Origin of the sequence: Acetobacter zythi, from assembly GCF_963921165.1 — a bacterium.
Taxonomy (GTDB): Bacteria; Pseudomonadota; Alphaproteobacteria; order Acetobacterales; family Acetobacteraceae; genus Acetobacter.
In genome coordinates this window covers 57,187-518,559 of the sequence record NZ_CAWUEO010000012.1, presented here as the reverse complement: position 1 = coordinate 518,559, position 461,373 = coordinate 57,187, and the positions used below count along the sequence as shown (strand labels likewise).

The window sequence follows — 461,373 nt, the reverse complement described above, 5'->3', positions numbered from 1 at the left end:
CAAAGTAGAAAATGTGCCCGACTTCCACCCCGCGGCCTTCGCGCTTCTGCTCGTCCGGCACGGCGTCCCATGCAACGGTATCGTGCATTTCATCCGTTGCGGCATAGGGCGTGGTTACGCGGGTAAAGAAGGCCTCCAGCGCATCGGGGTTGTTGGTATCAACCGGTTCGTCCAGCCAGTCCTGATCTTCCAATGCGGCATCATAGAACACGCCGCTCTCACCCGTGGGAGCCAGAATAAGGAACTCGTGGCTCAACTCTCCCCCGATCGGTCCTGTATCCGCCCGCATGGGCACTGCACGCACACCCAGACGCTGGAAGGTACGCAGGTAAGCCAGCATCATACGGCGATAGGTCGCCACGGCTGATGCGTAGTCCACATCAAAGCTGTAAGCGTCCTTCATCAGGAATTCACGGCCACGCATGACGCCAAAACGGGGGCGCATCTCGTCGCGGAACTTCCACTGAATATGGTACAGAACCTGCGGCAGATCCTTGTAAGATTTGACCGTCTGACCAAACAGATCGGTCACCATTTCCTCATTGGTTGGCCCGTAGAGCAGTTCGCGCTTGTGGCGGTCCTGAATGCGCAGCATTTCGGGGCCGTAGGCATCGTAACGGCCAGAACGGCGCCACAGGTCGGCGGACTGCAAGGTGGGCATAAGCACTTCCTGCGCATCCACCCGGTCCTGCTCTTCACGCACGATCTGGCTGATATTGCGCAGCACTTTAAGCCCGGCTGGCAGCCATGCATAAATGCCCGAAGCCGTCTGGCGGATCAGCCCCGCGCGGAGCATGAGCCTGTGAGAGACGATCTGCGCCTCTGCCGGATTTTCCTTGAGAGTGGGAAGAAAGCTGCGCGAAAGACGCATGTACATTCAGCCTTGTATGGGGCAGACCTCCGGCAAAAAAGAGGTAGCCTGTGTTGTCTGTGATTCAGATGTAAAACAGCCCTGAACAAAAGAAAACCCGGCAGAACCGGGCTCTCTTACTTCGTCTCTACGTTCCTGTGGCTTACACGCGCAGCACGTGCACATCCACCAGCGGACGCTTTTGCAGCTTGCGGCCCAGAGCGCGACGCAGCGCTGTTTTGGCAGCCTCGCGGAAGGCGCCATCTTCATTACGCAATTCGTCGGGAATAACGTCCAGCGCGTTGGCGAATTCCTCACGCACACGCACACTTTCCAGATCATCCGGGTCCAGCAGGCCGGGTGCGCTGACCTTGGGATCACCAATAACAAAGCCTTCGTCATCCACGGCAAAGCTGCCAATAACAATGCCGTTGAACAGCATCTTGCGCCGAGCAGCCAGCACGCCACCATTCATGGGCAGCAGGCGGTTACCATCGAGCGCCAGACGGCCCGTGGGGGCTGTGTCCACCACTTCCAGCTTGCCGGGGGCAAGGCGCAGAATATCGCCGTCCTCCATCAGAACCGGGGTTATGCCCATTTCCTGCGCCAGAGCGGCCTGCGCGGTCAGGTGGCGCCATTCGCCATGCACCGGCACAACATGCTGGGGCTTGAGCAGTTCGTACATTTTTTGCACATCACCACCCGTGGCGTGGCCGGATACATGCACAAAATGTTCGCGGTCGGTAATAACCTTAACGCCACGTTTGGCCAGATTATCCTGCACAGCCATGATCGCCCGTTCGTTGCCCGGAATCATGCGGCTGGAATAAATGACTGTATCCCCTTCCCCGAGGGAAATATTGGGATGCACATCCATGGAAATGCGTGACAGGGCCGAACGCGGCTCGCCCTGACTGCCAGTGATGATCATAAGCAGCTGGTCATCAGGCACGTCATTCACGTCCTGCTCGCTCAGGAACGGCAGCACACCGGACAGGTAACCGCATTCACGCGCAGCCGTGTCCAGATTCCGCAGCGAACGCCCGACCAGCACTACGGTGCGGCCTGCCGCCTGCGCGGCCATGGCAATGGTTTCCACCCGCGCCACGTTGGACGCAAAGCAGGTGACCGCAATACGCCCCTTAAGGCTTGCCACCAGTTCGGTCATGCTCACGCGCACTTCGGACTCGGAGCGCGAAGGGCCGGGCTTCATCACGTTCGTGCTGTCGCATACCAGCGCCAGAACGCCTTCCTTACCAATTTCGGCAAGGCGGTTCAGGTCTGTTGCCGGGCCAACCAGCGGTTCGGGATCGAACTTCCAGTCCCCGGTGTGGACAACAATGCCCGATGGCGTCCGCAGCACCATGGACTGGGCTTCGGGCACCGAATGCGTAACAGGCACGAATTCAATATCGAACGGCCCAACATCAAAGCGCGCACCGGGCATGACAACACGGATCGGCACATCCATCAGGCGGGCTTCGGCCAGCTTGCGGCGCAGCACGGCACTTGCAAATGGGGTGACATAAATAGGGCATTGAAGCATGGGCCAGACATGGGCCACGGCACCAATATGGTCCTCGTGCGCATGAGTAATGACCAGCCCGGCCAGTTTGTTCCTGCGTTCGACAATAAAGGCCGGGTCTGGCACCAGAATTTCCGCCTCTGGCGTATCATTCCCGCTAAAACCAATACCGCAATCAATAGCCAGCCATGTATCGCCCTGACGATACAGGTTGAGGTTCATGCCGATCTCACCCGTTCCGCCCAAGGGCAGAAAGGCCAGATCGCCGTTCTGTTCAGTCATAGTATTCAATTATCCTTCAGCCAAAAAATCTCGTTCTACTGTCAGTTTCGGCAGGGGGTTCCTCCCCGCCAGCAAGCGCAACCCATTGAGGGTCAGCATTGAATCCACATGGTCAAAGACCGTCGTCCCTTCCGAGAAGAGCGGAGCCAGACCGCCTGTTGCGAGCACCTTCATGGAAGGCCCCACTTCACGACGGATCCTCTCGACAATCCCCTCGATCAAACCGACATACCCCCAGAACACCCCTGAGCGCATGGCTGCAACCGTATTCCGCCCGATAGCGGAGTCCCCTACAGGGCGACCAATACCAATACGCGGAAGCCGTGCTGCGGCCTGATGCAGTGCCTCGACCGACAGATTAATGCCGGGCGCAATAACACCGCCACAATAGCTTCCTTCCTGATCCACCACATCAAACGTGGTGGCTGTTCCAAAATCAATCACCGTTAACGGGCCGCCATAGGTATAATGCGCGGCAAGTCCGTTAAGCAGACGGTCCACCCCGACCTCGTCCGGGTTATCCATCTTTATGGCAAACCCCCAGTCCAGACGGGCGGAGGCCAGCAGTGGCTCTACAGCAAACCACTGGCGGCATAAAGTGCGCAAATGGTAGAGTGCGGCTGGCACCACCGTGCCAATAACAGCCCCCTCAATATCATCGGGGGTCAGACCCTGCGTTTTGAGCAATGCCTGCAACCACACCCCATATTCGTCCGAAGTCCGCTGGGGCTGCATGGTAATACGCCAGACACCACGCCACTTCTCGCCGTCATGCACTGCAAACACAACATTGGTATTCCCTGCGTCAATGACAAGTAGCACCCCTACGCGCCCTTTTCCATAAGCAGAATATCCCCTGTTGCGATTGTCTTCATGCCACCTTCCGTGTCCAGCAGCAGGCGACCGTCTTCCGCCAAGCCTGCAAAGAACCCTCTCTCATAAGTAGTCCCGCCCCGAACGACAAGGGGGGAGCCTACAGGGTGCGCCCTTTCCAGCCAGGCGGCGCGAATGGCCGCAAAGCCTTTTTGTCGCCATTGCGCCTGCCAGAATGCCAGCCCGTCCAGCACAGAGCGGGCCACACGCTCCACATCCGGCACCGGGCCACATTGCGCCAGATGGGCCACCTGCCGCTCAAGCACACTCGGATCGGGGGCGGACACAAGGTTTGCCCCCATACCAATAAGAACGTAGGGGCCTTCCCGCTCGATCAGGATGCCTCCCATTTTCTGCCCATCAAGCAGAATATCATTTGGCCATTTGATCATCAGGTGGGGCTGGGCTGCGGGGAGTGCCCGGATCAACCCGTCATAAAACCCGAGCGAGGCAACAAAAGGCCAGCCGCCCAGTGCATCCGGCCCGGCCTGCGCCGCATCCAGCACAACGCTGAGCGCCAGCCCCTGCCCTCCGTCCAGCCATGTGCGGCCACGGCTACCGCGACCTTTGGTCTGGCGGCGGGCCAGAACCGCCATGCCGGTTACATCTGCACCCGAGCGGCAGGCATTCAGGCAGTAATCGGAAGTCGATGGCAGCTCATCAAAACAGGTCAGCTGCCAATAATCACTCTGCCCGTTCATCCAGCCAGAGCAAGTGCGGCCTGATGCGCCACAGACATGATTGGCCCAAGCACAATGGCAAAAACCACTGTTGCAACACCCATCCCGCCTGAAACAAACAGAAGGCTGGGAGCAGGACGATCCAACGCATCGGCTGGCGCATCAAAATACATAATTTTTACAACCCGCAGATAATAATAAGCACCCACTACACTGGACAATGCGCCAATGCAGACCAGCGCGTAAAGGCCAGATTGCCATGCGGCTGCAAAAACCATGAACTTGCCAAAAAAACCGGCCAGCGGAGGAGCGCCCACCATGCTGAACATAAAAATGGCAAGCGCAAGCGCCATACCCGGGTCCGAGCGCCCAAGCCCTGCCAGATCGGTAATGGCATTCACCTCACGCCCGTTCCGGCGCATGGCGGTAATGCCCGCAAAAACGCCTGCGTTCATAACAAAATAGGCGGCAAGGTAAATAAGTGTTGCCTGCGTACCAACGGTGGAGGCCGCCGCAAGCCCCATCATGGCGTACCCCATGTGGCCAATAGAGGAGTAGGCCATAAGCCGCTTAATGTTGGTCTGGGGAATGGCCGCAAACGCCCCATAAACCATGGACAGGACGGACACGGTCTCAACCAGTATCTGCCAGCGGGGGGCAATGGAGCCAAAAGGCCCGGCCATAACACGCAGGAACAGCGCAAACGCTGCAAACTTTGGCGCTCCGGCCATGTAAGCCGTAACCGGTGTGGGCGCACCTTGGTATACGTCTGGTGTCCACATATGGAACGGCACAGCGGACAGCTTGAAGCACAGCCCCACCACAACAAACACAATACCCACGACCAGCCCCATGGGCGGCATGGCCGAAGCCCGGACCGCATCCACCAGCCCTGTATATTCCATGGTGCCTGCATAACCATAAACGAGCGAAATGCCGTAAAGCAGCAGGCCAGACGCCAGTGAGCCGAGGATAAAATACTTCATCCCCGCCTCGGACGAGAGAACATTATCCCGCTCCACAGCGCACAGAATGTAAATGGAGAGAGACGACAGTTCCAGCCCGACAAACAACGTCATCAGGTTAGCCGAGGACGCCATGAGCATAGCCCCCAGCGTGGAAAACAGCATGAGCACCGGCGTTTCAAACGGCAAGGTCTGCCGTTCGGATGTGCGGTAACTCACACTCAGCGCCACGGCCACAAAGCCACCCGACAGAATAAGTATCTTCATGAACCGGGCAAAACCGTCATTCACAAATGTTCCGGCATACCCCGCCCCCGAAGGCGAAAGCACGACCAGAAAGCCACAAAGCAGAAACGCAACAAGACTGAGTATGGCAGCAGGAAAGAACCCCTCCCCTTTCCGCTGGAGCACACCGGCCACCAGAATGAGAATACCCGATAAAGCCAGAACAATTTCAGGCAGGGCTACAGTCCAGTTGAACACTGTCATACTCATCGCTGCGCACTCCGCAGAGGATAGGAAGAGAACAAGGTCGGAATGGCGTTGGTCATGCTAAATCACCCGCACAGCGCAACTGTCAGCAGCACCACAAGCCCTGCCAGCATGGTAAAGGCGTAAATGGCAATGGAGCCGGTCTGGAGGCGGATCGCCTGCAACGCGCCATCATGCGTGGCGCGCACAACATCTAGCGGCAGACCTTCCACCACGCCTTCGTCCCCACCTTTCCACAACACGCGGGCAAGAACTGCATAAGGGCGCACGAAAATCCGGTCATACAGTTCGTCAAAGTACCATTTGTTGAGCAAGAACCGATAGATCGGCCCAAAGCTACGGGCCAGAGCCGCCGGTATTTGCGGAGCACTCACATACAGAACAAAAGCCAGCGCAATGCCCGCAAGACCCGCAATACTGGGAAGCAGGGCAATTAGCGATGGCACATGCTCGAACGCCTCCATAATATGGTTGGTGGGCGCGTTAACAATGGCCCCGTTCCAGAACGCATTGTGGTGCGTGCCAATGTAGAACGGTGCAAGAGCAACACCGGCCACAACAGCCCCTACGGACAGGACCAGCAGCGGTATGGTCATAATTGCCGGACTTTCATGCGCGGCACCATGGGCATGCTCATCATGCGGTTTGCCATGAAAGACCAGGAACAGGAGCCGCCAGCTATAAAACGCCGTCAGGAAGGCCGTAATGCTCCCCATAGCCCAGGCGTAATGGCTGTAGGATGCATCGGATGCCCAGAGTGCGTTCAGAATGGCATCCTTGGACCAGTACCCCGCAAAGGGATAAACCCCCGCCAGCGCCAGACTCCCCAGCCACATGACCACATAGGTAATGGGCAGTTTTTTCCACAGCCCGCCCATGCGGAACATATTCTGCTCGTCATGCATGGCATGAATGACCGAGCCTGCGGCAAGGAACAAAAGCGCCTTGAAAAAAGCATGTGTGGTCAGGTGGAACACAGCGGCCTGATACGCCCCCACCCCAACAGCTGCAAACATATAGCCAAGCTGCGAGCAGGTGGAATAGGCGATCGTGCGTTTAATATCGGGCTGCACCATGCCAACGGTTGCGGCAAAAAAGCAGGTTGTCGCACCGATCAGAATAACAAAGGTACGCGTACCCGGCGCAAACTCCAGCAAGGGCGACATACGCGCCATAAGGAACACACCGGCCGTAACCATGGTTGCCGCGTGAATAAGGGCGGATACGGGGGTCGGGCCTTCCATGGCGTCAGGCAGCCATGTGTGCAGGAACAACTGGGCCGATTTGCCCATGGCCCCCACAAACAGCAAAAAGCAGATAACCTCCAGCATACGGAAGGAAACACCGCACACCTTGTATGGTGCGGAAAGCACATCGGGCACTGCGGCAAAAATGGCATCGTACTGCACGGAATGGAACAGAACGTAGATCAGCCCTATGCCAACAATAAAGAACAGATCCGCCACACGGTTAACCACAAAGGCCTTTATGGCCGCAGCCGTAGCTGCCGGGCGGTCATACCAGTAACCAATGAGCAGGTAACTGGCCAACCCCACCCCTTCCCAACCAAAAAACAACTGGATCAGGTCGTTGGAAGAGACCAGCATGAGCATGGCAAAGGTAAAAAGAGACAGGTAGGAGAAAAACCGATAGGTCGGCATGCTCTCATGGCTCATGTAGCCAATACTGTAGCAATGCACGAGCAACGACACCACAAGCACCATGCTCACCATAGTGACGGAGAGCGTGTCAAACCGCAGGGTCCATGTTGCGTCAAAACCCCCGGCATGCACCCACTGCGCCAACGGCACAGCCGCATGCGGAAAGCCCCCGGCCCACGCACCACACAGCGCTCCAACGCTACAAAGAGCGGCAACCCCCATACAGGCAATAGCCACAACCTTGGCCAGCGTATCGCCCATAAACCGGCCACCAAGGCCCGCTACAACTGCCCCCGCCAAAGGGGTAAGCACGGCAACGGAAAACAGGTTGAGTTCTGTTTGCATAACGCTGCTCATCCCTTCATCATCGTCACGTCTTCGACCTGAATGGAGCCGCGATTACGGAAGTAGACCGTAACAATAGCCAGACCAATGGCCGCTTCGGCTGCGGCAATGGTCAGCACGAACAGCACCATGACCTGCCCCGACAGGTCCCCATGAGCCGCGGAAAACGCCACCAGATTAAGGTTGGCCGAGAGCAGGATCAGCTCCATGGACATGAGCAGAACAATAATGTTCTTGCGGTTCAGAAAAATACCAAACACCCCCAGAACCAGAAGTGCGGCGCTGACAAACAGGTAAGGTCCAAGCCCTACAGACGCGATTGCCGTGTTCATGCGCCTTTCTCCTCCGTTTCCGTCTTTTCCGGCTCGCCCGCACCGTAGGAACCGGGAACCGCAATTTCGTAATAGGAGCCTTTGGGCCGCAGGAAACCACCCTGCTCAAACACGTTTTCGCCAAGTGGCAGATTAACAAGCTCCAGCGTTTCTTCACGTGTGCGTGCATGCTGGCGCCCAATGTTCTGGCGGCGGCCTGTTGCCGTGTCGCGCAGGGTCAGCACGATCGCGCCGATCATGGCAACCAGCAGAACAAGCCCACATGCCTGAAACAGCAGCACATAATGTGTGTAAATAACCGTGCCCAATGCTGCCGTGTTGGTCAGACCCGGCGCCACTGCCAATGGTGTGGTTACACCCGTAGGGGCCATGCGCCAGTTACTAAACGCCATGACCAGCTCGCCCAGCAACACGCCACCAATACACAGGCCAAGGGGGGCATAACGCTGGAAGCCTTCGCGCATGCGGCTGAAATCTATATCCAGCATCATCACCACAAACAGGAAGAGAACCGCCACCGCACCCACGTAAACAATGACCAGCAGCATGGCCAGGAACTCGGCTCCCGCGACAAGGAACAACCCTGCTGCGTTAAAAAAGCCCAGAATCAGGAACAAAACCGCATGAACCGGGTTGCGTGCGCTAATGACCATGCAGGCCGAAAGCAGCAATACCGCCGCAAAAACGTAAAAAACGAGCTGTGCCATCATTGGCCAACCTCCTGCCCTAGCGTGGTCTGCATCTGCTCAGCGATACGGCGCATCAAGTTCCAGCCTCCGTGCGAGCAGGGATTCCCAACGGTCTCCATTCGCCAGCAGCTTGTTCTTGTCGTACATGAGCTCTTCACGGGTTTCCGTGGCAAATTCGTAGTTTGGACCTTCAACAATTGCATCCACAGGGCAGGCTTCCTCGCACAGGCCGCAATAGATGCATTTTGTCATGTCAATGTCGTAGCGCGTGGTACGGCGCGAGCCGTCATCGCGCTGTTCGGCCTCAATGGTAATGGCCTCTGCCGGGCATGTGGCCTCGCACAGTTTGCAGGCAATGCAGCGCTCCTCCCCGTTGGAATAGCGCCGCAAAGCGTGTTCCCCCCGAAAACGGTGGGACAGCGGCCCTTTTTCGTACGGGTAGTTCAGCGTAACCTTGGGCTGGAACATCATACGGAACGTGGAGACCATGCCCGCAGCCAGTTCCTTGAGCATGAAGGCCCGTAATGTGGTGCCAAGAGTGCTCATGAATTCACCCCTCCCATATGCGGCAGCAGACCTGTTGCCATAAGAAAACCTGCCGTACCAATCATCCACAAGAGCGAGAAAGGCAGGAACACCTTCCATCCCAACCGCATCAGCTGGTCGTAGCGGAAGCGTGGGAACGTGGCGCGCACCCAGATAAAAACAAACAGACAGAACAGGATCTTAAAAATCAGCCAGAGCGGGCCGGGTATCCATGTCAGTGGCGCAATTCCAAGGGGGGGGAGCCACCCGCCAAGGAACAGAATGCTGACCATGGAGGACATGAGGATCATGTTCGCGTATTCGCCCAAAAAGAACAGGCCGAAAGCGAGCGATGAATATTCCACAAAAAAGCCAGCAACCAGCTCACTCTCCCCTTCGGGCAAGTCAAACGGCGCGCGGTTTGTTTCCGCCAATGCAGAAATAAAGAACACAATGAACATGGGGAACATGGGCACACAGAACCACACATGCCGTTGCGCCAGCACAATATCGTTCAGGTTCAGGCTCCCCACGGCCAGCAGAACGGACACAATCACAAGCCCGATCGACACTTCGTAAGAGACCATCTGCGCTGCGGAGCGTAACCCGCCCAAAAACGCATAACGCGAATTGGACGCCCACCCTGCAATCAGCATGCCGTAGACCCCAAGGGAAGAAATAGCGAGCAGATACAAAATGCCGACATTAATATTGGCAACCGCAAGCCCATTCCCTGTCGGGATCACCGCCCATGCCGCCATGGCGAGAGAGAAGGTCAGGAACGGTGCAAACAGGAACAGCGCCCTGTTAGCCCCCGCGGGGATAACCGTTTCCTTTACAATCATCTTGATCGCATCGGCAAAGGCCTGCAACAGACCGAACAGACCGTTCACATTTGGCCCCCGGCGGCGCTGCATGGCGGCCATAACCTTGCGCTCCATGAGCGTAAGGTAGGCAACACCAATCAGCAACGGCACCAGAACCGCCAGTGTTTCCAGCAGCATAAGCAGGATCTGGCCCACAAGGGTTTGGTAGAAAAAATGTGCCATTGCCTTACTCCGCTGCAACCGCAGGTACCGTGCCATAAACCCGAGAACACTCGGCCATGGTCTGGCTGGCGCGGCTTATGACATTGGTCTGGTAATAATCCTGAATAACCGGGCGCAATGGCGCTGGCATAAGCTCGCCCTCCTGCTTGGCGGGCAACACAGGCTGCTCCCCACCCTGACCGGCCAGACGCTGCGTGTTTTTGCCACCAAGGGCAAAAACCGGATTAACCTGCGCCATATGCGCACGCAGTTGTTCAAGTGTGTCATATGGCAATGTGTGGCCGACAACCTCGGAAAAAGCCCGGATAATTCGCCAGTCTTCCCGTGCCTCGCCCGGTGCGAACACAGCACGGAAGGCACGTTGCACCCGCCCGGCGGTGTTCACATACGTGCCCGGCTTTTCGGTATAGGCCGCACCGGGGAGTATAATATCCGCCCGCTTTGCTGCGGCATCCCCATGGTGGCCCAGATACACAACAAAGGTTTCTGGCGGAATGCGATCGATTTGTACGTCATCCGCACCCAGCAACCACAGGATTTCCACCCCGCCACGGAGCATACTCGCGGCATCGCACCCATGTGGGCCGGGCAGGAAGCCAAGGTCGAGCGCACCAACGCGTGATGCGGCCGTGTGCAGAATGTTCAGACCATGCCACTCGGGGGTTATGGCGCCGCAGGTCTGAGCCAGTTCGCGGCAGGCTGCGTAAATTGCAGGAGCATCGCGCCGGGTCAGAGCGGAATGCCCCACAATGATCATGGGATTTTTGGCATTTTTCAGCACTTCGGCAAACGCGTTCCGCCCGCTCAGAAGATCGGCCAGCACGTCCGGCCCATTACCAAGCACGTTTACGTCGTACGTCATGTCCGCCGTGGGCGCACCGATCATGCCAATGGGAAAACCACCCCGCCCGGCATCAACAAACCGTTTGCGAATACGGGCATTGAGCACGGGTGCTTCGTGCCGGGGCATGGTACCAACCAGCAACAGCGCATCCGCCTGATCTATTCCGCCAATATCGCTGTTAAACAGGTAGCCCGAACGCGCGCTTGTATCGTACCACGCACCATCCTGCCTGCAATCCAGATTGCCAGACCCAATACTTTGCAAAAGATCTTTTATTGCGCAAAGGCTTTCCGCATCACACAGATCACCTGCAATAGCCCCGATTTTGTCCCCCGGAACACCATCAAACCGCCGGGCCAGAGCGATCAACGCATCTTTCCATGAAACCGAAGAAATTTTGCCATGGACCCGCACCCACGGCCTATCCAGCCGTTTACGTTTAAGGCCATCAATGGAAAAACGGCCTTTATCAGACAGCCATTCTTCATTCACATCGTCATTCACACGGGGGACAATCCGCATAACCTCCCCACCGCGCGCCTGAACCTGAATGTTGGTGCCCAGAGCATCCATGACATCAATACTATCGGTCTTTTTGTATTCCCATGACCGGGCATGAAACGCCGATGGTTTGGCCGTTAACGCGCCAACCGGGCAAACATCAATCAGATTGCCCGAAAGTTCGGATGTCAGAGCTTTTTCCACATATGTGGTAATCTCGGCATTTTCCCCGCGAGAGACCAGACCAAGCTCGGGGGTGCCTGCCACTTCCGTGCTAAAGCGGACGCAACGTGTGCACTGGATGCAACGCGTCATAACCGTTTTGACCAACGGCCCCAGATCCTTGTCCGTTACCGCGCGCTTGTCTTCCTTATAGCGCGAAATACCGGCCCCATACCCATAAGCCTGATCCTGTAGGTCACACTCCCCACCCTGATCACAGATTGGGCAATCCAACGGGTGGTTGATGAGCAAAAACTCCATAACCGCACGGCGGGCACGGCGAACAACCTCGGTATCCGTAAAAATCTGCATACCGTCGGAAACAGGGAACCCGCAGGAAGCAACCGGCTTGGGCGCACGCGCCACTTCCACCAGACACATACGGCAGTTACCCGCAACAGACAGGCGCTCATGGTAACAAAAGCGCGGAATTTCCTTGCCTGCGGCCTCGCACGCCTGCAAGGCGCTGGAACCGGGCGCAACGTCTACCGGCGTGCCATCAACTATTACCCTGACCATTGCCGTTACTCCACTGCTGCCGGAACGCCACCGGCGGGAACCTGCACCAGCCCGGTGCTGCCATAAGCTGCTTTATACTGGCGGATACGCTCTTCCATTTCCGGCCGAAAATGCCTGATCAGCCCCTGTATGGGCCATGCGGCGGCATCACCCAGCGCACAGATCGTATGCCCTTCCACCTGCCGGGTGACCTGCTCAAGCAGATCAATTTCCTCAATATCGGCACGGCCCTGCACCATCCGATCCATCATGCGCATCATCCACCCCGTACCTTCACGGCATGGCGTGCACTGACCACAGCTTTCATGCTTGAAAAATTTGGAGAACCTTGCAATGGCTTTTATAATATCTGTCGATCTGTCCATCACAATCATGCACGCAGTGCCAAGACCAGAGCGTTCGGCACGCAGGCTGTCGTAATCCATCAAAACAGTTTCGCATACCGATTTGGGCAAAAGCGGCACGGAGCAGCCTCCGGGAATAACCGCCAGCAGGTTGTCCCAACCGCCACGTACACCACCGCCGTGTTTTTCTATGATTTCCTTCAGCGGCACACCGAGTTCTTCTTCAAAAACACAGGGCGTGTTGACGTGGCCAGAAATAGCCATGAGCTTGGAACCCGCATTGTTCGGCCGCCCCAACCCTGCAAACCATGATGCCCCACGCCGCATAATGGTCGATGTAACCGCAATACTTTCCACATTATTGACTGTGGTGGGGCAACCATAAAGCCCGACCCCTGCGGGGAATGGCGGCTTCATTCGGGGTTGGCCCTTTTTGCCTTCCAGACTTTCCAGCAAAGCGGTTTCTTCACCACAGATATAAGCGCCAGCACCACGATGAATCCGAAAATCAAAATCCCATCCGCTGCCTGCTGCGTTTTTTCCAAGCAGACCGGCGGCATAAGCCTCATCAATCGCGGCCTGCAAGCGTTCAGCCTCGCGGCAGAATTCCCCACGGATGTAAATGTAGGAGGCATGCGCACCCATCGCAAAAGATGCGATCATCGCACTTTCTATCAGCTTGTGCGGTTCGTGGCGCATAACCTCCCGGTCCTTGCAGGTACCGGGTTCGGATTCATCTCCATTAATCACCAGATAATGCGGTCGTCCATCGGACTGCTTAGGCATGAAAGACCATTTCAAACCCGTGGGAAAGCCCGCCCCACCGCGCCCACGCAGGCCAGATGCCTTCATTTCCGCAATAATGGCATCCCGACCTTTGGCAATAATGTCCGCCGTATTGGTCCAGTCACCCCGCTTACGGGCTGCCTCCAGCCGCCAGTCATTCTGCCCATAAAGATTGGTGAAGATCCGGTCCTTGTCAGCCAGCATGGCCGTCTCTCCTATTCCTGATCCGCCGTGGAAGGTGATAGCAGCGTTTTGCGCCCACCCTCGGGGGCCGAAACACTGCGGTTGATCATGGGGCCGGGTGTGGGCCTACGCCCTGCCCGCAACTCCGCTATAACCAGTTCCGTGCGTTCGGCATTCATATCTTCGTAGAAATCATCATCAACTTGCAGAATTGGCGCATTGGAGCACGCCCCAAGGCACTCGACCTCGCTCATGGTGAACAAACCATCTGCGCTGGTTTCGCCAAAATGCTGGATACCCGTTGCTTTCTGGCAGGCTTCGACCACATCGTCAGAGCCACGGAGCCAACATGGGGTCGTGGTGCAAACCTGCAAATGATAGCGCCCGATAGGCTGGGTGTTGAACATGGTGTAAAAAGACGCCACTTCGTAAACCCGTATGGCCGCCATGCCCAGACGCTGGGCAATAACATCCATGGCAGCAACAGGCACCCATGCACTCCCGGTTACGCGCCCCATCTGCCGTTGTGCAATATACAACAAGGGCATAACAGCACTTGCCTTACGTTCCTCCGGATATTTGGTGAGAACGCCTGCAATTTCTTCTTCCGATGCAGCGTCGAATACAAAGCTGTCCGGCTGCTCTGCCGGGGTCCAGACTGTGCTCATCGATCGACTTCCCCAAACACAAGATCAAGCGACCCGATAATAGCCACCATGTCGGCCAGCATACCGCGCCGTGAAAGCTCATCTATGGCCTGTAGATGGGCAAAACCGGTTGGCCGAATTTTGCACCGATATGGCCTGTTGCTACCATCGGCCACCAGATAGACACCAAATTCACCCTTGGGGCTTTCGACCGCCGTATAGGTGGAACCCGCAGGCACATGATACCCTTCGCTAAACAGCTTGAAGTGATGGATCAGCGCTTCCATCGACCGCTTCATGTCCGCTCTGGGCGGCGGGCTGAACTTGGGGTCCTGTACCTTAACGTCCCCGGCCTGCATCTGGCTTAGGCATTGCTCAATGATCTTGACGCTTTCACGCATTTCCGCAACGCGCACCAGATAGCGATCATAGGAATCACCCTGCCGGGTGACAGGCACATGAAAGTCCACCTTATGGTAATTATCATAAGGCTGATTACGCCGAAGGTCCCACGGCACGCCTGATGCACGCAGGCATGGGCCACTAAAGCCCCATGCCAGAGCCTGCTCGGTTGTAAAAACACCAATACCAACCGTGCGTTGTTTCCATATTCTATTTTCGGTCAGCAGACCTTCCAGCTCATCAATCCATGCTGGAAACTCCTTGGCCCATACGCCAATCCGGTCTTCCAGACTTGCTGGAATATCCCGCGCAACACCACCGGGGCGGAAATAATTGGCATGGAAGCGCGCACCCGATGCGGCCTCATAAAACTCCAGAAGTTTTTCGCGCTCTTCATACCCCCAAAGGGCGGGCGTTACCGCGCCGCAATCCAAGCCCATAGCTGTCAGATTGAGAATATGGTTTAGAATACGGGTAATTTCCGCAAACATCACGCGCAGCCACTTGGCCCGTTCAGGAATGTCGATCCCCAGAAGTTTTTCTGTGGCCAGAGCAAAAGCCTGCTCCTCACACATGGGGGAGACGTAATCCAGACGGTCAAAATATGGCAGCGCCTTCTGATACGTCTTGTATTCAATCAGCTTTTCCGTACCCCGGTGCAAAAGCCCAATATGCGGCACCGCGCGCGCTACAAGCTCCCCCTCCATTTCCAGCACCAGACGCAGCACACCATGAGCAGAGGGGTGCTGGGGGCCAAAATTGAGCGCGTGGGAGTCGATTTCGACAATTTTGTTTTCATTTTCCAGAGCTTTCTGTTCTGGCAACAGGCTCTGGGGAATGTCTTCTCGCAGGACGGTCTGTGCAAAAGCGAGAGATTCCGTATTTTTCTGCTCAGTCATCAACCGGACCTCTTCATGCCCTGCCGGACCTCGTGTGCTTTTTCGTCCCCCGGCAAGGTCAGCATACCTTCCCATGGAGAAACAAAATCGAAATCACGGAAATCCTGCGTTAATGAAACAGGTTCTTTAACAACCTGCCTGCGCTCCGCATCATAGCGGACTTCCTCATACCCAGTCAGCGGGAAGTCTTTACGGAGCGGATGCCCTTCAAACCCGTTATCTGTCAGAATCCGGCGCAAATCCGGCTGGCCAGAGAACAGCACGCCAAACAGGTCGTAGCATTCCCGCTCCCACCATGTTGCGCATGGCCACAGGTGATGCACAGAAGGCACCGCCCCATACTCATCCGTGCTAACCACTATTCTGATACGCCGGTTATAGGTCACGGATAACAGGTTATAGACCACCTCAAACCGTTGTGCGCGGGCTGGAAAATCCACCCCGCAAAGGTCCATCAGTTGTTCAAACCGGTAACGCGGGTCGTCACGCAAAAGGGTGAGGAACGGCACAAGGTGCTCACGCGTTGTGCGCACGACCAGTTCGCCCTTTTCCACCGCCGCATAAAAAACATGAGGCTGGGAGGCAAGGAACGTAAACGCCAGCGAACACAGTTGCCCTTCCAGGCGGGCCTGCCTTGGATTTATAGAAATATCAGCCACGGAGAATGGTCCCTGTCCGACGAATTTTTTTCTGGAGCAGCATAATCCCGTAGATCAGCGCTTCAGCCGTGGGGGGGCAGCCCGGCACATACACGTCCACAGGCACAATGCGGTCACACCCGCGCACAACGGAGTAGGAGTAATGGTAATACCCCCCGCCATTAGCGCATGACCCCATGGAAATAACCCAGCGCGGCTCGGCCATCTGCTCATACAAGCGGCGCAGAACCGGGGCCATTTTATTGGTCAGTGTGCCCGCCACAATCATCACATCAGACTGCCGTGGCGACCCGCGGGGAATAATGCCCATACGGTCCAGATCATACCGTGGCATATACGCGTGGATCATTTCCACCGCGCAGCACGCCAGCCCGAAAGACATAGGCCACAGGCTGCCAGTGCGCCCCCAGTTAACCAGCTTGTCCAGGCTTGCAACCACAAACCCTTTCTCAGCCAGCACACCGGTAATGCCGCGCACCACCGCATCCTGCTCCGGGCCGGGAGGCAGAGCCTCCCGGTTCCACATAATGGCGTTTTCGTTGTGATCTGTGGTCATGCTGGCGTCCCCTCAATCCCAGTCCAGCGCGCCTTTGCGCCATTCATACAAAAAGCCGATCCCCAGCACGGCCAAAAAACCAAGCATGGACAAAAAGCCAAACAGCCCAATCCGCCCAAGGCTTATGGCCCATGGGAACAGAAAGGCGACTTCCAGATCGAAAATAATGAAAAGAATGGCCACCAGATAAAAGCGCACATCAAAGCGGCGCCTGGCATCATCAAATGGGCCAAACCCGCACTCATACGCTGTGAGTTTTTCGGGGTACGGTTTTTGGTGCCCGCTTAACAGAGCCATACCGAGCATTGCGGCCGCAATAACAACCGACACGCAACCAAAAATCAGAACTGGGGCATAATCGCCTAGGACAGACTGCATGGAAAATTCCTGCACGCATGAAAAGCTTGCAATAAGCTGTTTGATGCAGTCACCCTAGACCCGCAACATGCAGACGACCATGCACGAACGCGTATGGTTGCGGCCACTTTGTTGTGAGGAAATACTTTTTGGCAGAAAAAAATAGGCTCCCTGCCCGGAGGAGGAAGCCATAATGCAGAATTGTAAATTCTGCCCCACAACACAAACTGTTGGGAATGGTGGGCGATGACGGGATCGAACCGCCGACCCTCTCGGTGTAAACGAGATGCTCTACCGCTAAGCTAATCGCCCGCGCCCTATGTGTCACAAAACAAAACGGCCGGCAACCTCTTTTTTCAAGAAATTGCCGGCCGGTCTGAAATTAAATCCGAAGGAGGATTATTTGCTAACAGCGTCCTTCAGTGCCTTGCCCGGCTTGAAGCGGACAGAGGTGGAAGCCGGAATATCAATTTCCTCGCCGGTACGGGGGTTACGGCCTTTGGCGGCCTTGCGGGTTGCGGTCACAAACGTGCCAAAGCCCACCAGACGCACTTCCTGCTTTGTGGACAGAGCTTTTTCAATCGCACCGAATACGGCGTCGACCACTTCTCCGGCCTTAGCCTTCGGCAGGTCAACGGCCTCTGCTACTGCTGAGACGAGCTCCTGCTTGTTAAGCGGCTTCTCCATCTTACGCCTTTCACTTTCTTTCAATTCATAGGGGCGGCGGGCGGGTTTCGTCCGCCTCTCCGCTGCCTGAACGCACTATGAAGCCGTTTTTTCCTACGTCAACCAAGCAAACGCAAACTTCGGACTTCTGGTGCATTTTGGTTAATGCGGCAGCACCGGAACAACTGTCTGCGCACCGTTTGCAGGCACTGGTTCAGGCACGTCCTCCCAATGAATGGGCGTGGGCTGGCTGACCAGAGCACGGGCCAAAACTTCGTCCACATGCGAAACGGGTACAATTTCCAGATTCTTCTTCACGCTGTCAGGAATTTCCGCCAGATCTTTCTCGTTTTCCTGCGGAATAAACACCGTGCGGATGCCCGAACGTACAGCAGCCAGAAGCTTTTCCTTCAGCCCGCCAATAGCCAGAACACGCCCCCTGAGCGTGATTTCACCGGTCATGGCAACGTCCCGACGGACGGGAATACCGGTCAGAACACTAACCAGAGATGTCACCATAGCCACACCGGCCGAAGGACCGTCTTTAGGAGTCGCGCCTTCAGGGACATGCACATGAAAACTGCGTTTGTCGAAGATGGTTGGCACGATTCCAAAACTGGCCGCCCGACTCCGCACAAACGAGAACGCCGCAGAGATGCTCTCCTTCATCACATCGCCCAGCTTGCCGGTTTCCACTATGCCACCCTTACCGGGCACCATCACGCTCTCAATGGTCAGGATTTCCCCGCCCACTTCGGTCCAGGCAAGACCGGTCACAACGCCCACCATGTCTTCCGCCTCAGTCTCACCGTAGCGGAAACGCTGAACGCCTGCGTATTTTTCCAAATTACGCGCCGTTACCGAGACCTTTTTGGCCTTGCCGGTCACAATTTCCTTAACCGCCTTACGGGCAAGCTTGGCCAGTTCGCGCTCAAGGTTACGCACACCGGCCTCACGCGTGTAGTAACGGATCACGTCACGCAGGGCTTCTTCGTTGATCGACCATTCACCCGGCTTGAGGTTATGGGCCTCGATCTGCTTGTTGATCAGGTGGCGTTTGGCGATCTCGACCTTTTCGTCCTCTGTGTAACCGGAGAGGCGAATCACCTCCATACGGTCCAGCAGCGGCTGGGGCATATCCAGACTATTGGCCGTGGTCACGAACATAACATCCGACAGGTCGTAATCGACCTCCAGATAATGGTCGGCAAACGTGCCATTCTGTTCCGGGTCCAACACTTCCAGCAAAGCGGAAGACGGATCACCGCGCCAGTCGGACCCCAGCTTGTCAATTTCATCGAGCAGGAAAAGCGGGTTGGACACCTTCGCCTTTTTCATTCCCTGAATGATCTTGCCCGGCATGGAGCCAATATACGTGCGCCGATGCCCCCGGATTTCAGCCTCGTCACGCACACCACCAAGGGACATGCGCACATAATGCCGCCCCGTTGCCTTGGCGATCGAACGCGCAAGGGATGTCTTACCCACACCCGGCGGCCCAACGAGGCACAGAATCGGTCCTTTGAGTTTTTGTGAACGGCTCTGGACTGCCAAATACTCCAGAATGCGCTCCTTGACCTTTTCCAGACCGTAGTGATCGGCGTCCAGAACCTCTTCCGCCTCAACCAGATCGTGGCGCACCTTGGTCCGCTTTTTCCACGGAATGCTCAAAATCCAGTCAAGATAGTTCCGCACAACACCGGACTCGGCGGACATCATGCTCATGCCACGCAGCTTTTTCAGCTCGCTCAGAGCTTTTTCGCGCGCTTCCTTGGAGAGCTTGGTTTTGACGATCCGCTCTTCAATTTCGGCCGTTTCGTCCTTGCCGTCTTCACCTTCGCCCAGTTCTTTCTGAATAGCCTTGAGCTGCTCGTTCAGATAGTACTCGCGCTGTGTCTTCTCCATCTGGCGTTTGACACGGTTGCGGATCTTCTTTTCCACCTGAAGCACGTCAATTTCTGCTTCAATATGGCCAAAGACCTTCTCCAACTGCCCCTGCACGGTGGGGGCTTCCAAAATTTCCTGCTTTTCGGAAATTTTGAGGGAAAGATGGCTGGTCACCGTATCTGCCAGCTTGGACAGATCGTTAATCTGGTTGAGCGAGACCAGAACCTCGGACGCAATTTTTTTGTTGAGCTTCATATATTGCTCAAACTGCGACACGATCGAACGGCCAAGTGCTTCCGCCTCTGGCCCAATGGCGGCCTCGGCGGGCATTTCCTCAATATCAGCCTCAAAGTGGCCGTTTACCTCATGCAGCGCCTTAACGCGCACACGGCGCACACCTTCGACCAGCACCTTGACCGTGCCATCGGGCAGCTTGAGTAGCTGCAGAATGGTGGAGAGCGTTCCAACCCGATAAATATCATCAGGCGTGGGGTCGTCCTGTGCCGCATCTTTCTGGGCGACCAGCAAAATGTGCCGGTCGTCTTTTGTGACCGAGTCCAGTGCGCGCACGGACTTTTCCCGCCCGACAAACAGCGGCACAATCATGTGGGGGAACACCACAATATCGCGCAGCGGCAGAACAGCCACATGCGCGCTTTTGGTCGCGGCTTCCACTGCCGTTGCGTCAACCGCAGGAACAGACTGTTCGGGCACGGCCGAAGCAACCTGATCGCTTTTGCGCCTACGCCGTGGTGCCGGTTTTTCGTTATCAGCCATCGTCATGACCTCCCGATAAGGACGATCGGTGCCGGGCACCCGCCAAGCGGCATACCCCTGCACTGAAGAAGATACCCCCTAAGGGAGATACCCCTGTGTTTCTCTTATGTTGTTATGCCCACAGCCCGGAACAATAGGGCAGAGGCAAGAACAGCACGAACAGGTGACCCGCTCGTGCTGCTTACGCTAAAACTCTAACCTGCCTCAGGCAGATTGCTCTGCTGGCACGTCTTTTTTCTTGCCATACACATAGACCGGACTGGCTTTTCCATCCGCCACCTCGCGGTTGACCACAACCTCCTCGACCGTATCGAGTCCGGGTAGGTCAAACATGGTGGACATGAGGATGCTCTCCAGAATGGAACGCAACCCACGAGCCCCCGTCTTGCGAACAATGGCCCGGTCCGCAATGGCCTTGAGCGCATCATCCGTAAAGGACAGTTGGACATCCTCCATCTGGAAGAGGCGCTGGTACTGCTTGACCAGAGCATTTTTTGGCTCGGTCAAAATCTTGATCAGTGCGGCTTCGTCCAGATCACCCAGCGTTGCCAGCACTGGCAGACGCCCGATAAATTCAGGAATAAGGCCAAACTTCATCAGATCTTCAGGCTCAACGTCGTGCAGGATTTCTCCCATCCGGCGGTCATCAAGCGAGCGCACATCGGCCCCAAAGCCAATACCCGTACCCTTGCCGCGCGCAGAGATAATTTTATCCAGCCCGGCAAAAGCCCCACCGCAGATAAAGAGCATGTTGGTCGTATCCACCTGCAGGAACTCCTGCTGCGGATGTTTGCGACCACCCTGCGGAGGAACGGAGGCAACCGTGCCTTCCATAAGCTTGAGCAGAGCCTGCTGAACGCCCTCACCACTCACATCGCGCGTGATGGAGGGGTTGTCCGATTTTTTGGAAATCTTGTCGATTTCGTCAATATAGACAATCCCGCGCTGCGCGCGCTCCACGTTATAATCAGACGCCTGCAACAGCTTGAGAATGATGTTTTCAACATCTTCCCCCACATACCCCGCTTCTGTCAGAGTTGTGGCGTCCGCCATTGTAAAGGGCACATCCAGAATGCGCGCCAGCGTCTGGGCCAGCAGGGTTTTACCCGAACCCGTAGGACCGATAAGCAGGATGTTGGACTTGGCAATTTCAACTTCGCCAGCCTTGGTCACCTGCGACAGGCGCTTGTAGTGGTTATGCACCGCTACGGAGAGCACCTTTTTAGCCTGCATCTGACCAATAACGTAGTCATCCAGAACCTTGCAGATTTCCTTGGGAGTAGGAACACCCTCGCGCGACTTGACCTGCATGGTCTTGTTCTCTTCACGGATAATATCCATGCAGAGTTCAACGCATTCATCGCAGATAAATACGGTGGGACCAGCAATAAGCTTGCGCACTTCATGCTGTGACTTGCCGCAGAACGAGCAGTACAGCGTGTTCTTGGAATCTCCGGACTTTGTACTCATCAGCCCACTCCCCCGATCACCCCGGACTCCGCAGAACCAAGGGCCAAACCCCGAACCTTTCCTGCATGCCCGGGGACAGACAGCCTCCTTACTGTAACAGGAGGCTTAAAGTATGCCAGATTAAGGATGGCTTTTATCCTTTTTACCTGCTTCTGCCGCTTTGTGGTGGCTGATCACTTCATCCACAATACCAAAAGACTGGGCTTCGCCTGCGGACATATAGCTGTCTCGCTCAAGCTTTTGCTCAATTTCTTCCAGCGTACGGCCAGTATGTTCACGGTAGATTTCGTTCAGACGCTGCCGGATAATCAGAATTTCCTTGGCCTGAATCTCAATGTCGCTTGCCTGCCCCTGTGCACCACCAGAAGGCTGGTGCACCATAACACGCGCGTTGGGCAGCGCGAACCTGCGCCCTTTCTCGCCACCGGCAAGGAGCAGAGACCCCATGGATGCCGCCTGACCGATGCACACTGTGCTCACCGGGCTGCGGATGTATTGCATGGTATCGTAAATAGCCAGACCGGCCGACACAACGCCACCGGGGCTGTTGATGTAGAAGGAAATTTCCTTGGTCGGGTTCACACTTTCCAGATACAGAAGCTGCGCAGAAATAAGCGAAGCCACCTGATCATAGACAGGCCCGGTCAGGAAGATGATCCGTTCCTGCAACAGGCGGGAATAGATATCAAAAGCCCGTTCACCGCGAGAGGTCTGTTCGACCACCATCGGCACCAGTGCATTGCTGAAAATCTCAACGGGATCACGATCCCTCATACCACTCATTCCCGTACAAAAAACTTAAACGCCCCTCCCTGCCTTCTGCCATGGACAGAACCAGGGTCAGGCACACCGATTCAAGATAGAGATAAAGTGGCAATATGCCACCCCAGAAACGAAAAACAGCCCCAAAAAGAATGTCCCGCCAGTTCACACTGGCGGGACAGAGCCGTTTTATCAGATATTAGCTGGGGGAATATCTGATAGCTCCTCCAGACTCACGTCCTTGTCCGTGACTTTGGCAAGCTCAATCAGGTAATCGACAACCTTGTTTTCAAAAATCGGCCCGCGCAGGGATTCTGCGGCCTGCGGATTCTTCTGGAAGAATTCGAAGACCTCTTTTTCCTGACCGGAATACCGCATGGCTTCGGCCCGTACCGCACGACCCAGTTCTTCAGGGCTTACGGAAATGCCATTCTTGCGGCCGATTTCGGCCAGCAGCAGACCAAGCCTTACGCGACGTTCCGCAATTTTGCGGTAGTCGGCACGCAGGGTGTCTTCGTCCTTGTCCTTGTCTTCGTCATCAAGCTGACCAGCCTTACGGTCTGCTTCCACACGATTCCAGATCTGCTGGAACTCGGCTTCCACCATCCCTTCTGGGGCGGGGAAGTCAGCCTTGCCGGAAAGAATGTCCAGCAGGTCGCGCTTGATGCGCAGGCGGGACATCTGGTCGTATTCGCCTTCGATCTGCTTGCGCACCAGATCCTTAAGCTGCTCAAGGCTTTCAAAGCCCATGTTCTTGGCCAGATCTTCGTCCACCGGAGCATCAACAGCCTTTTTAAGCTGCTTTACCTTGATGTCGAAGGTTGCTTCCTTACCTGCCAGTTCTTCCGCGCCGTAGTCTGCGGGGAACGTCACGGTAATGACTTTTTCTTCACCCGGCTGCATGCCTTCGATCTGCTCGGCAAAGCCCGGAATAAAGCCTTCGCCACCGATCTCGACATTGACGTCTTCAGCCGTGCCGCCATCAAAAGCAACGCCGTCCTGCTTGCCAACAAAGTCAATGGCAACAACGTCGCCCTTGGCTGCGGGGCGGACTTCCTCGATCACTTCAAACGTGCGACCGCGCTTGGCAATATCTTCCAGCACCTTGTTGATGGCTTCGTCAGCAACAGGGGTTTTCAGGCGGGTCAGGGCGAGATCGGAAAGGTCCGGCACGGTGATTTCGGGCAGGATTTCGCTTTCCACCTTGAATTCCAGATCCGCACCCTTGTCTTCCTGACCGGAAACCAGATCAACCTTGGGCTGACCGGCGGGGCGCAGACCGCGTTCTTCAAACACGGTGCGAATGGCGTCAGAGACAGCCTGCTCAAGCACTTCGCCCCAGATGGCATCGCCATAACGCTGGCGCGCCAGAGAGACAGGCACCTTGCCCGGACGGAAGCCCGGCAGGTTCAGATTGCCAGCAACTTCCTTAAGGCGCGCATCACGCTTAGCCTCAAGTTCCGCGGCCGGAACTGTAACTGTGAAACCACGCTTCAGCCCTTCAGAAAGGGTCTCGGTAACCTGCATCGGCCAGGCCTTCCTCTCGGTACAAAAAATCAGTCACCCGCTGCAATAACGCCAAAAGGCGGCGGCGGACTGCGGACGGGAGCATGAAAATTTATTGGTACGGGCGGAGGGACTTGAACCCCCACAACTTGCGTCACCAGAACCTAAATCTGGCGTGTCTACCAATTCCACCACGCCCGCGCACACTCAATAACTCGCCGTCGGCAAGATGCGTGGACTTAGCTCAAAGTTCGAGGCTCGGCAAGACACCGAAACGGATTTTGCGCAACGCTTCGGCACCCTGCGCCTGCTCGGCCTTCTGCCGGGCCAGCCCCAGATACCGATCCAGATCCTCCGCCACGGGCCACGGACCGGCCTGCAACCCTGCCTCCCCATGCAGCCAGACACCCGCACAGGCTGCCTGCCATGCGGGCATACCCGCCGCCAGCAGGGCCGCAATCACGCCCGAAAGTGTATCCCCCGACCCGGCCGTACCCAGTGCTGCCGTGGCATGTGTATTAACAGCCAACCGCCCATCTGGCGCTGCAATCAGGGTGGAGGCGCCCTTGAGCACAACCACGGCATTTATTTGCCGCGCAGCCTGACGCACCTGTTCTGGCGGGTTGGCGCCCACAGGCCCGAACACACGCGCAAACTCGCCCGTATGGGGGGTAATGACCGAAACTCCGCGCAATTTGTCCGGCTGTCCGGTGCAGGCGGTCAAGGCTCCGGCATCAGCCAGCACGGTCCGCCCCGAATCCAACAACTTTGGCAGAGCATCCCCCACCTCCGCCTCGCTCAGCCCCGGCCCACAGACCCATACATGCCTGCGCTGGTCCTCCAGCAGTTTTGCCAGCGGGGCATCATCCACAATAAGGCCCGGCTGACCCAGCCTGTATGCGGGTGCTGCCTCTCCGGCCGCCACACGCACAAGCCCTGCCCCCACAGCACGCGCCCCAGACGCGCACAGCCGGGTTGCGCCGGGCATGGACTGCCCCGCACAAATACTGACCACACCACGCGTATATTTGTTGCTCTGGTTACCCAGAACGGGCAGCGCCCATAACCCCGGCGCATTCTGCCATGTGGTAGCGGGCACAGCAGCCAGCATAGAGTCGGGCACGCCAATATCCGCCAGCACCAGACGCCCCAGCAGACCAAGGGCCGGGTACAGAAGGTGACCGGGTTTGAACCGGCAGAACGTTACGGTCATGGCCGCCTGCGGCGCGTAACCACGCACCTGCCCGGTTGCGCCATCCAGCCCCGATGGCATGTCCACCGCCACAATCCGGCGGGCGGCACTGAGTGTTTGCGCGACCAGACCGCCCACATCACGGCTAAGTCCCGCGCCAAATACGGCATCCACCACCAGATCGGCCCGTGCCGCCTCGACCGGCGCAAACGGAACACGCGGCCCCGTATAGGCGGCACTGGCGCGCCCGGCATCTGTATCCGCCTTGGGGGGCACCAGTTCCGCCACGGCAACCGGCCACCCCATAGCCACCAGATGCCGGGCTGTTACGTACCCATCCCCCCCATTATTCCCCGGCCCACACAGCACCAGCACCCGTGCGGGCCGCTCATGGCGGCGGATCGCGCGCGCCACGGCCCGACCAGCATTTTCCATAAGAGTAGCAACAGGCACATGGGCCGCACTCAGCCTGTCCACCTCACCCATTTGCGTGGGTGTATACAGGCTGAGGAATGAGGGATGACCGGGTTGCATGCAAGGCTCCGCGCTAAGAGTGTGAATGACATCAGGCACAATAGCCCCTTGCACCTGCCCCGTCCCCTTGGCAATCAGGCTGGCAGATACGCACCGGGCATGACACTTTGGCCACTACAAGACCTAAGTCAGTGCCCACCCTGCCCCCAACCGTGCCACGCGGAGACACCATGCCACATTCCATTCTCTGGAGCCTCGTTCTTGCCCTCCATCTCATCAGCATCATCATGTGGATCGGTGGTGGCGCGTATGCGGCCGTTGTGCTGCGCCCAAGCCTGAACCTTCTGGACCAGACACAGCGCAACTCCGTTCACCTGCAAACCATGGCCCGTTTTTTCAAAGGGCTGACCCACGCCATCCCCACAGCACTGATTACCGGCTGGCTGCTGGTTCTGCATGAGGGCGGGTTTGCCAACGCTCCCTGGACAACCAACGCCATGCAACTGCTTGGCCTGATCATGGCCGTGCTGTTTGTGCGGATGTACATGGGCACCTACCAGAAGCTCCGCCGCGCCATCCGGCCACAGGCAGCAGGCTTCGACTCGGTGCGCAAACAGGTGCTGGTTATTGTCGCACTGGGAATCCTCGCCGTGCTCTCGGCCTGCCTTGGCCATCCTTTTGTGTGAAGAAAGTAAGTATTCCTGCCAAAAACTTGATTTTAAGCAGAAAGACCTTTATCGGGACTAGCGCCTGAGTGGCTTTGAAATTCCATGGAACATCTGGCAAACGGTCTTTGCCGAACATGAACAAAGCCACCAGTAAGCTGAGCAACGACAGACCTAGTTCCGAGAGCATATTGACAGCCAAAACAACCGCCCGCCCCCGCAAGACGACAACTCGCAGCCGGAAAAAGGCGGCGGTTTCCGCCAGTTCAACCGCATTGGATGCGCAGGACGCCGAGGTGGAAAATACCGCACCCGCAGCCAGTGCCGATGCTCCCGCCGAGGACACCCCGGCCCCAAAAAAGCGTGCGCCCCGCCGCCGCAGCCCCCCCAAAGCCGAATCGGCTGCCGAGCCTGTGGCGGACACAACAACGGACAACACCGTAGCTGAAGAAGACGCCCCCAAGGCCGCGCCCAAAAAGGCACGCACACCAGCCAGACGGCGCACAAAAGCAGCCACGGCGGCCAAAGCTACCCCGGTAACGCAGGCGGAAACCCCGGTTGCCGTGGAACTGGACATTACAGCTCCCCCAGCCCCAGAACCTGCTGCTGCGGCTGAACCTGCCATCCCTCCCGTAGCGGATAGTGTAGAAGAAGAGCCTCAAATCACCTTTGCGGACCTTGAACTCTCCAAACCCATTCTGCAGGCCATTGAGGAAATGGGGTACAAGCACCCCACCCCCATTCAGGCACAGGCTATTCCTGCCGTGCTCATGGCGCGCGATGTGCTGGGTGTTGCCCAGACGGGTACAGGCAAAACCGCATCCTTTACCCTGCCCATGCTCGAAATTCTAAGCGATTCCCGCGCTCGGGCGCGTATGCCACGCTCGCTTATTCTGGAACCCACGCGTGAACTGGCGCTACAGGTCGCAGAAAACTTTGTGCAGTATGGCAAGCACCTCAAGCTCAACCACGCTCTGCTGATTGGTGGGGAGAGCATGGCCGACCAGAAGGAAGTGCTGAACCGCGGCGTGGATGTGCTGATTGCAACACCCGGCCGGTTGCTCGACCTGTTTGAACGTGGCGGCCTGCTGCTGAACCACACCAAAATTCTGGTCATTGATGAAGCAGACCGGATGCTGGATATGGGCTTCATTCCTGACATTGAAAAAATTGTCAGCCTGCTCCCTCCCACGCGGCAGACCCTGTTCTTCTCGGCCACCATGGCCCCGCCCATTCGCAAACTGGCCGATGCATTCCTGCATTCCCCCAAGGAAATTACGGTTACGCGTCAGTCCTCTGTCGCGTCGACCATTACAACCGGGCTGGTTATTGTGGATGAGTTCAGCAAGCGCGAAACACTGCGCCTGCTGCTTAAAGATCCCAAACTCCAGAATGCCATTGTCTTTTGCAACCGCAAGCGCGACGTGGATGTTCTGAACAAGTCCCTGACCAAGCATGGTTTTTCCGTTGGCGCACTGCACGGAGACCTGCCGCAGTCCGTTCGTTTTTCCACGCTGGAAAAATTCAAGAATGGCGAACTCAAGGTGCTGGTCTGCTCGGACGTGGCAGCCCGCGGTATTGATATTGGCGGCCTGTCGCATGTGTTCAACTTTGACCTGCCATTCCATGCGGAGGACTACGTCCACCGTATTGGCCGTACGGGCCGCGCCGGGCGCGAAGGCCATGCCTTCAGCATCGCCACCCCGTATGACAAAACACTGGCCGAAGCGATTGAGCAACTGACTGGCAAACCCATTCCGCGCCTGTCCATTGATGGTGTGCAGCAACTGGAATGGTCGGAAGAAAAACGCCCACGTGGGGGCAGTCAGGCCCGTGGCGGACAAAACCGCAAGGACAAGCCCGCCCCGCAGCGCGAACGTGAGCCCGCCCGCACCCGCGAACCCGCCCGTGAACGCGAAGCCACCCGTGAGCGTGAACCGGCCCGCGAGCGCGAGCAGCAGCGTCCTGTTGCCGCTGCCCAGCCTGTGCCCAAGGCCATGCCCCATAAAGGTGGGCGCAACCAGCGTGATGAAATTCCGCCCGCACCCGCTGGCGAATTTGCAGGCTTTGGCGATCAGACACCCGCCTTCATGCTTCTGCCACGCCGCAACTCTTCACGCCCGGCCACACCGGGAACGCTTGAAAATACAGAAACAGCGCAGGACGCAGCCCACATCTCCGATGTGGCATCCTAACCTAAGGAAAATTTGTGTCTGACATACAGGAAGTCACCATCTCCCATCTTGCAACTCAGGGAGATGGTGCGGCGCGCCTGCCTGACGGGCGCACCGTGTTTGTTGCAGACACACTCCCCGGTGAGCAGGTTAACATCCGCCTGCAACCCAATGGGCGTGGCCAGCTTGTTGATATTCTGGCCCCCTCTCCCCACAGAACACCCCCGCCATGCCCGTTATTTGACCGCTGTGGCGGCTGCACTTTGCAGTATATGGACCTGCCCGCCCTGCTGGCATGGAAAACAGGTCTGGTAAGCCACGCGCTGGAAAAAGCCGGGTTTGACGTACCAGCCGATGTCACCAGTTTTCAGGTGCCCCCAAACAGCCGCCGCCGGGCCGATCTGGCTGTACGCCGGACAGAGCAGGGCATCATTATTGGCCTGCACGCCAAGGGCAGCCATGACGTAACAGACATGACCAGTTGCGCGGTGCTGCACCCGACAATTGTAGCCAGCCTGCCTGCATTGCGGGCTACATTGCGCAGCCTGAATGCCGTGCACAAGGCCGCTGATCTGCACATGAACCTTTTGGATTCGGGGCTGGATATTCTGCTCAGCACCGATTCCCCCCTCATTGCCACAGACCGGCAACGCCTGACTGCTTTGGCAGAAGAGCTGGATATTCCGCGCATAAGCTGGCAGCGCCTAAAAACGACCGGGCCGTCCGAAACAGCCGTGCAGCGTGCCCCTGTTTATCAGACCATTGCGGGGCACCAGCTTACTCCCCCACCCGGCGCATTTTTGCAGGCAACGGCCCAGAGCGAATCCGCAATTCAACAGGCTGTGCTGGACGCCCTTCCCCCACGCCTTGGCAAACGGGCCAGCCTGATTGAATTGTACGCAGGGTGTGGCACGCTCAGCCTGCCATTGGGCGAACGCTGCCAGGTGCAGGCTTATGAAGGGTATGAACCCGCTCTGGCCGCCCTTAAAAGTGTTGGCAAACCCCGCATTACCCCCATCTGCCGCGACCTGAACCGCCAGCCCGTTATGGGCAAGGACCTTGGCAAAGCGGATGCGGTTGTGCTGGACCCACCCCATGCGGGGGCAAAGCTGCAAATGCGCCAGATTGCGCTGGGCAAACCGGATTATGTTATTTACGTCAGTTGTAACCCGGCGGCCCTGAGTAACGATACCAGCCTGCTGGCAGCGGCGGGTTACAAGCTGGAGACGGTCTCGGTCATTGACCAGTTTTTGTGGTCACCTGAAACCGAGGCCGTATGCCGCTTCAAACGTGAAAGCTCTCGCCGCAGCCGCAACGCCCTTTCTCATTGGGGTTGATGAACACAAACCCCTCTTCCAGATCGGTTTCCCGGTAATCCATTTCCGTGCCGATCAGGAAGAGCGTGGCCTTGCGGTCCACCAGCAGGGTCAGGTCATGGTCTTTCACAACCTCGTCCCCCTCCCCACTCTGCGCCACAAATTCCATATCATAGGCTTTGCCTGAGCAGCCTTTGGTAGAAACGGAAATACGCAGCAGTTCACCCGCATGCGCCGTAGCGTACAGGTGCCGCAGGCGGTTTGCCGCAGCATCCGTCAGCCGCATAAGAGGGGGCAATTCCCTTTTGGTCGATGAAATGGTCGCAGTTTGTGACATATCACTCCATCCTTTCCGTCAGAACATATTCAGGGCAAGCCGGGCCTCGTCGCTCATGCGCGACATATCCCATGGTGGATCCCACACAACGTCCACTTCGGCTGATTGCACACCGGGAACTTTTTCTACCGCGTCCTTGACCTGAATAGGCAGTTCCTGCGCACTGGGGCAGTTAGGGGCGGTCAGGGTCATTTCAATCCGCACGCGCCCGTCATCATACAGGTCAATGGCGTAAATCAGCCCCAGTTCGTAAATATTGACCGGGATTTCCGGGTCATGCACGGTTGCTATGGCCTCTATGACCGCATCCTCAGATGCGGGACCTGCAACCTTGCCCGCCACTTCTGGCGTGGCGTTCTGGACGGTATCATCACCATCGGGGGTCCAGCCTTCCACCTTGGCGGTAGCACTTTCGTCCTGAGTGTGCTCCGCGTGCAGAACGGCCTCAACCGGCGTATCACCCCGCGGCGGAGTGACTGCGTGTGTTTGCGCCTGAACGCCTTCTTCAACCATCGACATGAGAAAAAGCCTCCTTCAGCGCAATCCAAGGCAGTTCTGCGCAGCGTATTCGTGCTTTATGGGACCGTAACGGAGCAAAAACCTCCAGCGTGCCCAACGGGGCAGACTGGTCGTCCGCCGCCACGGGCGGGGAGGATTCTACCAGCATTGCCCTGAACCGATCGGAAAGTTCCAGCGCCTGTGCAACGCTCCCACCCCGTATATGTTCAGCCATAAGGTCCGCAGCAGCGGCACATATGGCGCACCCACGGGTCTGGTGCTTTATATCTTGGATATGGTGCCCGTTCAGCACAATATCCAGATGTGTTTTGTCCCCACACAGTGGGTTGCGGCCATCGCCGCGCGCATCTGCTTCCACCAATCGACCGGCGTAAAGTGGCGTACGGGCACGCTCCACAATCAGCCTGTCATACAAGGCGTCACGCTCTGCGGTGGCGGTGCTCACACAAAAAAGTCCCGTATCCGCACCAGCGTATCGGCCAGCACGTCAATTTCTTCCTTCTGGGTGTAAATACCAAAACTGGCGCGGGCAGTTGCACTCAGGCCAAGGCGGCGCATAAGCGGTTCGGCACAATGGTGCCCCGCACGTATGGCAATGCCGTTGCGGTCAAGCAGTGTTGCAATATCATGCGGGTGCACATCAGCCATGGTAAAGGACACCACGCCGCCACGCACACGCGGACGCCCAACAATGCTCAGGCCGGGCACCGTGGCAAGGCGTTGCAACGCATGGGCGGTCAGATCCGCCTCGTGCGCTGCTATGGCGTCAAACCCGATCTTGCTCACCCACTCAATGGCGGCACCCAGACCAATGGTTTCCACAATAGCAGGTGTTCCTGCCTCAAACTTGTGGGGAATGTTGGCCCATGTGGAGTGTTCAAACGTTACGGTGGAGATCATATCCCCCCCACCAAGGAAGGGAGGCATCTGCTCCAGCAGGTCCCGGCGGCCCCACAGCACACCAATGCCCGTTGGGCCGTACAGTTTGTGGCCGGTAAAGGTGTAAAAATCCGCCCCCAGCGCCTGCACGTCCGTTTTGTGGTGCACAACGGACTGGCTGCCATCAAACAGCACCAGCGCCCCGGCGGCATGCGCCATTTCCGCAATCTGTTGTGCCGGAGTGATGGTGCCCAGCACGTTGGACATATGCGTGATGGCCACAAGAGCAACCTTGCCGTCGGCCAGCAGGGCCTTGTAGGCATCCATGTCCAGATCACCGTCATCGGTAATGGGCGCCACGCGCAGGTCAATGCCTGCCCGGTCGCGGAGCATCTGCCACGGCACAAGGTTGGCATGATGTTCCATTTGCGAGATCAGGACCGCCTGACCGGGTTTAAGCAACGCGCCAAAGGAATGGGCCACCAGATTGATGGCCTCCGTGCTGTTGCGGGTGAACACGATTTCCTCGCGCGCGGGCGCGTTAAGGAAATCGGCCACCAGATCACGCACAGCCTCATATGCTTCGGTTGTGCGCTCGCTCATCCAGTGCAGGCCACGGTGAATATTGGCGTACTGGTGCCGCATGGTGTTGGCCATGCTATCGATCACGGCATTGGGCTTCTGGGCCGAAGCCGCACTATCCAGAAAAACCAGCGGGCGGTCATGCACCTTTTCCCCCAGAATAGGGAACTGCTGGCGAATGGCCTGTATATCCAGTTGAGGTCCTGCGTGGGTTGTTGGAGTGTGCGTGTTCATGACGGCTCTCCCCGCCCTGCAAACCGGGCTGCCAGAACAGAACGGCAGAGGGTCTGGGCCGTTGCGTCCACCACAAGGGCCACGGCTTCGTCCAAAAAGGCGTCGATCAGAATCTGGCGGGCCTCGTGCTCGGGTATGCCACGGCTCCGCAGATAAAAAAGCTGATCGTCATCCAGTGCGCCAACGGTTGCGCCGTGGCTGCACCGGACATCATCGGCATAAATTTCAAGCTCCGGCTTGGCGTCTATCTCCGCATCGGGGGAGAGCAGCAGGGCCTGATTCATCTGGTAGCCGTCTGTTTTCTGGGCAATCCGCTCGACCAGCACCTTCCCTTGGAAAACACCCCGCGCATGACCGTCCAGCACATTACGCACCGTCTGGCGCGATGTGCAGTCCGATGCGGCATGGGTGATGACGCTGGTAATATCCCCCACCTGCTGCCCGGCCAGACGCTGCGCGCCATTCACATGGACAACGCCACGGGGGGCCGCCAGATGGGCATGCACCTCGTGCCGGACAAGCTGACCGCCAAGCCCGAGCACAAAGCTGTCATAGACGCTCTGGTGGCCAACATGGGCATACAGGGTGCCAAGGCTGATGGCCTGATCCCCCTCCGTCTGCAACGTGACATGCTCAAGCGTTGCACCGTCTTCCACCCGAATATCCGTGACCGGGTTATGGAAATACACCCCCTGCCCGGCCTGCACGCAGATCAACCGCAGATGGGCGTCTTTTTCCACAACAACCGTATGCCTTGGATGGAAGGAAAGTGGTTCCGCCCCCCCAACCCCAAGGGAAATGAGCATAACATGCCCCGCATCCGCCCCCGCAGGCACACGCAGGACCAGACCATCCTCCGCCAGTGCGGTGTTCAGGGCTACAAGCGGGTCCCGGTCGGGGGCTGCCTGCAAACCAAACGCGGGATCCTGCGCAAAAAAGGACAGGTCCACATCATCAGGCAAAGCACTGAAAGCCGGTGCGTGGCGACCATTAACAAATACCACGCGCGGCAGGGCCGCCATGGCTGGGTGGGCCTGCAAAACGCCATCGAGCAATGCACGGACCGTGCTGGCATCCACCTGTTCGGGCGGGGCCGCATAATCCTGCTTGCCCAAAGCGCGCAGGGCTGTGTACCGCCATGCTTCCACCTTGCGGTCTGGCAGGCCAGTTCTGGCCAGAGCCCCGGCAGCAGACTGCCGCTCGGCCCCGGTAAGGGTGTTCAGCCTGTTTGCAAACAGCGCTAACGGGCCGGACATATCTTTGCTGAGTGCGTTCACGCCACCTCCGCCAGAAACTTGGTGTAGCCTTCCTGATCAATCTGGCGTGCAAGCTCTGGCCCGCCAGACAGAATGATCCGCCCCCGCGCCATAACGTGAATACGGTCTGGCACCAGATAATCCAGCAGCTTTTGGTGGTGCGTGATCACCAGAGCCGAGAATGTGGGGGCACGCAGGCGGTTAACACCTTCGGCCACAATGCGCAGGGCATCCACATCCAGCCCGCTATCTGTTTCGTCCAGAATGGCAAAGGTCGGCTGGAGCAGGGTCATCTGCAACACTTCGTTGCGTTTTTTCTCCCCACCCGAAAAGCCCACATTCACATTCCGCTTGAGCATATCCGGCGCCATGGAAAGGGCTTTAGCGGCCTCACGCGCCATTTTAAGGAAGGCAACAGCGTCCAGTTCCTCCAGCCCGCGCGCACGCCGTACGGCGTTAACGGCCGTCCGCAAGAAGTTGGCGTTGTTCACGCCCGGCAGTTCGATAGGGGACTGAAAAGCCAGAAACAGCCCAGCGGCTGCCCGCTCCTCCGGCTCCATGGCCAGCAGGTCCTGCCCGTGGAAGGTGGCCGTGCCTGCTGTGACCTCGTAATCCTCCCGTCCGGCCAGAACGTAGGAGAGCGTTGATTTACCGGAGCCGTTAGGCCCCATGATCACATGCACCTCACCCGGCGGAATGCTCAGGTCCACACCACGCAGAATCTGCTTTTCCTGTCCGTCGGCGTCAATTTGCGCGCACAGGCCGGAAATTTCCAAAAACTGGCTCATACTCTGCTCTCCTTTAACCCACGCTGCCTTCAAGGCTGATCTGCAACAGTTTTTGCGCTTCCACAGCAAACTCCATGGGGAGTTCCTTCAGAACATCGCGGCAAAACCCGTTTACGATCAGGCCGACGGCGTCTTCCTCGGACAGGCCACGCTGGCGGCAGTAAAACAGTTGGTCTTCTGAAATTTTGGATGTTGTTGCTTCGTGCTCAATGCGCGCATTCATGTTGCGGCTCTCAATATAAGGCACGGTGTGCGCCCCGCACTGGTCGCCAATCAGCAGGCTGTCGCACTGGGTAAAGTTGCGTGCGCCAGACGCCTTTGGCTGCACCCGCACCAGACCACGATAGGTGCTGTCCGAGCGACCCGCACTAATGGTTTTGGCAATAATGGTGGAGCGCGTGTTGCGGCCAAGATGGATCATTTTGGTGCCGGTATCGGCCTGCTGGCGGTTGTTGGTAACGGCTACGGAATAGAACTCGCCCACCGAGCCTTCGCCTTGCAAGATGCAGGACGGGTACTTCCACGTAATGGCGGACCCCGTTTCCACCTGCGTCCACGATATTTTGGAGCGCGCACCACGGCATGCGCCACGCTTGGTCACAAAGTTGTAAATACCGCCACGCCCGTTCTCATCCCCCGGATACCAGTTCTGCACCGTGGAGTATTTGATGGAGGCATCGTCCATGGCCACAAGTTCGACCACGGCGGCGTGGAGCTGGTTCTCATCCCGCATGGGGGCCGTGCAGCCCTCAAGGTAGGAAACGGACGCGCCTTCTTCCACCACAATCAGGGTACGCTCGAACTGCCCGGTGTTTTTGGCATTGATCCGGAAGTAGGTGGACAGCTCCATGGGGCACCGCACCCCCTTGGGCACGTACACAAACGAACCATCCGTAAACACGGCGGAATTCAGAGCGGAAAAAAAGTTGTCCCCCGCAGGCACAACCGTGCCCAGATACTTGCGCACCAGATCGGGGTGTTCCTTCACCGCCTCGGAAATCGGGCAGAAAATAACCCCGGCTTCCTCCAGCGTCTTGCGGAAGGTGGTGGCAACGGACACGCTGTCAAACACCGCGTCCACGGCCACAGGCATGCGCTCGCCTTCTGGCGCTTCCACCCCGGCCAGCATGGCCTGTTCATGCAGGGGAATGCCCAGTTTTTCGTACGTGCGCAGCAGTTCGGGGTCCACCTCATCCAAGGATTTGGGGCCGGGCTTTTTGCGTGGCGCTGCGTAGTAATGCGCGTCCTGATAATCGATGGGAGGATAACCGACCTTGGCCCATTTGGGCTCCGTCATGGCCAGCCATGTTTTATAGGCGGCCAGACGCCATTCCAGCATCCATTCAGGCTCTTCCTTACGGCTGGAAATCAGACGGATAATGTCTTCATTCAGCCCCTTGGGGGCCATATCCATCTCAATATCGGTCTCAAAGCCCCATTTGTACGTGGACTGACCCAGCTTTTCGACGGCTTCGCGCGTTTGTGTGACTGCTGGCATTGTTCAGGCCCCTTCCCGTACTGTGTGGGTCGCGTTGAGCTTGTTGATCTGGGAGAGAACCGTGGAACATGCCTCCTTAGGGCGCATGCTCTCCAGCGAAATTCCCTCAAGTGTTGAGCGTATTGCCGTATTGATAACGTCCCAGCTACCGCACAGACCGCAGGACAGCCCGGTATCACACTCACGTCCGCCCACGCAGGCGGTCAGGGCGATCTGACCATCAACTGCGGCAATAACGCTGGCAACAGACATATCCGCCAAGGACCGGGCCAGACGATAACCACCCTTTGCGCCACGCTGGGACAACACAAAACCATGCGAGGATAAAACCTTGAGCACCTTGGCAACCGTTGGTTCGGGCACACCGGTAACGGCGGCAAGGGCTGGGGATGTTACCACGCCGTCCTGTTCTCCCAGTTTAACAAGTATGACGATCGCATAGTCCGCCAGACGGGAAAGTTTCAGCATAATCCGGCTTTCACCTAATTAAAGACCTGAATGGTCCTGTTTCGGATACATGGCGACTAGCGTTGCCAACGTCAACCCAAAACCTCCTGTTACAGGCAGCCTCCTCCGGCCTTTCCACGCATATGTGATCTGCGGTGCCCAGCAAGGCTGCCTTTAAGCCAAGCTTACGCCCATCCCTGCGGCACAAGCCTTTCCATATCCGCTCAAGTGCCATGCGACCAACTTTTGCCTCCCCCGAAGGCAGTTGGCACAAAAAAGAAAATTTACTGGGCGTTAATCCCAAACGTCAGCCTGAGCGCCGCAAACAGCAAAGCCCCCACGGCAAACCCGACCAATGTGCCATTAAACCGAATGAACTGCAGGTCCTTGCCCACACGCAGTTCCAGTTTTTCCGCAATTTCCACCGCGTTCCAGCCAGACACCACGCGGGCAATAAATTCGGCCATCTGGTCACGCACAAACGGCAGAGCTTTGCCAATTGTACCGTCCACTCGCTCTACTATACGCTGGCGCAACACATCATCGTTGCGCAACTGCCCCGCCATTCGGCCCAATGCATCGCGCAGCAGGCAGGCCGTGCGGCCCTGCGGGTCTTCCACATCGGTTTCCACCATACGCCGAAAACGCAGCCAGATATCGCCCCACCACCCCACAACACTTTCGTGCGAGAGCACGGACGTGACCGCCTGCGTAAACTCCCGCCCGCGTTCGGGGTCGGTTTCTATCCGGTCAATCTGGAGTCTGACCCAGCTTGTAAAGCCCTCACGCAGGCTGGAATTTTCCGGGTCGATTCGGTCCAGTTCCTGCGCTGCGGCTGTCAGCACCTTGGTGGCAATGGAACCGCCAATGGCCCAACCCAGAATACGCCCCCCCTGCTCCCGCACGCGCTCCTCAATCATGTCGCGCAGGGCACTTTCCTTGGCCTTCAGCCCGTCCTTGAGCTGGCTCAGAAAGTAGGACAGCACCTCCTGATGCCGATCATCATCGACCAGACTACGCAACGCCTTGGCAATAACGGGAGAAAGATCGCTCCCCCCCAGCAGGCCGGGCATAATCCGGCCTATGGCGTTGCTGGCCCTGCCATCCTCCAGCCGGTCCAGCAGTTGCGGCATGGACCGGGCCATGGCCCCCACTGCCGCATCCTGCGTTGCGGGGTCTTCCAGCAGATTGGCAATAAAACCGGGCACATCCACCTTGGCCAGAACGCGCTCCACCTCCTTGGCCGTAAACACCTGACTGGCCACAAACCGGCCAAGGGCGCGGGCAAGCCGGTCCTTTTGCGCAGGCAGAATAGCGGTGTGCGGAATGGGCAACCCCAACGGGTGGCGGAACAGGGCCACAACCGCAAACCAGTCAGCCACCCCGCCCACAACGCCAGCCCGCGCGCCCGCGCGGAACATTTCCAGAAAAAATCCATCCTCAACCCAGCCCGCAGCAGGGGCGGCGTAACCCACAACGGTCAGCCCCCCCATCAGCACCAGTAGCCCGGTGGCTGCATTCTGGTATCGCCGGAGTGTCTGCCGGGCGGCAATGTCCGCTTCCGTGTCGGTATGCGCTGTCATGCAATCATGAATAGCACTCCACCCCCGCCACCCCAAGTGTGCGTGAGGCGGTTGCGCACATAAAGCAGACATGGAAAGCTGACGAATAAATTGTTGCCCGACCGTTTTGTTTCTTTTCCGATTCAATCCGCAAGGATATAGAGCGCGCCATGAACACGGACTTTTCTTCCCTTCCCCCTCGCATCGGGAGCGTGCTCGCCTCCATTGCCAACACGTCCTCCACCGGCACTCCGGCGGAAGGCACCAACCCCGTTATGGGCACGGCCCTGCGCCTGAGTGATGCGCTGGAAAGCGGAACCATCACGTTTGAGGATGTGACCCAACTGGTACGCACCCTGCGTGATCAGGCTTTTTTAAGCCGCTCGCGCCGCCTGCACCGCTACGTGGGCGGCGCAGCGCAGGACACAGCGCAGGACAAACTGCGCCATGTTGCCGAGCAGCTGAGCACAACCCTGCCGTCTCCTACATTTGCGGCCTATAGCCAGCTTGTTTCCTCCATTCGTTTTGCCGCCGTGTTTACGGCCCACCCGACCTTTGCCCTGAGCAACCCGGTGTACGAAGCACTGGCCCACAGCGCCTCGCTCGATATTCCGCCTGAGACAGCACCCTATTTTGCCTCGCACCGCCGCAGTGTTCACCCAACGCTGGAAGAAGAGTTCACACTGGCAGCGCAGGCCATTGCCCGCGCGCGCGACGCCATAGACCAGTTGAACGGGGCCCTGCTTGCCACCGCAAAAAACACGTGGCCCGATGAGTGGAACACGCTCTCCCCCCGCTCCGTTATTGCAACAAGCTGGGTCGGTTACGATACGGACGGCCGGACCGACATTGGCTGGTGGGACACGCTGCGCCTGCGCCTGCGCATGAAGCTGTTCCAGCTCATGCGGCTGGAATGCCAGATTGCCCATGAGGGCGTTCTGGCCCCCGAGCTAAGCGAAAAACTGCAAAACGCCATAGACTGCGTTAAAGCCCAGATTACCGCCGTACCTCATGGAGCCACGGACGGGCAGGCCGTAGCCCGCTTTGCCGAACTGCTGGTTAATGGCCGCACCACAGCGCTCACAGCCGCCTCCGACCTGAACGCCCTGTTACAGGCCGCCATAGAGGCCGCCCCGCCATCCGCCCAACTGCCACTTGCTGTGGCGCGGGCGGGGTTTATGGCCCACGGCCTTGGGCTGGCTCATACGCATGTGCGGCTTAACGCCAGCCAGATTCACAACTTTGTACGCCAGAAGCTGAACCTGCTGGACGACCCGACCAACCCAGCCCAGCGCCGCGCCCTGCTCAACCGCGTAAACGACGCGCTGGAGAGCGTAACCCCCGTGCCAGTGGACTTTGGCGCACTGCTCAGCGACCCCTCATCCGCCGGACGGCTGATGATGACAATTGCCCAGATTGTCAAATACGTGGATTCCGACACCCCCGTCCGCTTCCTGATTGCAGAGACCGAAACAGGGTACACCCTGCTGACAGCACTGTGGATTGCGACCTATTTTGGCGTTGCCGACCGCATTGAAATTTCGCCACTGTTTGAAACAGAAGATGCGCTGGTCAACGGTGAACATATTGTGGAGGAAGCACTCCGCTCCCCCACATGGCGCGCTTACGTGCGGCGTATCGGGCGGATATGCTTCCAGTTCGGGTATTCGGACTCGGGGCGTTATATTGGCCAGCTTGCGGCCTCCTACCAGATCGAACGCCTGCGCCTGCATATTCATGACCTGCTGGTACGCTGGGACCTGAGCGATGTTGAAGTCGTGTTCTTTGATACACACGGCGAGAGCATAGGCCGTGGGGCGCATCCGTTCCGCATGGCGGACCGGCTGGACTACCTCTCCCCCGCCCATGTACGGAAGCGGTTTGAAAACTCCAACATCCATTGCCGTGAGGAAACCGCTTTTCAGGGGGGAGATGGCTACCTGCTCTTTGGCAGCCCAGAACTGGCCACCGCCACCATGGCCACCATTGCGGAAAACCTGTTCCTGAGCGACCAGCAGAAAAGCGACCCGATTTACGACCACCCGGATTTTTCAGCCGACTTTTTCTCCAGCGTGATCGACAACATGAAAGGGCTTGTAGCCGACCCCGGTTACGCAGCCCTGCTTGGGGCTTTTGGCCCATCGCTGATTGACCGCACAGGCTCCCGCCCACCTGCGCGCCAGAGTGCGGAGGCCGCAACGCGGAGCCGGATCACGCATCCCAGCCAGTTGCGGGCCATACCCAACAACGCCATTCTCCAGCAGCTTGGCTGGTGCGCCAACACCCTGCAAGGTCTGGGGGCCGCCGCCCAGCGCCACCCGGAAACGTTTGAAACACTCAACACTTCCAGCCCACGCTTCCACCGTGCGCTCGACTTTGCGCGCCATGCCCTTGCCTGTTCGGACGACAAAGTTCTCAAAAGTGTTGTGTGTATGCTGGACCCCGGCTTTTGGCTGGACCGGGCAACGGAGGAAACTTCCCCCCAGCGGCAAAAGGCGTTTTTGGCCCTTATGAGCGGGCTGGAAGGGCTTAACCTGTCAGCGGAACTGCATACCATGTTCCGCCGCATTCAGGCCGACCACCTTGCCCTGCGCGAAGCATGGCAGCATGCCCCCCGCACAGAGCCGCGCATTCGCCTGCTGCATGCCATACGGATCATGCTGATCGAACGCATTTGGCTGCTGGCATGCCGTATTCCGTTCTTCATGCCCCGTGGTGGCTTCAACCACGAGATGATGATGCAGCATATTCTGTGTCTGGATATTCCCACCGTTCTGAAGGAGATGAAGTTCATCTTCCCCACAGGTACGGGGCCATCCGATCTGGATTTCCACGAACCCCGTGGCCCGCGTGAAGAAGGGATTTATGTGCGCGAACACCGCGACATCTTTGCCCCCATGGGCCAGATGTTCGAACTCCTGCGCGAAATCAGCGTGGCACTGATGCACGATATTGGTGAGTTCGGTTAACACCCCAACCAAAGGCGGCAAACACCTCCCTGTTTGCCGCCAGACCTGACGCAAACCAAGGCTTCGCCCCCCGCCATCGTCTACTTGGGCGGGTCTATCAGTCAGAGCATACTGTCAAAAAGGGGCGCGGGGACTGACGCTGCCCCTTCCCTTTCACCAGCCTGACCGCACATCCCTCTTAAAATCCAATGTGCCATGCCAGCCTCATCTGGCTCTGGCTCTGGCTCTGGCTCTGGCTCTGGCTCTGGCTCTGGCTCTGGCTCTGGCTCTGGCTCTGGCTCTGCACACCCCAATCCAGTGCATTCCACAACAAAAAAGCCGCCTCCCCGAAAGGAAGCGGCCTTGATGTGTTTTTCAACCCGAAGGATGAAGAACTTAGCGGGACTGCGCCATGATTTCGTCTGCCACGTTACGCGGCACCGGATCATAGTGATGGAACTGCATGGTAAAGGACGCACGGCCCTTGGTCATGGAGCGCAGGTGGGAAATGTAACCAAACATTTCCTTCAGCGGCACATGAGCACGCACCATAACCGTGGAACCCGAGGTTTCCTGGCTCTGGATCATACCACGGCGGCGGTTAAGATCGCCCACAACGTCACCAACGTGATCGTTCGGGGTGGTCACTTCCACGTCCATGATCGGTTCCAGAATAACCGGACCAGCGTTCTTCATACCGTCACGAAAGCAGGCCTTTGCCGCGATTTCGAACGCCAGAGCGGACGAGTCAACGTCATGGTACTTACCGTCGAGCAGGGTGAACTTGAAGTCAACCGTGGGGAAGCCAGCCAGCACGCCCGTGGAGGACTGCATGCGGATCCCTTTTTCAACCGCAGGAATGTATTCCTTCGGCACGGTGCCACCAACAACCTTGTTCTCGAACGAAATACCTTCGTTCCGTTCAACCGGCTCGAAGGAGATCTTCACTTCTGCGAACTGACCCGAACCACCAGACTGCTTCTTGTGGGTATAGGTTTCCGTGTGCGGCTTGGAGATGGTTTCACGGTAGGCCACCTGCGGCGCACCCACGTTTGCATCCACACCATATTCACGACGCAGACGGTCGATAATGATGTCCAGATGCAACTCGCCCATGCCGGACAGAATGGTCTGACCCGTTTCCTGATCCGTCTTCAGCTGCAGGGAGGGATCTTCACCAGCCAGCTTCTGCAGGGCCAGTGTCATCTTTTCCACAGCATCCTTGGTTTTCGGTTCGACGGAAATGTCGATAACCGGAACCGGGAAGGACATACGTTCCAGAACAACCGGATCGGAGGCATCGGCCAGCGTGTCACCCGTCTGGGAGTCTTTCAGACCCACGAACGCGGCAATATCACCAGCATGCACTTCGCTCAGTTCCACGCGCTTGTCAGCGTGCATCTGATAGATACGGCCAATACGTTCCTTATGGCCCTTGGTGGTGTTCAGAACGGTATCACCGGTCTTGAGAACGCCACGATAGACGCGCACGAAGGTCAGCGTGCCGTACTTGTCGTTGATGATCTTGAACGCAAGGCCAGCAAACTTGCCGTTGGGGTCAACCGGCAGGATGGGCTGGGATGCTTCGTCTTCGTCCTCACCTTCGGGGGGGGCGCAACGAATGCCTTCAACGTCGTTAGGAGCGGGCAGGTAGTCAATGATCCCGTCGAGCAGGGGCTGCACGCCCTTGTTCTTGAACGCCGTGCCGCACAGAACCGGACGGAATTCGCCAGAGATCGCACCTTTTTTGATGCAGCGCTTCAGAGTTTCAACGGAAACGTCGCCGTTTTCGAAGTACTCTTCCATGGCTTTTTCATCAACAGCCAGAGCGGTGTCCAGCAGTTCCTGACGCGCTTCCGCAGCTTTTTCCTTCAGGTCAGCCGGGATTTCTTCATCATGGAACTTCGCGCCCAGTTCACCGCCTTCCCAGACGATGGCCTTCATTTCAACCAGATCGACAACGCCGAGGAACTGGTCTTCCGCACCGATGGGCAGCTGAAGGGGAATAGCAACGATGTCCAGCTTTTCCTTCAGCGTGTCGAATGCACGGTAGAAGTCAGCGCCGGTACGGTCGAGCTTGTTGATGAAGATGATACGCGGAACGTTGTAGCGGTCAGCCAGACGCCAGTTGGTTTCGGACTGCGGCTGAACACCGGCAACACCTTCGATGATGAACACAGCACCATCGAGCACGCGCAGCGAACGGTTCACTTCAATGTTGAAGTCAATGTGTCCGGGGGTGTCAATGATGTTGATCCGGTGATCTTTCCAGTCACAGGTCACGGCGGCGGAGGTGATGGTAATACCACGCTCACGTTCTTGCGCCATGTAGTCCGTGGTGGTGTTGCCTTCGTGCACTTCACCAATCTTATGGGACACGCCGGTGTAGTACAGAATACGTTCGGTCGTGGTTGTCTTACCAGCGTCAATATGCGCGGTGATACCGATATTGCGGATCTTGGACAGATCAGTTGTGGCGGACACGAAAACCTCCAGAAAACAGGTAAGGCGCGACAGGAGAACCCTCGCGCCTGTGGCCGCCGAACGCCGTATGGTGCCACCTGAAAATATTTTTTTCAGGAAGCCGGCTGCCGGACACCGGCCGATAGACAAAAGCGCCTGACAAGAAGTGGCAGACGCCTGAACCGCAGAAACCGGGTTCTGTCACCCAATGTGGCAGACCCCGGTTCCCACGGATAGACAAAAAGCCCTGAATCAGGCGCCTGTGGCGGCCTGCTTCTTGGCCTGCACACGCAGAACGCGGCGCTTGATAACCTGTGCTTCCGTGGGGAGCTTGCGGTTAGGCGTGCTCAGCAGGAAGGAATCCAGGCCACCATTGTGCTCAATGGTGCGCAGGCCGCGCGTGCTAACACGCATACGGACGGCAGAACCGAGGATTTCAGACGTCAGGGATGCTTCCTGCAGGTTGGGCAGAAAGCGACGACGGGACTTGTTGTTGGCATGACTGACGTTATTTCCGGTCAGCACGCCTTTGCCGGTGATCTGGCAACGACGGGACATTGTCTCATCCTTGTCTTAAACAAAAAAGGAACTAGAGGGCCGAGACAAATGCCCGGCGACCACATTCAGGATTGGCGCGGCTTATGACTGAGCCATCGCCTCCAGTCAAGGGTTGAAGCTCAGGCTTTGTCGCTTTCGCTGCCACCATCGGCCATGACGGAGGCATGAACATCGCCCAAACGCACGCTTTGCGCGGCGGAGTCAAGGATGCGCAGAATGGTCTCCTTGTCCATGCTGCGGGCCATCACACCCAGCGATCCGCCCAGCAATGCCGAGGCCACAGCCAGTGGCGGGAACTTTTCGTTCCGCAAATGGTCAATGGCGTGTTCAATCACCATTGCGCAGCGGGCAAGGTCTTCGGGCACATCCATGCGCTGTTCGGCGCTGGCTGCATTTTCTGGCTCCGTTGTGGCGTGTGCGTGGGTATCCGCCATGTTTTTACTCCTTACGTTTTTTGCAGCATCCGCCGGATTCGGCGCGATGGCAACGACCTGTTGGGTCAGCCCTCCCCCGTGGCCTGTGCAGCCCACATGGCCGCGTAATGGCCCTGTGCCGCCAGCAGTTGCGCATGTGTGCCACGCTCCACAACCAGCCCGTGCCCCATAACCAGAATTTCGTCCGCGTCCACAATAGTGGAAAGCCGGTGCGCGATCACAAGGGTGGTCCGGTTGGCCGAGACAGTTTTAAGGGCTGCCTGAATTTCTTTTTCCGTATGTGTGTCCAACGCGCTCGTGGCCTCGTCAAGCACAAGAACGCGTGGGTCTTTCAAAATCGTGCGGGCTATGGCCACACGCTGCTTTTCCCCACCGGAGAGCTTTAACCCCCGCTCTCCCACCTGTGTTTCGTACCCCTCGGGCAAAGTCATGATAAAATCATGGATCTGGGCCAGACGGGCCGCCTCCTCCACCTGCGCAGGTGTTGCCCCCAGCCGCCCGTAGGCGATGTTGTAGCCTATGCTGTCGTTGAACAGCACGGTATCTTGCGGAACAACGCCTATGGCCGCCCTCAGGTCTGCCTGACGGTAATGCCGCACATCGTGACCATCCACCACAACGGCCCCCGACCACGTATCGTAAAAACGGAACAGCAGGCGGCTTATGGTGGATTTGCCCGCCCCCGTGCTGCCCACAATGGCAACCTTGTGGCCGGGCTGCACAGCAAAGCTGATCCCATGCAGGATTTCGCGCTCGGGCCGATACCCAAAATGCACGTCCTCAAAAGCGACCCGCGCGGGGGCTGAATCCGTCAGGCGCGTAGCAATGGGGAGCGGGCTTGCGGGATCGGCCACCTCCACATCCTCCTCCGTCAGGCTGAGCATGTGTTCAAGATCAACCAGTGCGGTGCGAATGCCCGAATACACGGAACCCAGAAAGTTCAGCGGGCCATAAAGCTGGAGCAGGTAGGTGTTGACCATAACAAAGTCCCCCACCGTAATATGCCCTGCCTCCACATCATGCCCGCCAAGCAGCATGATGGCGGCAAGCGAGATGGCAATAATGGCCGCCTGACCAAAGTTCAGCAGCCCCAGCGAGTACTGGGTTTTCATGGCGGCTTTTTCGTAACGGGCCTGTGCGTTGTCGTAGCGGCTGGCTTCGTGTTCCTCGTTGCCAAAATATTTCACGGTTTCGTAATTAAGCAGGCTGTCCAGCGCCCGGCCCGATGCCTCGCTATTGGTATCGTTCATGCGGCGGCGAATACCCAGCCGCCATGACGTAAACCGGACCGTGAACACAATGTAGGTCATGATCATCAGCGCGATCATGGCAACATAGGTCCAGTTGAACAGCCGCCAGATAACCCCCATGACCAGCAACGCCTGCAAAATGGTGGGGGAGAGGGACATCAGCATCCGCAGCAGGGTCTCCACGGCCTCGGTGCCCCGCTCTATGGCCCGTGTAACCCCGCCTGTGCGCCTGTCCAGATGGAAGCGTAGAGACAGCCTGTGCATATGCGCAAAGCTGCGATACGCCGCCTGCCGCGCAACACGGAAGCGTACGGGAGCAAACAGGGAATCCCGCAGGTTGGTCAGCGCCCCAGAGACAAGGCGCACCAGCCCGTAACTGACAATCAGCAATGCAGGGGCCATGGCCATGCTGTTGGGGTGCACAAACCTGTCGACCACCTTGCTATACATAATGGGCACAGCCAGCGTGGCCAGCTCTCCGGCCACAAGGACCACCAGCACCAACAGAACGCGCCAGCGCAACGCTTTGTTTTCCTGCGGCCAAAGGTAAGGCAACAAACGGGTAAAAGTATAGGAAACCGGCCTATTGAGTGGGCCAGACACTGCTCTACGGGGGGACATGCCCCCGGATGTGGCACGTCAGGCAGTTTTTGCAACCCCCCGCCACCTTGCCATGCCCGTTTTATGCCCCGATAACAGCGTTCGTGTTTTGGCACAGCAAGAACAGGACCTTTGCCCTTATGCCTTCCAATGCAAGCCCGTTCCTCCGGCACCTGACAGAGTGCAACACGGCCATTCTTCCGGGAGAGCGCGCCCCCCTTGCCCTTGGCGGCACCCCTGCGGGCTGGCTGGCCCCCGCATTGTTCACCCGCATGGAAAAAGCCGGATTTGGTACGCCAGACAAAGGTTTTAACATCCCCCACCCCGCAGAGCTTGAAGCCTTGGGCGAAGATCTGGCGCGGGAAGGATTTTACAAATCCCACCATGAACTGTTCGATGTTTACCCGGATATGGACCAGCCTGTTGTGGGCCGCATAGACCGTGGCGCCCTGCCCCTGTTCGGCTTTGTGGCAACGGGTGTGCACATGAACGGACTGGTGCGCAAGGCGGACGGGCTGCACCTGTGGACCGGGCGGCGGGCAGCCAACAAAAGGCTGGACCCCTCCAAACTGGACCATCTGGTGGCAGGCGGCATGCCCGCAGGCCACACCCCGCGTGAAGCACTGGTGAAGGAAGCGGCTGAAGAGGCCAGCATACCCGCGGCTTTGGCGGAACAGGCCGTGCAGTCCGGCAGGCTGGTCTATGCCCTTGACCGGGCAGAAGGTCTGCGGCGCGATATTTTATACTGCTACGACCTGTACCTGCCCGAAAGCTTTGAACCCAGCGCTGCCGATGGCGAGGTTGAAAGCTTTACCCTGCTCCCATTAACCGAAGCCTACCGCATTGTGCGCGATACGGACGCATTCAAGTTCAACGTCAATCTGGTGCTGATCGACCTGTTTCTGCGCACCGGGCTGATTGACCCCAACAGTGCAGAGGGCCACGCCCTGCGCACCGGGCTGGACCGGGGGCTTTCCCCCGCCAGCCCGGGACGGAGCGTAGTTTTAAGCTGAATAGCGGGCGTTGGCGCAGGCGGAGGCTTCGGCTTCCGCCTCCTTCAGCCCGGCCAGCAGACGTTCACGGATTTCCTCCAGCCGCTTCTTGTCCGTAATTTTGAGGCCGAACAGGTCCTTAACGTAGAACACGTCCACCGCCCGCACGCCGTATGTGGTAATATGGGCGGAGGCGATCTGAAGGTTCTCGCGGCTCATGGCGGCCGTTACGTCATGCAGCAGACCGGGGCGGTCGCGACCGTTAATTTCGATCACCGTATAGGTGTTGGACACGCCATTATCTACCACCACACGCGGGGGAACATGAATGGCGCGCATGCGTAGCGGCATGTGGCCAAAGCCCGCACGGGCAATTTCCGCCCCAATATCAAGCTGTCCGCTCAACCCCTGCTCAATCAGGGATGTCAGGCGGGCCAGACGGTGTGTTTCCTCATACGCCTGACCTGATGTGTCCTGAATCCAGAAGGTATCAAGCGCCATGCCGTGGGTCATGGTATGGATGCGCGCATCCACAATGGATGCCCCGGCCAGCGCCAGAGCGCCCGCGATCTTGGAAAACAGGCCCGGCACGTCCACCGTATAAACAGTTACTTCGGTCACACCCCGCGCAGGCAGGGGCAGAACCTCCACCGTAAGGGGTGCGCCGCGCGCATCGGCATCACGGATCAGGCGGGCATGGCGGCTGTGTGTTTCGTAATCGAACGACAGCCAGTACCCTGCGTAACCCAAGCCCAGAAAGTGCTCGATATCGCGCTGGGGCACACCCTCCTCGCCCAGAATTTCGGCTGTTACGTCCTTGGCGTGGCGCACGCGCACGTCGCGCTCCGTGGTGGACAGGCCACCGGCCAGCACCTCCGCCACGCGCAGATACAGCTCGCGCAGCAATGTGGCCTTCCATGCGTTCCACACGCGTGAACTTACCGCGCGCATATCCACAATGGTCAGCAGCAGCAGCAGGCGTAGCCGCTCGGGCGACTGCACAATATCGGCCACGTCCAGAATGGTCTTGGGGTCGTCAATATCACGCTGGAAAGCGGTATGGCTGAGCAGGAGGTGGTGGAGCACCAGCCACGAAACCGTTTCTGTCTCCTCCCCCGACATGCCAAGGCGGGGGCAGAGTTCGGCGGCAATTTCGGCCCCGATTTCCGAATGGTCGCCACCACGGCCTTTGGCCACATCATGCAGCAGCACGGCCATATACAGGGCGCGGCGCGAATGCAGGCCTTTGATCAGCTCATATGCAATGGGAATTTCGTCCGCCATGCGCCCGGTGGCCACTTCGTCCAGAATGCGAATGGCTTCCACCGTGTGCTCATCCACTGTGAACACATGGTAGGTATCAAACTGCATCTGCCCGACAATACGCGCCCAATCGGGAATAAGACGGCCAAAAATGCCGGTCTCGTTCAGAATATGCAGCCAGTAGGAATGGCCCGATGGCGGGTGGCTGCCATAAGCTGCGGAATAGACGGGCGTATTTTCCTCCGCTGGTGGTGGCGCCACAACGGCTGCCCCCCGCCTGCGCGGGCGCTGCTCGTCCTCGGAGGTATCGCCACACAGCAGGTCGAGAAAAATACGCGCAGCCTCTGGGTCATCACGCAGGGTAATGGCGCGGCGCTCCCAGCGAATAAGTTGGTGGCGGGCCAGCGGATGCAGCGGACGGCGGCGCAGACGCGCCCAGTCCAGAATCTGCATCATTTTAATGGGGTCCTGATCAAAGGACACACCCCGGTCTGGCAATATCTGCCCGTCCAGCAGGGTAAAGCCTGCCTCACGCATGGCCTCGTCCGGCTTGGCCGCATTGGCCACCGGCCCCTGTGCCTGCCGCAGCACGGCGGGTTCGAGCACATGGGTCAGACGCATGACTTCCCGCGCGGTCAGGAAGTAGTGGCGCATGAACCGCTCCACCCCATTCTGGCGGCCGTGGCGGGTGTAGCCCATGCGCGCGCCAATAACGGGCTGCATGTCAAACGTCAGGCGTTCTTCCGCCCGCCCGGCCACGTAATGCAGGTGCAGGCGCACGGTCCACAAAAAGTCCCATGACCGGCGCGCACGCGCGGCTTCCTGCTCCGTGAGCAGGCCCATCCATATAAATTCGGGGGCCAGCAGGTCGCGCACATGGCGGGTGCCAAAGGTGTTGCGGCACATCCAGTACAGGGTTTGCAGGTCCCGCAGGCCACCGCGCCCTTCCTTTATGTTGGGTTCGACCAGATAGGGACTATCCCCAAACTTGCGGTGCCGCTCCAGCCGCTCGCGCCGTTTGTCATGAATAAAGCCCGCAGCGCCCGCCTCCACGCAGGAGAGGATGTAGCGGGCCTCAAACATGGCAAAGAGGGCTGTATCCCCCTCCAGCAAGCGCGCATCCAGCAGGGCGGTGCGGACTGTTGTGTCCTTGGAGGCCTCGGCAATACATTCATCAATCGTGCGCGTGGCGTGGCCGACCTTGACCCCCAGATCCCACAGAAAATACAGCACGTATTCCACAACCGGGTGCGCGCGCTCCCCCGCCCCCTGCGCGATCAGGAACAGCAGATCAATATCGCTGAACGGGGCCAGAAGCCCGCGCCCGTACCCCCCCGTTGCGGCAACAGCAAAGCCTGAGCGCCCACCCATGGCCGGTGGTTCGTCCTGTGTTGTGGCCCGCACGGCCAGATCAACAATGGCGCGCAGCATGACATCGGCAAAGGTAGCAAGGGTTTTGGCCGCTGCGGCCCCCTTGAGTTCGTACCGCTCAAAGCGTTTGCGAACATCCGCCTGATACCGCCCCAGATGCCGCCGGAAAATGGCCACGGCCTCATCCCGCGGGGGGATGGCCGCATCATCTGGTGTGGCATCCCTCAACTCCCGCGTCAGGCACGCGGCAAGGGCTTCTGGCGTCAGGGTCGCCAGAACGGACATGTCGGTCTGCTGCCCGGCGGCAGCCTGTGCGGAAGAGGTGGGCATAGGGTTACGGGTTTAGCTCCTGAGGTCGATCGGGGGTTGGGGTGGATCAGCCGGGGGTGGGCAGGTCTGTCTCCTGCCCGGCCTGCCTGCGCAGATCGTACAGAATATCCAGCGCAGCCCTTGGGGTCAGACTATCCGGGTCAATCTCCATCAATCGTTTCTTTAACGTATTTTCGCATGGTGGGGGTAATGTCTTCTGTGTGTCAAAAAGCGGTAACGGTTCGGGTATGGTATTTTCAGCACGTTCAAGCTCACGCAGCAGCCGCCCGGCCCGCTCCACCACGCCAACAGGCACGCCAGCCAGCCGCGCCACATGCACACCCCAGCTTTTTTTTGCTGATCCTGCAAGCACTTCGTGCAAAAAAACGATCTGTCCGCGCCACTCCCGCACCGCCATTGTATGCAGGCACAAACGGGGCAATGTATCGACCAGACGGGACAGTTCGTGGAAGTGGGTTGCAAAAATTGCACGACAGCGCACCGTTGAATGCAGAGCCTCCAGCACCGACCATGCAATGGCCAGCCCGTCCAGCGTTGCCGTGCCCCGCCCGATTTCGTCCACCACAACCAGCGAGCGTGGCCCGGCCTGATTGAGGATAGCCGCCGTTTCGGTCATTTCCACCATAAAGGTGGAACGCCCACGGGCCAGATCGTCCGATGCGCCAACGCGGGAGAACAACTGGTCCACAATGCCAATACGCGCGCAATCCGCAGCAACAGGAAAGCCCCCCTGAGCCAGAATAACCGCCAGCGCCGTCTGCCGCAAAAAAGTGGATTTACCGGCCATGTTTGGCCCGGTCAGCAGCATAACCCGCCGCTGGGGCGCCAGCACGCAGCCATTGGGCGTAAAGCGCGCACCCGGTGGCAGGGCGGCCTCCACCACAGGGTGGCGGCAGCCCTGCAGATCAAACGCGGTATCCTCACTGACCTCGGGCCTGCACCACGTGCCCCCTGTGGCCAGCGATGCGCAGGACTGCAACACGTCCAGCACCGCCAGCGCCTGCGCCAGTTCGGGCAGTTCGCGCTCGGCCAGCACTTTGGCGGTCAGTTCCACAAAAACCAGTTTTTCGCGCTGGGCGGCTTTTTCCGCGGCCTCGGTAATGCGCACGTTCAGGCTGGCCAGTTCCTCTGTGGCAAACCGTGCGGTGCTGGCCGTGCCCTGGCGCAGAATAAGGTCCGGGTTGTCCTTGAGCCGCGCACTGGCCCCCACGGGCACTTCCATAACGTAACCAAGCTGCGCGTGATGACGAATTTTGAGATTGGACACCCCAAAGCGGGTTGCGTAATCGGCCTGCAAAGCGGCTATCAGGCGGCGTGAGTTATCACGCAAGGCACGGTGCTCATCCAGCTCCGCATCATAGCCTGCGGCAATCACGCCGCCATCATCCAGCCGGGCGGGAAGTTCCTCCGCCAGTGCTGTGTGCAACTCCGCCTCCAGCGCGCGGGCGGCCCCAAGCCAGCCTGTGGCATGGGCCAGAACCGTGGGAAGCTGTGCGGCCTGTGCGCCCTCCTGCCCCGCCAGAATACGCGCGGCCTCCCGCGCGGCCGCCAGCCCATCCCGAATACCGGCCATATCACGCGGCAACCCCCGCCCGAGCGAGAGGCGGCCCAGTGCGCGGGCAATATCGGGCGCTTTTTTCAGCGCATCACGCAGCGCCGCACACCGGGCGGTGTGGTCCTTGAGCCACCACCACCCCGCCTGCCGGGCGGCAATGGCATCCACCTGCGTAAGGGGGGACGCCAGCCACTCCGCCAGCATGCGCGCACCCGCAGCACTGACCGTGCGATTGATGGCGGTAAACAGGGTGTGTTCCACCCCACCATCCCGCGCACGCAAAATATCCAGACTGGCGCGGGTGGCCGGGTCTATCCCCAGCACGCCGCTCTGGCTTTGCGGAATGGGGTGGGCCAGCCGGGGGAGCCTGCCAGCCTGCGAGCGGCGCACGTAATCCACCGCCATGGCTGCGGCTATGCTCTCCTCGTCCGAGAACGTGCCAAAGGCTTCAATGCTCGCCACGTCAAACGCTGCGGCCAAACGCTGCTTTGCACTGCCCGGTGCGGGCAATGTGGCCTCTGGCGCGCGCCGGGCCTCGTAATCCCCCAGTTCCACGCCAGCAGTCGCCAGAATTTCCGCCGGGTCCAGCCTGCCCAGCAGAGCGGGCAGGCCGCTGGTGGGCAGGCTGGCGGTCTCGAACAAACCAGTGGAGACATCAATCCACGCAGCCCCAAGCTGCTCCGCCCCCTCAGGTGGCGCATCCTTGCGGCGCTTACCCCGCCCTCCCTCCGGCTGGCAGACCAGCGCAAGCAGCAGGTTGGAACGCCCCGGTTCCAGCAGTTCATCCTCGGTCAGGGTGCCGGGGGTCACCACACGCACAACCGCGCGGGCGAGTGGCCCTTTGCTGGCAGGCCGCCCCTTGCGTGGCACCTCGGTCTGCTCCGCCACCGCAACCCGGAACCCCCTGCGGATCAGGCGTTGCAAATAAGCCGGGGCGGCCGCAACTGGCACACCACACATGGCAATGGGTTCGCCCCCATGGTTGCCACGGGCGGTCAGGGCAATATCCAGTGCGGCGGCGGCGGCCGTGGCGTCATCAAAGAACAGTTCGTAAAAATCCCCCATCCTGAAGAACAGAAGGGCCTCGGGATTTTCCGCCTTGAGGGTAAACCATTGCGCCATGGCGGGTGTTGCGCCATCGGGAGAGATACGTGTCATGCCTGCATCATAAAGCTACATTGCGTGGGAGCAACCACCCGGCCCCACCGCCCGCGCCGCCACGTGCTCCAGCCAGAGCGTTGCGGTGGCAAGCGGGATGCGCCAACTGGTCCTGTCGTCCTGTGGGGCTGGCTGGCGGGTAATCTGCACCGAGGGGTACCACAAACTGCGCTCCAGCACACCGGGGCTTACGCCTGTATCTGGCAAAAGCGTGGTGTCCGGGGCAACGGAGCCGCCCGCCCAGCGCCAGTCCCCTCCATACCGGTCAAGCAGCAGGGTTGGTTTGCCCAGCAGCCCCGCCAGATGGACAATCATGGTGTCCACACTCACCACCGCATCCAGCCCGGCTATGACCTGCGCCGTGACCAACAGGTCTCCCTTTGGCAAAGGCGTGAGCGGCACGGGACTGCCCGCAGGGGTCACGCACGGTTGCAAGGCCTGAAAGGCAAGCCCTTCAACCGCTGCCAGCCCGCCCAGCAACGCCGGGTCCAGCGAGCGCCGCCGGTCAAACTGGTAACGCGGGTTACCCGACCAGCATAGACCAACCCGCAATCCGCCTTGCCTGCAAGGGGCTTGTGGGGCCGCAAAGCACGCCGTATCGGGTTGCCATGCAAAAGGGGCTGCCACTCCAAGCCTGTGGGGCAGGCTGAGCAGGCTACAGCATGCCTGTGCCCGACCTGCCTGCTCTGGCGCCACCAGTTCCACACGCCCTCCCCATTGGGGCAGCAAAGCCTGCACAAAGGAGCGCATAGTCTGTGGCACCAGCAGGCAGACCCGCACCTTTTGGGCTGCCAGCCCCACGTAACGCAGGAACTGCAAGGCATCACCCAACCCCTGCTCGGCATAGAGCAGCACGGTCTGGGCTGCTGCCGTTCCATCCCATTCGGGCATAGCGGCAACGCAGGAGGGAGGGGCCAGCAGGCCGGTGCGGGCCTCAAACAGGTTCCAACCCCTGGCAAACTGGCCAGTGGATAGGCACAGGCTCCCAAGGTCCAGTGCTGCACGGGCATGGTCCTGCGGCGTGGTGGCCTGCTGCATGGCCTGCTTAAACATCTCCTCTGCGGCCTGTGTGCGCCCGAGGTCCATCAACACCGTGCCGTAGTTCAGCGCCAGACGGGCATCCCCCGTGCGTAGCCTGTAGGCCGCGCCCAGTTCGTGCTCGGCTCCGTGCAGTCTGCCTTGCGCCATAAGCACCAACCCAAGGTTGGTTCGCGTTTCCGCCACATCGGGCGCCAGTGTTGCAGACAGGCGCAAGGCTTGTTCAGCCGCCTCATACCGGTGTTGGGCAAACAGGGCGGCACCGTGGTTTGCCAGTACCTGCGGATTGTTGGGCATGGCCTGCGCCACACGCCTGAAGTGTGGTTCCGCCTCCGCCATACGCCCGGCCTGTTCAAGCACCATGGCGTGTAGGTTCTGTGCGGCAATATCCTCCTCCTCCAGCGCCAGAGCACGCGCGGACAGGGTTGTTGCTTCCGCCGCCCGGCCACACCGGGCCACAAAAGCCGCAAGCGCCATATGCCGCCCCTGCTCCAGCGGACGCAGGGCCAGTGCTTTTTTGAACGCCCGCTCGGCATCGGGCAGACGGCCCGCTTTCTCCAGTATCTGGCCCATGGCGTCATGCGCGCGGGGGTCATTGGGGGTGGCAAGTATGGCCACGTTGGCAGCAGCCCGCGCTGGCTCCACGTGCCCCAGTTCCAGCAGGGCCAGCCCCAGTGTGATATGGAAAAAAGGTTCAGGCGCCAGCCGCACGGCTCTGTCCGCCAGAGCTACGGCGGCTCCCGCATTCCCCCCCGCACGTGCAACGCAGGCCATGGCGTGCCAGCTGTACGCATCCGTGGGGTTGAGGTGCAAATGCGTGCGCAAAAGGGATTCGGCCTGCACCGCATCCCCCTGCGCCAGACAGGCCAGCGCCACATCGGCCAACGGCGGCGTACCCTGCGTGTCTGCTTTTTTCTTATCCATGCTGGCAGGCACCCATGTTTTACGACCAAAGCAGGTTGGAAAGGCGGGTCTGCGCGATCAGACACGTTTCGTTTGCGTGCGTGATGCTGTACCATCCCATGCATGAATAAAGCCTATCTTTCCCTCGAACGCCACTTTGCGCGCCTTTCCTCTCTCAATGATGCTCTTGGCATTCTGGGCTGGGACAAAGAGGTTATCATGCCATCGGGTGCGGCCGAGCGCCGGGCGGAAAATCTGGCCATGCTTGAAGGGCTGCGGCACGAAATTCTGACAGCCCCCGTTATGGCCGACCTGCTGGCCGAGGCCGATGCAGGGGATGACGTGTGGCGCACCGCCAATCTGGCGCAGATGCGCAGGCAGCATACACAGGCCACCGCCCTGCCGGGGGACCTGGTGGAAGCCAGCGCGCAGGCCACCGCCCGGTGCGAAATGGCATGGCGCACCGCGCGCGAGAACAGTGATTTCAAAAGCCTTGAACCGCATCTGGCCGAAGTGCTGCGCCTGACAAGGGAAACCGCCATAGCCACGGGCGAGGCCATGGGCCTGACCACGTACGATGCCCTGCTGGACAGTTTTGACCCCGGCACACGGCAGGCCGATATTGACCCCATTTTTACCTCTCTGGCCGCGGACCTGCCCGAACTGATTGGCGCCGTGCTGGAAAAGCAGGCCAGCCTGCCTGCGATAACCGCTCCCGCAGGCCCCTTCCCCATTGCCGAGCAGGAAGCCCTTGGCCGCCGCCTGATGCAACGGATGGGTTTTGATGCAACACGCGGCAGGCTGGACGTGAGCGCGCACCCATTCTGCGGCGGGGCCACGCATGATGTGCGCCTGACCACGCGGTACGTGGAAGCCGACTTTATTCCCGCCATGATGGGGGTCCTGCACGAAACCGGGCACGCTCTATACGAAATGGGACTCCCTGCCGAATGGGCCAGCCAGCCCGTTGGCCAGTCTGGCGGCATGACCCTGCATGAAAGCCAGTCCCTTCTGATGGAAATGCAGTTCTGCCGCTCTCTTACTTTTGCAAACTGGCTGGCTCCACAGGTCCGCAGCAGTTTTGGCGTAGCAGACAACGCCACAGGGTGGGATGGCTCCAGCTTGCACCGCCACCTGACGCATGCTGAACCCGGCTTTATTCGTGTTGATGCGGACGAGGTGACATACCCCGCCCATATTCTTGTGCGCTATGAGCTGGAAAAAGCCCTGATCTCGGGCGATCTGGCGCTGGCCGACCTGCCTGCCGCCTTTAACGACCGCCTGCACGCCCTGCTGGGGCTGCACGTGCCAGACGACCGGCGTGGCTGCTTGCAGGATATTCACTGGCCCGCAGGGCTGTTCGGCTACTTCCCCTGCTACGCGCTGGGCGCCATGACGGCTGCTCAACTGCGCACCGCAGCCTGCACGGCCAACCCGGCCATTCTGCCCGCTATTGGTCAGGGCGACTTTGCTCCCCTGCTGGCATGGCTGCGCCAGAACGTGCATGGCCGCGCCCGTAGCACCACCATGTCCCAGATCGTGCAGGATGCGACCGGCAAACCACTGGACGCCACGGCCTACCTGACCCACATCCGCCGCCGCTACCTTGAGCGCGCACCGGATGCATAAGCCCGGCCATGCCTGCATTGTTGGCATAAGGGCACCGGCCTACTCCCTGCGCCACGGCACACCGGCCCTGCACACAAGGCGTTTGCAAGGCCGGGCCATGGGGCGGAAAATCCCGTTTACGTTTTTATGCCACAAAGCCCCACCAACCGGATGCCCGCGCGCATGACAGCTCCTTTTTTCCGCCTTTCCTCCCCATCCCGTCGCGCGGCTTTTGGTCTGCTCGCCGCCATGCTGGCCCTGCCAGTTGCCAGCCCCCCTTCATGGGCGCTGCATATGCCCAAAGTGGCGGAACTGCCTGCCAGCGCGCTCCAGCCCTTCATGCAGTCCAACAGCCAGATATGGGACGCCATTGTCCCCCTGCCAGACGGGCGCATGCTGCTGGAGGCCCCGGCATGGGTGGGCAATACCGGTCCCCAGCTTTTTGTGCGCACCACGGACGGGCAACTGGCACCATGGCCCAATGCCGCGTGGAATAGCCCCGAGGGCGATGCCTCCAGCCGGTTTGTAGCCCTTGGCGGGCTGACCAGAACAGCGGATGGCCACATATGGGTGCTCGACAGCGGCGTAACCAACCGCAGGAACCCACCTGTAGCCCCCCCCAAACTGGTGGAAATTGACCCCGCCACCAACGCGGTGCTCCGCACGGTGCCCGTACAGGCCAGCGCCCTGCGGCCGGGGAGCATTCTCTCCGGCATTGCGGTGCATGGCACAACCGCCTATGTGCCGGATTCCGGCGTGGCTGGCCTGCTGGTGATCGACACGGCCTCCGCCACGGCCAAACGCTTTCTGGACCACCACCCGGACCTGATCGCCAGCCGCCCGATTGTAACGCCCAACGGCCCTGTGCGCGACAGTTCGGGCCATTACGCAGCGGTGGACGCCAGCATGGTTGCTGTCAGCCCCGATGGGTCGTGGATTGTGCTGCAAGCCCCCGGGCAATACCTCTCCCGCGTGTCCACCTCCATTTTCAATGACCCGGACATAACCCCCGCAGCGTTTGAGGAAAGCGTGACCCAGTGGTTCAAAACCCCATCGCTGGGCGGCATGACCATTGATAACGACGGCACCCTGTACTGGGCCGACATTACAACAGCGAGCATTCTCAGCTACACTACGGGGCGTGTGCCACGCAGGCTGATTACCGACCCACGCCTGCAATGGCCCACCACACCGGGGCTGGATGGGCACGGGCACCTATATGTTTCGGCCAGCCAGATTGACCACAGCACGGCCTTTGGCGCACCCGCGGCCACCCTTACATGGCCGATCACCATTTATGAGCTGACCCTGCCCACAACACCTCCGCCGGGCTAGTGTCTGGCCGAATTTATCTTACAAGCCACTTCGCGGCATCCGTCATTCAGGATATAAACGCCCTCATGCGCTACATTTCCACACGCGGGAATGCTCCCGTTCTTTCTTTTTCCGATGTCCTGCTGAGTGGCCTTGCCGAAGATGGCGGGCTGTACCTGCCGCAGACATGGCCCGAATTTTCGCTGGCCGACTGGCAGGCCATGCGTGTCCTGCCCTACCCGGAGCTGGCCGCACGGATTCTGGCCCGCTTTACCGGCTCCGATATTGATGAGGACACGCTCAAAACCCTATGCGCCAAAGCCTATGCAGGTTTTGACCACCCCGCCATTGTGCCGCTGACACAGGTGGAAGACGGGCTGTTTGTGCAAGAGCTGTTCCACGGCCCAACCCTTGCCTTCAAGGACATGGCCATGCAGGTGCTTGGCCAGCTGTTTGAACACGTGCTGACCCAGCGCGACGAGCATGTCACCATTGTTGGCGCAACATCGGGCGATACAGGCTCCGCCGCCATTGAGGCCTGCCGTGGCCGCAAGCGCCTGTCCGTCATTATTCTGCACCCCAAAGGCCGCACGTCCGAAGTGCAGCGCAGGCAGATGACCACGGTGCGCGAACCCAACGTGACCAACCTTGCGGTGGAAGGCACGTTTGATGACTGTCAGGATCTGGTCAAAAGCCTGTTTGCGGATATTCCTTTCCGCCGGGAAATGCACCTGTCCGCCGTCAACTCCATCAACTGGGCCAGAATTGCCGCGCAAATTCCGTATTATGTGCATGCAGCCCTTGCGCTGGGCGCGCCTGAGCGTGAAGTCTCCTTTGCCGTGCCTACGGGCAACTTTGGCAACATTCTGGCCGCATGGGCCGCGCGCAAGATGGGCCTGCCCATCCGCCAGCTTTGTGTCGGGTCCAACCGGAATGATATTCTGACCCGCTTCCTCAACGCCAATGACATGACCATCAAAGGGGTGGTGCCCAGCCTCTCCCCCTCCATGGACATTCAAGTCTCCTCCAACTTTGAACGCCTGCTGTTTGAACTGCTCGGGCGCGACGCCACGGCCTGCGCGCGCATTATGACCGGATTCCGCAGCACGGGGCATATGGATGTGCCTGCGGAAGTCTGGGAGAACGCCCGCACCCTGTTCTGCGGTCTGGCACTGGACGACGCCCAGACCGAGGCCGAGATCCGCACCCTGCACCAGCGTTCCAACTATATGGCCGACCCGCACTCCGCCATTGGCATTGCCGCAGGCCGCCGCTTCCGCCAGCCGGGCATTCCCATGGTGGCCGAAGCCACGGCCCACCCGGCCAAGTTCCCCGATGCCATGGTGGCCGCTACGGGTATTCACCCCGCACTGCCCGTGCATCTGGCCGACCTGTTTGAGCGTGAAGAGCGTTACCGCACGGTCCCCGCAACCGAGGGCGCCATAAAGGACGCGGTGCGTGCCGCAGTCCTTTCCAACGCTGGCTGAATAAAACACCCTCCCCCATTGCAGGGCTGCCCACGCGGCGGCCCTGCTGTTTTTCAGGACGAGAATGACAGACCCCATCCAGCTAACCCGCCTGCCCTCCGGCCTGACCGTTGTGACCGAACGCATGGACCGTGTGGAAACCGTTTCCTTCGGAGCCTATATTTCCGCTGGCACCCGGAATGAAACCGCGGCGGAAAATGGCGTATCCCATTTTCTGGAACACATGGCCTTCAAAGGCACCACAAGCCGCTCCGCCCTGCGTATTGCCGAAGAGATTGAAAACGTGGGCGGGCACATTAACGCCTATACCGCGCGCGAACAGACGGTGTTCTACGTCAAGCTCCTCAAGGAAAACCTTGGGCTGGGGATCGACATTATTGGCGATATTCTGACCCACTCCACGTTTGACGCAGCCGAGCTTGAGCGCGAACGCGGCGTAATCTTGCAAGAAATCGGTCAGGCGAACGACACACCAGATGACGTGGTGTTTGACCATTTTCAGGAAACCGCCTTCCCCAACCAGCCCATGGGTCGCCCTATTCTGGGCACGGAAGAGCTGATCAAGGGTATGCAGCGTGACACGCTGACCTCCTACATGAGCACGCATTACAACCCGTCCAACATGATTGTGGCGGCTGCGGGCAATCTGGAGCATGCATCGGTCGTGGCACAGGTGGAGCAGCATTTTGCTCACCTGCCCACAACCAAGGCCCCAGCCATGGAACCCGCCCTTTACGCTGGTGGCGAGTTCCGGCAAGTCAAGGAACTGGATCAGGCGCATATTGTGCTTGGCTTCCCCTCCACCGGCTACCATGACCCCGATTATTACGCGGCCCTGCTCCTTTCCACCCTGCTGGGCGGTGGCATGTCCTCCCGCCTGTTTCAGGAAATCCGGGAAAAACGCGGACTGGTCTATTCGGTCTATTCCTTCAATGCACCGTTTGAAGGCGGTGGCGTGTTCGGCGTCTATGCCGGCACGGGGGAAAAGGAATGTGCCGAGCTTATTCCCGTTACACTTGAGGAACTCCGCAAGGTGCAGCTTGGCGTGAGCATGGACGAACTGGTGCGGGCGCGGGCGCAGCTTAAATCCTCGTTGCTCATGTCGCTCGAAAGCACGGGCAGCCGGTGCGAGCAGATTGCCCGCCAGCTCCAGATTTTTGGCCGCGTTATTCCCACGCAGGAAACGGTCAACAAGATCGAAGCCGTGACACAGGAAGACATCTGCCGTGCGGCTGCGCGTATTTTTGCAGGCACGCCCACACTTGCAGCCCTTGGTCCCATCGGCCACATTCCTTCCCTGCAAAGCATCAAGGAGACACTGGCAGCATGACGCAACAGCCCCTCGACCTTATTGCCGATCTGGTTAAGCTCGCCCGCGCCAGCGGGGCCGATGCAGCAGACGCCGTTTTTGTCAGCAGCACGGCCGTAGGCGCTGGCGTGCGCAACGGCGTGACGGAAGAACTGGAACGCTCGGAAACAACCGATCTGGGGTTGAGGGTTTTTGTGGGCCGCAAAAACGCCATTGTCTCCACCACAACCCCTGACCGGGCTAAATTTGGCGCTCTGGTGGACCAGGCGCTGGCCATGGCCCGCGTGCTGCCAGACGACCAGTATGCCGGTCTGGCGCCCGGCGCCATGCAGGGTATCTTCCAGACCAACGCGCTGGAACTGGCCGACCCGGCCGAGCCGGACACCGCCGCCCTGCTGGAACGCGCCAAGGCGGGGGAGGAAGCAGCCCTTGCCATAAAAGGCGTGACCAACAGTGCGGGGAGCAGTGCCTCGTGCGGGCGGACGGATATTACTCTGGCCACCTCTGCGGGGTTTGCTGGCACGTATAGCCGCACCAGCCACTCCAACTCGGTCTGTGTTCTGGCAGGTGCTGGCGATGGTATGCAGCGTGATTATGACTACCACGGTACAGTCTGGCTCCATGACCTGAAGGACGCGGCAGAGCTGGGCCGCAATGCAGGGCAGAAAGCCGTAGCACGCCTGAACCCCAGCCGCCCCAAAACAGGCCGCTACCCCGTTGTGTTTGACCCACGGGTTGCGGGCAGTTTTCTGGGCCATTTTGTCGGTGCCATTACGGGCACAGCCATTGCCCGTGGCACGTCCTTCCTTAAAGACAAAATGGGGCAGGCCATTTTTGCCAGCACTGTTGGCATTACCGATGACCCAACCCGCGTAAAGGGCCTGCGCTCCCGCCCGTTTGATGGCGAAGGCATGGCGGTTACCCCGCTCTCGCTCGTGCAGGATGGTGTTTTGCAGACATGGGTGCTGGACAGCCGCAGCGCCCGCCAGCTTGGCCTGCAAAGCAACGCCCGCGCGGCCCGTGGCACGGCAAGCCCGCCCGGCCCCTCCGCCAGCAACCTGTTCTTTGAACCCGGCGCCCGCTCCCCCACGGAATTGATGGCCGATATTAAGGAAGGACTCTACATTACAGAAATGATGGGTTCCTCCATTAACGGCCTGACGGGCGATTACAGCCGTGGAGCCTCGGGCTTCATGATCCGTAATGGCCAGATTGCCGAACCGGTGGCGGGCTTTACCCTTGCCGGCAACCTGCTGGAAATTTTTGCTTCCATCACATTAGCCAACGATCTGGTATTCCGTTTTGGCACCGACGCCCCCACATTACGGACAGATGCCCTGAATACCGCAGGGGCCTAACTGTTAGCCGGAGACCAAAAACCAGTGAAATCACGTCTGCTACGATCAACCCTTCATGCGTTGCTGGCCGCCAGCCTGCTGGCCGGGCCATTAACCATACAGGCCGATGCCCGGCCCGGTCAGGGCGGGTCCATGGGCAGCCGTGGCAGTCGCACATGGAGCGCGCCACCTGTTACGCGCACAACGCCGTACAGCACCGCCCCCATGGACCGCTCCATAGCCCCCCGCACATCCCCCACTCCGGGGTATGGCGCGCCCCAGATGGGTGCCCCCTTTGGCCGCCCCATGGGCTACGCCAACCGCCACCCGTTCCTGACCGGGTTGGCCGGAGGCTTTTTGGGAGCCGGACTCTTTGGCATGCTGAGCGGCCATGGCTTTATGGGCGGTATGCACGGCTTCTTTAGTCTGCTTGGGCTTATGGTCCAGATCGGGCTTGTGGTCATGTTTGTTATGTGGCTGATCCGCCGCTTTGGCCGTGGCAACGCGGGTAGCAATGGATTTGGCATGGGCGCTGCCCCACGTGGCATGCCGTCCGGCGCGGCTCCGGCCTCCCCCACACCGTCCAGTGGGGGTGCGCCTGTGCAGATCACCACAGCGGATTACCAGTCCTTCCAGCAAACGCTTATGGATATCCAGAGCGCATGGAACCAGCAGAACATTCCGGCCCTGCAGCAGATGGCCACGCCGGAAATGGTCTCCTACTTCAACGAGCAGCTTGCCACGCTGGCCAGTCAGGGCGCGCGCAATGTTGTCTCGGACGTGCGTTTCCTTCAGGGCGATCTGGCCGAAGCATGGCGTGAAAGCGGCATGGATTATGCAAGCGTTGCCATGCGTTACAGTCTGATCGACCTGACAACCAACGCCACCGGGCAAGTGGTGGATGGTAGCTCCACCACCCCCGTGACCATTACCGAGGTCTGGACATTTGTCCGTCCCTCACGCGGGGGGCGCTGGCTGCTCTCGGCCATTCAGCAGGCTCGCTGAACACCAGCAGCACCTTCTGGCTCAGCACAACAGAAAACCCCGTCTTCCTTATTGGAAGACGGGGTTTTCTTTGTACGTGTCAACTTTGGTAATCGGAATGCATTCCGTCAGGCCGTATGGGCCTTTACCGGCCGCCTGCCGGTGCGTAACGCCGCATTACGGGTGGAGCAGCGTTAACCCGAACATAATCCCGGCCAGCACAAGCATGAACACAACCATGCTCCGCACACGCTGGCTCTGGCGCTTTTGGCGTTCAAGCTGCTCTGGTGTCTGGGTTATGGGAAGAGTGGTCATGCTCAGTGCATCCATATCTGAAAGAAGTGGTCGCCCAGAAGACCACAGAACAGGAAGAAGAGATAAGCCAGCGAGAACCGGAACGAGATCCGGGCGGCTTTATCTCCCTTCTGGCTGACACCATTTTCATCCTGCGGCTCCAGCAGTACACGCACAGCGCACGCAACAAAGCCAAGCCCAAGCACTACCGCCGTTACCGTGTAGATCCACCCACTTGCCCCGACAAAAGACGGAATAAGAGAGACGGCCAGCAATACCAACGTGTAGAAAAATATCTGCCAACGCGTATGCCGCACACCGCGCACAACCGGCAGCATGGGAATACCCGCGCGCCCGTAATCCTTGCAGGCATAAAGCGCCAAAGACCAGAAATGTGGCGGCGTCCAGAAGAACACAATACCAAACATAACAACGGGCATGACCGCCATATGACCCGTGGCGGCTGCCCAGCCGATCATGGGGGGGAAAGCTCCCGCAGCGCCACCGATGACAATGTTCTGCGGCGTGGAGCGCTTGAGCCACATGGTATAGATAACGGAATAGAAGAAAATGGAAAACGCCAGAATAGCGGCAGCCAACGTGTTTGTGGCAATCCACATCAGGCAGACGGACAGGCAGGAAAGCCCGACCCCGTAAGCCAGCGCCTCGTTCTGGGGGATGCGCCCTGCAGGAACAGGCCGTGTAATGGTCCGCTGCATGACCGCATCAATATCACGGTCGTACCACATATTAATGGCCCCGGCAGCGCCCGAGGCCAAACAGATACAGAATATGGTGACCAACCCCACAAAGGGGTTCAGATGCCCCGGCGCCATAAACATGCCCGCCGCCCCCGTAAACACGACCAGCGAAATCACCCGGGGTTTCAGCAAGGCCAGCCAGTCACGCGCCTGCGTGCCAACCTGTTCTGTTTTGAAACGTAGCCGTCTGGCTTTGGGGTCGGAAAGGCTTGCCTCGCTCATGCGGCGGCTCCCCCGGCAGCACCAGCCTGTGTTCCCGCAATATGGCCTGCAGGCACCGGAATGTCGCGCTGGAAGCTGATCAATGCTGCCAGCACAAACACCAGAGCCGCCATGCCAAACAGCGCGCAACCCAGCACCTGCATGCCAGAAACAAACAGGCAGAGCGTTGCCGCCGCAGTCAACACAAAATGAAGGCGCGCCAGCTTTTGGGGGTACCAGAAGCCACAGGCCTCACCCCGCCACAAATAGAACCCACCACACACGGCATAAAGGGCGCCAAGCTGCAAGGCCGGATGCAAACCCGTACCCTGTACAAGCTGAACAACCCAGCCACCGGCCACAACAGCCAGAAACCCCATGCCCCACAGCAAAGGCGTACGCAAAGAAACCCGCGCCTTCCACGTACTGGCAAGCCAAAGACCGGCAAGGCACACGGCGGAAAGGGAGCACAGTGCCAGCAGAACATTGCCAACCATTTGCGCGGTCAGGCTATCGGCCCCATGGGCCAGACTGCTCTTGGCCCATGCCACCACGCCAGATGCAGCGGTAGCGGCCATAATATAGGCAACAGGCCGCGTCTGGACCTGCCCGATGCGGGCAGCCATTTCAAACACAATGCCAAACCCGGCCAGCAGCACAATCAGCCCGACGGGGGCTGCAAAATATTCGGCGCCAACCATGGCGTTCGCCGCAGGCCACAGCCATGCGCGCAATGTTGCCGCGGCAAAAACAGGGGCGCACAGCAGCAAAACTGTAGCAGACAGCATTTCCCCCCACACAAAAGGAGAAAAAGAGGTCTGCTCCAGACTATCCGCACAACTGTCAAAAATGGTGCTCAGCAGCACAAGGGCGGACAGGAGCGCACCCAATGACCACAGAATATGGGCCAGCCCGGCATCGGCCAGTGTGCAGGTCAGCACGGCAGCCACAGCAAACACACCGACTGCCAGCAGATTAAGCCGCCCGAGCAGCATGCTCTCACGCCCCAGAGCGCGCGGCAGCCACAGCGTGCCAAAACCACTGACAAGTGCGGGCACCACAACATACAGCAACATCAGAGCCGGGTGCGCCTGCACAAGCCTGCCCCACAGCCCTGTTGCGGGCAGCATGCCCATGCCAGCCAGAACAGAAACACCGCCCCCCACAAGGGCTGCAACGGCGGCAAGGAGCAGATAGGCTGTTCCGGCTGTAGCATCCTGCCTCTGGCTGGCGGTTTTATCCGCCGGGGCGTGGCGCTGGTTAGACTGGCTGTGAGCGGAGATCATGCTCCATGTTCCATATTCTGTGCAGGTCCATAACGGAGGAGTTGGAACCCGCTAGACAAAAAACGACCATATTCTAGTGTTTTATTGCACAAAAGCGCCCGGCCAAGCCACGCATGTCTAGCGCCCCTGCCAAAACAGGAGCGCAATGTTTATTATTCTGGCAGATTTTCCAGCGTAACCAGTGTGAAAAGGCCAAACGGCCGCACAGGCTGAATGGTGGCCCGGGCAATATCTTCCTGCGGGAGCAGCGATTCCATAGCAAAATCCGGGTGCCAGCCGAGCGAGTGAGAGGCACGCGCCATGGCATGTTCCACTGCACCACGCAGGCCACCGGGGGCCAGAAAGTGGTTTACGAACAGAATATGCCCACCCGGCCGCACAACACGTTTAAGCTCACGCAGCAGCTTGCGCGGATGCGGCACGACAGACGCCACGAACATGGCCACCGCAATATCAAAGGAATTATCCTCGAACGTGGTGTCCTCGGCGTCCATTTCCAGCAGGGCGTTCACATTTGCCAGACTATCACGCCTGGCGCGTTCACGGGCCTTGGCCAGCATGTCGGTCGAGAGGTCAATGCCTGTAATGGCCTTGGCTTTGGTGTAATGGGGCAACGCCAGACCGGTGCCCACCCCGACTTCCAGCACATCCGTGCCGGGCAGGTTGTTGACCGCGTCCACCGCCCGCAGGCGACCAAAACGGGAAATGCCGCCAAACGCCACGTCATAAACATTGGCCCAACGACGATAGGCCAGTTTGACGGCCTCCGCATCAAGCGCAGAACGCGAGGGAGGAGGTACGGGGCTTTCCCCTCCGCCGGAGGGGTATTCTTGGAGAACGTCACTCATGTTCTCTCTCTGCCCGCTGACGGACATTTCTTCAAGAGCCACTATACTCTCTTCCTTCCTGCTTGGCGCACACACCACAAAAGCGCCCATGTGTGGCAGCATAGTTTTTCCGGCATGGCACTGCCCACCACGGCCTGAAAAGGCTCTTATTGGACAGACAGCTTACGTTCAATACAATCCCATATGCTGGCGGCGCCATTAATGCCATCAAACCGTTCCAGCTCCTGCAAACCGGTGGGCGATGTCACGTTGATTTCCGTCAGATACTGCCCAATAACATCAATACCGACAAAAATCAGGCCATGTTCTTTAAGAAACGGCCCAATCGCCTCACAAATCTCACGATCACGCGCGGTGAGTTCCACTTTGCGCGCAACGCCACCCACATGCATGTTGGACCGGTGGTCATCCCCCGATGGCACGCGGTTGATCGCACCGATCGGCTTGCCGTCCACCAGAATAACCCGCTTGTCCCCTGCGGTTACAGCGGGTTCGTAGCGTTGGATCATAAGGGGTTCGCGCGAGCGGGCAAAGTGCATTTCCAGCAGGGCATTCAAGTTCTGGTCATCCGCTTTGATCCGAAAGACGCCGCTACCGCCATTACCGAATAACGGTTTGACAATAATGTCCTTCCATTTGGCACGGAATGCCCGAATCTGCTCAATATCCCACGTTACAAGTGTTGGCGGCATAAGCTGCGGAAAATGCGTGACCAGAAGTTTTTCCGGGCTGTCCCGCACCCAGCGTGGGTCATTGACCACCAGAGCCTGATCGGGGCCGGTACCATGAATATGGTCGAGCATATGCGTGGCGGTAATATAAGCCATGTCAAATGGTGGGTCCTGGCGCATAAGCACCACATCCATTGTTCGCAAGGACCTGCGTGTGGCATCACCAAACGTGACATGCCGCCCTTTTTCGCGCTGCACGATTACCGGGCGCATCAGTGCGGTCACATCGGTGCGGGTCGCACCACCTGCTTGAACGGTCCCTTCCTCAAGGGCCAAGGACCCCACTTCGTACACAAACAGGCTGTGCCCGCGCGCCTGTGCTTCAAGCATCAGGGCGAAGGTTGAATCCCCATCAATATTAACATGCTCAAGCGGGTCCATCTGGACCGCCACTAGCCGTGGAGAAGCCATAAACTCGGGTTCCTGTTCCTGCTGGCAAAGCGATTACGGGCCATCCTGCCTTGTTTCAGATCAACACGCAAACACCGTGGCCTAGTGCGCGGGACCGGGGAGCAGGGCTGCATCGTGCATCTGCCCCGGAACTGGGCAACGCAGGCGGACATGGAAGAGGGAATACGTGTCCGCCACAATTCCCCGGCGCGCGCGCACCTGATCTGGCAATGCGTCCAGTACCTCAAAAAACCGGGCATCCGGCCCCCCTGCCCTACGGTGGCTGAGCACAAGATAAGCCTGCGCGCCACAGGCAGGCCGGGGGAGCGCAAACAACGCCCAACGCGGCTCAACCCCCAATACCGTGCGGCCGGACGCATAAAACGCCAGTTCGGACGCCAGACCATATTCATCCGCAACAAGGGGAAATTCCTTGGGCACAGAAGCCGCCACGGAGCGGGCAAAAGCGGGCCAGCCCCCCATTTGCCGCAAGGTCACATCCAAATGGGGAGAAAGGCGTAACGGCATAAATGCCGCCTGCACGCACACCACCCCGGCAAGCCCGAATCCCATAAAAGCAGCGGCTTTCCACCATGGCCAGACCACCCGCGCCGCGGCCAGAGCCAAAGCGGGATACAGCACCACAGGCCAGTTTGCCTGCACCCGCGCACCCAGAGCATGCTGCACAAATACCATCAGGGGCAGCACGATCATGCACAGCAGCAGCAGGGCAAAACTGTTGCGCCGCGTCCATAACAGCCCCACCCCGGCGGCAAAAAACACAAAAATGAGCGGAGTTGCCAGCCCAACCTGCCCCCCCAGCAACTCACCCATAAAGTTCAGAGCGCGCGCGGGGTTCCAGTCCCCTACCCGCCCGCCCTGTTTGAGAAAGCTGGCCCAGCCGTGCCGCGCGTTCCACCAGATCACCGGGGTTGTGCATGCCACCGCCACAAGTGCGGCCATATATGGCCACGGTGTACGCAGCCACACGCGCCCCTGCCTTGTGGCAAACAGCCACACAACCAGCCCGGCCAAAGGCAGAAGCATGGTGTATTTACTGTCAAACCCCAGCCCTGCGGCCAGCCCTACAACCAGCCACATCCGCCGCTGCTGCCCCACGCAGGCATGGACCAGCCCCCATAGCAGCAGTGCGACAAACAGAAGCACAGGGGTGTCCGGGGTCATGACCAGAGTGCCCAGCCCCACGCCCAACGTAGCATTCAGCAGAACACCGGCGCGCACGGCCCCAGCACGCGCCTGTTCCGGCGTGCCTTGCGTGCGCAGCCAGCAAGAAGCCGCCTGAACAATCAGGACCGTACCAAGGCAGGCGGAGAGCGGCCCCATAAACCGCACACCCAGAGCGGTATCCCCCACAAGGAGCATGCCCACCCTTGCCCACAGCGCCACCATAAAGGGATGGTCCAAATACCCCCCCGCAGGAGCTAGCGCCCATATGCGGTAATAGGCTTCATCCGGGGAGAGTGGCATCCATGCCGCCAGCACAAGGCGCACGAGTGTGACAAGCCCAAGCCCCACCGCCCAATACGCGTACCGTGCCGGGCCACCACGCAAGACTACCGGGTTCTCCAGATAATTGTGGAAGACATAGCGTAATTCCAGACCACAGCCAGCACAGCCCCGGCCAGACTGGCCTCATTTACCCGGTAGCTTTGTGCGTACATCAGGTGTGCCACGCCCACATCGGCCAGAGCGCCAACCGAGCAGACCAGCATAAACAACAGCAGCCCCCACACGCAGCGCTGGCCATGCAGCCGCCGGTCCCGGTACGTAAAATTATTGTCGAGAGAAAAATTAACAACCATGGCGGCAACCGTGCCTATGGCCTGCGCCGTGGAAAAATGCACCCCGAACAGCCGGACCAGATGCATAACCCCCAGATTGGCCCCAACTCCGGCCAGCCCAACGATGCAGAACGCCACAAACCGCAAAGGCACCAGACCACGGGACGTTTTTTCCAAAAGAAGGGCGGCAAACTGAAGCATGACCAATGCATCCAGCTTGCTCTCCCCTGCCACACGAGGTTTGAATCCGCAGTCAATTTCGCGCACATTGAGTGGCTTTTCCGCTGAAAGCAGCAGATCGAGAAGAATTTTGAACCCCGTTCCCGACAGGCGCGGCGCAATAGCGACGAATGTTTCCCGCCGCAATGCAAAAAAGCCGCTCATGGGGTCTGTCAGCCTGACCGGCAAAAACCGCTGCGCCAGCCATATGCCACTATTCGAAAGCGCATGCCGCCATGCGTTGGCAAGCCCTGCGTTACTGCCGCCTTCAACGTGGCGGCTACCCACGGCAACATCACAATGACCACTGGCCACGGCGTCAATCAGCGCAATCAGGCGGCTCTCATCGTGCTGGAGGTCTCCATCCATAACCGCCACAATCTGCGCGGAGGAGGACAGCACCCCTTCAATGACCGCAGTAGACAGCCCCCTGCGCCCAATGCGGCAGATGCCGCGCACATACGCCTTGCGGGCGGCCTGCGCGCAAACTACCGCCGTTGTTCCATCTGGCGAATTGTCATCAACAAAAATAACTTCCCAACGGCGACCGGCCATGACGGCTTCAAGCATGGCAACAAGCGGCGCTACATTGGCGACTTCATTATAACACGGTACAATAATACTGATTTCAGGCCCACCTACAGCACTGCCCTCAGCCATATTCTGGCCGGGCATTACTGCGGCGTTCCTTCCTTAATGCCCGGCAGGGGCACACCCTTGCGCTCCAGGCTGGTTCGGATGGTCTGCAATGTCTGCACACGAATAACATGCGCGGCTTCGGTCAACTGCCGTGTCAGCAGGTTTTCATGGGCTGCGTCACGCGCAATCAGGCGGACGAGGAAATCCCCCCCACCCCGAATCATGTGGCATTCACGCACTTCAGGCCATTCGGCAAGCTGGCGTTCAAAGGCGGAAAGTACCGTTTCCTTCTGACTGTCCAGCCCGATCAGCGCAAAAAAGATAATCGGCCAGCCAAGGGCGGTTGCATCGGGCTGGGCGTGATAGCCACGAATAACGCCCTCCTCCTCCAGCCTGCGCACACGCCGCAGGCAGGGGGGAGCGGAAATACCAACACGCCGGGCCAGTTCGACATTGGTCATGCGACCGTCATCCTGCAACTCGGCTACGATACGAAGATCAACAGCGTCCAGATCCGTCACCTTATCCGACCTATCCTGTGCAAGATGCAACTCCCAGAAAGAGTGGGGAGTATATGCCACGCTCCCCGCCATGCCGCAAACTCAACTCTCAACACTTGCTCAACGCCAAGTCAGCCGTCATATCCTTTTATCCAACACATTCTGGACCATGCTTGCGCGGCATAACTGCACCCGCACTTCTTGCTTTGGGGAACTCTTCTGGCATGACTGAAACCATCACGACCGATCTGCTTGTTATTGGCGCAGGCCCTGCTGGCTATACTGCGGCCATTTACGCCGCACGCGCCAACCTGTCCCCTGTTCTGGTGGCGGGGCTGCAACCGGGCGGACAGCTCACCATTACAACAGACGTGGAAAACTACCCCGGCTTTGCCAAAGCTGTGCAGGGGCCGTGGCTGATGGAACAGATGGCCGAACAGGCCAAAAACGTTGGCACACGCATTGAATACGACATTATTACCGAAGTGGACTTCAAGTCCGGCCCCCCCTTCCGCCTTGTTGGGGATTCCGGCACCATATATAATGCAAAAGCCGTTATTGTTGCGACGGGCGCACAGGCGCGCTGGCTTGGCCTCCCCAGCGAAAAACGTTTGCAAGGCGGCGGTGTATCCGCCTGCGCCACATGCGATGGCTTTTTCTATCGCGGCAAAAAGGTTGCCGTGGTCGGTGGAGGCAACACCGCCGTGGAAGAAGCGCTGTACCTGACCCACCATGCCTCCCACGTAACCCTGATCCACCGCCGCGACTCCCTGCGCGCTGAAAAAATTTTACAGGACCGGCTGTTCAGTCACCCAAAAGTTTCGGTCACCTGGAACAGCGAAGTGGAAGATATTCTGGCCACCGGCACGCCAGAGGTCGTTTGCGGCGTGCGCCTGCGCAACCTTAAGAACCTGAGCGAAACCACGCTCGAAACCGATGGTCTGTTCATTGCCATCGGGCATACCCCCACGACCGGAATATTTAAAGGTCAACTGACACTGGATGCCGAAGGGTATATTAAAACCAAACTCGGAACGACCCGCACATCTGTACGCGGTGTGTTTGCCGCGGGGGATGTACAGGACAAAATATACCGCCAAGCCGTAACGGCCGCAGGCACCGGATGCATGGCAGCACTGGATGCGGAGCGGTATCTGGCAGAAGTGCCCAAAACGTAAAGCTGCCCATACCTTGACCACGTGCAGTAATTACTGCACGTAGTAGCTTCGAAAGCATGGTATTGTGCTTTTGTAATTTCAGTCAATTTAGCAGGAGGCGTGCGTGGACTGGGACAAACTCCGGGTTTTCCATGCCGTAGCGGAAGCCGGTTCCTTTACCCACGCGGGGGATGTGCTTAACCTAAGCCAGTCTGCCGTATCCAGACAGATTTCTGCGCTGGAAGATGTTCTTCAGGTACCCCTATTCCACCGCCATGCGCGTGGATTGATCCTGACGGAGCAAGGGGAAACCTTGCACAAAACAGTGCGGGAAGTGTTCTCCAAACTGGAGATGACACAGACCTTGCTGACGGAAAGCAAGGAAAAAGCCGCAGGCCGCCTACGGGTTACAACCACTACAGGATTTGGTAACTGCTGGCTTATGCCACGACTCCATAAGTTTATGGAAGCCAACCCCGAAATCGATATCTGCCTGATTTTGGAAGATAATGATCTGGATCTGGGAATGCGGGAAGCAGACGTGGCCGTGCGCATGCATGCACCACGCCAGCCGGACCTGATCCAGCGGCATCTGGCGGACTTCAATCTGCCTATTTTTGCCGCACCGCAGTATATTGAACGCCACGGCATGCCTTCCAGTCTGGAAGACATTAAAAATCACCAGCTTGTCATGTTTGGTGAACACCACCCCCCAGTTGCCCACATCAACTGGTTGGCTGATGCAGGGCAGGTCAGCAGCCATGCACGCCCCGCCCGTCTGGAAGTTAACAGCATGGCCGCCATGGCGTCCGCCATTGCTGCGGGCTTGGGCATTGGCTCCATTCCTTCTTATGCCGCAAGCAAATTTCCGGACCTGATCCAAATTCTGCCGGAAATTACAACCCCAACGGTAGATGCCTATTTTGTCTACCCCGAGGAACTGCGCAGTTCCAAACGTGTTGCCGTTTTCCGCGATTTTCTGATGAGCGAACTCGGGATCCGTTAAGCCTGCCGGAACAATATTTCAAAATCCCGGTTTTTTCGTTTCCTGAAAAAACCGGGGTTACGTTTATTTCAAAATATCATTACCCAAAAGCACTACAGATATTCCCAAAACACAATACTTACTGAAGAACAGAAAAATCTGAAAAAGCAGAATGTCTTTTTCGTTATTTTCATGTGGTCAGATCAATGTCGTTTTCAAAACACCACACTATAATCAATCAAGATTCATAAACCGCAAGACAATCATCAACATATCAGCGCTCTCCACGGAGAGGTAGAACATATGTATAATGATCCATTATTATTAAACAAAATATTACGAATAATTTATGCGAATTCCTCTAAATACTGAAAAAAACTCAACTGACTTTTCCAACATTTTATACCTGCGGGATCTTATTTTTGTTTTTTTGTATATTGGTAGTTCACAAAGATTAAATAATTGAGTATGGTTCTCATTATTCACACTGAATTTTTAATTAGGCCTGTCATGAGTGAGATCCAGAACTATTCGCCTCTCCTAGATCTTGTATCCGAGATCGTGTCTGCGCACGTCTCCAACAACCAGACGGACCCTGCTGCCATTCCGGTTCTGATCAAGGAAGTTTTTCAGGCTCTCAAAACGGCTGACCAGCCGCAGAGCGAACCAGAAAAGCTGCAGCCAGCTGTTCCAGTCAAACGTTCGGTATTCCCGGACTATATCGTCTGCCTTGAAGACGGTAAAAAACTGAAGATGCTCAAGCGTCATCTTCAGAGCGCCTATGGCATGTCCCCCGAGCAGTACCGCGAACGCTGGAACCTGCCTGCGGACTACCCCATGGTTGCCCCCAACTATGCGGAACGTCGCTCCACTCTGGCGCGTGAAATCGGTCTGGGCCGTAAGATCCACGCTGCTGGCGATGAAGACGAAACGTCGGGCCGTGCAAAGCGCGGCAAAAAGGCAACGACTGCCTGAGATAGCAACAAGTGCTCTGGCGGTCTGGCGTTACAGTCCGACCGTCACGCATTTTTTATCTTGACGCTCAGCCATAGAGAACGGAATGCTTGCATCTGTCTGGCACAGATTCAGTCAGACCTCATTCTCTCCCCTATTCGGTAGAGGTCTCTATGACGCGGTCTGAACTTATTGCCATTCTAATAGAGAAAAACCCACACCTGCAGCTTAGAGAGGCTACGCTGCTGGTGAATACGGTTTTTGGTGGCATAACAAGCAGCCTGGCAGCAGGTAACCGCGTTGAGCTGCGCGGGTTTGGCGCTTTTTCCGTCAAGGAAAGAGAGCCACGCCTGGGCCGCAACCCCAAAACCGGGGAACAGGTCAAGGTCAGCAAAAAGCTGGTGCCTTTTTTCAAAACAGGTAAAGAGCTGCATCAACGGCTCAACAAAGAGGGCGTGGGTTAACCCGTCTCTTTAATTCTGCTTTGCAGCGTCGAACTGGGCCACGTATTGGGCTGCCAGCCGTAAATCTTCCACAAATCGTGCATACTCCCGCTGCTTGCTGTCTTCGTCAGGCAATCGTAGCAGATAGGAGGGATGAACCGTCACCAAGCCCTGTGTCTGCCCTTCCAGAGGCAACAGGCGTGAGCGGCTGCGCGCAATGGTCACTGGTTTTTGCAAAACACTCTGCGCTGCGGTAACACCAAGCATGACCAGCAATTTTGGCTGGACAAGGCGGCGCTCCGCCTCCAGCCATACTCGGCAGGCGTCTATATGCCCCGCCTCCGGCTTCTGGTGCAGGCGACGAGTACCGTTCCATGTAAAATGAAAATGTTTGACCGCATTGGTCACATAAAGCTGGTCCCGGTTTAGCCCGGCATCGCGCAGGGCATTATCCAGCACCTGCCCTGCAGGCCCGACAAATGGCCGCCCCTGTTGGTCTTCCTGATCTCCGGGCTGTTCACCAACCAGCATAATGGTGGCATGCTCCGCCCCTTCACCAAACACCGTGCGGGATGCAGGCTGCCACAAAGCGCAGGCCCGACAGTCCATCGCCCGGGCGGCAAGCATGCTCACTGTTGCTGCACTCTCCACATCCTTACGGTTCGGGGGCAATAGGCTCAGGCTGTAGCCACGCCATATGCCGGTACCATCCGCCTGCCATTGCAGATCGTCTTCCTTGCGCACCACATCGGTTCCAGCGGCAAAGCGTAGGCCGCCAGCCCATTCCATCCGTCGGTAAGGGGCCTCAACCCGCCATGACCGCGCATTGCGCTCCATGCAGTAGCGCGCATTGGCCTCCAGAATATAATGTGCTGGCGCGGAGTGCAGGACGTTATGCATCCTTTGCGCACTAAAGGCGGAAAAAGCTTCCCTGAAGCGCAACGTCTCCGCCCTAACGGCCAATACATACTGCCTGAGTTGTTGCAGGTCTGGGTCAGACCGACTGGTTAACTCCAGTTCTCCATGCGTCAGGCGGTACATAATGCGGTAAAGCACATCAAACCGCTCAGGGTCATGCGCCTGCAACGCCTCCCCCAGCACGCCCACAAAACGACGGGACAGCGTGAGCGCCTGCGATGGTTGTGCGGGAGAATGATCCATGGAGGGCGCAGACCACACTATATCCTGCGGTGTTACTGCAACCCGCCAGCGTAAAGACTGCGGCAGAACCCCCGCGAGCACATAATGCCTGCTGGCAGCCCGCCACGTTGCAAAGTCAACCTGATGCGCAAGAACAACCTCAAGCATGCACGCGCTCCCTACCCTGCTTTACGCCGCAACCGCCCCTGAATACGCGCCCCCAAAGCAAACAGGCTGACCACGCCCAGAACGTGCAGGAGTGCGGCATACAACACAGCCCCCCCTACGACCATGCCACCCAGCCAGAGCGCGCGGACCACAAACACACCCGGAAGGTGCAGCATGCCCTCCAATCCCCAAAGCCCCAGCCCCATTAAAGCGGCGGCAATGCACACGCGCCCCATATGGGAGAGAGTCGCGCCATAAAGGCGCAAAGCCTGTTTACGGCGCAACAGAACCACCAGAAAAGCCACGTTCACGCATGCAGTCACACTGCTGGCCAGCGGCGGCCCCACATGCGCCAGAGGCTTCATAAACAGCAGGTTCAGAATAAAATTAAGCACCAGCACGCCAATACCAACATAGACGGGGGTGCGCGTATCCCCCCGCGCAAAAAAGGCGGGAGACAGCACCTTGACCAAAATGAAGGCAGGCAACCCCACGGCATAAGCCCGTAAGGACTGGGCGGATAACAATGCGTCATGCTCGGTAAAAGAACCATGCCCGAACAGAACAATCATGATCGGGCCTGCCAAAACCAGCAACCCGGCAACGGCTGGGAGGGTCAGCAACACAACATATTCCATAGAGCGGTTTTGGGCCGTATGCGCGCCTTCTATATCTCCCGCACTCAAATGCCGTGTTAGCACGGGTAAAAGGGTTGTCCCCGCCGCAGCACCGAGCACCCCCAGAGGTAACTGGTTGATCCGGTCCGCAAAATACATGAGCGACACACTCCCCGCAGGCAGCAGGGTGCCGATAATGGTATCCACCGTCAGGTTGATCTGGCCAACGCCGCTACCAATCAGCCCCGGTACCATGCGGCGCAACAAAAGGCGGATACGCGGCGTTAACTTTGGCCATAGGGGCATAAGGCCGAACTGCGCCTTCTCACACGCCCAGGCCAGCAGCCCCAGTTGCACAACGCCAGAGGCCGTAACCCCCCATGCAGCAGCAAAAGCAACACTGGGAAAAAAGGGCGATGCCCCAACAATGGCAATAATGCCCACCACGTTGAACGCCAGATAGGCGGCGGAAGCCACACCAAAGCGGTGCAGACCATTAAGCACCCCGGCCAGCAGGGCTGCCGCACAGATCATAACCAGATAGGGAAAGGTAATGCGGCTCAGGCTGACCGCCAGAATGTAGCGGTCTCCGCTTTGCAAAAAACCCGGCGCTATAACCCTTAACACCTGCGGCATAAACACTTCGCCCAGCACACATAAAAACACCAGCCATGCAAGCATGACCCCCAGTGCACGGCGGGCAAACAGCCGGGCCTCATCCCGTCCATCCTGCACCATAACGGTGGAGAACATGGGCACAAAAGCCGCGTTAAACGCGCCCTCGCCAAACAGGCGGCGGAACATATTGGGCAGGCGAAAAGCAACCTGATACGCATCCTGCAATGGACCTGCGCCCATAAACGCTGCCAGAAGCTGGTCACGTATCAGTCCAAGAACGCGGCTGAGCATGGTCCAGCCACCAACTGTCAGAAAATTTCTGAGCATGGGATATCCGCTTCAATGTGCAGGCAAGCAGCGGAACACTAGAGATAAATTCAGAAAAAGATACTGGCAATCCATGCCCGGCGGAACTGCGCCAGACCGCATACCACGGCATATGCTATATTATTCACCCACAACACAGTATGCTGCGTGCAAGACCTAAAGAGCGCTCTTTACAAAACCATTGGAAAGACACATCGCGCATGCCTAATACGCCTCCATCTTCGTTAGTGCCCGCCCACCAGCGTTGCGGCCTTATCAAGGCCAGCCAGCGCTCAAAGCGGGGACAGGAAATGGCGCGCAGTCTTCTTGCGCTCTTTATTGTGGCAGTTGCACTTTACACCGTGCAGGGCTTTCTGCCCGCTCTGGCATGGGGCGGAGTTTTTGCCATTGCCACATGGCCGCTCTACAGCCGGGCATGCCGTACGTGGCCAAATGCCGCACGCGGCACACTGCTCCCCCTGCTGTTTACAGCGGTCATGGCGCTGCTTTTTGTTATTCCCCTAACCCTTTTAACGCTCGAAGCCATTGGGGAGGCCCAGAGCGCGCTGGAATGGCTGGACCATGCCCGCAAATTTGGCCTGCCCGTGCCTGATGTTATCCAGCACTTGCCAATAGGCGCCACAAGTATTGCGCATTTATGGGAGACACACCTGTCCAACCCGCGCGATGTCTCGGGCCTGCTGGGGGCGTTGGATAGCAAGGGCGTTATGGTCACACGGGCGCTGGGTAGCCAGATCGCGCACCGGGGTACACTCTTCTGCTTTTCCATTCTCACACTGTTTTTTCTGTATAAAGACGGTGTTTCCGTTATTCGCCAATGCCGCGTTGCCTCCTGCCGCGCTTTTGGCCGCAGAGGCGAAAGTATTGCCCGCCAGATTGTGGCCTCCATTCACGGTTCCGTGCAGGGGCTTGTTCTGGTGGGGATTGGTGAGGGCGTCTTAATGGGCATTGTCTATCTTTTTGCCCATGCACCACACCCAGCCCTGTTTGGCGTTATTACGGCTGTGGCCGCCATGATCCCTTTTTGCGCCATGATCGCGATTGGTCTGGTTTCGCTTCTGATCCTGATCTCGGGCGCGTCTGTGGCCGCCATTGTCACATTCTGCATTGGGGCAACGGTTATTTTTGTAGCAGACCACTTTGTGCGGCCCACCCTGATAGGCGGCACAACAAAACTGCCGTTCCTGTGGGTGCTGCTTGGCATTTTAGGTGGTGCGGAAATGTGGGGACTCATTGGCCTGTTTATTGGCCCGGCCGCAATGGCTGCACTCAACCTGATTTGGCGGCGCTGGGCATACGGCAATAATGCAGAAGTCTGAAAAGACTTTTGCATTTCCCCCCGAGGGTGGGGTTATTTAGCATTTTCATTTTGGAAAAAATATCGGGCAGGCGGGATTCGAACCCACGACCCCCAGTCCCCCAGACTGATGCGCTACCAGACTGCGCTACTGCCCGTTAAGTGTGGGTGCTGTTTAGCAATACCCCATGAAGAGCACAACCCACTCCACCCATTTTTTTTAACTTTTTTATCAATCAGGCCAAAATCTTGCGACGAATAGCCTCAAGCTCCACCAACACATCGGCCAGATCGGAACGCAGGCGCACATTCTGCCCCATAACCTGCACCAACGCCTGTTCCAAACCGGCTTCAACCGCTGCTGGCAACTGAGCCGCCACGGCTTCCACCTGCTGGTAGTCCGCCAGAACCGGCACCTCATCGCTCTCAGCCACAACAGCCGGTTCGTCGGTCACACTCTTTTCTTCAGGAGCCGCATGAGCCTCAGGCTGGAGGGGAGACTCCTGCTCCGCCTGCCCTTCCTGCAACAGGCGCTGTACACCTTTTACGGTATAACCCTGAGTATATAGCAGGTCCGCAATCCGGCTGAGCAGCACAAGATCGTCCGGCCGGTAGTACCGCCGACCACCCCCTCGTTTTAAGGGGCGGACCTGATGGAACTGTGTTTCCCACAAACGCAGGGTATGCTGGGGTACATGCAGTTCGTCCGCGACTTCGCTAATGGTCCGGAATGCATGGGGGCCTTTTTCAATCCCACCCCACTCCATAACATCCGCCCCTGTGTCCAGCGTATCGTGCGTGAACTCATTGGGGGGGAATGTGCCATCAATCGTCATACTCGACTCCCGGCTCTGTCTCCTCATGGTTGACTTCGGCCCTCAGCAACTGGCTGGAACGAAACACCAGAACGGAGCGGGGAAGAATAGGCACTTCTTCCCCTGTTTTGGGGTTGCGCCCGCAGCGCTGCCCCTTTTTACGGACAGAGAACGTGCCAAAACCGCTGATTTTGACACTTTCGCCCCGTTCAAGCGCCTGCATGACCGTCTCCAGAACATCTTCTAGGAGCACAGACGACTCTTTACGAGACAACCCTACCTGCTGATAGATCTGCTCTATCAAAGATGCACGTGTGACAGTTTCCATGTGCAGAAAGGTAACACGCCTGTGCGGCGCGTCAATTCATTCACAATGATGTCACTTGTCTGTTATCGCCTGATTACAGGCGAACCAGCACCGAACCCCATGTCAGACCGCCACCCAGTGCTTCCATCAGCACGAGTTCGCCTTTCTGAATCCGCCCGTCCCGCACGGCTTCATCCAGTGCAAGCGGAATGGAGGCTGCGGACGTATTGGCATGGCGGTCAACCGTCACAACCACACGTTCGGCTGGAAGCGCCAGCTTTTTAGCGACACCTTCAATAATCCGGATATTGGCCTGATGCGGCACAAGCCAGTCCACATCCGCGTAGCTCAGGCCCTCGGCATTCAAAGCTTCATCAACGGAGGAGGAAAGCTTGGCAACCGCGTGGCGGAACACATCGCGCCCGCTCATTTTCAGGTGACCACTTTTATCTGGCTGGCCAACTGCGCCATCCACGTACAACAGATCCCCCGTTGTGCCATCGGAATGCAGATGGGTGGACAAAATACCGCGCTTGTCGGATTCGTCCTGCGTTGCGCTAAGCACAACAGCACCGGCGCCATCACCAAACAAAACGCATGTGCCCCGGTCTTCCCAGTCCACAATGCGGGAATACACTTCGCTCCCTATAACCAGAGCGTTGCGCACCTGCCCGGACCGAATAAAGGAATCCGCGGTAGCCAGAGCAAAAATAAAGCCAGAACAGGCCGCTGCAATATCAAACCCAAAACCGTGGGTCATACCCAATGCGGCCTGAATCCGAACTGCGGTTGCGGGAAAGGCCTGATCGGGGGTGGATGTTGCAACCAGAACAACATCAATATCGCTCGCACTCAGGCCTGCATAATCCAGTGCTCTGCGGGCGGCCTGCGCCCCCATACTGGTTGCGCTGTCTTCCGGGCCAGCAATGTGGCGGCGGGTAATGCCTGTGCGGGTTCTAATCCAGTCATCCGATGTTGCAAGCCGGGTCGCCAGCTCTTCGTTCGTGACAACTCTTTCTGGCAGAAATCCGCCAAAACCCACCAGTAGCGAACGTTTCGCCATGACCGTTCTTTCATTATCCGCCAGCGCAGGCCGCACAGGAGCTTGCGCACGCAATACATTCGCCCCCGTATTATTCAGGACACCGGGAGGGCTGGTTCACATTCCTCATCCACCTGCGGGCGCATTAACAACGCCCCCATATGAGAAAGGCGCTCACGAATGCTTTCGTTAAAACCATGCGTGACCATGTCCATGGCCACATCGACTGCGGCGGCAAACCCCTCGGCGTCCGTGCCGCCATGGGATTTGACCACCACACCGTTCAGGCCCACAAAAACAGCGCCATTGTAACGGCGGGGGTCCAGCCATTCCTTCATCCGCTCCAGTCCGGGACGGACAAGCAGATAACCAAGGCGGGAGATAATCCCACGCTGGAAAACCTGACGCAAAAGGGTTGTGGCCATTTTGAGCACACCCTCGCCGGTTTTAAGAGCGACATTTCCGGTAAACCCGTCAGTTACAACCACGTCTGTGGTGCCTGCGGTAATATCATGCCCTTCCACAAAACCATGGAACTGGGCCGCAAGAGGACTTTCGCGCAGGGTTTCAGCCGCCACGCGCAGTTTTTCGTCCCCTTTGAGTTCTTCCGCGCCAATGTTGAGCAGTCCGATAGTTGGAGCAGGCAGCCCCAGAACGGACTTGGCAAAGGCTTCGCCCATAACGGCGAATTCGACCAGATTGCGCCAGTCGCACGCAACATTGGCACCCAGGTCGAGCATAACCACATCGCCCTTGATCGTAGGGCTAATGGCCGCCATGGCCGGGCGGGAAATACCCGGCAATGTTTTGACCACAATTTTGGCCAGCGCCAGCATGGCGCCACTGTTACCGGCAGACACAACCCCTTGGGCGCGTCCACTGGCTACGGCGTCCATGGCAAGTCGCATGGAGGACTGACGCATCCGCAGAGCGGATGTTGGCTTCATGTCCATCGAGACAGACACATCCGTATGCCACACCGTGCATATGGACGCAGCCTTGGGATACTTCGCCAGCAAAGGCAGCAGGCGCGCTTCATCCCCGATCAGAAGCACCTTGATATTGCGGTGCCGTTCGGCGGCAACGGCAAGCCCGGCAACAACCACTTCTGGAGCCCCATCGCCCCCCATTCCGTCCACGGCGAGATTGAACACCTCGTTAGGGTCGGAAGGAAAACTTTCTGGAATCTCAGTCTTGCTCATGCCTGCTTCTCTGCCATGCCGCAGATGCCTTACCCCCATTACCCCGCGCACTACGGATGCAGCACGCGTTCTCGCACCTGAAAAATCAGGCGCGGACGGCGACCTTGAGTGCCTTGCCTGCGGCAATCACTTCACGACCATCGTAATGACCGCAATGACTGCAGACATTGTGAGGACGCTTCAGTTCGCCACAGTTGGAGCATTCAGCATGAGCTTCTGCACGCAGAGCTTCATGGCTGCGACGCATGCCACGACGTGAAGGCGAGGTTTTCTTTTTGGGTACAGCCATAAGCCCAGCCCCTTCTCATAAAAATGGTTTGAACAACACGCCCGGTCACGCGTTAACGCAGCCAGACGACATAACAGGTTTAACACCAGCACTGAGCCGCGGCCTCTAGCAGACAGCAAGCGTTTTCGCAAGCAATCCTAAAAGAAAACCCCACACCCACACTTGGGCAATTACGCGTTTCCACCCCGCCAGCGGGCCAGACCAGCAAACGGACTGGCCTTTTTCTCTGGCTCTTCCTCAAGACCGCGCTGTTCCACCTCATCCTCATCCATGATCAGACCGGGAGGGAGAGCAACATCAGGCGCATGCGGATAAGGCTCCAGATCCAGTGCAAACTGTTCAACCACAGCCTCGCCCAGATCAACGTCCTGACCCTCATACGGAATTTCATCAATCGCGTCCATATCGGGCGCGTCGGCTTCCACAAACTGGCTGGCAGGAACAAAGCGGACAACAAACGATCCCGCCATCATATCCTCAAACGCCTCCATGCTCACAACACAGGTCTGCGTAAAGCGGACAGCCATAGCGCCTTCGGCCGTAACAACACCGCGTCCATCGTCCTTGAGCCGGTAGCGGCAGCGCAGCATGGCCACATCTTGCAGGCCCAGCCGTCTGGCCACTTTTTTACATTCGTCCGGCGTGGCTTCCACAGTCATATCCGTTCCCAGTATTCCGATTCGGCGCACGGCCAGAGGGCGAAAAAATTCTGGCTTTTCGGTCATGGAAGTCTCCTGAAGTAACGCTGAAACAAGCAGGCGGGACACGCTCGGGACAAAGCTTTTGGTCACCGCATGAACAATCTACCACACAAGCTGAACTTTATGGAGTAATGACAATGCAGGAAGCGCACAAAGCGTGCTCTTTTTGCCATTCAGCAATTGACGCCCCGCGAGTGTTGGGGCATCGGACAGAAATGGCCGTTGCCAGTTGGATGACGATCATGGATCACAATCTTACGTTTGGGACACCCTGACCAGATGACGCCGCCACGCAAGACCAAGACATCGCGCCTTAAAAGTGCCTGCGGGGCACTCGCCACGGTTCTTGTATTGTCTGGCTGTCAGGTTTTTGGCCCTACCCCCATGCCCAGAGGCTCCATTCTTGAGCCGGAAGAATACAGCCAGCTCGAACCGGGCTCCAGCACCCGTGCGGATGCCATTGACCTTATGGGGTCCCCCACCACCAAGGGCGCGTTTGACGATAACGTCTGGATTTATATTTCCATGACCACCCATCTGGTGCCCATGGATTTTCCCGGCGTGATCAAGCAGGACCTTGTTGTGCTCAAGTTCAACAGTGCTGGCACGCTGGAAAGCATGCGTACGCTCAACATCAAGGATGCCAAGCACGTTGCCATGATCAACGAGATCACGCCAACGCCAGGCACCAAGATCAATGCGTTGCAGCAGATTCTGGGGAATGTGGGCCGCTACAACCCCATGCAGAACATGATGGGTTCCGGGGCTGCTGGTGGGCAGGGCGGGATGTTCAACAACAGCTCCGGCCCCGGTCACTTCGGGTCGGGTAACTCCCTGTAAAACAGCGTAGCCGGGTACGCTGGCAGCCCTAGTTGGGCAGATACAGCCTGACCCGCAACCCGCCTTCAGGCGCATTTTCCAACGCCATTTCGCCCCCATGTGCGCGAATAATGTCGCGCGCAATGGTCAGCCCCAGCCCCGTACCGCCGCCCTGCCCGCTTTCAAACGCACGCAGAACATGCGCCCGGCGGTCTGGCGGAATGCCCGGTCCATCATCATCCACCAAAATGCTCACCCCCCCGGCAACGCGGCGCGCACTGAGCACAACGCTTGCGCCATGCCTGCGGGCATTATCGAACAGATTACCCAATGTGCGGCGCATGGCATCTGGCCGCATATGCGCCTGTAGTTCTGGCTCCACCACCAGTGCGCGAACATGCACACCGGCACGCCGCGCCGCAGCCACCACATCTTCCAGAAAGGGCAGCATTTCCACCTGCTGCACACTCTCCGACCCTTCCCCCCGCGCAAACGAGAGGTAGCTGTCGATCATGTGTTCCATCTCGGCAATATCACCGACCATCTCGTCCAGATCTTCGGTCATGCTTTTGGCGCATATAACCCCTTCACGCGGCATCATGGCCAAGGAAAGGCGCAGGCGGGTCAGCGGCGTACGCAGATCATGCGAAACACCGGCCAGAACGCCCGTACGTTGCGCCACAAAGCGGGTTATCCGGTCCTGCATGCGGTTGAAGGCCACGGCCGCCTTACGCACTTCCTGCGCGCCTGCGGGGCGTATGGGGCCAATATCGCGCCCCATGCCAAACTGCTCCGCCGCCTGAGCCAACTGGCGGATAGCCCGCACCTGATTGCGCATGAACAACCCTGCGATAATGAACAAAAGCAGGGTGCTCCCCACGGTCCATGCAACAAACAGCCAGATCTGCCCCATATCCAGCCGTTTTCTGGGCGCATCAATTTCCAGCACGCCATCGGGGAGTTGGATGTAAATGCGCACTGTGTGATGAAAGTGCCGCCATTTGACAAAAAACGGGTAATCAATAGCCTCGCGCAGCGCATGCACAAGGTCATCATCCATAGGCCCCAGAACATGGGTGGAGCCAACGCGGGCGAGTTTTTCCCCCGGTCGCCAGATTTCTATAAGCTGAAGCTGCTCACGCGCCTGTGCAATAAACCACTCCTTGTCCGCCGGGTTTTTCAGCCGTTCCAGCGCATTAAGGGACAGAACAATTTCCGCCGTAACAGACCCTGTAAGCCGCCGGGACACCACTTTGAGGAAATTGCCGTAATACAGTTCAAGCGCGATTCCCTGCGTAATCAGCAGTGGAAAGAGCACAATCAGCAAGGACCGTCCCAGCAGGGAGCGGGGCAGCACACGCCTGACCGATTTTTCCATCTTGAGTGAGGTCCACCCCCCACGCGGAAAAAGACGGAACCCCTTACGCCCGGCCATACGCCTTACAGACCCGGCTTGAGCACGTACCCTCGGCCCCGCACCGTATGCAAAAAGCGCGGCTCACGCGGGTCTGGCTCTATGCAGCGGCGCAGGCGCGTGACCTGCACATCCACCGCACGCTCGCCAATTTCGGTCATGTCCATAGCCTTGGCAATATCTTCGCGCGTGAATGTCTCGTTGGGTCTGCGGGCCAGAACGCACAGGAGGGCAGCCTCCCCCCCGGTCAGGTGGATGTTGCCGTCCGGTCCACTCAGCAGCAGCCTGACCGGATCGAACTCCTTATCCCCCAGCCTGACAATCCGCAGGTTATCTGTTGGCGGCGGGGGCTGGTGCCGCCTGAGATGCGCCTTAAGCCGCAACAACAGTTCTCGCGGTTCAAACGGTTTGCCCAGATAATCGTCCGCCCCTGCTTCCAGCCCGGTAATACGGTCTTCAGGCTCGCCGCGCGCGGTCAGGAGCAGAATGGGCAGGTCCTGCCCTGCATCACGCAGGGCGCGGGTCAGTTCCAGCCCGTTCTCACCGGGCATGGTCACATCCAGCACCAGGGCGTCAGGCTGAATCCCTTCAAGCGTATGCCGTGCCTCGGCCGCATTGGCCGCAACGCTTACGCGGAACCCGTGCTCAAACAGGTAACGTTGCAACAGGCGGCGCAGGCGTGGGTCGTCATCCACCACCATAACATGGGACGCCACATCCCCTTCGGTGGTTGTTATCTGCTCTGCCATGTTAACGCCCTTCCCTGCGGCCTGCGCTCTCTTCTGTGAGCAAGGCGCGACTATGCTCGGACAGCATACCACTTATAACACGCCGGAAACCTTCCACAGCCGCCCCCCCGGCCTCCCGGTAGGCAGCAACCAGCCTTTGGCGGATAACCGCAAAAAGCCGGGCCTCCGCCGCTTTGCCCGTTGGGCTTAAAAACAGCAGCTTCTGCCGTCTGTCCTGCCGTCCGGTCCGGCTTTCCAGATAGGCCCGGCTGTCCAGTTCGTGCAATGTGCGGCCCAGACTCTGCTTGGTCACACCCAGAATGTCCTGCAACCGGCTGACAGGAATACCGGGGCTAAAGGCCAGAACCTGCAACACACGGTAATGCGCACGGCCCAGACCATCTTCCTCCAGCACGGGGGCTACGGCCTCGGCCATATCCCGCGCGGCTAAAAACATGAGTGTTTGCGCCAGCCGCAGACTTTCCTCGCGCAAAAACAGCAGATCGGAGCCTGCGCGCTCATGGGGCGGAGGCATGGCCATCCGCGCGCCTATCCTTCAGCGGGGGCAGATGTGGCAACGGATGCGCCAAAACGGGCCTTAAGGCGGCCTATGCGCAGCACATCGGCCAGCCGCCGGTCAACAAATGCCTCCAATCCGGCCTGATCTCCCCCCCGACTGAGCCAATACAGAAAGACCGAAGCATACACCGCCCCCAGACTCAGCCTTTTGCTGACATAGGTCAGACCCGTCGCATCATCCTGCGCGGCCTGCCATATGGCGTTGACCGTACGCACCCAAGCGCGCCTGAACGCTTTTTGCCCCTTGCAGGACAAAAAAACTTTCATGCTCCGCAAGGCGGCGGCTCGCCTTGGTTCATCAACTGGCAAGCGAAGCAGAATAGCCTGCCGCACCCGCTGGCTCAGCCTTGGTTCGAGCGTGTCCCGCATGGCGTCCACCATGGTGCGGTCACACAGGTCGGACCATGCTTCCACCAGTTCCACCACCCCTGCGGGAAAAAGGAGGTCCGCATTCGGCCCCGCCACGGATCTGAGTGTTGCCATGCTCCACCCACACTCCCCCGCAACGGCGGCCAGCTTGCGCAGGGCATCATCCCGGTCCGTATCGCGCTCCATGGGGGCGGGCATAACACCTGCTGCCAGCGTTGCCACAGCCAGAGAGAGGGCCTGTTCCATTTTACCCGGCAGCATGCTCATGCTTTTACCCCATACCGTGTTATTTCCGCCTCAAAACCAAAGCGGGCCATATCCGTCATACGCATGGGATAGAGGATTCCGTCCAGATGATCCATTTCATGCTGCATAACATTGGCGCAAAACCCCGAGGCCACGCCTTCCACCCGCGCGCCGTGCTCATTCCATCCACTATAGCGCACGCGGCGATAACGCGGCACCTCCCCCCGAAAACCGGGAATGGACAGGCAGCCTTCCAGACGTTGCATCATATCCGGGCCATCTGGCTCTAATATGGGGTTAATCAGGGCCTGCACGGGGCGGGGCGGATCATCCTCGCCCTCGCTGCGTGTTGGCGGCACCGAGTAGAGAAACAGCCTGAGAGGCACATGCACCTGCGGCGCCGCCAGACCCACGCCGCCACTCTGGGTCAGGGTTTCTCGCATGTTCTGCAACAGATCCCTGATCTGGGGCGCGTTTACATCCTCCACCTCAACCGCACGTTGCAGCAGAACCGGGTGGCCCATACGGGCAATGGCTAGAACCGACATGCTTTTGTTGTCCTGTTTTTTGCACATCCACAATAAAACACTCGGAAGTGCGGGTCTGATACGCAAGAACGAATTGTATCTTGTCTTAAGGCCGTGTTATAGAGACCGCCAACAGTGGAATCGGCAGCCCGGAAGGGTAACGCGGATCTCCTTCCTTAATGGCTTCCCAAAAACCGGTTTACCGGATTTTTCTGAACAGGGGTTAGTGACCAAGTGCACGTTCTAGTCCGTGACAACAATGTCGATCAGGCTCTTAAAGCGCTCAAGAAAAAAATGCAGCGCGAAGGCATCTTCCGTGAAATGAAACTGCGTCGGCACTTTGAAAAGCCGTCCGAACGCAAAGCGCGTGAAGCGGCAGAAGCCGTACGTCGCGCACGCAAAATGGAACGGAAGCGTCTGGAACGCGAAGGCTTCTAAGCCAGCCTCCTCCTGTTTTGCAGGCATAAAAGGTCGGTTGCCTTTGGGTACCGGCCTTTTTGTTTGTCTTGATAACCCGGTGCGAAAGCCCCCCGTTTCCACCGGATTATCAGGCACAAAAAAAGCCGCCTCACATTTACGTGGGCGGCTTTTTTGTTGTGTCTGTGCAGGCTTTAGCTGTTCTGGAGCTTGTCCAGTTCGCGCACAATGGCCTCGCCCATAACAGACGTACCAACGCGGGCCATGCCTTCGGCCATAATGTCTGCCGTGCGCAGGCCACTGGCCAACACGTTGGAGACGGCCTGTTCGATCATATCCGCTTCCGCCTGCAGGTTCAGCGAATAACGCAGCAGCATGGCAAAGGAGAGGATCTGGGCGATCGGGTTGGCAATGCCCTGCCCGGCAATGTCTGGCGCGCTGCCATGAATAGGCTCGTACAGTGCAGGACGGCGGCCATCGGCCTGTTCCGCACCCAGCGTGGCAGAGGGGAGCATGCCAAGGCTGCCCGTCAGCATGGAAGCAAGGTCGGACAGAATATCGCCAAACAGGTTGCCTGTTACCAGCACGTCAAACTGGCGCGGGTTCCGCACCAACTGCATGGCGCAGTTATCGGCCAGCATGTGGGACAGTTCGACATCGGGGAACTCGCGGGCGTGCACATCGGTCACGACCTCTTTCCACAGCAACCCGCTTTCCATCACGTTGCATTTTTCCACCGAACACACGCGGTTATCGCGCTTGCGGGCCAGATCGAACGCAACGCGGGCTACGCGCTGGATTTCCGATGTGGTGTACACTTCGGTGTTAATGCCGCGCTTGGAGCCATCGGGCAGGGTTTCAATCCCGCGCGGGTCGCCAAAGTAAATGCCGCCCACCGTCTCACGCACGATCATGATATCCAGACCACGCACAACATCAGGCTTGAGGGTGCTGCTATCCACCAGTGCGTCAAACACCTTGGCGGGGCGCAGGTTGGCGAACAGCCCCAGTTCCTGACGCAGCTTGAGAATGGCAACCTCGGGGCGCTTGTCAAAGCTGACATGGCCCCATTTGGGGTCCCCCACAGAACCAAACAGAACGGCATCGGCCGCCCATGCTTTCTCAATCACCTCATCCCGGATCGGCACGCCATATTCCGCCAAGGATGCGCCACCCACCAGATCTTCGGTCAGTTCAAATGTCAGGCCGCGCTTTTTTTCCAGCCATGCAATAATACGGCCGACTTCACGCACAACTTCCGGGCCAATGCCATCTCCGGGCAGGACAAGGAGTTTAACGGGCTGCTTGGGGTCTGTCATGGCGGTGCTCCGTATGGGTCTGTTCAATCAAAATGAATGGTGGGCAGCCAGGATTTGGCCTGATCCTGCCGTTTTTCATACGTTGTAATCGTGGCTTCGTGCTGAAGGGTCTGGCCGATATCATCCAGCCCTTCGAGCAGCAGATGCTTGCGGAACGCATCAATCTCGAACGGCACTTCCTCCCCATTGGGGCGCACAACAACCTGACGCGGCAGGTCCACCGTCAGGCGGGCATTGCTCCCCATCTGGGCGTCACCCATCAGTTCATCACAGATCTCACGCGGGAGGCGGATAGGCAGGATGCCGTTCTTGAAGCAGTTGTTAAAGAAAATATCGGCGAAAGACGGCGCAATCACGCAGCGGATACCAAAATCCAGCAAGGCCCAGGGCGCATGCTCGCGCGAGGAGCCACACCCCAGATTGTCGTACGTGACCAGAATTTCAGCTTTGCGCCAAGGCTGCCGGTTCAGCACAAAATCCGGGTTTTCCGTACCATCTGGCAGGTAACGCATGGCATCAAACGCATGCTTGCCAAGACCTGTGCGCTGCGTGGTTTTCAAAAACCGTGCCGGAATGATCTTGTCCGTATCAATATTGGCCTCTGGCAGGGCCGCAGCAATAGCGGATAGCGTGACGAACTTTTCCATTATGCCAGTTCCCTCACATCGGTCAGGCACCCCGTAACGGCCGCTGCGGCCGCCATGGCGGGGGAGAGCAGATGCGTGCGCCCACCCGGCCCCTGCCGCCCTTCAAAATTACGGTTGGAGGTGGATGCGCAGCGCTGGCCGGGGGTCAGCCGGTCGGGGTTCATGCCCAGACACATGGAGCACCCGGCTTCGCGCCATTCAAACCCTGCATCCAGAAAAATACGGTCCAGCCCTTCTTCCTCCGCCTGACGTTTGACGTTGCCTGAGCCGGGCACAATCATGGCGCGCACGCCGGGAGCCACCTTGCGGCCTGCAGCAATCTGGGCCGCCATACGCAGGTCTTCAATCCGGCTGTTGGTGCACGAACCAATGAACACCACATCCACGGGTGTTCCGGCAATTTTCTGCCCGGCTGTAAGCCCCATGTAATCCAGCATACGCTGCATCTGGACCTTTACGGCCTCGTCCGTCTGCTGTGCGGGGTCTGGCACGGTATCGGTAATGGCCAGAACTGTTTCAGGGCTGGTGCCCCATGTTAGCGTTGGGCCAATATCTTCAGCACGCAGCGTAACTTCGCGGTCAAAATGCGCGCCTTCGTCTGTGGCAAGGCTTTTCCAGTATGCCACGGCCTGATCAAACCCCTCGCCCTTGGGGGCAAACGGGCGATTGCGGACATACTCGAACGTGGTTTCATCCGGGGCGACCAGCCCCGCACGGGCACCGGCCTCGATCGCCATGTTGCAGATGGTCATACGGCCAGCCATGTCCAACCCACGAATGGCCGAACCGGCAAACTCGATCACATGGCCTGTGCCACCGGCAGTGCCAATATGGCCGATAATGGCAAGCATGATATCCTTGGCGGAAACACCAGCACCGGGCGTTCCTTCCACGTTCACACGCATGTTTTTGGCAGGGCGTTGCAGAATGGTCTGCGTGGCCATGACATGCTCGACCTCGGACGTGCCAATACCAAACGCCAACGACCCCAGCGCGCCATGCGTGGAGGTATGCGAGTCACCACACACAATGGTCATACCCGGCAGGGAAATGCCCTGTTCCGGCCCAACCACATGCACAATACCCTGATTGGCCGACAGCAGCGGAAAATAGGGAACGCCAAATTCCTTGACGTTGCGTTCCAGCGTTTCGATCTGGTTGCGGCTATCCGCTTCCTCAATCGGCAGGCTCCGGTCGGATGTGGGCACGTTATGGTCCACAACGGCCACGGTCCTGTCCGGGTGGCGCAGTTTGCGCCCGGCCAGACGCAGGCCTTCAAACGCCTGCGGACTGGTCACCTCGTGTACGAGGTGGCGGTCGATATAAAGAATGGAGGTGCCGTCCGGAAGGGTTTCCACGACATGATCGTCCCAGATCTTGTCGAACAACGTACGCGCAGCCATGCGCATCCTCCTTAAACTTTATATCCGTGCGAACAGCATTGAGTCCCCGCTGCCCACACCCTGTTTTATCACAAAGACCCGACTGGCCGGGGGCCAGTCGGGTTCACACAAGCCATGCCTGGCGTCGTGCCCAAAAGCCCTGTGGCTTTTAGCCTGCTGCTGCCGGAGCAGCAACTTCACGCGGGCGTTCTGCAATACGTGCAGACTTACCGCTACGACCACGCAGGTAGTACAGCTTTGCGCGACGCACTTTACCACGACGCACGACCTTGATTTCGGCCACGGTCGGAGCATACAGCGGGAACACACGTTCCACGCCTTCACCGTTGGAGATTTTACGCACGGTAAAGTTGCTGTTCAGGCCCTTGTTGGAGCGGGCGATCACAACGCCTTCAAATGCCTGAAGACGAACGCGTTCGCCTTCCTTGACCTGCACGGAAACACGCACGGTGTCACCGGCATCAAATACGGGCACTGCGCGTGCGGCTGTCAGACGTTCAATTTCTGCAGCTTCGTACTGCTGGATAATGTTCATGTCGGTATCCTTCTCAAACCCCTAGGTCTGCCTGTGCGGCCCCGCCCACAGCTGCAGTCCTGTTTCCATTTTTGCGAGCCAGCCAGGCAGACCACAGATCCGGCCTTCTTTCCCGCGTTGTCTCTTCAGCCTTTGCCTGCCGCCATTGTGCTATGGCGGCATGGTTACCCGAAAGCAGAACTTCGGGCACCTCATGCCCCTCCCACACAGCCGGACGGGTATAATGCGGATATTCAAGCAGCCCATCGGAAAAACTTTCCTCCACGCCGCTCAATTCACTCCCCATGACACCGGGGAGCAGACGAACACACGCATCCAGCAGAACCAGAGCCGCAGTCTCTCCACCTGAAAGGACATAATCCCCAATGGAAACCTGCTCGACACCCCGCGCCTGCAAAAAGCGTTCGTCCACCCCTTCAAACCGGCCACATAGCAGCATAACACCCGGCCCTGCGGCGTAACGCCGCACATCAGCCTGTGTAAGCGGACGCCCCCGTGGTGTAAGGTACACACACGGTATGTTGGCCTCCGCGGCTGTTGCGGCAAGGGCCGCATCTGCCACGTCCGGGCGGATAACCATGCCAGCGCCCCCGCCAAACGGCGTATCATCAACAGCCCGATGGCGGCCCAGACCGTGCTCCCGCAGGTCTTCGGCACGGCATTCCCACACTCCGTTCTCCAGCGCACGCCCTGCAAGGGACTGCCCCAAAGGCCCGGGAAACATTTCCGGGAAGAGTGTGACAACGGTGGCTTTCCAGCTCATGCTGGCCCCCCCGTCTGCCGCTTACCAACGCCACGCCCTTCTTCCCCCGAGACTTCCTCGGGGCGAACAACGGTTATGGTCCGCTCGTCCAGCTTTACTTCCGGCACGCAGGCCTTTGTAAAGGGAACCAGTGAGCCATCGCCCAGTTCAAGGCTGGCGCCAGCACCGTAATCGTGCACCATGATGACACGCCCCAGAGAAAGACCTTTTTCGAACGCTTCCATACCGATCAGATCGGCATGGTAGAATTCTTCTTCCTCTGGCTCCGGCAGGCTGGAGCGCGGCACATACAGGCGGGTGTTCACCAACGCCTGTGCCGCAGTCCGGTCCGCCAGAGGCTTGCCATTTGCGTCTTTAATCTCGGCAACGCCATCCGCACCGCACCAACGCAGGGACCATTGACGCCCCTGCGCGTCCTGCAGAACCGCGTAATCCTCCAGCGTTGCGGCATCCGCCGCATAGGAATGCACGCGCACAAGGCCGCGCACTCCATGCGGTTTACCCACAACACCAATCAGGATCAGGTCAGGCTGCATGGCTGGCTCGGCTTAACTCAGGCTGCGGCTTCTGCTGCTTTAGCGGCAGCGGCTGCACGTTCCTGCGCCTTCTTCTTCGGAGCAGACTGCTTGGGCTGCTCGTTAAAGCTCGGCTTGGCGATCAGACCGGCGTTGCCAAGGAAGCGGGCAACACGATCGGTCGGCTGCGCACCCTGAGAAAGCCAGTGCGTGATCCGTTCGCTGACCAGACGCACGCGTTCAGCGTGATCGGACGGCAGCATGGGGTTATAGGCCCCCACTTTTTCAATAAAACGGCCATCGCGCGGGCTGCGGCTGTCTGCCACAACAATGTGGTAGTAAGGACGCTTCTTGGCACCAGCGCGGGCAAGACGAATTTTAACACTCATTCGGAATACTCCAGACCGAAAAACAAAACCCGGAAAACTTAGGCAGAAACAGGCCGCATTAGCGGAAGGGAGAACCACCGGGGCCACCCGGCGGACCTCCACCCATTCCCTTAGGCATGAGCGCAGACATTCCCTGGCGCATGAGACCTTTCACGCCCAGTTTGTTAAAACGCTTCATCATGGTGGACATCATGTCGAACTGCTTGAGCAGTTTGTTGATGTCCTGAACTGTTGTTCCCGACCCTGCGGCAATACGTTTTTTGCGCGAGGCCTTGATAATCCCCGGCGCACGGCGTTCGCCACGGGTCATGGAACCGATAATGGCCAGATGCTTCTTGAGGACGGACGTATCAAGGTCCTTGTCCCCCAGTGCTTCCTTGACCTTACCCATACCCGGCAACATTCCCAGAATACCGGAAATGGAACCAAGCTTGTTGATCTGGCGGATCTGGGATGCGTAGTCATCCAGATCGAACTTGCCAGCCATCATGCGTTGGGCCAGACGCTCGCCTTCCTCGTGGTCAAGCGTATCGGCTGCTTTTTCCACAAGGCCTGCAATATCGCCCAGACCCAGAATACGGCCCGCCACACGCTCGGGATGGAACTCATCCAGCGCGTCCAGCTTTTCGCCCGAGCCGGTCAGCTTGATGGGCGCGCCGGTAATGGCCTTCATGGACAGGGCCGCACCACCGCGCGCATCACCATCCATACGGGTCATGACAACACCGGTCACACCCACGGCCTCGTTAAACGCCTTGGCGGTGTTGACCGCGTCCTGCCCGGTCATGGCATCCACAACCAGCAGCGTTTCCGCCGGGTGTGTAGCATCCCTGATCTGGCGGACTTCCTCCATCAGCGCTTCGTCAATGGAGAGACGACCCGCTGTATCGAGGATGACGACGTCATACCCTTCCTTGCGACCAACATCGAGCGCACGGTGGGCAATTTCCACCGGCGTCTGCCCTGCAATAATGGGCAGGGAGGTCACACCCGCCTGCACGGCCAACTGGGCCAACTGCAACTGGGCCGCAGGGCGCTGCGTATCGAGGGAGGCCAGCAGCACCTTTTTACGCTCACGCGTTGCAAGGCGCAGGGCCAGCTTGCCCGATGTGGTGGTTTTACCAGACCCCTGAAGCCCGACCATAAGCACGGGTACAGGGGGAGCCGCGTTCAGGTTAAGGGGGGCAACGCCTGCGCCGCCGAGTGCATCGATCAGCGCATCGTTAACAATTTTCGCGACCGCCTGACCGGGAGAGATGCTTTCCAGCACCTCCTGACCAACCGCGCGTTCCTTAACCTTGTTAACAAAGTCCTTAACAACGGGCAGTGCGACGTCCGCATCCAGCATGGCCAGACGGACTTCGCGCATGGCCTCCATCACATCGGCTTCAGACAGCGCGCCACGTTTGGCGAGACCATCAAAAACCCCGGAAAGCTTGCCTGAAAGAGCTTCGAACAAGTGCAACACACCCCATAACGAGACGCGCCACTGCGCGAACACTCGCGGAGTGGCGGTCCTGATTTGTAGCAGGGCTTACGGTACGACCGGGCCCTGAGTCAAGGAACTTCTGGTTTTTACTTCTTCTGGCTGTCCGAGGACACCTGCTGGGCGGGATGCTGCAACGCGCTCAGCTCGTTCAGCAGTTCATGAATGCGCTTCTGCCGCTGCCGCATCTGGGCAAGCTGGTCGGTGGTCAGCACGTCATGAATGCGGCTGGCGGTCTGGAGGTGCCTTGCCTCACGCTCCGCGCGCAATGTGGCCATTTTCTGCTGCACCTGCGCAATCTGGTCCTGATCAAGCGGACCCGGAGCACTCAGCAGGTCTTCGATCTGGGCATGGAGGTTTTCAAATTCCTCCTGCGTGTCCTGCGCCTGGTCCTGATCATGCGCTTCCTTGAGGATAGTGGCAATCTGGTTGCGCTGCTTGCGGGTCAGGTCCAGCCCGTCCAGCGCATTACCTGCCGGACCACCAAAAGTGGAGCCAGCCCCCATGCCGCCACCCCAGCCACCGGGGCCACCCGGCCCCGCCGCCTGAGCGGACAGACCAGAGAGAGAAAGTCCCGCGACCACTGCCGCAGCCAATATGCCATTGCTGATCTTCATGACCTGATTACTCTCCTGCAAAAAACGATACCGCTGTTTGATGTGACCAGAAAAACAACAAAACTCCAAGTGCGCAAACACCCCCACCACCCCTGCACGCAGGGCATTGGCTGGGCGGACACTCAGGTTTGATGCATTAACGCTTCAAACCGGGCGGCTGTTTCCAGCTCCATCTGCATCCGCGCAATGCGGTCCGTGACCTCGGTATCCTGCCCCCAGACCGCCATCTGCTCGCGCTCGTCCACTGTGGCGCAGGCAACCAGTTCCTCCACCGCAGCACCACCAAGCAGCGCCAGACCCAGCACCAGACTCCCCAGTGCAGGCACCGCAACCCCCAGCACGGCCAGTTGGGCGTTGGTCATGCCCTCCATAACGCTTTGCAGGGCAGACAGGTCCTGAGCGGACTGGCAGATGGGCATAACCCCAAGCGTGGTCCGGAAGCGCACCCCGTAGGTTGTGCCAAGCCATGCCAGCCACGGGTCCCACAAGGTCGCCTGCTGGCGCGCCAGCCTGCCTCCCGCGCCATCGCGGTAGCAGACCAGATCGCTGTTGGCGTAGGCTAACAGGCTTGCCACCACACCATCCCGCGCTTGCGGAATACGCTCAAGCATGGACCCGGCAATACCGGTCAGGGGCAGGTCGTCGGGGGCAAAGTACCCATCCGCAGTCTGCCCCGCGGCCTGCCATTCCGCCACCAGCGCTTCAGCCAACGCGCGGGATGGCACGCACAGGGCGGTCTTGCCCGGCAGGCGCACGCTGCGCCCATCCAGTTGCACGGCAAACCCACCTTCATGCGCGACAAGTTCAACCTGCTTCCAAAAACGCTTGCGCCCCGGCGGAGTGCGCTGGGGCACGCCTGTTCCATTTTCGCTCACCGGAACAACCCCAGACCGTGCAGCATGTTCATAATTTTTTGCTCCTTGCTGGCTTTTTTGGTCACTGTGGTCGGGCTTGGGCCATCGGCTCCCTCACGCGCAGTGGCAAGAAGTGCCGCACAGGACGACCCTTCGTCCCCTCCGCCGCCAATGGTAATGCCAACGCGCCCGTCATCCGCGGCCGCCATACCCACCTGCGGGCTGTTCCACGGACCCGTCACACGCAGGGAGGACGAGGCAGAAGCCCCACCCAGCAGCACTTGCGGCGCAAGCTGCATGTTCAGCTCATGCGTGGCCAGCGTGACCGTTCCCTGCCCGCGCAGATGCAAAAAGTCGCTCTCCAGCCCTACCTGATCAATATGGGCCACACCATCGGCAAACTGTGTGTGTATCCCAAAGCAGCGGATGGGCATTTGCCCCTTAACCGGCACCTGCGGCCCCAGCAGACGGCGAATGAGAGACCCTCCCACGCTGCCATCCACAACAGACGCACCAAGGTGCCCGGCCAAGGATGCACTGCGCGCCTGTGCGCTATCGCCCTGTGTGGAGAGTGCCCCCACAAGCTGGACCGTACCCTGCATATCCGGTGCTACGTGCATCCATGCCTGCACCACCGCCAAGGGCAGGAACACGGAGCGGGCCGAGGCTTCGACCTGTGGCTGCGCGCCGGACAGGTCATACACAAACCGCGCCGCCTGCTGCTGGCCATTCCCCACGGCATGGATGGGGTCCAACGCCAGACGGGCATTGGCAAGAGCAACGTGGGTCTGCACCTGCGACCAGGCCACACCCTGCCAGCTTATGGCCTGCACCTGCACGTCCGCCGCAAGGGTCAGGCCATGCAGCACATCGGCCACGGTATGGTTTTTGTACAGAAGCTGCGTTTTATCGCTCTCAACATGGCCTGCAACCGTAAGCCCGGTCGCATCTGGCCATTGTGCGCCAAAGCTCAGATGATCCAGCTTGCCCTGCACATCCAGCGCGGAATGGGCCGCACTGAGTGCCCCCTTAACCTGCACGGACGAATTGCCCTGCGTAACAGCAAGGTCAACCGGGGCTTCGGTCTGTTCCTGCATAAGCGCAAGCTGGCCCAAGGTGGCAGCCGAGCCGTTCATGCTGACGGGCTGGTCCCCCATCTGCCCATCCACATGCAGGCTCAGCGGGTCTGCTGGTGTGGGGGCGTCCACCACAACGCGGGTCAGGGCGGCCTGCGGCAGCCAGCGGGCCAGATCCACACGGCCCGTACGCACATGCAGGCTTTGCACCTGCGGAGCATCCCCACTCCCCCCCACGCTCAGATCGACCGAGAGATTCTGCCCATCGGGCAGGTCGGCATGGGGGAAAAAGACGTTCAGGTCCTGCAACTGCCCGACCGAACCACCCAGATGCAGGTCATACTGCCGTTCGGCCTGTGGCGCGTTGATCACGCCATCCACATGGGCAAGACCTATGGAATGTCCGCCATTATTCAGGCTCAGCCGCAACTGCAGGGGCAGTTGCGCGCCAAGGGGCCAGAACGGACCTGTCTGCCCGGTCAGGCTGAAGCTGGCCGGGCCTTTCTGGCCCTGTATGTCCAGATTGGGGGCGGTGCCGTCCAGCCCGTGGACTGCCGCCTTGGCCAGAGCAAATGTGCCGGAGTAATGGGTTAGCGCATCATCCCACACCACGTTGGCCTGTAGGACCGTCAGGTCCGACACGCCCACATTCCAGTGCATGCGTGCGGCGGCGGGCGCATTGGCCTCCGCTGCCGGGGTGGGTGGGGTCAGCAGCCAGTCGGCCCGGCCATCGCTCAGGCGGCGCAGGGTTATCTGGGGGGCAATCACGCTCACATCACGAAAAGCAATGCGGTGGGAGAACAGCGGCATAATGGAAAGGCGCGCGCGCACCTGCCTGACCGCCAGCGCGTCCGGCCCACCATCTTCCACACCAGAGAGGCGCACATCCTGCGCCTCCACCCATGGGAAGGGCAGCACCCACACATGCAGCGTGCCAATGCTCAGGCGCCGCCCCGTGCTTTGTTCCACAGCATCACTCAGCCGGGTTTTCAGCCACGTTGCGTCCTGCGTTGCGGAAAAAATTGTCCCGCCACCCGCGACCACAGCCACAACACCCGCAAGCAGGCCAATTTTCCACTTCAACTGCATCTTCACGTTCTCTCCCGCGCGAGGTCCGTTACCGCTCAGCCGCCCTTGCGCGCAGGGGGAGGCGTTGTTCCGGGTGTAAAGCCCAGAGCGCGAAAGGTCTCACGCATATGGGGGGGCAGTTCCGCGCTTACAACCAGTCGGCCCCCTGCGGGGTGTGGCATGTCCAACTCCCGCGCATGCAGGTGCAACTGGTCTGTAAAGCCCGAGGGATGTGCTGTGGCCCCACCATATTTGGGATCGCCCAGAATGGGGGTGCCAAGGGATTCGCAATGCACGCGCAACTGGTGTGTGCGCCCCGTCAGTGGGGAAAGCCCAAGCCATGAGAACTTGCGGGCCGCCGAATCCAGCACTTCGTACACTGTGCGGGCGGACTGGGCGTCCTGATCCTTACGATCAGCCGCAACCGTAATGGCGCCGGGGCCAACCCCAAGGCGGGCGAGCGGCTGGTCAATCTCGCCCGAGAGCGGGTCTGGCCTGCCGACAACAACGGCCCAGTATGTTTTTTTAACGTCCCGCCCACGAAAATAGGCCGCCAGCTTGGCGGCAACACCGGGGGTTCTGGCCAGCAGCAGCAGGCCCGACGTGTCGCGGTCGATCCGGTGGACCAACCTTGGGCGCGGGTCCTCTGGGTTTTCACGCAGGCCATCGAGCATCATGTCCACATGGCGGGTAATGCCCGGACCACCCTGCACGGCAAGGCCGGAGGGTTTGTTAAGCACGATCAGATGTTTGTCCTGATAGATGACCATACGCTGGATTTCGCGCACCAGCTTGTCGTCCAGCGGGCGCGGCACATCGCGCGCGGGCTTGGCGGCCATGGGAATGGGCGGCACGCGCACACTCTGCCCCGGCTCCAGCCGGGTGGAAGCCTCCACCCGTTTGCCCTCAACGCGAATCTGGCCTGTGCGGCACAGTTTTTGCAGCGCGCCCTGGGTCAGGTGCGGGTAATGGCGGCGGAAATAACGGTCGAGGCGGATGCCGGCCTCGTCCTCGCTCACGGTAAGATTGACAACACTCATGCGCTGATATTCACGACTGGCGCCGTTCCCGCAAGCGGGACCATGTTTCCAGCCTGTGTTTGACCTCCCGTTCGTAGCCTCTGGCCGTTGGATTATAAAAGGTCTGGCGGCGCATACCATCGGGGAAATAATTCTGCCCCGAGAAGCCTTCCTCCGCGTCGTGGTCGTATTCGTACCCCTTGCCGTAGCCAATATCCTGCATCAGCCGCGTGGGCGCGTTCAGAATATGGGCGGGGGGAATAAGGCTGCCCGTGGCCTTGGCCGCGCGGCGGGCCGCGCCATAGGCCTTGTAGGCCGCGTTGGACTTGGGGGCTGTGGCAAGGTGCACCACAAGCTGGGCCAGAGCCAGCTCCCCTTCTGGCGAGCCAAGACGTTCGTATGTCTCCCACGCGGCTATGGCCAGCGGCAGCGCGTTGGGGTCGGCCATGCCCACATCCTCGGTGGCAAAGCGGGTCAGGCGGCGGGCCAGATAACGCGGGTCCTCGCCCCCTTCCAGCATCCGTGCGAACCAGTACAGCGCTGCATCGGGGTCCGAGCCACGGAGCGATTTGTGGAGGGCGGAAATAAGGTTGTAGTGCTCCTCGCGGTCCCGGTCGTACAGAATGGCCCTTTTGGCCAGCAGCCGGGCCAGAGCCTGCGCATCCAGCGGTCTGGTGTTTTTCAGGCTGAGCACCTGCTCCACCATGTTCAGCAGGTAGCGCCCATCTCCATCCGCCATGGCGCGCAGGGTGGCGCGCCCGTCCTCCGTTAGGGGGAGGGGGTGGCCTGTTTCCTCCTCCGCACGGGCCAGCAGGGCCTCAAGGGCCGGGTCGTCCAGCCGGTTGAGCACCATGACCTGACAACGTGAGAGCAAGGCCGAGTTCAGGGCAAAAGAGGGGTTCTCGGTTGTGGCGCCCACCAGCACAACGGTGCCATCCTCCACCACGGGCAAAAAACCATCCTGCTGCGCGCGGTTGAACCTGTGAATTTCATCCACGAACAACAGAGTGCCCACGCCGCCAGCAGCCAGCTTACGTGCGGCGTCAAACGCTTTTTTAAGGTCCGCCACACCGGAGAACACGGCCGAAATCTGCATGAACCGCAAACCCGCAGCCTGTGCAAGCAGGCGGGCAATGGTGGTTTTGCCCACACCAGGACCACCCCACAAAATCAGGCTGGGCAGGGTGCCGCGTTCCAGCATAAGGGTGAGTGTGCCCTCCGGCCCCAGCAAATGCCCCTGCCCCACCACATCGGCCAGACAGGCCGGGCGCAGGCGGTCCGCCAATGGCTGGGTTGGGGCAGCCCTGCCCCCCGTGCGCGCAGCACTGCCCTCCCCCCCGGCGGCGGATGGTGGGGCGGCTCCAAACAGGTCATCCCCGGTCATGGCGCTGCGTGCCGTATGGTCATGGCGTTCATACCCTTGGTCTTAAACATTCGGTCCTGTCTGGCTTTAATATCGCCATGCGTTACGTGGTTTTCCAGTAGGTTCCAAACGGCGGTGCTAGTCTTCGGGCTGGGCGGGCAGGTCGAACATGCTGGGGGCAATATCCGCCCCCGGATGCACATCAAACAGGGTGACCCGTGTCTCCCGCCCCTGAGCGTCCAGCACACTCCATGACCGCAGAGCCAATGGGGTTTCGTAAAAAACCAGTGTCAGGCTGCCATCTGCGGGAGATGCATTACGGACCAGCCGCACCGCGACCAGACCAGCCTCGTGGCGGAATGCAGTCACCGTTACCCCATCGGACAGGCTGATATGCGGCGCCAGCAAAAGCCCAAGTGGCGTGCGGTCCATGGGAATAACCGTGGTCTGGTCCAACTGGCTGTCGCGGAACACCACCTTGCCCTGATTGGCCACCAGCAACAGAGGGGATGGCGGGTCATAGGCCAGCCGCATCTGACCGGGGCGCTTCATCCACACTTTGCCAGTTGTGCGCTTGCCCTCTGCATCTATCTGCTGGATGCGGGCTTCAAACGTGAGCGATCGGTTGAGGGCCTGCTCTATTTTGCCCACCCATGCCTGATCCGCCGCACTCAGGCGGGCGGGCACAACGGTGGAGGACGCAACGGCCTCACCGGCAACATCCTGCGCGTGTGCGGCCCCCGCAAGCAGGAGCAGACCGGCACATACTGGCGCAACAGCGCGTAAAACTCTTTTCATGAACGGGGCATCTCACTTTGACCGCCAGCCAGAACCGCCAGCAAAAAACATCATACTCTCAAACCGCCAGCAGCCCGAGCGCCAGAGCCAGCGCAATGGTCAGCCCGATCTCGCGGTTGGCGCGGAACTGTGCAAGGCACAAAGCAGGCCGGGCCGGATCAACCGCCACAGCCTGCCGCCAGAACAGCACACCGGGCAACAGCAGCGCGGGCCAGAACAGCACACCAGCACCCGCCAGCATGCCAGCACCCGCCAGCAGCACAACCGTAAGGGCGTAACACACGCCAATAAAGGCACGCGCACGCCCTGCCATAAGGCGGGAGGTGGATTTAACGCCTATGCGGGCATCATCCTCCATGTCCTGAAAGCCATAAATCGTATCAAACCCAAGCTGCCAGACAATCGTGGCGGCATAAAGGACGGCCTGCGCCCATGTCAGTTGCCCAGCCGCCGCCGCATACCCCATGGGAGCACCAAACCCGAACGTAAACCCCATGACAAGCTGCGGCCACCACGTAAACCGCTTGGCCAGCGGGTAAAGGCCCACCAGCACCAAAGAGGACACCCCCAGCACCCACGAAAGCCCATTAAGCTGCACCAGCACACCAAGCCCCATGGCCAGCAACAGGGCCAGAAAGCCCGCGGCCTGCCGCATGCTCAACGCACCACTGGCCAGTGGCCGCCCCGCCGTGCGCGCGACCTGGCGGTCAATATCGCGGTCCCACATATCGTTTACAACGCACCCCGCCGCCCGCATGACCAGACTGCCAATGCCAAACAGAACAATCAGCCTGACCCGCTCCAACGGGGCCACGCCCTGTGGCAGCAAAATACCCCACACACCGGGCAGCCACAAAAGCCACGTGCCCACGGGCCGGTCCAGCCGGGCCAGCAATGCATAAGCCTGCAAGGAGGGAGGGAGGCGGGCAATCCATCCCGTAACCCGGATGTCGGTATGGCTGATGGGGGGAGCAGACACGATTCTGATATGGCCTTTTGTCAAAAATAACGGGCGTTCTTTGCGCCCCTTCCTATGCCACAAACTGCGGCGGACCATAACCACCCGCCCGCCCCTGCTTTGCAAAACAGGGTGTTTCGTGCGTAAACCGGGCCTGTTCTTCCGTTACTTGAGCAGACGCACGAAAAATGACCGGCATGCATGCCCTCTTCCGCCTCCCCCGCCTGTATGCAGACCCCACCCTGCTGCCCGATGCGCGCGCAGGCGCCTCCTGCCCGCTCCCCCCCGAGCAGGCCCGCTACCTTGGCACCGTCCTGCGCAAAAAAGCGGGGGATCAGGTGCGTATATTCCACGCTGGCATAGGGGAGTGGCTGGCCAGTATTACGGATCTGCGCAAAGACCGGGGGACGCTGGCACTTGAACACCAGACCCGCCCCCCACAGACCTGCCCTCCACTCCGGCTGGCTTTTGCCCTGCTCAAGCGCGATGCCACCGATCTGGTCCTGCGTATGGGCACGGAACTGGGGGTAACCGAATTTTTGCCACTCACAACCGAGCGCACCAACACGCACCGCACCAACCCCGAGCGCCTGCATGCCATAGCCGTGGAAGCCGCCGAACAGTGCGAGCGGCTGGACATTCCCACCATAGCTCCCGCGCAGACCCTGCCCGCGTTACTGGGGGGCTGGCCACAGCACACAACCCTGTTTGCCGCAATCGAACGGCTGGACGTGCGTGATGGCGCAGCCTCCCCCGCACCACCACACGTGCGTAAGGGGGACGGACTCCTGATCGGGCCAGAAGGCGGGTTGAGTGATGGCGAATGCCAAACCCTGCTCCACCGCCCCTTTGTTGCCCCAATTTCCCTTGGTTCACTGGTGTTGCGGGCCGACACGGCCGTGGTGGCGGGGCTTGCCCTGCTGGGCAATGGCTTGCGCTCTGCCCCGGTTTCATCACAATAAGGCAATTGCTCCTGTCTTGCCCCACAACTGCAAGGCTGTTTTTGGGATACAGAAAACCTCATGTCCAACCCCGGTGCCTCAGACACAACGCCCGTCCATTCCATTTCGCAGCTTGCCGAACTGCTTGCGCAGGGCTGCAAACCGCGTGATGCGTGGCGCATAGGCACCGAGCACGAAAAATTCGGTTTCATGCGGCCCGAGGCCGTGGTGGGCGACGCCGCCCCGCAGGCGGGTGGCACGGCATACGCAACCCCACCCTACGCCCCCAACGGCATAGAAACCCTGCTGCGCAACCTCCACAAATCCGAACCGGATGACTGGACCTCCGTGCTCGATGATGGCCGCATTATCGGGCTTAAAGGTCAGGGGGAGGCCGCAGGTGCGGCCATATCGCTCGAACCTGCCGGGCAGTTCGAACTCTCGGGCGCTCCCCTGCGCACCCTGCATGACACGGCAGAGGAACTCAGCAACCATCTGGATGCCGTGCGCCCGCTGGCGCGCAAGCTGGGGCTGGGCTTTGCGCCTTTGGGCTTCCACCCTACCGCCACCCGCGCCGAGCAGCCATGGATGCCCAAAACACGCTATGGCATCATGCGCGATTACATGCCCAAGGTCGGCACCATGGGGCTGGATATGATGCAGCGCACCTGCACCGTGCAGGTCAATCTGGACTTTGGTTCCGAGCAGGACATGGTGCGCAAGATGCAGGTTTCCATGGCGCTGCAACCCGTGGCCACCGCATTGTTCGCCAACTCTCCTTTTGTGGAGGGCAAGCCCAACAACTTCCTTTCCAACCGCGCACGGGTCTGGACCGATACGGACAATGCCCGCTCGGGCATGCCAGCCTGCGTGTTTGAAAAAGACTTTGGCTTTGAACGCTACGTGGAGTGGGCGCTGGACGTGCCCATGTACTTCATCATGCGTGAAGGCAGGATGCGCAACGTGGCTGGCCGCTCCTTCCGTGCATGGATGAAGGGGGAACGCCAGGACGGGCTGGAGGACGTAACGCCCACCATGGGCGATTTTGAGGACCACCTGACAACCGCCTTCCCCGATGTGCGACTCAAACAGTTCCTTGAAATGCGCGGAGCCGATGCCGGATCGCCTGAAATGATGATGGCCCTGCCCGCCCTGTGGACCGGCCTGCTGTATGATGACGCAGCCCTGGAAGCCGCATGGGAACTGGTGCGTGCGCGCCCGTGGGAAGACTACATCAAGCTGCGCGAACTGGTGCCCATGATGGGGCTGGACACACCATGGGGCGAAGGCACGGTGCGTGACCTTGCGGCCCACATGCTCTCCATCTCCATGGATGGTCTGCAAAACCGCGATATGGTGGATGAGCAGAGCCAGACGAGCGAATGGGTCTATCTGGCCCCACTCACAGCCCTTGCCGCAGGTGCGCCCACACAGGCCGAACATTGGCTGGAACGCTATTATGGCCCGTGGATGGGCGATGCCTCGCGTATTTTTCTTGAAAGCGAAATCTGATTACAGCACAGACAAAAGGCGCTGCTCCAGTCTGGCGGACTGGACCTGCGCCCTAAGCTGCTCACGCGCCACCGCGCGGGCCGCCTGCCCCATGCCTGCCCGCACACCCGGCTGCAGAACATGGGCAAGGGCCTGAGCCAGCGCCTGCGCATCTGCCGCAGGCACAACCATCCCCCCCCCACCCAGCATGGCCGCGTCCAGCCCGGCCTCGCTCGAAGCCACAACTGGCACGCCGCACATCATGGCTTCGGCCGCTACACTGGGCAGGCCCTCCCGGTCTCCGTCCGTGGCACGTACACTGGGCACAACCAGTGCCACTGCATGTTCCAGTTGCTGGCGTAACTGCCCTGCACTCAGCCAGCCAGCAAAACAGACATGGTCCAGCCCTTGCGCCTGCTGCTCCATGGCGCTGCGCAGCGGTCCATCGCCCGCCAGCACAACCGGGGGTGTTATTCCCCACCCGGCCAGAATGCGCAGGGCATCCAGCAGCACGGGCAGGCCTTTTTTTTCCACAAACCGTCCGGCAAAGACCAGACGGTCAAATGGCCCACGGGCGGGAGGGACATCCTCCGTGCCAATGTTGAGCACTTCCAGTTTATGGGCTGGCGCCCCGCGCTCTAACAGCTTGTCGCGCACGCCATCGGACACACACACAAACAAGGCGCTGTAGTCCAGCAATGCCTGCCACCGGCGCTGAAAAACAGGCGCGGGAAAACGCTTTTGGTAATGCCGGTCCTTGAACGCATCCCCCCCATGGAAGGTCACAACCAGCGGCAAACCCAATTGTCGGGCAATGGGCAGCGCCAACGCGCCGCCCCGACCAAACTGTGCATGCACCACAACAGGAGCCAGATCGGCCACCGCATGGCCTGCCCTCCACCCCATCTGTTTGAACGCCAACCGCTGCAATGGCCCCAGCATGGAGCCTTCGCCAATAATGCGTAAGGTGGTGGCCATGTCCGCAGGAGGGTTATCGCGGTGGCAACCAACCCAGTAGGGTCTTAGCTGGCTGAAAGCCATGTACTGCCTGCGCATGAAGGCCTGTTCGGATGCGGGCAAAAGCCGGTCACGGTAAACAAGGCATGTCTTCATTTTACGCTCCCCTGCCCGTGCCACCGCCGTGGCGCATTATGCAGACCGCCCAACCAACAGACGGCTTGCACTCAGCAATGCGGCAAACAGGGCCACGCACCCCGCGACCAACAGGCATTCCCGGTTGGCGGCATCGGCCCAGAGGGTAAAAAAGGCGGCAACGCCCATAGCCCCCACAGTCTGCCCGGCCTGACGGGCCACCTGCACCATGCCGCTGGCTCCACCAGCCCTGTGCAGCGGGGCTGCAACCATCATCGCTCTGTTGTTGGGAGGCTGAAAACACCCAAACCCCCACCCGGCCAGCGCCGTGCGCCATGCAATATCCCACAATGCCGGGTGCGCAGGCAGTTGCCAGAGCAGAAAAAAGCCAGACGCCGTAAGCCCCAACCCGATGGAGGACAGCACCCCAGCGGAAATACGGTCCGCCACCCGGCGGATAACCGGGGCCGAGAGAATAATGCCAATAGGCCACGGCGTAATAAGCAACCCCGTCTGGGCCGAACTCAGGCCCAGCGCATCATGCAAGGTAAAGGGCATGGAAACGATGTAAAAATTGGAGGCAATAAAGCCGCAAAACCCGGTTGTGAACGCCACAGCAAAGTCTGGCCGACGCAACAGGTCAACCGGCAGAATGGGCTGGGGAATATGGGCTTCGCGCCGCACCAGCCATGTGCCCGCCATAAGCCCGCAGGCCAGCAGAGCCAAAGACGCCGCCCAGTTCTGGGCATGGGCCAGCCCATCGCCCCCCATAATGCAGGCTCCAAAGGCCACAACACACAGCAGGCTGCCGGTTACATCGGGCATATGGGGTGCGCGCGGGGTGTTGGGCAGGGCATAAAACGCCATGCCAAGGGCTGCGGCCCCCAAAGGCAGGTTGATCCAGAACAGCCATGGCCATGAGGCAAAGGTGAGAATACCCGCAGCAGCCGTTGGCCCCAGAGCCACGCCAAGTGCGACAACCAGCCCGTTGAGCGCCATGCCACGCCCGATTTCCGCCGAGGGGTAAATAAAGCGCACCAGAGCGATGTTCACGCTCATGATGCAGGCCCCCCCTATGCCCTGCAACACCCGGGCACCTGCAAGCACGGGCAGGCTGGTTGCCATGGCGCACAGGAGCGAAGCCACCATAAACAGCAGAATGCCCGCCCGGCACAGCCGCGCAAACCCGACACGGCTACCAAGGGCCGCCAATGGCAGCAAAGAGACCAGACTGGCCATCTGATACGCATTAACGATCCAGATGGAGGAGGAGGAGGAAGCCCGTAGGTCGCGCGCTATGTCCGGCAGGGCCACATTGGCAATGGCGTAATCCAGCAATGCCAGAAAAACGGACAGGGAGACCGCCAGCATGGCCCAGTTTCTGGCCGAGCCATGCAGACCATCGGAGGGGGCTGGCTGGCGGGGCGTGGTCTGCTGGGGGGGCGTCATGCTGGGTTCTGGCTCCTTGTTGGGGGGCCATGCTGCCTGTGGCAGAGCTGGCAGCCCATGACAAAGCCGCAGCAGACACCCCTTTGCGTCAGTCCTGACCTGTTAGGGTCAGGGATTATGCGCATATGGGTTTTTGGTGCCGCGCATCTGTAGCCGAATGGGCACACCCGGCAGGTCAAATGCCTCACGCAGGCCATTGACCAGATACCGCTTGTAGTCATCGGGCATCTGCTCGGCTCTGGTGCCAAAAACAACAAAGGTTGGCGGGCGGGACTTAACCTGCGTCATGTAACGCAGCTTCAGCCGCCTGCCATCCACCAATGGCGGCTGGTGGCGTTCTAGCATTTCCTCAAACCAGCGGTTGAGGGCACCTGTGGGTACGCGGGCGTTCCACACAGTCCATGCCTCACGCACGGCAGGCAGCAGCTTTTGCACGGCCGAGCCTGTCAGGGCGGAAAAGGTCACGACCGGCACGCCGCGCATCTGGGCAAGGGAGATGCTCAACCGGTCCATAATGGCCTTGCGCGTGCCCGTGCGGTCTTCCACCGCATCCCACTTGTTCAGGGCCAGCACACAGGCACGCCCTTCACGCTCGATCAGACGGGCGATCTGAAGGTCCTGCTCATGCACACCCAGTGTTGCATCCAGCACCAGCACCGCCACTTCCGCCATTTTCAGGGCTTCAATGGAAGCGGAGACGGACATCTTCTCCAACGCCTCATCAATACGGGCTTTTTTGCGCAGACCTGCCGTATCGACAATTTCGAACGTATCGTCCCCGTCATGCAGGGTTACGGCAATGGAATCGCGCGTAAGCCCCGGCTCCGGGCCGGTAATCATGCGTTCTTCACCCAACAGGGTGTTCAGCAAGGTGGACTTGCCCGCGTTAGGCCGACCGACAATGGCAATCTTGAGCGGACCTTTGGGGCGGGTATCTTCCTCTTCCGAGAGTTCGGGTTCGGGGGCCCATTCGTCCTCTTCATCCCCCACCTTATCGGCGGGCAGGCGTTCGGCAATTTCCCACATCAGGTCCGTCACGCCCTCGCCGTGTTCGGCGGACAGGCCGAGCGGGTCACCCAGACCCAGCCTGTAGGCTTCCAGCGCTGCCGCCGTACCCTGCCGCCCTTCCGCCTTGTTGGCGATCAGCAGCACAGGCCGGTTCTGGCGGCGTATCCATTGGGCAAAATGCTCATCCGCAGGGGTAATGCCCGCGCGCGCATCTATGCAGAACAGAATAAGGTCCGCGTCCTGCACGGCACTTTCGGACGAGGCACGCATGCGACCAAACAGTGTGTCTGGTGCGGCCTCTTCCAGCCCCGCCGTATCAATCAGGCGGATGTGGCGGCCACGTACAAGGGCCACACCTTCCTTGCGGTCACGGGTCACGCCGGGCGTGTCCGCCACGAGTGCCTGCCTGCGCCCGACCAGACGGTTGAACAGGGTGGATTTGCCCACATTGGGGCGACCGGCAATAACAACAACCGGAAGGTCCCCCGTCGGTATCGGCGGGAGGGGGCGCATGGACTTGCGACGTTCAACCATAGGAGATCAGGTTTCCGTCATTTGTTACGATAAGCATTTGGTTGTCCACAACAATGGGAGGCACGAAGGACGTGGTCTCCATTGCATCAATAGAGATAATTGCGCCAGTCAGCGGGTTAATACGGATCATGCCGTTTTCTGGCAGGGTGCTCAGGCACACAAGCTGGCCACCCGCCATAATGGGGCCAAACCATGTGACAATATCCTTGCTTTCCTTGATCTTACGGAAGCGGCGGAGCTGGGTAATCCAGCGCACATGGCCAGAAAGCCGGTCGATACAGGCGATCTGCTGGTCAAGGGAGACAATGAACAACCAGTCCCCCACGCACAGAATGCTGTTCTGACTGGCAACGGAGCGTTCCCACACACGGCGGCCCGTGCGGATATCCACCGCGGCAAGCACCTGCGCCATGCTGACTGCATAGACAACGCTGCCCACAATAACCGGCAGGCCGCGCACACAGTTAAGGTTGAGCGTGCTGGCCTGTGAGCCAACATTGCCGAGCATTTCGCTCCACACAACCTCACCACTTTCCGCACGGAAGGCGACCAGATCCCCCCCGCCAAAGCCTGCCACCACAACGCCATTGGCGTAGGCGGGGGCCGCCTGACCAAACACCGTGGTCTCGGCAGCCGTTGCGGCGTACGTCCATATCTGGTGGCCAGTTGCCGCATCCAGTGCGAAAAACCGCTCATCAATGGTGCCAAAATAGACACGCCCTTCCGCAACAGTCGGGGCGGAGCGGCCGGGGGTTCCAACATCGGTCCGCCACTTGACCTTGCCTGTGGCGGCATAAACGGCAACAGCCTGCGAAATGCCGTCCACAATATACAGCACGTCCCCATCAACCCCGATCCCGCCGCCGGTGTTGCTGGAGCGGGACTGCTTGGGCCGTGGGTTAAAAGTCCACACATGCCGCATGGCAGGCCATGTAAAGGCACGGATAACGCCCTGCGCATCCATAACAAACAGCCGCCCGTTATGAACAACCGGCACGCAGGCCAGCATGCCGCGCCCGAGCGAGCCAAGGGCCGCCCATGCCATAAAGTCCGGCTGGGAAATGCCAGCCCCGATACTGTGCTTCCAGCGGCGGTGTAGCCCACCCCACGCATAGTTGCTGCCCGTATGCGCGGGCACACGGCCACTGATCGGCCATTCAGAAACCGAGATCGGAGCAGGCAGTGCAATGGCGGTGTGGTCTTCCTTATCCACCATCAGCCCCGCGCCAGAAGACAGCACATCCGTGCGGTGCCCGGCCAGAAGGGGTTTTTTATCGTCGTCGTCATCACCACAAGCGGCCAGTGTGGGGGCCAGTGCCGCACCTGCCAGCAGGCTCCTGCGGGTCAGGCCGGACCGGGCGGCGGCGCCAATATATGTCTTGCTGCTCATGGTTTTATCCTGCTGACGGATCAAGGGCCTGCATCATATCCTGCGCCCGGTTGCGTACACCTGCGGGTGTTTCGGCCGAGTCTACAAGGGCCGACAGTTTTTTGCGGGCATCGTCCTTATGCCCCTCACGCACATCCAGAACAGCCAGTGCCTCCACGGCAAGGCCGTTCCATGCCTTGCCCTGCCCGCTCAGCAGCGACAGGCGGGAGCGCAGGGTAGGAATATCCCCCGTATCAAGCTGGTGCTGGCACCACAGCAGGGTTGCAATGCTACGCAGGGCGGGGTCCGCATCGGGGTTGTCCTGCACGGCACCCCATGCGGCCAGTGCGGCGGCGGCATCGCCCCGGGCGGCCTGCACTGCGGCGACCTGCATCCGGGCCAACGCGGCCACACCCTGATCGCCTGATGTCGCCAGCTTTTGCAACGCCTCCAGACCAGTCTGCGCCTTGCCTGCAAGGGCTACGGGGCTGCTGCCCACCTGATCGGGCAGATGATCGGTCTGGCGCAAGGCAGCCAGATACGCGCCTGTTGCCGCCTGATCCAGAGCCTTGTGCCGCGCAAGCTGCCATGACCACAGGCCAGCCCCCGCAACAACGGCCACAACGGCAGCGACCGCCACGCCAGCATAACGCCGGGCGAGCACACGCATGCGTTCAGCCTTAAGCTCTTCGTCAACTTCCCGGTAAATATCCTCTGCCACGATCCGGCCCGTTCCTGTTCCTGCCAATGCATGCCTGTCCGTATTATGGCATATCTGCCCCAGCCGGACGCATGACACAAGGCGCAGAGTGTCTGTTGTGCGCCTGTTATACCGTGTTATGGGCCAACAGGCGCACCTCAATTATGCAAAAATGCCTTAATGGGCAGCTTTTTGCAGCTTGGTGCCACCGGCCTTGAGTGCGGTTGTCAGTTGGGTAAAGTTCGCACCTATGCGCTGCTGCACGGCGGTGCTGCCGTTGTGAATATAGGCAATTTTGTCCCGCGCATCGTTGCTGATCGCGGTTTCTTCCTTCACTGCCGTTTTGGAAACACAGGCATTGTAGGTGCGGGCGGCTTTTTCGTAAGCGCTCACCTTATCCACGCTGGCATTGTATTTTTCCACGCTGGACACATCAACCACAGGCGCATCCGGTTCCACACCACAGGTGGATGGCACCCAGACCCGCTCCGCCGCATGGGCGGGAGCACACGCAACCATAGCCACCAGCCCCCCAATGGACGCCAGCAAAAAACCTTTCTGCAACATTGCCAAAATACCCTTATTGTCCAGACAGCGGACCATAGCTGGCTGGCCTGCTCCACCCGAGCAGACCCCATTGCACAGCAACGGCCCATCTTCTGGCATACGCGGTGCAAATGTCCATATCCGCTCAACTTGGAAAAGACACAAAGAGACAGTATAGCCTGATCATATGCGCATTCTTTTTATTACGGCCACCCGCCTTGGGGATGCGGTAATTTCCACCGGCATTCTCAACACGCTTATCCGCCAATGGCCCAATGCGCGCATAACAGTAGCCTGCGGGCCTGTAGCCGCCGGACTGTTCAGCCACATGCCCGGACTCGAACGGGTTCTGGTCATGCGCAAACGCCCCTATGACCTGCACTGGCTGGACCTGTGGAAAACCTGCGCCCCCACAAAGTGGGACATGACCGTGGACCTGCGCGGTTCGGTCATAAGTTTTGCCCTGCGTTCGGGGCGGCGGCTGGTCATGCGTGGTGGGCGCAGGCCCGGCAGGCGGGTTGGTCATCTGGGCGCTTTGCTTGGCCTGACCCCGCCCCCACACCCTACGGTCTGGCTGAACGAGGCGGACCGGCAGACTGCGGCAAAGAGTATTCCCCCCTCATCCCCCACCGCACCGGTTATTGCCCTTGGTCCTACGGCCAACTGGGTGGGCAAAATCTGGCCCACAGCCAACTACCTGCCTTTGTGGCAGCAGCTTGCCGCCACCTACCCCCATGCCCGACCCGCCATTTTTTACGGCCCCGGCGCGCAGGAGGCCGAACTGGCCCACCCGGTATTGCGCGCCCTCCCCAACGCCATAGACGCAGGCGGGCGCTTTGCCCTGACTGAAACCGCCGCCATGCTGGCCCGTTGTGCCCTTTATATCGGCAACGATTCCGGCCTCATGCATCTGGCGGCAGCGGCGGGCACCCCTACGCTGGGGCTGTTTGGTCCCTCGCGCGCATCCGAATACGCACCAACGGGTGCTGTCACACAATGGGTGGAAGCTCCGGGGCCGGAGGGGCACGCCCCCATTGCCGGGTTAAGTGTTGAGCGCGTGGCCAGCGCCGCTCTGGCGCTCCTGCACCAGACCCAGACGTGAACATGCCCTCTGGCACCAGAGCATATCCGGGACTAGGGTTAGACGACAGGCCTGTCCTTGCAGTAGGGAAGAACATACCATGCCATTGCCAGCCCCATCCCATATGACCCGGCTTGAGGGCCGCTGCGTTATCAAACTCTCCGGTGCGGACCGTGTGCGGTTTTTGCAAGGGCTGGTCACAGCGGATATTGCGGCCCTGCAACCTGCGCAGGCGGCATGGGCTGCGTGCCTGACCCCACAAGGCCGCTGGCAGGCTGATTTTTTTGCCATACCCGACCCGGACGACACCTGCCTGCTGCTGGACTGCGCCAGCGAACAGGCCGAGGCCCTGCGCACACAGCTTATGCGCTTCCGCCTCCGTTCGGATGTGCAGATGGAGCTAACAGCGCTCCCCGTTTATGCCGCATGGGGTAACCGGCCCGACGCCGCCCTGCTGGAAAACGCAATCAGTGTAGCAGACCCCAGACTCCCCAATGCGGGCTGGCGGCTGATAGACCCGCCCGCCCATACCGAGCAGACCGCCACACAACTGGACTACGACCTGCACCGTCTGGCCCTTGGCCTGCCCGATGGCGTACAGGACTGCGAACCCGGCCGCACACTGGCGGCAGAAGCCAACATGGATCTGCTGGGCGGCATTGCATGGAAAAAAGGATGCTACATGGGGCAGGAAATAACGGCCCGCATGCACTACCGCACCCTGCTCAAACGCCGCCTTGTCCCCATTGCCGCCACAGCGCCCCTGCCCGCACCGGGCACGCCAATCCTGCATAAGGGGCAGGAGGTGGGCACCCTGCGCTCCTCGCGCGATCATATCGGGCTAGCGCTGCTCAAGGTGGACATGGCCGACAAACCCCTGACCTGCCTTGACCATAACGTGGTTGCCCGCCCCCCCGCGTGGCTGCTACCAGCCCTTGGCACACCACCAGACCCCTCCGCCACCACACCGGACACACCATGACCTACACCGCCCCCGACGCCACAGTGCTTGATGCCATGTTGAGCACGGTCAAATACGATGCATCCGGCCTGATTGCCGCCATTGCCCAGCAGCATGACACAGGCGAAGTGCTGATGATTGCATGGATGACCGCCGAAGCCCTGCGGGAAACACTGCTTACCGGGCGGGTCTGTTACTACTCCCGCAGCCGCAAAAAGCTGTGGCGTAAGGGGGAAACCTCCGGTCAGGTCCAGCACCTGCACGAAGCACGGCTGGACTGTGATGCAGACGCCGTTCTGCTGCTGGTCAACCAGATTGGCGTTGCCTGCCACACGGGCCGCAGAAGCTGCTTTTACCGCGCCTTCACCCCCACCGGGCTGGTGGAACTGACCAAGCCCGAAATTGACCCTGCCGAGCTTTACCACACGCCCGGCCACACCCACGCCTGAGGGGCAGGCTTACACCCGCCCCTTTGCTGCCAGCAGGTCCAGCACGGCAGATGCCGCCGCATCTGCTGGCAAAACACCCCCCGGCCCTTCCAGCCCGTGCAGAACTGCGGCAAAGGCGGCCTTCTGGGCCTGCGCGGCCGCCGGGTCTTCAAACAGTTTGCGCACTGCACGCGCCAGCACGTCTGGGGCGCAGTTTTCCTGTAGCAGTTCTGGCACAACCTCCCGCCCGGCTAACAGATTGACCATGGCCACATGGGGAACGCGGATCAGCCTGCGCGCCATAAAGGCGGTCAGGGGGTTAACCCGGTAGGTCACAGCCATGGGCACACCCGCAAGAGCCAGCTCCAGGGTGGATGTCCCAGATTTGGTCAATGCAGCCCCGGCTGCGGCAAAGGCATCGTGCTTGTCGTGCACATCTGTCACCACAATCGGGCGGATCGGCCAGTTCCCAACCGCCTGCTCCACCGTGGCCGCCACTATGGGAGAGACAGGCACAACCGGCACCACATCGGGCATGCGGGTACGGAGCAGGGCCAGCATCTGCCCAAAAACCGGCAGCAGGCGTGGCACCTCCGAGCGGCGGCTACCGGGCATAAGCACAAGCACCCGCGCGTTCTCCGCCAGCCCGTGCTGTGCTCTAAATCGCGCGGCGTTCCCATCCTGCGCGCCGGATTGCAGGACCGGGTGGCCCACAAAACGGGTTTTTAATCCATGCCTGCCAAAAAACTCTTCCTCAAACGGTAGCAGGCACAGCAGCTCGTCCCATAAGCCGGGGAATTTGCGCACCCTTTTCTGCCGCCATGCCCATACTTGCGGGGCCACATAATGCATGCGCAAAATGCCCAGCCCCGCAATCCGCCGCAGCAGGCGCAGGGCAAAGCCGGGGCTGTCTATGGTAATGACCAGATCGGGTTTTTGGGCGCTAATATCCTCCACCGCCTGATTAAGCCTGCGCGAAAGCTGGCGCACACGCGGCAGAATTTCCACCAGCCCCATGACCGCCAGATCCCGCATGGGAAAAAGGCTGACAAACCCCTCCGCCGCCATGCGCGCGCCCCCCACTCCGGCAAAGCGCATATGGGGGTTGCGCGCACGCAAGGCGTGTATCAACCGCGCGCCCAGCACATCTCCGCTCGCTTCTCCGGCCAGTATCCATACAAGGGGCGTGGAAGAGGAAAGACCGACCATATTCATGCACCTAGAACGCAACCTGAGCCTGCTACCATTCCGGCCAGACAGGAGATGCGCAAGCCGTGAGCGGAAAGAAAAACCTTTCCGCCCATAAAAAGTCCGGTTTATGCCTGTTGGCACCGAACGACCAACCCCTAGCATACAGGATATTTTCTGCCTCGTGAGTGTTCAGCAGTATATGCGTGAATGGACGGAACAACCCGTCCGTAACGTTCTGGCCGGTATGGTCGGCACCTTTGCCCTTATTCCCGAAGTTATCGCGTTTTCGTACGTGGCGGGGGTTGCGCCGGAGGTGGGGCTTTTTGCCTCGTTTGTTATCAGCATTGCCATTGCCATAACGGGGGGCAGACCGGGCATGATCTCGGGTGCTGCGGGGTCTGTTGCATTGGTTGCGGCGGATCTGGTGCATGGGCATGGGCTGCAATACCTGCTGCTGGCCACCCTGCTGGCGGGGGCTTTTCAGGTCCTGTTCGGGCTGCTGCGGCTGCAAAGCATGATGCGCTTTGTCTCGCGCGAGGTGGCGACGGGCTTTGTTAATGCATTGGCTATTCTTATCTTTTCCGCCCAGATCCCGCAGATGTTGCATGTAACGTGGCACACCTACGCCCTGATCGCCCTTGGGCTGGCCATTGTGTACCTGCTGCCACGGCTGAGCACGGCCGTGCCCTCCCCCCTTATCTGCATTCTGGTGCTGACCGGGGTCAGCCTTGCTGTGCCCATGCCCATTCATGTTGTGGCCGACCTTGGGGCACTCCCCACCGGCCTCCCCCACCTGACCGTGCCGCATGTTCCCTTTACGTGGGCGACATGCCAGATCGTGCTCCCCTATGCCTTTGCCATGGCCATGGTTGGCCTGCTGGAATCGCTCATGACCGCAACGGTGGTGGATGAACTGACCGACACCCATTCCAGCAAACGTATGGAATGTACGGGGCTTGGCATTTCCAACATTTTTGTCGGTCTGTTCGGGGGCATGGCCGGGTGCGGGATGATCGGCCAGACCGTGGGCAACCTGCGCTATGGTGGGCGGGGCCGCCTGTCCACCTTTACGGCGGGGGCTTTTCTGCTGCTGCTTCTGGTGGCCATGCACAGATTTGTTGCACAGGTGCCCGTGGCGGCACTGGTGGCAATTATGATCATGGTGTCCATCAGCACGTTTTCGTGGTCATCCCTGCGCGAACTGGTGGCCCACCCCAAGCTGTCCTCCACGGTCATGCTGGCGACCGTTGTGGTGGTTGTGTTCACGCACGATCTGGCAGCCGGTGTTGCCTGCGGTGTGCTGCTGAACGGACTATTCTTCTCGTTTCAGGTCATGAAGCTGGTGCAGGTGAGCATACAGGACAGCCCCGATGGCAAAACCCGCACCTACGGCGTGCATGGCCAGCTCTTTTTTGCCTCAACCAGTGTGCTGACCGATGCAGTGGATTTTCAAGGCACAGCCACACACGTGGTAATCGATCTGGCCGACGCCCATCTATGGGACATAAGTGCGGCCGACACGCTGGAAAAAACCGCAACACGGCTGGAAGGACGGGGCAAAACCGTAACCATTATCCATGCCGATGCACGTGCGGCCAAATTACTGGCAACACTGGGGCACCCCAACCTGCTGGCCTGAACGCAGCACCCGGGCCTACGCCTTGTAACCAGCAAACCTGCCGCCCCCACCCTAGCCCGGTGTCGGGCGGTTTTTTTGTGTTTTGGGCACAAGGCGCGTAGCCAGCACCGCCGCCGCTATGGCCGCGTAAATAAATGGCTCAACATGCCAGACCTTAAAGGCAAGACTGTAGTGCACGCAGGCCAGCACCATGGCCACGTAAACCGTTTTGTGCAGCGGCGCCCACCGCTTGCCCAACCGCATAATGGACTTGCGTGTGGACGTAGCAGCCAGAACACACAGAATAACAAAAGCCAGCAGACCAAAAATCAGGAATGGCCGGGTAGAGAAATCCCCCCATATGCGGGCCAGATCCAACTCGCGCGCCCATGTCAGATACAGGGTGATATGCAGGGCCGCGTAGGTAAAAGCCAGCAGCCCCAGAGGACGGCGGTAGAGAATAAGGTTAACCCCCGCAAACCGTCGCAATGGCGTGACCATAAGCGAGACCAGCAAAAACCGGAACGCATAGCGCCCAAAATCATGCAGGCATTCGCGGTAGGGTTTTGGCCCCAGCCAGCCCATCCACCCTTCCACCAGATCAAACACGGCAGGCAGCAGGAACACCGCGTAAAGGAGAACCTGCCGCGCCAGTGGCGACAGATTTTTGCGCCGTGCGCGACCGGCAACTGGTGGAGCCATGCTCTGCCCTTTTCCTGACGAATGCCCAACCTTGCCATGCAGCGTGGCCATACCACGCGCCTTAACCTTGGAAGGACTTTGTGCGTTATGTCCATAATACGCGAAAACAGGCAGGAGTCTCTGATATCATGAGCACAGCAAAGACAATCGGTTTTATCGGGTTTGGCGCCATGGCCAGCCGCATGGCCATCAACCTGAAAAAAGCAGGGTTTGCCGCCGTGGCCTACACGCCCTCGGGCAAGGGAGGGGATGAGAACACCGCCTTCCTGCCCTCCCCTTCAGACGTAGCCAAAACAGCCGATATTGTGCTCGTATGCGTACCGGATGATGAAGCCCTTGCCGCCAGCATGTATGGCCCACAGGGCGCACTTGCAGGCATGCCAGAAGGCGGGCTGCTGCTGAACACAAGCTCCATCTCCCCCGAAGCCGCACAGGAACTGCTGGATGCGGGGCAGAAACTCAAGGTCAGCGTTGTGGACTGCCCGGTCTCTGGCAGCACGCCAGAAGCCGACAGCGCCAGTCTGGTCGTGCTGGCCGGTGGGAGTGATGAGGAACTGGCCCGTGCCAAACCGGTGTTTGACGCCATTGGCCGCCTGACCATCCATGCCGGTCCTGCGGGCAGTGGTGCGCGGCTTAAACTGGTTATCAACGGCATTATGGGGGCCGGGCTGGCCGCTGTGGCCGAGGGCATTGCCTATGGTCTGGCCGCGGGGCTTGACCGCTCCATGCTGTTTGATGCGCTGGATAACATGGCCGTGATTTCCCCCCACCACAAACGCAAGATCAAAATGGCCAAGGAAGGGGATTTTTCACCCCAGTTCCCCACCCGGCTGATGCAAAAGGACATGCGTCTGCTGCTGGATGCCTGCGCCCGTCTGGCCGTGCCCGTGCCCACCATGGCGGCTGTCACGCAGGAACTCTCCCTCACCCGCCGCGCGGCGGCAGATGCGGACTACTCGGCCCTGATCGGGGTTTTGGAAAACATTGTTGCCAACGACCCGTAAGCCTACCCCCGCTCAAACCCACGCAGGGCCTTAACGCCCTGCCACATCAGGGCCAGCCTGTCCCCCAGCCCACGGGGGCGCGCGGCCTGTGCGGTGCTGCGCGCAAGGTCCCGCCGGGCCAGCACCGCAGGCAGGGCGGCAAGGTGGGCGGGTCTGGGCAGTTTGGGCCAGTCCAGCATGTCCAGCCATGCCTGCCCCTGTAACCTGAGGGCATCCGTGCCCAAGGGGCAAACAAACCGCCCCGACTGCTGGAGCGCGGGCCAGTGCCGCAGCATGGCCCCGGCCCCATAGGCCATGCCACAGGCCTCCAGCCGTAGCAAAAGCCCTTCATCCTCCAACCCAAGCAGTTCGCCCACCGCGCGTTGCAGCGCACCGGGTCCATCTCGCATCATCCCCTCCCACACCGGCATCTCATGCGGGGCGTTCAGTTCCATCTCGCAAGAGTGAACAAGGCGGAGCAGCGTGGCCTGCCGGACCTGCTGGCGCTCCACCAGACCCAGCACAAAGGGGGCAATGCTGTGTTCGGGCGGGCGGGTTTTTTCCAGCACCTCGCGCCACCATTGCAGGCGGATCAGCCCGGCCATTGGCCCCGCAACAGCCGCAGAGCGGGCCGGGGCCAGCGCGCGAATCAGCTCGTTATGGAACGCCAGCAGCACCAGCCCCCCCGGCTGTACGGACATGGGCAAAAAACGCGTACACAGCAGCCTGTCCGCATCCCCTGCCGCAAGCCCTGTTAAGGCCTGCATATCGCTGTGTTCTGGAGGGGTGTTCATGGCTGTATCCTGCTTCTCAAGTCCGGAGGCATGTTGCACATTCGTGCTGTTTCATGCGTAATGCACATATAGCTTTCCTTACGGACTGCCGCGCCACCCCACCCCCACCAGCAGGGCAAGTTTCCGTGAGCAAGGGAAAAGAGACAGCGGCCCCACCTGCTGGCTCTGTGCCATATGGCACGCCCATAGCTCTGGACAGGCGCGTTTTTGACACGCCCTGCTATTATATGACGGAGTTATGTCATGGCTTTTGAACTGCCAACCCTCCCCTACGCCCCCAACGCCCTTGCCGCCCGTGGCATGTGCCAGGAAACGCTTGAGTTCCACCACGGCAAGCACCATCAGGCCTACGTCAACACCCTGAACACGCTACTTGAAGGCAAGCCCGACCTTGCTGGCAAGTCTTTGGAAGAGATCATTCTTGCAGCCCACGGCAAGGCAGATCTGACCGGCCTGTTCAACAATGCTGGCCAGCATTGGAACCACTCCTTTTTCTGGAACAGCCTGTCCACCTCCGGTGGGGCCATGCCCGAAAAGCTGGGGGCCAAAATTGCCGCTGACTTTGGCAGCGTCGACACCTTCAAGGACGAATTCCGCAAAGCCGCCATCTCCCAGTTCGGGTCTGGCTGGGCATGGCTGGTGCTGGGCAAGGATGGCAAGCTGGCCATTACCAAAACCCCCAACGGCACCAACCCGCTGGCCGAAGGTCAGGGCACGGCCCTGCTGACGGCGGACGTTTGGGAACACTCCTACTATCTGGACTTCCGCAACCGCCGCCCCGATTACATCACCAACTTCCTGGACAAGCTGGCAAACTACGAATTTGCCGAAGCCCAGCTGAACGCGGCCTGAGTGTAAGCCCCAGCCCCTTATCCGGTCTGGTGCAAAAAAGGCGGGGTCCCTTTGGGGCTTCGCCTTTTTTCATATCGGCCATTCCATGCAGTGTGCGGCTTATGCACACAGCCCCCTTGATTGTCCTGTGCGCGCTTCCAATCTTAGAACTGTCAACACGGCAGACCATGCCCTTTGTTGCCGCAAAGCGGGACCGGGCAAGGCCTTCAGTCGCCTAAGATTAAAGGGACAAGAGGGATATTATGGATATTGCAAAATTTACCGAACGCTCGCGCGGTTTTCTGCAGGCAGCACAAACCATTGCACTGCGTGACTTTAACCAGCAGCTTACGCCCGAACACCTGCTTAAAGCCATGCTGGACGATGAGGAAGGCGCTGCATCGGCCCTGATCCGCGCCGCTGGTGGCAGCCCTGAAGGGGCGCGGGCCGCCAACGAACAGGCTCTGGCCAAACTGCCCAAAGTACAGGGCGGTGGCGCAGGCCAACCCGCAGCCACCCCCGATCTGGTGCGCGCACTGGATTCCGCCGAACAGATTGCCCAAAAAGCAGGCGATAGCTTTGTGGCGCAGGACCGCCTGCTGGTGGCCCTTGCCGCAACAGACAGCCCGGCCGGGCAGGCGCTCAAAAACAACGGCGCGACCCCCGATGCGCTGGAAAAAGCCATAGCCACCATCCGCAAGGGACGCACCGTGACCAGCGAAAACGCTGAAGCCAATTTTGACGCGCTCAAAAAATATTCGCGCGACGTGACCGAAGTTGCCCAGCAGGGCAAGCTGGACCCGGTTATTGGCCGGGATGAGGAAATCCGCCGCGCCATTCAGGTTCTGGCCCGCCGCAGCAAAAACAACCCGGTGCTGATTGGCGAACCCGGCGTGGGCAAGACCGCTATTGTGGAAGGTCTGGCCCAACGCATTGTTAACGGCGATGTGCCTGAGGCGCTGAAGAACAAAAAACTCCTCTCGCTCGACATGGGCGCACTGGTTGCGGGTGCCAAATACCGTGGTGAGTTTGAAGAACGCCTGAAAGCCGTGCTCAAGGAAATTGAGTCCGCCGAAGGGCAGGTCATCCTGTTTATTGATGAAATGCACACTCTGGTTGGCGCAGGCCGGACCGATGGCGCCATGGATGCCTCCAACCTGATCAAGCCCGAACTGGCCCGTGGCACGCTGCACTGCATTGGTGCAACCACGCTGGACGAGTACCGCAAGTATATTGAAAAAGACGCAGCCCTCGCCCGCCGCTTCCAGCCCGTTTACGTGGGCGAACCTTCGGTGCCCGATACCATTTCCATCCTGCGTGGGATCAAGGAAAAATACGAACTCCACCACGGCGTGCGTATTACCGACAACGCATTGGTGGCAGCGGCCACCCTGTCCAACCGTTACATCACGGACCGCTTCCTGCCCGACAAGGCAATCGATCTGATAGACGAGGCCGCAAGCCGCCTGCGTATGCAGATTGACAGCAAACCCGAAGAACTGGACGAACTGGACCGCCGGATTATCCAGCTCAAGATCGAGCGGGAAGCCCTGCGTAAGGAAGACGACACGGCCAGCAAGGACCGGCTGGAATCGGTTGAGGTCGAACTGGCTGATCTGGAGGAAAAATCCAACACACTCAGCGCCACATGGCACGCGGAAAAAGACCGTGTGAACGCGGTGCAGAAGTTGCAGGAACAGCTTGATCAGGCCCGTTCCGATGTGGAAGTGGCCCAGCGCAAGGGCGACCTGCAACGTGCATCCGAGCTGATGTATGGTGTTATTCCCAACCTGCAAAGCCAGATTGCCAGCGCACAGCAGACGGAAGAGGAAGAAGCCAAAAGCGCCAACCTTGTTTCCGAAGCCGTAACCGATCAGGGCATTGCCTCGGTCGTGTCCCGCTGGACGGGTGTGCCTGTGGACCGGATGCTGGAGGGCGAACGCGCCAAACTCCTGCGTATGGAAGATGAACTGCGCAAATCCGTTGTGGGGCAGGAACCCGCGTTGCGTGCCGTGGCCAACGCCGTGCGCCGTGCCCGTGCAGGCCTGCAGGACCCCAACCGCCCAATTGGCTCGTTCCTGTTCCTCGGCCCGACGGGGGTTGGCAAAACGGAACTGACCAAAGCGCTGGCCCGCTTTTTGTTTGATGATGACAAGGCCCTGCTCCGCATTGACATGAGCGAGTTCATGGAAAAGCACGCAGTTGCCCGTCTGATAGGCGCGCCTCCGGGTTACGTAGGGTATGAGGAAGGGGGTGTGCTGACCGAAGCCGTACGCCGCCGCCCCTATCAGGTCATTCTGTTTGACGAGGTGGAAAAGGCGCATGAGGATGTGTTCAACATCCTGTTGCAGGTGCTTGATGATGGTCGCCTGACCGATGGTCAGGGCCGCACGGTGGACTTCCGCAATACGCTTATCATCCTGACCAGCAACCTTGGTTCGGAATATCTGGCTAACCAGCCCGATGGCGATACACCCGCCATGGTGCAGGCACAGGTCATGAAGGTGGTACGTGAACACTTCCGCCCCGAGTTCCTGAACAGGCTGGATGAAGTTATCCTTTTCTCGCGCCTGCAGCGGGTGGATATGACTAAGATTGTGGATATCCAGATCAGCCGCCTGCAACGGCTGCTTGAGGACCGCAAGATCACCCTGCACCTTGATACTCTGGCCGAAACATGGCTGGCGAATGAAGGATACGACCCGGTCTACGGCGCACGCCCGCTTAAACGGGTTATCCAGCGCAGCCTGCAAAACCCGCTGGCAGGGCAGTTGCTGGAAGGGGCAATCCATGATGGCGAGACCGTTAACATCTCCGCCAATGGTGATGGTCTGCTGATCAATGGCACGGCCGCCGCAGAGCCTGAACCCGCTTACTAAACCGGGCCGCCCGGCCCGTAATGGCACACGAAAAAAACGGGAGGGCACGTGCCTTCCCGTTTTTTATTTTTATGAGGAACACAACCATGTCCGAGCCACAATGGCTTATCTGGGCCAGAGAGGTTCAGGCCATTGCCCAAACCGGGCTGACCTTTGCCAAAGACCCGTTTGACCGCGAACGCTACGAAATGCTGCGCACTCTGGCTGCCAGAGCCATGGCCCATGGCAGTGGTGCCCCCATACAGCAGATTGAAAACCTGTTTGCCCAGCAGGCAGGCTACGCCACCCCCAAGCTGGAAGTCCGCACAGGGGTGTTTGACGCACACAACCGCCTGCTGATGGTGCGCGAATTACTGGACCAGAACCGCTGGACCGTGCCCGGCGGCTGGGCGGATGTAAACCTGACCGCCTCCGAATCTGCGGCCAAGGAAGTGCGGGAAGAAACCGGCTACACGGTACGGATTTCCCGCCTGGCCATGGTGCTGGACCGTGCAAGGCAGGGGCATGAACCACCCGAAGCGTTTTCCATTACCAAGCTGTTTTTTCTGGGGGAACTGACCGGGGGCGCACCGGCGACCAGTCTTGAAACCAGCGAGATCCGCTTTTTTGCCCGTAATGAGATCCCGCATGACCTCTCGACCGGGCGCATCTCACGCCATCAGATCGACCGGCTCTTTGCCCACCATGCCGATCTGGGTCTGATGACGGAATTTGACTGAGCAAAAGCATCACGCCGCAGCGGGCCGCCGGATCACCCGGCCCTGCCCGCCGCGTGAGCAGCCTGCCAGACGACTACACGCCTACTGTTTGGAACGAACCGCCCACCCCAGTCAGGTTTAGGCCATCTGGGGAGTAATGTGTTTGAACTGCCGCTCAAAACGTGCGCGGTCCTCGGCCAGCAGGCGTACGGTTATGTCCGCCTCCTCCTCCCGGTCATGGCGGTCAATCACCTCGCCGTGCTGGTACAACCATGCCAGCGCTGCACCATCGGCCAGTGGCATGGCGTAACGCACCATTTCCATGCCCGATGTAATGCGCTGGTCAATACGGGCCAAAAGCCGGTCCAGCCCATCCCCCGTAATGGCGGAAATGGCGACGTTTTCATCCCCCTGCAAGGCTGCCGCCTGCTCGCCCAGCAGGTCCACTTTGTTCAGCACCTCGATCACGCGGGAAGGCCAGTCCTGCTCCAGCATGTTATCCTTGGCCATGCTTTGCAGCACACCCAGCACGTCCTTTTTCTGGGTTGCGCTGTCGGGGTGGGCAATATCGCGCACATGCAGAATAATATCGGCCTCGGCCACTTCTTCCAATGTTGCCCGGAAGGCTGCGATCAGTTCGGTTGGCAGGTCGGAGATAAAACCCACCGTGTCGGACAGAATGACCTGCCGCCCCGATGGCAGTTCAATGGCGCGCATGGTTGGGTCCAGCGTTGCAAACAACTGGTCCTGCGCATACACGGTAGCCCCCGTCAGGGCATTGAACAGGGTGGATTTGCCCGCGTTGGTGTAGCCAACAAGAGCCACAACGGGGAATGGCACACGTTTGCGCGCCTGCCTGTGCAGCCCGCGTGTGCGGCGCACCTGCTCCAGATCCTTTTTGAGCCTGACAATCCGCTCGCCAATCATGCGGCGGTCGGCTTCGATCTGGGTTTCACCCGGTCCACCCAAAAAGCCAAAACCACCACGCTGGCGCTCCAGATGGGTCCAGAGCCGGACAAGGCGGGAACGCTGGTATTCCAGATGGGCCAGTTCGACCTGCAATGACCCTTCCCGCGTGGCGGCACGGGCGCCAAAAATATCCAGAATAAGCCCGGTACGGTCAATAACCTTGCAGCCGAACTCGGTTTCCAGATTACGCTGCTGGGCGGGGGTTAGTTTGGTGTCCACCACCAGCACGTCAATATTGTCGGCCTTGATGGCAATACGGAGGGAATCGATCTGCCCTTTGCCCAGCAATGTGGCCGAGCGGCGCATACGCAGCAGAAGAACAGCTTTACGAACAATAACCAGACCAATGGAGGCGGTCAGGCCAACGGCTTCTTCCAGTCGGGCCTCCGCGGCCCTTACGTCCTGCCCGTGGGCTGAGCGCTCCCACGGCAGAATAACGGCAGCACGCGTTGCAACCGTTTGTTTTTTCTCAGTAAAACTCGTCGCCAAGAGATGGTTCCTTGTCCGCCTTTGCGCCCGCTCCGGTGGAGTCTGCAATATCTACGGGAATACTGGGCATAACAGTGCTGATGGCATGTTTGTAAATAAGCTGGGTCTGCTCATCACGCCGCAGAAGCACGACCTGATCATCAAACCACGTAATAAAGCCCTGAAGTTTGACACCATTGACCAAAAATACGGTCACGGCCGCCCGGGAACGGCGAATCTGGCCTAAAAATGCGTCCTGCACATTATGTGCACTCTCTTTTTCCACTGTGTGAGACCCTATTCCATTTTCTTTTTTTCTTGGGAGCCAGACCCAACGCTTGCCCTGACTCGCTACAACTCACTGATCAGCCAGTGTTCCGTTCGTCCGATGTTACACCAAGCTGCTTGAGTTTGCGATGCAAAGCGCTGCGCTCCATGCCCACAAACAACGCTGTGCGGCTTATGTTCCCTCCAAATCGTAATAATTGTGCCTGAAGGTACTGGGTCTCGAACAGATCGCGCGCCTCGCGCAGGGGCAGGCTCATAACATCGGTCGAGGCATCGAACTTTAACAGCCCCGGTGCGTTCTCGCCTATGGTGGAGGGCAGCATATCCGCGCGGATCAGGTCCTGGCTGCTGCCCGGCTGCATAATCAGCACCCGTTCCATCAGGTTGCGCAGTTCGCGCACATTGCCCGGCCAGTCATAGGCCTGCAGAACAGCCACGGCATCGGGCGAAAGATCGCGCGAGGGCAGGCCAGCCATTTCCGCCGCGCGATGCAAAAAGAGCGTTGCCAGCCCCGGAATATCGTCCCGCCGCTCCTTAAGGGCGGGCATACGCAACGGCACAACCGCCAGACGGTAATACAGGTCCTCGCGGAAGCGCCCGCCCACAATTTCGGCCTGAAGGTCCCGGTTGGTGGTGGCCAGCACACGCACATCCACCTTAACGCGGGAGCCACCGCCAAGCCGCTCGAACGTCTGGTCCTGTAAGGCGCGTACGATCTTGCCCTGTGTTTCCAGCGGCATGTCCGCCACTTCGTCCAGCAGCAGGGTGCCTCCGTGGGCGCGTTCGAGCACACCGGTGCGGCGGCCTACACCATCCATCCCACCTTCCAGCCCGAACAGTTCCTCCTCAAAGCGACCGGGGGCGAGTGTGGCGCAGTTAAGGGCCACAAATGGTCCATCCGTCCGGCGGGAGCGGGCATGGATCATACGGGCGGCCACCTCCTTACCCGAACCCGGCCCACCACTAATGAGCACGCGCGAGCCGGTAGGAGCCACTTTTTCAATCTGGTTGCGAATGGCCACAATCTGCGCGCTGTTGCCATACAGCTCCGCATCCTGCCCGGCCCGCAGGCGCAGTTCCTCATTTTCACGCGCAAGGCGGGATGCCTCCAGCGCGCGCCGGACAATGACCAGTAGGCGGTCTGCCTGAAACGGTTTTTCTATAAAGTCGTAGGCGCCATGCTGGAGAGCGGCCACTGCGGTTTCGATCGTACCGTGGCCGGAAATCATGACCACGGGCACGGAGGCTTCCTCCGCCTTCATGGTTTGCAGGATTTCCAGCCCGTCCATATCCGAACCTTGCAGCCATACGTCCAAAATGACCAATGACGGCCTGCGGACCCGGAAGGCCGCCAAAGCGGCCTCGGAACTGGAGGCCACGCGGGCCTCATACCCCTCATCACACAGAATGCCTTCTATCAGCATCCGAATGTCGGGTTCGTCATCAACGATCAGGATTTCATGCGCCATGGTCGTCTTTCACCGGCAAAACCAGAGTAGCCACAGTTCCCCTCTCTCCTGCTCTGTCTTCCAGACGGACCGTGCCACCATGATCTTCCATGATTTTTTTCACAATAGCCAATCCCAGCCCCGTTCCTTTGGCTTTGTGCGTGACGTAAGGTTCGGTCAGGCGGTTTCTGTCATCCTTGGGAAGACCCACCCCATTATCGGCCACGACAATAGCAATGTTTTCCCCCTCCTGCGCAATACGCACCCATACTTCTCCTTTAGGCTGGGCCTCCTGTTCGGGGGCGTCTGCCTGTCTGGGAGCCATGGCAATGGCGTCCGCCGCGTTTTGCAGCAGATTGATCAAGGCCTGACTGATAAGCCGCCGGTCACACCTGCCCCGCGGCCCATGATCTGGCAGATCAAGGTGGTACAAAATCTCATGATGCGCGTTACGTTGCAGGATGAGCACCTCCTGCGCAATACGGGAAAGGTTCTCATCCTTCATAATTGGCTGCGGCATACGCGCAAAAGCCGAAAATTCGTCCACCATGCGCCCGATATCGCCAACCTGACGGACAATTGTATCCGCGCACTGGGCAAATGTATCCGGGTCGGAGGTGATCTCCTTCAGAAAACGGCGTTTGAGCCGCTCTGCCGCAAGCTGGATGGGGGTGAGCGGATTCTTGATCTCGTGCGCAATGCGCCGGGCCACATCCGCCCATGCCGCCTTGCGCTGGGCCTGCTGCAGGGCGGTAATGTCATCAAACGTCATGACGTACCCTTCGGTCACGGTGCCGCGCAGTTCCGCCCCCACACGCACCAGCAGGGTGCGCTGGCTGGTGGCAAGGCCGATCTGGATTTCCCGCGTGAACACGGTTTCGGGCGAGCGGGTAATTTCCTCCAGCAGTCCGGCAAATTCGGGTACGCGGGTAGCCAGTGACTCGCCTATGGCATCGGCCAGATTAGTCTGGAGCAGCACACTGGCCGCACGGTTTGGCAGTTCAATCCGCTGCTCCACATCCAGCCCGATCACCCCGGCGGACACGCCAGACAGAACGGCCTCGGTAAAGCGCCTGCGTTCATTGATCTGCCCGTAGGCCACCATCAGTTCCGAACGCTGGCTGTCCAGTTCCTCCGTCATGCGGTTAAAGGCGCGGGACAGGCTGGCGACCTCGTCATCCCGATCGGTTTCGGGCACATGCACGCGCAGATCACCCTCACTCACCCTGCGTGCGGCCATGCTCAGCAGGCCAAGGGGGCGGGCAATCTGGTTGGCCAGCGCAAAGCCGATCAGGGCGGCCACGGCCAGCACCAGCAGGGCCACCAGCACAAAGATCATAACAAAGGTAAGCTGGATTTTGGCCTTGTTGCTATTGAGGTGTTTGTAATCGGCCACCACGTTTTCCGTCCTGTGCATGTGCTCCAGAATGGACGGGTCAACCAGACGGGTAATCACCAGCATGAGCGTGGGCGTTTGCGACAGTTCCACAACCGCGCGCACCGTACGCTCATCGGGGGAATCCAGAATAGCCACATCGTTCGAGCGCGCCATGAGCGTTGCCGCAGGCGGGGGCAAGTCCTGCAAGTAGCCTGTGCGGCTCATCAGCCCACCCGCCGCCACAACGCGGTTGGTAATGGGGTCGTACACAAGGGCTTCGGTCAGCCCACGCATGGTGGCCTGACTATCCAGCATCTGGGACAGGGCGTCATGGTCCTGCAGCAGTTCCATGCCGCTGGCGGCCAGTTCGTTCTGTGCGCTCATGATATAATTGGACATGGAGAACGCATCGGTGCGGATATTGGCGTTATGTTCCTGCAAATACCCGCGCGAGGCCTGCAAGGCCTCGTTCAGTGCGGTGTTCACCCTATCCGAGAACCAGATCTGAATCCCGTAATGGAAAAACAGGGTGGCAAACACGCCCACCACCACCGTAGGGGCCACCGCAACAATACCAAACAGCGTAACAAGGCGCACATGCAGCCGCGTGCCCGCCAGCCCCTTGCGGTATTCCACTAAAATGGGCCAGCCACGCACCCCCATGGCCAGCAGCAGAAGCAGCAGCACCAGACCGTTTACAAACAGTACCAGCGGTTCGACCACCGCGTAATGCCCAAAGGACATACCGCCCGAAAGCACGACAAATGTTGCAAACACAAGGCACAACGCCAGGGCCACAAGCGTTACGGCAACGCTCCTGCGCTCCAGCGCGCGCAACAGCCATTGCAGGCGCGAACGCGAAAACAGGTGCAAAAAGGAGGCCCGAGGTGCTTTTGTCATGCCCGTGGTTAGACTACGCCACGCACGACGGGAATCTCAAGGTCGCGTATTTTTTTACGTAAGGTATTTCTGTTCAGCCCCAACATGGCGGCGGCCTTGATCTGGTTGCCCCGTGTTTCCGTTAACGTCATCTGGATAAGCGGACGTTCCACTTCAGCAATAATGCGGGCGTGCAGATCGTGCAACGGCATACCTTCGCGCCCGGCCTCCAGATACCGCGCAATATGGCGCGAGACTGAATCGACCAGTGGTTCGGCCACCTGCTGCCTGTCCGGTGCAAAGTCGCTGGCCAGAGGGTCCGCCAGTTCCGCATCCACCAGTTCCGCCGTAATGGTCTCCTGCGAGTACAGGGCCACAATCCGGCGGATCAGGTTTTCGAGTTCGCGCACATTCCCCGGCCAGCGCCATGCCTGCAGGCGGGTCATTGCCTCCTCGTCCAGCATACGGTAGCCGCCGCCTGCCTCGCGGCACTGTGCCAGAAAATGGCGGGCCAGAAGGGGAATATCCTCGCGCCGCTCCCGTAGGGGAGGCAGGCGCAGGGGCACTACGTTCAGGCGGTAGTAAAGGTCCTCGCGGAATGTGCCTGCCTGAATGGCCTGCCGCAGGTCCCGGTGGGTGGCCGCTACAATCCGCACATCGGCATGCAGGGGGGTGGAGCCACCAACCGTTGTAAACTCCCCTTCCTGCAACACGCGCAAAAGACGGGTCTGGGCCTCTTGCGGCATATCCCCAATCTCGTCCAGAAAAAGCGTGCCGCCAGATGCCTGCTCAAACCGTCCGGGCATCCGGCCCAGATTACCGCCACGTTCATAACCGAACAGTTCGCTCTCGATCTGCTCACGCGGGATGGCGGCCATGTTGACGGCAATAAACGGTCCGCTACGGCGGCGGCCATATTCATGCAGGGCACGGGCTACCAGTTCCTTGCCGGTGCCACTCTCCCCCGTGATCATAACGGTCAGATCCGAGGTCGTCAGCCGCGCAATGCTGCGGTAAATCCCCTGCATGACCATGGACTGCCCGATAAGCGGCAGACGCTCCTCCGGCGTGGGGGCTGGGGCGGGTTTTTCCGCTTCCTGCACCGGGGTTGTTAGCGCGCGCGCCACAACCGCAAGCAGTTCCTTAAGGTCAAACGGCTTGGCCAGATATTCAAACGCCCCACGCTGCGTGGCCTTTACAGCCGTTGTGAGCGTGGACTGCGCACTCATGACAATAACGCGCAGGTCGGGCCTGATCTGGCGGATGCGGGTAACAAGCTCCAGCCCGTTACCATCAGGCATGGCCACATCGGTAATAACCAGATCGCCCTCCCCTTCCTGCACCCACTGCCACAAAGTGGCGGCATAAGGCGTGACCTGAACCTGATACCCCGCGCGGCCAAGTGCCTGCCCCAGCACAGTGCGAATGGACCGGTCATCATCAGCAACAAGAATGGTGGGCAGTGGTGTCATGCGTTTAAAACCAGAGGAAAAGCAACAGGGAAAGGCTTATCAGGCGCAGGGGAGCCTCAGGTCAAGGGAGGCCAGCCCTTTCTTCCGCAAGTGGAAGGAAAAGGCTGATTTCCGTCCGGCCGGGGCGGCTTTCCACTTCCATAACCCCGCCGTGGTCATCCATCACCTTCCCCACCAGCGCCAGCCCCAGCCCGCTGCCATTGACCTTGGTGGAAACAAACGGTTCAAACAGATGCGGGCGAACTGTTTCCGATATACCCGGCCCCGTGTCCCTTATGGTCACCACCAAGGGCAGATGCCGCCACTGGGTGGTGCCCGGAGCGGTTATGCGAATACCCGGCCGGTAGCTGGTGATGAGGGTAATATCCCCCTCCCGCCCTGCCTCACGCAGGGCTTCAGCCGCGTTTTTGACCAGATTGAGCAAGACCTGAACCAGCCGGTCCTTATCTCCCCACACATGGGGTAAGGAGGGGTCATACTGCTCTATAATCCGCAGGCCCCTGGCAAAGCCGTTACTTGCCAAAAGCTTTACGTGTTCCAGCAGGCGGTGGATGTTCAGGGCGCGGTAATCCATCTGCGCTTCACCAAACATGCCCATCCGCTCGACCAGCGCATCTATGCGGTCCACCTCATCACAGATCAGGGTCGCAAGGTCGCGGTCCGCATCGCCCACGGCCTGTTCGAGCAACTGGGCCGCGCCCTTTATGCCAGAGAGCGGGTTACGCACCTCATGCGCCAGCATGGCCGCCATGCCAGACACACTCCGCGCCGCCGAACGGTAAACCTGCTGCTGGTCCAGCACACGGGCCGTAGAAGGCAGATGGAATGTGAGCAGCAGATGCCCCGGATGGTCCAGCACTTCCGCCCCCTGCACACTCACCCCCTCATGGTGGAAGCGGGGGGAACTGAAGAGCAGGTCATGCTCGGTCACACTTCCGCCGCGCTGGCGCAAATGGGCGAGCAGGAGGTAAATCGGGTGGTCTGGCGGAGCAATTTCGGCCATGCCGCCAGCCTTGATCTGGTGGCGGGACATGCCAAAAAACTCTTCCGCTGCCATATTGAGCGCAAGAACGGCGTCCCCCGCCCCGACTTCGAGCACCGGAACGGGCAGGCTGTCCAGCAGAAGCGCCACGTCAGGCTCTACCCTGTCTGGCGCTTGTGTGCTCACGCCGCGTGGGCCTGTTCGTGCTGGCGGGCCGTTTCCTGCCGGGAGGCACGGGGTTCGCGCTGCGCACCGGCGGCAATCTGCTGGTCATAAAATTCTGCAATCTGAGCCACGGCCTCTTCGGGTGTTTCCACCTTGTTGAACGTCGCACGGAACGCAGCCGAGGCAGGTAGCCCGGCGGAATACCAGGACACATGCTTGCGGGCCAGCCGCAGGCCGGGCCGGGGGCCAAAATGTTCCAGCATCATGTTGTAATGTTCAAGCACAATGGCTTTTTCCTGCGCCAAGGCGGGGTCGGGCATATCCTCCCCCGTGCGCAGGGCATGGGCAACCTGTGCCAAAAACCACGGCCGCCCGTAGCAGCCACGCCCGATCATAACCCCATCCGCACCGGACTGAGCCAGCGCGTTGCGCGCATCGGTTGTGGTCAGAATATCTCCGTTCACAATAACGGGCAGGTCCACCGCATTTTTTACGTTGCGTACAAACGCCCAGTCCGCCGTGCCGTTATAGAACTGCTGGCGGGTACGCCCATGCACCGTAATCATGCGAATGCCCGCATCCTGTGCAATACGGGCCAGCACGGGCGCATTCAGGTGTTCGTGGTCCCAGCCCATACGCATTTTGAGCGTAACCGGCACGGGCACGGCCTTGACCACCGTTTGCAGCATACGCTGTGCAGCGGCCTCGTCCCGCATCAGGGCGGAACCGGCCATCTGCCCTACGGCTACTTTTTTAACCGGGCAGCCAAAGTTGATGTCAATCAGGTCTGCCCCACGGTCCACGGCAATGCGGGCGGCCTCGGCCATGGCCTGCGGGTCGCACCCGGCCAACTGCACGGCATTGGGGCCTCCGGCATCGGCCACTTCGGCCATGCGCAGGGTTGTGTCGTTCTCACGCACCATTGCCCATGAGGCAATCATTTCGGAAACAACAAGACCGGCCCCAAGCTTGCGCACCAACCGCCGGAACGGCAGGTCGGTCACGCCAGACATGGGGGCCAGAATTACTGGCGTATCCAGAACAACACCGCCCAGATCAATCGGACGCAGCAGAGGTTGCGTTTGCACAGTCATTTCCATTTGCCTACGAATTAGGCAGAAATACCGACCCACGCGCCCCTGTGCAATGTTTTTCGTCGGTGTTGGCCCGCAAATCCTTACGGAACCAGCACGCTTACCGTAGCGGCACAGGCAATCCCTTCTTCCCGCCCGGTAAAGCCCAGACGTTCGGACGTTGTGGCCTTGACCGAAATCCGCTCCACATCCACTTCCAGCAGGGCTGCCAGACGCTCGCGCATGGCCTGCGCATGGGGGCCAATTTTGGGGCGTTCGCAGATCAGGGTCAGGTCCGCATTGACCAGCATGCCACCGCGTTCACGAATACGCTGACCCGCATGGATGAGGAAGCGCGCACTGTCCGCATCCTTCCATTCGTTCTGGCTGGGGGGGAAGTGCCTGCCAATATCGCCTTCGGCCAGAGCGCCATAAATGGCGTCGCACAGGGCATGAATACCCACATCCGCATCGGAATGTCCGGCAAGACCGTGCGTGTGGGGAATGGTAATCCCGCACATGATCAGCGGACGCCCTTCCTCAAACGCATGCACATCGTACCCAAGGCCCACACGCGGCAGCAATGTGGGGCCAATCAGCCTTTCAAGACGCACCAGATCAGCCTCATATGTCAGTTTGATATTATCTTCATCGCCGGGCACCAGAGCCACGCTCAACCCGGCATCTTCAAGCAATCTGGCGTCATCGGTGGCATTAAGCGAAGCCGCGGCGCGGTGCAGGTCCAGGAACAGGCCAAAGCGGAAGCCCTGCGGCGTTTGCGCGCGGAACAGATGGTCACGCGGGACGGTACCATCAATCACGCCATCTTTTTCACGCTTGAGCGTATCGGCCACCGGCACGGCGGGAATAGCACCGGGGTGTTCGGCCAGAGCGGCCACAACATTGGCCACAAGCTGCCCGGTTACGTAGGGCCGCGCCCCATCATGCACCAGCACCAGATCGGGTTTTTGCTCCGGCGGCAGGGCGTCCAGCGCCTCCAGCCCGGCGCGCACGCTGGCCTGCCGGGTTTGCCCACCCTGCACAGGTGGCAGCACGGCCAGACCGTCCAGCGCTTCGGCCAGAGAGGGCGGGTCGCCTACAGGCTGAATGGTGGTGACATGCGGCAGCAGAGCCTGCGCGGCATGACGGATAACGGGCTGGCCAGCAAGCAGCACGTACTGCTTGGGCGTGGCGCACCCCGTGGTGGCGGCATAGCGGCTGCCTGTACCGGCAGCCAGTAGAATGGCAGCTACTCGCATGCCCGAAGCAATGGAGCCACACCCCTGCCCCGTCAAGCCTGAAAATGGGAAAGCGAGACATCCCGCCAAATGTGCGCCCACCACGGGGCAGGCAGCACTCCGCCTGCCGGGCAGGGTGCGCCAGCATGGCTGTCTTCATCACACCTTTACGGTGGTTTTGCCCCATATGGGGGGCATGACCAGCAGTGTGTCAGGGCAAGCTTTCGGGCCTGAGGGTTAGCGCAACCCCGCCCCTGCCACAGACTGGCATATTGCGGTGTTTTAGAGAGCGGCGTCCCCTGTCTCCCGCGTGCGGATACGGATGACACGAGCGAGGTCACTGACAAAAATTTTGCCATCCCCGATCTTGCCCGTATGGGCCGCATCCAGAATCGCTTCCAGAACCTGATCAAGCAGGGCATCGCTTACAGCGACTTCCACCTTGATCTTGGGCAAAAAGCTGATCCGGTATTCAGCTCCACGGTAAATTTCCGTCTGCCCTTTCTGGCGACCAAACCCCTTAACTTCGGAGACAGTAATCCCCTGAACACCCAGCGGCGCAAGCGCTTCGCGGACATCATCGAGTTTAAAGGGCTTTATAATGGCGGTAATCAGCTTCATACTGCCTGCAACTCCCTGCTGCAAAACATTTCCATGACGTTACGATGTTGGCACAGTTAAACACCAATTGCCAAGAGCTTTGATGCACCTCAAGGCACGATGGCTGGTTTTGTCGCACAGGAGGGCGCATAGAGGGGCATGATCTGCAACAGCCTGCACGGGCTTTTTGGGTTTGCCGCCTGCCAGATGTGTGAATTTTAAGGAAAAAACCGCATGAGCCCAATCTCACCCGACGCCAAGGCAGACCACGCCAGCACCACACACCCGCATGTGGCGGATGTGGATGTGTGCATTATCGGCGCAGGACCTGTTGGCGCGGCTCTGGCGTGCCGTCTGGCTCGTGGTGGCATGCGGGTCGCCGTGGTGGACAAGGCGGCCCTGCCCCCCATGGAACACCCCGATCTGGATGGGCGGGCATACGCCATTGCCGCAGGCCCCAAGGAGTTTCTCGAAAGTGCCGGGGTCTGGGACCTGCTCCCCGCCGCATCCTGCCCGATTGAGGAAATTCTGGTCACGGATGGTCGTCCGGGCGAACCGGCGTCTTCCCTTTTCCTTGAATTCACGCGTGAGGATGCCACCCAGCCATTTGGCTGGATGGTGGAGGCCCGCGCACTGCGTGTGGCACTCAACAAATGCCTGACCACCACGCCGGGCGTGACCGTTCTGGCTCCAGCGGAAGCAAAAATTACCCGCACGGACCAGAACGCGCATGTGCAACTCCTTGATGGCCGCAGTTTTAACGCCCGCCTGATTGTGGCCGCCGATGGCCGCAGGAGCCGCCTGCGCTCCGAAGCAGGCATTCCCCTGACCCGCCTGCCTTATGGCCAGACAGCCATTGTGTGCGCCATTGCGCACGAATTCCCGCACGATAACAGTGCTCTGGAGCACTTCCTGCCCGCTGGCCCATTTGCCCAGCTCCCCATGACCGGCACGGACGAACACCCCTATATGTCCGCCATTGTGTGGAGCGACAAAGACGGTGTTGCCGAACGCTTTGCCGCTCTGCCGGACGACGCCTTTGCCCGGCAAGTCGAACGCCGCATGGGCAATACCCGCCTTGGCCGCGTAACTCCCGTGGGGCGGCGCTGGACTTACCCGCTCTCCGCCCAGTACGCCGCACGGTACACAGATACACGGCTGATTCTGGTGGGGGATGCCGCACACGGCATTCACCCCATTGCGGGTCAGGGCCTCAACCTTGGTTACCGGGATGTTATCCACCTGAGTCCGCTGCTGCTGGACATTCACGCACAGGGCAAGGACCCCGGCGCGCCTGCGGTTGTTGCGCGTTATCAGGCCTTGTGTCGTCCGGCCAATATGCTCATGCTGGCGGCTACAGATGCGCTGGACAGGCTGTTCAGTAATGACAACCCCATTCTTCGTCTGGCGCGTGATCTGGGTATTGCAGGCGTGCACCGCTTTCCCGCCCTACGGAAAGCCTTTGTAAAGCACGCCATGGGTTTGTAATTGCGGAGTAGCCGGGATGCAGGACGGTCTTGTTGCCTCAGTCAGTTCCAGCCATTTTGGAGAGAGCAGCATGATGTGCGCGCCACAGCTCACTGTGCTGTGGCAGAAAATGACGCAGGAAGCATGCAGTTGCCATGACCCGCTGGTCCGTGGGCTACTGGCAACTGGTGTGCGCAGCCATTCCAGCTTTGCCTCCGCCCTTGCGGCCCTGATCGGCCGCAAACTGGGTGACCGCTCCGTGGCCGCAGACGCGCTTTCCGAACTGGTCAAGGAAAGCTTTGACGCGGAGCCTGATATTGTCTGCGCGGCAGCGGCCGACCTGCTGGCCATACGGGAGCGAGACCCGGCCTGCCCGGATTTTGTAACCCCGTTCCTGTTCTTCAAGGGGTACCATGCCGTGCAGACCTACCGGGTGGCGCGCTGGCTCTGGCTGTCCGAGCGGCGGCATCTGGCCCTGCACATGCAAAGCCGGGCATCGGAACTGTTTGGGGTGGATATTCACCCCGCCGCCCGCCTTGGCCGCCGCATTCTGTTTGACCACGGCACCGGCATTGTGGTGGGCGAAACATCCATTATTGAAGACGATGTTTCCATTTTGCAAAATGTCACTCTGGGTGGCACCGGCAAGCATTGCGGCGACCGCCACCCCAAGGTACGCCGAGGTGTGCTCATTGGCGCCGGAGCCAAAGTTCTGGGGAATATTGAAATTGGCGAAGGGGCCAAAATTGGCGCAGGCTCCATTGTGCTTGAACCCGTCCCCCCCTTTACCACCGTGGTTGGCAACCCTGCCCGCAAGGTTGGTGTGCGCCACAAAGGGATGCCTGCCCTGAACATGGACCAGACACTCCCACCCATTGATTACATTATCTGACACACAACACGTATGGGGCCACACCACAGCCCCATACGTGCCTCCCAAGCACACGGGGTTTGATGGCCCTACAATCTGCGGGTTTGCAGATAGCCCACCCCAGAAAAACATTTTGACCTGAACGCAAAAAGGGGCGCCACGTTTTCTGGCCGCAAAGCCACGCAAAAAAGGGCGGAGCATAACCCCACCCTGACAATAACAGACAGATTTGATGAAATGCTGGCGCGCCCTATTGGATTCGAACCAATGACCCACAGCTTAGAAGGCTGTTGCTCTATCCAACTGAGCTAAGGGCGCGAAATAGCCCCTTCCGCATAGAGGGAAAGAGGCTAAAAATCAATGCGTCCAGTTCTGGAGCCGTTTATAGCCAAAATTATCGGCATAAACCTTGGGACGACGATGCCGCTGAATGGGCTGCTCCACTTCGTAAGCAATTTGCTCACGTTGTGCATAAGCCTCGGCCGCTTCGCATGTGTCGAACAGAAGGCGGAGCTGGGACTGGGTATCCGCACTGCCAGTCCACCCCATAAGAGCATCCTGCCTGCGTGGGGCACTCTGCCCGTACTCGAACACCCATTTGCGGGTGCCGACCAGACCGGACTGACCGGCTGGCTTGGATTGCTGATAAATACGCGCTGGCATGGTGTGCCTCCCGCTTTATTTATGGTCGGGGCGCCCGGACTCGAACCGGGGGCCTCGTGTACCCAAAACACGCGCGCTACCAGGCTGCGCCACGCCCCGAACAAGCGGGAAACTAGGCGTCTAATTATAAACTGGCAACCCTACCGCGCTAAAAAAATTACTCCGCACACTCTTTTTTGTTGCTGACCAGTGGCGGAACGAACAGCGGAGCCGTATCCCACGGAAAAAGAACCCACGTATCCTGCGGGACTTCCGTAATAAACAGGTCCGTCAAGGCCTTACCGGCGGGCTTGGCATACAGGCAGGCAAAATAGGCTTTGGGCAGACATTCGCGCACAAAACGCGCGGTAACGCCAGAATCGACCAGATCATCAATGATCAGGAACCCTTCCCCATCACCTGCTGCTTCGGGAGCTTTGATAATCTGGGGCTGCCCCATTTCCTCTTCATCGTAGGTTACGACGGAAATGGTTTCGATCAACCGACAGCCCAACTCCCTTGCCGCAATAGCTGCGGGGATCAGCCCGCCACGAGTAACAGCGACAATACCCTTAAAAGGCATTTTGGGCACAAGGGCCGCCGCCAGCGCCCGGGCATCCCGATGCAGTTGCTCCCATGTCACCGTGGCATAATGCACAGCCATAAACACCATCCTTTATCATCAAGCAGCAGGCCGGGCCTTACCCCTTGCCTTTATGCGCCCTCTTTAGCAGGAAGATGCGCCAGTTCCTACAGAGTGTTGCGCTCGCGCAATCACCCCTTTGTCACAGGGGATGGTTTACCAGCATGCAGGTAACGGGCATGGGCGGTTTATAGGGGGTTAGTCCTCATGATCTCCACCGGGGGTCTCACCGATCCGTTCCAGATATTCCGGCTCACCATAATCGCCGATGTCTTCATCCACTTGCATGCGCACAACAACGGCACCGGCAACATGCAGGATACCAGCACGAATTTTGTCTACCCGCCTGCGCGCATCCTCCACACTAGGGCACACAATAGGCGTGCCAGCCCGTAGCGCGCCCCCCTGCTGCACAAATGGCTGAAACACGATCCGCTCCGCTACCGCCATAACACGCCTCACACATGCAATATGTTCTTCTTATGTTCTAACATATCCACCGGACGGGACAAAGGCAATATTGCGCCTGCGTACGCCACAAGCCCCTTTACCTTTGCACGCTAACACCCGCCGCCATGTGGGGGAGCGGCATGCCATACTGCTCCCCGTAGCGTGTAGCGAACACATCGCGCTCCAGCCGCTCGCAATAGTCCAGATACCGAATGAGCGCTTTTTCCGCCCGCACGGTTGGGCCATAACTCCGTTTGTAATGCCGCCAGAGCATGAGCACATTCACCGACCATGCATCATAACTATGCTGGCTTACGCGCTGCCTTATGCTGGGGGGCAGAGCATCAAACGCCTGCCAGTCATTCCCGTCATACCTCCGCCAGACTTCATGGCGGAGTGTGCGCTCGTTGGTACGGACCTGCCCCCCGGTCATTGCGCCACCGGCTCCATCTGCCATGTGGGGAATGGGTCTGGCAGGTTGGCAAACTCACTTGCATCAAAAAGGGTTTTCTTTGTATCGGGCACAAGGCATGCGTTCAGGGCTGCGCGAATGGCCGCCTCGTCCATATCCCCCGTGCCAATGAACACCATTTCCTGCCTACGGTCACCGTAAACACGGTCCCATCTGGAGACCAGCGTATCCTGCCATTGCGTATCTTCTGGCCAATGTTCTGGAGGAATGGCAACCCACCAGTGCCCAGCGGCCTCTGTTTTTACCAGAGCGCCTGCCTGCCCAAGCTCCCCCACCCACATGGGCCGGGTCGCCAGCCAGAAATACCCTTTGCTTCGCACTACACCGGGCCATGCATGGTCTATAAAAGCCTTGAATTTTTCAGGAACAAAAGGCCGCCGCGCCCGAAAAACAAAACTACGGATACCATATTCCTCCGTTTCGGGAACATGGTCTGCAAAACCATAAAGCTCTTTGTACCATAAGGGGTTTTTATGTGATTTTTCATAATCAAAGCGGTGCGTGTTCAACACCTTGCCTAAAGGCACCACGGCGTTGTCTGTTTCCACAATATCCGCATCGGGGTTCAGGCTCATAATAATCTGGCGGGCAGATGTGCGCTGCTCCGCCGTAGCGCTGGAAACCTTGTTCAGCACCACAACATCTGCAAATTCAATCTGCTCCACCAGTAAGGAGACCAGTGCGCGGTCATCCTCATCCCCCGCGCTTTCCCCCCGGTCCTTGAGAAAATCAGTTGAGCTGTAATCGTGGAGCAGATTGACCGCGTCCACCACGGTAACCATGGTATCCAGCCGGGCTATGTCCGCAAGGCTGGCACCGTCTTCATCCCTGAATTCAAAAGTTGCCGCAATAGGGAGTGGTTCTGCAATACCTGTGGATTCTACAAGCAGGTAATCAAACCGCCCGGTCTGGGCCAGCCTGCGCACCTCCTGCAACAGGTCATCACGCAGGGTGCAGCAGATGCAGCCATTGCTCATTTCCACCAGTTTTTCGTCCGTGCGGGACAGGTCACTCCCATCGCGCACAAGATCGGCGTCTATATTCACATCGCTCATGTCGTTCACAATGACCGCCACCTTACGGCCTGTGCGATTATTGAGAATATGGTTGAGTAGCGTTGTTTTTCCGGCGCCAAGAAAACCGGACAGAACGGTAACGGGCAATCTGCTGGGCATGGAAGGACCTTATTGTTGCGACAACACTCCTCCCGCTATATACGTTATGGTATAACATAACAATTATTGCTTAAAACTAAAGCGCCAAAACCCCGTTCTGGACGACAGTCCATTGCAAAAAGGGGGGAGCATGCCCCCCTCCAATACCGCCCGATTATGGCGCGTTCAGATGTGTGTAAAGAATGGAGCAGCCAATGCCGATGAGCGCCACACCGCCCAGAATTTCGGCATAACGGCCAATCCACACACTGGCATGTCGCCCAACAATCACTCCCAACGTGGCCACAACGGTGGTGATGCCACCAATAATCAGGCAGGCGGCCAGAATGTTCACACGCATAACGCCAAGGCTAACCCCGACAGCCGTTGCATCTATGCTGGTGGCCAGTGCCGTTGTGACCAGTCCAAGCACACCTCGGCCCTGACGGGGTTCCACCGCTGCTTGTTCGGGGGGTGTCTGGTCCTCGTTTTTCAGGGCAAGGCGGATCATGTTGCCGCCAATGACCAGCAGCAGACCAAAGGCAATCCAGTGGTCAACCGCTGCAATCCATGTGCTGAGCGCCAACCCCAGCACCCAGCCGATAACAGGGGTTATGGCTTCAAAAAAACCAAACACAGCGCCAATGCGCACGGCATCATTCAGACGGGCATGTTGCTCGGTCGCACCTTTACCAACAGCCGCGGCAAACGCGTCTACTGACAGGCTGAGACCTAGAACACCCAGCGTGAAAAAACCGGTCATGAGAATTCCAAGGGCCGCAAGAAACACAAACAGCAGATGGAAGTCCCCCGGCCGCATCTGGGGTATCCACTGCCGTTGGTCTTGCCTGGCGTTTTTTATGCAAAAACGCTGCCTTCACCATGGCCAAAAGGCCAAGTATGTTGATGAAGGCCCCTCAAAACTGAGGGTAACTACTCCCCAAGGACGGAGCGATGCCTACCAAGCACGGAACAAGATTGCAACCCTTTGTTTATCCGCTTTTCATCCACAGGCTTACCCACGCAAGCATCCTCAGAATCTGTGGATAACACGGCTCCCCTCCGCGTTCTGGGGGCTTTGGCAGCCACCCAGAACAGGCCAGAGTTCAGCGCGCCATACCTGATGAGATAACGCCACTGACCACACCAGCAATAATACCGCTGGTAATACTGGTCAGCAGGAACTGGTTGCCATACTGCATCCAGCGGTAACCCTGCGGGGGAGCATACAGCCCACGGTGGCTGCGCCAGTCATCCACATACCAGCGGCTGTTTGCGGGGCCGTCATATCGTTCGCCACGCTGCCAATGGCGGTTCATGTCATAATGGTCGGAATCAAAGCCCGGCCTGCCGGGGCCATTGCGACCACCATTGCGGCCCGGCCCACCCTGCGCAGGTGGAGGCGCTTTGTGCATGCCCCCACTACCGCGCGGCCCCTGCCCGCCTTGCCCACCACCGGGACCGCCGCCGGGGCCACCCGGCCCCATGCCCTGCGCATGAGCCGCAGACCCCACCAGCAAAAAACCATTCATCATCACGGCAAGAAGGAGCTTTGTGTTCACCTGAATGTCTTCCTTTTGGGCCAGAACCGCGTGCAGCGTTAACGCCTGAAGTTTGCTGACCTTTGCAGCACCATTATGGCGCCTGAGTATGGCATTAAACTCCACCATGCCGGTAGGGTTCCACCCATACCCCGCCGTTATGCCCGCGCCATTTGATCACAAAAAAACCACCAGAAAACTGGTGGTTTTTTTCAATGCCCAGAGCATCCGCCCGGATTTTACCAGGAATAACCTATGCTGGCCTGCGCGTTGCGCCGCTCGCCATACCAGCACCATTCATCATAAGGGGCATAACCGTAGCAGCTTGCCACATAGCGTTTATTAAAGAGGTTGCGCACACTGGCCTGTAGCTTCCAGCCCTTAAAGGACGAACCCAGATTGGCCATATCGTAACTGATCGACCCGTCAAACAAAGTGTAGGCTGGAACCGTAACCGCACCATAAGACGCCGTGCCACCATAGGAGGAGGCAACATGGCGCACCCCGCCGCCAAACCCGAAGCCTTTCATCCGACCGGACTGCATAGTGTAAAACGCAAACAACGATGCGTTCCCTTTGTTCGCGCCAATCAGCGGCTGGCCTGTTGAATCGTCCTTAACGCGCTGGGTGCTCACAGCCGCGGTCACATCCAGCCCTTTATACGCCTCTACATGCGCTTCAAATTCAAAGCCATCGGAGTGGACCTTGCCACTCTGCGTGGAGTAATTGGCGTTAGGTACCGAAACCAGAACACCCGTCTGTTCAATATGGAACCCGGCGGCAGAGAGCAAAACTGGCAAACCGGGAACCTGATACTTAAACCCGCCTTCAAGCTGTTTGCCCATGCTTGGGTCAGCCTGATGCGTGTGCACCCCGCCATCGTTCGATACAACCCCGGCCTGTGGCTCAAAAGAGGTTGCATACGAAATATAGGGAGAAAGCCCGAAGTCAAAATGATACAGGCCAGATGCGCGGAACGTAATCTGTTCGGGGTCTTCCTTACTATGCGTTTTCTGAATGTAGTCGTTCTGTTCGCTACGGTACCAGTCATTGCGCAGGCTACCGGTCAGATACAGATTTTGAATTCTGATCTGATCCTGCGCGTATAAGCCAACCTGATGCTGGTTGGTCACATAATTATTGCTCGCAGTCGGAACAGTATAGGACTGCCCATAAACCGGGTGCAGCACATTGATGTTGGGAACCCCTGCCCCCCAGCCGTAGAGTTCGGTGGCATGGCTTTGCTGGTAATCAAACCCCACCATAAGCTGGTGATGCAGAATGGAGGTGTTAAACCGCCCCTTGACCTGACTATCGAAGGCAAGGTTCTGCATGCGCTCGTTTGCAAAATTGATCCCGCGTGAAAAATTACCGAGCTGTTCCTGCTCCATATGGCGGACATAATTGCTGTCCAGAAAAACGCCATCGCTATAAATACTTTTGTATTTTGTACGAATGTCGTCATACCGCCCGCGGGATGCAACGCTCCAGTCCTTGTTGAACTCGTGGTTGAAAATGTAGGTTATGGCTCCGTGGTTACGGTTGAACTCCTCATAAGAGTGTTCGCCATCATAAAAATTCTGCGGCACGTAACCAAAAGCTGCTTTTTTGAGCGATCCCTGAAGAGGAACCGAACCATAGGCCCCACTTTTGGGGTCATACTGATAATTGCCCAGCAGCGTAAAGGTGGTAGGGCCGTCCCCCCCAAATGTTATGGCGGGGCTAATGCTGTAGCGCCGATTAACGGTCTGGCTTAGCTGGCTGTGCGAGCCGTTGACCGTGCCATACAGGCGGTAGCGCACAAAGCCATCCTTGGTGGCAAAGCCGCCAACATCCCCATCCACACGGTACAGGTCAAAACTGCCACCTGTTGCATTCAGGCCGCCATAAAACTTGTCCGCCGTGGGCAGTTTGCTCGACAGGGCCACAAGCCCACCGGGGCTGGACTGCCCGTACAACGCCGAAGATGGCCCTTTGAGCACCTCTATACGGTCAAGGCGGGACGTATCGGTCTGGGCGTTTGCATAACCCGTGGGGCTGCTCTGCTCCTTAAGACCATCCAGAAAAGTGGGAACCGTAAAGCCACGCAGGGTAAACTGGTCGTACCGTGTGGCCGTTGCGCCGCGTTGGTCGGGCAGCACACCGGCAATATAGCGAATGGCCTGATTAAGGCTTAACACACCACGGTTATCCATTTCGTGTCGGCTGATCACGGTTATGGACTGCGCCGTGTTCACCAGCGGCGTATTTGTTTTGGTGCCAGAGGACGCCATGGTAATGGCTGTGCGCGCACGGCCGACCACATCCACCTTTTCGTTCTCGGCCTTAACGGCAGCCCCGGCACTGTCCTGCACAAGGGCTACGGATGTTGCAGCCGTGCTTTTGAAGCTCAACCCCGTACCAACCAGCATTCTGCCCAACGCGTCATGCGCACTCAACGTGCCTGACACACCGGGGGAGACCAGATTACGCGCAAGGGATGTGGGAACGGAAACCTGCACCCCCGACTGGCGCGAAAACTGGCGCAAAGCCGCAGCCAAAGGCTGAGATTCAATATGGAATGTATGCACCCCCACTCCGGACAGGGGCGCTGTTTGCGCGACTGCGGGCAGACTTGCCGTTGAACAGCACAAAAGCCCCCCCAGAGCGTACCAGCCAGCGGACAGGTTTTTCAAACGGCGACCAAACAAAATGTGATGCATCTTTACACCTGATAAACAACCATCGGGCTATGGCAGGAATAGCCAGAACCGACAGTGAGATGCATTCGCAACTCCCTGCATACAGACTTAAGACTCACCGCACCGTCTTTTACCCACCCCCCACGCACAAAAAAAAATCAGGGAACGCCGGATGTTATGACCAGACCATTGCCCGGCAGGTGGGTCAGCTTTAAGCCGCGTCCATTGATAAGGGATAAAATTGCATCATCCGGGTGGTCGCTCCGCAGCACGGCATCCACCCTGTCCATGCCGGTCGTATTGGCCCAGACCCATGTTGGCCCGTGGCGATAACGCGCAACAAGCCGTATGGCCTCGGCCACGGTCTGGTTGCGAATAACAAGTTCGCCATACCGCCAGGCGGCCACGTCCTCCGGGTCTACGGATGGGTCACGCACAACCTGCCCGCCGTACATATAATGGGCTGCCTGCCCCACTTGCAGGTCTGTCTGCCCCGCACTGTTCAACTTGCGAACAAACGCATGGCCTTGCGTGACCGCAATATCCACCCGGTTTCTGTCCTGCCCAACAAAAAAGGCGGTTCCCACGTCCTGCGTTACGCCATCCGCCGCCATAACGCGGAATGGCCTTGCATCCCCATGGTGTACTTCCACCCAGAGCCGCCCCGCCAGCAGGTCCACCCTGCGTTCGTTTTTGGTAAAATGCAGGGCAACGGCGGACTGTGCATCCAGCGCCAGAGTGGAACCATCGGGTAGGGTATAGGTCGCAACCTCCCCCGCATGGGTCAGGTAGTCCGCTCGCAAATGCAGGAGAATATCGGGCAGAAAAAACAATACCGCCCCCACAACCGCCATAACAGGCAGCATGGCCGCCCAGCATTTTTTCTGTTTCCATACCTGCCGCGGTCTGGCGGGCCTGTGTTGCGGCTGTGCGTGTGCCAGAACCTTTTCAAACATCTGCAGGTCCCGCCAGAGCAGACGCTCGGCCTCAAACGCCTGCCTGTGTTCCTCCGCCTCCGCCAGCCATGCTTTTGCAGCGGCAATGCTTTGTGGTGTGGCATGGCCAGACGCCAGCACAATAACCCATTCACGGGCTTTGAGTCGTGCTGGAGACTGAGAACTTAAAGCGGACACGCAAAAGACCTATTCTTAATATAAATATGCACACTTACAGCATACTTCTGTAAAAAACTGCTTTATCCTGATTTTTATGCTCAGGAAGGGCCTGCGTCCCGGTTCATGGCGATAATATCCAGAGCACGGCGCATATGCCGTTCCACCGATGTTGTGGAAATACCCAGCTCCACGGCAATACGCTGCTGGGGTACACCCTGAATGCGGTTCAAATAAAGAATATACCGTGTGCGTTCAGGCAATGAACTGATCACATGATCCATATGCTGAATATGTTCGCGTCCTATTGAGACCCGCTCGGGAGAAAAACTCTCCATGCCACCATGCAGCAGGTCCTGTGCGTCCTGCTTGGCCTGATCATGCCGTTTTGCGCGCATTCTGTGGGTTTTGGCCGAATTGAGTGCTAAGCGGACAAGATAGGGCTGTGGGTTTTCTATGGAGCGGTCGTCTTCCACCCCCTGGAGTTTGATCCATAACCCCTGCACCACATCCTCCGCCTCGGGGCGGCTTCCCACGATCTGCTTGACCATACGGACAAACACCGAGCGTTGGGAAATCAGAAGTTGAGACAGGGTAAGTGCGTTGGACCGCATAAGCCTAGGAACTCTGGGAGACTGAGGATGCCGCCCAATACCGCATATGCGACTCAATATCAATTACATCTCATTCATCCCACGCGCCTGTGGCTTTGCCACCCCCGCTCCCAGCGCGCGCATCTATACGCATATGATTTATCTGTTCTTTAATAACTACTTAAATCATACCGTCTATTCACATGACATTCCTGCAAATTTGCCAAAACGGAATTGAAAAGCCAAAATATATTCTGTATTTTATGCAAAATTTTAGAATTAAAAGAGATTCTTTTGCTTCACTCCCTTACGTCCCGGATCGTCTTTGTTGGCTCCATTGTCAGCGTTAATCTGGTCTGCCTTTCTGGGCTGCTGCTCTCGGCCTCCAACAGCATGATCGCCAGCTTTGAATGGAATACCCACAGGCAGAAAATAACCGAAGTTGTTTCCGAAACCCTGTCCGACCTGCGCGAAGCACAGGCGGAGGAACGCGGCTTCCTCCTGACCACGGACGCCTCCTTCGCCAAGGATTTTGACGACCGTGTTGCCTCGGCCTTAGCCAAGGTCAACATGCTGGAACAACTGGTTCAGGATAACCCCATACAGCACGAGCGGGCACAAAGCCTGCAAATTGCCACCAACGAACGCATAGACACCCTGACCAAACAGATTGCCCTCGCCCGTCAGGGCCGGTTTGATGAGGCCCGGTCCAGAGTTGTTATTGGTCAAGGCCGTGTGGACATGGCCATTATTGCCCAAAAAGCGGACGAGATCCGGCAGACAGAGCAGGAACTGCTGATCGCGCGTGAAGCCACGGCCAAGGCGCATGTCAGCTGGAACAGAAAACTGGTTATTGGTGGCTGCCTGATTATTGTTCTGCTGGTGAACGGTCTGCTGTATATTGTGCTCAACGGCATGCGCCGCTCAGTCAGCCAGATCGTGCGGGCCATGTCCGATTTTGGGAATGGCAACCGCACCGTGCGCGTTGATGACAAAATGGGCTGCACGGAATTTGATATGCTGGCCCAAGGTTACAACACCATGGCCGAACGGCTGGACGCCGCCATGCAGGCGCAGGAAGCAAGCGACCACAAACTGCTCAAGGCCAATACAGAACTCAAACGCAACAACGAAGCCATGGAACTGCTGGGCGAAATGGCCCACCGGCTACAGGCCGCCCGCACCAGTGATGAACTTTCGGCCATTATCTGCGCTTTTGTGCCGCGCGTGCTGCCCGGCATACCCGGCGCGTTATACACCCACAACCACACCACCAACCAGCTTGAGCGCATAGCGCAGTGGGGTGCGGCATCTGTTGGCTGTGATGGTCTGCACCCCTCATCGTGCTGGGCGCTGCGGCTGGGGCAGAGCCACTCCGTCTCCTCCCCCGGAGGGGATGTGGTGTGCCAGCATGTGGACAGCGATGTCAGCATTTACCATTGCGAACCCCTGTTTGCGAGTGGCGAGGTCGTGGGGCTTTTGTACCTGCAAAGCCATGTGGAGGAAGAAAACCGCTTCCGCCTTGTGGCGCTGGTGGAAAACATAGCCTCTGCTCTGGTCAACCAGAACCTGCAAAAAGACCTGCTGGAACAGACAGTCCATGACCCGCTGACGGGCCTGTACAACCGCCGCTACATGGAAGAAACACTCAATGCCGAAATTGCCACGGCCAGCCGGAACAACACCGAACTGGGCCTGATCATGGCCGATATCGACCACTTCAAACACATTAACGATGAATTCGGGCATGATGCGGGGGATATGGTCCTGCGCACCATTGCCAACGAGATTCAGAATTCCTTCAGGAGTAATGACATTGTCTGCCGCTTTGGGGGCGAGGAATTCCTGATTATTACCAAATCCCACCCACTGCACACACTCATCCAGCGGGTGGAGGACCTGCGGAGCAGCCTGTCCCGGCTGGAGTTGCACTATAACGGGCGCGCACTTGGCAAAACGACCATGTCCTTTGGGGTCGCCATGTGGGACAAATCCCTGAGCACAGAAACATCGGCCATTATCCGCAAGGCCGATACGGCCCTGTATCAGGCCAAAAAAAATGGGCGGGACCGGATTGTGGTCGGCTAAAACCCGCCACCTGCCGTGCAGCCCCTGAGCGGGCTGCACCACTCGGCCAGCCCCTTCCCTCTTGATCTCCCATCCTATCCGACCCACTCTAGGCGGAAGCAACAGACCGTCTGGCGCATTCAAAGCCCTACGCCGCGCAACACCATTGCCGCGCGCAGGGGCTTGCGCAAGGACAACACCGGGCAACGTAGGACAGCACCATGGACCTTCTGCACACTCTCACGCACCGCCATACAACCAAGGCATACGACAGGGAGCGCAAGATACCCGCACCCGTTGTGGCGCAACTGCTCGAAGCCCTGCGTTACAGCCCTTCCTCGGTCAACTCCCAGCCATGGCACTTTTTTGTTGCTGATAATGATGCAGGCAAAGCCCGGATTGCCAAAGCCACCAGTGGTCCTTTTGCCTTTAATGCGCCTCGGGTCATGGATGCATCACACGTTATTGTTCTGTGCGCGCGCAACACGCTCCCACCCGAATACCTGCAAACTCTTGCTGATCAGGAACAGGCCGACGGGCGCTACGCCAATGCGGATGCCCGCACACAGGCGCACAAAGGGCGCGCAGGCTTTGTCGGGCTGCATGAACAGGCAGGCGACGTACCCACATGGACACAAAAACAGACCTATATTGCACAGGGTTTTCTGCTTTTGTCCGCAGCCCTCCTTGGCGTGGACGCCACCCCGATGGAAGGCTTTGACGCAGCTATTTTGAGCAAGGAACTGGAACTGGCGGACAAAGACCTGTCACCCGCTGTTCTTGTCGCTCTTGGCTACCACTCGGATGCCGACTTTAATGCCCGGCTCCCCAAATCCCGCCTGCCCGAACACGCCACTTTCTCGCATATCTGACCCACCCTTTCCCTCCTTGGGGCAAAAAGGAGGGAAAGCCCCCACGGGGCATGTACGGGGTGTGCCTGTGTTTTGAACAGAACATGCCCCACAGACCCCCAACACAATCGGCGGCAGAGAATACGCAGTCTGCCGGGTTACGACCCACCATTGGTGTTGATCGGGTCATCATTGATTTTCATTTTTTTAACAATCTGGGCCAGTTCACGCGCATAGGCGGTTTTAACATTGGTCACAGCCTTACCCACCCGCTCCTTGGGGTGTTTTTGGCATTCGTCCCGTATGGCTTTGGACAGACCCTTTGTCACTTCGTCCGGCGGGCGGGACTCTATCATTTTGTCCCCCGAATACTCCTCATGCTCGGAATTGAGGTAGTCTATGCATATCCCGTTCGCGTTGTTTGTTGTCTTCTGCATCAGCGCTTTATAGTCCCCGTCCTCCTCATTATCCTGCGCCAGCACGGGGGCCGCACACACCGCAAGCACGCTGCCCAGAACAAGACCTATAAGCTGTTTACGCATGGCTCACGCCCCCTCAATTTCCTGCCCATTGTGGCAGATCATACCCTATTCGGCACTCCCGGACCTCACTGGTCGGCCTTGGCAGAGCAGCACCGGGTCTGCCCCTTGCCAGCACAGGCCTGCGGTAACAGATACCACAGGTTCAGAGCACTGACGTGGGCAGGAGTGTTCCCGTTTGCGGTAACGCATCAAACATGCGCGAGAGAACTGCCATGGCGGGCATAAGCGCCCCCGTATCGGGGCGCGTACACAGGCATAATGTTTCCCTCAACCTCAGATTATCAAGGGCATGGAAAGATAAATTCCCTCCGGAGAGGTCATGAACAACATCCAGCCATGTCAAAAAACCCATGCATTCACCACGCTTTATGTAATCCCGTATAAGTTTGACTGAATTCGTGTCCATTATAACCCGAGGTTGCACGCGCATGCGCGTAAACTCCCCTTCCAGCCTTGGCCAAAGGGACAGGGAACTATCTGGCAGGCACAAAGGCAGATCCGCACCGGCAGACAGCAAAGCAGACCCATTTGGCCCAGATGGGGCAAACTCAGCCGAGGTGATTAAACCAATGTCATAATCACGCTTTTTGCGAATAAGAATATCCTGCTCGTCCATAACATTAAAGGCAATAACCACATCCAGCTCCCCCATACGGAGTTGATGGATAAGACTGCTGGTATCGGACACAATAACTTTAAGGGCCGTTGTGTGCGTTTGTAATTCCGGTTGCGCCATAACAAACGGTAAAAGACATTCCATAATACCCAAGCGCAGGCGCGTTGTATTGGGCTGCGAGATAATGGCCCGCAACTGCCGTTCCGCATCAATCCACTGCGTGGCCTGTTCCAGTAATTTTTTACCGGCTTCGGTCAGGCTACTACCTTGGGGGGTACGGGTCATTAACGGCGCCCCAAAGGCGCGTTCGAGCATTTGCATCTGTCGGATCAGGGCGGATGGCGCAACATTCAGCACCTCGGCTGCGCGCCGGACCGAGTTATGGCGGCTGATTTCCACAAAAGAAAGGAGTTCGCGCGAAAAGGCCGACATTCTTCAAAATCTCCCGCGTGTATAAAAAATCAGAACACCGTTGACAATTCATTGCGCTATAAGAACAAGAACGCAATCCTTAATATCCAGAGCTTCCTTGCCGCGTATTTTTTATGGGAGCACGAGCGTGTCCACAGATCTCCTACTGTCCCCCACCCTTACGGCGACCGACCGGGAGTTACTGGAAAGAACGATCCAGATTTCCGAAGACAGCAAAAAAAACGGCAATCACCCGTTTGGCGCCCTGCTGGCATCGGCTGATGGAAAAATCCTTCTGGAATCCGGCAATACCGCTGCTACGGACCGTGGTACGGGCCATGCCGAACTCAACGTGGCACGCAAGGCGTCTGCCATGTTTACGGCTGAGTTTTTATCAACCTGCACACTGGTCACCTCCGTGGAGCCATGCTGCATGTGTGCGGGCAGCCTCTACTGGGCAGGCATTGGTCGCCTTGTTTACGGCATGACCGAAAAACGCCTTGCAACCCTGACCGGCGATAACCCGGAAAATCTGACTATGAACATGCCCTGCACTCAGGTTTTTGATGCAGGGCAGCGCAAGGTTATTGTTGTTGGCCCCGTGCCGGACATGGAAGCCCAGATCGCCCATGTGCATGAAGGGTTCTGGTAAGAGCATGATGCGCGCCCCAACGCCACAACTTTGCAAAACATCTGACCCGCACGGGGTCGATGCGGTTCTGCCCATAACACGCATGCTGCCTCTGGCGGTGCAGCACGTTATGGTCATGTATATGGGCGCCATTACTGTTCCGCTCGTTATCGGGCGTGTGCTTGCGTTACCTGCGGCACAGACGGCCACCCTTATTCAGGCGGACCTGCTTACAAGTGGCATGGCAACATTGCTGCAAACAGTTGGCACACGCTGGCTGGGTGCGCGCCTGCCGCTTATGCAGGGGGTTTCGTTTGCAACGGTATCGTGTGTGATTGGCATTGCCTCCTCCCCCACCTTCGCCCAAAGCCAGCAGAACGAAGGGCTACGCACGGTCTATGGTGCGGTTATTGTTGCGGGGCTTGCCGCAATACTGGCAGCCCCTCTGGGCCGATATGTCATGAAACTTTTTCCACCCATTGTGGTTGGCACATCGCTCGCCATTATGGGCCTCAGCCTTTTGCCTGTTGCGGTTAATGAAATAGCCGTGGGCACAGGAATACAGGCGGGCACAAACATGCTTGTCGCCATGAGCGTATTTGCCTGCGCCATTGCTTTATCCATTGCAGGGCGCGGTGTTTTCAAAAACCTTGCAGTTATTATTGGCGTGGCTCTGGGTCTGGTTGTGGCCTTTTTTGCAGGTCAGGTATCGCCCCACCTCAGGGGTATGCCGCCGTTGCTCGCACCCGTTGCGCCGTTCCCTCTGGGGTGGCCGATCTTCCACCTTATGCCATCACTGAGCATGATCGTAATTGTTGCCATTACATGGGTTGAATCCGTGGGCGATGCAGTTGTTGTAGGGGAAATGACCAACCGCCCCGCCACACCAGAACGGGTGAGCAAACTTTTGCGCGCGGATGGTGTGGCCACACTGCTGGGCGGCATTATGGGGTCCTTCCCCTATACTGCTTTTTCCGAAAACGTGGCTCTATTAAGCATTACGGGCGTGCGCAGCCGGTGGATTGTGGCCCTTGCTGGCGGCATATTGTGCGTTCTGGGCTTTTCCCCCTTTCTGGCCGCAGCGGTTGCAGCGCTGCCACCCGCTGTTGCAGGAGGAGCTGGGCTGATGATTTTTGGTACCCTGATGATGGTCGGCATACAAATGCTGGCATCCCTTGGGCTGGAACCGGGGAACAGGCCGTTTATTGTGGCTTCGGTCAGTATTGTTCTGGCTATGGCCATTGTACTAAAACCCGATTTTTTCTGCTTTATGCCACAATGGACGCAATCCGTGCTGCAATCCCCCGTGGTTACGGGCTGCCTGAGCGCTATAGCGCTCAACATCATTCTGTCCTTCAGCGCAAAAAACAGATAATACCGGAGGTGCAAAACCCTGCCATATCTGCCTGCACAATTAACTTTTTAATAATCCCTTCACGCCATCCTGCACCTATATTTTTGTAGTGCAGGACCACCCGATGACAACGATCAACACCACCCAGCCAGCAAGTCTGTCGCGCGATCCATCGGACCTATCCCTCACTACGGCACAGACCCAGCCCACCACCAGCACGGACCTGTCGGGCGCGACCTCCCCCGTGCAGATCACGCTCTCTCAGGCGGGGCTTGATTTTCTTGCCAACACATCCTCTGCGGCCAGTGCATATCTGGCCTCCGCGCAGGAGGCGCTGGCCCGGCTGGATCAGCTTGCAAAATCAAACCATACAACCGCCAAAGAACAAGCGGCAGAACGGGTGAACATTCTTAAAGCCCAGATGCGCCAGTTGATGCAGCTAAAAGCCTTGATGTCCCCCAAGGCGCTGGCTCAGGAACTGGCTCAACTTGCCCGCCAACTTGCCGCCGCCGTGGCGCAATATACGCAAAGCGGTGGGAGCGACGCCGCCGTAGGCAATGCGGTGCTGGCAGCGCCACAAACTGCCACACAATCCTCCCCCGAACCCCAGACCGCCACCCAGACACAAGCAGCGCCCCTAGCACAACAAAGCGATATGGACGATGCAGGCAATAACACCCCATCGGGTAGCGGACAAAGCACTACGCCCACAGCCCTATCCAACACGCAGGACAAGAATAATCAGGAGTTTGCCCAAGCGGTGCAGGAGTTATCCAGCCAGATGAAAGCCCTACTGGAAGACAGCAAACACCGGTTGAAACAACAGGGAGCCACGCCTGATACCGATATTCAGGCGGCCCAGAACGCACTTGAGAACGTGGACCAGTTAGCAACAAAAATATAAAGCAATTTTAGTATACAGGCTGATCCATACTCAGGACTTACCGCAACAACCGTCCATTCCCCCACATGCAAAACGTGGCCCACAGGCGTCTATAGTGTTCTCAACACCACGCCTTTTAGAACGCATGGATGGCTGACCATCCTGCCTGCACAATAGAGGGAAAAGCTCATTTTTGGGAGAACAGACAAAGCCGATAGAACCAGAAAACGCCATCTCTGGACTTACCCCACCAAAAGCAGTTATGGGACATTCCATGAGATGGTTTGCAACAAGTATGATCTGCCGCCTGCTCGGACATAAATGGGGAGCATGGCAGCGCCAGCAGTCTTGGGACGGCAGCGGAGAATTCCAGCACCGCAAATGCATGCGGCGTGGATGTCTGGCCACGGAGCAGCGGCGGACTGGGTAACCGGTCCACCCAATGCGGTTGGTCTACCCTCAGACCTCAGAACACGTGCCGGACTTATCCTGAATGTCCTGAAAAAACGTTCTGAACGGGCCAGACAAAGCCTTCTGTCGTGATGGGTGGAGAAAGAAATAATCATCCCACGGGCTATTTTTTATGTCATTCGACATAACGACCTGACCATCCTTCAGGCGGAACATCCTGTAACCAAGCGAGAGAAGATAATCTCTTACATTTTCAGCAGTTGTTTCAAATGCTGTTTTCAATGAAACCGGGTGAATTTCTATAAGGATATTGGGAAGGCTTTTTTCTATTATGGCTTTCCCGCCTTTTAGAACCTTTTCTTCCGCGCCTTCCACATCACACCGAATAAAATCGATCGACGCAATTCCGTGTTCTGCACAAAAGTTATCAATAGTGTTGGCCTGCGTGACCTGTTCATTAACATCAATAAACTTTACGTCTTCGCGTGTATACTGCCCATGATTATTTGAGATACATGCAAAGGAGCGACCAACGCGTTTATTCATTTTTATGGGTGTCAAAAGCTTCAAAAGCTCTTTCTGGTCAGACAAAGCCATATTATAGGCTTTTACATTTTTCATCCCATGTAAAAAAATCATGTTCTTAAGAAGGTAAAAAGTTCCCAGTGACGGTTCAAAGGCATAAATAGCTCCCTGAGACGCCAAGCGGGACATAATAAGCGTATGCCTGCCATCGCTCGCGCCAATATGGAAACAAACGTCTTTTTTACCGATAATGTATTTAAGAAATGCAACTTCAGGCTCAAAGTTTACGCCTCTTACATTAAGAAGATAAACCTTGATGGATTTATGTATAACATCCAGATTAAGTCTGTTTTTTACACTGTTAAACACCTGAAGCATCTTTCCTCGTTGCTCAAATCCAGCTTTACAAGCTCAGATAATTAAGTGAAACATGGCGTAAACCATGCTTCATCGTTGGTTTTTGAGCACCGAAACGCAGGCCGTATTGAGACGTTACCACCCACGGGGCTTTTGGAACCGTTCTTCATATTTTATATGAAATGGGAACCCAACATAAGGTCTCTGATTAAAATATTTTTAGAGTTCCCATCTCCCCCAAGCACGGGACAACAAGCGGTAAACGGCGTGCATGGCAAACCCTGCCGGCTTCAAAATCGGGTATTGTACAGCCCCACTCGCTCACGTATCGCAGCAAACACCATTCAGCAGCACATTCAGCGCTGCGCTGACAGGCTCCTTCCCAACTTTTTCTTCAAGAAGCTGCCCACCAATCACCAGCATAGCCAGACCATGCACCTGCGCCCAACAGGCCGCCGCCTGACCACTGATGGGAATGGGTCGAAAACTGCCATCGCGCTGGCCTTCTTCCAGAAGCTGCAAAAGAATATGGAATGTCCGCATGGCTGCATCATGCAAAGGCTGGTCGACTGTTTTGTCTGCATCAGCACTAAACATCAAGCGGTAAAGGCCGGGGTTGCACAAAGCAAAATCGATACAGGCCTGAGCACCAGCCATAAATTTTTCCCGCACGGACAATCCATCTGAAAACATGGCGCGGGTCATGGTTTCCGCCAACCGCTCAAAACCAATCCGGGCGAGTTCGCGGAGTAGTTCTTCCCTATCACGAAAATGCTTATACGGCGCTGCATGGCTTACACCTGTGCGCCGGGCTACCTCCCTGAGTGTAAAGGTCCAGTTCTGGTCCGTGGCCAGCATATCGAGAGCCGTATCAATCAGCGCACGCCGCAAGTCGCCATGATGGTAGGAGCGGTCTTTTGTTTCACTCATTCGCAAGACCTATGTTTACACAAGAAACTTTAGTTGACACCAGAGCGGCATTCTTCATACCCTGCCTTCATAAGTTTCTCCTGTAAACATGGAGGCCGCAATGTCCAACACAGTTTCACCGAACAATACCCCCAATGATCTGCGCCATATGCTTGAGCGCCAGCGCGCCGCGTTTGTGCATGCTGGTCCAGCGGATGCCACGCAGCGCCGGGCCGACCTGCGCCGACTGAAAGCAGAAATCCTGAGAAGGCGGAGTGACATTGTCCGTGCCCTACGGACCGACTTTGGCCAGCGCTCGGAGCGTGAAAGCGCGATTGTGGAACTGATCCCGCTAGTGCGGGCGATCAATTACATGATCGCGCATGTGGGGCGCTGGATAAAGCCCGAACGGCGCCATGTTTCGGCTTATTTTCAATTTGGTCGCGCATGGGTGGTCCGTCAGCCTGTGGGAGTCGTGGGCATTATCGCGCCGTGGAATTACCCGCTCTCTCTAGCCCTTGTGCCACTGGCCACAGCTATTGCTGCGGGCAACCGCGCCATGATCAAACCATCGGAACTCACCCCCGCTACATCGGCAGTCATCAACCAGATTGTGCAAACCACCTTCCTGCCAGAGCAGGCCTGCGTTGTTATGGGGGATGCCTCGGTCGGGGCAGCGTTCTCGGCCCTGCCGTTTGACCATATCCTGTTCACGGGCAGCACGGCGGTCGGGAAAAAAGTAGCAGAGGCTGCGGCCCGTAACCTAACCCCCGTCACGCTTGAATTGGGGGGCAAGTCCCCCGTGGTGGTTGAGTCGGGTTTTTCGCTCAAACGAGTGGCGGAGCATGTGGCTTTTGGCAAACTGACCAATGCTGGACAAACCTGCATTGCCCCGGACTATATGCTGCTCCACGAAAGCGAACAGCAGGCTTTTGCCACGGCCTATCAGGAAGCTGTCCAAAAAATGCATCCAGAAGGTTATGTCGGATCTCCCGATTATACGGCCATCCTCAACCAGCACCACTATGAACGATTGAATGGGTTGGTGCGTGATGCAGAAGAACAGGGCGCACGTGTTATGCGTATGGGCCAGGATTCCGCCGCAAACCATGTGCTTGCGCCAGTTCTTGTTATGGATGCCACACCAGAGATGGCCATTATGCAGGAAGAAATTTTTGGCCCTGTCCTGCCTGTGCTGACCTACAAAAATCTTGATGAGGCCATTGCCTTTATCAACGCGCGCCCGCGACCTTTGGCGCTGTATTATTTTGGAAAAAATAGTGCTGAACGCAACAGGGTTCTGAACCACACAGTGTCAGGCAACGTCACAATCAATGGCACCTTGCTGCATGTAGCACAGGATGACCTGCCGTTTGGTGGTGTTGGAGAGAGTGGGATCGGGGCTTACCATGGAAAAGAAGGGTTTATCAGGCTCACTCATGCCCGTGGTGTGTACCAACAGGGCCGCTTCAACATGGTGAAAATACTACACCCACCATTTGGAAAAATAACTGATATAATAACTAATTTTATAATTAGGCTATAATGCGGTTATGGGCAGGTGAGGGGCAACCCTGCCCACTTTATAAAAACCCGGATATTTTACCATCGGATGTGTAGCGCACGCACCAGAAGTTTGGCAGCAGCACTTTTTTTCCGCTATAGGCAGGGATCAAACGAGACTGGAAGCTCCGGCATGGCAAGCTTACGTCTTTGTTTGAAACATTCTAAGCCATAGAGTGCTTTATTCGAAAGCGGATGTCATGCACTTGATGTTGCGTGGAAAAATGTTCAAAATTTACATACACCACAGTCAATGCATGCAACTCGTTGTCAGTCTGCCGAGTAAAAACTGTTCCAAGGATCAAACAACCCCATGAGTCTGATGCAGGATATTTCTGTCGTCATCGCTGTTTCTGCGTTCTGGTTAATCGCGATGATTGTACCTGGACTGGACTTCCTTCTTGTGACGCGTCTTGCTGTTCTGCGGGGGCGATCGGCAGCATGGCAAGCGACGCTGGGAATCGCAACAGGCGTTGCGATTTGGGGAATATGCGGGTTTTTCGGGATCCGCACGCTATTTTATGCCGCTCCATGGCTTTATCTTTTACTTAAAGTTGGGGGTGGACTCTATCTGTTCATCGTTGGTTGCAAACTGTTTATTGGAAGTTGGCAGTCCAGCGCGAAGGATGCCACAACCGCGCCAACTGATCCTACTTCTGGCGGCTTTCGTACAGGACTTCTGACCAATCTCGCCAACCCAAAGACACCGGTCTTTGTCTCAAGCCTTTTCGCCGCGTCCATGCCGCAGCACGCCCCGGTTCAACTGGGACTTGCCTGCGTATGCGCCATGTTCGCTGTTGCTGTGGGGTGGTTCGCTCTGGTTGCTATGGTGCTGAGCCATGCGCGGGTTTCAGCCGCGTTTTTGAAATGCCGACGTTGGATCGATCGCTGCGCGGGGCTTGCCTTCATGGCGCTTGGCATTCGTTTTATAACGGAGCGCGCGCCCAGTTAAAATTGGCCCTCACGAAACGCAGAGACCAAAATTCCGAAAAGGCACACAGCAGGCATAACCCACTGAAAAGAAAGATATTTTCAAGAAATGGCGGAAGGGGTGGGATTCGAACCCACGGTACGCTCTCACGCACGCCGGTTTTCAAGACCGGTGCCTTAAACCGCTCGGCCACCCTTCCTTACCTAGCTTTAGGTGTCCGCCTTATAAACAGGATGCAACGGTTCTGTCTAGCGGTGCAAAGCAGGAGAGTTCACCCCGCAACGCTTGCCCTTCCCGCCATGGAACTGTACAAGCCCCAGACAGAATAGCCATTCCTCTCAGGAACCAAGTATGAAACAGCAGGCAAACCTGATCCGTGCCGGTCAGGTCATTGAGCATGACGGCCGTCGCTGGACGGTATTGAAACAGCAGATCATCACCCCCGGTAAAGGTGGTGCGTTCATTCAGGTTGAAATGCGCGACCTCAAGACCGGCAACAAAACCAACGAACGCTGGCGCACGGCCGATACGGTCGAACGTCTGATGACCGAAGACCGCGAATATCTGTTTTCCTATGCAGATGGCGAACTGCTGGTTCTGATGGACCCCGAAACATTTGAACAGCTTTCCGTCCCGACCGATCTGCTGGGCGATCAGGCTCCCTTCATTCAGGACAACATGACCATCAACCTGCATCTGGTTGAAGGCGACCCGGTTGGCATTGACCTGCCCCCGCATGTAACACTGGAAGTGGTAGAGGCTGATCCGGTTGTAAAAGGCCAGACCGCCAGCTCCTCCTACAAGCCCGCCATGCTGTCCAATGGTGTCAAAACCATGGTGCCACCGTTTATCGAAGCCGGTGAACGCATTGTGGTCCGCACGGAAGACGGGTCTTACGTCGAACGCGCCAAGGACTGATTTTTTTCAGTTTTTTTCTCTCCAGAGCAGGACTTAATTACAGTGGCCATGCGTCTCTCCCCCGTCATGATGGTGATGCAAACCGCAGCCCAGAAGGCGGCCAAGCGTCTCCTGCGCGATTTTAACGAAGTCGAGCAGCTTCAGGTCAGCATCAAGGGACCGGGTGACTTTGTTTCCCAGGCGGACCTGCGTGCGGAACAGACCCTGCGCGAAGAACTGGAACGGGCCCGTCCGGGTTACGCCTTCCTTATGGAAGAATCCGGGGAATCGGGTAGCGACAACTGGACATGGCGCTGGATTGTTGACCCGCTGGATGGCACATCCAACTTCCTGCACGGCATTCCGCACTGGGCCATTTCCATTGGCCTTCAGCGCCGCCTGCCCGATGGCAAGGTGGAACTGGCCGCAGCCCTGATCTACAACCCCGCAGCGGGTGAGATGTTCTGGGCCGAAAAGGGGAATGGCGCTTACCTGAACGAACGGCGCATTCGTGTTTCCGCCCGCCGGGACATGCACGAATCCCTGTTTGCCACGGGTATTCCCTTTGCCAAGGTGCCTGCCCGCCAGCGCCTGCCTTTTGCGCGCGTTCTGGGTAGCCTTATGCCGCGCGTGGCGGGGGTTCGTCGCTTTGGTGCGGCGGCTCTCGATCTGGCATGGGTTGCCGCTGGGCGTTACGAAGGCTACTGGGAGTTCGGCATAAAGCCGTGGGACTGTGCTGCGGGTATTCTGATCGTGCGCGAAGCCGGTGGGCAGGTCACAGACCCCGATGGTGGTGAACTGGACGCTCTGCCGGATGATGTCATGATTGTTGCAGGCAACGGCCACATGCACGGCAAACTGCTGGAAATTGTTGCCGACAGCCTGAAAAATCCGGAATAACGCCACCATACCACGGAACTCTGGGGCAAACATTGCTGGGGAGCGACACTGCATGTCCGTAGGTTTGCCCCCACAGACCCCAACAGAATGCCCTGTGTGCCATGCTCACAGGGCTTCTTTTGCTTTTAGCAAACAGAGCTACGACCTGTTCCGGTGCCCGGACTGTGGCTTTCTGTTTGTTCATCCCTACCCCGACGCCGCCACGATTACTGCGTTTTACGAAACGGCGTATCGCGGCGCTTCGGCCGATTTTTACCCCAAATCCTCCAGCCGCCGCAGGCGTACAGTGTGGAAGAGCCTCAGATTCCTCCGCTATGTCCGCCATAAGGACGTGCTGGACCTTGGCTGCGGCGGCGGCTTTATGGTCGAAGCCTTTAACCGTCTGGGCGCCCGCGCATCAGGCATAGACATCAGCCAGAACAGCATTGCCTATGCAAGGCAGCATGTCCCCCGGAGCACTTTTTACTGCGAAGACCTGACCACCTTCCGCAAACGCAATCTGACATTTGATTTTGTCTTCAGTTCCGAAGTTCTGGAGCATGTTCCCGGCCCGGATGAATTCATGGCAACGCTGGCTGCAATCACCCGTCCTAATGGCTATGTTTACATCTCCGCGCCAGATGTGGGGCACCACCGGGTGCCAAAGGACCTTCCATCATGGGCGGATATCTGCCCACCCGAGCATTTGCAGTTTTTCAACCACCACAATCTCTGCCTGATTTTTGAACGCTATGGTTTTGTCATGCACAAAAACATGAAAAACCGCACACCGGCCCATTCGGTCCTTTTTCGGCGCAAGAGCAACTAACCCACTGCGTTACAGCTTTGCGCTCTGGCATTCAGTGCAAGAATCGCCCATGTAAAGGAGGCCATGCAGCCATCCTTTCCCTCCGCCCACGAAGCCCCAGCCCTTGTGCCCTATCAGGGGCGGTTTTCGCTCCTGACGGAAGATGGAGAACTACTCAGCCTGAGTGCGGGCGAGGTCCGCGAGCGGCTGCATGCCATGCCATGCCCGCTGGTTGTGCATGCCCCTGCTCTGGCGCGCAAACTGGACCTGCCCCCTACGGGCCAGCCCTCCCCGTGGCTGGACCTGCTGGAACTCTTTGCGTTTGTGTACCCCGCCCGCACCGTAGCCCCAACCGCACGCGGGCTGGCACTGGCCCTTGGGCTGGACGAACAGGGTCTTGACCGTGCGGAGGCAGACTTACTGCCCAGCCTCCTGTCCATTCTGCTGGGGGAACTGGCGCGGCAGGCCAAGGAAGGGCAGATTGAGCAACTGGCGGCCTTTACCGTCCGGTTGGGGCAGGCTGGCTGGATATGGACCGGCACAGTGGCCGAAACCATAGACCTGCGCGCCAGACTGACCAACAACGGCCGACTGGCGGAGGAGGCCACACAACCCGCCGATGCCCTGCGCGTATGGCGGCACCTGCCCAAATGGGAGGAAACCGCCCAGCGCCCTCCCCCGGCCTCCCACCCCATCAGCCCGGCGGAAGCACGGGAGCGACTGGGCAGCATTCTGGGCGACAATGCAGAAATCCGGTCTGGGCAGGCGGATTTTGCCAGTGTCTCGACCGAGGCGTTCGCACCGCGCGCCACACGGGGTGATCCCGCCATTGTGCTGGCCGAAGCCGGAACCGGAACCGGCAAAACGCTCGGCTATATTGCGCCAGCCAGCCTGTGGGCCGAGCGGAACGATGGGGCCGTGTGGGTCAGCACCTACACCCGCCACCTGCAACGCCAGATAGAGCAGGAAACAAAGCGCCTCTACCCCGACCCCGCAACACATCGGCAACACGTGGTTCTGCGCAAGGGACGCGAGAATTATCTGTGCCTGCTGAACATGGAAGAAGCCGTCAATACCGCGGCCTCCCGCCCCGCGGGCATTACCATTGCCCTGTGCATGCTCGCGCGCTGGGCCATAGCCACGGCAGATGGAGACCTGTTTGGCGGCGATCTACCCGGCTGGTTTGGAGACCTGTTCGGCCACGGCAACCTTGCCGGTGTGGCGGACCGCAGGGGGGAATGCATCCACGGGGCCTGCGCACATTATCAACGCTGCTTTGTGGAACACTCCATCCGCCGTGCGCACAACGCCGCACTGGTTATTGCCAACCACGCACTGGTCATGACGCAGGCCGCCTACGCACAGGCGGGCATGAGCGATGATGACGAGGCAGGCGCCCAAAGCAACATTCCCTCACGCTATGTGTTTGATGAAGGCCACCATCTGGCCGATGCGGCGGATAGCGCCTTTTCCGCCGAGCTTTCGGGGCTGGAAACAGCAGAACTGCGCCGCTGGCTTTTGGGGGCGGAAGGCCGGCGCTCCCGCGCGCGTGGACTCAAGCGCAGGCTGGACGATCTGGTGGTTGGCCACCCAAAGCTGGAAAGCCCGCTGGATGCCGCCCTGCTGGCAGCCACAGCCCTGCCCGCGCCGGGCTGGTCCACCCGCCTGGCGCCCGAGGCGGCAAACGAACCACCTCCGCCAGAACCCATGGACCTGAGCACCCTGTTCCCGCCCGAGCCTCCGGCGGACCAGCCGCTTATGGAAAATCCGACCGAGGCATTTTTGCGCCTGCTCCGCCAGCAGGCCATGGCGCGCTCAGCCGAGGGAGGCAAGCAGGTCATCCATGCCGCCATGGAATGCGACCTGCACCCGCTGGTGCCGGACATGGCCGAGGCAGGCCAGCAACTGGCGCGCGCGCTCAGCCGTATTGTGGAACCCCTACGCACCCTGACCGAGCGCCTGCAGGCCCGGCTGGAAGACGATGCGGACACGCTGGACACCACCACCCGTGGCCGCATAGAGGCCATGACCCGCGCCCTGCGCCGCCGCGCCATATCGCGCCTGGATGCATGGATTGCCATGCTGGCCGCACTGGACCAGCCACCAGAACCGGGCACCACACCAGCCCATGTACACTTCATCCGTCTTGAACGGCGCGAAAAACAACGCGTCAACGAGCAGGATGTGGGGCTGTACCGCCACTGGCTGGACCCGACCATTCCGTTTGCGGGCATTATGGCCGTGCCTGCGCAAGGCATGCTCATGACCTCCGCCACACTCCGCGACCAACAGGGCGGCACACAGGAAAGCGACGAGGCAGAAACCGCATGGGAGGCGGCGGAGGCCCGCACGGGGGCCAACCATTTTCCCTCCCCCGCGCTACGCGCCAGTCTGGCCAGCCCGTTTGATTACGCCAAGCAGACCCGCGCCTTTATTGTTACGGATGTGGACAACAGCTCCATTGTGGACCTGTCGGCGGCCTTTCGCACGTTGTTCCAGTCTTCGGGCGGGGGGGGGCTTGGCCTGTTTACCGCCATATCCCGCCTACGTGGGGTATATGACCGCATAGCCCCTACCTTGGAGGGCGAGGGCCTACCCATTTACGCCCAGCATGTGGATGCAATGGACAACAACACGCTGGTCGATATTTTTCGGACCGAGGAACATGCCTGCCTGCTGGGCACCGATGCCATGCGTGATGGGGTGGATGTGCCGGGCAATGCCCTGCGTCTGGTTGTGTTTGAGCGCGTACCGTGGCCCCGGCCAGATATTCTGCACCGTGAGCGGCGGATTCATCTGTCAGGTGGAGACCCTAAAGGGTTTGATGACCGCATAGCCCGACTCAGGCTGCGGCAGGCCTTTGGGCGGTTAATCCGCCGTCAGTCAGACCGTGGGGTGTTTGTTCTGCTGGACCGGCGCACACCCACAAGGCTTTTAAGCGCCTTCCCCAATGGGGTGGCCGTCGAGCGGTGTGGGCTTGCGCAGACCGCTCGCCAAATCACCGCTTTTCTGGCGGAGCAGGCCGGACAAGACTGACCGGCCCGACCCCAGACCGCTGTGTTAGAGCGGTTTAAGGTTGGTGGCTGCCTGCTTGCCGCGTTCTTCCACCATGTCGTAGGACAGTTTCTGTCCATCATTCAACGCGCGCAGACCGGCTGCCTGTACAGCGGTAATATGCACAAACACGTCTTTCCCTCCATCATCGGGGGCAATAAAACCAAACCCTTTGGTGGCGTTGAACCATTTAACGGTACCTGTCGACATGAGCGAAGTCATCCTTATTTCGGCCAGTTACTCCTCCAGCACACGACGCACCACGAGGAGAAAGGGCATTCTCCCCCATGACCGGGGGCGCTTGTCAATCACAATTCAGTCCGCCCCCCCATTTCCTGCTCTTTACGGACCTTACGGATTGAGGGTGCTTTTAAGGAAAGCAAGGCTGCGTTCCTGCGCCTGCAAAAAGGCCTGCGCGTTGTAAGATGCGCGTTCCTCACAGCCAAAACCGTGTTCCGCGTCATCATAAACATACAGTTCAAGGTCAGGCTGGGCCGCACGAATGGCGGCTATGTCGGTATGGGGAATGCTGGTGTCGCGCTCACCAAAATGTAATTGCACGGGGCAGTGTGGAGTCTCATCCCTGTGGGCGGCAATGCCTCCGCCGTACCAACTTACGGCTGCGGCAAAGTCCTCTGTTTGTGTGGCGGCCTCCCATGCCAAGGTGCCACCCCAGCAATACCCGATCACCCCGACCTTGCGCGCACCCAGCGCCCGGGCTGCGGCCTGCACGTCCAGCAGGGTCTGGGCCAAGGGTATCTGCGCACGCAGGGCAAGGCCCTTTTGCACACCATCGGTTGTGTAATCCAGCTCCACGCCACGTTGGGCGCGGTCAAACAAGGCAGGAGCAATAACGTGAAAACCCGCCTGCGCAAACCGCTCACACACTGTGCGGATATGGTGGTTCACGCCAAAAATTTCCTGCAACACCACCAAGGAATACGGGTGTGCGCCACGCTCGGTTTCCCACGCGCTCAACTGGTGGCCATCGGCGGCTTCTAATGTGCGTATCTGTCCCATGTTCAATCTCCTTGTCTGGGATGAAGTTAAATCAAAAAGAAACTTTCCCCCATTCCTTGACTCACCCCCTGGGCGAACCTACCTTTTGCTCTGGCACTCCCAAGGGTGGAGTGCTAACGCGACGCGGCGTTATGTTACGCGCGGTTCAAACGGGTGGCGCTGCTTTCTGACAAAGGGCGCCATCACAGCAAATGAATGTGGAGTGATCCATAATGACGAAGTTTCGTCCCTTACACGACCGGGTAGTTGTACGTCGCCTTGAAGGCGAACAGAAGACCGCCGGTGGCATCATCATCCCCGATACGGCCAAAGAAAAGCCAATGGAAGGCGAAGTGGTCGCTGTTGGTGCGGGTGCCCGCAATGAACAGGGTCAGGTTGTGGCGCTTGATGTCAAGGCCGGTGACCGCGTTCTGTTTGGCAAATGGTCCGGCACGGAAGTGAAGATCGACGGCGAAGAGCTGCTGATCATGAAGGAAAGCGACATTCTGGGCATTGTTGCAGCCTGATCCGCTCTGATCCGACCGTTTACTTACCAAAGATCTTCACAGGAGAAATTCAATGGCTGCCAAAGACGTAAAGTTTGGTGCAGACGCACGCCAGCGTATGCTGCGCGGTGTGGACATTCTGGCTGATGCCGTAAAGGTAACGCTCGGCCCCAAAGGCCGTAACGTTGTTCTGGACAAGAGCTTCGGCGCGCCCCGCATCACCAAGGACGGCGTTTCCGTCGCCAAGGAAATCGAACTGGCTGACAAGTTCGAAAACATGGGCGCACAGATGCTGCGCGAAGTGGCGTCCAAGACCAATGACGTAGCCGGTGACGGCACCACCACCGCAACCGTTCTGGCTCAGGCCATTGTGCGCGAAGGCCTGAAAGCCGTTGCCGCTGGCATGAACCCGATGGACCTCAAGCGCGGCGTGGACAAAGCTGTTGCCGTGGTTGTTGAGGAACTGAAAAAGAACGCCAAAAAGGTCACCACCCCCGCAGAAACCGCGCAGGTTGGCACCATCTCCGCCAACGGCGAAGTTGAAATCGGCAAGATGATCTCCGAAGCCATGCAGAAAGTTGGCTCCGAAGGCGTGATTACCGTTGAAGAAGCCAAGCACTTCCAGACCGAACTGGACGTGGTTGAAGGCATGCAGTTCGACCGTGGCTACATCTCTCCGTACTTCGTGACGAACCCGGAAAAGATGACGGCCGATCTGGAAAACCCCTACATCCTGATCCATGAAAAGAAGCTGTCTTCTCTTCAGCCGATCCTGCCGCTGCTTGAATCCGTTGTTCAGTCCGGCCGTCCGCTGCTGATCATTGCGGAAGATGTTGATGGCGAAGCGCTGGCGACCCTGGTGGTCAACAAGCTGCGCGGTGGCCTCAAGATTGCTGCTGTCAAGGCTCCGGGCTTCGGTGACCGCCGTAAGGCCATGCTGGAAGACATTGCTATCCTGACCGGTGGTCAGGTCATTAGCGAAGACCTCGGCATCAAGCTGGAAACGGTTACGCTGACCATGCTTGGCACCGCCAAGAAGGTTCACATCGACAAAGAAAACACGACCATTGTTGACGGTGCTGGCAACGGCGACGACATCAAAGGCCGCGTCAAGCAGATCCGTGCGCAGATCGAGGAAACCTCATCCGACTACGACCGTGAAAAGCTGCAGGAACGTCTGGCCAAACTGGCTGGCGGCGTTGCCGTGATCCGCGTTGGTGGGTCCACGGAAATTGAAGTGAAAGAACGCAAGGACCGCGTGGACGACGCCCTGCACGCAACCCGCGCAGCAGTTGAAGAAGGCATTGTTCCCGGTGGTGGCACGGCTCTGGCCCGCGCAACCAAGGCTCTGGCCCACCTGCACTACCACAATGACGACCAGCGCGTTGGTGGCAACATCATCCTCAGCGCCCTGCAGGCTCCCCTGCGCCAGATCGCCCTGAACGCGGGTGAAGACGGTGCTGTGGTCGCCAACAAGGTGCTCGAAAACGAAGACTACAACTTCGGCTTCGATGCACAGGCTGGCGAATACAAGAACCTGGTTGAAGCCGGTATTATTGACCCGGCCAAGGTTGTCCGTACCGCTCTGCAGGATGCAGCCTCCGTTGCTGGCCTGCTGATCACCACGGAAGCCATGGTTGCAGAACGCCCTGAAAAGAAGGCAGCCCCTGCGGGTGGTCCTGACATGGGCGGCATGGGCGGCATGGACTTCTAAGTCACCCAGACCCGTTTTTGAGGGTTTTGGCGGGGCGGGTCTGACCAGCCCCCCAATTCCCCCAAAACAGGCAAAAGGGCGTGCAGACCTTCGGGTGTGCGCGCCCTTTTTGCTATGGGGCCCGGAGCAGCTTGTTTTTTGTGGCTTTTTTGGACCACGCGTCAGATTGTCAAATAATTCGCCATCAAACCGGATTGCCTCCCGAGTCATTTCGGAATAGATACAATAAGATTAGGCCCATAGCTCCTTACTCGAATCTGGCGAGCATCAATGGCTGCGTATTTTAAGGAGAACGCATCATCATGTCAGCGCGACCCTTCCTAGCTGTCAATCCGGCGAGAGGTCCAGTTATTCGCAAGACCACGGCTGTTCTGTCGGCCTGTCTTGTTGCAGCCCTTGGCTGCTCCCAGGCGTATGCCGCAGATGCCCCCCCACCCATTGATACGGGTGATACGGCATGGATGCTTACCAGCACCGCACTGGTGCTGATGATGACCATTCCCGGCCTTGCCCTGTTCTATGCCGGTATGGTGCGTAAGAAAAACGTGCTGGCAACACTCATGCAGTCCTTTGCACTGTGTTGCATCATGTCCATTGTGTGGATGGTTGCCGGGTACTCCCTCGCCTTTACAACCGGGTCTCCGTGGATTGGTGGTTTCTCCCGCGTGCTGCTCAACGGGATTGGCGCGCATATCCATAACGGGTCGGATATCGGGTTTACGCTGGGTGCGGATAGCCCCAACGCAACAACCATGACCATTCCTGAGAGCATCTTCATGATGTTCCAGATGACCTTTGCCATTATCACCCCCGCACTGATCTCTGGTGCTTATGCCGAGCGTATGAAGTTCAGCGCTATGTGCATTTTCTCCATTGTCTGGTCTTTGGTGGTGTATGCCCCCATTGCGCACTGGGTCTGGAGCCCGATCGGCTGGCTGGCAGGGCTTGGTACGGCTGACTTTGCAGGTGGTACGGTTGTGCACATCAACGCCGGTGTGGCCGGTCTGGTCTGTGCTCTCGTGCTTGGTCGGCGCAAGGGCTACGGGCAGGACGACCTCTCGCCCTTCAACCTGACCTATGCCGTTATTGGCGCGGCCCTGCTGTGGGTTGGCTGGTTCGGCTTTAACGCAGGCTCCGCTGTTGGCGCCAATGGCCGTGCGGGCATGGCCATGGCCGCAACCCAGATTGCCGCTGCCGGTGCTGGCGTTTCCTGGATGCTGGCGGAATGGCTGCGTTCGGGCAAACCGACTGTTCTGGGCGTGATCTCGGGCGCTATTGGCGGGCTGGTTGCCATTACCCCCGCAGCAGGCTTTGTGCTGCCGGGCAGTGCGCTGGTTATTGGTCTTGTAACCGGTGTTGTCTGCTACTGGGGTGCAACCTCCCTCAAGCACATGATGGGCTATGACGACAGCCTGGACGCCTTTGGCGTACACGGTGTTGGCGGCATTGTTGGCGCCCTGCTGACAGGTCTGCTGGCCTATGGCCCGCTTTCCGCAACGGATGCCAACCCCTCTGGTGTTGTTGGCTCCCTGCACCAGCTGGTTGTTCAGGCCGAAGCGGTGCTGGTGACCATTGTGTGGTGTGCCTTTGCCTCCTTTATCATCCTCAAGGTGATTGATCTGGTGATCGGGCTGCGCGTTACCGCTGATCAGGAACTGGAAGGGCTGGATATGTCCCTGCATGGTGAACGGATTAACAACTGATCCGTTAATCCCTCCTCCTTTTTCGGCAAAAAGCCTCCGTGTCATCAACACGGAGGCTTTTTTTATGGGCAATAGCCACGCGCTGGCGCGCAAACCATGCTATGCCCCGGCCATGGCCATTCCGATCCTTCCTGCGCTATCCCTGCCTGAATCCGAGCTGGAGGTCAGTTATATTCTGGCATCTGGCCCCGGCGGGCAGAATGTGAACAAGGTCGCAACGGCTGCGCAATTACGCTTTGATGCCGCACACTCGCCCTCCCTACCTGAGCGTATTCGTACACGTCTGCTGGAACTGGCAGGCACCAGAGCCACGCGCGATGGCGTTATTGTTATAACAGCCCGGCGCTTTCGCACACAGATCCGCAACCGTGAGGATGCCATTGAGCGGCTGGTCGCCTTAATCCGCGAGGCCGCCCACCGTCCGGCTTTTCGGGTTGCTACACGCCCGGGCCGGGCGGCACGCCAGCGCAGGCTGGACGGCAAGGCCCACCGCGCCAACATCAAACGCGGACGCTCCACCCGGTTTGAGGACTGAGGCTACACGCAGGCATGCCCATAACCGGGGAACCAGTTGCGGCCGATTCTGATATTAATTTTTGGCTGTCTGCAAAAAGCCCTCAGGCTTTCATTCCTCACGCATGAGTATTCATGATACGCTAGAAGGCAGGCAGCATGGGCTGCCGCTCAACCGCCCTCCTTGCATGAGGTATATTCATGACTGTTGTTGCCCGCACCGGACTGGCCGCTTTGCTGCTTGGCTGTGCCACAGCCCTTTCCCTCCCCAGCGCCCACGCCATGACGGTGAAGGAGTGCCACGAAAAGTTCAAGGAAGCCAAAACCGCCAATACGCTCAAGGGCCAGTCCTTTAAGGAATTCAAGGCAAGCGCGTGCGATGTGCAGGCCACACCGGCTGCAACCACCCCCACAACGCCCACGCCCGCTGCCCCGACAAGTGCTGAAACCACCAAACCCGCCAAAGCAGCCCCAGCCGCCACGCAGGCAGAGGACACCAACGCAACCCTGCCTTCCGCCGTAGCGCCGCAATACGCCAAGCTCAGCGCTGGCAAGGCCCGCATGCACACCTGCCTTGACCAGTACAACGCCAACAAGGCCAATAACGCCAATGGCGGGCTGAAGTGGATTCAAAAAGGTGGTGGCTACTACAGCGTGTGCAACAAGCGCCTCAAAGGCGAGTAACACCTCACACTCCATAGGCTTTGGGGCAATCCCCCAAAGCTTACGGTGTGGTTAGCGGGTACGCCCCGTTGCGGGCATGACGTAGAGCATATGCGTGCGATACGAAATCCATACCCTATGCGCGGCAAACCAGTCTGCCCCCAGCAGCATATCCACCGTATCCTGCACTGGGGCAACTGTGAGCACGGGTGATTTTTCCTGCTCCTGCCCGATCTGCATCATACCAAACTTATGCCAATGGTAGGTCTGCTCGTGGCCATCCACCCCTGTTGTCAGCCCGCCCGGATCAGTCGCCAGCATGTGCTGGGTTAACCCCATGCGCTCCGCCGCACGGGTGGAAACAATGCATGAACGCGCACCACTATCCACCAAAGCCTGAAGGGCGTGGCCGTCCAAGTCTACGCGGGCAATCACCCGCTCCCCTGCGTTCTGCAACGGAACCGCGCGGTAAATGTAGCGCCACTCCTGCGGCCCAGAACATTCAGCCGTGCCAGCAGACCAGAAGGAGAGCGTGCCTTGGGCTACGTCAAACTCCACATCATAGCGCGAGAGCAGGTCCCCCCCTACCAGCCCTTCCACCGCAGGCTCGGTCCGGGGGAGTGCTGGCAAGGCATCCACGGGAATGGAGACCGGACCAAACTCCAGCCCACCCATTTTGAACGAACGCACGACCGCATTGGGCACAATGCGCCCAACACCGCCCGTACCATGCACCATGGTGTGCATGGTGCGGTCGAGTTGCGTATCAAACAACGCTGCGGCCTCGGGCGAGAGCAGGCTCCCCTCCGAGCCTGTATCCACAATCATGCGCGCCACATGGCCGTTCAGGCTGACCGGGATGTTCAAAAACCCCAGATCATTCCGCAAGGCCACCCGCGCCATAAGCTTATGGCAGGACTGGGCACTGGCCACGCATGGGGTAACACCCATGGCCGCCACAACGGCCACACCGTATAGCCAGCCCTTTTTGCCCTGTTGCCAAACCCGAGCAGACGTCATGCCAGCTCCCGTGCAAAACGATCGGTAGCGTTCAGCAGGGCGGTCAGGATGCCCGGTTCAAACAGGGCATGGCCTGCGGCATCTATGAGTTGCAACTCGGCCTCGGGCCACGCACGGTGCAGGTCCCATGCTGTGCGGACGGGGGTTGCCATATCGTAACGCCCCTGCACGATCACGGTTGGAATATGGCGGATACGCTCCACATTGGCGATGAGCTGCCCCTCTTCCAACCAGCCACCATGTACAAAATAATGGTTTTCAATACGGGAAAACGCCAAAGCGTAATCGGCCTCGTCATGCTGGTGTTCCATTTCCGGGCAGGGCAGCAGGGTGAGGGTACGCCCTTCCCACAGGCTCCAGGCCCGCGCTGCCTCCAGCCGTTCCGCCCTGTTGTCCGAGATCAGGCGTTTGCGGTAGGCCCCCATCATATCCCCTCGCTCGGCGGCGGGAATGGGGGCTACAAAATCCTCCCATTTATCGGGGAACAGCCATGATGCACCGTCCTGATAGTACCAGAGCAGTTCGGCCTTACGCAGGGTAAAAATACCCCGCAGCATGAGCGCGCTTACACGGTCGGGGTGGGTCTGGGCGTAGGCCAGTGCAAGTGTGGACCCCCACGACCCGCCAAATACGGCCCATTTTTCCACCCCGCACACAATGCGCAGGCGTTCGATATCGGCCACCAGATGCCACGTTGTATTGGCCTCAAGAGAGGCATGGGGGCGCGAACGCCCACACCCGCGCTGGTCAAACAGCACAATGCGGTAGCGCGCGGGGTCAAACAACTGGCGTTGCGCCGCCGAACACCCACCACCCGGCCCACCGTGCAGGAAGACCACCGGAATACCCTGCGGATTGCCGCACTGCTCCCAGTAAACCTGATGCCCCTCCCCCGTATCCAGATAACCGTGGGCGTAGGGTTCTATTTCTGGCCACGGGGAGCGGTGTGCGGTGGTGATCATGACCCTCAACCTTCTTTTTTATGGGTGTTACCCGCCATTTGCGCACGCGGATGCGCACGCGTCCAGACATCCAGCAGGCGGGCCTCGTCCGCTAATGTGTAACGTTGTGTTGTGGACAGGCTGGCATGGCCCAGCAACTCCTGAATAACCCGCAAATCCGCCCCACCTTCCATAAGGTGCGTGGCAAAGGAGTGGCGCAGTGCGTGGGGCGTTACGTGTTCGGGCAGGCCATTGCCAACCCGCCACTCCCGCATGGCCTTCTGGGCGATTGCGGGTTGCAGCCGCCCCCCCCGAACGCCCACAAACAGCGGGCTATCCGGTGCGGGGGCGGGGTGGCGTTTGCACCATGCCTCCAGCGCCTTGCCCACAGCAGGCAGCACAGGCACCAGCCGCTCCTTGCCCCCTTTGCCATAAATACGCAGCACACCTGTCCCGCGCAGGGTTTGCAGGTCGGCAATATTCAGGTTCAATGCCTCGGAAATACGCAGCCCACAGCCATAAAGCAGCAAAAACAGCGTGGCGTTGCGCTGCTCCTCCATGGGGGTGTGGGCCATGCTGGCAATATCTTCCGGAGCTGCCAGTGCATCCTCCCGCGCGAGGGGGCGGGGGAGTGTTTTTTTGGTGCGCGGCAGACGCAAAAGCGAGACAGCCGGATTCTCCACCCCTTCCCTGCGCGCCAGATATTTGAAAAACGATCGCAAGGCGGACACACGGCGCGCACGGGTGCGCGCCGCCTGATCTGGCGTGCTCTTGCGTGCAAGCGGGCGGTTGGCCTGTTTTTGTGCCTGCACAACCTCATGCGCAAGCCATGCCCTGAGGTCACGCAGGGTTATGCTGCCAAGTCCTGCCATATCGGGCGGGCCACCCAGATGCGTGGTCATGAACGCCACAAAACGGGCCAGATCCCCCCGGTAGGCCTCTATGGTCAAAAGGGAGGCCCGCTTTTCCACCGCCATCCATGCCAAAAATTTTTGTATCGCGTCTTCGGCTGTCATGCCCCTGCTCCCCCGGCCCTGCGCCCCCATTCTCTTACGTTCAGGCAAAAAGCCCGGCAAGCAACCCCTGTTCTTTGTGCACCTGCGCGCTTAAACAGAAAACCATGGCAGTGGCTCCTCCTCCCCCTCCGGCTCATGGGTCGGGCACAAACCAGCCCGCAGCACAGATGCAGCGCTTGCCCGTGCTGCTGCCCATGCCGTTTGCAGGTCCATTTGACTACAAAGCCCCCGCTGACATGGCGCTCAGAGCGGGCGATATTGTTAGCGTGCCTTTGGGGAACCGCCGCCAGACCGGCGTGGTGTGGGACACACACAGCACCCTGCCGCCAGACCTTGCCCACCCTGCACCAAACAAAACCGTGGCGGATAACCGCCTGCGCGCCGTGGCGGAGCGGCTGGAACTCCCCCCGCTCAATGCTGAACTCCGCCGGTTTGTGGACTGGGTGGCCGCCTACACGCTCTCCCCCCCCGGTATGGTGCTGGCCATGACCTTGCGCCTGCACATGAAAGGCACAGCCCCCACCCCCGCCACAGGCTGGGTCGCCCACAACGCGCCCCCCACCGACCTGCGCGTAACCCCCGCGCGCCAGAAGGTGCTTGCCCTTATGGCGGACGGAACACCGCGCACCACAACCGATATTGCCAGTGCGGCAGGGGTAAGTGCTGGCGTGGTCAAGGGGCTGGCCGATGCGGGCGCGCTCCGTGGAGTTCTGCTTGAACCCACCCGCCCCTTTGCCCAACCCAACCCCCTGCACCACCCGCCCGTGCTGGAAGGGGCGCAAAAGGATGCCGCCGCCGCCCTGCGCCAGACTGTGCAGGCCAAAAAGTTCTCCGTCACCCTGCTTGAAGGGGTTACAGGGTCGGGCAAAACCGAAATCTACCTCGAAGCCATTGCCGCCTGTCTGGAGCAGGGGCAACAGGCCCTTGTGCTGCTGCCCGAAATTGCGCTGTCCGCCCAATGGATGGACCGCTTTACACGCCGCTTTGGTGTACGCCCCGCCGTATGGCACTCCGAAATAGGGCAAAAAGCCCGCCGCCTGACGTGGCTTGGCGCGGCAGATGGGTCTGCAACAGTGGTGGTGGGGGCGCGCTCCGCCCTGTTCCTGCCGTTTTGCAACCCCGGCCTGATTATTGTGGATGAGGAACACGAATCCCTGTTCAAACAGGAAGAAGGGGTCATCTACAACGCGCGGGACATGGCGGTGGTGCGTGGCAGGCTGGCGGGTTTTCCCGTTGTTGTGGTCTCCGCCACTCCTAGCCTGGAAACACTGGCCAACGCACAGGCCGGGCGGTACCAGCGCCTTGTGCTGCCCACCCGCCACGGTGGGGCATCCTTGCCACAAACCCACCTGCTGGACATGCGCGAAGCCCCACCGGAGCGGGGGATGTTCCTTTCCCCCAGACTGGTGGCGGACATTGCCGCCACATTGGCGCGGGAGGAACAGGCCATGCTGTTCCTTAACCGCCGGGGGTATGCGCCACTTACGCTCTGCCGCACATGCGGGCACCGTATGGAATGCCCACACTGCACCGCATGGCTGGTGGAACACCGCAACCGGCAGGTCCTAAGCTGCCATTACTGCGACCATACGGAACCCATGCCCCCCGTATGCCCAAGCTGCAAAAGCGAACACAGCCTGACCGCCATTGGACCGGGAATAGAGCGCATAACGGAGGAGGCGCGCCAGCTCTTCCCCGATGTGCGTATTCTTGTAATGTCGAGCGACACGCTGGGCGGGCCAGCCGCAACGGCAGAAGCCGTGGCCAAAATTGCCCGCCGCGAGGTGGACCTGATTATTGGCACACAGATTGTGGCCAAGGGCTGGCACTTCCCGCACCTGACACTGGTTGGCATTGTAGATGCCGATCTGGGGCTTGGGGGGGCGGACCTGCGGGCGGGGGAACGCACAATCCAGCTTTTGCATCAGGTTGCCGGGCGCGCGGGGCGGGCCAGTGCTCCGGGGCGGGTTGTGCTGCAAAGCTACACGCCCGAGCACCCGGTTATGCAAGCCCTGCTTTCGGGCGATTTTGACCAGTTTATGGAGCAGGAAGCCGAACAGCGGCGGCCCGGATTCTGGCCTCCATACGGGCGGTTGGCAGCCCTTATTGTGAGCGCCGACACACCACAGGCAGCCGATGAGGCCGCAGCCCGCTTTGGCCGCACGGCCCCTTATGGGGAGGGTATTCAGGTGCTAGGGCCTGCCCCTGCTCCACTCGCCCTGCTACGCGGGCGGCACCGCCGCCGCCTGCTGCTGCGTACATGGCGCAGTGTTGCGGTGCAGCCTATTCTGCACCGCTGGCTGGGTCTGGTTCCGCTGGACAGGCATGTACGGGTCGAGGTGGATATAGACCCCGTCTCATTCCTGTAGCGTCTGTTAGCAGCCCCTGCGGCCCGCTCAGTCGTTGGCGGGTTTGGCTGTGCTGGTCAGCACGGTGGAAATGGTTTCACGCAGCACCATAACGCGCACGTTGGGGGCAATTTCCACTTCAACTTCGCTCGAATCTTCCTTGGTGCGCTGTACAACGCCAACAACACCACCTGCGGTTACAATCCGGTCGCCACGGCGCAGGGATTTAAGCTCGGATTTGAGCTGCTTCTGGCGCTGCTGCTGGGGGCGGATGAGCAGAAAATACATAATGGCAAAAACAGCCACAAACGGCAAAAAGGACATAAGCCCCGATGCACCGCCAGAGCCTCCGGCTGTCTGGGCGTAAGCAGCGGGGATAAGAAAATTGGACATAAGGGTACAGACCTTCAACAATGGCTGGTTGCGAAAACAGAAGAAGTGACCATAATTTTCAATCCTCCCGCGTCAAGCTCCCATGCTGACGAAAGGGCGCCAGAAAGACCTTTAATAAGGAATAAAAGCTGATGGACCAGACCCTGCTGCCAACATTGGACCGTATTGCCGCGGCTCTGGAGCGTCTTTCTCCTCCCCCCGCAACGCTGGATGGCGTGGATGGGGCGGATGCTTTTGTCTGGCTGCCTGAGCGCGGGCGGCTGCTGCCCATACCCCATGTGGCCCATGTGCGCGTTGACCTGTTGCAGGGCATAGACCTGCAACGCCGCATTCTTGTGGAGAACACACGCCACTTTGCCCACCACCTACCCGCCAATAACGCCATGTTGTGGGGGGCGCGCGGTATGGGCAAGTCCTCCCTTGTCAAAGGCGCGCACGCACTGGTTAATCAGGTGGACGGCAAACCCTGCGCACCGGGGACGGGCCGCGTGGTGCTGATAGAAATCCAGCGCGAGGACCTGACCACCCTGCCGCTACTGCTCAGCCTGCTGCGCGAAAACCACCGCCGCTTTATTCTGTTCTGCGATGACCTGTCGTTTGAAAAAGAAGACCGGGACTACAAAGCCCTCAAATCCGTGCTTGATGGCGGCATTGCCGGACGACCGGAGAATGTTCTGTTCTACGCCACATCCAACCGCCGCCACCTAATGCCACGCGACATGATTGAAAACGAGCGCGCAACCGCCATTAACCCCTCCGAAGCCACGGAAGAAAAAGTCTCCCTTTCCGACAGGTTCGGCCTGTGGCTTGGCTTCCATGCCTGCGAGCAGGATACCTATACCGACATGGTCAAAACCTATGCCCATGCGCGCAACCTGCCTATTGCAACGGATGCGCTGCTTGCCCGCGCCAACGAATGGGCCATAACCCGTGGCAGCCGCTCTGGCCGTGTGGCATACCAGTTTGTGGAAGCCCTGACCGCCGAGCTGGCCGCGCATTAATTTGCCCGGCCCGCCGCTATGGTCTTGCATCCCACATGGGTATGAGTTGAGATAGCGTTCGCAAATAGCGGCATCGGCCCGATGCTGCGGGGTCTCCCCTGATTCGAGGCGACATGAACCAGACAGTACCGCCCACTTCTGACGATACGTCCTTTGATACCGAGACACGCTCGAACACAACGGACATACGCAGGGTACGCTCCAACCCGGACTACTGGTACCCGGTTGCATGGTCGCGCGAGCTTAAACCCGGCAAGACCATAGGCACCCGTTACGCAGGCATGCCCATTGCTCTGGTCCGCCCGGTGGACGGCCCCGTTTTTGCGCTGGAAGACCGCTGCGCCCACAGGCAGGTGCCCCTGAGCAAGGGCGTTGTCTCGGGGAGTTCGGTCAAATGCTGCTACCATGGCTGGGCCTATGGCCGCTCTGGGCGGTGTATTGATGTGCCCTATCTGGGCAAGGGCAAACTGCCCAACGGGGTGCGCACCTTCCCCTGCCGTGAACAGAACGGCATGATCTTTGTCTTCCCCGGCGACCCGGAAAAAGCAGACAGCGTGCCGCTGGCCCCACATCTGGCCAAGGCAGACAACCCCGCTTACAAAACCCGCTATTTTGGCCGCACGGTTGGCTGCCACTACAGTTTTATGCATGAAAACCTGATGGATATGAACCACCAGTTCATGCACTCCAAACAGATGGGGCAGATGAAACCCCGCTTTTTAGGCCAAAAGCGCGAACCCGGTCTGGTGGAGGCCCGCTACAGCTTTGCCCGCACCAGCGGCAAGCAGCCTTTTGGCGAGGCCCTGATTTTTGGCGAACGGCGGGACGCATCGGAAAAATTCCAGCACCGCGATGTTATGACCATCCGCACGGAATACCCCTACCAGACCCTGCGCATCCAAACCGGGGATGAAGACCCGGTTATGGACCTGTGGATTGTGTACACCCCCCAGAGTGCGGATGAACTGACCAACCGGACCTTTGGCCTGCTCTCGGTCAAACGCCCCAAAATCCCCGGTATTCTGGACATGGCATGGCCCCTGCTTGTGGCCTTTACCGAACGGATTTTTGCCGAGGACCGCGAAATTGTAGAACTGGAACAACAGGCATGGCGCGACTTGGGCGGAGACCATAATGTGGAGGTCTTCCCTGTGATCAACGCGCTCAGAGCCTTGCTGGTTGAGTGCGGCATCTCCCCTGCCAGCGAGTCTCATGCCTGATACCGGACCTTTGTTACTGGATGCGGGTCCATGCCGTTTGCGCCCGCTCCGCCCTGATGACGCAACAACCCTGCACCACCTGGTCAATGACTGGGAGGTGGTGCGTATGCTCAGCCGCCTGCCCTTCCCCTACCCACGGGATCTGGCGGATAGCTGGATTGCCTCCACCTGCCAGATGCAGGCCGATGGAGAGGGCTATCATTTTGCCATAACCGCGCCCGATGGGGCTTTTCTGGGCTGTATCGGGGTGCGGATTCACACCCTGCCGCAGGTGGGGCGTGTGGGCATGCTGGGCTACTGGGTTGGCCGCCCTTACTGGGGGCAGGGCATTGCCACCCACGCCGCCACCCGCATGACGCGCTGGGCGCTTGCCCATCTGGACATTACCGCCCTGCGCGCAACAGCCGCACAGGACAACCCGGCCTCCATCCGTGTTCTGGAGCGCGCGGGCTTCCGCCATTGCGGCACCGACCGGCAGATGTTTACCGCACGCGGAACAGAACTGCCCGTAGCCATGATGGAGGCCAACCGGAGTGATCTGGACATGAGTATCACCCCCACTCCCCCGCACACACAGCGCAAACTGGTGCTGGTATCCGCCGCCGCCCTCATAGACGCACGCGGCCATATTCTGCTCGCACGCAGGCCAGAGGGCAAAAGCATGGCCGGACTTTGGGAGTTCCCCGGCGGCAAAGTGGAAGCGGGCGAAACACCAGAAGCAGCCCTTGTGCGCGAACTGCACGAGGAACTGGGGCTGGATATGTCACGCGCATGCCTTGCCCCCTTTACGTTTGCCTCGCACGCTTATGCGGGGTTTGACCTGCTGATGCCCCTGTACATCTGCCGCCGCTGGCAGGGCGCCCCCACCGCGCGTGAAGGGCAGAAACTGGCATGGGTTGCACCAGCAGACCTGCGCAACTACGCCATGCCAGAGGCCGACCTGCCGTTTATTCCCCTGCTGCAAGCTTTGTTATAGGCAAAAACCACAGACCAGATTTGTGGAATACGCCCGTTCCGCGCTAAAATACATTCTTGACGAATAATAAGGAACGGGATTAACCAGAAGGCAGAATGTTTCCACCCGGAGACCTTCCCTCGTGATTTGTTAGGCCGGCTTGCGGCGAGGTAAAAAAAACGCGCTAAAGAGGCTTTGACGGCGCATATAACCCGACGTCATGGTTTCCACGGTCAATTTGAGAGATGAAACCCTGCGGATAGACGCAAGTCCTGCGCCTGCCCCCATGGTTTGGGTCAGACACGAAAGAACCGGATACGAATCTCATGAGTGATAACCAGACATCCAATTCCAAGACGTGGCGCCCCGCCACGCGCCAGCTCCATGCCGGTCTGGAGCGCACCGAATATGGTGAAACCAGCGAAGCCCTCTTCCTGACCTCCGGTTTTGTGTACGACAATGCCGAACAGGCCGCCAAAACCTTTACGGGCGAAGTAACGCATTACCAGTACAGCCGCTTTGGCAACCCCACCACCGCAGCCCTTGAGCGCCGTCTGGCTGATCTGGAAGGGGCAGAGGCCTGCGTAACAACCGCAACAGGCATGGGGGCGGTCTCCTCCGCCCTGCTCTCCCACGTCACGGCTGGTGGGCGTGTTGTGGCCTCGCGCGCGCTGTTTGGCTCGTGCCACTGGATTGTAAACCACCTGCTCCCCCGCTACGGCGTGGAAACCGTGTTTGTGGATGGCGAAAATCTGGCCGAGTGGGAAGAAGCGCTGTCTGTTCCCACCGATGCGGTCCTGCTGGAAAGCCCGTCCAACCCCATGCTGGACATTCTCGACATTGCCGCCATTTCCGAACGTGCCCACAAAGCGGGTGCGATTGTGATTGTGGACAACGTGTTTGCCTCCCCCATTTACCAAAAACCATTAGAACTTGGGGCCGATGTGGTGGTGTATTCGTGTACCAAACACATTGATGGTCAGGGCCGTGTGCTGGGTGGCGCAGTGCTGGGCCGCAAAGACTGGATAACCGAGACCCTCCAGCCCTTTACCCGCAACACCGGCAACGCCCTTTCGCCCTTTAACGCATGGGTGATGCTCAAAGGGCTGGAAACGCTCTCCCTGCGTGTGGAGGCCATGGCCCGCAACGCAGCGGCTGTGGCGGATTATCTGGCCTCGGCTCCGGGGATCAAACTGGTGCGCTACCCCGGCCGCAAGGACCACCCACAATACGAACTGGCCCAGCGCCAGATGAGCGGCCACGGCACCCTTGTGGCCTTTGCGGTTGAAGGGGGGCAAAAGGAAGCCTTCGCCTTTATGAACGCCCTCCAACTGATCGCCATTTCCAATAATCTGGGCGACTCCCGCTCGCTGGTGACCCACCCGGCCACCACCACCCACTCCAAGATCAGCCCGGAGGAACGGGCAGCTCTTGGCATTACGGATGGCGCAATCCGCTTTTCCGTCGGGCTGGAAGACAGCGCGGACCTGATTGACGATCTGGCGCGCGGCGTGGCCGCACTCAAGGCGCTGTAAAAAAACAGTCCTCCCTGCGCCGGTAGCGGTCTGATGCCTTGGGTAATACCGGGCCTGGGCCGCTACCAAGGTGCGCGCCTCCCCCCGGCGCGGGTGATGCCGCTTTGCACAACCCACACGTTCATGATACTGCCACGCTCTTCGCAGCAGATGCGGACCTAGCGCACGGAACGGCTGGTCAAAGCCGAACCTTTTTCCATTTTGCAGGAGCTGGAGACCCATGGCCGACTGGGCCGTTGCCCCCCTTCCACAATCCCCGGAAGATGCTCTGAACGAACTGTTTTCGCCTCTCCCCGTGTACGAAGCCGTGACCGAGGGTATTCGCGTGCTTGTGCAGGTCTTCTGGCTGCCCGACCAGTCCGAACCGGATGAGCACAGCTACTGCTGGGTCTACCGCATCCGCATTGGCAACGACAGCAACAGGCCGGTGCAACTACTTGAGCGCACATGGCATATTACCGACACAACCGGCCGCACCGAACACGTGCATGGCGAAGGTGTTGTGGGCGAACAGCCCATTATCCAGCCCGGTACTCTTTATGAATATACGTCAGGCGCGTCCCTTTCCACGCCCGGTGGGTTCATGCGCGGGTCCTACCTGCTGCAGACCACCACGGACCGGACCCGTTTTGACGTTGCCATTCCCGCCTTCAGTCTGGACAGCCCTTTCCAGAACCACCAGCTCCAATAACTCAAGCAGGAGACCGGCATGAGCGTGCCTGAGCACCACACCGACCGCCCCACCCAAAAAGAGGCCGAACAGGCTGTGCGCACCCTGCTGCGCTGGGCGGGGGATGACCCAACGCGTGAAGGCCTGCTGGACACACCCGCCCGTGTTGCCCGCGCCTATACCGACTTTTTTTCGGGTTACGAGATTGACCCCGCCAACCTGCTCCGCCGGACCTTTTCCGAAGTGGATGGGTATGACGAGATTGTTTTGCTGCGGGACATCCGCTTTGAAAGCCACTGCGAGCACCATCTGGCCCCCATTATTGGCCGCGCCCATGTGGCCTACCTGCCGCGCCAGCGGGTTGTGGGCATTTCCAAACTGGCCCGTGTTGTGGACGCCTACGCCCGCCGCCTCCAGATTCAGGAACGCATGACGGCCCAGATCGCCAACACCATCAATGATGAGCTGGAACCCCACGGTGTGGCCGTTATTATTGAATCCGCGCACGAATGCATGACCACGCGCGGTGTGCACAAACCCGGCGTGTCCATGGTCACCAGCACCATGCTGGGCGTGTTCCGCGATAATTCCGATACACGGCGTGAGCTTATGGCCATGCTCAACCGCCCTGCCGTAAGCGATTACTAAGCAGGCGGCACACCCGGCGCATACCCTGCGCCGGGCATTCCCTCCACGCGCCCCTGCCTGCATGGGGTGCACGGAGGAAGCACTTAAATGCTGACGTTAGCGCCAAGCACCTTCAAAAACTGGGCAAGCCATGCCGGGTGGGCAGGCCATGCCGGGGCGCTCACCAGTTCACCATCCGTTACGGCATCCGTGACAGCTATATCGGCATAAATGCCGCCCGCCAGTTCCACTTCCGGCCTGCAGGCCGGATAGGCCGATACCGTACGCCCCTTGATAACCCCTGCCGCCGCCAGCAGTTGCGCGCCGTGGCAGATGGCCGCCAGAGGCCGGTCCGCAAAGGCGCGCACAATTTCGAGCACCCGCGCGTTCAGCCGCAAATATTCAGGAGCGCGGCCACCGGGCACAATCAGGCCCAGATAGTCATCTGTATCAATCGCCTCAAAATCCGCGGTCAGGGTAAAGGCATGGCCGGGTTTTTCGCTGTAGGTCTGGGCACCTTCAAAGTCATGGATGGCGGTCAGAACCTTATCCCCCGCCTTTTTGTCGGGGCAGACCACGTCCACTTTGTAGCCCAGCATGGTAAGTGCCTGATAGGGGACCATAATCTCGTAGTCTTCCACGTAGTCACCTGCCAGCATCAGCAGCTTTACGTCATCAGTCATGGTGCGAGTTCTCCTTCAGCCCTTCGCGCAGGCGGGGCATCAGTTCTACAAAGTTACAGGGGCGGTGGCGGCTATCGAGCTGAAACACCAGAATATCGTCCCATCCATCCTTGACCGCGCCCGTAGAACCGGGGAGCGCGAACAGGTAAGTTCCCCCCGCAACACCGGCCACAGCGCGGGACTGAATGGTGGATGTGCCAATTTTCTGGTAGGACAGCATACGAAAAAGCTCGCCAAACCCTTCGATCCGCTTTTCCATAACGCGCTCGAACGCTTCTGGTGTTACGTCCCGTCCGGTTACTCCGGTGCCGCCGTTGGTAATGACCACATCCACCAGCGGGTCCGCAATCCATGCGCTCAACTGCGCTGCGATCAGGTCCGTATCATCCGAAACAATGGTGCGCGCGGCAAGGGTGTGCCCTGCGGCCTCAATCCGGGCCACAAGGGCTGCACCGGAGGTATCCGTCTCCAGCGTGCGCGAATCCGAAACAGTCATAACAGCAATACGCACAGGCAAAAACGGTCGGTTCGTATCTATCTTGGACATGGCTGACTGTTATATCTCCGCAAGTATGATGCAAAAACGCATCAGAGAAATGAATAATAGCCGTCTGAAGCAGAAAATAACCGCATAAGGGCAATCTTTTGCCTGCATCGGCCCTAAAAAACATTTAGGGATTGGGGTTGTTACACCCCGATAAACCATGATTGATCTTATTGCTCACACAAAAGACCAATCCAAAGACAACAAAATTGGGATCATGACCAAACGTATTTTTTTTCCTTTTCGCACGTTCTGGCTTTTTGCCTTCCTTCTCCCCCTTATGGCCGCGGCCCTTCCCGCACGGGCGCAGCTTCTGACTGGTGGCAACAGTTCTATTGGTCTTTTACCCAGTCTGGAAGTTGATAACGAGGCCAATCTGGTGGAAGACCCCGGCCCCCTGTTTTCCGCCCCCTATGGCAAGGACCATTTTTTTGGCAACTGGGGTGGCGCGCAGCCATGGCTGATCGACCACGGCATTCATATTCTGGCCGATGTGCATGAGGAACTGGCAGGCAACTTCCGTGGGGGCCGCAAACAGGGCGTGACCAATGCGGGTCAGGTTGGTGTTGAACTGGATGTAGACTGGGGCAAACTGACCAAGACCGACCTGTTCAAGAACTTCTGGACCCATATGATGGTCGTGAACGGCCACGGGCGGAACCTGAGCACGGAGTATATTGGGGATTCCATCGGCGGTGTGCAGCAGATTTATGGCGGCCGAGGCAATGTGGTGGCCCACCTTGTTTACCTGTATGCCGAGCGCTCGTTTTTGCATAACCACCTGGACATCAGCGCGGGCTGGATCCCACCGGGCAGCTTTTTTGCGGCCTCCCCGCTGTTTTGTATGTACATGAACGTGGCCATGTGCGGTAACCCCGCCCCCACCAAATACACCGAAGGCGCGCGTGACTGGCCTTCGGGCAACCTTGGGTTTGTCGTCCGCGTCATGCCTACAAGCGAGACCTATATTATGGGCGCGCTGTTTGCGGTGTCTCCCCACGCCTTTAACGGCGGCATTTCCGGCTGGGCATGGGCGCAGGATGGGTTGGGCAAGTTCTCCTCCCCCGTGGAAGTGGGCTGGCTGCCAAAATTTGGCAAAGACCACCTGAACGGCCACTACAAAGCCGGTTTTGGCTACGATAATTCCAGCTACCCCGACCTTTTGGAAGACATACACGGCAATCCATGGATTGAAACCGGCAGACCCGCCCGCTACCGCGCTGGCCGGGCCAGTGCATGGGTCATGGCCGACCAGATGCTGGTCCGTAATGGAGATGGCCCAACCAACGGCCTGATCGCCCTTGCAGGCTGGATGTGGGCAGATGGGCACACAACGGCCATGTCTCACCACATATGGGCCGGTATGGTGGAAACCGGAGCCAAATGGGGCCGCCCGATGGATAGCGTAGGGGCGATGTACCAGTGGGAACTCATGAGCCGTGCATCCACCTTGCAGCAGGAAGCCGCGGTCAATGCCGGTGTGGCGTTCCCCTCCAACCAGTGGGGGCCTGTCTGGGGCGTTCAGTCGCATGAGAACATTTACGAAGTGTTCTACAACGCCCACGTAGCGCCCGGCATTTCCTTGCAGCCGGACTTCCAGTACATCAACCGCCCCGGTGGCAGCACCGTCTTCCACGATGCGGCGGTGATGGGGCTTCAGTTCAACGCGGTTCTGTAATTAACGCGGGGCTTCAAACCGCTCCATCGGGCGCAGGCTCAGCATATTCCCCCGCAAGGGGGTAAACTGCTCTGCGTGGCAGGTCAGCAGTATGATCTGCAACCGTGTTGCGGCATCGGACAGCACATCAAACAGGGTCTCCAGCCGCTGGGAGTCCGAAAAACTCAGCGCGTCATCCAGCACCAGAATGGCTGGCGCCCCCCGTTTGTGCAGCAGTTCGGCAAATCCCAGCCGCACCAGAACGGCAATCTGCTCGCGTGTTCCATCGGACAGGTCCTTAATGTCCTCCGCGCGCTGGCGGGTCAGGCCGGTCAGGGCAAACTGTGTATCCACCTCCAGTGTCACGCCCCGGAACAGGGCCGAAAACGCAGGCTGCATGGCCTGCACCAGCGGGGCCAGATAGCGTTCGGTCTGTGTGGTTTCCGCTTTGAGCAGCGTGCTCTCCAGCAAAGCAAGGGCTGCGCGCTCGCGCTCCCATGCGGCCAGTTCCCCCTGTAGCTGCCCGGCATGGCGTTCGGCACTGGCGAGCTGTTCATCCAACCCGTCCCCTTCGGCCTGACGAATGCGTGTTTCACGCTCCATCTTGTCCATGGACAGGCGTTTAACCTGCGCATGCACATGCTCCATATCCTGCTCGCGGCGGGTAATGCCCTGTTCCACTACGGCCAGAGGTTCCTCCTGCTGGCGAATATGGGCAATACGGGCCAGTTCAACCTGTGCGTGCTGCCGGTCCTGCTCGCTCTGGCTGGTGCGGGCCAGCAGGGCTGCGTCGGGGTCGCGCTCCACCCACACACTCAGTTCGCGCTGGTCGCGTTGCAGGGTCTGCTGCTGCTGCTCGGTCTGGGCGCGTATCTGCTCCAGCCGGGCATGGGCTGCGCGGTGCTGACTGAGGACCTCCTGCTCCTGCTGGCGGGCGACTTCCACCGCCGTCAGCGCGTCCTGCTCCTGCCTGCGGGCCTGTTCCACATCCAGTGGCTGGGCGTCCTCTTCGGGCGCATTTGCCTGCGCGGCCTGCGCCTTGGCAAAATGGGCTTCCCGCTCGCGCAGCTTCTGGCGCTGCTGGTCCAGAGCGCCGCCAATAAGGCTGGCCTGCGCCACGCCCAGAAGCGCCATACACTCCGCACTGGCCTGCTCTACCGCGCGCTCTGCCTGCCTGTGGGCCTCGTGCTGGCTTTCAGCCTGATCGGCACTGTGGCACCCGACCTCACGCAGCAGATCGTCCAAGGCTGTCTGGGCGGTTGCAAGGGCGGTATGGAGGGCCTCGCTCTGCTGGGTGGGTGGGGTTATGGTAAAGCGCCCCACGCCATCCACCACCAGTTCGCTCACGTCTGTCAGGGACTGGGGGCCTAATGGGCAGGGTTGGCCGTTCAGCCATACGGTGCCTGCGGCATCGGGCTGCAAGGTGGCCACAAACCGTGTGGCCTGGGCCTGCATACGGGCCTGGGCCTGATGCACACCCTGCACCGCTTTGGCCAACCGCCGCATAAACGCTGCATCCACGGGCAGAACACGCAGGGCCGCCTGTGCTTTTTCCAGCCTTGCACAGGCGGCATTGGCACGCTCGAAAGCGGCACGTTCCTGCGCAAGCGCCTGCTGGGTCTGCGCCTGCTCGGCCTTTTGCATTACGCGGGACAAAGTGGTCCGGGCCTGCTGGTGCCGGGTTGAGGCAGCCCCCAACCCGGCCTGCGCCTGAACCAGCTTTTGGTCCACATCCTGCGCCAGACGTTCCAGCTCACTCTGCCCGACCCGGGCTTCGGCCAATGCCTGCTCAAGCCGGGCAATGTCGGCCCGGCGTGTTTGGCGGCGTTCCTGCTCGGCCTGAAAATACTGCAAGTTCTGCTCGGTTGCGTTCAACTGCGCCTGTGCGGCCTGCTCCTGTGTAGCCAGCCCAAGCAACAGGTCGCGTTTTTGGCGCAGAGCAATAAGCTTTTCCTCCGCCTGCCTGCGCTGTTCGGGATTTTCGCTCTCGGCCAGCATGCGGCGGGTCTGTTCCAGCCCGTTTATATCCTCATGCAGGGCTTCGCGGCGGGCAACGAGTGTGGCGACCAGCGCATGGGCCTGCTCGCTTGCCTCCTGCACCTGCCGCATGCGCTGGCTGACCTTGCCCGTTGCGGTCTGGTACTGGGCGAGCCGCTTGTTCACCAATGCCAGCATGGCGCTGGCTTCGGCCGTGCCGGTTACGCCCTGTATGCTCTGTTGCAGGCAGGCCTGAAGGCTTGCGCGCCCCGCCCCTTGCAGGGGAGGTTGAGCAAAACTTTCGCCCTGTTCCACCAGCAGGGCGTTCCATAGCCCTGCGGCTTCGTATTTGTTGATTTTTTCCAGCTCGAACAGGTCTTGCAGCCGTTCCTCCGCCGCATCCCCATCAAACCGTTCAGCCCCCAGATCCAGCCGGGCCAGACTACCGCTGCCAAACTTTTTTTCCAGCCAGCAGGGCTGACCGCGCCATGTAAAGCCCACTCCAACATGGGGGGAGCCACCCCCATAGGGCAGCAGATCCTGAAATGGCTTGGCCTTGGAGCCGTGCCTAAGGGTTAGGGCTGCCCGCAACGCCTTGAGCACTGTGGATTTTCCCGCCTCATTCGGGGCGGCCAGAACATTCAGCCCCGCCCCCAGCCCTTCGACCCGAATGGGGGAGGCAAAGCGGCGCACGGCTTCGATCTGGAGGTCGGTCAGGATCATTGTGCGCCCCTCTTTACTTCATCCCAGAGCAGAAAGAGCCTTTGCAGCGCCTCCTGCGCCACGGCGGCCTCGGCCCCTCCGGCCTTAGCCTGCTCCAGCAGGGCGGCTGCACTTGCGCGCACGGGGCCGGACGCCCCAAGCCTATCCAGATCATCTTCCCCCGCAGCCAGCCCCGGAGCACCTGTAAGGCGCAAACAGGTAAGTGCGCTGCGCAGGCGCCGCTCGATCAGGGATTCATACAATGCCAGATCATCCACCCCGAGCATGCCGCTGACCTCCAGCCATGCCAGAATGGTATGGGGCTGTTCGGGGGCTATGGCGCGCACCCGGTTTTCCAGCGCCTCTATGTCAGCACGGCCAGTCAGCACCACGTTCTCCAACTTGCGCCAGTTAAAACGCCCGGTTCTGTGCGTACTCAGCCGTGGCGGGGCTGTGGGGCCTGCAAATTCCGCCACCACGCAATCACCACCACCAGCGCCCCCTGTGCCAAAGCGGTCGACTTCTGGCGTACCCGAATACACCGTGCGCTCGTTGATCTGGCGATAACCGTGCCAGTCCCCCAGCGCCAGATAGGCAAGCCCGGCCCGCGCCGCGCGGTCTATGGCTATGGGGTTATTCTGGGCCTCGTCCTCATTCCCGAACCCCACGACCGAGCCGTGGGCAACCCCGATGCGCAAGGCTCCTTCTGGCGTTGGGGCGTCATCCATATAAGCCGTAAGGTCGGACAGGGTATGCCGCCGCTGCAAAACGGCGGGCAACAGCCACGCATTATGCGCGGCATCAAGCTCCACCGGTGCTGGCTCAAGGTGGAGTTTTACGTTGCCCGGTGCGGCATTGTCGCGCAGCAGGCGGGTCCACACCCCTTGGGGAATGTGGGCATCGTGGTTACCGGGAATAAGGTGCCAGCTTAGGTCCGCAAACTGGCGCATGCGCTCCATGGGCTGGCGCAATGTATGTTCGGAGGGGGTTTCGTGTTCATACACATCGCCTGCGACCAGCACATGCGCCGCCCCTTCGGCCCGGGCCAACTGGCCTATGCGTTCGATCACATTCAGCCGCTCCGCCTGAAGCGCGCCCAATGCATCATCATCCACAAAGCTGAAGGTCCGGCCGATCTGCCAGTCGGAGGTATGAACAATTTTCATACACACTGTTGTGCCCGCACCACCGATGGCCCGACAAGACAGAATATGGCATGACGGCAGGCACACCCCTGCCGCCAATAACAGCCATGCATGCGCCAGACCCTAAGTTGATTAGCCCCATTATAGTTTGCAGGCTTATGCTTCAGGTCTGCTGCGCGTTTAACGCAATGCCAGACTATGGGCAGAACTTCTCTCAAACATTATATTTTATTTTAATATACGCTTGTCTATTCGGATTCGGGGGCAATCCCTCCTCAGTGGCCACAGCAAAAGCAGACCAGAATGACCGCTGAGAAAACAGCTTTTATGCACAGACCGGGGTGGCGGGGCTGGTTCCTCCAACTCCCGCCCTCCGTGTTTTCTCCCGGGTGGTTCCTGTTCTGCCTGCGCACATGGCTGTCCGCCGTGCTGGCCCTGAGCACGGCGTTCTGGCTCCAGCTTTCCTCCCCCGGCACTGCGGCTGTTACGGTTATGATTCTGGCCCAGCCGCTCCGTGGGCAAGTGCTCTCCAAAGCGCTGTACCGGCTGGCGGGCACCATTATTGGCGCGTTTGTGGCACTTTTTCTGACCGCCTGCTTCAATCAGGAACGCGGGGTTTTTCTGGGCGGGGTGGCGCTCTGGCTCACCCTATGCACCATTGTTGGCACGCTAGAGCGCGACTTTCGGGCCTACGCGGCCATGCTCTCGGGCTATACGGTCGCTATTGTGGGCATCAGCTGTATTGATAACCCTGCGGGCATTTTTGATGTTACGGTCAACCGCGTGTCCTGCATTGTTGTGGGCATTGCCTCCACCGCAGCCATTAACGATATTTTTGGCTCCCCCACCGCGTTTGAAAAACTGACCGCCAACCTGCGCCGTACGTCAGACATGGTGCGCCGCATTGCCAAGGACGCGCTTGCTGGCCACAGCATTCCCGACAGCATGGCCTGCGCGGGCCTTGCGGGGGAAATTATTGCCCTGACCTCGCAAATCTCCTTCGCCAAGACCGAACTGCCCGATGCCCGCCTGCGGCTTGCGGGCGCGCACTCGGCCATGGTGGCGCTGCTGGAAATGCTCTCGTGTAGTCAGGCCATTGCCCTTGTGCTGCGCAAGGGCGAGGTCTCGGCCACGGTGCTCAAACACATCCGCGATTCTTTTGGCGATGGCACCCCGGTCGATTCCCCGGCACAGGCGGTGCATGATCTGGAAGACCTGGCGCGTGAGGCGCATGAAAACGAACTCTGCCTTGGCCCAACGCTGGATGAGGCATGGCTGATCGAACGCTCCATGGCCCTGCTGTCCGATGCACGCTGGGCGGTGGATGGCATAGATGCGTTTGAACACGGCCAGCGCGCACGCACACAGGCCCCCGAGCTGAAAATTGAACAGCATGATGATGTGATTGCAGCCCTGCTCAATGGGTTGCGCACGCTCATCGGCTTTTCCGTAGCGGCGGGGTTGTGCATTATTTCCGATATCCCGGCCACGTATTCCGCGCTTTCTCAGGTTGCCATCATCCTCACCCTTGCCGCCACAACCTACAATGTGCGTGGCTTTGGCATGGGGGCACTGTTGGGCACACCGCTGGCCATTTTTGTGGCGGCTGTGCTCAACTTTGGCATTCTCCCCCACGGGGCGGACATGCCTTTTCTGGCACTGGTTATTATTCCCGTTATTTTTGGCGGATGCCTGCTGCTCATGCACCCCAAAACAGCCACAATCGGGTTTAATGCTGGGGTGTTCTTTTTTGTTATTCTGGGTGTGGCCGACCAGCAGAATTACGAGCCATCGGCCTTTATTGACCGCAATGTGCTGTACCTGTTCGCCGCGATCATGATCTTTATTTCGCTGGTGCTCCTGCTGCCCCCTTCCGCGTCACGCAGGCGCTTCAGGGTTGGCATTACCATCGGGCATGATCTGCTGCTCCAGTTTGAAGGACATGGCGAGCAGGCAGGCTCCGCCCTGATCAGCCGCCATTACGACCGGCTATGCCGTATTCTGGAATGGAACCGCTACCTACCGGCCAACAAAGCGCGGCAACGTGTTTTTGCCCGCCTTGCCAGCCTGGATACACTCAATCTGGAACTGGCCCGTGCGCGCCGCCATCTGCAACGTGCGGCCACCATTCCCGCTATCCGGCTGGATGCGGAATCCGCCTACCGCGCCACCATTATTTACAACGTGGACGCAGCCCTTGTGCGTATGAAGCACAAGGCCCGCATTCTGCTCGACCACGCCATTGGGCTGCCACATGGGCAAATGGCCACAGCCCTTGCCGCCGTATCCGCCATGGTGGGGGCCATTCGGCTGCTCGAACACAACCGTTCCGCCCTGCACCTGTATGACCTGCTGCCCGTACCCGACCAGCAATGGAAGGCCCGCTAGAATGATGCAACTCCAGCCTGTTCTGGATATTGGCGGCCTGCTGGTTTCCTCCTTTGTGGTGCATGCGGGGCTGGCCATTGCCACCTTGCTTGCCCTTAACCCGCTTTTGGCCAAGGTGCGCGCACGCCGCGTGGTGTGGAACCTGCCTTTGGCCGAATTTGGCATCCTTATCGGGCTTATCGGCCTGTATACCATCCTGCTGTGAAAGGGCTTTTCCGCCGTGTTTGAACGTGCGCGCCGCCTTCTGCAATTTGTTACGACCGGCATTATTCTGGCCATTGCGGCCGTGGTCTGCTTTGTGCTGTGGGACTATTACACCGCCGCCCCATGGACCCGTAACGGGCAGGTACGCGTACAGGTGGCCGATATTGCACCGCGTGTTTCGGGCCAGATTATCGACATCAAGGTGCGCGACAACCAGTTTGTCCACACGGGTGATGTTCTGTACGACATTGATCCGTTTGATTTTAAGGTCGACGTGGCCTCCGCCACAGCACTGGTTAACGAACGTCAGGCAGACATGGTGCTCAAGGCATCACAGGAATACCGCCGCAACAACCTGACAGACGCCGCGGCCTCCCGCGAGGAAAAGCAGGTGTTCCAGGCCACGGCAGAGGTGGCCAAGGCACAGTATGCCTCGGCCATGGCCGCACTCTCTCAGGCCAATATCAACCTTGACCGAACCCATGTGCGCAGCACCGTAACCGGCTACGTGAACAACCTGATCATGCGGGTGGGGGATTACGCCACCGCCGCCAAGGCCAATATTCAGGTCATTGATGCTTCCTCCTACTGGGTGGATGGGTATTTTGAGGAAACCAAAATCCGCTCCATCCATATTGGTGACCGCGCAAGGCTGGACCTTATGGGCTACCGCCAGCCCATGTGGGGGCATGTCACCAGTATTACGCGCGGGATTGCCACACCCAATGCAACGCCTTCCACCCAAGGTCTGCCATCGGTGGACCCGGTCTATACATGGGTGCGGCTGGCGCAGCGTATTCCCGTGCGTGTGCAGATCGACAGCATCCCCCCCGGCACCCAGCTTGCCGCGGGCATGACCACCACGGTCACCATTGTGGGCAGCAAGGGCAAACGCGCGCATGACTCCCTGACCGAAGCACTGGACAGGCTGCATGATGCCCTTATGGGCGGCACGGGCGGGAACGGCGCGCGGCATTAGGGATAGAGTATGGACGCCCGCCCCCCATGCTGGCACAAACACAGCTATGCGCCATTCCTCTGCCCTGCCCCGCTTGACTGTTGTGCTCTGCACACTTGGTCTGTGCCTGCCCCCCGCCGCCCATGCGCGCAACATACCGGGCCATCGGGTGCAGGTGAGCGCGCCATGCCTGAACAGCCTGCATGTTGTGACCGACAACGCCTTGTCCGGCGGGGTGGATGTTGGGGGGAACTGGCCCACGGGCCTGCAGAGCACCACGGCAGAGGACGGCACCATAACCCTGACGCAGACAGGCTGCCCGGTTGGGCAGAATCTGGAACTGCACACGCCCTCGGCCATGCCGCTGGCCATAGACAGCCCGCAGGCCACACGCATTGTTATTGACGACCGGAGTGGCCCCATGTCCATCCAGTCCGGCTCGGGCGCGATCGACCTTGGCAAAACCGGCCCTGTTGATCTGGCATCGGACTCCACCGGCCCCATCAGCATTGGCGCACTGGCCGGATCGGCCCGCCTGCGGTCCACCGTATCGGCCCCTATTACCATCCATCAGGCCAATGCTCCGGCACTGGCCGTCTACCTTGCTGGCACGGCAAGCCTTGTGGCCCCCTCGGGCACGCTCAAGGCGCTGGACATTAACAATACAGGCAAGGGCCATGCCAGCTTTGGCGGCACCACAGGCGTTGCGGCCCTGCATGTGCAGGGCGAAGGGGGCATTAGCGTGCACAAGGCAACCGGCACCATAGCAACCGAGCGCGATGGCAAAGGGCGGATAGACGTTAATCTGCCCCCCGCGCAGCAGAACTAGCAAGCACACAACACTATACCCAACAAAGCCAGAGGAGCCTTGCCGGTGTCTTTCAGTCGGCTGTTCATTATGCGCCCCGTTGGCACAACCCTTATGGCGGTTGCGTTTATGGTGGCGGGGCTTTTTGCCTACCGCGCCATGCCGGTGGCGGACCTGCCCAATATTTCTGTCCCGGTTATTTACGTTATTGCCTCCCAGCCCGGTAGTTCCCCCCAGCAGTTGGCCAGTGCGGTTACCACCCCGCTGGAGCGCAGGCTGGGCCAGATTGCGGGCGTCAGCAGCATGCGCTCGGACACAACGGATTCCAGCGCATTCATTCTGCTGTTTTTTGATAATAACCGGGACATCAATGGTGCCGCGCGGGATGTGGAGGCCGCCCTGCGCGCAGCAAGGGCGGACATGCCCCACACACTTTTGGACCAGCCCCAGTATTACAAGGCCAACCCATCGGACAGCCCGATCATGGTTGCGGCCCTGACCTCCGCCACCCGCAGCGTAACCGCCCTGCGTGATCTGGGGGAAACACACCTTAAACCCATGCTGGCCGGGGTTAAGGGCGTTGGCTGGGTGGATGTTGTTGGCTCGGACAAGCCCGCCATCCGTGTGGAGGTCAACCCCCAGTTGCTCTACCAGTATGGCATCGGGTTTGAGGATGTGCGCTCCGCCCTTGCCTCGGCCAATGCCAACACCCCCAAAGGCTTTATAGAAACCGGGGGCCAGCGGCTTACGCTGGAAACCAACGATCAGGCCCACAGCCCCGAACAGTACCGCGATCTGGTTATTGGCTACCGCAACAACCGGCCCGTGCGGCTGAGCAGTGTGGCCACCGTGCGCTCCGGCCCGCAGAATGAGCGCACAGCCGGGTGGTACAACAAACAGCCCGCCGTGCTGGCCATTATTCGCGCACAGCCGGGCACCAATGTGATCGAGGTTACGGACGCCATTCGCGCGCGCGCGGCCATTCTGCGCAACGCCCTGCCCGCGGATGTGGCGTTTACGCTGGTCTCGGACCGCTCGGTGTCCATCCGTGGCGCGCTGGAGGATACGCAGGAAACCCTGCTTGGCTCCGTGCTGCTGGTGGTGCTGGTGGTGCTGGCGTTTTTGCGAAGCTGGCGTTCCACTTTTATTCCCGCAATTACGGTGCCGGTCTCACTCGCCGGGTCTTTGGCCTTCATGCACCTGCTGGGTTTTTCGTTGGACACACTCTCGCTCATGGCGCTGACCATTGCCACCGGCTTTGTGGTGGATGACGCCATTGTGGTGGTGGAAAACATTGCCCGCCACATGGAGGAGGGCATGGACCGCATGCAGGCCACCTTGCAGGGCGCGCAGGAAATTGGCTTTACCATTCTGTCCATCACCATTTCCCTGATTGCGGTGTTTTTGCCTTTGCTGCTCATGGGGGGCATTGCGGGCAAAATCTTTTTTGAATTCGCCATGACACTGACCATTGCCGTGTCGGTCTCGTTTTTTCTGGCCGTATCACTCACCCCCATGATGTGCGCCCGTTTTTTGGAAGTGCATCCCCCAGCGCAGGCGCCACTCCCCAAATCGGCCAATCCGTTTGTCCGTGCGGCCCACCTGCTGGCCGATGCCACGGACCATGCGCTGGCATGGATGATGCGTGTTTACCGCCGCTCGCTTGATGTGGCTTTGCGCCACCCGTGGTGGACGCTGCTTTCGCTCCCGCTCAGTTTTGTGGCTACCATCGGGCTGATCATCATTATCCCCAAAACTGTTCTACCGGCGGAGGACATTGCCCTTTTGCAAGGCTACCTGAGCGTGGACCAGACATCCTCCTTTTCCGCCATGTCCACCAAGGCGCGCACGGTGCTGGACGCCATGCAGGCGGCACCGGGGGTGGAGGGCGTGATCGGTTTTACCGGGGAGGATGCCGCGAACGAGGCAGAGGTCTATGCCCAGCTCAAACCCAAAGGCCAGCGCACACAAACGCCAGAAGCCATTGCCGCCTATATTCAGCAGGCCGTGCGCACCATACCGGGGCTTACGGCCAGCATTTCCAACGCGGGAGACATTAACGGTGGTGGCCAGCGTGTGCATGAAGGGGCCTACAGCTTTGTTTTTCGCAGCGAAAACGAAGCCGATATTGACCTATGGGTGCCCCGCGTAACCGAAGCCCTGCGCAAAAGCACCATTCTGAGCGGGGTGAACAGCCACACGACCGGGCACGGCATGGCGCTGCATGTGCTGATCAACCGGGACAACGCAGCCCGCTACCAGATAACCCCGCAGCTTATTGGCAATGCTCTGTATGATGCGTACGGCCAGCGCACGGCATCCAGCATTTCCACCCCGCTCACCACCTATTATGTGATTATGGAGGTGCAAAAGCAGTTCCGCGATAACCCGGAAATGCTCAAAACCCTCTGGGTGTCCACCGCTGGTGGCACGGCATCGGGGGCGGTGGCCTCCAACACCATACGGGTGCGCAAACCAGCAGATGCCTTGGACACACGGAGCGACAGCCTGTCCGAACAATCCTTCCGCAACGCCATTGCCAACCGGTTGGCCGGGGGGGGAGCCGGGGCTTCCAATGGGTCCGCCGTTTCTGCCTCGTCCGAAACCATGGTGCCCCTGCCCACGGTTGCCCGCATTGCCAGCGCCCCCACCCCGTTACAGGTCAGCCACGAGAACGGGTTTGTCTCCGGCGCACTCTCCTTCGATCTGGCCGCCGGTCGTTCACTCAGCGATGCGGAGGCCGAAATCCGGCGGACCATGCGTGACCTGCACGCGCCAGAAAGCCTGAAAGGCGATTTTTCGGGCGAGGCAGGCGACCTGCACAAGGATCTGGTGAACGAAGTCCTGGTATTTGTGGCCGCCATTGCCACCATGTACATCACACTGGGCATTCTGTACGAAAGCTACATTCAGCCACTGACCATCCTGTCCACCCTGCCCTCGGCGGCTTTTGGCGCGGTGCTCACGCTCTGGCTGTTTGGGCAGCCTTTCTCGCTGATCAGTATGATTGCGGTCATCATGCTCATTGGGATTGTGAAAAAAAACGCCATCCTGATGATCGACTTTGCCCTGCATGCCGAGCGCACACAGGGCCTGCCCCCGCATGAAGCCATAAAAACGGCATGCCTGACCCGCTTCCGCCCCATTCTCATGACCACCATGGCCGCAGCCTTTGCCGCCATTCCCATGATTGTGGGGCGCGGTTATGGCGCGGAGCTGCGCCTGCCACTTGGCGTTGCCATTCTGGGCGGTCTGGCGACCAGCCAGTTGCTAACCCTGTATTCCACCCCTGTTGTTTACCTGCTCATGCACAGGCTGGCAGGCTTTGCCCACAACAGCGCGGCATGGCTGGGGCGCAGGCTGGCGCGTGGCGGCACCACCCGGCCCAACACTGCGCCATAACACGGTTGGCATTGCATGGCCTTTCTGTTCAAAAGCTTTTAGAACACCGTTCGAACACTCATTTTACCAAGGAAGTTTCCACTATGTCCGATGCAATGCCCGACCGTCTTTCCGTCGACCCCAACAGCGAGTTCTATAACGCAGCCCTGCTTGAACGCGGTGTTGGCGTGCGGTTCAAAGGCGTGGAAAAAACCAATATTGAGGAATACTGTGTTAGCGAAGGCTGGGTCCGTGTGGCTGTTGGCAAGACGGTTGACCGCCGCGGCAACCCCCTGACCATGAAACTGACCGGCCCGGTTGAAGTCTGGCTTAAGGACTGACCTTCCGCCAGAACATGGCGCGCTGACAATTAAATACTTTATTTAATTGTCAGTGTTTGGAATAGTGTCACGCATAATTCAAGGTCGACCAGAAGGGAAACCACTCCATGACCCAAACAGCACCCAGCACGGAAGCCGACATCAGGCACACCATTGTTATTGTTGGCGGCGGGTCCGCTGGCATTGCCGTTGCAGCCCGCCTGCTGCGCGAACGCCCCACACTGGATATTGCCATTATAGACCCCGCCACCACCCACGCTTACCAGCCGGGCTGGACGCTGGTTGGCGCAGGGGTAATGAAGCTGCGTGACACACTGGAACAAGAAGGCGGGCTTATTCCCAAAGGCTGCACATGGCTGCGTGCGGCAGTCAGCACCTTTGCGCCAGAAAGCAATACCCTCACACTTGAGGACGGGCGCACCGTGGCCTATGGCCGCCTGATCGTCTGCCCCGGCCTACAGCTTGACTGGGACAAGATTGAAGGCCTGAGCGAAACACTGGGCCGCAATGGCGTGTGCTCCAACTATTCCAAGGATACGGTGGAATACACATGGACCTGCATCCAGTCCCTTGCGGGTGGCACGGCCCTGTTCACCCAGCCTCCCATGCCGATCAAATGCGCGGGCGCTCCGCAAAAAATTGCCTACCTTGCCGCTGACCACTGGCGCAAACAGGGCACGCTCAACCGCACCAATGTGGACTTCTGCCTTGCGGGTGATGCGCTGTTTGGTGTGGCCTACTTCCGCCCTGCCCTACAGCAGGCGGTGGATTACTACGGCATTAATCTGCAATACAAACATAACCTGATTGCCGTAAACGGCCCCGAGCGTAAGGCGACCTTTGCGGTAACCGGCCCCGATGGCAAAGTTACCAAGGTGGTGCGCGAGTTTGACATGCTCCATGTGACCCCGCCCCAGAGTGCCCCTGACTTTGTAAAAAAGAGTCCTCTGGCCGATGCCGCCGGGTGGTTGGATGTGAACGCCACAACACTCCAGCATGCCAAATACCCCACCGTTTTTGGGATTGGGGACGTTATGAACACCTCCAACGCCAAAACCATGGCGGCCGCCCGCGCACAAACCCCCATAGTTGCGCGCAACGTTCTGGCATCACTCGATGGTCGCCCCCTGAGCGGGCAGTATGACGGATACGGCGCATGCCCGCTGACCGTGGCCTATGGCAAAATTGTGCTGGCCGAGTTCCTGTACGGCGGCAAGCCCGCCCCCAGCTTCCCCTACGACCAACGTAAACCCAGCCGGTTTGCATGGTTCCTCAAGACCACCGTGTTCCCCCATGTTTACTGGGACATGATGCTCAAGGGCCGCGATATTGAAATACCGCACCACCCTGACTGGTCCAAGACCTAACCCATAGTCTCCCCCCCCCCTGCCGCATCAGCGGCAGGGTTAGCGCGTAAGCCATAAAAAAACCTCCCCGAATTGCGGGGAGGTTTTTTATGTGCAGAACCGGGCGAACTCCTGCCCGGTGCTACTTTGGTTCAAGCATCGTCAATCGGTCTTTTGGGCAGCAGAGCGGGCACAAACACCAGCGTACCCAACAAGGTGCAGGCCAGCGAGAGCAGGAGCAAACGCCCCATGCTGGCCGTACCGGGATGGTGAGACAGGGCGAGCGAGCCAAAAGCCGTACCCGTTGTCAGGGCCGAAAACAGCACGGCCCGCGCCGTGGGGGACGCCAGGGGGAACTGAACCCCATCGCGCCAGTTCATGACAAAATAGATGTTGAAGGAAACACCAACCCCAAGCAGCAGGGGCAGCGCAATAATATTGGCGAAGTTCAGCGTTTCGGGCAGCAGCACAACCAGAATAACCGTCATCAGCGCGGAAAGCAGCAACGGAGCCAACACAAGCGCCATATCCTTAACCCTACGCAGCGCGATCATAAGGATAATGGCGATCATGACCACAGCAGCCCCTGCCGCCTGCTCAAACGCACGCACAATGGAGCGCGCACTTTCCACAATATCCACGGCCGTTCCGGCCATGTCGGGTTCGATCTTCTGCAAGGACCCGACAAATTTGCGCAATGCGCCAGAGCTGCTCATCACACCTTTGGGGTGAACTTCCACAAGAGCGCGGCCATCGGGCAGCAGATAGTCGTTTGCAATGCTTGGCGGCACATCATGAATGTTCACAGGCCCGGCCTGCAACATGGTCCGCAACTGCGCCAGCTCTGGCGGCAAAAAGCGAACCAGCGCGGTATTGGCGGCCTCAACCGTAGCATCCGGCGCTGTGGCCAAACGGGTCAATGCCGCGGCAATCCTCCGCAGTGGGTCGTTGGCTGGCAGCTTATCCTGCACCTCGGCCAGAGCCTTGGCTGTACTGGCGGCTGCGGCACGCAGGTCTGCGGCCGTTGGTGCGGGTTTGGGGTTGGGCACAATCAGGGTGGGCAGCAGCATGGAGGCCGCATCCTGAATAAGGGCGAGCTTTTCCGGCTGGTGGTTTGGCACGTACGAACCAAGCCACATCACGTCATGCACATCGGGCAGTTCGTCCAGACGGTCGGCTTCTTTCTCGGCATCTGCCAAAGACTTGACCAGAAGCTCCGCGCTGTAAGGAGATGTCTGGGGGTTGCCAATGAGCAGGCTGAGCGCACGCATACCCTCGGAATTGGGGTTTTTGGTGTGCAGCGGGTCTCCATCAAACTGCAGGGCAGGCACCAGCACCAACCCGACAACAGCAACCACGCCAAAAAAGGCCAGCAGCCATTTGCGATGATGCCGGATTTTAACATCCACAGGCTTCATCCACGCATACCCCATGCTGGGGCAGTTAAGCGGCGGGTGGCAGATGCACAGCAGCGCAGGCAGCAGGGTGGTTGTGCACACAAAGGCTACCAGCATGCCAATACCCGCGATCAGCCCCAGCTGGGCCACACCCAGAAAAGCTGTGGGGGTAAACGCCAGAAAACCGGCGGACGTAGCAAGGGAGGCCACCAGAATCTGATGCCCCGTTTCCTCCCCCGTCATGCGTAGGGCTTCATACATGCCATCCTTGCCCGTGGCAGTCGGGGTTTGTGCCCTGAAACGTACGGAAAACTGGATGGCAAAATCGACCGCAATCCCCACAAACAAAATGGCGAACGCGACCGAAATCAGGTTGAGCGTGCCCACGGCCACCGCAGCAAAGCCGGTTGTCAGCAACAGCCCGACAACAAGTGTGACCACAATAGGCAGTACCACGCGCCATGACCGCACAGCCAGCGCAAGCCACAGCGTAACCAGCAGCAAGGACCCGACAAGCCCTGCCACCATGCCTTCGGCCACGGTTGCAAACTCTTCATCATCAAGCTGCACCTGCCCGGTCAGGTGGACCTTGGCGTGGCCGCTGCGCACGAATTCAAGATCCTTGATCACGTCGCGCATGGCGTCCGTGGCCTCTCCTCCGGGCTGGAAGGAGCCATAATCCAGAATGGGCTGGGTCATAACAAACTGGTAGCGCCCGGCAAGGTCGGACAACTGCCCACCCAGCAACCGCTGCCAGGACAGGGGAGCCGCCTGACCATCTGCTGCTTTTTCCAGCGTGTTGGCAAAGCCGGTCAGGGGGGCTTGAAAACCGGCCAGATTGGCCTGCCCGGTCTTGACCCCTTCGGCAATCAGGGAAAGTGCGCCAAAAAGCCCGCGCGCGGATGGGTCCTGCGCCAGAGCGGACAAAAAGGGCTGGGCGGCAATTGTGTCGTTCAGAATCCCTGCCAGAGGTTTGGGGTCCAAAAACATAAGCCCGTTGCGCTCAAGGTAGGGGTTGGCGTCCGGCCGGTTGGCAAAGGCAAAGTGTTTGTGGTCCGCCGCCAGCTTTGTGGCCAGTTGGCGGGCTGTTTCCTGCCCTTCCTCTGGCAGATCGGCTTCCACCACCGCAACCAGCAGGTTCTCCTTTTGCGGGAACAGGCGGGCCATCTCATCGGAGCGCTGTTTCCACTGGAGGCGGGGGGAGAGCATTTTGCTCGTATCCGTGGTCACGCCAAGCTGTGTCATGCCCGCATAAACGCCAGCACCGGACAGTACGCAAAAAAGTGCCACGACCAGCCACGCATGGCGCGCACAGAGGGTGATAAAACGACCTATGGGTGCAAAGAGCATGATAAACGACAAGATCCTAGAAAAGTCATGGCGTCAGGCACAAAACCGCCTTGGTTTGCCTAACAGCTTCGCACGATGCAAGTGACGATCTACACAGACCACTCTTCTTTTACCGTCCAGAATGGGGAAAATGGGATTTTTCCGCGCTTTTCGCATGGTCGGACCATGTGTGTTCCAACCACTGCCATAACACCAGCGCAGGCAGGCCCCACGCAATTTCGCGCAGGCGTTTGATCAGCGACAGCGCAATGGCAACAGGTGGGGCAATGCCAAACAGACCGCCCACAACCATATACCCCCCTTCCGACACACCCAGCGCCCCCGGCACGGCAAAGCCTGCGGACTTGGCGGCCTCGCCCACACCTTCGATGACAAAGCCGGTCGCCAGCGAACAGTCATGCCCCATAAAATGCAGGATCAGGCAGACTTCCACCGCCCCCAGCGCCCATGCCGCAAACTGGATGACCAGACAGGCCACCGCGTTGCGCCGGGTTTTGTAAAGCCCCAGCACTTCCTGATGAATACCGCGAATACCCTCGACCCCGCCCCAGCCCAGATGGGCGGCAATCCGCTCCAGCAGTTTTTCCACCACGGCCACGGCCCCAAGCCACTGGCTGGCAAACACCGCAATACCAATAACAGCAAGGACCAATGCACTTTCCAGCAGCCTGTCGGTCACGGCAGAACGCTGGACCAGAGCAAGCAGCAGCAGCAGGCCCGCCACGGTAAACAGCACCTGACTGAGCAGTTCGATCGTAAGGTCGCAAATGGTGGCGGCGGCCGCCCGGCGCAAACCCAGACCCCGGCGGGCCAGCAGGCGGCTGGAGACAACCTCCCCCCCCACCTGTGCTACGGGCAGCAGGTTGTTCACCCCCTCGCGCACACAGCGGAGCATAAAGAAGTCGCGCAACGGTAAATGGGGAGGCAGGTCACGCCGTGCCATAATGCGCCATGCCTGCGCGGAAAGGGAAACCTGAACACCATGAAAAATAATGGCGGCAAGGATTCCCCAGCCGCCAGTCATGACAAGCGCAAAAATGGCCTGCGCGCCAAAGCGCGAGAGCATCCATACCGTCAGGCCCAGCCCCAGAACACCGGCCACAAGAGTGATGCGCTTCATGCCCTCTCCTCATCCCATGCCTCAGGCGGTGCTGACCCCGGCATGCGGTTCCTTTTCAGCCCTCCCTGATCTGGCGCAGGAGAGCAAGAGATTCCACACAGGCCGCAGCGGCTTCACGCCCTTTATTATGCACATCATCCGAAGAACGCACAGTAGCCTGTTCTTCCGTATAGGTTGTAAGAATACCAAACGCGACCGGCACTTCCGTTGCAAGGCTTGCCTGCATAATGCCAATGGTTGCCCCAAGGCTGATAAATTCAAAATGCGCGGTATCACCCTTGACCACGCAACCAAGGCAGATCACCCCTTCATACCGCCCGCTTTTGGCCAATGCCTGCGCCAGCAAAGGCATTTCAAACGCACCGGGGGCTGCAAACACATCGCCTTCGGCTACGGCAATATTGTGCTCGCCCAGCCATGCAATGGCGCCATCACGCAGGCCACCTGTTACCGTCTCGTTAAACCGGCTGACAACCAGCGCCAGACGGGGAGCGGGGGAAAGTGCCTTAAGGTCAGGCAGAGTAACGGGGGAACGTGTGCCCATGGGTCGTGTTATCCTTACTAATCGCTAGGTCGTAATCGTATCTGGCTCAGGCGGGAACTGTGTGCAGTGCCGGGGTTGGGGCATCGCAGCTCAGGTGGTGGCCCATGCGCTGACGTTTGGCGTGCAGGTAGGCCCGGTTGAACGTGTTGGCCGGAATTTCCAGCCCCAGTCTTTTGCGCACCACAAAGCCGCGGCTTTCCAGCGCGCGCACCTTGTCCGGGTTGTTGGTCAGCAGGTCAAGCTGGCCCACACCAAGGCTGCGCAGAATACCAGCCGCCGCCCGCCAGTCGCGCGCATCGGTCGCAAAGCCAAGCCTGTGGTTGGCCTCCACCGTATCCAGCCCCGCATCTTGCAGTTCATAGGCACGGATTTTGTTCACAAGGCCAATACCGCGCCCTTCATGCCCACGCACATAGACCAGCACACCGCATTCCGCCTGCCCTATGGCCTGCAAGGCGGCCTGAAGCTGGGACCCGCAATCGCACCGCAAGGAGCCGAGCGCATCCCCCGTGACACATTCGGAATGCAGGCGCACCAGCGGCACCGGGCCAGTGGGGCGCACATCGCCTTTGACCAGAGCCACATGCTCCACGCCGTTTTCGTCCTTAAAGGCGTGGATTATCAGATCATTGCCGCCATAAACGCTGGGCAGGGCGGCCTTGGCCAGATCGGGCACGGTATCTTCCGCCGCCACAGGGGCCGGAGCGGATTGCGGGGCAACAGGCGCCAGACCGTTAGCCCCGATCCATGCCACCAGTTCGGCAATGGAGATAATGGGCAGGTCGTGCTGGCGGGCAAACACGTCCAGTTGAGGGCGGCGGGCCATTGTGCCGTCCTCGTTCAGAATTTCGCAAATAACTGCCGCGGGTTTAAGCCCTGCAAGGCGCAGCAGGTCAATGGAGCCTTCCGTGTGGCCAATGCGCGCCAGCACCCCACCGGGTTCGGCCCGCAGGGGGAAGATATGCCCCGGTGATGCAATATCCGCAGGTCCGGCCCCCTCCGCCGTGGCGACCAGCACCGTTTGCGCGCGGTCGGCGGCGGAAATGCCCGTGCTCACACCCTCCCGCGCCTCGATCGACACGGTGAACGCGGTGCCATACTGGGCGGTATTGTCGCTCTGGCGGACCATCATGGGCAGTTCAAGCTGCGCGACCCGCTCGGCGGTCAGGGGCAGGCAGACCAGCCCACGGGCATGGGTGATCATGAAGTTCATGGCCTGCGGGGTCATGAACTCGGCCGCCATAACAAGGTCTCCCTCGTTCTCGCGGTCCTCATCATCCACCATAACAACCATGCGGCCCGCGCGCACGGCGTCCAACGCGCGCAGCAAACGCCCAGAAGGCTGGAGCGGTGCGGTCTGCCCCTGTGTCATTTTGCCTGACATTGTGCCTCCACATATTTTGCAATGATATCCACTTCCACATTCACGGCATCCCCCACGCTGAGCGTGCCCAGCGTGGTGTGGTCCCATGTGTGCGGAATGATCATGAGGGCAATACGGAACATACCATCCTGCACAGCCCCCACCTCGTTCAGGGTCAGGCTGATTCCATCCAGTGCGACGGAGCCTTTTTCCACCATGTAGCGGCGCAGGTCTGCTGGAATATCAAACTCCACACGCCGGGCATCCCCCACAGAGGTTGCCCCTACAAACCGGCCAAGCCCGTCCACATGCCCCTGCACAATATGGCCCGAAAGGCGGGTGGAGGGAGTTACCGCGCGTTCCAGATTAACCCGTGATCCTGCGGTGAGCGTGCCCAGCATGGTGCGGTCCAGTGTTTCGCTACTCACAAAAAAACGAACGGGCATATTCTGTGCCGGAGCAACCGCCGTAAGGCAGACACCATTAACGGCAATGCTCTCGCCTTCGGCCACATCGGCAAGCCCTGTCTGCACTTCCAGCATAAGGGAGCGCGCACCCTGCTCCACCTTAAGGACCTGACCGAGGGATTCTATAATACCGGAAAACATGCCTGCTCCTGCGTGCATTCTGCCCATTGAGGGAAAAGGGAAAGGGGGGAAATATCGTGTCGGGTGGCAACAGAAAAATGGTCACACCCCTGCGCGTCCTGCCCAATATGCAGCCAGTCATCCCACAAACCCTGCGCACTTATGGCGCGCAGCAGGGTAGGACCAGCCTCCACCATAACCCACAGGGCTGGTGTGCTGGCCAGCAAGGCAGGCAGGTCGGCGCAATTGGGGCAGAACAGCACATCAAAACGCTGTTCGGCCTGCGCCAGCCAGTGGGGCGGCACATTGCGTTGCCCCCCGCACACAACCAGCACACGCCGACGGCTGGCATGGTCTGGCACGTGCCGCACGGTAAAAGCGGGCTGGTCTGCCTGTATTGTACCCGTGCCCGTAACAATGCCGTCCGTCACGCGCCGCAGGGCATGCGCAAACTGGAGCGATTGCGCGGTTGTAAAGGTTTTGCTGCCTGCGGGGGGCACCATGCCGCCTTGGGCATTCACAGCCTGTTTGACCGTAATCCACGGCCGCCCATGCACCATACGCCATGCAAAAGGGGCAAGCAGCGCACGGCAGCGCGCCATGCAGGCCGCACCATTGGGAGCATGGGCCAGCCAGCGCACATCCAGCCCCTGGGCCTGCAAATATGCGGCCCCTGCGCCGGGCACATGGGGGTTGGGGTCCGCACACCCGATCCAGACCGTTTGCACGGGGGTGGAAAGCAGGGCCTGCGTGCAGGGGGGGGTGCGCCCGGTATGGTTACAGGGTTCAAGCGTGACAACGGCGGTGTGAATCCGCTCCACCACACCAAGGGCGCGCGCCTGCTCCACAGCCAGACGTTCGGCATGCAGTTCGCCCGCCTTGTGGTGGGCGGCAATGACCAGCACGGCTCCGTGGGCATCCAGCAACACGCACCCCACGGCGGGGTTTGGTGCTGTCTGCCCGGCAAAGCGCCACGCCTCGGACACGGCCAGATCAAAGGCTGCGCCAACACGCTCTGGCATTGCGTGGGAGAAGGATTGTGAAATGCTGTTCACCCTGTTCTCTTCAGTCCATACCTGCACGTTACAGACGGACTCAGGGCGTCAAAAAAGGTCACCCGCTCCCTGTACGCAAACCGGACTCCGGCATGGCGGACAAAAAACGAGTCTCTCTTTTCCGTTCTCTCTCATCCGGACTATGACCGTCGGCTCCGGAATTACACCGGATCTGCTGACCCTGCCGAAGCAGGCGCTCGCGGGCTTGGGGTAGCGCACCACCCCTTTACCGCCGGTAGGGAATTACACCCTGCCCTGAGAACGTCGCACCCACACAGCGGGTGCTCTGCCTGTATGATGGCCCCAAGCCCCACGGGTTGCAAGGACAAAACACTTCACATCTGCTTAATGGCCTCTCCGCGCAGCCCCTTCAGGCACCGCGCCATTGCCTTTGACAGCCCCGGGCAAAGCCAGCCCCCCCTTGCCTAACATTCCGACACTGTTATGAAAGGCAACACGCAGCCCCGGTCCTGCCATGGACCAAGCGGGCGGCCCTTTTGCAACCATGAGTTCAGGCAGGTTTTTCCTTGCGTACCCTGTGTTCCTTCCCTCCGGTTGCATTCACGTTGTATGTTGGTGCTCCCTCAACCCCCATGGACCAGCCATGACCAAGCCAGACCCGGCCCCCCAAACCACCTCATCCCCCGTGGCCATGACCGGCCTTGCCGGGTGGGTGGAGGCACGCCTGCCTGTTATTTCCGCCTTCCGGGCTGAATATATTGATTTCCGCCTCCCCCGTAACCTGAACGGGCTGTGGAACTTTGGCGCTATTCTTACCGTTGTTCTGCTGCTTATGCTGGCTACCGGCATTTTTCTGGCCATGAACTACACGCCCACCAATGCGGGGGCTTTTCTGTCGGTCGAGGCCATAGATCGCCAGCTTGCTGGCGGGTGGCTGCTGCGGGCCATGCATATGACCGGGGCCAACCTGTTTTTGGCCGCGCTCTACATTCATCTGTTCCGTGGCCTGTATTACGGCTCCTACAAAGCCCCGCGTGAGTTGCTGTGGCTGAGTGGCCTGCTCCTGCTGGTGCTGGTCATGGCGACCGCCTTTGCCGGTTACATGCTGCCATGGGGGCAGATGTCCTACTGGGGAGCGGATGTGATTACCAAGGCCGTAGGGGCCATACCCGGTATTGGCCCGGAACTTGAGCACATTATGGCGGGCGGGGACCATCTGGGTGATGTGTTTTTGCACCACTTTTTTGTCCTGCACTTCCTGCTGGCATTTGTGGTCGTTGGGGTTGTGGCGCTGCATGTGACCATTGTGCATGTCAATGGCTCCAACAACCCGCTGGGGGTGGAGCCGCGCACTCCAAAGGACACCGTGCCCTTCTACCCCTATTACATCAGCAAGGATCTGGTCGGGCTGATCGTGTTCGCCATGGTGTTTGCAGCCCTTATGTTCTTCTGGCCCAATGTGCTGATCGAGGCGGATAATTACACCCCGGCCGACCCCATGCACACACCGGCCGATATTGAGCCGGAATGGTACTTCCTGCCTTTTTATGGCCTGCTCCAGTCCGTTCCTTCCAAATTTGGCGGACTGGTGGCTTCTGCCGCATCCCTGCTTATCCTGTTTGCTCTGCCATGGCTGGACCGCTCCCCCGTGCGTTCCATGCGCTTTCGCCCGCTCTGCCGGATTGGCCTGTTCGGGCTTGTTGCGGCTTTTATTCTGCTGGCCGCAGCAGGCAAGCACCATGCCCAAGGCGGCTGGCTGATTGTGGCGCGGCTGGCCGGGCTTTATTACTTCAGCTACTTTGTGGTGCTGCTCCCCCTTGCCTCAAGCCGGGAAAAAACGCGCCCCCTCCCCGCCTCCATTGCCGCCGCGGAAGGAGATCACTAATGCGGAGTTCTTTTGCCCGCCCCGCTCTGGGTCTGCTGGTCGCACTGGGCCTGTCCGGCACCGCGCTGGCCAATGAGCCAGACAAAACACCCCCGCATCAGGCATGGAGTTTTGATGGCCCCTTGGGTCAGTATGACAAAGGTAGCCTGCAACGCGGCTTTTTGGTGTTCCAGCGCGTTTGCTCCACCTGCCACGGCATGCGCAACCTGACCTATAACGATCTGGCAGGCATTGGCCTGACCCAGCAGCAGATTGCCGAAACCGCAAAAGCCAAACCGCAACCCGGCGCACCGGACGCCATGGGCCAGCCCACCACGCGCCCCGGATTGCCCGACGACCACCTGAACTCCCCCTTCCCCAGCGATGCCGCAGCAGCAGCCATGATGGGGGGCGTAGCCCCGCCCGATCAGTCCCGCCTTGCCATGACCCACCCCGGCGGGCCGGACTGGCTCTATGCTTTTTTGACCGGCTACCGCATGCCCCCACCAGCCGATGCCCCCATGGTGCCGGGCAAGTTTTATAACGACTGGGCCACAGGCCACATGATTGGCATGCCCCCACCCCTGATGAACGGCATGATCCAGTACCCCGATGGCACACCCGCCACGGTGGAACAGCAGGCGCGCGACATAACCACTTTTCTGGTCTGGGCGTCCGATCCGCACCGCAATGAACGCCACAATATTGGCAAGGCCGTTATGGCCTATCTGGCCGTGCTTCTGGCGCTGGCCATTGCATGGAAACGCAAAATCTGGAAACGCCTGAAAACGCAGTGAAGAACGGAAAGCACGCACAACCATGACACGCGAGACTGACACCACCCCAGCTCCCGAACAGGCCCCCGGCCGCCGTGACTTTCTGGGCATGGTCACCACGGCTGGCACGGTCACAGGCATTGCGGCCTGCGCCATTCCGTTTGTGGAAAGCCTGCAACCCCAGGACAGTGCAGCAGCCCACCTGCCGGTTGATGTGGATACGACACGCCTTGCACCCGGCCAGCAGATGGTGGCCGTATGGCAGGGCAAACCGGTCTTTATTATCCGCCGCACGCCAGAAGAACTGGCAAGCCTGCAAAATGCGGATCTGAGCGCGCAGCTCAAAGACCCCACATCGACCGCCAACCAGCAGCCCGGCTACGCCCGCAACTGGCACCGCTCCATTGCGCCCGAATACGGGGTTTATGTTGGCATCTGCACGCATCTGGGCTGTGTGCCAGCCTACACCCCCCCTCAGGGGAGCGGACCGGAGGCATCGGGCGGGTATGGCTGCCCGTGCCATGGCTCCAGGTTTGATCTGGCAGGCCGGGTGCAAAAAGGCGCTCCAGCGCCTTACAACCTGCCAGTGCCCCCTTACACCATGGCGTCCGCTACTGTGATCCGGCTGGGCGAAAACCCCAAGGGGGAAACCTTCGACTTTTCGACCATAGAACAGATCTGACTTTCACCCCGCCAGCGCCATGTCTGGCGGGGGTTTTCCGCTTTATTCCCCCACTTCAGCCCACACAAAGCTCACACCTGTGGTGTGAAATGCTTTTGCCCAAAAGCCGCTTATCAGCCATGGCGGACTACGCCATGCTTGTGCAATCAGGGCAGGTCCTCTGCGGTCCGGCCTTAAAATACACATGGAGCTGCTGATATGTCCGGGATTGTTGTTGTTTATCACTCCGGTTATGGCCACACCCGCAAAGTGGCAGAATACCTCGCCCAAGGTGCTAAGGCCGAACTGATCGCCATTGATGATCATGGTGAACTGCCCGACAGTGCATGGGACAAGCTGGCCGAAGCCAAAACCATTGTGTTTGGCGCACCGACCTATATGGGCAATGCAAGCTGGCAGTTCAAAAAATTCGCGGATGCTTCATCCAAAATCTGGTTCATGCGCGGCTGGCAGAACAAGCTGTTCGCAGGCTTTACCAACAGCGCCAGCCCTGTAGGCGACAAAGGCGTAACACTAGCATGGCTGCAAACCCTTGCAGCCCAGCATGGTGGCCTATGGATCAGCCTTGGCATGCTGCCTTCCAACACCAAAGCTGCCAAAAATACGGACCTGAACGCCCTTGGCGGCTCCACCGGCCTGCTGGTACAAAGCCCCTCTGACGCCAGCGTGGACGAAATTCCACAAGGCGGGCTGGATACGGCCACCGCTTTTGGTGTGCGTATTGCCGAAATCACAGAACGATTTGCATGAAATCCGTATTGATACGGCATGAAATTGCGTGGCAGTGGTCTATTCTTCAAAAAGATAAATAAAACTGCGCCATAGTCAGCGGGTATCACGCAACTGTGATACCCGTTTGTCATTTTTTCTATTTCATTCTGATATCGGAATGTTACCAATCGGGCTAGTCAATCACCTTAGCGGCACATATAAATACAATAAAAGTGCGGGAATCTGAGTAATGAATCTGTTCAGCAAAAAATCAGGTTTTGCCATTGCCCTCAGCGTTACTTCCATTCTGGCGGTCGCACCTTTTGAGTCGGCAAAAGCACAGGTTCACCCTTTTTCAGCTTTTTCCAGCGGGGGGTCCGACCTGTCGCACTGGCTGTCCGATGTTACCCTGATCGGCCAGATTGAAGGCGGCATTATGGCCAATCCGGCCCGCCCCAACCCCGGCTACAACTTTGGTGACTTTCTGGCCGACCATGCCAATCAGGTCCAGTTGAACCAGGCGGAATTCACGCTCTCCAAAGCCATTGATTCGAGCAAGAACACCTATCAGATCGGCTTTACGCTCGAAGGTCTTTATGGTTCGGATGCACGCTACTACCATCTGGTTGGCGTGTCCGATCAGGAGTGGAAGGCCCGCTACCAGCTTATTCCCGCACAGGCCCATGTTGACGTACACCTGCCATGGCTCACCTCCGGCGGGCTGGACATGCAGGCCGGTATTCTACAGGCCCCTATGGGTGTGGAAGGACTGGACCCCTCCTCCCGCGCTTTCTACACGCTGGCATATACGTCTGAATACTCCGTGCCCTTCCAGCATGTGGGCGCGATGTTCAACTGGCATGTTACCCCCATTCTGGACGTTACATTCGGGATTGATACGGGCAACCAGACAACCTTTGGCTCGTCAGACAACAACGACAGGCCTGCGGGTTATTTTGGCTTTAACCTGAACAATCTGCTTGGCGGCAAGCTGCGTATTGTCGAACTCAGCCGTGTGGGGCCAGAAGATGTGTGGCGTGGCTCCTCCACCATCTCACGTTACGAAGCCAACCATGCCCAGCGCTTCTGGAACGATATTAACGCAACCTATCAGGTGAACGACAAGCTGAGCCTGACAGCCGAGTTCAACTACCTGCATGACGAGGGCATACGCGGCCTTGGCGCACGTGGCCAGTTTGCAGGCACGGATGCCGAAAGCTTTGTTTCGTTCCTGAGCTACAAGATCAACAAGGACTTTACGTTCAACTACCGTGGCGAAATCTACCGCGACAACACCAACTCGCTGGTGGCCTCCTTCCGTGGCAACAACTCTTACATGAATGCCATTGCTGGCCGCCCGGCGGACCTTGTGCCCGGCGCAAGTGGCCACGGCACCACCTATGGCGACCTCTCGCTTAACGTCGCCTACCGCCCCGATCTGGGCCACCATGTGCGCGTCTTCCAGCTTCGTCCGGAAATCCGGTTTGACCGCGCCCTTAACAGCACCACCCCTTTTAATGGTGGTCGCAACAACGGCATGTTCACCTTTGGTGGGGATGCGGTCATCGGCTTCTAAAAAGCGCGCGCCGCACCACCGCAGACCTGAACACAAACCACACAGGCACGCCCGCCTACGCAATGGAGGTGAGCGTGCCAATCGTATTATCCCACTTTATACCTGCCATGCGTGTGCAACTTACGGGCTATGCACAAAGGGGTGCCGTGCTGCTGCCTCCCGCCCCCAACACGGTGTGCCAGCAGACACATATGCAACCAGCATGCTGGCGCACGCACCCGTACATTCCACAGCTTTTTGGCCACTCCCGCGCGTTTTTTGGGGCATGAATACGGGACAGTCCCGCTCGAGTGCCCTCTCCAACGACCACAAACCCAACGGGGCATGCGCGATATGCTGCGGAGCGCACCGTTTGCGATAAAGAGTTACATCCTGCCTTAATTAGTTGTAAGGGCATGCTGTCTTTACATTGTCGGGTTTTGGGGCATGCCGCAGAAGAAAAACAGAACAGATGCCGTTCTTTCGGCCCTGCTCCCCGACTGCCGCGTGCCAACTGGGTACACAGTTCTCAAATACACGCTACTGCTGGCCGTTTTTATTTATATCCTAAGCTACCTGCTCATCCCTTTTGCCAATGAAGACCCCGCTTACTACACAGTTTTGGGGCGCGGCATGCTCCGCTACCATCTACTCCCTTATGCCTATGCTTTTGACCACAAGCCATTGGGCGTGGACCTGTTTTATGGCCTATGGGACCAGATAACGCCATTTTATAGAGGCAAATTTACGCTTCTCGCATTTGTTTTAAGTGGTGTTATTGTGTGTGTCTGTCGGGCATTTGGCGCTTTTTCCAGATGGACAGCTTTTATACTGCTCATTGTTGGCGGGGCTATTTTTGATATTCTTTCAGGCAACTCAGAACTTGTTCTGCTAACGGGGGAAGCACTCTGCCTGACCCTTATGCTCAAAGGTCTGGAAAAAAATCAGAACAGCCTGTTTTTTCTTGCAGGCTGCGTGGCGGCCTTTGTTGTTAATGTAAACTATCTTGCAGCACTCTGCCTGCTGGCTCCTGCTTCCGTGCTGCTGTTTTCCCCCGGCTGGTTCCGCCTCTCCCGCTGCGGCCTGACCTTGCTAGGCGGGATAACGGGATTGGTGGTCCTGTTCTCGCCTTACGTTATGGCGGGGCATGGTGCGTTGCAGTCGTATTTTTCCATGCAACAGAACTTCCTGCATCATTATAGCGGGTCATGGCACGAGCGGTTGCGTTGCCTGTTCTGGAACACGGTGGATGCTGTGCTGCTCAGCCCCATACTGCTTGCATGGTGCAGGCGTTTTTCGCCAATGGACTGGACTATAGAAAACCGTAAAAATCTGCTTCTGCCACTTTGGTTTTTATCGTCCCTGCCCGCAACCATTCTATCAGGCCATCCCTTTGACCATTACTTCCTGCTCTGCTTTGTTCCTGCCGCCATTATGTGGGCTATTCTGCTGCGCCAGAACGTAACATTGACTGGGTATACGCTTATACCTTTCTTTGTATTCGTCGCTTTTTTTATGGTGCAGAATACTCACAAGAACATCAACACCCTACGCTTTAGCAACCGGGTGAACTATGCTGCACTCCACAAAGAAATCGGACTGAAAAAGGTTCTGAATATTCGGACCCATGAATCCGTATTTTATATGTCCGACCTCAATCCGTTTGATCCGTACCTGTTCTATACTCATATAGACATCATGTATGGCCAACAGGCATGGCAACATTACCTACAGGACCTTGAGCAGAACGCACCCTATGTGGTCATGCCTTATGATGCCTGCACGCGGCATCAGGTTGAAGCCCCGGTATGCCAGTGGATACAGGCCCATTATCAATTAATTTATGCGGTCAATGTACGGCCATCCCGGCCCAACAAGTTTTCACTCTCCATTTACAAACTGATACAGCCTGCCCAAGGTCAGACACGTTCAGATATGCAGACACACTAATGTTTTGTGCGCCGTAGCACCAAACACGCAAGAGTTACATCCAACGGAATAAAGTTTATACACAAACTCTATTTCATGCTTTTTGCACGAACCCTGCCGGAATATAGGCGTTTTTTTGTTCAATACCCGGTTCAATTATATAATACGACCTGTTTACAGGCCGCGCATGAGTAACCTGACAAAAAAACAGTCTCTATGCGCACAGCGATGAATGTTAAAGAATTAAAAAATATACCCGTAACCCTGGACAGAAACCTTTAGTGTGTTTTGACAGAAAACCCTTAACCCTTCATTTTTCCACCATTCTACTGTTCAAAATCAGGCATTATGCCGACCAGCGCTGAACTGGCATAAAGCATGATCAAGGAAGACAAGGCTGAGAAGGTATGGTACACGAAACACACAATTGCTGGCAGCATCACCATGGCCTGCCGCATGTAAGTCGGATCGGGAATTGTTGAGATAGGCAATTGTTTTGTTTGAAAAAAACAAGAAAACAGGTCAGCAGGTTGCCGTTGTAAGCGGTGCTTCTGGCGGCATAGGGCGCGCTTTGTGTGATCAGTTGCGCCAACGTGGGTATTGGGTCATTGGTTTGTCACGTCAGGTCAACCCAGCGGCGGACACAGCATATGTCGATTGCATGCTGACATGCGACCTAACGGATTCAAAAACTATTCAAGAAGCAGCCCGGACTATCGGGAATACCTGTGCCAGCATCAATCTTTTCGTATTTTGCGCGGGCGTTATTTCACCCCAACCTGTCGCCACCCTTGATCACGGCCTTGTCGCGGAGCAGGTCCAGATCAATCTGGTTGGCGTTATGCTGCTGACCAATGCCATTTTGCCGATGATGGCAAAAGGTTCTCATCTTATCTACACCAATTCCATGGCGGGCATTTTTCCGCTGGCGGGAAGCAGCGTGTATTCCGCATCCAAATTCGGCTTGCGCGGGTTTGCTCTGGCATTGGAGCAGGAACTCAAGCCCCGGCATATTCATGTGTCTTCCATCTTCCCCGGCAGCGTGAATACATCCATGCTCGCTACGGAAATGGCGCATGGCGGTTCCGTTCTGAACTTCATGTCTGCGCCACAAGAACCAGAAGCAATTGCCAATTGGATTCTTTCAAACGGTGTTGGCAAACACGTAGAAAACTTTCCATCCAGCTTTGACAGGCTGTTTTGCAGCCTTTTCCTGTGGTCCCCCCGGTTCTTACGTTTGTGCCTGCCATTCATGACAGCATGGGCCAAAGCAAGCCGCACACGATACAGAAAAAACCTGTTGAAAAACCGCACAGACCAGCCCGACTAGGCTCAGGGTTTGTGCTTTAAGGCCGAATGATGAAGCTTGCCACGATGTGAAGTACGAGTACCGTCATCACACGCCGCCAGCAGCACATCAGCCTCTCTGAAGTCACTTACCCGCCCCAAGACAGGTCACGACACAACCCTGCAACGACAGAGTTGTGTAAGTGTTTGTTTTTATAGGGAAAACAGCAGGTTGGCGGAGAGATAGGGATTCGAACCCTAGGTACGATTGCTCGCACAACGGTTTTCGAGACCGCCCCATTCGACCGCTCTGGCACCTCTCCGTGGGGATGTCTTATAGGTGCGCTGAAACAAATACGCAAGCGCTGATCCGCAAAAGCATGATGGGGCACCAGACGCCCAGCAGGTCATGGCAAAACCTCCCTTGAACACCGCAGCATGCTGCTTGCTCAAGAGCCGGTCATGCGGCTACGAGCCAGACTGACGGGGTGGTCAAGATATGTGTCAAACATCCATATTAAGTGAGGGTTTGTGTGCTTGTTCAGACCCTTACAAGAGGTGTTTGCGTCTTGACGGTGTGCATTATCTGGTGCAAGTCAGCGGGCAATATTGATGTCTTTGCAAAACGCTGAATAGAATGAGGTGCGTACCTGGCAACAAGATTGTGGTGCCCGCCTCCTCAGAGGAAAGAGCCGTAGCTTGACCTATGTGCCTGTGCAGCCATTTTTTTTTGATATGACAGATCGTCAGGAACATCTTCCAAGCTTAGGGAGTGGCCTTAAGGACGTGTCAGTAAAACCGACACCGCCCCAAAGCGCTCTTAAAACGCTTAAAGTGGTTTTCCTCCTGATCGCACAGCCGCACCAGACGCTCCACTCCCTCCCGATCGCTTTTGAAATGGCGGCACGCCACCCCAATGTGGAAGTGCATGTTGCCTGCCCAACCCAGAGCCATCTGGACTATGCCCGCTCCCTTGGCCGGGTCTACCCAGCAGCAAAAGTCATCTACGATCTGCTCCCCATTCCCGCATGGCTCGGCAGGTTAATCGAACGCAACGGCCCCGGTCCGATTGAAAGATTGGCCTCCCTGTTCTTCAGCCGCAGCTATTTCAAGCAGTTTCGGGCTGTTGTTGTGCCGGAGCGGACCTCGCTCTACCTCAAGCGCATGGGGGTCACAGATCCACTGTATATCTGGACCCGGCATGGCGCGGGGGACCGGGCTATCGGGTTTGCGGATGATATTAAGCAGTTTGACTTTGTGCTGCTCTCCGGCAAAAAAGTGGAGCAGAGGCTGCTTGAACGTGGCCTGATCACCCCCGGCGACTACTACATGGGGACCTATGCCAAGTTTGACATTGTAGAGCGCCTGCACAAGCAGCAGGCCCGTCTGTTTGATAACGACAAGCCCATTGTCCTGTACAACCCGCATTTTTCACGCGGTCTGACATCGTGGCACCAGTTTGGTGAAGCGATCCTGAACTATTTTGCCAATCAGGACCATTACAACCTGATCTGCGCCCCACACTACCGCCTGTTCAACGGCCACAAAAAGCAGGCCGAAGCACTGGTCAAACGCTTTGCCAAGTATTCGAACATTCTGATCGATACAGGCAGCACCAGCAGCATAGACATGACCTACACCATGGCGGCGGACCTTTATCTGGGGGATGTCAGCAGTCAGGTTGCGGAATTTCTTATCCGCCCCCGGCCATGCATTTTCCTCAATGCCCACCATGCGCACTGGCAGAACAACAAGGACTACCGGTTCTGGACTCTGGGGCAGGTCATTGACAGCCCCAGCGAGCTGGACAAAGCCCTTTCCGCCGCCTTTGCCCGTCAGGATGAGTTTGCGGACAAGCAGCGCGCCTATGTTGCAGAAACCTTCGAACATCAGGACAAAGGGCCAACATCCCCCGGAGCTGCGGATGCCATTGTCCGTTTTTTGCAAAAAAGGACCTAAGCCCTTCCCGCCAAGTCTGCTTCTCCCTCGTCTATTGGTCTAATCCGTGCAAAACTCGCGCCGATGAAAATCGCATATATTATAAACTCCGTGGAAAGCGGTGGTGCGGCGCTGCCCGTTCCGGCAATTACAAAAGTCATGCGGGACGCCGGACACCATGTTGAGGTTTTTGCCCTCACACGGCGCAACGGTCTGGCCATTGAACCTTTGCAGGATGCGGGGCTGACGCTGCATATCCGCCCCGGCACACGCAAGGACCACCTTGCGGCCCTGCGCTGGCTGCACCGGCAGATGCGATCCTACAAACCCGATGTGTTGTGGACATCCCTCAGCCGCGCCACACTTCTGGGCCAGATGGTTGGCAAATGGCAGCATATTCCCGTTGTAAGCTGGCAGCATTCCGCACGGCTTAAGCCTTTTAACGCAGCCCTGCTCCGGCACTTCAAAAACCGGAGCGCCCTGTGGGTGGCAGATTCCTCCTGCGTGGCGGAACAGACACGCCTTACCCTTGGCGTAACCCCCGACCACCTTGTGGAATGGCCCATTTTTCGGGCAGACCCGCACGAACCCACAGCCACACCATGGCAACCCGGCACACCTGTGCGCATTGGCACACTGGGGCGGCTACACCCGGTCAAGGGGTACGATACGCTGTGCGCGGCCATTGCCATGCTCCAGACCCGCCCCGGCCTCCCCCCCTTTGAGGTGCTGATCGGTGGTGAGGGAGAAGAACGCCCCCACCTTGAAGAACTGATTGCGCGGGACAGGCTGCCCATACAAATCCTTGGGCACATCAAAGATCCTTCGACTTTTCTGACCCGCCTGCATCTCTACACCCAGCCATCCCTGTGGGAAGGCTTCTGCCTGGCCGCACATGAGGCCATGTTGGCCGCTCTGCCCGTTATTGCCTCGGATGCGGGGGAAATCCCATCTTCCATTACCCCCCAGACCGGCCGCATTGTGCCCCCACAAAATGTGACGGCACTGGCCGATGCGCTGGAGGACCTGCTCAAGCAGCCAGAACATCTGGCCGCCATGGGCCAGCTTGCACGCACCGCCGTGCTGGCCCGCTTTAGCGCCCAACAGTTTGACCAGATTGGTCGGAGCATTCTGGCCCGCGTTGAGCGGATCGTAGAGACATGCCGCTAAAACAAAACCCTACGCCCCTAAAAAGAATGTCTCTGATGACATAATCTCCTGATTTTATTAGAAACCAGAATTATAACAGACCATAGGCTAAGCCAGAAAGAATAGTCGTGAAAATTGCATTTATATATATTGCAGAACCATACCAGTGTTACCATGCAGCAACCGTGGCAAGTGCTCTGTTTTCTGTACCCGGCAATCAGGTTGTTGAATATTACAGCTTTCCCGAAACGCCATTACACCTCAAGCGGATCAGGCGTTGCCTGAATGCACCAGACATCCCCCTGAAAGCCTTCCCCAAATCATGGAAAGTGCGTGCCCTTAAGCATACCAGACGCCTTGATCAGGAAAGAGCTTTGGTTCTGAAGGAAAACATTGAGGAACTGAACAAGTACGATGCGGTTGTCGCAACAGAATACTCTGCCGGTATTTTGAAAAAAATGGGGCTGACCAAGCCAAAGCTCGTTCTGCTCATGCATGGCGCTGCGGGGCGCTATGTAAAAGACCAGCATCTTGTTCGTGAATTTGATCTGGTGTTGCTCTCCGGCGCCAAAGACGAAGCCTTTTTTGAAAGCCGCGGATTATTACAGAACAATAGTGGAAGAATTATCGGTTATCCAAAATTCGATGTTTTTGCCGCCATGCGGCATGACAACACCATTCATTTTGAGAATGGCCACCCCTTTGCGCTCTACAACCCCCATTGCCAGCGTTCCGTTACCTCCGCTTCAAAATGGATGATGCCGCTTATTCAGGGCTTTAGAGCGCAGATAAACAAGCCCGATGGGTATAATCTGGTCGTGGCACCCCATATTAAAATGTTTCACAAGAGTTTTGGCATTCGGGAGCGCGTACTCAAACGCCAGCAGGGGCCGGGCATTCTGGTGGATACCGGGTCGCCCGCCATGCTGGACATGACATACACCTCCCAAGCCGCACTCTATATTGGGGATGTCAGCAGCCAGATTTACGAGTTCCTCGCCATTCCCCGCCCGTGTGTATTTTTGAATCCCCGCAAAATTCCGTGGAAGAATGACCCGCATTTTATTTACTGGACTTTGGGGGATGTTGTTGAAAACATTCAAGACCTTATGCCCACCATAGCCAATGCGGCAAAGCGCCACGCTTTATACCGCCCGGCACAGGAAAAGTTTTTTCAGGAGGCCTTTGGCACCACACTGCTTGGCGCATCACAACGCGGGGCAGACGCCATTATGCAATATCTGACATCGTTTTGAACACGCGCAACGCCGCCATGCCAAGCGGTGCGCGGTCGCCACTTTACGCCCTGCGTTCATTAAGGCCTTCAACGCACCCACCCAACATCAGAGGTTCTGTCATGGACAAATTCTTAGGTTTGTGGTCGACACCCTGATGGCCAGCGACAAATCAATCTTTAGCAGCATATTCCGAAATGTCGGCTTTTTAACCGCAGGGCGCATTGGCAATGCGTTATGCAGTTTCATATATATTTCGCTTGCCGTGCGAACGCTGGGGCTGGCGGACTTTGGCCTCCTTATCCTTATTCATTCGCTTGCCTCCACATCATCCATGCTGTCGCGCATGCAGTCGTGGCAGACGCTAATCCACTTTGGAAGCGAGGCCTTTGCCAGCAAGGATATGCCCCTGCTGCGGAAGATTATTGGTTTTTCAATCCGGCTGGATACGCTATCCGCAGCCATTGCCCTGACCTTGGCTCTGGCGTTGGCTCTGATCTACGGTACAATCGCGGGCTGGTCACAGCATATTATAATACTGGCCCTGCTCTATGCTTTTTGCAGCCCATTTATGTACACTGGGTGGTCAAATGGCATATTGCGTTTGTCTGGCAAATTCCATGCGGCCCCTATTATAGATTTTCTTGCCTCGGCATTTCAAACATCCGCAACCGTTATTGGCTACGAACTCCACTATACTTTAGGGTATTTTCTGCTGATCTGGGGACTGGCGCGTGTGATCGACTACACGGCCTCGGTCTGCTTTGCCCTGTCCTCCATTAAAATCAACATTGTCAAAATCTATGTTCACGCCTTCCAGACCCGTAAGTGGCAATTACCGGGCATGTGGGCTTTTACCCGCAATGTCACCTTGAACCAGACGCTGGGTTCTGTCTCCGGGCAGGTTGCAACCCTGATTATTGGTGGGCATCTGGGACCGGCGGATGCTGCTATTTTCAGGGTTTCGCGGCAGATTGCAGATGGTATGGCAACACCTGCGCAACTTCTGTCCCCGGTTCTTTACCCCGAACTTATTAAAATGCGGGATCAGAACAACTGGCTTGGGTTGAAAAAACTAACATTCATCATGTTTTCCGTGCTTCTGCTGCTGTCTTCACTCCTTATTATTCTCTCCTTTTTTTCAGGAGGGGAAATATTTTCCTTTATGTTCCATGAGACCGTCTCTGATTCATCCCTGTATATTTCCATGATGCTGGTTGCCACAGCCTGCAGCCTGCTTCTGGTGCCGCTGGACCCGTTGTTGACGGTAATGGACCGTGTGCGTTTTTTAACCATCAACAGAACCATTATTACCCTGCTGTATTTTCCACTTCTGTATATTTTTACCAACAAAATGGGGCTTTACGGGGCCTGTCTGGCCACCGTTCTGTCCAGCGCTGCTGTTCTGCTCTCCCGGTTTGTGGGGATCTGGCTGTTCAAGTCTGATTTCAAAACCCGATAAGCAAAAGCAGGCATAACGGCTTTCCCCCTCTCCACCAGATCAGGGACATCGACCATGGGACTGCGCAAAGACATCTGGCGTGTAGGCATTGTAAGCAGCCCGCTCCAGCATATTCTGGCACAAGGCACGCTTGAAGGACTGCCAGTTGTGTGGACCCCACCCATGCGCCGCTTCTGCTTTAGGGCGGACCCGTTTGGCCTGTGGCGGGACGGCAAGCTCCATGTTTTTGTAGAGGATTACGACTACCGCGTGCGCGTAGGCTCCATAGATGTTTTTATCTATGACGAGGCTCTAGCCCTGCTGGAACAGCGCAAGGTGCTCCAAACACCGTGGCACCTCTCCTACCCATATGTTTTTGAGGCCGAAGGCCAGACATGGATGCTGCCGGAGGCGTTTCGCTCTGGCAGGCTCACACTCTACCGCTGCAAACACTTTCCCGACCAGTGGGAGGAAGCAGGCGTGATTGATCTGGGTGATGACATAGCCATAGACGCCACTCCCTTTTTCCATAACGGGTTGTGGTGGCTGTTCTACGTGCCAGCCAGATGCCGCACCGCCGCCGTAGGAGAGTTGCATCTGGCCTATGCGCCCAGCCTGTCTGGCCCATGGCGGCGCCACCCTGCCAACCCCGTCCGGCGGGACAGCGCCAGCACCCGCCCCGGCGGCACACCCTGTGTGCTTGACGGCAAGGTCGTGCTGCCAGTGCAGGACTGCACACAGACATATGGCGGAGCCATCCGCCCCCTGACCTTTGACACACTCACCCCAGACAGGGTTGTTACCCACGCAGGGCCTCCCATCGGCAGGCCCGCCAGCTATGCCCCCTATACAGAAGGGATGCATACACTCGCAGGCGTTGGCCCCGTAACGCTGATTGATGCCAAATATACGGACCTCTCGGCCTATGGGGTTGGGCTACAGGCATGGCGGGAAGTCAGGCGGCTTTGCGCCGGGGGTTTTTTCCAAAACAGGCGGAAATAGGCGCATGGCACCCGCCGCTAACGGGCCAATACCGCCAAAATAATGCCAACGCGCAAGTTCTTTGTTGACGCGGCTGCGAGTCTGCCAGTAAAAGCCCCGCTGATCCACGCAGATGGAAGCATGCCGTGCAAAGTTGCGGCCAAAGAACAAAAAGCGAGCTGATCTTTCGCCTGTGCCCAAGGTGCCGCGAGGGTCAAGAGATCGGAAAGAGAGACAGTTTATGTTCGCAGTTATCCGCACTGGCGGCAAACAGTACCGGGTTGAGCCCAACATGGTGCTGAAGGTTGAAAAGCTGGAAGTTGAAGCCGGCTCCACCATCACCTTTGATGACGTTCTGGCCGTTGGTGGCGAGAGCGGCACAACCATTGGTGCTCCCACAGTTGCTGGCGCAAAGGTAACGGCCACCGTTATCGCTCAGGACCGCCTCAAGAAGGTCATTATCTTCAAGAAGCGCCGTCGGCAGAACAGCCGCCGCAAAAACGGCCACCGTCAGCCAGTTACCGTTCTGCGCATTCAGGAAATTAACGCCGCCTGATTTTCCCCCAAGGGGAATAACAGGTTGGTCAGACCACGGAGGACTTAGGTCATGGCACAAAAAAAAGCTGGCGGTTCATCCCGTAACGGGCGCGATAGCGCCGGACGCCGCCTTGGTGTAAAAAAGTTTGGTGGCGAGCAGGTTCTTGCTGGCAACATCATCATTCGTCAGCGTGGCACAAAGGTAAAAGCTGGCGTTGGCGTTGGCGTTGGCCGCGACCACACGCTGTTTGCCCTGATCCCGGGCAATGTGCGTTTTGAACGCCGCGCAGAAGGCCGCGTCCACGTTTCTGTTGACGCGCTGCCCCTCGCAGCCGAATAAGCAGGCTGGTTTTTTCCAGTCTACGTTTTAGCGTAGCTGGAACGCAAAACAGGGCCGGGCCGGAAGGTTCGGCCCTTTTTCGTGTTCCGGGGCGGAAGGTATGTCATGAAGTTTCTAGATCAGGCTAAAATCTACGTTCGCTCAGGCGACGGTGGAGATGGTGTGACAGCCTTCCGTCGGGAAAAATACATCGAATTTGGCGGACCCGATGGCGGCAATGGCGGCCGTGGGGGCGACATTATTTTCGAGGCGGTTCCCAACCTGAACACGCTGATCGATTTTCGCTACACCCAGCATTTCCGCGCCCGCAAGGGTGGCAATGGCGCAGGCTCCGACCGTACAGGTGCGGCCTCCCCTGCTGTTGTCATCAAGGTGCCCATTGGCACCCAGATCATGGACGATGACCGCGAGACCCTGCTGGCCGATCTGGACGAGGCAGGCAAACGCGTAACCCTGTGCCGTGGGGGGGATGGCGGCTACGGCAACGCCAATTACAAAAGCAGCACCAACCGCGCCCCCCGCCGCTCGGACAAGGGCTGGCCGGGCGAGGAACGCTGGGTCTGGCTACGCCTGAAACTTATTGCGGATGTGGGGCTTGTGGGCCTGCCCAATGCTGGCAAATCCACCTTTTTGTCCGTTGTTTCTGCCGCACGCCCCAAAATTGCCGACTATCCCTTTACCACCCTGCACCCCCAACTGGGTGTTGTGCGCCTGTCCATGACCGAAGAGTTTGTGGTGGCGGACATTCCGGGGCTGATTGAAGGCGCGCATGAGGGCACAGGGCTGGGCGACCGCTTTTTGGGCCATGTGGAACGCTGCGCCGTGCTGCTCCACCTGATTGATGGCGCTGCGGGCAGCGTGGTGGATGCATGGCGCACCATCCGCCACGAACTGGCAGCCTATGGTGGCGGTCTGGCCGAAAAGCCCGAAATTATTGCCCTGAACAAAACCGATGCCATGACCCCGCGTGAGGCATCCGCCCGCCGCGCGGCCTTGCAGAAAGCCAGCGGCGCCCCCGTGCTCCTGATCTCGGCCGCATCAAGACAGGGCGTGCCAGAACTGCTACGCCTTTTGCAGGACACAGTTACCGCCGCCCGCAAGGATGCACAGGCCAACTCCTGATCCATCATTGCGCAATGCCATAGCTGGAGGGGGGAGCCTCCCCCCAACGGATAAGCCCATGACCACAGACAGCCCCCGCCCCTCTCTCCTGCACGCAAAAAGGCTGGTTATCAAAATCGGCAGTGCTTTGGTTGTGGACCCGCAAAAAGCCGCCCCACGGCAGGAGTGGCTGGCAAGTGTTGCTGCGGATATTGCCGTTTTGCGCAAACAGGGTGTGGCGGTCAGCGTTGTCTCCTCCGGGGCTATTGCCCTTGCGCGGCACACGCTGGGCCTGACCGCTGGCCCCTTACGGCTGGCGGAAAAACAGGCCGCAGCGGCCGTGGGCCAGATCAGCCTTGCACAGGCATGGAGCCACGCCCTCTCCGCCCACGGGCTGACAGCCGCCCAACTGCTGCTCACCCCCGAGGACACAGAAGACCGCAAGCGTTACCTGAACGCCCGCGCCACCCTGAACACCCTGCTGGAACTGGGATGTGTGCCGGTCATTAACGAAAACGACACCATTGCCACAGCCGAGATCCGCTTTGGCGATAACGACCGCCTTGCCGCCCGCGTTGCGCAGATGACCGATGCGGACCAGCTTGTTCTCCTTTCCGATATTGACGGGTTATACACCGCCGACCCACGCACCAACCCCAACGCACAACACCTGCCGATTATTGAAAGCCTGACACCCGAGATCGAGGCTATGGGGGGGGAACCTCCACCGGGGTATTCCTCGGGCGGCATGCGCACCAAACTGCTGGCCGCCAACATTGCCACGCGCTCGGGCTGCGCTATGGCCATTGCCATTGGCAAAACCATGCACCCGCTACAGGCCCTTATGGATGGGGCGCGCTGCTCGTGGTTTCTGCCCCAGAGCAATGGGCATACGGGCCGCAAGCAATGGATTGCTGGCAGCCTGAACCCCACGGGCGAAATCAAGGTGGATGCCGGTGCGGCAGACGCTCTGCGCAGGGGCGGCTCCTTGCTGCCCGCAGGCGTTCTGCATGTGCAGGGGAACTTTACACAGGGTGATCTGGTGGAGATTGTGGATGCCAACGGGCGCATTCTCGCCCACGGCCTTGCCGCCTATGATGCGGATGACGCCCGCCGCATAGCCGGACACCATTCCCGCGAGACAGCCAGCATTCTGGGCTGGCAGGGCCGTGACGAGATTATCCACCGTGATGATCTTGTGATGCTCTGAGCCAGCAGGCTCAGGCACCCCCTACCAAATACGCCCGCAACACCCGGTTTTATGGTTTGTTGCGGGAGGGAAAGTGCAGCACAGGCTCCGAACGGCCTGTATGATCATCATACCGCGTATCGGATACGGGGGTGCGGCGCTGCCCGCTTTCCTCGCGTGAAAAATCGGGCCTGTAGGCTTCCTGATTAGCGTCTGGCGCTTTTTGGCGGCGCAGAATTTCAGCACCACTCACAGGCTGTTCGTCCTCCTCCTCATGCCACGGCATGCGTCTGGCCGGAGGGGGGGTATAGGTGTCGGCATCCATATGTGGCGCGGGCGGGGCTTCCTGCCTTGGCTCGTACGCATCCGACACCCTTGGGGCGCGCAGTTCCGCAAAAACGGGCATACTCCGTGGGGTGGAAGGTTTTTCCACCACGGGGGGGCGTACCTCCTCCACCACGGGTCTGTCCTCGCGCGCTGCACGGCGGGTAAAGGGAAGCGGAGATTCCGCTGCACTGTGCGCATACCCGGCGGGGGCTGCACTGCCCTGCATGGCGCGCGCGCGCAGTTCCGCCTGAAGTTCCTCCAGTTGGAGGGAGAGTTCAGCCAGCCTGCTTTTGACGCCAAAAACAGCAAAAGGCATCATCATAAACGCAAGCCCGAACACAATGCCAACCGCCAGAACCAGCAACTGGCCCCATAGCGGCACCCATTCGGGAAAAGACAATGTCATCATCAAAAGCCGTCCCGACCTTGTGTTGCGCCTGCGCGGATGATCTTACATGCCCAAAGCACGGCGGTAGATGTCCAGCAGGGTTTCCTGCTCTTCCACTTCCGATGGCTCCTGTTTGCGCAGGCGAATAATCTGGCGAATGACCTTAACATCAAACCCGGCTGATTTGGCCTCGGTAAAAATGTCCTTAATGTCGCCTGCCAGCGCCTTGCGCTCTTCTTCGAGCCGTTCAACCCGCTCGATAATGCTTCTCAGACGGTCTGCGGCAATGCCGCCTACTGCTGCGTCTTCTTGTTCGCCATCCATGTTCGGCTCCCTTTAGTTGCGCATCGTATCTCAGGCTCATGAATCCGGGCGAACAAAAACCCGTATCCTGCCGCTTGCCAAAGGCGCGGGCTTATCGTGCCGCGTGCACGGGGTCAATGATCACACACCATTCTAACCCTTGCAAACACGTCCTGAGCCTTCCATAAGCTGAACAGCCTTTGCGCGTTATGGCGTGCCTGCGCCTGCAAACGCCTTTATTGACGGCGGCCCTGCCAACCACCCCTGCGGGAATGTTTTTTCCATGGCTCTTGTCAATCACACGGGACCTTTTGATTTTGTTATTTTTGGCGCAACGGGCGACCTGTCCCGCCGCAAGCTGCTCCCTGCTTTTTTACGCCGCTTCCATGCGCAGGAATTCAGCGATGACGCCCAGATTATCTGCGTTGCCCGTACGGAGCTGAATACGGAGCAGTTCCGTGAACAGATCGAGGCCGCCCTGCGTGAATTCGCGCCCGAAACCGCGCAGGACGAACAGACCCTGCACCATTTTCTGGGCCTGCTGACCTATATCACGCTTGATGCGCTCAAACCCGGCGGAGACTGGCAGACCCTGCGCACCCTGCTGGCCGCCAACGACCGCCCCCGTGTGTTTTACCTTGCCACGGCTCCCGCACTGTACTCCCCCCTGTGCGAGGCGCTGGCCCACCACGACCTGATCAACCAGCACTCCCGCGTGGTGCTGGAAAAACCCATTGGCATCAATCTGGAAACCGCACGCACCATCAACCACGGCGTGGGGCAGTTTTTTCCCGAAGAGTCCATCTACCGGATCGACCATTATCTGGGAAAAGAAGGGGTGCAGAACATTCTGGCCCTGCGCTTTGCCAACCCGGCACTGGAAAAACTGTGGTCGTCCGAGGCCATAGCCCATGTGCAGATCACCGCGGCCGAGACCGTGGGCGTTGGCGGCCGTGGGTCTTATTACGATGAGTCGGGCGCTCTGCGCGACATGGTGCAGAACCACCTGTTGCAGGTCCTGTGCATGGTGGCCATGGATGCCCCGGCCTCCCTCGGCTCCGATGACCTGCGTAATGAAAAGCTGAAAGTGCTGAACGCCCTGCGCCCCATGACGCCAGACATGGTCCGCCGCAATGTTATTCGCGGGCAGTACGTGGCAGGCGAGATCAAACGCAAGGACGTGCCCGGCTATAACGAGGACCTGGGCACAGGCCGGGCCAGCAACACGGAAACCTTTGTTGCCATCCGCACCAAAATCCGCACCGCGCGCTGGGGGCATACGCCGTTCTACCTGCGCACCGGCAAGCGACTGGCCACCAAAACCACCGAAATTGTTATTCAGTTCCGCCCGCAGGTCTGGCCGATCTTTACCAACATGCCCTCTCCGGGGCGGCTGGTTATCCGGATTGCCCCACATGAGGAACTCTCGTTTGTCATGGCGGTGCGTGATCCGGGGGCTGGCGGTTTTCGCGTGCGCAATGCAACCCTTGGCATGTCGTACGAAAACGCGTTTTCGGTCACGTATCAGGACTCCTACGAACGGCTTCTGCTGGACGCGGTGCGCGGAGACCCCGCCCTGTTCATCCGCCGCGACGAGGTTGAAGCCTCGTGGCAGTGGATTGAACCCATCCTCAACTCATGGCGGCATGCCATGACCCCGCTTGAACCCTACCCCGCCGGAAGCTGGGGTCCTGCCTCCACCCGGTCCCTGCTGGCCCGTGACGGCGCCCTGTGGCACGAAGATATGCTGACATGACAGACACCAACAAAACCCCTGCCCCCAAGCCTTCCGCCACGGGGCCAAAGCGCGGCCCGTTTGCCCAGCGGACCCTGCGCCAGCATGTGCTGCGCAGGCTGGCCATGGTGCTGCCACTCACGCTGCTTATGATCGTGCTGGCAAAAAGCGGCATACTGGAGCGTATGGTGGACCGGTACACGTTTTCGGCCCAGAGTTGGTACGAGGATACGGCCCTGATCCAGCACCTTCGCCTGAAGGTGACACAGAACGGCATGACCCATGACAGGCCCGACTGCCTGCTGTTTGTGGTGAATGGCAACGACCAGCCCACCGCATCACGCATTGAGGTCATGGAAAAAAGCACAGGCACCTGCCCCGCACCCAAGGGGGAACTGAACAAGCTGTTCACCCTCAAAGTGGACCGGATGAACCGGATTATCCTCTCCGATCAGGGTTCGCCCGGCCTGTTCCACCCCATTCCCTAACCACCCCGCGCCACCTGCTGTGCAGTCTGTGCTAGGTGCGGGTGGCAAAAGCCCTGCGCAGGGCGCGCCCACCAAGGCGCAATGCCGCCTTGCCGTGGGGCATAAGTGCATAAAAATTGAGGAACGCATGCAAGGTGCCGGAGTAGCAGCGGTACAGGACCGGCACCGCGGCGGCTTTAAGGGCTGATGCATAGGCCTGCCCTTCGTCCCGCATGGGGTCACATTCAGCCGTTACAATAACCGCTGGAGCCAAACCACCCAGATCGGCCGTGTGACCGGGCACAAAGCAGGGATGTGTCCAGTCTTCCTCACGCTGGATATACTGGGCGGCGTACCACTCCATGGACCTGCGGGAGAGAAAATACCCCTCCTCGTACGTGGTCTGCGATGGCAGGTTATTCCGGCCATAAAGCGATGGATAGTACAGCACTTGCAGCGCCGGATTGGGGCAGCGACCTGCCCGCCCCTCCTGCGCCAGCACAGCGGCCAGATTACCCCCCGCACTATCCCCCGCAACCGCCACCTGCCCGCCCCAGTAACGGGCGGAAGCGCCAGCCAGCCAGCCCAATACCGCGCGGGAGTCCTCCACTGCGGCGGGAAAAGGGTTTTCGGGCGCCAAAGCGTAATCGGGTAATAACACCGCCGCCCCGGCCGCCCGCGCAAGGCGGCAACAAATGCCGTGGTGGGAGTTCAGGCCGCAATGCACAAAACCACCCCCATGCAGGTACAGCACCGCCCCCCGCACGCGCCCATGCGGAATGTACAGCCGCGCAGCCAATGGCCCCGTAGCCCCCGGCACCTCCAGAGTGATGACCTTACGCAACGGCAGGGCAGAAAGCCGCTGCGGAAAGGAAGGGGTGTCCATGCCCTTGCGCAGCGCGCGCAAAAAATGCTGCTGCGGGGCAGGCTGCGCCGCCAGATGGGGGGCGGCCTGCCCTACGAGGCGGGTATTGGCCCCCGTGTGCTCATGCGTGTTGGCCGCATTATGGCTGGCGTTGCGCTTTTTGCGCTGCTCCTGCCAGCGAATACCCCTGAGCAGCAACCGCGATGGCAGATTAGGCCGAAGTGGGGTGGAAACGGAGGTAGGAACCAAAAAATCTGACATACGCACATGATGTGCATTCTTACCTGCTCCTGCCAAGAGCGCTTTTCCAACACAAAGCCCTTGACCTGTGCCTGCCGCCAACGCAGGGTGCGCGGGCCAGACGGTCGGACGGTCGCTGTTATGCGCTTTTGTGCATGATGGAGGAAAGTCCGGGCTCCACGGGAAGAACGGTGCCGGTTAACGACCGGCGAGGGTGACCTCAGGGAAAGTGCCACAGAAAACAGACCGCCTTCCGGGTTCCATGCCATGGGAAACCATGGGACGGGCTGAAGGTAAGGGTGAAACGGTGCGGTAAGAGCGCACCGCTCCGCTGGTAACAGGGGAGGCACGGCAAACCCCACCGGGAGCAAGACCGAATAGGAACGGCAGAAACCTTCGGGTTTCGGGGGTTCTCCCGCCCCGTCGTTCGGGTTGGTCGCGTGAGGCATGTTGCAAGACATGCCCCAGAGGAATGATCGTCCAGGCCCTTTTGGGCTAGACAGAACCCGGCTTACAGACCGTCTGGCATTTTCTCCCCCATTCTCCCTTCATATCCATGCTGTGTGGGGGCTGTTGCATGCCCTTTTTACTGCAAAAGAACATAACAGGAACGAATAATGTCTTTCCCTTGTTCGATTCCGCTTGATCAATACATAGCCGCGACTCTCACGCTAAGTATGAATACTTTATAAACGGCGGTTTTCTGCTGTTTTTTCTTCGCTTTTAATTTGCGTCCCATGCGGTCCCATGCTATCCCACGGCAGACCATAAAAATGGTTGCGGTCCCATGTTCCCCGCCCCCTCAAGGAACAGAAACCATTGGCTCAAAAGGACTTCTGAACTTCGTGAGTGTGTTCCTCGGCACGCATGAAAATCGATTCGACGCAAAAGGACGCGTCTCGATTCCTGCTGGGTTCCGCTCCGTTCTTAAGTCACAGCAAAAGGAAGGCGACGCGCTGGTGATTCTCCGCCCCTCCCATACGCTGCCCTGCATTGAGGCATGGCCAGCTGTGGCCTTTGCCCGCCTGACCGAGCCATTGGACCGTCTGGATATGTTCTCCGATGAACATGACGACCTTGCCGCCGCCATTTACGCCGATGCCTACCCCATGGACCCCGACCGCGAAGGCCGACTGATGCTGCCTGACTTCCTGCGTGAGCATGCAGGACTACAGGATGGCGCAACGGCTGCCTTTATGGGTGTGGGGCGCATTTTTCAGATCTGGGAGCCGGAGGCTGCGCGCCTGCGCCGGGCCGAAGCCCGCCAGAAGTCCCGCCGTGTCACCATTCCCGCGGCCCCGCAGACCAGCCAGAGGGAAGACTAGGCCATGAACGCGCTCCCCCTTCCCTCCGCCCTAACGCCCCCCACCAGCGGGCATGTGCCCGTTATGCTGGCCGAGGTGCTGCATTATCTGGCCCCGGCCAGTGGCGAGGCCATTCTGGACTGCACCTTTGGCGGGGGCAGCTATAGCTGCGCAATCCTGAACGCCGCACCGTGCAACGTGTGGGCCATAGACCGCGACCCCGACGCCATTGCCCGTGGGCAGGTCCTGTGCGCGGAACAGGAAAAAACGGAAGGCCAGTCGCGCCTGCACATGCTGGCGGGCAGCTTTGGCCACATGGCCGAACTGGCTGCACAGGCCAACGCACCCCGTTTTGACGGTATTGTCATGGACCTTGGCGTATCCTCCTTCCAGATTGATGAAGCCGAACGCGGCTTCTCCTTCCGTTTTGACGGACCGCTGGACATGCGCATGGCGCGGCAGGGCCGGAGTGCGGCGGATATCATCAACACCGCACCCGAGGCGGAGCTGGCCGATATTTTCCATTTTTATGGCGAGGAACGGCATGCCCGCCGTCTGGCCCGCACCCTTGTTGCCGCACGGGCGGAAACCCCGTTCCACACAACACTGCAACTGGCCGAGACCATTCGTGCCGTGGTGCCGCAGGACCGTTCGGGCATTGACTCCGCCACCCGCAGTTTTCAGGGCCTGCGCATTGCCGTGAATGATGAACTGGGCGAGATAGAACGCGGGCTGGAACAGGCCGTAACCCTGCTCAACGATGGGGGGCGGCTTGTTGTTGTGTCCTTCCACTCGCTGGAGGACCGGCTGGTCAAACGCGCCATGCAGCATGCTTTGGGTAAGGATGTCAGCTTTTCCCGCCATGACCCGCGCGCCTCACTTGCGCCAGCCGCACCGGCTGCTTTTGTGGGCCTGACCAGCAAGGCCATCCGCCCGACCGATACCGAATGCCGCGCCAACCCACGCGCGCGCAGTGCCCGCCTGCGCGCCATGATGAAACGCCCTTCTCCGTCCGCTTCCTTGACTAAAGGATTGAGTGCATGATCCCCCGCCCATTCACATGCTGCTGCGCTGTTCTGGCGATTGCATCGGGGTTCTTCCTTTACACAAAGAAGCACCAGACAACCCTGCTGGACCAGCAGATTTCCGCCATTGTGACCGAAACCGAGCACGTGCGTGGCCAGACCGCCATGCTGCGCACGGAATGGGCGCTGGAAAACCAGCCCGAGCGGCTGGCGGCCCTTGTTGTCAAACACGCGGCTTACCTTCAGTCCATGGACCCGTCACAGTTTGTGCGCATGGCCGATCTGGTGCAGCACCTGCCAGATGTGGTGAGGGAACCTGTGCCCGTGGCCCAGTCCAGCGCACCGGCACAGGTGGCGCAGGTGGCCAAAACCCAGCCTGCCCCACAGCCCCCCGTGGCGGTTGCCGCCAATACCGTGCAGCACCTGCCGCCCCCGCAGCCTGAACGTGAGCGCCCTGCTGCTCTGGCGGACGCCACACCTGCGGTGGCCCGCCCGCTGCCCGTACGGGCCGTGCGCCCCCACCCCACGGTTGTGGCGATGGAAAGCCCCGCGCCAGCAGCGCATGTTCTGGTTGCACCTACGCCCCTGCCTCCCCCGGTTGCCGTGCGTGATGCCGCCGTTACGCGCACAAATGTTGCCGCCCGCCGCCAGCCCGTGCAGGTGGCCGATGCCCCCCGCCCCGCTGTGCGCCAGAGCCTTGCCACAGCCAGCACGGATGATGCGGACACCCCCACCACCCGGCACGCAACCCTTGCCGCCGCCAGCCGGGCAGAGGCCATGGCCCCCCGCCGTCTGGCCCAGAACAGTGATGACATAACCCCTGTGCGCCACCCCCTGCCGGTGGCCGCAGCAAGCTGGCACCCCGTTCGCCAGCACAGAACCCCCATGACCGAGGGTTATATGGAAGCCCGCGCGACTTCCGGTTATACGAACGGGTCCCTGCTGAGTCGCGGCAGCGATGCCCTACCCGCGCCCGTTCCTGTAACCAACTGATCGTTTTGGCTGAAAGTCCTCCTGATACGATATGGTCGTCCCGCCACGCCATGATTCCGAAACAACACGCACAATCGGTGTAACGGGGGACGACCTGCGCGCCCGTGCGCACAGGGAACAGATGCATGTGCGGCTTTTGTGGGTATCGGCCGGGTTTTGCGCGCTCTTTGCCTGTGTTGCCATCAAACTGACCATTGCCACGGTCCTGCGCCCCATGGTGCCCGAGCAGCGCCAGATTGCGCCGCAGGTGCCCAAAATTCCCAAAATCGACCCCAAAGGCAGTCTGGCGGGGGATTACGCCCTGCCGCAGGTCCACCGCGCCTCTATTGTAGACCGCAACGGGCAGACACTCGCGCTCTCGCTCCCTGTGGCGCAGGTTTACGCCAACCCGCAGGAACTGATCGACCCGGCGGATGTTGCGCATAAACTCAAATCCGTTCTGCATGACCTGAACGAGCCGGAAACCGCCGAGCGACTGGCCCGCCACAAGCAGTTTGTGTACATCGCACGCAACATTAGCCCCCAGCAGGAACTGGCCATTAACAACCTTGGCATTCCCGGTATTTATTTTGAACCGGGCGAGCAGCGCCACTACCCGCTTGGCCGCATGGCCGCCCAGATTATGGGTGCGGTGGATATTGATGATAACGGCATTGCCGGTGTGGAACGGTTTTTTAACAAACGCCTGCTGGTGGACCGTAAGCCCCTGCGCCTTTCGCTCGACATTAGGGTACAGTCCGCCGTGCGAGACGAACTGGCCGCCGCCAAGGACACATTTCAGGCCATTGGGGCCTGCGGCATTGTTATGGATGTGCGCACGGGCGAAATTATCGCCATGGTCAGCCTGCCAGACTTTGACGCAAACGAGTTCTCCCACGCAACAAACGACGAACGGTTCAACCGCTCGGTCACGGGGCTGTACGAGCCGGGTTCAACCTTCAAGCTGCAAACCACCGCCATGGGGCTGGAGACGGGGACCATCCACATCTGGGACAGTTTTTCCTCTGTTCCGCTCAAAATCGGCCGCTTTACCATACGGGACATGAAGAACGACCACTTTGCACCGTGGCTGTCCCTGCCCGAGGTCATGGCGTACTCCTCCAACCCCGCGGCGGCCCATATTGCACTTGATGTGGGGGGCAAACGGCAGGCCGACTGGCTGCGCAGCATGGGCTTTTTTGCCCCCGTACCCGTAGAACTGCCCGAGGCCGCCCGCCCACTTGTTCCCCGCCAGTGGGGCCTTGCCACAACCATGACGGTTGGGTTCGGGCATGGCGTTGCCGAGCCGCCACTTGCCATTGTGCGCGGCACGGCGGCTACGGTTAACGGCGGTATTCTGGTGACTCCAACCCTGCTGGATCAGGAAGACCCGGACCCACCAGAGCCAGATGCCTCCCCTGCGGAGCAGTTCCAGCAAGGGGTGCAGAATGCCGCCCTGAACCAGACGCTCCCGCCTGCGCCAGCAGGCATGGGAACGGGTGCCCCCATGCCCGAAGCCCCGATTATTCCCCAAGGTGTGCGTGTTCTTTCCGAAAGCAATTCGGCCCTGCTGCGCAGGCTGCTCCGGCTGGACGTTACACAGGGCACGGGACGCACGGCGGAATCGGCTGGGTATTTTGTGGGGGGTAAAACCGGCACGGCGGAAAAAATCGGCCCGCATGGCGGCTACCTCAAACACGTCAATATTTCCGCCTTTACCAGCATTTTCCCCATGAACGCACCGCGCTACGCCGTGTACATCATGCTCGACAGCCCCCAGCCCACACCCCAGACCCATGGCTGGACCACAGCAGGATGGAACGCAGCGCCCACGGTCTCCCGCGTGATCTCGCGCATTGGTCCCATGTTGCAGGTCTTCCCTGATGTGGAACATGCCGCCCAGATTGATGCGCAACTGGCTATTCCCATGCATCCGGCCGTGCCGCGTGGGGTCCGGCCATTGGGGCCGGGCAACGACCCCGGAGACCCCCGCAAGCTGGAGGCCGAACACCGCGCCACCAAGCTGGCGGCAAAGCAGGCCTTGGGGTCGGGCGCGCATACACTGGCCATTCGCAAAAAAACAGCAGGGGAGAATATGGACGAATGAGCACCCTCCTTTCCACCTTGCTGCACGCCCTTAATCTTACCGCCCATAATACCGGCACCGACCCGCATGTGAGCGCCATTACAGCCGATAGCAGGCAGGTGGGGCCGGGCGTTGTGTTTGCAGCACTCCCCGGAACCCGTGTGGATGGCCGGGCCTATATAAGTGCTGCCGTACAACAGGGGGCTGCGGCCATTCTGGCCCCCAACGGCACCGCATGGCCGCAGGGCGTGCCCGAGCGCCCCTTGGTAACATGCCCCGACCCACGCCACGTGCTGGCCCTTTGGGCCGCCCTGCTGGCAGGCCCACAACCGGCCCATCTGGTGGCGGTTACCGGCACGAACGGCAAAACCAGCACAACCGATTTTATGCGCCAGATATGGGCCTTGCAGGGCCACAGGGCCGCAGGCATTGGCACGCTGGGGCTGACCGGAGCCGAAGGAACAGGGGTAACCTTCCCCCCCCTGACAACACCAGACCCGGTCGCACTGGCCAATGGTCTGGCAGCCCTTGAGCGCGCAGGTGTGCATTACGCAGCACTGGAGGCTTCCTCCCACGGGCTGGAGCAGGGGCGGCTGGATGGGCTGCACCTTCAGGGCGCAGGGTTTACCAACCTCACGCGGGACCATCTGGACTACCACGGCACCATGGAGGCCTACCGCACGGCCAAGCTGCGGCTGTTTGATACACTTTTGCCAGAAGGGGCCATTGCCGCCGCCAATGCGGACATGGACGCAACAACCCTGAACGCCCTGCACGCCATTGCCCGCACCCGTAACCTGCGCCTGCGGCTGACAGGCGCCAACGGCACCACATTGCACCTGCTGGCCTGCCGCGCCCTACCTGCGGGGCAGGAACTCAGCCTAAGCTGCAACGGGCAGACCAGAACCGTCATGCTCCCCCTACCCGGTCGCTTTCAGGTCGATAACGCGTTGCTGGCTCTGGCTCTGGCCGTGCAGGATGAAGCCGCATTACCAGCAGCGCTGGACCTGCTCCCCGCCCTGACCGGCGTGCGCGGGCGCATGGAACGGGCCGTGGTCCTGCCCAATGGCGCCAGCGCGTATGTAGATTACGCCCATACGCCAGATGCGCTGGCCCGCCTGCTCTCCTCCTTGCGCCCCCATGCAAGCGGGCGGCTGGTGGTTGTTTTTGGTGCGGGTGGCGACCGGGATAAAGGCAAACGCCCGTTAATGGCGCAAGCTGCTGCCAGCGGCGCTGATATTGCCATAATCACGGATGATAACCCCCGCTCGGAAGACCCCGCGCAAATCCGTGCGGAGGTCCGCGCTGGCGCACCGGACGCGCTGGAAATTGGGGACCGTAGGCAGGCCATAACCGAGGCCCTGTCCATGCTTGGAGCAAAGGATGTGCTGGTGGTGGCAGGTAAAGGCCATGAACAGGGGCAGATTATAGGCACAACCGTGCTGCCGTTTGATGATGCAGCGGTTATTCGCGCCGTGGCAGGTCAGGCATGAGCACCTTATGGACCCGCACGGAGCTGGCGGAGGCAACATCTGGCCACTTCCTGTCCGGCGCAGAGCAGACGGCACCCCCCAGCCCAGCCCCCATAACTCCGGGCACGGCAGCGCTTGATCACTGCGCGCCACAAAGTGCTGCCCCCCCTGCCGGGGTCAATGGCATTTCCATAGACACGCGCACACTCCAACCCGGTGACCTGTTTATTGCCCTCAGGGGTGATACGAGCGATGGCCACACCCATGTTCAGGCAGCACTGGACAAAGGCGCTGCCTGCGCCATGGTCCATACGGCTGACGGGCTATCGGACCCGCGCGTTCTGGTGGTGGCGGACACAATGGTGGGTCTGCAACAGCTTGCACGGGCCGCACGGGCAAGGTTTACCGGCAAGGTTGTGGCCGTAACCGGCAGCGTTGGCAAAACCACCACCAAGGAAATGCTCCGCCTGTGCCTTGGGGCCAATGGAGCCACCCATGCGGCCGAGGCCTCCTACAACAACCATTGGGGGGTGCCCCTTACCCTTGCCCGCCTGCCCCGCAATGCCGCCTTCTGCATTAGCGAAATTGGCATGAACCACCCCGGCGAGATCCTGCCCCTTGCGCGCATGGTCCGCCCCGATGTGGCGGTTATTACCACCATAGGCTCGGCCCATCTGGGCCATATGGGAAGTCTGGACGCGATTGCGGCGGAAAAAGCCTCCCTTATTACCACCCTGCCAGCCCATGGCGTGGCCGTGGTCCCTGATGACGCCCATGGCGCGGCTTTTTTTGCCCTTGCCGCACAACAGGCCCACGTCACCTTGTGGACGACCGGCGCAAACCCGGCCAGCACCGTGCATATGACCACCATGCACAGTGGGGCTGATGGCACGCATTTTACGGCCCATATTGGTGGGGTTACACTTCGCGTCCATGTGCCTGCCCCGGGTGTGCATCTGGCGCGCAATGCGCTGGCAGCCCTTGGAGCCTGCGCAGCCCTTGGAGCCGACCTGCCCAAAGCCGCCGCAGCACTGGAAGACTTTGCCCCCGGCAAGGGGCGTGGCGCGCTCAGCCATATTGCGGGCGGGACCATAACCTTGCTGGACGAAAGTTATAATGCGTCCTCCGCCTCCATCCGTGCGGCACTGGACGTTCTGCACCACCTGCCCGCCACCCGGCGCATTGCCATTCTGGGCGATATGCGGGAACTGGGGGAGTTCTCCACGGTTGAACATGCGGCCCTTGCCCAACCGGCAGCCGCCTCGGCCGACCTTGTTTTTTGCTGCGGACCTTACATGAAAACCCTTTTTGACGCCCTGCCCCCCGCCAGACAGGGCGCATGGGCGGATAATGCCGCCTCCCTTGCCCCCGTGGCCTGCGCGGCCCTGCGCGGGGGAGATGCCGTGCTGGTCAAAGGCAGTCTGGGCAGCCGCATGCGTGATGTGATGACAGTCCTACAAACCCTTAATGCCGTGGAGCCTTCCTGAATGTGGTATCTGCTGGTCTCCCACGCGGTGCATGACGGGCACATTACCCTGCTCAACCTGCTGCGTTATATTTCCTTCCGGGCGGGGTGTGCGTGCATGACCGCACTGGGCATAAGCCTGCTGCTGGGCAGGCCGCTCATTACCATGCTGCGCCGCATCCAGCGCTACGGCCAGCCCATTCGCGCAGTTGGGCCGGAACGACATCTTGTGGAAAAAGCAGGAACTCCCACAATGGGGGGCATGCTGATCCTGATTTCGCTCACGGTTGCAACGCTGCTGTGGGGGAATCTGGAAAACGGGTTTGTGTGGGCGGTCCTGCTGACCACGCTGGGCTTTGGCGTTATTGGCTTTGCGGATGACTACCGCAAGCTCGCACGGCGCAACACGGACGGGCTTTCCAAACGTGCGCGGCTGGGTTCGGAATTTGCCATATCGCTCATATGCGGGGGGTGGTTGCAGTATTTGATGCCGCCTGAACTGGCCAACCATCTTGCCTTCCCTTTTGCCAAGGAACTGCTGCTCCCCCTTGGCCTGCTGTACCCCGTGTTCGCCATGATCGTCATTACGGGCTTTGGCAATGCGGTCAACTTTACGGACGGGCTGGACGGGCTGGCCATTGGCCCGGTGGTGGTGGCAGCCCTTGTGTTTGCCATTCTGTCCTACGTGGTGGGCAACCATGTTTTTGCCGATTACCTGCAAGTGCATGCCGTACCCGGCACGGGGGAACTGGCGGTGTTCTGCGCAGCCCTTGTGGGGGCGGGGCTTGGCTTTTTGTGGTTTAACGCCCCTCCGGCCGCCGTGTTCATGGGGGATACGGGTTCGCTCTCCCTTGGTGGGGCACTTGGCTCGCTTGCTGTTGCCATCAAGCACGAACTGGTCCTGTGCATTGTGGGCGGGCTGTTTGTGGTGGAAACGCTCTCGGTCATTATTCAGGTATTCTGGTACAAGCGTACAGGCCGACGTGTGTTCCTGATGGCCCCCATTCACCACCACTTTGAAAAAAAGGGCTGGGCCGAGCCAAAAATTGTTATCCGGTTCTGGATTGTCTCCATCGTGCTGGGCATGTGTGGTCTGGCCACGCTCAAACTCCGATGAGCACATTCCCCCCCACCCTGTTTACCGTGAAACGTTTTGCCGTTCTGGGCTTGGGCCGCAACGGTCTGCCTGCCGTGCAGGCTCTGGCCGCCTGTGGCGCGCATGTTCAGGCATGGGATGATGGGGAAGCCGGTCGCCTTGGCCTGACCGAAGCCCTGCGCCACATGCCCCCCGAGCAGGCCGCCCGCGTAACCTGCGCCCCGCTGGACACTCTGGCGGGGTTTGACGCACTTGTGCTTTCCCCCGGCATTCCGCACCATCTGCCCCGTGTGCATCCGGTGGCCGCGCTGGCCATTGCCGCGGGTGTGCCCATTCTGTCGGATGCGGAACTGCTGTATTGTGCGGTCCGGGCGGCGGGCAGCAAGGCGCGCTTTGCGGGCATTACCGGCACCAACGGCAAATCCACCACCACCACCTTGCTGGCCCATATTCTGGAGCAGGCAGGTCTGCCGGTAGCCGCGGGCGGCAACCTTGGCCCCGCAGCCCTTGCCCTCCCCCTGCTGCCCGATAACGGCGTGTATGTGCTGGAAATGTCCTCTTACATGCTGGAGCGGCTGGACACCTTGCACTTTGATGCTGCCTGCCTGCTCAACCTGACCCCTGACCATCTGGACCGCCACGCGGGCATGGCGGGGTATGCGCAGGCCAAACAGCGTGTTTTTGTGGGCCAGAACGCCCAGGACGTGGCCGTAATTGGCATTGATGATACCGACTGCGCCACCATTGCCGCGCAACTGGCCAAAACCGCCACGCCCTGCATGACCGTCTCGGGCGCCAACCCTGCTGCGTACTATTACGGCAAGGATGGCGCGATCTGGCACAACAACGCCTTACTGGCCACACTGGGGCCAGCCCTGCCCGGCGCGCACAATGCCCAGAACGCGGCTGCCGCACTGGCCATGGCCCGCCACTTTGGCGTGGCGGACACTGTGGCGGCACAGGCCATAGCCTCCTTTACCGGCCTGCCACACCGGCAAAAACTGGTGGCAACCTGCAACGGCATTGCCTTTGTGGATGATAGCAAAGCCACCAATGCCGATGCCACATCCCGCGCACTGGGCTGCTACGACCGGCTAGTGTGGATTGCAGGCGGCATGGCCAAGGAAGGCGGGATAGAAAGCCTTGCCCCGTATTTTGGCCGCATTGACCATGCCTTTTTAATCGGGCGGGATGCAGCGGAACTGGCGGCAACCCTTGCGCGCCATAATGTGCCCCATACCGTGGTGGACACACTGGAAAAAGCGGTCCCCCAAGCCTACAGTCTTGCGCAACAGACCCATACACCCGTTATTCTGCTCTCACCCGCCTGTGCGAGTTTTGACCAATATGCCGGGTTTGAGGCACGCGGGCAGCATTTTCAGGCATTGGCCCACGCGGTGCGTGCGCAACAGATGAGCACAACGGGGCAGTAGGACACGCATGGCCGGTTATTCCCGCACTGATGATTCGCCGTTTGGCCGCTGGTGGCGGAACGTGGACCGGACAACACTGGTCTGCACCTTTATCCTGATCGGCTTTGGCTATATTCTCATGCTCGCGGCCAGCCCCGCGGTTGCCGTGCGTATTGGCGCATCGCGCAATATGTTCATTTTCAAGCAGGTTCTGTTCCTCAGCGTTGCTGGGGTTATTGTAACCGGGGTTTCCATGCTTTCGCGCCGTACGGTGCTCCGGCTCTCCCTTGTTGGTGGAGCACTCATGCTGGGGGCCACCATGCTTACGCTGGTGCACGGGATTGAGATCAAGGGGGCGCGGCGCTGGATTGCGCTACCGCTCATGTCCCTCCAGCCATCGGAGTTCCTTAAACCCTGCTTTGCCGTGGTTACGGGGTGGCTGCTGACCGAGCGCCGGATTTCACGCTATTTTCCGGGTATGCTCATAGCCTTCGGGCTGTATGGGCTGATTCTGCTGCTGCTCAAATCCCAGCCCGATATTGGCATGCTAACGGTTATTACCGCCGTTTTTCTGGTCCAGTTGTTTGTAGACGGGCTGAACCTGATCTTTGTCGGTTTTGGTTTTGCCTGCATGGTGGCCGCAGGCATTGCCGCGTTCTTTATTTTTCCGCATGTGCGCTCGCGCGTGGAGCGGTTCATGCACCCCAATGTGGGGGACCATTACCAGATTGATACGGCCCTGCGCGCCTTTGGCAATGGCGGGCTGATGGGCCGTGGCCCCGGCGAGGGCCGGGTAAAGGACCTTCTGCCCGATGCCCATGCGGACTTTGTGTTTGCCGTGGCGGGGGAGGAATACGGGCTGGTCATCTGCCTGCTGATTATTTGCGTCTTTGCCGCCATTGTGGTGCGGACCCTGCTGCGCCTGATCCGCGAGGATGATCCGTTTGTGGTTATTGCCACCACCGGCCTGCTTACGGGTTTTGGGCTACAGGCGTTTGTTAACATGGCTTCGACCTTGCATCTTATCCCCACCAAGGGCATGACGCTGCCATTCATTTCCTACGGGGGGTCTTCGGCCATGTCTGTTGCTCTGGCTATTGGCATGGTGCTGGCCCTGACACGGCAGCAACCGGGGGGCCTGCGCCCCGGCAAAGGCTTTATCACCACTCTCAGACAATGGCGGTCAGCATGAAGTCCCGTACTATTGTAATCGCGGCCGGGGGCACAGGCGGTCATTTTTTTCCCGCCGAGGCTCTGGCAGATGCACTGGTCGCACGTGGCCACCAGATTGTGCTGATGACCGATGCCCGCGCAGGCAGGCGTTCGAGTGGTGTGTTCGCCAATGCGCCGCAGTTTGTGCTGCGTGGCGCGGGTGTGGCCGGGCGTGGCCCCATACGCGCCCTGCGCGCGGGCGCCACTCTGCTGGCCAGCGCATGGAAGGCGCGGGGCATCCTGCATACGCTCCAACCCGATGCGGTCATTGGCTTTGGGGGCTACCCGTCCATTCCTCCCCTGCTGGGCGCGCGCCTGCTTGGGCGCAAACACCCCGCCCTGATCATCCACGAGGGTAACGCCGTGCTGGGCAAGGCCAATGCCGTGCTCTCCCGCTTTGCCGATGTGATTGCAACCTCCTTCCCCACCGTTGCCAAACTCCCCATGGGGGCCAGAACCGTGCTGACCGGCATGCCCGTGCGCCCCGCCATTGCCGCACTGGCGGGGGAGCCGTGGCCCGCTCCGCAGGAGCACATTAACCTGCTAGTCTGGGGTGGGTCGCTGGGGGCGCGTATTTTTTCGCAGGTTGTGCCCGCAGCCATTGCCCGCCTGCCAGCAGAACTGCGCACACGCATGGTCATAACCCAGCAAGCCCGCGCGGATGATGTGCAGACCGTGCGCCAAGCCTATGCCAACATCGGGGTCAAAGCCCGTGTGGAACCTTTTCTGAACGATGTGCCCGACCTGTTGCGCGCGGCCCATCTGGTTATTGGCCGTGCGGGAGGCTCCTCTGTTGCGGAAATTACCACCGCAGGTCGCCCCTGTGTGCTGGTGCCCCTGCCCATTGCCGCCTCCGATGAACAGACCGAAAACGCCCGCGCCATAACCGACGTGGGGGCAGGCTGGATGATCCGCCAGCCCGACTTTACCGCCCAAACACTTGCAGCCCGCCTGCAAGACCTTTTCACCGCCCCGGACGACCTGGCCCGCGCAGCATCTGCCGCCGCCACGTTGGCCCGCCCGGACGCCGCCCTCCGCCTGGCTGATATAGTAGAAGAATGCCTCCAACTTTCTCCTTCACCCGCCCATCCGCCCTCACACGAGACGGAGACACGCACATGAGAGCCCTGCCCCTTTCCATCGGAACCATCCATTTTGTCGGTATTGGCGGCATTGGCATGTCCGGCATTGCGGAGGTTCTGTGCCTGCTGGGCTATTCCGTGCAAGGGTCGGACATAGCAGAAAACGCCAATGTCAAACGCCTGCGCGCTGCGGGCATTCCGGTCACAATCGGCCATGATGCCGCCAATCTGGGCAATGCGCAGGTTGTGGTTATTTCCACCGCCGTCAAACGGGACAACCCCGAGGTTGTCGCCGCACGCGCCAAGCTGATTCCCGTTGTGCGCCGGGCGGAAATGCTGGCCGAACTCATGCGCCTGCGCTGGTCGGTCGCCATTGGCGGCACGCATGGCAAAACCACCACCACAAGCCTTGTGGCCGCCGTGCTGGAAGCGGCCAAGCTGGACCCCACCGTTATTAACGGCGGAATTATCGAGGCCTACGGCACCAACACCCGCATGGGTAAGGGCGACTGGATGGTGGTGGAAGCGGATGAGAGCGATGGTTCGTTCCTGCGTCTGCCCTCCGTTATTTCGGTCGTGACCAATATGGACCCCGAACATCTGGACCACTGGGGTTCGGCCGAGGCCATGGAGGCGGCTTATGACCAGTTTGTCTCCAACGTGCCGTTCTATGGCTTTGCGGTGCTGTGCATAGACCACCCCGCCGTGCAGCAGATGATCCCGCGCCTGTCCGACCACCGGATTGTCACCTATGGTTTCTCGCCGCAGGCCGATGTCCGGGCTGAAAAGGTGATAACCGACAAGCTGGGCGCAACGTTTGAGGTTACGCTGACGGACCGCGTAAGCCGCCGCACCCGCAAGGCAGGGCCGTTCCGCCTGCCCATGCTGGGCGCGCACAATGTGCAGAACTCCCTTGCCGCCATTGCCGTCGCAACCGAGATGGACATTAGTGACGATGTGATCCGCTCCGGCCTAGCCAGCTTCCGTGGGGTCAAGCGCCGCTTTACCCGCACGGGGGAAGCGGGCGGCATTACCGTTATTGATGATTACGGCCACCACCCGGTGGAAATTGCCGCCGTGCTCAAAGCCGCAAGGCAGGCCGGGGCCAGCCGGGTTATTGCGGTCATGCAGCCGCACCGTTACTCGCGCCTGAGAACCCTGTTTGCCGATTTTTGCACCTGCATGAACGATGCGGACACCGTGATTGTCTCCGACGTGTATGCCGCAGGCGAAGACCCCCTGCCCGATGCCAGCCGGGACAAACTGATTGAGGGCCTGCGCGAGCGCGGGCACCGCTCGGTAGTGCCCCTATCCAGCCCCGACCATCTGGCGGAAATGATCAACGCCATTGCCAGACCGGGCGACTATGTTGTGTGTCTGGGCGCTGGCACCATTACCAACTGGGCACAGGCCCTACCCGCCCAGCTTGCCGCCCTGCAAGCCGAACACAAAGGTGGAAGTGCTGCATGACCCCCACCCCCGCAACCACGCTGGATGATATGGTGCGCCACGCCTTTGCGGGCACGCGTGGGCGTGTGACTGCAAAAGCCCCGTTGGGCGCGCGCACATGGTTCCGCGTGGGTGGCCCGGCGGAATGGCTGTTCCAGCCCAAAGATGCGGAAGATCTGGCGGGCATGCTGGCCCAACTCTCGCCCGAACTCCCGGTTATTGCGCTGGGGGCATGCTCCAACGTGATCATTCGGGATGGCGGGCTGGACGGCATTGTGGTGCGCATGGCCCGTGGCTTTGCCGATATTGCAGTCGAGGCCGATGGCGTGGTTGTTGGTAGCGCCTGCCTGGACGCAACCGTGGCCGAACACGCGGCACAGGCGGGGCTTGCCGGGCTGGAGTTTCTGGCGGGTATTCCCGGCTCCATTGGGGGGGCTGTGCGCATGAACGCGGGCGCTTATGGGGCCGACATTGCCAGCGTGCTGGACTGGGCGGAAATTGTAACGCGTGATGGCAACATGCTGCGCCTTGGCAACGCCGCCCTGCGCTTTGGCTACCGCCGCTCCGGCCTGCCCGAAGGGGCCATGGTGGTGCGCGCGCGCCTGCGGGCCACCCCGGCCAGACCTGCGGACATTGCCGCACGCATTGCCAACATCCGCACAGCCCGCGAGCAGTCCCAGCCTGTGCGCGCACGCACGGGTGGCTCCACCTTTCGCAACCCCGAGCCAGAAGTTTCCGCCCGCAAGGCGTGGGAGCTGATCGATCAGGCGGGCTGCCGTGGCCTGCGCCGGGGCGATGCGCAGGTTAGCGAAAAACACTGCAATTTTCTGATCAACCTCGGCCACGCCACCGCCCATGATCTGGAAGCATTGGGAGACGACGTACGCTACCGCGTTGCCCAGCATTCCGGTGTGCACCTGCACTGGGAGATCAAACGTCTGGGCCGCACACAAGGAACCCCCGCATGAGCACTCCCAAACGGATAACCGTGCTTATGGGTGGCATGTCCTCCGAACGGACGGTCAGCCTGTCCTCCGGGCAGGGGGTGGCGGAGGCCCTGCGTAGCCTTGGCCATACGGTCAGCATGCTGGATGCCGGGGCGGACCTTGGCGCGCTGGTGGCCGAACTGGGGGTGCAAAAGCCCGATGTGGTGTTTAACGCACTCCATGGCCGCTTTGGCGAGGATGGCTGTATTCAGGGCATTCTGGACTGGATGGGCCTTGCCTACACTCATTCGGGCGTGCGGGCTTCCGCCACCGCCATGAACAAGGCCGCCGCCCGCGCGGCTTTTATATCCGCCGGTCTGCCCGTGGCCGAAGGCCGGGTGATTGATATTGCCGAGCTTGAAGCAGGGGACCCCCTGCCCACCCCCTATGTGGTCAAACCCGTAAGCGAGGGGTCATCGGTCGGGGTGTCCATTGTGCGGCCGGGCACCAATGTGCGCACGCGCATTGTGCGCGAATGGACCTTTGGCCCACAGGCACTGGTGGAGGAGTTTATTCCCGGCCGCGAAATTACCGTTGGCGTCATGGGGGAGCGCGCCCTGACGGTTACGGACATTACCCCAACCGGCAATACCCACGATTTTTACGACTACGACGCCAAATACAACGCCGGTGGCTCCCGCCACGAACTGCCCGCCCGCATTGCCCCCGATGTGGCGCAACAGGCACTGGATGTGGCCGTAGCCGCCCACAGCGCCCTTGGGTGTTCGGGGGCGTCGCGCTCGGATTTCCGGTTGGATGATACAGACCCCGCAGCCCCACGCCTGATCTTGCTGGAGGTCAACACCCAGCCGGGCATGACCGCCACATCGCTCCTGCCTGAACAGGCTGCCTATTGCGGCATAAGCTACCCCGAACTGTGCCACTGGCTGGTTGAGCAGGCCACCTGCCGCCAATGAAGCGCCCCGCCAGCCGCCCCTCCCGCACGGGATTATTCCTCAAGCGCCAGAAGCGCCTGCTGCGGCCCGCCATCGGGCTTGTGCTGCTGGCGGGTTCGGGGGTTGCGGTTTATCTGGCGGTGCCACTACCTGCCCTGCAAAAGCAGATCGCCCCTTTGCGGGACAAAATATTGGGCACATCCGCCCTGCGCGTGACCAATATCCGGATTGAAGGCGCCAACCTGACCAGCGAGGACGCCATTCGCGCGGCCCTGAACATTGCCGTGGGCGACCCGGTCCTGAACTTCAACGTCTCCCGCGCGCGGGAGAACCTGACAGCCCTGCCGTTCATTGACCATGTCAGCGTTGAACGCCACCTGTCGGGCGAAATTGACGTCCACATTACCGAACGCCCCCCTTATGCTGTGTGGCAGCATCAGGGCCATTTTATTCTGATCGACCGGCAGGGGCAAAAAGTGCCTGATCAGGGAGCGAACGACAAGGACGCCACGGCGTTTGCCAAGCTACCCCTTGTTGTGGGCGAAGGCGCGAACGAAAACGCCGCAACCCTGATTGATGTGCTGGCGCAGGAACCGGACGTAAAATCCCACGTTACCGCTGCCGTGCGTGTGAGCGACCGCCGCTGGAACCTGAGCCTGAAGGACGGCGCCACCGTGCTCCTGCCTGAAGGGGAGGAGGCCCCGGCCATTCACCGTCTGGCCCGGATCAATGCTGCAACACAGCTCCTTGAACGCCCGGTGGTGCTGATTGACATGCGCCTGCCAGACCGGCTGACCATACGCGAACGCCCCCCCGAGCCTGCCCCCGCACCGGAGCAGAAACAACCCCAGCCCCCCACCGGAGGAAAGCCGAGATGAATGACACCGCGCACTCCCCAGCTTCCCCCGAACTTAGTCTGGCGGACCGTCTGCACAAAAAACGGACCAACACCCCGGCCAGTTCCACATTGCGCATGAGCGGGGGGGACGGATCACTCCCCCTCCCGCCCAGTGAGCGCAACAAGCGCCCACATACATGGCGCAACGGCTACAGCGCTGTGCTTGATATTGGCTCGACCAAAATTACCTGCCTGATTGGCAAGGGCGAACCCAACGGCATGCTGCGCGTGGCTGGCTATGGCTGGCGGCGCTCGGCTGGCGTGCGCAATGGCGCCATTACCGAGCTGCACGAGGCCGAGGCCGCCATACGGGCCACCGTAGCACAGGCCGAAAACATGGCCGAACGCACCATAGACAAGGTGGTTGTCAACCTGTCCTGCGGGCATCCGGCCAGCCGCCTGTTCAATGTGCGCTGGCCCATTGGCGGGCGCGTGGTAACCGAGGCGGATATCCGCCGCGTGGTAACAGAAGGCCGCGTGCAGGCTACCGTGCAGGGCCGAGAGGTCATTCACACCCTGCCCATAGACTTTACTGTGGATGATACCGAAGGCGTGTCCGACCCAAGGGGGCATCTGTGCGAAACACTCAAGGCCCGCCTGCACATTATTGATGCCGCCACCACCGCCCTGCTGAACCTGGAGACCGTGCTCAGCCGTGCGGAACTGCGCATGGAGGCCCTTGTTTCCTCCCCTCTGGCCTCCGGCCTGTCCGTGCTGGACAGGGATGAGCGCGACCTTGGCACAACAGTGGTGGACATGGGCGGGGGCACCACATCGCTCGCAGTGTTTGGTGAAGGGCAGATCCTGCACACCGCCCAGATTGGCGTGGGGGGCTTGCACGTTACGCGCGACATTGCCCGTGGGCTTGGCACATCACTCGACAACGCAGAACGGCTGAAAACGGTGTATGGCAGCGCCGATCTGGCTTCCGACGTGGAAGACGAAATCCTGACCGTGGAACTGCTGGGCAATGATGTGCCCCATTTTGAGCAGATATCCCGCGCCCAGCTTGGCCGCATCATCCGCCCCCGTATGGAGGAAACGCTGGAACTGGTGCGCGAAAAACTGGATGGCGCGGGCCTTGGCATGGCCGCCAGTGGCCGCATTGTGCTGACGGGTGGCGGCTCCCTGCTGGATGGAATCCGCCCGCTGGCCGAACGTATTCTGGGAGTGCCGGTCAGTGTTGGCCGCCATTCCGGCCCCGGTTTTACCCGCTCGGTCCGGCTTGGCCGCCCCAAGAATATTGCAGGTCTGCCAGAGGATACAGCCGCCGCAGCAGGCTTTGCCACGGCGGCTGGGCTGCTGTTCTGGGCGGCCAGTGCTGAGCGTCCATTCAGCGATGTTGAATTCCGCGAAGCAGCGCCAAGTGGTTTTTTACAAAAACTGGTTGCTTTTATTCGTGAGAGGGTTTGATTTGCCCAGCAAAAGGTTGGTAAACTATTCGCAATCTTATCCACCCCGCCACCGTTAACCCGCCGCAGTCCGGGAGAGACACATGACACTCAACCTAACCGTTCCACCCCAGACTCATGCTGATTTTTCGCCCAAGATCACCGTTATAGGCGTTGGCGGCGGGGGGACGAACGCGGTTGACAACATGATTGCCTCCAACCTTGAAGGCGTGGAGTTTGTTGTTGCCAACACCGATGCGCAAAGTCTGGCCAAAAGTCTGGCCGACAGCCGCATCCAGCTTGGCCCGCACCTGACCCACGGCCTTGGCGCTGGCGCCAAACCCGAGGTCGGCCGCGCCGCAGCGGAAGAAGCCGCGGACGAAATTGCCCGGTATCTGGACGGCGCGCACATGGTTTTCATCACCACCGGCATGGGTGGCGGCACGGGCACGGGGGCGGCACCTGTTATTGCCCGCATGGCGCGCGAGCGGAACATTCTGACCATTGGCGTAGTCAGCAAACCTTTTGCTTATGAAGGCAAGCGCCGGGCGCGCGTGGCGGATGAAGGGATTCAGGAACTTCAGCAGTATGTTGATACGCTGATCGTGATTCCCAACCAGAATCTTTTCCGCATTGCCAACGAACGCACCACCCTGCGTGAAGCCTACAAGCTGGCTGACGAAGTTTTGAACATGGGTGTGCGCGGCGTAACCGACCTGATGATGGAACGCGGCTACGTCAACCTCGACTTTGCCGACATCCGCAGCGTTATGGCCGAAATGGGCAAAGCAATGATGGGCACGGGCGAGGCCGAGGGCGACAACCGCGCGGTTGAGGCAGCGGAAGCCGCCATTTCCAACCCGCTGCTCGAAGATACCTGCATGGCCACGGCCAAGGGCCTGCTGGTCAACGTCACCGGCGGCGAGGACATGACCTTCTTCGAAGCGGAAGAAGCGTTCAACCGCATTTGCCGCGAAGTGCCCGAAGACGCAAACATGATCTTTGGCACGGTCATTGAAGAAAAAATGAGCGGGCGTGTGCGTGTGTCCGTTGTAGCCACCGGCATTGACGTTCCATCCGGCGGAGCAGAACGCCCCCATCTGGCCGCGGTGGAAACCGAGGCACAGCCGGAGCAGCCTTACGCAGCCCCCAGCGCGCAGCCCACGGCAGCACCAGCGGCACAGCACGTGCAGCAGCCCCCCGTGGCGCAACAGCCCGCAGCCGCACCGCAGCCACAGGCTTATGCGCCCGCACCCGGCCATGCCGCACCACCTGCACACACCGTGCCCGGTCAGGTTGCAGCCGCTACGGCACAGCCACGCCAGCCAGCACCGGCTCCGGCTCCGGCACCGGCGGCCTCCAAACATGCCAACCTGTTCAGCGAGCCGCCGCGTCCTTCGGCCTACCCTGCGCAGGACCCTAATGCCCGCAGCCTGTTTGGCCGCGTAACCGGCGCATTCCGCCGCGCCGCAGCACCCGAAACACGGCAGGAGCCTGTTGCGCAGTCTCACCCCACCATCAGTCAGGCCGAACAGGGCAGCACGCGCCACGGCGAAGGGGATAACGGGTTGGAAATTCCAACCTTTTTGCGCCGTTAACCCTGAATACGGCACCCCCCACCCTAGGGCGGCCAGCCACAGGGTGGGGGATGAAACAGACGGCAATAATCATTGACTCGCATCTGCTCCAAACAGGCCCTAGCGTTAGTGTGACGTAATTTTCCACACGAACATGGGGCGGTCGGGATCATGGATAATCTGTCTGGGGAGTTGACCCCATGTTCCAAATCTGTGGAGACCCTCCCGATCACCATGCGACAGATACGCCCTAAAGCCGCACCGGCCCAACATACGCTGCACCATGCCATTTCTGCGGTGGGCATTGGCCTGCATACGGGGCGTTCCATTAACATGACCATTGCCCCCGCACCCGCAGGGCATGGCATTGTTTTCCAGCGCACGGACCTGCCCAATGCCGCCCCCCTGCCCGCCCGGTATGACTATGTGGTGGAAACGCACCTGAGCACCGTGCTGGGCGAAAAAACACGGCCTGAAAACCGTGTGGCCACGGTTGAGCACCTCATGGCCGCTTTTTGCGGCTGCGCCATTGATAACGCGCTTGTTCTGGTCGATGGGCCAGAAACACCAGTGTTTGACGGTTCGGCCACGGATTTTGTTTTTCTGCTCGATTGCGCCGGGCGCAAAGCGCAGGACCTGCCCCGCCGCGTGGTGCAGGTGGTGGAACCTGTTCGGGTTGAACACCAGAATGCCTGGGTGGAACTGCTCCCCCACACCAGCCCAAACCTGCACCTGTCCATGAGTATCGACTTTTCCGCCCGCGCTATTGGCATGCAGAGCTATGCTCTGGACCTGACGCCAACATCCTTCCGTAACGAGCTTGCGCGCAACCGCACCTTTGCCATGCGGCAGGAAATTGAAGCCCTGCATCAGGCCGGGCTGGCCCTTGGTGGGTCGTTGGACAACGCCATTGTTGTGGATAATGACGTGGTCCTTAACCCCGCAGGCCTGCGCTGCCCGGACGAGTTCATCCGCCACAAGATTATGGACGCCGTGGGGGACCTATATCTGGCAGGTTGTGTGCTGAATGCCCGCTTTAGGGGCCATCGCTCTGGCCATACATTGAACAACATGGCGCTCAATGCCCTGTTTGCCCAAAGCACGGCATGGCAGGATATGACAAACCTGCAATCCACATCCGCTGCGGCCTGACCAGCTTTTTGCACTGAGCCTTCAATAATCAGCGTTTCTGTGCTTTTCTTGACCCGCTGACATGCTATAAGATTTTGTCTCGATCTGAAGAGCCGGTATGTTTGATATTTCTATAAAAACACAGTCAGTCCGTCGTCGTCTGCCGTTCGTGCTCTCAGCTCTTGTGCTGACCGGGCTGACGGGATGCAGCCTGTTGACTGGTAGCAAAAAAGCTCCGCTGGCTCCCAAAATCGCGCCCCCGGAAACGCTCTATAACAACGGTATTGATGCCCTGCGCACCCGCCGTTACGAACTGGCTGCCGCCGAGTTTGAAACACTCCAGCAGAATTACCCGTATTCGGGCTACATTCCCAATGCGCAGTTGATGGAAGGGTATTCCTACTACCTTAAAGGGAAATACCCCGAAGCCGTGCAGCAGTTGAACCGCTTTATCAGCCTGCACCCCACCAGCACCGATTCCGCCTATGCCTATTACCTGCGTTCGCTCTGCTTTTATGAGCAGATTGCGGATGTGCAGCGTGACCAGCAGGGCACGGCGGAAGCCATGGACGCGCTGGAAGAAGTGGTGACCCGCTTCCCCCAGAGCAAATATGCCCGCGATGCCCAGCTTAAAATCGACCTGTGCCGCGACCATCTGGCCGGCAAGGAAATGCTGGTCGGCCGCTATTACCAGCGCGAACGTAATTATGAAGGTGCAATCAACCGCTACCAGCGCGTTGTGCAGGACTTCCAGACCACCAACCATGTGCCAGAAGCACTCGAACGCATGGTGGAAGTCTACCTTGATCTGGGACTGACCGATCAGGCCCGCAAATCCGCTATTGTTCTGGGTTACAACTACCCCAGCAGCCAGTGGTACCACTACGCATACAACAAGCTGAAAAGCTACAAACTGCTGGATAACAAGCTTCCTCTGCCCGGCACGGCTGTTACCACGCCCGCCAAGCAGGACGTTGTTAAATCTCAGGCATCCGATACGCGGGACGAGCGTATGGCGGCACCTGCGGCCATGCAGCCCGCTGCCACAGCACCACAGCCACCCCCAGCGCCAAGTGTGCCTGCAACTCCCGCTGCCACAGCACCACAGCCACCCCCAGCGCCAAGTGTGCCTGCAACTCCTGCTGCCCCTGCTGCGCCAGCCACCAAAAAGTAATACAGCTTTCTCACTTTCCCTCTTGAATTAAGAACACAACAGGAACATACAGAACAGGCCTTTCCCGCCCATAGTCAGGGTGTGCCTGTTCAGGCTCAGGCGGGAACAGGCACAACTGTTTGGTCTGTTCCGCAGACTCCAGTCATTTAAGGTGTGAACCTAAAAGCCGGATGTCGCCATGCTGACACATCTTTCCATCAGAGACGTTGTGCTGATCGAAGCACTTGACCTTGCCCTCCACCCCGGCTTTACCGCCTTAACGGGGGAAACGGGGGCTGGTAAATCCATTCTGCTGGACAGTCTGGGTCTGGCCATGGGTGAACGCGCCAATGCGGGTCTGGTCCGCTCTGGCGCGGAGGAAGCCCGCGTAACCGCGTGCTTTGAAACACCGCCAAGCCACACGGTTTACACACAGCTTGAAGAACAGGGCATTCCCGCCGACAAGGGCGAGCCACTGGTCCTGCGCCGCGTTATCTCGCGCGAGGGACGTTCACGCGCATGGATTAACGATCAACCTGTGGGGCTGACCCTCCTGCGCAGGATTGCTTCATCCCTGATCGAAATTCAGGGCCAGCATGAGCAAATGGGGCTGGCGGATGCCTCCACCCATCGTGGCCTGCTTGATGCCTACGGAATCAAACCGAGCCTTCTCAAAAAAGTGGCACAGGCTTTTACCCATTGGCAGGAACTCCGCCAGAGCCTTGCCGCCGCCCAACACGCCCTAGAAGAGGCCGCGCGCGAGGAAGAATGGCTGCGCCATACAGTGGACGAACTCTCCACACTGGCCCCTCAACCGGGGGAGGAAAGCCAACTGGCACAGCAACGCCACGCGCTCCAGCAGGCCGAACGCCGGGGCGAGGCCGTTGCAGCCGCCCTGTCCGAACTAACCCCGCGCGACCGCCGCTCCACCGGGCCAGCAGCGGCCCTGCGTGCCGCCAGCCGTGCGCTTTTACGTCTGGTTCCGTCCTCCGCCTCGGACAAGGCAATTCCCGAGACCGATGCCCTGACCAACCGCACAACCCAAGCCCTGAGTGCGCTGGAAAATGCGGAAAACGCACTCGCCGAGGCCGAAAGCCTGCTCTCCCGCCTTATGGCGGATACGGAAGCCAACCCGCGCGAACTGGAGGAAACCGAGGAACGGCTGTTTGCACTGCGCACCGTAGCCCGCAAACACAATGTGTTGGTGGATGAGCTGGCCGCCCTGCTCGCCCAACTCACAGCCCGCCTGCATGCGCTGGATAATGGCGCAACTGAACTGGAAAGTCTGCGGCAGGCAGCAGAAGAAGCCCGCCTGACCTACATGACCGCAGCACAGGAACTGACCCATGCCCGCACTGTTGCCGCCAAAAAAATGGAACAGGCCGTAACCGCCGAGCTAAAACCGATCAAACTGGAAAAAGCCCGTTTTCTGGCCGAATTGCAAACCCTGCCCCCAGAGCAGTGGAGCCGCCACGGCATGGAGCAGGTCACATTCCTGATTGCAGCCAACCCGGGCCAGCCGCCCGGCCCCATTGCCAAAGTGGCCTCTGGTGGGGAACTGTCACGCCTGATGCTGGCCCTCAAGCTGGTATTGGCCGGACAATCGGGCATTGGCACGCTTATTTTTGATGAAATTGATGCAGGTGTGGGTGGGGCAACAGCCGCCGCCATTGGCGAGCGCCTGCACCGTCTGGCCATGACCGTGCAGGTGCTGGCTGTGACCCACAGCCCACAAGTTGCCGCCAGTGCGGATGCGCACCTGCGTATTGGCAAACAGACCCGCAACGGGCAAACAGCAACCCACGCCATAGCACTGGCCGAAACAGAACGCAGGGAAGAAATCGCACGTATGCTGGCAGGAGACACAATTACTGATGCGGCCCGCGCCGCCGCCGCCAGCCTGCTGGACCCCCGAAAATGACAACCAAGCCCATCACCCCGCTCGTGCAGATGAACATCCAGCAGGCCCGCGCGGAACTGGCGGAACTGGCCAACCAGATTGCCTACCACAACACCGCCTACCATGGGCATGACGCCCCAGAAATAAGCGATGCGGACTACGATAGCCTGCGCAAGCGCTACAACGAACTTGTTGCGCACTACCCCGATGCGGAACCCGAGAACAGTGCCGCCAACACGGTAGGAGCCACCCCCGACAGCGCTTTTGGCAAGCACATTCACCTTGTTCCCATGCTCTCGCTCGACAATGTGTTCGACCGCGAGGAGTTTGAAAACTTCATAACCCGCGCATCCCGCTTTTTAGGGCTGGAGCAGACCGAAGCCTCCACCCTGCGCCTGACTGGCGAACCCAAGATTGATGGTCTTTCCATCAGCCTGACCTACGAACACGGCGTGTTCACACGCGGGACCACCCGTGGCGATGGCGCCGAGGGCGAGGACGTAACCGCCAACCTGCGCACCCTGCGCGGCCTGCCCATGGCGCTGCCAGCCCCCTACCCGGACCTGATCGAAATCCGGGGCGAGGTGTTCCTCTCCAAAGCGGATTTTATCGCACTCAATGCCGCACAGGAGAACGCAGGCAAACGCCTGTTTGCCAACCCACGCAACGCTGCGGCTGGCTCCTTGCGGCAGTTGGACCCGAGCATTACCGCCCAGCGCCCGCTCTCGCTTTTTGCCTATGCGCAGGGGTACTGCTCGGACAAGGCAACCCGTAGCCACTGGGCTTATCTGGAGCAGCTCAGGGCATGGGGGTTTGTGGTCAACCCGCTCTCGCGCCAGATTGAAGGCGCGGCTCAGGCCGAAGCCTTTTTTGAGGAAATCAGCCGCGCACGCGCAGGGCTTGCTTATGATATTGATGGTGTTGTCTACAAAATAGACGACCTGAGTTTGCAAGAACGCCTGGGCTTTGCTGGCCGCGCCCCGCGCTGGGCCACAGCGTGGAAGTTCCCCGCCGAGCAGGCCATAACGCGCCTGAACGGTATTGAAATTCAGGTCGGCCGCACAGGCGCGCTTACCCCGGTTGCCCATCTGGAACCCGTTAATGTTGGCGGCGTGCTTGTAACCCGCGCCACCTTGCATAATGAGGACGAGATCAACCGCAAGGATGTACGCGAGGGGGATCTGGTGTTCGTCCAGCGTGCGGGGGATGTTATTCCGCAGGTTCTTGGGGTTGCGCCATCGGCGGCGGGGGCTGAGCGCAAGGCGGCGTTCCACTTCCCCGATCATTGTCCGGTCTGTGGGGCGCTGGCTGTCCGCCCCGAAGGCGAGGTCGTGCGCCGTTGCACCGGCGGGCTGACCTGCCCCGCCCAAGCCGTGGAACGGCTGATCCACTTTGTCTCCCGCCTTGCATTTGACATTGAGGGACTTGGGGACCGCAGTATCCGCGAGTTTTATGACGCCGGGCTGATCCGCACCCCAACCGATATTTTTCGGCTTAAAACCCATGCCCCAGCACTGGAACAGCGCGATGGCTGGGGCGAGCAGTCCGTGCGCAATCTGCTTCAGGCCATAGAGGAACGGCGCACAATCTCGCTCTCGCGCTTTATCTACGCGCTGGGTATCCGCCGGATTGGGGAGAGCAACGCCCGCCTGCTGGCCCGCCACTATGGCACCTACACCAACTGGCTACGCCAGATGGAGGCCGCCACCCTTATTGGCTCCGATGCCCGGCTGGAGCTTGGCTCCATTACCGGCATAGGCAACGCCATTGCAACCGATGTGGTGGCCTTTGTGGCCGAACCCCACAACCAGAGCACACTGGCCGAACTCAGCGCCGAGTTGCACATTACGGAAGAGGCCGCCCCCAGTGGTGGCCTGCTTGCGGGCAAGACCATTGTCTTTACCGGCACATTGCTGACCATGACCCGGCCAGAGGCCAAGGCCACGGCCGAACGCATGGGGGGCAAGGTATCCGACTCCGTGTCCAAAAAGACTGATCTGGTAGTGCTGGGGGAAAAAGCCGGGTCCAAGGCCAAAAAAGCAGCCGAACTGAACATCCAGACCATGGATGAAGCAGAATGGAACGCCTTTTGCGCAACAAACGGATAGAAGCACCACACCCGCAGTTTTTTACCATTGACCTGTAAAAGAGAGATTGCCCAGCGGCCAAATCTGCGCCATGCTGCCGGGCAACGAAGGGGTGGAGTTCGTCGTCCAAACCAAAAATAAAAATTCCGTGCCCAGTCCGGCTGCTGTTCCGGTATCCCCTGTTCCCATCCCCTCGGTCGGAACTTCAGCTCATCTGGCACAAAAGAATGAAGTGAACGGCAAAATGACCAAGTGGATCTACAGTTTCGGCGCAGGCCAAAGCGAAGGCAACGCCGGAATGCGCAATCTCCTCGGCGGCAAGGGCGCCAATCTGGCGGAAATGGCCAATATTGGCCTGCCCGTGCCCCCCGGATTTACCATTACCACTGAAGTCTGCACCGCCTTTTACGATAACGGACGGAAGTACCCGGCTGAACTGGAAGCCCAGCTTGAAGCCGCAATGGGTCTGGTGGAAAAGGCCATGGGCCTGCGCTTTGGCGACGCCGAAAACCCGCTTCTGGTCTCTGTCCGCTCTGGTGCGCGCGTTTCCATGCCCGGCATGATGGACACAGTGCTCAACCTCGGTCTGAACGACACGACAGTTGAAGGCCTTGTCCGCTCCTCGGGCGATGCCCGCTTTGCATGGGACAGCTACCGCCGCTTCATTCAGATGTACGGCTCCGTTGTGCTTGGCGTGCCGCACCACGAATTTGAAGACCTGCTTGAACAGGCCAAACGTGCCGCCAGCAAGCTGGATGACACCGCCCTGACCGCCGAAGAATGGCAGGAGGTTGTTAAAAGCTACAAGCAGATCGTGCTGTCCGAAACGGGAACCCCCTTCCCCGAAAATCCCAAGGACCAGCTCTGGGGCGCCATCGGGGCTGTTTTTGGCTCATGGATGAACCCGCGCGCCAACACCTACCGCAAGCTGCATGACATTCCCGCAAGCTGGGGCACGGCTGTAAACGTGCAGTCCATGGTGTTCGGCAACATGGGCGATGACTGTGCAACCGGCGTGTGCTTTACGCGCGACCCGTCCACGGGCGAGAACATTTTTTACGGCGAATACCTGATTAACGCGCAGGGCGAGGACGTTGTTGCGGGTATCCGCACCCCGCAGCCCATGGCGGAAAGCCGCTCGGTCGAGGGTCAGACCTCGATGGAAAAAGCGCTGCCCAACGCCTATGGCGAGTTGCTCAAGGTCCGTGATCTGCTTGAACGCCACTACCGCGATATGCAGGATATCGAATTTACGGTTCAGGCCAACAAGCTCTACCTGCTCCAGACCCGCTCGGGCAAACGCACAGCAGCCGCTGCCCTGCGCGTAGCCATTGATATGGCCAAGGAAGGTCTGATCACACAGGAAGAAGCGGTCACCCGCGTTCCTCCCGCATCCCTTGACCAGTTGCTCCACCCGGTGCTGGACCCCAAAGCCGAACGCCAGTTGCTGACCCGTGGCCTGCCCGCATCCCCCGGTGCCGCAACCGGTATTATCGCCTTCTCCGCCGAGGATGTGGAAGACCGCGCCGCCAAGGGTGAGGATGTTATTCTGGTGCGTATTGAAACCTCGCCCGAAGATGTGCACGGCATGCATGCGGCCCGTGGCGTCCTGACCACACGCGGCGGCATGACCTCCCACGCAGCCGTTGTGGCCCGTGGCATGGGCCGTGTTTGCGTGGCCGGTGCAGGCAGCATTGCGGTGGACTACAAAGCCCAGACCATGACCGTGGACGGCCATACGCTCAAAGCGGGTGACTGGATCACGCTCGATGGCGGCACGGGGGCTGTTTACAAAGGCCGCGTTCCCACCATTCCGCCCACCCTTTCGGGCGATTTTGCAACCCTTATGGGCTGGGCAGACGGTGTGCGCCGCCTTGGTGTGCGCGCCAACGCCGAAACCCCCGAGGATGCGGAAACCGCACGCCGCTTTGGTGCGGAAGGTATTGGTCTGTGCCGGACCGAACATATGTTCTTCGGCCCCGACCGCATTGGCCACGTACGCCAGATGATTATGGCCGATGATGCGGCAACACGCGCCCGCGCCATTGAAGCCCTGCTGCCATTCCAGCGGAGCGACTTTACGGAACTGTTCCGCATTATGGCGGGCCTGCCGGTGACCATCCGTCTGCTCGACCCGCCGCTGCATGAGTTCCTGCCGCATGGTGAGGCTGAACTGGCCGATGTTGCCAAAGCACTGGGTAAGGATGTGGAAAGCCTGCGCGCACGCCGCTCGGCCCTTTCCGAATCCAACCCCATGCTGGGCCACCGTGGCTGCCGCCTTGGCATTACCTACCCCGAAATCTACGCCATGCAGGTGCGCGCCATTGCTGAGGCCGCACTGGACATTGCAAAGGAAACCGGTAAGGCCGTGGACCCGGAAATTATGATCCCGCTGATTGGCACCAAAGCCGAGCTGGATCTGGTCCGTAAGTCCTGCGAAGGCGTGATTGCCAATGTGCTGAGCGAACGTGGGGCGCAGTTGTCCTACAAAATTGGCACCATGATCGAACTGCCCCGTGCAGCCCTGACTGCTGACCAGATCGCCCAGAGTGCTGACTTCTTCTCCTTCGGCACCAACGATCTGACCCAGACAGCTCTTGGCCTGTCGCGTGATGATGCTGGCTCGTTCCTGCCTGAATATGTGGAAAAAGGCCTGCTGCCGCAGGACCCCTTTGTCTCCATCGACCGCGAAGGCGTGGGCGCGCTGGTGCGCATGGGCGTGGAAAAAGGCCGGGCCTCCAAGCCTGACCTCAAGCTTGGCATTTGCGGCGAACACGGCGGCGACCCGCTCTCCATCGCGTTCTTTGAGGAAGTCGGGCTGGATTACGTCTCCTGCTCTCCCTTCCGTGTGCCCGTGGCCCGACTGGCCGCAGCACAGGCAGCCCTTGCCACACGCAATAACAAGGCTGTTAAAGCCTAAGGAAAGAATGGCCGCCCCAACCGGGCGGCCATTTTTCAATCTGATATCATGCAAAAAATTCTTACTCTCCACCTCGTATCCGAGGCGACGGGACAGACGCTCGATTCCGTGGCGCGGGCCTGCATCGCGCAGTTCCCTAATACGGAAGTCCGGCTACGGCACTGGAACCTGATCCGTACCCAAATCCAGCTCCGGCGGGTTTTGCGGCATATTGCCAACAACCGTGGCCCGGTCATGTCCACCCTGACGGACCCGATCCTTCAGGCCGATATGGAAGCAGGCTGTGCAAGCCTTCAGATCAGACTGCTGGACGTGCTGGACAACGCCCTGCACTTTCTGGCCGAGGAAACGGGGGAAGAAGCGACCCGCCACCCCGGCGGCCAGTACATTATGGACGAAAACTACTACCAGCGGATTGAGGCCATGCATTACGTGCTGGCCCATGATGATGGGCAGGAAACGCGCGGCCTGAACAAAGCGGATGTTATTCTGGTTGGTGTGTCCCGCGTGTCCAAAACACCGACCTGCTTCTATCTGGCCAACAGGGGCATAAAGGCTGCCAACGTGCCGCTGGTTATGGGCATAGAACCACCCGAGGCCCTGTTTACCACCACCAAGCCGGTTATTGGCCTGACCATAGACCCCGAACGCCTGATTGAAATCCGCCGCAACCGCCTGAACCAGATGATACCGGGCAAGTCACGCCCGGAAGCCATAACGGATTACGCCTATATTGATCTGGAAAAAGTGCAGGAAGAACTGCACTGGGCAAGGCGCTTATGCCGCCGCCATAACTGGCCGGTCATTGATGTAACACGCCGCTCCATCGAGGAATCATCAGCCTCCATACTGGAACTGATTGCCACAACCGCCTGAGTGCCTTGGCCCCTCCAAGAACATAGGGGAGATGCCAAAACCCCCTTAGGCCCCGGCCTTCTGGCTCTGGCTTTAACAAACCAGAGCCATGTTTTTTCAAAGTGTGTCCGCGTCTGGCCTAGTCGGCCATTTCCTGCGCTGTCAGCCTTTGCACCCTGATGGCCTGCCCCTGTGCGTTATAATAAATCACGCTGCTGCCACGGCGTTGGGCGTATCCATCTGGTTGGCCATCCTTGGTCCAGAACAGCAGACGGTTTGTATCCGGCTGCTCCACTATTCTGTCCCCCGGTGGGGTAAAGTGGTATTTGCTGAAGTCCTTGCGTGCACGCGGCAAAGGCAGCTTACCCGCCAGATTATGCATGCTGGACGCACGGTGGGCGTCCGAATCATCATCATCCCCACCATTCAGCGGGTCGCCATCGGCATATGCAGGAACACCGGCCACCAGGGGCAGTGCAACCGCACACAGACCGAACATGACTTTCCATTTTTTACGGAAGACCGGCATCATGTCGGTGCTCCTCCTCTATCCAGACCTCTGATGGCAAGGCTTGCCAGTTATGGGCTACCGTATCACAGGTTAACACCTGTTACCGCGTTACTCCTGTTACAAAAAACTGTCAGCCCCCAGTTTTGGCATGGGCTATCCGCCACAAAACCAACCCCCGCACCCTGACTTGCCCGAACCCGCGCGGAAGGGATAAGAATACCGCATGACACAAACGCTGGTCGGTCCTTTTTTGCTGGAACGGGATATTAAAAAAAGCCGCTTCCTTGCGCGCGCCACTCCCATTGCCAGCATTGCCGAAGCCGATGCCTTTATTGCCAGCATTGCCGCAGCCGAGCCTGATGCCACCCACCATTGCTGGGCGTGGCAATTTGGCCCCCATTGCCGCTGCCATGATGCGGGGGAACCCTCCGGCACGGCAGGTCGCCCCATTTTGCAGGTGGTTGTGGCCCTAAAGCTGGACCGGGTGGCCATTGTGGTGTCACGCTGGTTTGGAGGGATCAAGCTTGGAGCGGGCGGTCTGGTCCGCGCTTATGCGGGAACCGCTGCCGAATGCCTGCGTGAAGCTCCAAAGGAAGAGCTGATCGAGCGGGTCAGGCTTGGATTCCACTGCCCATTTTCATTACTCGGGATTATTCAGGCCCGCCTGCCTGAATGGGGCGTTGAGGCCGAACCACCCGTTTTTGATCAAAACGGTGCGTGGTTCCAGCTTTTGCTCCCCGTAGCCCTGCAACACGACGTGTGCGCAAAGCTGACCGACCTGACCAGCGGTCAGGCCGATATCCGCCTTATAGAGGACGAACCAGCAGCTTAGCGGGGGGTAACCCACCCGTTGCCTGTGGAATCCCCCACCTGCCCGGAACCGAACGGACCAGAACTCTGGTAAGCCGAACCATAGCGCGACAGGTCAGAACCCGTAACCGAATCCCTGTGTACCTTGGCCAAATGGTCCGGGTCATCCCCATGCTGGAACTCCATGGAGGGAGCATCCTGATAACCGGGGGGCAGGCTACGGTGCCCATGCACGGTTTTTGATTCGGTCGATTTGGCCGCACCAGCCCCCGTATCTATGTTGCCGCTCCCTTCGGAGAAGGAAACATCGCCATCGGGGGTCATCAGGGGGTCCGCGTGGGCAACACTTACCGCCCCCACAAGGCTTGCACCCATGAGAAGGCCGGACATTACGTTTACAAACGGTCTACGCAGCTGCGCCATTGCGCGTTACCCCGCAAGAAAAAAGAAAAAACACCCCACCCGGGCCACAAACCCATGGCCGCGCGGGTTCCGTACTGGCAACCCTTATCACACCAAAAGTGCAAAAAACCAAATTCTCTGGCCAAGAGTGAAGCAGATGCCACACCATTGGCCAGAACATGGCTTGGGCCAGCAAACGCTATTTGCGTAATCCGTGTATATTGGACATAAAGGCACCCGCCTTTGGCAAATTCATGCCCAAGAGAGATTGTTTTTACCATACTGCTTACCATCTGTGTGTAATCAGCCCAACCGAACAGGAACGCGTTATGAGTGCCACGCTCACCCAGCCCAACCCGACGTCTGAGACCTGGATGCCGGATAGCTGGCGTTCGTTTCCTGCCAAGCAGATTCCCACCTACCCGGACGCCACCGCACTGAAAACCGTAGAAGACCGGCTGAGCGCCTATCCGCCGCTGGTTTTTGCGGGCGAAGTGCGCCGCCTGCGCAACCATCTGGCGCAGGCCGCACAGGGCAAAGCCTTTGTGCTGCAAGGTGGCCCGTGTGCGGAAAGCTTTGGCGAGTTCAAGGCAGACATCGTGCGCGATACGTTCCGCGTGCTGCTGCAAATGGCGGTTGTGCTGACCTTTGGCGCCAAGGTGCCGGTTATCAAGCTTGGCCGCATGGCCGGGCAGTTTGCCAAACCCCGCTCCTCCGACACGGAAACTGTGGATGGCGTAAGCCTGCCCTCCTACCGCGGCGATATTATCAACGGGCCGGAATTCACGCCTGATGCGCGTATTCCCGACCCCGCGCGGATGGAAACGGGCTACTTCCAGTCCACCGGAATCCAGAACCTGCTGCGCGCCTTCTCCCGCGGGGGGTATGCCAACCTGCATGAAGTTCACCGCTGGAACCTTGGGTTTGTTGAGCGCTCCCCACTGGCCAACCGCTACCGCACCATGGCCGAACGCATTGGCGAGACCCTCGCCTTCATGCAGGCTTGCGGGATTGATGCCGCTTCCTCCGCACAGGTGGATGAAACCGAATTCTATACCTCGCACGAGGCGCTGCTGCTGCCCTACGAACAGGCTCTGACCCGCGTCGATTCCACATCGGGCGAATGGTATGACTGCTCGGCGCATTTTGTCTGGATCGGGGACCGCACCCGCCAGCCCGATGGCGCGCATGTGGAGTTCCTGCGTGGGGTGCGTAACCCCATTGGCATCAAGGTTGGCCCCACCACCAGCGTGGAAGATATTAAAAGCCTGACCGCCATCCTCAACCCACGCAACGAGGCCGGGCGCATTACCCTGATCTCACGCATGGGTGCGGAAAAGATCGAGCAGTTCCTGCCCCCGCTCATGCGTGCGGTCAAGGAAACGGGGCAGCCGGTCACATGGATCAGTGACCCCATGCACGGCAACACCATTTCCACCGGCAGCAAGGTCAAAACCCGCTCGTTCGATGCGGTGATGAAGGAAGTGAAGGGCTTTTTTGCCGTATGCGCGGCAGAAGGCGTACCCGCTGGTGGTGTTCACCTGGAAATGACCGGCCAGAACGTGACCGAATGCGTGGGCGGCGCCCAGCGCCTGACCGAAGCCGACCTTGGCGCACGGTACGAAACTTTCTGCGATCCGCGCCTGAATGCCGAACAGTCGCTTGAACTTGCATTCCTGATCGCGGAGGAGCTGACCGGCCGCAACTAAGGCAGCACCTCTCTTTGCCTGATCACAGAAGCGGGGGGTGGCCTTTACGCCGCCCTCCATCACACCCATCATCTGTGCAGTGTATTTGGCAGAAAAGAGCATTTCAGCAATGACGCAATCCCCTACTGGTGTCGTAGCCCCCGGCGTTTCCTCCGCACAGGCGGCTACCGCCCTGACGGATGCCGAAATCCGTGCTCGCACGGACTCCTACTTCAACCGGACCCGCCAGATAGTAGGCCACTTTGGGGATTGCGAGGTCACTTACGCCTTTTTCCTGCGCTGCCCTGTTATTTCCGCCCCCGGCATTATGTTGGAATGGCTGAAAAACGTTATGGCCGAGCGCAATAGTGATTACTCGGTCGACCTGCTCCACCCAGAAGGCGAATGGGTGGGGGCGGGCGAGCCACTGGTGTATATTACCGGCTCGTTCCTGCATCTGGCTGATCTGGAAACACTTCTGCTCCAGAAGCTGGGCAGTTCCTGCGTTGCGGCCCTGCGTGCCTACCAGATGGCGCTCTCCCTGCCGCAGGCCCGCTTTCTGGCCATGGATGCCCGGCATTGCGCGGGGTACGAAATGCAGGAACTCATGGCCTATGCCGCCTCCATTGGTGGACGGGCCGCCCAAAAAGACGGGGCTGTGGGCTTTGTTGGCACCGCCAATGATGCCGTATCCGCCTTTTTTGGCACAACGCACGGGGCAGGCACCATGCCCCACGCCCTTATCGGCTACGCGGGGTCCACCGTGCGGGCTGCGGAAATGTTCCACGAAACATTCCCCAATTCCGACCTTGTGGTGCTGGTGGACTATTTTGGGCAGGAAATAACGGACGCGCTGGCCGTGTGCCAACGTTTTGAGGACCTCGCCAAGGCTGGCCGCATTGCCGTCAGGCTGGACACACATGGTGGGCGGTTTATGGAAGGGCTGAACCCGCAGGAATCCTATACCGTGGTCAACCGCCACGCCCCCGAAGCCCTGCGCCGCTACCGCTCGGACCGGGAACTGCGCTACCTGATCGGCACCGGTGTGTCCGCCGCCTCGATCTGGAAAATGCGTGAGGCACTGGACGAGGCGGGGTTTGAACAGGTGCGCATTATTGCCTCCTCCGGGTTTGGGGTTACCAAATGCGCCTGCATGGCCGACGCCCACGCCCCCATAGATGTTGTTGGCACAGGCTCGTTCATTCCCGAAATATGGAACGAAACCTACGCAACAGCGGATATTATTTCGTACAACGGTGTTGAGCGGGTTAAAATAGGGCGCGAATTTCTGTTCGCTTCCGCCCGCAACAAAAAAGACAGCTAAGGAAAATCCATGAACGAAACAGCCCCCCCGCAGGAGCAAGGCTGGAAAGTCCGTATTCTGGACCTGTCCGGCGGTGCCGAAGACAATATTGTGGAAGATGTTGGCGTTTTTCATGATCTGGCCCACGCCAACGCCTTTGCCCGCGCCTATGTGCGCGACAGTGTGGAACGCTGCCGCATGCCCGGCGCCTCCGCCAAGGATGTGCTGGACACATGGACCAGCTTTGGTGAAGACGCAGTGGTGGTCGATGCTGAGGAAGATGGCTGGCGCTCGGCCAACGAGCTGGATGATTTTACCGCCACCCCCGCCACCCCCATGGAGCGCGACTGGCGCATGCTGGACCCCCGCCGACTGGTGGATGGGGAAGAGATTATTCTTGAAGACGATGATGCTGAAACGGAAGAGGACGACACAGAACCGTTCGACCCCGGTCTGCACAACCTGCACTAAGCTCCACCCGCAGGCCGGGGCGCCAACCACCGCGTACGGTCCGGGCGGCCTTGTCCTGTTTTTTCTGTTTCCTTCGTGCTGGTCTTTCCAGCCCATTCACGGCATAAGCCTCTGTTATGAAACTCCGCTTTGCGCCCAGCCCGACCGGCCTCCTCCATGTGGGCAATGCCCGCCTGGCCCTTGCCAACGCCCTGTTTGCCCGCCGCAACAAGGGCAGGTTCCAACTGCGTATTGACGATACCGATACCGCCCGCTCGCGCGAGGAACTGGTAGGCGCCATCCAGCAGGATCTGGAATGGATGGGCATTGCGTGGGACGAGACCTTCCGCCAGACCGAACGGCTGGACCGCTACGCCGCCGCCATTGAAAAACTCAAGGCCTCCGGCCACCTGTACCCCTGCTTTGAAAGCGAGCAGGAACTGGCTGCCAAGCGCGAAACCCAGATCCGCCAGCGCCGCGCCCCGGTGTACGACCGCGCCATGCTGCGCATGACCGAGCAGCAGCGCGCGCAGGCCGAAGCCAATGGCAAGGTGCCTTACTGGCGCTTCAAGCTCTCGGGCCGCATTGTGCGCTGGCGCGACCTTGTTATGGGGGAGTGCCACGTCAAACTGCCTTCCGTTTCCGACCCGGTGCTGGTCCGCACCGATGGCACGGTGCTGTACACGCTAGCCTCGGTTGTGGATGATCTGGAAACAGGGATCAGCCACATTATCCGTGGGGAAGACCACGTTACCAACACCGGTGTGCAGATTGACATTGCCGAGGCACTGGGCGCACGCCCGGACCACTTCCGCTTTGCCCACCTGCCCCTGCTGCTGGACGAAAACGGGGGCAAGCTCTCCAAACGCTTTGATGCGTGTTCCCTGCGTACCCTGCGCCAGGATGGCGTGGAGGGGGAAGCCCTGATCTCCTACCTTGCGCGCCTTGGCAGTTCGGACGACCCGGCCTTGCTGCCGTTTGACGCACTCGCCCAGAGCTACGACCTCTCCCATATTTCGCGCTCGGCGGCACGGTTTGACACACGCCAGCTTCTGGCCATGAACCACCGCTACCTTGCCCAACTCCCCTTTGCCGCCGTTGCGGAAAAATTGCCCAAAGGTGCGACCGAAGCCTTCTGGCTGGCTATTCGCAGCAATATCGACCTGCTGTCCGAGGCCAAACTGTGGCTGAGCGTGGTGGAGGGGGATATTATCCCCCCCGTGCAGGAGGAGGACGAAGCGTTCCTTAAAGACGCCGCAGCCCTGCTCCCGGCTGAACCGTGGGATGAAGGAACATGGAAAGCATGGACCGCCGCCATTAAGGACAAAACCGGCCGGAGTGGCAAAGCCCTGTTCCACCCGCTGCGTGTTGCGCTAACGGGGGAAGAGCACGGGCCAGAACTGCGTGACCTGCTCCCCCTTATTGGCCGCAAACGCGCACTGGCCCGCTTGCAGCCTTCCCACATCTGACCCGCATGCGCCCCTTGGTCCCGTTGCTACAGCCGGGGCCAAGGGGCATCCCTTGTGGCGGGTTTGTGAAACACCTTTTGCCAGTTGTGCGCATAACATGACTTGACCGTGCGTGTTCTCGCCTTTCAATAGGGTTAACACTGCATTTTTTGTCAGTCTGGATTTTGTATGCGCCCTGTTCTGCACCGCCGTACATTTGGTTTGGGTCTGACCGCACTTTTAGCCACTCCCGCAATCGGGCGTGCGACCAGCCTGCCTGACCTGATGGACCGCCCCCCTCCTGAACTGGAGGAACTGAAGTGGTACCCTCCGCTGCGCGAGGCCATTCAGGCGCTCATCAATACGCATGGCCATTATTCCGACACCTATAATGGCAACGCCCCCCCCTATGTGGTTATGGACTGGAACAACACGGCCATTGTGGGCGATGTGCAGCAAACGCTGTTTGTGTTCATGCTGGAACACTTCTGCTTTCTTATGTCTGCGCAAAAGTTCCGTAAGCTGATCCATGTGCACGCGTCCAGCCACCCGCTGCCTGCACCTTTTACAAACATGGCTGGCCAGCCGGTTACTTTTCCCGATCTGGTGACCGATATTGTAGAGGATTACAGCGCCCTGGCGGCCCGCTACGGGCATATGCCCCACCCCATTGCGCGGGAGGAATTACAGGACAACCCCGCCATGCTGGCGTTCAGGGCGCGTATGGCATTCTGCCATCAGGCGGTAGCCGCCCTGCATGGCCCTGATGCCGCACAGCAATGGATGATCCGGCTGGTCGCGGGGCAGACCCAGACCGATGTGATCGCCCTAAGCCGTGCCGCTAACGAATGGTGCCTTGGGGCTGCCATTAGCAATCAAAAATGGGTCTGCCCCTCATCCCGCCCCGGGCTGGCGGGGCCGGTGCAGGCGGATATGACCCAAATGCTGCGGCTTACGCCCGAAATGGGCAACCTGCTCCAGATTTTGCAAGAACATGGCATAGACCCCATTATTTGCTCCTCAGCACTGGAGGATCTGGTGGCCCTGTTCGCCACCTCGGCCGAGTATGGCTACAATCTGCGGCACGAACACGTGTTTGGCGCACGGCTGGTGGAACATAAAGGCGTCATGGAACCAACCGAGGCCCCGCACTACCCGTTCCCCGCCGGTGCTGGAAAAACCGAGTTGATCCGCCTCCATTTTGAACAAAAGCGCAAACAGCCCCCGCTCATGATTTTTGCGGGGGAAAGCAGTTCTGCTGACCTGCTCAAATCCTTCCCCGATACGGCTCTGTGCTGCCTGATCAACCGCAAACAGTCCGCCGATATGGAAACCTTCCTGCGCGAAGCCGCAAAGCCTGCCGCACCCAACACCCCCCGCAGGCTTTACCTGCAAGGGCGTGACGAAAACACGGGCGAGTGGCGGCCCCATGCCACCAGCCTGCTGCTGGGCAGCACCACACCCACCCTGCCCACGTAAACCGCGCACCTGCCGCGCCCAAAGCCGTTGGCGGCAACGGCGGAGGCCAGCAGTACCCGGGGTTACACGGACCAGCGCCTACGCGCCTTCCAGCGGTTAAGCAGCAGGGAGTTGCTAACAACACTGACCGAACTCATCGCCATGGCAGCCCCGGCCAACACCGGGTCCAGCAGACCAAAAGCCGCCAGCGGCAGGCCCAATATGTTGTAAATGAAAGCAAAAAACAGGTTCTGCCGGATTTTGGCAACCGTTGCGCGGGAGAGCGAGACCGCATCGACCAGTGCAGTTAACTGGCTGCGCACAAGCACAACATCTGCTGTTTCGAGCGCAATATCCGCCCCTGCCCCAATGGCAAAGCTGACATCGGCCAGAGCCAGAGCCGGAGCATCGTTTATGCCGTCCCCCACCATGCCCACGCAGTGCTGCCCGCCTGCACGGAGCCGGGCGATCTGGGTGGCTTTGCCATCTGGCAGCACGCCGGCCACAACTTCGTCTATTCCCACCTGCCGGGCCACGGCCTGAGCGGCGCGTTCGTTATCCCCACTCAGCATGACCACGCGCAATCCCTCGCTCCGCAGCGCGGCTATGGCCAACTGGGCCTCCGGGCGCACCTGATCGGCCAGCCCAAAATAGGCCACCACGGCACCCGCACGGGCCAGCGCCACAATGCTTTGCCCCTGCGCCTGCCAGCCATCGGTCAATGCCGTATCAACCGCATAACCAAGCTGGAGCATGTAGGACAGAGAGCCAAGATGCACGTCCTCCGCACTCAGGCGCGCCTGCACCCCCTGCCCCGGTATGGCCTTGAAGTCGGTTATGGCCGCAGGCTCCGCCCCACGGGCCGTGGCATAGGCCACAATGGCGCGGGCCAGTGGGTGTTCGGAGCTTTGTTCCAGTGCGCAGGCCAGCCCCAGCATTGTCTGCTCATCCACGTCCGGTGCGCGCTGCACCTGCACAACACCGGGCCTGCCCATGGTGAGTGTGCCGGTTTTGTCCGTGACCAGAATATCCATTTTACGCGCCTGCTCCAGCGCATCCGCATTGCGGAACAGAATGCCCGCCTGCGCGCCAAGGCCCGTGCCAACCATAATGGCCGTAGGCGTTGCCAGCCCCAGCGAACAGGGGCAGGCAATAACCAGAACGGACACGGCATTGACCAGACTTGCCCCAAAATCCCCCGTAATGGCCCAGCCCAGCGCCAGAGCCAGCACCGCCAGCCCCAACACCGCAGGCACAAATACGGCTGCCACACGGTCTGCCAGACGTTGCACACTGGCCTTGCTGCCCTGTGCCTGCTCCACCATGCGCACAATGCCCGAAAGCACCGTTTGCGCGCCAACCCTGCTGGCCTGCACACGCAGCGCACCGGTCTGGTTGAGCGTGCCTGCAAACACACGATCACCTTTGGTTTTGGCAACGGGGGCACTTTCCCCCGTTAACATGGCCTCGTCCAGATCGGACTGACCGTCCAGCACCTGCCCGTCCACGGCAACACTTTCGCCCGGACGGACCATAAACACATCGCCGGGTATCAGTTGCTCAACCGGTTGCTCCACCCACTGGCCATTGCGTTCCACATGGGCGGTGCGGGGTTGCAGGTGCAACAGGCTCTGCATGCCCGCACTGGCACGGGCTTTGGCGCGGGACTCCAGCAACCGCCCAAGCAGAACAAGGGTTACCACCAGTGCGCTGGTCTCAAAATACACAGGCTGGTCCAGCCCAAAAGCCATAACAGCCGTGCTGAACACAAAGGCTATGCCAGTCCCCATAACCACCAGCACATCCATATTGGCAGCCCCACTGCGCAGGGCATGCACGGCGCCGCCATACATGGCCCGGCCACACCAGACCTGCACAACACCCGCCAGCACAAACTGCCCCCACAACGGCAGCATGGCGGCATGAGCACCTGCAAGCATACCCAGCATCTGGCCCAAAAAAGGCAGGCTCAGCACGGCGGCAAGCACAAAATTACGCCACTCCCGCTGCCATTCGGCCCTGTGCTGGCTATTTTGTTCATCCGGGTTCTGCTGGCTGTACAGGGTTGCGCCGTAACCTGCTTTTTCCACCTGGGCGATCAGGGCGGGCACATCCACAACACCGGGTATAAAAAGCACATGCGCGCGCTCGGTCGCCAGATTGACCGAAGCCTGAACAGACGGCAGGGCGTTGAGCACTTTTTCCACCCGGTTCACGCAGGAGGCGCATGTCAGCCCGCTCAGGGCCAGATCCACACTGCTGGTTTCGGGCACAAACCCCGCACCTTGCACAGCAGCAAGCACCAAAGGGAGCTGGGTCGTTGGGTCATCCAGCGTAACCTGTGCGCGTGCCGTGGCAAAATTGACCGCAGCCTGAATACCCTGCTGGCGGTTGAGCACTTTTTCCAGCCGGGTGGCGCAACTGGCGCAACTCATGCCCCCAACGGGAAAACTGACAATCTGGCTCATACTCTTGTTGCTCCATGCCCATGGTCGCACAGACCGGGCCAAACATATTGACGCACAGGAGGGGGTACGGGCGGGGTCTGGCCGCACCCATTGTTCTTGCCATATATGCCCCCTAGGGGTATATACAAAATGATGTTGTGCCTGTTTTCCCTTCGCCAGATGGTTCTGGGTTGCCTGCTTGTGCTGGCCGCCACCACTGGTCTGTTGGCACTCCATACCCCGGCACAGGCAGCCCGGACGGGCATGGTCCACGCTGGTATGCATGATGGCATGGCACAGAATACCGCCATGGCTAACGCGGCCCCTATGCACCACCACAGCCCAACGGCCATTGGCTGCCCCTCCACCACAGCAGCCACGCACCACCTTATGCACCACCACGCCGCGTGCTGCATGACGGGTAACGCCCTGTCTGCTGTGGATGCATCTGCGGGCATACTGCCTATTGGGGCTTTGTGGCACACCCGCACGCGCCCGGTTTTTGCCCCCGTAACAGCCCTGCCCGACCACAGCGCAGCCCCCTTGCTGCGCCCCCCCAGACTGCACACGGCCTGACAAACCCGCCGGAGCCACGCCTCCGCCTGATCAGCCATACGCTCTGCGCCCATGCGGAGCGTGCAGTATGGACCCATACGCCATGCCCATGTTCTCCCCCCTTAGTGGAAGGAGCCTTGCGCGCCGCCAGTTCATAACTGGCGCCAGCGCACTTGCCGCCATGACCGGCCTGCCTGCCGCCCGCCGCGCACAGGCAGACACCCCCTTTGCCACCACCATACCCGCCGACCCACAATCGGTTTACGACCTGAACATAAGCCCGATGCCCTGCACCATAGCGGGCAAAACCCAGACCATACCCGCCATGAACGGCAGCATGCCCGGCCCCACCCTGCGCTGGCGCGAGGGGGACACCGTAACCCTGAACGTCCATAACCATCTGGCCGAGGACACATCCATTCACTGGCACGGCATACGCTGCCCGGCCAACATGGATGGCGTGCCCGGCCTGAGCTTTGGCGGCATTGCACCGGGGGAGAGCTTTGCCTACCACTTTCCCGTCCGGCAAAGCGGGACTTACTGGTACCACAGCCACTCCAACATGCAGGAAGCACGCGGGCTGTATGGCGCCATTATTATTGACCCACGCACACCACAGGCCAAAACATGGGAGCGGGATTACGTTATTCTCCTCTCCGACTGGTCGGACGTGGCCCCGCACGACATTATCAATAACCTGAAGTTCCAGGACGATTACTACAATTTCCGCCAGCGTACGGCGGTCTCCCTTGTGCGGGACGCCAAACGCGATGGCCTTGGCCCCGCCATAAAAAACCGCCTGCAATGGGCGGGAATGAATATGTCCGCCACCGATATTTCGGACGTGACAGGCATTATTTACACTTACCTGATGAACGGCTGCACGCCCGACACCAACTGGACCGGGCTGTTCCGCCCCAACGAACGGGTACGGCTGCGCTTTATTAACGCATCGTCCATGACCTTTTACGACATTCGCATTCCCGGCCTGCAAATGGATGTTGTACAGGCCGATGGTAACGATGTGGAACCCGTGCGGGTGGATGAGTTCCGCATTGGTGTGGCCGAAACCTATGACTGCATTGTCCACCCCAAGGACAACAAAGCCTACACCATTTTTGCCCAGACAGAGGACCGCACCGGCTTTGCGCGCGGTACACTGGCGCCACAAAGGGGCATGCAGGCGGCCATTCCCCCCATGGACCCGCGCCCCGTACGTACCATGCTGGACATGGGCATGCCGGACATGAAGGGCATGGACATGAAAGGCATGACAATGCCCAGCCATACCCCCCCCCTGAATGTGGAAAACCAGAACATAGCCCGCATGCCCACAAACCGGCTGGCTGACCCGGGTGATGGGCTGCGGAACAACGGCCGCCGGGTGCTCAGCTATGCCGACCTGCGCGCCACACGCCCCGCGGAAGATACCCGCCCCCCCTCGCGTGAGATTACACTCCACCTGACCGGCAACATGGAACGCTACATATGGGGCTTTGACGGCAAAAAGTTTTCCGAAGCCGAACCCATTCCCCTACGGCTGGGCGAGCGGGTGCGCTTTACCCTGATCAATGACACCATGATGGAACACCCCATCCACCTGCACGGACTATGGAGTGAGCTGGAAAATGGGCAGGGTGCCTACAACCCGGTCAAGCACACCATTATTGTGCAGCCGGGGGGCAGGCTCAGCTACCTTGTCTCGGCCGACACACCGGGATTATGGGCCTATCACTGTCACCTGCTTTACCACATGGACCTTGGCATGTTCCGCACCGTGGTGGTGTCATGAGTCCATACCTGCGCACAGCCTACAGGGCTTTCCTGCTCGCCGTGGCGGTTCTGCCCTCCACCCTGCTGGCCACTCAGGTTATGGCCAGCCCACACACCATGCCCGACATGGATACAATGGGTGACATGCCCGGCATGGACATGGGCCATGACATGGAGATGCAAGCCCCCCCGGCAACCCCAAAGCCTGCACCAAGCAGGCACGGCCCCACCACCCCAAGCGGCGGCATGGGGCCACATGGCAGAACACACCACCCCGCCCCCCCCACTGGCACTGGCACTGGCACTGGCACTGGCACTGGCAGGCATACACCCACCACATTGCACGTAAACCTGCCCGCGCTGGCCCCCAGCAGCCAGTGGCCCGCAAGCCCGCCCCCTACGCCAGTGGTGCATTACGTGCACAACATGCCCCCCGTTATGGACCACAACACGTATTTTCATGTTCTGATGGAACAGTTTGAAGGGCGCTACACAGCGGGAGACAGCCTGCTGCGCTATTCCGGCCAAAGCTGGTTTGGCACTGACCACGACAAGCTTTGGATCAAGTCCGAAGGCACGGTGGACGGGCACCGCCACATGACCGATGGAGACCACGAATTTTTATATGACCATGCCATTTCCACGTATTTTGATGTGCAGGCCGGGGTACGTCTGGATCTGGATAGTGGCCCCACCCGCGCATGGGGGGCTGTTGGGGTGCAGGGGCTGGCTCTGTATTTTTTCGATGTTTCGGCCACGGCTTACTTCAACGCCCAAGGCGTGGCAGGCAAGCTGGAAGGGTCCTACGACCTGCTGATTACAAACCGCCTGATCCTGCAACCTCAGGCGGAGTTTAACTTTTACTCCCACACCGACCCACAGCGCGACGTAAGCCGGGGTTTTTCCGACATTGATGCCGGATTACGCCTGCGTTACGAATTCAAACGCAAGATAGCCCCCTATATTGCCGTGACCTACGCAGGCCATTACGGCAATACGGCAAGCCCCAAAGCCAACTGGCGGGGCCAGCCCGATAACGGACCGGAGGATATCCGCTTTACCTTTGGTGTGCGCACGTGGTTTTAACCTCCACACGGGCCTAAAAACCCGTGTGCCCCTTTTGCCTCCAGCGCGCAGGCATTCTACACAGGCACAAGTTCCCTATTCCGCAACCAAGACAACCAGTAGAATGCCCCATGTCCACAAATCAAACCGGTTGCCATGCCTGCACGCCCCCCGCCCCCACCAACGCGGAGCGGCATGTGACCCAACCCGACAAAACAGCCCTGATCAACCGTCTTAAACGGATTGAAGGGCAGATCGGGGGTATTCTCAACATGGTGCACGAAGACCGCTACTGCGTAGATATTCTAACCCAGCTTTCCGCGGTCAAATCCGCATTGGATGGCGTGGGGGTGCAAATCCTGACCTCCCACGCCAAAGGCTGTGTGCGCACCGCCATAGCCGAAAATGGGGGAGATGAAGCCCTTGAAGAACTGATGGGTGTGATCCGCAAAATGGTAAAATAGGCCCAAAACGCTGTTTTGGAACCTGCTTGACGGATGCCATGGTACGCTTCCCCGCCAACACGTCCGCAACGCTGCTGGCTTCGCATATGAATCGGGTTGTGGTTATTCGGGACAGTGGCCAATCATCCTCGTAACCGGCCCTGTATTATTTTCGTGTTAAAGATGTGTTCAAACACACAGCCACAGGCACTCCAGCCAACCGTGGCCGCGTTCCGTCATATTGACGCAGTCGGGCATCCTCCGTAAAAGGCCTGAGTTTTCATCCCGCGATGCCCCATCAGGCGCAGCCTTACTGAGCGCCGGAGGCGCCGCTTTCCCATGTCCATGACTTTTGCCGACCTCTCCCTTGCGGAGCCAGTGCTCCTTGCTCTGGCCGAGGCCGGGTACGTAAACCCTACCCCCATTCAGGCCCAGTCAATCCCTTTGCTGCTCGAAGGGCGCGACCTGCTGGGCATGGCCCAGACTGGCACAGGCAAAACGGCCTCGTTTGCACTGCCATTGCTGCACCGCCTTGCCGCCAATCCCCGCCCGGCCCCCAAAGGGGGTGCCCGTGTGCTGGTTCTGGCCCCCACGCGTGAACTGGTTTCCCAGATTGCGGAGGGGTTTGAAAGCTTTGGCCGTCACCTGCCGTTCAGCGTGACCACCATTTTTGGCGGCGTCAGCCAGATGCATCAGGTCAACGCGCTCAAAAATGGCGTGGATATTCTTGTGGCCGCTCCGGGGCGTTTGCTGGACCTGATCGAACAGGGGCTTTGCGACCTGTCCCAGCTTGAAGCACTGGTGCTTGATGAAGCCGACCAGATGCTGGATATGGGTTTTGCCAAACCGATTGAGCGGATTGTCGCCACACTGCCGCAGGACCGGCATACGGTGCTTTTTTCCGCAACCATGCCAAAATCCATTGCCGCACTGGTCGAAAACCTTCTGCGTGATCCTGCAAAAGTTGAAATTGCGCCCCCCTCCACCACAGTCGACCGGATTGAACAGCTGGTCATGTTCGTGAATGCCGCCGACAAAAAAACCGCACTCCTTGCGCAGTTAAAAGCTGCGGATATGGGGCAGGCCGTGGTGTTTACCCTGCAAAAAAATATTGCCAACGAGGTCTGCACCTTTTTGACCGAAGCCGGGATTACGGCAGAAGCCCTGCATGGCAACCGCTCACAGGGCCAGCGCGAACGGGCGTTGAATGCATTCCGCGATGGTAGCGTGCAGGTGCTGGTTGCAACCGATATTGCAGCCCGCGGAATTGATGTTGATACCGTCACGCATGTTTTTAACCACGACCTGCCCAGCCTGCCAGAAAGCTATGTCCACCGCATTGGCCGCACCGGTCGCGCGGGGCGCAGCGGCACCGCCATTACCCTGTGCGATGCCGAGCAGCGCGCATGGTTGCATGATGTGGAACGCGAGATCGGGCGGAGCTTGACCGTCCATGCCGAGCATGAATGGCACTCGGAAGAAGCACGCAACTCCACCATGCGTGCCCCTGTACTGGGTGGCGGGCCGGTCAAGCAGGTCAAGCCGCAGGTCAAACGCGAACGCAGAGTCTGGACCGAAGAAGAAAAACAGGCCGCAAGAGCCGCAGCCCAGAAGTAAAGCCTGACCAACCGCAATCTGCCAGGACACGCCCCCTTCTGGCGGGCCTGCCCCGGCAATGGCAGGCCATGCGGAGCGTTAGCCCCGCGCTGCCGCCACACCCTTACGCACACGCTGGCCAATGGCTGCGTCAATTTTGGTCCAGTATTCAAACACGCGTGACAGAACAGGGTCTTCAACACCCTGAAGAACATGGCCGACAATATTGCTCACCAGCCGCTCACGCGCAGCATCGTCCATAACCTGGTTGATCAGCACATTTGCCTGCGTAAAGTCATCATCATCGGGGCGCAGGGTGTAGGCCGCGCGCACGAACTCGCCATCCGCCGCCCAGACCGCGTTTTCAGGAAAGCGCTGTGCATCCGCAACCGGGCCACCTTTGGAGTTTGGCACATAGGCCGGGTCGTGCGCCTCGTGCATGCGCATGACACCCCCTTTGGTGTAGCCATGAACCGGGCATTTGGGCGCATTAACCGGGATCTGCTTGTAGTTTACGCCAAGGCGCGCCCTGTGGGCATCGGCGTAGGCAAATGAGCGGCCAAGCAGCATTTTATCCGGCGAAAGGCCGGTTCCGGGCACAAAATTGTTGGGTTCGAACGCAAGTTGTTCGATCTGGGAATGAAAATCCGTTGGGTTGCGGTCAAGCGTCAGTTTGCCCACATCAATCAGCGGATAATCACCATGTGGCCATACCTTGGTCAGATCAAACGGGTTGATGTGGTAGGTTTTGGCATTCTCATACGGCATGATCTGCATCTTAAGCGTCCAGCTTGGATGCTCCCCGCGTTTGATGGCCGCGTGCAGGTCCCGGCGGTGGTAGTCCGCATCCTGCCCGGCAATTTTACCGGCCTGCTCCTGCGTCAGACATTGAATGCCCTGATCGGTTTTGAAATGGTATTTAACCCAGAACCGCTCACCTTTTGCATTGACCCATAAGTAGGTGTGGCTGGAAAAACCATCCATATGCCGCCACGAGGCCGGAATACCCCGATCCCCCATCAGCCATGTAACCTGATGCGCGGTCTCGGGGCTGAGGGTCCAAAAATCCCACTGCATGTCGTTATCGCGCAGGCCGTTATCCACCCGGCGTTTCTGGGAATGAATGAAATGCTGGAATTTGAGCGGATCACGCACAAAAAAGACCGGCGTATTATTGCCGACCATGTCAAAATTGCCTTGGTCGGTATAAAATTTCAGGGCAAAACCGCGTGGGTCCCGCCATGTATCCGGGCTACCTGCCTCCCCCGCCACGGTCGAAAAGCGGGCCACGACCTCGGTTTTGGCTCCCGGCTGCAAAAATGTTGCGCAGGTGTACTGGCTCACATCATGCGTGACTTCAAATGTGCCAAACGCGCCGCTCCCCTTGGCATGCGGCTGGCGGTCGGGGATCATCTCACGGTTGAACGCGGCCATCTGCTCGATCAGATAGTGGTCATGCAGCAGAATTGGCCCATCCGCACCTACAGTGAGCGAATGCTCATCACTCGAAACCGGAATACCAGATTCGGTTGTATGTATTTTTGCGGTTGTATCGTTTGTCACCATGGTTTCCTTTACGCGTTCGCCATAGACCCACTCAACGCACGTAGCGTGCCTGATGTTCACTCACCTCGCATCACTTTTTCCAATACGCGCAATCAGGGCGACACAGCCCTCCCCTAATGGCACCAGAGTGCACACCGGGTAGCGCCGCGCGAGCACCAGACAAATATCTGTCTGCTTTGCAATTATTCTGGCCCCAATAACCACTGTCGCCCCGACCTGTTGGAGGCCGGGAGGCTACAGTGCCACGCGCTACAGCAGGCGGCGCAGGGCACTCACCACATCGTGGCGGAAGCGCTCGGCAAGGGCGGATGGCAGCATGTCAAAACCATGCACGGCACTGGCGTAAACAACCAGTTCGGTGGGCACCCCCGCATGCCAGAGGCGATGTGCAAACGTCACGTCTTCATCCCGGAACAGGTCGAGCGCGCCGGTCACAATAAATGTTGCGGGTAAGCCCGACAGATCCCGCATGAAGGCGGGAGACAGATAGCCAAACATCGGGTCGTTCTCGGCCAGTTTTCCCCTTACGGCGGACCACGCATGCTGGTTTTGTGCGCGGGTCCACACAAACTCCCCTGTTGTCGGGTCATCCGCTGGAGCATTGGCGCCACCAGTCCGCAAGTCCAGCATTGGATAAATCAAGACCTGAGAACGCAGTTTTACCTCTCCACGATCGCGCGCAACAAGGGCTGTGGCAGCGGCAAGGCACCCTCCCCCGCTATCGCCCATGACCGTTATGCGCTTTGGGTCAACGCCCAGTTCCGCTGCGTGGCTGTGCAGCCAGAGTAGTGCTGCGTACACATCTTCCAACCCACCGGGAAAAGGCGTTTCGGGCGCAAGCCGATAATCAACCGAGACAACCAGAGCACCCGTATCCGACGCCAAACGCGCCAGCACACCGGCCTGCATGTCGGGGGTGCCCGCAATCATTCCCCCACCATGAATATAGAGGATGGCAGGCGTTGTGCCCGCAGGCTTTGCAGGGTGGAACAGCAGCACGCGCACATCAGGCGCGCCAGTTGGGCCACCAATCAACCGTTCCTCAAACCCCACTGATCCCGAGTTCAGAAGAGCGGTTGTGCCATCCACCAAAACACGGCGGAATGCCGTCAGATCGTCCTGCTTTGGGTCGAAGGATGGGAACGAAGCCACCATGCCGCGCTGCTGGGCATCGACCAGACCGAGGGTCGTCATCGTATGAACTCTCCATTTTCTCGTAAGGATCAGGCCCGAGCATAAAGAGCGCGCCCCCACGATAACAATGACCCCTACGACAATTTGAATTGTTCCGCTGTTTACCCCGCCACCGGGCGGAGCACGCGTAATGGCCCGGTTTCAGCCCGTGCGCGCGCACCCCGCTCACTGCCGACACGCACAAAAAAGGCTCCCCCACATATGTGGAGGAGCCTTTTTCAACACTCAAAACCTGGAAGGGTCGCAGTCTTAGTTCTTGGTTTTGTCAACCAGACGGGACTTGGCGATCCAGGGCATCATGCCACGCAGTTTTTCGCCAACGGCTTCAATCTGGTGGGCATCGTTACGCGCACGGGTTGCTTTGAAGAACACGTTGCCGGACTTGTTTTCCAGCACGAAGTTACGCACGAAGGTGCCGTTCTGGATGTCCGTCAGGATGTCCTTCATGGCCTTCTTGCTTTCCGCCGTGATCACGCGCGGGCCGGACACATACTCACCATACTCCGCAGTGTTGGAGATGGAGTAGTTCATGTTGGCAATGCCGCCTTCGTAGATCAGGTCCACGATCAGCTTCATTTCGTGCAGGCATTCAAAGTAGGCCATTTCCGGGGCGTAACCGCCTTCGACCAGCGTTTCAAAGCCAGCGCGGATCAGTTCGACCAGACCACCGCACAGCACGGCCTGCTCACCAAACAGATCGGTTTCCACTTCTTCCTTGAAGGACGTTTCGATCGTACCTGCACGGCCACCACCAATGGCGGATGCGTAGGACAGGGCAATGTCCAGAGCCTTGCCGGACTTGTCCTGTGCAATGGCCACCAGACAGGGCACGCCGCCGCCACGCTGGTATTCGGAGCGCACGGTGTGGCCGGGGCCTTTGGGTGCGATCAGGAACACGTCCAGATCAGGGCGGGCTTCGATCAGACGGAAGTGGATGGACAGACCATGCGCAAAAGCGAGTGCCGCACCCTGCTTGAGGTTCTTTTCCAGAGATTCGGTGTACAGCGCGCCCTGACCTTCGTCGGGGGTCAGCACCATCACAACATCTGCCCATGCGGCGGCCTTGTCGGGCGTCATAACCGTAAAGCCAGCATTGCGGGCTTTTTCAGCCGCCGTGGAGCCTTCACGCAGGCCGATCACAACGTCGGAAACACCGCTGTCCTTCAGGTTGTTGGCATGGGCATGGCCCTGGCTGCCGTAACCGATAACGGCCACCTTTTTGGACTTGATCAGGTTAACATCGGCGTCACGGTCATAATACACGCGCATAGCCATTATTCTTTTCTCCCAGTTGCCGGGGGTCAGTCCCCGGCGTTGCAGCCTGTCTATACTTCAGAAGTTCTGAATTGTCTGCGGCCCACGGCAAATGGAGGCAACCCCGGTGCGGGAGACCTCAACCAGCCCGAGTGGACGCATCAGCTCAATAAAACTGTCCAGCTTGTCTGTGGAGCCGGTCAGTTCAAACACAAAGGAACTGGCGGTTGTATCGACCGCCCGCGCCCGAAAAGCCTGTGCAATACGCAGGGCCTCGGTCCGTGGTTCGCCAGAAGACACCACTTTGACCAGAGCCATTTCCCGCGCAACATAAGGCCCTTCCGCCGTCAGGTTGACCACGCGCGAGACGGGCACAAGCCGCTCAAGCTGCGTTTTGACCTGCCAGATGGAAGACTGCGTACCCGTGGTTACAATGTTCACGCGCGATGTGTTGCCGTGTTCATCCACCGGAGCCACGGTCAGGCTCTGGATGTTGTAACCACGGCCGGAGAACAGCTCCACAATACGGGCAAGTGCCCCGCTTTCGTTATCCACCAGAAGGGAAATAACAGCGGAACCGGAAACTTCGACCTGCATACTCATGTTTCTCGCAATCAAGTCAGAAGGAACAAAACAGAACCCGGACAAAAGGACGGGTCAGACCAGCATCTGCCCTTCCTTGCTGATCGTGGCACTGCTGGCTTCCTGCTCCGGGCCAAGGATCATCTGGTTATGGGCAGCACCAGAGGGAATCATGGGGAAGCAGTTTTCCCCCTCCGCCACGCAGATGTCCACCACAACCGGGCCGTTGTGTTCGAGCGCCTGACGGATGGTGGCATCCAGCTGGTCCAGACGGGTCACGCGCAGGCCGGTAGCATGGAAGCTTTCCGCCAGTTTGACAAAATCCGGCAGGGCATCGGAATAGCTTTCCGAATAGCGCGAACCATGCAGCAGTTCCTGCCACTGGCGGACCATGCCCATGTAGTGGTTGTTGATGATAAAAATCTTAACCGGCAGGCGGTACTGCGCAATGGTCCCCAGTTCCTGAATGTTCATCAGGGTTGAGGCCTCGCCCGCCACATCCATAACCAGTGCATCGGGGTGGGCGATCTGCGCGCCAACGGCGGCTGGCAGGCCATACCCCATGGTGCCAAGCCCACCCGATGTGAGCCAGCGATTAGGCTCATCAAAACGGAAAAACTGCGCGGCCCACATCTGGTGCTGCCCCACCTCGGTGGACACGTAGGTGTCCCGCCCGGTCTGGCGCGCCAGTTCGTAAATACGCTGGATGGCCTGCTGCGGCTTGATCACGGCGTCAGGGGCCTGATCCTGCCCAAAACGCAGGCAGTCCAGCGCCCGCCAGCCCTCAATCTGCGCCCACCAAGCATCCAGATCGGCCTTGTGTTCGTAGGCGGGCTGTTTTTCCCATTCCTCAATCATCAGGTCGATAATCTGGCCCACATCGCCCACAATGCCCTCATTCACATGCACGATCTTATTGATCTGGGAGGGATCAATATCGACATGGATTTTGAAGGAACCGGGGGAAAACTTATCCAGCCGTCCGGTCACGCGGTCATCAAACCGGCTGCCAAGGGCGATCAGCACATCGCAGTCATGGGTTGCCAGATTGGCCTCATACGTCCCGTGCATGCCCAGCATGCCAAGGAAGCGCCGGTCTGTTCCGGGGAACGCGCCAAGACCCATGAGCGTGGAAGTTACGGGAAAGCCGGTCAGCGCCACCAGCTTGCGTAGGGCCTGACTGGCCTGCGGGCCGGAATTGATAACCCCGCCACCCGTGTAAAACAGCGGGCGTTTACCGGCCTTCATGGCTGCTACGGCGCGTGCAATGGCCGCACGATCTGGCTCGGATGCCATGCGGGTGGTGCGCGGGGTTACGGATTTTGCATCCACATAAGGTGCATCCCCCACCGTAATGTTCTTGGGCAGGTCGATCAGCACCGGGCCGGGGCGGCCGGAGCGGGCAATGGCAAAAGCCTCGTGCACCGCAGGAGCCAGATCCTCGGGCTTGCGCACCAGATAGTTATATTTGGTTACCGGGCGGGTAATGCCCGTTGTATCCGCTTCCTGAAAAGCATCGTTGCCGATCAGGGGCGTTGGCACCTGCCCGGACAGGCAGACCAGCGGGATGGAATCCATCATGGCGTCCAGCAGGCCGGTTACGGCGTTGGTCGCACCCGGACCACTGGTGACCAGCACCACGCCCACCTTGCCTGTGGAGCGGGCATAGGCTTCGGCCGCATGCACGGCGGCCTGTTCGTGCCGCACCAGCACATGGCGGATGTGGTTCTGCTTGAACAGGGCATCGTAAATAGGAAGAACGGCGCCACCGGGGTAGCCAAAAATAACCTCCACACCCTGCTCGACCAATGCGCGCAGAAGAACCTCCGCACCCGGCAGGGTGGTGGTGGTCTGAGCGGTCAATGTGGTCGAACCCGTTGTGCGTGTCATAGCGTCCTCTCTTCCCGGAATTGGGAGCAGGTCGTCTGTTTAGGACCCGATATCTGGTGCGTCAATCCCCTTTAGAATAAAAGAAACAATTTCATCATACTTTCTTTCCGAAAATTGCTCAGAATTGGCAAAACAGGCATTAACCATGCAGGTCCGCCCCTCTGGCGTAAGCGGATGGTGCGCAAACCACGTGGCCTGCCGCTTGGTGTAACGCCCCGTGGCGGCAATGGCGCGGCTTGCGGCTTCGGCCTGCGTGATCTCGCCACGCAGCATGGCGGCCAGTTCGGGCACACCATGGGCGCGCATGACGGGCAGGTCCGGGTCCAGATTTTGTTGTAACAGATCACGCACTTCCTCCACGCCCCCCTGCTCCAGCATGGCGGCAAACCGGACCTGAATGCGCGCGCGCAGTTCTGGCCGGGGGGGGTACAGGCGCACGGCCACAAAATGGGCCGGAGCCGGCGGCAGGCCGGGTTGGGCCTGCCACCAGTCCAGCCCGTGCCCGGTCGCCTGCCAGACCTCCCACGCCCGCGCCACGCGCTGCGAATCCACAGGCTTGAGCCGCATGGCCGTTTGCGGGTCCACGGCCATAAGGCGCGCATGCACGGCGGGAGCACCTTCCTCCGCCACAAGGGCGCGGGCCGCCTGCTGAACGGCTGGCGCACTTTGCGGTATAAGGGCGAGTCCATCGGTCAGGGCGCGTATGTACAGCCCCGTGCCACCACACAGGATCGGTAGCTGCCCTGCCGCCCACGCCTGCTGCATGGCAGCCAGAGCCTGCTCGCGCCACCATGCAACACTCCCTTTGTGGGCCGCGGGCAACACACCATACAGTCTGTGCGGCACAAGCTGCTCTTCCAGAACGCTGGGGCGGGCCGTTAGCACACGCAGGTCCTTGTAGACCTGCATGGAATCCGCGTTGATCACCACCCCCCCCAGCTGCCGCGCCAGCTTGAGGGCAAGGGCGGATTTGCCCGAGCAGGTTGGTCCGGCCAGAATAAGGGCGGGAGGCTGCCTTTCCGTCTGGCGGGTTGCAGGGGCGGGGCATGGGTGTTCTGCTTGCTTCATGCCCGTATTCCTGCCACACACCCAAGTGCCATGACGAGCCTTGTTCTGACCCTTGTTGCCCCCCGCGCGGCAACAACACTCGATACCGCCACAATCTCCCTCGCGCGTGACATTGTCCGTGCCAATGGTGAGACCACAATCCTCTCCCCCGAGGAGGCGGTGGATATTCCATGCCCAGCCAGCGCGCGCGACGTGCTGCCCCAGTTGCATACGCAGCTTGGTGGCAAGGTGGATGCCGTGCTGACCCAAACCCATGACCGCCGCAAAAAGCTGCTGGTCTCGGATATGGACAGCACCATTGTTGCGAACGAAACACTGGATGATCTGGCAACTCTTGCCGGAATTGGGGATAAGGTTGCGGCCATTACGGCCCGCTCCATGAATGGCGAGCTGGACTTTGCCACCTCCCTGCGTGAACGCGTGGCCCTGCTTAAAGGCCTGCCCCTGAGCCTGCTGGAAAAAGCATGGCAGGATGTGCGCCTGAACCCCGGCGCTGTGGAACTGGTGCGCACCATGCGCGCGCATGGGGCCTATACGGCGCTGGTCTCGGGCGGGTTTACCTTTTTTACCTCGCGCGTGGCGGCTCTGTGCGGATTTGAGGAAAACCACGCCAACACCCTGCTGGCCGACGCCACCGACCACTTAACAGGTGCTCCCGGCCTGCCCATTCTGGGTGCGCAGACCAAGCTGGAACTGCTGGAAAAACTGACCACCCGGCACACACTGACCCAGAACCAGACCCTTGCCATTGGTGATGGCGCAAATGACCTGCCCATGCTGCGCAGCGCAGGGCTTGGCATTGCCTTTTTTGCCAAGCCGGTTGTGCGGCAGGCCATAACGGCCCAGATCAACCATACCTCGCTGCGCACGGCCCTGTTCATGCAGGGGTATCCCGCGTCTGCTTTTGTCAGCGCGTAACCCTTAACACCAGATGCCGAACGCACATTAAGGATAAAGGCAGCACCATGCAGTTCGACCCAAGGGATATTTCAACCTACCCCATTGCCCGTGTCATCTGCATTGTGCTGGGTGCCGGGCTGGTTCTGTACTGCTTCAATTTTTACCTGACCCTGCCGCAGGACACGCCAGAGCACGTTATGCGGCATGTGGCGGCCCTTATTGTGGGCACTCTTCTACTACTCGGCAGTATCTGGATCTAGGCCAGCCTTCTGGTCCGTGCCGGTTTTGTGCGTTGCCACCCCCTCCCCCCCAGGGTAGGGAGCATGGTATGACCCATGCAACACACCCCCATATCCGGCGGCAACTGCAACAGGCCCACGGGCACCTTGCCAAAGTTATTGCCATGCTGGACGCAGGGCGGAGCTGCCCCGATCTGGCGCAGCAGCTTGAGGCTGTGGAAAGCACAATCCGCAAGTCCAAGCGCATGCTGGTGCAGGACCACCTTGAGCACTGCATTATAGACGCCATTGCCGCAGGTGAAATGAGCCGCGAGGACGCGTTGCAGGCTTTTGCCTCCCTCACCAAATACCTCTAGGGGCAAAGCCACCCATGCTGCATGTTCTGCGCCACCGCACATACCGGCACCTGTTTGGCGCACAAATTGTTGCCCTGACCGGCACCGGCCTTGCCACCGTGGCCCTTGGGCTACTGGCCTTCCATGTGGCGGGAGCACATGCCGGGGCTGTGCTGGGCACGGCTCTGGCCATAAAAATGCTGGCCTATGTGGGGGTTGCCCCTTTTGCCGCGGCTTTTGCCAACCATTTGCCCCGCCGCACCACGCTGGTGCTGCTGGACCTTACTCGCTGCCTTGTGGCGGCCTGCCTGCCCTTTGTTTCCGCCGTCTGGCAGATTTACGTTCTGATTTTTGTCCTGCAATCAGCCTCTGCCGCGTTCACCCCTACTTTTCAGGCGACCATTCCCGATATTCTGCCCGATGAGGATGATTACACAGATGCCCTCTCCCTCTCCCGCATTGCGTATGACATGGAGAGTGTGATCAGCCCCCTGCTGGCAGCGGCCCTGTTGAGCGTTGTGTCTTTTCATGCCCTGTTCGCAGGAACCGCCGTGGGTTTTTTGTGTTCGGCAGCCCTTGTTCTGTCTGTTCGCCTGCCCTGCCCCAAGGCGGCTCCGCAGCGCAGCGTATATGAGCGCACAACCCGTGGCATCCGCCTCTACCTTGCAACGCCCCGCCTGCGCGGCCTGCTTTGCATTGATCTGGCTGTCGCGGCGGCTGCATCCATTGTGCTGGTCAATACGGTTGTTTATGTGCAGGCCCGCTTTGGACTGGACCAGAGCGCCACCGCCCTTGCTCTGGCCTGCTTTGGTGGTGGGTCCATGCTTGCGGCACTGGGCCTGCCGCGCGTGCTGGCCCGTAGGGCTGACCGGACCGTTATGCTCGGTGGGGCCGGGCTGTTGTGCGTTGGGGCCTGCCTCGCCATTGGTGTGCCCAGCTATGGCTGGCTGCTCCCCTTATGGGTAGTGCTGGGGGTTGGCTACGCCGTGGCGCAAACGCCATCGGGTCGCCTGCTCCGCCGCTCCGGCACGCCAGAAGACCGACCAGCCCTGTTTGCCGCCCAGTTTTCGCTCTCTCACCTCTGCTGGTTGCTGGCTTACCCTTTTGCCGGGTATCTGGGTGCAGGTTTTGGGTTGGGCTGGGCTGCAACCGGCCTGTGTGGGCTGGCGGTACTGGCAACGCTACTGGCATGGCGTGTTTGGCCCGCGCATGAAGCGCAAAGCGCACCCCCAGCCCCATAGGCTTAACACAGCTATAAGCAAAGCCGCGGGGGCCGCCCATAGCCCCGCGCCACCTGCTACAAATGGCTTAAAAACCAAGCCTGTTGTGCATTTCTTCCACCAGATCGGGCGTGTCATCCAGCGGGGTCACATACCATGGTGTGGGCAGGCGGATCGCACTCTCGCCCAACACGCGCACACGCCCGGCCAGTTCCAGCTCTTCCACAAATTCATTGATACGGCGTGACTTGCCGGGAAGCGGAAAAACCGTGACCGGCGCACGCCCCGCCACGGATTCGGACATCATGGACACGCTATCTATGGTCACCAGCAGATTATCCGCGCAGGCGATCAGCCCGATATAGGGGTTATCCCCCTCCCCATCCCAGACAAAGCCGCCTGCGGGTTCTATAATTTCCTTCAGTGCGGCAAGCGCCTTTGGGTCTGTACGGCGGGAGGCGGTCACAATCAGGCTGCCCCCTTCATCCTGCCGGGTCTGCACCAGCACGTGGGCAAGCCTGCGGGCCTCGGCCTCGCCTAACTGAAAGCGCCCATTGGACCCGCCAACAAGTGCCGCCACCAGCGGGCGGGGCAGATGGGCCAGCCGTGGCTCCCATTCCTGCTTGGCGTGTTCGAGTTCCTCTGGCGTTAACCCATGCAGGGCAGTACGGCCGAGCAGAACATTGGGGCCGGAAATATCATCATGGCGGCAGGCGAGAATCAGATCAAAGCGGGCAAGGGACTGGCGGGGATTCTGGATCTGCACCACCGGGCGATGGTGCGAGCGCAGGGCCGCGCCAATAGCCCCCCCTTTGCCACCAATGCTGATCACCACATCCGAACGCAGCAGATCGGTGTGGGACTCCAGCGTTTGCCCGCTGCTGCCACGCAGGCAGGAACGGCCAAGCCAGCGCGGGCCAGCCAGCGCCACACGCGCCACACGGCTGGGGCATACGGGCTGGAACGTGCCATCCCACCCCGCGCGGTGGGCAAGCCCCAATGCCTGCGAACGCATGCCGGCAAAATCCTCCCCCACCACAAAAGCGTGGGGGGCCGCATGGTCCAGAACCTCTGCCGGGTCAGAACCAGTTTGCGCACCTGCATACATTGCGCTCGCCATAACGCGCATTCCTCCGCTACACATCGGCCTTTGCAACCACGCGCCCTGCATGGTCCGCTTTGTCCTTGCAACCGGATTGCCTGTAAAAGCAAGGCTCCTTGTACGCATTCCAGACCACGAGAAAGGCAACAGTATGTCCGCTAGCTTTAAGGAGACGGGTCTGTCCCCAGCCCTTTGCGCCCACGCACAACAGGCAGGCATGGCACATCCGACCCCCATCCAGCTGGCCGCCATTCCCGCGGCACTGCAAGGGCGGGACATTCTGGCCACAGCCCCGACCGGCACGGGCAAAACAGCGGCTTACGCGCTTCCCATGCTGCACAGGCTGCTTAAGGCGCGCAAACCCCGCACGTTGCTGGTAATGGTGCCCACGCGTGAACTGGTGCTGCAAACCGCCAAGGTTTTTCGCACCTGCCTGGGCGAAAGCGGCAAGAAAACCGCAGGCAGCAAACCCCAGAACCCACCCATTATCTGCCTGTTTGGCGGCGCGGACCGGGACGAACAGGGGGCCGAACTTATCCAGACCAGTGGTTTTACGCGCATTCTCATAGCCACACCTGGCCGCCTGCTGGACTTTATTGGCACAGGCACGTGTGACCTGTCGGACTGCTACCAACTGGTTATGGATGAATGCGACCGCCTGTTCACCCACGAGTTTGAGGAGGAAACCCGGACCATCCTCAACTACCTGCCCACACCGCGCCAGACTCTGGCTTTTTCCGCCACCATGCCTGCGGCGTGTAAAACAATGCTGGCCAGTATTGTGTACAAACCGGTTGAACTGAGCGTTGAAAAACCGCCCGAGGAACGCCCCGCCATCCGTCAGGGTGTGCTGTTTTTGGAAGACGAGCAGAAAGCCGCATTCCTCAAAACCTTTTTTGGGCGCAGCCCCAAAACACGCAGCATTGTGTTTGTACGCACCAAAGCCGAGGCGGACGTGCTGGCGGCAACGCTAAAAAAAGCACGGCTGGCCGTAGCCCCCCTGCATGGAGACCTGACGCAGGACAAACGCACCAGCACGGTGGCCAGCTTTGGCTCTGGCCGCCTGTTTATTCTGGTCGCAACCGATGTGGCCGCCCGTGGGCTGGATATTGCCTCGGTCACGCAGGTCATCAACTACGATGTGCCCGAACAGCCCGAAACCTACCTGCACCGCATTGGCCGCACAGGCCGCGCGGGGCAGAAAGGTTCCGCACTCACCCTCTGTTCGGGAGCCGAGCGCAAAAACCTGCGGCAGGTGGAAGTGGGCGCGCATGTCAAACTGCGTGTGCTCAGTACCGAACAGGCTTTGCCGCCAGTAACGCCCCCCCGCGCAGGCAAGCCACGCCCCAAAACCACCAGCGCATAAGCCACCCGCCCACCACAGGGCCAAGGACCAAAACCCAAGCCCCTCCAAACACCAGCAGGGAGGGGATTGCAGCCACGCCAAACCCGAACCATACTCGGGACCATGTGGTGCAGTTTTTTCCTCCCTCACCCATTGTGCCGGATTTTTTGGGCAACACTCCGTTGCAACGCGCCGGGGCACCCATGAGCTGTGCCTCCAAACGCAGGCGGGGTGGCAAAAGCTCTTACCGCTTCCGCACTCTGTCCGAAGTTCTTCCCCCGCCGCCTCCTCCGCTCCCACACGCACCACCGCAAGACCCACCACCAGACCTAACACCGTGGGCACAGGGCAACTGCGGCATACAGGGCGTGCATCATTTTGAAAGCCACAGGCCCGGCCCCCACGTTGCCATAACCGCTCTGATGCACGGGAACGAATATGCCGGAGCACAGGCTCTGGCCCATCTGCTGGCGGCATCCCCCAGCCCTGCACAAGGGCGTTTGAGCCTGATTTTTCTCAATCTGGAAGCCTATGCGGCGTTTGACCCGCGCCGCCCCTCCCAGTTCCGCTATATTGAGGAGGACATGAACAGGCTGTGGATGCCCGAACTCATTCGCTCGGGGCATACATCGCTGGAAATGCGGCGGGTGCGCGCGCTTTTACCCGTGATCGACACGGTGGATGTGTTGCTCGACCTGCACTCCATGACGTGGCCATCCGCCACCCTGCTGCTGACCAGCATGGCGGAGCGGAACCTGCATCTGGCCAACGCGCTGGCCTGCGCGCAGGCAGCTCCCCCGCAGGTTGTGCTGGACCACGGCCACCCCACCGGGCCACGGCTGATTGATTACGAGCGATTCTCCACCCCCACAGGCACAGCGCGCGCCTGCCTGCTGGAAGCCGGGCAGCACTGGACCCGGAATGCCGCCCGCCATAGCCTGAACGTGGCCAGCATTTTTCTGGCCCAGCACGGTATGGCGCCACATGGCATGGACCTACCCACACCTGCAGCCCCCCACCACCCCGGCGTAAGGGCTGTGGTAACCGACTGTGTGGAAGCCCAGACTGCGGGTTTTGCCTTCCTCCGCCCTTATGTGGGGGGAGATATTATTGAACACGCAGGCACCCCGATTGCCGTTGATGGCATGGACGAAATCCGCACCCCCTACAACAACTGCATGCTGGTCATACCCAACCTGCGCCCGCGCCGTGGACACACGGCGGTCCGGCTGGCGCGCGTTCTGTAAACACCACACGCCAGAGCATGCCTGCTGCAGCGCAACCCGGTGTTTATCCCTAAGCTTTAAGCCACTGGGGGCAAAGGAGGCGTAGCCTGCCCATCGGGCATACGGCGGGGGGGAGGCAGGGCAAGATAGGCCAGACGTTTGGTTTCCCGCCGTCCCAGCGCAACACTATCCAGAATAAGGCCGCAGCCCATGGAAAACACAGCCAGTATGACCATACCCATGGCCAGAACGGCCGTGGGCAGGCGCTGCACCAACCCCGTGCGGAAAAAGTCCAGCACAACCGGCAGGCCAAGGCCAATACCGCAAAGCAGCATAATCAGGCCAATGATGTTGAAGAACATCAAAGGCCGTTCCTGCTTAACCAGATTGATGATCATGCCCAGAATACGGAAACCATCGCTATAGGTCTTGAGCTTGGAGGCAGAACCGGGGGGCCGCTCCACATAGCGGGTTGGCCGCTCGCCAATGGGCATGGCAAGTTCGAGCGCATGCACCGTAAATTCGGTTTCCGTCTCAAACCCCGAAGACAGGGCGGGAAAGGACTTTACAAACCTGCGGGAAAAAACCCGGTAGCCCGAGAGCATGTCCGATAGTCTGCGCCCGAATACACTTGTCACAAGCCCGGTTAAAACCTTGTTCCCCAGCACATGCCCACGGCGGTATGCATCCACCCGGTCTGTTATGCGGGCACCATTGACCATATCCAGCCCGTTGGCATAGGCCATGGTGAGCATATCCGGCGCGGCGGCGGCCTCGTAGGTCGCATCTCCATCCACCAGAATATAAAAATCGGCATCAATATCGGAAAACATACGCCGGATAACATAGCCTTTGCCCTGAAGAGATTCAGAGCGAACAATAGCGCCTGCTTCCCGCGCTATTTTGACCGTCTGGTCCGTGGAGTTATTATCGTAAACATAAATTGGCGCATTGGGCAGTACAGCACGAAAACCATGAACAACCGAGGCGATAGTGACCTCTTCATTATAGCATGGAACCAGAACCACTACTTTAATGTCGGCTGAAAATGACTTAGAAACATCCATAAAATGACTTACACTCTATTCTGATACTGGTTGAAAATACTACTCTGGACACCCGACCGGCCCTGTTGGCCAAGACCTTTTGGATCGTATTTATTGCATTTTTTTTCTGTTGTATATGCTGCCCCGTCAATTTCATATTTCAAAATACCCATTGGATTATCCACATAAAATGCAAAAAAACCGCAGCTAAAAAAATAGAAGCCCAAAAATAATTCATAAAAAAACGCGGAAGAAATCTCCCGCGTTTTTTTAACATACTCAAATGTAAGCGTGACTTAACGCGTGTAAATGGGGAAACGCGCACAAAGAGCCTTGACGCGCTCATGCACTGCATTTTCCACTACGGCATCACCTTCCCCACCGGAGGCGGCAAGGGCTGTCAGCACTTCGTCAATCATTTCACCAACCTGACGGAACTCTTCCTCACGGAAGCCGCGCGCGGTTGCCGCCGGGCTGCCCAGACGCACACCAGAGGTAATGGCGGGCTTTTCCGGGTCAAACGGAATGGCGTTTTTGTTGGCTGTAATGCCTGCACGTTCCAAAGCCTGCTCGGCGGCCTTGCCGGTCACTTTTTTGGGCCGCAGGTCAACCAGCAGGAGGTGGGAATCCGTTCCCCCCGTCACAATATCAAACCCACGTTCGACCAGCACTTCGGCCAGAACGGCGGCGTTTTTCTGCACCGCTTTCTGGTATTCCTTGAACTCGGGGCGCAGCGCTTCACCAAACGCCACGGCCTTACCCGCGATCACATGCATAAGCGGGCCGCCCTGCAGGCCGGGGAACACGGCGGAATTAATCTTTTTGGCCAGAACTTCGCTGTTGGTCAGGATCAGGCCGCCACGCGGGCCACGCAGGGTTTTGTGCGTGGTGGAGGTCACAATATCCGCATATTCAAGCGGGTTGGGGTACAGGCCAGCGGCAACCAGACCGGCAAAATGGGCCATATCCACCATCAGCAACGCGCCCACTTCGTCCGCAATGCGGCGGAAACGGGCAAAGTCGATAATGCGGGGGTAAGCGGAACCACCCGCCACAATAATGGAAGGCTTGTGTTCGCGCGCAAGGCTTTCCATCTGTTCGTAGTCCAGAACACCGTCCTGCTGGCGTACGCCATACTGCACGGCATTGAACCATTTGCCCGAATAGTTGGGGGCGGCACCATGCGTCAGATGCCCACCCGCGGCAAGGCTCATGCCCAGAACCGTATCACCCGGCTTGCCCATGGCCATGAACGCCGCCTGATTGGCGTTAGCGCCAGAATGGGGCTGCACATTGGCAAAACCCGCACCAAACAGCGTTTTGGCACGTTCAATGGCCAGAGTTTCCACCTTGTCCACTTCCACGCAACCGCCGTAGTAGCGGCGGCCGGGGTAGCCTTCGGCATATTTGTTGGTCAGCACACTGCCCTGTGCCTGCAAAACGGCCTCGGAGGCCATGTTTTCGCTGGCGATCAGTTCAATGCCATCCTGCTGGCGGGTCAGCTCTGCGGCAATGGCGGACGCAACGTCCGGATCCGTCTGGGTCAGCGGCGCATGAAAAAAACGGTCCAGATCCGTGTGGCTCATTCGGGTGTTCCCTCAAAATCAAACTGTCGTTTGGCAACATGCCTGCCGGACGGCAGATGGCGGTCAATCACTACGCTTTTAACATACCCTTCTGTGGGTATGCCCGGGGCCTGTTCCATAACAGACAAAAGCACTGGATGCTCTCTTACCCCGTTCCGCGCGCCCCTGACAGGAGAAAAAATGCAAAAAAAGCAGAACCTGCCCCCGCCTGTGCAGGCACGACCGGGATTTGAATAAAGCGCACACCTAACGGTATTGAACCACCACAGTTGCACCCACGCCCAGATCGGGGCTGATCCCTGCCAGGCCGGGGTTGCATAACAGGAACAGGAGCGCATACTCCCCCCGTTTTGTTCACCCCTGTTTGCTACCATAGGCAACCGGGCCACCCGCCCGCACCTGGCAGACACCGCGCAAGGAGATCCCGCCCATGATGGCTGGTCGTTTCCCTTTGACCCGCCCGCGCCGCAACCGGTTTGACGATGCGACACGCCGCCTGGTTGCCGAAAACTCACTGGGCATCAGCAACCTGATCTGGCCGATTTTTTTCATGGAAGGTACGGGTGTTACAACCGAGGTATCCTCCATGCCCGGCGCACACCGCGTAACGCTTGACCGGCTTGCAAAGCATGTGGAACCCGCAGCAAAACTGGGCATTCCAGCCCTTGCCCTGTTCCCCATCACCCCAACCGATGCGCGCGACGAAGTCGGGACCGAAGCACTCAACCCCGACAACCTGATGTGCCGTGCGGCCCGACTGCTGAAAAAAGAATTCCCCGACATGGCCCTGATCGGGGACGTGGCACTCGACCCCTACACCAGCCACGGCCATGACGGCGTGATCAAGGATGGTTACGTTGTTAACGAAGCCTCGGTCCAGATTTTGTCCGAGCAGGCCGTCAATCAGGCCCGGGCGGGTGTGGATATTATTGCCCCGTCGGACATGATGGACGGCCGCATTAGCACCATCCGGCAGGACCTTGATGCGAACGACCTGATCAACACCCGCATCATGTCTTACGCAGCCAAATATGCCTCCGCTTTTTACGGCCCGTTCCGTGATGCGCTGGGTTCTGGCGGCCTGCTCAAGGGGGACAAAAAAACCTACCAGATGGACCCCGCCAACAGCGACGAAGCCCTGCGCGAAGTGGAAATGGATATTGCCGAAGGCGCGGACATGGTCATGGTCAAGCCCGGCATGCCTTATCTGGATATTATCCGCCGCGTAAAAGATACCTTCAGCGTGCCGACTTTTGCGTATCAGGTCTCTGGAGAATATGCGATGCTCATGGCAGCCATTAACAATGGCTGGCTCGACCGCGACCGCGCCATCATGGAAAGCCTGATGGCCTTCCGCCGCGCGGGTGCCAATGGCGTACTCACGTATTTTGCCATTGAAGCCGCACAGCATATTCGGGAAAGATCGGGCCTGTAACCACCAAGCCTGGCCCATGCCGGGCATAAGCGGGCCAGTTTTTGCTGGCCCGCCATGCATCCGGGATTGCCGACCATGACACCACCACTGCGCAACCCGCAGTTTTTTTATACCACCACCGCCCAGCCATGCCCGTATCTGCCCGCGCGCATGGAACGCAAGATTCTGGCTGATCTGGCCGTCCCCAATGCAGACACCCTGCACAGCCGCCTGTCCGCCACAGGCTTTCGCCGCAGCCACACACTGGCTTACGCACCGCTCTGCGAAGGGTGCTCGGCCTGCATTCCCATCCGCCTGCCCGTTGCGGACTTTACTCCCAACCGCACACAAAAACGGGCATGGAACCGCAACACAGACCTGAGTGCGACCCTACTGCCCCCAACCGCCACGGGTGAGCAGTACGACCTGTTCCGCCAGTACCTGAATACCCGCCACGCAGGCGGTGACATGGCAAATATGGGGCCGCGCGACTACCGGATTATGGTGGAAGAAACCACGGTTGATACACAGATCATAGAGTTCCGCACACCGGACCAGAAGCTGGTCGCCGTCAGCCTGACCGATACGCTTAATGATGGGCTTTCAGCCGTGTACAGCTTTTACGACCCACAACAGACCACCCGCTCTCTGGGCGTGTATGCTGTGCTTTTTCTCATCCACCAGACATTTCTGCTCGGTCGGCCTTACCTTTATCTGGGCTACTGGATTCCGGGCAGCCCCAAAATGGCCTATAAAAGCCGCTTCCGGCCTGCCGAAATCCTGCGCCATGATGCATGGCGCCCGCTCGACCCGGAACAGCCAGTCGATACAAAGCGGCACGGGCTTTTCCCCGATGCCCCGTTATTCTGACCGCTCCCCATAAAGAACTGGCGCCTCTTCCACACAGGTGCAAAGCAGAGCAGAAGGTCTCACCTGCCCCGGCTTAATACTGGGGGGCTGGCGCCTACGGTGCCCATGCGGCGGCCCGTCTCATGCGCCCCCAATGCCTGAGTGGTGGCCCACTCAGGCTTTTTTGTTCGCCCATGTGGGAGCAAGCTTGCCAACACCTGCGCGTTTGCCCAGCCAGTCCTGCAAATCCGCCATGGCGCGGCACCGCACCGCACCGGGCCAGACCAGCCCTTCGGAGGCGGTAAACACCATGGCCTGCCGCAGCTTTCCGCCATCGGCATATTTTTGCAACGCAACCCCAAGGCCACGCCCCATAACGGGCAACTGGTCGAGCGGGAAGATCAGAAACCGGCGGTTATCACCCAGCACGGCCACATGGTCCCCCTGTGCGGGAATACACAGTTGGGCAGAGTCATCGCCTTTAAGGTTGAGCACCTGCCGCCCCGACCGCTTTTCGGACACAAGGGCATCGTCCTCCACCACCATGCCGCGACCAGCGCTGGAAACAACAAGGCGCTTACCACCCTCCTCCAGCACAAAAACCGCAAGCAGTTCCTCATCATTCGACAGATCAACCAGCAGGCGCACAGGCTGACCATCCCCCCGCCCACGCGGCAGGTCGGCACCCTTGACCGTAAAGGCGCGCCCATCGGTCGCAAAAAAGCACAGCCGATCCGTACTCTGGCAGGGAAGCGCCAGTTTGAGGGCATCGCCTTCCTTGAACTTCTGGGTCTCCAGATCAACATTGTGGCCCTTAATGGCCCGCACCCACCCTTTTTGGGAGAGGATCATGGTCAGCGGTTCACGCTCCACTGTTTCCACGACCGAAATATCGACCGGCTTGGGAGCGGACAAAATGGTGCTGCGCCGTGAGCCAACCCGGCCCTTGCCAAACACCTTGACCATTTTGTCCAGTTCCTGCCCGATCTGCTTCCAGCGCTGTTTTTCATCCCCCAGCAAGGCAAGCAGTTCGGCTTTTTCGGCCGAAAGAGCATCATGCTCCTTGCGGATTTCCATTTCCTCCAGGCGGCGCAGGCTACGCAGGCGCATGTTCAGCACAGACTCGGCCTGCATATCGGTCAGGCTGAACGTGGCCATAAGGCTGGCCTTGGCGTCGTCCTCCTCGCGGATAATGCGAATGACCTCGTCCAGATTGAGGTAAACGATCAAAAAGCCTGCCAGAATTTCCAGCCGCCGTTCTACGGCTGCAAGACGGTAGCGGCTGCGGCGCTCCAGCACCTCGTGCCGGTGGTCCAGCCATGCCTGCAACACCTGCTTAAGCCCCAGCACACCGGGCGAGCGATCCGCCCCCAGCACGTTCATGTTCAGGGGGAACCGGCTTTCCAGCGGGGTTGCGCGGAACAGTGTTTCCATCAGCACTTCGGGTTCGATCCCGCGTGTTTTTGGCTCAAGGATCAGGCGAATTTCGTCCGTGCTTTCATCGCGGATATCGCCTAGCAGCGGGAGCTTTTTCTGCTCCAAAAGGTCTGCCACCAGTTCGATCAGGCGGGATTTTTGCACCTGATACGGAATTTCCGACACCACAATATGCCATGTGCCAAAGCGCCCCTGCTCCACAGCCCAGCGCGCGCGCATACGAAAACCGCCACGCCCGGTCTCATACGCCTGCAAAATGGCGGAGGCGTCCTCCACAATCAGCCCGCCAGTAGGAAAATCCGGTCCCGGCATAAGCGCCAGCAGGTCCTGCGTTGTGGCGGCGGGGCTGCGGGCCAGCAGGGCCGCGGCAGCACACACTTCTGCCGCGTTATGCGGCGGAATACTGGTGGCCATGCCCACGGCAATACCCGCGGCACCATTGGCCAACAGGTTGGGGAAGGCTGCTGGCAGCACAATGGGTTCCTGCTCCTCACCATCATAGGTGGGGCGAAAATCCACAGCGTCGCTCTCAATCCCGTCCAGCAGGGCCACGGCCACTTCGGTCAGGCGGGCTTCGGTGTACCGCATGGCGGCGGCGTTATCGCCATCAATCGAGCCAAAATTCCCCTGCCCTTCCACCAGCGGGTAGCGGGCGGCAAAATCCTGCGCCAGACGCACCAGCGCTTCATAAACAGAGGCATCGCCATGGGGGTGGAACTTACCAATAACGTCACCCACAACACGCGCGCATTTTTTGAACCCCGAGGCAGGGTCCAGCTTGAGCTGGTGCATGGCGTAGACCAGCCGCCTGTGCACGGGTTTAAGCCCATCGCGCACATCTGGCAGGGAGCGCGACATGATGGTGGACAAAGCATAGGCCAGATAACGCTCGCTTAGCGCATCCGCCAGTTTTGTCTCCTCAATATGGCCTTCAAATGTCTCGTTCATGCTCTGCCCCAGAAAAAACGGTGCGATGTGTTCCGGCCCAGACATACCGCCACAGGCCAAGTTGTGCCAGCCTTGGTGCGTAGTTCAGGGTGCGTTCTGGCCCGTTACCAGCTTTTCCACGCGGGTGACCAGTCTTTGCCGGGCGGCAGGGAGTGGCAGATGCCGCTGACCAAATGCATCACGCGCCAGAAAATGCCCACTCAGGCGCAGGCCATCCAGCCAGTCCGACCAGTTGCCAGCCTGTGTGGGGTCCTGCAAAAAAGCGGGCAACGGCAGGAGCCGATCCTTCCACGCCCCGGCCCCTTCCACGCTAACCGCGCGCCCGGTGCGGGGGGAGACATAGGCAAGGTCATGCGTTTGTCCGGTTGCGGCACAATGGCTCAGGTCCAGCCCAAAGCCCAGCACGTCCAGCAAGGCCAGTTCCCACTCAATATAATTGGGCAGGCCCGTCTGCTCCGCAATATCGGGGCTGTAACCAATAAAGGACAGGAGCTTGAGGGTCGCGCCAAAAAATGCCGGGCATGGCTCACCCTCGGGCAAGGTGGCATCGGCCAGAACGCAGGCCGACTGCATCATGGCCAGTGCGAGCGGCATGCTCAGAATACGCGCGGCACACCCGTACAGCAGTTCGCCTGATACACGTGTGGGCGCACCCTCCCCCCGCTGCATCAACCGGGCCTTGACCACATTGCCCGGCTGCCACAAAGCGCGGCCAGCACGGCTGGCACCCCCGTAGGCCAGTGCGCGCACCAGCCCGTCCTGCTCGGTCAACATATGGACCCGCGCACTACTCTCGCCTTGCGGGGCCACAAAAACAACAAGGGCGGGAGCCTCCCTTTCCAGAGAAGTCCCGCCCTTGTTCAACATGCAAAAGACCCGGTCTTAGACGCCGGAGACCTTGGCCACTTCCGCAGCAAAGTCATCAACGGCCTTTTCAATGCCTTCACCCAGGTGGAAGCGGTCAAAGCCAGCCAGCTTAACGCCTGCCTTCTTAACAACATCCTTCACGCGGGTTTCGCCATCGTGCACCCAGACCTGTTCCAGAAGAACGACTTCTTCGTAGAACTTGCGGATACGGCCTTCGACCATTTTTTCAATAATGGCTTCAGGCTTGCCCGATGCGCGGGACTGTTCGATCAGAACAGCGCGTTCACGCTCGACTTCTTCCTGGTTCAGGCTGCTTACATCCAGCGCGGACGGGCGGGTAGCAGCAACATGCATACCAACCTGACGGCCAAGCTGTTCAATGGCTTCATCAGCCGTCGGGGCTTCAATAGCCGCCAGAACGCCAATCTTGCCCAGACCGGGGCGCAGCGCGCCATGCACGTAGGTGGCCACAACACCGGAAGGCACGGTGAACACGCGTGCGCGGCGCAGGGTCATGTTTTCGCCAATGGTGGCGATCAGGTGGGTCAGTTCGTCTGCCACGGTGCGACCCGTGTCCAGCGTGGCTGCCTTGATGGCTTCCAGATCATCACCAACCTTGAGTGCAACCTGAGCAACGGATTCCACAAAGTTCTGGAACGCTTCGTTACGGGCAACAAAGTCGGTTTCAGCATTGACTTCCACCATGGCGGCGGTCTTGTCGCCAGAGGCAACGGCGACCAGACCTTCTGCTGCCACGCGGCCAGATTTTTTGGCGGCGGCGGCAAGGCCCTTGGTGCGCAGCCAGTCAATGGCGGCTTCAATATCACCCTGCGCTTCGTTCAGCGCTTTTTTGCAATCCATCATGCCTGCGCCGGTTTTTTCGCGCAGTTCCTTGACCAATGCTGCGGTAATTTCCGCCATATTCCTACTCCTTAGAAAACCGCAACGCGCCCTTGACAGGGCGCGCGGCAGAACATTCCGTTGCCTGCGAAAAACACAGGCATCTCATGCAAAAAAACAGCCCGGTCGAAACCGGGCTGTTTTTTATAGGCTTCAGCCTGCTGCCGGAGCTTCTTCAGCCACCGGAGCTGCTTCAAGAGCAGGCTCAACCGGCAGTTCTTCAGCCGCACCCACGTCATGGCCCGCAGCACCCAGCTCGGCGGAAATGCCGTCGAGCACGGAAGCGGAGACGAGGTCGCAATACAGACCAATGGCGCGAATGGCGTCATCGTTACCGGGGACCGGATAGGTCACGCCGCGCGGGTCGGAGTTGCTGTCCAGAATAGCCACAACCGGAATACCCAGCTTGTTGGCTTCTTCAATCGCCAGCTTTTCCTTGTTCGTGTCGATCACGAACAGCACGTCGGGCAGGCCACCCATTTCCTTGATACCACCAAGAGAGCGTTCCAGCTTGTCGCGCTGGCGGGTCAGTTCCAGCACTTCCTTCTTGGTCAGACCGGAAGTCGCGCCTTCGAGCGTTTCTTCAATCTGGCGCAGGCGCTTGATGGAGCCCTGAATGGTCTTCCAGTTGGTGAGCATACCGCCCAGCCAGCGATGGTTGACGTAGTACTGACCGCAACGGCGGGCTGCTTCTGCAATCGGGTCCTGTGCCGCACGCTTGGTGCCAACGAACAGAACGCGGCCACCACCGGCTACAACATCACGAATCGCCTTAAGGGCGCGGTCGAGCAGGCCAACGGTCTGCTGCAGGTCGATGATGTGAACCTGATTGCGCACACCAAACAGGAACGGCGCCATGCGCGGGTTCCAGCGGCGTGTGTGGTGACCAAAGTGAACACCAGCTTCAAGCAGCTGGCGCAGTGTGAAATCGGGCATCGCCATGGGGCGTATTCCTACCTAACTGGTTAAACCTCCGCAGGGCACCACCCAGCCTTTTGGCTGGGCACCAGAGGTGTAGGCCCCACGTGTGTTATGCCCCGGCGTGGGCCGGGGCGGCTCTATATGGCGTTTTTTGGCCAAGCGGGCAAGGCCAAAAAGCGTACTCAACCCTGCTTGAGCGGTTTGGCGTAGCGGTTGGGCACGCCACTGCGGGCCAGCAGCTCGCGCAGGCTTTTGACCACAGGGAACACCTCTATGTTATGGTCCCCGCCCAGTTCGCGCCATGCGTTCTGTTCCATTTCCACAATTTCGCGGTCTTCTTCAAAGATGCGATGTGTGAACAGACCCAGCACCGGCCATGCGATATCGAGCAAAAACGTCCATTTGGGCTTTTTAACCGACAGCAGACCAAACGCCTGAGTAACCTGCTGGGTTTCCCCCAGCGGCAGGTAGCACGCCCACAGGTCCATGATCAGGTCTCCATCCTTATCGTGGATCTGGAGTGTCTGATACGGGTATGTGGTGCGGATGGACACGACCTCTTCCACCGGCTGTTCGCGGCCATCATCATGGTGTTTGCCAAAAATCAGGGCTTCGGCCAGCGGCTGGTTGCCGCCCTTGCGGGCAAAGCTGTAGCGCGCCTCCATAAAGTTATCGCCCTTGTCCTGCCCCAAAAAGCGGGCCGTAATGGACCCCATCTGGCGGCGGTGCAGGAACTGATGGTTCATGTCCATCAGGTTTTCATGCATGAACGTGTAATGGCACTTCAGGCGTGGGCTGAACTGGCGGGTTTTGTATTCGGGGTTCCCCACCTGCGCAATATCGGGCACGGGCACCTTGTCGGCCAGATCGGGGTCACCGGGGAAAATAAAGATCAGCCCGCTTTTTTCGCGGCAGGGATACGCCTTGACCGGGCGGCCCACACCTTCCTTGTTCAGGTAAGGCACGGTCACGCATTTGCCCTGCTGGTCAAACGCCCAGCCGTGGTAGCAGCATTTTACGCAGCCCTTATCATCCACAACACCTTTGCTCAGGGGGACCTGACGATGGGCGCAGCGGTCTTCCAACGCATAGACCGGGCCGTATTCGGGGCGGATCAGCGCAATGGGGTGGCCTGCAAAGCGCGCGGCAAAGGCCTTGCCCTTCCGCACCTTGGCCGACCATGCCACAGGGTACCAGAAATTGGGATCAACATCGATCTGCCGTAGATCATAGCGGGGGGCATTCCCCTGCTCCGCCGGTTGCTCCGTGGCTGTTGTTGCCTGTTGCATGGTGTCACCTCATCAGAATACCACAGGCCGGCTGTTCCGATGCTTATCATTCCGGCCTGTAAAGGACGGGCGAACGATTGAGCATTCCGCCGGGTCTGCACAAGCCCTTATCGTCGCATGTCTGCCCTCCAGACGAAAAGGACATAAATCAAACCCGGCTTATACATTCTAGCGCAGGCAGTGCTCCAGTTGCGCGCTCAGCGCGGCATCCACCCGCAGGTCCTGCCCGTCCAGCATGCGCACGACCCGGAGCGAGAGGGAATTGACCAGCCACACCCCCCCCGCACACCGCAAATCTGCCGGACTGAGCGTGCCCTCGCGCACCAGTTTTTGGTCCAGCAAAATCTGGCGGGCAATTCCCGCCAGCGCACCCTCGGCCACATACGGCGTGACCAGCCCCGCAGACGTTGCCACAAGCAGGTTGCTGATTGTGCTTTCCGCCACCCTTCCGTGCGTGTTGAGCAAAAGCGCATCCTGCGCGCCCAGCCGCGCGGCCTCCTGCCGGGCCAGAATGCCGGGCAGGTAGTTCAAGCTTTTAATATAAGACAGAGGTGATGCCTCATCCCGCCGGATCAGGCGGCTGGTCACGGCCTGTATGGACGAGACGGAAAACACACCCCCCACCGCCGTAAGCAGCACGGTCGGGTGGGCATGTTCGGGGGGGAGCAGCCCCCTCGGCCCCTCCCCGCGCGCCACACTCAGCCGCAGCACGGCGTTTTCCAGCCCGTTGGCGCTGAGCACCATTTTGGCCGCCGCCTGCACCTCCTGCGCGGCAGGCACGGCCATGCCCAGCACATCCCCTCCCGCCGCCAGCCGCGCCATATGCATGGGCAGGTGCAAAACCCGCCCACCAACTGCCCGCATGGTCTCAAACACACCATCGCCCAGCGTAAACCCCCTGTCTGCGGGGCTTATGCGGGCTTGCGCCAGTGTGCACAGGGCGCCATTGAGCCAGACAAACATCACGCCCCCTCCGTAAAGGCGGCAAAGGGTGCCAGTTTAAGCCGCATTTCCTCATATTCCTTTTGCGGGTTGGACAGGGTGGTAATACCGCCCCCCGTACCCATGCGCAGTTGCCCCGCATGGGCCACAAAGCTGCGGATAATGACCGAACTGTCCATCCGCCCGTCCACACCAATACAAAAGAGCGTGCCACAATAGGCCCCCCGGGAGGTGGCTTCGAGTTCGTCAATAATTTCCATGGCCCTGTGTTTGGGCGCACCTGTTACGGAACCGGGCGGCAGGGTGGCCGCCAGCAGGTCAAACACATCATGCTCCTGCCGCAAATACCCCTGCACTTCCGAAACAAGGTGATGCACATGCGCAAACCGCTCCACCGCCCATAATTCGGGCACACTCACACTGCCAATACGGGCCACGCGCCCGATATCGTTGCGCATAAGGTCCACAATCATCAGATTTTCGGCCCGTTCCTTGTCGTCCCGCGCAAGGTTATGGGCCAGACGCTGGTCCTCGGCCTCCGTTTGCCCACGCGGGGCCGTGCCTTTTATGGGGCGGGTGGCAATATGCCCATTGCGACCAACCTGCAAAAAACGCTCAGGCGAGCACGAAAGAATGGAAAAACCCTCTCCACAGGACAGATAAGCCCCAAAGGGGGCCGGAGCAGCCTGCCGTAACCTGCGATACAGTTCATGCGCGCCAACATCCGCAGGCAGGTCGGCCACATGCTGGCAGGTTATGTTGACCTGAAAAATATCCCCCTGCGCTATGTAGTTTTGCGCAGCACTGACAGCTCGGCAGTAAGTGGCCTGCGTTTGGCTGGCCCGTAGGGGCAAGCACCGGGTGGGCGGGAGCGGCACGCCCTGTTCGGGCAAGGCGCGCCACCGGGCCTCGGCCTTGCCGCAGGTTTGCGGGGCCAGTCCACCACGCTCCAGACCTGTGAGGACCACATTCTGGTTTTTTCGGTCCCATACATAGGCATGGTCGTAAAAAGCGGCGGCAAACAGGGGTTCGTCCGGGCCTGTCTGGCGGGTGGGAACGCCCTGCAACGCCATGCCAAACGTATAGCTGGCAAACCCGACCCAGCCACCACAAAACGGCAGTTCATCGTCCGGCGCATCGCCTTGGTACTTCTTCTGGATTTTACGCAGACAATTCAATATCTGTTCAGGCGTACCCACAGCTTGCGGCACGCCATCCAGTTCAACCCTGTTTGCAAAAACCAGAAGGGTATGGCGTGGATTTTGGCAAAATATCTGCCAACGGTTGCGCCCATCGAGCGCACCACCGCTATCGAGCAGAACGCACCACGGAGCGCCCCCCCACAGAGCCAGAACCGTATCAGGCTCCCGCCAGGGCAGTGCGCGCACCCATGCCACGGGTCAGACCTGCTCCACGCGGGAAATCCCTGCCAGTGTGCGCAGCCTCTGCCCCAGAAGCGGGGTAACCTTGTACCCCCCGCGCAGCCGAATTTCCACATCGCAGCTTTCGGCCACGCCGGGCAGCAGAACAATACGGCCCGCCCCCCCTTTTTGTTCGCTCAACACGGTTTGCAGGGCTGGCAGGGCGTCTTCCTTTTCCAGCCATATCCGCATTTCGCTCTGGCCCTGTGCGGCGGCCTGTTCCAGCTCCACAATGTCGGACGCGGTAATGCGCATGGCCTCGCCCTCCAGCTTGAGTTCGGCTGTTACCAGCACGGCGCGCCCGGCTACCAGACTTTCACGCACACGGGTCAGCACTTCGGAAAACACGGTCACCTCGCACCCACCTGTGGCATCGGACAGGCGCACCCATGCCATTTTGTTGCCTGTGCGGGTCGGGCGTTCCTTACGGTCCACAACGCACCCTGCAATTTTAACACGGCCTACCCCAGCCTCTGCCGCCGCCAGCAGTTGGGAGGACTTGATAACCCCCAACCTGCGCAGCACGGAGCCGTAGGAGTCCAGCGGGTGCGCGGTCATATGGAAGCCAATAGCTTCTGCCTCCATCGCCAGTTTTTCAAACTCCGGCCAGTCCGGACCATCGGCCAGACGCAAGGGTTCCTTCTCCCCCCCACCACCAAACAGACCAATCTGCCCGGACGCGGCCTCCTGCGCCTGACTATGGGCGCGGCGCAACAAGGCATCGGCAGAATGGAAAACACGCGCACGGTTTTTGTCCAGACATTCAAAGGCTCCGGCCTTGGCCAGATTTTCCATCTGCATGCGGTTAATGTGCTTGGGGTCTATACGCGTTGCAAAATCGGCCAGATCGGCAAAGGGTTTATCCCCCCTTGTTGCGACCAGAACTTCCATGGCCCCAAAACCAACTTTTTTAACTGCGGCCAGTGCGTAGCGAATGGCGTATTCCCCATTCGGCAGAACCTCCACGGCAAAATCGGCCTCCGAGCGGTTAATGTCGGGCGGCAGCACGCTAATGCCCATACGCTCGGCTTCCTGCCGCAGGGCTGCCAGTTTTTCCGTCCGCTCACGCGCAAGAGACATACAGGCCGCAAGGAACGCCACAGGGTGGTTCGCCTTCATCCACGCTGTCTGGTAGGAGACCAAGGCGTAAGCTGCGGCGTGCGATTTGTTAAACCCGTAATCCGCAAACTTGGCCATGAGGTCGAACACCTCCACCGCCTTGTCGTGGTCTATGCCGCGCCCGGTAGCGCCTTTGGTAAAAATCTCGCGCTGGTGGTCCATTTCCGAGCGGATTTTCTTACCCATGGCGCGGCGGAGCAGATCGGCCCCACCAAGGCTGTAGCCTGCCATTTTCTGGGCAATCTGCATGACCTGTTCCTGATAGACCATAATGCCGTAGGTCTCTTCAAGAATATCACGGATTTCCTCGTGCGGGGGTTCCCATGCTTCCCCGTGTTTCCGGCGGCAGTAATCGGGAATATTGGCCATGGGGCCGGGGCGGTACAGGGCCACGGCGGCAATCAGGTCTTCCAGCCGGGTGGGGCGCATCTGTTTGAGCACGTCACGCATGCCCGCGCCTTCAAACTGGAAGACGCCTGCCGTATCCCCCCGGCTGAGCATATCGTATGTTCGCACATCATTCAGGGGAATGGCCGCCAGATCCACCTCCTTGCCCATACGGTGGATAAAATCCACACCGCGTTTGAGAATGGTGAGCGTGGTCAGCCCCAGAAAGTCGAACTTGACCAGACCGGCCTGCTCAACAAACTTCATGTTATACTGGGTGACCAGTGTGTCGCTCTTGGGGTCTCGGTACAGCGGCACCAGTTCCACCAGCGGGCGGTCCCCGATCACAACACCTGCGGCATGGGTGCTGGCGTGGCGGAACAGGCCCTCCAACTGCTGGGCAATTTCGAGCAGTCTGCGCAAAGCCTCGTCGTTATCGCGCATGTCCTGCAATTTTGGCTCGCCCGCTATGGCCTCCTTGAGTGTAACGGGTTTTGCCGGGTTGTTGGGAATAAGTTCGGCCACGCGGTTGACCATGCCGTAAGGCAGGCCCAGCACACGCCCCACGTCCCGCACAGCCGCGCGGGCCTGCAACTTACCAAAGGTAATGATCTGGGCTACGCGGTCGGCCCCGTATTCGCGCCGCACATAGGCGATCACCTCATCGCGTCGGTCCTGACAAAAGTCGATATCAAAGTCAGGCATGGACACACGTTCGGGGTTCAAAAACCGTTCGAACAGCAGGTTGAAGGGAATGGGGTCAATATCCGTAATGGTGAGCGCCCATGCCGCCAGCGAACCAGCGCCCGACCCACGCCCCGGCCCCACGGGAATGCCATGCGCCTTGGCCCACTGAATAAAGTCCGCCACGATCATAAAGTAGCCGGGGAACCCCATTTTGGAGATAATATCCAGCTCAAACGTCAGCCGCTCGCGGTAGCGGGCCTGCAGCTCCTCATCCAGCGTCATGGTGGCCATGCGGCGTTCCAGCCCCTCCCACGCCATGGCGCGCAGGGTTTGGTCCTCGGTCGCACCTTCGCGCACTTTGGGGCAGACGGGCAGCAGGGGTTTGCGTGTTTCCACCTTTACGGCGCAGCGGCGGGCAATTTCGAGCGTATTGTCACACGCATCGGGCAGGTCCGCGAACAAGGCGCGCATCATCTGCGGGGGTTTGAACCAGTGCTCCGGCGTTACGCGAAAGCGGTCTTTTTCCGCCATGGTGCGGCCTTGGGCAATACACACCAGCGCGTCATGCGCCTCGTACATTTCGGGCTTGGGAAAAAAGCACTCATTGGTTGCCACAAGGGGCAGGCCAAACTGGCTGGCAAGGCCAAGCACACCCGGCTCCACGGCTTTTTCAATCGCCAGATTGTGGCGGTGCAACTCCACAACCAGCCGATCGCCAAACGCTTCGTGCATTTGGCCCAGCCAGCGCGTGGCCTCGTCCTTCTGCCCTTCAGCCAGCATCTGAAACAACGGGCCGCGCGTGCCGCCGGTCAGCAGCATCAGCCCTTCGGCGCGTTCGCACAAAACGTCCAGCCCCACAAATGGGTCGGACGGGTCGGATGTTTTGAACCCTTCGGATGAGAGGAACTGGAGGTTGGCCAGCCCCACATCATTCTGCGCCAGCAGCACCACAGGCTCCGCCGGGGCGCCGGGTTTGTCGTTACGGGCAGGCAGGCCGATCTGCCCGCCAATAATGGGCTGAATACCGCTTTTGGTGCAGTACTGCGAAAATTCCAACGCCCCGAACAGATTGCCCGAATCGGCAATAGCCACAGCAGGCATACGCATTTCCTGCGCCAGAGAAGCAATTTCCGGCACCCGGATTGCACCCTGACTCAGCGAGTAAGCAGAGTGCACACGAAGATGGACAAAATCAGCGTAGGACATACGCCCCTATAGCACAGGCCCGCCCCCCCTCCACCGGATTGTCAGTATTTTAATCCCGCCCACGCAGCCCCGAGCACCAGACAACCACCCCCGGCTGGAACCCCGCGCCAATCGGCACTAGACTACGGCCCTTCCCACCCCTTGGGGCGCTCCCCTTACGGGGGTTCATCTGCTTTTCAGGATTTTTTATGCGGATTATCAGATCCAGAACCGAGCTGGCCGCACTGGTAGCCCAATGGCGCAACGCGGACGAAACCATAGGGGTCGTGCCCACCATGGGTTCACTCCATAACGGGCACCTTGCCCTTGTTAAGGCATTGGATGGGCAGGCCACGCGCAGGATTGTGAGTGTTTTTGTCAATCCGATCCAGTTCAACAACGCAACCGACTTTGAACTCTATCCACGCGGGCTGGAAGCAGACGCAGCCTTACTGGAGAGCACCGGCAAGGTGGATGTGCTTTACGCCCCCGATGCGGCCGAAATGTACCCCCAAGGCTTTGCAACACGCATTATGGTGAGTGGACTGGACGGCATGCTGTGCGGCGCGGACCGACCCGGACATTTTGATGGTGTCGCCACTGTTGTGACCAAACTGCTCCTCCAGACCGGAGCCAACATTGCCGCTTTTGGCGAAAAAGATTACCAGCAGCTCTGCCTGATCCGCCGCCTTGTGCACGACCTTGACCTGCCTGTGCGTATTCAGCCCGTGCCCACAGTGCGTGAGGCCGATGGACTGGCCCTCTCCTCGCGCAATCGCAGGCTCACGCCACAGCAGCGCCAGCAGGCCCCTGCCCTACCTACTGCCCTAAAAACCTGCATTGCAGACATCCAATCCGGCAAACCGGTGGATGCCAGCCTGCACGCCTGCCGCGAGAACCTGAAAAACCATGGTTTTAACGTGCATTATCTGGACCTCCGCACGGGCGATACCCTGCTTGAAGCCACAGAACCAACACCGGGCGCACGCCTGTTTGTAGCGGCCAGTCTGGGCGACATCCGCCTGATAGACAACATGGCTGTTGCGTAAACACGTTTGTACATCAGTTTTTTACACAAGGAAGACCACAATGAGCATAACCCGCCTTGAACCTGAAGAACGCCTGTGTGGCGCGGTCATTCACAACGGACTGGTTTATCTGGCTGGACAGATTGCCGATGACGCCACATTGGATGCACAGGGGCAGATGGCCGATATTTTGCAACAGGTTGACGCCATTCTGGCAAAAGCAGGCACAGATAAAAGCCGCCTGATTTCGGTCCAGATTTTTCTGGCTGACATGAACGATATGGCAAGCATGAACCGCGCATGGGACGCATGGCTGGACCAGAGCAACAAACCCGCCCGCGCAACAGTAGAAGCCAAACTTGCCAACCCGGCATGGAAAGTGGAACTGACCGGCATTGCGGCCCTGTCCTGAAGACTAACCCGCTCACACCACCTGTCCACGCAGGGTGATGGACCTTGTGTGAACAGGTGGTGAACACCCCATCGTATCTGCCGTCAATATGAGCAATATCACGCACCAGTAGCAAACTGCCCCGCTTTATTGGCTTTTACTTTCTGGTCAATAAAAACAATCCACACACGCAAGCGGCCTTCATCCACTCAAACTGCGAAGCCCGAAGTTTTAATGTGACAAGTCCTGATGTCGAATGGATATGACCATTAAAAAGATTTTGCTCGCGACAAATCCATGCTCAAATAATACCTTATTAGAATTCACCCCTCTTTGTTTGCGGTGGATCAATGTAATGCGACAATGGAAAAATAATGAAGCAGGCAGCATCTCCCCTGATAGTAACAATATCAGAGAAAACGATACAGCACCTGGAACCGCGGGATATGCGCTCACGCAATGCCAGTGGTTACAATGAACATTTCATTCAAACTCTTGTCCATAATCAACCAAGCGTCCTGCCTATTAGCAAGGTCGAACCTGTTTTTTCACCGCTTATTTCCGTTTGCATGGAGCTTCCCCTCAAGTCCGGATATCTGGACAACCTGCTGATCACTCCGCGTGGTGATTTAATTGCCGTCGAATGCAAACTATGGAGAAACCCGGAATCAAGAAGAACGGTTATCGCTCAAATTATTGATTACGCAAAAGATCTGCAGGCCATGACTTATGAAGACTTGCAGAACTCCATTCGCCAAGCAAAAAAAGATCCCACCTTCAACCTTTATAACCATATGCTATCACAGTATCATGACCCATCCCCACTCAGTGAGCATCATTTCATAGATGCGCTCAGCAGCAATCTTCGCCGCAGCCGCTGCCTTCTGGTCATAGCGGGCGATGGCATCACTGAAAATACTGAGACTCTCACAGACTTTTTGCAACAACATGCCGGACTACACTTTGCCCTGATGCTGGTGTGCCTTTCCATTTACAACTTACCTGAAAGCGATAAAATTATTGTTGTTCCCTCAATACCAATGCGCACAATAAATATTGTACGCGGCATAGTACAATTTAATGAAGGCAAGGTAAGCATATCCTCACCGGCACCAACAATATATTCCCAAAAACCTACCACCTTGTCCGAAGATGAAATTTTTGCCGAACTTGACCAAAAGTATCCCGGAACCTCCACACGTCTTATAAATTTCCTCACATCATGCAGTGATATAAATATTTACTGGAATATAAGAAAAACTATTATCGTTTATATGGTCGTTGGCGCAATCAAGGTCACTGCCTTTGTTGTCAACTCCAATGGTACAGTCGATTTTGGCTACGATTTTACTGGGAAACACCTCACCCGTCCATTTATGGAAACATTAGATCAGAATTTTCCAAATCTTGTCATGAAAGAATCTCCAAAATCAGTCTTCGTTAAAAATCTGGATGGCACTCGCCCTTATATCTGGCAACTACTTGATAATGATTCAGGGCTTCGATCCGCACTTGAAATACTTCATTTCACGTTATCGCGTGAAGATCATGAGTCTTAAAATATAACGGAAAGACCACCAAACCACGCATGGGTGTAAATATGGCGATGCACGCCTCTGGAACCCACCAGAGGCGCAATGCAAGCTCTGGACAAAAGCTACCGGAACCAATCCAGAGGATATACGCGCTGATATATCTTTTATTTTTAAGGGGAAAAGGTGGTGGCTCCCGAAGTAGGACTCGAACCTACGACCCAGCGATTAACAGTCGCTTGCTCTACCAACTGAGCTATTCGGGAACAGATATTTTTCAACCACTTAGCGGCATTTTGTGGTGCAATCTTTTGCAAGATGCGCCCCGCTGTGCTGCTGTGTGGGTGTATAACCACAACGCTTTGAGGGTGCAAGACCCTTTTTATATTACAAAACGTTAATTATTGCCGCCAGCAAAATTACACACACCTCTTTGCTAACAAACCCCATCAACACTGTGCCGGGCAGAAGCAAAGGAACTGCTTCGCATAGATTAATCCCCTCCACAGGGACCAAGGGCTTACAGGCCTATAATCAGGGCTTGGCTGCACCCAAAATTCAGAACTCAACTGCCACACACAGCAGGAATAACAAGCCAACCCCTTGCACACACCCAATGGATGCAGGGCCAACAGACGGTTTTTTTCATTTTCCGCCCCCATAACCGGGACACCTCACCCAACACAGTGTAAGAAAGAGACATGAGCGCACCTGCACCTTCTCCTCTTTCGCGCCGTGCCCTGCTCTGGGGGGCCGGAGGCTGCGTTGCCGCGGGTGGCGTTGTGCTCCTGACCCGCCAGCAGCACCCCCGTACACCCCGCAAACAGCCCGATGGCGTCTATCGCAAACTCAAGATCGGCTGGCCAGAAGCCGCCATGTCCCCCGTGCTGGCCGCAGCACTGGAGAAAAACTTTTTTGCCCAGTACAATCTGGATGTGGACCCCCTGCCCAACATCCATAACGGGCAGGATGCCCTGACCGCACTGGCGGAACAGAAAACCTCCTACGCTGTTGCTCCCGCACTCACATGGCTCCAGCACCTGCATGCGGGCTTGCCTGCCCATTTGGTCATGGGGGTGCAGTCCGGTAGCCGCCGCCTGCTGGTGCGGCGCAGCAGCGGCATTACGCGACTGGACCAGCTTATGGACCGCAACGTGGCCGTGCCCGACCAGAATGCAGCGGACAAGCTGTTCTTTTGTATTATGATGCGCCGTAAAGGCATGGATGCGCTCACCCACATTAACTGGGTCGATCTGCCCATCCCGCAGATAGAACAGGCCCTCCATGACCAGAAAATAGACGCCGTGGTCACGCATGATCCCGATGCGTGGAGCCTGCTCCAGAACCACCCCGACCTTGTATACGAACTGGTTGGCAGCGATACGGGGCATTACGCGGCCCGCACCAGCCTTATTCTGGGTGTTGCGGATACAGCGCAGGAAAAAGACCCCACTGCCGCCACAGCACTGGTGCTGGCCCTGCGTGATGCAGCCCTTTGGGTCAACACCCACAGAGATGATGCCGCAACCCTGATAGCCGATAACGCAGCGGGCCTGCCTGCCACAAGTGCGCGCAACATGCTGCGGAACGAGCCGGTTATCCGCCCCCTTATGGGCCGGGGCCTGCGCGAACAAATTGCGCAATACTGCGATGAACTCCAGCTTGTTGGCATGATGGCCGATGGCGCGGATTCAACAGCCCTTGCGCGCAGCTATACGCTGAATGTGCTGCACGAATAACACCGCCACACCCTACCCCGTTAAGCGCCAGATTGAGCAACCCTCACGCAGAGCGGCGCAAAACAGTGCAGGCAGCAAAGCAGCCATTGCCAAAAGCCTGCGCTCTAGTCCCGCTCCTGTTTGCGCGGCAGGCGCACTTCGCTGGCCAGCACACCCAAAATAACCAGCACGCCCCCCAGTAAGGCGCGCGCGGGCAGAACATCCCCTGCCAGACGCCCCACCAGCCCGGCCCAAACAGGCTCGCCCGCGTAAATAAGCGTGGCCCGCGTGGGGGAAACAGTTTTTTGCGCCCAGTTCATAACCAGTTGAATAACGGCACTCATGGCCCCAAGGCCCAGACCGGGGGCCACCCACCACCACGTAAAGGCAGGCACTTTTTCGCCCATAACGGGCATGGCCGCAAATGCCAGCAACCCAGCCACAAACAACTGCACAATCGCCACCCGAAAGCTGTTAATGGCGGGGGAGGCAAAGCGGCTGATCAGCACAACCTCCATGGCTATGGCTATGGCGCTAGTCAGGGTCACGACCTCACCAAACTGTAGGTGCAGGTGCGCTATGGCCTGCGGGCCGGTCAGGAGCACAAGACCAGAAAAAGCAAACAGCACCCCTAACCAGACCATAAGATGGGGTGGTTTGCGCAAAAAGAACCACTGCAAAAACGGCACAACGGGCACATACATGGCGGTAATAAAGGCGGACTGACTACTGGAAATACTCCCCAGCCCCAAGGTTTGCAGCGCATAGCCAAAAAAGATGGCAACCCCCACACACGCACCCGCCCTGACTTCCCGCAGGCTCAGGTCCAGCAACAACCGGCGGAACAGCAGCATGGAAAGCAGGGCCGCGGTGGTAAAACGCACCCCCACAAAAAACATGGCCCCCGTGTAGCGCATGGCCATATGCACGATCAGGAACGTAACGCCCCATAGGACGGTAATGCAGACCAGCGCCACTTCCTCGCGCGAGAAACTCCGGAATACTACTCTCTCCCGCGCAGGCAGGGACTGGTCAGGCACGTTAGGGCACTCCTGCCCGGGCTGGAAAAGCAGCCCGGACCTGTTTTTATTTTAGACCGGCAACAAAGCGCGCCATACGCTGGCAGGCCTCGGCCAACACATCGTCCGACGTTGCACAGGACAACCGCAGGTAGGGCGACTGCCCAAAGGCGCTGCCGGGCACCGTTGCCACGTATTCCTCGTCCAGCAACGCCATTGCAAAATCGTGGTCGGTCTCAATCAACCGTCCACCTGCCGTTGTGCGCCCAAGGCAGGCAGCAACACCGGGATACGCATAAAAAGCCCCTTCGGGCATGGCGCAGGTCAGGCCCGGCACCGCGCGCAGGGCCTGCACCACGTTGGTGCGGCGGCGGCTATACGTGGCGACCATGGTCTGCACAAGGTCTGGCGGACCATCCAGCGCGGCAGTGGCCGCAGCCTGCGCAATAGAGCACACCCCCGATGTCGCATTGCCCTGCACACCCCGCATTGCGGCAATCAGGTCGGCGGGGCCACCGGCAAAACCCACGCGCCACCCGGTCATGGCATAGGCTTTGGACACACCGTTGAGTGTAATGGTGCGGTCCTTGAGGTCTGGCGCTACAGCCGCGATTGAGGCGGAGCGTGCGCCATCAAACACCAGATGTTCGTAAATCTCGTCCGACAGAATCCACACATCGGGGTAATCGCGCAGGACTTTGGCAATAGCGGCCAGGTCCTCCGCCGGGCAGATCGCCCCGGTCGGGTTGTTGGGAAAGTTCAGCACAACCCAGCGTGTGCGCGGCGTGAGGGCTTGTGCCAACACATCCGCCCTGAGCCGAAAACCGTCCTCCTCCCTGCACGGCGCAAACACGGGTGTGGCCCCAAACATGCGCGCAATCAGCGGGTAGCTGACCCAGTAGGGGGTGGGCACCACCACCTCGTCCCCTGCGTTCAGGGTCGCCATGAAGGCGTTAAAGATGACCTGTTTGCCCCCGTTGGAGACCATAATCTGCTCAGGCGTGTAATCCAGCCCGTTCTCCCGCGTGAACTTGCGGGCAATGGCCGCCTTGAGTGCTGGCGTACCATCCACGGGCGGGTATTTGGTCTGCCCGGCCAGCGCTGCCTGATGGGCTGCCTCCACCACAGCGGGGGGCGTTGCAAAGTCCGGCTCCCCCAATGCGAGGGAGATGACCGGCCTGCCCTCTGCTTTAAGTGCTCGGGCGCGCCGGGCCATTTCTATTGTTGCAGGGGCGGGCAGACCGTTCAGGCGATGCGCAAAACTCCGGGCCATAACTTATTGCAGGCCTTCACAGAATTTCTGGATACGGGTGCAGGCGTCACGCAGGCTCTGCGTATCGGTCGCGTAGGAAATACGCATGTAACCCGGATACATGAAGGCCGAACCGTGGACGGCGGCAACGCCTTCCTCCTCCAGCAGTGCTGTTACAAAATCCTCATCCGTTTTAAGCAGTTTTCCGCCCGGTGAGGTTTTGCCAAGGCATTTTTCAATGCAGGGGAACACATAGAACGCGCCCTGTGGCATATCGCATTCCATGCCTTTGGCCTGGTTGATCATGCTCACCACCATGTCCCGCCGTCCCTGATAGGTGTCTACCATGGTCTGGATAAAGTCCTGCGGGCCGGTCAGGGCTTCCACCGCTGCGGCCTGTGCAATGGAACAGGTGTTGGAGGTGGACTGCCCCTGCAGCTTGTTCATGGCTTTGGTCAGTTCCACCGGAGCACCGGAAAAACCAATGCGCCAGCCGGTCATGGCATAGGCTTTGGACACGCCGTTCATGGTAACGGTGCGGCTACGCAGGCGGGGTTCCACCTCCACAAATGTTGCGGGGCGGAAGCCATCGTACACCAGCTTGGCGTAAATATCGTCCGTAAAAATCCAGACATGCGGGTGGCGCAGCAGCACATCGCATAGCGGGCGCAGGTCCTCGGCCGAGTATGCGACCCCCGTGGGGTTGCAGGGCGAGTTGAGGAAAACCCATTTGGTGCGCGGCGTAATGGCGGCTTCCAGCTCATCCGCCTGTAGGCGAAAACCGTTTTCGCGCTTGCACGGAACAACCACGGGCACGCCTTCGGCCAGCGTGACAATATCGGGGTAGGATACCCAGCACGGCGCTGGAATAATGGCCTCATCCCCCGGGTTCAGGGTGGCCATCATGGCGTTGTAGATGATCTGCTTGCCGCCGGTGGAAACAATAACTTCCTCCGGTGTGTAATCCAGCCCGCTATCCAGCCGGAAGCGTTCGGCCACGGCCTTGCGCAACTCGGGTGTGCCTGCCACGTCCGTGTAGCGGGTCTGGCCCGCGGCAATGGCCTTTACGGCAGCCTGAGCAATGTTGTCGGGTGTGTTGAAGTCCGGCTCACCCGCGGAAAGGCTGATAATATTCCGCCCCTCCGCCTTCAACGCCCGTGCGCGCGTTGAAATGACGATGGTCTGGCTAGGACTGATCCTGTTCAGGCGGTCAGCAACAAGGCTCATGGTTTTCTTACTTTCCGACACAATATTTTTAAGACATCCCGCACCTGAGCGAGCAAAAAGCCCGACCGCATGCCCCGGATGTGCTGCTTCGGGGCGCACAGTAATCCTCTTCCGCTCGGGGCGGAACCGGAGATTCCACCTGCTCTATCTTTTTTGTTCTGCGCGGGTCCTTCCCCTGTCATGCAAAAACAGGGCCTTCGGGGGGTGGCGCGGGCTGGCGCTAGGGCGCGCCACCATACTGCGGGGCCGCAAATACGGCCTGAGCGCGCACCTGCGCCGCACTCAGCCCGCTCTCTCGCATGGCGCGTACACTCAGTGCGCCATCACGCTTGGCCAGACGGCGGCCCGTGGCATCGCACAGCAGCGGGTGGAATGCATAATGCGGCGCGGGCCAGCCCATAAGGGTCTGCAACAGCCGGTGCAGGCTGGTGGCCGGGCGCAAATCCTCGCCCCTTGTAACCAATGTAACACCCTGCGCTGCATCATCACACGTTACACACAAATGGTAGGATGCGGGCACGTCGCGCCGGGCCAGAACCACATCCCCAAACAGTTCGGGCTGGCAGGCACGTGGGCCATAGGCCAGATCATGGTAAGTCAGTGGCCAGCCTGCGGCTGCTTCCACACCGGCCTCCGCCGTGCTCCGGGCCGCCACCAGCGCGCGGGCCTGCGCCACGGCGCGCGCCATGTGCAGGCGCAGCACATAAGGCTGACCCGCCTGCATACGCTGCTCACGCTCACGCACATCCATGTGGCGGCAGCGACCGGGGTACAGCAGGCTTCCATCGGGGGCTGTGTGGGGGGCAGAGAATATGGCCGCACTCTCGCGCGCAATATCTGAACGGGTGCAAAAGCAGGGGTACAGCACGCCCATGCGCCCAAGACTATCCAGCACACCCCCATAAACCGCCATACGCGCGGACTGGTGCACAACAGGCCCATCGGGCACCAGCCCCAGCCATGCCAGATCCGCCATAATGGCGGCGGCAAATGCAGGTTTGCAGCGCTGGGGGTCTATATCCTCCATCCGCACCAGCCATTGCCCCTTGGGCTGCGCCAGTTCCCACCCGAACAGGGCAGACGCCACATGCCCCAGATGCAGCGCCCCCGTGGGGCTGGGTGCAAAGCGGGTGACCCATTCTGTTTTACAATGTTCATAGTACTGTAATCGAATAGTCATAATGACCTTACCAAATGTCTAAGGCCGCCAAATATCCGTGACTATTGGCCTGCATTTTCTTGCCACACCTTCTGGTGTCTGCAATAGTCTTGGCGGTAATGATCTCGACGACGCACTTCTGCTGGCGGTCGGCTTGAGTTTTTTAGACCCCTTCGGAACTGTGTTCTCGTGCATACGAGGAGACACGTCTTGGCGGATGGCAGTACTCTAAACTACCCAGCTCTTGTTCTGAACGCAGACTTCCGACCACTTTCCTACTTCCCGCTCTCCCTATGGGGATGGCAGGATGCCATAAAAGCGGTGTGCCTCGACCGGGTTTCGGTCCTGAGCGAATATGACATGGAAGTCCATTCACCCAATCAGGCCTTCCGCCTCCCCAGCGTGATCGCCCTCAAGGACTATGTGCCCGCAGCCCGCAAACCGGCCTTTACGCGCTTTAATGTTTTTTTGCGCGACAACTTTTCCTGCCAGTATTGTGGGGAGCGCCACCCCACGCAGGAACTCACGTTTGACCATGTTATTCCCCGCTGCAAGGGCGGGCGCACAAGCTGGGAGAACGTGGTAACCGCCTGCGGCTGCTGCAACCTGCGCAAGGGACCGCACATGCCCCACCATATTGGCATGCTGCCCCGCCGTACCCCCGTACGCCCCACATCGTGGGAGTTACAGGAAAACGGGCGGGCCTTCCCCCCCAATTACCTGCACAAAAGCTGGCGAGACTATTTATACTGGGATGCGGAACTGGAGGGCTGACCCCTCCGCTCCCCCACCCCATTTACCGGGTGTAGGTGTAGCCGTATTCATCGGCCAGTTTTTGCAGGTCCGGTGCGCCTTTAAGGTCGAGCGGCAGAGGTTTGGCCTTGGCCTCGCCCAGCACAAACCCGCCGTTGCTCATGCGCTGGCAGGTATTGGCCGCAAGCGGGAAACTCAAAAACATGGGGCCAGCCATCTGCTTGTGCAGGCAGGTTATGTCCGTATCCAGCAAGGGCACACGCCCGATCTCGGATGAACACCCAGCCAGCAGCAAGCCGCCCGCCGCCATTACCCCCAGAGCAAATTTGTTTGTTTTCTGCGTCACGGACCAGCTTACCTCTGTTTTTGCCTGTCGAGCGGCCTTTTGCCACCGGTTGCTCCGGTGCGGCCCATGGTGCCATGCCCGACCGCCAACAACCAGAGAGCGCAGGTCACGCCCCCTTTCCGCTGGCTGCATGACACGCCAGGAACCTGTTCAGCTTACTTCGTACCCGGCACCACGAATGGCGTCACGCAAGGAAGAAACACCAACACGCGCTGGATCATACGTAACCTTGACCTCGCCATTGGCCAGATTAACGTCCGTACCATCCACACCGTCAATTGCGGCCAGCGCACGTTTTACGGACGAAACACAACCGTCGCATGTCATCCCTTCGACCATAAAGCTTGCTGTCGTCTGGCTCATTGCGTTTGCATCCTTTTTATCAAATTCCATACATGGCGCTTTTACACGGCCATTCTGCTTCTTCCATAACGCAACTCCACCATGATGCGAAACAGAGATGTGCACCGCCTACCAGCCCAAAAGCATGATATAAGGCCAGGATGCCTCACTTTGTGCCCTCCCGGACCGCCGCAGCGCCCCTGCCCCCCCTGTGGCGGAACAGCTTTTTGCACCGGCTTATGCTGGCAACCCTGATCAGCCAGATGGAAAACCGCCTACTGGCCGAAAGCAGCGCCACACGCACGCTGGAAAACTGGCTGCACGAACACAGACTGCTGGACCCACACCAAACCCTGCGCGCCGAGCGCGATGTGGGCGCGCAACGCCCCTGCCCCCCCGATCTGGCGGCAGCACTGGACATACCAGCCCACCCCGGCGCCAACGCCCTGCGCTACCGCAAAATCCGGCTTGTGGGGCACGGTCATATTTATTCGGAAGCGGAAAACTGGTTTGTGCCACAGCGCCTGACCAAAAATATGACAGACACCCTAGAACAGACCGACACACCCTTTGGCCGTGTTGTCTCCCCCCTACGGTTTACCCGCCAACTCATCCGGCGGGAGGCCCTGTGGTCCCCCCTGCCAGATTTATGGGAAACACACCCCCAGCCCCCAAGTTACAAAGAAGGGGCGGAGCCACTGGCCCTGCCCCCTCACCTGTTCCGGCACATCGCACTTTTGCGCACCCATGCGGGCGCACCGTTCAGTCTGGTTGTGGAAACCTATACCCCGCAAGCCTTTGCGTTTGGCCCACCACCCCAGCCCTGAACACACCGGGCGGAGGCAGACCAGCACCCGGACACACGCCCCGGGTGCGACTGATGGGCTTAGAGAGAGAGGGGGGAGGTTAAACCTCTTCCCCCATACGGGTCTTGTCCACAAAGGTTTCTGTTGCATCATCCAGCGCGCGGGTTTTACGCCCGCCGGGGCCATGCACGTACAGGTCGTTGCGGTCGATCTTGTCCACCGCATCGGGCTGCATGGGCATAAGGTAGCGGGCGGGGCGCTGGTGGTCGGCCAGTTGCAGCTCGGGATTGAACACCGAGTTGAACTTCCACAGCATTTTTACAAAGTTGGTCTGACCGTTTTTGAGCAGATTGACCGCAATTCCGGCTGTATCCTTGAGCGCCTGCCAACCCATATGTTTGGTGTTCAGCACCTGCTGGGTTTTGACCAGTTCCTCATAGAACTCGGGCAAAGGCAGCGTGGTGGGCAGCACGGCGTGCTGGATGTCAAACAGGCGGTAGTCACGCGTGGTCAGGCGGCGGGCTTCCTTGTGCCAGATTTCCGTTCCCGGATACGGGGTTGTCACGGAAATGTTCACAATATCAGGAATTTCCAGGCACCACTGCCGCACAGCCTCAAACCGCGCACGGTCCCATGACGGGTCGGCAATAATGTTAATGGCCACAATCAGCCCCAGAGAGCGGGCGTATTCCAGTGCCTCGAAGTTCTTGTCGAGCGAGACGCGCTTACGGAACTGTTTAAGACCTTCCTCATCCACCGCTTCCATGCCGATAAAGATGTAGGACAGCCCGATTTCGCTCCAGACCTTGAACACTTCCTTGTTGCGCAGCAGAACGTCTGCGCGGGTTTCAAGGTAATATTCCTTTTTAATGCCACGCTTTTTAATTTCGTTGGCAATGGCCATGCCGTGCTCTTCATGCACAAAAGCCACGTCATCCACAATAAAGATGCCGGGTTCCTTAATTTCCTCCAGCTCGTCCGCAATCACCTGCGGGCTGGCTGTGCGGTAGGAACGGCCATAAAAGGTCCATGCCGAGCAGAACGTGCAGTCCCACGGGCAGCCACGGGCGAACTCGATGGAGGCGGCCGGGTCGAGCGTGCCAATAAAATACTTGTTGCGGTGGCGCAGCAGGTCGCGCGCGGGGCGCACCTCGTCCAGCGATTTGACAAAAATGGGGGGCGGGCCTTCACCGTCCAGCGTGACAGTGCCGGGGACTTCCAGAATATCCTTGCCGTTCTGCACCGCATCAAGCAGCAGGCCGACCGTGGCATCACCCTCGCCCTTGAGAATGCAGTTGACCGTCCCTTCGGAGAGTTCAAGCACATCCTTGGCAATGAAGGAGACAGAGTGGCCGCCAATAAACTGGAACACTCGCGGAAAGCGGTAGCGCGTTTCGCGGCACAGATCGAGGATTTCGGGCACATTGGCAAGGTAACTGCCGGAATAGCACACCACGTCGGGCTGGAATTCCTCAATCAGCTCCCAGTAATCTTCGTGCGTTTCGGCCTGTAGGTCGATAATCCGCACGTCGTGTCCGGCATTCCGCGCAGCACCCGCCACCAGTTCCAGCCCCAACGGCTCAAGCCGCAGGAAAACTTTGGTGTACATCAGGGCGCTGGGATGAACCGCCAGAACTTTCATGACATTCCTTTCTGCCTACTGCGGGCCGGGAATGCGAACGGCATCCCACCTTGCCTCGTAACGCTGGAGCATAAGGAGTGGTTATATAAGGAATGCGTGAATATTGCCCTATCCTGCGGCCGGGTATCTCCCATGCGCAAGACTTCTGGCTTGGCGGCTAACCGCCATTGTAGCGGCCCCGACGTATGCGCAAGGCACAACGCCGGGGTGTGACCTGACCGTATTAGGGCAGGATTTCCGTTTCAGCAAAGAAGAAGCGGATTTCGTTTGCTGCATTTTCCGCGCTGTCGGAACCATGCACGGAGTTTGCTTCAATGCTTTCAGCAAACTGGGCGCGGATGGTCTTGGGGTCGGCCTTCTTGGGGTCGGTCGCACCCATGACTTCGCGGTTTTTGGCAACAGCGTTTTCGCCTTCGAGCACCTGCACCACAACCGGGCCGGAGATCATGAAGGACACCAGATCGTTATAAAAAGGGCGTTCCTTGTGCACGGCGTAAAAAGCGCCAGCCACAGCCTGGGACAGCTGCACGCGCTTTTGTGCAACAATGCTCAGCCCTGCATCTTCAAACACGGCGTTGATCTTGCCGGTCAGGTTACGACGGGTTGCATCCGGCTTGATAATGGAAAGAGTACGTTCTTTAGCCATAAGGCCCTCCTTGGGTATAAACGCAGATATCCGCCCTGATCTGGCGAACGTTCAGCGTTTCCATCTAGAGCATATCGGCGCTGGCTGGTAGGTACCACACAGAATGTAATCTATAATTCCAGAAGAAACGAGAGTTGCGTTGAGCCTGCTTGTCATCTCCAACCTTAGTCTGCGTATGGCTGGCCGCGTTCTGCTGGACCAGGCGAGCCTTTCCATAGACCCCGGTCGCAAGGTTGGGCTGGTCGGGCGCAATGGTGCGGGCAAGTCCACCCTGCTGGCCGCCATTGCGGGGGATATTGCCCCCGATGGGGGGGAAATCCGCCTGTCTGCCCGTGCGCGCATGGCCCGCGTCAAGCAAGAAGCCCCAGCAGATGGCGCCAACCTGCTGGACACCGTACTGGCCGGAGATACCGAACGCACGGCCCTGCTGGCCGAAGCCGAACAGGCCACGGACCCCATGCGCCTTGGCGAAATACACGAACGCCTGCGCGCCATAGGGGCAGACAGCGCCCCCGCGCGCGCCGGGGCCGTGCTGGCGGGGCTGGGCTTTAGCGCACAGGCGCAACTGCGCCCTGTATCGGACTTTTCGGGCGGGTGGCGCATGCGTGTCTCGCTCGCGACCGCGCTGTTTTTGGAACCCGACCTGCTCCTGCTGGACGAACCCACCAACCATCTGGACCTTGAGGCCACGCTATGGCTGGAGGACTGGCTCCGCCGATTCGCAGGGGCGGCCCTTATTGTCAGCCATGACCGCGGCCTGCTCGACTCCTGCGTGGACGCCATTGCCCACCTTGAGCGCGGCAAGCTGAACCTGACCCCCGGCGGCTACGCAAACTTTGTGCGAATCCGTACCGAACAGGCCCTGCAACAAACCCGACAGGCAGAAAAAATTGCCGCGCGCCGCGCCCATATGCAGTCCTTCGTAGACCGTTTTCGCGCCAAGGCCACCAAGGCCAAACAGGCACAGGCCCGCCTGAAAGCGCTGGAAAAACTGCCCGTGATCGACGCCGTGGTGGAAGATACGGCAGCCCATTTTGCCTTCCCCGAACCGGAGCAGCTTCCGCCCCCCATTCTGAGCGTTAACCGCGCAAGCGTTGGGTATGATGGCACACCGGTGCTGAGCAACCTCTCCTTCCGGCTGGATATGGAAAGCCGCATTGCCCTGCTTGGCGCGAACGGGAACGGTAAATCCACCCTTGCCAAAATGATTGCAGGGCGGCTGGGCGCCCTAACGGGCGATGTGGAGCGTAACCCCCGGCTCAAGGTCGGGTACTTTGCCCAGCATCAGGCCGAGGAACTGCACCTTGAGCAAACCCCGATCGACCACATGGCCCGCGCCCTGCCCAAGGCCACCCCCCATGTGGTCCGCGCCCAGCTTGCGCGCTTCGGGCTGGATGTGGACCGGGCGGAAACAGCGGTCAAAGACCTGTCGGGGGGCGAAAAGGCCCGCCTGCTCCTTGCCCTTGCCACGCGTGATGCCCCCCAGTTGCTGATACTGGACGAACCCACCAACCACCTTGACCTTGATGCGCGCGATGCGCTGATCCGCGCTTTAGCGGATTTTGAAGGGGCAATCGTGCTGATCAGCCATGACCCGCATCTGGTGGAACTGGTGGCAGACCGGCTGTGGCTGGTCGCGGATGCTCAGGTGACCCCGTTTGAAGGGGACATGAGCGAATACCGCACATGGCTGCTTGAGCGCAGCCGCGCGAACAACCGCACAAAACCCGACAACGCAGGCCAGAACAGCCGCAAGGATGAACGCCGCGACCGGGCCGAGGCCCGCAAGGCGCTGGCACCTTTACGCAAAATTGTGAAGGATGCGGAGGCCAGACTGGCCAAGCTGGCAACCGAGCGCACAAAGCTTGAAGCCGCACTGGCAGACCCAGCTTTGTACGCGGATGGCAAGGCAGCGGAAGTAACCCGCCTGAACACTCGGCTGGCAGCCATTGCCAAGGACGAAGCCGAAACCGAAGAACGCTGGCTGGCCGCTGAAGCGGAAATGGAAGAGGCCGCAGCCAGCGACCCGTAAGCACACAGCGGCCCCTCCGCTCATGCAGGGTGGGAGGCTGCTGGCCTGCCTCTTAGGCCGTTATGGATGTGGTGGGGGTGTAATGCACGTCATTCTCCTCCAGAACCTTGCGAAGAGATTTCAGGGATTCAATGTTCTGCTGAACGTTAAAAACCCCATTCTTTTCTTCATAGTCCAAGAGCGAATCGATCATTGAATACATATTGGAGGAGCCACTCACGAGCTTTCCACCATTCACGCCTTCCAATGCAAACCCGTCCATCAGCGCCATTGTCACACTCTGATGGAGCGAAATTTTGCCTTCCACGCTCAGTTCCCGCCTTGCGGATTCCATTTCCTCGGGAGTCATGTTGCTGAAATCCAGAGCCAATGATTTTTTATTCTGGCTCTGTTGTGCAGAGGTCGCGGTACTATTCAGTATCTGGTAGGGGCTGCTGACCTGCATCATCACTCACCTGTAATATTGAACCGTCTGTTCAATGGTTATGAAAAACAGGCAGACAGGTCGAGAAAAAACTGCCCCCACACCCGGCTTACGCAGCGCCGCCTTCCATTTGCGCGGCTTTTCTGGCGTCTCGCTCCTCCACCCGCAGCGAGAGCAGAAAGAGCACCAACCCCACGACCGAGAGCGCCATGCCAGCCCAGCCCGTGGCCTCCAGCCCAAAGCCCACGGCCAGCACCAGCCCACCCAACCACGCCCCAATGGCGTTGGCAAGGTTGAAGGCCGCGTGGTTCATGGATGCTGCAAGGGTTTGCGCATCGGCTGCCACATCCATCAGACGGACCTGCATGGCCGGGCCAATGGCAATGCCACCACCAAGCATAAAAACCGCCAGCGCCGTTAGCCAGACCGAATGCGCGACCAGCGCAAACAGCCCAAGGGCTGCCGCATTCCACAAAAAGGCAAAAATGGTCGCCCATTTCAGATTTTTGTCCATCAGGTAGCCACCGGCCCAGGCCCCCACGCACATGCCCACGCCCCATAGCGCCTGAAAAAGCGGCACCCCCCAGAGCGGCACATGGGTTACGTCCTGCAAGGTTACGGAAAAATAGGTGTACACGCAGAACATGCCGCCACACCCGACCGCCACCGTGCCCATAACGTACCAGACCTGCTTGCGCGAAAATGCCCCCAGTTCCGACAGGGCCGAGCGCGCCCGGTTTGGCGGGTCATACGGCACCCATGCCAGCACCATAAGGCAGCATACCAGACCAATAAGACCAATAAACAGGTAGGACAGCCGCCAGCCAAAATAGGACCCGGCATAGGTTGCAAACGGTGCGCCCACCACGTTGGCAATGGTCAGGCCCGAAAAAACGCGCCCCACGGCCCGCCCCCGGTAGCCACGCTCCACCAGCCCTGCGGCCACCAGTGCGGCAACCCCCATAAAGGAGCCGTGCGGTAATCCGGTAATAAAGCGCGCCAGATCCAGCATGCCCAAGGTTGCGGCAAGTGTGCCCAGCGCATTGGCCAGCGCAAACCACGCCATAAGCATGACCAGCAACTGCCTGCGCGACATCTGTGCCGCCATGACCGACACAACAGGAGCACCCACCACAACACCCAACGCGTAGGCCGAAATGGCCTCCCCCGTGCGTGGGATACTGGCGTGCATGCTGTCCGCCATCTGGGGCAGCAGCCCCATTGCCGCGAACTCTCCCGTGCCGATGGCAAAAGTACCCACCGCCAGAGCGAGAATGGCCTTGGAGGCAGATGCCAGCCCACCGTCGTTCCCGCCAGACATATCTGTTCGTGCTCCTGCAACTATCAAAGAAATTTCTTCTCATATCCGTGCGTGAATGGATAAGAGTACACAAAAAAGTAATAAGTCCTGTGCTTACAGACTAACGAACGGACAGCCGTTACACAGCCTCTCCCGATCCTGAAAGAGTTTTCTTGCATGCCATCAGATAGCGGTTCCCCACCTCCCCACATGCTGCGACCGGACTCCCCCGTCTTTGGCCCCGAACATATTGCCCGCATTCTGCGCCTGTGCGTGGGGGCTGTATGCACTGGCCTGCTCATATGGCTTCTGGGCGACGTGCTTATGGTGGTCTTTGCCTCCGTACTGTGCGCGGTGGTGCTGTATGGGCTGTCCAACATTCTGCGCCGCCGCCTTGGTCTGTCGCATGCATGGGCGCTGTCCATTGTTGTGCTGGCCCTGCTCTGTAGCGCGGCCCTGCTGGTCTGGAACAGCGGCCCCTCCATTGTGAGCGAGGCCATCCGCCTGCAAGACGCTCTGCGCCAGCAGGAAATGGCCCTGCGCGACACCCTGCAAGGCACGCCTACCGGGCAGATGATCCTGAACTACCTGCCTGCCTCCCTTGGTGGGCACCATACCGGGGGGGATAGCGGGCTGGCCAACCTTGGCTCGCGCATTGCCGGGTCTATGACCGGTATTCTCGGTTCCGCGTTTGGCGCCATTGGCACGCTGGTGGTGGTGCTTATTGCCGGGCTGTATTTTGCCATGTCCCCTGCAACCTATGCCAACGGCCTGCTGCGGCTGGTGCCAGAGGAGCGCCGGCCGATCATTCGGCAGTTGCTGCTGCGCGCGGGGCAGACCCTATGGGCGTGGGTTGCTGGCCAGTCGCTGGACATGCTGGTGGTGGGCACGCTCTCGGGCATCGGGTTGTGGTTTATTGGTGTGCCTTTGGCACTTGCACTGGGTGTGCTGGCGGGGATGTGTAATTTTATCCCCTATATTGGCGCCATTATGGGGGCGGTTCCCGCCCTGCTGCTTGCTCTCTCCCTCGGCACGCGGGAGACCATTATGGTGGCCGTGCTGTACAGCGTGATCCAGTTTTTTGAAGGCAATGTGCTGGCACCCGTTATCCAGCGCCATGCAGTGCAGATGCCACCAGCCCTGACCGTGCTGTCCCAGACCCTGTTTGGGGCCATTCTGGGCTTTCCGGGACTGATTTTTGCATCCCCCCTGACGGCGGTTTTGCTGGCAATACTCGATTCCCTCACAAAACCTCTAGCCGAAACAGACCGTATATGAAACATTTCCGCACTAACCCGTGACAAGAACATATATTTCTTGTAAGAATTTGGTAATCCGTTTGGGTAATTGGGGTCTGTCTATGCGTGTTCTTCTAATAGAAGATGATCAAACGGTCCGTAATTTTGTCGCCAAGGGCCTGTCCGAAGCGGGTCATCTGGTGGAACAGGCCGCAGACGGCAAGCAGGGCCTAGCCCTTGCCTGCCAGGATAAGTTCGACGTTATTATTCTGGACCGCATGCTCCCCGGCGGTGTGGAGGGGCTTCATATTCTGGAAACCCTGCGCCGTGAAGGGAACCTGACCCCCGTGCTCCTGCTCTCCGCTTTGGCGGATGTGGACGAAAAAGTGGCCGGGCTTAAAGCCGGTGGGGATGACTACGTTAGCAAACCCTTCTCTTTTTCCGAGCTTCAGGCCCGGCTGGAAGCCCTTGTGCGCCGCAACCGCAACGAGGCCCAACCCTTGACCAAACTGACCGTTGGGGATCTGGAAATTGACCTGCTCTCCCGCTCGGTCCGCCGGGGTGGGCAGAAAATTGACCTCCAGCCGCGCGAGTTCCGGCTGCTGGAATTTTTAATGCGCCATACCGGGCAGGTCGTTACCCGCACCATGCTGCTCGAAGGCGTGTGGGACTACCACTTTGACCCGCAGACCAATGTGATTGATGTCCATATTTCGCGCCTGAGACAGAAAATAGACAAGCCGTTTGAACACGCGCTGGTGCATACCGTCCGTAACGCCGGGTACATGCTTCAGGAATGAACAGAGTCCGGCGATTGATGCAGACCAACTTCCGTAAACTTCGCATCCAATCGGTCAGCCTGCGCTTTGGCATTGTTTACAGTGCCCTGTTCATTAGTTCCGCTATCCTATTTTTATCGTTTGTCTGGTGGGGCACCATTGGCCTGCTGGACCAACGTGTGCGCCACTCCATAGCCCTTGATGCCCACGCCCTGCTCACGGAGTGGACGCATGAGGGTATTCTGGGGCTGGAAAACCTGATCAGCAACCGGCTGGCGCAGGATATAGACGATAACGCCATTTACCTGCTGAGCGCACCAGACGGCAAACTGCTGTCGGGCAATCTGGCCCACTGGCCCGCACGGCTGGACCCAGCCCTAAGCTGGCAAACCCTACCTGTGTTGCGTGATGGGCAGCTCAACCTTGCTCAGGTCCGCATATGGACACTTCAAGGCGATTACCACCTGCTGATCGGGCGCGATATTAGCGAACGCACCCAAATCCAGCGGATGCTGACAGACGCCATGCTCTGGACATGCATTATGGTCGGGTTACTGGCCATTGGCGGCGGCTGGGTTGTGCGAACCCTGTTCCGGCGGATCATTCACTCCATCAACCGCACCACTCTGGCCATTACGCAGGGCGATATGACCCGCCGCATTCCCGTATCCGGCACGGGGGATGAACTGGATGATGTGGCCCTGACCATCAACCAGATGCTCGACCGCATTACCCGGCTTATGGACGGGGTCAAGCAGGTCTCCAACTCCATTGCGCATGACCTGCGCACCCCCATTGCCCGCGCCCGCGCGGAACTGGAAGATGCGTCCACCTCCGCCACAAGCGAGCAGGCCCTACGTGCCGCCATTGATCAGGCCGTGATCAATCTGGACAACGTAACCGGCATTTGCGAAGCCCTGCTGCGCATTGCCCAGATTGAGGCAGGCACCCGCCGTTCGGCTTTTGCCATATTTGATCTGGCCACCACCTTGCGCGACATAGCCGAACTGTATGAAGCCGTGGCCGATGACCACGATCTGAAATTACAGACAGACCTGCCCGCCCACCTGCCCTTCTGGGGCGATCAGGCCATGTTCCAGCAGGCTTTGGCCAATATATTGGACAACGCCATTAAATTCTCCCCTCCGCACGGCTCCATCAACCTGAGCGCTTGGACCCTGCCTTCCCCCACCTCCTCCGAGCGTGAACAGGCTGGCACCATTCGCATTACGGTTGTGGATTGCGGCATTGGCATGAACGAAGCGGACCTTGCCCGCGCATCGGAACGGTTTTTTCGGGCTGAACGCGCACGCCATACCCCCGGCTCCGGCCTTGGGCTGGCCCTTGTGCAGGCCATTGTGGAACTGCATGGTGGCACGCTGCGCCTGTCGCACAACAACCCCGGTTTGGCCGTTACTATTGATGTGCCTGCAATACATGATTTCGATCACTAAAAATAAAATATACGTAATATTACAATGATGACCTAAATCTATTAACGTTAATAGATCGTTTTAGATGGATAGATTTGTTGAAATAACAGACGATTGTGTTTCTTAGTGTTTGTATGAAGTTCCGCTTACCTCTTGTTCTGACCCTTGCACTGGCGTGCGTTGTTGCTGGCGGTTCTGTCACCCTTGCCAGTAACCAGCACCTGCCCGCATCGCTGCCATTTGGCTGGCACTTTTTTCCTGCGCCCAGATTATCTTCCCCTGTGGTTGTAACCTCCGACAGCCTCTCCTTCTGCCTTGAACTTGCCCATTTGGTAGATTCTTATTCAGCAACAAAGCCCTCCGCCTCCGTTTCCAACCTGAAGACAGAAGGCATGGCCCTTTGTGAAACCGGGCATGTCCGCCCCGGACTCGTGCGCTTGCGCCGCGCCTTACTGAATGCAAAAGGAGCACCATCGTGACTCTCCCCACCGTTTTTCGGCCCGTGAGCCTTTTTGCTCTGACCTCGGGCGTGGTTGTTATGGCCTGCAACGCCCCCGCCCACGCCGAAGACAGCAGCACCGCGCCCTATACCCGGCTGGAAATCCACGCCACGGGCACAACACAGGCCGCCCCCGACAAGCTGAGTGCGCGCTTTAGGGCGGAAAGCCAGAACAAAAATGCAGCCTCCGCCCAAAGGGATGTCAATGCCGTGGTAAAAAAAGCCACGGATGAGGCCGCCAAAAATACCGATATCAAAGCCGCCGTCCTCCAGTATTCCGTGTACGAAACACGGCCCGAAAAGGCCCGCCCATACTGGACCGCCAGCCAGACACTGAGTTTTTCGGCAACAGATGGCAAAAGCCTGCTGCCACTGGCCGGACAGTTGCAGGCGCAGGGCCTTATTCTGGAAGGGCTGGACTGGTCGCTCTCTGACGAAAAACGACAGAGCCTGTTTTTGGATGCCGAAAAACAGACGGTAGCGGAACTCAAAAAACAGGCCGATACACTCGCCGCCTCACTTGGCCTGCATGTGGCCCGGTTTACGCAGATCAGCGTATCTGATCAGGGCTACCCGCACCCCATGCCCATTATGCTCCGCGCTGCACCCGCTGGTATTGCTAACGATTCGATCAGCGATAGCCCCTCCAGCACAGCAGAAACCCAGACCGTCCGTGCCGACCTGCGCGCAACCGTGCTGCTCGCCCCCTGAACACTCCATGTGGGGGCGACAAACCCCCACATGGCCAAAGCCAGCCCATAGTGCCGCCCAAAGCACGGTGCATACTGGGCCACACAGAACAAAAAAACCGCCCGGAGGTTATCCCTCGGGCGGTTTTTTGTAACCAATCCAGATTGGACAGGTGCTTAGCGGGGCGCCAGCACCATGATCATCTGGCGGTTTTCAAGGCGGGGCATCTGCTCCACCTTGGCCAGTTCATCAATTTCAGTCCGAATCCGTTCCAGGACCTTGATCCCCAGTTCCTGATGCGCCATTTCGCGCCCGCGGAAACGCAGTGTGACCTTGACCTTATCCCCGTCGCCAATAAAGCTTTTTACAGAGCGCATTTTGACCTGATAGTCATTTTCGTCGATGTTCGGACGAACCTTGACTTCCTTGATCTCAATAACTTTCTGCTTCTTTTTGGCTTCGTTGCGCTTTTTCTGCTGCTCGTACTTGAACTTGCCGTAGTCAAGAATCTTTACAACCGGCGGCTCAGCATTCGGGCTTATTTCCAGCAGGTCCAGCCCAACGCCATAAGCACGGGCCAGTGCATCACGCACGGACATAACGCCCGCCATTTCGCCTGTTTCATCAATCAGGCGAACCTGCGGCACACGAATTTCTTCATTCACACGCGGCCCTTCTTTGCTGGGCGCCGCGGGGTAAGGGGATCTGACTATGGTCGGCTCCTGTAATTCATTTCAAAAACAAACAGAGGCACCGTTATCCGGTGCACCCGCCTGCTGTTAGTATGTGCGCAATTCTCCGCTCTTTATCAAGCGGTCCATGCAATAAATCGGGGGCATTGCAGCATTGCCACAAAAACCCGGCCCGCTTCACGCTTTTTTGCGCAAATCGGGTGGTGTGGCCTCGTGGCTGAGCGTGGCAATGGCCTGATCCAGCGTGAGCACGTCCTGCGCCTGCGAACCAAGGCGGCGCATGGCCACCGTGCCTTCCTCCGCCTCGCGCCGACCAACGACCAGAATAACCGGCACACGCCCCACGCTGTGTTCGCGCACTTTGGCGTTAATCTTGTCATTCCGCACATCGGCTTCAGCCACCAGACCGGCGTTGCGCAGGGCTGCGGCCACCTCCTGCGCATAGGGGGCGGCATCGCTCACAATAGAGGCCACAACAACCTGCACGGGGGCCAGCCACAGCGGGAAGCGCCCCGCGTGCTGTTCGATCAGAATACCAAGGAAACGTTCGAACGAACCCAGAATGGCGCGGTGCAGCATAACAGGGCGATGCTTGGCCGAGTCCTCGCCCACATAGCTGGCGTCCAGCCGTTCGGGCAGCACAAGGTCCACCTGCAAGGTGCCGCACTGCCAGTCCCGCCCAATGGCGTCACGCAGCACAAACTCCAGCTTGGGGCCGTAGAACGCGCCCTCGCCCGGATTATACTCATATTCCACACCGGCCACGGTGCAGGCTTCCTTCAGCGCTGCTTCGGCCTTGTCCCACACCGCTTCGCTGCCTGCGCGCTGTTCGGGGCGATCGGCAAATTTAACGCGGACATGCTCGAACCCAAGGTCCTGATACACTTCATGCAGCATCTGCACGAACTGCACGGTCTCAGCGGCAATCTGGTCTTCGGTGCAGAAGATATGCGCATCATCCTGCGTAAAGCCGCGCACGCGCATCAGGCCGTGCAAAGCGCCCGAGGGTTCGTAACGGTGGCAGGCTCCAAACTCCGCCATACGCAACGGCAGTTCGCGGTAGGAGCGCAGGCCGTGGCGGAAAATCTGCACATGGCAGGGGCAGTTCATGGGTTTGAGGGCGAGGGTTTTATCCTCATCCTCCACCGTGGCCACAAACATATGGTGGCGGTATTTGTCCCAATGGCCGGAGGCCTCCCACAGGCCACGGTCAACAAGCTGGGGGGTGCGGACTTCCTGATACCCGTGGCGGGTCTGCGCACGGCGCATGTAGTCCTGCAAGACGGAGTAAACGCGCCAGCCCTTGGCATGCCAGAAAACCTGCCCGACCGCCTCTTCCTGAAAATGGAACAAGCCCATTTCGCGCCCGATGCGGCGGTGGTCGCGCTTTTCGACTTCCTCAAGCTGGAGCAGGTAGGCGTCCAGTTCCTTCTGGTCGCGCCATGCGGTCCCGTACACGCGGGTTAGCATGGGGTTGCGGTGGTCACCCCGCCAGTATGCCCCTGCCACCTTCATGAGTTTGAAGGCGGTCCCCACATCCTTGGTGGTACGCAGGTGTGGGCCACGGCACAGGTCCAGCCACTGGCCCTGACGATAGATGGAAATATCTTCCGTTTCCGGCAGGTCACGGATCAGCTCGGCTTTGAACGATTCGCCACGTTCTTCAAAAAACGCAATGGCGGCGTCACGCGGCCAGACTTCACGCTCGAACGGCTCCGCCCTTGCTACGATCTCCTTCATCTTGGCTTCGATCGCGGCAAAGTCTTCGGGGGTAAACGGCTCGGCGCGGAAAAAGTCGTAATAGAACCCGTGTTCAATGGACGGGCCAATGGTGACCTGCGTGCCGGGGAACAGTTCCTGCACGGCCTCGGCCAGCACATGGGCCGCATCGTGGCGGATAAGTTCCAGCGATTCCGGGTCTTTTTTGGTAATAAAGCGGACCTTGGCATCAGCCTTTATGGACTGGCGAATATCGCTCAGCTGGCCGTCCACTTCCATGGCGAGCGCCGCCTTGGCCAGCCCCGCACCAATGGATTCCGCCACCGTAGTGCCCGTGACTGGCCCGTCAAAACTACGAACAGAACCGTCAGGGAGGGTGATAGCGGGCATGGGTGCAAGCTCCAGAAGAAAGGGGAGAATAAAAATAGAGGATGTTTAATGGCGCTACCAGAGCGCGGCTGCAACCCTCTGGACCGAAAGGAATGCAAGATCACGCGCCCACAGCACCTCCACCTGCCCCGGCGCATACCCCAAAGGGGCGGTACGCGCGGGCGTACTCTCGCGCGAAAACAGGACAAGGCAGCGGCACCCGACCTCGGCCGCCAGATGCATGGGGCCGGTATCGTTCCCCACAGCCCCCCATGCACGCGCGGCCAGCCCTGCCAGTTCGGGCAGGCTGGTCTGGCCGGTCAGGTCCAGCGCCTGCGGGCAAAGCCGCGTGATCTGGGCGGCCAGAGGCTGCTCCCCCGCGCTGCCCACCACAACGGGCGTTATGCCACGCACCATAAGCTGGACCGCCAGTTGGCCATAATGCTCCGCAGGCCAACGCTTGGCCGGGCGGTGGGGGGCCGCACCGGGCACAAGCAGGGCATAGGGCTGGGGCAGACGTGGGCCTGCCTGCACCAGCCACGCAAGGTCTGGCCTGTCCGTGGGGGCAATGCCCGCCATACGCAACTGGTCCTGCTGGCGGGGGCGTGTGTGCATAATATTGCGCCACGGGTTGGCGTGGGGCAAAGCCGCCGCCGCCACATGCCCCGACCATACCGGCCTGCCCGCCAGCCAGAAATACCGCGCCGTGCGCCCCGATGTCTGCAAATCGTAAACCCGGTCATACCCGCGCAACTGCCGCCGCAGGGTGCGTAGCCCGGCAAGGCTGGTCCAGCGGGGGCGGTGGTCCACCTCCACATGGTCAAACCACGGGGCCAGACGGGCCAGTTCCACAAACGGGCGGGTTGTGAGCAGGGTTATGTGGGCGTCGGGGTGTGCGCGCCTTATGGCCTCAAACGGGCCAAAACTTTGCACAAAATCCCCCAGTGCGCTCAGGCGGATCACCAGAATACGCGCCCGCTCCGCCCCCTGCCCCATGGTCATGGAGAATCGGGGTCTGCGGCCATAACGGCAAGGTCCTGGCGCGCCAGATCGGCCTCGTGGCTATCGGGGGCCAGATCCAGCACTTTCTGCCAGTCCTGCTGCGCACCGGCGGCATCGCCCTTGCGCTCGCGAATAATGCCGCGCTCAAGCAGGGCGGCGGCACTGTCCGGGGCAACAGCCAGCGCGTGAGCAACATGCTGCAAGGCAAGGTCCAGCCGCCCCATTTTGCGCTCGGCCTCGGCCAGCAGAACGTAGGCTTCCGGCATGGCGCCGGGCTGGCGGGCAATGAGGGTGGTTAGTTCCTGCTCCGCCAGATCGGCCCTGTTCTGTGCCAGCACGCTGCGGGCGCGGGCAACCTGCAAAGCCTGATCCGCGGGTTGGGCCTGTAGGCCATAATCCGCGCTGGCCTGCGCCTTGACCGGCACCCCGGCGGAAAGCCACGCCTCGGCGGCTTCCTCCTCCATGGTTGCGCGCAGGGCGGGTGGGGGCACATCCCCTTTTGGCGCGTTCTGGGCCAGTTCATCCAGCTCCCGCGCGGCGGCATCCTCATCCCCGGCTTCCAGCAGGGCCAGTGCGTGGCAATGCCGGGCATCGCGCCCGCCGCCATGGTGCTGCCAGTCCAGTGCGTAATCCCGCGCGCCGTAGGGGTCATCGCCTATCATGGCCATGCAGGTGGTTACGGACCAGACCTGTTTTTTGCCCCCCAACGCCTGTTGCGTGCGGGCCTGCGCAACATCCTCAAGGGAAGATGCTCCCGCCAGAACAACAGCGCCAGCCAGCATGCAAGGCAAGGACCGACGCGCAGAGAAGACTGCTTTCATATACCATCCATAGCAAACTCTGGCCCATAGCGGTCAAGCGCGGACCCAGCGTGTTCAGAATATGGCACTTTTACCCCTGTGCATGATAATAGGAGCAACATGGCCAGTTTTTTAAGCTCTCCGGTTATTTTGCAAATCCTTCCTGCCCTGCAACAGGGCGGGGTGGAACGGGGCACGCTGGAAATGGCGCAGGCCATTACGCTGGCGGGTGGCAAGGCGCTGGTCGCCAGCAGCGGGGGGCGGCTTGTGCCCATGCTGCGGAGTCTGGGTGCTGAACATATTACCCTCCCCGAATGCGGCAGCCGTAATCCCGCGCATGTGTTGCGTAATGCCCGCATGCTGGCCCGAATACTGGGCCAGCACAATGTTGCTCTGGTGCATGCCCGCTCCCGCATTCCCGCGTGGACAGCCAGAATGGCGTGCAGGCGCACCCGCACCGCGTTTGTCACCACATGGCATGGTGTGCATGCCAACACCGTACCGGGCAAAAAACTCTACAACTCCGTTCTGGCCAGCGGGGACCGGGTTATTGCCATAAGCGCGCATATCGGGCGGATGCTCCACAAGGATTACAATGTTCCACCCAGCCGCCTGCGGGTTATTCCACGCGGGGCGGATATCGGGCAGTTCAGCCCCCATGCGGTCAGCGGGCAGCGCATGCACCAGCTTGCCGAACAATGGAACATTCCCGCAGGCTCGGCCATTATTCTTATGCCCGGCAGGCTGACGGCATGGAAAGGGCAGGCCCTTGTGCTTCAGGCACTGGCCCAACTGGAGGCAGGACTGCCCGAACAGCCCTGGCACTGCGTGTTTGCAGGTTCGGACAAAGCCGACGGGCGCTACGTGCGCGAACTGACCCAACTGGCCCATAGCCTTGGGCTGGAAGACAGAATCCGCTTTGCCGGACATTGTGACGACATGCCCGCCGCCATGGCGCTGGCCAGCATGGTGCTTGTTCCCTCCCTCCGCCCCGAACCCTTTGGCCGGGTTGTGGTGGAGGCGCAGGCCATGTGCCGCCCGGTCATTGTCTCCCACCACGGAGCGGCGGTGGAAACGGTGGACAACGGCGTGACCGGCCTGTCCGTTCCCCCCAACAATGCAGCGGAGCTGGCGGACGCCATGTTCACGGTGCTCCGGGCACCCGCCACAACTCTGGCCAATATGGGCGCCAACGCCCGGCAGGCCGTGCTGGCGCACTACACAACGCAGGCCATGCAGCACGCAACACTGGGGGTGTATGACGAGGTATTGGGCACCCACATGGCCCCCGCCTTCCTCCATACCAAAAATGCGTCCGCCCCCTTTCAGGACCACGGCCTTGCGGGGTAAGACACACCCTTCCTTCCTCCACCCACAGGGCAGAGCATGAGTGCCGCATCCACCTCCACGCAGCCCCTTTTTGCCCAGACACCGCGCAGGCTGGCCTTTATGGCCGCCCCCACGCACGAGGCACGGACGGAGCTGGACCGGCTGGTCGCCCATTACGGCAACTGCCATCCGGGGGATGCGGACATTATTGTCTGCCTTGGTGGGGACGGCTTTATGCTCGAAACCCTGCGCGTGGTGCTCGAAACCCAGCTAACCGCCCCCGTTTACGGCATGAACTGCGGCTCCGTTGGTTTTCTGATGAACCCGATGGACGAAGAAGACCTGCCCCACAGGCTGTTCCACGCACAGGCCGCCACCTTGCACCCACTCCGCATGACCGCCACCACGCGTGATAACGAAACGCACGAAGCCCTCGCCCTGAACGACGTGTACCTGTTCCGCCAGACCCGGCAGGCCGCCAAGCTCCGCATAGATGTGGACGGTCTTGTGCGTGTGCCCGAACTGATCTGCGATGGCGCGTTGCTGGCAACGCCTGCTGGCTCAACCGCCTACAACCTTTCGGCCCACGGGCCGATTGTGCCGCTTTCGGGCAATCTGCTGCCGCTTACACCCATATGCGCTTTTCGCCCCCGCCGCTGGCGTGGCGCGCTGCTGCCCTCTACCGCCCATGTTGGCTTTACTGTTATGGAATCCGAAAAACGGCCCGTGGCCGCTGTGGCCGATTCGGTGGAAGTGCGTGACGTAACCTCCGTTCAGGTGCGCGAGGACCGTAACCTGACCGTAACCTTGCTGTTTGATCCGGGGCAGACACTCTCCGAACGGATTGCCGAAGAACAGTTTTCCGCATGACGGCGTGTATTTTTGCTGCGCCCTGCCAGAATACCCCATTTTATCCCTCCCACCTTCTGGGCTAGTCTGCACCGCAATGAAAAAAATGCTCTCCCTTTCGTGCCGCCTTTCCCTGCTCTGCGCCGCAGGACTGGTCGGAGCAGGCACGGCCCATGCCCAGATCACAACCAATGCACAGGCGCTTGACAGTCTGGCAGGCGCCCAGCCCGAGGCTAGGGCCACGCAGGCGGGGCAGAGCGCAACACAGCACATACGCCCACAACGCCGCGTAACGCCGCACCCGGTGCAGCGAACGCAGGCACAAACAGCCCCCACACCCAAAACAACCCAGCCCGCAGCCGCATCAACCGCGCCCGCCACCCAGCCCACAGCACCAGCGGGGCAGAGCACACAGCCCCAACAAACGCCAGCGCCCACAACAACCGTGGCCCAGCCTCCTGCTCCTGCTCCTGCTCCTGCTCCTGCTCCTGCGGGTGGGGCCACTAATGTGCCGGGGCAAGGGCCTGTTGTGGCACCGGCTCCGGTTCGCCCGCCTCCGGCCGCAACCATTCCCGATGCCCCACCGGCAGTTCCCCAGCTTACGCCCCCTCCGTCCGAGGTCGAGGTGCATCCCTTCCCCATTCCACCGCAGCCTACCGTGCAGGTGCAGGCCAAGGGAACGCTTACCCCCATTCCCGGTGGCATACGCCTGACATTTGCCCCCGGATCAGCCGATCTGAACCCCGAGACCCATCAGGCCATTCTGGCATTCGGGCAGAACCTTGCTTACAAGCCGCATGTCCGCGCCCTTGTGAACGCCTATAGTTCGGGCACAACGGATGACCCCTCGCTCCCACGCCGCATGGCGCTGGCCCGTGGTCTGGTCGCACGAAGCGTGCTGATGAACGGCGGCACACCCTCCACCAGAATTTATGTGCGGGTTATTGGTCAGCCCAAAGACGCAAAGCCGGATGCGCCAGAAGATTATGTGGACATCTACCAATCTGACGCGGAGCCATAAGGGGGGCTTTACCCCGCTGGGCGCACCTGCACACACTTATGCAGGCCAAAAACCACTCACGCGCCGTTGCTGATTTTGGGAGAACGGCAAAAAGTCAGGCGGGTTTACGCGCCTGCTTTTTGCTCTTCCATGCGTATGCGGGCCTGTGTGGCCAGTTGGTCCACCTGTTCGTTCTCTGGCACGCCAGAGTGGCCCTTAACCCAGTGCCATGAAACATCATGCGGTTTGGCGGCATCCAGCAGCCGCCGCCACAGGTCCATGTTCGCCACCGGGTCCCCCGCCGCGTTGCGCCAGTTGCGGCGCACCCAGCCTGTATGCCAGCGCGTAATACCGTTTCGCACATATTCGCTATCAGTATGCAGGTTGACCGTGCAGGGTTTTTTCAGGGCTTCCAGCGCTTCGGCTGCGGCTGTCAGTTCCATGCGGTTGTTGGTAGTCTCCAACTCCCCGCCAGAGAGTTCACGCTCCACACCCTTGCAGCGCAGCAGCACGCCCCAGCCGCCGGGGCCGGGGTTGGGCCTGCACCCACCATCGGTCCAGATTTCAACCTGCATCCGGTTTTCCGGGCTGGGGGAAGAGTTTTCAGAGTCCATAACCACCCACACTTTGCGTTGCCAGATGGAACCGCAACCGTTTGAGGTAATCCAGCGGGTTTTTGGGGGTCACCAGCGCATCGGCCGGGGTGTTGATCCAGTCATATAACCGGGTCAGCAAAAAGCGCATGGCCGCACCCTGCGCCAGAACGGGCATGGCGTGGCGTTCGGCTTCGTCCAGCACACGCACCTCCTCGTACCCCAGCAACATCTGGCGGGCGAAGGTTACATTGAACGCACCATCAGGCTGGAAGCACCAGGCATTCAGGCAGATAGCCACGTCAAAGGCCAGATAGTCCGTACAGGCAAAATAAAAGTCGATCAGGCCCGAAACCGAGTGATTAAGAAAAAACACGTTATCGGGGAACAGATCGGCATGGATCTGCCCACGCGGCAGGGTGGCGTTACCACCGTGGCCCGGCCATGCGGGCACAATGCGGGCAAGAGCGTGCTCCAGTTCCGCCTGCAAACCGCGCTGGACCGTATCTGCCCCACCCGCGCAGCTTTGCAGCAGGGGTGCCCATGCATCCGGCCCCAACGCATTGGGGCGCTCGGGCGCGTAGGAACGGCCTGCGGCGTGCAGTTGGGCCAGCGCGCGGCCAAGTGGGCGGCAGTGCTCGCCCCGCACTGTGCGCGGCCAGACACCGGGCAAAAACGTGGTAATGGCCGCAGGCCGGCCCGCAAGGGTTTTGAGCGTCACGCCCTGCCTGTCGGCCACGGGCTGCGGGCATGTTACACCCTCGCGCGCAAGGTGCTGCATCAGACCCAGAAACCAGGGCAGCTCGCGCGCGTTCACCCGCTTTTCGTACAGAGTGAGAATAAAATCTCCCTCGGTTGTACGCAGCTGGAAGTTGGTGTTCTCAACCCCCTCGGCAATGCCACGGAACGCTACAAGGGACCCTATGGCAAAATCAGCCAGAAAGTCCTGCAACGCCTCGTCGCTAACGTCCGTATAAACGGCCATGAACCACCCTTAGCCCAAAGGTGCGGGAAGGCGGAACGTTACGTTTTCTTCCTTCACAATCCGCTCTTCAATGCACAGGGTGTAACGCTTGGCCATTTCGGCCACCATTTCCTGCACCAGTGCTTCTGGTGCGGAGGCCCCAGCCGTAATACCCAGTGTGCCCACTCCGTCCAGCACGGACCAGTCCAGTGCATCCAGCCGGGGCACCAGCAGGGCGCGGGCCGCACCCGAACGCTCCGCCACTTCACGCAGGCGCTGGGAGTTGGAGGAATTGGGCGAGCCAATAACAATCACCAGATCGCACTCAGGGGCTATGGTCTTGACCGCTTCCTGCCTGTTGGTGGTGGCGTAGCAGATATCCTCACGCTTTGGCCCTTCGATCAGGGGGAAGCGCTCACGCAGGATGTCCACGATTTCTGCCGTATCATCGACCGAAAGGGTGGTCTGGGTAATAAACGCCAGCATGGTCGGGTCTGCGGGCTGCACGCTGCGGGCTTCGTCCGCATCGTTGATCAGGGTGACCGCTCCTGCGGGGAGCTGACCCATTGTGCCCACAACCTCGGGGTGACCGGCGTGGCCGATCATCAGGATATGGCGGCTTTCTGGCCCACCTGCGGCATAGTGGCGCTCCGCCTCGCGGTGGACTTTGGAGACCAGCGGGCAGGTTGCATCCAAATACAGCAGGTTGCGGCGCTCGGCTTCGGCAGGCACGGTTTTGGGCACGCCATGGGCGGAAAAAACAACATGGCCATCTGCGGGAACTTCGTCCAGTTCCTCCACAAAGATGGCTCCCTGTGCTTCCAGCTCCTCTACAACGGTGCGGTTGTGAACAATTTCGTGGCGGACATAAACCGGTGCGCCGTAACGGCGGATGGCTTCCTCCACCACGCGAATGGCGCGGTCCACCCCGGCGCAAAAGCCGCGCGGGCCAGCCAGAAGGACCTTGAGTGAGCGGCCATGCTGCGCATCCGTGTTCTGGGAGGTCGTAAGGGTGTCAGTTTGATCGGGCATGGTGTTCCCCAAAGTTGCAGCGGGCTGTATAGAAGAAAACTGGCTATGAAGAAGCATATTGAAAACAGGCTATGCCCGAAACCCGGTAAAGGCCGTGGCAGTTGTGGCCTACGCAAAGGACGCATGTGATGCAACCCGTTTTGCAGCATTCAAGACGTGAAACACACGCCCTAACGAGCGTGGCGGGTTGGTGCGTCACCCGTTTTTGTTCCTCCACCCCCTATCATGCCGGATCACTCCATGCCTTATGATCTTACCCGCCTGCGCAGCCTGCTCCCCCGCGTAACCGCTTCTGGCGCACTGGCCGTGGGCCTGTTAACGGCGCTGACAGGCTGCGGGGGCGGAGAAAGTGCCTCAATGGAGTTTGCGCCAGCCTGCCCTCTTACGCATATTCCATCCGAAGCGGCAGATTATTACCTGTATAAAGGCAAAAGCACCGATTACCGTGATCTGGTGGCGCGGGCCAGCATTGTCAAGCTGGAAGGGGACTGCTTGGCCGGTGGCCCCAAGGACCTGAAAACCCGAGTCGTACTCCACATTACGGTAGAACGTGGCCCCGCTTCCTCCACCGAGGCGCTGAGCATGCCGTGGTTTATTGCCGTGCTGCATGGCGACCGGATTGTGAACAAGCACATCTTCCGCCACACAATTACGTTCCCGGCCAATCTGGCAACGTTTGATACGACCACCAAGCTGATTACGATCGACCTGCCGATCCCCCCCCGCAATGTCGATTCCGACTACAGGTTCGAGGTGGGTTTCCAGCTAAGCCCAAGCCAGTTGGAATATAACCAGACACATCTGAAACGGGCGATCTATCAGGCTTACTAAAAAGCCTACGGGGCAGGCCCGGACCTGCCCCGCATTGCCACTCAGCACTTTACTGTGTGCACGGCCCCACGCCCTTGCCCTGCATTGCTCGCCCTTCAGGTGGCGGGCGGGGCGTCTGGTGGAAAGCGGGCCTCTTTTATGGCCGCATTCTGCCGGTCGGTCAGGGCCTGTTCGTCAAACCCTTCCACAATTTCGTGGAACATTTCGCTCCAGTTCATTTTGACCTTGAGCCGCATAAAGACCGACCCAAGCCCAATGGCCGAGCGGTCCACCAGCACAAATTCACGCGGGAGGCGCACGCCCCCTGTTTTTTGCAGCCCTTCATGCACACGGCTCAACACCTCGCGCCCATGTTCGGGGTTGTTCTCTTCCTGAATGTAGCGCTCGCGGTCATCCATGAGCGGTGCGTACAGCAAGCTGGCCCATTCATTGAGCACACGCACCTTCTCGCGCGACAGGTCGCGGAAGCCCCATGCCTCGTACGCATGGGCGGCAAGGTCTTCATCCTTGGTACGCAGGGCGTTGTACAGATCAATATTGCCCTTGATGAATGAGGGCCGAAAAATCCGAATCGCGCCAAAGTCCAGCAGGTTCAGCCCGCCATCTTCGCGCACGGTAAAGTTGCCCATATGCGGGTCGCCATGCACCACGCCATACTGGTAGAGCGGCACGTACCAGCCCCGGAACAGGGCGCGGGCGATTTTCTTTTTCTGCTCATCCGAAAGACCGGCCTTAATGGCGGCATTCAGGTTCTGGCCCGCCACCCATTCCATGGTCAGCAGGCGGCGTGTGCTCAACCCATCCACGGGGAGCGGCACAGTCACGTCCGGGCAGTCCCGCAGAATATTGTGGTAGAGGCGCATATTGGCGGCCTCGCGCCGGTAATCCAGCTCCTCGCGCAGGCGTTCGGCCAGTTCTTCCACCACATCATCCTGCCGGATGGCGTTGTCGAGCTTATGGTAAACACCAATGGCCATGCGGAACTGCTTGAGGTCCGCCTCGACCGCCGTGTTCATGTCCGGGTATTGCAGCTTGCAGGCCACCCGGCGGCCATCGGCCAGAATGGCCTGATGGACCTGCCCAAGGCTTGCCGCCGCCGCAGCCTCCTTACCAAAAGCGCGAAAGTTCTTTTCCCACCCTGCACCCAGTTCCGCCGTCATGCGGCGGCGCACAAAGTTCCAGCCCATGGGGGGCGCGTTGGACTGGAGCTGGGCCAGTTCCTCCGCATATTCCTCGGGCAAGGCGCCCGGTATGGTGGCCAGCAGTTGGGCGGCCTTCATGAGCGGGCCTTTTAGCCCGCCCAGCACGGATTTAAGGTCTTCCGCGTGGGTTATACCGCCTGAGCGCAGGCCCATTTTGTGCCCGGCCATGCGTGCGGCAATGCCCCCCACCGTGCCGGTGGTCTGCACCATACGCCGCAATTCGCCGAACATGCCGGAGTTATCAAGATCGCGCGCCATGCTCAGTCCTGCTCCAACTGGTCAATAAAGCCCGAAATCACATCCAGCCCCTTGCGCCAGAAACCGGGGTCCGATGCATCCAGCCCGAAGGGAGCCAGCAGCTCCTTGTGGCGTAGCGTGCCACCGGCTTGCAGCATGGCGATATATTTGTCCTGAAAGCCCGGAGCGCCTTCGCTGAACACCTTGTACAGGGCGTTCACCAGACAATCCCCAAAGGCGTAGGCGTAAACATAGAAGGGCGAATGGATGAAGTGCGGAATATACGCCCAGAATACATCGTAATCGGAGGTAAAGTTAAAGGCCGGACCAAGGCTCTCCGTCTGGACCGCACGCCAGATTTCACCAATCCGTTCAGGCAGCAGTTCACCCTGTTTGCGCTCGTCATGCACACGGGTTTCAAACTCGTAAAACGCAATCTGGCGCACCACGGTGTTCAGCATGTCCTCCACCTTACCAGCCAGCAGAAGGCGGCGGCGGGCGGGGTCTTTTTCCGCGTCCAGCAGGGACTGGAAGGTCAGCATCTCGCCGAACACACTGGCGGTCTCGGCCAGTGTGAGCGGGGTATCGGACATAAGATAGCCCTGCCTGGCCGCCATGACCTGATGCACACCATGCCCAAGTTCATGCGCCAGCGTCATCACATCGCGGATGCGGCCATGGTAGTTGAGCAGGATATACGGATGGGCCGAAGGCACAGTGGGGTGGGCAAACGCACCGGGGGACTTGCCGGGGGCGGGGGGCACATCAATCCACGGGCTGGTCAGAAAGGTGTTGATGACCTTGCCCATGCGCGGGTCAAACCCATCATACGCCTTTTGCACAATGGCTTTGGCCTCGTCCCACGGAATCTGGCGGTCCTCGCAACCGGGCAGGGGCGCGTTGCGGTCCCAGTGTTCCAGCTTGTCCAGCCCCATCCATTTGGCCTTGAGGCTATAATAACGGTGGGACAGGCGGGGGTAGTCCGTGCGCACGGCAGAAACCAGCGCATCCACCACACCATCTTCCACCATGTTGGACAGATTGCGCGAAGAGGTGGGGCGGGCAAAGTGCCGCAGCCCATCGGATATGGATTTATCCTTGGCCAGCGTGTTGGTAATGAGCGCAAACAGCCGCACATTGCCTTCAAACACAGCGCCAACAGCCTTGCCCGCGCGCTCGCGCACCGCGCGGTCTGTATCGGACAGGCGGTTGAGCGCATCACCCACCGGCATGGTCTGCCCGTCCACGCTCACACGCAGGGCGGCTATGGTCTCATCAAACAAACGGCACCATGCCTGCGCGCCGGTTACGGATTTTTCCAGCAGCACCTTTTCCACGTCATCACCAAGCTGGTGTGGGCGGTACATGCGCACATCGCGCAGGTAAGGCTGCCAGCGGGCAAGGGCTGGGTCTGCCATTTTGGCCTGTAGGTCGGCCTCTTCCAGCCTGTTCAGTTCCAGCCCGAAAAACAGCAGGTCGGTGGAAATATCGGTCAGTTGTTCGTTAATGGACTGGCTGAAGCGGCTGATGGATGCATCGGACGAATCCGCGGCAAACAGCAACGAGGCATACGAGCCTGCCCGGCCCAGTTTTTCCTCTATTTCCTCAAACTCGCTCAGAGCCTGCGCCAGTTGCCCACCGCTCAGGCTGCTCAGGCGGCCCTGATACAGTTTGGCAAAGCTTTTGGCGGCGGCGGCCGCCGCCGCCAGATCGGCCTGTAGTGCCGGGTCGTCCATACCCGCGTACAGGGCCGACAGGTCCCAGCGGGGCAGAGCGGCAGCACCGGGGCTGGAGGAAGAGGCAGGTCCGGCTTCCGCCGCCATGAGCGGAAGTGACAGCGAACGGGAAAAATGCGCGGTATGTTCCATACCCTCACTCTACCGCGCAATTCCACCCGAGGCGATAGCCCTTGCATGCAAAGACAAAGCACCAGAACACCAAAACGGGCGGGAGCCATAAGCCCCCGCCCGTTTTTTACACTCAAACCCAGTAAAGGCAGGCTCAGGCCGATTTGGCCTGCTGCGCACCTTCCACACTAAAGCCAATGATTCTGGCGTAGTCCTTGGGCACAATCTGCCAGAACTGGGGCAGAACCTCGTCCCACTTATGCAACAGCATGGAGGCATAGGCCGAACCTGTTTCCTCCACGTGGCGTTCCACCAGTGCGCGCAGTTTTTCGGCCCATTTGGGGTCGGTCACACGCGACCACAGCAGGGCTTCGGGGTTAATCCGTTTGGTAAAGCCACCCGTGCTGTCCAGCACAAAGGCCATGCCGCCGGTAAAGCCCGCGCCAAAGTTGTCGCCCACTTCGCCCAGCACCACAACGGTGCCGCCGGTCATGTATTCGCAACAGTTGGAGCCGCACCCTTCGATAACCGCCGTAGCACCCGAGTTCCGCACCGCAAAGCGCTCACCCGCCTGCCCTGCCGCATACAGCTCACCCGCTGTGGCGCCATACAGGACCGTGTTGCCAATAATGGCGTTCTGGTTGGACACCAGCGTGGAAGAAGGCGACGGACGGACCGTAATGGTCGCCCCCGACAGGCCCTTGCCCACATAGTCGTTGGCATCGCCCAGCACTTCCAGTTTCAGCCCCTGCACTGCAAACGCACCAAGGGACTGCCCGGCAGAACCACGCAGGCGCACGGTCAGGTGGCCCGGGGCCAGCGTTTTCATGCCGAACTGGCGCACGATCAGCGAGGAAATGCGCGTGCCAATGGCGCGCTGGGTGTTCTGCACGTTGTAGTGCAGCTGCATTTTCTCGCCATGGTCAAACAGCGGACGGGCATCGTTGATCATCTGCGCATCCAGCGTGTCGGGCACCTCGTTGCGGCCTTCCAGCGTGCAGTAGCGCGCAAACGGCCCCGGATCCGCCTGCGAGAGCAGGGAGTTCAGGTCCAGATCGTCCAGATAATCCGCCCCGCGGGAGACCTGACGCAAAAGGTCCGTGCGGCCAATAATCTCATTCAGCGTGCGGAAGCCAAGGGAGGCCAGAATGTTACGCACATCCTCCGCAATGAACGAGAACAGGTTGATCACCTTTTCCGGCGTGCCTTCAAACTTGGCGCGCATGGCCGGGTCCTGCGAACATACGCCAACCGGGCAGGTGTTGGAGTGGCACTGGCGCACCATAATGCAGCCCATGGCCACAAGGCTGGCCGTGCCAATACCAAATTCTTCCGCACCCAGCATGGCCGCAATAACCACATCCCGACCGGTTTTGATGCCACCATCAGCCCGCAGGCGCACACGGTGGCGCAGGCGGTTGAGCATGAGCACCTGATGCGTTTCCGCAAGCCCCAGTTCCCACGGTAGACCCGCGTATTTGATGGAGCTAACCGGGCTTGCCCCCGTACCACCCGAATGACCGGAAATAAGAATGGCGTCGGCCTTGGCCTTGGCCACACCAGCCGCAATGGTGCCAATGCCCGAACGCGCCACCAGTTTGACGGTCACGCTGGCATCGGGGTTGATCTGCTTGAGGTCGTAAATAAGCTGGGCCAGATCCTCGATAGAATAAATATCGTGGTGCGGCGGGGGCGAGATCAGGGTCACACCCGGTGTGGCATGGCGCAGCTTGGCAATAAGCTCGGTCACCTTGAAGCCGGGCAACTGCCCGCCCTCACCCGGCTTGGCGCCCTGAGCCACCTTGATTTCCAGCTCGCGGCAGTCATTGAGGTACTGCGCAGTCACACCAAAACGGCCCGAGGCCACCTGCTTGATGGCAGAGGACGCGTTATCCCCATTAGGGCGGGGTTTGGCGCGTGCGGGGTCTTCCCCCCCTTCACCGGAATCGGACTTGGCTCCAATCCGGTTCATGGCGATGGAGAGCGTCTCATGCGCTTCGGGGCTGAGGGCGCCGAGCGAGATAGCGGGGGAGATCAGGCGTTTACGCAACTGCGTAATGCTTTCCACCTCTTCTACCGGAATGGGCGTGCGCCCATCGCGGAAGTCGAGCAGGTCACGCAAAGCCACGGGCGGCTGGGCGCGCACGGCATCGGCATAACGCTGGTAGATGGTAAAGCTGTCTGTTGCCACTGCGGTCTGGAGCATATGGATCAGCCCGCCATCAAATGCGTGCTGCTCCCCGCTGCGGCGCAGTTTGTACAGCCCCCCCACAGGCAGGGTCAGGGCCGAAGCGGACCCCCATGCCTGCTCGTGGAAGCTGAGTGCATTGCGGGCAATACCGGACAGACCAATACCGGAAATGCGCGAAGGCATACCGGGGAAGAACTCCGCAGTCAGTGCGCGCGACAGACCCACGGCTTCAAAATTGCACCCGCCACGGTAGGACGCCACAATGGAAATGCCCATTTTGGACATGATCTTGAGCAGACCCTTGTCCACGGCCTTGCGGTAGCGTTCCATGCACTCACGCAAGGTACGGCTGCCAAACAGGCCACGGCGGTGGCGGTCCGCAATGCTTTCCTGCGCCAGATACGGGTTAACCGTAGTGGCCCCCACGCCAATGGTAACAGCAATGGCATGCACGTCCAGCGCGGTGGAGGTGCGCACATTGAGCGATGTGAACGTCCGCAAGGACGTGCGCACCAAGTGGGTATGCACAGCCCCCGTAGCCAGAATCATGGGAATGGAGGCGCGGTCGGGGGACTGGCCTTCATCGGTCAGGAATACATGGGTGCAGCCGCCACGCACACTTTCCTCCGCCTCGCGGCGGATGCGGGCAATGGCTTCGCGCAGGCCGGTCTCGCCATCCTTTGCGGGGAAGGTGCAGTCGATCACGCTGGCAGAGGCGCCGCAGAAGCCGCGCAGGGCCTCGTACTCGCCCGATGTCAGGACGGGGCTTGGCAGTTGCAGCATGTCACACTGCTCGGCCGACTGGTCCAGAATGTTGCCAAGGTTACCAAGGCGCGTGGCAAGGCTCATCACCCCTGCTTCACGCAGGCTGTCGATGGGCGGGTTGGTCACCTGACTGAACATCTGGCGGAAGTAGTGCGACAGCCCCCGGTAACGGGGCGAAAGCACGGCCAGAGGGGTATCATCCCCCATGGAGCCAATGGCTTCGCTTGCATCTTCCACCATCGGGTGGAGCAGGGTTTCCAGCTCTTCCAGCGTGGTGCCCACGGCCAGTTGGCGGCGGCGCAGTTCATCACCCGTGTAGTAAACCGGCTCGGTCACTTCGGAACGGACAAGGTGGCCGATTTTCTGGGTGCGTTTGATCCAGTCCGAAAAATCCTGACGGGTGGACAGCACATCCAGCAGCGCGCTGTTGCCGTACAGTTTGGCGTCGTCCAGATCCACGCCAATCATCTCGCCCGGGCCAAGGCGGCCACGGCTGACAATGGCGTTTTCGGGCACGCGCACCATGCCGGTTTCGGACCCGACAATCAGCAGGCCATCCGTGGTCACCGTATAGCGCAGCGGGCGCAGGCCGGAGCGGTCCAGCCCGGCCACAACCCAGCGGCCATCGGTCGCGCACAGGGCGGCGGGGCCGTCCCACGGTTCCATAACGGCGTTGCAGTAGGTGAACATATCGCGGTGTGCGGGCTTCATGGCCGCATTGCCACCCACGCTGGCCGGGATCATCAGCGCTTTGGCCGCAGGCGCATCCCGCCCAGCAAAGGTGAGCAGTTCAAACACGTTGTCCAGCGTTGCCGTATCCGACCCACCAGCCTGCACCAGCGGCTTGATATCGGCCATCCACGGGTCAAGGTCCGGGTGGGACAGGCGCGTTTCGTGGCTTTTCATCCAGTTGATGTTGCCCGAAATGGTGTTGATCTCACCATTATGGGCAAGGCGACGGAACGGCTGGGCCAGCTTCCATGTGGGGAAGGTGTTGGTGGAGTAACGCTGGTGGTAAATGGCAAAGCGGCTGACAAACCGCTCATCCAGCAGATCGGGGTAGAACTCGGTCAGATGCTCGGCAAGGAACATACCCTTATAGATAAGCGAGCGGCATGACAGCGAGCAGATATACAGATCCACCTGTGCGGCAATGGCCGCTTTTTCTATCCGGCGGCGGATAACGTACAGATCGCGCTCAAACGCCTCTTCCGTTTTGCCCGGCAGGTTGCGGATAAGGATCTGCTCAATTTCAGGGCGGGTTGCGTTGGCTTTTTCACCAATGCAGGAGGTGTCAATCGGCACCTGCCGCCAGCCGTAAATGCCGTAGCCAAAGGCCAGAATCTGGGTTTCGATAATCTGGCGGCACTGTTCCTGCGCCACAAAATCGGTCTTGGGCAGGAACACCTGCCCCACGGCAATGGGGCCATCGCTGGGCCGGTCGCCCGTGCTGGTAATGGCATCGGCAAAAAATTCCTGCGGAATTTCCACATGAATGCCCGCGCCATCGCCGGTTTTGCCATCGGCATCCACAGCGCCACGGTGCCAGATGGCTTTGAGGGCTGCAATACCGGCTTCCACCACCTCACGCCGGCGCTTGCCATCAAGGGCGGCCACAAGGCCCACGCCGCAGGAATCGCGCTCGTCCGCCGGGTCATACAGCCCGTCGAGCGCCTGCACGTTGGCATCCCATGCCTTGAGAAACTCTTCACCGCTTTCAGCGGAAACAGTGTGCGAAAACTGTTCCATATCCATTATCCCTGCTCCGCCGTACGAGCCATTGCATCGGCCTTGATCCACTCATGGATGCTCTGGGCGGCTTCCCGCCCGTCCTTGATCGCCCACACGACCAGACTGGCCCCACGCACAATATCGCCTGCTGCGAACACACCGGGCAGCGAGGTCATGAAGCTTTTCTGGTCCACCTTGAGCGTACCCCAGCGCGAAGCCGCCAGAGCAGGCTCATCCCACAACTGCGGCAGAGGTTCGGGGTCAAAGCCAAGGGCGGCAATCACCAGATCGGCTTCCAGCGTGAAGGAGGACCCTTCCAGCGGTTCCACCGACTGACGGCCCGATGCATCGGGCAGACCCAGCTTCATGCGCGATGCGCGCACGCCTGTTACGTGGGTGTCGCCCAGAAATGCCTCGGGGGCTGCCAGCCATTCAAACTGCACGCCTTCTTCTTCCGCATTCTTTACCTCACGCGTGGAGCCGGGCATGTTGGCGCGGTCGCGGCGGTACAGGCAGCGTACGGATTTGGCGCCCTGACGGATGGCGGTGCGTACGCAGTCCATGGCCGTATCGCCCCCGCCCAGCACCACCACGTTTTTGCCTGCGGCATCCAGCGCCTGCGCATCATCTGGCAGCACATCGCCCAAAGAGCGGCGGTTGGAGGCGGTCAGGTAGTCCAGTGCTTTTTCAATCCCTGCAAGGCCCGCACCGGGGCCGCCAATCGCGCGGGACTTGTACACACCCGTGGCGATCAGCAGCGCATTGTGCCGTCCACGCAGTTCGGCAAAGGACAACTCACCCGCGCCAGAGCCAATGCCCTGACCAAGGTGGAACACCACCCCACCTTCGGCCAGCAGTTCGTGCCTGCGGGCCACAATATGTTTTTCCAGCTTGAAACCGGGAATACCATACACCAGCAGCCCGCCCACGCGGTCATACCGGTCGTACACATGAACCTGATACCCCTGCGCGCGCAGCTGGTCCGCAGCGGCAAGCCCTGCTGGGCCAGCCCCGACAATACCCACGGATTCCGCGCGCTCACGCATGGGGGCCACGGGTTTGACCCACCCGTTCTCGAACGCTGTATCCGTAATAAACCGTTCCACCGCGCCAATGGTCACGCTTTCGAACCCCGGTTCGATCACGCAGCTTCCTTCGCACAGGCGGTCCTGCGGGCAGATGCGGCCACAGATTTCGGGGAAGGTGTTGGTAGCGGAGGATACGCCATAGGCTTCCTCCAGCCGACCTTGCGCGGTCAGCATCAGCCAGTCGGGAATATTGTTCCCCAGCGGGCAATGCACGGAACAGAACGGAACACCACACTGCGAGCAGCGGCTGGCCTGTTCGGTTGCCTGTTCTGGCTTAAAGTCCGTGTAAATTTCGTCAAAATCCGCCCGCCGATCTGCAGCCGTGCGTTTTTCCGGCTGTTTTTGCGGAACGGAGACAAATTTCAGCATCTTGGTTGTCATACGCCATCCCCGGCTAACAAGGGCGCGGCAGACAGTCCTCGCCCCCCTAAAATCAAGCAGGAGGGAAAGTGCCCTTTATCCCCACGGATAAAAAGACAGCATTGCTTACCTATTTTAATTTTAGGCCCGGAATGGCCTCAAATGGCGTATTTTTTATAAAATAATAGGCTCCATTCCGGACCTTTATTGCCGCAACCTAACGCTGCGGCACAAAAATGCCAGAGCGACCACCACCGGCCCTATACCGCTCCAGATAAAACGGCACACAGGATTCCACACTGCGCGGAACAATGCCCAGCACATCAAACCCCGATTCCGTAGGGGGCACCACATTATCGCACGAGAGCATGAGCAACTGGTCGCGCGTCAGCATTTTGCCCGGCAGGCGCTCCAGCACCGCCGCCTGCAACCGCGCCAGCGCCATGGGCACACGCACCACCGGCTTGTCCCGCTGCGTCTGACGCAGGGCAAAGGTGGCAATATCCTGCATGGTCATGACATCCGGCCCACCAAGCAGCCACTCCCGGCCAGCAAGTTCAGGCGTTGTGGCAAGCCGGGCCACAGCCTGCGCCACATCCCCTACGTAAACAGGCTGCACACGGGTTGTGGCCCCATAGACCGGCATAAACGGCAGGTAGCGGGCCAGCATGCCAAACAGGTTGAAGAACCTGTCTTCCGGCCCAAAAATAACGGACGGGCGCACAATGGAGGCATCGGGCCGGTACTGGCGAACCAACGCCTCCCCCGCGGCCCGGCTGCGCCCATAGGCGGAAGGGGCTTCGGCCGAAACCCCAAGGGCGGACATATGCACGTAGCGCGCAACCCCGGCCTCCGCCGCAAGCCGCGCCACGCGCCCTGCCCCATCCACATTGACCGCCTGCAAACTCTGCGCGGAGGAAGAGGACAGGACAGCTGCAAGGTTGATCACCACCTCGGCCCCACGCACCACGCAGGCGACCGTCCTGTCGTCCAGCACGGAGGCATAAAATGGCGCAACCTGCCCCACACGCCCCATGGGCCGCAGCAAAGCCCCCAGATCCGGCCTTCGGCTGGCTACACGCACCGTGTACCCCGCCTGCGCCAGACACTGCACAACATACTGGCCAACAAAGCCATTCCCGCCCAGTACGGCCGCAGTCCTGTTCCCACTCATGCCCGCATCCCCTTAACTCTCTTCTCGTGTTCTACACGACAGGCGCACTGTGTTGCATTCACGCCCAACAGGCCAGAGCGCGCACTGACACAAATTCGTCAAAAAAAATCATTTTGCCTGTTGACGCCCCCCTGCGTGCAGGGTAAATGCCTCTTCACCAGCCCGGAACACTCCGGGTTGCCATTTGAGCCCAGATGGCGGAATTGGTAGACGCGCAGGTTTCAGGTACCTGTGACCGAAAGGTTGTGGAAGTTCGAGTCTTCTTCTGGGCACCAAATTCTCCCCCGGGAATTTGTCAAGCTAAGCAGCCCCCGCAAGGGGGCTTCTGCTTTTCTGGCCTCCCGCTTTCCTGCATATATCCCTACTCTATACTATAATGCAGGCGCATGCCTGTGGCCGCACACGCAAACCGCAGCCAGAGAGCCACGCCCCACAAAAAGGGCAAAGGCCAGACCTACCCTGCCAGCCCCGCACCTGCGGAGGCAAAATACAGGTTAACAGCACGGCACATGGCCCCCGCCACCATGGCCCTGTGCCCGGCCTGCCGCAACGCGGCCTCATCCAGCCGATTGGACATGAACCCCATTTCCACCAGAACAGACGGTATTTGCGCGGATTTAAGCACCGCAAAAGCCGCATGCCGGTGCGGGTGCGTTAAAAGCTGCACACGGGACTGAAAAGCCGACACAACAGCCTGCGCCATATGCGAGGACCCCTTGCGCGTTTCCTCCGTAACCAGACTGGCCAGAATACGCTGCACCTCGGGCGAGGCCCCATGCACCATGGGGCCACCAAAACGGTCTGCACTATTTTCTGTGCGGGCCAGATCGGCGGTCTGGCTATCGGAGGCACCGTGGGCATGGGTGTACACACTTGCCCCACGCACACCCGCATTGTGCAGCGCATCCGCATGCATGGAAATAAAGAGCGACGCCCCATGCTGCTGGGCCATGTCCACCCGGCTATCAAGCGGAATAAAATGATCACTCGCGCGCGTAAGCGCCACGCGGTAGCGCCCCGTAGCCAACAACTGGCGCGAGAGTTCCTGTGCTGCGGCTTCCGCTACGTGTTTTTCATAGGTGCCAGAAAACCCGATGGCTCCGGGGTCTTTGCCCCCATGCCCCGGGTCCAGCATGACCAGCGGCCTGGGTGGTGCCGCCCGCCCGATCACGGCTGGCGCGTGCAGCGCTGCCCCGTGGGGCGTGCGGGCACAAGCAGGCGCGCCACCACTGGCCACAACACCCGCAACCGCCCCACCGGCCATGGTGCTCAGGAAGGTTCTGCGCGGCACGGACAGGCGTATGGGGGTAGGGAGCAGCAGGTGCGTATCCGACCAAACATGGTCCGGCCTGTGCGGTGCCATTAAGCGCGCCTTCATCCTTGGGTTATCTGCATGACAGTGTGCCTGAAAAATGGCAAAAAAATAACCACCCATTTGCAGCCCAAAGCCTTTATTACGAATAGCTTGCAGTCTTGCGGTATTTGGGTCATGCTTAATGTGCATGGCATCTGGGCATTAGTGTACCTGCCGTGCACCCTGCTTGTTGCCTTCTGGGCGTTGTGTTTGCGCGGCATGCCCCGCCACCACCTAGCGACCAGAAGCCGAGCAACGCGATGACTGAAGGATACACGACCATAGTTCGCCCCATTGCCCTGAGTATCTCGGCCAGACCACAGGCATCAGCATGCCTGCCGGGCACTGGCGCGCGGCTGTCAGCGGGCTTTGTCGGCACCTTCGGTTTTCCAGTTCACGCCTGTTTATACCCGCTGGAAGCGCCCCTGCTCCGTGCTGCGCCACGTTGGCAAAAGCACCGCTCAGGCTGGCCACCAGCGCACCGGAGTTTTTCTTTTTATGTCAAAGCGGATGCTGATCGACGCAACACACGCAGAAGAAACGCGTGTTGTTGTGATGGACGGAAATAGACTTGAAGATTATGATGTTGAATCTGCTGCAAAAAAGCAGCTCAAAGGCAATATCTACCTCGCCCGCGTTATTCGCGTAGAGCCTAGCCTGCAGGCCGCCTTTGTTGAATATGGCGGCAACCGGCACGGCTTTCTCGCCTTTAGCGAAATTCACCCGGATTACTACCAGATCCCGGTTGCCGACCGCGAAAAGCTTCTGGCCCTTCAGGCCGAAGAAGAAACCCTGATGGACGACAACGGTGCCGACTCCGATGAGGACGACACCGCCGAGCGTGAGGGAGACACCGATGCGCAAGACACCCGCAACGCGGCTGATACAGAAGGCCGTGAAGAAGGTGAAGAGCGGCAGGACGCCCCCGAATACGTAAGTGGTGAAACCGATACGGGTGAGGAAGCGCTTATCCAGAAGCGTATTGCGCGCTTCCTGCGCAACTACCGTATTCAGGAAGTCATCCGCCGCCGTCAGGTTCTGCTGGTACAGGTCGTCAAGGAAGAGCGCGGCAACAAGGGTGCGGCACTGACCACCTATGTCTCGCTTGCTGGCCGGTACTGTGTGCTTATGCCCAACGCACTGCGTGGGGGCGGGGTCTCACGCAAGATCACCTCCGTTGCTGACCGCCGCCGCCTGCGTGACATTGTGAGCAGCCTGAACCTGCCACGCGGCATGGCCATGATCGTGCGCACCGCCGGTGCCCAGCGCCCCGGCCCCGAAATTACGCGCGATTGCGAATACCTGCTGCACCTGTGGGATGACATTCGCGAGCATACGCTCCAGTCCATGGCCCCGGCCCTGATTTATGAGGAAGCCAGTCTGGTCAAACGCGCCATCCGCGATGTGTACACGCGCGATGTGAGCGAGATTGTGGTGGATGGCGAAAACGGGTGGAAAGCCGCGCGGGACTTCATGCGCATGCTCATGCCCCACCACGCCGAAAAAGTGCGCCTGTGGAGCAAGGAGCACCAGCCGCTCTTTACCCACTACCATGTGGAAGGGCATCTGGACGCCATGTTCTCCCCCGTGGTGTCGCTGCGCTCGGGGGGGTATCTGGTTATCAACCAGACCGAAGCACTTGTGGCCATTGACGTAAACTCCGGCAAGGCCACCAGCCAGCGCAATATTGAGGAAACCGCCTTCCGCACCAATCAGGAAGCCGCGGACGAAGTGGCCCGCCAGCTCCGCCTGCGCGATCTGGCCGGGTTGATTGTCATTGACTTTATTGACATGGAATCCCGCCGCCACAACGCCACGATTGAACGCCGCCTCAAAGACGCACTGCGCCACGACCGCGCCCGTATCCAGATCGGTTCCATCTCCCATTTCGGGCTGCTGGAAATGTCGCGCCAGCGGCTGCGTCCTTCCGTGGCGGAAGCGGCCTTTACCGTTTGCCCACATTGCAACGGCACCGGCATGACCCGCAGCGTGGAAAGCTCCGCCCTGCATGTCCTGCGTTCTGTGGAAGAGGAAGGCGCGCGCCGCCGTGCTGGCGCCATTACGGTGCATGTTGCAGCCGAAATTGCGTTCTACATCCTCAACAACAAGCGCGACTGGCTGGCCAACATCGAACAGCGCCACCAGATGGAAGTGCTGTTCTCGCCCGACAATTCGCTGCCCGCGCCGGAAATCCGCATCGAAAAGCGTGCCCATGCCCGCCCGATGCCAGCCGCCCAGCCGCAGTTGCCACCAGTTGAAAATGTGGATGTGGACGTAGAAACACCCACACATGCCGCGGCAACGCCGGTTGCCAACACCAGCGCACCCGCTGCCGCCCTGCCCGAAACGGCAGAAACAACCGTGGGGGATGAGGAACCGCGCCGCCGTCGCCGTCGCCGTCGCCGCCGTGGGGGCAATGGCAATGGCAATGGAAACGCCAATGCGCAGCACCAGAACGACACGGCCCCCGATGCCAGCGCGGATGATGCGGACGAAACCGCTCCCACCCGCACGGGCGAAGAGGCAGCCCCCTCCACCCCCGCTGCCCAGCAGGGTACGGATGGGCAGCACCTTGTGCCCGGTCGCCGCCGCACACGCCACTCGCGCGTGCAACGTCAGGCTCCCGAATCGGCTCCTGAGCAGCAGCGCGTGGCTATAGAGGAAGGCCCAGCCCCCCGTCCGCAACGCGCGGTCTGGACCGGCCCCACCCCAGCCAACCCGTTTGGTGATGGACCGGACATTTTTGAACTGCTGGAAAACAGTGCGCAGGCCACCAAGCCCGCCCCTGCCCCCGCAGCCAAGGAAGCCGCCCGCACGGATGTGGTTGTAGAGGCCGCCCCTGCTCCGCAGGCCAAAGCCGAGGTGGAAGAACAGGACGCGCCCAAAAAGCCCGCCCGCCGCCGCGCAACACGCAAACCGGCCGCAGCCAAAGCGGACACAACCGCTGAAGCCACAACGGAGGCCCCTGCCGCCACAGCAGAAGCCGAACCGGCTGAAACCGCAGAGCCTGCGCCCAAAAAGCCTGCCCGCCGCCGTACAACACGCAGCAAAACAGCCGCTGCCAGCACGGAAGCGGATACGGTGCAGGACGCACCCGCAGCCCAAAGTGTGGAAGAGGACGCGCCCAAAAAGCCCGCCCGCCGCCGCACAACACGCAAGGCCAGCACAGAGACCGCCCCCACAACCGAGGCCGCAGCCCCTGCCACGGAAGACAAGGCCGAACCTCTGGTCCAGCCAATCGTGATTGAGGACAGCCCACCCGCCACCCGCCGCCGTACGGGATGGTGGAAACGCTAAAACCCGCATCGTATTCGGGGTGGGTGCTTTTTCTTCCACCCCGAATACAGGCTGCCGGTTTTTCTTCCCGGCCACCTTGTGCTAGGAGAGCAGGCCGCATTTGAATGCCTTGCCTGCCGGAGTTTGCATGAACCAGCCCTTTCCAGACCCCCAGACCACCAACGCGCTTGGTGCGGGCCATGATGGACAGATGGTTCTGGCCCTGCCCAAGGGCCGTATTCTTAAAGCCGTAACCCCGCTTATGGCAGGCACAGGCATGGCCCCCTCGGCCGATTGCCTTGGCGATAGCAGCCGCAAGCTGCGCTTTTCCACCGAAGACCCCGGTGTGGACATTGTGCGTGTCCGCTCGTTTGACGTAGCCACCTTTGTGGCCGCCGGTGGCGCGCAGGTGGGCATTTGCGGCTCTGACGTGCTGATGGAATTTGACTACCCCGAAATTTATGCCCCCCTCGACCTTGGCATAGGTGCCTGCCGCATTGCCGTGGCCCAGCCAGCCCACCTGCCGCATGACCCGCAGGAATGGGCCAGTTGGTCGGAAGTGCGGGTGGCAACCAAATACCCCGCCATAACCCGCCGCTTTTTTGCTGCGCGCGGCATTAACGCCACCATTGTGCATTTGCATGGCGCCATGGAACTGGCCCCCATGCTTGGCCTCTCACGCCTGATTGTAGATCTGGTGGACACCGGCTCCACCCTGCGCGCCAACGGGTTAAAAGAAGTTGAAACCATAGCGCAGGTTTCCAGCCGTCTGATCATTAACCGCACGGCGCTCAAAACCCGCCCCGACCAGATTGACTGCATTCTCTCCCGCTTCCGCACAGCACTTGCGGAAAGCACGACCGCTGCAAAATAATGTGTAAGGCAGATCGGATTCCATGAAACGGCTTGATACGCGTGATGCTGGTTTTGAAGGCGCCTTTAGCGCCCTGCTGACCAACCGGGAAGAACAGGGGCAGGAAGTAACCACCCCCGTGGCCAATATTCTGGCTGCTGTGCGTAAGGAAGGGGATACCGCCCTATGCACCCTGACCGAACGCTTTGACCGCCTGCCCGTAACGCCGGAAAAGCTGGCCTTTACCGCGCACGAAGTGGCCGAGGCCAAGGCGCAGGTCGGCCCCGAACTGCTAGATGCGCTGGACGTTGCCGCCCGCAGGATTGAGAGTTTCCACCAAAAGCAGCTCCCATCGGACATGCGTTACACGGATGAAGAGGGCATGACGCTGGGCATGCGCTGGATTCCGCTGGATGCCGCAGGCCTGTATGTGCCCGGTGGCAAGGCCGCCTACCCTTCCTCCGTGCTTATGAACGCCATTCCGGCCAAGGTTGCGGGGGTCAAACGGCTGGCCATGTGTGTGCCAACGCCTGATGGCGTCATCAACCCGCTGGTGCTGGCTGCCGCAGACCGTGCGGGCGTGACCGAAATCTACCGTGTGGGTGGCGCGCAGGCTGTAGGGGCCATGGCCTATGGCACCCGGACCATCCGCCCCGTTGACCGCATTGTAGGCCCCGGCAACGCCTATGTGGCCGAAGCCAAGCGGCAGGTCTTTGGCCATGTGGGGATTGATAGCATTGCTGGCCCGTCCGATGTGGTGGTCATTGCCGATTCGGGGTCCGACCCGCGCGTGATCGCACTCGACCTGCTGGCTCAGGCCGAGCATGACGAGCTTGCACAGGCCACACTGATTACCCCCGATGCAGCCTTTGCCGATAAGGTGATTGCGGCAGTGGAAGCCGAGCTTAAAGTGCTCACCCGCACCGCCATTGCCAGTGCAAGCTGGGAGCGCAACGGGGCCGTGCTGATTGCGCGCGACCTGCTGGAAGCCGTGGAGCTGGCCAACCGTCTGGCCCCCGAACATCTGGAACTGATGGTGGACGACCCGGAGGCTCTTTTTGTGCATGTCCGGCACGCGGGAGCGGCGTTCCTTGGCCGTTTCTGCCCCGAAGCGGTGGGCGATTACGTGGGGGGGCCAAACCATGTTCTGCCCACATCCCGCACCGCGCGCTTTGCCTCCGGCCTGTCGGTTTACGACTTTATGAAGCGCACCACATTCCTTTCCGGTGGGCCGGACGCCCTGCGCCGGATTGGTCCTTCCGCCGTGGCTTTGGCCCATGCCGAAGGGCTGCAAGCCCACGCCCTTAGCGTTTCTGCCCGGCTGGATGCTCTGGCAGAGCAAACACCTAATGCTTGACCGCCAAGCGCCCCTCAACCATACCTGCTGACCAAACTCCCGTCAGTTTTAACATACACGAAGGATGCAATGTCTAAAGAAGACATGATCGAATTTAGCGGCACAGTGACCGAACTGCTGCCAAATGCCATGTTCCGCGTAAAGCTGGACAACGAACACGTTATTCTCGCCCATACCAGTGGCAAGATGCGCAAGAACCGTATTCGCGTTCTGGCGGGTGACCGGGTGAATGTGGAAATGACCCCCTATGACCTGTCCAAGGGTCGTATCACCTTCCGCTTCAAGTAAGCATGACTTCCTCTGGCCAGACACAAGCGGGGCAGAATGTGGCCCCTCTTCTGGTTCTGGCGTCCGCCTCCCCCCGCCGTATTGCGCTTTTGGAACAGATCGGGCTTGTGCCCGACCGCGTTCTGCCCGCCAATATTGACGAAACACCCACAAAAGGTGAGACGCCACGGGCCTATGCCCAGCGCATGGCCGCTGAAAAAGCCAGATGCGTTGCCGCCACACTGGGCGAACCGGCACTTGTGCTGGCGGCAGATACGGTTGTGGCCCTTGGCCGCCGTATTCTGCCCAAGGCGGAGGACCGGCAAACCGCACGCTTCTGCCTTGAACGCCTTTCTGGCAGGCGGCACACGGTGCTCACCTCTGTTGTGGTTACCCCAACCTCCAGTTGGGAACCGGGGCGGCACGGCGCACGGCTGGTGGAAACGGCGGTTACCTTCTCACGCCTGACCCCATACCAGATTGATGCCTTGCTTGATGCGGGAGACTGGTCTGGCAAGGCGGGCGGGTACGCATTACAGGGCCATGCTGCGGGTTTTATCCGCGCGCTCTCTGGCAGTGCCTCCGCCGTTATTGGCCTGCCTTTGTTTGAGACCGCCCAACTCCTGCGTGGCCAACCCGGTGGCTGGCTAGCGTGAGCCTGTTCCTGCGCATTGCCACATTTCCGGGCGAAATGCGCATTGCCGTTACCAAAAACGACACCTTACTGGATTTTGCACTCTGGCGACCCGCTGCCCCGGACATGGTAGGCAGCGTGTACCATGCCCGCATAGAAGCCCTGACACCGGGCATGGGCGGCGCTTTTGTGGCCCTTGGCGCTGGCCAGAGCGGGTTTTTACCCCTCCAGAACGGCGCACCCACACTGAACGAAGGGCAGGCCATTACGGTGGAGGTCAGCCGTGCGGCACAGGGCGGCAAAGGGGTGCGCCTGCGCCTGCTTGCCCCAGATGTGGCAAGCGAGCAGAAAGGCCTGATCACTTCAGGCCCAACCCCACTGGACCGGCTGGCGGCCTTGTGGCCTACGGCAACACTGGTGGCGGACAGCCCGGCCGCAGCAGCCCATATTCCCCCTTCCCTACGCACCCGGCGCGAGCAGGGCTTTACCCCCTACCCCGATTCCATTGCCGCCGCGTGCGATGCACTGGAAGACCCCATGGTGCACCTGCCCGGTGGCATGGAAGCAACCATTACCCCCACCCCGGCCCTGATTGCGATTGATATGGACGCACCGCCCGCGCAAACGGGCCGCGCCAAACAGACCGCACAATTTGCCGCCAACCGCGATGCCCTGCCCGCACTGATGCGTCAGATCCGGCTGCGCAACCTGTCTGGCGCAATTCTGATCGACCCGGCGGGCCTTGCCACCCGTAAACGACAGGCCTTGCTGGACCCGGTGAAAGAAGCGCTCAGGCCAGACCCGCTCAACCCCCGCTGTTTGGGGGTTACAGCACTGGGGCTGATCGAAATTGTGCGTGCACGTATTTACCCCTCCCTCCCTGAACTCCTGAATAGCCCGCATGGCCGTGCTCTGCGCGCATTACGGCACATTCTGGCCACAGCCCCGCATGCAAGCCAGATACGCGGTGGGGCTGGCATTATACGCGCACTGGAACAGGACCCCGAGGCACTGGCCGATTGCGCCCGCCAGCTAGGCAGGCCGCTTAGCCTGCACACGGACCACGCCCTACCGGAATTGACATGGATGGTTCAGGATTCCTGATGAGCAAATCAACCAAATGCCCGATCTGTGGGCAGCCCACCACGCCCGATTACCGCCCCTTTTGCTCCCGCCGATGCGCGGATGTGGACCTTGGCCGCTGGTTTGGCGGCAACTACCGCATTCCCGGCCAACCCACCACAGAAGGGGATGGTGAAAAAGCTGAAATAAATGATGAAACATGACTTGATCTCAGCAGCTAGCTGAGATAAATCCTCTTTCACGCCGCAAGGCTTGCGGTGCCCAAGTAGCTCAGTTGGTAGAGCATGCGACTGAAAATCGCAGTGTCACTGGTTCGATCCCGGTCTTGGGCACCATTTTTTCTCCCTTAAAATTTTAATGCTTCTGGTAGCCTCTGCCTCATTTGCATTTATGGCTTTTGTTGCACCTCTTGTGTAACGGCTCATGCGTAGCTGCGGCTTTTTGCTGTTTTTGCGCACTCAGCATTCTGCTTGGACAGACCGCTCATGACGAACTCCCTTGCAGAGCACACTGTTCGGCACGCATAGCCCTAAACGCTCTCCTCTTAATCATCAGATGGCATGGAGGGGCGCTGTTGAACACAATGATGCTTCTGCTTTCCTGCGCAATTTTAACTCCTTGCCACGGCCGCCTTATTTACAACTACCAAGGCGGAGATCATCAGGGCTTTGATGGGTATGGTTTATTCGCCACCTCCAACAAAAACAAAATAATTCGTAAATAAAAATCAAACATTATCTTTAGTAACAGATAATTATTTTTGTTAGGAAAATAATATCAAACTATACAGAGCGAACAATTATAATATTGTTAATTAATTATTGTTAACATCCTCATCGGAAATTTTGATTGCGCCTGCGCCAGGAGAAAGCCGTATGAGGGGGAAATTCTTGATAGTTTTCCAAAGAACAAAAATAAACGGGCTTCGATTTTATCTTTTCGCAAGTTCATTATTCATTTCCACCCCTTCTTTCGCATCTGGTAGCGCAACAAATTATACCGTGAATAGCGGGCAGATCTATTCGGTCTCCAGCACTGCAAATTTGAACCTGATCAACAATGGTAACCTGTTTGTTTCCACGTCCGGAAATGTGACTGGCACAACGACCAACAATGGTCTTGTCAATAACTCTGGCACAATCAGCAGCTTAACCAATAGTGGGTCAGTTTATATTACAAAAGGGTCAACAGGCGCCATTATCAATCTGGCCTCCGGAAACATTCGGAGCACATTTGGGAGCACTGGAGACATTACAAACTCCGGCTCCATAACACTTGCAGGCACATCCACCCTGAATATTACAAACCAGCAGGGGGGAACATTATCAAGCCTGTCCGGCTCTATTGCAGGCGACTTTGACAACTCTGGCACTGCCAAAATTTCCTCATCTCCCATTCTCGGCGGTCTTATCAACCGCGCAACTGGCAATTTTACAACCAGTTCAACAATAGGCAGCGCGGTCAATAACTCCGGCATACTCAACCTGAACGGCGCAGCCATGGTGCAGGGGAATGTTGTGAGCACGGCAGGCACCGTCACACTTTCGGGGATGGGGGTGTATGTTATGGGCACTCTGGATGCCCAGGGCGGCACATTTAATGTGATTAATGGGACGGTTAACTCCCTGTCCGGCAGCGCAAATGGAACCCTGAGCGGGACTCTCATTATCAGCCGTGCCGCCAACACTGTGTATTCAGGCGTTATGTCCGGGTCTGGTGGGGTTTCCATCGGCAGTGGGGTTCAGACCTTCTCGGGGCAAAATACATATACAGGCACCACTACCGTAAGCGCTGGAGGGGCTTTGCATTTGTCCGGCTCAATAGCAGGGAGTTTGACAAACACCGCCACCACGACCAACCCGACCATTATAGCCAGTGGCGGCGAGGTGTATGGGAATGTGCTCAACATTGGCCATCTCACTGTTAACGGAACCGTTGGCGGGCAGGTTATCAACGCCAATAGGGGGGTTATTGATGCCTCCAATAATGCGGTATTTGAACAGTCCTTTACTAATTCCGGGACGGCCACACTCAGCAATTCTTCGGTTATAAAAGGAAGCTTAACAAATGCGTCCCAATCGACTTTTAATTTAACCGGTTCGTCCCAGATCATGGGAAACGTCAATAACGCTGGCACAACAAACATGACTACGAATTCGGAAGTTTTAGGAAACTTTACCAATTCGACCGTGTTGAACATGGATTCAGCAACCATAAAGGGCGCAGTTTCCAACACTGGGGTTATGGACGTTCAAAATGGTTCTACGGTTAACAGTCTGGAAAATAAAAGTGGTACAGCTACTTTTTCCGATAGTACAATCAGTAATGCTGCTGTTAATGGCGCAGGGGGCACGCTCATAGCCAACGGCGGCACCATTGGGAGTGCTACCAATTCCGGTATCATGACATTAGCAAAAAACAATACTGTGCTCAACACTGTTACCAATAACTCCGGGTCCCTCACATTGGATGGCAACACCATAAACGGGCAGTTTCTGGCCAGTGGTGGCACGTTTACTGTTACCGCGAATGGAACAACCATTGGCACCTTAAACGGTTCAGCCAACGGCACCCTGAATGGCCTGCTGGACCTGACTGCGGCCGATAACACATATTCCGGCATACTCTCCGGCTCTGGCGGTGTGCTCATTAACACAACGGGAACACAGCTTTTTACTGGAAACAATACTTATACCGGCACAACCCAGATCAATTCAGGCACCCTTGCTGTTAATGGCGACCAGAGCAGTGCTACCGGGGATACCCTAGTCAACGCCACCGCCAATCTGTCCGGCACTGGCACACTGGGGGGGAATACAACAATAGAACAAGGCGGCACCCTGACCCCGGGCGATATTACAAGCCGTGTTGGCACCCTAAACATTGCCCAGAACCTGACCTTGGCGAGCGGTTCAACACAGAACTTTTATCTGGGACAGACCAATGTTTCCGGGGGGGCATATAACTCCCTTGTGGCCGTTGCAGGCAATTTACAGCTTGGCGGCACGCTGGATATTACCCCCAACACGGCGGGGCCAAATGTGCATAATAATGCTTTGGATGTCGGTCTTTACCGTTTGTACACATATGGTGGCACATTAAGCGGTGTGGCTGACCAGACCATGGGTGCAACAAGTGTGGCCCCCGGCGCGACCGTGTCCTTGCAAACATCCATTGCAAATCAGGTTAACCTGATTGTTAATACCGGCAACCTGACTTTTTGGGATGGTGGCAATACAAGCAACCAGAACAACAAGACGGTTGATGGGGGATCTGGCACATGGACCGCCCAAACTGGCACAGGCAACCTGAACTGGACCGATAAAACAGGGGATGTCAACGGCCCGTGGAGCAATGGCCAGTTTGTTGTGTATGCAGGCAATGCCGGAACGGTGACCGTGCAGGACACAAGCAACGGCCAGAGCTACAATGTTATAACCAGTGGCATGCAGTTTGCCAATAATGATGGTAAAATCTACCAGATTACAGGGGACGATATTTACGCAGCAAACGCCTCCACCACCATTCGTGTGGGGGATGGCACCACAACAGGCGCTTCCATTACCGCTGTGCTGGATACTGTGTTGAATGACCAGTTGGTTGCTGGTGGCACATCCCTTGTAAAAACTGATCTGGGTACACTGATCATTACCAAGGACCAGACCTATCAGGGTTCAACCACCATTAACGATGGTGTTTTGCAGTTGGGCAACGGCGGCACGGCAGGCTCTCTGGCGGCGGGCACAGCCATACACAACAACGCAACACTTGCCATAAACCACAGCGGCACGTTTACGCTGGCACAAAGCATAGACGGCACAGGCGGGCTAACCCAGAATGGCGAAGGCACCACAGTGCTGAGCGCCAATAATACCTACACGGGCGCCACAGCCGTAACGCAGGGCATACTGGAAGTGGACGGCTCCATTGCCTCCTCAACCGTCACCATCGGCAATGGTGGCACTCTGACAGGCTCTGGCTTTGTGGGGAATACCATTGTTGAACAAGGCGGCACCTTTGCCACCCCCGATGTGCAAAAAAGTGTGACCGTGCAGGGCAATTTGCAAACAAACACGCACTCCACCCTTGCACTGGCTGGAACAGACCAGCTCTCTGGTAAAACAATGACCCTCCAGGGCACGCAATACCAGCAGTTGCAGTCCAATACGATCAACGTTACTGGGAGTGCCGCACTTTCTGGCACGGTGGTGTTGAATGTAACCCCTTCCATTCCGCTCAAGCTGAATGAATATTATACCGTTATGACCACCGGCAGCGGGTTTACGCAAAAAACCTACTCCTTGCAAACCAACCTGACCAGCCCTTACACTTTTATCACGCCCTCTCTGTTTTATAACGGGAACGACCTTGACGTGCTTCTGGCGCGCAACAGCATGGCCTTTACCGCCGTCACCAATAGCCGCAATGAGCGCGAAACCGCGCAAATGCTGGACCGTATGCCACAAAACAACGCAATTATCGGGGCTATGGGGTTCTTAAACCCGGCCGAGGCGCGTAGGGGCATGAACGCACTCTCGGGGGAGGTGCATGCCTCCGCCCGCACCGCACTTGTGCAGGATAGTCTGTTTGTACGTCAGGCCGTTATGGACCGGCTTGATACAGCCGAGTGCAATAGCGGGCATGTGGACGACACCCTGCACACTGCATCGCTCAAAACCGGACGTAAGGACCAAGGCTGCCTTGGTCAGCAGGCTGTTCTGTGGGGGCAGGCCTATGGCAGCCTTGGTCATAATGGGGGCGATGGCAACGCTGCCGCCCTGCACCACTCCTCAACCGGTTTTATAATGGGGGTGGATACGCCCATAACAAACAGCACATGGCGCATTGGTGGCGTGCTCAGCTATGGCCGCTCCATGTTTGATGTGCAGAGCGGACGCAACTCATCGGGGCATAGCAATAATGTAAGCCTTGGTGGGTACGCAGGAACACACTGGGGCGCAGTAAACCTGAAACTGGGCGCGGCCTATACGTGGAACATGCTGAGCATGCAACGTAATGTTGCTTTTCCCGGTTATGCGGACCGTCTTTCCAGCAGTTATCTGGCGGGCACCGCGCAGGGGTTTGCCGAACTGGGCTACCGGCTCCATGTGGGGCGGGCCTTGGCCGAACCCTTTGCCAATGTGGCGTATGTGAACCTGCACACCAATGGCTACCACGAACAGGGTGGGGCTGCGGCACTCCGTGGGCATGGAACGGATACGGGCATGACCTTCTCCACCTTTGGGGTCAAGGCGTCCACCACCTTCCATGCGGGAAAACTGCTGTTAATTCCCCATGGTTCCGTGGCGTACCGGCACACATTCGGCCTGGCGACACCCACAACACATATGGTGTTTTCCGCCGGGGGGAACGGGTCCATGGATATTGCGGGTGTGCCGCTTTCGGTCAATGCGGCCGTGCTGGATGCGGGGCTGACAGCCAGACTGACCGACCGCATAAAAATCGGGCTGTCCTACACTGGCCAGTATGGCAACCAGTCTGTTGAAAGTGGCATAAAAGCCGACTTGCACTGGAAATTCTAAAGCACCTCTCCCCGACCTAAGGCTAAGGCCGGGGGGAGGCTCTGTTTTTTAGATTCTGTGCCTAAAGATGCAAGCGCATGTGGGTGCGCAGGTCATTGCACCGTTTGGCATACTGCGATGCCTTGGATGCGGTGAAGTAATTGATCAAAAACGCCCCCAAAAGGGAGCCGAACGAGATAACGGTCAGTAACTCACCAGTAAACAGAATGGGGGCATCATAATGCAAAGCCGAATACCACAGCAGGCCAATGCTCAGCACCGCGCCACAAAAGCCAAGCACACCGGTTGATTTGAGCAAGGAGTCCTCAATGCTCTCAAAAGCCGAGGTCTCGCGCCACAGGTCAAACAGCTTGCGGTCCACATCGTCCACCGCTTCGGTGTGTTCCTTAATTTCGGCTTCGGTGCGTTTGTGCGGGTTTTTGCGGTGGATATCCAACTCCTGCCGCGCTTTGGCAAAGACCCGCCGCCGCTCCTTGATGGCAGGCAGGCTGATATCCACAAAGCTGAGAATAGCCACGTTAAGACCGGCCGATAACTGCACAACGGCCTGAAAGTCACCCCACGTCACGCTCATTCTTTTGGCACCTCAACCTGAACATATCTGCTGATCAGCCCTCTTATTATAAAGCAGGCAGGGCGAAATAAAGGGGATGTGCGGCATGTCCGGCATGCCTGCGCCAGCCTGAACACCCCCTTACCCCCTATGGCAGCGGTGCGGTCTGATACAGCGAAACACGCAGACCACCATGGGGCACGGGGGCTTCTGGCGGCAAAAATGGCAGGCCGGTCGCATGGGCAAGTTTGACCTCGGTGGTCACAATGCCCACACGCCAGCCGGAAAAATGGGTCAGCACGGTCTGCCCCAACGCACGGTAGAGGGGGATCAGGCTCTGCCTGTCTCCTATGCGGGTGCCATAGGGGGGGTTGGCAATCACCAGCCCTGCTGGCCCCGGTGGTGGCCGCAACGCGCTAATTGTGGCCTGCGAGAAGGTCACATAATCCTGCACACCCGCGCGTTCGGCGTTGGCGCGGCTCATGGTTATGGCCCCCTCGTCCCGGTCACTCCCGTAAAAACGCACCTGTGGCGGGCGCTCACTTTTGACCGTGCGCATGGTCTGCCATGCCTGTGCATCAAATGTTGCCAGTAATTCAAATGCAAAGTGGCGGGCGCGGCCGGGGTTAAGGCGGGCTGCAATTTCGGCTGCTTCTATAACAAACGTGCCGGAACCACACATGGGGTCCAGCACCGGCTCCTGCCCGTTATAGCCACATTGGCGCAGGAACAGGGCTGCCATAGTCTCCCGCAAGGGGGCGCGGTTAATGGCCTGTTTGTAACCACGCCGGTGCAGCAGATCGCCTGATGTATCCACGCTCAGGGTGCAGATATTCTGCTCAATGCGCGCACGCACCAGCACGGGGGCATCATCCGCCTGCGTAGCACCCAGCGTTTGGGTAATAGCCTTGCCAATGCGCTCGGCCGCTGCCCCGGCATGGTACACGCGTGAGGCCGTGCAGCTTGCCTCCACCCGGAAGGGAACATCGGGGCGCAGAATATCCCCCCAAGGCACACGGCATGCGCGCTTGTCGAGTTGGGAGAGATGCACCACGGGAAAAGACGCAATGCGGGCAAGGACCCGACTGGTCCCACGCACCCACAGGTTGGCGCGCCAGACCTCTGGCCAGCCACCGCGAATAACCACGCCGCCGGGCACGGCCACGGGCTGTTTGAACCCCTTTAGCCGCACCTCCGCGCACAACACGGATTCCAGCCCCGGCACGGTGGCCAGAAATATCTCAAAGTCCTTGTCTTTCGTCATAACGCCTGAATGACAGGAAGCCAGCCGGACGGCAACTTTATCCTCTGCCCCCCACACACAGGCCTGCGCTCAAGGGGAGTTGAGGTACGGCCAAAGCCGTGTATAATTGTTGCTAAACCGAACGATTAAGCAGGAGCTTTTCATGAAAAAAACCATTCTGGCTGTGCTGGCAGCGACTGCGGGCCTGTCTGGCCTGGCAGGGAATGCACACGCCGCAGCCGATGGTGCGCAACTGTTCGCCACACACTGCGCCATGTGCCACCAGAGCACCGGCAGCGGCGTGCCCGGGCAGTTCCCTCCGCTTAAAGGGCGTATCAACCAGATTGCCACAACTCCTGAGGGCAAAACCTACGTCATGCACGTCCTGCTCAACGGTCTGGCTGGCAGCCTGAAGGCAGGTGGCATCTCCTACATGGGCTACATGCCCTCCATGGCCGCTATGTCTGATGATGACCTTGCAGCCCTGCTGACCTATGTTTCCGCCCTGTCGGGCGATGCCTCCGCCCCGGCCTTTACGGCCGATGAGGTCAAGAGCGCACGGGCAACGCCCTTGCAGCCGGGTCAGATTCTGGAAGAACGCAATACGCTGAACGCAGCCCACCCGCTGCCATAAGCTCCGGCCCCACCCATTGTGGCCAGAACGTAAAAAAGCCTCCCGCAATTTTCTGCGGGAGGCTTTTTTTATAACGTTCCCCCGGCACGGACCATGCCGGGGTCGGCACAACGCTTACTGCGCGGTGTAGCCACCATCAATCACCAGTTCGCTGCCGGTCATGAACTTGGATTCGTCAGATGCCAGATACAGAATGCCATAAGCAATATCGTTAGGTTCGCCCAGATGGCCCAGCGGGTGCAGGTCCACCAGCTTCTGCCGCGCCTCTGCCGCATCCTTGGTCAGGCCCTGCACCATGGGGGTCCAGATGTAGCCCGGATGTACGGAGTTAACGCGAATCTTGTAACCAGACTTGGCGCAATGGAGTGCTGCGGATTTGGTAAACAGGCGCACACCGCCCTTACTGGCGTTATAGGCGGCCAGTGTGGGGTCCCCTACCAGCCCTTCTATGGAAGAGAGGTTGATAATGGAGCCACTGCCAACTTTTTTCATGGCTTCAACCGCGTATTTGGTGCCCAGAAACACGCTGTTGAGGTTGATGGACTGCACACGCTGCCAATCTTCCAGACTGGTGCTTTCCACCGTGCCATTATAGGCAATACCGGCGTTGTTGACCGCAACATCAAGCTTGCCAAAGGTCTTTTCCGCCACGGCTACGGCGTTCTGCCAGTCTGCTTCCTGCGTGACGTTGAGTTTGACAAACAGGGCATCGCCCCCGGCGGCCTTGATCTCAGCGACCGTGTTCTGTCCGGCTTCTTCCTGTAGATCAGCCACAACAACCTTGGCGCCTTCTTTGGCCAGCAACACTGCTGTGGCCTTGCCAATACCATTGGCGGCCCCTGTAACAATGGCCACTTTTCCTGCAACGCGGGTCATATTTTTGCTCCCATGTTTGTTCTGTCGTGTAATTACAAACGCAAAGCGCGGGCTTTAGCTTTGATACCCGTCAAAAAAATTGATTTCTTCACCATATTTTCAAAAAAATCAGAGCTTTGCTGGTCCTCGCGCCGAGTGCGCCCGAAGCAGAGCTAACTTAGGCTTCGGTTCCACTGCCGTTTTTTTGTGCTTTCCATGCTGCCAGTGCCCGCGCCCGCGCAACACTATGCTCCACAATGGGGCTGGGGTAGCCGGTTGGCTGCAACAGGCTCGCCTGCCATGGGGTGTGGATATCCGGCCCAGACATCCCCGCCAACTCTGGCACCCATGTGCGGATATAAGCCCCATCGGGATCGAACTTCTGCGATTGCAGAATGGGGTTCATAATCCGGAAAAAAGGTGCGGATTCCACCCCCGTGCCCGCATTCCATTGCCAGTTCATGGGGTTGCTGGCCGGATCGTAATCGACCAGCGTGTGGGCAAACCAGCGCTCGCCCTCGCGCCAGTCGATCAGCAGGTGCTTGACCAGAAAAGACGCCACCACCATGCGCACCCGGTTGTGCATAAGGCCGGTCTGCCAGAGCTGGCGCATGCCCGCATCCACCAACGGGTAGCCTGTGCGCCCCTTTTTCCAGCGTGCCAGACCTTTGGGGTCCACCCGCCAGGGCATTGTATCAAACTCGGGTTTGAGGTTGCGGGTGCTCAGGTCCGGGTGTTCCCACAGCAAGGACCATGCAAACTCCCGCCACCCGATTTCGGACAGGAACTTAACGCCCCCACCGGGCACACCTGCTGCGGCCACGGCATGCCATATCTGCCCCGGTGTCATCTGCCCGGTGCGCAAAAAGGGCGAAAGCTCGGAGGTTGCATCCTTATCGGGAAAATCCCTGTCCTGAGTATAGGTTTGCAGGGCATGGGCAATAAAATCCTGCAACCGGGCGTGCGCGTCCTGCTCCGTAAAAGCATGGTACGGCTGCATGGCTCTGGCCCAGTGCGGCAGGCTCTCCACTTCCGCATCGGGGCGCGCCTGCGGGCTGGACAGGGCGGGGCACGGGGCAAACTCCATCCCTGCGGGGGCTGGCAGAGGTGCGGGGTAATGGGCCGTGGCACACGCAGCCCGCCAGAATGCCCCAAAGACCTGAAAAGGCTGCCCTACCTTGCTCCGCACGGTCCACGGTTCATGCAGCAAAGTGCCGGGGGTGCTGTGCACCCCAACGCCCATCTGCTTGAGCTGGGCCTTGATCTGGGTATCCGTGGCTTTGCCTGCCGGGTCGTAACGGCGGTTCCAGAACACCTGCGTGCATCCGCTCTGGCGCACCAGTTCGGGCACAAGCTGCGCGGCCTGCGCCGCAAACACATGCAACCGCCCCCCACGCGCCCGCAGAGCCTGATCCAGCGCCTGAACGCTCTGGAGCCGCCACCAGTCCAACGCCGTTGTGCAGGCAGCACCAGCAGGCCGCACATACACACACAGAAGAGGCTGCCCACTCCGGGCAGCGCTGGTCAGAGCCAGATTATCGGCCAGTCGCAGGTCATCACGGAACCAGACCAGAACGGGGGGAGGGCTGGTCATGTCACCACCTGTTTTGTTTGTTGTGCACGCCCCGGTGGGTGCGTTAGTTCACCGGACCATCGGACAGGCGGACAAGCACCTTGACCGGGTCGCCGTTATCATCCGGCCCTACATAAAAATCACGCCATGTATTGCGTGCAAAAATCCATGTTTTGGACAGATTGACCCCAAGGGAGCTGCTCTTGCACGCACTCCCTCCATCGCCCGGCTGGCTGTTGGCGCACTGGGCGGCATTACCACCTTTGGTTGGCAGGTAAACGTTGGTTTCCAGCACAGCCGTGCGGCCATTCAGGCGGATTGTGCCTTCCACCCCCACTTTTTTGCTGACTTCAAGCGGAGCGCCAGCCTGTGGCGGTGGGCCTTGCACCACCACATCGGAAAAATTGGCCGGATTGACCGAACACACTTCAGACGCGGCAGTGCTTATTGTGCGCTCCACATCGTTCACGGTTACGACCACATGCACATCAATAATATAAACCGGGCCAGACACGCACAGCGTGCTTTCGCCATCATTGGCGGCATAGGGGGAACGGGGGGCTGAAGCCGCCTGCGCCGTGGTGGCGGACACGAACAGAGCAGCCGACGCAACAAACAGGCAGGACGCCACACCAAAAAGTCTCTGCTTCATCACCACTGCCGCACCCTTTTATCCATCGTTTGTAAAAAGCCGTCCTGAATACCGCACCCAATCTGGCATGAATGGCCAAAAATAAACAGCCTGTCCGCGCAATGCGGGGCATGGGCGCCAGCGCACCGGTTGTCTCCCGCTGCGGGGGCATGCAATGCAACCCACTCCATAACACGCCTACTGTTTGGGGCGTATGCTGGGCCGGGCATTCAACCGCCCAGTTCTGGCTTTGCGCAGCCCTCCCGCTCCCACGTAAAACACAGTCTTTAGCATGGCCAATCCACGCGATTATTTTCCGTTTTCCTCCTTGACTGTGCAAGCCTATCAATGAGAGGTATTCACTATGTTGGAATAATTTCTGGATTAAACCGAGGGGCATTTTTATTCTCCCCCGCACATTTGAGAGCGATATTCACGCAGTATTCTTACTTTTGTGCTTTATCCACGTATTATAGTCCGCAAGGTATTGGAGCATTGGATGGCGAGGTTCTCAGGGTCTTTTTTGGCATGGCGGATTCTCACCCATGCTGGCATGGTAAGCCTTGCCGGTCTGCCCTTTGTTGCTGAACAGGCCGTAGCGGCCAACCCCGCAGTGTTTGCGCATTCCCGGCACCATAATGTTGAGATCGACTTTGCAGACCCCTCGTCGCAATGTGCCGCGACCGATCTGCACCTGACAATGCAGGTGACCCCGCAAAGTCTGGAAATGGACACGCCGGAACAACAGATCAAACTTGCCAACGCATTGGGCGGCAAACTCTCAACAGACAGCCAGTGTGCTGCGGTTCAGTCCGTTGATGTGGCCATCATGCAAAACGGCACGAAAACCCGCCACCTGCATGCAACGCGTGCTGCAAACTGGCAGTTTAGCGTTGCCGCCCCTTCAGACGTAGCACCCTCCCCCACTCCAGAACCGCCCCCCGCAGCACCGGCCCAGCCCGAGGCCGCGCAGCCTGTTGCCATACCTGAGGGTTATATGGGTCTGCTGGCCTATCTCGCCCACCAGAACCCAACGCTACTGGACAATCCGGCAGTGCAGGCCTGCTGGGCAAGGCACTTTATGGGCCGGGAGTTCAATGCCGCATATGGCAATGAATTCCGTATGCATGATGTGGAACAGCAGGCAAAAACCGATCTGGCTCATGTTAGCCAGCAGATGGAGGCTGGCAATCTGCTGGCTAATCTGACCCTGCGTCTGGGTGAGTATGATTTTGCCCAATCCTCCTTTCCCATTGTGCTGAGCGGCAACGTGCTGACCGTTGTCAGCCAGTGCGATATGTCCGCAGCACAACTGCCTGATCGCGTGTCCTTTAATCTGGGGGAAAACAACCAGACCTTCCGTGTTGCCATGACAAGCGCGCAGGCGGAGCAGTTTCTCAAGCAACGCACACGTTTTGGGTATATTGACCGGGCTGTTCCGGTCAGCATGACCTTCCATGTAGCGCCCGAACTGCTGACCGGGCTGACAAATGCCAGTTCATCCCCCCTGCCCGCCGAACTGACCAATATTAAAATCTACGCAGCGCCCGATAAGGCAACCCTGCTGGCCGATATCGGGCCAGAAGCGCTGGCCGCCATGCGTAAGGCGCAGGAAGCGGAAAAAGCCGCCCAGCTTGCCAAAGAAGCCGCACAAAAAAGAGCAGAAAGCCTGCGTATGCTGGCCGAGCATGTGCAAAGCGCCAACCGCTCGGAAAAACTGGCCATGTGGGTCGGCCAAGGCACTGGCAATTTTGGACTACCCCAGCTTGATACAATCCGTAATGTGCGCATGCGCATTGCCATGAATGACCAGCCTGCACAAACCATCCTGCTTGTGCAGGCCGATGGCAGCGGGCGCAAACAGGTGCCCACCAAATGGCCGGGCAAACTCAACCTGACTGTGCCCGAAGACCAGCCCGCCCTGTCTTCTGGCACATGGTACATTGTGCGCGGATTGGTGAATGTTCCCAGCACGGGCGATTTTCCAGCAGCGGATATGTCCGTCCAGTTTATCCATGCCTGCACACAGGACGAATGCCACGATGCCGAAGACCCGCAGGCCCTGCTGAACGCGCTTCAGGCGGAAATGACCCACAAACCCTAACCGGTGGGGCTTTTAACCGTCAGTTTTCTTTAACTCTTCAGGCCATACCTTTACTTTTAGGATCAGGACCATGAAATCCCTTTTGACATTTGACACCTTGATTACGCCAAAATTCATCAAATTCTTTTTTTATGTTGGCGTGTTTTTCTGCTTTTTAAGCGGCTTTGGCGTTTTTCTGACCATTTTGAACAGGTCCGTGGCCATTGCACAGATTACGGGGTCCTCCCCCACCCTTGCCACCCTTGGCGGTCTGATCGCCGGTTCGCTGGCGGGGCTGATCATAACTGTGGTTGGCATAGTTTTTGCGCGCGTCTCCAGCGAACTCACTCTGGTTGTTTTCATGATCAGGGACGAACTGGCATGGCAGCGTGAGAATACCATTGCCGCCGCGTCTTCTTCCTCCCCTTCCTCTTCCGCATCCTGAGGGTAGGTCATGCAGTCTGGCAAACACGGCACAGCGCCACTGGCGCGCGGAAAGCCGGACCCCAAGCTTTTGCTCCCCCCTTTGTCCACACTTGCGCCGCCGGGTAAGCTGGCGCAGGCCGATGGCGGGCTGCCTTTGGTAACACTGGGCATGGGTGTCGCCACAAATGCCGAGCAAAGCGTGCAGCAGATGGCCAGCACCTTGTGGGCGGAACATGGCCCACGCATCAAGGCCTCAGGCGCAGTGGCGGCGGGGCAGGTCAGCCAGTTTGCAGGCCGTGTGCTCCACCATGGGGCAGACACCCTGCACGATGCCACAGCCGCCATGGCCGATCCGACCAAGCGGGCTGGCCTGTGGGCGCGCTACCGTACCTTAATCGTGGCGTCGGGTGCGGGTGTGGTGGTGCTGGCGGGCATTGGCTGGGTAGCAGCCAGCCACGAGGCCAGCCGCATGGCGAACCAGAAACTGCATGATTTTCTGGAACAAACAGAACTGGCCTCTTACGTAAGGTATGGTTCTGTCAGCGCGTCTCCCTTTGGCAATGTAACAATATATGACGTAAGCATTCGCCTGTCTGACAATGATACCCACCCCATCCGGGTTGGCTCTCTTGCCATTGGTGGTTTGTCTTCATCCCGGACATTGCCTGGCGCGCTCAGCCTTTCCGCCAGCCATATTGAATGCTCTACCGAACAAGCCAATATATTAACGGCTTCTGGCCTGTCGGATACAAAGCTCAGAGGGTTGGGGTATTCCACGGTCACGGGCGATATTGCGCTGTCCTACAGCCTATCGGATCGGAAACTTGCTGTTAAATCCAACGCCAGCTTTGTTCAGATTGGTGGATGGAATGTGAGTGTTGATCTAGCGGATGTTCCCAATACATTCCTCAGCGGCATGACATCCGTTGTGCAGGGCGGTGGCTTTAATCTGGTTTCGCTTATGCAGATGGCCCAGCAGTTTGCGAGCATCAAACTGCAAAGTGCGGACATTCAGTTCGATAATAAAGGCATTATCGAGCGTGCGCAGGCTATTCCCGATTCACCGTTCCCACAAAATCGGACACAGCCTGACAATGCAACACCCTTTGCACGGTGGGGCACACAGGGCGGCACCCTGAAGATTGTCACGCAACTGGAAGAGCCTTTGCCCATTATGCAGGCACGGTTCCCCTATAGTTCGCTGTTTAATCCGGCTTTTTCCAGCTTGGATAGTTTTATTGCGAACACCCATGCAACCGTTACGGTCGACTGAGTGCAACACTCGGTTACAGCATAAGGGGGTTCGCTTACTAGGGCGTGTCGTCTGACGGCAAAGACCGGTGCACTGCGGCGAGGAATGTTGGCATCAGCTTGCATCGCGACCAAACAGGAGTGCAAGCCTGTGATAGCCGCAGAGACTAACGGACAACACGCCCTAGTCCAGCCATAGCAAACGGTAGAAAGCCACGCGTCTTCAACGGCCGATAAATTCAGCTTTTTCTCTGTGCAATGGCCGCAACAGTGTTCCTGCTGCCTCCCAGATCGCGAGCAGTCCCCGCTTTTCAGCTACCAGCGCCATAACTTTCGGCGCTAACGCTCGGACTTCAGCCGCTCTTCTTTCTAGCCTTCCCGCGCACCATGGCAGCGGCTAGACCAGACTTCCCCCGCGCGTTCGGCGTACCGTTTCATCTCGCCCTTCTGGCGCGCAGGACTGGTCGGTCGTGGAAACCCAGCAGTCAATGACCGCGCGCGGCCCCATTTGAACCCTCCTGAAAAAACTTTGGCGCACCGAGGCCCCAAACTGTCCAAATTTAACTATCGTCAGATTTTGACAACAGGAAGAAAATAATACGATCATGAATGCGAAATAAAATTAGAACACAAAACAATAGAATAAACATATAGAATATAAATTATATTTTAGAGTTTTACTTATTGATTTTCGAATTCCCATTGAAGAATAACAACCGGTCCGCAAAAAAACAGCGATTCCCCTCTGTTAATCACAAACTTCATTAACAGCGAGCATCAATATTGCATTCAAATACTGTGTTGACGATCACATCACCGCAGAATATATAAATAAAACTCTCAAACATGAAAATAAGTTTTGGAATGAAAAGAATATTTTATCTCGGGATCAGACTGTCTACGATTGCCTTATTTATCGTATTCCTCGTTTTCCAGTCTCTGGATCTGGCAATTAATGTACCGACATTCCACCTTGATGGTGCCTTTCAGACTGCAAGTGGGCTATTCCGTCTGGATGCAGGCCAGTTACCGGGGCGGAATTTTTTCCCCTACTTAGGTATTGGTCCCCTTTTCCTACTGTATCCAATTTTCAAACTCTCTGGTAGTTGCCTGACATCCAGTGTGTTTTCAGCAAAATTTATTACATTGCTGTTCGGTGGTTATCAATTTCCTTTCTATGGAAACTGGTTTTTCGCTCCCGGAATATAATGTCGGCCCTAATCGGTGGTGCTGTCATATTCAGCATACCCTTTGTGACCCAGAACCATCATATTCTAAAACATTTCAGCTTTGCTATTGAACCCGGAAATTCCATCCGCCCTATTCGGAGCAGCATTGTTTATCTTGTTTCCATATGCATGTTTTACATCACAACCAAAGTAAACAACAAAACATACAGAAACCTGCTTATGGGTCTTGTAATAGGAATTTCTCTATTATGGTCCAATGACTTTGCACTCATAACAGGGTTAATGTATTCCATCTTCTGTGCAGCATTCTTTTTTATAGATGATAGAAAAACGTTCTTCAAAAACTGTTTCACTACGGTTCTCATATCCGTAGCGACATGGTCTTGTTTGATTACACTCGCAACGGGCGGACATCCGATCCCGTTATTGAAATATAATTTTCAAGACGTTGCTCAAGACCAGTGGTGGTATTTTCCACCGTATGGCATGAATGGTCGCATTTGCAATATTATACAGCTTTACAGGCTGATTATAAGCCATGCAGGAGAATACAATAATGTAATCCCTTGCTTATTGATGATTTTTTATCTGTTGAAATCATTTTTTCTTAAAGACGTAGAAGATATGCTTATCGCATTTATTGGCATATCTCTATTCGGTGGGGGGTGCATAGCAACTGTAGGTGGGCACATATCTCAATATTTTGACGCTCTCCATTTCTGGTCATTTATTGTGATCGCGTTACTCTTGATTAAATTCATTTATATTACAACGTTCAAGATTATTCCAAACGCCAACTGGAAGAAAAACATTGATTACGCTTTATTTTGCACAACATTTGCCTGCGTTCTGTTTGGATTTTTCGGAATAATTACAAAATATAATAGCGATATTTCTTTTGCCAAAACTGATCCAAAACGATTTTACATTGGAGAGTACAAAGGGTATCTCGGGACTGAATGGACAGACTATATTACCTTTATTCGGCAGCATAAAAACAATGCCGTTGTAGAAGAATACTGGGGATTATGGAGTTCATTAACGCGTCAGTTTTCTTCATGGCCCGTGGATTCCGTCATCCATGCCTTAGGCAATACCCGGAATATCGTGCAAAAATCGCTGGGGAAAAGTGATTTTGTCATTACGACAAAATCGAGCGTTTCTGCAGAATGGCAGCATTGGAGCCTTACTCAGAATTTTTGGTTTTATAAAAAGATCCTGTTAAATTATCACCCAATCATGTTTTCAGAAAAAACAGTCGTATGGAAGAAAAACCCTCAGGAAATAAAAGAAACTCCAGCCTCCTGCTCTATTGTTGATAACAAAAACATAAAAATTGAAAATGAAGATTCCGGTGTTTTTTATGTCAAACTGAATTATCATTCACATAATGGTGGAAGATACATTCTGTTTTTCAGAAACAACATCTCTTATGCAGCAGATGCTCACGGACACGCATCTCTTCCAAATAAAGAATCTGTTGTGGAATTTCCTGTATTTTTGAAAAAAGGATCAAATACTATTTTTGATTCAACAATTATGGGGAATAATTATCATGATTTTTATATAAAATCCTGTGAAGCCTATAAAATGCCAGACATAGGGAATAGTGTATTCAATATTGAATAATATTATATTTTAGGCCCTTTTGGAAATTCGACACGATGATTTTTCAAAAGGGTCCATTTGTATCCGCATAGTTAACATTACGCGTAAGACAAGGCGACTTCCCTGAGTTAGACGTTCTCGCCCCCCATACACTCAATCAACCAACGATCTTTGGGCTACGAGAGCAAGCATTCCATCAGAACAGCTGTGGCCTATAAATACGCATGAACCATGGCAATGCAGACCATCGGTCACTCCCAACTCTACCAGAGCTTACCACAGGCATCCCACGCGGCAGTTCAGCCCAACAGCAGAACCCGGCACAGGCAAAGTTCCTTGCGCCTTTTTAAGCTACGGACAACATCAATCCTGTTGTTCCGGCCTCAACAAATAGTCAGTATTGGCATTTTTATAATCTGGAATAATCTGCGCGATCGTATCAAACAGATCATAAATATTATCGATCTTTCCCCCCATAACGGAATAAAACCCCGGCTTTGCAGAATGCTGGTGCAGCAGAATGGGGCGTCCATCATCCCGTTCATTACGGGTCAGAACGGTTTTTACGTCAAAAAGAGATTTATGGTAGGTAATATGCTCTGCGCACGGAAGGTAGCGCCGTGCATCAGCCATCATGTGTCGCCAACGTGTTCTTTCAACCATGGTGTCAGCCTGCCCGTAGGTGTTGGCCTTGCCTGATTGATCAACCCAGCTTCTGTGCGGCGTATAGCGCACATGCGTAAGAGAATAGAGGCCTTCCGCCGGATAAGGCATAAGCGAAAAGAAGGGGCCATCCATAATGGTCACGGCCTTGCCTGCCAGTTCCGGCGGGGGGGCGACAAGAGCGACTTCAGCCAGTTCGTATTTCAGGGGTAATGGTGCAAAACCACTGGCCATGGGTAAGCGGTTCAACCCGCCATATGTCACATTGAACAATTCCCGGCAGTTCACCACCCGCCCGGATGCCAAATGCAGATAATTCACACCATCAGCCATGGTCACTTTTTCCGCAGTTTCACCGTAGGCTATGGTAATGCCGCTCGCATCAAGGCGTTTTTTCAGGTTATCGCGTAGAATGCTCCAGTCAAAAGCGTATTCGGTGCATTTGAAAACACCTTCCACCAGATCATTATTGAACAGCGCGGTATCTGGCGCGCTGGCCTCAACGATCGGTGCGTCCATGTCCTGAAACATGCGCAAGAAGCGCGCGGTCGAAACCTTGCTCTGCCGCCGGGCGATGGCGTAAAGCATCTGGAAATCGTCCACCACTGCGTTTTTGAAGTCGCGCACGAATTTGGTGCTCAGGTCGCGCGAGCGTAGGGCCGTCACGAAGCTGCGGGGATAATGAAACCCGAAATGCACGCGTGCCTGATTAACCCGCGAGGCACGGGTCAGCAATTCCTCATGCTGTTCGATAATAAGGATACGGTCCGTCACGCTCCGTAGGAACAATGCCAGACAACACCCATAAAAACCGCCGCCAACGATAATAACGTCGTATTCGGGTCGGACAGACATCTGGCACTCTATTTCTGTGTGGCGGGGTGATAGGTTCCACCCAGTGTTTTGAACAGTACAAGCATCAGATCAAGAAGTGCCCGGATGCCGGAAATCTTGGTGGGGACGGCTTCATTCGCCGGGTAAATACGGCTGGTGGGCAGTTCCTTCACCCGGTAGCCCAACTGGCTGGCACGCACGGTCAGATAGGCCAGAAGTTCGTAACCCATGAAAATATTACGGAAAGGCTGTGTGCGGCTGTCCAGCAGGTAAGCGCTGGAGTAAGCCCGGTAACCCTGCGTGGTGTCGGTCAGCCACATGCGTGCCCCTATGCTCAGCAGCGGGGCATGGATCAGCCTGATCGCCAGCAGTCGAGAAAGCGGCGTGTTTTCGGCATGTCCGCCTTTAATGAAGCGTGATGCCTGCACATAGCCATACCCCTCATCAAGGGCCTGAGCAAAAAGGGGCAGTGTGCTCACCCCATCCTTGCCGTTTCCATCAATGGTGATGATCCCGTCATACCCTTCGATCAGCGCCCATGCATAGCCACAGCGCAACTGCGCCGAAAGCTTACCCTTGCCGGTTTTGACCAGAAGGGCGCGCACACCGACCTCTTCCAGAAAAGGCCGTTCCAGCGAGCCATCCGTGGAGCCACCATCGACCACCACAACATCGACCCCGCTGTTCAGCGCGTGCATTTCGCGCAGTTGGCGCTGGATGCGCTCCCCCTCGTTGATAACAGGAACGATAATGACATAACGCGACTGCCGCGGGCGGAACACCGTTGCGGTGAAGGCAGGCACCTGCCAGCCACGATCGGCGATGGCGCGTTGCAGGTCGTTCTCACACATCAGAAGAGTTCCATTTCAAAGCATGCAGCACGTCAGCCAACCTCCACATTGCGGCAGCCAACCTTGTCAAAAAAACTGATATTGGACAGTTCCGCCACCACGATCCGATCGCTTGTGCCCTGCAGAACATCCAGCACAGTGACAAGGGCCAAGGCAATAAGCGACATGCCCGTTGCAATGAAGGCGGTTGATGCGGCCTCGACCACCGCGTTGGAAAACCACCCTTCCTGCACATGCGGGCGTAACAGTACAATGGCGATAGCATAGGCAATATAAGCCATCGTGCCCAACACCACCAGAAACCCCATAAAGGCATAGCCCTTCAGGTAGCGTGGGGCATCACAAAGCATGACTTCGCGCAGGAGTTCATAACGCCCGGACAGGTTACTGCCCTTTGTCTGCTTTTTGGGAATATCGAAATGGCAATAGCGCGTGAGCGAAACCCGCGCCTGAAAACGCAGGTCGAGCACGGCGCTGCGGCGGACAAGCAACGTATTCAGCCATTCGCGCGGGATAATGAGCGTGCGGGCCGCCTGCGCTGTAATGATATAATGGGAACTGAACGCAAGCAGGCGATAAGTCCATGCCGTGGGTGCGGGAACAGAGAACCAGCCCGCAAGAATTTCATTCCGGTCCTTTGATTCTCCCAGTTTGCGGGTCAGTTCCTCCACAGAAATTTCATCCGGGTCGTACAGGGCCACCACATCACCAATCGCTTCACGCGCGGTTACCAGACGCCGGTGGTAATAATGCGTACCTTCGGTTGTCAGGATAATGCGGAGGTTGGTCAGGCCTGAAATCTGTTCGGCCATCGCATCCAGTTCGCAACGATACTGCTCCTCCATAACATAGAGGACTTCGAAGTATTCAAACGCCAAGGAGAGTTTTGCAATAACTTCCGCCAGACGCGGAATACCACGGCGGGGGCCGTGTTCATCAATCACGCCGACCGAAACAAGGATGTCACTCCGCATGGCATGTATCTTCAAGGTTAGAGAAAACCTGTGCGGTCAGGGCAAGTCGGGTGGCAATTTCATGCAGCAAATTACCTTCTGGCGCGCGCATTTCCAGCGAAAACCAGTTGCGATAACCTAGCTGCAACAATGTCCGTGCGATGCTGGCAAGAGCTTCGGGGCTAGCGGGGGCCGGAGCAAGGCTCGGCTCGCTCAAATGCACATGCGATACATGGCCACGGGCAGCCTGATAGATTACGCCTGCATCGCCTGTCTCGGCATTGGCATATAGAGCGCCCAGATCGTAATTCAGCGTAATGCCGGGGTGGTTGAGGGCGGCAACAAACTCGGCTGTTTCCGCCACGGTTGTAAGGAAGTTGGTGCCGTAGCTTGCCGGGTTGGGTTCGATGGCAATGCGCGTGCCCGCCCTGACGGCGTGCTCACCCAACCGTTGAAAGACCTCGGCCGCATGGGCATGCGCCTCGGTTGAAGACATACACGTGGGATAGGCACGATTTTTTGGTGAGCCAAAGACCAGATTGGGAATGCCAAGACACTCGGCCAGCCCGATCGCACGCAGCATGGCCTGCTCAAACTGGCTCTGTTCGGCAGAGGTGCCAAATAACTGCGCCCTCACAACGCCAAACAGCAAAGACTGCATCGATACGGGTTGAAGCCCGAATGTGTCCAATTCATTGCGAAAGGCCGAAGCGGCGGCAGGTGACGGAGCAAAGGGGTCTGCCTCATCGGGAAAGGCAAGGCCGGGCGCTATTTCCAGTCCCGCAAAGCCATATTCGCGCATCAAGGCATAAATGTCGCGGGCCTGTGCGGGTTGCCAGGCAATGTTGGAAATAGCCAGTTTCACGCTGTGGCCTCGGCTTCAAAAAATGTTTTGAGGTCTTCCATCACCATGGCCCGGCTGAACAGGTAGGGGCCTGCCCCCCCAAACACATCGGCATGGATCGAGCGCATATCCTCATTCACCAAGGGGGGGGCGTTGTTGCTGAATGTTTTGCCGGTCAATTCGTAGCAGATCTGTGCCGCGTCCTGCGGCTCGGAGCAAATATTGACCACATCAAGCCCGGCATTGACCACCCGATTGATATCCGCACCAAGACGCTGGACGTTATAGAACTGAAACTGACTGGCGCTATTGGTAAAATTGCGGGCAATAAAGCCAATGCGCTCAAAGGCGGCTTCGAGCACACCCCGTTCCTGCGCGGCCTGTAATTGCTTGCGCGCAAGCCCCCACATCTTCAGGTGCTCATCAAAGGTGTAGAACTGATTGAGCAATGCCATCTCAGCAAGAGTAAAATCCCCAGCAAGAGCGGCAAATCTGTCTGGCTTGATAAAGGATGGCACCGGGTTGAGCAGATCAAAGATAAAGTTCTTCTTCAGCCCCGGCCCGAACAGGGCGGGCAGGCGCAGGATATGGCAATTTGCAAACTGCGCGGCCAAGCGTTCTTCAAGCTCGCGGCGATGGCGGCCATAAGCTTTGTTTTGCTCGTAACGGGCGTTTACTTCCGTGTATCCGGCGGACATATCGTCCAGCACAGCAATGCTGGAGATCAGTATGAAGTGCTTTGCTTTGATCGTACCAATATTGTCAATCAGGCGGTTCAGATTAGCTCTGTCCTCCTCGGGGAACTGATTAGCGGCCCACATGGTCGCTGGCGCCGCAGCACAGACGACGCGATCAAAAGAATGTCCTCTTATGTCGTCAATATTTTGACTATTATATGCATGACTAAAAGATTCTGTTTTTGATATAACAGATCCTATAAATCCTGAAAAACCTATCAATGCATTATTGGACATATGATTATAATTTACCCCATACCTTTTTAACCAAGAAAGCGCAAAACACTCTTATATATACTCAAAATACATATTCACTCGCTTCATTGGAAGACGTTGTATTTTTTATATTTATTAAAATTTTCTTTCTTGCATCATAAATTATGACTTAAATCTGATTCTTTTCCATAATCCCTCATTATCCTGATCACGCCAAAGCGGCCAACCTATGACGATCCGGGCTTTAATCACCCCAAAACAGGATGGCAATATCCGAACTGCTCCGTATTGACCGCAGTGGACTGCCAACGGGTTTATGCCGGTTGATTAAGCGTTTCAAGCGTTCAACAAAAACAGACAATACCGGCAGCCGTTCCGCCGACATGACCCCGGAAAAGATCTTTATCCGCGCCCCACGGGCGGTCATTCAGGCCATATCGCCGCCTGTATTCTCTCCTTGAAAACGGAGAGAATACATTACCAATCAAACGGGAATACGCCCTAGTCCAGCTCAATCGGGGCAGAAGCCTGACCTGCCGCCGGGGTCGTGGGCTGTGCCGAAGTATTATGGGGGGCTGCCTGAGTGTGGTGTGTAGCCCTATGTTTGACTGTACCATGCCCGGATGCCTGCTGCGGGTTATTATAACCGGGCAGCACGTTATGATAGGCAATCATGCATTGAACATACGCATTATCATACTGGGTTTGTATGCCGCTCTGCTGGCTCTGGGAATAAAGCCCGCCACCGCCTGCACCACCCAGTGCGCCAGCGGCAGCACCAATACCCGCACCTGTACCACCACCAGCAGCAGCGCCCAGACCAGCCCCAAGCGCTGTTGTTGCCAGAGCGCCATAAATGGCCTTGTGGTTCTGGTGTTCCGCCTGCCCATTAACAGCGGCGGCAGCCTGTGTGCGGCAGAACTGCTGTTCTTGCACAAAAACATTATAATCCTTGCCCGGAGGGGGCAGAACCTGAACTGTCGGACCCATTGGGGTTTCGGCACAGGCGGACAAAGACAGAAGTCCTGTCATGGCAATTGCTGCTTTAGTATTTATTTGCATAAATATCTCCAGATCAAATCACTGCAAAAATATTCTATGATACTATTGGGGGAAGATGAAAAGGGCTATTCCAAAATTACCACACCCGCAAGACAACACTCAAAAGCCGGGTGCATAACACCTGACCGGAGCCTGCCCTACAGCAGTCAGGACTCGGGACCATCCAATAGACAAATGGCGGCTATGGCAGAGCGGGATAAAACCCCTACAACCACAAATGAATGCGCGCTGCCCGAACTGATGAGCCACAGAAAAATCTGTTTGAATCATAAAATGGATTGGTGGACCCGACGCGATTCGAACGCGTGACCTTTGCCTTCGGAGGGCAACGCTCTATCCAGCTGAGCTACGGGTCCGTTGGCCTTTCTCCTAACCTAAAGCGGGGGGCGTTGCCAAGCCTTTATCTTTCATGCCCCACCCAAGCTGCCCGCACAGGGCCAGAACGCCCGATATGGGGGGCATACACACCTATGGCGGAGCCACACCATCCAGCCGGGCAGGCAGAAACCACGCCGGGTTATTATGGCCCGGTCCGCTGGCCCCACCGTACTGGGCCAGCCACACAGCGGACGCCACATCCCCTCCCGATGGCAAAAAACGCTCGGGCTGGATAATCCAGCCTGCAATGTCATTCAGGGCAAGAGCGCCCCGCCGGTCTCGCAACAAAAGGTGGTGCCCCCCAGTGACAAGGTCCAGCCGAACATTGGGTGGAACACCCTGCCACACACGCACCATAGCCTGTGGGGGCACAAGCTGGTCCTGATCGCCATACAGGCACAAAACCGGGCCACGTAGGTCAGGGGCCACGTGGGCTGCACGGCGCATGAGCGTCACCAGCCCGCGCAGGGCCTCCAGCCGGGTCTGGCGCAAGGTCAACGGGTTATAATACAGGCGGATAAGGGCTGCGGGGTTATCGCTCGCCACCACATGCACCGGCAACTCCCGCCCGGTTACCAGACGCCTGGGAAAAAACGTTGCCAAAATATCCAGCGGAATATCCGCCCCCACCCCAAGGTCCCATACAGCGGGGGCAAGCAGTATGGTCCCCGCCACATTTGGCGCATCCGGCCCGGCCATAAGGAGCATAAGAACGGCCCCACCCATGCTCTCGCCCATAAGGTAGAGCGGCACACCCGGGTGGGTGTGGCGTACCTGCTCCACCTCCTCCCGCGCATCGGCCACAAGCCGGGTAGCACCTGCCCAGCCACCCCGCATGGCGGTGCCGCCAAAACCGCGTATATCCGGGGCGACCAGCGTAATCCCCTGCCCTGCCAGCATGGGGGCGGAATATTCCCATGCATCACGGCTATCATTAAACCCATGCAGGGCCAGCACTACGGCCCGTTCCGGCCCGTGCGCCCGCCAGATGCGGGCGGGTATGGCCGTACCGTCATGCAGTGTGAGCACCCTATCGGGCGGGACAAGGCGGGCAGCAGCCGCATAACGCGGAGGGGGCACGGGGGCGGGCGGAGGAATGCTGGTACAGCCCGCAAGCACAAGCAGCGCACACCCGAACAGAGGCAAAACCCTGCTCCAGCGGCGGCGTAAACCTTTGCTCACGCGTATGGGAAAAGATGCCTGCTGCACAACCACGGTGACAATGCGTATCATCCCCCCAGACTTTGCGCCATATCCGTGCATGCCAACCAGATACAAGGCTTTGAACCCATGCTTATCCAACCGGCAAACCCCATCCCCCGCCCCCGTCTGGGCCATGTGGAAACCATTTTGGTGGACCAGCGTAAAATTGCGTGTGATGGCGGGCTGGGCCAGTTGGGGCACCCGCGCGTCTGGCTGAAAATTGGTGACCACCAGACCGTCTGCCCATACTGCTCGCGCCTGTTCGTGCTCCAGCCCGGCGCACAGGCCGACTCCGGGCATTAAAACTGGTACGGGCCGCACGATCCATTTCCCTCATACGCAGGCTTTGCGTATGCTGCCGCTTTTAGCCCTGCCCCGTGTTGAAAGCTGACATTGATGCGCCGCCCTGCCCGCTCCGCCTCCCTGCCACCCAGCCCCACGGGCCAGCACCCCCCAACCCGGCGCTGCCTTGCCCGCCCGCGCGGCCCCCTGCGGCCCGGCAGCCTTGGGCTGGCGTGGCGACTGGCCGCGGCCATGGCCTGCGCGGCCGTGCCGCTCCATGGGGCAATCGCTGCGGAAAGTGCGCCACTGGTCAGCCCCCACAGCACCGCCAGCCTGATAACCGATGCCAGCACCGCCAGCGCCAGCACGCCCCTGCATGTGGCCCTGCGCCTGCAACTCCGGCCCGGCTGGCACACATACTGGCTGAACCCCGGAGATGCAGGAGACCCCGCCAGCCTGAGCGTAACCGCATCTGGCGCGCTGCAAGGAACAGCCGGAGCCATTACCTGGCCAACACCACAACGCATAAGGGATGCCTCCCTTATGTCTTACGCCTATACGGGCGATGTTGTTCTGCCAGTTACGGTGCACCTACAACCCGGCACGCCAGATGCGCATGGGCAGGTCAGCCTGAACGCACAGGCCAGCTGGCTTGTCTGCGAGCAGTCCTGCATTCCAGAGGACGGTACCTTCACCCTGACCCTGCCCACAGGCGCGCCGTTGGCCTCCGCTCAGGCATCCCTGTTTGTGCAGGCGGCACAGCGCACACCCGTGCCCTCGCCTTACCCGGTTACTCTTACCCCGGCGGGGGTGCTGCATGTGCAGGCCCCCGAACTGAACAGGCAATCCGTGGCGGATGCATGGTTCATGCCCGAAGAACGCGGACAGATTGCCGAAGCCGCACCACAGACGCTGACATTTGATGCAGATGGTCTGTCCCTGCGCCTGCAACCCGTGGCGGGGTTTATTCCGAACAAACCCGTTGCCGGTATTCTGGTCCTGCGTGACCCGAATGGAGCCGAGCGCGCCCTGAGTGTGCAAACCACCCCACAACCGGCCCCCACCGCCACAACAGGCACGGCTTCGGCCCCAATACCAGCACCATCCACCACCTTGCCCGTGGCGGCTCCCCCAACCGCCACAACGCCCCTCCCGGAGCACAACGCACCCGCTGGGGTCAGCCCCGCCCCCCCAGAACCGGAGCAGACCCCAGCCACAACCGCAGACGGGGCTATGCCGCATGCCGCCAGCAGCATGGCGGACCTGCTCCGCTTTATTGCACTCGGTCTGCTAGGCGGGCTGGTGCTGAACCTGATGCCCTGTGTTTTTCCCATTCTGGCCATGAAGGCCCTTGCCGTGGCCCGCATGGGCCTGAGCGAACGCAAACACCAAAAACACAGCGCCATAGCCTATGCGGGCGGGGTTATTGTGGGCTTTACGGCCCTTGGTGCGCTGGTCATGGGGTTGCGACTTGGGGGGAGTGCTACGGGTTGGGGGTTCCAGTTCCAGTCCACTGTGTTTGTGAGCATGATCACATGGCTGCTCTTTGCCATGGCGCTTAACCTGCTGGATGTTTTTGCTTTTTTACCCCCGGCATTTGGGGCTGGCAGCCCGCAAAAGCACGGGCTTGCGCATGATGTGCTGACCGGCCTGCTGGCTGTGGCCGTGGCCTCCCCCTGTACCGCGCCGTTCATGGGGGTTGCCATTGCTGGCGCACTGGCTGGCCCGCCACTGACCGGGCTGGTGGTTTTTGCAGCCCTTGGCGTTGGGCTGGCCGCCCCTTACGTTGTTCTGGCTTTTAGCCCCGCACTGGCCAGCCGTCTGCCACGACCCGGCGCATGGATGGATTATTTACGCCAGTTTCTGGCCTTCCCCCTGCTGGGAACATGCGTGTGGCTGCTTTGGGTTGCTACGGTGGAAGGTGGCGCCACCACAGCCCTACTGCTGAGCGCGGGCATGGTGTTTCTGGCTTTTGCCGCATGGGTTTATGGCATTGCCCAAAAGCGCCAGCGCCTTGCGGGGCACAGCCGGAGTTGCACAGCCCTGTATGGCGTAGCCCTGCTTGGGCTGCTGGGGGCCATGGCCCTGCTACCAGCCCTGCGCCAGCAAGCCCCGCAACAGCCAGACACACACCCGGACCTACCCGCCGGGACGGAGGTTTTCTCTCCTCAGCGGCTGCATGCCCTGCACGCACAGGGCAAACCCGTGTTTGTGGATATGACGGCGGCATGGTGCATTACCTGCCTTGTGAACGAGCGCGTGGCCCTGAACACCGCTCCAACACAGGCCGCCATGGCCCGCTATGGTGTAACCACCCTGCGCGGAGACTGGACCCGCCGCGACCCGGTCATAACCGCTTTTTTGCATGCCCATGGGCGTGACGGCGTGCCGTTTTACCTCTTTGTACCCGCAAAGGGCGATGCCGTGGTGCTCCCCCAGATTCTGACATCCGGTCTGGTGATCAGCACCATAAGCCCCACACCATAAAACGGTTTACACTGGCTCCACCGGCATGACGCTTACCCCGCAACCGATAACCCGCACGGGGTAGGCCCAATGCAGCGCTCCTTTAATGCGTGGCGGACGAGAACAGGTTAATGACCAGAACCCCAGCCAGAATAAGGACAATACCGGCAATGGCTGGCCCATCGAGCGTCTGCCTTAAAAACACTGCGCCAATAAGCGAGATCAGCACAATACCAACGCCCGACCACAAGGCATAAACCACACCCGCAGGCATGGTTTTGAGCGGGATGGACAAAAGGTAAAACGCGCACCCATACGCAAGCAGGCTGATCGCCGCAGGCACCCACCGCACAAACCCCTGCGAGGCCGCAAGGCAGGCCGTGCCAATAACCTCTGCCACAATGGCAATGCCCAGTAACAGCAATGGCTGTTGGGTCATGCCCCCATGCCCCGGCTGGGGGCTGCGCGCCAGAGCTTACGCAATACGCGCAAGACCGCCCATATAAGGCCGCAGAACTTCTGGCACGGTTATGGAGCCATCCTCGTTCTGGTAGTTTTCCATGACCGCGATCAGGGTACGCCCCACAGCCAGACCCGAGCCGTTAAGGGTATGCACAAAAGCCGGTGCCCCTCCGGCCTGCGCACGGTACCGGGCATTCATGCGGCGGGCCTGAAAGTCACGCGTGTTGGAACACGACGAAATCTCGCGCCATGCATCCTGCCCCGGCAGCCATGCCTCCAAATCAAAAGTTTTAGCCGCGCCAAAGCCTGTATCCCCGGCGCAAAGCAGCATACGGCGGTAGGGAATGTTCAGTTTTTCCAGAACAGCCTCGGCACAGCGGGTCATGCGCTCGTGCTCGGCATCACTCTCCTCGGGGGTGGTGACACTCACCATTTCCACTTTTTCAAACTGGTGCTGGCGCAGCATGCCCCGCACATCCCGCCCCGATGCCCCGGCTTCGCTCCGGAAGCACTGGCTGAGTGCCGTCATACGCAGGGGCAGGGCCGCACCCTCCACAATATCCCCCGCAACAGACGCGGTCAGCGGCACCTCGGCTGTGGGCACAAGCCAGCGGCCATCCTCGGTTCTAAAGGACTGGTCGGCAAATTTGGGCAGTTTGTCAGTGCCGTACATGGCGTCATCATTCACCAGTACGGGCACCTGCATTTCCACGTAGCCATGCTCGGTCCCGTGCAGGTCGAGCATGAACTGGCCCAAAGCGCGCTCCAGCCGTGCCAGCCCGCCACGCAGCACCACAAAGCGCGAACCGGACAGCTTGGCGGCCGTGGCAAAATCCATCTGGCCCAGTGCCTCACCCAACTCAAAATGCTGTTTGGGGGCAAAGGCAAAAACGGGTTGGGTGCCCCATGTGTGCACAACCACATTGGCACTTTCATCCGGGCCATCTGGCACGGTTGCGTCCAGCCGGTTGGGCAGGGTGGCCAGCAGGGTTGTGGTCTGGTTGCCCAGACTGTCCACTTTTTCCTTCAGCCCTTCCATGTCCATGCGCAGGCAGGTCCCTTCGGCCTCCAGCGCTGCGGTGTCTCCCCCTGTGCGTTTGAGGGTTCCGATCTCACGCGCCAGCGTTTTGCTGCGGGTCTGCTTGTCCTGCAACTGGGTCTGGGCCTGCCGTTTTTCCTCATCCCATGCCAGCAACTGCGCAGATACGGGGGCCATGCCCCTGCGGGCCAGATCCGCATCAAACGCGGTGGGGTCGGCTCTGAGGGCGCGGATGTCATGCATGGATCAGGGAACCTCCTGCTCGGGGTTGGTCGTAGGGTCAGGCGTATCCGCCACCGGCCGTTTAGGCTCGATCACGCGGGCGCACAGGATGGAAATTTCGTAAAGCAGCACAAGGGGTACGGCCAGACCAAACTGGGTAATGGGGTCGGGCGGCATAAAAATGGCCCCCAGCACAAAGGCCCCCACAATGGCGTAACGGCGGAACTTGCGCAGCATGGCGGAAGTTACAATGCCCACGCGCGCCAGCAGGCTCAGCACCACCGGCAGCTCAAAGGCAATGCCAAACGCCATGATCATTTTCATGACCAGAGACAGATATTCCGACACCTTGGCCTGAAGTTCGATCTGCACCTGATCGCCCCCCGCACCCGGCGTCTGGAACGACACGAAAAACCGCCATGCCACGGGGAAAATAAAGTAATACGCCAGAGCAGCCCCGGCCACGAACAGCACGGGCGTTGCAATAAGGAATGGCGCAAATGCCCGTTTTTCCGACCTGTACAGGCCCGGTGCAATAAACATCCACGCCTGAATGGCCACAATGGGGAAGGACAGGAACGCAGCCCCAAACAACGCCACGCGGATATAGGTAAAAAAGGCCTCGTACAGAGCTGTGTAGATCAGATGGGGCTGCTCGCCCCGCTGGCGCATGATCTCGCCCAGAGGTCGGGCCAAAAACAGGTAAATATCGCCCGCGTAGTGGTAGCACAGGGCAAAACACACCATAAACGCAGCCCCCGACCAGAGCAGGCGGCGGCGCAGTTCCAGCAAATGTTCCAGCAATGGCATGGGCTGGTCGTGGATCGGGTCTTCCTGATTGGGTGCGTTATCGCTCATGCCTGCCTGTCCGCCGCCGTGCTGCCTGTTCCATCTGTGGCCGTGCTGGTTTGTGCCGGGTTATCCGCGCCCTCGGGCAAGGGGGGAGCACTGGCCGGGTCGGGGGTCCGGGCGGGATCAGGCGGGCTTTGCTCCACTACCTGCCCCGCAGTATCCGCCAGAACGGGGGATACAGGCGGCGGAGGCGGCGGCCTATTGTGCCGCCCGCTGCCAGACACCCCACCCAAAACAGGAATAACACCCGGCGCCACACTATGGCCCGCATGCATTAGGCGCACAGGCGGCACAATGGCGGGCGGGTGGAGCCGGTCCTGCTCGCGCAGAATACGCCTTACAATAACGGGCGGGAGTTCGGGGGGGGCACTCTCCACCTGCCGGTCCAGTGTGTCATCCTGCCATGCGGGAGCGGAACCGTAAGATGTGCTGCCCGTATGCCCGGCGGCATAATCTGGCGTTGTTGCCGCGGGGCTGGATGAGCGGGGCATGGCATCGAGCGCTCTGGGGCCGGACGGTACAAACCGCTCTGCCACCGCAGGGGCGGATACGGCCCTGCTCAGGCTGCCATCCCCGTCCAGCGCCTTCATAATCCGGCTCCGGACGTTCAGGTTTTTCAGGTCCCGCACATGCTCGCTAACCTCGGACAGGTCGGCCTCACGCACCACTTCATCAAGGTGGGACTGGAACTCGCTGGCCAGTGCACGGGCTTTTTTAATGCCTTTTGCAAGCCCGCGAATAGCCACCGGCAAATCCTTGGGGCCAATAACAACCAGAGCCACCGCGCCGATCAGGGCGAATTCCGACCATGCAAAATCAAACATAACAAGCCCCGTTCACGCCCACTCCGTGCAACCCGCCACACAGCCCTGCAACACAGGGAGCGCGTGCATCTCTATCACGGACCATCGGGGGCGGGAACCGCAACCTGTGCAACCAGCCCATCTGCCGGACTGTCGGGAGGGGGCGCATCGGGCATGGGTTGGGCGACATTGGGGGGATGGGGTTGGGTGTTCCCGCCCTCTTCCTCCGTGGCCTTGAAGGTTATGGCCGACTGCGCGCCCCCAAGTTCGGCCGGATTTTGGGGGATATCGACCATGAGTTCTTCCCTACGCGGCATGTCGGACAGAGAACGCAGGCCAAAATGGCGCAAAAAATCGGGGGTTGTGCCCCACAGCACCGGCCTGCCCGGGACCTCCTTGCGCCCACGCGGGGCAATAAGTTCCGCCTCGATCAGTGTATCAAGCACATTCTGGCCAAGGCTGACGCCCCGGATTTCCTCTATTTCCACACGGGTGCAGGGCTGGTGGTAGGCAATAATAGCCAGTGTTTCCATAACCGCGCGGGGCAACCGCCGGGGGCGTTCGAGCACACGGGTCAGCAGGGGCGCCAGATCGGGGGCGGTGCGGAACTGCCAGCCACCAGCCACCTCCACGGGAAAAACCCCCCTGCCCTCATAACGGTGGACAAGAGCTGCCAGCACTGCCGCCACAAAAGCCCCCAGATCGTCCTCGCCCGTGGGCATGATCTGGCGGTCTTCCAGCAGATCCGCCAGACGGCGCGCACTGACCGGCTCGGTGGAGGCAAAAATAAGGGCCTCGGCCAGCCTTACGGCCTCATCTGGCACGGGAATGGGTGCGGGAATGCTGGTCACGCGTTGTCGTCCTGCCTTTTTTCTGTTCTGGGCCGGGCCGTACTGCCATTGGCCCGGGGCTGCGCGGTGTTGTCCGTCTCCTGCGGTTGTGGGTCCGCATCCTGCGTCTGCTCATGCGGGCGGAGCATGATCTGGCCAAAGGTTTCGTCCTGCCGCAGTTCCAGCCGCCCGGTCTTGGCCAGTTCCAACCCCGCGATCAGGGTGCCCGCCATGGCTGCGCGGCGTTGGCGCTGGGCGTCCTCGCCCTCCATCTGTTCGGGCAGACTTTCGGGCAGAAACGCATCCAGCGTGCTCCAGCCCGGCGGGGTTTCGCCCAGCAGGCGGGTTAGCCTGCTTAGCGCGTCCTGCACGGTCCAGAACCGGATGGTGCGGGGGGCATAAATGCGCCTGCGCGCGGTGCGCCGTACAGCGGCAAGATATGCGCGCATGAGCTGGGGCATATCCAGCGCCAGACCGGAGCGGTCCACCTCCACCAGATTTTCGGACAGGCCACGGGCAAACACATCCCGCCCCAACCGGGGCCGGGCCTCCAGCCAACGGGCAAGCTCACCCATGCAGGCCAGTTCGATCAGCCGCTCCTGCAACAGTTCGGCGGCTTCCTCCCCCTCCATGGCCAGTTCATCATCAGCGGGGAGCAGCAGGCGGGACTTGAGCCACGCCAGCCATGCCGCCATGACCAGCCAGTCCGCTGCCAGTTCCAGCCTTACGCGGCGGGCATTGTCCACCACCGCCAGATACTGTTCCACCAGTTGCAGGATGGAAATACGTGCAAGGTCCACCTTTTGCGCCCGCGCCAGATCGAGCAGAAGGTCCATTGGCCCTTCAAACCCCTCCAGCCGCAAAAGCGGCACGCGCGGCACCTGATCCTCCGCCTGACCCTGTGTTGGGGGGGCGGTCTGGTCTGTGGGTGTTCGGGGCGGGGGGGGCTGTGTGCCCGCCCCGGCCAGAGATGTTAAGTCAGCTTCCATCAGGCGTTCCACTGGCTGGGCGTCAGGGACGCACCACCATGCAGGCCATGCCGCGCTCACGCACGGAGGAGCAGAAGTCCTTGGCATCCGCCACAGCGCCAAAGCCCAGCACCCGCAGGCGGTAGAATGTGGCGTTGTTCTGCTCTGTGCGGACAAAGGCCGGGGTCACATCGCCAAACAGGGTTGGGTAACGGGTTTTCAGCCGTGCCCATTCCTTTTGCGCTTCAGCCTCGGTTTGCAGGGCGGCAAGCTGGACCTGATATTTGCCTGCCGTGCCGTGCGGCGCCGTGGCAACTTTTTTGGCGGCCGCCTTGGGGGCCGGTGCGGCTTCCTCCTCTCCATCGGAGGCATCATCCGTGGGAATGGGGGCGTCTTTCAGCGGTTCGGGCGCTGTGGCATCTGCCGTGGCGGTTCCCTGCGTGGGCAGGGTGTCGGACGGCACGGGTTTAAGGGCCGCGCCATCGGCCTGCGCCACGTCTGGTGCGGCGGGTTCGGGCGTTGGGGCATCCGCTGCCGTGGGTTTGGCCGCACCATCCCCCGTGGTGGGGGTGGGGGCTACAGTGGCAGCCGCAGTACCAGCGGGAGTGCCCGCAGGTGCTGGCTGGCCGCCATACTGGGCGGCAAGGGCTGCGGGGTTGGGTTTTTCAGGTGCAGGTACGGGGTGACCCTGCTGGTTTGCATCTGCATCGGGCAGGGCCAGCGTATCCAGTTGCATACCGCCCGGATCAACCGGCTTGGTGCGCATGGCAACAGGTGGTGGCCCCATAACGGGAATACCGCTCTGGTGGTGCCCCAGCACCGCCCAGCCGCCAATACCCAGCACCAGCAGGCCACCCAGCCCGGCGGCACCATAGGCCAGCCGCCGGGTACCGGACTCACTGCCCAGAAAGCTGGTGAACAGGTCCATCAGCTTATTACCAGCCGCCAATTTGTTGCCCGCCGCGGGGCGGGTAGCGGGTTTGTCGTCATAATCCATGCTCATGCGCTCACGCGCACGGCTGATCCGTTCTTCTACCGTGGAACTGGGGCGATCATCTTCGCTCATCAGCGCATTTCCTCCACCGGGTCCACACCCATGACCGCAAGGCCGGAGCGGATAACGGTTGCCGTGGCTGCAACAAGGGCCAGACGCGCCCGCGTGGCCTCTACCGCACCAGATTGTAAGAACCTCAGGGACGCATCATCCCGCCCACGGTTCCATAGTGCATGAAAATCGCCCGCCAGTTCGGCCAGATAGAACGCAATACGGTGCGGCTCACGCGCAAAGGCCGCGGCTTCCACCATACGGGGCCATTCGGCCAGACGGCGCACCAGAGCCATTTCCGCATCCGAGTTCAGGCTGTCCAGCGTGGCGCTGGCAAGGCCTGCGTTATCCACGGCGCCATATGCCCCTTCCTCCGCTGCGCTGCGCAGCACGGAGCGGCAGCGGGCATGGGCGTACTGCACGTAAAACACGGGGTTGTCGCGCTGCTGGGCCACGACCAGATCAAGGTCAAACTCCATCTGGGCGTCACTTTTGCGGGTGAGCATGGTAAAGCGCACCGCATCCCGCCCGACCTCGTCAATCAGGTCGCGCAGGGTTACGAACGTGCCTGCCCGCTTGGACATTTTGACCGGCTGGCCATCACGCAGAATATGCACGATCTGGCAGAGCAGCACTTCCAGCGGCACGGAATCCCCCGTAAGCGCCTTTACGGCGGCCTTCATGCGTTTGACGTAACCGCCGTGGTCAGCCCCCCACACATCAATCATGACCTGCGCGCCACGGGCCACCTTGTCCATGTGGTAGCCAATATCGTTGGCAAAATAGGTGTTTGTGCCGTCCGACTTGCGCAGCGGGCGGTCCACGTCATCCCCAAAGCTGGTGGAGCGGAACAGGAGCTGTTCGCGTTCCTCCCAGTCATCGGGCAGTTTGCCTTTGGGGGGTTCCAGCACGCCATTGTACAGCAGGTCAGCCTTGGCAAGCTGGTCTATGGCCGCATCGGTAACACCACGGGCCAGCACATCGGCTTCGGACGAAAACACATCATGGTGCACGCCAAGGGCTGCAAGGTCTTCCTTGATCGCGCCCAGCATGTGGGTCACGGCAAAGCCGCGCACGGTTTCGAGCCATGTGGCGTCCGGGGCTGGGATGGGGGTGCCATCCACGCCCACTTCCGCCAGTTTGTTGCCAAACTCGGCCGCCAGCGCCTCGCCCACGGGAATAAGATATTCACCCTGATATTGCAGACCACCGGGGGCAAGGGCCGAAAAATCGTCCTGCGCCATGGTCGTGCCAAGGACCTGCAGGTAACGCCAGTAAGCCGCCCATGCCAGCGCTTTGACCTGATTACCCGCATCGTTAATGTAAAACTCTTTGGTCACGTCAAACCCGGCCTTGGCCATAAGGTTGGCCAGTGCATCGCCCACCACGGCGCCACGGCAGTGGCCAACATGCATGGGGCCGGTGGGGTTGGCGGACACATATTCCACATTCACCCGAACACCACGGCCTGCCTGCGACTGGCCATAGGTTTCGCCCACATTCAGCACCACGGGCAGCACGGCACGCAGCACACCGGGGTGCAGGGTAATGTTGACAAAACCCGGCCCGGCGGCGGCCACGGCGGCAATGCCTTCCACCTTCTGCAAAGCGGTCACAAGGTCGGCGGCAATATCGGCCGGTTTGCGGCGCGCGGCCTTGGCCAGCAGCAGGGCGGCATTTGTGGCCATGTCCCCGTGGGCGGGGTCACGCGTGGGGGTCAACTCCACGCGGGCCAGCGTTTCCTCCGCCACGTCGGGCAACAGTTCCCGCACAACGGCCAGAACATGATGACGATAACGCTGGAAAACACACTCGGACATGGACCACTCAACCCCGTAATTGGTGCAGCAAACGCGTTTATCAGCCTGCAACGGACAGGTCCGTCAACCGCCTATGTTCTTCCATGGCGTAGCGATCGGTCATGGAAGCCACGTAATCCGCCACGGTGCGGTGCACGGCTGCCTTATCTTTATCCCCCAGACGCTGCTGCCATTCGGCTGGCAACAGGTTGGGCGACTCCGTAAGGGTCCTGAACAGCTCCCCCGTTACGTGGCGGGCCTTGTGGGTCATGCGGTTGACCCGCCAGTGCCGGTACAGCCTGGCGAACAGGAATTTGCGAATACCCTTGTTCGCCTCCTCCATAGCCGGACCAAAGGCCACAACCGGGGCATTGGCCGCACGAATATCCTCCACACTCCGCGGGGCCAGATCAGCCAGACGTGCGCGTGTGCAAACCAGCACATCGGTCACCAGCGCATGAATAACGCGGCGCACCATTTCGTGCCGGATGCGCTGGTGGGTGCGGGTGTCCGATGTGGGCAGGTCGGCGGCCAGTGCGCGGGCTTCGGCCAGCGCCTGCCCCACAAGGGGGACATCCACCAGATCATCCAGCGCGAGCAGGCCGGATTTTACGCCATCGTCCAGATCATGCCCGTGGTAGGCAATATCGTCCGCAAGGGCCGCCACCTGCGCCTCGGCCGAGGCATAGCCGCCCAAATCCAGCGGGAACAGGGCGTCCACCTCCGCCAGTCGGGCGGAGGGCCTGCGCACGGGGCCGTTGTGCTTGGCCAGCCCTTCCAGTGTTTCCCATGTCAGGTTCAGCCCATCAAAGGCAAGGTAGCGCCGCTCCAGCAGCATAACCTGCCGCAGGGCCTGCGCGTTGTGGTCAAACCCACCGTATTCGTGCATGCGCGCGGCAAGGGCGTCCTCCCCCGCATGGCCAAAGGGCGTGTGCCCAAGGTCGTGCGCCAGTGCCACGGCCTCGGTCAAATCCTCATCCAGCCGCAGGTAGCGGGCCATGGAGCGGGCCACCTGCGCGACCTCAAGCGAATGGGTCAGCCGGGTACGAAAAAAATCGCCCTCGTGGTTGATGAACACCTGCGTTTTATACTGCAACCGCCTGAAACCGGAGGAATGGACCACCCGGTCCCGGTCACGCTGCCATGGCGAGCGGGTCAGGGATTCCGGCTCCGCGTGCAGCCGCCTGCCCCGGCCTTCTGCGGGCTGCACGGCATAGGGCATCAGCTCATCGCGTTGTGTGGCTTGCAGCATTACGCACCTCTTGGCTTGTCCGGGTGGCACAATGCCCACGGACCATGCCCCCCAATCTTAGGCTATTGGAGGAAAGTTGACCATTGGAAGCGTCTTGCCCCTTCAAACCGGCACGCGGGCGGATTATCTATGGGGTATGACACAGCCAGCCCCTTCTTTTTCCGTCTCCGATTCCGCGGCCAGCCGCATTGCCAGCGTGGTGGCCAAAAAACAGGCCAGCGCCCCCACCCCGCAGGAGGCCCCGGTTGCCCTGCGCGTAGCGGTGGAGGCCGGGGGGTGTAACGGGTTCCAGTACCAGTTCATCCTCACCCCTCCAGACGGGTTGGCGCCCGATGACGTGCGCATAGAAAAAAACGGAGCACTGGTGGTTGTGGACCCCACAAGTCTGGACCTGCTGGCGGGGGCGCAACTGGAGTTTGAGGACAAGCTGATGGGGGCGCATTTTGCCATTACCAACCCCAACGCGGCCTCCTCCTGCGGGTGTGGCACGAGCTTTTCCCTCGCATGAAAATCGCAACATGGAACATCAATTCGGTGCGCCTGCGGCAGGATCTGGTGCTGGACTGGCTAACGCGCGAGCAGCCCGATGTGCTGATGTTGCAGGAAATCAAATGCGATACCCCGCTCTTTCCCGCAGCGGTATTTGAGCAGGCGGGCTATGGCTGCGCTGTTGTGGGCCAAAAATCCTATAACGGGGTTGCAACACTGGTACGGGGGGCGTTTGAGGTCACAACCGAACACCTGCCCGGCTTTACCGACCCCGCCGCCCGGTATGTGGAGGTCCGCACCCAAAATCTGGTGCTGGGCAACCTGTACCTGCCCAATGGCAACTCTGGCGCGGAGCAGGGCTACGCAACCAAGCTGGCATTTCTGGACGCCCTGACCGCACGCGCACAAGGCTTTCTGGACCGGGATACGGATTTTGTGCTGGCAGGGGATTACAATATCTGCCCAACCCCGGAGGACTGCGCCCCCGGCGCCCTTGGCCCTGATGACGCCCTTGTACGCCCCCAAAGCCGGGCGGCATGGCGGCGTTTGTGCTGGCTGGGCCTGACCGACGCGCTGCGCGCCCTGCACCCCACAGGGGCCGCCTACACGTTCTGGGACTATCAGGCCGGGGCGTGGCCGCGTAATAACGGGTTACGGATCGACCACATGCTGCTCTCCCCCCGTGTGGCCGAACGCCTGCAAACCGCCCGCCCCGACCGGGACGAACGCGGTATGGAGCGCCCGTCCGACCATGTGCCGCTCATTGTCACGCTGGATTCCAGCACCCTCCCCCCTGCCTGAACCCGCAGGGCGCGCAGCAGGGGCTAGGCACACGGGCAGCCCTACCCTGCACATCCGCCGCACCCGCATGGCCGATGCCACGAGCCTGCCAGCATTGGAGCGGGACGCGGCACAGGCGTTTTGCGCCATACCGGGGCTGGAATGGCTGGCGGAGGGGGATGTGCTGCCTCCGTCGGCGCATCTGCCCGGCATTGCAGCACAGACCTGCTGGGTTGGGACCGATGCAGGCGGGGGCCTGCTCGGGTTTTTAAGCGCACTTCCTTGCGGGAATGACCTGCACATACAGGAAATGTCGGTCGCACGGGCAGCACAAGGCCAAGGGCTGGGCCGCCGCCTGCTCCATACCGCGTGCAAGGCCGGGCAAGCTCTTGGCCTGCGGCGGGTTACACTGACCACATTTGCAAACGTGCCGTGGAATGCCCCGTTTTATGCCTCCGCCGGGTTTTGCATTGTGCCACCAGATGCGCTGGATGCACGGCTGGCCAGCGTGCTGGCGCATGAGGAATCCTGCGGACTGGCCACCACCACACGCTGCGCCATGCAGCTTGATCTGGCGGCCGCCGTTCAATGTGTTTCAAAATGAAACAGTCACGCCCGCCAAGAACATCACACTGCCGTGATAACGGCGCACGCACCCCCCTTATGCAGGCGCTGGCCCTTGCACGTTTGGTATTTTTCATCACACTGAAGCCGCTCTGACGCACCGCACGTACCTGCGATGTGTGGCTGCGTTTTGTGCACACCACACCCAATGCCAAGGAGAAACATCATGGCCTGGAACGCACCAAAAGTGACGGAAATCCCGTTGGGCGCAGAAATCAACAGCTATGTCTGCGGTCAGAAAAAGTAAGAGAGGGGTCTCCCTCTCTCAGCCGTCAGGCGGGTTGGTGCCTAACCGGCTTTCCCCCTGACGGCTTTTTTGTTTAGAAAGCGTCTTATGCTTGATATTGTTGTCCTGGGCGCCGCCGCCGGTGGCGGTTTTCCGCAATGGAACTCCAACGCCCCCGCCTGCCGCCGCGCCCGCGCGGGCGACCCCGCAGCCCCCGCCCGCACACAGGCCTCCATAGCAGTCAGTGGGGATGGCACATCGTGGTACGTGCTCAACGCCTCGCCCGACCTGCGGACCCAGATCAACCAGACCCCGGACCTGCACCCCCGCACGGGCCTGCGCTCCACCCCCATTGCCGGGGTTGTGCTGACCAGTGGCGAAATTGACGCCATTACCGGCCTGCTCACCCTGCGCGAACGACAGGCGTTTGTGCTCTACGCAACGCAGCCGGTGCTGGACCAGTTGGACGCCAACCCCATTTTTACAGCGCTCGACCGCACACTAGTGCCCCGCCTGCCCATGGTGCTGGACCGCCCGATTGCCCTTGAACCACCGGGCTTTTGCATCACCCCGTTTTCGGTTCCCGGCAAGGTGCCACTTTACGCTGAAAAAGCGGAAAACCCGGCCGAGATCATGAATAATGGCGAGACCATCGGGCTGGAAATAACCGATGGCAAAGCCCGCGCCCTGTTCATTCCCGGCTGCGCGATGATGACGGACGCCCTGCGCGCCCACATCTGCGGGGCGGACGCCGTGTTCTTTGATGGCACCTTGTGGACTGATGATGAAATGGTGCGTGCAGGGCTTGGCAGCAAAACCGGCCACCGCATGGGCCATATGTCTCTTGCAGACCAGCCCGATGGCACGTTTTCCGCTTTTGCGGACCTGAACGTGACCCGCAAAATCCTTATCCACATCAACAATTCCAATCCGGTTCTGCTGGCCGACAGCCCCGAACGCCAGCAGGCCGAGGCCGCAGGCTGGGACGTGGCCTTTGATGGCATGAAGGTAAGACTATGACCGACCGCATCCTGACCCCCGATGAACTCGAAGCCGCCCTGCGCGCCATTGGGGCGGAACGCTACCACAACCTGCACCCCTTCCACCGCGCACTGCATGACGGCAGGCTGAACAAGGGGCAGGTGCAGGCATGGGCGCTGAACCGCTACTATTATCAGGCCAGCATTCCCGCCAAGGACGCCTCCCTGCTGGCCCGCCTGCCCACCACGGAACTGCGGCGTGAATGGCGGCGCAGGCTGGAAGACCACGATGGCACACAACCCGGCACGGGCGGTGTGGCGCGCTGGCTCAAACTGACCAGCGGCCTTGGGCTGGACAGCGCTTATGTGGAATCGCTCGACGGGCTGCTGCCGGGCACACGCTTTGCGGTGGAAGCCTACGTGCAGTTCGTGCGCGAACGCTCCATTCTGGAGGCCATAGCCTCATCCCTGACCGAGCTGTTCTCCCCCACCATTATCAGCGAACGGGTTGCGGGCATGCTCAGCAACTATGATTTTGTAACCGAGGAAACACTCGCCTACTTCAAGCCCCGGCTCACACAGGCCCCGCAGGATTCCGCTTTTGCTCTGGCCTATGTGCGCGAACACGCCCGCACGGCAGAGCAGCAGACAGCGGTGCTGGATGCGCTCAAGTTCAAATGCAACGTGCTGTGGTCCATGCTGGACGCACTGGATTACGCCTATGTGGTGCCCGGCCGCGTACCACCGGGCGCATTCCACCCGGACCCTCAGGCATGAAGGAGGCCACAGGCCCCGCAGTCATGACCGAGACCACCGTGCCGCGCTTTGCCCGTGGCGCCCGCCTGCAATACGACCGCGTGCGGGAGGTCTGGTTTATTCAGGCCCCCGAGCGCGCTTTTCATGCCGACCCGGTTGCCGCCGAAGTGCTGCAACTGGTGGATGGCGCACGCACACTGGGCGCAATCATCGACCTGCTGGCCGAAAAGTTTGATGCCCCCCGCACGGTTATTGCGCATGACGTTCAGGCCATGGTGGCGGAACTGGCCGAAAAACAGGTTCTGCTGCAGGCATGAGCGCTCCCCCGCCCCCCATGAGCCTGCTGGCAGAGTTAACCCACCGCTGCCCGCTGCAATGCCCCTACTGCTCCAACCCGCTTATGCTGGACCCCAGAACGCAGGAACTGGGCACAACAGAGTGGCAGCGCGTGCTGGACGAGGCGGCCTCTATGGGTGTGTTGCAGGTGCATTTTTCAGGCGGGGAACCCATGGCCCGCCCGGACCTGCCCGAACTGGTGCGCCATGCCGCCAGTGCGGGCCTGTATTCCAACCTGATTACATCGGGCGTGCTCATCCGCCCCGAAAGCCTGCGCGCACTGGCCGATGCCGGTCTGGACCATATCCAGCTCTCCTTTCAGGACGTGGCCCCTGCCAGCGCGGACCGCATTGCCAACATGGCCGGTGCCCACGCCAGAAAGCTGGAAGCCGCGCGCCTGATTACCGCCGAGGGCATTCCGCTCACGCTCAACTTTGTGATCCACCGCCAAAATGCCGAGCGCGTGCCCGCCATGCTGGAACTGGCCGAACAGCTTGGCGCAAGACGGGTGGAAATTGCCCACACCCAGTACTATGGCTGGGGCCTGCTCAACCGCGATGCCCTCCTGCCCGACCGCGCCCAGATTGATGCCACAACCAGAGCCGTTACTGCGGCGCGCACAAAGCTTGCCGGGCGCATGAGCATAGATTTTGTTACCCCCGATTATTACGAAGACCGGCCAAAACCCTGCATGGGTGGGTGGGGCCAGCGGTTTTTGAACATTACCCCCACGGGCAAGGTGCTCCCCTGCCACGCGGCGGAAACCATACCCAACATAACCTTCCCCACTGTGCGCGAGGCCAGCCTTGCCGCCATATGGGAAGACGCCCCTATTTTCAACCTGTTCCGTGGCACGGACTGGATGCCCCAACCCTGCCAGTCCTGCGCGTTCAAGGAGGAAGACTGGGGGGGATGCCGCTGTCAGGCCCTTGCCCTTGCAGGCAAAGCGGATGCCGCAGACCCGGTGTGCCACAAGGCCCCCGATCACGGGCAGGTCATGCAGGCTATTGCCCAACGCCCGCAAACACCACCCCCCTTCCGTTACAGACGTTTTGGAAACGCCTGATACAAAAAGGCTGTTTCCACCCCCCAGACCAACGGCCATATGCCCCAACCCTCACGCCGCCTGCAAAAAACCCGCCCCGCTGGCAAATTGCATAGTTGGTGCATTTATGGCTAAGAGACGCACTCAATAACACGCGCTCCAGACGCTCCACGACACATGGAGCCAACTGGCCCACACCCGACCCAAGGCGGCACAACCCATGCACAACCCAGCCGAACACCATAACCTTGGCAAAGGCATTGCCTGTGGTGTTGGGGCCGGGGCTTTGTGGGGGCTGGTCTTTTTGGCCCCGGAACTGATCCGCAGCTTTACCGCGCTGGAAATGGCCTGTGGCCGCTACGTGCTGTACGGTTTGTTTGCCGCCGCCATGGTGGCCCCACGCTGGCGGGTGCTCAGCCACACTGTAAGCCTGCGCACGTGGTGGACACTGAACTGGCTCTCTTTTGCGGGTAATACGGCCTATTATGTTCTGCTCTCCAGCGCGGTCAAAAACGGGGGCATTACCACGACCACGCTTATTATTGGCTTTTTGCCTGTGCTGGTCACACTTGTCGGTAGCCGGGACAAGGATGCGCTCCCCTTAAGCAAGCTGCTGCCCTCCCTTATGCTCTGCATGACCGGGGCCGCCTGCATTGGCTGGCAGGCCATGCACACCCACATGCACACCACAGCCCGCGCGCCCCTTCTGGGCCTGTTCTGCGCCGTGGCCGCCCTTGGGTCATGGACGCTCTATGCCGTGGGTAACAGCCGCGCCCTTGCACGCCAGAGGCATTTTTCCGCCCATGACTGGAACCTGCTGACCGGGCTTGCAACCGGCGCGCAAAGCGTGGTCCTGCTCCCCCTAGCCCTGCTGCTGGACAGCTCGCAGCACGGGCTGGAGCAATGGCGCAACTTTGCGCTGGTCAGTGCGGGAGTAGCTCTGCTGGCATCCATTACTGGCAATGCGTTGTGGAACAGAATGAACCAGCTTCTCCCACTTACACTGGTGGGGCAGATGATTTTGTTCGAAACCCTGTTTTCCCTCTTCTACGGTTTTGTATGGGAGCAACGCCTGCCTACCGGCACGGAAACGCTAGCTTTTGGCTGCGTGGTGCTCAGTGTGCTGTTGTGTGTGCGCGCGCACCGCAAACCCGTATGCCCTGCGTAAGCGGCGTATAAGCTCCCCCCCCCTTTGGCTCTGGTGGACCAACCACGCATTGGCCTGCTCTTTTGGCCCGCTATTTCTATTCCCCGGCGCATGTATTAGGTTGCCCCGCATTGCAACCACGGGGGGATGACCATGAGCGACGAACAAAAATGTCCGCAATGCGGCTGTGAGCATATTTATCAGGATGGCGGGCTGTGGGTCTGCCCCGAATGCGCGCATGAATGGAACGAATTGTCCACCACGGCCACAGATACCGATGGCACAGGCGCCATCCACGATGCCAACGGCAATGTTCTGAGCGATGGTGACACCATTACCGTGACCAAGGACCTTAAGGTCAAAGGGTCTTCGCTGGTGGTTAAAAGTGGTACCAAGGTCAAGAACATCAAGCTGGTCGATGGCTCGGACGGACACAACATTGCCTGCAAGATAAATGGCATTGGGGCCATGAACCTGAAGTCCGAATTTGTAAAAAAATCCTGATCTGCTAAAGCCCTCTCCCAAGAGCCGCGCAACAGAAAAGCGGGGTCTTGGGAGGGGTTTGAAAAACATGCAGACCACACCATTCAGGTTCATACGCAAAAAAATCTGAACGGTTTTTCTGGCAGCAGCCGCATATTCGCGGCATAAAATCCCGCGTTATACTTTTTTCAAAAACTCATTGGTTTACCGCGCGTTTTTATACCCCTCACTCCCCCACCTTATCCTGCGTTTTGGTCGCAAAGTCGCTGGCGTCATGGCGTTCGTGCAACTGGCTGGCGGGGTCTCCAAATGTGCGGTTGACCATGCGCCCACGCCGCACAGCGGGCCGCGCCAGCAGTTCTGTGGCCCAGCGTTGCACATGCTGGTATTCCTGCACCTGCAAAAACTCGGCGGCGTTGTACAGCCAGCCTTCCACCAGCCAGCCATACCACGGAAAAATGGCCATATCGGCAATGGTGTACTCATCCCCCGCAATATAGCGGCTCTGGGCCAGCTTACGGTTGAGCACATCAAGCTGGCGCTTGGTCTCCATGGCAAAACGGTCAATGGCGTATTCTATTTTGTGTGGCGCGTAGGCGTAAAAATGCCCAAAGCCACCGCCCACATACGGAGCGCTCCCCATCTGCCAGAACAGCCAGTTCAGGCATTCGGTCCGGCCCTGATGGTCCTTGGGAAGGAACGCCCCAAACTTTTCGGCCAGATAGAGCAAAATGGAGCCGGATTCAAAAACACGGATCGGCTCAGGTCCACTACGGTCCACCATGGCAGGAATTTTGGAGTTGGGGTTTACCTCCACAAATCCGCTGCCAAACTGGTCCCCTTCGCCAATACGGATCAGCCATGCATCGTATTCGGCCCCCTCGTGGCCGAGCGCCAGAAGCTCTTCCAGCATGGTGGTCACCTTGACCCCATTCGGCGTGGCAAGGGAGTATAACTGCAACGGATGCCTGCCCACGGGCAAAGCCTGATCATGCGTAGGGCCAGCCACCGGGCGGTTGGTGCTTGCAAACGCACCCCCTGCCCCCCTGTTCCAGACCCACACCCGTGGAGGGGAATACTCGGTCATTGCACAATTGCTCCTGTGTTTTTTGCGTCTCATACCCCGCAATGCCTGAGTGCCTTGCCGGGGTATGCTGTGCCCTGGGGCAAGCTTACGCGGGTGGGTAGGGTTTTACACCTCTCATATGACCACACGGGTTGAGCGGCATAAGGGCGCGCCCAAAGCAAAACAGCCTGCCCCCATAAAGGAGCAGGCTGCCAGCAAAAACGCGTAAAAACAAATAAAGCTCAGGCGGCTTTTTTGCCGTTGGCCTTGAAAATACCCGAAGCAAATTCCCACACCCGGCCAGCATTGCGGATAACGCGGGCAATGGCGGGGGTTGTGGTCGGGCGCAGCAGGCGGGGGTCATACCCGGCAAAGCGGCGGTCATCTTCCTCCAGACACAGCTCCATAAAGTCGGGCAGGCTGATCTGGATGTTGGTTACTTCCTTGGTGCCGGTCACGGTAAAGTTGTTGTCCTGCGTATGGACCTCCCCGCTGTCATCCACTGTGCGGGCAAGGCTCATGCGTTCGTAGGCCAAAAAGCCCCACACAGCCCACACCTTGGCTTCAAAGAACGGGCGGCGCCACCAGGGCATAACCGCGCGGTACCAGGCCAGCCAGTTGGCGAACAGCAGGATATGGCGGCATTCTTCCTGCATGATCGGCTCAAACGTGTCGGTCAGCGCTTCGGGGAAGTAGCCTGAACGCTTGGCCAGTTCGAACATGCCAAAGGCAAAAAAGCTATCCACACATTCCGAAAAACCGGTGACCAGATAGGCCCACTCCACGTCCTTGGGTTCAATATACGGAGGCTCTGGCGCCATGGGAATGTTGTAAGCCGCCACCATTTTGGACAGCACTTCCTTGTGCCGGTTTTCTTCCCACGCATTGCGCGAGATGGCGTCTTTTACATCGGGGTCCGTAACAAGGCGGGCGTAGGCGGCCATGCGCAGGCGTGCCTTGCCTTCGGTCTGCACGGCAATATCCCAGATTGGCAGGGAGGTTACGCGGTGCAGGGTTTCGGGGTCGAGCTTGGGCCAGTCAATGACCGATGGCTTGTACGGATTAAACGTCTCGCGGAACATTTCCGCCAGCGCGCGCTTGTGCGCATCCGAACCCGGTTTGAGCGGCCCGCGGATGGGGCTTAGCCAATGGCGTGCGCGAAAATCCGCTTCGGCTACAGCCTCGGCGTTAGGGGGAGCAGGAAGGTCATCCATACTTTCCGGCAGGCGGGAATAAATATCGCTCAGAGAACCCATGTGAGGAACCCGTTATCTGGGGACCTCCCCTTTTTGCAACCGGCCCTGAGTGGCTGGAACGTCGGAAGGTCCAATAAACCTGAAACATGCCGCCATTCCCGTAACCGAAAATGGCGGCGGACGCCCCCGTGTTAGTGCAGATCAGCCAGCTTAGAAATGATCTTGGTCACTAAACCGTAATCTATCGCCTCTTTTGCGGACATCCAGTAGTTGCGGTCCGTGTCCTTGACGACTTTTTCGTACGACTGCCCGGTTTCACGCGCGAACAGGTGGTTCAGGCGTTCACGCATTTTAATGATCTCGCGTGCTTCGATATCAATATCGGTTGCCGGACCGCGCACGCCACCCATGGGCTGGTGGAGCAGAAAACGCGTGTTGGGCAGGCAGAATCGGCGGTCCTTGTGGCCTGCGGCAAAAATAAGCGCACCAGCGGAAGCCACCCAGCCTGTGCCGATCATGTTGACCGGAGCCACCGAATCGACAAAGCGGATCATGTCATGGATCGTGTCGCCACTTTCCACATGCCCGCCGGGGGAATTGACATACACATCAATCGGCTTGTCAGATTCACCGGCCAGCGCCAGCAGACGACCGGTTACGTCACGCGCGACCTTGTCGTTTATCCCACCAAAAATAAGCACCTTACGCTGCTTGAACAGCTTGTGCTCCAGTTCGCCCTGCGGGGCGCCAGAGGCTTTGCCTTCCTCTTTTTCGGGGGTTTCCGGGGTTTCCGGCTCATCGTCCAGCCTGATGGCGTTACGGGAGAAAATGCCCGTCATTGCTGTCTCCGCACATTGTTCCGTATCAGTGTTCATTCTCTTATCCTGCGCTGCCCGAACGTGCCTGCCAAGGGGCAATCATGCGCTCTCTCGCCACGGGGGAGGGAAAAGGGTAAGGTGCGGCGCAGTTTATGTCAGGTTTTTCGGAGCAGTCACCCCGCCATGCAGCAGCCCCCTCTGGAGCAAAAGCCGACCAGCCGGATGCCCACCCCCCGGCCCGCCCGCTTTATGCAGGCTGCCTGCATGGCCGCTCTTCTTGCCTCGGGGAGCGCCATAACCGGCTGTCGGCACCAGGATGCGATTGATACAACTCTGGACTGGACGCGCAGCCTGCGCGGCGGGGCCATTGCCGAGCAGCGTCCACCGCCACCGGGCCGCTACGACCCCTTCCCCAAAGTGGGCCTGACCCCGACGGAGGTGCCCGAGGTGCCCTCATCCCAAGCGCGTGAGCTGTTGAGCGAACAGCTCACCCGTGACCGTAACCTGACCTACCGGACCGTAGCCGCCAACGGGTCGATGATCCCCGATATCCCGCCTCCCCCCAATGCAGGCGGCAAAGCGGGCGGCAAAAAAGCCCAGACCACCCTGCCCGAAGGTGTGAGCGGGGCAATTATGGACGCGGCAGACACCTCCCCCCAGCAGAGCGCGCGCGCGCCCCTGCGCCATGCCGTATCCACCGTGTCCACCTTACCCACCGAGACAAAAGCAACCGCCCCAGCACCCGAGGAGGCAGAAGTTGCCATGCCCGAAGTGCACAAAAAAGCGGACATTCCCGAACTCCGGCCCGACCAGATTCCACAAATACCGCAAAGCCCACCTACGGCCCCCAGCTTCCCCGGTTTTGACGTTCCTTCGGATGCGCATCTCCCCGATGCCGTGCGCCCCAATTATGACCTGACGGACATTAAAGGCACGGCCTTCCACTTTGTTCCCCAGTCCGACCAGCTCTCCAGCGGGCAGGAGCCAGAGTTGGACAAAATTGTGCAGAAATGGTCCCACGGCCCCCTGATTATTCGCGGGTTTGGAGATGCCGCCTCCATGAGCGCTCAGGACCAGTCCGATGCCGTGCGCCTTGGACTCCTGCGCGCCCAGCGCCTTGCAACGGAGCTGGGCCAGCGCGGCATACCCGCCAGCGCCATAACCGTGCGCGGCGATGCGTTTGGAACAGGGGCCAAGGTGGTCGTCCCGCCCCCTGCCCCCACGCCACCCACGGATCAACCAGCAGACCAGCCCGACAACAGGTAAAAACACGCCCGCACAGCGGTTTTGCATCCAGAGGAGTTGCCTGTTCCATTTTGGCGATTACTATGCTCTCTCCCTTCATCCTACAGGGGGCGTGTCCCCTGTCCTTTCAGAGCACCTAAAGTCCATGACCGAAGAGTTCCATCGCATCCGCCGCCTGCCGCCTTACGTGTTTGCCTCTGTCAATCAGGCCAAGGCAGCAGCGCGCGCACGGGGCGAGGATATTATTGACCTTGGCATGGGCAACCCGGACACCCCCACCCCGCCCCATATCGTCAGCAAACTGATCGAGACGGTGAACGACCCGCGCTCGCACCGCTACTCGGTCAGCCGTGGCATTCCCGGCCTGCGCAAGGCCGTGGCGGGGTATTATGACCGGCGCTTTAACGTCAAGCTCAACCCCGACAGCGAAGTGATTGTGACCCTTGGCTCCAAGGAAGGGCTGGCCAATCTGGCCTCCGCCATTACCAGCCCGGGGGACACCATTCTGGTGCCCAACCCCTCCTACCCCATTCACCAGTTCGGGTTCATTATTGCTGGCGCGTCCGTGCGTTCCATCCCCGCCACCCCGAACGAGGACATGCTGCGCGCCCTCCACCGTGCGGTGCGCCACTCCGTGCCCAAGCCCACGGCGCTGATTGTCAACTTCCCGTCCAACCCCACGGCGTATCTGGCTGATCTGGATTTTTACAAGGAACTGGTCGCCTTTGCCCGGCGCGAGGAAATCTGGATTCTGTCCGACCTTGCCTATGCGGAAATCTATTTTGGCGATCTGGTTCCCCCGTCCATTCTGGCCGTACCCGGTGCGCGTGACATTGCGGTGGAATTTACCTCCCTGTCCAAAACGTACTCCATGGCAGGCTGGCGCGTGGGCTTTGCCGCAGGCAACGAACGGCTGATTGCAGCCCTGACCCGGATTAAATCCTATCTGGATTACGGGGCCTTTACCCCCATTCAGGTTGCCGCTGTCACAGCACTGAACGGCCCGCAGGATTGTGTGGCCGACCTGCGCAACCTGTACAAGGACCGGCGCGATGTGCTGATCAAGGGCCTGCACTCCGCCGGGTGGGATGTGCCCTCCCCCGAAGGCTCCATGTTCGCATGGGCGCCCATTCCCGAACCCTTCCGCGAGATGGGGAGTGTCGCCTTTTCCAAACTTCTGCTTGAAGAAGCAGGCGTTGCCGTAGCCCCCGGCCTTGGCTTTGGTGAATATGGTGATGACCACGTCCGGATCGGACTGGTGGAAAACACACACCGCCTGCGTCAGGCCCTGCGCTCCATCAAGGGCTTTATGGCGGCCCACGGCGTTAAGGCCCCTCCCTCCTCCAACCCAGCCCAAAAACCGGAGTCTGTTGCACCGTGACATCCCGTTCCTCTTCTTCCCCTCTTCGTCTTGGTATTGCTGGGCTTGGCACGGTTGGCGCGGGTGTTATCCGCCTTTTGCGCGCCAACGCGGACCTGCTGAGCACACGCGCTGGCCGCGCGCTGGAGGTTGTGGCCGTGAGTGCCCGCGACCGCACGCGCGACCGTGGGGTGGATGTGTCCACCCTGCGCTGGTACGACAACGCCGCCGATCTGGTGAACGACCCGGATGTGGACGTGGTGGTGGAACTGATTGGCGGGGCCGAAGGCACAGCCCGCACACTGGTGGAAGCCGCACTCAAAGCTGGCAAACCGGTCGTGACCGCCAACAAGGCCCTGCTGGCCCTGCATGGTTCCACCCTTGCCCGCCTGAGTGCGGACAACAACGCCCCCCTGCTGTTTGAAGCAGCGGTTGCAGGCGGCATTCCCGCCATTAAAACCGTGCGCGAGGGGCTGGCGGCAGACCGCCTGCTGCGCGTGGGCGGTATTCTCAACGGCACATGCAACTATATCCTCACCGTCATGCGGGAGACGGGCAAGGACTTTGCCACCGTGCTCAAGGACGCGCAGGACCTTGGCTATGCGGAAGCCGACCCCTCCACCGATGTGGACGGGCTGGATGCGGCCCACAAGCTGACCATTCTGGCAGGTCTTGCCTTTGGCCAGCCCGTGGCGTTTGACAGTGTGCATGTGGAGGGTATCCGCCGCATAGGTGCGGTGGACCAGACCTTTGCCCGCGCTCTTGGCTACCGGATCAAGCTGCTTGGCCTTGCCAGCATGGGCGATGCCGGGTTGCATGCGCGCGTAACGCCCTGCCTTGTGCCCCAGCACGCCCCCCTTGCGCAGGTGGACGGGGTGTTCAACGCCGTGGTGGCTGAAGGCGAATTTGTTGGCCGGATCATGATCGAAGGACGCGGCGCCGGGGCTGGCCCCACGGCCAGTGCGGTCACGGCTGATCTGGTGGACATTGCGCGCGGCAACACCATTGCCGTGTGGGGCGTGCGCAGCAGCACCCTGCCCCCGCTGCGGGCCTGCCCCATTTCCAGCGGGGAAGGTGCATTCTACCTGCGCCTTATGGTGGAAGACCGCCCCGGTGTTATTGCCGACATTACCGCCATCCTGCGTGACTGTGGGGTATCGCTCCGCAGCATGCTCCAGCACCCGGCGGAAAATGACAGCACGCCTTATGTTCCCCTTGTTCTGGTCACACATCGGACATCCGAGGCGGCTATGCAGGACGCCGTTACCCGGATTGACGCCCTGAATGTTGTGACAGACTCCACAGTCGTGATCCGGATCGAGGCCGCCTGAGAACCCCCTCAGGCCCAGCCTTGCCCCTGCCTTACGATCGATTGTGCAATTAAGGATCCCGCTTTCTCATGTCTGATTCCATTGGCCCCTCTCCCTTCGTTGTTTCTGACCGCAATCTAGCACTTGAGCTGGTGCGCGTGACCGAAGCAGCGGCCCTTGCCTCTGCCCGCTGGACGGGCCGTGGCCGCAAGAACGACGCAGATGGTGCAGCGGTGGAAGCCATGCGCATTGCCTTTGACACCGTGGCCATTGATGGCACCGTGGTCATTGGTGAGGGCGAAATGGACGAAGCGCCCATGCTCTATATTGGCGAAAAAGTGGGGTCCGGTGGCCCTGCCATGGACATTGCCGTGGACCCGCTGGAAGGCACCAACCTGTGCGCCAAGGACATGCCAAACGCCATTACCGTGGTCGCACTGGCCGAACGCGGCAACTTCTTGCACGCGCCGGACGTGTACATGGACAAGATCGTGGTTGGCCCCAACCTGCCCGCAGGCGTTGTGGACCTTGAAAACACGATTGAAACCAACCTGAAGAACCTTGCCAAAGCCCGTGGCAAAAGTGTGCAGGACCTGCTGCTGTGCACGCTCGACCGCGAACGGCATGAGGAAATGATTGCCCGCGCCCGCGCCGCCGGTGCCCGCGTGCGCCTGCTGAGCGATGGCGATGTGGCCGGTGGCATTGCCGCCTGTCTGGACAGCAGTCAGGTCGATATTTACGTCGGCTCCGGTGGTGCGCCAGAAGGGGTGCTGACCGCCGCTGCCGTACGCTGCGTGGAAGGCCAGATGCAGGGCCGCCTTCTGTTTGAAGACGACGCCCAGCGCGAACGCGCCCAGAAGATGAACCCCGGCAAAAACCCCGACCGCAAGCTGGACCTGCACGACATGGCCGCAGGTTCCGTGCTGTTCTCCGCCACGGGTGTGACCACGGGTGCGCTGCTGCGCGGCGTGCGGCAGTACCCACATCAGGCGGTCACGCACTCGCTGGTCATGCGTTCCAAATCCGGCACGTCCCGCTTTATTGAAGGGCACCACAACTTCAAAACCAAAACATGGACGCCGCAATAACTGGCGTTTTTTAGCCCCATGCTCCCCACCACCATGCCAGAGGGCACCCCCGTGCCCTCCCCCGCCGCAACGCCCGCCGTGCTCAATGTGGAACACAGCGTAAACGCGCGGCGCTGGTCATGGCGGGAGGGGGCGGACAACCCCACCATAAACCGGCTGGGGGCCGCACTGGCCCAGCAGCTTGGCATACCCGAAATTGTGGGCCGCCTGCTGGCCATGCGCGGGGTCAGCCCCGACCATGCTCCCCATTTTCTGGCCCCCACCCTGCGCGCCCTTATGCCCGACCCGTCCTCCCTGACGGATATGGACAAGGCGGCCGCCCGCATGGCCCAGGCTGTGCAGGCGGGGGAAACCATCGGTATTTTTGGCGATTACGATGTGGACGGCGCGTGTGCGAGTGCGGTGCTGGCGGCTTTTTTTGAACAGCTTGGCTGCTCCGTTCTCACCCACATTCCCGACCGCATGACCGAGGGCTACGGCCCTAACCTGCCCGCACTGGAAGCGCTGGTGGCCCAAGGGGCCACGCTGCTGGTCTGTGTGGACTGCGGTACGGCCTCTGCCGCCATTCTCAACCAGTTGGCGGGCAAGGCCGATGTGGTGGTGCTGGACCACCACAAATCCGAAGATGCCCTGCCCGATATTCTGGCAACCGTGAACCCCAACCGGGCGGACTGCACCTCCGGCCTTGGGCATATCTGTGCTGCGGCACTGAGTTTTCTGGCAACGGTCGCCACCAGACGCACCTTGCGTGAAAACGGTTTTTTTACCGCAGCCCAACCCCAGCCAGACCTGCGCCCCCTGCTGGACCTTGTGGCCCTTGCCACGGTGTGTGACGTTATGCCCCTACAGGGGGTTAACCGCCTGTTTGTGGCCGAAGGGCTTAAAGTTATGGCCGCCCGCCAGCGCGTGGGGGTTGCCGCCCTGCTTGAAATTGCCGGGGTTACCAAAGCGCCCGATGCGTTCTCCTGCGGGTTTGCACTGGGGCCACGCATCAATGCCGGGGGGCGCATAGCCGAGGCTGCCCTTGGCCTGCGCCTGCTGCGCTGCCCCGATATGCATGAGGCCAAACAGATGGCCGAGCGGCTGGATGCGGTCAACCGCCGCAGGCAGGACGTGGAAGCCGACATTCTGGACCGCGCCATGGAACAGGCCGCAGAGCAGAAAGAGGCTGGCCACGGCGTTATTCTGCTGGCAGGCAAGGACTGGCACCCCGGCGTTGTGGGTATTGTGGCAGGCCGCATCAAAGAGCGCTTTAACCGCCCCGCCCTTGTTGGCGCACAACAGGAAGACGGGAGCATAAAGGGGTCTGGCCGCTCGGTTACGGGGCTGGACCTTGGCACCGTTATTATTGCGGCCCGTCAGGCGGGTCTGCTCAAAACCGGGGGTGGGCACGCCATGGCCGCCGGTTTTTCGCTTGAGGCGGACAAGCTGGACGCGTTCCACGCCTTCCTTAACGCGCGTCTGCCACAGGCGGCCGCACTCCCCCCGACCGTGGACCTAACCATAGACGCTGTTGTGGCCGTAGCTGGCGCCACGGCAGAACTGGCAACAGACATGGCCGCCCTTGCCCCCTTTGGCGCAGGCAACCCCGAACCCCTTATTGCCCTGCCCAATGTGCATATTGTCCGCACGGACCGCATAGGCCGGGACAGCAATACCCTGCGCGTGCAAATCCGGGCCAGCAATGGCGGCAGGCTCAAGGCCCTTTTGTTCAAGGCGGATAACAACCCGCTGGCACTGGTATTGGAAGATGCAACACGCCCGCCCCTGCATCTGGCAGGCTACCTGCGGGCGGAAAGCTGGAACGGACGCACGGACGCCACGTTTTTTGTGCAAGACGTGGCCTACGCCTGAGTAACCCTGCGCGGTTATGGCCGCAGGGTTTGCCCGCCGTTTTTTTTCAACCACCCATGCCGCCAAACACCATCGCCCACGGCCACGCGGGCTACGGGCTACGGGTTACGGGTTACGGGTTACGGGTTACGGGTTACGGGTTACGGGTTACGGGTTACGGGTGTATCCGCACGTGTGCTGATGGCAAACCACAACCGCAGGCCCCATGGCGCACAAAGGGGGGTTATTCCCCCAGTGTGGCGCTACGGCGGACCGCGATTTCCTTCTTCATGGCTTCCTGCACTTTTTCAAACGCGCGCACTTCAATCTGGCGCACCCGCTCGCGGGATATGCCGTAATCATGGGCAAGTTCTTCCAAGGTCGCCGGGTCGTCCTTGAGGCGGCGTTCGGTAAAAATGCGGCGCTCACGCTCGTTCAGGGTTTCGAGTGCGGTGGCGAGCAGCGCCTTGCGACCCGACATTTCCTCATTCTCGGCGTAAACCTCTTCCTGATTGACGTGATCGTCCACCAGCCGGTCCTGCCACTCGCTCTCCTGATCCGCCTTGAGCGGTGCATTCAGGCTGTGGTCGGGGGCAGCCATGCGGCGGTTCATATCCACCACATCCTGCTCGGACACACCTAGGGTTGTGGCAATTTTGTTGACCTGCTCGGGCTTAAGGTCACCATCCTCGATCGCCTGCATCTGGCCCTTGAGGCGGCGCAGGTTGAAGAACAGTTTTTTCTGGGCAGCCGTTGTGCCCATTTTGACCAACGACCAGCTATGCAGAATGTATTCCTGTATGGCCGCACGGATCCACCACATGGCGTAGGTGGCCAGCCGGAACCCTTTTTCCGGGTCAAAGCGGCGTACGGCCTGCATCATGCCCACATTGCCTTCGCTGATCAGTTCATTGATCGGCAGACCATAGCCCCGGTACCCCATGGCAATTTTGGCAACCAGACGCAGGTGGGACGTGACCAGCCGGTGGGCTGCCTTGACATCCCCCTTGTCCCGCCATTTGCGCGAAAGGGTGAGTTCTTCTTCTGGTGTCAGCAGAGGATATTTGCGAATTTCCTGAAGGTACCTTGAAAGATTGCCTTCAGGCCCAACATCAATGACTGAGGCCATGATTTGAGTACTCCTTCCTGAGCTGGAAACTCCCACGGGGGCGTTTGGTTCCTGTTCCGTCAACAGGCGCACCCACAACTACAGAGGCAAGTTCCAGTACCCGATGGAAAAATATGACGGCCCCTGTTCCTGCCCTCGGCATGAGCAGCAGAACCCAAAGGCCCCTTCCCGCCTTACGGAAAAGTGAGCGGTATGGACCAAGATGGTGCGCCCGAAAAATGCCCTCTGTCAAGAAAACAGGTGCGCATGGTAGCAAAACTGCCACAGTTAGCGGACCTGTGCGGTCCCCTTTAACCCGGAATCGGAGTTATTCCGAGTCGCTCAGTGCGTATTCGAGTTCGCGCATGTCGGGCGGCATGGGGGTTTCAAACAGCAGCTTGTCACCCGTTCTGGGGTGGGTAAAGCCCAGCCGGGCGGCATGGAGCGCCTGACGCGGGAAGTCCAGCCCCGCGGCCTTTGCCCCCGCAGGCAGCCCACGGGCGGCGGCAGGCACACGCCGCAGGTAGAGCGGGTCCCCCATAAGCGGGTGGCCATTGGCCGAAAAATGCACCCGAATCTGGTGGGTACGCCCCGTTGCCAGCTTGCACGCGACCAGAGCTGCCGATGCGTTGAATACTTTGAGCGTGCGGTAATGGGTTAATGCCCATTTGCCGCCATGGGTCACCAGCGCCATGCGTTTGCGGTCACGCTTGTCGCGGCCTATGGCCCCTTCGTAATCCCCCTCCGCAGGCGTGGGCACACCCCAGCAGAAAGCCAGATAGGCACGGTCTATGCGCCGGGCGGCAAAATCGTCCGAGAGGGCCAGATGGGTTTTTTCCGTTTTGGCCACCACCATAACGCCCGACGTATCCTTATCCAGCCGGTGCACAATGCCGGGGCGGCGCTCCCCGCCAATTCCTTTAAGGCTATTTCCGCAATGGGCGATCAGGCCGTTAACCAGTGTGCCGGTCTCGTTCCCCGGTGCGGGGTGGACCACAAGCCCCGCTGGCTTGTCCAGTACGATCAGGTCATCATCCTCGTACAGAATGTTAAACTCCATGGCCTCGCCTTGCGGGGTGGCGGGGGCGGCGGCAGGCAGGTCCAGCACCACCACCATACCGGGTTTGACCGGCATGGCCGGTTCGCGCAGGACCACGCCATTGCACAGCAGGCACCCGGCCTCGATCAGCCCTTTGATGCGTGAGCGCGAGGGCGCTCCGGGGCAGGTGGACAAAAACCGGTCCACCCGCTCGCCCGCCTGTGCCGCATCGACCGTAAAGGCCAGAGTGGTCCCGTGGGTGGGGGCAAATTTGGGTTCCTCCCCGCCTTGTACTGGAACTGTGTGTGCCAAACCCGTCCGTCTCACTCACGCTGCTGGGGTGGAATATGCGCGTACAAAGCCCGCTTGCGCGCTGTGCGTCAAGCAGTGGCGTGGGCGTGGCTGTGTGCGTATGCGCTGTGGCCCGCGTGTAAACCACATATGTTTTGCAGTTTTGCGCGCAAGCGTGGGCCATGCCCCCTTGCCCTGCGCCATATACGGCGGGATAGTGTGCAACCATGCTCCACCACCACCCCACCATTGCGCAGACCTACCAAACCACCATGCGCCACCGCAGCCTTGTGCTGGGCGGGTTGGTGGGGGTGCTGGTTCTGTCCGTTCTGGTGGATTGCGCGGTGGGGCCTGCCGCACTCTCCCCCACCACTTTGCTGCGGGCCGTATTGACCCCTGCGGAAGTGGACGCGCAGACCCGCCTGATCATATGGCAGATCCGCCTGCCCTACGCGCTTATGGCCGCATGCGTGGGGGCAGCACTGGGGCTGGCGGGAGCGGAAATGCAGACCATTCTAGCCAACCCGCTGGCCAGCCCGTTTACACTTGGCCTGTCTGCTGCGGGGGCGTTTGGGGCATCGCTCGCCATTGTTCTGGACTGGCACACAAACCTTGTGCCCGATATGTGGCTCACAGCGGGGAGTGCGTTTGTCTGCTCCGCGCTGTCCGTGTGGATTCTGGACATGCTGGTACGGCTGAGGCAGGGCGGCACGGGCACGGTTATTCTGTGCGGGGTGGCACTTGTTTTTTCGTTTCAGGCGCTGGTGGCGCTTATGCAGTTTGTGGCGAACGAGGACGCACTGCAAAATCTGGTGTTCTGGACCCTTGGCAGCCTGACCCGCGCAACATGGAGCACCCTTGGCTTACTGGGGGGCGCGCTGGCCTGCATTTTTCCGTTTTCATTCCGGGCGGCATGGCCCTTGACCACCCTGCGCATGGGGGAGGACCGGGCGGCAAGCCTTGGGGTGGATGTGCCCCGCCTGCGCCGTGCCTCCCTGTTGCGTATTAGCCTGTTATGCGCGCTGGCCGTGGCCTTTGTGGGGGTTATTGGTTTTATCGGGCTGGTGGCCCCCCATATTGCCCGCCGCCTTGTGGGGGAGGACCACCGCTTTTACCTGCCTGCCAGCATGTTGAGCGGAGCGTGCATTCTCTCCCTCGCAGCTCTTGTTGCGCGCGTACTTGTGCCCGGTGTGGTGGTGCCTACCGGCATTGTCACCGCATTGGTGGGCATCCCGTTTTTTCTGGTCATTGTGCTGCGCCGGGGGGATGGCGCACCATGACCCACCCCCAGCCCGATGGCGGGCTAACACTCAGCAATCTGAGCGTACGGTATGGGCGCAGGCCCGTGCTGGCAAATGTGCAGGCCGGGCCATTCCCCCACGGGGCGGTCTGCGCGGTGCTTGGCCCCAATGGGAGTGGCAAATCCACCCTGTTGCGCGCCATGGGCGGGCTGCTCCGCGCCACCGGCACAATCACACTGGATGGGGTGGACCTTACCCCCCTGCCGCTGGCCCTGCGCGCGCAGCATTGCCTGTACCTGCCGCAAGCCCTGCCCGAACCCGTACGCCTGAGTGTGCTGGACGCCATGCTGGCCGCCCGCCACGCCACGGGGCGGCAGGGCAGCGCCAGCACAGCGGAAGATATAGACGCCGCCATGGCCTGCCTGCATGACGTGGGCATAGCCCACCTTGCCACGCGCAGCCTGCACGAACTCTCGGGCGGGCAGCGCCAGCTTGCGGGGCTGGCGCAGGCTCTTGGCCGCAAACCCCGCGCCCTGCTGCTGGATGAACCGCTCAGTGCGCTGGACCCGTACTACCAGCAGACCGTTATGGCCCTGCTCCGGCGCGAGACGGTGCAGCGCAATCTGGTCACCATTCTTGTTCTGCATGACCTGAACATTGCACTCAACCAGTGCGATCTGGCCTGCCTTTTGCATAATGGGCAGATTCTGGCCTACGGCCCCCCGGCGGACATTCTGACCCCCGAACACCTGCGCACCGTGTACCGCATTGATGCACGGGTGGACGCGGGCGCCAACGGGCAACGCTTCATCAGCACCGCAGGGGTTATGTAAAAGCCTTTACGTGCCGCAATAGGTATAGGGTACGACCTCCTCAGGCTGTGGGGGTGTTGCGTAGTGTTCCATGCCTGGCTGCTCCACATAGGGGGTGGCCAGCAGGTGCAGCATTTCATGGAACGGCGCAAAATCCTGCCGTTTTACAGCGGCCTGAATCATGGCCTCCACCTTGTGGTTACGCGGAATGTAGCATGGGTTGAGCTGCTGCATGGCGTGGGCACGGGCGGCATGGTCCGCGCTCCCCTGCTGCGCCACGCGGGCGCGCCACTGGGCCAGCCACGGGCCAAAACTGGCAGGCAGACCCGTGGGGGGCACATCCCCCCGCAGCACCCCGGCATGGCTGAGCGCGCGGAAGGTGTTGGTCATGTCCAGCTTTGCCGCCTCCATCTGGTCCAGCAGGGATTTGAACAGAGCTTCGTCCGCATCATCCTCCCCCACCAGCCCCAGTTTGGCGCGCATACCCGCAAAATAGGCGGTATGGAAATGGGGATGAAACGCCGCCAGCACCTGCTGGGCAATGGTAATGGCCTGATCATCCTCCTCCGCCAGCAGGGGCAGCAGGGCTTCGGCAAGGCGGGTCAGGTTCCATAGGGCTATGGTGGGCTGGTTGGTGTAGGCATAGCGGCCACGCTTATCAATAAAGCTGAACACGGTGGCGGGGTTGTATGTGTCCATAAAGGCGCAGGGACCGTAATCTATGGTCTCGCCCGATATGGCCATGTTGTCGGTGTTCATCACGCCATGAATAAAGCCCACCAGCATCCACTGCGCCACAAGGGCTGCCTGTGCCGCCACAACGCTTTGCAGGAGCGCAACATAGGGCTGCTCCGCCCCGGCGGCCTGCGGGTAAAGCCGGGCAATGGCAAAATCGGCCAGAGCGCGCAGGGCGGCCTCATCCTGTCCTGCTGCAAAAAACTGGAACGTGCCAACCCGGATATGGCTGCGCGCCACACGCGCCACAATAGCACCGGGCAACGATGTTTCACGGTAAACGCGCTCGCCCGTTTCCACCGCCGCCAGAGCGCGGGTGGTGGCAATGCCAAGGGCCGCCATACTCTCGCTGAGCAAATATTCGCGCAGAACAGGGCCAAGGGCTGCCCGGCCATCTCCACTGCGTGAATACGGGGTGGGGCCGGAGCCTTTGAGCTGAATCTCATGCACCAGACCGCGCCGGTCGGTCACATCACCCAAAAGCAGGGCGCGGCCATCGCCCAGTTGGGGAGAAAAATGGCCAAACTGGTGCCCCGCATACACCGTGGCCAGCGGGTCCATGCCCTGTGGCACCAGATTGCCCGCCAGCATGGCCACCCCTTGTGGCCCTGCAAGCCAGCCCGCATCCAGCCCCAGTTCGGCCGCAAGCGGTCTGTTCAGCGCAATCAGCCGGGGGGCGGCAACCGGAGTAGGCTGCGTGCGGGCATAAAAACGGAGGGGCAGCGTTGCATAACCCTGCCGAATGGAGGAATGGGGCATTGTTGCGCCTCCTAGCAAAAAAAAGCCCTGACCCTGCACGGCGCGGGCGTTAAGCCCTGCCACAGCCGCACAACACACAGGAACGGACCACATACGCACACGTTCGCACCTGTCTGGCACAGACACGGCGAACATGATAGGAAAGACCCCAACCGGGCCACCGGCAGGCTGCGTTATGGCGCGCCTGAAACAACAGAACAAACCGTATATCGGAGCAACCAGGCCCCTGGTCCCCATACCAGCGCCGCGGAAGACGCGAGAACACCATGACCACCGTAGCTGACAGCATTGCCTTCAAGATCACCCGCAAAACGGATGGCACACCCGCCGCCGAACGCGAAAGCCTGATCGCCAACCCCGGTTTTGGCCGCGCTTTTACCGATCATATGGCTGTTGTTACCTATACGGAAGGCAGGGGCTGGCACTCGGCCGAAATTCTGCCCCGCCAGCCGCTCATGCTCGACCCCGCAGCCTCCGTCCTGCACTACGCGCAGGAAATTTTTGAAGGCATGAAGGCCTACCGCGCCCCCAATGGCGGTGTGCAGCTCTTCCGCCCCGAAGCCAATGCCCGCCGGTTCCAAAAATCGGCCGAGCGCATGGCCATGGCGGAACTGCCCGAAGACCTGTTCCTTGAAGCCGTAACCCAACTGGTTAAAATTGACCGTGACTGGGTGCCCGCCCCCGAAGTTGGCACACTGTACATCCGCCCGTTCATGATCGCGACGGAAGCAGCCCTTGGGGTCAAGCCCGCATCCGAATTCAAGTTCATTGTTATTGCCTGTGCCGCGGGGGAATACTTCTCCAAGGATGCAGGCCCCGTTTCGGTCTGGGTGGAAACCGAAACCGTGCGGGCCTCCCGCGGGGGCACGGGCACGGCCAAGTGCGGCGGCAACTACGCCGCCAGCCTGACCGCACAGATGGAAGGCAAGCACCACGGCTGCCAGCAGGTGCTGTTCCTGGATGCGGAAGAACGCCGCTGGCTGGAAGAAATGGGCGGCATGAACGTGATGATGGTGTTTGAAGATGGCACCCTGCTGACCCCTCCGCTGGCAGGGGGCACCATTTTGCACGGCATTACGCGTGACAGCCTGCTCACACTGGCGCGCGATGCGGGGCTGAGCGTAAAAGAAGAACGCTACGCGCTCGACCAGCTTTTTGCCGATGCCAAATCGGGCAGACTGCGCGAGGTGTTCGCCTGCGGCACGGCGGCTGTTGTGTCCCCCATTGGTACGTTCAAAAGCAAGACGGACACCTGCACAATCAACAACAACAAGGTTGGCGAAGTCACCGCAAAGCTGCGCCAGAACCTGTGCGATATCCAGTTCGGCCGCGCCCCCGACCCGCACAACTGGATCAGCACCGTAGCGTAAGGCTGCGGCCCTTATCCGTCTGGCACACACCCCGGCCCTGCGCCGGGGTGTTTTTGTGTCAGGCCCCCGGCAGACATGCTGGACAGACCGGCCCAAGCGGCATATCCCAAAGCCATGCCTGCTTTTTTGTTCGCCCTCCCTTGCACACGGTTCCCCCAGCCATGACAGACACACCGCATCTGGTTCTTGTGGATGGCAGCGGCTTTATTTTCCGCGCTTTTCATGCCCTTCCCCCCATGACCAGCCCCGAAGGGGTGCCGGTCAATGCGGTCTATGGTTTTACCAACATGCTGGCCCGCCTGCTGCGCGACCATGTGGGCACGCATCTGGCCGTGCTGTTTGATGCCAGCCGCCAGACCTTCCGCTCCGAGATTTACCCCCAGTACAAGGCCCACCGCCCCGAACCACCCGAGGACCTGCGCCCGCAGTTCAGCCTGATCCGCGATGCCACAAAGGCCTTTAATGTACCGGGTATAGAACTCCCCGGCTGGGAGGCGGACGACCTGATTGCCTCCTACGCGGTGGCCGTGCGCAAAATGGGCGGGACCTGCACAATCATCTCCTCCGACAAGGATCTGATGCAGCTTGTGGGGCAAGGCGTGTGCATGCTCGACCCCATCAAACAGACCCCCATTGGCCCGGCGGAAGTGGAAACCAAGTTTGGTGTCCCGCCAGAAAAAGTGGTGGACGTGCAGGCCCTTATGGGCGACCCGACCGATAACGTACCCGGTGTGCCCGGCATTGGCCCCAAAACAGCCTCCGCCCTGATTAACGAATTCGGCACGTTGGAAAACGTGCTGGCCAACGCCCCGGGCATGAAAAAATCCAAAAAGCGGGACATGCTGATCGAGCATGCGCAGGCGGCCCGCCTCTCTCTCCAGTTGGTCACGCTGGCAACCGATGTGCCCCTGCCCGTACCCGTGGCGGAACTGACCACGCGGGAGCCGGACAAGCTGGAACTGGCCGACTGGCTGGACAGCATGGGCTTCCGCTCTGTTCTGTCCCGCATGGGCATGGGCAGTGCGGCTGGTGCGCACCTCCACCGTGCAGCCCGCGCCTCCGCCCATGCCAGTTCCGCCGGACAAACCGGAACCAGCGCCCAAAGCGGGGCAGACGGGCAAAACAGCCCCACCTCGGCCAATGCCCCCTCCCCCACCGGCCCCGCCGACCTGCTGAGCGCTCCTTATGAGGGGTACGAAACCGTACGCACCCCCGAGGCCCTGCAACAATGGGTTAGCGCCGCGCAAGAAGCAGGCCTGTGTGCTGTGGATACGGAAACCGATGGGCTGGACCCGCTGGCCGCCAACATGCTGGGCTTCTCGCTTGCCACAGCACCGGGCAAAGCCTGCTATGTGCCCCTGCGGCACGAGGGCACACTGGAAGCCCCAACCGGCACGCAGCTAACCCCCACACAGGCATTGGACCTGCTGCGCCCGCTTCTGGCCGACCCCTGTGTGCTCAAAGTGTTCCAGAATGCCAAGTTCGACCTGCTCGTACTCGACCACGCAGGCATAGACCACGCCACCATTGCCCCGGTGGATGATACAATGCTGATCTCCTACAGCCAGTCCGCCGGGTTGCATGGGCAGGGCATGGACGAACTGTCCGCCCTGCACCTCAACCACACGCCCATACCGTACGACGCCATGACCGGCACGGGCCGCAACCGCATACCCTTTGCACAGGTGCCGGTAGACAAAGCCACCACCTACGCTGCCGAGGATGCAGACGTAACCCTGCGCCTGTGGCACGTCCTGCGCCCCACCTTGCGCACCAACAAAGCGCTGGCCCTGTACGAGCAGGTGGAACGCCCACTGGTGCAGGTGCTGGCCGCCATGGAAAAATGCGGCATTGCCGTGGACCGCGCGGAACTGACCCGGCTTTCCGCCGACTTTGAAACCCGCATGAAAAGCATGGAACAGGGCATTTACGCCGCTGCGGGCCGGGAATTCAACATTGCCTCCCCCCGCCAGCTAGGCGAAATCCTGTTTGACGAAATGGGGCTAAAAGGCGGCAAGCGGGGCAAGGCCGGTGCGTGGAGCACGGATTCCTCCGTCTTGCAGGATCTTGCCGACCAGGGGCACGACCTGCCGGTGCGTGTGCTGGAATGGCGGCAGCTTGCCAAGCTCAAATCCACCTACACGGACGCCCTGCTCAAGCTGACCAGTAAGGAAAGCCGCGTCCATACATCGTTCCAGATGGCCATTACCACAACAGGCCGCCTGTCCTCCTCCGACCCGAATTTGCAGAACATTCCTGTCCGCACGGAGGAAGGTACGCGCATCCGTCAGGCCTTTGTGGCCCCTGCCGGGCGCAAGTTGATCTCGGCCGACTATTCCCAGATCGAACTGCGGCTGCTGGCCGATGTGGCCAATATTCCCACCCTGCGGGAAGCCTTTGAACTGGGGCAGGACATTCACGCCCGCACCGCATCCGAGGTTTTCAACATCCCGCTCGAAGGTATGGACGCCCTGACCCGCCGCCGCGCCAAAGCCATTAACTTTGGCATTATTTACGGTATTTCCGCCTTTGGTCTGGGCAAGCAGCTTGGCATTCCCGCAGGAGAAGCCAAAAGCTATATCGACGCCTATTTTGCCCGCTACCCCGGCATTCGGGATTATATGGAGCAGATCAAGGCCGAAGCCCGCGCCAACGGGTATGTTATGACCCCCTTTGGCAGGCGCTGCTACGTGCCCGGCATACACGAAAAAAGTGCTGTTCGCCGCCAGTATGCGGAGCGTCAGGCCATTAACGCCCCCCTACAGGGTGGGGCTGCGGATATTATCAAACGCGCCATGGTGCGCCTGCCCGCGGCACTGCAAGAAGCAGGGCTTGAAAGCGCGCGCATGCTGCTACAGGTCCATGACGAACTGCTCTTCGAGGTGGACGACGCACAGGCACAGGCCGTAGCGGAAAAAGCCAGAACCATTATGGAAGCAGCGGCACAGCTCAGCGTGCCACTGGTGGTAGAAACAGGCATTGCCCAGAACTGGGCGGAGGCACATTAATCCATGACACCAGCAGGAAAACGCGTTGCCCTGATGAGTGTGGGCATTCTGGCTCTGGCCGGGGTTGGCGGCTTTTTGGCCACTGGTCTGGCGCTCAAACACAGCATTACCCTTAATTCCTACGGGAACCCGGTCGGTGGATCCTTCCGCCTGATGGACGCCACAACCGGCACCATGACGGACAAAAGCTTTGCTGGCCGGTGGATGCTGGTGCTGTTTGGCGCCACCCATTGCGGGCAGGATGCCTGCGCCCCCGCCCTGCGCGCCATGTCTGCCGCCATGGACGAGGTTGATCCGGGCAAGCGCAAAATGGTCATTATTTTTGTAAGCCTTGACCCCGACCGTGATGACGCCGAGCGCCTGCGCCAGTATGGCGAGGCCATAAGCCCCCGCGTGGTGGCAGGGACCGCCGCCCCCTTTGCGCTGGCCGACCTTGCCAGAGAATACCACGCGCCGGTTGAAAAAGTGAGCGACCCGGAATGGGAATACGCCATGCGCATGTCCCCGCAGTTTGTGGTCATGGACCCACAGGCCCGCTACCGTGGCACGATTGATGCTCAGGCCGACCAGTCCGCCATGGCTGCCAGCCTGCGCCAGATTATGGCAACAGACAAACCCGTGCCCTAAGGCGCACCCCAACCCCCGTTCTGTGTTCTTGCAGGTCTGTTACGTGCCCCCATGCCGATGCTCCCCTCATCCGTAAGTGCCTCGGCACGCTTTTATGCCTCCCTGCTGGTCACAGGAGGCGTGTTTGTCGTGCTGGACGCGGGGTCTTTTGTGCTGCGCCACACCCTGCCCGATGGCGTGCGCCGCAGGCGGGTGGCCCGGCGCTGGCTGTGCACCATGGCGCGGGTGGCGGTGCGCTACCTGCACGCAGCCGGTATTCTGGACTGTGACATGGCGGAACTGGACGCCATTGCCCAACGCCGGGACCTTGTGCTGGTTGCCAACCATCCCTCCCGTCTGGACTGCCTTATTCTGGCATCCGCCCTACCCCATATGGTGTGCGTAACCAAAGCCTCCATATGGGAGCGCGGGGTGCTGGGCAGCACATTACGCACCGCAGGCTACGTACGGCACGATACGTTGCTCAAAATTATTGGACCCGCCTCCCAAGCCTTGGGCGAGAACTGCCAGCTTCTACTGTTCCCCGAAGGAACGCGCTCGCGCGCGGGGGCGGAACCGGGGCCAATGCAGCCGGGTTTTGCCGCCATAGCCCAGCGGACACGCGCGGATGTGCAGGTTGTGCTGATTGAAACGCCATCGCCCTATCTGTCGCAGGGGTGGCCGTTTCTAAAGCGTCCGCCGCTGCCCATGCGCTACCGCATAAAGCTGGGACCAGAGTTTGCCGCCCCCAAACGGGACGAGGCCAGCGGACGGGCCTTGATTGATGCTGTGGAAGACTGCTTTAGAAAATCCTCCCTGCATGGCAGGGAGGACCTTGAAAACGCTTAGTAAATTTCGGGAACAATCATGTTTTCCGGTGTGGGCAGGCGTTCGTAATCAGGGTGGTACGCACGCGGGGGAAGCTGAACCTCCGGGTGAGAAACAGCCTGATAGGGCACCTGCGCCAGAAGGTGGTTAATGCAGTTCAGGCGCGCGCGCTTTTTGTCCACGGCCTGCACAACCCACCAGGGCACTTCGGGAATGCTGGACCGTTCGAGCATGGTTTCCTTGGCTTTGGTGTAGAGTTCCCAACGGCGACGGCTCTCAAGGTCCATCGGGCTGAGTTTCCACTGCTTCAGCGGGTCTTCAATCCGGGCACGGAAGCGGGCTTCCTGCTCATCATCGGTGATGGAGAACCAGTATTTGATAACCTGAATGCCGCTGCGCACCAGCATGCGTTCGAACTCTGGCACGGAACGGAAGAACTCTTCGTATTCTTCATCCGTGCAAAAGCCCATAACCCGTTCCACACCGGCACGGTTGTACCAGCTCCGGTCAAACAGAACAATTTCGCCAGCAGCGGGGAGCTGGGCCACGTAACGCTGGAAGTACCACTGCGTTTTTTCACGGTCCGTGGGAGCGGGCAATGCGGCCACACGGCAGATACGCGGGTTAAGGCGCTGGGTAATGCGCTTGATCGCACCGCCCTTGCCTGCTGCGTCCCGGCCTTCAAACAGCACAACCAGACGGTGGCCCGTATCCTTCACCCAATCCTGCAAACGCACCAGTTCGCCTTGCAGGCGCACCAGTTCGCTAAAATAGGTGTGGCGGAAGCTGCGGTCAGACGGAGAGGTCTCGCCCCCCAGTCCCTCATCCTGCAATTCGAGTTCGATCTCTTCATCCAGATCGTCAATGATCTCCTGCCGTATCCGTTCGCGTTCACGCTCGGCGGCAGAAAGGCTGTTCACATTGGCATCAGACATGATCTTGCCTTCGCAGTTTGGAAGAAACATCGTCTGGCGTGACAGAGCGCCACGCCAGACCGGAGGTTTTTAGAAGATGTGGCGGAACACCACATACAGCACGCCACTGATCAGCATGGCGGCAGGCAGGGTGGTAATCCATGCCATGCCCATGGCGCGCAGCGTGCCCCATTGCAGGCCACCGCCACCCGCAGCCATGGTGCCAGCAACACCACTGGAGAGGATGTGCGTGGTGGAAACCGGCAGGCCATAGCCTTCGGCCAGACCAATGGTGCCCATGGCGACAAACTCGGCGGAAGCGCCCTGAGCGTAGGTCAGGTGGCTTTTGCCAATTTTTTCGCCCACGGTCACAACAATGCGCTTCCAGCCCACCATGGTACCAAGGCCCAGAGCAAGCGCCACGGCAATTTTAACCCAGACAGGAATAAAGCGGGTGCCAGCGTTAAGCTGCTTCATGAACTTGGCGAGTTCACCATCTTCTTCAGCGGTAAAGGAGGTTGCCTTGCCCATGTTGTGAATGGCTTCGGCGACCAGATACATATCCGTACGCACGTTAGGCACGGATGCTGCGGGGATTTCGTGCAAGGAGTGATACCCGCTAACGGCCTGTGCAATGTCGGCCGAAAGAACGGACAGGGCTGCATACACTTCTGGGCGGGCAACAGACTTGACGCGCAGCGCATCAGTAACCTGCGCGCGGGCTTCTTCAGCCGTGGGCTGCTTGAGCATGGGCTGGGCGTGCACGTCAAACACGTGGGAAGCCTGCTGTGCTGTTTCCACAAAGCCGGGCATCATGCTGTCAGGCATGGCGCGGTTCAGAGCGTAAGCGGTAGGGGCGGCACCAATCAGGATCAGCATGATCAGGCCCATGCCCTTCTGCCCGTCATTGCTGCCGTGGAAGAAGGAAACACCCGTGCAGGTGCCAATCAAAAGGCCACGGATCCACAGCGGGGGTGGGGCATCGCCTTCAGGCGCACGGTAAAGGGCGGCATTGCGCACAACAACACGCAGCACCATGAACAGGCCAGCGGCAAGAATAAAGCCACACAGGGGGCTGAACAGCAGGGCGGAGAACACCTTTTTAACCTGCATCCAGTCCACGCCATACAGCGCGCTACCCGAGGGGGACATAAGCTGGTTTGCAAGGCCCACGCCCAGAATGGAACCAACCAGTGCGTGCGACGAACTGTTGGGAATACCAAGCGCCCATGTTGCCAGGTTCCACACAATGGCGGACAGCAGCAGGGCAAAGATCATGGCATGGCCAGCGCCACTGCCGACCTGTAGAATAAGCTCAACCGGCAGCAGCGTAACAACACTGTACGCCACAGCACCGGAGGAGGTGAGAACCCCAAGCAGGTTCCACATACCCGACCAGACCACCGCAACCAGTGGCGGCAGGCTGTTGGTGTAAATAACAGTTGCGACCGCATTGGCCGTATCGTGAAAACCATTCACGAATTCAAAGCCCAGAGCAATAAGCAACGCCAGAGCCAGCAGGGCGAAGGCCCCGGTTGCTATGCCACTGGTACCAACCGCGTGCAGGTCAGCCAGCACGCTGTAACCAACAAACGCCAGAGCTGCTGCAATCACTCCCAAAAAGAACATGCGGAAAGCCTGATGCTCTCCCTTACGCATATTCGGACGTCCTCCAACCGGAGAACTCAGCATTGTATCTGACATAAAAGCACCCTGCGCAGAAAAAGATGGGCGCAAGATAAAACTCTTTTTACTCAGGGTGCGTTAAGAAATTATGAAAGAAAAATCCCTTTCACATCAAGTATATAATCCACATTACGTTCGTATTAATGCGACACTGAAACAAAATTAGCGTTCATTCCGTGCAATCCATTTGGTCTCCTGCGGGGGGAGCCAGCGCGCCAGCCCGTCAAGCAGGTCATGGGGTGTCTGGCCCACCTGTAAAATGGCCCTGTGTGCCGGTTTGAGGAACCCTTCCTCCACCACATGGTCCAAAAATGTGCCCAAAGAACTGTAAAACCCGTTTACGTTCAGCACACCGCAGGGTTTGGCATGGTTGCCAAGCTGGGTCCATGTCCAGACCTCAAACAGTTCTTCAAGCGTGCCAATGCCACCGGGCAGGGCGATAAACGCATCGGACAGGTCCGCCATAAGGGCCTTGCGCTCGTGCATGGAGCCTACAACCCGCAGGTCTTCCAGCCCGTTATGCGCCACTTCGCGCGCCACCAGTGCTTGAGGAATAACACCCGTAACCTGCCCCCCACCGGCCAGCACGGCATTGGCCACCGCCCCCATAAGCCCGACCGATGCACCGCCATAAACCAGCCCAATGCCACGCTGCGCCATAAGCAGGCCAAGCTGCTCCGCCGCATGCAGGTAGGCCGCCCCACGTCCGGCACTTGAACCACAAAACACACAGATCCGTCGCACGTCTCTTTATTCCCCCATCACGTCTTTGCTGTTGCGTGCCCCCCCTTGCAGGTTTGCGCACAACGCCGCCCGCCACCCCATGATCGGGGCGTGAACACACAACAGTGTTGTTTTTTTCATGCCCCAAGTCAGGGGACAACCCTTTCCAAACTGCAACAAGTGGGAGTAGCCTACCCCCCTCTCACACAGAGAGGCTTGATATAACACAATAACTTTTCGCCAACGCCCATTGTGGACGCCAAAACAAGAACAATAAAAACAGAAAGATAACCAGCGTGCTTCCCTCTACAGCTCCCCTATCCAGCTCACATCAGCGGTTCCTTTATCTTCAGGTTCTGGTAGCCGTGGCGGCAGGTATTCTTGTCGGCGCACTGTTCCCGTCTGTTGCAACAATGCTCAAACCGTTGGGCGACGGGTTTGTCAAACTGATTAAAATGGTGATCGCACCGGTTATTTTTCTGACCGTCAGCACCGGTATTGCAGGCATGGCCGACCTTAAGCAGACGGGTCGGGTGGCGGGTAAGGCCATGCTGTATTTTTTATGTTTTTCCACACTGGCATTGGCTGTGGGCATGGTGGTGGCCAACATTGTGCGCCCCGGCGCAGGCATGCACATCCACCCGCAAAGTCTGGACAATACCGCAGTAGAGCAGTTTGTTCAGGCGGCCCACGGGCATTCCTTTACCGACTTTTTGCTCCAGATCATTCCCTCCACCACAGCGGGGGCTTTTACCTCGGGCGAGATTTTGCAAGTGCTGCTGGTGGCCATTCTGTTTGGCATCAGCATGGCGCAGATGGGGCAGGCGGGAGAAAATGTGCTCAACCTGTTCCGTAGCCTGACAGAAATGGTGTTTGGCGTGGTCCGGCTGGTTATGTATCTGGCCCCTGTTGGCGCATTTGGCGCCATGGCGTTTACCGTGGGCAAGTTTGGCCTTGGCTCCATTGTGCACCTGCTTGGGCTGGTGCTGACCTTTTACTTTACCGCGGGTGTGTTTGTGCTGGTTATTCTGGGCGTTGTGGCCCGTATGGCGGGGTTCAGCATCCTGCGGCTGCTGATGTTCCTTAAAGAGGAACTGCTGATTGTGCTGGGTACCAGCTCATCCGAATCAGCCCTGCCCGGCCTTATCAGCAAGCTGGAGCAGGCCGGGTGCAAGCCCGGTATTGTGGGGCTGGTGGTGCCAATGGGGTATTCCTTCAACCTTGATGGCACCAATATTTACATGACCCTTGCCGCCCTGTTTATTGCACAGGCCACAGACGTGCATCTGGGCTTTGGCGAGCAGTTGGCCCTGCTCCTTGTGGCCATGATCAGTTCCAAAGGGGCGGCAGGCGTTACGGGGGCGGGCTTTATTACACTGGCCGCCACCTTGTCCGTTGTGCCAAGTGTGCCCGTTGGCGGCATGGCGCTCATACTCGGTATTGACCGCTTTATGTCCGAATGCCGCTCGCTCACCAACCTTGTAGGCAATGCCGTGGCAACCATTGTGGTGGCACGGTGGGAAAACGCGCTGGATACGGAGCAACTCCACAAAACCCTGCACGCCCCCAAGGGCAACGCCCCTTCCGCCTGACCCTGCACCCCCAGAACGGGGGAACAGGTTGCTACGGGCTTAGTTTGAGGTTTCGGCTTTTTCCGCACCCGCTTTGTGGTGCGCGTGCTTGCCATGCGTGTGCTTGCCGGTCTGCCCGGCATGTGCGCCACTGGCAGGCTGCGCGGCATTTTCGGCTGAATTGGCGGGCTGGTCATTGGAGGGGGGCTGAGTGCCGGGCTGTTCGGCCTCTGTACGCGGGTTGTTCCACAGCTTCTGGGAGGGTTCTACCCACTTGCCGTTTTCATCCAGTGCCGCGGGTGGGGTCTGGCCGACCTGTGCTGCGGCGGACCCGGCCGTTGGGGCAGATGGGGGCGTGCTGTTCTCCTGCGCAAAGGCCGGTGTGGCCAGCAAAGTGGCGCCGAGCAGAAGGGTATAAAATCTGGCTGTCATGGTCGACCTCTCTTGTCATGTTGTCGCCTCCTTACAAAACGAGAGAGTTTTCCACGGGTTCCTTTATTTTATTGTGCCAGTTCGCAGCGGCGGGCCGGTCAGCCCGGTTCCCCCGCGCACAGGCGGGCGGCAAGCTGGTTATGCCGCCCCACCAGACCGTGCAGGTCCAGACGAGAAAAATATCCGTCCTGCACAAGCACATTCCCGTTCACCATACTCATGGAAACCTGCGTGGGTGAACAGAACACAAGGGCTGCCACCGGGTCGGTCTGGGCACCCGCATGGGCCAGACCGCGCACATCAAACGCCACAATATCGGCGGCCATCCCCACGGCAATCTGGCCGATATCATCACGCCCCAAAACGGCGGCACCTCCACGTGTGGCAAGGGCCAGCGCATCACGCGCGCTCATCATTCCCGGTGTTTGCGGGGTTTCTGGCAACAGGCGGGAGAGCAGCATGGCCTGCCGGGTCTCGCCCAGCAGGCTGGCTCCATCGTTGGAGGCCGAGCCATCCACCCCCAGCCCCACGCGCACACCGGCGGCCTGCATCTGCCGCACCGGAGCTATGCCCGATGCCAGCCGCATGTTGGAGCACGGGCAATGGGCAACCCCCGTATGCGTGCGGCCAAAGCGGGCCATGCCATCGGCGTCCAGTTTAACGCAGTGGGCATGCCACACATCTGGCCCGACCCAGCCCAGAGCCTCGGCATATTCTGCTGGGGTCTGGCCAAAGCGTTCGCGGCTGTAGCTGACATCATGATCATTTTCAGCCAGATGGGTGTGCAGCATGGTGCCTGTGGCGCGCGCCAGTTCCGCCATATCGCGCATGAGTTCACGGCTGACCGAAAAAGGTGAGCACGGCGCACCCGCAACCCGCAGCATGGCAAGGGGGGCGGGGTCATGGTACGTCTCGATCAGGCGTTGGGTATCGTGCAAAATATCGGCTTCGCGCTCCACCAGCGCATCGGGGGGGAGGCCGCCCTTGCTCTCGCCCACACTCATGGCCCCACGGCAGGCATGGAAGCGCATGCCCATGGCAAAGGCTGCCTCGATCTGGTCGTCCAGCCTGCATCCATTGGGAAAAATATAAAGGTGGTCACTTGTTGTGGTGCAGCCAGAAAGCAGCAGTTCGGCCATGGCCGTGCGGGTGGAAACCTGCACCATCTCGGGCGTAAGACCTGCCCATATGGGGTATAATGTTTTGAGCCAGCCAAACAGCGAGGCATCCTGCGCCTGCGGAATAACCCGTGTAAGGGACTGGTACATGTGGTGGTGGGTATTGACCATGCCCGGCAGCACCACATGGCCGCGCAGGTCTATAACATGCTCGGCACTGGGCGGGGGTTCATGCCCTCCCCCACCCAGCGCCACAATCTGCCGCCCTTCTACCAGAACCCACCCGTTTTCCAGTTCGGTGCGGGCATCATCCATACACACCAGTCTGGTTATGTTCGTGAGCAAAGTGCGGCGGGACATGCAAACTCCTGTCGCACCCGGCAAAAAACCGGGCGCGCTGGTGAACTGATCAGAAGGACGTGGAGACAGAACCGACCATGGTAAAGCGTGGTTCCACCATGAACGAGTTGCCGTAACCTGTGCTTGAGGCGCTACTGCCGCTCCATACCGGATTCACGTTTTTATCGCTCCCGCTATATACGGCCCCCATGGCGCCAGTACGGACAATGGACCCTGTCAGGTTGGTAAAGTTCAGCTTGAACGTAGGCGATTTAAGAAAGCCGAACGGTTTGAAGTGATACCCAAGCGAGAGTGTGTTTGTCACATACCCCGGAATACGCTGGTCATTGGCAATACTGACGGACTGCGGACCGGTGTAATGCACGGCACCGTTAGCAAAAAACCCTTTATAGGTATAGGTCAGACCAAAGTTAGCCATAACACGTGGCGCCATGATTGCCTGCGTGCCTTTGGAATGGATCATCGTGCTATTGTTGGGGTCCCATACATTGCTATCCTGCGTGGCATGCAAATACTCGACCGAGGCATAGGGGCTGAAGCCATGGTAGGACGTGCCTGCAATCATGAAGTCAAACCCACGCATGGTCTGGCTACCAATAGACATGGGGCTGAACTGGTTCATACCCATATACTGGTCAACAATGCGGTTACGCACATTGTAGTTGAACAAAGACATATCAATCATGACGTATTTGTTGTGGAAGCGGTAGCCTAGTTCTTCCTTAACAGAATACTGGTTTTTCAGCATGGATACATTTGTATGCATCCAGCCCATATCAGTTGCACTTGGCTGGCGGTAATCCCCTTCCGCATTCACATAAATCTGGTTGTTCTCGTTAATCTGGTAGCTGATGGACAACTGGGGCAGAGGCTCGGTCGTGTTGTTGCGCTTACTGTTATCCGCACCCGGAAGCATATTTTTACTGTCGCCACTCCAGCCCTTGTTCCATGCGTTGGACATAACAAACTTGAACCCTGCGTTAATCAACAGGCGGTCGTGCAGGTAACGCGACTGGTTCTGGATGAACAGGGAGTGCAGTTCATACCCTGCTGTTTGGCCATAAACCGGATTGTTAATGATATGCCCGGCCGCCGTGGGGCCAGAGGCGGCACCATTGGACAGGGTTGTCCCCAGCGGGTAGGACTGAATGGTCTGGTTATTTTCGTACCAGTAGCCAAAGCTTATGTGGTTATGGCGGTCAATATCATACCCCAGCTTGGCAACAGCACCGACCTGCCGGGCCTCGTTTTCCAAAAAGTAATTGGTCGTGTTGACACCATTGACGACCCCACCGGGGGAGGCATCCCAACCCTGCCCGAAGCTGAAATAGGGCTGGATGTCGAATGTCAGTTTTTTGGGCAGCACAATATGCACAGGAGCCGTCAGAAAAATCTGGTTCCAGTGGTCATTGTTGTTGCGCCAGTAGTTGACGTTTTTCGAATCGGCGGAGCGACCGTACCCTTCGCCTGTGCGCTTGTATTTATGAAACTGATCCGCAGTCGGGTAGTTGTCGATCACGAAATCTTCGGAGTTCCATGACAGGAACAGATGGGCGTTGGACCCGTTTTCCCAGTCCTTGCGTACGCCAAAGTCAATATGTTTGCGCTGGTTGGAGCCAGCACCCATCCAGCTCCGGTCATGCGTATTGGAGAAGGAGAAATAGCCCTTGATCCCGGTCTTGCCGATCTCGCCCGATTCCAGACGGATGAACTCGCGCGAGAGGTTGTTGGTGCCGTAGGAAAAATCGACCATACCGCCCATTTTGTCGGACGGCATATGGGTGCGCGAGTTCATGACCCCGCCTGCGGCGGACATAACAGGCAGGTCACGCGCGGCACTGCCGGGGGTCACGCTGACTTCGTCCAGGTTTTCCGAATCAATGTCTTCGGTCATGTATTTGGCGGCGGCTGCGGGGGCGCCATCCACCATAAGCGCCATATCAAGGTCCGTCAGCCCGCGGGACTGAATGGAACCACCCTGCATGCCCGATGCATCGGGGGTCATCACGTTCAGGCTGGGCAGGTTCTTGACCAGATCCAGCGGCGTGGAGGTGGGGCTGCGCATGTTAATGTACGCTTTGGTCACGGTCTGCACCGCGTGGGGGGCCACTTCCTGACGCATCATACCGCCACCGCCCGAACGGGCCGTGCGGTTGGATGCAACCGAAATTTCTTCCGCACCAGAAGCCTGAACCGAGGTGTTGGCGGGCTTGGCGTGCGTGTGCGCAGCCGATGCTTTGGCCGTGCTATGCCCTGCCTTGCCAACAACTGGTGCTTTCGGGTCGGTCGTGGCGGCAGAGGCCTGCCCCACGCCCTGAACACTGGCGCAAAAACCGGCAACACCAGCCAAACAGGTCAGGGTCGCAAGACGCTGCCGGTACGTCAGGGGCGAACTGACGGAACGGCGGATGGGAAAAAATCGGGAAGGCATGGCGTAGTCTCCCAAAAGCAGAAGCTGGAGCAGGGGTGAAAGCGGCGGGTGCAGGCATTATTGCGGTGAGTTACCCCTTGGAAATTGCCTAAGCGGGGGTGCTTTGCCGAAACTCTGCCCATAAACGATACGATTCCGATATATAATTACGAGTTCCCTTTCTCACAAAATAAAAAAAAGCACTTTCTCATTGCTTTTTTCAGCACGGGGGCTGCGCTCAATTTTGCAACGCGAAATTGCCTTTTTTGCTTTTGGGAGAACGGACCAAATCCGTCTATGATTGCCAGACCATATCCGCCACGTCTGGCACACCCCGATCAGGCTTTTGCGCACCAAGGACAAAACAAATCACCCCGACCCCGCCCCTCCCCCAAGGCCAGCCAGAGGCCCCCGTAGCGGACTCCCGCCCGGTCAACCGGTGTGACCACCTTGGCACACACCCGTTTTCCGACACGCAGGATGGCCTTTTTCGCGCGTATCTGTCCGATGCCTACGCAGCAACCTGCAAACAGGTCGCCCAGTGGATGCACGAGGCAGGCATGACCACCCGCACGGACGGCGCAGGCAACCTGATCGGCCGGTACGAAGGGCAAAAGCCCGGCGCGCCAGCCCTCCTTATTGGCTCGCATCTGGATACCGTGCGGAACGCGGGGCGGTATGACGGCACATTGGGCGTTATGCTGGGCATAGAAGCGGTGGCCCATTTTGCCGCCAAAGCCGAACGCCTGCCCTTTGCCATAGAGGTCATCGGTTTTGGGGATGAGGAAGGCTCCCGCTTTCCCGCCTCCATGCTCACCTCCCGCGCGGTGGCTGGCACGCTTGATGCACTGCCCCTTGGTGCGGTGGACGCCAATGGCGCCACTTTGCATGAGGTTCTGCACAAAAACGGGCTGGACCCCACACGTTATCTGGAATCCGCCTACAGGCCCGAACAGGTTGTGGCCTATATGGAGGCCCATATAGAGCAGGGCCCCGTGCTGGAAGCCGCCGATTTGAGCGTTGGCGTGGTCAGCGCCATTGCCGCACAATACCGCTTTAAGGTGAGCATACAGGGGGTGGCGGGCCACGCAGGCACCATGCCTATGTCCTTGCGCAAAGATGCACTGGCCGCAGCCGCAGAAGCCATGATGGCGATCGAACACATTGGAGCCGCTGGTCCTGCGGATCTGGTGGCCACAGTTGGCCAGTTGCATGTGGGGCCGGGGGCCAGCAATGTTGTGCCCGGCCAGACCACCTTTAGTCTGGACATCCGCGCTGGCACGGAACAGGTGCGTGATAAGGCCGCAACCGCAATTTGCGAAACCTTGCAAAACATTGCCGACAGACGCGGCGTGGGCCTGAGTATTGAACTCCAGAACGACCTGCCCGCCACCCCCTGCAACCCCGAGCTGACCGCGCAGCTGGCCGCATCCGTAACCCACATTACCGGGCAGGCCGCGCTCAGACTGGTCAGTGGTGCCGGGCATGACGCCATGGTCATGGCGGCTCTCACGCCGGTGTGCATGCTGTTCCTGCGTTGCCACCAGGGGATCAGCCACAACCCGGCAGAAGCCGTGCGGCATGATGACGTGCATACGGCCTTGCTGGTCATGTTGGATTTTATACGCACATTTGCCACCACCACAGCATACAAACCAACGGAGTTTTCTGCATGAATTCCACTTTTTTCCGGCAGATTGACCCACCCCAGCGGATGTTGATGGGCCCCGGCCCCATTAACGCGCACCCCCGTGTGCTGCGTGCCATGTCCGCTGACATGCTGGGCCAGTTCGACCCGGAAATGACAGAGTACATGAACGAAACCATGGCTCTGTACCGTCAGATTTTCATGACGCAGAACCAGTGGACCTTTCTGGTGGACGGCACGGCCCGTGCAGGTATTGAGGCAGCTCTGGTCTCGCTTGTGGAACCGGGCGATAAAATTCTGCTTGTGCGGGCGGGGCGCTTTGGCCTGCTGCTTTCCGAAATAGCAGAACGCATTGGCGCACAGATTTGCGCACTAGACCTGCCATGGGGCGAAGTAGCCACACTGGCGCAGATAGAAGACGCGCTTAAAATCCACAAACCCAAAGTGTTCGCCTGTATTCATGGCGACACCTCCACCACCATGGCCCAACCACTTGAAGGTGTGGGCGCACTTTGCCGCAAATACGGCGTACTCTCCTACACCGATGTTACGGCAACGCTGGGTGGCATGGCCATTAACACGGATGTGTGGGGGATTGATGTGGTCTCCGGCGGGTTGCAAAAATGCATGGGCGGGCCGCCGGGTTCCGCCCCCATCACCATATCCGACCGGGCGGCGGAACATATTATGGCCCGCCGCCATGTGGAGGCCGGAATCCGGGCGGAAGGGGCCACCAACGGCACCCGGGCGCGCATTTTGTCCAACTACTTCGATCTGGCCATGGTCATGGATTACTGGTCGGAAAAGCGCCTCAACCACCATACCGAGGCCACGACCATGCTCTACGGCGCGCGCGAGGCCGCATGTATTGTGCTGGAGGAAGGGCTGGAAGCGCGCTTTGCCCGCCACGCCCAATCCAGCGCCTGCCTGATTGCCGGGCTACGCGCCATGAACCTGCGCATTTTTGGCAATGACACACACCGCATGACCAACGTAACCGGCGTGTGGATTCCCGATGGGGTGGATGGCGAGGCCATACGCACCCGCATGCGTGATGATTTTGGCATAGAAATTGGCACCGCCTTCGGCCCGCTGGCAGGGCGCATCTGGCGCATTGGCACCATGGGGTACAATGCCGTCAAACATAAGGTGCTGCTGACCCTTGGCGCGCTGGAAGCCTGCCTTGCGGCACAGGGCCACCCCCTGCCCCGTGGGGCCGCAGTGGATGCCGCACTGGCGGAATGGCCATAACCCGCAGGCCACAGACAAAAGGACCGCACGCGCATGAAACTGGATGACGCCCGGACCATTCAGACACTCACACACTGCTCGGACCAGTACGAACACGCACTGGCCGAGAACGATGTTACCGCACTGGATGCCCTGTTCTGGCAGGGACCGCAGACCGTGCGTTACGGGGTGGGAGAAAACCTTTATGGTGCGGCAGAAATTGCCGCATTCCGCCGTAACCGCACGGGCGGTTCCCCCCCACGCACCATGCTGCGCCGCACCATAACCCCCATTGGCCCAGATGCGGGGGTTGTCAGTCTGGAGTTCCGCCGCATCGGCTCCACCCGCACGGGTCGGCAGATGCAAACATGGATCAACACCCCCAATGGCTGGAAAATTCTGGCGGCCCATGTGTCCATCATGGCCGAACAGCCAGAAACCGAACGGCCCACACTGTAAGGAAAGGAGCATGTCATGACCACGCCTCCCTTCTCTGATGAGGTTCTTGTTGCCGCCCGCGCGCAGGCCATGGAGCTTGACCTCCCCCCGGCCTGCGTTGCCGGTGTTATTGCCAACACACACGTCTTGCAAAACTATGCTGCCCTTGTCATGGATTTTGCACTCCCCGACACATGCGAACCAGCGGGGGATTATACACCATGACCCGCTTTGCAAGTGCGCTGGGCATTGCGCAGGACATCCGCAGTGGCAAACGCAGTGCCGCCTCCATTATGCAGGCCGTGCTGAGCACCATAAACCAAAATGACGCCGCCATTCACAGCGTAACCCACCTGTTTGCCCAACAGGCCATGGAACAGGCGCACGCGGTGGACGCCAAAGTGGCCCGCAAGGAAGACCTGCCCCCGCTGGCCGGTGTGCCATTTGGGGTTAAGGACCTGTTTGATATTCAGGGCCATGTCACCACCGCAGGGTCCATTGTGCTGCGCAATACGCCCCCTGCGGCACAGGATGCCGCCATTGTGGCCCGCCTGCGCGCCGCAGGAGCCATTCCGGTGGCAACGCTGAACATGGACGAATTTGCCTACGGTTTTGCAACCGATAACGCCCATTACGGCATTACCCGCAACCCGCATGACACAAGCCGTATGGCCGGTGGCTCCTCCGGCGGGTCGGCGGCGGCCGTTGCTGCGGGTTTTCTGCCACTCACTTTGGGAACAGATACAAACGGCTCCATCCGTGTTCCCGCATCGCTTTGCGGGGTGTGGGGGCTAAAACCCACCATAGGCCGCCTACCGCGCGCAGGAGCTTACCCTTTTTCCGCCAGTCTGGATGTTGTGGGGCATTTTGCCGGCACGCTGGATGACCTTATGACCGCTTTCTACATTATGGCGGGCAGTCCGGCAGAACCCGCCCCCCAGAACCTGCGCGCCGCATGCCTTGGCGGCTGGTTTGCTCAAAATCTCAGCCCTGCCCTTGCTGCCGCCATAGGCCGGGTCTGCCAGCACCTTGGGCTTTCGGGCACAGTAGAACTGCCACAGACACCAACGGCACGGGCGGCCTCGTTCCTTATTACTGCGGCAGAGGGTGGCACGCTCCACCTGCCCCGCCTACGCGCGGCAGCGGAGGAATACGACCCCGCAACCCGTGACCGGCTGTTGGCGGGCGCCATGCTGCCCGCCAGCACCTACGTGCAGGCCCAGCGTTTCCGCCGCTGGTTCCGCCAGCAGGTGCATGCCACATTTGAGCAGGTGGATGTGCTGATTGCCCCCGCCGTGATGTGCGAAGCCCCCCGGCTGGATGACCCAACCGTTATGGTGGATGGCAAACCCGCATCCGCCCGCGCCAATCTGGGCCTGTACACCCAGCCGATCAGCCTGCCGGGCCTGCCTGTGCTAAGCCTGCCACTCAGCAACACTGGCACCCTGCCACTGGGTCTGCAACTGATTGCAGCCCCCGGGCGCGAGGCCGCACTGTTCAGCCTTGCCCGCAAGCTTGAACAGGCAGGTCTTGCCGGGCGCTGCCCACTGGACGCACAACAGGCAGCCTGAAAAACGCCTGAAAGGATAATGTTGAAATAGAAGGTTGCTCTTTCGTCTGTTTACGGTCAACCATTTCGTTACCGACACATTGCACGAAAGAATGCCTATGCACCGGTTTCTGCTTTTTTTGGGTTGCGGGCTGGCCGCTCTTGCGGCCGGCCATGCCCACGCGGGCGTGTTGTCCGATAATATTGGACGTGGAAGTTGCGCAGTCAGCAAGCAAACCGATGTTGCAGTCACCATGCGCGATGGCGTTGTGCTGCGGGCGGATGTGTACACCCCCGCCACAAAGGACAAGGTGCCCGTTATTCTGATGCGCACACAGTATGGCAAGACTGGCGCGCAGACTGACCCATCCCGCTTCCAGTCGCCCGGCTGGTTTGCATCGCACTGCTATATTGTGGCGGTGCAGGACATTCGTGGCCAAGGCAAATCCGGTGGTGTGTTCTACGAGTATCGTAATGACCGCGATGACGGGTATGACACCGTGGAATGGGCAGCCCGCCTGCCCGGTTCCACCGGCAAGGTTGGCATGTATGGGTCTTCCTACGTTGGAGCAACCCAGTGGCTGGCCGCAACGGCCACCCCTCCCTCGCTCGCCACCATTGTGCCCTCCAACACCGGCTCGGATTACGGCGATGGCTGGACCTATGAGGATGGCGCCTTCCGTCTGGCTTTTATTGAACCGTGGATGATGGAGGACATTGCCTCCTCCGCGGCAGAAAACCGGGGGGACAAAAAACTGGCCGCAGAACTGGCCGCACAAGGGCACAATGCTGCGGTGCTGATGCGCCAGATCCCCTACGCCACGTTCACGCCCTTTACGGTGGACGGCAAAAATGTTGCCCCGTATTTTTACGATGCGGTCAACCACTCCACATCCGACGCCTACTGGAAAGAGTTCGACATCAAATCCCGCTATGCCAAGGTTACCGTACCCGTGCTGGCGTTTGATGGATGGTATGATTCCTTCCTGAGCGGCGCACTGGAAAACTTTAACGGCATGCAAACACAAGGTGGCTCGGCCACTGCGCGCGCCAACCAGCGGATTGTAATCGGGCCGTGGGACCACATTGGTTGGGGCCGCCCGGATTCCAGTGTCAGCCCACGGCTCAAGGCCATTGGCCCCGTAGCCAACAGCCCGGTCAACGAACTGATGCTCCTGTGGTTCGACCATGTTTTGAAAGGCATGGACAACGGTGTGCAGACCGGCCCGCGCGTGGACTACTTTACCATGGGCGAGAACCGCTGGCACAGCGCATCCTCCTGGCCCATTGCAGGAACACATTACCAAAAGTGGTATCTGGGCAGTGGCCGCAGCGCGTCCTCCGTTATGGGCGATGGCAGCCTGACACCTGACCAACAGGACAAGCACAGCAAAACAAAGACCGACACATTTGTTTACGACCCGCACAACCCCGTACCCAGCGTGGGGGGGCACTCCTGCTGTGAATGGAGCTTTGGCCCACAGGGGCAGTACGACCAGTCCCAGATTGAGCAGCGGCCTGACATACTGGTCTATACCAGCAAACCACTGGATACGCCCATGGCCGTAACCGGCCCGATTACAGTTGACCTGTTTGCCGCCTCCACCGCAACAGATACGGACTTTACCGCCAAACTGGTGGATGTTGCCCCCGATGGCACGGCCCTTAACCTGAACAACGGCATTCAGGTCGCACGCTTCCGCAAATCGCTCTCCACCCCGGAACTGATAACACCCGGAGAGGTGTACGAATACCGGATCAAGGTCTGGCCAACCAGTAACCTGTTTTTAACAGGTCACAGCATCCGGCTGGAAATTTCTTCCAGCGATTATCCGCAGTTCGCACCCAACCCCAATACGGGGGAAGTTTTTGGCCAGTCCGACCGCATGCTTGTTGCCACGCAAACCATTCTGCATGACCGCAGGCATCCCTCAGCGCTGATCCTGCCCGTTATCCCCGTAACACAAGGGGGGGATCATCCGCCTGCGTTGTAAATATCTGGTTCCGGGGTGTGGGGTGGAGCAGTTTTTCCACCACTTCCGCGGCAACAAGTGCGGCTATGACCTCTGGCCGTTTATCGCGCACACCCCGCTCACCTATAGGGCAGACCAACGCGGCCAGTTGCTCGGGGGTAACCCCGACTTCTGCCAGGGATTTTTCAAACCGCATACGTTTTGTGCGTGACCCTATAAGCCCCACATAAGCCAGACCGGGTTGCTGGAGAGCGGCTTCCACAATCAGTGCATCCAGCGTGTGCGATGGGGTCAGCACCAGCACACCCGCACCCGGCGGAGCGGTTGCCAGCACATCCTCCCATGCGGAGGTCACGCAGGCTTCCACCCCATCTGGCACACTGCCAAATTCATGCGCGCGCGGGTCCACCCAAACCAGCCGCAACGGCAGGGGGGCCAGCGCGTAGGCCAATGCCCGCCCCACATGCCCCGCCCCGAACAGGAACAGGCTTGGGCGCTCGGCACTGTGCTGCGCTATCTGCTGCTCAAGCTGGGTGCATAAGGGAGGGGTCAGCACCTCCAACCGCACGGCCACGCGGCCACCGCAGCACTGGCTGACATTGGCGCCACCCAGCACAATCTGCTGCTCGCGCAGGGCCTCGCCCGAGTGGAGCATGGCGCGGGCATGCTGCTCGCACGCCAGTTCCAAAGCCCCCCCACCCACCGTGCCCGCAACAACAGCGTGCCCTACCAGCATAAAGGCCCCTTCCTCACGCGGGGTGGAGCCACGGGTTAGCGTTACGCGTGCCACCACCAAAGGTTGGGGGGCCTGCCGCCACTGACTGAGCAGCGTATTAGGTGTGTACCTGCGCATGACCTACTCCACCTTTTGAGCGCAGGCGCTCGGCCACGCGCAAAATCTGTTCGGGCGTTGCCGGAGCGTTCAGCCCCGGGTAGGTACGGTATTCATCCACACTGGCCAGTGCATCGGAAATAGCATGCAATACTGCCAGACCATGCACAAAGGGGGGTTCACCCACCGCCTTGGAGCGGAAAATGGTCTCCTCCCTGTTAGGCAGGTTTTCCATGAGTTTGACATTAAAAATGCGAGGCCGGTCGGAGCAGGCGGGAATTTTGTAGGTGCTGGGCGCATGGGTGCGTAAACGGCCCGATGGGTCCCAGAACAGTTCCTCCATGGTCAACCAACCAGCCCCCTGCACAAATCCGCCTTCTATCTGCCCAATATCAATATCGGGGTTAAGGGAAAGCCCGGCATCGTGCAGAATATCCACCCGCTCCATACGGTTTTCGCCCGTTAGCAGGTCCACCGCAACCTCCGCGCAGGCCGCACCATACGCAAAGTAATAAAACGGGCGGCCGCGCCCGGTCGCACCATCCCACGAGATTTTGGGTGTTTTGTAAAACCCTGTGGAAGACAGGGAGATACGCGCCATATAGGCCGCATTGACCAGCGTTGCAAAAGGCACCAGCGTGCCCCCCATAGCAACGCCTTCAGCCGTAAAATGCACCTGTTCGGGCGGCACCTGCCATTTGGTGGCGGCAAAAGCGATCAGCCGGTCCTTGATGGTGCGCACCGCAGCCAGCACGGCCATGCCGTTCAGGTCCGCACCGCTGGAGGCGGCGGTAGCGGATGTGTTGGGCACCTTGCCGGTGGTGGTGGCGGTAATACGCACCCGGTCATGCGGCAACCCGAATTCGCGCATGGCAATCTGCACCATTTTGGTGTGCAGGCCCTGCCCCATTTCCGTGCCGCCATGGTTCACCTGCACCGAACCATCGGTGTACACATGCACCAGCGCCCCTGCCTGATTGAAGTGGGTGGCAGTAAAGGAAATACCAAATTTGACCGGGGTTAACGCAATACCGCGCCGTATGTGTGCGCTGGTCTTGTTGAACTCCCTGATCTGTGCGCGACGTTTGCGGTAATCACATTCCTGCGCCAGTTGGGTCATGACCTCCCCGGCAATGGAATCCTCCACGGTCATATGGTACGGGGTCAGGTTGCGTTCGGTCGTGCCATACACATTACGCAGGCGCACATCCAACGGGTCCAGACCGGTGGCGAAGGCGATTTCATCCATCACCCGTTCGGCTGCTGCGGCCCCCTGCGGGCCACCAAACCCACGGAACGCGGTGTTGGACTGCGTGTTGGTGCGCAACGGTATGGAACGCAGGCGCACATCGGGGTAGTAATAGGCGTTATCGGCATGGAACAGGGCGCGGTCGGTTACCGGGCCGGACAGGTCTGCCGACCAGCCACACCGCGCGGCCAGTTCCATGTCCACCCCCAGCACGTGGCCCTGCTCATCAAAACCCACGTCATAATCAATGACAAAATCATGGCGCTTGCCGGTGATCATCATGTCATCATCACGGTCAAGGCGGAGTTTAGCGGGGCGGCCTGTGCGGGCGGCGGCAAGGGCTGCAAGGCAGGCCACAATGTTGGCCTGTGTTTCCTTCCCGCCAAAACCACCGCCCATGCGCCGCACTTCCACGGTGACCAGATTGTTGGGGCAGCCCAGAACATGGGCCACCATGTGCTGGGTTTCGGTCGGGTGCTGGGTGGAGGAGCAGACGCGCATCTCCCCGTCCTCGCCCGGCCATGCAAGAGCTGCCTGCCCTTCCAGATAAAAATGCTCCTGCCCGCCAATGGTCAACTGGCCTGCAAGCCTGCGGGGAGCACTGGCCAATGCCTGCGGGGCGTTGCCGCGCGTCATTTCCAGCGAGCGGCAAACCAGAGCGCTCCCCTGCGCACGGGCCTGCTCTATATTCAGGACCGCAGGCAGGTCCTCGTATTCCACCTTTGCCAGAACGGCGGCGTGGCGGGCGGCGTGGCGGGTCTGGGCCACCACGGCAAACAGGGGCTGGCCGCAAAAAAACACGTGGTCTTCGGCCAGCAGGGGTTCATCCCCGGCCCCCACGGAGCTGATCTGGTTATGGTGTGCAATATCACGCGCCGTAAGCACACACACAACGCCGGGATAGGCCTGAACGGCCCCCAGATCCATGTTGACAATACGGGCATGGGCACGGCTGCTCAGCCCAAGGGCCACATGCACGGCATTGGGGGGGAGTGGCACATCATCCACATACCGGGCCTCGCCCGCCACGTGCAGGTGGGCACTTTCGTGCCGCAAGGAGGAGCACGCCCCTCCCGCCACCAGTGTGGGGTTATGGGAGGGCGTGGCACCCGGTTGGGCTTGGGCTTGGGCTTGGGCTTGGGCTTGCTGTGCTACCGTTTTTTGTGGGTCAACCATGCGCCACCTCCTGCCAGTTCTCTAATGTTTGGGAGTTGGACGGGTTGCCTGTCGCCCCTACAGCAAACAGACGGGCCAGCAGGTTGGCCGCAACCGTTGCGCGGTACCACGCACTGGCGCGCATATCCGACAGAGGAGTAAAATCCTCCTTTATGGCTGTCTGCGCGGCAAGCAGTGTAGCCTGTGTGCATGTTTGGCCCACCAGTGCGGCCTCCGCCCTTTTGGCGCGGCAGGGTATGCCCGCCATGCCACCATAGGCCAGACGAGCCTGCTCTATGGCGCCGTCCTCTGCCAGAACCAGCACAAACGCCCCCAGCACGGCTGAAATATCCTGATCAAAGCGTTTGGAAACCTTATACACCCCGCACACGCTGCGTGGTGGCAGCGGGGGAATAAGCACACCTTCTATGAACTCGCCCGGACGGATATCCTGCTTACCGTATTCCACAAAAAATGCTTCCAGCGGCACAACCCGGTGCTCCGGCCCACAGCGCAGGTGTAACTGCGCACCGGCTGCCATAAAAATGGGCGGACCATCACCAATAGGCGAGGCATTGCCAATATTGCCACATACCGTGGCGGCATTACGCACCTGTGTGGAGCCAATGCGCCGCAATGTATCTGCCGCGGCAGGCAGGTGGGCAACCAGATGGGGCATGGCCTCGGTGTAGGTAACACCAGCACCTATCCACAACGCGCCATCTGGGCGGGTATGGACCTTGTGCAGGTCCTGTGCCGTGCGCACGGCAATAATATGGGGGAGCTGGCGCAACCTTTTGGTCACCCACAACCCCACATCCGTGCCACCCGCCACCAGAACCGCCGCCGGGTCCTGCGCGTAGGCGCTGGCCAGCGCATCCACACTGGCGGGGAGCGTTACGCGCCCTTCGGGACTGTGCAGTTCCACCGTTTTGCCATCCTGCAGGGCGCGCAGGCGTGCGGTGAAGTCTGGCGTGCGCGCACTGATGGGTTCGCCGTGTTCAGCGCAGTAGGCTGCGGCTTTTTTCATGGCGCGCACAATGGGGGCGTAGCCCGTGCAGCGGCACAGATTGCCTGCCAGAGCCTCGTTTATCACGCGTTCGCCGTCCAGCGTGCCTTCAAGCTCCGCCAGATCCGCCCGCGTGGACAGCGCCACCATGGACATGACAAAACCGGGTGTGCAAAAACCGCATTGCGAACCATGTTCGTCCACCATGGCCTGCTGCACCGGGTGCAACTGGCCACCGGTCCCGCGCAGGTCCTCCACAGTTAAAAGCTGCGCGCCATCCAGCATCCACACCATATGGATGCAGGCATTGACCGCACGCCACACCAGTGCATCCTGCTCCAGCCGCCCGACCAGTACGGTGCAGGCTCCGCAATCGCCCTCGTTACACCCTTCCTTGGTGCCTGCGCGGTTTTGCTGGTCACGCAGCCAGTCCAGCAGGGTCATCTGTGGCGGCAGGTTGGACAGGGTGTGGAGTGTGTCCCCCACATAAAAGCGGATGTGCTGGCGCATGTGTGCCCTCCCGGCTTATGTTTTTATGCGTATCAGGCACAAAGTTTGCAAAATTATGGTAATCAGTCCGTAGGAACGGGTCCGACATGACCACTGGCGGCCTGCGGTTTGTCCTGCGCACCCACCACGTTCCAGACCGGTGTTTCCAGTATCACCGTATCCTGCTCCACCGTCTGCTCGGTGGAGCACAGATTGCCAAAGTTGAACACCAGATGCAGCACAATGGCGGACAGTGCGCCCAGCGTAATGCCACTCCCAAAAATAACCTGCATCCATGCGGGAAAATGGTCGGCAATATGCGGCTGGGCCGTCGCCAGCATGCTCAGCCCGATGCTGGTGCCCACAATAACCGTGTTGTTCAGGTTATCAAAATCCACTTTAACAAGGGTCTGAATACCCACAACGGCCACGGCGGCAAACATGGCCAGCGCCGCGCCCCCCAGTACGGGCAAGGGCACACTGGCAATAATGGCGGCAAGCTTGGGCAGGCAGCCAAGCCCCATCATAATAAATGCCGCCGCCACCACAACCCAGCGGCTGGTTACACGCGTCAGCCGCACAAGGCCCACATTCTCGGCAATGCAGGTGTAGGGGAAGGAGTTAAGCACCCCACCAATAATCGTTGCCAGACCATCCGCACGGATCGCGCGCGTAATATCGGTCGAGGTAATATCCTTTTTAACAATGGAGCCTGTGGCAAACACGTCTCCCGTGGTTTCCAGCATGGTAATAATCATAACCACCAGCATGGATAGCACAGGCACCACATGGAAGGTGGGCATACCAAAGTAAAAAGGCTGCGCAACCGTAACCCACGGGGCGGACAGCACACCACTAAAACTGGCATCCCCCAAAAACCATGCGGTCAACGTGCCCACAACCAGCCCGAACAGCACGGCAATACTGGCCACAAACCCCTTGAACATACGCTGGATAAACAAAATGGAGACCAGCGTGCCCAGCCCATACGCCACGTTGCGCATGTTAACCGGGTTTTGCATAACCCCCGTGCCCTGCCCGTTAACAATATCGTTCGCGGCCACCGGCAGCAGGGCCAGCCCGATAACCAGAATGACCGAGCCGGTCACCACGGGAGGGAAGAACTTGACCAGCCTGCCAAACCACGGTGCGGCCAGAAAGGTAAAGATCCCACCCGCAATGACCGCGCCAAAAATCTGGGGCAACCCCTGCACGCCCCCACCAGCCGCCACGCCAATGGCGATCATGGGGGTGACGGCCACAAAGGTAACCCCCTGCAACAGCGGCAGCTTGACCCCAATGTAACGCCCAAGCCCTGCGGACTGGATGAAGGAGGCAATGCCACAGGTAAACAGGTCCGCCTCGATCAGATGTTCAAGGGCGGCGCGGGGCAGGCCCATAGCACCTGCCAGCAGAACAGGCACAATAACGGCGGCTGCATAGAATGTAAGCACATGCTGCAGACCATAGAACCCGAGCTTCCATACCGGAAGCATCTGGTCCACGGGGTGAACGGCCTGTGGTGTTTTGCTGGCTGGTTGCATGGTTCAACTCCCCCTATAGGTCGAATAGGCGTATGGGGCGACCAGCAGGGGCACATGGGCATGCCCGCTGCCGCCAAGACCAAAACAGATTGGCACAATATTCAAAAAAGGTGGCTCGGCCAGCGGCGTGCCCTGCTGGCGAAAATACGCAGCCACTTCAAACTCAAGGCAGTATGCGCCTGCTTCGAGCTCCAGCGCCTTCAGCTCCGGGCAGCGGCCATCCGCATCGGTCTGCCCTTCGAACAGCACACCCGCAGCGCCACTCAGGCGTAACGCCACCCCCACCGCCGGACGCCCCGAAACCGTGTTGAGAACGTGGGTTGAAAGAGAGCTCATGCCACCACCTTATCGTGCAGACGTAATGCGGCTATTGCGTCAATCTGGTGCAGGGCCTCGGCCAGTTCGGCCTGTGGCGTGCTGGCCAGCCGCCGCTCCATTGCCTGAGCAATAACCTGTTTGGCATGCCCGCCCACCTTGCGCACGCAAATAACAAACGGCATGCCAAATTTTTGCGTGTACGCATCATTCAGTGCGCGAAAATGCGTGTATTCCTCTGGCGTTAACCGGTCCAGACCAGCCCCGCCCTGCTCCTGTGCGGAGGCTTTGGTCAGTCCCGGGTCCACCCCAAGGCGGTGCCCCAGCTCGGGGTGGGCGCGCACAAGAGCATACTGCATCGCCTGCTCCGCGGAACGCATGGCAGCGGAAAACGCCGCGCACATGCTGCCAAGGTCAGCAAAAGGGCGGCTCTTGGCTGCCGCAGCTGCAACCCATGGGGAGTGCTCGTAAACACTGCCAAACACCTCCACAAAGGCGGCATCGGGCATGGCGTTAACCTGCGCCAGAGTCAGTGTGTCAGGCGCGGTCATGCCGGGTGGACCTCAAGCCAGTGGCGGGCAATATCGGCCCGGGTCGCTACCCATGCATCGGCATGGGCGGCCACATGCTCCAAAAAGCGGGCCACAGCCAGTGCGCGCGCAGGTTTGCCCGCCAGACGGCAGTGCAGACCAATGGACATCATACGCCCCCCCTCACGGTAGAGCATGTCAAAAGTATCGCGCAGGTACTGGAAGAACTGCTCCCCCTCGGTAAAACCGTTCAGGGCGGCAAACTTCATGTCATTCACATCCAGTGTGTACGGCACAATCAGTTGGGGTTTGCCGTAACGCCGGTCGTAATAGGGCAGGTCGTCTGCGTAGGAATCCGCATCGTATAAAAACCCGCCTTCCTCCACCACCAGTCGGGCGGTGTTGGGGCTGGTGCGGCCCTGATACCACCCCATAGGGGGCGCGCCCGTTACCTGTGTGTGCAGGGCAATGGCCTCGCGCATGTGGGCGCGTTCCACATCCTCTGGCACGTTCTGGTAATCTATCCAGCGCAGGCCGTGGGTTGCGATTTCCCACCCTGCACTGTGCATGGCGGCAACTGCTGCGGGGTTGCGGGCAAGCGCCATGGCCACCCCAAAAACCGTAACCGGCACCCCAGCTTTTGCAAACAGGCGGTAAAGCCGCCAGAAACCCGCACGGCTGCCGTACTCATACAGGCTTTCCATCTGCATGCAGCGCGCACCCACTATGGAACTGGTGCCCACCATTTCGGACAAAAAGGCCTCGGACCCGCGATCCTTGTGAAGGACGCAGTTTTCCGCGCCCTCCTCGTAGTTAATCACAAACTGCACGGCTATGCGCGCGCCACCGGGCCACTGTGCATCTGGCGGGGTGGCGCCATAACCGATCATGTCACGCGGGTATGTCTGGTTCATTTTTATCCCGTTTTACGCTTGTTTTTTCTCAGACCTGCTCGGGCGGGTCAAAGCTGGTCAGTTCGTCCACATTATAGTCCAGCAGGCTTTGCAGGTGCAGTGCCCCGTCCTCCACAAACAGGCTACGGCCAATGCAGGTGGTCAGCTTTTCCACCCCAAAGCGCATGCCGCTGATGGTGGCCCCGGCAAGCCCCATGCTGGGCATGGCAGAGAAGGTAAAGTTGTAGATGCACTGCATCATGGGAGCGAGCGGGTCGCCTGCTTCAAGCGGCTGGAACTGGAACGCGTTGCTCAGGTACGGGTGGCTCCCCAACAGTGCGCTCTGCTCATCCGCGGGGGCTTCAAACCGGTCTTTCCAGAGGGCAATACGGCTGGAAATACGCGCAAGTTCGGGCCGCTTGGTCAGGTCGATAATAAAGCCCGTGCCAATGATCAGGAAGTCAAACTCCATCTCACCTTTGGGGGTGGTCACCACTACGGCCCCGTTTTCCTCCCGCACGGCGGTCCATGGGGTGCCGGGGTGGTAGGCAAAATTGGTGTGCTGGCGGCAACGCCAGAATGTGTCCTGCGGGGGCGGCTGGTTCAGGTCGTAAATCTTGTACATAAAGCGCCAGCGCAGCAGGTCCGACAGATCGGCCAGATAGCTCAGGAAGCCCGCATTTTCCATCCAGCGATACGGGTTGACTGTGGGGATCTGCTTACGGCGTAGGCACAGGTCCACGCTGGCGGCACCATGTTCGAGCACGGTTGCCGCGTTATCAAACGCAGAGGCCCCGGCCCCCAGCACACCAATGCGCTTGCCACGCAGGGATTCAAAATCAATCTGCTCGCAGGTATGGGCATACCGGCTTTTGGGCAGACCTTGTTTGATAAAGTCGGGCACATGCCATGCGCCACCCCCCTCAATACCGGTTGCCAGCACCGCGCGCCGCGCCCACACAACATGGGCCGCCCCCTCCGTGCCGGTAAAGGTCAGCTTGAGCAGGCCATCCTCCCACGCAATATCGGTCAGGCGCTGTTCGTTACGGACGGGCAGTTCCAGCACATCGCGCAGCCATTTCAGGTAATCCTGCCAGTCATGACGGGAGATTTTATCCAGATCACGCCAGGCCTGCTCGCCGTATTTTGCCTCAAACCAGGACTGCGGGGTCAGGCTGGGAATGCCAAGGTCCGGCCCGGTCACATGCTTGGGTGTGCGCAGGGTGATCATGCGCGCAAAGGTGACCCACGGCCCTTCCTCCCCCTGTGGGGCCATATCAAAAATACAGGTGTTGGTGACACCGCGCCGCCGCAGCCCAAAGCATGTGGCAAGCCCGCCCTGCCCGCCGCCAATAATGGCAACGTCCAGCACATCCTGACCGTTGTGCTGGTGAGGAACGCACCAGTTGCCCGAGGCAAACTCGATTTTGGCAAGATCGTCCCGGACGCGTTTGTTTAGCTGTTCCATACCCATTTATCAGTCCACATTATGCAGATCGGGAATCCTGCGTGGTTCCTGATCGCGCCAAATAAAATCAGACTTACTGTTTCACACACGTATCGTTCTTGTATATGACTTAATTCAGCATGGTGCGTTCGCAAAAAGAGAGCAAAAGCTGATGCCCGTTTTTTCCCGCTTCCTCCGTTATTTCATGGCTGTGGCGCAGCATGGCTCCATTCGCAAAGCCTCGGACGAGTTGCATATTGCCGCATCCGCCATAGACCGGCAGGTGTTGCAGGGCGAAAAAATGCTGGGCACCCAACTGTTCGAACGCCTGCCATCGGGCCTGCGCCTGACCACGGCGGGGGAGCTGCTCCTGACCTCCTGCCGCCGCTGGTCGCGCGACCTGAACGCGCTGCAAACCCAGCTTGATAACCTTAAAGGTCTGCGCCAGGGGTCAACGGATATTTTAATCCCCGATGCCCTGACCAAAGGGTTCCTGCCAACCCTGCTGGGCAAGCTGCGCCAGACACACCCCGGCATTATGGTGAGCGTACACGTGCGCAAAAGCCACGATATGGGGGAACTGCTGGTGAAAGGCCATGCGGACTTCGCGCTCATGTTCAACCCCGGCCACATGCGCGAATTAACAGTACGCACCCACAAGGAAATTCCACTGGGCTTTGTCTGCCTTCCCTCGCACGAGATAGCGGAACTGGACGAGGCACGGTTCAGCCTTTCTGCGGAATACCCCATGATTGTACCCGCACCCCCGCTGGCCCTGTGGCGGCCCATTGGCGTGCTGGAAGCCGAAACAGGGGTCAAGGTCGCAACCGTGGCCAAGGCCGACAATATTCAGATGATCAAATCCATGGTGCTCGAAGGTGCCGGAGTGGGGATTCTGAGCTACCTTGATGCGTATGACGAGGTGCAGAAAGGCCAACTGGCCTTTACCCCCATTACCAACCGCAAACTGCCCCCGCTCACACTGGCCCTGTGCGTGGACCGCTCGCGCCAGCTTTCCACCGCGGCGCGGTTTATTATTACCGAAATTGAAAACTTTTTTGCCGAACAGTTCTAACGGCCCGAAAGCAGACACCCCATGCCCAATACCCCCGACCGCCACGCCATAAGAGGCAGCTTTGTTACCTTTCGCGCCAACCCCTTTGTAGCCCCTGCGCAGGACGCGCTGGTGCTGGAGGAGGACGGGCTGATCATTATGGAGCACGGGCGCATGACCCATTGCGGCTCCTACGCCACCCTACGCGCGCAACTGGGGGGCAACACCCCCCTGACCCACTACCCCGACTGCCTGATTAGCGCAGGTTTTATAGATGCCCATGTGCATTACCCCCAGATTTCGGCCATTGCCTCGTGGGGGGAACAGCTTCTGCCGTGGCTGGAGCAGTATATTTTTCCCACCGAGGCGGAATTTGCCAACCCCGATGTGGCCCGGCGGACCGCCAGACTGTTTTTGTCCGAACTGCTGAGGAATGGTACCACCACGGCTGCGGTGTACTGCACGGTACACCCTCAGTCCGTCGATGCGTTTTTTGAAGAATCGGCACGCCTTGGCACCCGTATGATCGCGGGCAAGGTGCTCATGGACCGCAACTGCCCGCCCAACCTACAGGACACAGCCCAAAGCGGGCATGACCAGTCCGCAGCGCTTATTGCGCGCTGGCATGGCAGGGACCGCCAGCTTTATGCCGTAACCCCGCGCTTTGCCATAACCAGCACCCCCGAACAGCTGGAGCTGGCGGGCGCACTGTTCCAGAGCACACCGGGGCTGTACATGCAGACCCATCTGGCCGAAAATCTGGACGAAATAGCCGCCGTGCGCAGCCTGTTCCCCAACAATACGTCCTATCTGGATGTGTATGCAAAAGCGGGGCTGGATGGCCCACGCGCCATATTTGGCCATGGCATCCACATGAGCGAGCATGACTTTGCCCATTGCCACCACTCTGGCTGCACGCTGGCGCACTGCCCCACATCCAACCTGTTTCTGGGCAGTGGGGCGTTCCGCCTGTTTGATGCCCTCAAACCCACCCGCCCCGTGCATGTCGCACTGGGGACAGATGTGGGCGCGGGCACATCGCTCTCCCTGCTGGCAACAATGGGGGAGGCTTACAAGGTCTCGCTCATGGCGGGGGATACGCGGCTTTCAGCCGCGCAGGCGCTGTGGCTGGCAACGGCGGGGGCCGCCCGTGCGCTGAACCTGCATAACCAGATTGGCCTTATTGCGCCGGGCATGGAGGCCGATCTGTGCGTAATGGACCCCGCCGCCACCCCCCTTATGGCCCAGCGCAATGCGCGCTGCACCAGTCTGGCCGAGCGCCTGTTTACCTTAATGGTGCTGGGCGATGACCGGGCCATACGCGCCACATGGGCCAATGGCCAACTGGTGCATACACGGGCGGAGGCGGCCTAGTACGCCGCCACGCACCCATCGCTCCGCGGGTCGGCCGCCCCTTCAAACAGGCCACTTGCGTGGCGCACCACTGCTCCGGCATGACCCATCATGCTGGTAAAGGGGGCAACACGCTCCACCTCGTGGCCTGCCTGTTCCAGCCGGGCAATAACGCCTGCATCAAACCGGCTTTCTATTTTAAGCGAGTGGCTGTTGCTGCCCCATGTGCGCCCCAGCAGCCAGCGCGGCGCGGTTACGGCCTGCTGTATGGGCACACCAAACATGGCGTAGCGCGTAAACAGGGCGGCCTGCGTTTGCGGCTGGCCCTCGCCCCCCATGGTGCCGTACACCATGACCCGTCCATCCTCAAACCGGGCAAGGGCGGGGTTGAGGGTATGGAACGGTTTGCGGCCGGGCACAAAGGCGTTCCACGCCCCTTCCTCCAGTTGGAAGGACGCCCCACGGTTCTGCCACAAAAGCCCGGTCTGGGGCAGGAACACACCGGACCCGAATTCAAAATACAGGCTCTGGATCATACTGACCGCAACACCGTTGGAATCCACTGCCCCCATCCATGTTGTATCCCCCATTTGCGCGGGCGCTGGCCACGGCATGGCGCGGTGGGGGTCAATCTGGGCGGCCATGGCGTTAAAGCGGGTCTCGTCATCCAAAAAGGTCTGGGCGTCTTCGCTCATCCAGCGCGGGTCGCCCACATGCGCGTTGCGGAACAGGAAGGCATGTTTGGTGGCCTCCACCAGCGCATGCACATAGGCATAGCCGTCCACCTCCTGCACGTTGAGTTTTTCAAACAGTTTGAGAATGGCAAGGGAGGCCACCCCCTGCGTGGGCGGGGGCGCGTTATACACCTGTGCGCCAGCCACACGCGTGTGCAAAGGCTTGGGGGTGGCAACACTGTGGTGGGTAAAGTCCTGCGCGCGCAGGGGGCTGCCTGCGCGGGTCAGGTCGTCCAGCAATTTGTGCCCGACACCGCCTGTATAAAAACTTTCCAACCCGTTGCGCGCCAGACTTTCCAAGGTGTCCGCCAGTGCCGGATTTTTGCGCATATCCCCAGCACCGGGCAGGTGTCCATCTGGCGCATAGGCTGCGGCAAAGGCGGCATTACCCAAAAGCTCGGCCTGTTTTTCCGCCAGAAGGGACGCTTCGCTCAAAGTCAGGGCATAGCCATTTTTGGCGTACCAGATTGCATCTTCCAGCAGCGCATCCAGCGGCAGGGCGGGCTGGAGGGCTGCACTGCGCGCAAGTGCAGCCTGCCAGCCAGAAACCGTGCCCGCCATGGTGTTGGCAGCCCAGCCCCCGCGCCACGGCACGCTGGTATGGCCCGCAGCCGCATAATCCGCCACGCTCCCGTGCAGGGCGGCGGCACCACAGGCCTCCAGCACCTCGGTCCGGCCATCGGGGTAGGAAATCAGCCAGAACGCATCGCCCCCCATACCGGTCATGTGCGGATAAACCGCGCACAGTGTGGCCGCCATGGCGGTAACCGCCTCCAGCGCCGTGCCGCCTTTTTTGAGAATGGCCAGACCGCTCTGGCTGGCCAGATGGTGCGGGGATGTGACCATCCCCCGGGTGGACTGAAAACTATGCAGCATGTTCTGGGTGGCTCCCGCTCTGGTATGGCCAGTCTATTTCATCAGGATACCGCGCTTTTGCGCCAGTCCCCATAAACAAAAAAAGCACGCCCCCATTGCCGGGGTGCGAGAGGCTCGGGTGCTGGAGCCTGCTCCATAGACCTTTATGCCTGACAGCCCGCGCAAAATCTGACAACCATACTCCCCCGAGCACCAAGGCAGGACCCCACCCAATGCCAGATTGTCAGACCGGTTTGCGGCCACAGCAGCCCACCACACCAGAACACGCCGTTTATCTGGCAGGGCCGGGCGTGTTCGCGCAGGATGCGCGCGCGCAAGGAGCACTGCTGGTGGCAGCCTGCGCCCGCATGGGGCTACGTGGCCTTTACCCGCTGGATGCGGAACTGGACCCGCAGGCCCATGCAAGCCCACCCGCCCTTGCCCGCGCCATTGCCCACGCCAATATGGGGCTGATCCGCCAGAGCCATGCTGTTATTGCCGATCTTTCGCCCTTCCGTGGCCCCAATGTGGATGACGGAACAGCGTTTGAAATAGGGTATGCCCACGCACTCGGCCTGCCGGTTTTTGGCTATGCCCACACAGCCACCCCCATGGCCGCCTACCCCGAGCGTGTGCTGGCCTGCGGGGGAAACCTGAGCACGCTCATGCTGGAGAACCGCGCAACACTGGTGGATGAGAACAAAATGACGGTGGAAGACTTTGGCCTGCCTGTTAATCTGATGATCGCCACAGTTCTTTCCGATTCCGGTACAATTTTTTCCTCCGCTCAGGCCGCAATAGCCGCAGCGGCGGCCCATCTGCTTGGCCAACCACCCCGCTAAACCGCGCCAGAGCGCCCACCCTTACCCCCCAACAGACCCGTTTTGCCCACAGGGGTAGCGCACGCATAGCAAACCCCCTTATGCTAGGGGTTCCCTCCGCCAGTTGAAACACGATTAGGAATACGCAGATTGAAACGTAGAGACCTGTTTGCGGCCTCTCTGGCAGCCGGAATAGCAGGGGCAACCCGCCGCGGCTGGGCTGCAACACCCGAGGCCTCCGCCGCCCTTGGTCGCACGGCCCTGCACGGGACCATTCCCCACCTTGTGCCCATTCGCGCCCATGCGGACCAGATCATGGACATAAAGGTCTGCCTGCGCCCCTTCCGCCCCGCAGGCCCACGCATGGATGTGGAGCGTGTGGCGGGCAAAACCGTGGTGCATAATTACGGCCATGGCGGCAGTGGGTGGTCTCTCTCATGGGGGGCGGCCCATATTGCCGTCGGGCATGCCGCGGCAACGCTTGAACGCAAGGTCGCCGTTATTGGCTGCGGCATTATTGGCCTGACCTCCGCCCTGACCGCCCTGCGCGCAGGGCTGGACGTGACCATTTACACCCGCGACCTGCTCCCCCACACCCGCTCCGTGCGGGCCAACGGTAGCTGGACCCCGGATTCGCGCATAGCCCTGACCCAGCAGGCAGGCCCCGAGTTTGCCAAAATATGGGAGCAGATGGCCCGTTACTCTTGGCAGACCTACCGCGATTATCTGGGCCTGCCGGGCAACCCGATCGACTTTCGCGATAACTACACCCTGTCTGACACACCACCAGATGCGGCCGACCACGCCCCCACCCCCACGGACCCGGCCAAGGGCAACTTCGCCACGACCGGCGCTCCGCAAAGCAGTGCGGAATTTGCCGAATACGCCAGCCGGATAAGCGATATTATTCCCGCCCCCGAACTGCTGGCCGGGGCGGACAACCCGTTCCCCGTAGGTTATGCCCGGCGCACACCGCTCATGATCTATAATTTTGGGGCGTATGGCCACCTGCTGCTGGAGGAGTTCCATCAGGCAGGCGGGCGCATTGTTATCCGCGAATTCCATAGCCCGGCTGATCTGGCGGACCTGCCTGAGCGCGTGGTGATCAACTGCCCCGGCTACGCCGCGCGCGACTGGTGGAACGACAAATCCCTTATTCCCATCCGGGGCCAGACAAGCTGGCTCCCGCCCCAGCCCGACGCCCCCTATGCGCTGGAATACAAAGGGGTGGCCATGATCTCCAAATCCGATGGCGTGATGATTCAGGGGTATGACATGAACGGGCTGGGCGAAATGGACGGCGTGGGCAACAGCTTTGAACACGCCGACCGCGCGGAAGCAGAAAAGGCCATAGGCATTATTGAGGACCTTTTTACCCGCTTTCAGCCACGCAACGGATAAGGGGGCATGATGTTTTTTTCCTTTCCCCTTCGCGCAGCCGCTCTTGCCTGCATGCTGGCATGCCTGCCCCACACCGGCGGTGCATGGGCGCAGTCTTACACCACCGGCCACACAGGCGGGCGGGCCGGTGCGGTCCAGCCTGTTTCGTTCTCTGCCGAGCAGGTGGCGCACGGCGCACAGATCTACGCCGGGGCCTGCGCCATGTGCCACGGCGCAGACCTTGAAGGCGGGCATGATGTGCCCGACCTGAGCACGTATTTTACCGCACGCTGGGCCAACACCCCGCTTGACCGGCTGGCCGGGTATATTGCCCACGCCATGCCCCTTATGGCGCCGGGCACCCTGCCCCCGCAGGATACGGCCGCACTTGTAGCGTTCATACTCCACCACAATGGCGCAACCTCCGCCACCAACGCCCCTTTGCCCATGGAAGACGCCCGACTGGCCAAATTCCGCTTTCCTGCCCCCCTTGCCCAGCCGCCAGCCACAGGCGGCAAACCCTAAAGGCTGGCAACCCTGCGTGGGGGGTTACCCCTGCGCAGGAGGGTGGAGCAGCATGTGGCAACGGACGTAGGAATCCTTGTCCTTAAAAATAAACACCACATAATAATCCAGCGCGCGCCCACGCCTGTGCGTGGTGTGGGTGTAAAATGGATACACGTCCTGTGCTTCGCCATACCCGGCAGGCAGCGGTTCGGACGCCATGACCGTATGAACCCGGAACAGCGGCACATAAACATGCACAGGTCCGGGGTTACGCCGCACATGCCACAAATGCCTGCGAAACTTGCGCAGGCGGTCTGGCAGAATGAACACCATATTTTCTTCAATAAACCGTTCATCCGGCTGGGGGTTGCGCAGGTAGCGGGCATCCTCCGGCATGTCGCAAAAATAATTGTAGCCCTGAATAATCATGCCCTGCTTTTAACCCTCCTGCGCCTTGCGCAACAGCCCACCCCGCCCGCCTTCCTTTTGCCCTCCACCGGGCAAAAAGCCAGAAAGCCGTTGTGCCCGCGCGCCAAACGGCCATACTGCTGGCAACTGGCAATAACATGAGGAACCACGCCATGGCTTGGCCGCGTATTCGTTCTATTCTGGCTCCGTGTGCTCTGGCCCTTGTGGGGGCGTGTGCTGCGCAAACCCAGCCCATTGCCACACCGGGGGCTGACAATAGCGTGTATGAAGCCCGCGGGAACGAACCATTCTGGAATTTCAGCATGGCGGCGGGCACGCTGGCCCTGAGCACACCGGACGGCCCACGCCTGACCCGCATGATAACCCATGCCTACACACGCGGCGACACGCGCCATTACGAAGCCCCCGACCTTGCCGTGGCCATTACCCCCACCCCCTGCCAGGACAGCATGAGCGGGCAGATGTTTACACAAACTGTCAGCATTACCACCAAGGAACAAACGCTTAATGGCTGCGGGGGCAACCTTGTGCCCCCCACCCGCCTGAACGCCACGCGCTGGGTTGCCACACAGCTTGATGGCCACATACTGCGCAATGGCAACATTCTGCCCGATGCCCATGACAGCGCAACGGACGAAGACCCCGACCCGGCGGCAGATATGTTTACCCCCACGCTGGACATTAACGACACGGGCAAGGTCTCGGGTTCGGATGGGTGCAACCGTTATGCTGGCGGGCTTGTGTTCGAACGTGACGGCAAGGTGAGCGCCGCCCCGCAAGCGGGCATGAGCACCCTTATGGCCTGCCCGGGCGCGCATGGGCGGGTTTCCAGCCTTTTTGTGTCCCTGTTGCACACCGTGCAGTCATGGACCATGGAGGATGGAACCCTTGTGCTGCATACGCAGGACGGCAAAACCATGCGCCTGCGCCAGACCTTTTAACGCCAGCACACCATGATACCTGCATGGCGGGGGTGCGCGCTCCTGCCATGCGTATTTTTCGCACAAAAGAGGTGGAAAACGACACAACGGAACGGGTCCGTTTTCCATCGACATTGTGAAAAAAGATTTTATAGCGCCGCCAAAGTCGATTTTTAACTGTAAATTTACCATTTTTGTGCAAAAAGTATGAGTGTATTTTAAGCATAGCCTGCTCATAAGGATTCCGAAGCACGCCATGATTCCTCATGTTTTCAAAACTCAACCTTTCCCACTCTATTTTTCCTAAAGTACCACTATGCCCAACTCCCAACTTTCCGGGCCTTTTATCCTGACCAAAGCCAGATTTTACGATAAATTTGTGGACTTGACCCACGAGCAGAGCCAAAAATTCCGCACAGTTATCCATAGCATCAACCAAGAGGAACTTCTGGCCATTACCCTGCGTGCGCTCAAGGGCGCGCAATTACGGGTTTCCAGCATTCTCAGCGTGGCAAAACGCTTTGCAGACCTGAACGGTACAGTGCCGTTTGAAGTCAGCGCCTGCCTTTACAAAAATTTCCTCAAGGCTACCGCGCGCGATACTGGCATTTATACAAAAATTACGTTTGCGGAATACCTGTATTACGCAATCCATTACGAACACTGCAAAGAAGCCTATAACGCCGAAACACTGATCCCCACCATTTACAACCCGACCCAGCCCCTTGGCCGGGTTATGGGGGGACATATTGCGTTGGAAATTGTGCTGTTAAGCATCTGCCAGGCCAACGCCCGACGCCTGAACGAAACAGAATGGCTGGACACAACCCCGGACATGGATTGCCATGCGCATATTATGCACAGCCTCCTGCGCTACCAGCTTTTGACCTTTGAGGATGTGCAGGAAGAGTTCGAGCGCATCATGCTCTACGTAACCGGGTTTGTGCTGGACACCGTGCGCGCACTTTCCGGCAAGGGGGAGCCGGGGCGGCCCTCCCCCTCGCAAGAGGTATAAAATACCCCAAGTCCGGGCATCCGGGCACGAACATGCCCCGCACCATGCCACAAGCAATAGCCACTCAACCACACAGAAAAAAGGCGCCACAGGCAAAGCCGTGACGCCTGCATACAGCCAGAAACCGGCCTGCCTTCAGCCCTGTTACAGGCGTTCCTCCCCCTGCGGGCTGGTAGGCAGCTGCTGGGTGGCGCCGGGCTGGGGCGTGGCGCCAGACGTTGTGTTACCGGGTGCTGTGCTGCCGGGGCTTGTGGAATGTTCCACATCATAAGCCGTGGCTTTTTGTTCGTATGTGCCTTTTGCGCCGGGGTGTTCCAGATCATACAGCTTGGCCTTATTTTTGGCCTCCTTGCGGTATTCGTGCCTACGGTACATGCCTGTTACACACCCCGCCGTAGCGCCCAGAACGGTATGGTTGGCAAAATGCCCACCAACGGCCCCTGCGGCACCGTATTTAAGGCACCCACCCGGTTCGGCCTGCACAACGGTTGTGCCCACTGTTGCGGCCATCAGGCCTGCCAGCGCCAATGTTATCACGCGGTGGTGTCTCATACGCTTTCTCTTTTCCATTCCCAACCGGCCCGACCTTTCCGGACCTGTTTTGATCATGCCTGTATCTGGTGGCAGCATTATGGTTTTTAAAGACCCGGTTTTCCATCGCACCCCGGCATCACCTTCGCCCCACACAACCAGCGTTGCCGCAGGGCATGGCTCCCACCGTGTCTGTACCGTTTACACGGCTTTGCGCAATGGGGCACAGTTGCGCACCGCCCGCACCTGAGCTGACAATATCCCCCACCATGCCAGACACCCCAGCCCCCCTATCCCCCGTAGCCGTATCGGCCCGTCGCATTCTGGTGCTGGGCATACTGGCCGGGCACATAGATGCACTCAGTTTTGCCCATCTGGGAGGGCTGTTTGCCTCGGCCATGACGGGCAACACCACGCATCTTTCGGCCGCACTGGCACATGCCAACTGGCACTATGCGGTGCTGCTTGCCTGTGTGCTCGCCATTTTTTTTGGTACGGGTTTTCTGGCAAGTCTTGCGCGCCTGCGGTGGGGAGCGGCCAATGGCATAGGGCTTATGGCGCTTTTGCTCGTGGTTGTGCAGGCCGCGCAATTTGGCGGCCATGCACGGCTGGCCGAACTTGTGCTGCTGCCTGCCCTTATGGCCATTCAGGGCGAGAGCATTGCCCGCTTTTCCGGCAATGCCATCCAGACTGTGGTCATCACCAGCAACATGCTCAAATGTGCATCTGCTCTGGCCAGCGCCGTGGCTGTGCGTTGCGGGGCCAGCACGGGGGCTGCCCTGCCTGCGGGGGCTATTATTCTGCCCGCACTCTCATGGATCGGGTTTGCCGGTGGGGCCATGCTGGGTGCGCTGGCATTACTGTGGTGTGTGCCTTTGCCCTTTTTGTGGCCCCTGCCATGGCTTGCCATTCTGTATATTGACATGACCCCGGCAAAAACCAGACACTAACAGATATGTCCGCCTCCCATACTCCACGCTGTTCTGCCCGGCTCCTCCGTCTTATGCCCTGCCTGACCCTTGGCGCACTTCTGGCACTGGGCGGGTGTGGCTATTACTCCTCCCGCATTGCGCATAAGGGCCAACTGACCGTACTGGGCATGACCAACGAGGACCTGCTGGCCTGTGTGGGTGTGCCGGACAAAACGCAGGTCATTAACGAGCATGTGCGGATCTACCAGTACACCCGTAGCACCAACATTCCCGCTACGAACGATTCGACGCTGGTTCCCCTGCAAACACTGGTCAACCTGACCCAAACAACCCTTGGCGGCGCGGGAACGAACTGTGTGGCCACCGTCCGGCTGGTGGATGGCAGGGTAACAGACATGCATTACAGTGGTGACAATAACCAGATGATCGGCAGCGATGGGGTGTGCTCCACCATTGTCAAAGGGTGCCTGAACACTCCGGTCCCTTCGGCACACCCTGTATCGGGTACGATTTTTGGCCCGGTTTCCGCCTTTCATGCGCCTGATATTACGGGCTTTTCCCAATCCCCGCAGAACACGCACGCCACCATACCGCAAGACCAGCCTGTCTTGCCCTCCACACAGCCCCACTCTGGTGC

404 protein-coding genes, 11 tRNA genes, 1 other RNA gene and 3 riboswitches (2 of these 419 cut by a window edge) are annotated in these 461,373 nt (G+C 59.4%); of the genes, 194 read left to right on the top strand and 222 right to left on the bottom strand.

Translation table 11 applies throughout. The annotated features are described in order from the left end of the window. From proS to AABE20_RS07905, 25 genes are all read right to left on the bottom strand, one after another. Window positions 1-871, bottom strand: the 5' portion of a protein-coding gene (proS, locus tag AABE20_RS08025) for a proline--tRNA ligase (RefSeq protein WP_338332577.1). 446 nt of this gene lie to the left of the window's left edge; the window shows 871 of its 1,317 coding nt (coding positions 1-871); its start codon is at window positions 869-871; its stop codon lies beyond the left edge, outside the window. Window positions 872-1,013: 142 nt separating this feature from the next. Next, on the bottom strand, window positions 1,014-2,657 hold the full coding sequence (locus AABE20_RS08020) for a ribonuclease J (protein ID WP_338332576.1): 1,644 nt from the start codon (window positions 2,655-2,657) through the stop codon (window positions 1,014-1,016). A gap of 9 nt (window positions 2,658-2,666) precedes the next feature. Next, window positions 2,667-3,479, bottom strand: a complete 813-nt coding sequence (locus AABE20_RS08015; protein WP_165990837.1) for a type III pantothenate kinase — start codon at window positions 3,477-3,479, stop codon at window positions 2,667-2,669. A 2-nt stretch (window positions 3,480-3,481) separates the two neighbouring features. Continuing rightward, window positions 3,482-4,231, bottom strand: a complete 750-nt coding sequence (locus AABE20_RS08010; protein ID WP_338332575.1) for a biotin--[acetyl-CoA-carboxylase] ligase — start codon at window positions 4,229-4,231, stop codon at window positions 3,482-3,484. Beyond that, on the bottom strand, window positions 4,228-5,670 hold the full coding sequence (nuoN, locus tag AABE20_RS08005; RefSeq protein ID WP_338332574.1) for an NADH-quinone oxidoreductase subunit NuoN: 1,443 nt from the start codon (window positions 5,668-5,670) through the stop codon (window positions 4,228-4,230). The genes AABE20_RS08010 and nuoN overlap by 4 nt, the downstream gene beginning before the upstream one ends. A 62-nt stretch (window positions 5,671-5,732) precedes the next feature. Then, window positions 5,733-7,673, bottom strand: a complete 1,941-nt coding sequence (gene nuoL, locus AABE20_RS08000) for an NADH-quinone oxidoreductase subunit L (RefSeq protein WP_338332573.1) — start codon at window positions 7,671-7,673, stop codon at window positions 5,733-5,735. An 8-nt stretch (window positions 7,674-7,681) separates the two neighbouring features. Further along, window positions 7,682-8,005: an NADH-quinone oxidoreductase subunit NuoK gene (gene nuoK, locus AABE20_RS07995; protein ID WP_059024068.1), complete on the bottom strand. Its 324-nt coding sequence runs from the start codon at window positions 8,003-8,005 to the stop codon at window positions 7,682-7,684. Continuing rightward, on the bottom strand, window positions 8,002-8,715 hold the full coding sequence (locus tag AABE20_RS07990; protein WP_338332572.1) for an NADH-quinone oxidoreductase subunit J: 714 nt from the start codon (window positions 8,713-8,715) through the stop codon (window positions 8,002-8,004). The genes nuoK and AABE20_RS07990 overlap by 4 nt, the downstream gene beginning before the upstream one ends. Window positions 8,716-8,751: 36 nt before the next feature. Further along, window positions 8,752-9,240, bottom strand: a complete 489-nt coding sequence (gene nuoI / locus AABE20_RS07985) for an NADH-quinone oxidoreductase subunit NuoI (RefSeq protein WP_338332571.1) — start codon at window positions 9,238-9,240, stop codon at window positions 8,752-8,754. Then, complete coding sequence (nuoH, locus tag AABE20_RS07980; protein WP_165990831.1) at window positions 9,237-10,268, bottom strand: NADH-quinone oxidoreductase subunit NuoH; 1,032 nt, start codon at window positions 10,266-10,268, stop codon at window positions 9,237-9,239. Before nuoH ends, nuoI begins: the two co-directional genes overlap by 4 nt. A gap of 4 nt (window positions 10,269-10,272) precedes the next feature. After that, window positions 10,273-12,354 (bottom strand): NADH-quinone oxidoreductase subunit NuoG, encoded by a 2,082-nt coding sequence (nuoG, locus tag AABE20_RS07975; protein ID WP_338332570.1) that lies wholly within the window; start codon window positions 12,352-12,354, stop codon window positions 10,273-10,275. A 5-nt stretch (window positions 12,355-12,359) separates the two neighbouring features. Beyond that, window positions 12,360-13,688, bottom strand: a complete 1,329-nt coding sequence (gene nuoF, locus AABE20_RS07970; RefSeq protein ID WP_338332569.1) for an NADH-quinone oxidoreductase subunit NuoF — start codon at window positions 13,686-13,688, stop codon at window positions 12,360-12,362. Between the two features lie 11 nt (window positions 13,689-13,699). After that, window positions 13,700-14,335 carry a complex I 24 kDa subunit family protein gene (locus AABE20_RS07965; protein ID WP_338332568.1) on the bottom strand — a complete coding sequence of 212 codons (636 nt, stop codon included), beginning with the start codon at window positions 14,333-14,335 and terminating at the stop codon, window positions 13,700-13,702. After that, complete coding sequence (locus AABE20_RS07960; RefSeq protein WP_338332567.1) at window positions 14,332-15,615, bottom strand: NADH-quinone oxidoreductase subunit D; 1,284 nt, start codon at window positions 15,613-15,615, stop codon at window positions 14,332-14,334. The genes AABE20_RS07965 and AABE20_RS07960 overlap by 4 nt, the downstream gene beginning before the upstream one ends. After that, on the bottom strand, window positions 15,615-16,274 hold the full coding sequence (locus AABE20_RS07955) for an NADH-quinone oxidoreductase subunit C (RefSeq protein ID WP_338332566.1): 660 nt from the start codon (window positions 16,272-16,274) through the stop codon (window positions 15,615-15,617). The genes AABE20_RS07960 and AABE20_RS07955 overlap by 1 nt, the downstream gene beginning before the upstream one ends. Beyond that, complete coding sequence (locus tag AABE20_RS07950) at window positions 16,267-16,830, bottom strand: NuoB/complex I 20 kDa subunit family protein (RefSeq protein WP_338332565.1); 564 nt, start codon at window positions 16,828-16,830, stop codon at window positions 16,267-16,269. Before AABE20_RS07950 ends, AABE20_RS07955 begins: the two co-directional genes overlap by 8 nt. 12 nt (window positions 16,831-16,842) lie before the next feature. Then, complete coding sequence (locus AABE20_RS07945; protein WP_059024086.1) at window positions 16,843-17,208, bottom strand: NADH-quinone oxidoreductase subunit A; 366 nt, start codon at window positions 17,206-17,208, stop codon at window positions 16,843-16,845. A 216-nt stretch (window positions 17,209-17,424) separates the two neighbouring features. After that, window positions 17,425-17,499, bottom strand: a tRNA-Val gene (locus AABE20_RS07940). A gap of 87 nt (window positions 17,500-17,586) precedes the next feature. Continuing rightward, the gene (locus tag AABE20_RS07935) at window positions 17,587-17,874 is read right to left on the bottom strand and encodes an HU family DNA-binding protein (protein WP_086637932.1); all 288 of its coding nucleotides are present in this window, start codon (window positions 17,872-17,874) and stop codon (window positions 17,587-17,589) included. A 141-nt stretch (window positions 17,875-18,015) separates the two neighbouring features. Then, on the bottom strand, window positions 18,016-20,517 hold the full coding sequence (gene lon / locus AABE20_RS07930; RefSeq protein ID WP_338332564.1) for an endopeptidase La: 2,502 nt from the start codon (window positions 20,515-20,517) through the stop codon (window positions 18,016-18,018). A 204-nt stretch (window positions 20,518-20,721) separates the two neighbouring features. Next, the gene (gene clpX, locus AABE20_RS07925) at window positions 20,722-21,987 is read right to left on the bottom strand and encodes an ATP-dependent Clp protease ATP-binding subunit ClpX (RefSeq protein WP_165990824.1); all 1,266 of its coding nucleotides are present in this window, start codon (window positions 21,985-21,987) and stop codon (window positions 20,722-20,724) included. Window positions 21,988-22,107: 120 nt separating this feature from the next. Beyond that, window positions 22,108-22,770, bottom strand: a complete 663-nt coding sequence (locus tag AABE20_RS07920) for an ATP-dependent Clp protease proteolytic subunit (RefSeq protein WP_194301039.1) — start codon at window positions 22,768-22,770, stop codon at window positions 22,108-22,110. 171 nt (window positions 22,771-22,941) lie between these two features. After that, entirely contained in the window at window positions 22,942-24,276 is a 1,335-nt protein-coding gene (tig, locus tag AABE20_RS07915; protein WP_338332563.1) for a trigger factor, read from the bottom strand. A gap of 95 nt (window positions 24,277-24,371) precedes the next feature. Further along, window positions 24,372-24,456 (bottom strand) — tRNA-Leu (locus AABE20_RS07910). A gap of 43 nt (window positions 24,457-24,499) precedes the next feature. Next, complete coding sequence (locus tag AABE20_RS07905) at window positions 24,500-25,981, bottom strand: NAD(P)H-hydrate dehydratase (RefSeq protein ID WP_338332562.1); 1,482 nt, start codon at window positions 25,979-25,981, stop codon at window positions 24,500-24,502. 170 nt (window positions 25,982-26,151) lie between these two features. On the opposite strand from AABE20_RS07905, the gene AABE20_RS07900 reads away from it, so the two are divergent. From AABE20_RS07900 to rlmD, 3 genes are all read left to right on the top strand, one after another. Then, window positions 26,152-26,607 carry a hypothetical protein gene (locus AABE20_RS07900; RefSeq protein ID WP_338332561.1) on the top strand — a complete coding sequence of 152 codons (456 nt, stop codon included), beginning with the start codon at window positions 26,152-26,154 and terminating at the stop codon, window positions 26,605-26,607. 170 nt (window positions 26,608-26,777) lie between these two features. After that, complete coding sequence (locus AABE20_RS07895) at window positions 26,778-28,781, top strand: DEAD/DEAH box helicase (protein WP_338332630.1); 2,004 nt, start codon at window positions 26,778-26,780, stop codon at window positions 28,779-28,781. A gap of 14 nt (window positions 28,782-28,795) precedes the next feature. Beyond that, entirely contained in the window at window positions 28,796-30,097 is a 1,302-nt protein-coding gene (gene rlmD / locus AABE20_RS07890; protein ID WP_338332560.1) for a 23S rRNA (uracil(1939)-C(5))-methyltransferase RlmD, read from the top strand. Here the strand turns inward: rlmD and AABE20_RS07885 are convergent. The 9 genes from AABE20_RS07885 to AABE20_RS07845 form a co-directional block, all read right to left on the bottom strand. Then, window positions 30,045-30,413 carry a HesB/IscA family protein gene (locus AABE20_RS07885; RefSeq protein ID WP_338332559.1) on the bottom strand — a complete coding sequence of 123 codons (369 nt, stop codon included), beginning with the start codon at window positions 30,411-30,413 and terminating at the stop codon, window positions 30,045-30,047. The genes rlmD and AABE20_RS07885 overlap by 53 nt on opposite strands. A gap of 18 nt (window positions 30,414-30,431) precedes the next feature. Then, entirely contained in the window at window positions 30,432-30,932 is a 501-nt protein-coding gene (locus tag AABE20_RS07880) for an SUF system Fe-S cluster assembly protein (RefSeq protein ID WP_338332558.1), read from the bottom strand. Continuing rightward, entirely contained in the window at window positions 30,919-31,377 is a 459-nt protein-coding gene (sufU, locus tag AABE20_RS07875; protein ID WP_338332557.1) for a Fe-S cluster assembly sulfur transfer protein SufU, read from the bottom strand. Before sufU ends, AABE20_RS07880 begins: the two co-directional genes overlap by 14 nt. After that, window positions 31,374-32,627: an aminotransferase class V-fold PLP-dependent enzyme gene (locus AABE20_RS07870; protein ID WP_338332556.1), complete on the bottom strand. Its 1,254-nt coding sequence runs from the start codon at window positions 32,625-32,627 to the stop codon at window positions 31,374-31,376. Before AABE20_RS07870 ends, sufU begins: the two co-directional genes overlap by 4 nt. Continuing rightward, the gene (gene sufD, locus AABE20_RS07865; protein WP_408740805.1) at window positions 32,624-33,883 is read right to left on the bottom strand and encodes a Fe-S cluster assembly protein SufD; all 1,260 of its coding nucleotides are present in this window, start codon (window positions 33,881-33,883) and stop codon (window positions 32,624-32,626) included. Before sufD ends, AABE20_RS07870 begins: the two co-directional genes overlap by 4 nt. A gap of 17 nt (window positions 33,884-33,900) precedes the next feature. Continuing rightward, a complete protein-coding gene (gene sufC, locus AABE20_RS07860; protein WP_338332554.1) occupies window positions 33,901-34,671 on the bottom strand; it encodes a Fe-S cluster assembly ATPase SufC in 771 nt (256 codons plus the stop codon). Between the two features lie 13 nt (window positions 34,672-34,684). Next, window positions 34,685-36,169 carry a Fe-S cluster assembly protein SufB gene (sufB, locus tag AABE20_RS07855; protein WP_338332553.1) on the bottom strand — a complete coding sequence of 495 codons (1,485 nt, stop codon included), beginning with the start codon at window positions 36,167-36,169 and terminating at the stop codon, window positions 34,685-34,687. 3 nt (window positions 36,170-36,172) lie between these two features. Further along, window positions 36,173-36,637 (bottom strand): SUF system Fe-S cluster assembly regulator, encoded by a 465-nt coding sequence (locus AABE20_RS07850; protein ID WP_338332552.1) that lies wholly within the window; start codon window positions 36,635-36,637, stop codon window positions 36,173-36,175. Window positions 36,638-36,900: 263 nt separating this feature from the next. Then, entirely contained in the window at window positions 36,901-38,199 is a 1,299-nt protein-coding gene (locus AABE20_RS07845) for a DUF445 domain-containing protein (protein ID WP_338332551.1), read from the bottom strand. A 149-nt stretch (window positions 38,200-38,348) separates the two neighbouring features. Here AABE20_RS07845 and AABE20_RS07840 point away from each other — a divergent pair, with 149 nt between their 5' ends. Continuing rightward, the gene (locus AABE20_RS07840) at window positions 38,349-41,147 is read left to right on the top strand and encodes a phosphoenolpyruvate carboxylase (protein ID WP_338332550.1); all 2,799 of its coding nucleotides are present in this window, start codon (window positions 38,349-38,351) and stop codon (window positions 41,145-41,147) included. A 190-nt stretch (window positions 41,148-41,337) separates the two neighbouring features. Then, window positions 41,338-41,493 carry a hypothetical protein gene (locus AABE20_RS07835; RefSeq protein ID WP_338332549.1) on the top strand — a complete coding sequence of 52 codons (156 nt, stop codon included), beginning with the start codon at window positions 41,338-41,340 and terminating at the stop codon, window positions 41,491-41,493. 29 nt (window positions 41,494-41,522) lie between these two features. Here the strand turns inward: AABE20_RS07835 and fusA are convergent, their stop codons facing one another. The 4 genes from fusA to AABE20_RS07815 all read right to left on the bottom strand — a co-directional run bounded on the left by fusA (window position 41,523) and on the right by AABE20_RS07815 (window position 46,389). Further along, the gene (fusA, locus tag AABE20_RS07830; protein WP_338332548.1) at window positions 41,523-43,610 is read right to left on the bottom strand and encodes an elongation factor G; all 2,088 of its coding nucleotides are present in this window, start codon (window positions 43,608-43,610) and stop codon (window positions 41,523-41,525) included. Window positions 43,611-43,841: 231 nt separating this feature from the next. After that, a complete protein-coding gene (rpmB, locus tag AABE20_RS07825) occupies window positions 43,842-44,147 on the bottom strand; it encodes a 50S ribosomal protein L28 (RefSeq protein ID WP_338332547.1) in 306 nt (101 codons plus the stop codon). A gap of 119 nt (window positions 44,148-44,266) precedes the next feature. After that, window positions 44,267-44,581: a hypothetical protein gene (locus tag AABE20_RS07820; protein WP_408740786.1), complete on the bottom strand. Its 315-nt coding sequence runs from the start codon at window positions 44,579-44,581 to the stop codon at window positions 44,267-44,269. A 65-nt stretch (window positions 44,582-44,646) separates the two neighbouring features. Beyond that, the gene (locus tag AABE20_RS07815) at window positions 44,647-46,389 is read right to left on the bottom strand and encodes an ABCB family ABC transporter ATP-binding protein/permease (RefSeq protein WP_338332629.1); all 1,743 of its coding nucleotides are present in this window, start codon (window positions 46,387-46,389) and stop codon (window positions 44,647-44,649) included. A gap of 182 nt (window positions 46,390-46,571) precedes the next feature. On the opposite strand from AABE20_RS07815, the gene AABE20_RS07810 reads away from it, so the two are divergent. Beyond that, on the top strand, window positions 46,572-47,444 hold the full coding sequence (locus AABE20_RS07810; protein WP_338332546.1) for an NUDIX hydrolase: 873 nt from the start codon (window positions 46,572-46,574) through the stop codon (window positions 47,442-47,444). Here the strand turns inward: AABE20_RS07810 and AABE20_RS07805 are convergent. The 3 genes from AABE20_RS07805 to AABE20_RS07795 are packed head-to-tail and all read right to left on the bottom strand — an operon-like array spanning window position 47,436 to window position 55,062. After that, window positions 47,436-50,387, bottom strand: coding sequence for a [protein-PII] uridylyltransferase (locus AABE20_RS07805; RefSeq protein WP_338332545.1), 2,952 nt, complete (start codon window positions 50,385-50,387; stop codon window positions 47,436-47,438). The two genes, AABE20_RS07810 and AABE20_RS07805, sit on opposite strands and share 9 nt — an antisense overlap. Before the next feature lie 46 nt (window positions 50,388-50,433). Next, window positions 50,434-53,100 (bottom strand): DNA mismatch repair protein MutS, encoded by a 2,667-nt coding sequence (mutS, locus tag AABE20_RS07800; protein WP_338332544.1) that lies wholly within the window; start codon window positions 53,098-53,100, stop codon window positions 50,434-50,436. Between the two features lie 15 nt (window positions 53,101-53,115). Next, window positions 53,116-55,062 carry a tetratricopeptide repeat protein gene (locus AABE20_RS07795; protein ID WP_338332543.1) on the bottom strand — a complete coding sequence of 649 codons (1,947 nt, stop codon included), beginning with the start codon at window positions 55,060-55,062 and terminating at the stop codon, window positions 53,116-53,118. Window positions 55,063-55,164: 102 nt separating this feature from the next. Between AABE20_RS07795 and AABE20_RS07790 the strand changes: the two genes are divergently transcribed. The 6 genes from AABE20_RS07790 to AABE20_RS07765 all read left to right on the top strand — a co-directional run bounded on the left by AABE20_RS07790 (window position 55,165) and on the right by AABE20_RS07765 (window position 63,101). Beyond that, window positions 55,165-56,670: a carboxypeptidase M32 gene (locus tag AABE20_RS07790; RefSeq protein ID WP_338332542.1), complete on the top strand. Its 1,506-nt coding sequence runs from the start codon at window positions 55,165-55,167 to the stop codon at window positions 56,668-56,670. Window positions 56,671-56,832: 162 nt separating this feature from the next. After that, window positions 56,833-57,984 (top strand): L-dopachrome tautomerase-related protein, encoded by a 1,152-nt coding sequence (locus AABE20_RS07785; RefSeq protein ID WP_408740784.1) that lies wholly within the window; start codon window positions 56,833-56,835, stop codon window positions 57,982-57,984. 65 nt (window positions 57,985-58,049) lie between these two features. Further along, a complete protein-coding gene (gene thrC, locus AABE20_RS07780; protein ID WP_338332541.1) occupies window positions 58,050-59,450 on the top strand; it encodes a threonine synthase in 1,401 nt (466 codons plus the stop codon). 64 nt (window positions 59,451-59,514) lie between these two features. Continuing rightward, entirely contained in the window at window positions 59,515-60,780 is a 1,266-nt protein-coding gene (locus AABE20_RS07775) for a M16 family metallopeptidase (protein ID WP_338332540.1), read from the top strand. Further along, a complete protein-coding gene (locus AABE20_RS07770; protein ID WP_338332539.1) occupies window positions 60,777-62,117 on the top strand; it encodes a TldD/PmbA family protein in 1,341 nt (446 codons plus the stop codon). The genes AABE20_RS07775 and AABE20_RS07770 overlap by 4 nt, the downstream gene beginning before the upstream one ends. Before the next feature lie 24 nt (window positions 62,118-62,141). After that, a complete protein-coding gene (locus AABE20_RS07765) occupies window positions 62,142-63,101 on the top strand; it encodes a Tim44 domain-containing protein (protein WP_338332538.1) in 960 nt (319 codons plus the stop codon). Between the two features lie 156 nt (window positions 63,102-63,257). Here AABE20_RS07765 and AABE20_RS07760 read toward each other — a convergent pair whose 3' ends face one another. From AABE20_RS07760 to AABE20_RS07725, 8 genes are all read right to left on the bottom strand, one after another. Beyond that, window positions 63,258-63,395 carry a hypothetical protein gene (locus tag AABE20_RS07760; RefSeq protein WP_338332537.1) on the bottom strand — a complete coding sequence of 46 codons (138 nt, stop codon included), beginning with the start codon at window positions 63,393-63,395 and terminating at the stop codon, window positions 63,258-63,260. A gap of 2 nt (window positions 63,396-63,397) precedes the next feature. Then, a complete protein-coding gene (locus tag AABE20_RS07755; RefSeq protein WP_338332536.1) occupies window positions 63,398-64,357 on the bottom strand; it encodes a heme o synthase in 960 nt (319 codons plus the stop codon). Beyond that, complete coding sequence (locus AABE20_RS07750; protein ID WP_338332535.1) at window positions 64,354-65,622, bottom strand: cbb3-type cytochrome c oxidase subunit I; 1,269 nt, start codon at window positions 65,620-65,622, stop codon at window positions 64,354-64,356. The genes AABE20_RS07755 and AABE20_RS07750 overlap by 4 nt, the downstream gene beginning before the upstream one ends. 152 nt (window positions 65,623-65,774) lie before the next feature. Then, window positions 65,775-66,470, bottom strand: a complete 696-nt coding sequence (locus AABE20_RS07745) for a class I SAM-dependent methyltransferase (RefSeq protein ID WP_408740783.1) — start codon at window positions 66,468-66,470, stop codon at window positions 65,775-65,777. A 146-nt stretch (window positions 66,471-66,616) separates the two neighbouring features. Further along, entirely contained in the window at window positions 66,617-67,612 is a 996-nt protein-coding gene (gene gshB / locus AABE20_RS07740; protein ID WP_338332533.1) for a glutathione synthase, read from the bottom strand. An 81-nt stretch (window positions 67,613-67,693) separates the two neighbouring features. Beyond that, on the bottom strand, window positions 67,694-69,079 hold the full coding sequence (locus AABE20_RS07735; protein WP_338332627.1) for a glycosyltransferase family 39 protein: 1,386 nt from the start codon (window positions 69,077-69,079) through the stop codon (window positions 67,694-67,696). Between the two features lie 86 nt (window positions 69,080-69,165). Continuing rightward, window positions 69,166-70,272 (bottom strand): glycosyltransferase, encoded by a 1,107-nt coding sequence (locus AABE20_RS07730; RefSeq protein WP_408740804.1) that lies wholly within the window; start codon window positions 70,270-70,272, stop codon window positions 69,166-69,168. 14 nt (window positions 70,273-70,286) lie between these two features. Continuing rightward, the gene (locus AABE20_RS07725; RefSeq protein ID WP_408740803.1) at window positions 70,287-70,712 is read right to left on the bottom strand and encodes an Lrp/AsnC family transcriptional regulator; all 426 of its coding nucleotides are present in this window, start codon (window positions 70,710-70,712) and stop codon (window positions 70,287-70,289) included. Between the two features lie 263 nt (window positions 70,713-70,975). On the opposite strand from AABE20_RS07725, the gene trxB reads away from it, so the two are divergent. The 4 genes from trxB (at window position 70,976) to AABE20_RS07705 (ending at window position 74,311) form a co-directional block, all read left to right on the top strand. Then, window positions 70,976-71,929, top strand: coding sequence for a thioredoxin-disulfide reductase (gene trxB / locus AABE20_RS07720; protein ID WP_338332531.1), 954 nt, complete (start codon window positions 70,976-70,978; stop codon window positions 71,927-71,929). Between the two features lie 103 nt (window positions 71,930-72,032). After that, complete coding sequence (locus AABE20_RS07715) at window positions 72,033-72,914, top strand: LysR substrate-binding domain-containing protein (protein ID WP_165990788.1); 882 nt, start codon at window positions 72,033-72,035, stop codon at window positions 72,912-72,914. 489 nt (window positions 72,915-73,403) lie between these two features. After that, entirely contained in the window at window positions 73,404-73,868 is a 465-nt protein-coding gene (locus AABE20_RS07710; RefSeq protein ID WP_048852777.1) for a Ros/MucR family transcriptional regulator, read from the top strand. Window positions 73,869-74,020: 152 nt separating this feature from the next. Then, window positions 74,021-74,311 (top strand): integration host factor subunit beta, encoded by a 291-nt coding sequence (locus tag AABE20_RS07705; RefSeq protein ID WP_338332625.1) that lies wholly within the window; start codon window positions 74,021-74,023, stop codon window positions 74,309-74,311. A 9-nt stretch (window positions 74,312-74,320) separates the two neighbouring features. Here AABE20_RS07705 and AABE20_RS07700 read toward each other — a convergent pair whose 3' ends face one another. Beyond that, on the bottom strand, window positions 74,321-75,598 hold the full coding sequence (locus AABE20_RS07700) for a UdgX family uracil-DNA binding protein (protein ID WP_338332530.1): 1,278 nt from the start codon (window positions 75,596-75,598) through the stop codon (window positions 74,321-74,323). Between the two features lie 11 nt (window positions 75,599-75,609). Beyond that, a complete protein-coding gene (gene murJ / locus AABE20_RS07695; protein WP_338332529.1) occupies window positions 75,610-77,160 on the bottom strand; it encodes a murein biosynthesis integral membrane protein MurJ in 1,551 nt (516 codons plus the stop codon). A 200-nt stretch (window positions 77,161-77,360) separates the two neighbouring features. Between murJ and AABE20_RS07690 the strand changes: the two genes are divergently transcribed. Then, window positions 77,361-78,479, top strand: coding sequence for an AI-2E family transporter (locus AABE20_RS07690; RefSeq protein WP_338332528.1), 1,119 nt, complete (start codon window positions 77,361-77,363; stop codon window positions 78,477-78,479). A gap of 62 nt (window positions 78,480-78,541) precedes the next feature. On the opposite strand, the gene AABE20_RS07685 is transcribed toward AABE20_RS07690, so the two are convergent. From AABE20_RS07685 to AABE20_RS07655, 7 genes are all read right to left on the bottom strand, one after another. Beyond that, window positions 78,542-78,615, bottom strand: a tRNA-Pro gene (locus AABE20_RS07685). Window positions 78,616-78,693: 78 nt separating this feature from the next. Further along, window positions 78,694-79,293 carry a MerR family transcriptional regulator gene (locus AABE20_RS07680; RefSeq protein WP_408740781.1) on the bottom strand — a complete coding sequence of 200 codons (600 nt, stop codon included), beginning with the start codon at window positions 79,291-79,293 and terminating at the stop codon, window positions 78,694-78,696. Continuing rightward, window positions 79,283-79,606, bottom strand: a complete 324-nt coding sequence (locus AABE20_RS07675) for an integration host factor subunit alpha (RefSeq protein ID WP_488473544.1) — start codon at window positions 79,604-79,606, stop codon at window positions 79,283-79,285. The genes AABE20_RS07680 and AABE20_RS07675 overlap by 11 nt, the downstream gene beginning before the upstream one ends. 67 nt (window positions 79,607-79,673) lie before the next feature. Beyond that, window positions 79,674-80,642 (bottom strand): beta-ketoacyl-ACP synthase III, encoded by a 969-nt coding sequence (locus AABE20_RS07670; RefSeq protein ID WP_338332527.1) that lies wholly within the window; start codon window positions 80,640-80,642, stop codon window positions 79,674-79,676. Between the two features lie 74 nt (window positions 80,643-80,716). Beyond that, window positions 80,717-81,823, bottom strand: a complete 1,107-nt coding sequence (gene plsX, locus AABE20_RS07665; RefSeq protein ID WP_338332526.1) for a phosphate acyltransferase PlsX — start codon at window positions 81,821-81,823, stop codon at window positions 80,717-80,719. An 85-nt stretch (window positions 81,824-81,908) separates the two neighbouring features. Then, window positions 81,909-82,112 carry a 50S ribosomal protein L32 gene (gene rpmF, locus AABE20_RS07660; RefSeq protein ID WP_048852785.1) on the bottom strand — a complete coding sequence of 68 codons (204 nt, stop codon included), beginning with the start codon at window positions 82,110-82,112 and terminating at the stop codon, window positions 81,909-81,911. A 170-nt stretch (window positions 82,113-82,282) separates the two neighbouring features. Next, window positions 82,283-82,837 carry a DUF177 domain-containing protein gene (locus tag AABE20_RS07655; protein WP_338332525.1) on the bottom strand — a complete coding sequence of 185 codons (555 nt, stop codon included), beginning with the start codon at window positions 82,835-82,837 and terminating at the stop codon, window positions 82,283-82,285. 255 nt (window positions 82,838-83,092) lie between these two features. On the opposite strand from AABE20_RS07655, the gene AABE20_RS07650 reads away from it, so the two are divergent. Continuing rightward, entirely contained in the window at window positions 83,093-83,653 is a 561-nt protein-coding gene (locus AABE20_RS07650; RefSeq protein WP_338332524.1) for an outer membrane protein assembly factor BamE, read from the top strand. 28 nt (window positions 83,654-83,681) lie between these two features. Here AABE20_RS07650 and AABE20_RS07645 read toward each other — a convergent pair whose 3' ends face one another. The 5 genes from AABE20_RS07645 to def are packed head-to-tail and all read right to left on the bottom strand — an operon-like array spanning window position 83,682 to window position 87,516. After that, window positions 83,682-85,067, bottom strand: coding sequence for an ATP-binding protein (locus AABE20_RS07645; RefSeq protein WP_338332523.1), 1,386 nt, complete (start codon window positions 85,065-85,067; stop codon window positions 83,682-83,684). Between the two features lie 5 nt (window positions 85,068-85,072). Continuing rightward, window positions 85,073-85,795 carry a response regulator gene (locus AABE20_RS07640; protein WP_338332522.1) on the bottom strand — a complete coding sequence of 241 codons (723 nt, stop codon included), beginning with the start codon at window positions 85,793-85,795 and terminating at the stop codon, window positions 85,073-85,075. A 1-nt stretch (window position 85,796) separates the two neighbouring features. Further along, the gene (locus tag AABE20_RS07635; protein WP_338332623.1) at window positions 85,797-86,309 is read right to left on the bottom strand and encodes a MarR family winged helix-turn-helix transcriptional regulator; all 513 of its coding nucleotides are present in this window, start codon (window positions 86,307-86,309) and stop codon (window positions 85,797-85,799) included. A 14-nt stretch (window positions 86,310-86,323) separates the two neighbouring features. Next, window positions 86,324-86,989: a rpsU-divergently transcribed protein gene (locus AABE20_RS07630; RefSeq protein ID WP_338332521.1), complete on the bottom strand. Its 666-nt coding sequence runs from the start codon at window positions 86,987-86,989 to the stop codon at window positions 86,324-86,326. Continuing rightward, complete coding sequence (gene def / locus AABE20_RS07625) at window positions 86,986-87,516, bottom strand: peptide deformylase (RefSeq protein WP_338332520.1); 531 nt, start codon at window positions 87,514-87,516, stop codon at window positions 86,986-86,988. Before def ends, AABE20_RS07630 begins: the two co-directional genes overlap by 4 nt. A gap of 213 nt (window positions 87,517-87,729) precedes the next feature. On the opposite strand from def, the gene rpsU reads away from it, so the two are divergent. After that, the gene (gene rpsU / locus AABE20_RS07620) at window positions 87,730-87,933 is read left to right on the top strand and encodes a 30S ribosomal protein S21 (protein ID WP_003623949.1); all 204 of its coding nucleotides are present in this window, start codon (window positions 87,730-87,732) and stop codon (window positions 87,931-87,933) included. A gap of 173 nt (window positions 87,934-88,106) precedes the next feature. Here rpsU and leuB read toward each other — a convergent pair whose 3' ends face one another. The 15 genes from leuB to ubiA all read right to left on the bottom strand — a co-directional run bounded on the left by leuB (window position 88,107) and on the right by ubiA (window position 102,743). Then, window positions 88,107-89,231: a 3-isopropylmalate dehydrogenase gene (gene leuB / locus AABE20_RS07615; RefSeq protein WP_338332519.1), complete on the bottom strand. Its 1,125-nt coding sequence runs from the start codon at window positions 89,229-89,231 to the stop codon at window positions 88,107-88,109. Window positions 89,232-89,254: 23 nt separating this feature from the next. After that, window positions 89,255-89,878 (bottom strand): 3-isopropylmalate dehydratase small subunit, encoded by a 624-nt coding sequence (leuD, locus tag AABE20_RS07610; RefSeq protein ID WP_338332518.1) that lies wholly within the window; start codon window positions 89,876-89,878, stop codon window positions 89,255-89,257. Then, complete coding sequence (gene leuC / locus AABE20_RS07605; RefSeq protein ID WP_338332517.1) at window positions 89,878-91,281, bottom strand: 3-isopropylmalate dehydratase large subunit; 1,404 nt, start codon at window positions 91,279-91,281, stop codon at window positions 89,878-89,880. Before leuC ends, leuD begins: the two co-directional genes overlap by 1 nt. Window positions 91,282-91,429: 148 nt before the next feature. Then, the gene (rplS, locus tag AABE20_RS07600) at window positions 91,430-91,816 is read right to left on the bottom strand and encodes a 50S ribosomal protein L19 (RefSeq protein WP_048852794.1); all 387 of its coding nucleotides are present in this window, start codon (window positions 91,814-91,816) and stop codon (window positions 91,430-91,432) included. A gap of 13 nt (window positions 91,817-91,829) precedes the next feature. Further along, a complete protein-coding gene (gene trmD, locus AABE20_RS07595; protein WP_338332516.1) occupies window positions 91,830-92,579 on the bottom strand; it encodes a tRNA (guanosine(37)-N1)-methyltransferase TrmD in 750 nt (249 codons plus the stop codon). Beyond that, window positions 92,576-93,115: a ribosome maturation factor RimM gene (gene rimM / locus AABE20_RS07590; RefSeq protein WP_338332515.1), complete on the bottom strand. Its 540-nt coding sequence runs from the start codon at window positions 93,113-93,115 to the stop codon at window positions 92,576-92,578. Before rimM ends, trmD begins: the two co-directional genes overlap by 4 nt. 17 nt (window positions 93,116-93,132) lie before the next feature. Then, a complete protein-coding gene (rpsP, locus tag AABE20_RS07585) occupies window positions 93,133-93,483 on the bottom strand; it encodes a 30S ribosomal protein S16 (protein WP_165990771.1) in 351 nt (116 codons plus the stop codon). A 58-nt stretch (window positions 93,484-93,541) separates the two neighbouring features. Further along, on the bottom strand, window positions 93,542-94,942 hold the full coding sequence (gene ffh / locus AABE20_RS07580) for a signal recognition particle protein (protein ID WP_338332622.1): 1,401 nt from the start codon (window positions 94,940-94,942) through the stop codon (window positions 93,542-93,544). A 116-nt stretch (window positions 94,943-95,058) separates the two neighbouring features. After that, complete coding sequence (locus AABE20_RS07575) at window positions 95,059-95,586, bottom strand: Spy/CpxP family protein refolding chaperone (protein ID WP_338332514.1); 528 nt, start codon at window positions 95,584-95,586, stop codon at window positions 95,059-95,061. A 122-nt stretch (window positions 95,587-95,708) separates the two neighbouring features. Continuing rightward, window positions 95,709-96,440 (bottom strand): ATP12 family protein, encoded by a 732-nt coding sequence (locus AABE20_RS07570; protein WP_338332513.1) that lies wholly within the window; start codon window positions 96,438-96,440, stop codon window positions 95,709-95,711. A gap of 17 nt (window positions 96,441-96,457) precedes the next feature. After that, a complete protein-coding gene (locus AABE20_RS07565) occupies window positions 96,458-98,605 on the bottom strand; it encodes an AsmA family protein (protein WP_338332621.1) in 2,148 nt (715 codons plus the stop codon). A 35-nt stretch (window positions 98,606-98,640) separates the two neighbouring features. After that, the gene (locus AABE20_RS07560) at window positions 98,641-99,624 is read right to left on the bottom strand and encodes an RluA family pseudouridine synthase (protein WP_338332512.1); all 984 of its coding nucleotides are present in this window, start codon (window positions 99,622-99,624) and stop codon (window positions 98,641-98,643) included. 10 nt (window positions 99,625-99,634) lie between these two features. Next, complete coding sequence (locus AABE20_RS07555) at window positions 99,635-100,987, bottom strand: replication-associated recombination protein A (RefSeq protein WP_338332511.1); 1,353 nt, start codon at window positions 100,985-100,987, stop codon at window positions 99,635-99,637. A 117-nt stretch (window positions 100,988-101,104) separates the two neighbouring features. Next, on the bottom strand, window positions 101,105-101,764 hold the full coding sequence (locus AABE20_RS07550) for a LolA family protein (RefSeq protein WP_338332510.1): 660 nt from the start codon (window positions 101,762-101,764) through the stop codon (window positions 101,105-101,107). A 58-nt stretch (window positions 101,765-101,822) separates the two neighbouring features. Then, a complete protein-coding gene (ubiA, locus tag AABE20_RS07545) occupies window positions 101,823-102,743 on the bottom strand; it encodes a 4-hydroxybenzoate octaprenyltransferase (RefSeq protein WP_338332509.1) in 921 nt (306 codons plus the stop codon). Window positions 102,744-102,919: 176 nt separating this feature from the next. Between ubiA and AABE20_RS07540 the strand changes: the two genes are divergently transcribed. Continuing rightward, window positions 102,920-103,684: a 16S rRNA (uracil(1498)-N(3))-methyltransferase gene (locus AABE20_RS07540; RefSeq protein WP_338332620.1), complete on the top strand. Its 765-nt coding sequence runs from the start codon at window positions 102,920-102,922 to the stop codon at window positions 103,682-103,684. Between the two features lie 60 nt (window positions 103,685-103,744). After that, window positions 103,745-105,175 (top strand): glutamate--cysteine ligase, encoded by a 1,431-nt coding sequence (locus AABE20_RS07535; RefSeq protein ID WP_338332508.1) that lies wholly within the window; start codon window positions 103,745-103,747, stop codon window positions 105,173-105,175. Here the strand turns inward: AABE20_RS07535 and AABE20_RS07530 are convergent, their stop codons facing one another. The 6 genes from AABE20_RS07530 to AABE20_RS07505 all read right to left on the bottom strand — a co-directional run bounded on the left by AABE20_RS07530 (window position 105,176) and on the right by AABE20_RS07505 (window position 111,873). Next, window positions 105,176-106,267 carry a glycosyltransferase gene (locus AABE20_RS07530; RefSeq protein WP_338332507.1) on the bottom strand — a complete coding sequence of 364 codons (1,092 nt, stop codon included), beginning with the start codon at window positions 106,265-106,267 and terminating at the stop codon, window positions 105,176-105,178. A 36-nt stretch (window positions 106,268-106,303) separates the two neighbouring features. Continuing rightward, window positions 106,304-107,695, bottom strand: a complete 1,392-nt coding sequence (locus tag AABE20_RS07525) for an MFS transporter (RefSeq protein WP_338332506.1) — start codon at window positions 107,693-107,695, stop codon at window positions 106,304-106,306. A gap of 108 nt (window positions 107,696-107,803) precedes the next feature. Beyond that, window positions 107,804-109,216 carry a ribosome biogenesis GTPase Der gene (gene der / locus AABE20_RS07520; protein WP_338332619.1) on the bottom strand — a complete coding sequence of 471 codons (1,413 nt, stop codon included), beginning with the start codon at window positions 109,214-109,216 and terminating at the stop codon, window positions 107,804-107,806. 13 nt (window positions 109,217-109,229) lie between these two features. Beyond that, window positions 109,230-110,627 carry a PQQ-like beta-propeller repeat protein gene (locus tag AABE20_RS07515; protein WP_338332505.1) on the bottom strand — a complete coding sequence of 466 codons (1,398 nt, stop codon included), beginning with the start codon at window positions 110,625-110,627 and terminating at the stop codon, window positions 109,230-109,232. Window positions 110,628-110,631: 4 nt separating this feature from the next. Continuing rightward, window positions 110,632-111,327 carry a hypothetical protein gene (locus AABE20_RS07510; RefSeq protein WP_338332504.1) on the bottom strand — a complete coding sequence of 232 codons (696 nt, stop codon included), beginning with the start codon at window positions 111,325-111,327 and terminating at the stop codon, window positions 110,632-110,634. A gap of 156 nt (window positions 111,328-111,483) precedes the next feature. Further along, window positions 111,484-111,873, bottom strand: coding sequence for a hypothetical protein (locus AABE20_RS07505; RefSeq protein WP_408740802.1), 390 nt, complete (start codon window positions 111,871-111,873; stop codon window positions 111,484-111,486). 166 nt (window positions 111,874-112,039) lie between these two features. Between AABE20_RS07505 and AABE20_RS07500 the strand changes: the two genes are divergently transcribed. The 3 genes from AABE20_RS07500 (at window position 112,040) to hisI (ending at window position 114,343) form a co-directional block, all read left to right on the top strand. Continuing rightward, complete coding sequence (locus AABE20_RS07500) at window positions 112,040-112,954, top strand: glycosyltransferase family 9 protein (protein ID WP_338332502.1); 915 nt, start codon at window positions 112,040-112,042, stop codon at window positions 112,952-112,954. An 85-nt stretch (window positions 112,955-113,039) separates the two neighbouring features. After that, complete coding sequence (gene ygfZ, locus AABE20_RS07495) at window positions 113,040-113,915, top strand: CAF17-like 4Fe-4S cluster assembly/insertion protein YgfZ (RefSeq protein ID WP_338332618.1); 876 nt, start codon at window positions 113,040-113,042, stop codon at window positions 113,913-113,915. Continuing rightward, the gene (gene hisI / locus AABE20_RS07490) at window positions 113,912-114,343 is read left to right on the top strand and encodes a phosphoribosyl-AMP cyclohydrolase (RefSeq protein WP_338332501.1); all 432 of its coding nucleotides are present in this window, start codon (window positions 113,912-113,914) and stop codon (window positions 114,341-114,343) included. Before ygfZ ends, hisI begins: the two co-directional genes overlap by 4 nt. 9 nt (window positions 114,344-114,352) lie before the next feature. Here hisI and lpxB read toward each other — a convergent pair whose 3' ends face one another. Continuing rightward, on the bottom strand, window positions 114,353-115,531 hold the full coding sequence (lpxB, locus tag AABE20_RS07485; RefSeq protein WP_338332500.1) for a lipid-A-disaccharide synthase: 1,179 nt from the start codon (window positions 115,529-115,531) through the stop codon (window positions 114,353-114,355). Window positions 115,532-115,712: 181 nt separating this feature from the next. Here lpxB and AABE20_RS07480 point away from each other — a divergent pair, with 181 nt between their 5' ends. Continuing rightward, window positions 115,713-117,152: a SulP family inorganic anion transporter gene (locus AABE20_RS07480; RefSeq protein ID WP_408740800.1), complete on the top strand. Its 1,440-nt coding sequence runs from the start codon at window positions 115,713-115,715 to the stop codon at window positions 117,150-117,152. Between the two features lie 51 nt (window positions 117,153-117,203). On the opposite strand, the gene msrQ is transcribed toward AABE20_RS07480, so the two are convergent. Then, on the bottom strand, window positions 117,204-117,884 hold the full coding sequence (gene msrQ, locus AABE20_RS07475) for a protein-methionine-sulfoxide reductase heme-binding subunit MsrQ (protein ID WP_408740775.1): 681 nt from the start codon (window positions 117,882-117,884) through the stop codon (window positions 117,204-117,206). Between the two features lie 77 nt (window positions 117,885-117,961). Between msrQ and AABE20_RS07470 the strand changes: the two genes are divergently transcribed. Next, window positions 117,962-118,837, top strand: coding sequence for an NAD(P)-dependent oxidoreductase (locus AABE20_RS07470; protein WP_338332498.1), 876 nt, complete (start codon window positions 117,962-117,964; stop codon window positions 118,835-118,837). Window positions 118,838-118,839: 2 nt separating this feature from the next. Here AABE20_RS07470 and AABE20_RS07465 read toward each other — a convergent pair whose 3' ends face one another. Continuing rightward, window positions 118,840-119,610 (bottom strand): squalene/phytoene synthase family protein, encoded by a 771-nt coding sequence (locus AABE20_RS07465; protein ID WP_338332497.1) that lies wholly within the window; start codon window positions 119,608-119,610, stop codon window positions 118,840-118,842. A gap of 243 nt (window positions 119,611-119,853) precedes the next feature. Between AABE20_RS07465 and AABE20_RS07460 the strand changes: the two genes are divergently transcribed. From AABE20_RS07460 to AABE20_RS07450, 3 genes are all read left to right on the top strand, one after another. Then, on the top strand, window positions 119,854-120,462 hold the full coding sequence (locus AABE20_RS07460; protein WP_338332496.1) for a superoxide dismutase: 609 nt from the start codon (window positions 119,854-119,856) through the stop codon (window positions 120,460-120,462). A gap of 242 nt (window positions 120,463-120,704) precedes the next feature. Further along, complete coding sequence (gene clpB / locus AABE20_RS07455) at window positions 120,705-123,320, top strand: ATP-dependent chaperone ClpB (RefSeq protein WP_338332495.1); 2,616 nt, start codon at window positions 120,705-120,707, stop codon at window positions 123,318-123,320. Window positions 123,321-123,406: 86 nt separating this feature from the next. Further along, complete coding sequence (locus AABE20_RS07450; protein ID WP_338332494.1) at window positions 123,407-124,039, top strand: NUDIX hydrolase; 633 nt, start codon at window positions 123,407-123,409, stop codon at window positions 124,037-124,039. A gap of 117 nt (window positions 124,040-124,156) precedes the next feature. On the opposite strand, the gene hflX is transcribed toward AABE20_RS07450, so the two are convergent. The 9 genes from hflX to AABE20_RS07405 all read right to left on the bottom strand — a co-directional run bounded on the left by hflX (window position 124,157) and on the right by AABE20_RS07405 (window position 134,999). Further along, window positions 124,157-125,476 carry a GTPase HflX gene (hflX, locus tag AABE20_RS07445; protein ID WP_165990749.1) on the bottom strand — a complete coding sequence of 440 codons (1,320 nt, stop codon included), beginning with the start codon at window positions 125,474-125,476 and terminating at the stop codon, window positions 124,157-124,159. Beyond that, the gene (gene hfq / locus AABE20_RS07440; protein WP_059024200.1) at window positions 125,457-125,741 is read right to left on the bottom strand and encodes an RNA chaperone Hfq; all 285 of its coding nucleotides are present in this window, start codon (window positions 125,739-125,741) and stop codon (window positions 125,457-125,459) included. Before hfq ends, hflX begins: the two co-directional genes overlap by 20 nt. A gap of 79 nt (window positions 125,742-125,820) precedes the next feature. After that, complete coding sequence (ntrX, locus tag AABE20_RS07435; RefSeq protein ID WP_338332493.1) at window positions 125,821-127,212, bottom strand: nitrogen assimilation response regulator NtrX; 1,392 nt, start codon at window positions 127,210-127,212, stop codon at window positions 125,821-125,823. Further along, window positions 127,202-129,469: a sensor histidine kinase NtrY-like gene (locus tag AABE20_RS07430; protein ID WP_338332492.1), complete on the bottom strand. Its 2,268-nt coding sequence runs from the start codon at window positions 129,467-129,469 to the stop codon at window positions 127,202-127,204. The genes ntrX and AABE20_RS07430 overlap by 11 nt, the downstream gene beginning before the upstream one ends. 8 nt (window positions 129,470-129,477) lie before the next feature. Then, window positions 129,478-130,920: a nitrogen regulation protein NR(I) gene (ntrC, locus tag AABE20_RS07425; RefSeq protein WP_338332491.1), complete on the bottom strand. Its 1,443-nt coding sequence runs from the start codon at window positions 130,918-130,920 to the stop codon at window positions 129,478-129,480. A gap of 61 nt (window positions 130,921-130,981) precedes the next feature. Further along, window positions 130,982-132,088, bottom strand: a complete 1,107-nt coding sequence (locus AABE20_RS07420) for a two-component system sensor histidine kinase NtrB (protein ID WP_338332490.1) — start codon at window positions 132,086-132,088, stop codon at window positions 130,982-130,984. Further along, window positions 132,085-133,155 carry a tRNA dihydrouridine synthase DusB gene (gene dusB, locus AABE20_RS07415; RefSeq protein ID WP_338332489.1) on the bottom strand — a complete coding sequence of 357 codons (1,071 nt, stop codon included), beginning with the start codon at window positions 133,153-133,155 and terminating at the stop codon, window positions 132,085-132,087. Before dusB ends, AABE20_RS07420 begins: the two co-directional genes overlap by 4 nt. Before the next feature lie 89 nt (window positions 133,156-133,244). Further along, window positions 133,245-134,399 carry a 2-C-methyl-D-erythritol 2,4-cyclodiphosphate synthase gene (gene ispF / locus AABE20_RS07410; RefSeq protein ID WP_338332616.1) on the bottom strand — a complete coding sequence of 385 codons (1,155 nt, stop codon included), beginning with the start codon at window positions 134,397-134,399 and terminating at the stop codon, window positions 133,245-133,247. Between the two features lie 261 nt (window positions 134,400-134,660). Next, window positions 134,661-134,999: a P-II family nitrogen regulator gene (locus AABE20_RS07405; protein ID WP_086638005.1), complete on the bottom strand. Its 339-nt coding sequence runs from the start codon at window positions 134,997-134,999 to the stop codon at window positions 134,661-134,663. 213 nt (window positions 135,000-135,212) lie between these two features. Here AABE20_RS07405 and AABE20_RS07400 point away from each other — a divergent pair, with 213 nt between their 5' ends. Both AABE20_RS07400 and cysE read left to right on the top strand, forming a co-directional pair. Then, window positions 135,213-136,466: a UbiH/UbiF/VisC/COQ6 family ubiquinone biosynthesis hydroxylase gene (locus tag AABE20_RS07400; protein ID WP_338332488.1), complete on the top strand. Its 1,254-nt coding sequence runs from the start codon at window positions 135,213-135,215 to the stop codon at window positions 136,464-136,466. Between the two features lie 70 nt (window positions 136,467-136,536). Continuing rightward, the gene (gene cysE, locus AABE20_RS07395) at window positions 136,537-137,337 is read left to right on the top strand and encodes a serine O-acetyltransferase (RefSeq protein ID WP_242012447.1); all 801 of its coding nucleotides are present in this window, start codon (window positions 136,537-136,539) and stop codon (window positions 137,335-137,337) included. Window positions 137,338-137,557: 220 nt separating this feature from the next. On the opposite strand, the gene AABE20_RS07390 is transcribed toward cysE, so the two are convergent. The 12 genes from AABE20_RS07390 to AABE20_RS07335 form a co-directional block, all read right to left on the bottom strand. Then, window positions 137,558-137,634: transfer RNA gene (locus AABE20_RS07390), tRNA-Arg, on the bottom strand. A gap of 39 nt (window positions 137,635-137,673) precedes the next feature. After that, complete coding sequence (locus tag AABE20_RS07385; RefSeq protein WP_338332487.1) at window positions 137,674-137,979, bottom strand: ETC complex I subunit; 306 nt, start codon at window positions 137,977-137,979, stop codon at window positions 137,674-137,676. Window positions 137,980-138,001: 22 nt separating this feature from the next. Next, window positions 138,002-138,078, bottom strand: a tRNA-Pro gene (locus AABE20_RS07380). Between the two features lie 58 nt (window positions 138,079-138,136). Then, window positions 138,137-138,622: a xanthine phosphoribosyltransferase gene (gpt, locus tag AABE20_RS07375; protein WP_165990739.1), complete on the bottom strand. Its 486-nt coding sequence runs from the start codon at window positions 138,620-138,622 to the stop codon at window positions 138,137-138,139. A gap of 177 nt (window positions 138,623-138,799) precedes the next feature. Further along, window positions 138,800-139,030, bottom strand: coding sequence for a hypothetical protein (locus AABE20_RS07370; protein WP_338332486.1), 231 nt, complete (start codon window positions 139,028-139,030; stop codon window positions 138,800-138,802). A gap of 118 nt (window positions 139,031-139,148) precedes the next feature. Then, entirely contained in the window at window positions 139,149-139,508 is a 360-nt protein-coding gene (locus AABE20_RS07365; RefSeq protein WP_338332485.1) for a DUF6525 family protein, read from the bottom strand. After that, window positions 139,481-140,698 carry a zinc metallochaperone GTPase ZigA gene (gene zigA, locus AABE20_RS07360; protein ID WP_338332484.1) on the bottom strand — a complete coding sequence of 406 codons (1,218 nt, stop codon included), beginning with the start codon at window positions 140,696-140,698 and terminating at the stop codon, window positions 139,481-139,483. Before zigA ends, AABE20_RS07365 begins: the two co-directional genes overlap by 28 nt. Window positions 140,699-140,852: 154 nt before the next feature. Beyond that, window positions 140,853-141,440 carry a manganese efflux pump MntP gene (locus AABE20_RS07355; protein WP_338332483.1) on the bottom strand — a complete coding sequence of 196 codons (588 nt, stop codon included), beginning with the start codon at window positions 141,438-141,440 and terminating at the stop codon, window positions 140,853-140,855. Between the two features lie 87 nt (window positions 141,441-141,527). After that, window positions 141,528-141,631: riboswitch (yybP-ykoY riboswitch) on the bottom strand. 152 nt (window positions 141,632-141,783) lie between these two features. Beyond that, window positions 141,784-142,347: an RcnB family protein gene (locus tag AABE20_RS07350; protein WP_338332482.1), complete on the bottom strand. Its 564-nt coding sequence runs from the start codon at window positions 142,345-142,347 to the stop codon at window positions 141,784-141,786. Between the two features lie 110 nt (window positions 142,348-142,457). Beyond that, entirely contained in the window at window positions 142,458-144,629 is a 2,172-nt protein-coding gene (locus tag AABE20_RS07345) for a TonB-dependent siderophore receptor (protein ID WP_408740798.1), read from the bottom strand. A gap of 428 nt (window positions 144,630-145,057) precedes the next feature. Then, a complete protein-coding gene (locus AABE20_RS07340) occupies window positions 145,058-146,032 on the bottom strand; it encodes a FecR family protein (RefSeq protein WP_338332480.1) in 975 nt (324 codons plus the stop codon). Between the two features lie 80 nt (window positions 146,033-146,112). After that, entirely contained in the window at window positions 146,113-146,625 is a 513-nt protein-coding gene (locus tag AABE20_RS07335) for a sigma-70 family RNA polymerase sigma factor (RefSeq protein WP_338332479.1), read from the bottom strand. Between the two features lie 273 nt (window positions 146,626-146,898). Here AABE20_RS07335 and AABE20_RS07330 point away from each other — a divergent pair, with 273 nt between their 5' ends. Then, window positions 146,899-148,692: a diguanylate cyclase gene (locus AABE20_RS07330; RefSeq protein WP_338332478.1), complete on the top strand. Its 1,794-nt coding sequence runs from the start codon at window positions 146,899-146,901 to the stop codon at window positions 148,690-148,692. Window positions 148,693-148,892: 200 nt separating this feature from the next. Beyond that, a complete protein-coding gene (gene nfsB, locus AABE20_RS07325; protein WP_338332477.1) occupies window positions 148,893-149,543 on the top strand; it encodes an oxygen-insensitive NAD(P)H nitroreductase in 651 nt (216 codons plus the stop codon). Window positions 149,544-149,680: 137 nt separating this feature from the next. On the opposite strand, the gene AABE20_RS07320 is transcribed toward nfsB, so the two are convergent. Further along, window positions 149,681-150,064, bottom strand: coding sequence for a hypothetical protein (locus AABE20_RS07320; RefSeq protein WP_338332476.1), 384 nt, complete (start codon window positions 150,062-150,064; stop codon window positions 149,681-149,683). A 142-nt stretch (window positions 150,065-150,206) separates the two neighbouring features. Beyond that, window positions 150,207-151,112: a LysR family transcriptional regulator gene (locus tag AABE20_RS07315; protein WP_338332475.1), complete on the bottom strand. Its 906-nt coding sequence runs from the start codon at window positions 151,110-151,112 to the stop codon at window positions 150,207-150,209. Between the two features lie 127 nt (window positions 151,113-151,239). Here AABE20_RS07315 and AABE20_RS07310 point away from each other — a divergent pair, with 127 nt between their 5' ends. From AABE20_RS07310 to AABE20_RS07300, 3 genes are all read left to right on the top strand, one after another. Continuing rightward, window positions 151,240-151,743 carry a nucleoside deaminase gene (locus AABE20_RS07310; protein ID WP_338332474.1) on the top strand — a complete coding sequence of 168 codons (504 nt, stop codon included), beginning with the start codon at window positions 151,240-151,242 and terminating at the stop codon, window positions 151,741-151,743. Beyond that, window positions 151,727-153,097: a solute carrier family 23 protein gene (locus AABE20_RS07305; RefSeq protein WP_338332473.1), complete on the top strand. Its 1,371-nt coding sequence runs from the start codon at window positions 151,727-151,729 to the stop codon at window positions 153,095-153,097. The genes AABE20_RS07310 and AABE20_RS07305 overlap by 17 nt, the downstream gene beginning before the upstream one ends. A gap of 103 nt (window positions 153,098-153,200) precedes the next feature. Further along, window positions 153,201-153,980: a hypothetical protein gene (locus AABE20_RS07300; protein WP_338332472.1), complete on the top strand. Its 780-nt coding sequence runs from the start codon at window positions 153,201-153,203 to the stop codon at window positions 153,978-153,980. Between the two features lie 438 nt (window positions 153,981-154,418). On the opposite strand, the gene AABE20_RS07295 is transcribed toward AABE20_RS07300, so the two are convergent. Both AABE20_RS07295 and AABE20_RS07290 read right to left on the bottom strand, forming a co-directional pair. Next, window positions 154,419-155,273 (bottom strand): FkbM family methyltransferase, encoded by an 855-nt coding sequence (locus AABE20_RS07295; RefSeq protein WP_338332471.1) that lies wholly within the window; start codon window positions 155,271-155,273, stop codon window positions 154,419-154,421. A gap of 300 nt (window positions 155,274-155,573) precedes the next feature. Then, a complete protein-coding gene (locus AABE20_RS07290) occupies window positions 155,574-156,182 on the bottom strand; it encodes a TetR/AcrR family transcriptional regulator (RefSeq protein WP_338332470.1) in 609 nt (202 codons plus the stop codon). A gap of 100 nt (window positions 156,183-156,282) precedes the next feature. On the opposite strand from AABE20_RS07290, the gene AABE20_RS07285 reads away from it, so the two are divergent. Next, window positions 156,283-157,707 (top strand): coniferyl aldehyde dehydrogenase, encoded by a 1,425-nt coding sequence (locus AABE20_RS07285; RefSeq protein ID WP_338332469.1) that lies wholly within the window; start codon window positions 156,283-156,285, stop codon window positions 157,705-157,707. A 330-nt stretch (window positions 157,708-158,037) separates the two neighbouring features. Next, complete coding sequence (locus AABE20_RS07280; RefSeq protein ID WP_338332468.1) at window positions 158,038-158,676, top strand: LysE family translocator; 639 nt, start codon at window positions 158,038-158,040, stop codon at window positions 158,674-158,676. Window positions 158,677-158,764: 88 nt separating this feature from the next. Here AABE20_RS07280 and AABE20_RS07275 read toward each other — a convergent pair. Next, a tRNA-Ser gene (locus AABE20_RS07275) sits at window positions 158,765-158,854 on the bottom strand. A gap of 152 nt (window positions 158,855-159,006) precedes the next feature. On the opposite strand from AABE20_RS07275, the gene efp reads away from it, so the two are divergent. The 4 genes from efp to AABE20_RS07255 all read left to right on the top strand — a co-directional run bounded on the left by efp (window position 159,007) and on the right by AABE20_RS07255 (window position 164,275). After that, window positions 159,007-159,573 (top strand): elongation factor P, encoded by a 567-nt coding sequence (gene efp / locus AABE20_RS07270; RefSeq protein ID WP_338332467.1) that lies wholly within the window; start codon window positions 159,007-159,009, stop codon window positions 159,571-159,573. A 48-nt stretch (window positions 159,574-159,621) separates the two neighbouring features. After that, entirely contained in the window at window positions 159,622-160,452 is an 831-nt protein-coding gene (locus tag AABE20_RS07265) for an inositol monophosphatase family protein (RefSeq protein ID WP_338332615.1), read from the top strand. Between the two features lie 52 nt (window positions 160,453-160,504). Continuing rightward, window positions 160,505-161,260 (top strand): class I SAM-dependent methyltransferase, encoded by a 756-nt coding sequence (locus AABE20_RS07260; RefSeq protein WP_338332466.1) that lies wholly within the window; start codon window positions 160,505-160,507, stop codon window positions 161,258-161,260. A gap of 63 nt (window positions 161,261-161,323) precedes the next feature. Then, complete coding sequence (locus AABE20_RS07255; protein WP_338332465.1) at window positions 161,324-164,275, top strand: ATP-dependent DNA helicase; 2,952 nt, start codon at window positions 161,324-161,326, stop codon at window positions 164,273-164,275. A gap of 24 nt (window positions 164,276-164,299) precedes the next feature. Here AABE20_RS07255 and AABE20_RS07250 read toward each other — a convergent pair whose 3' ends face one another. Both AABE20_RS07250 and AABE20_RS07245 read right to left on the bottom strand, forming a co-directional pair. Beyond that, window positions 164,300-164,503 (bottom strand): cold-shock protein, encoded by a 204-nt coding sequence (locus tag AABE20_RS07250; RefSeq protein WP_025827469.1) that lies wholly within the window; start codon window positions 164,501-164,503, stop codon window positions 164,300-164,302. A gap of 141 nt (window positions 164,504-164,644) precedes the next feature. Then, on the bottom strand, window positions 164,645-165,313 hold the full coding sequence (locus tag AABE20_RS07245) for a dienelactone hydrolase family protein (protein WP_338332464.1): 669 nt from the start codon (window positions 165,311-165,313) through the stop codon (window positions 164,645-164,647). Window positions 165,314-165,525: 212 nt separating this feature from the next. Here AABE20_RS07245 and groES point away from each other — a divergent pair, with 212 nt between their 5' ends. The 5 genes from groES to AABE20_RS07220 all read left to right on the top strand — a co-directional run bounded on the left by groES (window position 165,526) and on the right by AABE20_RS07220 (window position 170,412). Continuing rightward, entirely contained in the window at window positions 165,526-165,819 is a 294-nt protein-coding gene (gene groES, locus AABE20_RS07240) for a co-chaperone GroES (protein WP_059024221.1), read from the top strand. A 52-nt stretch (window positions 165,820-165,871) separates the two neighbouring features. After that, window positions 165,872-167,512 carry a chaperonin GroEL gene (gene groL / locus AABE20_RS07235; protein ID WP_338332463.1) on the top strand — a complete coding sequence of 547 codons (1,641 nt, stop codon included), beginning with the start codon at window positions 165,872-165,874 and terminating at the stop codon, window positions 167,510-167,512. 302 nt (window positions 167,513-167,814) lie between these two features. Next, complete coding sequence (locus AABE20_RS07230; RefSeq protein WP_338332462.1) at window positions 167,815-169,215, top strand: ammonium transporter; 1,401 nt, start codon at window positions 167,815-167,817, stop codon at window positions 169,213-169,215. Window positions 169,216-169,327: 112 nt separating this feature from the next. After that, window positions 169,328-169,750 carry an alternative ribosome rescue aminoacyl-tRNA hydrolase ArfB gene (gene arfB / locus AABE20_RS07225; RefSeq protein ID WP_338332614.1) on the top strand — a complete coding sequence of 141 codons (423 nt, stop codon included), beginning with the start codon at window positions 169,328-169,330 and terminating at the stop codon, window positions 169,748-169,750. 179 nt (window positions 169,751-169,929) lie between these two features. Then, window positions 169,930-170,412 (top strand): hypothetical protein, encoded by a 483-nt coding sequence (locus AABE20_RS07220; RefSeq protein ID WP_338332461.1) that lies wholly within the window; start codon window positions 169,930-169,932, stop codon window positions 170,410-170,412. Between the two features lie 51 nt (window positions 170,413-170,463). On the opposite strand, the gene AABE20_RS07215 is transcribed toward AABE20_RS07220, so the two are convergent. Genes AABE20_RS07215 through AABE20_RS07205 form a run of 3 tightly spaced genes read right to left on the bottom strand, consistent with a single transcriptional unit; the run spans window position 170,464 to window position 173,368 of the window. Continuing rightward, entirely contained in the window at window positions 170,464-171,411 is a 948-nt protein-coding gene (locus AABE20_RS07215) for a retroviral-like aspartic protease family protein (RefSeq protein WP_338332460.1), read from the bottom strand. Next, window positions 171,408-172,373 (bottom strand): prolyl aminopeptidase, encoded by a 966-nt coding sequence (gene pip, locus AABE20_RS07210; RefSeq protein WP_338332459.1) that lies wholly within the window; start codon window positions 172,371-172,373, stop codon window positions 171,408-171,410. The genes AABE20_RS07215 and pip overlap by 4 nt, the downstream gene beginning before the upstream one ends. Window positions 172,374-172,378: 5 nt before the next feature. After that, window positions 172,379-173,368 (bottom strand): tyrosine recombinase XerC, encoded by a 990-nt coding sequence (locus tag AABE20_RS07205; protein ID WP_338332458.1) that lies wholly within the window; start codon window positions 173,366-173,368, stop codon window positions 172,379-172,381. A gap of 104 nt (window positions 173,369-173,472) precedes the next feature. Here AABE20_RS07205 and AABE20_RS07200 point away from each other — a divergent pair, with 104 nt between their 5' ends. Further along, entirely contained in the window at window positions 173,473-175,737 is a 2,265-nt protein-coding gene (locus AABE20_RS07200; RefSeq protein WP_338332457.1) for a primosomal protein N', read from the top strand. Window positions 175,738-175,764: 27 nt separating this feature from the next. Here the strand turns inward: AABE20_RS07200 and yajC are convergent, their stop codons facing one another. Next, entirely contained in the window at window positions 175,765-176,109 is a 345-nt protein-coding gene (yajC, locus tag AABE20_RS07195) for a preprotein translocase subunit YajC (protein WP_338332456.1), read from the bottom strand. A 131-nt stretch (window positions 176,110-176,240) separates the two neighbouring features. Between yajC and AABE20_RS07190 the strand changes: the two genes are divergently transcribed. From AABE20_RS07190 to folE, 6 genes are all read left to right on the top strand, one after another. Then, window positions 176,241-177,110, top strand: coding sequence for an ATP-binding protein (locus tag AABE20_RS07190; protein ID WP_338332455.1), 870 nt, complete (start codon window positions 176,241-176,243; stop codon window positions 177,108-177,110). Between the two features lie 113 nt (window positions 177,111-177,223). Next, window positions 177,224-178,330 carry a Rieske 2Fe-2S domain-containing protein gene (locus AABE20_RS07185; protein WP_338332454.1) on the top strand — a complete coding sequence of 369 codons (1,107 nt, stop codon included), beginning with the start codon at window positions 177,224-177,226 and terminating at the stop codon, window positions 178,328-178,330. Further along, window positions 178,323-179,306, top strand: coding sequence for a bifunctional GNAT family N-acetyltransferase/(deoxy)nucleoside triphosphate pyrophosphohydrolase (locus tag AABE20_RS07180; protein ID WP_338332453.1), 984 nt, complete (start codon window positions 178,323-178,325; stop codon window positions 179,304-179,306). The genes AABE20_RS07185 and AABE20_RS07180 overlap by 8 nt, the downstream gene beginning before the upstream one ends. 108 nt (window positions 179,307-179,414) lie before the next feature. Further along, a riboswitch (SAM riboswitch) is annotated at window positions 179,415-179,494 on the top strand. 117 nt (window positions 179,495-179,611) lie between these two features. After that, complete coding sequence (gene metZ, locus AABE20_RS07175; RefSeq protein ID WP_338332452.1) at window positions 179,612-180,820, top strand: O-succinylhomoserine sulfhydrylase; 1,209 nt, start codon at window positions 179,612-179,614, stop codon at window positions 180,818-180,820. Window positions 180,821-181,040: 220 nt separating this feature from the next. Beyond that, window positions 181,041-181,511, top strand: coding sequence for a Co2+/Mg2+ efflux protein ApaG (gene apaG, locus AABE20_RS07170; RefSeq protein WP_338332451.1), 471 nt, complete (start codon window positions 181,041-181,043; stop codon window positions 181,509-181,511). 18 nt (window positions 181,512-181,529) lie between these two features. Then, window positions 181,530-182,138 carry a GTP cyclohydrolase I FolE gene (gene folE / locus AABE20_RS07165; protein ID WP_338332450.1) on the top strand — a complete coding sequence of 203 codons (609 nt, stop codon included), beginning with the start codon at window positions 181,530-181,532 and terminating at the stop codon, window positions 182,136-182,138. Window positions 182,139-182,221: 83 nt separating this feature from the next. Here the strand turns inward: folE and AABE20_RS07160 are convergent, their stop codons facing one another. Both AABE20_RS07160 and moaB read right to left on the bottom strand, forming a co-directional pair. After that, window positions 182,222-182,800 (bottom strand): DJ-1/PfpI family protein, encoded by a 579-nt coding sequence (locus AABE20_RS07160; protein ID WP_338332449.1) that lies wholly within the window; start codon window positions 182,798-182,800, stop codon window positions 182,222-182,224. Beyond that, on the bottom strand, window positions 182,793-183,347 hold the full coding sequence (gene moaB, locus AABE20_RS07155; RefSeq protein WP_338332448.1) for a molybdenum cofactor biosynthesis protein B: 555 nt from the start codon (window positions 183,345-183,347) through the stop codon (window positions 182,793-182,795). The genes AABE20_RS07160 and moaB overlap by 8 nt, the downstream gene beginning before the upstream one ends. Window positions 183,348-183,561: 214 nt before the next feature. Between moaB and AABE20_RS07150 the strand changes: the two genes are divergently transcribed. Beyond that, the gene (locus AABE20_RS07150; protein ID WP_338332447.1) at window positions 183,562-185,022 is read left to right on the top strand and encodes a carbohydrate porin; all 1,461 of its coding nucleotides are present in this window, start codon (window positions 183,562-183,564) and stop codon (window positions 185,020-185,022) included. On the opposite strand, the gene AABE20_RS07145 is transcribed toward AABE20_RS07150, so the two are convergent. Beyond that, a complete protein-coding gene (locus AABE20_RS07145) occupies window positions 185,023-187,701 on the bottom strand; it encodes an AAA family ATPase (RefSeq protein ID WP_338332446.1) in 2,679 nt (892 codons plus the stop codon). It lies immediately after the preceding gene. Next, window positions 187,698-188,846: a metallophosphoesterase family protein gene (locus AABE20_RS07140; RefSeq protein ID WP_338332445.1), complete on the bottom strand. Its 1,149-nt coding sequence runs from the start codon at window positions 188,844-188,846 to the stop codon at window positions 187,698-187,700. Before AABE20_RS07140 ends, AABE20_RS07145 begins: the two co-directional genes overlap by 4 nt. A gap of 282 nt (window positions 188,847-189,128) precedes the next feature. On the opposite strand from AABE20_RS07140, the gene AABE20_RS07135 reads away from it, so the two are divergent. The 7 genes from AABE20_RS07135 to AABE20_RS07105 all read left to right on the top strand — a co-directional run bounded on the left by AABE20_RS07135 (window position 189,129) and on the right by AABE20_RS07105 (window position 198,272). Next, window positions 189,129-191,213 (top strand): FUSC family protein, encoded by a 2,085-nt coding sequence (locus AABE20_RS07135; protein WP_338332444.1) that lies wholly within the window; start codon window positions 189,129-189,131, stop codon window positions 191,211-191,213. A gap of 4 nt (window positions 191,214-191,217) precedes the next feature. Beyond that, a complete protein-coding gene (locus AABE20_RS07130; RefSeq protein WP_086645545.1) occupies window positions 191,218-191,418 on the top strand; it encodes a DUF1656 domain-containing protein in 201 nt (66 codons plus the stop codon). A gap of 15 nt (window positions 191,419-191,433) precedes the next feature. Next, window positions 191,434-192,396 carry an HlyD family secretion protein gene (locus AABE20_RS07125; protein WP_338332443.1) on the top strand — a complete coding sequence of 321 codons (963 nt, stop codon included), beginning with the start codon at window positions 191,434-191,436 and terminating at the stop codon, window positions 192,394-192,396. Then, window positions 192,350-193,204, top strand: coding sequence for a hypothetical protein (locus AABE20_RS07120; RefSeq protein ID WP_338332442.1), 855 nt, complete (start codon window positions 192,350-192,352; stop codon window positions 193,202-193,204). Before AABE20_RS07125 ends, AABE20_RS07120 begins: the two co-directional genes overlap by 47 nt. A gap of 45 nt (window positions 193,205-193,249) precedes the next feature. Next, window positions 193,250-196,585 (top strand): efflux RND transporter permease subunit, encoded by a 3,336-nt coding sequence (locus AABE20_RS07115; protein ID WP_338332441.1) that lies wholly within the window; start codon window positions 193,250-193,252, stop codon window positions 196,583-196,585. Window positions 196,586-196,668: 83 nt separating this feature from the next. Beyond that, window positions 196,669-196,905, top strand: a complete 237-nt coding sequence (locus AABE20_RS07110; protein ID WP_338332440.1) for a DUF3297 family protein — start codon at window positions 196,669-196,671, stop codon at window positions 196,903-196,905. Between the two features lie 107 nt (window positions 196,906-197,012). Further along, a complete protein-coding gene (locus AABE20_RS07105) occupies window positions 197,013-198,272 on the top strand; it encodes an NAD(P)/FAD-dependent oxidoreductase (protein WP_338332439.1) in 1,260 nt (419 codons plus the stop codon). 131 nt (window positions 198,273-198,403) lie between these two features. Here AABE20_RS07105 and AABE20_RS07100 read toward each other — a convergent pair whose 3' ends face one another. The 6 genes from AABE20_RS07100 to ribD all read right to left on the bottom strand — a co-directional run bounded on the left by AABE20_RS07100 (window position 198,404) and on the right by ribD (window position 205,667). Beyond that, window positions 198,404-200,998, bottom strand: a complete 2,595-nt coding sequence (locus AABE20_RS07100; protein ID WP_338332438.1) for an MMPL family transporter — start codon at window positions 200,996-200,998, stop codon at window positions 198,404-198,406. 109 nt (window positions 200,999-201,107) lie between these two features. Then, a complete protein-coding gene (locus AABE20_RS07095; protein WP_338332437.1) occupies window positions 201,108-202,118 on the bottom strand; it encodes a lysylphosphatidylglycerol synthase domain-containing protein in 1,011 nt (336 codons plus the stop codon). Window positions 202,119-202,173: 55 nt separating this feature from the next. Then, window positions 202,174-202,662, bottom strand: coding sequence for a 6,7-dimethyl-8-ribityllumazine synthase (gene ribH, locus AABE20_RS07090; RefSeq protein ID WP_338332436.1), 489 nt, complete (start codon window positions 202,660-202,662; stop codon window positions 202,174-202,176). A gap of 46 nt (window positions 202,663-202,708) precedes the next feature. Continuing rightward, window positions 202,709-204,046, bottom strand: coding sequence for a 3,4-dihydroxy-2-butanone-4-phosphate synthase (ribB, locus tag AABE20_RS07085; RefSeq protein WP_338332435.1), 1,338 nt, complete (start codon window positions 204,044-204,046; stop codon window positions 202,709-202,711). After that, complete coding sequence (locus tag AABE20_RS07080; protein ID WP_338332434.1) at window positions 204,031-204,633, bottom strand: riboflavin synthase; 603 nt, start codon at window positions 204,631-204,633, stop codon at window positions 204,031-204,033. Before AABE20_RS07080 ends, ribB begins: the two co-directional genes overlap by 16 nt. Then, window positions 204,615-205,667 (bottom strand): bifunctional diaminohydroxyphosphoribosylaminopyrimidine deaminase/5-amino-6-(5-phosphoribosylamino)uracil reductase RibD, encoded by a 1,053-nt coding sequence (ribD, locus tag AABE20_RS07075; protein WP_408740764.1) that lies wholly within the window; start codon window positions 205,665-205,667, stop codon window positions 204,615-204,617. The genes AABE20_RS07080 and ribD overlap by 19 nt, the downstream gene beginning before the upstream one ends. Window positions 205,668-205,786: 119 nt before the next feature. Then, window positions 205,787-205,934, bottom strand: a riboswitch (FMN riboswitch). A 385-nt stretch (window positions 205,935-206,319) separates the two neighbouring features. On the opposite strand from ribD, the gene AABE20_RS07070 reads away from it, so the two are divergent. The 7 genes from AABE20_RS07070 to AABE20_RS07040 all read left to right on the top strand — a co-directional run bounded on the left by AABE20_RS07070 (window position 206,320) and on the right by AABE20_RS07040 (window position 214,475). Further along, window positions 206,320-207,513, top strand: a complete 1,194-nt coding sequence (locus AABE20_RS07070) for a cytochrome b (RefSeq protein ID WP_408740796.1) — start codon at window positions 206,320-206,322, stop codon at window positions 207,511-207,513. Beyond that, on the top strand, window positions 207,513-208,289 hold the full coding sequence (locus tag AABE20_RS07065) for a cytochrome c1 (protein ID WP_338332432.1): 777 nt from the start codon (window positions 207,513-207,515) through the stop codon (window positions 208,287-208,289). Before AABE20_RS07070 ends, AABE20_RS07065 begins: the two co-directional genes overlap by 1 nt. Before the next feature lie 22 nt (window positions 208,290-208,311). After that, a complete protein-coding gene (gene petA, locus AABE20_RS07060; RefSeq protein ID WP_338332431.1) occupies window positions 208,312-208,950 on the top strand; it encodes a ubiquinol-cytochrome c reductase iron-sulfur subunit in 639 nt (212 codons plus the stop codon). Window positions 208,951-209,148: 198 nt separating this feature from the next. After that, entirely contained in the window at window positions 209,149-209,700 is a 552-nt protein-coding gene (locus AABE20_RS07055) for a flavodoxin family protein (protein ID WP_338332430.1), read from the top strand. A gap of 211 nt (window positions 209,701-209,911) precedes the next feature. After that, window positions 209,912-211,237 carry an outer membrane beta-barrel protein gene (locus AABE20_RS07050; protein ID WP_338332429.1) on the top strand — a complete coding sequence of 442 codons (1,326 nt, stop codon included), beginning with the start codon at window positions 209,912-209,914 and terminating at the stop codon, window positions 211,235-211,237. 426 nt (window positions 211,238-211,663) lie between these two features. Next, complete coding sequence (locus AABE20_RS07045; RefSeq protein ID WP_338332428.1) at window positions 211,664-213,166, top strand: hypothetical protein; 1,503 nt, start codon at window positions 211,664-211,666, stop codon at window positions 213,164-213,166. Window positions 213,167-213,641: 475 nt separating this feature from the next. After that, window positions 213,642-214,475 carry an SDR family NAD(P)-dependent oxidoreductase gene (locus AABE20_RS07040; protein ID WP_338332427.1) on the top strand — a complete coding sequence of 278 codons (834 nt, stop codon included), beginning with the start codon at window positions 213,642-213,644 and terminating at the stop codon, window positions 214,473-214,475. A 190-nt stretch (window positions 214,476-214,665) separates the two neighbouring features. Here AABE20_RS07040 and AABE20_RS07035 read toward each other — a convergent pair. After that, window positions 214,666-214,755: transfer RNA gene (locus tag AABE20_RS07035), tRNA-Ser, on the bottom strand. Window positions 214,756-215,218: 463 nt separating this feature from the next. On the opposite strand from AABE20_RS07035, the gene AABE20_RS07030 reads away from it, so the two are divergent. The 9 genes from AABE20_RS07030 (at window position 215,219) to proB (ending at window position 224,364) form a co-directional block, all read left to right on the top strand. Further along, complete coding sequence (locus tag AABE20_RS07030) at window positions 215,219-216,391, top strand: CDP-glycerol glycerophosphotransferase family protein (RefSeq protein ID WP_338332426.1); 1,173 nt, start codon at window positions 215,219-215,221, stop codon at window positions 216,389-216,391. 63 nt (window positions 216,392-216,454) lie between these two features. Beyond that, entirely contained in the window at window positions 216,455-217,540 is a 1,086-nt protein-coding gene (locus tag AABE20_RS07025; protein WP_338332425.1) for a glycosyltransferase, read from the top strand. Between the two features lie 107 nt (window positions 217,541-217,647). Next, the gene (locus AABE20_RS07020; protein WP_338332424.1) at window positions 217,648-218,775 is read left to right on the top strand and encodes a hypothetical protein; all 1,128 of its coding nucleotides are present in this window, start codon (window positions 217,648-217,650) and stop codon (window positions 218,773-218,775) included. Between the two features lie 121 nt (window positions 218,776-218,896). After that, the gene (locus tag AABE20_RS07015; protein ID WP_338332423.1) at window positions 218,897-220,216 is read left to right on the top strand and encodes a lipopolysaccharide biosynthesis protein; all 1,320 of its coding nucleotides are present in this window, start codon (window positions 218,897-218,899) and stop codon (window positions 220,214-220,216) included. 54 nt (window positions 220,217-220,270) lie between these two features. Beyond that, a complete protein-coding gene (locus AABE20_RS07010) occupies window positions 220,271-221,197 on the top strand; it encodes a glucosamine inositolphosphorylceramide transferase family protein (RefSeq protein ID WP_338332422.1) in 927 nt (308 codons plus the stop codon). Between the two features lie 220 nt (window positions 221,198-221,417). Further along, complete coding sequence (gene rplU / locus AABE20_RS07005) at window positions 221,418-221,732, top strand: 50S ribosomal protein L21 (RefSeq protein WP_025826492.1); 315 nt, start codon at window positions 221,418-221,420, stop codon at window positions 221,730-221,732. Between the two features lie 51 nt (window positions 221,733-221,783). Next, window positions 221,784-222,053 carry a 50S ribosomal protein L27 gene (rpmA, locus tag AABE20_RS07000; RefSeq protein WP_338332421.1) on the top strand — a complete coding sequence of 90 codons (270 nt, stop codon included), beginning with the start codon at window positions 221,784-221,786 and terminating at the stop codon, window positions 222,051-222,053. Between the two features lie 105 nt (window positions 222,054-222,158). Then, window positions 222,159-223,175, top strand: coding sequence for a GTPase ObgE (gene obgE / locus AABE20_RS06995; protein WP_338332420.1), 1,017 nt, complete (start codon window positions 222,159-222,161; stop codon window positions 223,173-223,175). A gap of 58 nt (window positions 223,176-223,233) precedes the next feature. After that, window positions 223,234-224,364 (top strand): glutamate 5-kinase, encoded by a 1,131-nt coding sequence (proB, locus tag AABE20_RS06990; protein ID WP_338332419.1) that lies wholly within the window; start codon window positions 223,234-223,236, stop codon window positions 224,362-224,364. 49 nt (window positions 224,365-224,413) lie between these two features. Here proB and AABE20_RS06985 read toward each other — a convergent pair whose 3' ends face one another. Together AABE20_RS06985 and AABE20_RS06980 are read right to left on the bottom strand one after the other, a co-directional pair. Continuing rightward, window positions 224,414-225,079 carry a hypothetical protein gene (locus AABE20_RS06985; protein ID WP_338332418.1) on the bottom strand — a complete coding sequence of 222 codons (666 nt, stop codon included), beginning with the start codon at window positions 225,077-225,079 and terminating at the stop codon, window positions 224,414-224,416. Between the two features lie 42 nt (window positions 225,080-225,121). Beyond that, on the bottom strand, window positions 225,122-225,382 hold the full coding sequence (locus AABE20_RS06980) for a DUF2312 domain-containing protein (protein ID WP_059024266.1): 261 nt from the start codon (window positions 225,380-225,382) through the stop codon (window positions 225,122-225,124). Between the two features lie 262 nt (window positions 225,383-225,644). On the opposite strand from AABE20_RS06980, the gene zwf reads away from it, so the two are divergent. Both zwf and AABE20_RS06970 read left to right on the top strand, forming a co-directional pair. Then, window positions 225,645-227,117 carry a glucose-6-phosphate dehydrogenase gene (gene zwf, locus AABE20_RS06975; RefSeq protein WP_338332417.1) on the top strand — a complete coding sequence of 491 codons (1,473 nt, stop codon included), beginning with the start codon at window positions 225,645-225,647 and terminating at the stop codon, window positions 227,115-227,117. After that, the gene (locus tag AABE20_RS06970) at window positions 227,114-227,584 is read left to right on the top strand and encodes a hypothetical protein (protein ID WP_338332416.1); all 471 of its coding nucleotides are present in this window, start codon (window positions 227,114-227,116) and stop codon (window positions 227,582-227,584) included. Before zwf ends, AABE20_RS06970 begins: the two co-directional genes overlap by 4 nt. A 31-nt stretch (window positions 227,585-227,615) precedes the next feature. Here the strand turns inward: AABE20_RS06970 and AABE20_RS06965 are convergent, their stop codons facing one another. Continuing rightward, window positions 227,616-228,689, bottom strand: coding sequence for an alpha/beta hydrolase (locus tag AABE20_RS06965; protein WP_338332415.1), 1,074 nt, complete (start codon window positions 228,687-228,689; stop codon window positions 227,616-227,618). A 96-nt stretch (window positions 228,690-228,785) separates the two neighbouring features. Between AABE20_RS06965 and rnpB the strand changes: the two genes are divergently transcribed. The 23 genes from rnpB (at window position 228,786) to AABE20_RS06850 (ending at window position 259,058) form a co-directional block, all read left to right on the top strand. After that, window positions 228,786-229,198: RNase P RNA component class A (gene rnpB, locus AABE20_RS06960), an RNA gene on the top strand. A 315-nt stretch (window positions 229,199-229,513) separates the two neighbouring features. Then, entirely contained in the window at window positions 229,514-229,993 is a 480-nt protein-coding gene (mraZ, locus tag AABE20_RS06955) for a division/cell wall cluster transcriptional repressor MraZ (protein ID WP_338332414.1), read from the top strand. A gap of 3 nt (window positions 229,994-229,996) precedes the next feature. Then, on the top strand, window positions 229,997-231,016 hold the full coding sequence (rsmH, locus tag AABE20_RS06950) for a 16S rRNA (cytosine(1402)-N(4))-methyltransferase RsmH (protein ID WP_338332413.1): 1,020 nt from the start codon (window positions 229,997-229,999) through the stop codon (window positions 231,014-231,016). After that, window positions 231,013-231,990: a cell division protein FtsL gene (gene ftsL / locus AABE20_RS06945; protein ID WP_338332412.1), complete on the top strand. Its 978-nt coding sequence runs from the start codon at window positions 231,013-231,015 to the stop codon at window positions 231,988-231,990. The genes rsmH and ftsL overlap by 4 nt, the downstream gene beginning before the upstream one ends. Before the next feature lie 31 nt (window positions 231,991-232,021). Beyond that, a complete protein-coding gene (locus AABE20_RS06940; RefSeq protein ID WP_338332411.1) occupies window positions 232,022-234,076 on the top strand; it encodes a peptidoglycan D,D-transpeptidase FtsI family protein in 2,055 nt (684 codons plus the stop codon). Then, on the top strand, window positions 234,073-235,548 hold the full coding sequence (locus tag AABE20_RS06935) for a UDP-N-acetylmuramoyl-L-alanyl-D-glutamate--2,6-diaminopimelate ligase (protein WP_338332410.1): 1,476 nt from the start codon (window positions 234,073-234,075) through the stop codon (window positions 235,546-235,548). Before AABE20_RS06940 ends, AABE20_RS06935 begins: the two co-directional genes overlap by 4 nt. Beyond that, complete coding sequence (locus AABE20_RS06930) at window positions 235,545-237,014, top strand: UDP-N-acetylmuramoyl-tripeptide--D-alanyl-D-alanine ligase (RefSeq protein ID WP_338332409.1); 1,470 nt, start codon at window positions 235,545-235,547, stop codon at window positions 237,012-237,014. The genes AABE20_RS06935 and AABE20_RS06930 overlap by 4 nt, the downstream gene beginning before the upstream one ends. Beyond that, a complete protein-coding gene (gene mraY, locus AABE20_RS06925) occupies window positions 237,015-238,109 on the top strand; it encodes a phospho-N-acetylmuramoyl-pentapeptide-transferase (RefSeq protein ID WP_338332408.1) in 1,095 nt (364 codons plus the stop codon). Next, window positions 238,106-239,521: a UDP-N-acetylmuramoyl-L-alanine--D-glutamate ligase gene (gene murD, locus AABE20_RS06920; protein WP_338332407.1), complete on the top strand. Its 1,416-nt coding sequence runs from the start codon at window positions 238,106-238,108 to the stop codon at window positions 239,519-239,521. Before mraY ends, murD begins: the two co-directional genes overlap by 4 nt. Before the next feature lie 7 nt (window positions 239,522-239,528). Beyond that, entirely contained in the window at window positions 239,529-240,692 is a 1,164-nt protein-coding gene (locus AABE20_RS06915) for an FtsW/RodA/SpoVE family cell cycle protein (protein WP_338332406.1), read from the top strand. Further along, a complete protein-coding gene (murG, locus tag AABE20_RS06910) occupies window positions 240,689-241,834 on the top strand; it encodes an undecaprenyldiphospho-muramoylpentapeptide beta-N-acetylglucosaminyltransferase (protein WP_338332405.1) in 1,146 nt (381 codons plus the stop codon). Before AABE20_RS06915 ends, murG begins: the two co-directional genes overlap by 4 nt. Next, window positions 241,831-243,264, top strand: a complete 1,434-nt coding sequence (murC, locus tag AABE20_RS06905) for a UDP-N-acetylmuramate--L-alanine ligase (protein WP_338332404.1) — start codon at window positions 241,831-241,833, stop codon at window positions 243,262-243,264. The genes murG and murC overlap by 4 nt, the downstream gene beginning before the upstream one ends. Further along, entirely contained in the window at window positions 243,261-244,211 is a 951-nt protein-coding gene (gene murB / locus AABE20_RS06900; RefSeq protein WP_338332403.1) for a UDP-N-acetylmuramate dehydrogenase, read from the top strand. The genes murC and murB overlap by 4 nt, the downstream gene beginning before the upstream one ends. Beyond that, on the top strand, window positions 244,208-245,146 hold the full coding sequence (locus AABE20_RS06895) for a D-alanine--D-alanine ligase (RefSeq protein WP_338332402.1): 939 nt from the start codon (window positions 244,208-244,210) through the stop codon (window positions 245,144-245,146). The genes murB and AABE20_RS06895 overlap by 4 nt, the downstream gene beginning before the upstream one ends. Beyond that, a complete protein-coding gene (locus AABE20_RS06890; protein WP_338332401.1) occupies window positions 245,143-246,003 on the top strand; it encodes a cell division protein FtsQ/DivIB in 861 nt (286 codons plus the stop codon). Before AABE20_RS06895 ends, AABE20_RS06890 begins: the two co-directional genes overlap by 4 nt. After that, window positions 246,000-247,436, top strand: coding sequence for a cell division protein FtsA (ftsA, locus tag AABE20_RS06885; RefSeq protein ID WP_338332400.1), 1,437 nt, complete (start codon window positions 246,000-246,002; stop codon window positions 247,434-247,436). The genes AABE20_RS06890 and ftsA overlap by 4 nt, the downstream gene beginning before the upstream one ends. A gap of 82 nt (window positions 247,437-247,518) precedes the next feature. Next, window positions 247,519-249,012, top strand: a complete 1,494-nt coding sequence (gene ftsZ, locus AABE20_RS06880; protein ID WP_338332399.1) for a cell division protein FtsZ — start codon at window positions 247,519-247,521, stop codon at window positions 249,010-249,012. A 150-nt stretch (window positions 249,013-249,162) separates the two neighbouring features. Further along, window positions 249,163-250,143, top strand: a complete 981-nt coding sequence (gene lpxC / locus AABE20_RS06875) for a UDP-3-O-acyl-N-acetylglucosamine deacetylase (protein WP_338332398.1) — start codon at window positions 249,163-249,165, stop codon at window positions 250,141-250,143. 97 nt (window positions 250,144-250,240) lie between these two features. Continuing rightward, window positions 250,241-251,296 carry an outer membrane protein assembly factor BamD gene (locus AABE20_RS06870; protein ID WP_338332397.1) on the top strand — a complete coding sequence of 352 codons (1,056 nt, stop codon included), beginning with the start codon at window positions 250,241-250,243 and terminating at the stop codon, window positions 251,294-251,296. Window positions 251,297-251,474: 178 nt separating this feature from the next. Further along, window positions 251,475-253,196 (top strand): DNA repair protein RecN, encoded by a 1,722-nt coding sequence (gene recN / locus AABE20_RS06865; RefSeq protein WP_338332396.1) that lies wholly within the window; start codon window positions 251,475-251,477, stop codon window positions 253,194-253,196. Between the two features lie 29 nt (window positions 253,197-253,225). Next, window positions 253,226-255,283: an NAD-dependent DNA ligase LigA gene (ligA, locus tag AABE20_RS06860; RefSeq protein WP_338332612.1), complete on the top strand. Its 2,058-nt coding sequence runs from the start codon at window positions 253,226-253,228 to the stop codon at window positions 255,281-255,283. A gap of 223 nt (window positions 255,284-255,506) precedes the next feature. Continuing rightward, the gene (gene ppdK, locus AABE20_RS06855; protein ID WP_338332611.1) at window positions 255,507-258,182 is read left to right on the top strand and encodes a pyruvate, phosphate dikinase; all 2,676 of its coding nucleotides are present in this window, start codon (window positions 255,507-255,509) and stop codon (window positions 258,180-258,182) included. Window positions 258,183-258,230: 48 nt separating this feature from the next. Then, window positions 258,231-259,058, top strand: a complete 828-nt coding sequence (locus tag AABE20_RS06850; RefSeq protein WP_338332395.1) for a pyruvate, water dikinase regulatory protein — start codon at window positions 258,231-258,233, stop codon at window positions 259,056-259,058. 118 nt (window positions 259,059-259,176) lie between these two features. Here the strand turns inward: AABE20_RS06850 and AABE20_RS06845 are convergent, their stop codons facing one another. Further along, on the bottom strand, window positions 259,177-259,569 hold the full coding sequence (locus AABE20_RS06845; protein ID WP_338332394.1) for a hypothetical protein: 393 nt from the start codon (window positions 259,567-259,569) through the stop codon (window positions 259,177-259,179). A gap of 202 nt (window positions 259,570-259,771) precedes the next feature. Here AABE20_RS06845 and AABE20_RS06840 point away from each other — a divergent pair, with 202 nt between their 5' ends. After that, window positions 259,772-260,380: an IMPACT family protein gene (locus AABE20_RS06840; protein WP_338332393.1), complete on the top strand. Its 609-nt coding sequence runs from the start codon at window positions 259,772-259,774 to the stop codon at window positions 260,378-260,380. Here the strand turns inward: AABE20_RS06840 and AABE20_RS06835 are convergent. Then, a complete protein-coding gene (locus tag AABE20_RS06835) occupies window positions 260,377-260,781 on the bottom strand; it encodes a hypothetical protein (RefSeq protein ID WP_338332392.1) in 405 nt (134 codons plus the stop codon). The two genes, AABE20_RS06840 and AABE20_RS06835, sit on opposite strands and share 4 nt — an antisense overlap. 308 nt (window positions 260,782-261,089) lie before the next feature. On the opposite strand from AABE20_RS06835, the gene AABE20_RS06830 reads away from it, so the two are divergent. The 5 genes from AABE20_RS06830 to AABE20_RS06810 all read left to right on the top strand — a co-directional run bounded on the left by AABE20_RS06830 (window position 261,090) and on the right by AABE20_RS06810 (window position 267,128). Next, window positions 261,090-262,469 carry a class II 3-deoxy-7-phosphoheptulonate synthase gene (locus AABE20_RS06830; RefSeq protein ID WP_338332391.1) on the top strand — a complete coding sequence of 460 codons (1,380 nt, stop codon included), beginning with the start codon at window positions 261,090-261,092 and terminating at the stop codon, window positions 262,467-262,469. Between the two features lie 109 nt (window positions 262,470-262,578). Next, window positions 262,579-263,772, top strand: coding sequence for a nicotinate phosphoribosyltransferase (locus AABE20_RS06825; protein WP_338332390.1), 1,194 nt, complete (start codon window positions 262,579-262,581; stop codon window positions 263,770-263,772). Between the two features lie 9 nt (window positions 263,773-263,781). Continuing rightward, the gene (locus tag AABE20_RS06820; RefSeq protein ID WP_338332389.1) at window positions 263,782-264,222 is read left to right on the top strand and encodes a hypothetical protein; all 441 of its coding nucleotides are present in this window, start codon (window positions 263,782-263,784) and stop codon (window positions 264,220-264,222) included. 116 nt (window positions 264,223-264,338) lie between these two features. Next, window positions 264,339-265,670, top strand: a complete 1,332-nt coding sequence (gltX, locus tag AABE20_RS06815; protein WP_338332388.1) for a glutamate--tRNA ligase — start codon at window positions 264,339-264,341, stop codon at window positions 265,668-265,670. Between the two features lie 168 nt (window positions 265,671-265,838). Then, complete coding sequence (locus AABE20_RS06810) at window positions 265,839-267,128, top strand: HAD family hydrolase (protein ID WP_338332387.1); 1,290 nt, start codon at window positions 265,839-265,841, stop codon at window positions 267,126-267,128. 62 nt (window positions 267,129-267,190) lie between these two features. On the opposite strand, the gene AABE20_RS06805 is transcribed toward AABE20_RS06810, so the two are convergent. Beyond that, window positions 267,191-269,575 carry a heavy metal translocating P-type ATPase gene (locus AABE20_RS06805; RefSeq protein ID WP_338332386.1) on the bottom strand — a complete coding sequence of 795 codons (2,385 nt, stop codon included), beginning with the start codon at window positions 269,573-269,575 and terminating at the stop codon, window positions 267,191-267,193. Between the two features lie 129 nt (window positions 269,576-269,704). On the opposite strand from AABE20_RS06805, the gene AABE20_RS06800 reads away from it, so the two are divergent. From AABE20_RS06800 to AABE20_RS06780, 5 genes are all read left to right on the top strand, one after another. Further along, on the top strand, window positions 269,705-270,130 hold the full coding sequence (locus AABE20_RS06800) for a hypothetical protein (RefSeq protein WP_338332385.1): 426 nt from the start codon (window positions 269,705-269,707) through the stop codon (window positions 270,128-270,130). An 82-nt stretch (window positions 270,131-270,212) separates the two neighbouring features. Further along, a complete protein-coding gene (locus AABE20_RS06795; protein WP_338332610.1) occupies window positions 270,213-271,901 on the top strand; it encodes a copper resistance system multicopper oxidase in 1,689 nt (562 codons plus the stop codon). Then, window positions 271,898-272,968, top strand: coding sequence for a copper resistance protein B (locus tag AABE20_RS06790; protein WP_408740756.1), 1,071 nt, complete (start codon window positions 271,898-271,900; stop codon window positions 272,966-272,968). Before AABE20_RS06795 ends, AABE20_RS06790 begins: the two co-directional genes overlap by 4 nt. Window positions 272,969-273,078: 110 nt before the next feature. After that, entirely contained in the window at window positions 273,079-273,411 is a 333-nt protein-coding gene (locus tag AABE20_RS06785; RefSeq protein WP_338332384.1) for a metal-sensitive transcriptional regulator, read from the top strand. 318 nt (window positions 273,412-273,729) lie between these two features. Further along, complete coding sequence (locus AABE20_RS06780; protein WP_338332383.1) at window positions 273,730-275,007, top strand: DEAD/DEAH box helicase; 1,278 nt, start codon at window positions 273,730-273,732, stop codon at window positions 275,005-275,007. A gap of 78 nt (window positions 275,008-275,085) precedes the next feature. Here AABE20_RS06780 and AABE20_RS06775 read toward each other — a convergent pair whose 3' ends face one another. The 6 genes from AABE20_RS06775 to miaA all read right to left on the bottom strand — a co-directional run bounded on the left by AABE20_RS06775 (window position 275,086) and on the right by miaA (window position 282,540). After that, on the bottom strand, window positions 275,086-276,552 hold the full coding sequence (locus AABE20_RS06775; RefSeq protein WP_338332382.1) for a catalase: 1,467 nt from the start codon (window positions 276,550-276,552) through the stop codon (window positions 275,086-275,088). A gap of 249 nt (window positions 276,553-276,801) precedes the next feature. Beyond that, window positions 276,802-277,746, bottom strand: coding sequence for an alpha/beta hydrolase (locus tag AABE20_RS06770; protein WP_338332381.1), 945 nt, complete (start codon window positions 277,744-277,746; stop codon window positions 276,802-276,804). A 249-nt stretch (window positions 277,747-277,995) separates the two neighbouring features. Next, the gene (gene ilvC, locus AABE20_RS06765; protein ID WP_086645704.1) at window positions 277,996-279,015 is read right to left on the bottom strand and encodes a ketol-acid reductoisomerase; all 1,020 of its coding nucleotides are present in this window, start codon (window positions 279,013-279,015) and stop codon (window positions 277,996-277,998) included. Window positions 279,016-279,078: 63 nt separating this feature from the next. After that, window positions 279,079-279,597: an acetolactate synthase small subunit gene (ilvN, locus tag AABE20_RS06760; RefSeq protein ID WP_338332380.1), complete on the bottom strand. Its 519-nt coding sequence runs from the start codon at window positions 279,595-279,597 to the stop codon at window positions 279,079-279,081. A gap of 60 nt (window positions 279,598-279,657) precedes the next feature. Next, window positions 279,658-281,472, bottom strand: coding sequence for a biosynthetic-type acetolactate synthase large subunit (ilvB, locus tag AABE20_RS06755; RefSeq protein WP_338332379.1), 1,815 nt, complete (start codon window positions 281,470-281,472; stop codon window positions 279,658-279,660). A gap of 39 nt (window positions 281,473-281,511) precedes the next feature. Further along, the gene (gene miaA / locus AABE20_RS06750) at window positions 281,512-282,540 is read right to left on the bottom strand and encodes a tRNA (adenosine(37)-N6)-dimethylallyltransferase MiaA (RefSeq protein WP_338332378.1); all 1,029 of its coding nucleotides are present in this window, start codon (window positions 282,538-282,540) and stop codon (window positions 281,512-281,514) included. A gap of 30 nt (window positions 282,541-282,570) precedes the next feature. Between miaA and serB the strand changes: the two genes are divergently transcribed. From serB to AABE20_RS06730, 4 genes are all read left to right on the top strand, one after another. Beyond that, entirely contained in the window at window positions 282,571-283,458 is an 888-nt protein-coding gene (gene serB / locus AABE20_RS06745; RefSeq protein WP_338332377.1) for a phosphoserine phosphatase SerB, read from the top strand. A 47-nt stretch (window positions 283,459-283,505) separates the two neighbouring features. Further along, window positions 283,506-283,700 (top strand): hypothetical protein, encoded by a 195-nt coding sequence (locus AABE20_RS06740; protein ID WP_338332376.1) that lies wholly within the window; start codon window positions 283,506-283,508, stop codon window positions 283,698-283,700. A gap of 68 nt (window positions 283,701-283,768) precedes the next feature. Then, on the top strand, window positions 283,769-284,035 hold the full coding sequence (locus AABE20_RS06735) for a metal-sensing transcriptional repressor (RefSeq protein ID WP_338332375.1): 267 nt from the start codon (window positions 283,769-283,771) through the stop codon (window positions 284,033-284,035). 14 nt (window positions 284,036-284,049) lie between these two features. Continuing rightward, complete coding sequence (locus AABE20_RS06730) at window positions 284,050-285,255, top strand: MFS transporter (protein ID WP_338332374.1); 1,206 nt, start codon at window positions 284,050-284,052, stop codon at window positions 285,253-285,255. A gap of 67 nt (window positions 285,256-285,322) precedes the next feature. On the opposite strand, the gene AABE20_RS06725 is transcribed toward AABE20_RS06730, so the two are convergent. Beyond that, entirely contained in the window at window positions 285,323-286,354 is a 1,032-nt protein-coding gene (locus AABE20_RS06725; protein WP_338332373.1) for a mitochondrial fission ELM1 family protein, read from the bottom strand. 133 nt (window positions 286,355-286,487) lie between these two features. Between AABE20_RS06725 and AABE20_RS06720 the strand changes: the two genes are divergently transcribed. Beyond that, window positions 286,488-287,702, top strand: coding sequence for a DEAD/DEAH box helicase (locus AABE20_RS06720; protein ID WP_338332372.1), 1,215 nt, complete (start codon window positions 286,488-286,490; stop codon window positions 287,700-287,702). Between the two features lie 182 nt (window positions 287,703-287,884). After that, entirely contained in the window at window positions 287,885-288,928 is a 1,044-nt protein-coding gene (locus tag AABE20_RS06715; protein ID WP_338332371.1) for a M14 family metallopeptidase, read from the top strand. Window positions 288,929-288,984: 56 nt separating this feature from the next. On the opposite strand, the gene AABE20_RS06710 is transcribed toward AABE20_RS06715, so the two are convergent. Together AABE20_RS06710 and glyA are read right to left on the bottom strand one after the other, a co-directional pair. After that, on the bottom strand, window positions 288,985-289,974 hold the full coding sequence (locus tag AABE20_RS06710) for a glycosyltransferase family 2 protein (protein ID WP_338332370.1): 990 nt from the start codon (window positions 289,972-289,974) through the stop codon (window positions 288,985-288,987). 275 nt (window positions 289,975-290,249) lie between these two features. Continuing rightward, the gene (glyA, locus tag AABE20_RS06705) at window positions 290,250-291,539 is read right to left on the bottom strand and encodes a serine hydroxymethyltransferase (protein WP_338332369.1); all 1,290 of its coding nucleotides are present in this window, start codon (window positions 291,537-291,539) and stop codon (window positions 290,250-290,252) included. Window positions 291,540-291,969: 430 nt separating this feature from the next. Here glyA and hemB point away from each other — a divergent pair, with 430 nt between their 5' ends. Continuing rightward, window positions 291,970-292,974, top strand: coding sequence for a porphobilinogen synthase (hemB, locus tag AABE20_RS06700; protein WP_338332368.1), 1,005 nt, complete (start codon window positions 291,970-291,972; stop codon window positions 292,972-292,974). Between the two features lie 75 nt (window positions 292,975-293,049). Further along, entirely contained in the window at window positions 293,050-293,823 is a 774-nt protein-coding gene (locus AABE20_RS06695) for an arginyltransferase (protein ID WP_338332367.1), read from the top strand. Window positions 293,824-293,976: 153 nt separating this feature from the next. Here AABE20_RS06695 and parC read toward each other — a convergent pair whose 3' ends face one another. From parC to dnaE, 8 genes are all read right to left on the bottom strand, one after another. Beyond that, complete coding sequence (parC, locus tag AABE20_RS06690) at window positions 293,977-296,187, bottom strand: DNA topoisomerase IV subunit A (protein ID WP_338332366.1); 2,211 nt, start codon at window positions 296,185-296,187, stop codon at window positions 293,977-293,979. A gap of 84 nt (window positions 296,188-296,271) precedes the next feature. Continuing rightward, the gene (gene recO, locus AABE20_RS06685) at window positions 296,272-297,030 is read right to left on the bottom strand and encodes a DNA repair protein RecO (RefSeq protein WP_338332608.1); all 759 of its coding nucleotides are present in this window, start codon (window positions 297,028-297,030) and stop codon (window positions 296,272-296,274) included. Window positions 297,031-297,069: 39 nt separating this feature from the next. Next, a complete protein-coding gene (gene tsf, locus AABE20_RS06680; protein WP_338332365.1) occupies window positions 297,070-297,975 on the bottom strand; it encodes a translation elongation factor Ts in 906 nt (301 codons plus the stop codon). Window positions 297,976-298,107: 132 nt separating this feature from the next. Beyond that, window positions 298,108-298,896 carry a 30S ribosomal protein S2 gene (gene rpsB / locus AABE20_RS06675; RefSeq protein ID WP_086639242.1) on the bottom strand — a complete coding sequence of 263 codons (789 nt, stop codon included), beginning with the start codon at window positions 298,894-298,896 and terminating at the stop codon, window positions 298,108-298,110. Between the two features lie 161 nt (window positions 298,897-299,057). Further along, window positions 299,058-300,164 (bottom strand): Rieske 2Fe-2S domain-containing protein, encoded by a 1,107-nt coding sequence (locus AABE20_RS06670; RefSeq protein ID WP_338332364.1) that lies wholly within the window; start codon window positions 300,162-300,164, stop codon window positions 299,058-299,060. 168 nt (window positions 300,165-300,332) lie between these two features. Then, on the bottom strand, window positions 300,333-301,130 hold the full coding sequence (locus AABE20_RS06665) for an aminotransferase class IV (protein ID WP_408740750.1): 798 nt from the start codon (window positions 301,128-301,130) through the stop codon (window positions 300,333-300,335). Then, window positions 301,127-302,503, bottom strand: a complete 1,377-nt coding sequence (locus AABE20_RS06660; protein ID WP_338332363.1) for an anthranilate synthase component I family protein — start codon at window positions 302,501-302,503, stop codon at window positions 301,127-301,129. The genes AABE20_RS06665 and AABE20_RS06660 overlap by 4 nt, the downstream gene beginning before the upstream one ends. Before the next feature lie 3 nt (window positions 302,504-302,506). After that, window positions 302,507-305,926 (bottom strand): DNA polymerase III subunit alpha, encoded by a 3,420-nt coding sequence (dnaE, locus tag AABE20_RS06655; protein ID WP_338332362.1) that lies wholly within the window; start codon window positions 305,924-305,926, stop codon window positions 302,507-302,509. 188 nt (window positions 305,927-306,114) lie between these two features. Between dnaE and panC the strand changes: the two genes are divergently transcribed. From panC to AABE20_RS06640, 3 genes are all read left to right on the top strand, one after another. Then, window positions 306,115-306,954, top strand: a complete 840-nt coding sequence (gene panC, locus AABE20_RS06650) for a pantoate--beta-alanine ligase (RefSeq protein ID WP_338332361.1) — start codon at window positions 306,115-306,117, stop codon at window positions 306,952-306,954. Between the two features lie 40 nt (window positions 306,955-306,994). Continuing rightward, window positions 306,995-307,345 (top strand): RidA family protein, encoded by a 351-nt coding sequence (locus AABE20_RS06645; RefSeq protein WP_338332360.1) that lies wholly within the window; start codon window positions 306,995-306,997, stop codon window positions 307,343-307,345. 353 nt (window positions 307,346-307,698) lie between these two features. Then, entirely contained in the window at window positions 307,699-308,883 is a 1,185-nt protein-coding gene (locus AABE20_RS06640; protein ID WP_338332359.1) for a hypothetical protein, read from the top strand. A 163-nt stretch (window positions 308,884-309,046) separates the two neighbouring features. Here AABE20_RS06640 and AABE20_RS06635 read toward each other — a convergent pair. After that, window positions 309,047-309,122: transfer RNA gene (locus AABE20_RS06635), tRNA-Asn, on the bottom strand. 435 nt (window positions 309,123-309,557) lie between these two features. Here AABE20_RS06635 and AABE20_RS06630 point away from each other — a divergent pair. Continuing rightward, window positions 309,558-310,595 (top strand): ABC transporter substrate-binding protein, encoded by a 1,038-nt coding sequence (locus tag AABE20_RS06630; RefSeq protein WP_338332358.1) that lies wholly within the window; start codon window positions 309,558-309,560, stop codon window positions 310,593-310,595. 104 nt (window positions 310,596-310,699) lie between these two features. Here the strand turns inward: AABE20_RS06630 and AABE20_RS06625 are convergent, their stop codons facing one another. From AABE20_RS06625 to gluQRS, 4 genes are all read right to left on the bottom strand, one after another. After that, window positions 310,700-311,614 (bottom strand): DMT family transporter, encoded by a 915-nt coding sequence (locus AABE20_RS06625; protein WP_338332357.1) that lies wholly within the window; start codon window positions 311,612-311,614, stop codon window positions 310,700-310,702. Window positions 311,615-311,660: 46 nt separating this feature from the next. Beyond that, window positions 311,661-312,866, bottom strand: coding sequence for a pyridoxal phosphate-dependent aminotransferase (locus tag AABE20_RS06620; RefSeq protein WP_338332356.1), 1,206 nt, complete (start codon window positions 312,864-312,866; stop codon window positions 311,661-311,663). Between the two features lie 3 nt (window positions 312,867-312,869). After that, window positions 312,870-314,072 carry a pyridoxal phosphate-dependent aminotransferase gene (locus AABE20_RS06615; RefSeq protein ID WP_338332355.1) on the bottom strand — a complete coding sequence of 401 codons (1,203 nt, stop codon included), beginning with the start codon at window positions 314,070-314,072 and terminating at the stop codon, window positions 312,870-312,872. Window positions 314,073-314,292: 220 nt separating this feature from the next. Next, window positions 314,293-315,252 (bottom strand): tRNA glutamyl-Q(34) synthetase GluQRS, encoded by a 960-nt coding sequence (gene gluQRS, locus AABE20_RS06610; protein WP_338332354.1) that lies wholly within the window; start codon window positions 315,250-315,252, stop codon window positions 314,293-314,295. Window positions 315,253-315,441: 189 nt separating this feature from the next. On the opposite strand from gluQRS, the gene AABE20_RS06605 reads away from it, so the two are divergent. Continuing rightward, window positions 315,442-316,005 carry an HNH endonuclease gene (locus AABE20_RS06605; protein WP_025826712.1) on the top strand — a complete coding sequence of 188 codons (564 nt, stop codon included), beginning with the start codon at window positions 315,442-315,444 and terminating at the stop codon, window positions 316,003-316,005. A gap of 22 nt (window positions 316,006-316,027) precedes the next feature. Here the strand turns inward: AABE20_RS06605 and AABE20_RS06600 are convergent, their stop codons facing one another. Both AABE20_RS06600 and AABE20_RS06595 read right to left on the bottom strand, forming a co-directional pair. Beyond that, window positions 316,028-316,294, bottom strand: coding sequence for a hypothetical protein (locus tag AABE20_RS06600; protein WP_338332606.1), 267 nt, complete (start codon window positions 316,292-316,294; stop codon window positions 316,028-316,030). A gap of 186 nt (window positions 316,295-316,480) precedes the next feature. Further along, window positions 316,481-316,693, bottom strand: coding sequence for a heavy-metal-associated domain-containing protein (locus AABE20_RS06595; protein ID WP_025826709.1), 213 nt, complete (start codon window positions 316,691-316,693; stop codon window positions 316,481-316,483). Between the two features lie 152 nt (window positions 316,694-316,845). On the opposite strand from AABE20_RS06595, the gene AABE20_RS06590 reads away from it, so the two are divergent. Then, the gene (locus AABE20_RS06590) at window positions 316,846-317,499 is read left to right on the top strand and encodes a hypothetical protein (RefSeq protein ID WP_338332353.1); all 654 of its coding nucleotides are present in this window, start codon (window positions 316,846-316,848) and stop codon (window positions 317,497-317,499) included. 79 nt (window positions 317,500-317,578) lie between these two features. Here AABE20_RS06590 and hpnR read toward each other — a convergent pair whose 3' ends face one another. Next, window positions 317,579-319,120: a hopanoid C-3 methylase HpnR gene (gene hpnR, locus AABE20_RS06585; protein ID WP_338332352.1), complete on the bottom strand. Its 1,542-nt coding sequence runs from the start codon at window positions 319,118-319,120 to the stop codon at window positions 317,579-317,581. Between the two features lie 223 nt (window positions 319,121-319,343). Next, window positions 319,344-319,766: a nucleoside-diphosphate kinase gene (gene ndk, locus AABE20_RS06580; protein WP_338332351.1), complete on the bottom strand. Its 423-nt coding sequence runs from the start codon at window positions 319,764-319,766 to the stop codon at window positions 319,344-319,346. A 139-nt stretch (window positions 319,767-319,905) separates the two neighbouring features. On the opposite strand from ndk, the gene AABE20_RS06575 reads away from it, so the two are divergent. Beyond that, on the top strand, window positions 319,906-321,798 hold the full coding sequence (locus tag AABE20_RS06575; RefSeq protein ID WP_338332350.1) for an ABC-F family ATP-binding cassette domain-containing protein: 1,893 nt from the start codon (window positions 319,906-319,908) through the stop codon (window positions 321,796-321,798). 52 nt (window positions 321,799-321,850) lie between these two features. On the opposite strand, the gene AABE20_RS06570 is transcribed toward AABE20_RS06575, so the two are convergent. Together AABE20_RS06570 and AABE20_RS06565 are read right to left on the bottom strand one after the other, a co-directional pair. After that, complete coding sequence (locus AABE20_RS06570) at window positions 321,851-322,147, bottom strand: hypothetical protein (RefSeq protein ID WP_338332349.1); 297 nt, start codon at window positions 322,145-322,147, stop codon at window positions 321,851-321,853. 184 nt (window positions 322,148-322,331) lie between these two features. Continuing rightward, entirely contained in the window at window positions 322,332-323,543 is a 1,212-nt protein-coding gene (locus tag AABE20_RS06565) for an MFS transporter (protein ID WP_338332348.1), read from the bottom strand. 189 nt (window positions 323,544-323,732) lie between these two features. On the opposite strand from AABE20_RS06565, the gene AABE20_RS06560 reads away from it, so the two are divergent. The 5 genes from AABE20_RS06560 (at window position 323,733) to AABE20_RS06540 (ending at window position 328,182) form a co-directional block, all read left to right on the top strand. After that, complete coding sequence (locus AABE20_RS06560; RefSeq protein WP_408740794.1) at window positions 323,733-324,800, top strand: AI-2E family transporter; 1,068 nt, start codon at window positions 323,733-323,735, stop codon at window positions 324,798-324,800. Between the two features lie 82 nt (window positions 324,801-324,882). After that, window positions 324,883-325,560 carry a winged helix-turn-helix domain-containing protein gene (locus AABE20_RS06555; protein ID WP_165991704.1) on the top strand — a complete coding sequence of 226 codons (678 nt, stop codon included), beginning with the start codon at window positions 324,883-324,885 and terminating at the stop codon, window positions 325,558-325,560. Window positions 325,561-325,577: 17 nt separating this feature from the next. Continuing rightward, window positions 325,578-326,993 (top strand): HAMP domain-containing sensor histidine kinase, encoded by a 1,416-nt coding sequence (locus AABE20_RS06550; RefSeq protein WP_338332605.1) that lies wholly within the window; start codon window positions 325,578-325,580, stop codon window positions 326,991-326,993. Between the two features lie 113 nt (window positions 326,994-327,106). After that, window positions 327,107-327,451 carry a hypothetical protein gene (locus AABE20_RS06545; RefSeq protein WP_338332346.1) on the top strand — a complete coding sequence of 115 codons (345 nt, stop codon included), beginning with the start codon at window positions 327,107-327,109 and terminating at the stop codon, window positions 327,449-327,451. Further along, window positions 327,448-328,182, top strand: coding sequence for an SIMPL domain-containing protein (locus tag AABE20_RS06540; protein ID WP_338332345.1), 735 nt, complete (start codon window positions 327,448-327,450; stop codon window positions 328,180-328,182). Before AABE20_RS06545 ends, AABE20_RS06540 begins: the two co-directional genes overlap by 4 nt. 155 nt (window positions 328,183-328,337) lie before the next feature. Here AABE20_RS06540 and infC read toward each other — a convergent pair whose 3' ends face one another. The 4 genes from infC to AABE20_RS06520 all read right to left on the bottom strand — a co-directional run bounded on the left by infC (window position 328,338) and on the right by AABE20_RS06520 (window position 332,764). After that, window positions 328,338-328,874 carry a translation initiation factor IF-3 gene (gene infC, locus AABE20_RS06535; protein WP_059024330.1) on the bottom strand — a complete coding sequence of 179 codons (537 nt, stop codon included), beginning with the start codon at window positions 328,872-328,874 and terminating at the stop codon, window positions 328,338-328,340. Window positions 328,875-329,030: 156 nt separating this feature from the next. Further along, window positions 329,031-330,962, bottom strand: a complete 1,932-nt coding sequence (gene thrS, locus AABE20_RS06530) for a threonine--tRNA ligase (RefSeq protein WP_338332344.1) — start codon at window positions 330,960-330,962, stop codon at window positions 329,031-329,033. Between the two features lie 54 nt (window positions 330,963-331,016). Beyond that, window positions 331,017-331,943 carry a glycosyltransferase family 9 protein gene (locus tag AABE20_RS06525; RefSeq protein ID WP_338332343.1) on the bottom strand — a complete coding sequence of 309 codons (927 nt, stop codon included), beginning with the start codon at window positions 331,941-331,943 and terminating at the stop codon, window positions 331,017-331,019. Beyond that, window positions 331,940-332,764, bottom strand: a complete 825-nt coding sequence (locus AABE20_RS06520) for a tetratricopeptide repeat protein (RefSeq protein ID WP_338332342.1) — start codon at window positions 332,762-332,764, stop codon at window positions 331,940-331,942. Before AABE20_RS06520 ends, AABE20_RS06525 begins: the two co-directional genes overlap by 4 nt. Window positions 332,765-332,863: 99 nt before the next feature. Here AABE20_RS06520 and AABE20_RS06515 point away from each other — a divergent pair, with 99 nt between their 5' ends. The 3 genes from AABE20_RS06515 to AABE20_RS06505 all read left to right on the top strand — a co-directional run bounded on the left by AABE20_RS06515 (window position 332,864) and on the right by AABE20_RS06505 (window position 335,942). Further along, on the top strand, window positions 332,864-334,093 hold the full coding sequence (locus AABE20_RS06515) for a glycosyltransferase family 4 protein (protein ID WP_338332341.1): 1,230 nt from the start codon (window positions 332,864-332,866) through the stop codon (window positions 334,091-334,093). A 36-nt stretch (window positions 334,094-334,129) separates the two neighbouring features. Next, window positions 334,130-334,942 (top strand): NAD kinase, encoded by an 813-nt coding sequence (locus tag AABE20_RS06510; RefSeq protein ID WP_338332340.1) that lies wholly within the window; start codon window positions 334,130-334,132, stop codon window positions 334,940-334,942. 85 nt (window positions 334,943-335,027) lie between these two features. Next, complete coding sequence (locus tag AABE20_RS06505; protein WP_338332339.1) at window positions 335,028-335,942, top strand: OmpA family protein; 915 nt, start codon at window positions 335,028-335,030, stop codon at window positions 335,940-335,942. Between the two features lie 104 nt (window positions 335,943-336,046). Here AABE20_RS06505 and rnhA read toward each other — a convergent pair whose 3' ends face one another. From rnhA to ispH, 3 genes are read right to left on the bottom strand one after another with little or no spacing between them, the layout of a single operon-like run. Next, the gene (gene rnhA / locus AABE20_RS06500; protein ID WP_338332338.1) at window positions 336,047-336,535 is read right to left on the bottom strand and encodes a ribonuclease HI; all 489 of its coding nucleotides are present in this window, start codon (window positions 336,533-336,535) and stop codon (window positions 336,047-336,049) included. Further along, on the bottom strand, window positions 336,525-337,499 hold the full coding sequence (locus AABE20_RS06495) for a homoserine kinase (protein WP_338332337.1): 975 nt from the start codon (window positions 337,497-337,499) through the stop codon (window positions 336,525-336,527). The genes rnhA and AABE20_RS06495 overlap by 11 nt, the downstream gene beginning before the upstream one ends. Before the next feature lie 9 nt (window positions 337,500-337,508). Further along, window positions 337,509-338,510: a 4-hydroxy-3-methylbut-2-enyl diphosphate reductase gene (gene ispH / locus AABE20_RS06490; RefSeq protein ID WP_338332336.1), complete on the bottom strand. Its 1,002-nt coding sequence runs from the start codon at window positions 338,508-338,510 to the stop codon at window positions 337,509-337,511. A 240-nt stretch (window positions 338,511-338,750) separates the two neighbouring features. Between ispH and AABE20_RS06485 the strand changes: the two genes are divergently transcribed. Then, entirely contained in the window at window positions 338,751-339,341 is a 591-nt protein-coding gene (locus tag AABE20_RS06485; RefSeq protein WP_338332335.1) for a hypothetical protein, read from the top strand. A gap of 95 nt (window positions 339,342-339,436) precedes the next feature. On the opposite strand, the gene AABE20_RS06480 is transcribed toward AABE20_RS06485, so the two are convergent. The 5 genes from AABE20_RS06480 to AABE20_RS06460 form a co-directional block, all read right to left on the bottom strand. Continuing rightward, window positions 339,437-340,801, bottom strand: coding sequence for an ABC1 kinase family protein (locus tag AABE20_RS06480; protein ID WP_338332334.1), 1,365 nt, complete (start codon window positions 340,799-340,801; stop codon window positions 339,437-339,439). 2 nt (window positions 340,802-340,803) lie between these two features. Beyond that, window positions 340,804-342,648 (bottom strand): M3 family oligoendopeptidase, encoded by a 1,845-nt coding sequence (locus tag AABE20_RS06475; protein WP_338332333.1) that lies wholly within the window; start codon window positions 342,646-342,648, stop codon window positions 340,804-340,806. 133 nt (window positions 342,649-342,781) lie between these two features. After that, window positions 342,782-347,338 (bottom strand): glutamate synthase large subunit, encoded by a 4,557-nt coding sequence (gene gltB / locus AABE20_RS06470; RefSeq protein ID WP_338332332.1) that lies wholly within the window; start codon window positions 347,336-347,338, stop codon window positions 342,782-342,784. Continuing rightward, window positions 347,338-348,783, bottom strand: coding sequence for an NAD(P)-dependent oxidoreductase (locus tag AABE20_RS06465; RefSeq protein ID WP_338332331.1), 1,446 nt, complete (start codon window positions 348,781-348,783; stop codon window positions 347,338-347,340). Before AABE20_RS06465 ends, gltB begins: the two co-directional genes overlap by 1 nt. 196 nt (window positions 348,784-348,979) lie before the next feature. After that, complete coding sequence (locus AABE20_RS06460) at window positions 348,980-349,936, bottom strand: complex I NDUFA9 subunit family protein (RefSeq protein WP_338332330.1); 957 nt, start codon at window positions 349,934-349,936, stop codon at window positions 348,980-348,982. Window positions 349,937-350,124: 188 nt separating this feature from the next. Between AABE20_RS06460 and AABE20_RS06455 the strand changes: the two genes are divergently transcribed. Beyond that, a tRNA-Leu gene (locus AABE20_RS06455) sits at window positions 350,125-350,211 on the top strand. 179 nt (window positions 350,212-350,390) lie between these two features. Here AABE20_RS06455 and AABE20_RS06450 read toward each other — a convergent pair. Next, on the bottom strand, window positions 350,391-351,200 hold the full coding sequence (locus AABE20_RS06450) for an N-acetylmuramoyl-L-alanine amidase family protein (RefSeq protein WP_408740793.1): 810 nt from the start codon (window positions 351,198-351,200) through the stop codon (window positions 350,391-350,393). Window positions 351,201-351,788: 588 nt separating this feature from the next. Here AABE20_RS06450 and AABE20_RS06445 point away from each other — a divergent pair. The 9 genes from AABE20_RS06445 (at window position 351,789) to AABE20_RS06405 (ending at window position 364,303) form a co-directional block, all read left to right on the top strand. Continuing rightward, complete coding sequence (locus AABE20_RS06445) at window positions 351,789-354,587, top strand: Rne/Rng family ribonuclease (protein WP_338332328.1); 2,799 nt, start codon at window positions 351,789-351,791, stop codon at window positions 354,585-354,587. 127 nt (window positions 354,588-354,714) lie between these two features. Beyond that, entirely contained in the window at window positions 354,715-355,440 is a 726-nt protein-coding gene (gene hisG / locus AABE20_RS06440; RefSeq protein WP_338332327.1) for an ATP phosphoribosyltransferase, read from the top strand. Between the two features lie 22 nt (window positions 355,441-355,462). Continuing rightward, window positions 355,463-356,776, top strand: a complete 1,314-nt coding sequence (gene hisD / locus AABE20_RS06435; protein ID WP_338332326.1) for a histidinol dehydrogenase — start codon at window positions 355,463-355,465, stop codon at window positions 356,774-356,776. A gap of 69 nt (window positions 356,777-356,845) precedes the next feature. Continuing rightward, complete coding sequence (gene infA / locus AABE20_RS06430) at window positions 356,846-357,064, top strand: translation initiation factor IF-1 (protein ID WP_003623225.1); 219 nt, start codon at window positions 356,846-356,848, stop codon at window positions 357,062-357,064. Between the two features lie 2 nt (window positions 357,065-357,066). Further along, complete coding sequence (locus AABE20_RS06425; protein ID WP_338332325.1) at window positions 357,067-357,699, top strand: Maf family protein; 633 nt, start codon at window positions 357,067-357,069, stop codon at window positions 357,697-357,699. Window positions 357,700-357,734: 35 nt separating this feature from the next. Then, complete coding sequence (locus AABE20_RS06420; protein WP_408740792.1) at window positions 357,735-358,781, top strand: ribonuclease E/G; 1,047 nt, start codon at window positions 357,735-357,737, stop codon at window positions 358,779-358,781. Beyond that, complete coding sequence (locus tag AABE20_RS06415) at window positions 358,778-358,963, top strand: DNA gyrase inhibitor YacG (protein ID WP_338332604.1); 186 nt, start codon at window positions 358,778-358,780, stop codon at window positions 358,961-358,963. The genes AABE20_RS06420 and AABE20_RS06415 overlap by 4 nt, the downstream gene beginning before the upstream one ends. A 56-nt stretch (window positions 358,964-359,019) precedes the next feature. Then, window positions 359,020-359,095: transfer RNA gene (locus AABE20_RS06410), tRNA-Phe, on the top strand. Between the two features lie 708 nt (window positions 359,096-359,803). Beyond that, window positions 359,804-364,303, top strand: a complete 4,500-nt coding sequence (locus AABE20_RS06405; protein ID WP_338332323.1) for an autotransporter domain-containing protein — start codon at window positions 359,804-359,806, stop codon at window positions 364,301-364,303. A 61-nt stretch (window positions 364,304-364,364) separates the two neighbouring features. Here the strand turns inward: AABE20_RS06405 and AABE20_RS06400 are convergent, their stop codons facing one another. Continuing rightward, window positions 364,365-364,877: a hypothetical protein gene (locus AABE20_RS06400; protein ID WP_338332322.1), complete on the bottom strand. Its 513-nt coding sequence runs from the start codon at window positions 364,875-364,877 to the stop codon at window positions 364,365-364,367. A 127-nt stretch (window positions 364,878-365,004) separates the two neighbouring features. Continuing rightward, the gene (locus AABE20_RS06395; protein ID WP_338332321.1) at window positions 365,005-366,120 is read right to left on the bottom strand and encodes a THUMP domain-containing class I SAM-dependent RNA methyltransferase; all 1,116 of its coding nucleotides are present in this window, start codon (window positions 366,118-366,120) and stop codon (window positions 365,005-365,007) included. Window positions 366,121-366,262: 142 nt separating this feature from the next. On the opposite strand from AABE20_RS06395, the gene AABE20_RS06390 reads away from it, so the two are divergent. Then, window positions 366,263-366,733 (top strand): c-type cytochrome, encoded by a 471-nt coding sequence (locus AABE20_RS06390; protein WP_338332320.1) that lies wholly within the window; start codon window positions 366,263-366,265, stop codon window positions 366,731-366,733. Window positions 366,734-366,847: 114 nt separating this feature from the next. Here the strand turns inward: AABE20_RS06390 and AABE20_RS06385 are convergent, their stop codons facing one another. The 3 genes from AABE20_RS06385 to AABE20_RS06375 form a co-directional block, all read right to left on the bottom strand. Beyond that, window positions 366,848-367,609 (bottom strand): SDR family oxidoreductase, encoded by a 762-nt coding sequence (locus tag AABE20_RS06385; RefSeq protein ID WP_338332319.1) that lies wholly within the window; start codon window positions 367,607-367,609, stop codon window positions 366,848-366,850. Between the two features lie 157 nt (window positions 367,610-367,766). Continuing rightward, entirely contained in the window at window positions 367,767-369,182 is a 1,416-nt protein-coding gene (locus AABE20_RS06380; RefSeq protein ID WP_338332318.1) for a cryptochrome/photolyase family protein, read from the bottom strand. 43 nt (window positions 369,183-369,225) lie between these two features. Beyond that, the gene (locus AABE20_RS06375; RefSeq protein ID WP_338332317.1) at window positions 369,226-369,813 is read right to left on the bottom strand and encodes a hypothetical protein; all 588 of its coding nucleotides are present in this window, start codon (window positions 369,811-369,813) and stop codon (window positions 369,226-369,228) included. A 478-nt stretch (window positions 369,814-370,291) separates the two neighbouring features. Here AABE20_RS06375 and AABE20_RS06370 point away from each other — a divergent pair, with 478 nt between their 5' ends. From AABE20_RS06370 to AABE20_RS06355, 4 genes are all read left to right on the top strand, one after another. Continuing rightward, window positions 370,292-371,896: a DUF4852 domain-containing protein gene (locus AABE20_RS06370; protein ID WP_338332316.1), complete on the top strand. Its 1,605-nt coding sequence runs from the start codon at window positions 370,292-370,294 to the stop codon at window positions 371,894-371,896. A 70-nt stretch (window positions 371,897-371,966) separates the two neighbouring features. After that, window positions 371,967-372,320 (top strand): DUF4282 domain-containing protein, encoded by a 354-nt coding sequence (locus AABE20_RS06365; protein ID WP_338332315.1) that lies wholly within the window; start codon window positions 371,967-371,969, stop codon window positions 372,318-372,320. A gap of 9 nt (window positions 372,321-372,329) precedes the next feature. After that, window positions 372,330-373,574 carry a hypothetical protein gene (locus AABE20_RS06360; protein ID WP_338332314.1) on the top strand — a complete coding sequence of 415 codons (1,245 nt, stop codon included), beginning with the start codon at window positions 372,330-372,332 and terminating at the stop codon, window positions 373,572-373,574. 1,186 nt (window positions 373,575-374,760) lie between these two features. Continuing rightward, entirely contained in the window at window positions 374,761-376,371 is a 1,611-nt protein-coding gene (locus AABE20_RS06355) for a hypothetical protein (protein ID WP_338332313.1), read from the top strand. Window positions 376,372-376,713: 342 nt separating this feature from the next. Here AABE20_RS06355 and AABE20_RS06350 read toward each other — a convergent pair whose 3' ends face one another. From AABE20_RS06350 to AABE20_RS06315, 8 genes are all read right to left on the bottom strand, one after another. Continuing rightward, complete coding sequence (locus AABE20_RS06350) at window positions 376,714-377,868, bottom strand: FAD-dependent oxidoreductase (RefSeq protein WP_338332312.1); 1,155 nt, start codon at window positions 377,866-377,868, stop codon at window positions 376,714-376,716. An 8-nt stretch (window positions 377,869-377,876) separates the two neighbouring features. Beyond that, the gene (locus AABE20_RS06345; RefSeq protein WP_338332311.1) at window positions 377,877-378,698 is read right to left on the bottom strand and encodes a glycosyltransferase; all 822 of its coding nucleotides are present in this window, start codon (window positions 378,696-378,698) and stop codon (window positions 377,877-377,879) included. Between the two features lie 32 nt (window positions 378,699-378,730). Beyond that, window positions 378,731-379,672, bottom strand: a complete 942-nt coding sequence (locus tag AABE20_RS06340) for a hypothetical protein (RefSeq protein WP_338332310.1) — start codon at window positions 379,670-379,672, stop codon at window positions 378,731-378,733. After that, window positions 379,662-380,516, bottom strand: a complete 855-nt coding sequence (locus AABE20_RS06335; RefSeq protein ID WP_338332309.1) for a sugar phosphate isomerase/epimerase family protein — start codon at window positions 380,514-380,516, stop codon at window positions 379,662-379,664. The genes AABE20_RS06340 and AABE20_RS06335 overlap by 11 nt, the downstream gene beginning before the upstream one ends. After that, the gene (locus AABE20_RS06330; protein WP_338332308.1) at window positions 380,513-381,316 is read right to left on the bottom strand and encodes an NAD-dependent epimerase/dehydratase family protein; all 804 of its coding nucleotides are present in this window, start codon (window positions 381,314-381,316) and stop codon (window positions 380,513-380,515) included. Before AABE20_RS06330 ends, AABE20_RS06335 begins: the two co-directional genes overlap by 4 nt. Before the next feature lie 633 nt (window positions 381,317-381,949). Beyond that, window positions 381,950-382,480 (bottom strand): glycine zipper family protein, encoded by a 531-nt coding sequence (locus tag AABE20_RS06325; RefSeq protein ID WP_338332307.1) that lies wholly within the window; start codon window positions 382,478-382,480, stop codon window positions 381,950-381,952. A gap of 309 nt (window positions 382,481-382,789) precedes the next feature. Further along, window positions 382,790-382,866: transfer RNA gene (locus AABE20_RS06320), tRNA-Arg, on the bottom strand. A 112-nt stretch (window positions 382,867-382,978) separates the two neighbouring features. After that, on the bottom strand, window positions 382,979-384,121 hold the full coding sequence (locus AABE20_RS06315; protein WP_338332306.1) for an alpha/beta fold hydrolase: 1,143 nt from the start codon (window positions 384,119-384,121) through the stop codon (window positions 382,979-382,981). Window positions 384,122-384,178: 57 nt separating this feature from the next. Here AABE20_RS06315 and AABE20_RS06310 point away from each other — a divergent pair, with 57 nt between their 5' ends. After that, on the top strand, window positions 384,179-384,394 hold the full coding sequence (locus AABE20_RS06310; protein ID WP_165992026.1) for a zinc-finger domain-containing protein: 216 nt from the start codon (window positions 384,179-384,181) through the stop codon (window positions 384,392-384,394). Between the two features lie 93 nt (window positions 384,395-384,487). Continuing rightward, complete coding sequence (locus tag AABE20_RS06305) at window positions 384,488-386,860, top strand: protein-disulfide reductase DsbD domain-containing protein (RefSeq protein ID WP_338332305.1); 2,373 nt, start codon at window positions 384,488-384,490, stop codon at window positions 386,858-386,860. Window positions 386,861-386,942: 82 nt separating this feature from the next. Here AABE20_RS06305 and AABE20_RS06300 read toward each other — a convergent pair whose 3' ends face one another. From AABE20_RS06300 to AABE20_RS06260, 9 genes are all read right to left on the bottom strand, one after another. After that, window positions 386,943-387,278 (bottom strand): DMT family transporter, encoded by a 336-nt coding sequence (locus tag AABE20_RS06300; RefSeq protein ID WP_338332304.1) that lies wholly within the window; start codon window positions 387,276-387,278, stop codon window positions 386,943-386,945. A 36-nt stretch (window positions 387,279-387,314) separates the two neighbouring features. Beyond that, window positions 387,315-388,583 carry a serine--tRNA ligase gene (serS, locus tag AABE20_RS06295; RefSeq protein WP_338332303.1) on the bottom strand — a complete coding sequence of 423 codons (1,269 nt, stop codon included), beginning with the start codon at window positions 388,581-388,583 and terminating at the stop codon, window positions 387,315-387,317. Between the two features lie 3 nt (window positions 388,584-388,586). Next, window positions 388,587-389,420 (bottom strand): twin-arginine translocase subunit TatC, encoded by an 834-nt coding sequence (gene tatC, locus AABE20_RS06290; protein ID WP_338332302.1) that lies wholly within the window; start codon window positions 389,418-389,420, stop codon window positions 388,587-388,589. Further along, complete coding sequence (gene tatB / locus AABE20_RS06285; RefSeq protein ID WP_338332301.1) at window positions 389,417-390,238, bottom strand: Sec-independent protein translocase protein TatB; 822 nt, start codon at window positions 390,236-390,238, stop codon at window positions 389,417-389,419. Before tatB ends, tatC begins: the two co-directional genes overlap by 4 nt. Window positions 390,239-390,312: 74 nt before the next feature. Beyond that, on the bottom strand, window positions 390,313-391,068 hold the full coding sequence (gene scpB, locus AABE20_RS06280) for an SMC-Scp complex subunit ScpB (protein ID WP_338332300.1): 756 nt from the start codon (window positions 391,066-391,068) through the stop codon (window positions 390,313-390,315). Further along, window positions 391,065-392,036, bottom strand: coding sequence for a segregation and condensation protein A (locus AABE20_RS06275; protein ID WP_338332299.1), 972 nt, complete (start codon window positions 392,034-392,036; stop codon window positions 391,065-391,067). The genes scpB and AABE20_RS06275 overlap by 4 nt, the downstream gene beginning before the upstream one ends. 22 nt (window positions 392,037-392,058) lie before the next feature. Beyond that, on the bottom strand, window positions 392,059-393,081 hold the full coding sequence (locus AABE20_RS06270; RefSeq protein WP_338332298.1) for an SPOR domain-containing protein: 1,023 nt from the start codon (window positions 393,079-393,081) through the stop codon (window positions 392,059-392,061). Beyond that, window positions 393,081-394,880 (bottom strand): arginine--tRNA ligase, encoded by a 1,800-nt coding sequence (argS, locus tag AABE20_RS06265; RefSeq protein WP_338332297.1) that lies wholly within the window; start codon window positions 394,878-394,880, stop codon window positions 393,081-393,083. Before argS ends, AABE20_RS06270 begins: the two co-directional genes overlap by 1 nt. A 40-nt stretch (window positions 394,881-394,920) precedes the next feature. Continuing rightward, window positions 394,921-396,111 carry a deoxyguanosinetriphosphate triphosphohydrolase gene (locus tag AABE20_RS06260; RefSeq protein WP_338332296.1) on the bottom strand — a complete coding sequence of 397 codons (1,191 nt, stop codon included), beginning with the start codon at window positions 396,109-396,111 and terminating at the stop codon, window positions 394,921-394,923. Window positions 396,112-396,247: 136 nt separating this feature from the next. On the opposite strand from AABE20_RS06260, the gene AABE20_RS06255 reads away from it, so the two are divergent. The 10 genes from AABE20_RS06255 (at window position 396,248) to AABE20_RS06210 (ending at window position 402,998) form a co-directional block, all read left to right on the top strand. Further along, on the top strand, window positions 396,248-396,619 hold the full coding sequence (locus tag AABE20_RS06255) for a HesB/IscA family protein (RefSeq protein ID WP_338332295.1): 372 nt from the start codon (window positions 396,248-396,250) through the stop codon (window positions 396,617-396,619). Next, complete coding sequence (locus AABE20_RS06250) at window positions 396,616-397,401, top strand: exodeoxyribonuclease III (RefSeq protein WP_338332294.1); 786 nt, start codon at window positions 396,616-396,618, stop codon at window positions 397,399-397,401. Before AABE20_RS06255 ends, AABE20_RS06250 begins: the two co-directional genes overlap by 4 nt. Beyond that, window positions 397,352-397,984 carry a GNAT family N-acetyltransferase gene (locus AABE20_RS06245; RefSeq protein WP_338332293.1) on the top strand — a complete coding sequence of 211 codons (633 nt, stop codon included), beginning with the start codon at window positions 397,352-397,354 and terminating at the stop codon, window positions 397,982-397,984. Before AABE20_RS06250 ends, AABE20_RS06245 begins: the two co-directional genes overlap by 50 nt. A 186-nt stretch (window positions 397,985-398,170) precedes the next feature. Then, window positions 398,171-398,251, top strand: a complete 81-nt coding sequence (pqqA, locus tag AABE20_RS06240; protein WP_035370857.1) for a pyrroloquinoline quinone precursor peptide PqqA — start codon at window positions 398,171-398,173, stop codon at window positions 398,249-398,251. 87 nt (window positions 398,252-398,338) lie between these two features. Further along, window positions 398,339-399,250 (top strand): pyrroloquinoline quinone biosynthesis protein PqqB, encoded by a 912-nt coding sequence (gene pqqB, locus AABE20_RS06235; RefSeq protein WP_338332292.1) that lies wholly within the window; start codon window positions 398,339-398,341, stop codon window positions 399,248-399,250. Continuing rightward, on the top strand, window positions 399,247-399,987 hold the full coding sequence (gene pqqC, locus AABE20_RS06230) for a pyrroloquinoline-quinone synthase PqqC (RefSeq protein WP_338332291.1): 741 nt from the start codon (window positions 399,247-399,249) through the stop codon (window positions 399,985-399,987). Before pqqB ends, pqqC begins: the two co-directional genes overlap by 4 nt. Continuing rightward, window positions 399,984-400,283, top strand: coding sequence for a pyrroloquinoline quinone biosynthesis peptide chaperone PqqD (gene pqqD, locus AABE20_RS06225; RefSeq protein WP_338332290.1), 300 nt, complete (start codon window positions 399,984-399,986; stop codon window positions 400,281-400,283). The genes pqqC and pqqD overlap by 4 nt, the downstream gene beginning before the upstream one ends. Further along, on the top strand, window positions 400,280-401,368 hold the full coding sequence (gene pqqE, locus AABE20_RS06220) for a pyrroloquinoline quinone biosynthesis protein PqqE (protein WP_338332289.1): 1,089 nt from the start codon (window positions 400,280-400,282) through the stop codon (window positions 401,366-401,368). The genes pqqD and pqqE overlap by 4 nt, the downstream gene beginning before the upstream one ends. Window positions 401,369-401,567: 199 nt before the next feature. Continuing rightward, window positions 401,568-402,515, top strand: a complete 948-nt coding sequence (locus tag AABE20_RS06215; RefSeq protein WP_338332288.1) for a DMT family transporter — start codon at window positions 401,568-401,570, stop codon at window positions 402,513-402,515. A gap of 132 nt (window positions 402,516-402,647) precedes the next feature. Then, window positions 402,648-402,998 carry a zinc ribbon domain-containing protein YjdM gene (locus AABE20_RS06210; protein ID WP_338332287.1) on the top strand — a complete coding sequence of 117 codons (351 nt, stop codon included), beginning with the start codon at window positions 402,648-402,650 and terminating at the stop codon, window positions 402,996-402,998. Between the two features lie 205 nt (window positions 402,999-403,203). Here AABE20_RS06210 and yghU read toward each other — a convergent pair whose 3' ends face one another. The 3 genes from yghU to AABE20_RS06195 all read right to left on the bottom strand — a co-directional run bounded on the left by yghU (window position 403,204) and on the right by AABE20_RS06195 (window position 406,114). Next, entirely contained in the window at window positions 403,204-404,064 is an 861-nt protein-coding gene (gene yghU / locus AABE20_RS06205) for a glutathione-dependent disulfide-bond oxidoreductase (RefSeq protein ID WP_338332286.1), read from the bottom strand. Window positions 404,065-404,285: 221 nt separating this feature from the next. After that, on the bottom strand, window positions 404,286-405,299 hold the full coding sequence (locus tag AABE20_RS06200) for a ferritin-like domain-containing protein (protein WP_338332285.1): 1,014 nt from the start codon (window positions 405,297-405,299) through the stop codon (window positions 404,286-404,288). A gap of 131 nt (window positions 405,300-405,430) precedes the next feature. Continuing rightward, window positions 405,431-406,114 carry an ATP-dependent Clp protease proteolytic subunit gene (locus AABE20_RS06195; protein WP_338332284.1) on the bottom strand — a complete coding sequence of 228 codons (684 nt, stop codon included), beginning with the start codon at window positions 406,112-406,114 and terminating at the stop codon, window positions 405,431-405,433. A gap of 126 nt (window positions 406,115-406,240) precedes the next feature. Between AABE20_RS06195 and AABE20_RS06190 the strand changes: the two genes are divergently transcribed. The 6 genes from AABE20_RS06190 (at window position 406,241) to AABE20_RS06165 (ending at window position 413,095) form a co-directional block, all read left to right on the top strand. Continuing rightward, the gene (locus tag AABE20_RS06190) at window positions 406,241-407,323 is read left to right on the top strand and encodes an OmpA family protein (protein WP_338332283.1); all 1,083 of its coding nucleotides are present in this window, start codon (window positions 406,241-406,243) and stop codon (window positions 407,321-407,323) included. 124 nt (window positions 407,324-407,447) lie between these two features. After that, window positions 407,448-408,683 carry an LL-diaminopimelate aminotransferase gene (locus tag AABE20_RS06185; protein WP_338332282.1) on the top strand — a complete coding sequence of 412 codons (1,236 nt, stop codon included), beginning with the start codon at window positions 407,448-407,450 and terminating at the stop codon, window positions 408,681-408,683. After that, the gene (locus AABE20_RS06180; protein ID WP_338332281.1) at window positions 408,680-409,993 is read left to right on the top strand and encodes a homoserine dehydrogenase; all 1,314 of its coding nucleotides are present in this window, start codon (window positions 408,680-408,682) and stop codon (window positions 409,991-409,993) included. Before AABE20_RS06185 ends, AABE20_RS06180 begins: the two co-directional genes overlap by 4 nt. 68 nt (window positions 409,994-410,061) lie before the next feature. Further along, window positions 410,062-411,060 carry a class II fructose-bisphosphatase gene (gene glpX, locus AABE20_RS06175; protein WP_166111769.1) on the top strand — a complete coding sequence of 333 codons (999 nt, stop codon included), beginning with the start codon at window positions 410,062-410,064 and terminating at the stop codon, window positions 411,058-411,060. A gap of 18 nt (window positions 411,061-411,078) precedes the next feature. Further along, a complete protein-coding gene (recJ, locus tag AABE20_RS06170) occupies window positions 411,079-412,914 on the top strand; it encodes a single-stranded-DNA-specific exonuclease RecJ (RefSeq protein ID WP_338332280.1) in 1,836 nt (611 codons plus the stop codon). A 16-nt stretch (window positions 412,915-412,930) separates the two neighbouring features. Then, a complete protein-coding gene (locus AABE20_RS06165; protein ID WP_338332279.1) occupies window positions 412,931-413,095 on the top strand; it encodes a hypothetical protein in 165 nt (54 codons plus the stop codon). Between the two features lie 42 nt (window positions 413,096-413,137). Here the strand turns inward: AABE20_RS06165 and rpoH are convergent, their stop codons facing one another. Together rpoH and AABE20_RS06155 are read right to left on the bottom strand one after the other, a co-directional pair. Continuing rightward, window positions 413,138-414,022 carry an RNA polymerase sigma factor RpoH gene (gene rpoH, locus AABE20_RS06160; protein ID WP_338332278.1) on the bottom strand — a complete coding sequence of 295 codons (885 nt, stop codon included), beginning with the start codon at window positions 414,020-414,022 and terminating at the stop codon, window positions 413,138-413,140. Between the two features lie 307 nt (window positions 414,023-414,329). Next, window positions 414,330-415,286 (bottom strand): RluA family pseudouridine synthase, encoded by a 957-nt coding sequence (locus AABE20_RS06155; RefSeq protein ID WP_338332603.1) that lies wholly within the window; start codon window positions 415,284-415,286, stop codon window positions 414,330-414,332. Window positions 415,287-415,558: 272 nt separating this feature from the next. On the opposite strand from AABE20_RS06155, the gene AABE20_RS06150 reads away from it, so the two are divergent. After that, window positions 415,559-416,611 carry a FecCD family ABC transporter permease gene (locus tag AABE20_RS06150; RefSeq protein WP_338332277.1) on the top strand — a complete coding sequence of 351 codons (1,053 nt, stop codon included), beginning with the start codon at window positions 415,559-415,561 and terminating at the stop codon, window positions 416,609-416,611. Further along, window positions 416,608-417,405: an ABC transporter ATP-binding protein gene (locus AABE20_RS06145; protein WP_338332276.1), complete on the top strand. Its 798-nt coding sequence runs from the start codon at window positions 416,608-416,610 to the stop codon at window positions 417,403-417,405. Before AABE20_RS06150 ends, AABE20_RS06145 begins: the two co-directional genes overlap by 4 nt. Window positions 417,406-417,411: 6 nt before the next feature. On the opposite strand, the gene AABE20_RS06140 is transcribed toward AABE20_RS06145, so the two are convergent. Next, window positions 417,412-418,878, bottom strand: coding sequence for a protein adenylyltransferase SelO (locus tag AABE20_RS06140; protein ID WP_338332602.1), 1,467 nt, complete (start codon window positions 418,876-418,878; stop codon window positions 417,412-417,414). Between the two features lie 266 nt (window positions 418,879-419,144). Between AABE20_RS06140 and AABE20_RS06135 the strand changes: the two genes are divergently transcribed. The 4 genes from AABE20_RS06135 to AABE20_RS06120 all read left to right on the top strand — a co-directional run bounded on the left by AABE20_RS06135 (window position 419,145) and on the right by AABE20_RS06120 (window position 424,711). Next, a complete protein-coding gene (locus tag AABE20_RS06135) occupies window positions 419,145-420,248 on the top strand; it encodes a branched-chain amino acid aminotransferase (RefSeq protein ID WP_338332275.1) in 1,104 nt (367 codons plus the stop codon). Between the two features lie 161 nt (window positions 420,249-420,409). Then, window positions 420,410-423,256 (top strand): DNA polymerase I, encoded by a 2,847-nt coding sequence (gene polA / locus AABE20_RS06130; protein ID WP_338332274.1) that lies wholly within the window; start codon window positions 420,410-420,412, stop codon window positions 423,254-423,256. A 3-nt stretch (window positions 423,257-423,259) separates the two neighbouring features. Beyond that, window positions 423,260-423,883 (top strand): SCO family protein, encoded by a 624-nt coding sequence (locus tag AABE20_RS06125; RefSeq protein ID WP_338332273.1) that lies wholly within the window; start codon window positions 423,260-423,262, stop codon window positions 423,881-423,883. 51 nt (window positions 423,884-423,934) lie between these two features. After that, entirely contained in the window at window positions 423,935-424,711 is a 777-nt protein-coding gene (locus tag AABE20_RS06120) for a lysophospholipid acyltransferase family protein (RefSeq protein WP_338332272.1), read from the top strand. Here the strand turns inward: AABE20_RS06120 and ppk2 are convergent. From ppk2 to AABE20_RS06105, 3 genes are all read right to left on the bottom strand, one after another. Further along, window positions 424,708-425,625 (bottom strand): polyphosphate kinase 2, encoded by a 918-nt coding sequence (gene ppk2, locus AABE20_RS06115; protein ID WP_338332271.1) that lies wholly within the window; start codon window positions 425,623-425,625, stop codon window positions 424,708-424,710. The two genes, AABE20_RS06120 and ppk2, sit on opposite strands and share 4 nt — an antisense overlap. 69 nt (window positions 425,626-425,694) lie before the next feature. Further along, on the bottom strand, window positions 425,695-427,308 hold the full coding sequence (locus AABE20_RS06110) for an inorganic phosphate transporter (protein ID WP_338332270.1): 1,614 nt from the start codon (window positions 427,306-427,308) through the stop codon (window positions 425,695-425,697). Between the two features lie 144 nt (window positions 427,309-427,452). Further along, window positions 427,453-428,034 (bottom strand): LOG family protein, encoded by a 582-nt coding sequence (locus AABE20_RS06105; RefSeq protein ID WP_338332269.1) that lies wholly within the window; start codon window positions 428,032-428,034, stop codon window positions 427,453-427,455. Window positions 428,035-428,309: 275 nt separating this feature from the next. Between AABE20_RS06105 and AABE20_RS06100 the strand changes: the two genes are divergently transcribed. Further along, entirely contained in the window at window positions 428,310-429,605 is a 1,296-nt protein-coding gene (locus AABE20_RS06100; RefSeq protein ID WP_338332268.1) for a dicarboxylate/amino acid:cation symporter, read from the top strand. A 39-nt stretch (window positions 429,606-429,644) separates the two neighbouring features. Here AABE20_RS06100 and AABE20_RS06095 read toward each other — a convergent pair whose 3' ends face one another. The 3 genes from AABE20_RS06095 to AABE20_RS06085 all read right to left on the bottom strand — a co-directional run bounded on the left by AABE20_RS06095 (window position 429,645) and on the right by AABE20_RS06085 (window position 433,925). Continuing rightward, window positions 429,645-430,016: a hypothetical protein gene (locus tag AABE20_RS06095; RefSeq protein ID WP_338332267.1), complete on the bottom strand. Its 372-nt coding sequence runs from the start codon at window positions 430,014-430,016 to the stop codon at window positions 429,645-429,647. 98 nt (window positions 430,017-430,114) lie between these two features. Beyond that, window positions 430,115-431,494: an 8-oxoguanine deaminase gene (locus AABE20_RS06090; protein ID WP_338332266.1), complete on the bottom strand. Its 1,380-nt coding sequence runs from the start codon at window positions 431,492-431,494 to the stop codon at window positions 430,115-430,117. 49 nt (window positions 431,495-431,543) lie between these two features. Then, complete coding sequence (locus tag AABE20_RS06085) at window positions 431,544-433,925, bottom strand: TonB-dependent receptor domain-containing protein (RefSeq protein ID WP_338332265.1); 2,382 nt, start codon at window positions 433,923-433,925, stop codon at window positions 431,544-431,546. A 347-nt stretch (window positions 433,926-434,272) separates the two neighbouring features. Between AABE20_RS06085 and AABE20_RS06080 the strand changes: the two genes are divergently transcribed. The 6 genes from AABE20_RS06080 to AABE20_RS06055 all read left to right on the top strand — a co-directional run bounded on the left by AABE20_RS06080 (window position 434,273) and on the right by AABE20_RS06055 (window position 440,763). Further along, window positions 434,273-435,580: an allantoate amidohydrolase gene (locus AABE20_RS06080; protein ID WP_338332601.1), complete on the top strand. Its 1,308-nt coding sequence runs from the start codon at window positions 434,273-434,275 to the stop codon at window positions 435,578-435,580. Continuing rightward, window positions 435,577-436,803 (top strand): pyridoxal-phosphate-dependent aminotransferase family protein, encoded by a 1,227-nt coding sequence (locus tag AABE20_RS06075; RefSeq protein ID WP_338332264.1) that lies wholly within the window; start codon window positions 435,577-435,579, stop codon window positions 436,801-436,803. The genes AABE20_RS06080 and AABE20_RS06075 overlap by 4 nt, the downstream gene beginning before the upstream one ends. Before the next feature lie 33 nt (window positions 436,804-436,836). Continuing rightward, window positions 436,837-437,241, top strand: a complete 405-nt coding sequence (gene hpxZ / locus AABE20_RS06070) for an oxalurate catabolism protein HpxZ (RefSeq protein ID WP_338332263.1) — start codon at window positions 436,837-436,839, stop codon at window positions 437,239-437,241. A 15-nt stretch (window positions 437,242-437,256) separates the two neighbouring features. Continuing rightward, a complete protein-coding gene (locus tag AABE20_RS06065; RefSeq protein ID WP_338332262.1) occupies window positions 437,257-437,445 on the top strand; it encodes a DUF4089 domain-containing protein in 189 nt (62 codons plus the stop codon). Beyond that, on the top strand, window positions 437,442-438,791 hold the full coding sequence (locus AABE20_RS06060) for an AtzE family amidohydrolase (RefSeq protein WP_338332261.1): 1,350 nt from the start codon (window positions 437,442-437,444) through the stop codon (window positions 438,789-438,791). The genes AABE20_RS06065 and AABE20_RS06060 overlap by 4 nt, the downstream gene beginning before the upstream one ends. 97 nt (window positions 438,792-438,888) lie before the next feature. Further along, window positions 438,889-440,763, top strand: a complete 1,875-nt coding sequence (locus tag AABE20_RS06055) for a CocE/NonD family hydrolase (RefSeq protein WP_338332260.1) — start codon at window positions 438,889-438,891, stop codon at window positions 440,761-440,763. On the opposite strand, the gene xdhC is transcribed toward AABE20_RS06055, so the two are convergent. The 8 genes from xdhC to AABE20_RS06015 all read right to left on the bottom strand — a co-directional run bounded on the left by xdhC (window position 440,720) and on the right by AABE20_RS06015 (window position 450,226). Then, window positions 440,720-441,595, bottom strand: a complete 876-nt coding sequence (xdhC, locus tag AABE20_RS06050) for a xanthine dehydrogenase accessory protein XdhC (protein ID WP_338332259.1) — start codon at window positions 441,593-441,595, stop codon at window positions 440,720-440,722. The genes AABE20_RS06055 and xdhC overlap by 44 nt on opposite strands. Next, entirely contained in the window at window positions 441,576-443,999 is a 2,424-nt protein-coding gene (gene xdhB, locus AABE20_RS06045) for a xanthine dehydrogenase molybdopterin binding subunit (protein ID WP_338332258.1), read from the bottom strand. Before xdhB ends, xdhC begins: the two co-directional genes overlap by 20 nt. Beyond that, entirely contained in the window at window positions 443,992-445,497 is a 1,506-nt protein-coding gene (xdhA, locus tag AABE20_RS06040) for a xanthine dehydrogenase small subunit (RefSeq protein ID WP_338332257.1), read from the bottom strand. The genes xdhB and xdhA overlap by 8 nt, the downstream gene beginning before the upstream one ends. 62 nt (window positions 445,498-445,559) lie before the next feature. After that, the gene (locus AABE20_RS06035; protein WP_338332256.1) at window positions 445,560-447,020 is read right to left on the bottom strand and encodes a nucleobase:cation symporter-2 family protein; all 1,461 of its coding nucleotides are present in this window, start codon (window positions 447,018-447,020) and stop codon (window positions 445,560-445,562) included. Window positions 447,021-447,023: 3 nt separating this feature from the next. Beyond that, window positions 447,024-447,356, bottom strand: coding sequence for a hydroxyisourate hydrolase (gene uraH, locus AABE20_RS06030; protein ID WP_165991581.1), 333 nt, complete (start codon window positions 447,354-447,356; stop codon window positions 447,024-447,026). Next, complete coding sequence (gene uraD, locus AABE20_RS06025; RefSeq protein ID WP_338332255.1) at window positions 447,353-447,886, bottom strand: 2-oxo-4-hydroxy-4-carboxy-5-ureidoimidazoline decarboxylase; 534 nt, start codon at window positions 447,884-447,886, stop codon at window positions 447,353-447,355. Before uraD ends, uraH begins: the two co-directional genes overlap by 4 nt. After that, window positions 447,883-448,779 carry an allantoinase PuuE gene (gene puuE, locus AABE20_RS06020; RefSeq protein WP_338332254.1) on the bottom strand — a complete coding sequence of 299 codons (897 nt, stop codon included), beginning with the start codon at window positions 448,777-448,779 and terminating at the stop codon, window positions 447,883-447,885. Before puuE ends, uraD begins: the two co-directional genes overlap by 4 nt. A 28-nt stretch (window positions 448,780-448,807) precedes the next feature. Then, complete coding sequence (locus AABE20_RS06015; RefSeq protein WP_338332253.1) at window positions 448,808-450,226, bottom strand: NAD(P)-binding domain-containing protein; 1,419 nt, start codon at window positions 450,224-450,226, stop codon at window positions 448,808-448,810. Window positions 450,227-450,377: 151 nt separating this feature from the next. Between AABE20_RS06015 and AABE20_RS06010 the strand changes: the two genes are divergently transcribed. Continuing rightward, a complete protein-coding gene (locus AABE20_RS06010) occupies window positions 450,378-451,280 on the top strand; it encodes a LysR family transcriptional regulator (protein ID WP_338332252.1) in 903 nt (300 codons plus the stop codon). A gap of 21 nt (window positions 451,281-451,301) precedes the next feature. Further along, complete coding sequence (gene guaD / locus AABE20_RS06005) at window positions 451,302-452,633, top strand: guanine deaminase (RefSeq protein ID WP_338332251.1); 1,332 nt, start codon at window positions 451,302-451,304, stop codon at window positions 452,631-452,633. On the opposite strand, the gene AABE20_RS06000 is transcribed toward guaD, so the two are convergent. Beyond that, a complete protein-coding gene (locus AABE20_RS06000) occupies window positions 452,630-454,222 on the bottom strand; it encodes a gamma-glutamyltransferase family protein (RefSeq protein ID WP_338332250.1) in 1,593 nt (530 codons plus the stop codon). The two genes, guaD and AABE20_RS06000, sit on opposite strands and share 4 nt — an antisense overlap. A gap of 212 nt (window positions 454,223-454,434) precedes the next feature. Between AABE20_RS06000 and AABE20_RS05995 the strand changes: the two genes are divergently transcribed. The 3 genes from AABE20_RS05995 (at window position 454,435) to AABE20_RS05985 (ending at window position 456,927) form a co-directional block, all read left to right on the top strand. Then, window positions 454,435-455,043, top strand: a complete 609-nt coding sequence (locus AABE20_RS05995; protein WP_338332249.1) for a nucleoside 2-deoxyribosyltransferase — start codon at window positions 454,435-454,437, stop codon at window positions 455,041-455,043. A gap of 129 nt (window positions 455,044-455,172) precedes the next feature. After that, window positions 455,173-456,423, top strand: a complete 1,251-nt coding sequence (locus AABE20_RS05990; protein ID WP_338332248.1) for an FAD-dependent oxidoreductase — start codon at window positions 455,173-455,175, stop codon at window positions 456,421-456,423. A gap of 6 nt (window positions 456,424-456,429) precedes the next feature. Further along, complete coding sequence (locus tag AABE20_RS05985; RefSeq protein ID WP_338332247.1) at window positions 456,430-456,927, top strand: c-type cytochrome; 498 nt, start codon at window positions 456,430-456,432, stop codon at window positions 456,925-456,927. A gap of 24 nt (window positions 456,928-456,951) precedes the next feature. On the opposite strand, the gene AABE20_RS05980 is transcribed toward AABE20_RS05985, so the two are convergent. Continuing rightward, window positions 456,952-457,338, bottom strand: coding sequence for a hypothetical protein (locus AABE20_RS05980; RefSeq protein ID WP_338332246.1), 387 nt, complete (start codon window positions 457,336-457,338; stop codon window positions 456,952-456,954). 152 nt (window positions 457,339-457,490) lie between these two features. Between AABE20_RS05980 and AABE20_RS05975 the strand changes: the two genes are divergently transcribed. Both AABE20_RS05975 and AABE20_RS05970 read left to right on the top strand, forming a co-directional pair. Next, complete coding sequence (locus tag AABE20_RS05975) at window positions 457,491-458,279, top strand: META domain-containing protein (RefSeq protein WP_338332245.1); 789 nt, start codon at window positions 457,491-457,493, stop codon at window positions 458,277-458,279. A 295-nt stretch (window positions 458,280-458,574) separates the two neighbouring features. Next, window positions 458,575-459,273 (top strand): hypothetical protein, encoded by a 699-nt coding sequence (locus tag AABE20_RS05970; RefSeq protein WP_338332244.1) that lies wholly within the window; start codon window positions 458,575-458,577, stop codon window positions 459,271-459,273. Window positions 459,274-459,417: 144 nt separating this feature from the next. Here AABE20_RS05970 and AABE20_RS05965 read toward each other — a convergent pair whose 3' ends face one another. Next, complete coding sequence (locus AABE20_RS05965) at window positions 459,418-459,825, bottom strand: hypothetical protein (RefSeq protein ID WP_408740735.1); 408 nt, start codon at window positions 459,823-459,825, stop codon at window positions 459,418-459,420. Window positions 459,826-459,880: 55 nt separating this feature from the next. On the opposite strand from AABE20_RS05965, the gene AABE20_RS05960 reads away from it, so the two are divergent. The 3 genes in view from AABE20_RS05960 to AABE20_RS05950 are tightly spaced (at most 19 nt apart) and all read left to right on the top strand, a layout consistent with a single transcriptional unit that may run on beyond the window. Next, window positions 459,881-460,054 (top strand): hypothetical protein, encoded by a 174-nt coding sequence (locus tag AABE20_RS05960; RefSeq protein WP_338332243.1) that lies wholly within the window; start codon window positions 459,881-459,883, stop codon window positions 460,052-460,054. Between the two features lie 19 nt (window positions 460,055-460,073). Beyond that, window positions 460,074-460,754: a YoaK family protein gene (locus AABE20_RS05955; RefSeq protein WP_338332242.1), complete on the top strand. Its 681-nt coding sequence runs from the start codon at window positions 460,074-460,076 to the stop codon at window positions 460,752-460,754. Between the two features lie 5 nt (window positions 460,755-460,759). Then, window positions 460,760-461,373 carry the 5' portion of a hypothetical protein gene (locus AABE20_RS05950; protein ID WP_338332241.1) on the top strand. The gene runs 16 nt beyond the window's last position, so only the first 614 of its 630 coding nucleotides appear in the window; the start codon lies at window positions 460,760-460,762; the stop codon falls past the right edge of the window.

Bases quoted from the DNA above. Each gene is read 5' to 3' on its own strand.
- murJ (WP_338332529.1), bottom strand. From the start codon at position 77,160: ATGCTCAGAAATTTTCTGACAGTTGGTGGCTGGACCATGCTCAGCCGC.
- AABE20_RS07840 (WP_338332550.1), top strand. From the start codon at position 38,349: ATGAACACGGACTTTTCTTCCCTTCCCCCTCGCATCGGGAGCGTGCTC.
- AABE20_RS06725 (WP_338332373.1), bottom strand. From the start codon at position 286,354: ATGGCGAGCGCAATGTATGCAGGTGCGCAAACTGGTTCTGACCCGGCA.
- AABE20_RS07025 (WP_338332425.1), top strand. From the start codon at position 216,455: ATGAAAATCGCATATATTATAAACTCCGTGGAAAGCGGTGGTGCGGCG.
- AABE20_RS06355 (WP_338332313.1), top strand. From the start codon at position 374,761: ATGTCGGCCCTAATCGGTGGTGCTGTCATATTCAGCATACCCTTTGTG.
- hisD (WP_338332326.1), top strand. From the start codon at position 355,463: ATGAAACGGCTTGATACGCGTGATGCTGGTTTTGAAGGCGCCTTTAGC.
- AABE20_RS07095 (WP_338332437.1), bottom strand. From the start codon at position 202,118: ATGAAGCGCATCACTCTTGTGGCCGGTGTTCTGGGGCTGGGCCTGACG.
- infA (WP_003623225.1), top strand. From the start codon at position 356,846: ATGTCTAAAGAAGACATGATCGAATTTAGCGGCACAGTGACCGAACTG.
- zigA (WP_338332484.1), bottom strand. From the start codon at position 140,698: ATGCCCAGCAGATTGCCCGTTACCGTTCTGTCCGGTTTTCTTGGCGCC.
- AABE20_RS07470 (WP_338332498.1), top strand. From the start codon at position 117,962: ATGAGCACAGCAAAGACAATCGGTTTTATCGGGTTTGGCGCCATGGCC.
- AABE20_RS07650 (WP_338332524.1), top strand. From the start codon at position 83,093: ATGACGCCGCCACGCAAGACCAAGACATCGCGCCTTAAAAGTGCCTGC.
- AABE20_RS06570 (WP_338332349.1), bottom strand. From the start codon at position 322,147: ATGACTCCCGAGGAAATGGAATCCGCAAGGCGGGAACTGAGCGTGGAA.
- AABE20_RS06255 (WP_338332295.1), top strand. From the start codon at position 396,248: ATGACACAGCCAGCCCCTTCTTTTTCCGTCTCCGATTCCGCGGCCAGC.
- AABE20_RS06830 (WP_338332391.1), top strand. From the start codon at position 261,090: ATGAGTGCCACGCTCACCCAGCCCAACCCGACGTCTGAGACCTGGATG.
- AABE20_RS06565 (WP_338332348.1), bottom strand. From the start codon at position 323,543: ATGTCTGGCGGGAACGACGGTGGGCTGGCATCTGCCTCCAAGGCCATT.
- AABE20_RS06640 (WP_338332359.1), top strand. From the start codon at position 307,699: ATGAAGCAGGCAGCATCTCCCCTGATAGTAACAATATCAGAGAAAACG.
- petA (WP_338332431.1), top strand. From the start codon at position 208,312: ATGACACGCGAGACTGACACCACCCCAGCTCCCGAACAGGCCCCCGGC.
- AABE20_RS07140 (WP_338332445.1), bottom strand. From the start codon at position 188,846: ATGAAAATTGTTCATACCTCCGACTGGCAGATCGGCCGGACCTTCAGC.
- AABE20_RS06550 (WP_338332605.1), top strand. From the start codon at position 325,578: ATGCAGACCAACTTCCGTAAACTTCGCATCCAATCGGTCAGCCTGCGC.
- sufD (WP_408740805.1), bottom strand. From the start codon at position 33,883: ATGTCCGGCCCGTTAGCGCTGTTTGCAAACAGGCTGAACACCCTTACC.
- AABE20_RS06720 (WP_338332372.1), top strand. From the start codon at position 286,488: ATGTCCGCTAGCTTTAAGGAGACGGGTCTGTCCCCAGCCCTTTGCGCC.
- AABE20_RS05970 (WP_338332244.1), top strand. From the start codon at position 458,575: ATGCCCAACTCCCAACTTTCCGGGCCTTTTATCCTGACCAAAGCCAGA.
- lpxC (WP_338332398.1), top strand. From the start codon at position 249,163: ATGGATAATCTGTCTGGGGAGTTGACCCCATGTTCCAAATCTGTGGAG.
- AABE20_RS06710 (WP_338332370.1), bottom strand. From the start codon at position 289,974: ATGGATGTTTCTAAGTCATTTTCAGCCGACATTAAAGTAGTGGTTCTG.
- zwf (WP_338332417.1), top strand. From the start codon at position 225,645: ATGGCTCTTGTCAATCACACGGGACCTTTTGATTTTGTTATTTTTGGC.
- AABE20_RS06135 (WP_338332275.1), top strand. From the start codon at position 419,145: ATGACCACCGTAGCTGACAGCATTGCCTTCAAGATCACCCGCAAAACG.
- ppk2 (WP_338332271.1), bottom strand. From the start codon at position 425,625: ATGTCTGATGCCAATGTGAACAGCCTTTCTGCCGCCGAGCGTGAACGC.
- AABE20_RS06980 (WP_059024266.1), bottom strand. From the start codon at position 225,382: ATGGATGGCGAACAAGAAGACGCAGCAGTAGGCGGCATTGCCGCAGAC.
- AABE20_RS07530 (WP_338332507.1), bottom strand. From the start codon at position 106,267: ATGAAGACATGCCTTGTTTACCGTGACCGGCTTTTGCCCGCATCCGAA.
- clpB (WP_338332495.1), top strand. From the start codon at position 120,705: ATGGATATTGCAAAATTTACCGAACGCTCGCGCGGTTTTCTGCAGGCA.
- AABE20_RS07080 (WP_338332434.1), bottom strand. From the start codon at position 204,633: ATGTTTTCCGGTATTATAGAATCCCTCGGTCAGGTCCTTAAGGTGGAG.
- mutS (WP_338332544.1), bottom strand. From the start codon at position 53,100: ATGACACGTATCTCTCCCGATGGCGCAACACCCGCCATGGCGCAATGG.
- AABE20_RS07205 (WP_338332458.1), bottom strand. From the start codon at position 173,368: ATGACAGCCGAAGACGCGATACAAAAATTTTTGGCATGGATGGCGGTG.
- ispH (WP_338332336.1), bottom strand. From the start codon at position 338,510: ATGCCCGATCAAACTGACACCCTTACGACCTCCCAGAACACGGATGCG.
- AABE20_RS06510 (WP_338332340.1), top strand. From the start codon at position 334,130: ATGAGTGCCGCATCCACCTCCACGCAGCCCCTTTTTGCCCAGACACCG.
- AABE20_RS07700 (WP_338332530.1), bottom strand. From the start codon at position 75,598: ATGCTTGAGGTTGTTCTTGCGCATCAGGTTGACTTTGCAACGTGGCGG.
- uraD (WP_338332255.1), bottom strand. From the start codon at position 447,886: ATGACCGCGCCTGACACACTGACTCTGGCGCAGGTTAACGCCATGCCC.
- leuD (WP_338332518.1), bottom strand. From the start codon at position 89,878: ATGGAAAAGTTCGTCACGCTATCCGCTATTGCTGCGGCCCTGCCAGAG.
- plsX (WP_338332526.1), bottom strand. From the start codon at position 81,823: ATGAGCAAGACTGAGATTCCAGAAAGTTTTCCTTCCGACCCTAACGAG.
- AABE20_RS06000 (WP_338332250.1), bottom strand. From the start codon at position 454,222: ATGCTGCATAGTTTTCAGTCCACCCGGGGGATGGTCACATCCCCGCAC.
- AABE20_RS06385 (WP_338332319.1), bottom strand. From the start codon at position 367,609: ATGACCCGCGTTGCAGGAAAAGTGGCCATTGTTACAGGGGCCGCCAAT.
- AABE20_RS06365 (WP_338332315.1), top strand. From the start codon at position 371,967: ATGAAATCCCTTTTGACATTTGACACCTTGATTACGCCAAAATTCATC.
- AABE20_RS07120 (WP_338332442.1), top strand. From the start codon at position 192,350: ATGATGCCCTTATGGGCGGCACGGGCGGGAACGGCGCGCGGCATTAGG.
- AABE20_RS06825 (WP_338332390.1), top strand. From the start codon at position 262,579: ATGACGCAATCCCCTACTGGTGTCGTAGCCCCCGGCGTTTCCTCCGCA.
- AABE20_RS07385 (WP_338332487.1), bottom strand. From the start codon at position 137,979: ATGCCAGCGCGTATTTATCAGCAATCCAAGCCAGCCGGTCAGTCCGGT.
- murD (WP_338332407.1), top strand. From the start codon at position 238,106: ATGAGCACATTCCCCCCCACCCTGTTTACCGTGAAACGTTTTGCCGTT.
- AABE20_RS07300 (WP_338332472.1), top strand. From the start codon at position 153,201: ATGACAACGATCAACACCACCCAGCCAGCAAGTCTGTCGCGCGATCCA.
- AABE20_RS07785 (WP_408740784.1), top strand. From the start codon at position 56,833: ATGACAGCTCCTTTTTTCCGCCTTTCCTCCCCATCCCGTCGCGCGGCT.
- AABE20_RS07460 (WP_338332496.1), top strand. From the start codon at position 119,854: ATGGCTTTTGAACTGCCAACCCTCCCCTACGCCCCCAACGCCCTTGCC.
- AABE20_RS06270 (WP_338332298.1), bottom strand. From the start codon at position 393,081: ATGAGCGAAGATGATCGCCCCAGTTCCACGGTAGAAGAACGGATCAGC.
- AABE20_RS06845 (WP_338332394.1), bottom strand. From the start codon at position 259,569: ATGATGCCGGTCTTCCGTAAAAAATGGAAAGTCATGTTCGGTCTGTGT.
- AABE20_RS06895 (WP_338332402.1), top strand. From the start codon at position 244,208: ATGAGCACTCCCAAACGGATAACCGTGCTTATGGGTGGCATGTCCTCC.
- AABE20_RS07690 (WP_338332528.1), top strand. From the start codon at position 77,361: ATGCCTAATACGCCTCCATCTTCGTTAGTGCCCGCCCACCAGCGTTGC.
- AABE20_RS06850 (WP_338332395.1), top strand. From the start codon at position 258,231: ATGCAAAAAATTCTTACTCTCCACCTCGTATCCGAGGCGACGGGACAG.
- AABE20_RS06350 (WP_338332312.1), bottom strand. From the start codon at position 377,868: ATGTCTGTCCGACCCGAATACGACGTTATTATCGTTGGCGGCGGTTTT.
- AABE20_RS07055 (WP_338332430.1), top strand. From the start codon at position 209,149: ATGTCCGGGATTGTTGTTGTTTATCACTCCGGTTATGGCCACACCCGC.
- AABE20_RS07320 (WP_338332476.1), bottom strand. From the start codon at position 150,064: ATGCGTAAACAGCTTATAGGTCTTGTTCTGGGCAGCGTGCTTGCGGTG.
- AABE20_RS07355 (WP_338332483.1), bottom strand. From the start codon at position 141,440: ATGACCGGTTTTTTCACGCTGGGTGTTCTAGGTCTCAGCCTGTCAGTA.
- AABE20_RS06015 (WP_338332253.1), bottom strand. From the start codon at position 450,226: ATGGAACAGCTAAACAAACGCGTCCGGGACGATCTTGCCAAAATCGAG.
- AABE20_RS07725 (WP_408740803.1), bottom strand. From the start codon at position 70,712: ATGACCAATGTCGAACTGGCCCGGCGTGTTGGTATTTCCGCTCCCCCC.
- AABE20_RS06395 (WP_338332321.1), bottom strand. From the start codon at position 366,120: ATGACGAAAGACAAGGACTTTGAGATATTTCTGGCCACCGTGCCGGGG.
- moaB (WP_338332448.1), bottom strand. From the start codon at position 183,347: ATGTCCAAGATAGATACGAACCGACCGTTTTTGCCTGTGCGTATTGCT.
- AABE20_RS06305 (WP_338332305.1), top strand. From the start codon at position 384,488: ATGCGCCGCCCTGCCCGCTCCGCCTCCCTGCCACCCAGCCCCACGGGC.
- AABE20_RS07575 (WP_338332514.1), bottom strand. From the start codon at position 95,586: ATGAAGATCAGCAATGGCATATTGGCTGCGGCAGTGGTCGCGGGACTT.
- pqqE (WP_338332289.1), top strand. From the start codon at position 400,280: ATGAGCGCTCCCCCGCCCCCCATGAGCCTGCTGGCAGAGTTAACCCAC.
- serB (WP_338332377.1), top strand. From the start codon at position 282,571: ATGACGAGCCTTGTTCTGACCCTTGTTGCCCCCCGCGCGGCAACAACA.
- AABE20_RS07850 (WP_338332552.1), bottom strand. From the start codon at position 36,637: ATGCTGAAACTTTCCCGTCTGGCGGACTATGCGATCGTCATACTTGTT.
- obgE (WP_338332420.1), top strand. From the start codon at position 222,159: ATGAAGTTTCTAGATCAGGCTAAAATCTACGTTCGCTCAGGCGACGGT.
- puuE (WP_338332254.1), bottom strand. From the start codon at position 448,779: ATGAACCAGACATACCCGCGTGACATGATCGGTTATGGCGCCACCCCG.
- guaD (WP_338332251.1), top strand. From the start codon at position 451,302: ATGCCCAATACCCCCGACCGCCACGCCATAAGAGGCAGCTTTGTTACC.
- rpmF (WP_048852785.1), bottom strand. From the start codon at position 82,112: ATGGCTGTACCCAAAAAGAAAACCTCGCCTTCACGTCGTGGCATGCGT.
- AABE20_RS06790 (WP_408740756.1), top strand. From the start codon at position 271,898: ATGAGTCCATACCTGCGCACAGCCTACAGGGCTTTCCTGCTCGCCGTG.
- AABE20_RS06010 (WP_338332252.1), top strand. From the start codon at position 450,378: ATGCCCGTTTTTTCCCGCTTCCTCCGTTATTTCATGGCTGTGGCGCAG.
- AABE20_RS07535 (WP_338332508.1), top strand. From the start codon at position 103,745: ATGTCCAACCCCGGTGCCTCAGACACAACGCCCGTCCATTCCATTTCG.
- AABE20_RS07065 (WP_338332432.1), top strand. From the start codon at position 207,513: ATGCGGAGTTCTTTTGCCCGCCCCGCTCTGGGTCTGCTGGTCGCACTG.
- AABE20_RS07430 (WP_338332492.1), bottom strand. From the start codon at position 129,469: ATGACAAAAGCACCTCGGGCCTCCTTTTTGCACCTGTTTTCGCGTTCG.
- AABE20_RS06315 (WP_338332306.1), bottom strand. From the start codon at position 384,121: ATGATACGCATTGTCACCGTGGTTGTGCAGCAGGCATCTTTTCCCATA.
- nuoH (WP_165990831.1), bottom strand. From the start codon at position 10,268: ATGGCACATTTTTTCTACCAAACCCTTGTGGGCCAGATCCTGCTTATG.
- AABE20_RS06520 (WP_338332342.1), bottom strand. From the start codon at position 332,764: ATGAAAGCAGTCTTCTCTGCGCGTCGGTCCTTGCCTTGCATGCTGGCT.
- recN (WP_338332396.1), top strand. From the start codon at position 251,475: ATGCTGACACATCTTTCCATCAGAGACGTTGTGCTGATCGAAGCACTT.
- sufC (WP_338332554.1), bottom strand. From the start codon at position 34,671: ATGAGCCAGTTTTTGGAAATTTCCGGCCTGTGCGCGCAAATTGACGCC.
- AABE20_RS07465 (WP_338332497.1), bottom strand. From the start codon at position 119,610: ATGAACACCCCTCCAGAACACAGCGATATGCAGGCCTTAACAGGGCTT.
- hisI (WP_338332501.1), top strand. From the start codon at position 113,912: ATGACCTACACCGCCCCCGACGCCACAGTGCTTGATGCCATGTTGAGC.
- rimM (WP_338332515.1), bottom strand. From the start codon at position 93,115: ATGCAGCCTGACCTGATCCTGATTGGTGTTGTGGGTAAACCGCATGGA.
- AABE20_RS07885 (WP_338332559.1), bottom strand. From the start codon at position 30,413: ATGTCACAAACTGCGACCATTTCATCGACCAAAAGGGAATTGCCCCCT.
- dnaE (WP_338332362.1), bottom strand. From the start codon at position 305,926: ATGTCCTACGCTGATTTTGTCCATCTTCGTGTGCACTCTGCTTACTCG.
- gpt (WP_165990739.1), bottom strand. From the start codon at position 138,622: ATGGCTGTGCATTATGCCACGGTGACATGGGAGCAACTGCATCGGGAT.
- AABE20_RS07290 (WP_338332470.1), bottom strand. From the start codon at position 156,182: ATGAGTGAAACAAAAGACCGCTCCTACCATCATGGCGACTTGCGGCGT.
- AABE20_RS06630 (WP_338332358.1), top strand. From the start codon at position 309,558: ATGAGCGCACCTGCACCTTCTCCTCTTTCGCGCCGTGCCCTGCTCTGG.
- AABE20_RS07315 (WP_338332475.1), bottom strand. From the start codon at position 151,112: ATGTCGGCCTTTTCGCGCGAACTCCTTTCTTTTGTGGAAATCAGCCGC.
- AABE20_RS07515 (WP_338332505.1), bottom strand. From the start codon at position 110,627: ATGAGCAGCAAGACATATATTGGCGCCGCCGCCCGGTCCGGCCTGACC.
- AABE20_RS05965 (WP_408740735.1), bottom strand. From the start codon at position 459,825: ATGAGACACCACCGCGTGATAACATTGGCGCTGGCAGGCCTGATGGCC.
- ilvN (WP_338332380.1), bottom strand. From the start codon at position 279,597: ATGCAGGTCGAAGTTTCCGGTTCCGCTGTTATTTCCCTTCTGGTGGAT.
- AABE20_RS07870 (WP_338332556.1), bottom strand. From the start codon at position 32,627: ATGAACACGCACACTCCAACAACCCACGCAGGACCTCAACTGGATATA.
- AABE20_RS06185 (WP_338332282.1), top strand. From the start codon at position 407,448: ATGACCGAAGAGTTCCATCGCATCCGCCGCCTGCCGCCTTACGTGTTT.
- AABE20_RS06340 (WP_338332310.1), bottom strand. From the start codon at position 379,672: ATGCGGAGTGACATCCTTGTTTCGGTCGGCGTGATTGATGAACACGGC.
- rpsB (WP_086639242.1), bottom strand. From the start codon at position 298,896: ATGGCGATGCCCGATTTCACACTGCGCCAGCTGCTTGAAGCTGGTGTT.
- AABE20_RS06090 (WP_338332266.1), bottom strand. From the start codon at position 431,494: ATGTCCCGCCGCACTTTGCTCACGAACATAACCAGACTGGTGTGTATG.
- AABE20_RS07990 (WP_338332572.1), bottom strand. From the start codon at position 8,715: ATGATGGCACAGCTCGTTTTTTACGTTTTTGCGGCGGTATTGCTGCTT.
- AABE20_RS07200 (WP_338332457.1), top strand. From the start codon at position 173,473: ATGGCAGTGGCTCCTCCTCCCCCTCCGGCTCATGGGTCGGGCACAAAC.
- AABE20_RS06475 (WP_338332333.1), bottom strand. From the start codon at position 342,648: ATGGAACATACCGCGCATTTTTCCCGTTCGCTGTCACTTCCGCTCATG.
- AABE20_RS06480 (WP_338332334.1), bottom strand. From the start codon at position 340,801: ATGGCGCGCGATCTTGATAACTCCGGCATGTTCGGCGAATTGCGGCGT.
- rpmB (WP_338332547.1), bottom strand. From the start codon at position 44,147: ATGTCCCGTCGTTGCCAGATCACCGGCAAAGGCGTGCTGACCGGAAAT.
- AABE20_RS06325 (WP_338332307.1), bottom strand. From the start codon at position 382,480: ATGACAGGACTTCTGTCTTTGTCCGCCTGTGCCGAAACCCCAATGGGT.
- pqqA (WP_035370857.1), top strand. From the start codon at position 398,171: ATGGCCTGGAACGCACCAAAAGTGACGGAAATCCCGTTGGGCGCAGAA.
- AABE20_RS07730 (WP_408740804.1), bottom strand. From the start codon at position 70,272: ATGGCTGAGGGCAGTGCTGTAGGTGGGCCTGAAATCAGTATTATTGTA.
- AABE20_RS06740 (WP_338332376.1), top strand. From the start codon at position 283,506: ATGCAGTTCGACCCAAGGGATATTTCAACCTACCCCATTGCCCGTGTC.
- AABE20_RS07555 (WP_338332511.1), bottom strand. From the start codon at position 100,987: ATGACCGGGGATGACCTGTTTGGAGCCGCCCCACCATCCGCCGCCGGG.
- AABE20_RS07655 (WP_338332525.1), bottom strand. From the start codon at position 82,837: ATGACCGAAAAGCCAGAATTTTTTCGCCCTCTGGCCGTGCGCCGAATC.
- AABE20_RS07705 (WP_338332625.1), top strand. From the start codon at position 74,021: ATGACGCGGTCTGAACTTATTGCCATTCTAATAGAGAAAAACCCACAC.
- AABE20_RS06420 (WP_408740792.1), top strand. From the start codon at position 357,735: ATGCGCATTGCCGTTACCAAAAACGACACCTTACTGGATTTTGCACTC.
- AABE20_RS07805 (WP_338332545.1), bottom strand. From the start codon at position 50,387: ATGCCCACCTCTTCCGCACAGGCTGCCGCCGGGCAGCAGACCGACATG.
- AABE20_RS06190 (WP_338332283.1), top strand. From the start codon at position 406,241: ATGCAGCAGCCCCCTCTGGAGCAAAAGCCGACCAGCCGGATGCCCACC.
- AABE20_RS06360 (WP_338332314.1), top strand. From the start codon at position 372,330: ATGCAGTCTGGCAAACACGGCACAGCGCCACTGGCGCGCGGAAAGCCG.
- AABE20_RS06195 (WP_338332284.1), bottom strand. From the start codon at position 406,114: ATGAACACTGATACGGAACAATGTGCGGAGACAGCAATGACGGGCATT.
- gltX (WP_338332388.1), top strand. From the start codon at position 264,339: ATGAAACTCCGCTTTGCGCCCAGCCCGACCGGCCTCCTCCATGTGGGC.
- leuC (WP_338332517.1), bottom strand. From the start codon at position 91,281: ATGGCTGCGCGTACGTTGTTCGACAAGATCTGGGACGATCATGTCGTG.
- AABE20_RS07920 (WP_194301039.1), bottom strand. From the start codon at position 22,770: ATGAGTGGTATGAGGGATCGTGATCCCGTTGAGATTTTCAGCAATGCA.
- AABE20_RS06110 (WP_338332270.1), bottom strand. From the start codon at position 427,308: ATGTCAGATACAATGCTGAGTTCTCCGGTTGGAGGACGTCCGAATATG.
- AABE20_RS06555 (WP_165991704.1), top strand. From the start codon at position 324,883: ATGCGTGTTCTTCTAATAGAAGATGATCAAACGGTCCGTAATTTTGTC.
- AABE20_RS06730 (WP_338332374.1), top strand. From the start codon at position 284,050: ATGCTGCATGTTCTGCGCCACCGCACATACCGGCACCTGTTTGGCGCA.
- AABE20_RS07345 (WP_408740798.1), bottom strand. From the start codon at position 144,629: ATGCTGGTTGGTACGGGGTTGAGCTTCAAAAGCACGGCTGCAACATCC.
- AABE20_RS07350 (WP_338332482.1), bottom strand. From the start codon at position 142,347: ATGGTGGAGTTTAATGCCATACTCAGGCGCCATAATGGTGCTGCAAAG.
- mraY (WP_338332408.1), top strand. From the start codon at position 237,015: ATGTGGTATCTGCTGGTCTCCCACGCGGTGCATGACGGGCACATTACC.
- AABE20_RS06075 (WP_338332264.1), top strand. From the start codon at position 435,577: ATGAATTCCACTTTTTTCCGGCAGATTGACCCACCCCAGCGGATGTTG.
- AABE20_RS06820 (WP_338332389.1), top strand. From the start codon at position 263,782: ATGAACGAAACAGCCCCCCCGCAGGAGCAAGGCTGGAAAGTCCGTATT.
- AABE20_RS06965 (WP_338332415.1), bottom strand. From the start codon at position 228,689: ATGTCAGATTTTTTGGTTCCTACCTCCGTTTCCACCCCACTTCGGCCT.
- AABE20_RS06915 (WP_338332406.1), top strand. From the start codon at position 239,529: ATGGCCGGTTATTCCCGCACTGATGATTCGCCGTTTGGCCGCTGGTGG.
- AABE20_RS07565 (WP_338332621.1), bottom strand. From the start codon at position 98,605: ATGCAGTTGAAGTGGAAAATTGGCCTGCTTGCGGGTGTTGTGGCTGTG.
- AABE20_RS06250 (WP_338332294.1), top strand. From the start codon at position 396,616: ATGAAAATCGCAACATGGAACATCAATTCGGTGCGCCTGCGGCAGGAT.
- AABE20_RS07935 (WP_086637932.1), bottom strand. From the start codon at position 17,874: ATGGAGAAGCCGCTTAACAAGCAGGAGCTCGTCTCAGCAGTAGCAGAG.
- ispF (WP_338332616.1), bottom strand. From the start codon at position 134,399: ATGCGAGTAGCTGCCATTCTACTGGCTGCCGGTACAGGCAGCCGCTAT.
- AABE20_RS07265 (WP_338332615.1), top strand. From the start codon at position 159,622: ATGCGTCTCTCCCCCGTCATGATGGTGATGCAAACCGCAGCCCAGAAG.
- AABE20_RS06345 (WP_338332311.1), bottom strand. From the start codon at position 378,698: ATGTGTGAGAACGACCTGCAACGCGCCATCGCCGATCGTGGCTGGCAG.
- AABE20_RS07945 (WP_059024086.1), bottom strand. From the start codon at position 17,208: ATGCAGTCTGTCCTAGGCGATTATGCCCCAGTTCTGATTTTTGGTTGC.
- rsmH (WP_338332413.1), top strand. From the start codon at position 229,997: ATGAACGCGCTCCCCCTTCCCTCCGCCCTAACGCCCCCCACCAGCGGG.
- pqqB (WP_338332292.1), top strand. From the start codon at position 398,339: ATGCTTGATATTGTTGTCCTGGGCGCCGCCGCCGGTGGCGGTTTTCCG.
- groL (WP_338332463.1), top strand. From the start codon at position 165,872: ATGGCTGCCAAAGACGTAAAGTTTGGTGCAGACGCACGCCAGCGTATG.
- AABE20_RS07190 (WP_338332455.1), top strand. From the start codon at position 176,241: ATGGACCAGACCCTGCTGCCAACATTGGACCGTATTGCCGCGGCTCTG.
- AABE20_RS08010 (WP_338332575.1), bottom strand. From the start codon at position 4,231: ATGAACGGGCAGAGTGATTATTGGCAGCTGACCTGTTTTGATGAGCTG.
- AABE20_RS07550 (WP_338332510.1), bottom strand. From the start codon at position 101,764: ATGAAAAGAGTTTTACGCGCTGTTGCGCCAGTATGTGCCGGTCTGCTC.
- AABE20_RS07905 (WP_338332562.1), bottom strand. From the start codon at position 25,981: ATGCAACCCGGTCATCCCTCATTCCTCAGCCTGTATACACCCACGCAA.
- lpxB (WP_338332500.1), bottom strand. From the start codon at position 115,531: ATGGTCGGTCTTTCCTCTTCCACGCCCCTTGTATGGATACTGGCCGGA.
- AABE20_RS06370 (WP_338332316.1), top strand. From the start codon at position 370,292: ATGGCGAGGTTCTCAGGGTCTTTTTTGGCATGGCGGATTCTCACCCAT.
- AABE20_RS06465 (WP_338332331.1), bottom strand. From the start codon at position 348,783: ATGACAACCAAGATGCTGAAATTTGTCTCCGTTCCGCAAAAACAGCCG.
- AABE20_RS06390 (WP_338332320.1), top strand. From the start codon at position 366,263: ATGAAAAAAACCATTCTGGCTGTGCTGGCAGCGACTGCGGGCCTGTCT.
- serS (WP_338332303.1), bottom strand. From the start codon at position 388,583: ATGCATGACATCCGCGCCCTCAGAGCCGACCCCACCGCGTTTGATGCG.
- AABE20_RS07770 (WP_338332539.1), top strand. From the start codon at position 60,777: ATGACGCAACAGCCCCTCGACCTTATTGCCGATCTGGTTAAGCTCGCC.
- AABE20_RS05995 (WP_338332249.1), top strand. From the start codon at position 454,435: ATGCCAGATTGTCAGACCGGTTTGCGGCCACAGCAGCCCACCACACCA.
- AABE20_RS07130 (WP_086645545.1), top strand. From the start codon at position 191,218: ATGCAACTCCAGCCTGTTCTGGATATTGGCGGCCTGCTGGTTTCCTCC.
- AABE20_RS06805 (WP_338332386.1), bottom strand. From the start codon at position 269,575: ATGAGCCAGATTGTCAGTTTTCCCGTTGGGGGCATGAGTTGCGCCAGT.
- AABE20_RS07630 (WP_338332521.1), bottom strand. From the start codon at position 86,989: ATGAGCATGCTGCCGGGTAAAATGGAACAGGCCCTCTCTCTGGCTGTG.
- AABE20_RS06940 (WP_338332411.1), top strand. From the start codon at position 232,022: ATGGTCGTCCCGCCACGCCATGATTCCGAAACAACACGCACAATCGGT.
- AABE20_RS07560 (WP_338332512.1), bottom strand. From the start codon at position 99,624: ATGAGTGTTGTCAATCTTACCGTGAGCGAGGACGAGGCCGGCATCCGC.
- AABE20_RS07760 (WP_338332537.1), bottom strand. From the start codon at position 63,395: ATGACCACTCTTCCCATAACCCAGACACCAGAGCAGCTTGAACGCCAA.
- AABE20_RS06375 (WP_338332317.1), bottom strand. From the start codon at position 369,813: ATGAAGCAGAGACTTTTTGGTGTGGCGTCCTGCCTGTTTGTTGCGTCG.
- AABE20_RS06775 (WP_338332382.1), bottom strand. From the start codon at position 276,552: ATGGTGACAAACGATACAACCGCAAAAATACATACAACCGAATCTGGT.
- xdhC (WP_338332259.1), bottom strand. From the start codon at position 441,595: ATGCGCAGGTACACACCTAATACGCTGCTCAGTCAGTGGCGGCAGGCC.
- AABE20_RS06400 (WP_338332322.1), bottom strand. From the start codon at position 364,877: ATGAGCGTGACGTGGGGTGACTTTCAGGCCGTTGTGCAGTTATCGGCC.
- AABE20_RS07450 (WP_338332494.1), top strand. From the start codon at position 123,407: ATGTCCGAGCCACAATGGCTTATCTGGGCCAGAGAGGTTCAGGCCATT.
- AABE20_RS06450 (WP_408740793.1), bottom strand. From the start codon at position 351,200: ATGGCCGGTGGGGCGGTTGCGGGTGTTGTGGCCAGTGGTGGCGCGCCT.
- polA (WP_338332274.1), top strand. From the start codon at position 420,410: ATGACAGACACACCGCATCTGGTTCTTGTGGATGGCAGCGGCTTTATT.
- AABE20_RS06060 (WP_338332261.1), top strand. From the start codon at position 437,442: ATGACCCGCTTTGCAAGTGCGCTGGGCATTGCGCAGGACATCCGCAGT.
- ftsA (WP_338332400.1), top strand. From the start codon at position 246,000: ATGAATGACACCGCGCACTCCCCAGCTTCCCCCGAACTTAGTCTGGCG.
- AABE20_RS07405 (WP_086638005.1), bottom strand. From the start codon at position 134,999: ATGAAGCTGATTACCGCCATTATAAAGCCCTTTAAACTCGATGATGTC.
- tig (WP_338332563.1), bottom strand. From the start codon at position 24,276: ATGCAGGTTACCGAGACCCTTTCTGAAGGGCTGAAGCGTGGTTTCACA.
- AABE20_RS07335 (WP_338332479.1), bottom strand. From the start codon at position 146,625: ATGCGGTCCAACGCACTTACCCTGTCTCAACTTCTGATTTCCCAACGC.
- ftsZ (WP_338332399.1), top strand. From the start codon at position 247,519: ATGACACTCAACCTAACCGTTCCACCCCAGACTCATGCTGATTTTTCG.
- AABE20_RS06145 (WP_338332276.1), top strand. From the start codon at position 416,608: ATGACCCACCCCCAGCCCGATGGCGGGCTAACACTCAGCAATCTGAGC.
- tatC (WP_338332302.1), bottom strand. From the start codon at position 389,420: ATGAGCGATAACGCACCCAATCAGGAAGACCCGATCCACGACCAGCCC.
- AABE20_RS06495 (WP_338332337.1), bottom strand. From the start codon at position 337,499: ATGGCCGTTTATACGGACGTTAGCGACGAGGCGTTGCAGGACTTTCTG.
- AABE20_RS07160 (WP_338332449.1), bottom strand. From the start codon at position 182,800: ATGACTGATGACGTAAAGCTGCTGATGCTGGCAGGTGACTACGTGGAA.
- groES (WP_059024221.1), top strand. From the start codon at position 165,526: ATGACGAAGTTTCGTCCCTTACACGACCGGGTAGTTGTACGTCGCCTT.
- AABE20_RS07245 (WP_338332464.1), bottom strand. From the start codon at position 165,313: ATGGGACAGATACGCACATTAGAAGCCGCCGATGGCCACCAGTTGAGC.
- AABE20_RS06275 (WP_338332299.1), bottom strand. From the start codon at position 392,036: ATGGAAGCTGACTTAACATCTCTGGCCGGGGCGGGCACACAGCCCCCC.
- ribB (WP_338332435.1), bottom strand. From the start codon at position 204,046: ATGTCAGGCAAAATGACACAGGGGCAGACCGCACCGCTCCAGCCTTCT.
- msrQ (WP_408740775.1), bottom strand. From the start codon at position 117,884: ATGGCCACGCTGCATGGCAAGGTTGGGCATTCGTCAGGAAAAGGGCAG.
- yghU (WP_338332286.1), bottom strand. From the start codon at position 404,064: ATGACCGAGTATTCCCCTCCACGGGTGTGGGTCTGGAACAGGGGGGCA.
- ntrC (WP_338332491.1), bottom strand. From the start codon at position 130,920: ATGACACCACTGCCCACCATTCTTGTTGCTGATGATGACCGGTCCATT.
- AABE20_RS07645 (WP_338332523.1), bottom strand. From the start codon at position 85,067: ATGGCCGGGCGTAAGGGGTTCCGTCTTTTTCCGCGTGGGGGGTGGACC.
- AABE20_RS07305 (WP_338332473.1), top strand. From the start codon at position 151,727: ATGAAGGGTTCTGGTAAGAGCATGATGCGCGCCCCAACGCCACAACTT.
- AABE20_RS07810 (WP_338332546.1), top strand. From the start codon at position 46,572: ATGCCTTCCAATGCAAGCCCGTTCCTCCGGCACCTGACAGAGTGCAAC.
- AABE20_RS07250 (WP_025827469.1), bottom strand. From the start codon at position 164,503: ATGTCGACAGGTACCGTTAAATGGTTCAACGCCACCAAAGGGTTTGGT.
- AABE20_RS06310 (WP_165992026.1), top strand. From the start codon at position 384,179: ATGCTTATCCAACCGGCAAACCCCATCCCCCGCCCCCGTCTGGGCCAT.
- AABE20_RS06985 (WP_338332418.1), bottom strand. From the start codon at position 225,079: ATGATGACATTGTCTTTTCCCGAATGGGTGCCGCTATGGGGCCAGTTG.
- AABE20_RS07635 (WP_338332623.1), bottom strand. From the start codon at position 86,309: ATGCCTCCGCCCCATGAGCGCGCAGGCTCCGATCTGCTGTTTTTGCGC.
- AABE20_RS06125 (WP_338332273.1), top strand. From the start codon at position 423,260: ATGACACCAGCAGGAAAACGCGTTGCCCTGATGAGTGTGGGCATTCTG.
- AABE20_RS06425 (WP_338332325.1), top strand. From the start codon at position 357,067: ATGACTTCCTCTGGCCAGACACAAGCGGGGCAGAATGTGGCCCCTCTT.
- AABE20_RS06840 (WP_338332393.1), top strand. From the start codon at position 259,772: ATGACACAAACGCTGGTCGGTCCTTTTTTGCTGGAACGGGATATTAAA.
- AABE20_RS06800 (WP_338332385.1), top strand. From the start codon at position 269,705: ATGATGTTGTGCCTGTTTTCCCTTCGCCAGATGGTTCTGGGTTGCCTG.
- AABE20_RS06460 (WP_338332330.1), bottom strand. From the start codon at position 349,936: ATGAGTGGGAACAGGACTGCGGCCGTACTGGGCGGGAATGGCTTTGTT.
- der (WP_338332619.1), bottom strand. From the start codon at position 109,216: ATGCGCCCCCTCCCGCCGATACCGACGGGGGACCTTCCGGTTGTTGTT.
- AABE20_RS07710 (WP_048852777.1), top strand. From the start codon at position 73,404: ATGAGTGAGATCCAGAACTATTCGCCTCTCCTAGATCTTGTATCCGAG.
- AABE20_RS07790 (WP_338332542.1), top strand. From the start codon at position 55,165: ATGAATAAAGCCTATCTTTCCCTCGAACGCCACTTTGCGCGCCTTTCC.
- nfsB (WP_338332477.1), top strand. From the start codon at position 148,893: ATGGACCTTCTGCACACTCTCACGCACCGCCATACAACCAAGGCATAC.
- nuoK (WP_059024068.1), bottom strand. From the start codon at position 8,005: ATGAACACGGCAATCGCGTCTGTAGGGCTTGGACCTTACCTGTTTGTC.
- AABE20_RS07255 (WP_338332465.1), top strand. From the start codon at position 161,324: ATGCAGCCATCCTTTCCCTCCGCCCACGAAGCCCCAGCCCTTGTGCCC.
- AABE20_RS05985 (WP_338332247.1), top strand. From the start codon at position 456,430: ATGATGTTTTTTTCCTTTCCCCTTCGCGCAGCCGCTCTTGCCTGCATG.
- AABE20_RS07185 (WP_338332454.1), top strand. From the start codon at position 177,224: ATGAACCAGACAGTACCGCCCACTTCTGACGATACGTCCTTTGATACC.
- AABE20_RS06870 (WP_338332397.1), top strand. From the start codon at position 250,241: ATGTTTGATATTTCTATAAAAACACAGTCAGTCCGTCGTCGTCTGCCG.
- yajC (WP_338332456.1), bottom strand. From the start codon at position 176,109: ATGTCCAATTTTCTTATCCCCGCTGCTTACGCCCAGACAGCCGGAGGC.
- AABE20_RS06085 (WP_338332265.1), bottom strand. From the start codon at position 433,925: ATGCCTTCCCGATTTTTTCCCATCCGCCGTTCCGTCAGTTCGCCCCTG.
- proB (WP_338332419.1), top strand. From the start codon at position 223,234: ATGACCACAGACAGCCCCCGCCCCTCTCTCCTGCACGCAAAAAGGCTG.
- AABE20_RS06505 (WP_338332339.1), top strand. From the start codon at position 335,028: ATGCTCTCCCTTTCGTGCCGCCTTTCCCTGCTCTGCGCCGCAGGACTG.
- AABE20_RS06330 (WP_338332308.1), bottom strand. From the start codon at position 381,316: ATGTGGGCCGCTAATCAGTTCCCCGAGGAGGACAGAGCTAATCTGAAC.
- AABE20_RS06615 (WP_338332355.1), bottom strand. From the start codon at position 314,072: ATGAGCCTTGTTGCTGACCGCCTGAACAGGATCAGTCCTAGCCAGACC.
- folE (WP_338332450.1), top strand. From the start codon at position 181,530: ATGAGCGTGCCTGAGCACCACACCGACCGCCCCACCCAAAAAGAGGCC.
- AABE20_RS06785 (WP_338332384.1), top strand. From the start codon at position 273,079: ATGTCCACAAATCAAACCGGTTGCCATGCCTGCACGCCCCCCGCCCCC.
- ribH (WP_338332436.1), bottom strand. From the start codon at position 202,662: ATGGGCACACGTTCCCCCGTTACTCTGCCTGACCTTAAGGCACTTTCC.
- AABE20_RS06970 (WP_338332416.1), top strand. From the start codon at position 227,114: ATGACAGACACCAACAAAACCCCTGCCCCCAAGCCTTCCGCCACGGGG.
- efp (WP_338332467.1), top strand. From the start codon at position 159,007: ATGAAACAGCAGGCAAACCTGATCCGTGCCGGTCAGGTCATTGAGCAT.
- uraH (WP_165991581.1), bottom strand. From the start codon at position 447,356: ATGAGCTCTCTTTCAACCCACGTTCTCAACACGGTTTCGGGGCGTCCG.
- AABE20_RS06245 (WP_338332293.1), top strand. From the start codon at position 397,352: ATGTGCCGCTCATTGTCACGCTGGATTCCAGCACCCTCCCCCCTGCCT.
- tatB (WP_338332301.1), bottom strand. From the start codon at position 390,238: ATGTTTGATTTTGCATGGTCGGAATTCGCCCTGATCGGCGCGGTGGCT.
- AABE20_RS06620 (WP_338332356.1), bottom strand. From the start codon at position 312,866: ATGGCCCGGAGTTTTGCGCATCGCCTGAACGGTCTGCCCGCCCCTGCA.
- AABE20_RS07010 (WP_338332422.1), top strand. From the start codon at position 220,271: ATGGGACTGCGCAAAGACATCTGGCGTGTAGGCATTGTAAGCAGCCCG.
- AABE20_RS07100 (WP_338332438.1), bottom strand. From the start codon at position 200,998: ATGCTCTTTGCACCCATAGGTCGTTTTATCACCCTCTGTGCGCGCCAT.
- AABE20_RS06095 (WP_338332267.1), bottom strand. From the start codon at position 430,016: ATGACAGCCAGATTTTATACCCTTCTGCTCGGCGCCACTTTGCTGGCC.
- rpoH (WP_338332278.1), bottom strand. From the start codon at position 414,022: ATGGCCTCAGTCATTGATGTTGGGCCTGAAGGCAATCTTTCAAGGTAC.
- ilvC (WP_086645704.1), bottom strand. From the start codon at position 279,015: ATGCGCGTGTATTATGACCGTGACGCCGATGTTAACCTGATCAAGTCC.
- AABE20_RS06810 (WP_338332387.1), top strand. From the start codon at position 265,839: ATGCGCCCTGTTCTGCACCGCCGTACATTTGGTTTGGGTCTGACCGCA.
- AABE20_RS07640 (WP_338332522.1), bottom strand. From the start codon at position 85,795: ATGGCAGAGCAGATAACAACCACCGAAGGGGATGTGGCGTCCCATGTT.
- AABE20_RS07135 (WP_338332444.1), top strand. From the start codon at position 189,129: ATGACCGCTGAGAAAACAGCTTTTATGCACAGACCGGGGTGGCGGGGC.
- apaG (WP_338332451.1), top strand. From the start codon at position 181,041: ATGGCCGACTGGGCCGTTGCCCCCCTTCCACAATCCCCGGAAGATGCT.
- AABE20_RS06445 (WP_338332328.1), top strand. From the start codon at position 351,789: ATGTCAAAGCGGATGCTGATCGACGCAACACACGCAGAAGAAACGCGT.
- AABE20_RS06770 (WP_338332381.1), bottom strand. From the start codon at position 277,746: ATGACGACCCTCGGTCTGGTCGATGCCCAGCAGCGCGGCATGGTGGCT.
- murB (WP_338332403.1), top strand. From the start codon at position 243,261: ATGACCCCCACCCCCGCAACCACGCTGGATGATATGGTGCGCCACGCC.
- AABE20_RS07795 (WP_338332543.1), bottom strand. From the start codon at position 55,062: ATGGATAAGAAAAAAGCAGACACGCAGGGTACGCCGCCGTTGGCCGAT.
- AABE20_RS07365 (WP_338332485.1), bottom strand. From the start codon at position 139,508: ATGGCAGATGGAGCCGGTGGCGCAATGACCGGGGGGCAGGTCCGTACC.
- AABE20_RS07295 (WP_338332471.1), bottom strand. From the start codon at position 155,273: ATGCTTCAGGTGTTTAACAGTGTAAAAAACAGACTTAATCTGGATGTT.
- thrC (WP_338332541.1), top strand. From the start codon at position 58,050: ATGCGCTACATTTCCACACGCGGGAATGCTCCCGTTCTTTCTTTTTCC.
- AABE20_RS07180 (WP_338332453.1), top strand. From the start codon at position 178,323: ATGCCTGATACCGGACCTTTGTTACTGGATGCGGGTCCATGCCGTTTG.
- AABE20_RS05960 (WP_338332243.1), top strand. From the start codon at position 459,881: ATGCCTGTATCTGGTGGCAGCATTATGGTTTTTAAAGACCCGGTTTTC.
- AABE20_RS06515 (WP_338332341.1), top strand. From the start codon at position 332,864: ATGGCCAGTTTTTTAAGCTCTCCGGTTATTTTGCAAATCCTTCCTGCC.
- AABE20_RS06140 (WP_338332602.1), bottom strand. From the start codon at position 418,878: ATGCCCCATTCCTCCATTCGGCAGGGTTATGCAACGCTGCCCCTCCGT.
- AABE20_RS07755 (WP_338332536.1), bottom strand. From the start codon at position 64,357: ATGAGCGAGGCAAGCCTTTCCGACCCCAAAGCCAGACGGCTACGTTTC.
- metZ (WP_338332452.1), top strand. From the start codon at position 179,612: ATGAGTGATAACCAGACATCCAATTCCAAGACGTGGCGCCCCGCCACG.
- leuB (WP_338332519.1), bottom strand. From the start codon at position 89,231: ATGACAGACCCCAAGCAGCCCGTTAAACTCCTTGTCCTGCCCGGAGAT.
- nuoF (WP_338332569.1), bottom strand. From the start codon at position 13,688: ATGCTGGCTGACAAGGACCGGATCTTCACCAATCTTTATGGGCAGAAT.
- rpsP (WP_165990771.1), bottom strand. From the start codon at position 93,483: ATGAGTGTTAAAATTCGTCTTGCCCGCGCTGGTGCCAAGAAGCGTCCT.
- murG (WP_338332405.1), top strand. From the start codon at position 240,689: ATGAAGTCCCGTACTATTGTAATCGCGGCCGGGGGCACAGGCGGTCAT.
- AABE20_RS06035 (WP_338332256.1), bottom strand. From the start codon at position 447,020: ATGCAACCAGCCAGCAAAACACCACAGGCCGTTCACCCCGTGGACCAG.
- AABE20_RS06525 (WP_338332343.1), bottom strand. From the start codon at position 331,943: ATGACCATGGGGCAGGGGGCGGAGCGGGCGCGTATTCTGGTGATCCGC.
- nuoL (WP_338332573.1), bottom strand. From the start codon at position 7,673: ATGCAAACAGAACTCAACCTGTTTTCCGTTGCCGTGCTTACCCCTTTG.
- AABE20_RS07680 (WP_408740781.1), bottom strand. From the start codon at position 79,293: ATGACGATTGATGGCACATTCCCCCCCAATGAGTTCACGCACGATACG.
- pqqC (WP_338332291.1), top strand. From the start codon at position 399,247: ATGACCGACCGCATCCTGACCCCCGATGAACTCGAAGCCGCCCTGCGC.
- AABE20_RS06715 (WP_338332371.1), top strand. From the start codon at position 287,885: ATGAGCTGTGCCTCCAAACGCAGGCGGGGTGGCAAAAGCTCTTACCGC.
- AABE20_RS06935 (WP_338332410.1), top strand. From the start codon at position 234,073: ATGAGCACCCTCCTTTCCACCTTGCTGCACGCCCTTAATCTTACCGCC.
- rplU (WP_025826492.1), top strand. From the start codon at position 221,418: ATGTTCGCAGTTATCCGCACTGGCGGCAAACAGTACCGGGTTGAGCCC.
- AABE20_RS06215 (WP_338332288.1), top strand. From the start codon at position 401,568: ATGCACAACCCAGCCGAACACCATAACCTTGGCAAAGGCATTGCCTGT.
- AABE20_RS06890 (WP_338332401.1), top strand. From the start codon at position 245,143: ATGAAGCGCCCCGCCAGCCGCCCCTCCCGCACGGGATTATTCCTCAAG.
- panC (WP_338332361.1), top strand. From the start codon at position 306,115: ATGCGGATTATCAGATCCAGAACCGAGCTGGCCGCACTGGTAGCCCAA.
- AABE20_RS07960 (WP_338332567.1), bottom strand. From the start codon at position 15,615: ATGACTGAGCAGAAAAATACGGAATCTCTCGCTTTTGCACAGACCGTC.
- AABE20_RS07105 (WP_338332439.1), top strand. From the start codon at position 197,013: ATGACCCAAACAGCACCCAGCACGGAAGCCGACATCAGGCACACCATT.
- AABE20_RS06835 (WP_338332392.1), bottom strand. From the start codon at position 260,781: ATGGCGCAGCTGCGTAGACCGTTTGTAAACGTAATGTCCGGCCTTCTC.
- AABE20_RS06165 (WP_338332279.1), top strand. From the start codon at position 412,931: ATGGCCGCAGGGTTTGCCCGCCGTTTTTTTTCAACCACCCATGCCGCC.
- AABE20_RS06150 (WP_338332277.1), top strand. From the start codon at position 415,559: ATGCTCCACCACCACCCCACCATTGCGCAGACCTACCAAACCACCATG.
- clpX (WP_165990824.1), bottom strand. From the start codon at position 21,987: ATGAGTACAAAGTCCGGAGATTCCAAGAACACGCTGTACTGCTCGTTC.
- nuoG (WP_338332570.1), bottom strand. From the start codon at position 12,354: ATGGTCAGGGTAATAGTTGATGGCACGCCGGTAGACGTTGCGCCCGGT.
- AABE20_RS06260 (WP_338332296.1), bottom strand. From the start codon at position 396,111: ATGCTGCAAGCCACACAACGCGATGAGCTGATGCCCTATGCCGTGCAG.
- gluQRS (WP_338332354.1), bottom strand. From the start codon at position 315,252: ATGACTATTCGATTACAGTACTATGAACATTGTAAAACAGAATGGGTC.
- AABE20_RS06210 (WP_338332287.1), top strand. From the start codon at position 402,648: ATGAGCGACGAACAAAAATGTCCGCAATGCGGCTGTGAGCATATTTAT.
- rplS (WP_048852794.1), bottom strand. From the start codon at position 91,816: ATGAACATTATCCAGCAGTACGAAGCTGCAGAAATTGAACGTCTGACA.
- AABE20_RS07045 (WP_338332428.1), top strand. From the start codon at position 211,664: ATGCCGCAGAAGAAAAACAGAACAGATGCCGTTCTTTCGGCCCTGCTC.
- ilvB (WP_338332379.1), bottom strand. From the start codon at position 281,472: ATGACACGCACAACGGGTTCGACCACATTGACCGCTCAGACCACCACC.
- tsf (WP_338332365.1), bottom strand. From the start codon at position 297,975: ATGGCGGAAATTACCGCAGCATTGGTCAAGGAACTGCGCGAAAAAACC.
- AABE20_RS06485 (WP_338332335.1), top strand. From the start codon at position 338,751: ATGCCTTATGATCTTACCCGCCTGCGCAGCCTGCTCCCCCGCGTAACC.
- AABE20_RS07215 (WP_338332460.1), bottom strand. From the start codon at position 171,411: ATGACGTCTGCTCGGGTTTGGCAACAGGGCAAAAAGGGCTGGCTATAC.
- AABE20_RS06595 (WP_025826709.1), bottom strand. From the start codon at position 316,693: ATGAGCCAGACGACAGCAAGCTTTATGGTCGAAGGGATGACATGCGAC.
- ppdK (WP_338332611.1), top strand. From the start codon at position 255,507: ATGACCAAGTGGATCTACAGTTTCGGCGCAGGCCAAAGCGAAGGCAAC.
- AABE20_RS06735 (WP_338332375.1), top strand. From the start codon at position 283,769: ATGACCCATGCAACACACCCCCATATCCGGCGGCAACTGCAACAGGCC.
- argS (WP_338332297.1), bottom strand. From the start codon at position 394,880: ATGTCCGAGTGTGTTTTCCAGCGTTATCGTCATCATGTTCTGGCCGTT.
- AABE20_RS07145 (WP_338332446.1), bottom strand. From the start codon at position 187,701: ATGATCCTGACCGACCTCCAGATCGAAGCCGTGCGCCGCTTTGCCTCC.
- rnhA (WP_338332338.1), bottom strand. From the start codon at position 336,535: ATGGACTCTGAAAACTCTTCCCCCAGCCCGGAAAACCGGATGCAGGTT.
- AABE20_RS06545 (WP_338332346.1), top strand. From the start codon at position 327,107: ATGAAGTTCCGCTTACCTCTTGTTCTGACCCTTGCACTGGCGTGCGTT.
- AABE20_RS07750 (WP_338332535.1), bottom strand. From the start codon at position 65,622: ATGATCTCCGCTCACAGCCAGTCTAACCAGCGCCACGCCCCGGCGGAT.
- AABE20_RS06200 (WP_338332285.1), bottom strand. From the start codon at position 405,299: ATGGGTTCTCTGAGCGATATTTATTCCCGCCTGCCGGAAAGTATGGAT.
- AABE20_RS07280 (WP_338332468.1), top strand. From the start codon at position 158,038: ATGAGTCTGATGCAGGATATTTCTGTCGTCATCGCTGTTTCTGCGTTC.
- AABE20_RS06600 (WP_338332606.1), bottom strand. From the start codon at position 316,294: ATGGCGGCGGGCGGCTTGCTGCTGGCTGGGTGTTCATCCGAGATCGGG.
- AABE20_RS07150 (WP_338332447.1), top strand. From the start codon at position 183,562: ATGACCAAACGTATTTTTTTTCCTTTTCGCACGTTCTGGCTTTTTGCC.
- pqqD (WP_338332290.1), top strand. From the start codon at position 399,984: ATGAAGGAGGCCACAGGCCCCGCAGTCATGACCGAGACCACCGTGCCG.
- AABE20_RS06695 (WP_338332367.1), top strand. From the start codon at position 293,050: ATGACACCACCACTGCGCAACCCGCAGTTTTTTTATACCACCACCGCC.
- AABE20_RS07735 (WP_338332627.1), bottom strand. From the start codon at position 69,079: ATGCCACTCTCCCCGGATGAAGCCTATTACCGCATATGGGCGCTAGCT.
- AABE20_RS06780 (WP_338332383.1), top strand. From the start codon at position 273,730: ATGTCCATGACTTTTGCCGACCTCTCCCTTGCGGAGCCAGTGCTCCTT.
- AABE20_RS07670 (WP_338332527.1), bottom strand. From the start codon at position 80,642: ATGGCGAAACGTTCGCTACTGGTGGGTTTTGGCGGATTTCTGCCAGAA.
- AABE20_RS06930 (WP_338332409.1), top strand. From the start codon at position 235,545: ATGAGCACCTTATGGACCCGCACGGAGCTGGCGGAGGCAACATCTGGC.
- AABE20_RS07110 (WP_338332440.1), top strand. From the start codon at position 196,669: ATGTCCGATGCAATGCCCGACCGTCTTTCCGTCGACCCCAACAGCGAG.
- AABE20_RS05955 (WP_338332242.1), top strand. From the start codon at position 460,074: ATGCCAGACACCCCAGCCCCCCTATCCCCCGTAGCCGTATCGGCCCGT.
- AABE20_RS07525 (WP_338332506.1), bottom strand. From the start codon at position 107,695: ATGACGCCCCCCCAGCAGACCACGCCCCGCCAGCCAGCCCCCTCCGAT.
- gshB (WP_338332533.1), bottom strand. From the start codon at position 67,612: ATGGCTTCTCCACGGCTAGTGGCGGTCCAGATGGACCCGCTTGAGCAT.
- glpX (WP_166111769.1), top strand. From the start codon at position 410,062: ATGTCTGATTCCATTGGCCCCTCTCCCTTCGTTGTTTCTGACCGCAAT.
- AABE20_RS07775 (WP_338332540.1), top strand. From the start codon at position 59,515: ATGACAGACCCCATCCAGCTAACCCGCCTGCCCTCCGGCCTGACCGTT.
- AABE20_RS07965 (WP_338332568.1), bottom strand. From the start codon at position 14,335: ATGAGCACAGTCTGGACCCCGGCAGAGCAGCCGGACAGCTTTGTATTC.
- AABE20_RS07820 (WP_408740786.1), bottom strand. From the start codon at position 44,581: ATGGCGGATACCCACGCACACGCCACAACGGAGCCAGAAAATGCAGCC.
- hpnR (WP_338332352.1), bottom strand. From the start codon at position 319,120: ATGAAAGTTCTGGCGGTTCATCCCAGCGCCCTGATGTACACCAAAGTT.
- AABE20_RS07745 (WP_408740783.1), bottom strand. From the start codon at position 66,470: ATGAGTGACGTTCTCCAAGAATACCCCTCCGGCGGAGGGGAAAGCCCC.
- AABE20_RS07260 (WP_338332466.1), top strand. From the start codon at position 160,505: ATGTCCGTAGGTTTGCCCCCACAGACCCCAACAGAATGCCCTGTGTGC.
- ndk (WP_338332351.1), bottom strand. From the start codon at position 319,766: ATGGCTAAAGAACGTACTCTTTCCATTATCAAGCCGGATGCAACCCGT.
- ftsL (WP_338332412.1), top strand. From the start codon at position 231,013: ATGATCCCCCGCCCATTCACATGCTGCTGCGCTGTTCTGGCGATTGCA.
- hemB (WP_338332368.1), top strand. From the start codon at position 291,970: ATGATGGCTGGTCGTTTCCCTTTGACCCGCCCGCGCCGCAACCGGTTT.
- gltB (WP_338332332.1), bottom strand. From the start codon at position 347,338: ATGGATATGGAACAGTTTTCGCACACTGTTTCCGCTGAAAGCGGTGAA.
- trmD (WP_338332516.1), bottom strand. From the start codon at position 92,579: ATGAGCTGGAAAGCCACCGTTGTCACACTCTTCCCGGAAATGTTTCCC.
- AABE20_RS07400 (WP_338332488.1), top strand. From the start codon at position 135,213: ATGAGCCCAATCTCACCCGACGCCAAGGCAGACCACGCCAGCACCACA.
- arfB (WP_338332614.1), top strand. From the start codon at position 169,328: ATGGCCATTCCGATCCTTCCTGCGCTATCCCTGCCTGAATCCGAGCTG.
- AABE20_RS08020 (WP_338332576.1), bottom strand. From the start codon at position 2,657: ATGACTGAACAGAACGGCGATCTGGCCTTTCTGCCCTTGGGCGGAACG.
- nuoI (WP_338332571.1), bottom strand. From the start codon at position 9,240: ATGAGCACTCTTGGCACCACATTACGGGCCTTCATGCTCAAGGAACTG.
- AABE20_RS06645 (WP_338332360.1), top strand. From the start codon at position 306,995: ATGAGCATAACCCGCCTTGAACCTGAAGAACGCCTGTGTGGCGCGGTC.
- sufB (WP_338332553.1), bottom strand. From the start codon at position 36,169: ATGCCAGCAGTCACACAAACGCGCGAAGCCGTCGAAAAGCTGGGTCAG.
- AABE20_RS07230 (WP_338332462.1), top strand. From the start codon at position 167,815: ATGTCAGCGCGACCCTTCCTAGCTGTCAATCCGGCGAGAGGTCCAGTT.
- AABE20_RS07880 (WP_338332558.1), bottom strand. From the start codon at position 30,932: ATGTCGATGGTTGAAGAAGGCGTTCAGGCGCAAACACACGCAGTCACT.
- recJ (WP_338332280.1), top strand. From the start codon at position 411,079: ATGCTCCCCACCACCATGCCAGAGGGCACCCCCGTGCCCTCCCCCGCC.
- xdhB (WP_338332258.1), bottom strand. From the start codon at position 443,999: ATGGTTGACCCACAAAAAACGGTAGCACAGCAAGCCCAAGCCCAAGCC.
- AABE20_RS07220 (WP_338332461.1), top strand. From the start codon at position 169,930: ATGACTGTTGTTGCCCGCACCGGACTGGCCGCTTTGCTGCTTGGCTGT.
- parC (WP_338332366.1), bottom strand. From the start codon at position 296,187: ATGAACGAGACATTTGAAGGCCATATTGAGGAGACAAAACTGGCGGAT.
- thrS (WP_338332344.1), bottom strand. From the start codon at position 330,962: ATGCCCGCTATCACCCTCCCTGACGGTTCTGTTCGTAGTTTTGACGGG.
- AABE20_RS05975 (WP_338332245.1), top strand. From the start codon at position 457,491: ATGGCTTGGCCGCGTATTCGTTCTATTCTGGCTCCGTGTGCTCTGGCC.
- miaA (WP_338332378.1), bottom strand. From the start codon at position 282,540: ATGAAGCAAGCAGAACACCCATGCCCCGCCCCTGCAACCCGCCAGACG.
- AABE20_RS06670 (WP_338332364.1), bottom strand. From the start codon at position 300,164: ATGCAACAGGCAACAACAGCCACGGAGCAACCGGCGGAGCAGGGGAAT.
- AABE20_RS06055 (WP_338332260.1), top strand. From the start codon at position 438,889: ATGCACCGGTTTCTGCTTTTTTTGGGTTGCGGGCTGGCCGCTCTTGCG.
- murC (WP_338332404.1), top strand. From the start codon at position 241,831: ATGAGAGCCCTGCCCCTTTCCATCGGAACCATCCATTTTGTCGGTATT.
- AABE20_RS07900 (WP_338332561.1), top strand. From the start codon at position 26,152: ATGCCACATTCCATTCTCTGGAGCCTCGTTCTTGCCCTCCATCTCATC.
- xdhA (WP_338332257.1), bottom strand. From the start codon at position 445,497: ATGCGCCAGCACATCCGCTTTTATGTGGGGGACACACTCCACACCCTG.
- def (WP_338332520.1), bottom strand. From the start codon at position 87,516: ATGTCGGTTCTAGCCATTGCCCGTATGGGCCACCCGGTTCTGCTGCAA.
- hisG (WP_338332327.1), top strand. From the start codon at position 354,715: ATGAACCAGCCCTTTCCAGACCCCCAGACCACCAACGCGCTTGGTGCG.
- trxB (WP_338332531.1), top strand. From the start codon at position 70,976: ATGACTGAAACCATCACGACCGATCTGCTTGTTATTGGCGCAGGCCCT.
- AABE20_RS05980 (WP_338332246.1), bottom strand. From the start codon at position 457,338: ATGATTATTCAGGGCTACAATTATTTTTGCGACATGCCGGAGGATGCC.
- AABE20_RS06560 (WP_408740794.1), top strand. From the start codon at position 323,733: ATGCTGCGACCGGACTCCCCCGTCTTTGGCCCCGAACATATTGCCCGC.
- rpmA (WP_338332421.1), top strand. From the start codon at position 221,784: ATGGCACAAAAAAAAGCTGGCGGTTCATCCCGTAACGGGCGCGATAGC.
- AABE20_RS07500 (WP_338332502.1), top strand. From the start codon at position 112,040: ATGCGCATTCTTTTTATTACGGCCACCCGCCTTGGGGATGCGGTAATT.
- lon (WP_338332564.1), bottom strand. From the start codon at position 20,517: ATGGCTGATAACGAAAAACCGGCACCACGGCGTAGGCGCAAAAGCGAT.
- AABE20_RS06380 (WP_338332318.1), bottom strand. From the start codon at position 369,182: ATGACCAGCCCTCCCCCCGTTCTGGTCTGGTTCCGTGATGACCTGCGA.
- AABE20_RS06120 (WP_338332272.1), top strand. From the start codon at position 423,935: ATGCCGATGCTCCCCTCATCCGTAAGTGCCTCGGCACGCTTTTATGCC.
- AABE20_RS07505 (WP_408740802.1), bottom strand. From the start codon at position 111,873: ATGTTGCAGAAAGGTTTTTTGCTGGCGTCCATTGGGGGGCTGGTGGCT.
- glyA (WP_338332369.1), bottom strand. From the start codon at position 291,539: ATGAGCCACACGGATCTGGACCGTTTTTTTCATGCGCCGCTGACCCAG.
- AABE20_RS06300 (WP_338332304.1), bottom strand. From the start codon at position 387,278: ATGACCCAACAGCCATTGCTGTTACTGGGCATTGCCATTGTGGCAGAG.
- AABE20_RS07480 (WP_408740800.1), top strand. From the start codon at position 115,713: ATGCGTGAATGGACGGAACAACCCGTCCGTAACGTTCTGGCCGGTATG.
- AABE20_RS07540 (WP_338332620.1), top strand. From the start codon at position 102,920: ATGCATGCCCTCTTCCGCCTCCCCCGCCTGTATGCAGACCCCACCCTG.
- AABE20_RS07950 (WP_338332565.1), bottom strand. From the start codon at position 16,830: ATGACCACAGATCACAACGAAAACGCCATTATGTGGAACCGGGAGGCT.
- pip (WP_338332459.1), bottom strand. From the start codon at position 172,373: ATGATCACCACCGCACACCGCTCCCCGTGGCCAGAAATAGAACCCTAC.
- AABE20_RS07285 (WP_338332469.1), top strand. From the start codon at position 156,283: ATGTCCAACACAGTTTCACCGAACAATACCCCCAATGATCTGCGCCAT.
- AABE20_RS06065 (WP_338332262.1), top strand. From the start codon at position 437,257: ATGACCACGCCTCCCTTCTCTGATGAGGTTCTTGTTGCCGCCCGCGCG.
- cysE (WP_242012447.1), top strand. From the start codon at position 136,537: ATGATGTGCGCGCCACAGCTCACTGTGCTGTGGCAGAAAATGACGCAG.
- hpxZ (WP_338332263.1), top strand. From the start codon at position 436,837: ATGAAACTGGATGACGCCCGGACCATTCAGACACTCACACACTGCTCG.
- ntrX (WP_338332493.1), bottom strand. From the start codon at position 127,212: ATGGCGCATGAAATCCTGATCGTTGATGACGAACCCGACATTCGGATG.
- AABE20_RS06795 (WP_338332610.1), top strand. From the start codon at position 270,213: ATGCCCATGTTCTCCCCCCTTAGTGGAAGGAGCCTTGCGCGCCGCCAG.
- nuoN (WP_338332574.1), bottom strand. From the start codon at position 5,670: ATGAGTATGACAGTGTTCAACTGGACTGTAGCCCTGCCTGAAATTGTT.
- AABE20_RS07845 (WP_338332551.1), bottom strand. From the start codon at position 38,199: ATGACAGCGCATACCGACACGGAAGCGGACATTGCCGCCCGGCAGACA.
- ligA (WP_338332612.1), top strand. From the start codon at position 253,226: ATGAACATCCAGCAGGCCCGCGCGGAACTGGCGGAACTGGCCAACCAG.
- AABE20_RS07070 (WP_408740796.1), top strand. From the start codon at position 206,320: ATGACCGGCCTTGCCGGGTGGGTGGAGGCACGCCTGCCTGTTATTTCC.
- AABE20_RS07050 (WP_338332429.1), top strand. From the start codon at position 209,912: ATGAATCTGTTCAGCAAAAAATCAGGTTTTGCCATTGCCCTCAGCGTT.